The sequence below is a fragment of the Paenibacillus sp. FSL R7-0204 genome, assembly GCF_038002225.1.
Lineage (GTDB): Bacteria > Bacillota > Bacilli > Paenibacillales > Paenibacillaceae > Paenibacillus_AQ.
Window position 1 is genome coordinate 6,340,292 of the sequence record NZ_JBBOCA010000001.1, and the last position, 461,373, is coordinate 6,801,664.

At 51.0% G+C, this 461,373-nt stretch carries 391 protein-coding genes, 5 tRNA genes, 4 pseudogenes, 3 riboswitches and 2 other annotated features (2 of these 405 only partly in view); of the genes and pseudogenes, 114 read left to right on the forward strand and 286 right to left on the reverse strand.

From position 1 onward, the window contains the following. Both MKX42_RS27405 and MKX42_RS27410 read left to right on the forward strand, forming a co-directional pair. Nucleotides 1–503, forward strand: partial view of a Cof-type HAD-IIB family hydrolase gene (locus tag MKX42_RS27405; protein ID WP_340756131.1) — the 3' portion only. The gene continues 310 nt to the left of window position 1, outside the view; only the last 503 of its 813 coding nucleotides appear in the window; its start codon lies beyond the left edge, outside the window; its stop codon occupies nt 501–503. 110 nt (nt 504–613) lie between these two features. Next, nucleotides 614–970 (forward strand): hypothetical protein, encoded by a 357-nt coding sequence (locus MKX42_RS27410; protein ID WP_340756133.1) that lies wholly within the window; start codon nt 614–616, stop codon nt 968–970. Between the two features lie 4 nt (nt 971–974). On the opposite strand, the gene MKX42_RS27415 is transcribed toward MKX42_RS27410, so the two are convergent. Both MKX42_RS27415 and MKX42_RS27420 read right to left on the reverse strand, forming a co-directional pair. Next, on the reverse strand, nt 975–2,738 hold the full coding sequence (locus MKX42_RS27415) for an ABC transporter ATP-binding protein (RefSeq protein WP_340756134.1): 1,764 nt from the start codon (nt 2,736–2,738) through the stop codon (nt 975–977). A gap of 15 nt (nt 2,739–2,753) precedes the next feature. Then, a complete protein-coding gene (locus MKX42_RS27420; protein WP_340756136.1) occupies nt 2,754–3,335 on the reverse strand; it encodes a GNAT family N-acetyltransferase in 582 nt (193 codons plus the stop codon). A 318-nt stretch (nt 3,336–3,653) separates the two neighbouring features. Here MKX42_RS27420 and MKX42_RS27425 point away from each other — a divergent pair, with 318 nt between their 5' ends. Together MKX42_RS27425 and MKX42_RS27430 are read left to right on the forward strand one after the other, a co-directional pair. Next, nucleotides 3,654–4,592, forward strand: a complete 939-nt coding sequence (locus tag MKX42_RS27425) for an AraC family transcriptional regulator (RefSeq protein WP_340756138.1) — start codon at nt 3,654–3,656, stop codon at nt 4,590–4,592. Nucleotides 4,593–4,808: 216 nt separating this feature from the next. Continuing rightward, entirely contained in the window at nt 4,809–5,780 is a 972-nt protein-coding gene (locus MKX42_RS27430) for an SDR family oxidoreductase (RefSeq protein ID WP_340757853.1), read from the forward strand. 277 nt (nt 5,781–6,057) lie between these two features. Here the strand turns inward: MKX42_RS27430 and MKX42_RS27435 are convergent, their stop codons facing one another. From MKX42_RS27435 to cysT, 5 genes are all read right to left on the reverse strand, one after another. Further along, the gene (locus MKX42_RS27435; RefSeq protein ID WP_340756139.1) at nt 6,058–6,840 is read right to left on the reverse strand and encodes an MBL fold metallo-hydrolase; all 783 of its coding nucleotides are present in this window, start codon (nt 6,838–6,840) and stop codon (nt 6,058–6,060) included. 181 nt (nt 6,841–7,021) lie between these two features. Beyond that, nucleotides 7,022–8,095 carry a sulfate ABC transporter substrate-binding protein gene (locus tag MKX42_RS27440; RefSeq protein ID WP_340756142.1) on the reverse strand — a complete coding sequence of 358 codons (1,074 nt, stop codon included), beginning with the start codon at nt 8,093–8,095 and terminating at the stop codon, nt 7,022–7,024. A 30-nt stretch (nt 8,096–8,125) separates the two neighbouring features. Further along, nucleotides 8,126–9,190 (reverse strand): sulfate/molybdate ABC transporter ATP-binding protein, encoded by a 1,065-nt coding sequence (locus tag MKX42_RS27445; protein ID WP_340756143.1) that lies wholly within the window; start codon nt 9,188–9,190, stop codon nt 8,126–8,128. Nucleotides 9,191–9,192: 2 nt separating this feature from the next. Next, nucleotides 9,193–9,990, reverse strand: coding sequence for a sulfate ABC transporter permease subunit (locus tag MKX42_RS27450; protein ID WP_340756145.1), 798 nt, complete (start codon nt 9,988–9,990; stop codon nt 9,193–9,195). Then, nucleotides 9,987–10,802, reverse strand: coding sequence for a sulfate ABC transporter permease subunit CysT (cysT, locus tag MKX42_RS27455; protein ID WP_036727564.1), 816 nt, complete (start codon nt 10,800–10,802; stop codon nt 9,987–9,989). Before cysT ends, MKX42_RS27450 begins: the two co-directional genes overlap by 4 nt. A 194-nt stretch (nt 10,803–10,996) precedes the next feature. On the opposite strand from cysT, the gene MKX42_RS27460 reads away from it, so the two are divergent. Continuing rightward, the gene (locus MKX42_RS27460) at nt 10,997–11,398 is read left to right on the forward strand and encodes a secondary thiamine-phosphate synthase enzyme YjbQ (RefSeq protein WP_340757854.1); all 402 of its coding nucleotides are present in this window, start codon (nt 10,997–10,999) and stop codon (nt 11,396–11,398) included. Nucleotides 11,399–11,542: 144 nt separating this feature from the next. Here the strand turns inward: MKX42_RS27460 and MKX42_RS27465 are convergent, their stop codons facing one another. The 3 genes from MKX42_RS27465 to MKX42_RS27475 all read right to left on the reverse strand — a co-directional run bounded on the left by MKX42_RS27465 (nt 11,543) and on the right by MKX42_RS27475 (nt 14,242). Then, a complete protein-coding gene (locus tag MKX42_RS27465; protein WP_340756147.1) occupies nt 11,543–12,124 on the reverse strand; it encodes a TetR/AcrR family transcriptional regulator in 582 nt (193 codons plus the stop codon). Between the two features lie 3 nt (nt 12,125–12,127). Then, nucleotides 12,128–12,760: a YigZ family protein gene (locus MKX42_RS27470; RefSeq protein WP_340756149.1), complete on the reverse strand. Its 633-nt coding sequence runs from the start codon at nt 12,758–12,760 to the stop codon at nt 12,128–12,130. Nucleotides 12,761–12,886: 126 nt separating this feature from the next. After that, entirely contained in the window at nt 12,887–14,242 is a 1,356-nt protein-coding gene (locus MKX42_RS27475; RefSeq protein ID WP_036700477.1) for a glucose-6-phosphate isomerase, read from the reverse strand. Nucleotides 14,243–14,503: 261 nt separating this feature from the next. Between MKX42_RS27475 and MKX42_RS27480 the strand changes: the two genes are divergently transcribed. The 5 genes from MKX42_RS27480 to MKX42_RS27500 all read left to right on the forward strand — a co-directional run bounded on the left by MKX42_RS27480 (nt 14,504) and on the right by MKX42_RS27500 (nt 18,878). Next, nucleotides 14,504–15,403: an NAD(P)-dependent oxidoreductase gene (locus MKX42_RS27480; RefSeq protein WP_340757856.1), complete on the forward strand. Its 900-nt coding sequence runs from the start codon at nt 14,504–14,506 to the stop codon at nt 15,401–15,403. Between the two features lie 74 nt (nt 15,404–15,477). Next, a complete protein-coding gene (locus tag MKX42_RS27485) occupies nt 15,478–15,969 on the forward strand; it encodes a GNAT family N-acetyltransferase (protein WP_340756150.1) in 492 nt (163 codons plus the stop codon). A 442-nt stretch (nt 15,970–16,411) separates the two neighbouring features. Then, nucleotides 16,412–17,227, forward strand: a complete 816-nt coding sequence (locus tag MKX42_RS27490) for an ABC transporter ATP-binding protein (protein ID WP_340756152.1) — start codon at nt 16,412–16,414, stop codon at nt 17,225–17,227. 19 nt (nt 17,228–17,246) lie between these two features. Next, on the forward strand, nt 17,247–18,077 hold the full coding sequence (locus MKX42_RS27495; protein ID WP_340756154.1) for an ABC transporter permease: 831 nt from the start codon (nt 17,247–17,249) through the stop codon (nt 18,075–18,077). Between the two features lie 9 nt (nt 18,078–18,086). Continuing rightward, complete coding sequence (locus MKX42_RS27500; protein ID WP_340756156.1) at nt 18,087–18,878, forward strand: ABC transporter permease; 792 nt, start codon at nt 18,087–18,089, stop codon at nt 18,876–18,878. Between the two features lie 97 nt (nt 18,879–18,975). On the opposite strand, the gene MKX42_RS27505 is transcribed toward MKX42_RS27500, so the two are convergent. The 3 genes from MKX42_RS27505 to tkt all read right to left on the reverse strand — a co-directional run bounded on the left by MKX42_RS27505 (nt 18,976) and on the right by tkt (nt 22,949). Then, nucleotides 18,976–20,309 (reverse strand): IS3 family transposase gene (locus tag MKX42_RS27505; protein ID WP_445669382.1). Its coding sequence is split into 2 segments (ribosomal slippage): nt 18,976–19,928 and nt 19,928–20,309, totalling 1,335 coding nucleotides; the frame shifts between segments, so codons are not numbered across the junction. A 138-nt stretch (nt 20,310–20,447) separates the two neighbouring features. Further along, entirely contained in the window at nt 20,448–20,765 is a 318-nt protein-coding gene (ppnP, locus tag MKX42_RS27515; protein ID WP_339222838.1) for a pyrimidine/purine nucleoside phosphorylase, read from the reverse strand. Nucleotides 20,766–20,900: 135 nt separating this feature from the next. Continuing rightward, nucleotides 20,901–22,949 carry a transketolase gene (tkt, locus tag MKX42_RS27520; RefSeq protein ID WP_036727551.1) on the reverse strand — a complete coding sequence of 683 codons (2,049 nt, stop codon included), beginning with the start codon at nt 22,947–22,949 and terminating at the stop codon, nt 20,901–20,903. A gap of 318 nt (nt 22,950–23,267) precedes the next feature. Between tkt and MKX42_RS27525 the strand changes: the two genes are divergently transcribed. After that, complete coding sequence (locus MKX42_RS27525) at nt 23,268–23,912, forward strand: hypothetical protein (RefSeq protein WP_340756159.1); 645 nt, start codon at nt 23,268–23,270, stop codon at nt 23,910–23,912. An 81-nt stretch (nt 23,913–23,993) separates the two neighbouring features. Here the strand turns inward: MKX42_RS27525 and MKX42_RS27530 are convergent, their stop codons facing one another. The 14 genes from MKX42_RS27530 to MKX42_RS27595 all read right to left on the reverse strand — a co-directional run bounded on the left by MKX42_RS27530 (nt 23,994) and on the right by MKX42_RS27595 (nt 39,994). Continuing rightward, a complete protein-coding gene (locus MKX42_RS27530) occupies nt 23,994–27,029 on the reverse strand; it encodes a hypothetical protein (protein ID WP_340756161.1) in 3,036 nt (1,011 codons plus the stop codon). 862 nt (nt 27,030–27,891) lie between these two features. After that, nucleotides 27,892–30,168, reverse strand: a complete 2,277-nt coding sequence (locus tag MKX42_RS27535; RefSeq protein WP_340756163.1) for a hypothetical protein — start codon at nt 30,166–30,168, stop codon at nt 27,892–27,894. A 5-nt stretch (nt 30,169–30,173) separates the two neighbouring features. After that, entirely contained in the window at nt 30,174–30,818 is a 645-nt protein-coding gene (locus MKX42_RS27540; RefSeq protein ID WP_340756165.1) for a hypothetical protein, read from the reverse strand. Nucleotides 30,819–30,881: 63 nt separating this feature from the next. Beyond that, nucleotides 30,882–31,379 (reverse strand): hypothetical protein, encoded by a 498-nt coding sequence (locus tag MKX42_RS27545; RefSeq protein WP_340756166.1) that lies wholly within the window; start codon nt 31,377–31,379, stop codon nt 30,882–30,884. Between the two features lie 20 nt (nt 31,380–31,399). Beyond that, on the reverse strand, nt 31,400–31,780 hold the full coding sequence (locus MKX42_RS27550; RefSeq protein WP_340756168.1) for a hypothetical protein: 381 nt from the start codon (nt 31,778–31,780) through the stop codon (nt 31,400–31,402). A 15-nt stretch (nt 31,781–31,795) separates the two neighbouring features. Further along, nucleotides 31,796–31,939 carry a hypothetical protein gene (locus tag MKX42_RS27555; protein WP_155991580.1) on the reverse strand — a complete coding sequence of 48 codons (144 nt, stop codon included), beginning with the start codon at nt 31,937–31,939 and terminating at the stop codon, nt 31,796–31,798. A 5-nt stretch (nt 31,940–31,944) separates the two neighbouring features. Further along, the gene (locus MKX42_RS27560) at nt 31,945–32,154 is read right to left on the reverse strand and encodes a hypothetical protein (protein WP_340756170.1); all 210 of its coding nucleotides are present in this window, start codon (nt 32,152–32,154) and stop codon (nt 31,945–31,947) included. Nucleotides 32,155–32,254: 100 nt separating this feature from the next. Next, entirely contained in the window at nt 32,255–33,124 is an 870-nt protein-coding gene (locus MKX42_RS27565; RefSeq protein WP_340756173.1) for a hypothetical protein, read from the reverse strand. An 11-nt stretch (nt 33,125–33,135) separates the two neighbouring features. After that, complete coding sequence (locus MKX42_RS27570; protein ID WP_340756175.1) at nt 33,136–34,185, reverse strand: hypothetical protein; 1,050 nt, start codon at nt 34,183–34,185, stop codon at nt 33,136–33,138. Between the two features lie 16 nt (nt 34,186–34,201). Continuing rightward, nucleotides 34,202–35,776, reverse strand: coding sequence for an ATPase, T2SS/T4P/T4SS family (locus tag MKX42_RS27575; protein ID WP_340756178.1), 1,575 nt, complete (start codon nt 35,774–35,776; stop codon nt 34,202–34,204). Continuing rightward, nucleotides 35,773–36,837, reverse strand: a complete 1,065-nt coding sequence (locus MKX42_RS27580) for a hypothetical protein (protein WP_340756179.1) — start codon at nt 36,835–36,837, stop codon at nt 35,773–35,775. Before MKX42_RS27580 ends, MKX42_RS27575 begins: the two co-directional genes overlap by 4 nt. Nucleotides 36,838–36,866: 29 nt before the next feature. Continuing rightward, a complete protein-coding gene (locus MKX42_RS27585; protein WP_340756181.1) occupies nt 36,867–37,649 on the reverse strand; it encodes an SAF domain-containing protein in 783 nt (260 codons plus the stop codon). Between the two features lie 275 nt (nt 37,650–37,924). Beyond that, a complete protein-coding gene (gene purU, locus MKX42_RS27590; protein ID WP_340756183.1) occupies nt 37,925–38,821 on the reverse strand; it encodes a formyltetrahydrofolate deformylase in 897 nt (298 codons plus the stop codon). A gap of 45 nt (nt 38,822–38,866) precedes the next feature. Beyond that, complete coding sequence (locus tag MKX42_RS27595) at nt 38,867–39,994, reverse strand: deoxyribonuclease IV (RefSeq protein ID WP_340756184.1); 1,128 nt, start codon at nt 39,992–39,994, stop codon at nt 38,867–38,869. Between the two features lie 172 nt (nt 39,995–40,166). Here MKX42_RS27595 and MKX42_RS27600 point away from each other — a divergent pair, with 172 nt between their 5' ends. Both MKX42_RS27600 and MKX42_RS27605 read left to right on the forward strand, forming a co-directional pair. Next, a complete protein-coding gene (locus MKX42_RS27600) occupies nt 40,167–40,631 on the forward strand; it encodes a DUF2621 family protein (RefSeq protein WP_209991726.1) in 465 nt (154 codons plus the stop codon). Between the two features lie 22 nt (nt 40,632–40,653). Further along, complete coding sequence (locus MKX42_RS27605; RefSeq protein WP_340756186.1) at nt 40,654–41,556, forward strand: TIGR01777 family oxidoreductase; 903 nt, start codon at nt 40,654–40,656, stop codon at nt 41,554–41,556. Between the two features lie 42 nt (nt 41,557–41,598). Here the strand turns inward: MKX42_RS27605 and MKX42_RS27610 are convergent, their stop codons facing one another. The 13 genes from MKX42_RS27610 to MKX42_RS27670 all read right to left on the reverse strand — a co-directional run bounded on the left by MKX42_RS27610 (nt 41,599) and on the right by MKX42_RS27670 (nt 53,905). After that, a complete protein-coding gene (locus tag MKX42_RS27610; RefSeq protein ID WP_340756187.1) occupies nt 41,599–43,224 on the reverse strand; it encodes a DUF6382 domain-containing protein in 1,626 nt (541 codons plus the stop codon). Nucleotides 43,225–43,263: 39 nt separating this feature from the next. Beyond that, nucleotides 43,264–43,773: an A24 family peptidase gene (locus MKX42_RS27615; protein ID WP_340756189.1), complete on the reverse strand. Its 510-nt coding sequence runs from the start codon at nt 43,771–43,773 to the stop codon at nt 43,264–43,266. Nucleotides 43,774–43,798: 25 nt separating this feature from the next. After that, a complete protein-coding gene (locus tag MKX42_RS27620; RefSeq protein ID WP_340756190.1) occupies nt 43,799–44,800 on the reverse strand; it encodes a TadE/TadG family type IV pilus assembly protein in 1,002 nt (333 codons plus the stop codon). Between the two features lie 13 nt (nt 44,801–44,813). Further along, nucleotides 44,814–47,096 (reverse strand): hypothetical protein, encoded by a 2,283-nt coding sequence (locus MKX42_RS27625; RefSeq protein WP_340756192.1) that lies wholly within the window; start codon nt 47,094–47,096, stop codon nt 44,814–44,816. Between the two features lie 71 nt (nt 47,097–47,167). Beyond that, nucleotides 47,168–47,833, reverse strand: coding sequence for a TadE/TadG family type IV pilus assembly protein (locus tag MKX42_RS27630; protein ID WP_340756194.1), 666 nt, complete (start codon nt 47,831–47,833; stop codon nt 47,168–47,170). Beyond that, nucleotides 47,830–48,018, reverse strand: a complete 189-nt coding sequence (locus MKX42_RS27635; RefSeq protein WP_340756196.1) for a Flp1 family type IVb pilin — start codon at nt 48,016–48,018, stop codon at nt 47,830–47,832. The genes MKX42_RS27630 and MKX42_RS27635 overlap by 4 nt, the downstream gene beginning before the upstream one ends. A gap of 13 nt (nt 48,019–48,031) precedes the next feature. Then, nucleotides 48,032–48,904: a type II secretion system F family protein gene (locus MKX42_RS27640; protein WP_340757858.1), complete on the reverse strand. Its 873-nt coding sequence runs from the start codon at nt 48,902–48,904 to the stop codon at nt 48,032–48,034. Between the two features lie 19 nt (nt 48,905–48,923). Continuing rightward, complete coding sequence (locus MKX42_RS27645) at nt 48,924–49,772, reverse strand: type II secretion system F family protein (protein ID WP_445669395.1); 849 nt, start codon at nt 49,770–49,772, stop codon at nt 48,924–48,926. Nucleotides 49,773–49,777: 5 nt separating this feature from the next. After that, complete coding sequence (locus MKX42_RS27650; protein WP_340756198.1) at nt 49,778–51,049, reverse strand: CpaF family protein; 1,272 nt, start codon at nt 51,047–51,049, stop codon at nt 49,778–49,780. After that, on the reverse strand, nt 51,046–52,206 hold the full coding sequence (locus tag MKX42_RS27655; protein WP_340756199.1) for a hypothetical protein: 1,161 nt from the start codon (nt 52,204–52,206) through the stop codon (nt 51,046–51,048). The genes MKX42_RS27650 and MKX42_RS27655 overlap by 4 nt, the downstream gene beginning before the upstream one ends. Nucleotides 52,207–52,402: 196 nt before the next feature. Beyond that, on the reverse strand, nt 52,403–52,801 hold the full coding sequence (locus MKX42_RS27660) for a thiol-disulfide oxidoreductase DCC family protein (RefSeq protein WP_340757860.1): 399 nt from the start codon (nt 52,799–52,801) through the stop codon (nt 52,403–52,405). 127 nt (nt 52,802–52,928) lie between these two features. Further along, nucleotides 52,929–53,207 (reverse strand): hypothetical protein, encoded by a 279-nt coding sequence (locus tag MKX42_RS27665; RefSeq protein WP_036727511.1) that lies wholly within the window; start codon nt 53,205–53,207, stop codon nt 52,929–52,931. A gap of 278 nt (nt 53,208–53,485) precedes the next feature. Further along, nucleotides 53,486–53,905, reverse strand: a complete 420-nt coding sequence (locus tag MKX42_RS27670) for an organic hydroperoxide resistance protein (protein ID WP_076082511.1) — start codon at nt 53,903–53,905, stop codon at nt 53,486–53,488. A 185-nt stretch (nt 53,906–54,090) separates the two neighbouring features. Here MKX42_RS27670 and MKX42_RS27675 point away from each other — a divergent pair, with 185 nt between their 5' ends. The 3 genes from MKX42_RS27675 to MKX42_RS27685 all read left to right on the forward strand — a co-directional run bounded on the left by MKX42_RS27675 (nt 54,091) and on the right by MKX42_RS27685 (nt 56,906). Beyond that, a complete protein-coding gene (locus MKX42_RS27675) occupies nt 54,091–54,570 on the forward strand; it encodes a glutathione peroxidase (protein ID WP_036727508.1) in 480 nt (159 codons plus the stop codon). A 379-nt stretch (nt 54,571–54,949) separates the two neighbouring features. Continuing rightward, nucleotides 54,950–56,116 (forward strand): tyrosine-type recombinase/integrase, encoded by a 1,167-nt coding sequence (locus MKX42_RS27680; protein ID WP_340756202.1) that lies wholly within the window; start codon nt 54,950–54,952, stop codon nt 56,114–56,116. Nucleotides 56,117–56,762: 646 nt separating this feature from the next. Next, a complete protein-coding gene (locus tag MKX42_RS27685) occupies nt 56,763–56,906 on the forward strand; it encodes a hypothetical protein (RefSeq protein WP_340756204.1) in 144 nt (47 codons plus the stop codon). Here MKX42_RS27685 and MKX42_RS33495 read toward each other — a convergent pair. Continuing rightward, the gene (locus MKX42_RS33495; protein WP_445669346.1) at nt 56,872–57,162 is read right to left on the reverse strand and encodes a transposase; all 291 of its coding nucleotides are present in this window, start codon (nt 57,160–57,162) and stop codon (nt 56,872–56,874) included. The two genes, MKX42_RS27685 and MKX42_RS33495, sit on opposite strands and share 35 nt — an antisense overlap. A 143-nt stretch (nt 57,163–57,305) precedes the next feature. Between MKX42_RS33495 and MKX42_RS27690 the strand changes: the two genes are divergently transcribed. Genes MKX42_RS27690 through MKX42_RS27700 form a run of 3 tightly spaced genes read left to right on the forward strand, consistent with a single transcriptional unit; the run spans nt 57,306 to nt 60,037 of the window. Then, nucleotides 57,306–57,833: a hypothetical protein gene (locus tag MKX42_RS27690; RefSeq protein ID WP_340756206.1), complete on the forward strand. Its 528-nt coding sequence runs from the start codon at nt 57,306–57,308 to the stop codon at nt 57,831–57,833. 3 nt (nt 57,834–57,836) lie between these two features. Further along, nucleotides 57,837–59,303, forward strand: a complete 1,467-nt coding sequence (gene tnpC / locus MKX42_RS27695) for an IS66 family transposase (RefSeq protein ID WP_340753767.1) — start codon at nt 57,837–57,839, stop codon at nt 59,301–59,303. Between the two features lie 23 nt (nt 59,304–59,326). Continuing rightward, on the forward strand, nt 59,327–60,037 hold the full coding sequence (locus MKX42_RS27700) for an IS4 family transposase (RefSeq protein ID WP_340757862.1): 711 nt from the start codon (nt 59,327–59,329) through the stop codon (nt 60,035–60,037). A 160-nt stretch (nt 60,038–60,197) separates the two neighbouring features. On the opposite strand, the gene MKX42_RS27705 is transcribed toward MKX42_RS27700, so the two are convergent. Together MKX42_RS27705 and MKX42_RS27710 are read right to left on the reverse strand one after the other, a co-directional pair. Further along, the gene (locus tag MKX42_RS27705; protein ID WP_340756207.1) at nt 60,198–60,377 is read right to left on the reverse strand and encodes a hypothetical protein; all 180 of its coding nucleotides are present in this window, start codon (nt 60,375–60,377) and stop codon (nt 60,198–60,200) included. Nucleotides 60,378–60,902: 525 nt separating this feature from the next. Continuing rightward, nucleotides 60,903–61,076, reverse strand: a complete 174-nt coding sequence (locus MKX42_RS27710; protein WP_209876478.1) for an excisionase family DNA-binding protein — start codon at nt 61,074–61,076, stop codon at nt 60,903–60,905. 510 nt (nt 61,077–61,586) lie between these two features. Between MKX42_RS27710 and MKX42_RS27715 the strand changes: the two genes are divergently transcribed. From MKX42_RS27715 to MKX42_RS27725, 3 genes are all read left to right on the forward strand, one after another. After that, nucleotides 61,587–62,426 carry a hypothetical protein gene (locus tag MKX42_RS27715; protein ID WP_209876477.1) on the forward strand — a complete coding sequence of 280 codons (840 nt, stop codon included), beginning with the start codon at nt 61,587–61,589 and terminating at the stop codon, nt 62,424–62,426. Nucleotides 62,427–62,549: 123 nt separating this feature from the next. Next, entirely contained in the window at nt 62,550–64,076 is a 1,527-nt protein-coding gene (locus MKX42_RS27720; protein WP_340756208.1) for a tyrosine-type recombinase/integrase, read from the forward strand. Between the two features lie 2 nt (nt 64,077–64,078). Beyond that, a complete protein-coding gene (locus MKX42_RS27725; protein ID WP_340756210.1) occupies nt 64,079–64,567 on the forward strand; it encodes a hypothetical protein in 489 nt (162 codons plus the stop codon). Here the strand turns inward: MKX42_RS27725 and MKX42_RS27730 are convergent. After that, entirely contained in the window at nt 64,517–65,869 is a 1,353-nt protein-coding gene (locus tag MKX42_RS27730) for an IS4 family transposase (protein WP_340755062.1), read from the reverse strand. The genes MKX42_RS27725 and MKX42_RS27730 overlap by 51 nt on opposite strands. Nucleotides 65,870–66,089: 220 nt before the next feature. Between MKX42_RS27730 and MKX42_RS27735 the strand changes: the two are divergent. The 5 genes and pseudogenes from MKX42_RS27735 to MKX42_RS33505 form a co-directional block, all read left to right on the forward strand. Continuing rightward, a pseudogene (locus MKX42_RS27735) lies at nt 66,090–66,689 on the forward strand (tyrosine-type recombinase/integrase); the annotation flags it as partial. Nucleotides 66,690–66,701: 12 nt separating this feature from the next. Then, nucleotides 66,702–67,250: a hypothetical protein gene (locus tag MKX42_RS27740; protein ID WP_340756212.1), complete on the forward strand. Its 549-nt coding sequence runs from the start codon at nt 66,702–66,704 to the stop codon at nt 67,248–67,250. Between the two features lie 92 nt (nt 67,251–67,342). Further along, the gene (locus tag MKX42_RS27745; RefSeq protein WP_340751609.1) at nt 67,343–68,461 is read left to right on the forward strand and encodes an IS4 family transposase; all 1,119 of its coding nucleotides are present in this window, start codon (nt 67,343–67,345) and stop codon (nt 68,459–68,461) included. A 31-nt stretch (nt 68,462–68,492) separates the two neighbouring features. Further along, the gene (locus MKX42_RS33500) at nt 68,493–68,882 is read left to right on the forward strand and encodes a tyrosine-type recombinase/integrase (protein ID WP_445669396.1); all 390 of its coding nucleotides are present in this window, start codon (nt 68,493–68,495) and stop codon (nt 68,880–68,882) included. Between the two features lie 384 nt (nt 68,883–69,266). Further along, nucleotides 69,267–70,023 (forward strand): annotated as a pseudogene (locus MKX42_RS33505) (ISL3 family transposase); the annotation flags it as partial. A 46-nt stretch (nt 70,024–70,069) separates the two neighbouring features. Here MKX42_RS33505 and MKX42_RS27765 read toward each other — a convergent pair. Further along, nucleotides 70,070–70,279 carry a recombinase family protein gene (locus MKX42_RS27765; protein ID WP_340756220.1) on the reverse strand — a complete coding sequence of 70 codons (210 nt, stop codon included), beginning with the start codon at nt 70,277–70,279 and terminating at the stop codon, nt 70,070–70,072. A 306-nt stretch (nt 70,280–70,585) separates the two neighbouring features. Here MKX42_RS27765 and MKX42_RS27770 point away from each other — a divergent pair, with 306 nt between their 5' ends. Both MKX42_RS27770 and MKX42_RS27775 read left to right on the forward strand, forming a co-directional pair. Continuing rightward, nucleotides 70,586–70,924, forward strand: coding sequence for a transposase (locus MKX42_RS27770; RefSeq protein WP_211720579.1), 339 nt, complete (start codon nt 70,586–70,588; stop codon nt 70,922–70,924). Continuing rightward, the gene (locus MKX42_RS27775; protein WP_340757864.1) at nt 70,921–71,844 is read left to right on the forward strand and encodes an IS3 family transposase; all 924 of its coding nucleotides are present in this window, start codon (nt 70,921–70,923) and stop codon (nt 71,842–71,844) included. The genes MKX42_RS27770 and MKX42_RS27775 overlap by 4 nt, the downstream gene beginning before the upstream one ends. 46 nt (nt 71,845–71,890) lie before the next feature. On the opposite strand, the gene MKX42_RS27780 is transcribed toward MKX42_RS27775, so the two are convergent. The 20 genes from MKX42_RS27780 to MKX42_RS27875 form a co-directional block, all read right to left on the reverse strand. Further along, nucleotides 71,891–75,097, reverse strand: coding sequence for an ATP-binding protein (locus MKX42_RS27780; RefSeq protein ID WP_340756222.1), 3,207 nt, complete (start codon nt 75,095–75,097; stop codon nt 71,891–71,893). 1 nt (nt 75,098) lies between these two features. Next, a complete protein-coding gene (locus tag MKX42_RS27785; protein WP_340756224.1) occupies nt 75,099–77,276 on the reverse strand; it encodes a DEAD/DEAH box helicase in 2,178 nt (725 codons plus the stop codon). An 81-nt stretch (nt 77,277–77,357) separates the two neighbouring features. After that, nucleotides 77,358–78,734, reverse strand: a complete 1,377-nt coding sequence (locus MKX42_RS27790) for a 5-methylcytosine restriction system specificity protein McrC (protein WP_340756228.1) — start codon at nt 78,732–78,734, stop codon at nt 77,358–77,360. Then, nucleotides 78,731–80,524, reverse strand: coding sequence for an McrB family protein (locus MKX42_RS27795; RefSeq protein WP_340756230.1), 1,794 nt, complete (start codon nt 80,522–80,524; stop codon nt 78,731–78,733). Before MKX42_RS27795 ends, MKX42_RS27790 begins: the two co-directional genes overlap by 4 nt. Nucleotides 80,525–80,621: 97 nt before the next feature. Continuing rightward, a complete protein-coding gene (locus MKX42_RS27800) occupies nt 80,622–83,381 on the reverse strand; it encodes a DEAD/DEAH box helicase (protein WP_340756232.1) in 2,760 nt (919 codons plus the stop codon). Nucleotides 83,382–83,384: 3 nt separating this feature from the next. Next, entirely contained in the window at nt 83,385–86,075 is a 2,691-nt protein-coding gene (locus MKX42_RS27805; RefSeq protein WP_340756233.1) for a DEAD/DEAH box helicase, read from the reverse strand. 230 nt (nt 86,076–86,305) lie between these two features. Beyond that, nucleotides 86,306–88,792, reverse strand: a complete 2,487-nt coding sequence (locus MKX42_RS27810) for a pPIWI_RE module domain-containing protein (protein WP_340756235.1) — start codon at nt 88,790–88,792, stop codon at nt 86,306–86,308. Then, complete coding sequence (locus tag MKX42_RS27815) at nt 88,789–91,872, reverse strand: pPIWI_RE_Z domain-containing protein (RefSeq protein ID WP_340756237.1); 3,084 nt, start codon at nt 91,870–91,872, stop codon at nt 88,789–88,791. Before MKX42_RS27815 ends, MKX42_RS27810 begins: the two co-directional genes overlap by 4 nt. After that, nucleotides 91,869–92,930: a restriction endonuclease-related protein gene (locus MKX42_RS27820; RefSeq protein ID WP_340756239.1), complete on the reverse strand. Its 1,062-nt coding sequence runs from the start codon at nt 92,928–92,930 to the stop codon at nt 91,869–91,871. Before MKX42_RS27820 ends, MKX42_RS27815 begins: the two co-directional genes overlap by 4 nt. Before the next feature lie 189 nt (nt 92,931–93,119). Then, nucleotides 93,120–94,892 (reverse strand): ATP-binding protein, encoded by a 1,773-nt coding sequence (locus tag MKX42_RS27825; RefSeq protein WP_340756240.1) that lies wholly within the window; start codon nt 94,890–94,892, stop codon nt 93,120–93,122. Then, nucleotides 94,876–96,084 carry a hypothetical protein gene (locus tag MKX42_RS27830; protein ID WP_340756242.1) on the reverse strand — a complete coding sequence of 403 codons (1,209 nt, stop codon included), beginning with the start codon at nt 96,082–96,084 and terminating at the stop codon, nt 94,876–94,878. Before MKX42_RS27830 ends, MKX42_RS27825 begins: the two co-directional genes overlap by 17 nt. Nucleotides 96,085–96,384: 300 nt before the next feature. Beyond that, the gene (locus MKX42_RS27835) at nt 96,385–99,477 is read right to left on the reverse strand and encodes an SMC family ATPase (RefSeq protein ID WP_340756244.1); all 3,093 of its coding nucleotides are present in this window, start codon (nt 99,475–99,477) and stop codon (nt 96,385–96,387) included. After that, nucleotides 99,434–100,630, reverse strand: a complete 1,197-nt coding sequence (locus MKX42_RS27840; RefSeq protein WP_340756246.1) for an exonuclease SbcCD subunit D — start codon at nt 100,628–100,630, stop codon at nt 99,434–99,436. The genes MKX42_RS27835 and MKX42_RS27840 overlap by 44 nt, the downstream gene beginning before the upstream one ends. A gap of 205 nt (nt 100,631–100,835) precedes the next feature. After that, nucleotides 100,836–103,907, reverse strand: coding sequence for a type I restriction endonuclease subunit R (locus MKX42_RS27845; protein WP_340756248.1), 3,072 nt, complete (start codon nt 103,905–103,907; stop codon nt 100,836–100,838). A gap of 15 nt (nt 103,908–103,922) precedes the next feature. After that, on the reverse strand, nt 103,923–105,218 hold the full coding sequence (locus MKX42_RS27850) for a restriction endonuclease subunit S (RefSeq protein WP_340756249.1): 1,296 nt from the start codon (nt 105,216–105,218) through the stop codon (nt 103,923–103,925). After that, a complete protein-coding gene (locus MKX42_RS27855) occupies nt 105,208–106,704 on the reverse strand; it encodes a type I restriction-modification system subunit M (RefSeq protein ID WP_340756250.1) in 1,497 nt (498 codons plus the stop codon). The genes MKX42_RS27850 and MKX42_RS27855 overlap by 11 nt, the downstream gene beginning before the upstream one ends. A 98-nt stretch (nt 106,705–106,802) precedes the next feature. Then, entirely contained in the window at nt 106,803–108,761 is a 1,959-nt protein-coding gene (locus MKX42_RS27860) for a DUF4145 domain-containing protein (protein ID WP_340756252.1), read from the reverse strand. Between the two features lie 262 nt (nt 108,762–109,023). Next, nucleotides 109,024–112,263 (reverse strand): UvrD-helicase domain-containing protein, encoded by a 3,240-nt coding sequence (locus tag MKX42_RS27865; protein WP_340756254.1) that lies wholly within the window; start codon nt 112,261–112,263, stop codon nt 109,024–109,026. Then, on the reverse strand, nt 112,256–115,165 hold the full coding sequence (locus tag MKX42_RS27870) for a PD-(D/E)XK nuclease family protein (protein ID WP_340756256.1): 2,910 nt from the start codon (nt 115,163–115,165) through the stop codon (nt 112,256–112,258). Before MKX42_RS27870 ends, MKX42_RS27865 begins: the two co-directional genes overlap by 8 nt. Before the next feature lie 60 nt (nt 115,166–115,225). Then, complete coding sequence (locus MKX42_RS27875) at nt 115,226–116,176, reverse strand: helix-turn-helix transcriptional regulator (protein ID WP_340756258.1); 951 nt, start codon at nt 116,174–116,176, stop codon at nt 115,226–115,228. 244 nt (nt 116,177–116,420) lie between these two features. Here MKX42_RS27875 and MKX42_RS27880 point away from each other — a divergent pair, with 244 nt between their 5' ends. Beyond that, nucleotides 116,421–116,651, forward strand: coding sequence for a hypothetical protein (locus MKX42_RS27880; protein WP_340756260.1), 231 nt, complete (start codon nt 116,421–116,423; stop codon nt 116,649–116,651). 105 nt (nt 116,652–116,756) lie between these two features. Next, nucleotides 116,757–116,999 carry a hypothetical protein gene (locus MKX42_RS27885; RefSeq protein ID WP_340756261.1) on the forward strand — a complete coding sequence of 81 codons (243 nt, stop codon included), beginning with the start codon at nt 116,757–116,759 and terminating at the stop codon, nt 116,997–116,999. Between the two features lie 213 nt (nt 117,000–117,212). Here the strand turns inward: MKX42_RS27885 and MKX42_RS27890 are convergent. Further along, a tRNA-Leu gene (locus MKX42_RS27890) sits at nt 117,213–117,295 on the reverse strand. A gap of 83 nt (nt 117,296–117,378) precedes the next feature. After that, nucleotides 117,379–117,744, reverse strand: a complete 366-nt coding sequence (locus tag MKX42_RS27895; RefSeq protein ID WP_340756263.1) for a helix-turn-helix domain-containing protein — start codon at nt 117,742–117,744, stop codon at nt 117,379–117,381. A 147-nt stretch (nt 117,745–117,891) separates the two neighbouring features. Here MKX42_RS27895 and MKX42_RS27900 point away from each other — a divergent pair, with 147 nt between their 5' ends. Continuing rightward, nucleotides 117,892–118,089 carry an XRE family transcriptional regulator gene (locus tag MKX42_RS27900; RefSeq protein ID WP_340757865.1) on the forward strand — a complete coding sequence of 66 codons (198 nt, stop codon included), beginning with the start codon at nt 117,892–117,894 and terminating at the stop codon, nt 118,087–118,089. A 218-nt stretch (nt 118,090–118,307) separates the two neighbouring features. Here MKX42_RS27900 and MKX42_RS27905 read toward each other — a convergent pair whose 3' ends face one another. From MKX42_RS27905 to MKX42_RS27935, 7 genes are all read right to left on the reverse strand, one after another. After that, nucleotides 118,308–119,120 carry a carbohydrate ABC transporter permease gene (locus tag MKX42_RS27905; protein ID WP_076159039.1) on the reverse strand — a complete coding sequence of 271 codons (813 nt, stop codon included), beginning with the start codon at nt 119,118–119,120 and terminating at the stop codon, nt 118,308–118,310. Beyond that, nucleotides 119,117–120,046: a carbohydrate ABC transporter permease gene (locus MKX42_RS27910; RefSeq protein WP_340756265.1), complete on the reverse strand. Its 930-nt coding sequence runs from the start codon at nt 120,044–120,046 to the stop codon at nt 119,117–119,119. Before MKX42_RS27910 ends, MKX42_RS27905 begins: the two co-directional genes overlap by 4 nt. 2 nt (nt 120,047–120,048) lie before the next feature. Next, on the reverse strand, nt 120,049–121,395 hold the full coding sequence (locus MKX42_RS27915) for an extracellular solute-binding protein (protein WP_340756268.1): 1,347 nt from the start codon (nt 121,393–121,395) through the stop codon (nt 120,049–120,051). Nucleotides 121,396–121,539: 144 nt separating this feature from the next. After that, nucleotides 121,540–123,270: a cache domain-containing sensor histidine kinase gene (locus MKX42_RS27920; RefSeq protein WP_340756270.1), complete on the reverse strand. Its 1,731-nt coding sequence runs from the start codon at nt 123,268–123,270 to the stop codon at nt 121,540–121,542. A 2-nt stretch (nt 123,271–123,272) separates the two neighbouring features. Further along, a complete protein-coding gene (locus tag MKX42_RS27925; RefSeq protein WP_340756272.1) occupies nt 123,273–124,817 on the reverse strand; it encodes a response regulator transcription factor in 1,545 nt (514 codons plus the stop codon). 139 nt (nt 124,818–124,956) lie between these two features. Continuing rightward, the gene (locus MKX42_RS27930) at nt 124,957–125,229 is read right to left on the reverse strand and encodes a hypothetical protein (RefSeq protein ID WP_340756274.1); all 273 of its coding nucleotides are present in this window, start codon (nt 125,227–125,229) and stop codon (nt 124,957–124,959) included. A 58-nt stretch (nt 125,230–125,287) separates the two neighbouring features. Next, complete coding sequence (locus tag MKX42_RS27935) at nt 125,288–125,566, reverse strand: GNAT family N-acetyltransferase (protein WP_340757867.1); 279 nt, start codon at nt 125,564–125,566, stop codon at nt 125,288–125,290. Between the two features lie 136 nt (nt 125,567–125,702). Between MKX42_RS27935 and MKX42_RS27940 the strand changes: the two genes are divergently transcribed. The 4 genes and pseudogenes from MKX42_RS27940 to MKX42_RS27955 form a co-directional block, all read left to right on the forward strand. Further along, a complete protein-coding gene (locus tag MKX42_RS27940; protein ID WP_340756276.1) occupies nt 125,703–126,605 on the forward strand; it encodes an ABC transporter ATP-binding protein in 903 nt (300 codons plus the stop codon). Beyond that, complete coding sequence (locus MKX42_RS27945; RefSeq protein ID WP_340756278.1) at nt 126,580–128,184, forward strand: hypothetical protein; 1,605 nt, start codon at nt 126,580–126,582, stop codon at nt 128,182–128,184. The genes MKX42_RS27940 and MKX42_RS27945 overlap by 26 nt, the downstream gene beginning before the upstream one ends. A gap of 46 nt (nt 128,185–128,230) precedes the next feature. Next, the gene (locus tag MKX42_RS27950; RefSeq protein WP_340756280.1) at nt 128,231–128,473 is read left to right on the forward strand and encodes a hypothetical protein; all 243 of its coding nucleotides are present in this window, start codon (nt 128,231–128,233) and stop codon (nt 128,471–128,473) included. Nucleotides 128,474–128,564: 91 nt separating this feature from the next. Continuing rightward, nucleotides 128,565–128,645, forward strand: a pseudogene (locus MKX42_RS27955) (transposase); the annotation flags it as partial. A gap of 7 nt (nt 128,646–128,652) precedes the next feature. On the opposite strand, the gene MKX42_RS27960 reads toward MKX42_RS27955, so the two are convergent. The 16 genes from MKX42_RS27960 to MKX42_RS28035 all read right to left on the reverse strand — a co-directional run bounded on the left by MKX42_RS27960 (nt 128,653) and on the right by MKX42_RS28035 (nt 141,648). Continuing rightward, nucleotides 128,653–128,781 (reverse strand): hypothetical protein, encoded by a 129-nt coding sequence (locus MKX42_RS27960; protein ID WP_445669347.1) that lies wholly within the window; start codon nt 128,779–128,781, stop codon nt 128,653–128,655. Nucleotides 128,782–129,538: 757 nt separating this feature from the next. Beyond that, nucleotides 129,539–129,673: a hypothetical protein gene (locus tag MKX42_RS27965; RefSeq protein WP_340756282.1), complete on the reverse strand. Its 135-nt coding sequence runs from the start codon at nt 129,671–129,673 to the stop codon at nt 129,539–129,541. Between the two features lie 721 nt (nt 129,674–130,394). Beyond that, nucleotides 130,395–130,477, reverse strand: a tRNA-Leu gene (locus MKX42_RS27970). Between the two features lie 55 nt (nt 130,478–130,532). Beyond that, nucleotides 130,533–130,607: transfer RNA gene (locus MKX42_RS27975), tRNA-Glu, on the reverse strand. Nucleotides 130,608–130,726: 119 nt separating this feature from the next. Further along, complete coding sequence (ald, locus tag MKX42_RS27980) at nt 130,727–131,860, reverse strand: alanine dehydrogenase (protein ID WP_340756284.1); 1,134 nt, start codon at nt 131,858–131,860, stop codon at nt 130,727–130,729. 177 nt (nt 131,861–132,037) lie between these two features. Continuing rightward, complete coding sequence (locus MKX42_RS27985; protein WP_340756286.1) at nt 132,038–133,234, reverse strand: ABC transporter substrate-binding protein; 1,197 nt, start codon at nt 133,232–133,234, stop codon at nt 132,038–132,040. A gap of 74 nt (nt 133,235–133,308) precedes the next feature. Beyond that, a complete protein-coding gene (locus MKX42_RS27990; protein WP_340756287.1) occupies nt 133,309–134,010 on the reverse strand; it encodes an ABC transporter ATP-binding protein in 702 nt (233 codons plus the stop codon). A 4-nt stretch (nt 134,011–134,014) separates the two neighbouring features. Next, a complete protein-coding gene (locus tag MKX42_RS27995; RefSeq protein ID WP_076086757.1) occupies nt 134,015–134,797 on the reverse strand; it encodes an ABC transporter ATP-binding protein in 783 nt (260 codons plus the stop codon). Further along, complete coding sequence (locus tag MKX42_RS28000) at nt 134,766–135,734, reverse strand: branched-chain amino acid ABC transporter permease (protein ID WP_340756289.1); 969 nt, start codon at nt 135,732–135,734, stop codon at nt 134,766–134,768. Before MKX42_RS28000 ends, MKX42_RS27995 begins: the two co-directional genes overlap by 32 nt. A gap of 12 nt (nt 135,735–135,746) precedes the next feature. Continuing rightward, on the reverse strand, nt 135,747–136,652 hold the full coding sequence (locus tag MKX42_RS28005; protein ID WP_340756290.1) for a branched-chain amino acid ABC transporter permease: 906 nt from the start codon (nt 136,650–136,652) through the stop codon (nt 135,747–135,749). Between the two features lie 440 nt (nt 136,653–137,092). Further along, nucleotides 137,093–138,175, reverse strand: a complete 1,083-nt coding sequence (locus tag MKX42_RS28010) for a Gfo/Idh/MocA family protein (protein ID WP_340756291.1) — start codon at nt 138,173–138,175, stop codon at nt 137,093–137,095. 13 nt (nt 138,176–138,188) lie between these two features. Beyond that, on the reverse strand, nt 138,189–139,112 hold the full coding sequence (locus MKX42_RS28015; RefSeq protein ID WP_340756292.1) for an AraC family transcriptional regulator: 924 nt from the start codon (nt 139,110–139,112) through the stop codon (nt 138,189–138,191). Nucleotides 139,113–139,155: 43 nt separating this feature from the next. Beyond that, the gene (locus MKX42_RS28020; RefSeq protein ID WP_340756294.1) at nt 139,156–140,160 is read right to left on the reverse strand and encodes a Gfo/Idh/MocA family protein; all 1,005 of its coding nucleotides are present in this window, start codon (nt 140,158–140,160) and stop codon (nt 139,156–139,158) included. A gap of 479 nt (nt 140,161–140,639) precedes the next feature. After that, nucleotides 140,640–140,728, reverse strand: a tRNA-Ser gene (locus tag MKX42_RS28025). Nucleotides 140,729–140,734: 6 nt separating this feature from the next. After that, nucleotides 140,735–140,810: transfer RNA gene (locus tag MKX42_RS28030), tRNA-Asn, on the reverse strand. An 85-nt stretch (nt 140,811–140,895) separates the two neighbouring features. Then, a complete protein-coding gene (locus tag MKX42_RS28035) occupies nt 140,896–141,648 on the reverse strand; it encodes an MBL fold metallo-hydrolase (protein WP_340757869.1) in 753 nt (250 codons plus the stop codon). 138 nt (nt 141,649–141,786) lie between these two features. Between MKX42_RS28035 and MKX42_RS28040 the strand changes: the two genes are divergently transcribed. Together MKX42_RS28040 and MKX42_RS28045 are read left to right on the forward strand one after the other, a co-directional pair. Continuing rightward, a complete protein-coding gene (locus MKX42_RS28040) occupies nt 141,787–142,215 on the forward strand; it encodes an Lrp/AsnC family transcriptional regulator (RefSeq protein WP_340756296.1) in 429 nt (142 codons plus the stop codon). 33 nt (nt 142,216–142,248) lie between these two features. Beyond that, nucleotides 142,249–142,890, forward strand: a complete 642-nt coding sequence (locus tag MKX42_RS28045) for a pentapeptide repeat-containing protein (protein ID WP_340756297.1) — start codon at nt 142,249–142,251, stop codon at nt 142,888–142,890. On the opposite strand, the gene MKX42_RS28050 is transcribed toward MKX42_RS28045, so the two are convergent. Beyond that, entirely contained in the window at nt 142,887–143,372 is a 486-nt protein-coding gene (locus MKX42_RS28050; protein ID WP_340757870.1) for a SprT family protein, read from the reverse strand. The two genes, MKX42_RS28045 and MKX42_RS28050, sit on opposite strands and share 4 nt — an antisense overlap. Before the next feature lie 120 nt (nt 143,373–143,492). Here MKX42_RS28050 and MKX42_RS28055 point away from each other — a divergent pair, with 120 nt between their 5' ends. Further along, the gene (locus MKX42_RS28055; protein WP_340756299.1) at nt 143,493–143,852 is read left to right on the forward strand and encodes a hydrolase/acyltransferase; all 360 of its coding nucleotides are present in this window, start codon (nt 143,493–143,495) and stop codon (nt 143,850–143,852) included. A gap of 119 nt (nt 143,853–143,971) precedes the next feature. Beyond that, nucleotides 143,972–144,109 (forward strand): cortex morphogenetic protein CmpA, encoded by a 138-nt coding sequence (gene cmpA / locus MKX42_RS28060; RefSeq protein WP_143804182.1) that lies wholly within the window; start codon nt 143,972–143,974, stop codon nt 144,107–144,109. A gap of 185 nt (nt 144,110–144,294) precedes the next feature. Here the strand turns inward: cmpA and MKX42_RS28065 are convergent, their stop codons facing one another. Together MKX42_RS28065 and MKX42_RS28070 are read right to left on the reverse strand one after the other, a co-directional pair. Further along, nucleotides 144,295–144,465: a hypothetical protein gene (locus tag MKX42_RS28065; RefSeq protein ID WP_200869223.1), complete on the reverse strand. Its 171-nt coding sequence runs from the start codon at nt 144,463–144,465 to the stop codon at nt 144,295–144,297. A gap of 113 nt (nt 144,466–144,578) precedes the next feature. Next, nucleotides 144,579–145,073, reverse strand: a complete 495-nt coding sequence (locus MKX42_RS28070) for a DinB family protein (protein WP_340756301.1) — start codon at nt 145,071–145,073, stop codon at nt 144,579–144,581. 172 nt (nt 145,074–145,245) lie between these two features. Here MKX42_RS28070 and MKX42_RS28075 point away from each other — a divergent pair, with 172 nt between their 5' ends. Beyond that, nucleotides 145,246–145,818: a CGNR zinc finger domain-containing protein gene (locus MKX42_RS28075; RefSeq protein ID WP_340756303.1), complete on the forward strand. Its 573-nt coding sequence runs from the start codon at nt 145,246–145,248 to the stop codon at nt 145,816–145,818. 1 nt (nt 145,819) lies between these two features. Here the strand turns inward: MKX42_RS28075 and MKX42_RS28080 are convergent, their stop codons facing one another. Further along, a complete protein-coding gene (locus tag MKX42_RS28080) occupies nt 145,820–146,938 on the reverse strand; it encodes a GGDEF domain-containing protein (protein ID WP_340756305.1) in 1,119 nt (372 codons plus the stop codon). Nucleotides 146,939–147,260: 322 nt separating this feature from the next. Here MKX42_RS28080 and MKX42_RS28085 point away from each other — a divergent pair, with 322 nt between their 5' ends. The 3 genes from MKX42_RS28085 to MKX42_RS28095 all read left to right on the forward strand — a co-directional run bounded on the left by MKX42_RS28085 (nt 147,261) and on the right by MKX42_RS28095 (nt 149,726). Further along, nucleotides 147,261–147,617 (forward strand): hypothetical protein, encoded by a 357-nt coding sequence (locus MKX42_RS28085; RefSeq protein WP_340756307.1) that lies wholly within the window; start codon nt 147,261–147,263, stop codon nt 147,615–147,617. Nucleotides 147,618–147,797: 180 nt separating this feature from the next. Continuing rightward, complete coding sequence (locus MKX42_RS28090) at nt 147,798–147,920, forward strand: hypothetical protein (protein WP_340756309.1); 123 nt, start codon at nt 147,798–147,800, stop codon at nt 147,918–147,920. 1,107 nt (nt 147,921–149,027) lie between these two features. Next, entirely contained in the window at nt 149,028–149,726 is a 699-nt protein-coding gene (locus tag MKX42_RS28095) for a hypothetical protein (RefSeq protein ID WP_340756310.1), read from the forward strand. A 7-nt stretch (nt 149,727–149,733) separates the two neighbouring features. Here the strand turns inward: MKX42_RS28095 and MKX42_RS28100 are convergent, their stop codons facing one another. After that, nucleotides 149,734–150,402 carry a hypothetical protein gene (locus MKX42_RS28100; RefSeq protein ID WP_209876386.1) on the reverse strand — a complete coding sequence of 223 codons (669 nt, stop codon included), beginning with the start codon at nt 150,400–150,402 and terminating at the stop codon, nt 149,734–149,736. Nucleotides 150,403–150,559: 157 nt separating this feature from the next. Between MKX42_RS28100 and MKX42_RS28105 the strand changes: the two genes are divergently transcribed. Beyond that, on the forward strand, nt 150,560–151,477 hold the full coding sequence (locus MKX42_RS28105) for a stalk domain-containing protein (RefSeq protein ID WP_340756311.1): 918 nt from the start codon (nt 150,560–150,562) through the stop codon (nt 151,475–151,477). A 33-nt stretch (nt 151,478–151,510) separates the two neighbouring features. Here MKX42_RS28105 and MKX42_RS28110 read toward each other — a convergent pair whose 3' ends face one another. The 5 genes from MKX42_RS28110 to MKX42_RS28130 form a co-directional block, all read right to left on the reverse strand. Continuing rightward, a complete protein-coding gene (locus MKX42_RS28110) occupies nt 151,511–152,059 on the reverse strand; it encodes an HAD-IIIA family hydrolase (protein ID WP_036723327.1) in 549 nt (182 codons plus the stop codon). Then, the gene (locus tag MKX42_RS28115; protein ID WP_340756312.1) at nt 152,056–152,526 is read right to left on the reverse strand and encodes a GNAT family N-acetyltransferase; all 471 of its coding nucleotides are present in this window, start codon (nt 152,524–152,526) and stop codon (nt 152,056–152,058) included. The genes MKX42_RS28110 and MKX42_RS28115 overlap by 4 nt, the downstream gene beginning before the upstream one ends. A 319-nt stretch (nt 152,527–152,845) precedes the next feature. Further along, nucleotides 152,846–153,040, reverse strand: coding sequence for a hypothetical protein (locus tag MKX42_RS28120; RefSeq protein WP_155991303.1), 195 nt, complete (start codon nt 153,038–153,040; stop codon nt 152,846–152,848). 3 nt (nt 153,041–153,043) lie between these two features. Then, nucleotides 153,044–154,048, reverse strand: coding sequence for an HD domain-containing protein (locus tag MKX42_RS28125; RefSeq protein ID WP_340756315.1), 1,005 nt, complete (start codon nt 154,046–154,048; stop codon nt 153,044–153,046). Between the two features lie 215 nt (nt 154,049–154,263). Then, complete coding sequence (locus MKX42_RS28130) at nt 154,264–155,127, reverse strand: LysR family transcriptional regulator (protein ID WP_340756316.1); 864 nt, start codon at nt 155,125–155,127, stop codon at nt 154,264–154,266. A gap of 144 nt (nt 155,128–155,271) precedes the next feature. Between MKX42_RS28130 and MKX42_RS28135 the strand changes: the two genes are divergently transcribed. Next, a complete protein-coding gene (locus tag MKX42_RS28135) occupies nt 155,272–156,111 on the forward strand; it encodes an alpha/beta fold hydrolase (RefSeq protein ID WP_339254156.1) in 840 nt (279 codons plus the stop codon). Between the two features lie 398 nt (nt 156,112–156,509). Here MKX42_RS28135 and MKX42_RS28140 read toward each other — a convergent pair whose 3' ends face one another. The 5 genes from MKX42_RS28140 to MKX42_RS28160 form a co-directional block, all read right to left on the reverse strand. After that, nucleotides 156,510–156,989 (reverse strand): ferritin-like domain-containing protein, encoded by a 480-nt coding sequence (locus tag MKX42_RS28140; protein WP_340756317.1) that lies wholly within the window; start codon nt 156,987–156,989, stop codon nt 156,510–156,512. Nucleotides 156,990–157,307: 318 nt separating this feature from the next. Then, a complete protein-coding gene (locus tag MKX42_RS28145) occupies nt 157,308–157,970 on the reverse strand; it encodes a Type 1 glutamine amidotransferase-like domain-containing protein (RefSeq protein ID WP_340756319.1) in 663 nt (220 codons plus the stop codon). Further along, nucleotides 157,967–158,884 carry a DUF2785 domain-containing protein gene (locus tag MKX42_RS28150; RefSeq protein WP_340756321.1) on the reverse strand — a complete coding sequence of 306 codons (918 nt, stop codon included), beginning with the start codon at nt 158,882–158,884 and terminating at the stop codon, nt 157,967–157,969. Before MKX42_RS28150 ends, MKX42_RS28145 begins: the two co-directional genes overlap by 4 nt. Before the next feature lie 93 nt (nt 158,885–158,977). After that, complete coding sequence (locus MKX42_RS28155) at nt 158,978–159,898, reverse strand: helix-turn-helix transcriptional regulator (RefSeq protein ID WP_340756323.1); 921 nt, start codon at nt 159,896–159,898, stop codon at nt 158,978–158,980. A 220-nt stretch (nt 159,899–160,118) separates the two neighbouring features. Further along, nucleotides 160,119–161,165 carry an SDR family oxidoreductase gene (locus tag MKX42_RS28160; protein ID WP_340756325.1) on the reverse strand — a complete coding sequence of 349 codons (1,047 nt, stop codon included), beginning with the start codon at nt 161,163–161,165 and terminating at the stop codon, nt 160,119–160,121. A gap of 117 nt (nt 161,166–161,282) precedes the next feature. On the opposite strand from MKX42_RS28160, the gene MKX42_RS28165 reads away from it, so the two are divergent. Beyond that, nucleotides 161,283–161,816 (forward strand): TetR/AcrR family transcriptional regulator, encoded by a 534-nt coding sequence (locus MKX42_RS28165; protein WP_340756327.1) that lies wholly within the window; start codon nt 161,283–161,285, stop codon nt 161,814–161,816. A 167-nt stretch (nt 161,817–161,983) separates the two neighbouring features. Here MKX42_RS28165 and MKX42_RS28170 read toward each other — a convergent pair whose 3' ends face one another. From MKX42_RS28170 to MKX42_RS28185, 4 genes are all read right to left on the reverse strand, one after another. Beyond that, nucleotides 161,984–163,090 carry a Ger(x)C family spore germination protein gene (locus MKX42_RS28170; protein ID WP_340756329.1) on the reverse strand — a complete coding sequence of 369 codons (1,107 nt, stop codon included), beginning with the start codon at nt 163,088–163,090 and terminating at the stop codon, nt 161,984–161,986. 2 nt (nt 163,091–163,092) lie between these two features. Next, the gene (locus tag MKX42_RS28175) at nt 163,093–164,211 is read right to left on the reverse strand and encodes a GerAB/ArcD/ProY family transporter (protein WP_340756331.1); all 1,119 of its coding nucleotides are present in this window, start codon (nt 164,209–164,211) and stop codon (nt 163,093–163,095) included. Continuing rightward, nucleotides 164,208–165,629, reverse strand: a complete 1,422-nt coding sequence (locus MKX42_RS28180) for a spore germination protein (protein ID WP_340756332.1) — start codon at nt 165,627–165,629, stop codon at nt 164,208–164,210. Before MKX42_RS28180 ends, MKX42_RS28175 begins: the two co-directional genes overlap by 4 nt. Nucleotides 165,630–166,065: 436 nt before the next feature. Then, entirely contained in the window at nt 166,066–166,968 is a 903-nt protein-coding gene (locus MKX42_RS28185) for a LysR family transcriptional regulator (RefSeq protein ID WP_340756334.1), read from the reverse strand. 139 nt (nt 166,969–167,107) lie between these two features. Between MKX42_RS28185 and pyk the strand changes: the two genes are divergently transcribed. After that, nucleotides 167,108–168,616: a pyruvate kinase gene (gene pyk / locus MKX42_RS28190; protein ID WP_340756336.1), complete on the forward strand. Its 1,509-nt coding sequence runs from the start codon at nt 167,108–167,110 to the stop codon at nt 168,614–168,616. Between the two features lie 39 nt (nt 168,617–168,655). Here the strand turns inward: pyk and MKX42_RS28195 are convergent, their stop codons facing one another. The 4 genes from MKX42_RS28195 to MKX42_RS28210 all read right to left on the reverse strand — a co-directional run bounded on the left by MKX42_RS28195 (nt 168,656) and on the right by MKX42_RS28210 (nt 171,533). After that, complete coding sequence (locus MKX42_RS28195) at nt 168,656–169,051, reverse strand: VOC family protein (protein WP_339222762.1); 396 nt, start codon at nt 169,049–169,051, stop codon at nt 168,656–168,658. A gap of 119 nt (nt 169,052–169,170) precedes the next feature. Next, nucleotides 169,171–169,512, reverse strand: a complete 342-nt coding sequence (locus tag MKX42_RS28200; RefSeq protein WP_339222760.1) for a cupin domain-containing protein — start codon at nt 169,510–169,512, stop codon at nt 169,171–169,173. Nucleotides 169,513–169,583: 71 nt separating this feature from the next. Beyond that, entirely contained in the window at nt 169,584–170,315 is a 732-nt protein-coding gene (locus MKX42_RS28205; protein WP_340756337.1) for a hypothetical protein, read from the reverse strand. Between the two features lie 666 nt (nt 170,316–170,981). Next, the gene (locus MKX42_RS28210; RefSeq protein ID WP_036723305.1) at nt 170,982–171,533 is read right to left on the reverse strand and encodes a TetR/AcrR family transcriptional regulator; all 552 of its coding nucleotides are present in this window, start codon (nt 171,531–171,533) and stop codon (nt 170,982–170,984) included. Nucleotides 171,534–171,681: 148 nt separating this feature from the next. Between MKX42_RS28210 and MKX42_RS28215 the strand changes: the two genes are divergently transcribed. Then, nucleotides 171,682–172,620, forward strand: a complete 939-nt coding sequence (locus tag MKX42_RS28215; protein ID WP_340756338.1) for a ketopantoate reductase family protein — start codon at nt 171,682–171,684, stop codon at nt 172,618–172,620. A 795-nt stretch (nt 172,621–173,415) separates the two neighbouring features. Here MKX42_RS28215 and MKX42_RS28220 read toward each other — a convergent pair. The 21 genes from MKX42_RS28220 to MKX42_RS28320 all read right to left on the reverse strand — a co-directional run bounded on the left by MKX42_RS28220 (nt 173,416) and on the right by MKX42_RS28320 (nt 192,868). After that, nucleotides 173,416–174,222, reverse strand: coding sequence for a hypothetical protein (locus MKX42_RS28220; RefSeq protein ID WP_340756339.1), 807 nt, complete (start codon nt 174,220–174,222; stop codon nt 173,416–173,418). Between the two features lie 15 nt (nt 174,223–174,237). After that, entirely contained in the window at nt 174,238–175,536 is a 1,299-nt protein-coding gene (gene hemW / locus MKX42_RS28225; protein WP_340756341.1) for a radical SAM family heme chaperone HemW, read from the reverse strand. Nucleotides 175,537–175,540: 4 nt separating this feature from the next. Next, the gene (locus tag MKX42_RS28230; protein ID WP_340756343.1) at nt 175,541–176,827 is read right to left on the reverse strand and encodes a B12-binding domain-containing radical SAM protein; all 1,287 of its coding nucleotides are present in this window, start codon (nt 176,825–176,827) and stop codon (nt 175,541–175,543) included. Between the two features lie 26 nt (nt 176,828–176,853). Beyond that, nucleotides 176,854–178,137: a B12-binding domain-containing radical SAM protein gene (locus MKX42_RS28235; RefSeq protein ID WP_340756345.1), complete on the reverse strand. Its 1,284-nt coding sequence runs from the start codon at nt 178,135–178,137 to the stop codon at nt 176,854–176,856. Nucleotides 178,138–178,139: 2 nt separating this feature from the next. Then, a complete protein-coding gene (locus tag MKX42_RS28240; RefSeq protein ID WP_340756347.1) occupies nt 178,140–178,898 on the reverse strand; it encodes an alpha/beta fold hydrolase in 759 nt (252 codons plus the stop codon). Nucleotides 178,899–178,937: 39 nt separating this feature from the next. Next, nucleotides 178,938–180,137: a flavodoxin family protein gene (locus tag MKX42_RS28245; protein ID WP_340756349.1), complete on the reverse strand. Its 1,200-nt coding sequence runs from the start codon at nt 180,135–180,137 to the stop codon at nt 178,938–178,940. Continuing rightward, on the reverse strand, nt 180,134–181,573 hold the full coding sequence (locus MKX42_RS28250; RefSeq protein WP_340756350.1) for a U32 family peptidase: 1,440 nt from the start codon (nt 181,571–181,573) through the stop codon (nt 180,134–180,136). The genes MKX42_RS28245 and MKX42_RS28250 overlap by 4 nt, the downstream gene beginning before the upstream one ends. Next, entirely contained in the window at nt 181,570–182,952 is a 1,383-nt protein-coding gene (gene hemW, locus MKX42_RS28255; protein WP_340756352.1) for a radical SAM family heme chaperone HemW, read from the reverse strand. The genes MKX42_RS28250 and hemW (MKX42_RS28255) overlap by 4 nt, the downstream gene beginning before the upstream one ends. Beyond that, nucleotides 182,942–183,259, reverse strand: a complete 318-nt coding sequence (locus tag MKX42_RS28260) for a carboxymuconolactone decarboxylase family protein (protein WP_209991696.1) — start codon at nt 183,257–183,259, stop codon at nt 182,942–182,944. Before MKX42_RS28260 ends, hemW (MKX42_RS28255) begins: the two co-directional genes overlap by 11 nt. Before the next feature lie 14 nt (nt 183,260–183,273). After that, the gene (hemW, locus tag MKX42_RS28265) at nt 183,274–184,650 is read right to left on the reverse strand and encodes a radical SAM family heme chaperone HemW (protein WP_340756353.1); all 1,377 of its coding nucleotides are present in this window, start codon (nt 184,648–184,650) and stop codon (nt 183,274–183,276) included. Nucleotides 184,651–184,666: 16 nt separating this feature from the next. Continuing rightward, entirely contained in the window at nt 184,667–184,975 is a 309-nt protein-coding gene (locus MKX42_RS28270) for a TIGR04076 family protein (RefSeq protein ID WP_036697299.1), read from the reverse strand. A gap of 53 nt (nt 184,976–185,028) precedes the next feature. After that, entirely contained in the window at nt 185,029–185,790 is a 762-nt protein-coding gene (locus tag MKX42_RS28275; protein WP_340756355.1) for a cyclase family protein, read from the reverse strand. A gap of 8 nt (nt 185,791–185,798) precedes the next feature. Further along, the gene (locus tag MKX42_RS28280; protein ID WP_340756356.1) at nt 185,799–186,764 is read right to left on the reverse strand and encodes an amidohydrolase family protein; all 966 of its coding nucleotides are present in this window, start codon (nt 186,762–186,764) and stop codon (nt 185,799–185,801) included. A gap of 50 nt (nt 186,765–186,814) precedes the next feature. Then, the gene (locus MKX42_RS28285) at nt 186,815–187,195 is read right to left on the reverse strand and encodes a cupin domain-containing protein (RefSeq protein ID WP_036723287.1); all 381 of its coding nucleotides are present in this window, start codon (nt 187,193–187,195) and stop codon (nt 186,815–186,817) included. Between the two features lie 10 nt (nt 187,196–187,205). After that, on the reverse strand, nt 187,206–188,405 hold the full coding sequence (locus MKX42_RS28290) for an MFS transporter (protein WP_340756357.1): 1,200 nt from the start codon (nt 188,403–188,405) through the stop codon (nt 187,206–187,208). A 20-nt stretch (nt 188,406–188,425) separates the two neighbouring features. Then, nucleotides 188,426–188,788: a holo-ACP synthase gene (gene acpS / locus MKX42_RS28295; protein ID WP_379313041.1), complete on the reverse strand. Its 363-nt coding sequence runs from the start codon at nt 188,786–188,788 to the stop codon at nt 188,426–188,428. A gap of 14 nt (nt 188,789–188,802) precedes the next feature. Further along, nucleotides 188,803–189,021, reverse strand: a complete 219-nt coding sequence (locus MKX42_RS28300) for a hypothetical protein (RefSeq protein ID WP_340756358.1) — start codon at nt 189,019–189,021, stop codon at nt 188,803–188,805. Between the two features lie 46 nt (nt 189,022–189,067). Beyond that, entirely contained in the window at nt 189,068–190,315 is a 1,248-nt protein-coding gene (locus MKX42_RS28305) for a beta-ketoacyl-[acyl-carrier-protein] synthase family protein (RefSeq protein WP_340756359.1), read from the reverse strand. Further along, the gene (locus tag MKX42_RS28310) at nt 190,312–191,634 is read right to left on the reverse strand and encodes a beta-ketoacyl-[acyl-carrier-protein] synthase family protein (RefSeq protein WP_340756361.1); all 1,323 of its coding nucleotides are present in this window, start codon (nt 191,632–191,634) and stop codon (nt 190,312–190,314) included. Before MKX42_RS28310 ends, MKX42_RS28305 begins: the two co-directional genes overlap by 4 nt. Before the next feature lie 8 nt (nt 191,635–191,642). Next, the gene (locus MKX42_RS28315; protein WP_340756364.1) at nt 191,643–192,098 is read right to left on the reverse strand and encodes an SRPBCC family protein; all 456 of its coding nucleotides are present in this window, start codon (nt 192,096–192,098) and stop codon (nt 191,643–191,645) included. Between the two features lie 176 nt (nt 192,099–192,274). Beyond that, entirely contained in the window at nt 192,275–192,868 is a 594-nt protein-coding gene (locus MKX42_RS28320; RefSeq protein ID WP_340756366.1) for a winged helix-turn-helix domain-containing protein, read from the reverse strand. 1,054 nt (nt 192,869–193,922) lie between these two features. Here MKX42_RS28320 and MKX42_RS28325 point away from each other — a divergent pair. Continuing rightward, the gene (locus tag MKX42_RS28325) at nt 193,923–194,762 is read left to right on the forward strand and encodes an aldo/keto reductase (RefSeq protein ID WP_340756368.1); all 840 of its coding nucleotides are present in this window, start codon (nt 193,923–193,925) and stop codon (nt 194,760–194,762) included. 77 nt (nt 194,763–194,839) lie between these two features. Beyond that, entirely contained in the window at nt 194,840–195,835 is a 996-nt protein-coding gene (locus MKX42_RS28330; protein WP_340756370.1) for an S-layer homology domain-containing protein, read from the forward strand. A 264-nt stretch (nt 195,836–196,099) separates the two neighbouring features. Here the strand turns inward: MKX42_RS28330 and MKX42_RS28335 are convergent, their stop codons facing one another. The 4 genes from MKX42_RS28335 to MKX42_RS28350 are packed head-to-tail and all read right to left on the reverse strand — an operon-like array spanning nt 196,100 to nt 200,649. Further along, nucleotides 196,100–197,035: an AraC family transcriptional regulator gene (locus tag MKX42_RS28335; RefSeq protein WP_340756372.1), complete on the reverse strand. Its 936-nt coding sequence runs from the start codon at nt 197,033–197,035 to the stop codon at nt 196,100–196,102. Between the two features lie 55 nt (nt 197,036–197,090). Beyond that, on the reverse strand, nt 197,091–198,020 hold the full coding sequence (locus MKX42_RS28340; RefSeq protein ID WP_340756374.1) for a carbohydrate ABC transporter permease: 930 nt from the start codon (nt 198,018–198,020) through the stop codon (nt 197,091–197,093). A gap of 12 nt (nt 198,021–198,032) precedes the next feature. Next, entirely contained in the window at nt 198,033–198,986 is a 954-nt protein-coding gene (locus MKX42_RS28345) for an ABC transporter permease (RefSeq protein WP_340756376.1), read from the reverse strand. Nucleotides 198,987–199,014: 28 nt separating this feature from the next. Beyond that, nucleotides 199,015–200,649, reverse strand: a complete 1,635-nt coding sequence (locus tag MKX42_RS28350) for an ABC transporter substrate-binding protein (protein ID WP_340756378.1) — start codon at nt 200,647–200,649, stop codon at nt 199,015–199,017. A gap of 296 nt (nt 200,650–200,945) precedes the next feature. Between MKX42_RS28350 and MKX42_RS28355 the strand changes: the two genes are divergently transcribed. Beyond that, nucleotides 200,946–201,917, forward strand: a complete 972-nt coding sequence (locus tag MKX42_RS28355) for an S-layer homology domain-containing protein (protein ID WP_340756380.1) — start codon at nt 200,946–200,948, stop codon at nt 201,915–201,917. 178 nt (nt 201,918–202,095) lie between these two features. On the opposite strand, the gene MKX42_RS28360 is transcribed toward MKX42_RS28355, so the two are convergent. The 14 genes and pseudogenes from MKX42_RS28360 to MKX42_RS28425 form a co-directional block, all read right to left on the reverse strand. Further along, nucleotides 202,096–203,010, reverse strand: coding sequence for a GNAT family N-acetyltransferase (locus MKX42_RS28360; protein WP_340756382.1), 915 nt, complete (start codon nt 203,008–203,010; stop codon nt 202,096–202,098). Nucleotides 203,011–203,126: 116 nt separating this feature from the next. Continuing rightward, nucleotides 203,127–203,759: a LysE family translocator gene (locus MKX42_RS28365; RefSeq protein ID WP_340756385.1), complete on the reverse strand. Its 633-nt coding sequence runs from the start codon at nt 203,757–203,759 to the stop codon at nt 203,127–203,129. A 20-nt stretch (nt 203,760–203,779) separates the two neighbouring features. Continuing rightward, on the reverse strand, nt 203,780–204,211 hold the full coding sequence (locus MKX42_RS28370) for an Lrp/AsnC family transcriptional regulator (protein ID WP_340756386.1): 432 nt from the start codon (nt 204,209–204,211) through the stop codon (nt 203,780–203,782). 744 nt (nt 204,212–204,955) lie between these two features. Then, nucleotides 204,956–207,118 carry a Tex family protein gene (locus tag MKX42_RS28375; protein ID WP_340757871.1) on the reverse strand — a complete coding sequence of 721 codons (2,163 nt, stop codon included), beginning with the start codon at nt 207,116–207,118 and terminating at the stop codon, nt 204,956–204,958. Nucleotides 207,119–207,407: 289 nt separating this feature from the next. Continuing rightward, complete coding sequence (locus MKX42_RS28380; RefSeq protein WP_340756388.1) at nt 207,408–208,619, reverse strand: MFS transporter; 1,212 nt, start codon at nt 208,617–208,619, stop codon at nt 207,408–207,410. Between the two features lie 67 nt (nt 208,620–208,686). Next, nucleotides 208,687–209,301, reverse strand: coding sequence for a TetR/AcrR family transcriptional regulator (locus MKX42_RS28385; RefSeq protein WP_340756390.1), 615 nt, complete (start codon nt 209,299–209,301; stop codon nt 208,687–208,689). Between the two features lie 193 nt (nt 209,302–209,494). Next, nucleotides 209,495–209,845 carry a type II toxin-antitoxin system PemK/MazF family toxin gene (locus MKX42_RS28390; protein WP_036697332.1) on the reverse strand — a complete coding sequence of 117 codons (351 nt, stop codon included), beginning with the start codon at nt 209,843–209,845 and terminating at the stop codon, nt 209,495–209,497. A 3-nt stretch (nt 209,846–209,848) separates the two neighbouring features. Beyond that, nucleotides 209,849–210,130, reverse strand: coding sequence for a CopG family ribbon-helix-helix protein (locus MKX42_RS28395; protein ID WP_036697455.1), 282 nt, complete (start codon nt 210,128–210,130; stop codon nt 209,849–209,851). A gap of 211 nt (nt 210,131–210,341) precedes the next feature. Further along, on the reverse strand, nt 210,342–211,523 hold the full coding sequence (alr, locus tag MKX42_RS28400) for an alanine racemase (protein WP_340756392.1): 1,182 nt from the start codon (nt 211,521–211,523) through the stop codon (nt 210,342–210,344). A gap of 181 nt (nt 211,524–211,704) precedes the next feature. Further along, nucleotides 211,705–212,787 (reverse strand): LolA family protein, encoded by a 1,083-nt coding sequence (locus MKX42_RS28405; protein ID WP_340756393.1) that lies wholly within the window; start codon nt 212,785–212,787, stop codon nt 211,705–211,707. A 312-nt stretch (nt 212,788–213,099) separates the two neighbouring features. Then, on the reverse strand, nt 213,100–213,453 hold the full coding sequence (locus MKX42_RS28410) for a DUF4367 domain-containing protein (protein WP_340757873.1): 354 nt from the start codon (nt 213,451–213,453) through the stop codon (nt 213,100–213,102). A gap of 272 nt (nt 213,454–213,725) precedes the next feature. After that, nucleotides 213,726–214,721, reverse strand: a complete 996-nt coding sequence (locus MKX42_RS28415) for an RNA-guided endonuclease InsQ/TnpB family protein (protein ID WP_340756394.1) — start codon at nt 214,719–214,721, stop codon at nt 213,726–213,728. A gap of 47 nt (nt 214,722–214,768) precedes the next feature. Continuing rightward, a pseudogene (gene tnpA, locus MKX42_RS28420) lies at nt 214,769–215,199 on the reverse strand (IS200/IS605 family transposase). Between the two features lie 212 nt (nt 215,200–215,411). Continuing rightward, nucleotides 215,412–216,632, reverse strand: a complete 1,221-nt coding sequence (locus tag MKX42_RS28425) for an MFS transporter (RefSeq protein ID WP_340756395.1) — start codon at nt 216,630–216,632, stop codon at nt 215,412–215,414. Nucleotides 216,633–216,783: 151 nt separating this feature from the next. Here MKX42_RS28425 and MKX42_RS28430 point away from each other — a divergent pair, with 151 nt between their 5' ends. The 3 genes from MKX42_RS28430 to MKX42_RS28440 all read left to right on the forward strand — a co-directional run bounded on the left by MKX42_RS28430 (nt 216,784) and on the right by MKX42_RS28440 (nt 219,466). Beyond that, the gene (locus tag MKX42_RS28430; RefSeq protein WP_340756396.1) at nt 216,784–217,359 is read left to right on the forward strand and encodes a TetR/AcrR family transcriptional regulator; all 576 of its coding nucleotides are present in this window, start codon (nt 216,784–216,786) and stop codon (nt 217,357–217,359) included. 174 nt (nt 217,360–217,533) lie between these two features. Further along, nucleotides 217,534–218,655: a stalk domain-containing protein gene (locus MKX42_RS28435; protein ID WP_340756398.1), complete on the forward strand. Its 1,122-nt coding sequence runs from the start codon at nt 217,534–217,536 to the stop codon at nt 218,653–218,655. 31 nt (nt 218,656–218,686) lie between these two features. Then, nucleotides 218,687–219,466: a TatD family hydrolase gene (locus MKX42_RS28440; protein ID WP_340756400.1), complete on the forward strand. Its 780-nt coding sequence runs from the start codon at nt 218,687–218,689 to the stop codon at nt 219,464–219,466. Between the two features lie 102 nt (nt 219,467–219,568). On the opposite strand, the gene MKX42_RS28445 is transcribed toward MKX42_RS28440, so the two are convergent. The 8 genes from MKX42_RS28445 to MKX42_RS28480 all read right to left on the reverse strand — a co-directional run bounded on the left by MKX42_RS28445 (nt 219,569) and on the right by MKX42_RS28480 (nt 226,196). Beyond that, the gene (locus MKX42_RS28445) at nt 219,569–220,135 is read right to left on the reverse strand and encodes a histidine phosphatase family protein (RefSeq protein ID WP_340756401.1); all 567 of its coding nucleotides are present in this window, start codon (nt 220,133–220,135) and stop codon (nt 219,569–219,571) included. Nucleotides 220,136–220,183: 48 nt separating this feature from the next. Then, nucleotides 220,184–221,467, reverse strand: a complete 1,284-nt coding sequence (locus MKX42_RS28450) for an MFS transporter (protein WP_340756403.1) — start codon at nt 221,465–221,467, stop codon at nt 220,184–220,186. An 82-nt stretch (nt 221,468–221,549) separates the two neighbouring features. Next, complete coding sequence (locus tag MKX42_RS28455) at nt 221,550–222,704, reverse strand: winged helix-turn-helix domain-containing protein (protein ID WP_340756405.1); 1,155 nt, start codon at nt 222,702–222,704, stop codon at nt 221,550–221,552. Between the two features lie 217 nt (nt 222,705–222,921). Next, nucleotides 222,922–223,674 carry a YjgB family protein gene (locus tag MKX42_RS28460; protein WP_340756407.1) on the reverse strand — a complete coding sequence of 251 codons (753 nt, stop codon included), beginning with the start codon at nt 223,672–223,674 and terminating at the stop codon, nt 222,922–222,924. A gap of 120 nt (nt 223,675–223,794) precedes the next feature. Further along, nucleotides 223,795–224,388: an RDD family protein gene (locus MKX42_RS28465; protein WP_340756409.1), complete on the reverse strand. Its 594-nt coding sequence runs from the start codon at nt 224,386–224,388 to the stop codon at nt 223,795–223,797. After that, entirely contained in the window at nt 224,379–224,684 is a 306-nt protein-coding gene (locus MKX42_RS28470; RefSeq protein WP_340756411.1) for a hypothetical protein, read from the reverse strand. Before MKX42_RS28470 ends, MKX42_RS28465 begins: the two co-directional genes overlap by 10 nt. Before the next feature lie 22 nt (nt 224,685–224,706). After that, a complete protein-coding gene (locus MKX42_RS28475; protein WP_340756412.1) occupies nt 224,707–225,120 on the reverse strand; it encodes a hypothetical protein in 414 nt (137 codons plus the stop codon). Between the two features lie 170 nt (nt 225,121–225,290). Then, the gene (locus tag MKX42_RS28480; RefSeq protein WP_340756413.1) at nt 225,291–226,196 is read right to left on the reverse strand and encodes a L,D-transpeptidase family protein; all 906 of its coding nucleotides are present in this window, start codon (nt 226,194–226,196) and stop codon (nt 225,291–225,293) included. A 256-nt stretch (nt 226,197–226,452) separates the two neighbouring features. Between MKX42_RS28480 and MKX42_RS28485 the strand changes: the two genes are divergently transcribed. Then, nucleotides 226,453–227,010, forward strand: coding sequence for a hypothetical protein (locus MKX42_RS28485; RefSeq protein WP_340756414.1), 558 nt, complete (start codon nt 226,453–226,455; stop codon nt 227,008–227,010). Nucleotides 227,011–227,131: 121 nt separating this feature from the next. Here the strand turns inward: MKX42_RS28485 and MKX42_RS28490 are convergent, their stop codons facing one another. Together MKX42_RS28490 and MKX42_RS28495 are read right to left on the reverse strand one after the other, a co-directional pair. Next, the gene (locus MKX42_RS28490) at nt 227,132–228,115 is read right to left on the reverse strand and encodes a sugar kinase (protein ID WP_340756415.1); all 984 of its coding nucleotides are present in this window, start codon (nt 228,113–228,115) and stop codon (nt 227,132–227,134) included. Further along, nucleotides 228,112–229,167 carry an SPFH domain-containing protein gene (locus tag MKX42_RS28495; protein WP_340756417.1) on the reverse strand — a complete coding sequence of 352 codons (1,056 nt, stop codon included), beginning with the start codon at nt 229,165–229,167 and terminating at the stop codon, nt 228,112–228,114. Before MKX42_RS28495 ends, MKX42_RS28490 begins: the two co-directional genes overlap by 4 nt. A gap of 284 nt (nt 229,168–229,451) precedes the next feature. Between MKX42_RS28495 and MKX42_RS28500 the strand changes: the two genes are divergently transcribed. Together MKX42_RS28500 and MKX42_RS28505 are read left to right on the forward strand one after the other, a co-directional pair. Beyond that, nucleotides 229,452–230,444, forward strand: a complete 993-nt coding sequence (locus tag MKX42_RS28500) for an ABC transporter substrate-binding protein (RefSeq protein ID WP_340756419.1) — start codon at nt 229,452–229,454, stop codon at nt 230,442–230,444. 234 nt (nt 230,445–230,678) lie between these two features. Beyond that, nucleotides 230,679–232,274, forward strand: a complete 1,596-nt coding sequence (locus MKX42_RS28505; RefSeq protein ID WP_340756421.1) for a helix-turn-helix domain-containing protein — start codon at nt 230,679–230,681, stop codon at nt 232,272–232,274. A gap of 108 nt (nt 232,275–232,382) precedes the next feature. On the opposite strand, the gene MKX42_RS28510 is transcribed toward MKX42_RS28505, so the two are convergent. Continuing rightward, nucleotides 232,383–233,075, reverse strand: a complete 693-nt coding sequence (locus tag MKX42_RS28510) for a copper homeostasis protein CutC (RefSeq protein ID WP_340756423.1) — start codon at nt 233,073–233,075, stop codon at nt 232,383–232,385. A 213-nt stretch (nt 233,076–233,288) separates the two neighbouring features. Here MKX42_RS28510 and MKX42_RS28515 point away from each other — a divergent pair, with 213 nt between their 5' ends. Then, nucleotides 233,289–233,960 carry a sensor domain-containing protein gene (locus MKX42_RS28515; RefSeq protein ID WP_340756425.1) on the forward strand — a complete coding sequence of 224 codons (672 nt, stop codon included), beginning with the start codon at nt 233,289–233,291 and terminating at the stop codon, nt 233,958–233,960. A 111-nt stretch (nt 233,961–234,071) separates the two neighbouring features. Then, nucleotides 234,072–234,674 carry a hypothetical protein gene (locus MKX42_RS28520; RefSeq protein WP_340756427.1) on the forward strand — a complete coding sequence of 201 codons (603 nt, stop codon included), beginning with the start codon at nt 234,072–234,074 and terminating at the stop codon, nt 234,672–234,674. A gap of 22 nt (nt 234,675–234,696) precedes the next feature. On the opposite strand, the gene MKX42_RS28525 is transcribed toward MKX42_RS28520, so the two are convergent. Next, the gene (locus MKX42_RS28525; protein WP_340756429.1) at nt 234,697–235,194 is read right to left on the reverse strand and encodes an NAD(+) diphosphatase; all 498 of its coding nucleotides are present in this window, start codon (nt 235,192–235,194) and stop codon (nt 234,697–234,699) included. A 236-nt stretch (nt 235,195–235,430) separates the two neighbouring features. Between MKX42_RS28525 and MKX42_RS28530 the strand changes: the two genes are divergently transcribed. Next, complete coding sequence (locus tag MKX42_RS28530) at nt 235,431–236,165, forward strand: glycerophosphodiester phosphodiesterase (protein ID WP_339254033.1); 735 nt, start codon at nt 235,431–235,433, stop codon at nt 236,163–236,165. 380 nt (nt 236,166–236,545) lie between these two features. Here MKX42_RS28530 and MKX42_RS28535 read toward each other — a convergent pair whose 3' ends face one another. Both MKX42_RS28535 and MKX42_RS28540 read right to left on the reverse strand, forming a co-directional pair. Continuing rightward, nucleotides 236,546–237,397, reverse strand: a complete 852-nt coding sequence (locus MKX42_RS28535; RefSeq protein ID WP_340756431.1) for a GGDEF domain-containing protein — start codon at nt 237,395–237,397, stop codon at nt 236,546–236,548. Nucleotides 237,398–237,599: 202 nt separating this feature from the next. Further along, nucleotides 237,600–238,178: a histidine phosphatase family protein gene (locus MKX42_RS28540; RefSeq protein WP_340756433.1), complete on the reverse strand. Its 579-nt coding sequence runs from the start codon at nt 238,176–238,178 to the stop codon at nt 237,600–237,602. A 197-nt stretch (nt 238,179–238,375) separates the two neighbouring features. Here MKX42_RS28540 and MKX42_RS28545 point away from each other — a divergent pair, with 197 nt between their 5' ends. From MKX42_RS28545 to MKX42_RS28570, 6 genes are all read left to right on the forward strand, one after another. Beyond that, nucleotides 238,376–239,542 carry a phosphodiester glycosidase family protein gene (locus MKX42_RS28545; RefSeq protein WP_445669348.1) on the forward strand — a complete coding sequence of 389 codons (1,167 nt, stop codon included), beginning with the start codon at nt 238,376–238,378 and terminating at the stop codon, nt 239,540–239,542. Nucleotides 239,543–239,756: 214 nt separating this feature from the next. After that, a complete protein-coding gene (locus MKX42_RS28550) occupies nt 239,757–241,376 on the forward strand; it encodes a spore germination protein (RefSeq protein WP_340756435.1) in 1,620 nt (539 codons plus the stop codon). Beyond that, nucleotides 241,373–242,476, forward strand: a complete 1,104-nt coding sequence (locus MKX42_RS28555; protein WP_340756437.1) for a GerAB/ArcD/ProY family transporter — start codon at nt 241,373–241,375, stop codon at nt 242,474–242,476. Before MKX42_RS28550 ends, MKX42_RS28555 begins: the two co-directional genes overlap by 4 nt. Further along, nucleotides 242,473–243,708: a Ger(x)C family spore germination protein gene (locus MKX42_RS28560; protein WP_340756439.1), complete on the forward strand. Its 1,236-nt coding sequence runs from the start codon at nt 242,473–242,475 to the stop codon at nt 243,706–243,708. Before MKX42_RS28555 ends, MKX42_RS28560 begins: the two co-directional genes overlap by 4 nt. A 12-nt stretch (nt 243,709–243,720) precedes the next feature. Then, entirely contained in the window at nt 243,721–243,954 is a 234-nt protein-coding gene (locus MKX42_RS28565; RefSeq protein ID WP_340756441.1) for a hypothetical protein, read from the forward strand. A 7-nt stretch (nt 243,955–243,961) separates the two neighbouring features. Continuing rightward, on the forward strand, nt 243,962–245,068 hold the full coding sequence (locus MKX42_RS28570) for a GerAB/ArcD/ProY family transporter (protein ID WP_340756442.1): 1,107 nt from the start codon (nt 243,962–243,964) through the stop codon (nt 245,066–245,068). Here MKX42_RS28570 and MKX42_RS28575 read toward each other — a convergent pair. Beyond that, nucleotides 245,060–245,206: a hypothetical protein gene (locus MKX42_RS28575; RefSeq protein WP_340756444.1), complete on the reverse strand. Its 147-nt coding sequence runs from the start codon at nt 245,204–245,206 to the stop codon at nt 245,060–245,062. The two genes, MKX42_RS28570 and MKX42_RS28575, sit on opposite strands and share 9 nt — an antisense overlap. 333 nt (nt 245,207–245,539) lie before the next feature. Here MKX42_RS28575 and MKX42_RS28580 point away from each other — a divergent pair, with 333 nt between their 5' ends. From MKX42_RS28580 to cysC, 9 genes are all read left to right on the forward strand, one after another. Then, nucleotides 245,540–245,794, forward strand: a complete 255-nt coding sequence (locus MKX42_RS28580; protein WP_036723378.1) for a FeoA family protein — start codon at nt 245,540–245,542, stop codon at nt 245,792–245,794. Continuing rightward, nucleotides 245,791–246,522 carry a FeoB small GTPase domain-containing protein gene (locus tag MKX42_RS28585; protein WP_340756446.1) on the forward strand — a complete coding sequence of 244 codons (732 nt, stop codon included), beginning with the start codon at nt 245,791–245,793 and terminating at the stop codon, nt 246,520–246,522. Before MKX42_RS28580 ends, MKX42_RS28585 begins: the two co-directional genes overlap by 4 nt. Further along, the gene (locus tag MKX42_RS28590; protein ID WP_340756448.1) at nt 246,500–247,909 is read left to right on the forward strand and encodes a nucleoside recognition domain-containing protein; all 1,410 of its coding nucleotides are present in this window, start codon (nt 246,500–246,502) and stop codon (nt 247,907–247,909) included. Before MKX42_RS28585 ends, MKX42_RS28590 begins: the two co-directional genes overlap by 23 nt. Before the next feature lie 397 nt (nt 247,910–248,306). After that, nucleotides 248,307–249,152 (forward strand): STM4015 family protein, encoded by an 846-nt coding sequence (locus tag MKX42_RS28595; RefSeq protein WP_340756450.1) that lies wholly within the window; start codon nt 248,307–248,309, stop codon nt 249,150–249,152. Then, nucleotides 249,152–250,567, forward strand: coding sequence for an STM4014 family protein (locus tag MKX42_RS28600; RefSeq protein WP_340756452.1), 1,416 nt, complete (start codon nt 249,152–249,154; stop codon nt 250,565–250,567). The genes MKX42_RS28595 and MKX42_RS28600 overlap by 1 nt, the downstream gene beginning before the upstream one ends. Nucleotides 250,568–250,582: 15 nt before the next feature. Further along, a complete protein-coding gene (locus MKX42_RS28605; RefSeq protein ID WP_340756454.1) occupies nt 250,583–251,368 on the forward strand; it encodes an STM4013/SEN3800 family hydrolase in 786 nt (261 codons plus the stop codon). Nucleotides 251,369–251,411: 43 nt separating this feature from the next. Then, nucleotides 251,412–252,800 carry an STM4012 family radical SAM protein gene (locus MKX42_RS28610; RefSeq protein ID WP_340756456.1) on the forward strand — a complete coding sequence of 463 codons (1,389 nt, stop codon included), beginning with the start codon at nt 251,412–251,414 and terminating at the stop codon, nt 252,798–252,800. Beyond that, nucleotides 252,797–253,666, forward strand: coding sequence for an STM4011 family radical SAM protein (locus tag MKX42_RS28615; RefSeq protein ID WP_340756458.1), 870 nt, complete (start codon nt 252,797–252,799; stop codon nt 253,664–253,666). Before MKX42_RS28610 ends, MKX42_RS28615 begins: the two co-directional genes overlap by 4 nt. Continuing rightward, nucleotides 253,666–254,226, forward strand: a complete 561-nt coding sequence (gene cysC, locus MKX42_RS28620; protein WP_340756460.1) for an adenylyl-sulfate kinase — start codon at nt 253,666–253,668, stop codon at nt 254,224–254,226. The genes MKX42_RS28615 and cysC overlap by 1 nt, the downstream gene beginning before the upstream one ends. Before the next feature lie 156 nt (nt 254,227–254,382). On the opposite strand, the gene MKX42_RS28625 is transcribed toward cysC, so the two are convergent. Next, nucleotides 254,383–255,093: a hypothetical protein gene (locus MKX42_RS28625; RefSeq protein ID WP_340756461.1), complete on the reverse strand. Its 711-nt coding sequence runs from the start codon at nt 255,091–255,093 to the stop codon at nt 254,383–254,385. A gap of 48 nt (nt 255,094–255,141) precedes the next feature. Next, nucleotides 255,142–256,584 (reverse strand): aminotransferase-like domain-containing protein, encoded by a 1,443-nt coding sequence (locus MKX42_RS28630; RefSeq protein ID WP_340756463.1) that lies wholly within the window; start codon nt 256,582–256,584, stop codon nt 255,142–255,144. 261 nt (nt 256,585–256,845) lie between these two features. On the opposite strand from MKX42_RS28630, the gene MKX42_RS28635 reads away from it, so the two are divergent. After that, the gene (locus MKX42_RS28635) at nt 256,846–257,796 is read left to right on the forward strand and encodes a DMT family transporter (RefSeq protein WP_340756465.1); all 951 of its coding nucleotides are present in this window, start codon (nt 256,846–256,848) and stop codon (nt 257,794–257,796) included. A gap of 98 nt (nt 257,797–257,894) precedes the next feature. On the opposite strand, the gene MKX42_RS28640 is transcribed toward MKX42_RS28635, so the two are convergent. From MKX42_RS28640 to MKX42_RS33510, 3 genes are all read right to left on the reverse strand, one after another. Continuing rightward, nucleotides 257,895–258,494 carry a hypothetical protein gene (locus MKX42_RS28640; protein ID WP_340756467.1) on the reverse strand — a complete coding sequence of 200 codons (600 nt, stop codon included), beginning with the start codon at nt 258,492–258,494 and terminating at the stop codon, nt 257,895–257,897. Nucleotides 258,495–258,574: 80 nt separating this feature from the next. Further along, entirely contained in the window at nt 258,575–259,375 is an 801-nt protein-coding gene (locus tag MKX42_RS28645) for a hypothetical protein (protein WP_340756469.1), read from the reverse strand. A 522-nt stretch (nt 259,376–259,897) separates the two neighbouring features. Further along, on the reverse strand, nt 259,898–260,788 hold the full coding sequence (locus MKX42_RS33510; protein WP_445669349.1) for a general stress protein: 891 nt from the start codon (nt 260,786–260,788) through the stop codon (nt 259,898–259,900). A gap of 341 nt (nt 260,789–261,129) precedes the next feature. On the opposite strand from MKX42_RS33510, the gene MKX42_RS28655 reads away from it, so the two are divergent. From MKX42_RS28655 to MKX42_RS28670, 4 genes are all read left to right on the forward strand, one after another. Then, the gene (locus MKX42_RS28655; protein WP_051493345.1) at nt 261,130–261,441 is read left to right on the forward strand and encodes a (2Fe-2S) ferredoxin domain-containing protein; all 312 of its coding nucleotides are present in this window, start codon (nt 261,130–261,132) and stop codon (nt 261,439–261,441) included. A gap of 164 nt (nt 261,442–261,605) precedes the next feature. After that, the gene (locus MKX42_RS28660; protein ID WP_340756471.1) at nt 261,606–262,448 is read left to right on the forward strand and encodes an AraC family transcriptional regulator; all 843 of its coding nucleotides are present in this window, start codon (nt 261,606–261,608) and stop codon (nt 262,446–262,448) included. Between the two features lie 95 nt (nt 262,449–262,543). Then, nucleotides 262,544–263,533 carry an aldo/keto reductase gene (locus MKX42_RS28665; protein ID WP_340756473.1) on the forward strand — a complete coding sequence of 330 codons (990 nt, stop codon included), beginning with the start codon at nt 262,544–262,546 and terminating at the stop codon, nt 263,531–263,533. Nucleotides 263,534–263,979: 446 nt separating this feature from the next. Continuing rightward, nucleotides 263,980–264,888 carry an aldo/keto reductase gene (locus MKX42_RS28670; RefSeq protein ID WP_340756475.1) on the forward strand — a complete coding sequence of 303 codons (909 nt, stop codon included), beginning with the start codon at nt 263,980–263,982 and terminating at the stop codon, nt 264,886–264,888. A 191-nt stretch (nt 264,889–265,079) separates the two neighbouring features. Here MKX42_RS28670 and MKX42_RS28675 read toward each other — a convergent pair whose 3' ends face one another. The 5 genes from MKX42_RS28675 to MKX42_RS28695 form a co-directional block, all read right to left on the reverse strand. Further along, the gene (locus MKX42_RS28675) at nt 265,080–265,379 is read right to left on the reverse strand and encodes a hypothetical protein (protein ID WP_339222639.1); all 300 of its coding nucleotides are present in this window, start codon (nt 265,377–265,379) and stop codon (nt 265,080–265,082) included. A gap of 94 nt (nt 265,380–265,473) precedes the next feature. After that, complete coding sequence (locus MKX42_RS28680) at nt 265,474–266,205, reverse strand: ZIP family metal transporter (RefSeq protein ID WP_036723217.1); 732 nt, start codon at nt 266,203–266,205, stop codon at nt 265,474–265,476. A gap of 73 nt (nt 266,206–266,278) precedes the next feature. Continuing rightward, nucleotides 266,279–267,235: a peptide-methionine (S)-S-oxide reductase MsrA gene (gene msrA / locus MKX42_RS28685; protein WP_340756477.1), complete on the reverse strand. Its 957-nt coding sequence runs from the start codon at nt 267,233–267,235 to the stop codon at nt 266,279–266,281. Nucleotides 267,236–267,266: 31 nt separating this feature from the next. Then, entirely contained in the window at nt 267,267–268,064 is a 798-nt protein-coding gene (locus MKX42_RS28690) for a hypothetical protein (protein WP_340756479.1), read from the reverse strand. Further along, nucleotides 268,061–268,984, reverse strand: a complete 924-nt coding sequence (locus MKX42_RS28695) for an ABC transporter ATP-binding protein (protein ID WP_340756480.1) — start codon at nt 268,982–268,984, stop codon at nt 268,061–268,063. The genes MKX42_RS28690 and MKX42_RS28695 overlap by 4 nt, the downstream gene beginning before the upstream one ends. A 156-nt stretch (nt 268,985–269,140) precedes the next feature. Between MKX42_RS28695 and MKX42_RS28700 the strand changes: the two genes are divergently transcribed. Together MKX42_RS28700 and MKX42_RS28705 are read left to right on the forward strand one after the other, a co-directional pair. Beyond that, nucleotides 269,141–269,875: a LytR/AlgR family response regulator transcription factor gene (locus tag MKX42_RS28700; RefSeq protein WP_340756483.1), complete on the forward strand. Its 735-nt coding sequence runs from the start codon at nt 269,141–269,143 to the stop codon at nt 269,873–269,875. Next, a complete protein-coding gene (locus MKX42_RS28705) occupies nt 269,872–271,188 on the forward strand; it encodes an ATP-binding protein (RefSeq protein WP_340756485.1) in 1,317 nt (438 codons plus the stop codon). The genes MKX42_RS28700 and MKX42_RS28705 overlap by 4 nt, the downstream gene beginning before the upstream one ends. Before the next feature lie 13 nt (nt 271,189–271,201). Here MKX42_RS28705 and MKX42_RS28710 read toward each other — a convergent pair whose 3' ends face one another. The 10 genes from MKX42_RS28710 to MKX42_RS28755 form a co-directional block, all read right to left on the reverse strand. Beyond that, nucleotides 271,202–271,564 carry a hypothetical protein gene (locus MKX42_RS28710; protein WP_340756487.1) on the reverse strand — a complete coding sequence of 121 codons (363 nt, stop codon included), beginning with the start codon at nt 271,562–271,564 and terminating at the stop codon, nt 271,202–271,204. Next, the gene (locus MKX42_RS28715; protein ID WP_340756489.1) at nt 271,551–271,727 is read right to left on the reverse strand and encodes a hypothetical protein; all 177 of its coding nucleotides are present in this window, start codon (nt 271,725–271,727) and stop codon (nt 271,551–271,553) included. The genes MKX42_RS28710 and MKX42_RS28715 overlap by 14 nt, the downstream gene beginning before the upstream one ends. Then, nucleotides 271,724–271,978, reverse strand: a complete 255-nt coding sequence (locus MKX42_RS28720) for a hypothetical protein (RefSeq protein WP_036723207.1) — start codon at nt 271,976–271,978, stop codon at nt 271,724–271,726. Before MKX42_RS28720 ends, MKX42_RS28715 begins: the two co-directional genes overlap by 4 nt. A 205-nt stretch (nt 271,979–272,183) precedes the next feature. Then, nucleotides 272,184–273,341, reverse strand: coding sequence for a response regulator (locus tag MKX42_RS28725; RefSeq protein WP_340756491.1), 1,158 nt, complete (start codon nt 273,339–273,341; stop codon nt 272,184–272,186). Nucleotides 273,342–273,370: 29 nt separating this feature from the next. Next, nucleotides 273,371–275,146, reverse strand: coding sequence for a sensor histidine kinase (locus MKX42_RS28730; protein WP_340756493.1), 1,776 nt, complete (start codon nt 275,144–275,146; stop codon nt 273,371–273,373). A 143-nt stretch (nt 275,147–275,289) separates the two neighbouring features. Then, on the reverse strand, nt 275,290–289,365 hold the full coding sequence (locus tag MKX42_RS28735) for an S-layer homology domain-containing protein (RefSeq protein WP_340756495.1): 14,076 nt from the start codon (nt 289,363–289,365) through the stop codon (nt 275,290–275,292). A gap of 220 nt (nt 289,366–289,585) precedes the next feature. After that, a complete protein-coding gene (locus MKX42_RS28740) occupies nt 289,586–291,199 on the reverse strand; it encodes an S-layer homology domain-containing protein (protein WP_340756497.1) in 1,614 nt (537 codons plus the stop codon). Then, nucleotides 291,196–296,886, reverse strand: coding sequence for a hypothetical protein (locus tag MKX42_RS28745; RefSeq protein WP_340756499.1), 5,691 nt, complete (start codon nt 296,884–296,886; stop codon nt 291,196–291,198). The genes MKX42_RS28740 and MKX42_RS28745 overlap by 4 nt, the downstream gene beginning before the upstream one ends. A gap of 3 nt (nt 296,887–296,889) precedes the next feature. Further along, nucleotides 296,890–303,708, reverse strand: a complete 6,819-nt coding sequence (locus tag MKX42_RS28750; protein ID WP_340756503.1) for a hypothetical protein — start codon at nt 303,706–303,708, stop codon at nt 296,890–296,892. A gap of 14 nt (nt 303,709–303,722) precedes the next feature. Beyond that, complete coding sequence (locus MKX42_RS28755; protein ID WP_340756504.1) at nt 303,723–305,360, reverse strand: clostripain-related cysteine peptidase; 1,638 nt, start codon at nt 305,358–305,360, stop codon at nt 303,723–303,725. 246 nt (nt 305,361–305,606) lie between these two features. On the opposite strand from MKX42_RS28755, the gene MKX42_RS28760 reads away from it, so the two are divergent. Next, a complete protein-coding gene (locus MKX42_RS28760; RefSeq protein WP_340756505.1) occupies nt 305,607–306,584 on the forward strand; it encodes a tRNA dihydrouridine synthase in 978 nt (325 codons plus the stop codon). 143 nt (nt 306,585–306,727) lie between these two features. Here MKX42_RS28760 and groL read toward each other — a convergent pair whose 3' ends face one another. The 7 genes from groL to MKX42_RS28795 form a co-directional block, all read right to left on the reverse strand. Next, a complete protein-coding gene (gene groL / locus MKX42_RS28765; protein ID WP_340756507.1) occupies nt 306,728–308,362 on the reverse strand; it encodes a chaperonin GroEL in 1,635 nt (544 codons plus the stop codon). 68 nt (nt 308,363–308,430) lie between these two features. Next, nucleotides 308,431–308,712 (reverse strand): co-chaperone GroES, encoded by a 282-nt coding sequence (gene groES, locus MKX42_RS28770; RefSeq protein ID WP_036723192.1) that lies wholly within the window; start codon nt 308,710–308,712, stop codon nt 308,431–308,433. 305 nt (nt 308,713–309,017) lie between these two features. Beyond that, nucleotides 309,018–309,782, reverse strand: coding sequence for a twin-arginine translocase subunit TatC (gene tatC, locus MKX42_RS28775; protein WP_340756510.1), 765 nt, complete (start codon nt 309,780–309,782; stop codon nt 309,018–309,020). Between the two features lie 104 nt (nt 309,783–309,886). Beyond that, nucleotides 309,887–310,129: a twin-arginine translocase TatA/TatE family subunit gene (tatA, locus tag MKX42_RS28780; RefSeq protein WP_340756511.1), complete on the reverse strand. Its 243-nt coding sequence runs from the start codon at nt 310,127–310,129 to the stop codon at nt 309,887–309,889. 131 nt (nt 310,130–310,260) lie between these two features. Further along, nucleotides 310,261–310,746 (reverse strand): MogA/MoaB family molybdenum cofactor biosynthesis protein, encoded by a 486-nt coding sequence (locus tag MKX42_RS28785; protein WP_036693720.1) that lies wholly within the window; start codon nt 310,744–310,746, stop codon nt 310,261–310,263. Nucleotides 310,747–310,837: 91 nt separating this feature from the next. After that, entirely contained in the window at nt 310,838–311,314 is a 477-nt protein-coding gene (gene moaC, locus MKX42_RS28790) for a cyclic pyranopterin monophosphate synthase MoaC (RefSeq protein WP_036723188.1), read from the reverse strand. Then, nucleotides 311,305–311,967, reverse strand: a complete 663-nt coding sequence (locus MKX42_RS28795) for a 5-formyltetrahydrofolate cyclo-ligase (protein ID WP_340756512.1) — start codon at nt 311,965–311,967, stop codon at nt 311,305–311,307. Before MKX42_RS28795 ends, moaC begins: the two co-directional genes overlap by 10 nt. A gap of 216 nt (nt 311,968–312,183) precedes the next feature. Here MKX42_RS28795 and MKX42_RS28800 point away from each other — a divergent pair, with 216 nt between their 5' ends. Continuing rightward, a complete protein-coding gene (locus tag MKX42_RS28800) occupies nt 312,184–314,139 on the forward strand; it encodes an ABC-F family ATP-binding cassette domain-containing protein (RefSeq protein ID WP_340756514.1) in 1,956 nt (651 codons plus the stop codon). 840 nt (nt 314,140–314,979) lie between these two features. Here the strand turns inward: MKX42_RS28800 and MKX42_RS28805 are convergent. From MKX42_RS28805 to MKX42_RS28840, 8 genes are all read right to left on the reverse strand, one after another. Continuing rightward, the gene (locus tag MKX42_RS28805; protein ID WP_340756515.1) at nt 314,980–316,542 is read right to left on the reverse strand and encodes a 2-isopropylmalate synthase; all 1,563 of its coding nucleotides are present in this window, start codon (nt 316,540–316,542) and stop codon (nt 314,980–314,982) included. 74 nt (nt 316,543–316,616) lie between these two features. Continuing rightward, nucleotides 316,617–316,907: a binding site (T-box leader), on the reverse strand. Nucleotides 316,908–316,958: 51 nt separating this feature from the next. After that, nucleotides 316,959–317,301 (reverse strand) — a binding site (T-box leader). A 54-nt stretch (nt 317,302–317,355) separates the two neighbouring features. Further along, nucleotides 317,356–318,405, reverse strand: coding sequence for a tRNA (adenosine(37)-N6)-threonylcarbamoyltransferase complex transferase subunit TsaD (gene tsaD, locus MKX42_RS28810; protein ID WP_340756516.1), 1,050 nt, complete (start codon nt 318,403–318,405; stop codon nt 317,356–317,358). Further along, nucleotides 318,402–318,926: a ribosomal protein S18-alanine N-acetyltransferase gene (gene rimI, locus MKX42_RS28815; RefSeq protein ID WP_340756518.1), complete on the reverse strand. Its 525-nt coding sequence runs from the start codon at nt 318,924–318,926 to the stop codon at nt 318,402–318,404. The genes tsaD and rimI overlap by 4 nt, the downstream gene beginning before the upstream one ends. Continuing rightward, complete coding sequence (gene tsaB, locus MKX42_RS28820; RefSeq protein WP_340756520.1) at nt 318,923–319,720, reverse strand: tRNA (adenosine(37)-N6)-threonylcarbamoyltransferase complex dimerization subunit type 1 TsaB; 798 nt, start codon at nt 319,718–319,720, stop codon at nt 318,923–318,925. The genes rimI and tsaB overlap by 4 nt, the downstream gene beginning before the upstream one ends. Continuing rightward, the gene (gene tsaE / locus MKX42_RS28825; RefSeq protein WP_445669350.1) at nt 319,717–320,208 is read right to left on the reverse strand and encodes a tRNA (adenosine(37)-N6)-threonylcarbamoyltransferase complex ATPase subunit type 1 TsaE; all 492 of its coding nucleotides are present in this window, start codon (nt 320,206–320,208) and stop codon (nt 319,717–319,719) included. Before tsaE ends, tsaB begins: the two co-directional genes overlap by 4 nt. 89 nt (nt 320,209–320,297) lie before the next feature. Continuing rightward, nucleotides 320,298–321,272: a DMT family transporter gene (locus MKX42_RS28830; protein WP_340756522.1), complete on the reverse strand. Its 975-nt coding sequence runs from the start codon at nt 321,270–321,272 to the stop codon at nt 320,298–320,300. A gap of 751 nt (nt 321,273–322,023) precedes the next feature. Beyond that, the gene (locus MKX42_RS28835; protein WP_209993287.1) at nt 322,024–322,209 is read right to left on the reverse strand and encodes an H-type small acid-soluble spore protein; all 186 of its coding nucleotides are present in this window, start codon (nt 322,207–322,209) and stop codon (nt 322,024–322,026) included. A 15-nt stretch (nt 322,210–322,224) separates the two neighbouring features. Then, the gene (locus MKX42_RS28840) at nt 322,225–322,404 is read right to left on the reverse strand and encodes a hypothetical protein (protein ID WP_340756523.1); all 180 of its coding nucleotides are present in this window, start codon (nt 322,402–322,404) and stop codon (nt 322,225–322,227) included. Nucleotides 322,405–322,545: 141 nt separating this feature from the next. On the opposite strand from MKX42_RS28840, the gene ku reads away from it, so the two are divergent. Then, complete coding sequence (gene ku, locus MKX42_RS28845; protein ID WP_340756525.1) at nt 322,546–323,529, forward strand: non-homologous end joining protein Ku; 984 nt, start codon at nt 322,546–322,548, stop codon at nt 323,527–323,529. Then, nucleotides 323,522–324,520, forward strand: coding sequence for an ATP-dependent DNA ligase (locus MKX42_RS28850; protein WP_340756526.1), 999 nt, complete (start codon nt 323,522–323,524; stop codon nt 324,518–324,520). The genes ku and MKX42_RS28850 overlap by 8 nt, the downstream gene beginning before the upstream one ends. 4 nt (nt 324,521–324,524) lie before the next feature. On the opposite strand, the gene MKX42_RS28855 is transcribed toward MKX42_RS28850, so the two are convergent. From MKX42_RS28855 to MKX42_RS28865, 3 genes are read right to left on the reverse strand one after another with little or no spacing between them, the layout of a single operon-like run. Next, nucleotides 324,525–325,343, reverse strand: a complete 819-nt coding sequence (locus MKX42_RS28855) for a hypothetical protein (protein WP_340756527.1) — start codon at nt 325,341–325,343, stop codon at nt 324,525–324,527. Nucleotides 325,344–325,380: 37 nt separating this feature from the next. Then, nucleotides 325,381–326,571 carry a hypothetical protein gene (locus MKX42_RS28860; RefSeq protein ID WP_340756528.1) on the reverse strand — a complete coding sequence of 397 codons (1,191 nt, stop codon included), beginning with the start codon at nt 326,569–326,571 and terminating at the stop codon, nt 325,381–325,383. Beyond that, a complete protein-coding gene (locus MKX42_RS28865; protein ID WP_340757876.1) occupies nt 326,535–327,110 on the reverse strand; it encodes an RNA polymerase sigma factor in 576 nt (191 codons plus the stop codon). The genes MKX42_RS28860 and MKX42_RS28865 overlap by 37 nt, the downstream gene beginning before the upstream one ends. Before the next feature lie 186 nt (nt 327,111–327,296). Here MKX42_RS28865 and ligD point away from each other — a divergent pair, with 186 nt between their 5' ends. Beyond that, nucleotides 327,297–328,193: a non-homologous end-joining DNA ligase gene (gene ligD, locus MKX42_RS28870; RefSeq protein WP_340756530.1), complete on the forward strand. Its 897-nt coding sequence runs from the start codon at nt 327,297–327,299 to the stop codon at nt 328,191–328,193. 174 nt (nt 328,194–328,367) lie between these two features. Here the strand turns inward: ligD and MKX42_RS28875 are convergent, their stop codons facing one another. Continuing rightward, nucleotides 328,368–329,276, reverse strand: a complete 909-nt coding sequence (locus MKX42_RS28875; protein ID WP_036723169.1) for a YitT family protein — start codon at nt 329,274–329,276, stop codon at nt 328,368–328,370. Nucleotides 329,277–329,443: 167 nt separating this feature from the next. Further along, nucleotides 329,444–330,874 carry a cardiolipin synthase gene (gene cls, locus MKX42_RS28880; protein WP_340756532.1) on the reverse strand — a complete coding sequence of 477 codons (1,431 nt, stop codon included), beginning with the start codon at nt 330,872–330,874 and terminating at the stop codon, nt 329,444–329,446. 277 nt (nt 330,875–331,151) lie between these two features. Between cls and MKX42_RS28885 the strand changes: the two genes are divergently transcribed. Together MKX42_RS28885 and MKX42_RS28890 are read left to right on the forward strand one after the other, a co-directional pair. Next, a complete protein-coding gene (locus MKX42_RS28885) occupies nt 331,152–332,429 on the forward strand; it encodes a M23 family metallopeptidase (protein ID WP_340756535.1) in 1,278 nt (425 codons plus the stop codon). Between the two features lie 28 nt (nt 332,430–332,457). Beyond that, complete coding sequence (locus tag MKX42_RS28890) at nt 332,458–332,907, forward strand: bactofilin family protein (RefSeq protein ID WP_340756536.1); 450 nt, start codon at nt 332,458–332,460, stop codon at nt 332,905–332,907. 51 nt (nt 332,908–332,958) lie between these two features. On the opposite strand, the gene MKX42_RS28895 is transcribed toward MKX42_RS28890, so the two are convergent. The 5 genes from MKX42_RS28895 to MKX42_RS28915 all read right to left on the reverse strand — a co-directional run bounded on the left by MKX42_RS28895 (nt 332,959) and on the right by MKX42_RS28915 (nt 343,678). Continuing rightward, complete coding sequence (locus MKX42_RS28895) at nt 332,959–333,747, reverse strand: ABC transporter permease (protein ID WP_340756537.1); 789 nt, start codon at nt 333,745–333,747, stop codon at nt 332,959–332,961. Continuing rightward, the gene (locus tag MKX42_RS28900) at nt 333,740–334,666 is read right to left on the reverse strand and encodes an ABC transporter ATP-binding protein (protein ID WP_340756539.1); all 927 of its coding nucleotides are present in this window, start codon (nt 334,664–334,666) and stop codon (nt 333,740–333,742) included. The genes MKX42_RS28895 and MKX42_RS28900 overlap by 8 nt, the downstream gene beginning before the upstream one ends. 874 nt (nt 334,667–335,540) lie before the next feature. Beyond that, on the reverse strand, nt 335,541–340,136 hold the full coding sequence (gene gltB, locus MKX42_RS28905; protein ID WP_340756541.1) for a glutamate synthase large subunit: 4,596 nt from the start codon (nt 340,134–340,136) through the stop codon (nt 335,541–335,543). 375 nt (nt 340,137–340,511) lie between these two features. Continuing rightward, nucleotides 340,512–342,866 (reverse strand): YhgE/Pip domain-containing protein, encoded by a 2,355-nt coding sequence (locus tag MKX42_RS28910; RefSeq protein WP_340756543.1) that lies wholly within the window; start codon nt 342,864–342,866, stop codon nt 340,512–340,514. Nucleotides 342,867–343,102: 236 nt separating this feature from the next. Then, nucleotides 343,103–343,678 (reverse strand): TetR/AcrR family transcriptional regulator, encoded by a 576-nt coding sequence (locus MKX42_RS28915; protein ID WP_209993273.1) that lies wholly within the window; start codon nt 343,676–343,678, stop codon nt 343,103–343,105. A gap of 298 nt (nt 343,679–343,976) precedes the next feature. Here MKX42_RS28915 and MKX42_RS28920 point away from each other — a divergent pair, with 298 nt between their 5' ends. Next, complete coding sequence (locus MKX42_RS28920) at nt 343,977–345,173, forward strand: MGDG synthase family glycosyltransferase (RefSeq protein WP_340756545.1); 1,197 nt, start codon at nt 343,977–343,979, stop codon at nt 345,171–345,173. Nucleotides 345,174–345,398: 225 nt separating this feature from the next. Here the strand turns inward: MKX42_RS28920 and MKX42_RS28925 are convergent, their stop codons facing one another. Together MKX42_RS28925 and thpR are read right to left on the reverse strand one after the other, a co-directional pair. Then, nucleotides 345,399–346,301: a cell wall hydrolase gene (locus MKX42_RS28925; RefSeq protein WP_340756547.1), complete on the reverse strand. Its 903-nt coding sequence runs from the start codon at nt 346,299–346,301 to the stop codon at nt 345,399–345,401. 83 nt (nt 346,302–346,384) lie between these two features. Further along, entirely contained in the window at nt 346,385–346,963 is a 579-nt protein-coding gene (thpR, locus tag MKX42_RS28930; RefSeq protein ID WP_340756549.1) for an RNA 2',3'-cyclic phosphodiesterase, read from the reverse strand. Nucleotides 346,964–347,080: 117 nt separating this feature from the next. On the opposite strand from thpR, the gene MKX42_RS28935 reads away from it, so the two are divergent. Then, nucleotides 347,081–348,037, forward strand: a complete 957-nt coding sequence (locus MKX42_RS28935) for a D-2-hydroxyacid dehydrogenase (RefSeq protein WP_340756551.1) — start codon at nt 347,081–347,083, stop codon at nt 348,035–348,037. A gap of 382 nt (nt 348,038–348,419) precedes the next feature. Here MKX42_RS28935 and MKX42_RS28940 read toward each other — a convergent pair whose 3' ends face one another. Both MKX42_RS28940 and MKX42_RS28945 read right to left on the reverse strand, forming a co-directional pair. Next, nucleotides 348,420–350,204: a methyl-accepting chemotaxis protein gene (locus MKX42_RS28940; protein ID WP_340756552.1), complete on the reverse strand. Its 1,785-nt coding sequence runs from the start codon at nt 350,202–350,204 to the stop codon at nt 348,420–348,422. 201 nt (nt 350,205–350,405) lie between these two features. After that, the gene (locus MKX42_RS28945) at nt 350,406–351,815 is read right to left on the reverse strand and encodes a deoxyguanosinetriphosphate triphosphohydrolase family protein (RefSeq protein ID WP_340756554.1); all 1,410 of its coding nucleotides are present in this window, start codon (nt 351,813–351,815) and stop codon (nt 350,406–350,408) included. A gap of 192 nt (nt 351,816–352,007) precedes the next feature. Here MKX42_RS28945 and MKX42_RS28950 point away from each other — a divergent pair, with 192 nt between their 5' ends. The 5 genes from MKX42_RS28950 (at nt 352,008) to MKX42_RS28970 (ending at nt 357,475) form a co-directional block, all read left to right on the forward strand. Then, the gene (locus tag MKX42_RS28950; protein WP_340756555.1) at nt 352,008–352,784 is read left to right on the forward strand and encodes a polysaccharide deacetylase family protein; all 777 of its coding nucleotides are present in this window, start codon (nt 352,008–352,010) and stop codon (nt 352,782–352,784) included. A 117-nt stretch (nt 352,785–352,901) separates the two neighbouring features. Further along, complete coding sequence (locus MKX42_RS28955; protein WP_340756557.1) at nt 352,902–353,927, forward strand: helix-turn-helix transcriptional regulator; 1,026 nt, start codon at nt 352,902–352,904, stop codon at nt 353,925–353,927. 39 nt (nt 353,928–353,966) lie between these two features. Beyond that, a complete protein-coding gene (locus MKX42_RS28960; protein ID WP_340756559.1) occupies nt 353,967–355,604 on the forward strand; it encodes an ABC transporter substrate-binding protein in 1,638 nt (545 codons plus the stop codon). 81 nt (nt 355,605–355,685) lie between these two features. Next, nucleotides 355,686–356,687: an ABC transporter substrate-binding protein gene (locus MKX42_RS28965; protein ID WP_340756561.1), complete on the forward strand. Its 1,002-nt coding sequence runs from the start codon at nt 355,686–355,688 to the stop codon at nt 356,685–356,687. After that, the gene (locus tag MKX42_RS28970; RefSeq protein WP_340756563.1) at nt 356,684–357,475 is read left to right on the forward strand and encodes a (2Fe-2S)-binding protein; all 792 of its coding nucleotides are present in this window, start codon (nt 356,684–356,686) and stop codon (nt 357,473–357,475) included. Before MKX42_RS28965 ends, MKX42_RS28970 begins: the two co-directional genes overlap by 4 nt. Before the next feature lie 48 nt (nt 357,476–357,523). Here MKX42_RS28970 and MKX42_RS28975 read toward each other — a convergent pair whose 3' ends face one another. The 4 genes from MKX42_RS28975 to MKX42_RS28990 form a co-directional block, all read right to left on the reverse strand. Beyond that, nucleotides 357,524–359,728 (reverse strand): alginate lyase family protein, encoded by a 2,205-nt coding sequence (locus MKX42_RS28975; RefSeq protein ID WP_340757877.1) that lies wholly within the window; start codon nt 359,726–359,728, stop codon nt 357,524–357,526. Between the two features lie 49 nt (nt 359,729–359,777). Next, a complete protein-coding gene (locus MKX42_RS28980; RefSeq protein ID WP_340756565.1) occupies nt 359,778–360,647 on the reverse strand; it encodes a carbohydrate ABC transporter permease in 870 nt (289 codons plus the stop codon). 24 nt (nt 360,648–360,671) lie between these two features. After that, nucleotides 360,672–361,580 (reverse strand): ABC transporter permease, encoded by a 909-nt coding sequence (locus MKX42_RS28985; RefSeq protein WP_076157105.1) that lies wholly within the window; start codon nt 361,578–361,580, stop codon nt 360,672–360,674. A 77-nt stretch (nt 361,581–361,657) separates the two neighbouring features. Then, nucleotides 361,658–363,229, reverse strand: coding sequence for an extracellular solute-binding protein (locus tag MKX42_RS28990; protein WP_340756567.1), 1,572 nt, complete (start codon nt 363,227–363,229; stop codon nt 361,658–361,660). Nucleotides 363,230–363,451: 222 nt separating this feature from the next. On the opposite strand from MKX42_RS28990, the gene MKX42_RS28995 reads away from it, so the two are divergent. Then, nucleotides 363,452–365,257, forward strand: a complete 1,806-nt coding sequence (locus tag MKX42_RS28995; RefSeq protein WP_340756569.1) for a cache domain-containing sensor histidine kinase — start codon at nt 363,452–363,454, stop codon at nt 365,255–365,257. Then, nucleotides 365,244–366,860, forward strand: a complete 1,617-nt coding sequence (locus tag MKX42_RS29000) for a helix-turn-helix domain-containing protein (RefSeq protein ID WP_340756570.1) — start codon at nt 365,244–365,246, stop codon at nt 366,858–366,860. Before MKX42_RS28995 ends, MKX42_RS29000 begins: the two co-directional genes overlap by 14 nt. A 231-nt stretch (nt 366,861–367,091) precedes the next feature. Here MKX42_RS29000 and modB read toward each other — a convergent pair whose 3' ends face one another. From modB to MKX42_RS29070, 14 genes are all read right to left on the reverse strand, one after another. Further along, nucleotides 367,092–367,754 carry a molybdate ABC transporter permease subunit gene (gene modB / locus MKX42_RS29005; protein WP_340756573.1) on the reverse strand — a complete coding sequence of 221 codons (663 nt, stop codon included), beginning with the start codon at nt 367,752–367,754 and terminating at the stop codon, nt 367,092–367,094. A 31-nt stretch (nt 367,755–367,785) separates the two neighbouring features. Next, entirely contained in the window at nt 367,786–368,529 is a 744-nt protein-coding gene (modA, locus tag MKX42_RS29010) for a molybdate ABC transporter substrate-binding protein (protein ID WP_340757878.1), read from the reverse strand. Between the two features lie 254 nt (nt 368,530–368,783). After that, nucleotides 368,784–369,164 (reverse strand): hypothetical protein, encoded by a 381-nt coding sequence (locus MKX42_RS29015; protein ID WP_340756575.1) that lies wholly within the window; start codon nt 369,162–369,164, stop codon nt 368,784–368,786. A gap of 19 nt (nt 369,165–369,183) precedes the next feature. Beyond that, complete coding sequence (locus tag MKX42_RS29020) at nt 369,184–369,561, reverse strand: PLDc N-terminal domain-containing protein (protein ID WP_340756577.1); 378 nt, start codon at nt 369,559–369,561, stop codon at nt 369,184–369,186. Continuing rightward, on the reverse strand, nt 369,539–369,859 hold the full coding sequence (locus MKX42_RS29025) for a hypothetical protein (RefSeq protein ID WP_340756579.1): 321 nt from the start codon (nt 369,857–369,859) through the stop codon (nt 369,539–369,541). The genes MKX42_RS29020 and MKX42_RS29025 overlap by 23 nt, the downstream gene beginning before the upstream one ends. Continuing rightward, entirely contained in the window at nt 369,860–370,414 is a 555-nt protein-coding gene (locus MKX42_RS29030) for an RNA polymerase sigma factor (RefSeq protein ID WP_340756581.1), read from the reverse strand. 188 nt (nt 370,415–370,602) lie between these two features. After that, the gene (gene nikC, locus MKX42_RS29035; protein ID WP_340756583.1) at nt 370,603–371,496 is read right to left on the reverse strand and encodes a nickel transporter permease; all 894 of its coding nucleotides are present in this window, start codon (nt 371,494–371,496) and stop codon (nt 370,603–370,605) included. Between the two features lie 12 nt (nt 371,497–371,508). Next, on the reverse strand, nt 371,509–372,513 hold the full coding sequence (locus MKX42_RS29040) for an ABC transporter permease (RefSeq protein WP_340756585.1): 1,005 nt from the start codon (nt 372,511–372,513) through the stop codon (nt 371,509–371,511). Between the two features lie 25 nt (nt 372,514–372,538). Then, complete coding sequence (locus tag MKX42_RS29045) at nt 372,539–374,215, reverse strand: ABC transporter substrate-binding protein (RefSeq protein WP_340756587.1); 1,677 nt, start codon at nt 374,213–374,215, stop codon at nt 372,539–372,541. A 112-nt stretch (nt 374,216–374,327) separates the two neighbouring features. Next, nucleotides 374,328–375,320, reverse strand: coding sequence for an ABC transporter ATP-binding protein (locus tag MKX42_RS29050; protein ID WP_340756589.1), 993 nt, complete (start codon nt 375,318–375,320; stop codon nt 374,328–374,330). After that, complete coding sequence (locus MKX42_RS29055) at nt 375,317–376,306, reverse strand: ABC transporter ATP-binding protein (protein WP_340756592.1); 990 nt, start codon at nt 376,304–376,306, stop codon at nt 375,317–375,319. Before MKX42_RS29055 ends, MKX42_RS29050 begins: the two co-directional genes overlap by 4 nt. Before the next feature lie 259 nt (nt 376,307–376,565). Beyond that, nucleotides 376,566–377,531 (reverse strand): helix-turn-helix transcriptional regulator, encoded by a 966-nt coding sequence (locus MKX42_RS29060; protein ID WP_340756594.1) that lies wholly within the window; start codon nt 377,529–377,531, stop codon nt 376,566–376,568. Nucleotides 377,532–377,764: 233 nt separating this feature from the next. Further along, complete coding sequence (locus tag MKX42_RS29065; protein WP_340756595.1) at nt 377,765–378,448, reverse strand: hypothetical protein; 684 nt, start codon at nt 378,446–378,448, stop codon at nt 377,765–377,767. A 187-nt stretch (nt 378,449–378,635) separates the two neighbouring features. Beyond that, nucleotides 378,636–379,322, reverse strand: a complete 687-nt coding sequence (locus MKX42_RS29070) for a M50 family metallopeptidase (protein ID WP_340756597.1) — start codon at nt 379,320–379,322, stop codon at nt 378,636–378,638. 211 nt (nt 379,323–379,533) lie between these two features. Here MKX42_RS29070 and MKX42_RS29075 point away from each other — a divergent pair, with 211 nt between their 5' ends. Then, a complete protein-coding gene (locus tag MKX42_RS29075; RefSeq protein ID WP_340756599.1) occupies nt 379,534–380,022 on the forward strand; it encodes a hypothetical protein in 489 nt (162 codons plus the stop codon). Between the two features lie 12 nt (nt 380,023–380,034). After that, nucleotides 380,035–380,739, forward strand: coding sequence for an AIM24 family protein (locus tag MKX42_RS29080; protein ID WP_036723116.1), 705 nt, complete (start codon nt 380,035–380,037; stop codon nt 380,737–380,739). A 251-nt stretch (nt 380,740–380,990) separates the two neighbouring features. Here the strand turns inward: MKX42_RS29080 and MKX42_RS29085 are convergent, their stop codons facing one another. The 23 genes from MKX42_RS29085 to MKX42_RS29195 all read right to left on the reverse strand — a co-directional run bounded on the left by MKX42_RS29085 (nt 380,991) and on the right by MKX42_RS29195 (nt 412,014). Next, the gene (locus MKX42_RS29085; RefSeq protein ID WP_340756601.1) at nt 380,991–381,449 is read right to left on the reverse strand and encodes a Dps family protein; all 459 of its coding nucleotides are present in this window, start codon (nt 381,447–381,449) and stop codon (nt 380,991–380,993) included. Between the two features lie 248 nt (nt 381,450–381,697). Then, entirely contained in the window at nt 381,698–383,176 is a 1,479-nt protein-coding gene (locus tag MKX42_RS29090; protein WP_340756603.1) for a potassium/proton antiporter, read from the reverse strand. 132 nt (nt 383,177–383,308) lie between these two features. Continuing rightward, a complete protein-coding gene (locus MKX42_RS29095; protein ID WP_340756604.1) occupies nt 383,309–385,993 on the reverse strand; it encodes a discoidin domain-containing protein in 2,685 nt (894 codons plus the stop codon). 76 nt (nt 385,994–386,069) lie between these two features. Then, entirely contained in the window at nt 386,070–387,590 is a 1,521-nt protein-coding gene (locus tag MKX42_RS29100; RefSeq protein ID WP_340756606.1) for a glycosyl hydrolase, read from the reverse strand. Between the two features lie 192 nt (nt 387,591–387,782). Further along, nucleotides 387,783–390,137, reverse strand: coding sequence for a PA14 domain-containing protein (locus MKX42_RS29105; RefSeq protein WP_340756608.1), 2,355 nt, complete (start codon nt 390,135–390,137; stop codon nt 387,783–387,785). Between the two features lie 14 nt (nt 390,138–390,151). Further along, nucleotides 390,152–390,232: riboswitch (cyclic di-GMP riboswitch) on the reverse strand. Nucleotides 390,233–390,370: 138 nt separating this feature from the next. Further along, entirely contained in the window at nt 390,371–391,744 is a 1,374-nt protein-coding gene (locus MKX42_RS29110) for a sugar phosphate nucleotidyltransferase (RefSeq protein ID WP_340756610.1), read from the reverse strand. Between the two features lie 1,037 nt (nt 391,745–392,781). Further along, nucleotides 392,782–394,122, reverse strand: a complete 1,341-nt coding sequence (locus tag MKX42_RS29115; protein ID WP_340756612.1) for a UDP-glucose dehydrogenase family protein — start codon at nt 394,120–394,122, stop codon at nt 392,782–392,784. Between the two features lie 4 nt (nt 394,123–394,126). Further along, nucleotides 394,127–395,227, reverse strand: coding sequence for a glycosyltransferase (locus tag MKX42_RS29120; RefSeq protein WP_036693619.1), 1,101 nt, complete (start codon nt 395,225–395,227; stop codon nt 394,127–394,129). Nucleotides 395,228–395,328: 101 nt separating this feature from the next. Beyond that, the gene (locus MKX42_RS29125) at nt 395,329–396,468 is read right to left on the reverse strand and encodes a glycosyltransferase family 4 protein (protein ID WP_340756614.1); all 1,140 of its coding nucleotides are present in this window, start codon (nt 396,466–396,468) and stop codon (nt 395,329–395,331) included. Further along, the gene (locus tag MKX42_RS29130; protein WP_340756615.1) at nt 396,465–397,655 is read right to left on the reverse strand and encodes a glycosyltransferase family 4 protein; all 1,191 of its coding nucleotides are present in this window, start codon (nt 397,653–397,655) and stop codon (nt 396,465–396,467) included. Before MKX42_RS29130 ends, MKX42_RS29125 begins: the two co-directional genes overlap by 4 nt. Further along, nucleotides 397,642–398,496 carry a glycosyltransferase family 2 protein gene (locus MKX42_RS29135; RefSeq protein ID WP_340756617.1) on the reverse strand — a complete coding sequence of 285 codons (855 nt, stop codon included), beginning with the start codon at nt 398,494–398,496 and terminating at the stop codon, nt 397,642–397,644. Before MKX42_RS29135 ends, MKX42_RS29130 begins: the two co-directional genes overlap by 14 nt. Before the next feature lie 261 nt (nt 398,497–398,757). Continuing rightward, nucleotides 398,758–400,137, reverse strand: coding sequence for an oligosaccharide flippase family protein (locus MKX42_RS29140; RefSeq protein WP_076157063.1), 1,380 nt, complete (start codon nt 400,135–400,137; stop codon nt 398,758–398,760). Further along, nucleotides 400,103–401,533: an O-antigen ligase family protein gene (locus MKX42_RS29145; protein ID WP_340757880.1), complete on the reverse strand. Its 1,431-nt coding sequence runs from the start codon at nt 401,531–401,533 to the stop codon at nt 400,103–400,105. The genes MKX42_RS29140 and MKX42_RS29145 overlap by 35 nt, the downstream gene beginning before the upstream one ends. Before the next feature lie 98 nt (nt 401,534–401,631). Continuing rightward, a complete protein-coding gene (locus MKX42_RS29150; RefSeq protein ID WP_036693609.1) occupies nt 401,632–402,405 on the reverse strand; it encodes a WecB/TagA/CpsF family glycosyltransferase in 774 nt (257 codons plus the stop codon). Then, nucleotides 402,402–403,748, reverse strand: coding sequence for an O-antigen ligase family protein (locus tag MKX42_RS29155; RefSeq protein ID WP_340756618.1), 1,347 nt, complete (start codon nt 403,746–403,748; stop codon nt 402,402–402,404). Before MKX42_RS29155 ends, MKX42_RS29150 begins: the two co-directional genes overlap by 4 nt. A 14-nt stretch (nt 403,749–403,762) precedes the next feature. Then, entirely contained in the window at nt 403,763–404,698 is a 936-nt protein-coding gene (locus tag MKX42_RS29160) for a glycosyltransferase (protein ID WP_340756619.1), read from the reverse strand. A 24-nt stretch (nt 404,699–404,722) separates the two neighbouring features. Further along, nucleotides 404,723–405,415 (reverse strand): sugar transferase, encoded by a 693-nt coding sequence (locus MKX42_RS29165; RefSeq protein ID WP_036693606.1) that lies wholly within the window; start codon nt 405,413–405,415, stop codon nt 404,723–404,725. 79 nt (nt 405,416–405,494) lie between these two features. Further along, nucleotides 405,495–406,385, reverse strand: a complete 891-nt coding sequence (galU, locus tag MKX42_RS29170; protein ID WP_340756620.1) for a UTP--glucose-1-phosphate uridylyltransferase GalU — start codon at nt 406,383–406,385, stop codon at nt 405,495–405,497. Nucleotides 406,386–406,431: 46 nt separating this feature from the next. Continuing rightward, the gene (locus MKX42_RS29175) at nt 406,432–407,073 is read right to left on the reverse strand and encodes a CpsD/CapB family tyrosine-protein kinase (protein ID WP_340756622.1); all 642 of its coding nucleotides are present in this window, start codon (nt 407,071–407,073) and stop codon (nt 406,432–406,434) included. Continuing rightward, complete coding sequence (locus MKX42_RS29180) at nt 407,057–407,797, reverse strand: YveK family protein (RefSeq protein ID WP_340756624.1); 741 nt, start codon at nt 407,795–407,797, stop codon at nt 407,057–407,059. Before MKX42_RS29180 ends, MKX42_RS29175 begins: the two co-directional genes overlap by 17 nt. Nucleotides 407,798–408,210: 413 nt before the next feature. Then, nucleotides 408,211–408,846, reverse strand: coding sequence for a response regulator (locus tag MKX42_RS29185; RefSeq protein WP_173136668.1), 636 nt, complete (start codon nt 408,844–408,846; stop codon nt 408,211–408,213). 23 nt (nt 408,847–408,869) lie between these two features. Further along, nucleotides 408,870–410,315: a sensor histidine kinase gene (locus tag MKX42_RS29190; RefSeq protein WP_340756626.1), complete on the reverse strand. Its 1,446-nt coding sequence runs from the start codon at nt 410,313–410,315 to the stop codon at nt 408,870–408,872. A gap of 844 nt (nt 410,316–411,159) precedes the next feature. Further along, complete coding sequence (locus MKX42_RS29195; protein WP_340756628.1) at nt 411,160–412,014, reverse strand: AraC family transcriptional regulator; 855 nt, start codon at nt 412,012–412,014, stop codon at nt 411,160–411,162. A gap of 84 nt (nt 412,015–412,098) precedes the next feature. On the opposite strand from MKX42_RS29195, the gene MKX42_RS29200 reads away from it, so the two are divergent. The 3 genes from MKX42_RS29200 (at nt 412,099) to MKX42_RS29210 (ending at nt 415,677) form a co-directional block, all read left to right on the forward strand. Further along, the gene (locus MKX42_RS29200) at nt 412,099–414,030 is read left to right on the forward strand and encodes a beta-N-acetylhexosaminidase (protein WP_340756629.1); all 1,932 of its coding nucleotides are present in this window, start codon (nt 412,099–412,101) and stop codon (nt 414,028–414,030) included. Nucleotides 414,031–414,412: 382 nt separating this feature from the next. Continuing rightward, on the forward strand, nt 414,413–415,354 hold the full coding sequence (locus MKX42_RS29205) for a hypothetical protein (RefSeq protein ID WP_340756630.1): 942 nt from the start codon (nt 414,413–414,415) through the stop codon (nt 415,352–415,354). 74 nt (nt 415,355–415,428) lie between these two features. Continuing rightward, entirely contained in the window at nt 415,429–415,677 is a 249-nt protein-coding gene (locus tag MKX42_RS29210; RefSeq protein WP_372238068.1) for an NHLP leader peptide family RiPP precursor, read from the forward strand. A gap of 18 nt (nt 415,678–415,695) precedes the next feature. On the opposite strand, the gene MKX42_RS29215 is transcribed toward MKX42_RS29210, so the two are convergent. Continuing rightward, a complete protein-coding gene (locus MKX42_RS29215; RefSeq protein ID WP_340756632.1) occupies nt 415,696–417,540 on the reverse strand; it encodes an ATP-binding protein in 1,845 nt (614 codons plus the stop codon). 181 nt (nt 417,541–417,721) lie between these two features. Beyond that, on the reverse strand, nt 417,722–419,617 hold the full coding sequence (locus MKX42_RS29220) for an ATP-binding protein (protein ID WP_340756633.1): 1,896 nt from the start codon (nt 419,615–419,617) through the stop codon (nt 417,722–417,724). A gap of 268 nt (nt 419,618–419,885) precedes the next feature. On the opposite strand from MKX42_RS29220, the gene MKX42_RS29225 reads away from it, so the two are divergent. From MKX42_RS29225 to MKX42_RS29235, 3 genes are all read left to right on the forward strand, one after another. Continuing rightward, complete coding sequence (locus MKX42_RS29225; protein WP_340756635.1) at nt 419,886–420,494, forward strand: hypothetical protein; 609 nt, start codon at nt 419,886–419,888, stop codon at nt 420,492–420,494. 86 nt (nt 420,495–420,580) lie between these two features. Then, nucleotides 420,581–420,642: riboswitch (Fluoride riboswitch) on the forward strand. 72 nt (nt 420,643–420,714) lie between these two features. Next, nucleotides 420,715–422,028: a voltage-gated chloride channel family protein gene (locus MKX42_RS29230; RefSeq protein WP_340756637.1), complete on the forward strand. Its 1,314-nt coding sequence runs from the start codon at nt 420,715–420,717 to the stop codon at nt 422,026–422,028. A gap of 145 nt (nt 422,029–422,173) precedes the next feature. Next, the gene (locus MKX42_RS29235) at nt 422,174–422,851 is read left to right on the forward strand and encodes a peptidylprolyl isomerase (RefSeq protein WP_340757882.1); all 678 of its coding nucleotides are present in this window, start codon (nt 422,174–422,176) and stop codon (nt 422,849–422,851) included. Between the two features lie 109 nt (nt 422,852–422,960). Here MKX42_RS29235 and MKX42_RS29240 read toward each other — a convergent pair whose 3' ends face one another. The 7 genes from MKX42_RS29240 to MKX42_RS29270 form a co-directional block, all read right to left on the reverse strand. Further along, on the reverse strand, nt 422,961–423,305 hold the full coding sequence (locus MKX42_RS29240) for a DUF898 family protein (RefSeq protein WP_340756639.1): 345 nt from the start codon (nt 423,303–423,305) through the stop codon (nt 422,961–422,963). A 141-nt stretch (nt 423,306–423,446) separates the two neighbouring features. Beyond that, entirely contained in the window at nt 423,447–424,541 is a 1,095-nt protein-coding gene (locus tag MKX42_RS29245) for a Glu/Leu/Phe/Val family dehydrogenase (RefSeq protein ID WP_340756641.1), read from the reverse strand. Nucleotides 424,542–424,723: 182 nt separating this feature from the next. Then, nucleotides 424,724–425,053: a hypothetical protein gene (locus MKX42_RS29250; protein WP_340756645.1), complete on the reverse strand. Its 330-nt coding sequence runs from the start codon at nt 425,051–425,053 to the stop codon at nt 424,724–424,726. 36 nt (nt 425,054–425,089) lie between these two features. Beyond that, nucleotides 425,090–425,791: a pirin family protein gene (locus MKX42_RS29255; protein ID WP_340756647.1), complete on the reverse strand. Its 702-nt coding sequence runs from the start codon at nt 425,789–425,791 to the stop codon at nt 425,090–425,092. A 21-nt stretch (nt 425,792–425,812) separates the two neighbouring features. Next, nucleotides 425,813–426,388: a hypothetical protein gene (locus MKX42_RS29260; RefSeq protein WP_340756649.1), complete on the reverse strand. Its 576-nt coding sequence runs from the start codon at nt 426,386–426,388 to the stop codon at nt 425,813–425,815. Nucleotides 426,389–426,551: 163 nt separating this feature from the next. Then, on the reverse strand, nt 426,552–427,484 hold the full coding sequence (locus MKX42_RS29265; protein WP_076157041.1) for a manganese-dependent inorganic pyrophosphatase: 933 nt from the start codon (nt 427,482–427,484) through the stop codon (nt 426,552–426,554). Between the two features lie 87 nt (nt 427,485–427,571). Next, on the reverse strand, nt 427,572–428,408 hold the full coding sequence (locus MKX42_RS29270; protein WP_340756651.1) for an AAC(3) family N-acetyltransferase: 837 nt from the start codon (nt 428,406–428,408) through the stop codon (nt 427,572–427,574). Between the two features lie 430 nt (nt 428,409–428,838). Between MKX42_RS29270 and MKX42_RS29275 the strand changes: the two genes are divergently transcribed. Next, on the forward strand, nt 428,839–429,822 hold the full coding sequence (locus tag MKX42_RS29275) for a ring-cleaving dioxygenase (protein ID WP_340756652.1): 984 nt from the start codon (nt 428,839–428,841) through the stop codon (nt 429,820–429,822). Nucleotides 429,823–429,945: 123 nt separating this feature from the next. Here MKX42_RS29275 and MKX42_RS29280 read toward each other — a convergent pair whose 3' ends face one another. Together MKX42_RS29280 and MKX42_RS29285 are read right to left on the reverse strand one after the other, a co-directional pair. Further along, nucleotides 429,946–430,638, reverse strand: coding sequence for a hypothetical protein (locus MKX42_RS29280; protein ID WP_340756653.1), 693 nt, complete (start codon nt 430,636–430,638; stop codon nt 429,946–429,948). A gap of 105 nt (nt 430,639–430,743) precedes the next feature. Continuing rightward, nucleotides 430,744–431,433, reverse strand: coding sequence for a YjjG family noncanonical pyrimidine nucleotidase (locus MKX42_RS29285; RefSeq protein WP_340757884.1), 690 nt, complete (start codon nt 431,431–431,433; stop codon nt 430,744–430,746). A gap of 94 nt (nt 431,434–431,527) precedes the next feature. Here MKX42_RS29285 and MKX42_RS29290 point away from each other — a divergent pair, with 94 nt between their 5' ends. Further along, nucleotides 431,528–432,487 carry an MraY family glycosyltransferase gene (locus MKX42_RS29290; protein WP_445669397.1) on the forward strand — a complete coding sequence of 320 codons (960 nt, stop codon included), beginning with the start codon at nt 431,528–431,530 and terminating at the stop codon, nt 432,485–432,487. Nucleotides 432,488–432,999: 512 nt separating this feature from the next. Here MKX42_RS29290 and MKX42_RS29295 read toward each other — a convergent pair. From MKX42_RS29295 to MKX42_RS29315, 5 genes are all read right to left on the reverse strand, one after another. After that, on the reverse strand, nt 433,000–433,521 hold the full coding sequence (locus tag MKX42_RS29295) for a mismatch-specific DNA-glycosylase (protein WP_340756657.1): 522 nt from the start codon (nt 433,519–433,521) through the stop codon (nt 433,000–433,002). 241 nt (nt 433,522–433,762) lie between these two features. Then, complete coding sequence (locus MKX42_RS29300; protein ID WP_340756659.1) at nt 433,763–435,772, reverse strand: hypothetical protein; 2,010 nt, start codon at nt 435,770–435,772, stop codon at nt 433,763–433,765. Beyond that, nucleotides 435,747–436,649, reverse strand: coding sequence for an ABC transporter ATP-binding protein (locus tag MKX42_RS29305; protein WP_340756660.1), 903 nt, complete (start codon nt 436,647–436,649; stop codon nt 435,747–435,749). Before MKX42_RS29305 ends, MKX42_RS29300 begins: the two co-directional genes overlap by 26 nt. Further along, nucleotides 436,642–437,031 (reverse strand): GntR family transcriptional regulator, encoded by a 390-nt coding sequence (locus MKX42_RS29310; RefSeq protein ID WP_340756661.1) that lies wholly within the window; start codon nt 437,029–437,031, stop codon nt 436,642–436,644. Before MKX42_RS29310 ends, MKX42_RS29305 begins: the two co-directional genes overlap by 8 nt. A gap of 188 nt (nt 437,032–437,219) precedes the next feature. Next, complete coding sequence (locus MKX42_RS29315) at nt 437,220–438,668, reverse strand: MFS transporter (protein WP_340756662.1); 1,449 nt, start codon at nt 438,666–438,668, stop codon at nt 437,220–437,222. Between the two features lie 155 nt (nt 438,669–438,823). Between MKX42_RS29315 and MKX42_RS29320 the strand changes: the two genes are divergently transcribed. Further along, complete coding sequence (locus MKX42_RS29320; RefSeq protein ID WP_340756663.1) at nt 438,824–439,441, forward strand: TetR/AcrR family transcriptional regulator; 618 nt, start codon at nt 438,824–438,826, stop codon at nt 439,439–439,441. A 90-nt stretch (nt 439,442–439,531) separates the two neighbouring features. Here MKX42_RS29320 and MKX42_RS29325 read toward each other — a convergent pair whose 3' ends face one another. Beyond that, nucleotides 439,532–440,686, reverse strand: coding sequence for a polysaccharide deacetylase family protein (locus tag MKX42_RS29325; RefSeq protein WP_340756665.1), 1,155 nt, complete (start codon nt 440,684–440,686; stop codon nt 439,532–439,534). A gap of 499 nt (nt 440,687–441,185) precedes the next feature. On the opposite strand from MKX42_RS29325, the gene qoxA reads away from it, so the two are divergent. From qoxA to qoxD, 4 genes are read left to right on the forward strand one after another with little or no spacing between them, the layout of a single operon-like run. After that, complete coding sequence (gene qoxA, locus MKX42_RS29330) at nt 441,186–442,202, forward strand: cytochrome aa3 quinol oxidase subunit II (RefSeq protein WP_340756667.1); 1,017 nt, start codon at nt 441,186–441,188, stop codon at nt 442,200–442,202. A 44-nt stretch (nt 442,203–442,246) separates the two neighbouring features. Next, on the forward strand, nt 442,247–444,196 hold the full coding sequence (qoxB, locus tag MKX42_RS29335) for a cytochrome aa3 quinol oxidase subunit I (RefSeq protein ID WP_036693561.1): 1,950 nt from the start codon (nt 442,247–442,249) through the stop codon (nt 444,194–444,196). Further along, on the forward strand, nt 444,193–444,789 hold the full coding sequence (gene qoxC / locus MKX42_RS29340) for a cytochrome aa3 quinol oxidase subunit III (protein WP_036693560.1): 597 nt from the start codon (nt 444,193–444,195) through the stop codon (nt 444,787–444,789). The genes qoxB and qoxC overlap by 4 nt, the downstream gene beginning before the upstream one ends. A gap of 1 nt (nt 444,790) precedes the next feature. Further along, a complete protein-coding gene (qoxD, locus tag MKX42_RS29345) occupies nt 444,791–445,084 on the forward strand; it encodes a cytochrome aa3 quinol oxidase subunit IV (RefSeq protein ID WP_340756670.1) in 294 nt (97 codons plus the stop codon). Between the two features lie 126 nt (nt 445,085–445,210). On the opposite strand, the gene MKX42_RS29350 is transcribed toward qoxD, so the two are convergent. From MKX42_RS29350 to MKX42_RS29405, 12 genes are all read right to left on the reverse strand, one after another. Continuing rightward, complete coding sequence (locus tag MKX42_RS29350; protein ID WP_340756672.1) at nt 445,211–446,338, reverse strand: hypothetical protein; 1,128 nt, start codon at nt 446,336–446,338, stop codon at nt 445,211–445,213. Nucleotides 446,339–446,460: 122 nt separating this feature from the next. Next, complete coding sequence (locus MKX42_RS29355; protein WP_340756674.1) at nt 446,461–448,170, reverse strand: methyl-accepting chemotaxis protein; 1,710 nt, start codon at nt 448,168–448,170, stop codon at nt 446,461–446,463. A 148-nt stretch (nt 448,171–448,318) separates the two neighbouring features. Next, the gene (locus MKX42_RS29360; RefSeq protein ID WP_340756675.1) at nt 448,319–449,005 is read right to left on the reverse strand and encodes an ECF transporter S component; all 687 of its coding nucleotides are present in this window, start codon (nt 449,003–449,005) and stop codon (nt 448,319–448,321) included. After that, complete coding sequence (locus MKX42_RS29365) at nt 448,978–450,642, reverse strand: ABC transporter ATP-binding protein (RefSeq protein WP_340756677.1); 1,665 nt, start codon at nt 450,640–450,642, stop codon at nt 448,978–448,980. Before MKX42_RS29365 ends, MKX42_RS29360 begins: the two co-directional genes overlap by 28 nt. Next, entirely contained in the window at nt 450,558–451,502 is a 945-nt protein-coding gene (locus MKX42_RS29370; protein ID WP_340756678.1) for an energy-coupling factor transporter transmembrane component T, read from the reverse strand. The genes MKX42_RS29365 and MKX42_RS29370 overlap by 85 nt, the downstream gene beginning before the upstream one ends. Beyond that, nucleotides 451,499–452,305 carry a DUF4430 domain-containing protein gene (locus MKX42_RS29375; protein ID WP_340756679.1) on the reverse strand — a complete coding sequence of 269 codons (807 nt, stop codon included), beginning with the start codon at nt 452,303–452,305 and terminating at the stop codon, nt 451,499–451,501. Before MKX42_RS29375 ends, MKX42_RS29370 begins: the two co-directional genes overlap by 4 nt. Before the next feature lie 453 nt (nt 452,306–452,758). After that, nucleotides 452,759–454,924: an S-layer homology domain-containing protein gene (locus MKX42_RS29380; protein ID WP_340756681.1), complete on the reverse strand. Its 2,166-nt coding sequence runs from the start codon at nt 454,922–454,924 to the stop codon at nt 452,759–452,761. 208 nt (nt 454,925–455,132) lie between these two features. Next, nucleotides 455,133–455,326, reverse strand: a riboswitch (cobalamin riboswitch). Between the two features lie 579 nt (nt 455,327–455,905). Then, nucleotides 455,906–456,592, reverse strand: a complete 687-nt coding sequence (locus MKX42_RS29385; protein ID WP_340756684.1) for a hypothetical protein — start codon at nt 456,590–456,592, stop codon at nt 455,906–455,908. Nucleotides 456,593–456,702: 110 nt separating this feature from the next. Then, nucleotides 456,703–459,147, reverse strand: coding sequence for a GAP1-N2 domain-containing protein (locus MKX42_RS29390; RefSeq protein ID WP_340756685.1), 2,445 nt, complete (start codon nt 459,145–459,147; stop codon nt 456,703–456,705). Then, the gene (locus tag MKX42_RS29395; protein ID WP_036701281.1) at nt 459,144–460,406 is read right to left on the reverse strand and encodes a hypothetical protein; all 1,263 of its coding nucleotides are present in this window, start codon (nt 460,404–460,406) and stop codon (nt 459,144–459,146) included. Before MKX42_RS29395 ends, MKX42_RS29390 begins: the two co-directional genes overlap by 4 nt. Before the next feature lie 48 nt (nt 460,407–460,454). Next, a complete protein-coding gene (locus tag MKX42_RS29400; protein ID WP_340756687.1) occupies nt 460,455–461,090 on the reverse strand; it encodes a beta-mannanase in 636 nt (211 codons plus the stop codon). A gap of 30 nt (nt 461,091–461,120) precedes the next feature. Further along, nucleotides 461,121–461,373 carry the 3' portion of a vWA domain-containing protein gene (locus tag MKX42_RS29405; protein WP_340756689.1) on the reverse strand. 1,019 nt of this gene lie beyond the right edge of the window, so the window shows 253 of its 1,272 coding nt (coding positions 1,020–1,272); its start codon lies off the right edge, out of view; it ends in the stop codon at nt 461,121–461,123.

Genomic DNA, 461,373 nt, shown 5'->3' on the forward strand with positions numbered 1-461,373 from the left:
AGACTTATATTGACGACAAGCTGTATGCCCGCGAAGAGAACCAGAAGCTGATTGACTATTCGACTCTGAACGGAACGCAGTACTATATCGAGCCGGACTGGGAAGCCAAGCTGGTTCCGCAAAAAACTCCAAAAATGCTCATTATCGACGATCCCGACTTCCTCGATGAGCTGTCTCCGATCCTGCGCTGCCTGCTCGGCGATTCGGTTCATATCACGAAGTCCAAGCCGCATTTCCTGGAGATCATGCATCATGAAGGCACCAAGGGTCTGGCCCTGGAATTCCTGGCCGCACACTTTGGCTGCGAGCTGTCCGAGACAATGGCTGTCGGCGATTCCTGGAATGATCATGAGATGCTTGAAGCTGCGGGTCTCGGTGTAGCAATGGCAAATGCCATTCCTGCGCTGAAGGAAATCGCTGATTTCGTTACACTTAGCAACAATGAGGACGGCGTGAAATACGCCATTGATAAGTTCATTCTTAACGCAGGCCAAGAAGCATAAGCTGCTGTAATAACAGCAGAGTACAACGCCAAAAAGAGCGGCACCCCGCAGTTCATGGTACGAACTGCGGGGTGCCACCCTTTTATACTAAGTAGAAAGGAAGATCCTTCATGGAAGAGATATCAAATGAGGAACAACTGCAATCCATAGCCTCGATGCAATCGACAATCCGTAAGCTTGAGAGCGCCTTAACCCAGATGACGAACAGCGGCACTAATACTACTCTGGTCCAGAAACGCCTGAACGCCATGCAGATCGGGTTAGCTGTGTTGGAGAACGTCTGGAGTCAGAAGCCGCTCTCTTATCCCCCTGCCGAGCTGGCAGAAGCCCGCCATGTTCTTCTCGGGTTAACCCCATCCGTAGAATCCAGTTATGCTAAGTCTAAGGCCGGGAGCCCGCAGCGGACGCTCCTAGAAAGAAGATTGAAGGCGCTGGGACAGGTGATCCAGGCAATGGACACTCTCTAAAAACCTAGGCGATAGGGGCTAACAATTCCTCCGACGCCTCTTGCTCAAGCTGTGAATGATACAGATCCGAATACCGCCCCTCTGCCGCAAGCAGCTCCTCATGTCCGCCCCGCTCCACGATCTCCCCGTTCTCCATCACCAGGATGACATCGGCATTCTGGATTGTTGAGAGCCGGTGGGCGATCACAAGCGTTGTCTTATCCTTCATCAGCTTACGGATGGCCTGCTGGACCATTCGCTCCGACTCATTGTCGAGGGCAGCCGTAGCTTCATCCAGCAGCAGAATCGGCGCATTTTTGAGCATCGCTCTGGCAATGGACAGCCGCTGTCTCTGACCGCCGGACAACCGGGAGCCATGCTCGCCAATATCCGTGTGTATGCCTTCCGGCAGCTCCGTCACGAACTCATATGCGTTTGCCTGCCGGAGCGCCTCGATAATCTCCTCGTCTGACGCACCGGGCTTGCCGCTCTCGATATTGTCCCGGATGCTCCCCGAATACAGTCCCGACTCCTGAGGCACATAGGCGAAGTAGCTACGCAGCTCTGCAAGCGGTATTCCGCTGATCGGACGGCCGTTGATCGCAACCTCACCCGCATCCGTCTGATAGAAACCAAGCAGCAGCTTGAACAGAGTGGATTTACCGCCGCCGCTCGGACCTACTACGGCCATTTGCTGGCCGCGTGCCAGCTCCAGACTGACCTTGTTAAGGCTCTGCTTCTCACTGCCCGGATAGCTGAATGACACCTCTGCGAGCCGAAGCTCCCCGAATCCCGGCAGATCCGCCCGGACCTCAGGCAGCACCTCAACCTCAGCAGGCGCATCCATCACCTCGAAGATCCGCTCCGCCGCACCCAGCGACTGCTGCATGGAAGCGACCAGGCCCGGCAGGGACGAGAAGGGCCCCACCAGATAGTTCATCAACTGAATGAAGGCAATCATTGCCCCGACCTCAAGTCTTCCATTCGCTACGAACCACCCGGCAATCACCAGAGCCAGCAGGAAGGTCAGATTCCCCAGCAAGGAGGAGATCGCTCCGGTTGCCCCTTCGATTCTCGCTTTCTTTTTCTCCCCTGAGGCAATATCCTCACTGTAGCCTACATATTGCTTCTGCAGCCTGCGCTCCATGGAGAATGCCTTGAACACCATACTGCTGCCCAGAATATCGTTCAGAAAAGCCGTAGTCCGGCTCATACTTTCCTGCACCCGCACACTGTTGATCCTCATCGCATTGCCGAAGATTTTACCGGTCAGGAACAGCAGCGGCCCGATGGACAGGCAGATCAGCGCCAGCAGCCAGTTAATATAGAGCAGATAGCCGAAGGAGGCTACCGCCAGCAGCGGGTTGCGCAGCAGATCCAGCATCACCTGCCCGCAGGCTTCCCCCACCGACTGATTGTCATTCGTGAACCGGGACAACAAATCACCGGAATGATTGCGGTCGAAATAGGACTGCGGCAAGGCCAGCGTATGTCCCATCATATCCTGGCGCAGCTCATTTCTGACTTTGGCTGATATATTGGTCTTGAGATACGCACTGACGAAGGTATTCAATCCCGTGACCAGTAAGAAAAGAATCCCGAACCAGGTCAGTCCCTTGAACGCCTCCACATCCAGACGGACTGCCGCATCCGTAATCCGGGCCAGGAACCACGCCATCGTAAGATCGAGCACAATACTGAATAACGTCACCAACAGCAACACGGCATAAATCAGCTTATGCCTTAGCATGTATGTACTTAATCTGGCAAAAGCACCTTTCTTCTTCACAACCTCAGCTCCTCTTTAGAATTCAGCACCCCGCACCTTGGCATATACCTTGCTGTCATGAAGTTTCCCGTCCGTTTCACGGGTGCTTTGGCGGAGGACACCATCCAGTTTGAATCCCGCACGCTCCGCGACAGCGGCACTTCTCTCGTTAAGCGCGCTGCACCGGATTTCAATCCGGTTAGCTTCAAGCACTTGGATTGCAAAATTCGTAATCCCGTTCACCGCTTCCGTCATATATCCATTGCCTGAGCAAGAGCTTCTAATCCAATAGCCGATTTCGAATCGGCGGCAATCCCAATCCACATGATGCAGACCTATGTTGCCCACGAATCTGCCGTCCTCCTTGCGGAAAATCTCCATGTTCAGGGTGGTACGCTTCAGATAGGCTACCTGCGATTCACGGACGTATTGCTCAGTTTCCTCCACAGCCGGCATACTCTGGGCAAAGGGCATCCACGGCTTCAGTTCATCCAGACTCTCCCGGATAGCTTCATTCATTTCCTTACCGTCTCCAGGCCGCAAAGCACGGACAAGCAGCCGCTCTGTCTCAAAGCTCTCTGGAATATCCAGCATAATCGGGATAAAATCATTACTCATATTCATAAACCTCCACGATGATCGATTAATTGGATTATGGAACATCGTTATAGTATAGTACCTCCTTCCCTTTTTGAAAATAAAGAAAAATACGCATCATATACATAAAACTGGAAGGCATCACCGCCACGGACTCACTCTCTGCGGCTCCAATGCCTATAGTTTACTAGACCTCTGGCAAGGGACCCAGCGGCGGGGGGCGGATTCCCGGGTCGGTCTTGGGACTGAAAAATGCACTTTTTTCAATGTAGTAGAAGGTTAGGACAGGTTGTTGTATACTTGCACCAAATTGAACCCACAGAGGATGTATGCAGTGTTATGGATAAAACACATTTTGGAAGATCTGCAGAAGAGCAGACACGGCTGGAAACCTCCCGGTTAGCCAGCTTGATCGGGGCTCATGTTACCCGCGATGGAACAGCTGAAACACCGATCCAAGGACTGTATTTCAACCGTTACTCGCAAACGGAACCCTCCGATTACCTCCACACGATGCAGTGGCCGACGGTGGGAATTGCCGCCCAGGGCACCAAAATGATCAAGATCGGCGATGCCACTTCCGAATACAGCGGATCGCGCATTCTGGTTGCTCCCGTAGCGGTGCCCATCCGCATGCAGACGATTCAGGCAAGCGCTTCGGAACCGTTCCTCGGCGTGGGCGTCTATCTCGATCCGCACAGAATCGCTGCGCTTATCCCTCAGGTCTTCCCGAACGGCCTGCCGAAGATCGGTAAGCGCAGTGCAAGCTATGTGCTGGAAGGTGAACCGGCCTTGATCGGCGCGGTGGCGCGGCTGGTCGCGTGCCTGGACGAATCCGGCGACAACGGCCTGCTGGCCTCGCTTGCGGCGGATGAGATTTTCATCCGGCTGCTGCGCAGTCCCATCGGCGTCTATGTCGCCGAGACTGTACTGGCCGGCTCGGATGTCCAGCGCGTCGCCAAAGCGATCGACTGGCTGCGGAGCCACTTCGCCGAATCGCTGAAAATCGCCGAGCTGGCAGACATGGTCCATCTCAGCGAGTCCTCCTTCCGCGAATATTTCAAGTCGGTAACCTCCATGAGCCCGCTCCAGTACCAGAAAGCGCTACGGCTGCAGGAAGCGCGGCGGCTGATGCTGTCCGGCGGACGGGATATCACCACGGCGTGCCAACTGGTCGGATATATCAGCGATTCCCAGTTCAGCCGGGATTACAGCCGCTTTTTTGGCAATCCTCCAAGCCGGGATATCGCCAAGTGGAAGCAGGGCCTCATCTCCTGAATGATATCCAGCAAGCCCCCCGATCTTGTCAACGGGGGGCTTTTCCGTTGAATCGGGCAAGAAATCAAGCGGAACAGTCAAATGAAAGGGTATCGGGCAGTCTATACTGATCTTATCCGGATAAGCCAAGCGGCGAAGCGGAAATCATCGTTGGAACAAGCTGCTTTGTACAGGGGTTTAGAGGCTTGATTCTATAAGGAGGATACCGGGATTCGTATTTTTGTAACGGGAGCAACCGGCTTTATCGGATCAGCAGTGGTCCGGGAGCTGCTGGAGGGCGGACATGAAGTGGCCGGGCTGGTACGCTCCAAGGAAGCGGCCGGGAGGCTGGAGGCCTCAGGAACGAGAGCAGTCCGCGGCTCTGTCGAGAACACAGACCTGCTGCGCCGGGAAGCGGCCGAAGCGGACGCGGTCATCCATACGGCCTTTTATCATAAGTTCTCCCATGCCAGCCTGAAGATGAAACTGAAGATTATGCTGGGCGGAAGTCCGGCCCGTACGCCGGCCCGCTTCATCACGGCAGCAGTCGAAACGGAGCAGCGCGCCATCGAAGCCTTTGGAGCCGTGCTGTCCGGGCGGTCCGGCGCGCTTGTCATCGCGATGCCGACCATGACGCTCACTCCCGGCAGGCTGGCGGCCGAGGATGACCGGGGAGATGCCTCGTCCATCGGCGGAGGACGCGTCGCTTCGGAGAATACGCTGCTCGCGCTGGCCGGGTCAGGCGTCCGGGCATCACTGGTGCGCCTGCCGCCGATTGTCTACGGCACGGGCGACCGGGGCGGCCTGCTGCCCAGCCTGATCCGCAGCGCAAGATCCAAAGGCGTGGCGGCTTATATCGGGCAAGGGGACAACCTTTGGCCCGCTGTACACCGGCTGGATGCGGCGCGCCTGTTCAAGCTGGCGGCCGAGCAGGCTCCCGCCGGCTCGCGGCTGCACGCGGTAGGGGAGGAAGGCGTGCCCTTCAGGCAGATTGCAGAGGCGATCGCCCGGCAGGCGAACGTACCGTCCAAGCAGATTAAGGAGGAAGAAGCTGGCTCCTATTTCGGCTGGCTGGGTCCTTTTGCGGCAACGGATAATCCTGTGTCTTCAGCGTTGACCCGCCAGCGTTACGGCTGGAACCCGCAAGAGCGCGGTCTGCTGGCCGAAATTGCACAGGGTGATTATTTTACAGGCCACTCGCTGCATTAATCGAATCCGATGAGTGACCGTACAAAAAACAAAATCACCCTAGCGGGTGAAGGAAGCTGATGCCTTCTCTCACCGGCAGCTTGTATAGAGATTGTTGCAATTCATGCAGGATTCTCTATAACTTTTACTGGCTGTGTGGGGCTTGGGGCCATCCCAACAAAAGAAAATCATAGTTTCCTAAACAACAAGAAGGAGCCTTCCAAACAGTCAGTATAAACTAACTTTCTGGAAAGCTCCTTTTTGTGTTATCCGAGAACCTGTTGCTTCAACTCGATACTTAAGTCCGCTCCCGGCACAAAGGAACCCTCATCCCCGTCACAGCAAGCGTCACCTTCTCCGGCAGAATATAATCCTTCTCCAGATTGATGTCATGGGACATATGTGTGTAGACCGCACGGCGCGGCTGGACCGTCTCCAGCAGATCGGCGGCTTCGGTCATATCATACACAGAGCGGGTAGACAATTCAGCTGCCTCGTAATAAAAGCTGGTTCCCAGCACCAGCAGGTCCGCTCCGTGCATGCGCCGGGTTTCCTCCGCGTTCAGGGAGATCGAGTCCGGGCAGTACACCCAGACATACTCCTCCTTCTCCAGCCTGTAGGCGTAGGAATAACCATTCTTGCCATGGTTGACCCGCCACGCCGAAATCTGCCAGCCGTCCAATGTGATGCCGTCATCACAGGGAATCATATCGATATGCCCGGTGAGCCACGGGTATTGCCGCTGAATGACAGGGATGACCTCTGCCGGAGCATACAGCTCGCCCCGGAAGCCCATCCAGCGGCAGCTGTCCGCCCATTCCGGCAGCCCGCCGATATGGTCGAAATGCGCATGCGTCACCAGCAGGCGCTGCATGCTGCGGTACCCCAGCAGCTCCATCTGCCGCCGCCAGTCCGGTCCGCAATCAATCGCCAGGAAGCCGCTGCCGTTATCTATAAGCACAGAAGAACGCAGGCGGTTATTACGCCCGGTGGTTCTTGCTTCCGTGCAGGTCTCACAATCACAGTAGACCCGGGGTACGCCCATGGCATCCGCTGTTCCAAGGAACACTAATGTATCCATATGCCTGCCCACCTCATCGTCTTTGTTCTCGAATATCTGTCAGTTCATTATAGAACAGCAGCCGGTCCTTTGCACACCAGTCTGCAAGAACGGCAAAGAGCCGTCCTTCAGCCTCAAAGCCGGCCAGAGAACAGCTCTCCTCCTCATACGCACCTAACACTCAGAACCTGCCTTTAACAGCCTAGATCCCGGCCAGCACCTGATACCATATCCCCCGCTTGGAGTATAACGTGGTGCGGACTTCCTCCCAGCCGCCAAGATAGCTGATGTCGAACAGCCCGGCAGGAACCGGATACTGGCCCTCATGTGCCGCATAGACCTGCTGGTTCACGGGACGGAAGCCGAATTTGGCGAATATCTCCTGCGCCTGCGGTGTCGTCAGATAATCTACGAGCGCATCTGCGGCCGCACGCGTACCATGCTTATCCGCGTATTTATCTACCACTGCCGCAGGATTCTCGATCTGGATCGTATTCTTCGGGATGACCACCTCATACTTCACACCCTCGGCAATCCGCGCCAGCAGCTCATTCTCATAAGTGACGATCACATCGCCCACCCCATACTCGAAGGCAGCCATGGAGGCCCGCCCGCTTTTATCCAGAGATTCGACGTTCCTGTGTATGCTCTCCAGGAAGGCCTTGGCAGCCGCAGGGTCCTTCGCCCCCTCCTGCTCCTCCGAACGCTTCAGGCCGGCTCCGTAGATCGCGTTAATGTCCCACTGGGCACCGCCGGAGGTCTTCGGATTAGGGTAGAGCACCTTCACCCCCGGCTTCGCCAGATCGGCAAAATCATGAATCCCCTTCGGATTGCCCTCCCGTGTTCCCAGGGCCACAACCGACCGTGTCACCATGCCAGCCTCACCGCCGCGCTGCTTCCAGTCTTTCTCCACCAGACCGGCCTTGACCAGCTTCCCGACATCGCCTTCCATGGCAAGCAGCGTGACATCCGCCTCGAAGCCGCCGGCAATCGCCCGCGCCTGGGTTCCGGAAGCCTCATAGGACTGCTGAAATACGATAGTTTGACCGGTATCCGCCTTCCATTTCTCAGCGAACCTGGGAAGAATCTCGCCCATGGCATCCTTCACCACACTGTAGGCCCCCACCACAAGCGTTAGATCTCCCTGCGGCGGTGCACCTGCCTCTCCTGCATCCGGCTGCTCATTCCTGCAGCCGGATGCGGTCAGGGTGAACACCGCCAGCAGTAAGACCGTCAGCCATCCGTGCAGTTGTCTGCTCCTTCTGATAAGCCTCATACCGGCGACACATCCCACATCATTTATTTTTTAGATAAATACAGGCATCGGATCTTTCTTCAGCCCATTCTCCTGAATCCAGCTCCGTTCCTCATTGAACAGGTAAGCGCGGTGTACCAGCACGGATATCTCCTGGCCCGGAGTGAGCGTTTCTTTCTCCAGAGAGCGGTAGGTGACCAGCTTATGTCCCTTTACCTCAACCTCCACGAGCCATTCACTTCCGCGGAAATGCAGATGCTTGACCGTACCCTGCTCCGTGGCCGAAGCCATTTTGAATTCATGCAGGTGGCCTACCTCAATGTACTCAGGACGGATCAGCGCCTTGGTCGGCTTGCCGCCGCCTGCCCCCTCGAAGCCCTTCAGCTCAGAAGCACTCCCGATCAGCGTCGATTCCCCGATGAAGGTGGCCACGAACGGTGTCTTCGGCTCTTTATAGATATCCCAAGGCGTACCCTTCTGTTCCAGCCGCCCCTGGTTAATGATCATAATCTCATCCGCTACTTCAATCGCCTCATCCTGGTCGTGGGTGACGAAGATCGAGGTGATCCCGACACGTTCAATCAGCTCCCGCAGCCACGAACGCAGCTCCTGGCGGATCTTCGCATCAATCGCGGCGAACGGCTCATCCAGCAGCAGCAGCTGCGGCTCAGGGGCCAGTGCCCGGGCAAAAGCCACCCGCTGGCGCTGCCCCCCGGACAGCTGATGCGGATACCGGTTCTCGAAGCCCTTCAGTCCGGTCAGCTCCACCAGCTCGGTGACACGCTCACGGATGACAGACTTACTGGCTTTCTTGACTTTCAGGCCGAAGGCGATATTCTCGAACACCGTCATATGCTTGAACAGCGCATAATTCTGGAAGACAAAGCCGATCTCACGCTCCTGCGGCGGAAGATGGTTCACCGCCCGGCCGTGGAAAATAATCTCGCCGCTGTCCGGCGTCTCAAGGCCCGCCAGCATCCGCAGAATTGAGGTTTTGCCGCCGCCGCTGGGGCCGAGCAGCCCGATCAGATGGCCTTTGGTAATGCCGAAATGAACATCCTTCACCGCATGAAAATCGCCAAAATGCTTATCGAGTCCCCGGACCTCTACATGCATAATTAGTGCCCTCCCTTTCTTCTCTTGCTCCATTCCATAAGCAGCAGCAGTCCTGCGGAGAATGCGGCCAGCACCAGTGCTATCCCGCCCGCAGCCGTAACATTGAAATTCTCGACATCCTGATAGACCAGTGTGGTGGCCGTCTGGGTCCGGTTCATAATATTACCTGAGACGACGAGCACCGCACCGAACTCGCCCAGCGAGCGGGCCACCGTCAGAATCACTCCATAGATGACCGCCCAGCGGATCGACGGCCAGGTCACCTTCCAGAAGGTCGTCCAGCCATAGGCGCCGAGTGTAGACGCGGCCTCTTCCTGCTGGGACCCGATCTCTTGCAGCACCGGCATCACCTCGCGCACCATCAGCGGGAACGTAACGAACAGGGTAGCAATCACCATTCCCGGAAAAGCGTACACAATCTTCACTCCGATTTGCTCAAACAACGCACCCAGCGCACTGTCCGGCCCGAGCAGCAGAACGATCATCAGCCCGCCGATAACCGGCGATACCGCATAAGGCAGATCCACGATGCTGTTCAGCAGGCTTTTGAGACGACGGCCCAGCCAGCTCGCCCGCACCAGATACAGCGCCGTCATGATGCCAAAAAGCGTATTCAGCAGCGTCACTACCAACACAACGTATCCCGTCATCAGCAGCGCATGCAGCGCCTCGGGCCGGGTCAGGGCGTTCCAGAAGCCGCTCCAGCCTTCGCTGAAGGCCCCTATTGTCATCCTGCCAAGCGGAGCTGCGATCAGAATGAAGAACACGAGATAGGTCAGTCCAATCCACATTCTTCTCATGATCTTCTCCCCCGCATCTGCATGAGGCTGATCAGCCAGAGAATCAGGAAGGATAAGGTCAACAGAATGATCGACACCGCGGCGGCTCCCGCCGGATTATCACTTTCGACCTCTCCGAAAATATAAACAGAAGACACCAGCGTGCGCCCCGGAATATTGCCTGCCACGAGGACAACCGCACCGAATTCAGCGAGCGCCCGCGAGAAGGCCAGCATCCCGCCGCCGATCATACCAGGTGCCATAGACGGAAGAATGACCTGAAGAAAGACCCGGCTCGGCTTCGCTCCCATCGTATAGGCCGCTTCTTCTTCCGAAGCGTCCAGCTCCTCCAGCAGCGGCTGCACCGCCCGGATGACGAAGGGGAATGTGACGAAGACCATGGCAATCACAATGGCAGGCTGGTGGAAAACAATCGTGAAGCCCAGGGATTCCGCAAGGCCCCCGATCAGGCTTCCCGGACCCAGCAGCAGCAGAATCATCAGTCCGCCAACCGCAGTTGGCAGGGCAAACGGGAGATCGACAAGGCTGTTCAGCAGCGCCCTGCCCCGGAACTTATAACGGATAAGAACCCAGGCGATCATCGTGCCCAGCAGCACATTCGTAAGAGCCGCAATGACCGCCAGCTTGAGTGTTAACAGGACCGACTTCCAGGCAATCGGATCGCTCACACTTTCAGTGAAGCTTCCGAGCCCTGATGAGAATGAATTGTAATAGACCCCAAGGATCGGCAGCACAATCAGAATGACGAAATACAGTACAACCGTTGATCTAAATCCCCAGGTCCAGCCCTTGTGCCTGATCAGCGAATTCAATGGTCAACCTCCCACCTCCGGATAACCGGTCGGTATACTCGACTTTAAGGTTTGATTATTCCTATTAATATACTTGGTTTAAAGTTATTCCTACTTTACCAAATACCGCTTGCTGCCGTCAATTACTTTGTTAGTTTTTGGGTAAAAGTATAAGTAGCACTTGTTATATCCAAACCAGAGAGGGGCTGTTCATGATGCTTCATACTATGGAGATCACCACCAGCAAACGGGATGAAATGCGGGATATTACCCGCGAGGTTCAGGCTTATGTGAAGAATAGCGGAGTTCTTAACGGACTGCTGATTGTCTATTGCCCGCACACCACCGCAGGGATTGCGATTAATGAGAACGCCGATCCTGATGTGAAGCGTGATGTGTTGATGCGTCTGGATGAGGTCTATCCTTGGGAGCATCCCAAATACCGCCATACGGAGGGCAATACGGCTTCCCACTTGAAATCCATTACGGCCGGTCCTTCGCAGACTCTTATAATTCATGAAGGGGCTGTGCTGCTGGGCCGCTGGCAGGGCATCTATTTTTGCGAGTTCGATGGTCCAAGGCAACGCCAGTGCCACCTCAAAATTATGGAAGGCTAGCACTGCCTGCCCTTGTAGAAGAGCAGCCACGCATAAACCGCGAAGCTGCTCTCTATACATTTTATAGTTCCTGCAACACTTTCACCATGCAAAGTTATACCAATGCAACGCTCTAAAGTACGAGCTGTTAAAAAAAACAGCTTATTATAAACTGCGGCTTAATACCTTGACATGTGTCAGGGCAGCTTGCTTCACATCTTCGAACAACACTTTATCCTGAATATAATACGAAATGAATCCGTGAGCCGATAAGAATAAGGTCAGCGGCACGTTCTGCCAATCCTCCGATACATATCCCTCTTCCTTCATATGACGGCGGACAATGCTTGCGAATAACTCGAAACATCGGCCCTGTTCTGCCCGGCAATAAGCCAGCAGTTCTTCATCGCGGATCATGAACATGATCTCATACTGATACGGATGGTCCAGCCCGAACCGGATGAACTCCATAATCAGCTGCTCCACCCGGGTCATTCCTTCTTCAGGCGGAGTGGTCATAGCTTGATTCAGCAGCGAAGCCACATGATTGAAATCTTCAACTACAATAGCGTAGAAAAGCTCGGCCTTCTCTTTGAAATGGTAATACAGGGAGCCGTGGCTGTAACCCAGGTGCTGACCAATGCTGCGCATCGAAATGGCACGGTACCCTTTGGTGATGAAAAGATGCCTCGCCGCCTCCAGAATTCTTTCTCTCGACAACTCCTGTTCCACTGCTCTTCTTGCCATAATCTATTCCCCTTCGCTGTAGTAAAGCCGCCGCCCTTCCGTAACGAGGGATTGCCCCTCCGTAAGATCGGTTATCCATGCGATAAATGCGTCACCTTCATCATTGCGCGGAAGACACAGCAGCGTAACTTTATCCGTAAACAAAGTCTCTCCGGTCTGGATATTCCGGCCCCGCAGTGCATTCTCCACCTTGCCCAGCCAAGTGTACTCGATTTCCACGAATACCTCCCGTCTCAGCACACGTGTAATGACCTCTCCGGCCGCAAGCGCCAGTACAGCGCCATCGGTATAGGCCCGGATCAGCCCGCCTGCACCCAGCATAATGCCTCCGAAATAACGGGTAACTACAATAGCGACATTCTTCACCTGTTGGCTGCGGATTACTTCCAAAATCGGTTTCCCGGCCGTTCCACTCGGTTCCCCGTCATCCGACTGTCTCTGGATCTCATCTCTCTCCCCGATCATATAAGCAGAGCAGTTATGCGTAGCATTCCAGTGCTGCTTCTTGATCGAATCGATAAATTGCACAGCTTCTTCCTCGTTCTCCACCGGCATGACATGCCCGATAAAGCGTGATTTACGGATTACGACCTCCAGCGAGCCGGGGGTACGTACCGTCCGGTATTGTTCCAGCATTGTTGTCCATTCCTTACTCTACATGTGATGACTTGATATATATTAGGAGCAGCCCTGGTAGTGGTTACCTATGGACTGCTCCCTGATGACTTACCTTACTATGAATGATCTGCGGTTAGAGTGGGACTATTCGGTAAGTCTGGCTTCCAGCTCTGCCTTTTCTTTCTCGTAGCCTGGTTTGCCCAGCAGTGCGAACATGTTCTTCTTATAGGCTTCAACACCCGGCTGGTCGAACGGATTCACACCCAGCAGATATCCGCTGATCCCGCAGGCCTTCTCGAAGAAGTACACCAGATAGCCGAAGGTATATGGCGTCTGGTCAGGAATGGTAACGATCAGGTTAGGCACTTGTCCGTCGGTATGCGCCAGCATAGTTCCCTGGAACGCCTTCTTGTTCACGAAGTCCATCGTCTGGCCGGTCAGGAAATTGAGGCCGTCCAGATCATCCGGATCATTCTCGATCGTTACATGGTGCTGTACCTTCTCCACTTGAATAACCGTCTCGAAGATGTTGCGGTTACCCTCCTGAATGAATTGGCCCATGGAGTGCAGGTCCGTCGAGAAGTCCACCGAGGACGGATAGATTCCCTTGAAGTCCTTGCCTTCGCTTTCGCCGTACAGCTGCTTCCACCATTCAGAGACAAAGTGCAGGGACGGCTCGTAGTTCACGAGGATTTCTGTCGTTTTGCCTTTACGGTAGAGCGCATTACGTACTGCAGCATATTGATAGCTCTGGTTCGTAGCCACATCTGGATTGTTGAACTCATCGGCTGCGGCTGCGGCCCCCTGCATCATTTCTTCAATGTTAATTCCCGCTACAGCGATAGGCAGAAGACCTACCGGTGTCAGTACGGAATAACGTCCGCCTACATCATCAGGGATGATGAACGACTCATAGCCTTCTTCATTAGCCAGCTTCTTGAGTGCGCCCTTCTCCTTATCTGTTGTTGCGTAGATCCGTTTGCGAGCTTCTTCCTTGCCGTATTTCTTCTCCAGTGCTGCACGGAAGATACGGAAAGCAATAGCAGGCTCCGTAGTTGTACCGGATTTGGAGATTACGTTCACGGAGAAGTCTTTGCCTTCTACCAGGTCAAGCAGATGCGTGATGTAGGTAGAGCTGATGTTATTACCGGCAAAATAAACCTCTGGTGTCTTGCGCTTGTCCTTGGACAGGTTATTGTAGAAGGAATGCGACAGCGCCTCAATAGCTGCGCGTGCCCCCAGGTAAGATCCGCCGATACCAATAACGATCAGCACTTCGGAGTCGCTCTGGATTTTCTTGGCAGCCTGCTGAATGCGGGCGAATTCTTCCTTGTCATACGCTGTAGGGAGATCAATCCAGCCCAGGTAATCGGAGCCGGCTCCGCTCTTGTTATGCAGCTGTTCGTGAGCCAGCTTCACCGGAGCGGCGAAGTAGTCGATCTCGGTCTGGCTGAAGAAGGAAAGGGCTTTGGTGTAGTCAAAATTAATCTTCTTGGACATCGGTAATGGTAGCCTCCTGTTTATCTCTTTAGATTTGACACCGTGTGTTGCAACATTATAATCTAGAATACTTTAATTTGCCTTGACTGGCAAGGTCTTAAGGCATATCCCCGGCTTTCCGAACCCTGTTTATGAAAAAAACACTGAAAGCGGTTACTAAGCAGACAAGCATACCTGTTCTGTGGAACAAGCTGTAACCTTCTGATAGAATGAAGGCAAACTTAGTTTCTATAAATATGATCTCAGGAGAGCAAAGGTGGAATTGAAATGAAGCACATCGGCTTTATCGGACTCGGAACAATGGGAGCACCTATGGCGTCGAACCTGCTGCGAAGCGGCTTTGAGGTTACGGTGTACAACCGTACAGCAGAGAAATGCAAACCTCTGGAACAGGAAGGCGCGAAGACAGCCGCCACTCCGCAGGCAGCAGCGGAAGGCAAGGATGTTATTGTTACCATGATCAGCAACGATGATTCGATCCGTGAAGTCTTCTACGGTGACCATGGCATTCTCGCTACCCTTCAGCCGGGAACAACTGTGATTGATTCCAGTACCATCTCCCCCGGCCTTGCAAAAGAGATCGCCGCTGAAGTTGAAGCGCGGGGCGGCAGCTTCCTTGATGCCCCTGTAACCGGCAGCAAGCCGGCAGCTATCGATGGTACACTGGTGTTCATGGTCGGCGGACATGCCGAAGTGATTGAGAAGCACCGTGACCTCTTCGACTCCATGGGCAGGCTGCTGCTGCATATGGGTCCGAACGGCAGCGGCGCCGTAGCCAAGCTGGCTCACAATGCCATGGTCGGCATTCACAATGTCGCGCTTGCTGAGGGCTTCTCCATCGCTGTGAAGTCCGGAGTACCCGCAGACAAGTTCCTGGAGCTGGTGAAGAACGGCTCAGCAGGCAGCAAGCAGGCCGAGCTGAAGGGCCAGAAGATCATTGATAACGACTTCAGCAACCAGTTCTCCCTGGCCCTGATGCTCAAGGATCTCAAGCTGGCGTCCTCGCTCAGTGATTCCACTGGCGTCCCTTCCCCTATGCTCGGCGTAGCCAAGAGTATGTTCCAGGCAGGCTTCAATCACGGCTACGGCGACGAGGACCTGTCCGCGGTGGTCAAATCCTACGAAGACTGGATCGGCCGGAAGATCGGCGAAGGTAACTAATGTAACGGCGGATTTTCCAGAATCTGTTTAAGATGGTGTTACACACACTATTGTAAACAGGGGAGGAAGCTTCAATGCTAACCTTTGAACTCGCCCGGCCACAAGATGCGACCATGTTGGCGGATGTACAAAAAAGAACCTTCGATGATGATGCCCGCCGTTATCAGGATAAAGAGGAGGATGGCCCTCCGGGCTATGATTCGGTGTCTTGGCAGGCGGAACAGATGCAGCAGGGCCATTACTACAAGCTTCTGAAAGACGGTGGAATTGTCGGCGGGCTGATAATCTTCCCGTCGCCCACAGATGAGGAATGTCATCTGGGCCGGATTTTTATCGATCCCTTATATCAGAACCAAGGGTTGGGGCATGAAGCTTTGCATTTCTTATTTGTACAGTATCCTGCTGCCAAGCGCTGGACGCTGGATACTCCCTCGTGGGCCGTCCGGAACCATCACTTCTATGAGAAGCACGGCTTCATCCGTACCGGAGAAATCTATGATGCGGGGAGCAGCGAGAGCATATGGGAATATGAGCGGACAGGTCCGCTGGCAGAGGCAGGCCGCTAAGAGCAGAATCACTTTACCGAGCGAATCATGCTAATGGACCATGTGCCGACGCCCAGCCTATTGTGTTCGGGTTTTCGCATACATTCTGCATATGTAACTCGTAATCAGGGCGCAGCCAGGCAGTATCGGCTGCGCCCTTTTACTATGCGAGCATGGTCTTCTTGTCAAGAGTGAGAACGCAAAAGTACCGGTGATTTCATCACCGGTACGAGAAGTTTATTTTACAGAATATGTACAAAAAAACATACGTTTTCCTTGCGTTAACTATAAAATTAATATAGCACAGAAATGTCAACATAACAAGCATTTTTATGGAAAATGAAGAAAATAAATGATTCTCCCCCTGTCAGTCTGGCAGCAAGGATCCAGAAGGCGCCCGACGCGGCTGTCCCCCCCCCTCCTCCCTGATGATATGATCTTCTGCGCGAAGGAGGCGACTGATATGCAAATTAGACTGAGAGATATCCGTAAAAGCTTCAAGGTGTACAAACGGCCCGAAGGGAAATGGGGACTGCTGAGAGGAGCGTTTATGCGGAATGTTACCCAGGTGGACGCGCTCGGCGGCATCAGCTTTGATATTGAGGAGGGTGAACTGGTAGGTTACATTGGCCCGAACGGCGCCGGCAAATCCACCTCCGTCAAGGTAATGAGCGGCATTCTGACACCTGACAGCGGAGAATGCACCATCTTGGGCAAGATTCCATGGAAGCACCGCGTAGAGCATGTATCCCGGATCGGCGTCGTGTTTGGCCAGCGCTCACAGTTATGGTGGGATGTTCCGGTGGCAGACTCTTTTGACGTGCTGAAGGATATTTATGCGATCCCCCCAGGCGACTACCGATTAAGACTATCCGAGTTATCGGCAACACTTGGTGTGGAAGCGCTCTTAAGGACCCCGGTGAGACAGCTTTCCCTCGGGCAGCGGATGCGCTGTGAGCTGGTGGCAGCGCTGCTGCACCGGCCGAAGCTTCTCTTTCTGGATGAGCCAACCATCGGACTTGATGCGGTATCTAAGCTGGCGCTGCGCAATTTTCTGAAGGAAGAGAACCGAAAGTATGGGATTACGATGCTGCTGACCACTCATGATATGGACGATATTGAAGCATTATGCCAGCGGGTTATGGTGATTGGGCACGGCCAACTGCTCTATGACGGACAGCTCTCAGGCCTGCAGCAGAAATATGCGCCAGAGGTCGTCATGAAAGTGAACACGGATGCGATGATTGCGGCTATGTACAATGACTTAGCTTTGGGTTAAGACTATCAGGAGGTGCACAATGAATTTTAGAACTACATGGCGGGCCTGCAGCTCCCTCTTCCGAATCCGCATGGCAGAAGGGCTCCAGTACCGGGTGTCCGCCATATCTGGCACGATGGTCGGTGTGTTTTGGGCGCTTATAGAATGTGTGCTGTTCACCGTGTTCTATACATACAGCGAGAATGGCTCCTGGAACAATAACGGACTCAGCCTCCCTCAGGCCATATCCTATGTTTGGCTGGCTCAGGGGCTGTTTGTACTCCAGAGTATGAACATCGACAGCGAAATTATGAGCAAAATCAACAACGGTGACGTCGGTATCGAGCTGTGCCGGCCCCTGAACCTGTACACCCACTGGTTTGTCAAAAGCTCGGCCGGCAAGCTCGGCACCAGTTGGATCAGGGGGCTGGCCACCGTACTCGCCGGGCTCCTGATGCCTGCCGGGTATGCCCTAGGGGGCCCTGCCTCATTGCCTGCACTATTCTATTTCCTTCTGTCGGTGGGTATGGCGTTTGTGCTGTGCTCGGCCTTCGCTATGCTTGTGACTGCGATCCGGCTGAATATCACTTGGGGGGACGGACCGACCTATATGCTTCTACTGCTAAGCGGCATATTGTCCGGCACCTACCTCCCCCTGCGGCTCTGGCCTGATTTCATGCAGACCTTCCTGTACCTGCAGCCGTTTGGCGGATTCGCCGACATCCCTCTGCAGCTATATATAGGCAGCGTGGCTCCTGCCGCCGCATTGCCCGGCATCGGCTTACAGCTCCTCTGGAGCCTTATCTTTATCGCGGCGGGCCGGATGATCATGAAACGCAGATTACACAGCATTATCGTCCAGGGAGGGTGAGAGTAACGTATGCTTGCTGAAGGTAAAATTTATTGCAAATACTTGCGGATGCATCTGCTGTCCGGCATGGAATATAAGGGCTGGTGGCTGATGCTGATTCAGGTGCTTACTGTGGTGATCTCCGATCCCATAGCCACCGTCCTGCTGTTCTCCCGCTTTGGCAATATCGGCGAATGGACCGTCGCCCATATCATTCTGGTGTACTCGCTGGCGGTGGCTTCCTTCGGACTTGCCGAGAGCGTATGCCGCGGCTTTGATTATTTCCCGTGGCATCTGCTGCGCTCCGGCGATTTCGACCGGCTGCTGCTCCGCCCGCGGTCCCTGTTCGTGCAGGTCGCCGCTTCCAGATTCCATCTGCACCGGCTGGTCCGGCCGTTTACAGGGATCTGTGCTGCGGGCTGGGCGCTGGGACAGCTCGGCGTTCCCTTGACGCCCGGCAGACTCGGCGTTCTGGCGATGGCGCTGGCCGGAGGCTGTCTGATGTACTGCGGAGTGTTCGTGCTAACCTCAGGTCTTGCTTTTTTCACTATCAAAGGGCTGGACTGGATCTTTCTGCTGACCAACGCCAGCTACCAGATTACCCGCTGCCCAGAGCCCTATTTGCCGCGAATGCTAAAATCCGTGTTCAGCTTTGTGCTCCCAATGCTGTTCATCAGCTTCTATCCGGCGGCCACCGTCTGCGGCTGGGATTATCCCCGCTGGCTGGGCTTCCTCTCGCTTCCCTCTGGAGCTGCCTTCCTCGGAGTGTCTCTGCTGGTATGGCGCATAGGCGTGAGGCATTACAAAAGCACGGGGAGCTGAGCTCCGCTGAAGCTGACAACACAAAAAAAAGCACCCCGGGACCATGAATCTGAACTGTGACCCAATTTGAGGACGGTTTAAAAGAAATACCCTAGAGCTAGCTCGCAAGGAGATGACTTCTGAATTCGTCAGGAGTCATCTTTTTTAATGTCCATTGGTATCGCTCGGAGTTATAGTAGGCAATATATTCCGAAACACGAGCCCTGACTTCCGTAAGATTCTGACAATCTCGAACGCTCATTTCATCTTTCATGTGCCCAAAGAATGACTCCATTGATGCATTGTCCCAACAGTTCCCTTTACGGGACATGGACTGTTGAAAACCTGCCTGCTCCATTTGGAGACGAGTTTTAGGATGCGTGTAGTGCATGCCCTGATCGGAGTGGAAAATGGCTTCTGGATGAAGGTTTCCATCCAGCCGTTCCAGCAGGCGCCGAATGGTCTTTTCAACGAGTGGTAACTCTAGTGTCCCTGCTACACAGTCGGCAAGAATTTGTCTTGTTGCTCCATCTTTTACGCACGATAGATAAGCCCACTGTCCGTTTCCGTACCGCAGGTACGTGATATCGGTTAGAAAGACTTTCTCCGGCTCTTTCTGGTCAAATTGGCGTTTCAGTAAATTGGCACAGGTCTGATGCTCCTGCGTAGCCTTTGCCATCTTACGGTACGGGTTCGCTTGCCGTATGGCCGCGACAAGGTTAAACTTACGCATTAATCGGCGAATCTTCTTGTGGTTCATGGTGACCCCGCTGAGATGCTCCAAACGCATCTTAATCACCAAAGCGCCAGCTCTTCCTTGTAAGGCGTCGAAGTGTTGCTTAATGAGAACAAGGTCACGCTCGTCGTCGGCTGTACGAAGTTGGCGTCTTTGCTCGGAGCCCAGCCATCTGTAATAGCCACTGGTGCTCACGGCGGCGACTTCACAGAGATAACGCGTCATGCGGTTGAGTCCATGGGCTCTCAGGGTGTGATAAATGATCTCGTAGCGCTCCGAAGGGGTTAAGGTCTTCCTTTGTTCCGTTCGAGCGCTTCGAGCTTTTTTAGAAAGTCGACCTCAGCTTCTAGTAATTTGATCTTCGCCTTTGCGCGCTTCAGTTCTTCGTCAGCAGACAAGGGACTTGCAGGCTTTCGCCCAGCGCTGCCTTTGCCACGCCGTTCTTCCAGTAGTCCAAGTTCACCATATTTAGCAAAGCTATCTCTCCAGCGTTTCAAACTATGCTTTGGTTTTTTAGAACCGATGAGATCCAGGTCAAAGCCCGCCCTAAGAAATATTTCTGACGGGGGTGTCCCCTCGTTGTAGGCCTTCACTGCCGACAACTTAAACTCAGCAGTATACGAAATATTCGTCTCGGATACTCGCTGAACATTTGGATTCTTCTCTAATCTTCTGATGCTATCTTCCGTAAATAGGGTTCGATTTAAGTTTCCCACAGCCTTATCCCGCTCCTTTTCCAATATTCTGATTAAAACACAAAAGACCCACAAGAAGGTCACTTTTTTCAAAGTGTCTTTCTTGTGGGTCACAGTTCAGTTCATCTTCCAGGGGTGCTTTTTTTCTACCACTTTCTTTTACACAATCGGGTAAGAACAGCAATAATCAGTTAATGCGAATACTTCCAGGGCAAATTTAGAGTTGCCGGGAACATGGAAGGTCTCCGCTCCGTCAATGTCCTTCCACACTTCAGTGCCGGGAAGCAGCACCTTAAGATTACCGGAGAGAATCTCCATCGTCTCGGGCCCATCGGTGCCGAATTCGTATACGCCAGGCAGCATAATGCCAAGTGTCACCTTAGTGCCGTCTTCCAGAGTAACTGTACGGCTGGTCACTTTTCCGTCGTAATAAATATTGGCTGCTTTTTGAATTGTCGCGTTGGTGAACTGACTCATATGCTTATTCTCCCCTTTGTTCAAATATAAGAATTTATAGGTTTCACACGATAAATTATCCTTATATTTCTCGCTGAAACGGTACCGTCCTTTTGAAAGGACGGCAAAGCCGTTTCCACTTGTTAGATCCGTTTATTATAGCAGCGCTTTTACGCGGCTGACTACATTTTCTACAGTGAATCCGTATTCTCTGATTACAGTGTCGCCAGGGGCGGAAGCGCCGAAGGTAGTGATTCCCAGAATGTCGCCCTGATCGCCTGTATAACGTTCCCAGCCGAAGGTTTGTGCCATTTCGATGGCCAGACGGGCTTTCACTTCAGGCAGGATAACGGAATCGCGGTACGCTTTATCCTGCTTCTCGAACAGATCCCAGCTCGGCAAGCTGATAACACGAACATCAATGCCTTCTTCGGCAAGTGCAGCCTGAGCCTTAACCGCCAGCTGTACTTCAGAGCCTGTAGCAATGATCTGTGCCTGCGGAGTGCCGTTCTTGGAATCAGATACCACATATCCGCCGCGTTTGATGTTATCGCGCACACCGTCTACAGTTCCAGCCAGGATCGGCAGGTTCTGACGGGTCAGTACCAGTGCTACCGGATTGGCGGTGTTCTCCATAGCGTAAGCCCAAGCTGCAGAGGTTTCGTTGGCGTCAGCCGGACGAATGACCGTCAGACCTGGAATGATACGCAGGGAAGCAAGCTGTTCAATCGGCTCATGGGTAGGACCGTCTTCACCGACAGCAATACTGTCATGAGTAAGCACATAGGTTACCGGCAGCTTCATAATGGAAGCCAGACGGACAGCCGGACGCAGGTAATCTGTGAAAACGAAGAACGTACCGCCGAATACCTTAAGACCGGTGTGCAGTGCAATCCCGTTCATGGCTGCAGCCATACCGAATTCACGTACGCCGAAGTAGATGTTACGGCCGTCATAGGATTCGGAGGTGAATTGGGACAGACCGTTCAAGTGCGTCATGGTCGAGCTCTCCAGATCGGCAGAACCCCCAACCAGCTGCGGGATACCGCCAGTCAATCCGTTCAGTGCATTACCGGAAGCCACACGGGTAGATACAGCTTTGTCTTCTGCTTTGTAGAAGGGCAGATTAGCATCCCAGCCTGCAGGAAGCTCACCGCTTAGTGCAGTTTCGAGCTGTGCAGCAAGCTCAGGATATGCTTTTTTGTAGGCTGCAAATTTCTCGTCCCATGCTTTGTTAGCGGCGATCCCTTTGGCCTTCACTTCAGCGAAGCTGGCGCGGACTTCATCCGGTACATAGAAATCTTCTTCATATACCCATTTGTAGTATTCCTTCGTCAGCTTCGTTTCATCAGCACCCAGCGGGGAGCCGTGAGTACCGCCGTGGCCGCCTTTACCTTGCTTGTTCGGGCTGCCGTAGCCGATGACAGTCTTCACTTCGATCAGTGTCGGTTTGCTGCTGTCTGCTTGAGCCTCTTCAAGAGCCTTAGCCAGTGCAGGAAGATCGTTACCGTCTTCTACGCGCAGAACCTGCCAGCCGTAAGCTTCAAAACGCTTAGCAACATTCTCGGAGAATGCAAGGTTCAGCTTGCCGTCGAGGGAGATATCATTCGAATCATACATTACAATCAGCTTGCCCAGCTTCAGGTGTCCGGCAAGTGAAGCAGACTCGGAAGAGATCCCTTCCATCAAATCGCCGTCGCCGCAGATGGCGTACGTATAATGGTCAATCACGTTATGTTCATCTTTATTGTAAGTAGCACCCAGCTGCGCTTCAGCCATTGCCATACCTACAGCCATACCGATACCTTGTCCAAGCGGACCGGTTGTCGCATCTACACCGGCAGTGTGTCCGACTTCCGGATGTCCCGGAGTTAAGCTGCCCCATTGGCGGAACTGCTTCAATTCTTCCATAGGCAGATCATAGCCGCTGAGGTGCAGCAGGCTGTAGAGGAGCATGGAGCCATGTCCCGCAGACAACACAAAGCGGTCACGGTTGACCCAAGTCGGGTGATCCGGGTTATGATTCATCGTCTTGGCGAACAATTGGTACCCCATAGGTGCGGAGCCCATCGGCATACCCGGATGTCCTGAATTTGCTTTTTCAATGGCATCAATGGCAAGTGTACGGATCGTAGTGATGGCCAGGTTGTCCACCGTTGAGTTTTCTTCTTTATGAATGGCTTGATCTTTTGCTTGTTCAGTCATTACAATAATCCTCCTCGAATCAAGAATGTCATTTTGACTATTATTGTATCACGGAAGTGGAAGCATTTCCAATTGTTTTTGCCGTAGCTTATATTTAGCGGCTTCTGCCGGGTCTATACACGCCCGTGCCAGATTCACGGTGCTTCAGGAGGTTCTTTTTAGAGATACGGATGGGAATCCAGAAACTTAGCCTTAAGTCTAGTTTCTAATTAAGACTAAAGTTTGTTTTACAAAGCGGATTTATACAGTAAGATGGAAGTACCTCAGCGGAATTTTAGCCGGATTATCCATAACTTCCAGCAGAAAGGAATTCAGAAGATGACTGCAAACAGAGATATTTATATTGTACTGACCGGAACAGGCACGGCCTTCAGCGGAATTATTAAATGGTTCACCAAAGCAGAGCTGAATCATGCCTCGATTGCTTTTGACAGTGAGCTGCGTGAGGTCTACAGCTTCGGCCGGAAAAAAGTGTACAACCCGTTCATCGCCGGACTTATTCATGAGAACTTCATTCACCCGTTCTACAGCAGTGCAGACTGTGCCATCTACCAGCTCAGAGTCAGTGCGGACGAATATGATACCATGTACAATCATGTTCAGGGCATGATGCAGAATCAGGAGCGTTATAAATATCATCTGCTCGGTCTGGTCGGGGTGCTGTTAAACGTCCGGATTGACCGGGAGAACGCCTACTTCTGCTCCCAGTTCGTCGCCTCTGTATTGGAGGAAACTACTGTTCATCCGGTAGCCAAGCCCTCCTGCTTCGTAACTCCGGAGGATTTCGCTTTATCTCTATGCGCCCACAAAATATTCAGCGGCAAACTCTCCTACTATATGCACCGGAGTCATTCTGCGCCCCTCCGAGGTTCCAGTCTACATAACCCCCAAGCTACTAATCCGGCAGATTATACAGCCACAAGACTGCGGCTGCATGAAGAGCCGGCCGAGGGAATCGTTTGAACGATTACCCTCCGCTCTCTTAATGCCGGGTAAAATATAAAATTATGGCAGAAGCATAAGGCACAAGGTTTGCATCCCTCGTTATTTTACACGATGGCTCTGATAATATTCTGTCCAATCTCCGAGAATCGTTACCGTCACCGTATCCACCTTGGTCTGATACTCATTGGTAGCGGTGAAGGTAAAAGTAACCGGACCATCCGGCAGCTGATCAAACGATGGGTCGGCCAGCTCACCTGTCCACAAGGTCTTATCGCTCCCGGCCGGACTCAGTGCAGCCTTGTATCCTCCAGTCATTGTGACTTGCACAGTATCCGGTAGTCCGGTAGCTGTCCCCTGCAGCACGAATTTCTCGCCAGCCCAATAGACATAATACCCCCGCGGACTTTCAGTCGAGCCGCTTTGCTTCATATTGTATGCCTGCCGGTTGCCGTTCCACTCCTCTGTATGCTGGACAGCCCCCTTGATGCTAAGCAGGTTAACCATCATGAATTTCTTAGGGGAGATTTTACTCCATTCAAAGCCGTCATAGGCTTCCACTTCTACACCATACCTCACGTTCTCCACGAGTCTGCCAGCCTGCACCTGCCACTGCTTATTGCTTGAATACTGTTCGCCTGAGCCGATAATCTTGCCACTCGTCAGATCGATGATCCGAACCTTGAAGCGTTGCTGCTGATCGCCGTCTTCGTCTTGATAATCCCATTTGATGACTGGCGTAAGGGTGCTCACAATAGTCGGACTAGTGTACACCATACTACTCGGGTAAGTGATGTTGACCACAGGGAGCCGGTTTACTACCGTAATATTGTGAATAAGTTCCCGGTACAGCCCCAATGAATCTGTGACAACCTGCCGCAGAGCGAAGGTTCCGTTAGAAGTGAACTGCTTGGTGAAATTGCTTTGTGTGTTAAAGAGCGCCTCCGTTCCAACTGCCGGCTTCAAATAGTACTGGTGGCTGATGGTGTCCCCCTTCGGAATATCTGTGTCCGTTGCTGTGCTTTGGATGTTCAGAACATCCGTCCGGTAGATCGGTACCTTTGTCGCATCTTTTCCGGTATCCGTAATGAGGGTGAATCCCGGCTTGGGCGGATTGTCGATGATAAAGGCTTTTTCGTTGGAGATTTCAGACCATTTCCGTTTGGAGAATGCCCGTCCCTGAACCGTATAGAGCAGGAATCGGTCCAGCGATTGATCCGGCAATTGATACTGGCGTACTGATCCCGTACTGTCGGCGTTCTCTACAGTTTTGGCTAGCAGCCCGTCCTTCGTAAAGAACTCCAGCCGGTAGCTCTCCTGCGGATCATTCTCCGGGTCGGAGTAGGTCCACTTGATCAGCGGATCTCCTTCTTTTTCGGCATCGATAATCGTAGGGTTGTTCACCGTCCCAGCAGGATACGTAAGGGTCATGTTCGGAGCCAAGTTTTCTTTAGCCGCCACCTTAAGTGTAGCTATGTTCGACTTGTCGCCAATCTGGTCCACGGCCCAGTGCTCCAGCGTACTGGTTCCCAATTCGTCGAAGGTAAGAGAGATACTCGGAGTCTGGAAAAGTGTGATCTTATGATCGCTTCCCGTTACCCGCCAGTAATACTTCAAGCTGCTCTGATCGGCTATATCTTCATCCACATCGGAGGAAGTGAAGGTATGGGTATCGTATTGATTGACCGCTGCCGGACCGTTGATTGCGGCTGTCGGGACATGGTTTTTGACGCTGAACATCTGGGTGGCATAGGAATAGAGGCTTCCATCTGTCACATTGAGCCGCATTTCCCAGCCGTCAGAGATGGCTTTTTGCGCAGAAATCCCATAATCATTGAGTACGTCCTGCACCCTGAATACCTGATTCCGGTTGCTCCCCCGCCAGTAATAGGGATCATTATTAAGCTTGGTATACCAGCCATATTGCAGGTTATCTCCGTCTTCATCCGGATCGGGGGTCAAGTTATTTAAGCTGATAACCGTATCCCGGTAGACCTCATTAGGCATTGTAAAGCTGGCCGCAGGCGGATGATTAATGACCTGCACGGTCTGGCTGTACACATTCGACCAGAGTCCGCGGTTATCGTGAACCTGCAGATTAAGCTGGTAAGATCCCACGCCGAAGGCCGCGATATTAGGAGGTACCGCTGCGCTGCCCCAATGACTCCATACCTGCTGCCAGCCGTCTTTTATAACCGTCCAGGAATACACATCGAGCAGATCATTATCCGGGTCAAAGGACTTATCCATAACAGTGGTTGCCTTACGGTAAGAGACATTAGTCGGACTCACTGTGAATAGAGCGACCGGCGGCAGGTTGGCCGCACTGCCCACACTCTGCTGCATCCAATCACTCCACACCCCGAAGCCGCTAGGACCATCTATGTCCCGCACACGCAGCCGGATCTCATGGGCTTCGCCCGATGGAAGCTGTGCAGGTGGCTGTCCCTCGGTCCACACTTCATTCCCCACCTTGCGCCATTGCCATTGCCAGGTCACCAGCCCCTTAGTGGGACTCGACATATGGTCCAGATCATAAGAGCTGTCTGTAAGATGCAGCGTACCGCCGATCAGCTTCGCTGAGAATAAGGCAACCGGCTTCCGGTGGATCATAAATGTCATGCTGGATAAGTTATCGCGGCTCCACATACGGTAATTATCAAACCGGTCATCACCCTTCGGATTATCCTTCGCTTGAAAGGTAGCTGTGTAAGCGCCGCTGAAGGGAAATGACGGATACTTGCTATCCCGCCACAACCCGCTGTCCCAGATCATCCCCATAGAGTTATCAAAAATAGCCGGGTCCTGATCATAGCGGTACCGCTCTGCATATTTGCCGTCATTTTCATAATCGGTATACGTTGTGCTGATATCAATCGGGCTATTAATAAGGAAGAAGGCTTTGTTCCTCAGCCGGTTGGTCACACTAAAGGCAGTGGAGGCTTCTGCCTTCAGGTTGAACGGATCTACTACCTTCACATTGACGTTGTACCACCCAGGCGGGATTCCCTCATTTAAAACATCGATGGGAATGGTGAAATTTTTCGCTGAGCCCGTATTAGGTACGGTGATTTTCTTGTAGAACACGTTCGGGATCTCGGCAATGACATCCACCGTGTCGTTATCCGGGTCTTGCACGTATCCTTCAAGATTATATGTACTCAAGCCAGTGTCATTGATAATATTCTGTCCTGGCTGAGAGGTTAAGGTTAGATTAGGTTTCTTGTTGGTCGATAACGGAAAGACTCGTTCATCACTAACAGTATAAGTGTGGAAATATTGATATGTGCCTGGATCTTTCAATACGTCTGCTACCCAGTAAAATTCAGAGAACGATTGCAAAAACTGAATAGAATTAGGCGTCTTTCCTGGAGTCAAGTAGACTGAAAATGAGCTAGGTAATTCATCATATCTTGAATAATAATAATCATCAAAGTAAATCCGGTTTTCATATAACCCCGGAGTAGTATACCGGGTCGAGTCAAAATAAGGTGGGTTATTTTCACTATTAAGAAAAGAACCTTCTCCTGCTGATGCTATGGAACCCCTGCTACCATCTGGATAACCTACTGTCGTGCTGGTAGAAAATCCGGTGGTAAGACCATGCTTCCATCTCGATTCTCGATCTTGTTCTTTGGGGTAAAAGGGTATTTGTTCACGCGTAAGACTCCATAATGTTGGAGTTTGAAGATTGCTCATGTTAATGTGAAGTACCCCAGTGATTTTATTGAATGTCATACCTGTTAAGTCAATAGCCGGTATATCAACTGTCATCGAAGATGCATACCAGTCTCTGTCTCCCTCAAATGATGGAGGGCGTGAGGCTTTTAACTGCCTTGCCGGAATATGTACATCATTAAATTCAATAATCTCTCCTGCAGCCTCTGCCTGTTCAGTATTAATCCCCATCCAAGAAAACCAGGGGAGCATAGTGATAATTAAGATTAATATCGTAATTCGCTTTATCAGACTCAGACTTTTCATGCGGTTATCCTCTCTTCTACCATGACCAATCTACTACCGGAGCACGGTTGTACACCTCAATGACTCTTTCAGCTATCGGCTGCGGCGGTGCACTGCTATAGGAGTCTCTAGATTTCCGGTCGGCTGGAGTAATAAATTCTTCTATAGTGGGCTGATCGAACTCTTCGCTTACTGTAAGGCGCACTTCATATCTCCCCACACTGCTCAACTGCAAATTAAAGGCTGTTTTGTTCTCATTGCTGAATATCACCCAAGCTTCATCCGCAAAATTTCCGTCGTTATTAGAATCGTATCTGTACTCCCAAATACGGCGATCCAGAAAATCATAATCCGGTGAGAAGGACATATCCGTAAGCGCAGCGCTGACTATATTGCCCTGAGTGGGATCTCGATAAATCTTATTGGGAACCGAGATATAAACAACAGGCGGTTCATCGGCAACAATCTCAAAGGTCATGCTTGTAGAGTCGCCAAACCCGGCAGTGTTCGTTACTGTAAGGGTCGCCTTGTATGTCCCAGGTTTCTTAAACAATACATCTTTGGAGTTCATCCCTGAGAGATTTCCCAAGTATTTAATATCTGCGGCAGTACCGCCGGAAACAGGTGAAATCGTCCACTGTGTCTTGGTCTCATCAATAGGGTAATGCTCCGGGCTTCGGCTCTTACTCAATAGTGTTACTTTCCTGTTTTCTTTTTTTGTCCCCTTTACATCAATAACGGCTTTAGGAATGGGCTGGATGACATTAATTTTGGCGCTGGTTGATCCGGTCAATCCTCCGTTATCAGTTACGGTTAGGCGCACGGAATGCTGGCCGAGAGCACTTAGCGGATACCAAGTCCAGCCGAAGGGACCACTAACCGGCTCCACAGCCCCAGGTGTATTGTACTTATAATCTACAATTGTTCCGTCTGGATCATATGAATCTTTACCATAGATCAAGGTTTCTTCCCCTGCCATGACCTCTTCAGACACATCGAGTACAGCTTTAGGCGGTTTATTGTTATTGGCTGGCGGTGGTGTTGTAGGGATAGGAGAATCTGAGACTTCTACGGTTGCCTTCATTGTTTTGGACAGAGAGGATATGCTCCCCCCTGACGATACTATCGGCTTGGTGAAGCGCACGGTCACCGTGAGAGTGTACTCCTGCTTTACATTGCTGCCCCTGCTCTTCGGGATGACAAAGTTATCGAAGGTCTGTGTGCTGTTCTGAACCTTGCTGTAATCTTTCTTTGTCTTCACATCATTAGAGCCAGTCTCCTTGGCATAAAATATCCATTCCTCGATGTTAGATGAATTATTGTAAGCCAAAAGGTCTCCCTTGACTCTCAAGGATACCTCAGTGTCCTTCCCCTCAAACTTCGCCGGATTCGGGGAAGGCTTGAGGATGCTTACTCCGCCGTCTAGGGTGGGTTCGGTAGGTGGCGAGTAATCGAAGGAGACCGATCCAGAATAACTATATGAGGTTACCTTGGCGTCTGCCAGATAATAATAATAGCCGGTCACTTGATACCGCCGACCTTCCGCATGTCCGGAAAGATCGTGGTGACCATCATCAGGCTCAGCACGATAAATAGTATCTAAAAGACCTTTTTGAGATTCCGGAATGTAATAATCAAGGAGTATCCGTTGGTCTTTAAAATATACTTTGGTTATGTTTGGAGTTTTCTTTATATCTTTGCTAGAAAACTCCAAAACTTTAACTGATGACTGAATAATTGCTCCTGAATCAATTACTAAATTCGATGAATTGTTAAACCATTTCAGCCCACTTGTTGTCAAATTAGACTTGGTTGTAACCAATATTCTAGGTGGATTTTCAGATGGCGTTTTCCCATCATCTGCATTTAAGTCATAGGATTTCAATGTATCCGTTACTGCAACGTAGTCATTAATCTGCCACCGTCGCCCATCTGAATATAGCCAAATAGAATTTCCTGGGGTCGTACTAAAAGGTTGTTGAAAAGTTCCATCAAAACCCTGTACGTTGCTTATGGTTTCTGTAATACTCTTTCCCTTTAGGGTAGCTTTTATTAGGCCGTTTTCGATAGCTAAGCTTACTACTTCGTTATTTCCGCTGTACTTCAAACTGCTTGTTGATATCGAAGAAGCATTCACGCCACTTGGCAGGTCTAAATAAAAGCTTTTTGCACTATTATTTGATCCAGTCAATCCGTTTGTAACTGGTATACTTACTGAAGCTGTCTTTGTACTAGCTGCTTGTGCGTCAGCAAAGGTCAAGAATGAAATGATAAGAGTGAAGATTAGTAGAATCAGACCAATCTTATTTTTCATTTCTCTTACTCCTCACGATTCACAATAAATTTTTCTGTTTTACTCCCTTTGACGTTTAGCCAAATCACAAAATGATCAAATTTCGTTCCTGAATACATTAGACCTTGATACGTAGTGAATTTTTCTCCAGGTTTCAAGCTCCAATCCCAGATAGCTTCCTTGTCGTTTTTCTTCTTTACCTTTACTCTTGGCATAGTTTCTGCAAGAATACCACCATCAGTTAAAGCTAATCTCCATTTTGGATCGGGACTGTTTGCTGTCTGTTCAATTACTGTTTCCCCTTTGTTTTCCATTGTTATTTTGGTCCAAACAAAGTAATTTCCTGTACCTGTATACCCGTATTTTTTAATTAGAGACTGAGCATCCTTGGAATTTTTATCATAAATCATTATCTTCTCCAACGTATAACTCAATCCCCCAGCTGTAACCGTAACCGGTAGCTCCACATCCTTAACTAATCCATACTTCGAGAGATTATCCCTCATTACTGGTGCTGTTGACTGAGCAGTTGGAGCCGCCGTAGCCTTCACCCCCGCAGCACTAACATCCCCCCCAGGAACAACTGCCGGACCGGCCAACAAGGCCACTGCCAGAAAAGCTTTTACTGCTGTTCTCCCCGCCATTGTCTTGCTAATCTTCAACTTCGTCATAATTAACCTCTCCCTTAGTTTTCATAGTTTTGCACCTTCATCAACCGCATCAGTCGGATGCTTTTACCGGTTCATTCTATATTCCTGAACTGCCGGTACTGTAATGGCCTCTTGAACCTTGCTTCTGGAGATCAGCACCGGGTGCTGCGTTTGAATCACGGCGATAACCGAAGGACCTTGTATGTATTTGGTGATACCGTAAGTACTGTCCTCGTAGAGCAGCGGGAAAGTATCGCCCGTAGATTCATCCACGACGTCGAACTTAACGATCTTCACTTGAGCCTGAAGCCGGCTCCCCACTAAGGGGGATAAGCCGTCATCCAGTCCCAGATTACTCTGCAGAGTGTGGCGGAAGGTGGCATAAGCCTCAGCGGGATCAATAACCAGACGGCCTTGGGCCCTCGCTGCTTCGTTCAACTCCTGTGATGCGTCATGGACGGCCATATTATTGGCATCCTTAAGCATGCTGCGCACCGTGTCCCATTCCTGATTCTGAATCTGAAAAAACCAGGAATAAATAAAGATCAACAGGACAAAGGCCAGCTTAATAATATAATCCATAGGTTAGCTTCATCCCTTAATTAATCGAGATATTCGCTCATGATCGAGCCATGGCCATAGTACTGTGACGGCTGGGATACGCCGGAGAAATTGTAGGGGAACAGGTTTACCCGCGGCGCGGTCACATACACATCAATCCGCTGTTTACGCTCAAGGATCACTTCTGTTCCGCTGGTGATCTTAATCGAGCCTTCTGGAAATCCTACAGCCTTCAGGTTCGAAATAACCTCAGCCTTCATAGAGGCAGTGACCATCCCTTCTGTCGCCGCCTTTTGTGTAATATACGAGGTGTTGGCCTTAACCTGCAGATCGAGCAGATAATCGATGTACGTAAAAATCGGCTGCAGGATAATAAATAGCACCAGCCACATGAACAAGGCCCGGAGGACGGTTGCCTTCAAGTGCAGCGCCTCCTTTTAATATTTCTCGACAGCTTTGACATGGGTGATAATATCATCCTGGCTGCCGCCGATAATGCTTGTAGCCCCAGCGATAAAAATCCCGGCAATCACAAAGCCAATTGCCAGAAACAGCGCGACGGAAATCGAGTCCTTCTTCATCTCTATTAAACCAAAGGGCCAGCGATTGTGTACGTTATTGCCGCTTCCACAGCATCTGCGGGCTGAACCAGACTAACCTTCGGGATTTCAGGTCTGTTGTCATCCGCTTTATCGATTACGTCCCTTACCACAGGAATCAATACAGCAATTACGATAGCCACACACAGGAACCCGATAGCGATAAACAAACCAGTCGAAATAGCGTCTTTTTTCATTGTTAATATCTCCCTTTTGATTTTATATTTTTAATGGCTGCTTGAATATAACAAATTTTTCATTTGGTTCATTTTCTTGCTGCCAGCCTGCCTGAACTGGTCATTGGAACATCCCTACGCCGTTAAAATTCCCTTTGATCAGCATAATGTACTGCATTGCCAGCGACACAATCATCAGAAAGGTAGCAATTGACGGAACAACATTGATGATCGTGGAGAGGTCCCCGATAAAGGACCACTTCTTCAGATATTGGTCACTTGAGATTTTGGTAATAATTTTGCCCTGCTCCTGCAGATACTTCGCTGCTTCATGGTCATCATCCATCCCCTCTGTCGCAAGCAGAATCGAGCGGATATCGTTGATAAACATATGGTTCTCCGGGAATTTGCTGCAAAACCATTCAATGGCCAGCTCCGTCCCCTCATCCACCGCCCGCTCCGAAAGCTCATACAGATCCTGCCGGATGTAACTGAAATGGTTGGCCGTCCCGGCGCAGAAGGCGCCAAATTCCACATATCCCCGTTTACGTAGACGGTTGTTCTCATAGAGGCGGATGAAGGAGATCAGCTCTCCGTCTTTTTGAATCAGTGTCTTCTGATGCAGCCAGCTCAGCACCCAGCCAAACGGCAGCACCCGCTGTGGACTGGTAATCACGAGAATCAGCAGAGCAATCAGAGGATCGTATATGGACACTCTCTCTGAGCGTACGAAGTCTCCCGTTGCCTGAATCAGCAGATAGAGAAAGGCCGCCGAATATCGGAATAATGTGATTTTGGCTGCGGATATAGAGAGTCCGCTCTGGCCCAGCAATTGCTGCAGCCGCTCATTTTGTACACGTTCCCCAAAAACCTTCCACTGCTGGCCCAGACGGAGCACATACCGTTCCTGACGGCTGCTGCTGCTGACAAAGACCAGTAACGCAAGATACACAATACCTGTTACAGCTATCAAAAGTAGTAATCTATCCATCATTCATCACCTTAATGGTAGTCCAGTCTGGGTCTGGCGAGGATGGTACTGATCATGAACGAGATGAATAGGCCCGTAAGGATCACCATCATAAATGTAAGTCCAATCGTTGTTTCGAACTGCAATTTGAAATACACATCCGGCTTCAGCATGTACATAAACGTTCCCACAGAAGACACCAGCACAATCAGATTACCGTACAGCCCCAGGCTGATCGCATCCCTGCTGCTGGCCTTTACCGTCAGAATGGTCTCCCGTTGCTGCTCCATTGAGCGGTTAAGCGTCATGAATGAGCTTTTGAGATAACGGGTGCCCTCCTTCTCGCAATAGAGCAGGTCTGATACGAATTCTACGGCAAACGTCGTGCCAATCGCTCCGGCAAAACGCCCCGCTTCCTCATTTAGCTCCCGTTCATTGCTATAGCCGGCGAACGCTGTTCCCAGCAGCCTCAAGGGCGTCTTCAGCACATTCTCCACCGGCAGCAAGTCACTAGTCTTGGACAAAATAGAATCCGCAGACAAATGCGTGAATTTGGTGGCGATTTTGATCACATCGAGCAGATCGTAGCTCCCGCGCACCTTGCGCTGGGCATAGGTATATCTCATCCGAAGATAAGGAATACAAGCGGAGAGAACCGCCAGGAACAGCGGAAGCCGCCAAGCATTCGCCATAGGTGCACCGTCATTCAACACCATGCCTTCCAGAAAAGGATTGCTGAAGCTCATCTGCCCCGGCAGCTCTTTGAGAGTCAGCAGACTCGATAGGAATACCCCGAGGAACAGCATGCCTGAACGGGTGACGAAGCGCAGCACACTGATGCCCGGCTCATATCGCTTATGGGCAAAATACAGCAGATCATCCAGATGGCGGTACAGCCACATTTTCCTCTTCGCGCTACTGACCTTCTTGCCGAACAAGCTCATCCGCAGATTCATCCGCAGATCCAGCTTTTGCCCCCACTGCCATAGATGCCGCTCAATCAACGGCTTGACCAGCAGCCACAGTCCGCCTGCAACGAGCAGGTGAAGCACAAGCTGGATGATATAGAACAACAGCTCCACAGGGCACTCCCTCCTCTCATTCGTTCAAAACGATTTTGGACTTTAGACTTTCCTTCAGCGGGTCAATCATCGGTTTCTGTGCAGCGAGATGTCCAAGCTCTTGCAGCAGCATCCGTGCCGCTCGGGCATTCTTCTTCTTCATCTTGTCGATCAACGCCTGGGTCAGCTTGTCATTATAGGTCCAGCCCGCCTGCTCCGGTTCCCAGCGCATCAGATCATTGGCGAAGACTGAATTACTGGCCTCTTCATAAAAGACCTCGGAGATCCGCGCCAGCCGTTTCTTACCATCCGGGACACTCTCCAGAATAAACACCAGCTCACAGGATTTCAGCGCTGAGATTAAATGCCCCTTCAGACTGCCGCCAATCCGTGTAGATACAGCGAACGCCCCCTGATATGGAACATCCTCCGAATCTACGGTATGAAAAGTACCGGTAATGCCGTCATAGCCCTTCTCGCCGCTCCACAGATAGAATTCCCATTCGTTATATCTCATTTCTGTCATGTAGAGAATGTTCGGGTCATGCCGCAGCGACTCCACTCCGACCTCCATCAATTCCTCATTAGAAGCCTGAATGGGAATAATCCGGTGGCCTTTGATCTGATAAGGTAAAATCGACTCCGGGTGCTTCTCGATCATCACGACGCCCATACAGGAGGAGGAGCCGAGCAGCTGCTCGCCGACAATCGTGTTGGCAAACGTGGTTTTACCCGAGCCTACGGCACCCGCAATAATCGTGTTGCGAAACGTCCCGGTAAGCGCCCGAATCAGATCAATCGCTTCCGCAGGAATACATTCCGTGCCGGCCTGATCATCCAAATCCAGAAATTCAACGACCTGCCGCCGCAGCGAGATGGTAGTGAAGCCCTCCCAGACCCGCGGGGAGACCCAGATGGCTAGACGGATGAACCGGCCGGGCCAGAGGGGATCATCCATTTTGAATTCCACGGAAGGATTATCCTTGTTCAGCTTCTTGCCCGGATCGCTTTTGAGGAGAGAGCGCTTAAGCTGCTCCACCCGGTCGAGCGAAGGCATCTCATAGGGATACGCCACAAACCTCCCCTGATGGTTATAAAAAATTTGCCGCCCGATCATCTGCAGTCCGGTAGATTCGCTGTAGGCCCGGTCTGTGAACCAGCGGTAAGCAGGACCGAAGCCCTTCCATTCATGAAACAGCGCTTCAGCGGCTGTGCGGTAAGCCTCCGGCACTTTCCCGGTAAACGGGGTCCGGCGCAGATATTTCTCAATCTCGTTCATGAAAAAGCTGACCGCCTGCGGATCACCAACCAGCGCCTTCGCATTCAGTTCGAAATAGCCGTCATCCTCACGCTCCAGCCCGGCGTTCATTTCACTTTTCATGGTGTGCAGGAAGCTGTAGAAGTCCACTTTGCCGGGTTTGCTGGTACGCAGTACGCTCTGCTTCAGTGAGAATAGCCGTCTGCTCTGCGTTCCGTCCGCCAGTCCAGGCACTGCCTGTAAGCTCTCATCCCGCTGCCCCTGCCTCCTTCCCTGCTCAGGGTCCAGCGGAGTCCATCCGGACAGCACACGCTTCTGCTGCAACGGAAAGCTATCATCCTTGTTGTTCATCATTGAAATATCCCCTTCTTACGGGTTTCCTGGGCGAGGCCCAGTGATACAAGCAGTGCGTGGACCTTATCGTCCACTTGCTGAAGCTCTTTTTTGCCCAGTGGCAGACTCTCCGGAAAAGATGGATAATACGGCAGCTCCAGCAGAAGCTCGCTTCCAAAACGCAGAGCCAGGCTCTTCGGTGACGTTAACTCTTCCACATTGCTGCGGTTGATAATCCACTGGAAGTCCTGCGGATGCAGGTCCATGTGTCCGGCCAGCTCCATCAGGGGCTGCAGCCTGTATTCATGCCTCGGGTGTGTTACGATCATGCGCAGCACCGACTTCTGCATCCCCACATACCACGCGGCGCTCTCGGGAATCGATCCGAAGTCCGCAATCACCACATCTGCGCTTTCACTTGCTCTCGCCAGCAGATATTCGATCTCCTCCTCCTGATAATCTTGGGCGCTTAGATAATCGAAGTTCCCGGGCAGATAGGCATAGCCTTCCTGCTTCACCAGCGCGTTGAAGTCCTCATCATGCAGCATTTTACCGGTAATCCGCGGCCGCAGCCTGTCCAGACTAACCGCCGTCTTCCGGTCATAGCCCGGATCGTACAGATCGAGACCCAGCATAATGACCCGCAGCCCTGAAGCAGCAATTCTTCTGGCGAACAGCTTGGCAATACTCGTGCAGCCAATACCTGGCCCCGAGCCGAAGAAGCCTACTACATTACCGCTCTCCTTATGCTCATCTTCGAGCATATAGCGCAGCTTATCGATGATGGCCGCTGAGGTTGAGCGCGGGGGCATGAAAAATATGCCAAGACTCTCACACTGCATATGTATAGCCTGGTAACCCCGCACCCCTTTGTGCAAATAGATGTACAAAATCGAAGAGTCCGGATACCTGACTCTCAGCTCTCTTAATTCCGCTACCGGCACCTGCTCGCTCGTTACCATTAACAGATGCCCTCCGGCATGCTCAGGCTCAGGCAGCACACTTTGGGCAATAACGGTGAATCCTGCCAGCTTAATCTCATTGATCGTCAGCTGATCTATGCCCAAACTGAATATTCTCAAGTTCATTCCTCTCCCTTCAGTCTTCTCTTCTACTCCACCCGAACAATCCATAGCTTCTTGCCCTGCTCGAGATATGCTCCCAGCAGCTCACCGTCGCTCTTCTTCAGCTTCAGCTCCGGGGCTGCCACCTTCCCGGTTGAAGTAAAACGGTTATTGTTATTGCCGTTCTCCGAGTCGAGTACATCGTTGTTATCTTCCGTACGCACGTAGTTTACTGTCACTCCGCTTAAGAATACTTTGCGCGCAGGGATTTCCGGCGGAACCTCTGCTTCCGGCAGCGAAGAAGCGTCTGAAGCCTGCCCTCCTCCGGGAGTAGTTACAGATGCAGCAGCAGCCGGACTGTATCCTCTCCGTTCTTTTGCGGGCGAGTCTCCTTCGACCAGATAGATGTCTACCTTATCCCTGCTGCGGAGAGAACCGTTAATGGCATAGATGGCGTCTTTAGGAATCGGGAAAATCCCCTCGTCCTGCTGTGGTTCCAGCTCGCTTACATCCACCAGTGACTCGGTCAGAATGCTGCCATCCGTCAGATTGACATTCGTAATCTTCTGTTCCACCTGCTCCAGACTACGGACGACCCCTGCCGGGATGTCTTTGGTCTGTACGGAATCCAGATAGAGATTCTCCGCTGTCAGCTCATGATTCTTCGGCAGGAAACCCCCGCCGTTCACCTTGATTTTGACAACGGTCTGTGACAGTACATAAGGCTTGAAGTAGAGATCATAGCCGAGCAGTCCGCCGAAGCCGATGAGCAGGATGAGTCCGGCGAAGAAATAATTGCGTTTTAATAGACGTCCGTGCTTTGTTGACAAGCCCTTTACCCCCTTTGAATGTGATTTCTGCACATAGCAAAATACATCTTGGCGCTTATGTCCAAAATGCCGGCAAAATGCTTTTTTACCTTAGTGGTTGAGAAGTGTATTCGATTATCCTTGTGAGGTTGTGAAGCCTGAGGCTGCGGGAAGCTCCCGCTGAAGATGAATGCCGGTAAAAGCCAGACCAGAACGATGTTCTATATCCCCTGCGTTACGCAGGGTTGCTGACTTTTACCGGAGTGGTTGTAACGTTGACTGCAAGACTTTGCTGATTAATTAAACACTACCGTTTTGTTGTGATGCACGAGGATTCTGTCCTCAATATGCCATTTGACCGCACGGGCCAGAACCACCCGCTCAATCGTACGTCCAATGCGCTTCAGCTCATTCACATCATCGCTATGGCTGACCCGCTGAACATCCTGCTCGATAATCGGCCCGCCGTCCAGCTCCTCGGTCACGTAATGGGCAGTCGCCCCGATGATCTTGACTCCGCGCTGATAGGCCTGGGCGTACGGCTTACCGCCGACGAAGGCAGGCAGGAACGAATGATGGATATTGATGATCCGGTGCCGGTAATGCTCGATGAATGAAGGGGAGATAATCTGCATATACCGGGCCAGTATGATCACATCGATATCCTCACCGATAACCTCCAATTGACGCGCTTCAGCTTCAGCCTTCGTCTCTGCGGTAACCGGAATATGATGGAACGGAATGCCGAAGGATTCCACATAACCCTGCATATCGGTGTGGTTGCTGACCACAAGCGCAATATCTGCATCCAGGTCGCCCGCCTGCCACTGCCAGAGCAGCTCCACCAGACAATGGTCCTCTTTGGAGACGAAGATCGCCAGCCGCTTCTTATGGCTCACCTTGAAGATTTGCCAGTTCATCTTGAAGCGCTCCGCAACACCGCCGAAGATGGTACGTACCTCCTCCAGCCGTTCATCCAGCTTAGGCAGGTCAAACTCTACTCGCATGAAGAACATTCCGCCGTCCGGGTCCATCGTATATTGGTCCGACTGCACGATGTTCGCGCCATGCTGATACAAGAAATGCGATACCGCCGCTACAATCCCCGGTCCGTCAGGACAAGATATGAGCATACGCGCCCGGTCGGGATATGCTCTGCCTGTTGAATGCTCTCTCTTCACATGTAATTCCATAGTTCTCCGTTCATCCTCTCATCTGCTTGCGTTATCTATGTGAGTCTATGCCTTCACGAGCAGCTGTTTGCCTGCAAGCCAGGCGATCAGCCGGTGATTAACAGCTTCCTCACTAAGCTGAGGGAATAATCCGGCAGCTATGACTTGATCATAGAGACGTTCCAGCGGTTCACGGGGATCTGCTTTTTTGGCCTTGGCGTCATTCTTCAGCAGCTCCCACACCTCCAGCACATAACGGCGGGAATCCAGCTCCTGCTTGGCAAAAAAAGCATGCAGCTCTTCCAGCTCCTTCAGGAATTCCGCACCGAAGCGTTCAGCGACATTGCCGCGCAGCAGGGCGATTTCTATTTCATACATGGGACGGAGTTTCTTGGCATCCTTGCCGATCCAGGGTGTCTCCAGAATAAACGGCAGACCTGCGAGTGCTTCATGCTGGACTACATTGTTAATCGTCTCGAAGCCTATGTAGCCGGAGCCAATCGGTGTATGACGGTCTTTGCCCGCTCCGCGCGGGTTCTTGCTGTCATTAAGATGGATCACGCCGAGCCGCTCCAGGCCGATCGTATCATCGAACTTCTTCAGCACCCCGTCCAGATCGTTCACGATATCGTATCCGGCATCATGAATATGACAGGTATCCAGACAAATGGATAGACGCTCATGATGCTCAACCTTATCTATAATGGAGGCAAGCTCCTCGAAGGTGCGGCCGATCTCTGTGCCTTTACCCGCCATCGTCTCCAGTGCGATATGCACATCAGTCTCATTCGTACCGCCCAGCACCTCATTCAGGCCGTCTGCAATGCGCTGAATGCCGTAATCAGCATCCTTGTCAGTGAATGCACCCGGATGCAGGACAATATGCTTGACCTCAAGCGCATGGGTCCGGCGGATCTCCTCCTGCAGGAAATCTACTGCCAGCTGGTAGGTATTCTCCTTGTAGGAGCCCAGGTTAATAATGTAAGGAGCGTGAACCACAATCTCTCCGACACCATTCTCCCGCATCTTCTGCTTGCCTTCCTCGGGGAACATCGCCTCAATCGGCTTCCGGCGCGTATTTTGCGGCGCTCCCGTATATATCATAAACGAGGTAGATCCGTACTCATTTGCTTCATTGGCCGCGCTCAGGAGACCCTTGTCCGCGCAGGACACATGTGAACCTATTTTCAGCATGCTTAATTTCCCTCTTTCCTTCACGAATTAACCCTTATTCTACCGTGATCGGAAGAATAAATCTAGGCAAGCCCCGAAAGGCCGCTTCCGCTTCGCAAACTTAAGGAAATACGCTATACTCAAGAGGAGCAAAAGGAAAGTGACAATCATCATTGTCAAAGGCGGTGTATTCATGCATTTCCATTTACCCTCAAGCTTATTATCCACGTCTCCAAGTAACTGGTTTATGAACTCTATCGCATTTTGGACCTTTTTACTGCTGGGCAGCATGTGCATCGGCGGCTATTTTATGTTCCGCAAATTTCTGAAGGTGCTGCCTAAGGCTGACGGCAAATCCAAGCTGGACTGGCAGAATTACTGGGTGGAACGCAGCCGTCCACTGTGGAGTGACGAGATGAAGTCTTTTCTGGACCAGCTTGTACAGCCGGTGCCCAGCCCGTTCCGCGACATTGCCAAGCACTCTATCGCTGCTGAGATCGGCAAGCTTGCTGTAGAGAGCCATGCCACGGAGGTTACCCGTGAGCACTGTATCCAAGGGTACATTATCGCTACGCCCCGGCGCGACAACAGGTTCCTGATCACCTTCCTGGAGAAGAACGGCATTGACTACGCGCCTTACAAGCATTTGGTCAAATAAAGCATATTAAGGAGCAATCCCTATGAAATATATCATTTGCGGAAGCAGCGGATTCATCGGCAGCGAGCTTACCGGATATTGGCTGCACAGCGGACATCAGATCATCAGTGTCGGCCGCAAGAACCCCGAGAACAAGCTGGAGCATCCGGGACTTAGCTATCTCACCTGGGACAGCCTGGCATCCAATCCTGAAGCGGCAGAAGGCGCAGATGCGATGATTAATCTTGCCGGAGCTTCGCTTAGCCAGCGCTGGACCCCTAAGGGGAAGCAGGCGATTATGGAATCGCGGCTTGAAACCGTTGCCGCTGCCGGGAAGCTGCTGAATTCACTCCAGCATAAGCCAAGCGTGATCATCCAGTCCTCTGCTGTCGCCATTTATGGTACATCCGTACAGGATACCTACACCGAAGCTTCCGAGACCCGGGTTGTCGATTTCCCTTCCGAGGTCGTCAAGACCTGGGAGCAGGCTGCAGATGAAGCCTATGCCGGTATCCGTCTGGTCAAGCTGCGCACTGGGGTTGTGCTTGGCAATGAGAGCGGTGCTTTTCCCAAAATGAAGCTGCCTTACTCGCTTGGCTTCGGCGGCAAAATCGGGACCGGTAAGCAGTGGATGTCCTGGATTCACCTCACAGACATTGTTCGCCTGATCGAATTCTGCATTCTTCAGCCTGAGATCGAGGGTCCCGTTAATGCCACGGCTCCACAGCCCGTCACTAATGAACAGTTCGGACGGATGATCGGCAAGGTCTACCATCGCCCGCATTGGTTCCCCCTTCCGGCGTTCCTGCTAAAAACCGCTGTAGGTGAGCTGTCAGAGATTCTGCTGGAAGGCCAGCGTGTGCTTCCTTCCAAAGCAATCAATCACGGCTTCACCTTCAACTATCCCACGTTACAGCCTGCACTGGAGCAACTGAAAAATCAGTAGGCTGCTGCAAACGCACCATTCCATTCATCCCATCTACCTCTGCTACGCTGTGTGAAAGGTGTAGGTACCCTTAACAATGGTGAACACGCTGCCTTCGGTCAGCGGATATTCTTTGTAGGGAACCATAGCTTCGCCTGCAAGCAGCGTTCCGTTCCTGGAATCCAGATCCTTCAGAATGTACCCTCCTGAGGCTCTGGAGATTTCAGCATGGACCCGTGAAGCCCCTTCCGATTTCTCAATGTACTGGGCCACCTCAGAGGAGCGTCCAATAATGAAGCTGGGCCGGTTCAGCTCAATTCGTTCGGGAGCTCCCCCGTCATCCGGGTCACTTCTTTCCAGATAAGGCACTGTCCTTCCGGCCTGGGGAAGCCTGCTCCCTATATCCTGAACGGGTTCCCGGGTCAGCAGCGCTGTAGCCATCGCCGCTTCCTTCTTATAAGGACTACTGGCGGTCATTCCCGCCGGAGCCTGTTGTTTGCCAGCCGGTACGGCTGTGAATCCGCCGGCCCCCACAGTTGCTTCTTGTTGCTGAGGAGTGTAGACCGGTGCAAGAGGGCGTTGCTGATTTACCGGATTCCTGCTGAAATCCCATTCCAGGTCACTCCTCAGTTTACGGTTCCGGGCTGTACTGTTATAATCCTCTGTCCCCTCCCCCAGAGCTTCCATCTCTTCCTCTGCATCACCCCAAGCCAGCCTTCCACTCCATACCAGCCAGCATGCAGCCGCAAGTATCAGAGTCACCGCAGCACAAACTGCCAGCCACAGTGTTTGGGGATCATTCAGGTAGAAAAACTTCCATAGTAACGCATCACCTAATAATGCCCCCAGCAATATATATGTCCTGTAAGGACTCTGCTTGTCCTTAGCCAGAGCAGGTCTCATTGTTGTACCCGTTGCTGCCTGAACTCCTGATAACCCCTCCTTCTGCTTCAGTTGCGGCGTACCGCTCATCCAAGGCGTGGGATTAAGCATCGAACCGGAAGGCTGCACCCAGTCTATCCTCGTTCCTGGTACAGCACCAGAGGTGCCTGCGCCAGCCATTGGACTTACATGTGCAGGCTCAGCACCTTCAACATGGACCTTATGGGGTGTAACCTCCGTCAGCATTTCTGCGAGCAGCTCCTTCAGTCCCGCCGGACTAAAAGCTTCTTCCCCGCAATATTGCAGCAGCCGCTGAATCCCGTCACCCGATAATTCCTGGATGGCTCCCATGAAGACCATAATGAGCGATTTCAAGGCTTCTCCCGGCTTCTGTGCAGGCTCTGTGAGTTCCAACGGAATATAAGTCAGGAAGACCTTGCCGCTGCTGAGCGGACCTTCGATAAAGATAAAATTCTCATGGAGCGCATACTGCTCTGTACGCAGCATGTACAACTGCCCCTCCTCCATCCCGGAAGCGATCTGCAGCATCAGCCCGAAGAATTCCGTCATGCTCAGCTTTCCGCTTTTAAGCAGGGCTCCAAGCATTTTACGTCGTGCAACCGTGTATTCCAGTGTGACCTTCAGATCTATTTCTCTGAGCAGCAACCGTAAATGATGTGGTATCCCGCTGGTCATCAGCATCCGGGCCTGCACCATATTCAGCTCTCCTGCGCTCAGCCCCTCCGATCTGTCCAGCAGCATCGTTATTCCATCCTGCTGGATGAAATCCCGTTCTAGTCCAAACAAGTCTCTTCACCTCCTAAGCTGTCAACAATAAGCTCCAAATCAGAAATAAATATAAGCACAGATGAAACCCGGGAACACGGCCAGCATAAAAGGAAACCGGAGCAGTTCTTCCTCCCGGCCCTTGGCCAGACTCACCTTGCGAAGCAGCAAGAACCCGGCTGTTCTGCTAATCATGCTGCGCAGCCTACGTACTGTCTCCCTTCTGTAGAGAATGATAATCCAGCCTACGACCGCCCCCAAGAGCACCGAATAGACAATAACCTGAAGCGAGAAAAGCACTCCTGTCCAAGCACCGATAGCCGCAAAGAGCTTCACATCACCAGCCCCCACCGCCCCGATAAAATACATAATCAGCAGAAGGAGGAAGCCTGCTCCGCTGCCGCAAAGTGAAAACAGCAGTCCCTGCCAGCTATTGATAATCAACTGCAGGAGCAGCCCGCCAATCAGCGCAGGCAGTGTGATCCAGTTAGGAATTCTCATCCAGCGTATATCTGTGAATAATGCTGCTGTCAGGAACGGCAGGCAGCCCCATAACGCCCATTCCGTCATCCGTGCTCCTCTTTTCTCTATTTTTTTATTTTTTGACTACTGTAAAAGTCGCCTGAAGCGTAGCTCCATCAGCCAGACTAACCACGAAGGGCCAGGTACCCGGCGTAGTATTCACGCCGATCTTCCATTCCCATTCGATATACCCGTGCTCATCCGCCTGCTTCCAGCCCAGATACTTGGCAGTACTCTGGCCGCTCTTGTAAAAGATCGCCAGATTGGCCGATGCTCCGGGAGGCACCTTCACCTTGATGATGCCCTGGTGATTCGCTATTCCCGGATTAGGCTTCTCCAGGATCATAATGGTCCCGCTCTCCTCAGCAGGCTCTGCCGGATTTCCTTCTCCGGAAGAATCGGTGTTGCCGACCCATAAGCGTTCAACTGCGCTGGCCTCCAGCACGATTTTTTCATTCAGGAACGGGACTCGCATTGGCAGCTCATAGCTGACTACCATGCCGAAATACGGATGCGTCCCTTGTCTCAGATCGGGTACAGTGACATTGGATACATGAACCCTGCTATATTCAAGCAGGTCTGAGGACAGATAAGGCCGCAGCATCGGCTTAAGCACCAGATCCAGCGCGGCCTCGGATGCTCCCGCCTGCACCTTCTGCAGCGGCCCTTCTCCCTCCCGGACCACAGCCTTGACCCAGGATTCCATCGGCTGCGGAAGCTTCTCCACGTAGTCCTCACTCCACTCCGTTATCGACAGCCTTGGAATGCTCCAGATGCTGGAGGAGTTCGGATCATCTGAGTGCTCACCCTCACCTGCTTCTTTGGCCTCATCTCCCCCGCCGCCACCTTCCCCCTCCTGCTGCTGCATTGCCAGAGCTGCGGGATACATATGGGTTGAGATTATTTTGACAGTGTCAGAAGCAGTACTCTGCAGCGCTGTTGAATACAAGGTCATTTGGATAATGAAGATGAGGAACAGGATAAATAACAGGAACACAGGCAGAATCAATGCGGCCTCCACAACCATGCTGCCTTCATCCTTAGGGTCCGGTAATTTCCACAGCCAGCGCTTCATTCCACCGTCCCCCTTAATAAGAAAAGTCAGCTACTGCTTGTCTGAAATAAACTTTGCCCCGCACATCTCCTGGCAGTCCGGCACTGTAATTCACCAGCTTCACTACACCCGGCAGAAACCAAAGCTGCATGCCCATCGTGATCCGGGCGGAGGCATATGTATATTTCTCTACCGGATTGATACCGGTATTCAGGCGGATCAGCGCAAGCATCCGGGACAACTGTTCTTCCCCTCCCCCATGCAATAGGAGGAACAGCCGAAGATAATCACGATAGCTGAGCTGTGCGGTCATGTATTTGGATAAGGGAATCTCTCCTTTGGTGCAGAGCTGTATCATATCTTGGATTGCCTGCTCAATGCCGTACAGCAGTGCGGCGGCCAGGACGACAAGCGGATTCCCCATACCGGCTTTCTCAATCAGGCCTTCCATCGTCCGCACAGCCAGCCGCAGAGCAAAGATCTCACCATAAGCGGCTGCCACATTGCCTGCAGGGTTATAGAATCCGTACAAAATATATTCCAGCTCTTGCGCCTGCGGCTTCAGCTGCTCCCCCAGCTGCTCACCGAATCCTTCATCAGACCCGGAGGCTAGTGAGGTTAGCGCAGACAGATCGAAATGCCGGAAATACATCGCAGAATACTCCGTCTGGTACAGCCGGTCTCTGGCTCCTGCCAGCACACTACTCATAGCAGCATAAATCCCGTCCATATCTTTCATGGACGACTTGCCCGCAGCGTATTGATCGCCAGTATTCACAGCAGCCCCCGGCTCCTGCTCCAGACCTTCGTTAAAGGCGACATTCTGCTGGTAGTATTGACGCAGACAGCCATACTGCTCCATCGCTTCCTGTGCGCTGCTTCCCAGCGCGCGGATCTGATCCAGCAGCTTCATCGCATCGCCAAGCTTCTTCCTCGCCTGCCCTTCTATCTGCTTACGCTGACTGTCTGCAGTGCGGCGGTTCTCAATCTGTTCCGCTTCCTGCGTTATAACAGCACCGTGTTGCCCGTAACTGCTTATATAGCCGTGAACTGCTCTGGAAGCATTAAGAACCCCTGCACTCATAAGAGAATAGTCGGCATACAGCCCGGATGCTGCACTTAATATAGCCGGCAAGCCCGAGACCAGCGGCTCCAAGGGAAGCGCGGTACTTCGCTGTACCCCGATGTTGTCGCCCATTCCGCTAAGCTCAGCCGGAGGAAGGATAAGACCTTCCACCTGTGCTTTCAGCTTCTTAAGAGGCTCTGAGCTAAGCTCTCCGGCCGTGTCTGGAATGTCCCAGTTGCGGGCAGGATCATCCTCCGCAGCACTGGCGTTCGCCTCTGCCTGATCAATGACACTCTTCATCTGAAGGTTCAGCGCATTCACCTGCTTAAGGGTAGCCTCTGCTTCATCCAGCAGACGGCTGTTTTTCTCCTGGAAGTCAGCCAGAACTGCCGGTATCTTGCCTGTTACTTCACCAATCTGAACCTGATACTGTGATAGCACTGCAGTGTACTTCGGCCATGTCTTGGGGGGACGGTAATAATCGTCATAATACTTGTTCACATAATCCCCGTACATCGCCGGGATATCGGAGCTTGCGGCCAAGGTTGCGAGCGAACGCGCCGGAATACTGTCACCCGGAGGATTCATCAGCAGCTTCTGCAGGTTCTGCGCACTGTCAGCAGCTTCCTTACGCTTCTGGAGCATAAGATCTAACGCTTCCTCACGCTGATCATATAAGGGCTGCAAGTCACCCAGTATCTCTGTTGTCCGTGAAGCCTCAGTCATCGCTGCCGATAACGGCTTAAGCTTGCCCGCCAGCTCCAGGGCGAAATCAACCGGCGCTTTGTATTTCATCTCTTCTATAATCTGCCGCCGGAAGACCTCATAGGTGCCCAGCGGACGGCTCCAGTCCAGCGAGGAGGAGTCCACCATCACGGGCAGCAGGTTAAAAGCATCACCTCGTCCGCTCTCGTAAAGATTATCGTTAAGCACCTTCGATAGCAGCTGATTGCCGTCCCCGCCGCCGTAGGCGAATAAGCCATAGTTCTCTCGCAGCTCAATGTCATAAGCTGACATTACAGAGCGTATAGCGGCTCTCGCCAGACGTTCCTCCTGCACATTCACCGCCGCAATCCGTGCGTAATCAATCAGCACAGCATTAAAAAGAAATACAAACGCCAGTACCATAATAAGAAAGACCGATACCGAACCTTCTGCTGAACGAAGACATCTGAATATAGATCCGCGATACAAGCAGCGGCTCAGGCCGGGATACTTGCTCAAGAACCTCCCGTGACTGAAAATACGCATCCGATCTTCCCCTTAACCATATTCTTGAACAACCCCGGCACTGGCACTGGCCGCTCCAACATCAGCCATCCTTATTTCAGCTTATCCAGCATCAGGGCTGCATGCTTCTTCTCCATCCCGGTGCCCTCCTTGCCGGCGGAGGAATGCTGTTTGAACTTCGAGCCGTAGTAACGCATGAGATCCACCGTTCTTATGAATTCAACAGGCTCCGTAACGTAGGAACGGGCATACACCCCAGGCGCGGCTCTATCGGCCAGCAGATTATACAGAACAGGCAGAGGTAGCACCTTCTTCAGCTCCGTACTGATTCTGCGGCCAGTCAATCCGTAGACATAGCTCATTTCTCCCTGTAATCCGGCAGGCACCATCTGTGATGCCCGGCGCAGCTTCACTACTGGCAAGGGCCCTCCTTCTTCAGCATTACCAGGCAGCGTAATGGCCGTACTGCCATTCTCTGCTCCTGAACCGAATAGCGAAGCCAACAGTCCATCCTCACCGATTCTCCAGTACAGCGGATCAACATTACCGGTCTGGAATTCTCCGCTTACCGCCCGGTTACTATTCTCCCAGTTATAAGCAGCCCGCTCCGCAGTAGCTGAGGCAATCTGCAGCAGCATCGACTTCTGATAGGTATATAAGGAGAAGAACAGCAGTACCATAGTAATCCCCATAACAATCGGCAGCAGAAGCGAAGCCTCGATAGTGAAGCTCCCCTCATCCTTCCGCAGCGGAATCACTCAAAGACTTCCTGACTCTTATCTCCGGCAGTACCGATCAGATCCTTAACCACCTTCACAATCTCCTCACGGAATACCAGAACGACCGCAATCAGCACAGCGATGATCAGGATCATCTCCAACGTTCCCAGCCCCTCCTCATCTCTCCAAAAGCCCTTTGCTCCTTCTACCATCTGTGTTAACATACGCCTCTACCTCCTACATTTTTAACATCATAATCGCCGGTGTTCCCACCAGCACAATCACAATCAAGAAGATAACCACCATCGGAAAAACCAGCTTCGACGATGCCTGTTCGCCGCGTGTGCGGCTGATCGCTTTCCGCTTCTCCCAGAGCATCCGTGACAGATCGCGCAGCGACAGAACAAAATCGGCCCCGCCTCTGCGGTAATTAAGCAGCACTGTAGTTGTGAAGATGGAGACCTCCTGCACGGCACAGCGCTTACTGAAGTTCTCGAACGCCTGCTGGAAGGAGTAACCTCCGTCCCATTCAGCCGTCATCTTAATCAACTCTGCGTAGAGCGGATGGGTGCTGTTTCCTTGACGGCTGTTCACACAGCGGACAATCGCCCGCTGAACCGTCTCACCCGCGCCTACCAGCAGAACAATACTGTTCAGCAGCTCAGGAAGCTCCAGCATAATATTCTGCTCCCGCATACGTACCTTTTTGTGCAGATCGCTAACCATCGCCACCGGCAGTGCAACTGCCAAGAGCCCACCGAGGATGATTCCCGCCTGCTCTCCCGTAAGCATTGTCAGCGCACTTCCGCCTGCGGCAAGCAGCCAGCTGTAGCTAAGCATCTCCCCCATGAACAGTAAGGTCCGTTCTGCACTGTAGCGCATACCATAGATCCGCTGCAGCGAGCGTTGTATCCTGAACATCACGGACGGGAGATAACTGGCGATTCTGCCCCTCTCTACAAGTAACAATAGAGGCTCTCCCAGCCGCCGCAGCCGCAGGCCCTCCATGGGTAGCTCCCGCAGAGCAACATAACGGCTGCCGCAGCTCATCCTCAGAATGAGCCAGCCCGCTGCGAGCAGAAGCAGAATCGCACCGCAGATCAATGACATCCCCTTCACTCACCCTCCCTCACAGCGGAATATCCATGATCTTGTTGGTCCAGAGATAACAGAGGAACAGTGCAATCAGCGCCAGTGTAGACACCGCTATTCCTGCACCAGTATACATAGGCTGCATATAGTCTCCGGCGCTCAGACTCATGAACATCACCATCATCAGCGGAGAGACCAGCAGCGCCTTCGCCTCGAATTTCTTCTGGGCTATACTGACTGCTATATCCTGCTGGATATCCAACTTCTCGCCGATGATCGATGAGGTGCGGCGTACGATCTCAACCAGATCCCCGCCCGTACGCTTGCAGACCATGAACACATCTGCGAAGCGCTCCACATCCTCCATTCCTGCTCTTTTGCTGAATTCATAGAGCGCATCTTCAATCGGCTCTCCGTTCTCCATCCGGGCACAAATGATATTCAGCTCGGAGATCATATCACTTGCGCCTTCCGGGTCAAGCATCCGCAGATCCTGCACAGCCTCGCGGAAGGCATTCTCCACCGAACGCCCGGCGGAGAGCGACGAAGAGAGCGAGAACAGCATCTGCTTGAATTGCAGATTCAGCGCAGCCCGGCGGCGCTGCAGCAGATATTCGCGGAGTAGCCGCGGCCCATATGCGCTTCCGGGGACAAGCAGTGCCGCCAGGAGCAGCCGGTGATAGAACAGGTAACCAATTCCGAACAACAGGGCTCCGGCACCCAGAATGACCAGCATTCTTTGCAGGGAGCTAAGCTCATATACGGTATAATCCGGCAGCAGCACCTGCTCTCCCCCTTGAGATGCACTGACCGGCAGCACGGGCTTCACCCTCTTCACGAACCCTTTATTTCGCCTTGCTAGGGGATGCCGGTCGCTCTTCTTCATTACGTTCAAGGTACACTCGCCTCCTGCGCAGAGCTTCTGCTCTCGTACTGCTTGAGCGGATAATCATGGATTCCGGCCATCCGCAGCTTGTCCGCATGCAGAAGCGGGTTGCCGCAGACCTCAAGCCTCCCCTGCACCCGGCCATCCTGTTCCCCCAACTCCCGAAATTCATATAGTGGATTCAAGATGACTTCGCCGCTGCGGATACCCGCAACCTCACTGATCTCCATCACCCGGCGTGAGCGGTCACGCAGCCGCGACAGATGCACGAATATATCGATCGCCGAGCTGATCTGTTGACGGACGACGGTTACCGGAAGATCAGCGGCGCTAAGCACCATAGTCTCCAGGCGGCTGAGCATGTCCAGCGCACTATTCGAATGCCCCGTTGACAACGAACCGTCATGGCCGGTGTTCATCGCCTGCAGCATATCCAGACACTCAGCCCCCCTCACCTCTCCGACGACAATACGGTTCGGCCGCATCCGCAGCGAGGTGCGGATCAGGTCACGGATGGTGATCTCCCCCCGTCCCTCCGTGTTAGCATTCCGGGTCTCCAGGGAGACCAGATTCGGAACCGTAACGATCTGCAGCTCTGCCGAATCCTCCACCGTAATGACACGCTCCTGCGGCGGGATGTACTGCGATAGAGCATTCAGAAAGGTTGTTTTCCCTGAGCCAGTCCCCCCGCTGATGAAAATATTGTATTTGGCAGCAACCAGAATCTGCAGCAGCTCGGCTCCTTCCTCCGAGAGCGCTTCACGCCTCACCAGCTCTGCCATCGACATCGGTGTCTCCGGGAATTTGCGGATGGTCATGGCCGGACCCTTCAGCGCTGCAGGCGGCAGTACGATATTGACACGCGAGCCATCCTGCAGCCGCGCATCTACAATCGGCGAGGATTCATTAACCACACGGTTGACGCCGGAGACGATAATCTGAATGATATCCTCCAGCCTGCTCCCCGATTCAAAAGCCAGCGGCAGCCTACGGATCATGCCCTCTTCCTCAATAAAGATCTCCTCATGGCTGTTGATCATAATCTCGGTGATCGCCGGATTATCCACCAGCGGCTGGAGAATATCCAGCCCCCGGAAGGAATCGAATAGCTTTTTCACCAGCTCGTGCTTCTCCTGGGCAGTCAGGAGGCGTAATTGCTCCCGCTCCAGAATGATCTGTTCGATATAAGCAGCCAGTTCATCATTCCCGATGACCGAGGTAACATCCAGCCCTGCACGGATGTCGCTGCGCAAGGCGCGGAACATCTCTTCATTCATATAGGAATCCGGGTGAACACCCCAGGCAATTCAGGCTCTACTATAGCTCTGGAGAGCTGCTGAATACCGTCAATGAATTGGGGAGAGCTTAGGCAGAGTTCTCCATAATGCTGTAACCCCCAGGATGGAATATATGGAAGTACAGCATCCAGCCGGAGGGCAGCAGATAGCGGACCTTCATTCTCCCCTCCGGTGCAGCCGTTCATGACGAATCGGCTCCTGTTCACCAGCTCCGGCTGCATGCCGGAGTGCGGACTGGCAATATAATCGAGCCAGCGTTCCGCCTTGCGGATACTGGCTTGGTCATTCTTCAGCACCCACAGCAGAATGCCGCACCTGTTCAGAACTGCCTGGGCCCGTTCCTCTTCGATAGCGCCGGTGTCTACAACAACCACATCATAACTTCCGGCTCCGGCCAGCCCTTCCAGTAGATCCAGCGTGTCCTGCCGGGACATCTGGAGCATCTCTTTGAAGTTCTCCACAGGCCGGAAGGCATCACACCGCAGACTGTCATGTCTGAACGCATAATCAGTCCATTTCGGCTGCCCTCTTCCCCCCTTATTCTCTGGTCCTCCAGCCTTAAGCTCATACAAGAGCCGCTCAAGACCGGGAACATGACTCCCCGGCATACGCAGGATGAAGCCGCTGCTGTCCACACTTTCCAGGTTCAGATAGAACACGGACAGGCCCACCGCTCCAAGCTGCTTCGCCATGTTCAACGCTACCGTGGTTTTGCCGCTGCCGCCGCTGGCTGAGACGACACCTAGCAGCAGCGTCTCTTCCTTAGGCAAAGCGGGCGTTCGCACCCGCTTCAGATCACTCAGCTGGAGAATCGCTTCCAGCAACGACGGCAGTGCCTGATACTTGGCAATATGCCTTCCCCCCGCCAAATCCCGGCCATTCGGCAATTCTCCGCCTTCACTTAAGACAGCCCAGGGAACTGTACTCCTCGCTTCCACCAGCCAGGCTTCAATGAAGGACGGGTCACCGGCTACCGCATCCGGCAGCTCGTCACCTGTCATAAATTCCATAAAAGCATCCAGTCTGCTGAAAGCCGTAATCCGCAGCATCTCCCCATATTCGCTATGATGAAGGTAATGAAGCAGCGGTTCAATATATTGGCTCTCCCTAACTGCAAGCACGATTCTTGCCGTCATGAACTCCTCCTCCTCTCTTGAATACATAGAAAAAAAGAACAGCAAAAAAGCACCGCCAATAACCGTGAATACGGTCATTGAACGGTGCTTCCGTTACTGTTCCTGTAATTTACTGCTATAGTAGCATATATATAAGAAGTCAGCAATATCTTTTTCACCACTATTTGAGAGAATCCCTCAGAATCCCCCTTACCGGCTACAGAAATCTGCGCTTCATATCCGGTGTCGGCAGCAGACACTGCTCATCCCGGCCGAACCAGCGGTAGCGGTTCCTGGCCACAATCCTGTACATAGCGTTACGTAGCGGCCCCGGAATCAGGATGAACACATAGGCGGCGGGCCACGGGAAGCGTAGGCGGCGGGCAATCCGCAGCACTGCTGCCGATTTTGTATAATATTTGCCGTCCTCTATCAGTACCACTGTGTCTAATTGCTGCTCCGGCAGGCCGCCTGCCTTAAGCAGTTCCCGGGCCGCTTCACTCTGCAAGGAGGCGAATTTGAAGTGCGCCTTGGGATCACGCGGAATAATGAACCGGACAATTCCCTGGCACAGATGACAGACCCCATCGATCAGCACAATAGATTGGCCCTGCATATCCTTCCGCTTCTCAGCCACATCGCCGCCCCCTTCCTCTTAAGCATAGTGTAACATTCGTATTCCCTTTTGAAAAAAAACAAAAAACGCGGGATAGCTCCCGCGCCTACAACGTCCGTTCGTCCAATTATTCAGCAATTGCTTTGTTAATCCATTCGTCCCCGGTCATTTGCTCTTCGAAATCAGCAGTGAAGGATTCCATGCATTTGCAGATGAAATCTTTGCGGCATACCGGACAAGGAGTCTTGAGCAGGCGGCTGATGTTCGTCATTTTCCATTCCGGAAACCGGTTGTAGAACGCGCGGCACTCCGTTCCGTCAGCAAGCTTGATAATGAACTCGTACAATCCTTCCTTATCATTGCTGCTGGCTTTGGTCACATTCGTAATACTCGGTTTGTAAGACATCTTCATCACCCATTATTTAAATTTTTGGTAGTTAATAACACGCGCGACATTAACAGATACTTAGACATATTAAAGAATTTCCGGGGTGATGTCAACCAAAGTACAGGCCCTGCACGCTATTTACCACACTTCCGGCCTTCTCAGACTCTATTTAGCCATTATTCCCAGCTTTGTCCATTCCTACCCGTGTCTCTGCGCTCAACATCATGTAAGACCAGACATTCAATGTCTGGCCTTACAGTTAACCATGCTATTCAATTTCACATTGCTGTCTATCTCTACAGAACGTTCAGCTCAACCTCAATGTTTCCGCGGGTCGCCTTGGAGTATGGGCAGAAATCATGTGCTTTCTTAGCCAGATCCTCTGCCACAGAGCGCTCAATACCCGGCAGCTTCACATCCAGCTTCACGGCCAGCTTGAAGCCTCCGTCGCTCTCGTCCTTGCCGATCAGCACATTCGAGGTAATCTCGACATCCTGCAGCTTTACGCCTTCTTTACGGGCAATATTAGCAAGGGCACTCTCATAGCATGCACCATAACCTGCCGCGAACAGTTGCTCCGGATTTGTCCCTGCACCGCCAGGACCTCCAAGCTCCTTCGGAATTTTGAGATCATGCTTCAGCGCTCCGTCGGACGATTCGACCGAACCTTCACGGCCTCCGCGAACCTTGGCTGTAGCAGTATATAGGGGTTTCAGTTTCAATGTACTCATTTTTAACGCTCTCCTTTTTAACACAAATTTTGTAAGAACACTTATCCTTAACTTAAACAACCTCACATTTTTGAAACGATCTGGCACATTATTACCTTTTAAAACTTGCTTCCGGCGGTGAATAGTGTACAATTAAATTGTGATAAATCAATGTTCGGGAGGAATCATTCATGAATGTCCATGATTTTGAAGCCAACACCCTGCGGGGCCAGGAAGAATCACTCTCCAAGTACAAAGGCAAGGTTCTGCTCGTCGTGAATACAGCCAGCAAGTGCGGACTCACCCCGCAATATAAGGGTCTCCAGGAAGTGTACGATAAATTCAAAGACCGCGGTTTTGAGATTCTGGGCTTCCCCAGCAATCAGTTTGCCGGACAGGAGCCGGGTGAGAGCGAGGATATTGCCGAGTTCTGTGAGATCAATTACGGTGTATCCTTCCCGATGTACGAGAAAATCAACGTCAAAGGTGCCGACGCCCATCCCCTGTTCAAGTATCTGTCCAAAGAGGCACCGGGAGTACTCGGCTCAAAGAGTATCAAATGGAACTTCACCAAGTTCCTGGTGGACCAGGAAGGCCGCGTACTGAAGCGGTTCGCCCCGCAGACAACACCGGATCAGATCGAAGAGGATATCGAGAAGCTGCTGCGCTAGAGCCGGTTCAACAAAAACACCCTTCATACCCGGATTAGTTCCGTATGAAGGGTGTTTTTGGGTTCAAAAAAAGCTGAGATCCTTGAATCATCAAGGATCTCAGCTTTTATGAAATAATATGCGGTAGAGAGGACTCGAACCTCCACGGGTATACACCCACTACCCCCTCAAGGTAGTGGGCTAGTTTGGATCAATTCAAATTAAATATGACGAAGCCCGTTGTAGCGGGCTTTTTGTATTTGTTCATGTGTTCTAATTCGATTAATTATAATGGCTTTTGTTGAATTTGGTCAACAATTCGTCAACATGAATATTATAAAACCCATCATCCAAGGTAAGAATGATTAAAGGAAAGATACATACTAAGGATGGTGTAATAATGGCAAGCATACAAAAACGCGGACCTAATTCTTACCTGCTTGTAGTCGAAGCAGGATACAACGCTAAAGGTAAAAGGATTAAAAAAACTAAAACTATAAAATCTCGAACAAAGAAAGAAGCCGAAGCTGAACTTGCTCGTTTCATTGTTTTTGTAGAAAGCGGTATGTACAGAACCCCTGCAAAAATGTACTTGCCTGAATTCGTTGTAGAGTGGAAAACCAAATATGCACAGACTGAGCTTTCCCCTTTAACGTTGAAAACGTATAACTTTCACTTAGAAAATCACATTTTACCTGCACTTGGCCATCTCAAACTCGATGAAATTAAACCAATGCACATTTTGAGCTTACTGGAGGATCTTCGTAAGCCTGGTGCAAGAAAAGACAATTCGAATGGAACATTATCAAGTGGAACAATCGAGTACATTTATCGAGTCATGAAGAATGTTTTCAGCCGTGCTAAGGATTGGAGTATTCTGACTCAAAGTCCTATGGCATCCATCAAAAAACCAAAGGTTACACAACAAAAATTAAAGTTTTATGATGAGCAGGAGGCTGCAGAAGTAATAACCTTACTTTATAAAGCACCTATTATGTGGAGACTATTCTGCATCTGTGCTATTCTCGGAGGATTTAGACGTGGGGAGTTACTAGCGCTCGAATGGTCGGAAGTAGATTTTGAAAACCATACTATTAAAATTAGTAAAAGCATCTCGCTGACAATAAAAAGTCAGGCAATTATTAAATTACCAAAGACAGATGACTCCATAAGAACTGTTGATATGCCAGTTTGGTATATGGAAGAACTCAAAATTTATAAGGAGCGCTGTGATAAAGAACGTATTGCTTTGGGAGAAAAGTGGCTTGGTGGGGATAAGAATTACGTATTTCATGCCGGCTTCGGAAAACCTATTTATCACACACAACCAAGTAAATGGTGGAAAAACTTCGTAGAGAAGCATGAATTTAAGTATGTGCGTTTTCATGATTTAAGACACAGTTGTGCGACAATCTTATTAGAAAATGACGTGTCTTTAAAAGCAATTCAAGAGCGTTTAGGGCATTCCAAACAACAGGTTACTGCAGATCTTTATACTCATGTTTCAAAATTCTTGAGTCGGGAGACTGCGAATAAATTTAATAAACTAAATCCAAACATTAAATAAGCTAACTTCCATGCAACAGCACGTATAAACTACTACTTTAGTTAAAGGTAACATAAAAAAGAGGGATCCTAGATAAGGAGTCCTCCCTCTTTTTTATTACAATCAAAAAAAGAATGTTATTCAGCTAGACTAATAGAAATAAAGTTTTCCATTCTTAGTTACTATTATCGGTGGCCGCTCAATCTTAGAATAAGATATATTTTTGAAAATTTCGAAGTTTTCTTTAGTTAAGAAAAAAGGACCTTCTATTTTATTCCTATGCTCGTCTATGGTGCTACATGATGTCAAGATAGAGAGTTTGATATCTTTAAGGTGTGAAAATAACTACAAAGTCCGTAGGCCACCCGGAGAACAGTTGGGGCAAAGCCCAAGCGAAGGCGCGGGAGGGGAACGAAGTTCCCTCCATTACTCAGTTGTGGATAAGAGCAAAGCCTGACGGTTATACACTGCTGCGGGTGTAAAGTTCTGCTGAGATTGATGAGGCAAGTAGTGATTATGCAAATGGATGTAATGTTGCCCCCCTGCCGTGTCTCACGGGGACTACTGTACTCGTTGATATAAAATCTCAGCCCAGGAAGATATGCTTCGTGTAGAGCTCGTCGATCCGATGCTTGAGGCGAATTTCCTCCGAGGAGGGAGGGACCGGTTGGTAATACTGGCTAGAGCGATTGAGGCTGAGCAGATCCGCCTGGACCTGAATCGCCAGGCCAAGAGTGTCCCATTCGAGGAGGTGCAGACGCTCGTCCCGGGGGAGATTAGCGGCCAGATTTTTTTGAGCCACGATAATTGAGTAGGTGAGCTTGCCCAACTCGGCGTAGAGTTCTTCGATCTGCTGTTCGCATTTTTTTTCGTTTTTGTGATGCCCTTTCGGTCACCCACAAACAATTGAGACAGGTTCTGAGTGGCTCATTTTTCCAGCTATTCAGGACATTGGCATGAATCCCTGCTTCGGAAGCGATCTGAGATACGGATTTTTCTTCTTTTAGAATATCCAGCACGATCCGTGCTTTTTCTTCCGGTGTAAACGTTCTTCTCGGTGTCGGCACAACTAAGGATCTCCTTTTTAGCTGTCTAGTTTCTATGTAGCATTATATACAAGCGTGTTGATTTCCCAAAAAAAGGGACAAAAAAGGCCGCCATTACGGGTAATGGTAAGTACGACCAAACCAAACCGAAATGAGGCGACCTCATGAATAAATATACCCCATTCTTAGCCGTTTTCAAACAAGTACTAACACCGGAAGAAGTCCAAATGGTGACCGGACAGACCGAGGACTACGAGGATACAGCAACCAAAATGACCGTCGAGTTGCTGCTCGATTACTTTGTCCAAGCCTGTTACCACAAATGGGACGGCTTCCGGCAAAGTGCCCGCTTAGGCCCAAGCGTTGACTTGCCCGAGATTCATTACTCCACGTTTTCCGGCAAGGCCGGTGAAGTCCCTTACGACATCTTCAAACGTATCTTTCAAATGCTCGCCCAGAAATGTAACCGGCAAACCCGGCGGCACCTGAATCTGCCTAAAGATCTTCTGCTTATTGACTCTACGACGATTACGGCGGCAAACTCCCACATGTCTTGGGCTCCGTATAAAAAATTCAGAGGAGGTTACTACTTAGGTATCCATGAAAAAATATCTGCCATGTTCCACGTTCCGAAAAGGAGTTTTACTCTCCCTTGTCGAAAGAAAAAAAGACAAAACCCGGGAGGTGAATGAGGTATGGATGTTAGCCCACAGCAAGTCCTTCAGATCAGTAAAGGGGATCCTGAAATTGCAGGCTTCATCCAGATGCTCCTCGAACAGAATCAGCGCCTTCAACAAATCGTTGACGCACAGGCGAAAGAGATTCAAACGCTGAAAAAACGCGTGCATGAGTTGGAACGGCAACTCCAGCAGAAGAGTCATAACAGCAGCAAACCTCCATCCAGTGACGGGCTTCGCAAGCCTCCCAATCTGCGGACTCCTGGCGGTCCCAAAGGCGCACCGAAAGGCCATCCGGGGACGACGCTCCATGTTATCGACAATCCGGATGAAGTCGTGGTCTGCGAATTAACCACCTGCCCGGACTGTTTAGGCTCGCTCGCAGATGCCCCTTGTGTGGGGGAAGAACGGCGTCAAGAATTCGACCTTCCCGTGTCCCGCATCTGGACCACCGAGTTTCGTGCCGAGCAGCGCTATTGCGCTTGCTGCCAAAAAGTCCAGCGTGCAGCCTTCCCGTCCCACATCACTGCTCCGGCCCAATATGGCCCCCGGATGGCGGCGTGGACGGTGTATTTGCATGCCTTTCACTTTCTTCCGCTTCAGCGGATGGCTCAGCTCTTCGAGGACTGGACCACGTATCGGCCCAGCGAAGGTACCTTGCTTTCCTTTTTAGAGACCGCCCATGACCGGTTCGCTCCCATCGAAGAGCATATCCGTACCCAGTTGCATCAGAAAGTCAAAGTCCATGCGGATGAAACCGGGTGCCGGGTCGGCGGACGGACTCAGTGGATGCATGTCATGTCCGACGAAACGTATACCTTGCTCCAGCTGCACGCCAAACGGGGAGCGCCTGCGATGAAGGACATCGGTTTTTTACCTACTTATACAGGGACCGTCGTCCATGACTGCATGAAAGGATATTTTAATGAGAATCATAGCTATTCCCATGCCTTGTGTAATGCCCATTTGCTCCGGGAATGCATCGGGATCGCCGAGCATGACGGACATGAGTGGGCGAAGCAGATGAAGGATCTGCTGACGGAGGGCTGGACCCAGGCGCTGCGTTCCCGTCAAGCAGGGGTTCCTTTGGAGACGGAGGTCATTCAATCGTTTTGCAAACGGTACGACGCGATTCTCCAAACGGGCGAAGGTGAATGGTCGAAAGACTGGGTACGGGCCAAAACGTGTAAAAAAGGACGGGCCATTAAGAGCAGGGCCGGCAACTTGGGAGAACGCTTTTTGGTGTACAAAGAAGCGATTCTCAAGTTTCTTTGGTGTCCCGAAATTCCCTTTGATAACAACCAAGCCGAACGTGATCTCCGAATGGTCAAGGTCAAGCAAAAAGTCTCCGGTTCGTTTCGTACAGAAGCCGCGGCGCAATGGTTTGCCCGCTTACGGAGCGTCGTCTCCACCTACATTAAACAACAACTCCCTGTCCTTGCCTCGCTATCTCTTGCCTTTTCTGGTAACCCTGTTTTGAAGTGACCTAAGTAGTAACCAGAGGAGGCATTAAGCTGCATGTCGCTTTTTCGCATGGGCAGCGTTCTCCCGTGAAAGTGGTCGAGTCGATTGCCCGGCGCAATGACGCTCCATTTGGAGAAGTCTTGGCCGATAAGGACTACCTTTTAGTCCAGGATCGAGCGTATGGAAAAATCGGTCGATTGGATCAATATGTGCAGCAAGGTCAGTCCTTTGTGATTCGTCTGAAAGACAATCTCCATTTGGTGATGCCGCGAAAGCTTCAGCGACCGGCGGAAGGAGATACCAAAATTGTACGCGATATCACCTGTTATATTGGTCAAGGGAAATGCCAGTCCGCCCAGCGCCACCGCGTCGTTGAATTTGAAAATGACCGGGGTGAAGTCGTACGGGTCGTGACCGATTTGAGAAAAGAGTCCGCTCATGTGATCGCTGAAATCTACAAGGCCCGCTGGCAAATTGAAGTCTTTTTCCGCTGGATTAAACAGCATCTGAATGTGCCCTGTCTATTCGGAACGACCGAAAATGCGGTATATAGCCAGTTATATGTGGCCTTTTGTGTCTATGTGCTTTTAAAGTGCCTATACGATACCGTTCAACCTAAAGTCCCAACCTTTGCTCAATTGACCTTTTGGGAATTTATGCAGTATTGGCGTATGTTTAATCTTCCGCTGGAGTGGCAGGTTCAGTTTAATCTGCTCAGGCGTAAAGGTCATCCTGGCATTTTGTCCCTCCCATAATATGGGTAATCAACACGCCTACATTATATAGAAGATTTATTGGAACCAAGCTAGTAAATAACGATTATAAACTGATTTATTCAACAAACAAAAAACACCAAGTATCGAATGTACAAACGACACTTGGTGCTTTTTTGATTTTAATGACATTTTTTATAAATCACCAATCTTCCGTCAAATTCAATTCTCTTTTACAGATGTCACATTGCACATAAATAACCAAACCCAGGCTAGTTGGAGTGAACACATAAGAGAATTTCGCTCCTGTTACATCAATAGGCTTACATGAATCCCATTCCTTTATCTTCTGTTTCATCTCCTCAGTAATTTCAAACAACATCTTATCCCCTCCATTATTTTTTAAAGTTCGTTTATTTAATAAATCTCTTAACGTTAAATGGTGTGTTGATTATTTAAACTTAAGCATACTTTATTTTAGTGGTTATATGCCCGTTTGAGTATCAATTGGTACATCTTGAAAAAAATATCTTATCGAGTGTTCTCATGAATCTTCAACAACTGATTCAAGACAAAAATCCTTTGAACTTTATCTTCAGCAAACATAAACATTTGCTTCTTATATTTGGATCCTAAGTATCGCTCATTTTTCTCATAAATGTTGAGTAATTGTGGATGTAGCTTATACATCATCATAATCCATTAATTAACAATACCCTTTATTCAAAAATACAGCTCCTATTATAATATTTTCTCCATCTTATAATTATTAATCCTGCCCTTTTAAGCACACTCTTAGCTTCTTATTAAAAAATCTTTAAAGCGGGTTAATAACTGTCTAACTACAAAATACAAAGAGCTCTCCTAATTTTAGGAAAGCTCTTTGTACTTTAGTGGATTATGTTTATTACCTTGAATTACACTGATCCTTAAGCCACTGTTCTACAATCTCGTCAATAAAAATTATTCTCCTCCGTATTCTCACATGAGGAATTTGTTTCTCTCTTACCATGGTATAAATACTATCAGTTGAGACATTCAAGTACTCAGCAATCTCATTAACAGTAAAAGTTTTATTCACGTAATATCACACTTCCTTTAAGCAAATTAATTTTTCTGTTAGAATGATGTTTGAATATTGTGGACATTCCTCTTGTCCGCGCCTGTTCCTCACAGGCCAAGACAGTTCCCGCTGTAATTACGCATCCCAAATGCGGTAAAATGACATGTTTATTTAGGCATGTCTAAAATTCGTAAATTTTATTACGTATAAGCAAATGTTCTTATCCGAGCATTTTATTAATCATCTTTAGTAAACTACACTTTGAGAGTATCTACTCATAGTGTTTTTTGATGAGTAAATTTATCAAATCACCAATCCAAATGTCTATTAGAGACTTTACACAAGTTAGTATACCCATCTCAATTTCTTCATTAAAAATTCTCAGTTAAAGTGAGGGTATTAAAAGATTAATAAATAAATACTTAGTATTTTCAACCAAATTACTCAGTTTGACTGAGGAAAATCAACCCACTCTTTTATCTGATGTATGATTTTTATCAATGGTAATTAGTTTGGATGGTGATGAATTTGGTTAGTTATCGTAAGAATCGAAGTTATCATAGTAAATATCGAAGTGAACCAATTAAAAAAGCATCTCAATATTTACTGGCTGTTACTAATAAAGAAAAAGATACAATCAAAAATAATTTAAGAAGCATATTAACAAAATTAAACCATCAAGATGTACTAATGATTCAGAGCAACAAATCATTATGGGAGCAGTTAATGTTAAAATCGGACTACCATCTAAGACGGATTTTATGCAAAAAACTATTTAATTTAAATGAAAGCCACCTTATGGATGCACTTAGCTATTCTTCTGGCTCAGCTAACCAACTTTTCAGTAAAACAGGGATTCCCGATCTTACAAGAGCCTTTCAAATTGGCATGCTTTTCGGGCACCCTTGGCAGATGCTAAATAAAAATACCCCCGATGAGTTATCTTACTCTTCTTTTTCAGAGTATTATTATCACGGGGTTGCTAAAAGGATCAACTTCAAGACATTAGGAAATGAAAAATCCAACGTAAAAAGTATCACCGGTTATGTTATTACCGATCCCCAAAAGCTCTTCCGACAAGAGCTCACTCCGGTTACTGGACGTTGGGTTACTACATTTCCGGAAATGGATTATTTCGAATTCCATCTCACTTCAGAGCTTTTATTAGATAAACAAACTCTAAAGAAAATCTTGAGCGTTTTTCCGGAAGCAAATGACGTTGTAGGAACCTATATCCCTTTTCGCCCACAGCATACAGCTTTATGGATTATGACTCAAAAGCCTGGAATGGAATCACAGTACAATAGAATAAAAAAAGAATTAGCTGAATACCGATATAAAACAGCCTTCTTATACACAAAATCATAATTAAAATTGTCGTCACCTCTCCTTAGGATAGGTGACTTTTCTCATTCGGACTGAGATTTTTCAATATCCCTCTTATTAAGCAAATACTGATATCAACAAACTACTTTAAGAGGGGATTTTAAAATGGATGAGTATTTCAAACAAGATGATCCACAAAATTCAGACCAACAAAACAATATGGAACCTGAAAGAACAAAAGAATCTTTTCGTCAGAATGCTTCTTTCGACGAAAAGATTCTTTTAAATGAAGGTATGTTTTACCACTCCAGTGACGATCATGATATTAAAAAAGCAACCCGAGTGAGGATTGAGAACATGCTCTATGCGAATACCCTTCAGCAAACAGAAGCACCTGTAAGTACATATATCGGACGACAAGGTATTAATCAGTGGATCTTGGATAATAACGTGCTCACCGATATCCCAACAACTTTTCTAAAAAAATATCTATATAGTAAGAAGGCAAGGGACGCTTTTTATTTTTACAGAGATGAATATTTACTAATTCTAGAATTGACTCAACGCCTTTCTGGACATCTAAAAACACCTGCCCATAAACTTATGGATGAACACCTTCTAGATCAAGAAGTATGGTCGTATTTGTCAACATCCTTTGCAACAACAAAGTCAAAGCAACGTCTCATAAATTCTTTGATTACCTACATTACTGGGGTTACTGGATACGATACTAAAGAAGTTCTTTTATTTCCCCCAGTAAAAAATCTCAAAAAAATGGTTCATCCAAAGTTGGAATTGTACACAAAGCAATTAACGAAAGAAGGAAAATCCAAAAACACCATAAACACATACAAGAATCACATCAATTGTATGCTGTCCTGGCTAGTTAACAATATGAAAGATTTCACAGGGTATGAGTTACACAACATTCCTATCTTATCAATTAAAGAGATTCATCTACAGGAATTTCGGTCCTACCTATTGATGAAACAACGAAAAGGAGATTATCGTTCCATCACTATTAGTGAATGCATCTATGATGTTAAGAACTTTTTTGTATTTCTAAAAAAATCGTTTGGTTTTCCAAATCCAGCAAGAAAACTAAAATCGATAAAAGCACCTCGCTATCATTTCCGAGACCTGCCTACTGAAGAACAACTCATTGAATTTTTTAATGTCATTGATATGTATTCCGAAAGTCCACTTTTGGAGTCTGTCGCTTTTCAACTCATGGTTACACTTGGCCTTCGTTCAATGGAAGTATCACATGTATCGTGGAATGACATCAACTTGGAGACTAAAACAATTATGATTCAAAGTAAAGGAGGAAAATACCACATACTACCGTTAGCAGGTAAACTCTATCGCAACTTAGAGTTGTTCCAACGTTTTCCTTTAACGAAAAAGTACTTATTTGGTGATGATCCGGTTAAGATTGTAAGTCAGCTCAAAGAGAACTACAAATTATATAGTCACGTTGCTGGATGGAATTTCCCTGGCGCATTACATTTATTCCGTCATTGCTTCGTAACGAATCTAGCGGGAAAGAACCCCCCTCCTCAAATACTAAAAGAACTATCCCGGGTGGTAAAGATGGATACAGTAAGTTTGTATACTCATCTCAATCAACGAACGAATTGGCTTTCTCAACAAATTAATAAGCTTGACTATTCACCTCAGGGAGGTAAATGATTATGCCTATTTACGACATGGAATTTGAAATGGATCTTTCCTTAGGAGATAAGATTAAAGAAATGGCTGAAGCCTTTGGTCCCGATAAATTCCTGCAGGTATTAAATCAAATGGACTGGGTTCCAAAAAACACAACTACCAGCAAGCCGGCAGAGCATGTGTTACTTCAAGAAGCTGTTGAATATTATTTTTCTAGTGATTCATATACAGAACTTGCAAAATCATCGAAAGAAGCCTACCGCTATGAAATGGGTATGTTCATCAAATTTTGTAATAAGCATTTTCAGGAGCCTGATTTCAAATCGGTTTGTACCTCTCCATTTTTAGGCAGTTATTTAGCACTGGTTAAAAATAAAAACACACGAAGTAAAAAGGCTGCATTTCTAAGAAGCTTTTTAAGAACCGTTCTTGACCATTTTTATGAAGAAAATATTAATAACTCAACTTTCGCAGCACAAATCTCCAAACAAACCCTTGATATAGCTGGGTAAACTAGAGATCCAATCTTGTAGTTGACAAAAAACAGCTGTTTTGTTCTTCTTGGTTTTGGCCTCTGACATTTCGAGAAATAAACTCATGAGTTGCTGAAGCGCGGTCTGGAAGTCCAGATCGCGAACTTCATCTGCAAAGAGGAAAAAGAGTCCTCCCAGTGTCCGGTCATCACTCGATTGACGCCGTTCGTATTCCATTGCCAAATAACGGCTGAACACAATCGTTGTGTGACTGATCAATTGGTCGAAGGAACGGCCTTGAAATTCGGTACCCAGTTTCAAATAGCTTTTGGTGACTTTGAAAAAAGTCTCTATACTCCAGCGCATACCGTAGATTCGTACAATTTCAGCAGCATCCAGCGTTACGTCTGTACTTAAAATCGCCAGCCATTCCCGTTTTTTATTCCGGTTACGGACAAAAACAAGCTTCACGGGCAGATCACAGGTCGTGTGTACGATGACGGAGCCTTTGATGTCTTTTGAATTGGACTTCGGAAGGCTTTGAAAAACTTCACTTAGCGTCATTCGCTTGCCTTGAACCAGATAGCGCTGTTTCATTTCCTTGACCATACCAATCACAGCGAGGCCTTTGCCTGTGAGCTGACGAAGCAGTGGAGCTTGCGTAAACCAGCTATCCATGAGTACGTAATCGGCGGTGAATCCTGCACGTAAAGCCCGTTCCAGCAAGGCAACAACGGCATCCGGCTTCCGAGAAAAGGCCTCCATTCGACGTTTGTACCCGTTGCTGCGTTTCGAGAGATTCGAAGCCATTTCGCACAACCGATTGGCCAGTTTAGCTGAAGACAGCATGGCAAAGTCAAGCGGAGCGAAGCTAAAACCGTCCGACCAGCCCAGGGTTAGCATGGTGTAACCTTTGGTAAATTTGCCCGTGGAATGGTCAAAGACTCGTGCCAGTAACTCTGCTTTTTTGCTCCGGTTTCGGCTCAAAACGGAATCGTCGATGATGAACACTCGTACACGCGTAGATGAAATAAGCGATTCGAAACCCTGCACGGTGCGAAGACTTAAGGTTTGCAAAAAGCGCCGCCACGCAAAAGAAGCTTGATTCAAAAATCGATAGATGACATCTTTGCCGGGAAGATCTGCTCTACGGTCACTTTCCAGAAGTCGAAACCAGTTCTTTCCTTCGAAGACCAAAGAGAAAACGATTTGAAAAACCGCTAGACTCGAAAGACCAAAGGATTTGGAAATGCCTGCGTGCCGTAAGGCTTTCCCGATGTGGAGCGAAGCAAAAAGTTTGGAAAAGCGAGACTGTTCAGACAGGGAATGTTGTTGTACCATAGTGTTACGCACCTTTCTTGTTGGCATGGTTGATTCGACACTTCCATGATACCAAACAAGAAGGTGTTTTTTGTCAATAGAGACCAATATATTGAATCCTTCTTACGCCCTCAACGGTTTATGACAATATTCCAGGTGCGAAAGTTGAGTTAATAAGCTAAAACGTGTATTAAAAGTAACTGTCGATAAACGACGTCTCCCCCGTGCCTTTACCAAAGAACAAATTGATGAGTTAATTATGCTTGCAAGATTAGGTCGAGAATCTTTCCGTAATTTTGTCATCCTATGGACTTTCCTTGGGACAGGAATTCGTCTCAGTGAATTGCGAACTCTCCAAGTTGGAGATATTAAACCTCAAAAACAAGAGATTTATGTACGTTCAAAGGGTGAAAAGGAGTATAAGACTCCATCAAAAATCACAGAATTTTCACTGGAACTACTCAACCAGTTTGTGAAATTTAGGTATGGTGCTATAAGGGATTTACCCAACTATTCTGAACTATACGTCTTCTCCGACAATAAGGGAATATCCCCTCTTCATGATAGTACAATTCAAAAAATGTTAGCTAACCTCATAGAAGAAGCGTCTACAATTAGTGATGATGACAAAAGGGTTTATCAGCTATCTGTTCACTCTCTTCGTCATTCTTTTGCGCTGTATTTGTTAGAATCTGGTGTAGATCCATACACGATTCAGCAATTGCTTAGGCACAAATGGTTGAGTTCAACCGAGGTTTATCTTAAATTGTTTGACGATACACTCGTTAAAGTGATCAATCAACATCCGCTCGCAAATCTAAAAGTCACTGACTTTTTTTAAGGAGACCAATAAATGAACAACATCTTGTTTGAATCAAAATACTATAAATTTTGGTATGAAAATGTAGAACTTTTAGGGAAGGGGGATGTCCAGGTTCAATTGCGTAAGTTCGAAAAGTATTTGTTACTGAGGGGATTCCAGGGGAAGCTTGATTTTGATAAATTTCATGCAAGTCAAAAATATCCCGGCTCTTTTCGCCCCATTCAGGAATATTTTATCGATCAGTACGTGGAGTATCTTCTCACAGATTATCGTGCATCAAATTTTGTTATGTACAATGCAATAAGTTCATTAAAGAATTTTTTAAAATTTTTATATGATATGGATTTAATCCAACATAATCCTATGGAGGATTATCGCAATCCATATTACGATCGGCCAATTAAAAATACTGCACTTTCAAAAGAAGAATGCCTTACTCTTCTTGAAACTGCATTAAAAAAGGAACCATTCTTTCGTCAGGAGTTTGTTTTAATATGGTTTATGCTAATTACTGGGGCAAGAAATTCAGAAGTTAGATTCCTATCAGAAGATAGTGTTAATTTAGAGAGTAGAATATAAGCCTGTTGATTACCCAAAAAAAGGTAGCAAAAAGGCCGCCATTTCGATAAAGTGTTTGTACCCCTACAAACCTTCCGAAACGAGGCGGCCTCATGAAAAAGTCTACTTCAATTTCAAACATTCTGCAATTGGTGATTCCCGAGGAAAAACTACGTCCGATTCTGGAAGAATTAAACTATATTGATGTTGCGCGTAAATTTACCGTGTATGATTTGTTTTTGTTTCTAGCTGAAGCAGCGTTTCAGCAGTGGGACGGGTACCGAGACGGCGCGCAACGGATGTCCCTTCAGGGACAACGTGCGGTGAATTATTCGACGCTTTCCAAAAAGGCTAAAGAGGTTCCTTTCTCCTTATTTAAGCGTCTATTGAAACTCATGATAGGGCTCTGTAATCGGAAGGCCAAGCGGTCACTCGGTATTCCGAAAGAACTGTTAATCGTGGATTCAACCACCATTTCGGTCGGTCAAGGCCGCTTGCCTTGGGCACAAATTAAAGGCAGAAAAGCAGGCGTTAAGCTGCATGTCGGATTACTTGGGGACTCGAATGAATTGCACAAAGTGACGGAGACCCCGGCTGTACAGCATGATTTAAACAGTTGCGCCTTCCTGCTCGACAGCCAATATATTTTGGTGGCAGACCGCGCTTACGGGAAGCACAAGCTGTTTGACAGCTATCAAGAGAAGAAAGAGCGGCAATATTTTGTCATTCGGCTTAAGGATAACACCACGCTCGTGAATCCGGTCCCGCGCCTGCGAAATCGCCCATTTGAGGGAAGTATCGAGCAGGATTTGACGTGCCAATTAGGAAAGGTTAAGGCGCTCAGCAAGAATCAGTTTCGGGTGGTGATTCTTAAAGATCCTAAAGGGAATCCCGTCATTCTTGCGACAAATCTGCACTGGCACTCCCCCGAAGCCATAGCAGACATCTATAAGAAACGTTGGCAGATTGAAGTATTTTTTCGTTGGATTAAGCAGCATTTAAACATTCCCAAGTTATTTGGAACCACAGAAAATGCAGTATATGGGCAGCTATACGTGGCTTTATTGGTGTATGTGTTGCTAAAGTTTCTGTTTGAACAGGGAAATAGTACTGTGCATGTTAGCGCTAGATTAACGTTCGCCGAGTTTGATCGATTATTTACGCTGCAAAAGCTACCTGTGGAGTGGAAGATTTATTTAGCTCATGTTACTGACATTATCACCAAAATATAGGTAATCAACAGGCTTAAGTAGAATAGTTTTAATTAGAAACGGCCAAAAAGGTGATGCTCGTCCTACAGGCATCACCACTGCTCTATCAGAGGAACTTAGGCGATATATGGATCATCCGAGCTATATCTCTTGGACAGACAACAATATTGATACGTTATTTTTCCATGGAAAGAATCGACTAACCGCTCCTGGGTTAAGAAAAATATTGAGAGATCTGTCCCTCGAAGCAAACCTTTCCCGTGTCATAACGCCTCATGACTTGAGACGTACAACTGGATATCTCATGCAATCGGCTGGTGTAAGTATGGTTGCGATTCAAAAACAGTTAGGACATCAAATCTTGTCTACAACTCTACGATATGTCCCACCATTAAATGACTTAGCTGAGATTCTAGTCCAGTCAGATGATAATAGACCATAAATATAACAAAGAGGCACTGTAATTTCTCTAATTATATGAAATCGCAGTATTTTTCATTTTGGAGAATTCGAGCACATGAATTACAATAGCTTTAGCAAAGACTATTTGAAAAGAAACATCTCTCAAATAAGAGATAACAACTAAGAGCTGGAATCTACTAACTTAAAAGTAAATTCACTTATAAAACTCACGAAAAAATTTGCATATTAAAAGCATACATGTAATACTCCTTCTATGAAGTAGAAGGAGTTCCTATTTAACTCTTGTGTCCTGCAATTAATTCAACCTCTAACCGCCACCGATTTGTTGATTCCCCAGCTACTTGCTTAACCTTGCCCCTTTGAAAAGCCTCCTGTACGCTATCAAGGTAACCAGGCGCGGCCTTGCCCTATCTGCAATTCTGAACAATCTGTGAAGCGAAATGACCGTAATAGGTCGCGTCAGATTCGTCATATCAGCGTTTTTGGTAAGAAGTGCTTTTTGCACATTCCCCCGCAGTGCTTGGCTTGTTCACGGTGTAATGGACGTATGCATGGGTAGGTCCGAAGGAACAATACAGGCGTATGTTTCGCTCACAGACGGTAAATCAAGCACTGGGCTTCACGGCAGCGCATAGCGCGAGAATACAAGAAGCGCCCGCCAGCACGGTTCAGCGCATGCACCAAGAGGCCCTGCCCGCAGAGAGCGAGCGTTTGCTCAAACAGGCTTGGTGTCAAGCCAAAGATACACCCGAGCTCGTGCTCAGCATCGACGATTTTGCGATCAAAAAGGGACATACGTATAACACCGGTATTTACGATCTTCGAGGGGAAACCATGCTAGACCTGCTTTCGGGGCGAAAGCTAGACGCACTACGTGCGTATGCCGAGCAGCATCCGGAATTTTTAACCTAAATCCCAAGGCTGTCGTCATGGATCTGGCTCAAACGTATCACACCTGGATCAGCGAGTGTTTTCCGAGGGCCCTTCGAATTGCAGATCGCTTTCATGTTCACGGTTATATGATGGAAAGTGTCCAAGCGGTCCGGAAATCCGTTCAGTCTACCCTTTCTCCCCGGGCCAAAGGGATCTTAAAAATTCATCACCAACTGCTCAATCCGCCAGCAGATTCGCTACCTGACCAGAGCCGTATTTTAATCGAGTGTAATCGGCACCGCTTATTAAAATGAAAATAGCAACCGCTAATTTTTAGATTGAGCCAATAATTCCTTCTTGAATATCATCCCGTAATTTGGTTAATGCCGGTCTATCTAAAAAATCACCGGATACCCCATCGTCCACATATTCCTTTACCTTATTCGCTCCCGCTTTCTGACGGCATTGACGAATATGATCGTTCAGGCTGAACCCGTGCTTCGCCTGCTCCTCCGTACTCACTCTGGCATATACAGCTATCACTTTTCTCCCTCCTGAACTTCTATAGAAGGTAATCATAACAGGCAATACGTGCTCTGTCATTGGAATCGCCTACCACAAGTTTCACATGCACCCGGCATCCCCTCCTTGTAGAAGGATATACGGGTACTGCTTGGACACTTGTTAATAAAAATGACCTTAAACATATGTTTGTTACATCGTTCAAATATACTTTACAGTTAATATTTCCTGATAATCAGCTTAAGGTTATTGAAAACTCTTAAGCCCCCTAATCAAAGTGGAGACCTTGACATGTAAGAGGTACACTAAGAAGAGGGAGTGGAGCCGATGAGAAGCAACAAGTTGTATGACGAACAGCGGATCAAAGTAGCCCAGGAAGCGATCAATGGAACCAAGGTTTCCTTCCTGGCCCGAAAGTATTCCGTCTCTCCCAGCACGATTGCCAATTGGGTGAAGTTTTACAAGGACCGATTTGGAGAAGAGGCCACTCCGTCCGTCCAAGAACGGATTGAAGATGCGGAGCGTGTCCAAGATCTGGAGACGAAGATGGAGACGGCCATTAAGTTATTGGGTGAAAAGGATCTGGAAATCGAACTGCTGCGTGAACTCTTAAAAAAAGCCAACCCCGCTTACAAGACAAACTCGAACTGGCCGACGAAGCGATAAAGCGGGGTTATTCGGCTACACGGGTTCTACGTATCGTGGAGGTTCAACCTTCCACCTATTATGCGCATAAAAAACGTTTCCTGGGGCTTTGGAGTGCCCCGGATGCGGTAGTGACTTCGGGTCGTCCGATCCCCGCCTATTCCCTCACTACCGGCGGTCTGCGGGTCAGTGACCTACAGATCGAGGAGTGGCTGAGTGAGCTGGTAGAGGGTGAGGAGAACGGCTATGGCTACCGGAACCTGGCGTATGCCCTATCGGTCCAGCAGGGCTTAATCCTCAACCACAAGAAGGCGTACCGGCTGTGCAAGAAGCTCGGACTGCTTCAGAAAAAGCCGGTGAGGAACCTAAAATACCCTCGGCGTTTAGCGCGAAATCGAGTGGTCACCGGCCCCAACCAACTCTGGCAGATTGACATTAAATATGGATACATTCATGGCTACGACCGCTTCTTTTTTATCTTTGATATGATTGATGTGTTTGACCGCTGTATCGTGGGCTACCACGTGGGCGCGAGCTGTACAGCGAAGCAAGTCTGTGCCACGTTAAGGGAGGCGCTGGGCCGACGTTTACAGCCTGGAGATCCCTCACCGGTGATCCGTTCCGATAACGGCCCGCAATTCCTAAGCGACGTCTTTGGCGAGCTGTGTGCGGAAACGCAGCGTCCTCTGGAGCATGAGCGGATTCCTCCAAAAACGCCGAATATGAACGCCTACATTGAGTCGTTTCACAGTATTTTGGAGAGAGATTTGTACACGAAAAGGTACTTTGAAACGTTTGAAGAAGCCTATGAAGCGGTCGCAGTCTATATTAACTTTTACAACGAGCGCCGGTTTCATGGCAGTTTGCAGCGCATGAGCCCCAAACAATACCACGCCGCATGGAAAGCAGGCAAGCTAAAACCGATAGAAATAAAGTTGTAAACAAGATCCTGCGAAAACACGAGTTTTTAGCAGAATGTCTCCATAATTAGGGGGCCGAACCGAAAATCCAATATTTGTTATACCAAACCGCTAACATAAATGGTGTCAGCCGAAGTTGTCTAACTTCTTGCCTAAAACAATCGGGATCGTCGGTATCTTCGATCATTTCTTTTTCCTCTGTATCAATTTCTAACGATTGATATTTGACCTTGTAATTATAATTTATCTGAACTGTATAGCAATCCAGGTCAATAACAGCTGTTTTATGAATTCTTTTCATCATTTCATTAAACTCAATTCCATTAAATTCAATTTCCTTAGCATTCCAACCATCTATATCATAGTAATCATTGCAACAGACAAATATAGGTAATCTTAACCCATTGTATTCAACTAATTTTATACGAAATGGTAACGCATTAAGACCCTCATATCCACATTCTGCAGAAAAGCTGCATTTATAACCATAACCGAACAATGTGGTATTAAAGTCCTTAATAAATCGGAGTATCTGGTGGTTTAATTCGTCCTCACTCATTGAAGCAAAATTGGACGCTTGATCACATAAGAAACTCCACTCATTTTGTTTGATCCGAGGGAAAGGCTTATAGTGATAGGGATATTGATCTAGAAGAGACACCCTTGCTTTTTGTTCCGATAATAAAGTCAATTTGCCAGCATTTTTTCCAGTAACCCAGTATTCGAGAATTGAACATATATTTTTTTTATCTCGTTTTGAGCAAAGAACATAGAGTTCCGTAATATCATACTCCATCAATTGCTCGATACAATTCAGTGTTAATAACTGTGAAATGTTATGGTTTGTAAATCCGATAAGACAGGATGATTCTTTCTTAACATCCACAAAATATATATTGCTAACTTTATCGTATAAAATTTCTGGTTCAATTGGGAGTATTTTAGCAAGATCTTCCGGCGTAAATAATTCAAAGGTATCCAAAGAACCTGGACGAATTCCGAGTTTGCTACACAATATATTAATGTCCAGCTCTTTCAGTAATTCCGGACGCAATTTCGATAAAGAAGTCAGTACATCTTTATTATTTTCTTGACCAAATAGTAACGATAGATCAACTACATGATTCCAGTCTTGGGGCAACTCATAATTTCTTGGTAATGTATAATAACTAGAATTAAGCTCCTTAAGCTCTTTAATTTTCAATGAAAGATGGTATCCTTGTAAAACTTCAAATGAATTTGCATGTTGAAATAATTCATTTAGTCTACGATCAAATGGTAGAATGCTGTTGAAATATTGCTTAATAAAGAATTGCGAAATAAGATAATGTGATTCGCTCCACCTACGGATTAAGTCTATCACTTCAAATAAATCAGAAATTCCTTTAGGGAAGTTAAATTCATGAAGGCTCCACTCTTTACTATCAACTATCAATTTATTAGGTTCCTCAAATTTGAGTTCCATACTAAGTTCCTTGATGATCTGCAGCAAAGTGTTGAGTTCTTGTTTTGTATTTATCGAATCTTTCTTATTAAACTCACCAAGTGACTCTAACTTTTCCCATTTTTTATATTCTGATAGCTCTGAAACAGGTTGAGCATAATATTCAAACAAGTAATAAAATGCAGTTATTTTGTCCTTAAAAGTTTGTTGTCTAATGTAATTATCTTCATGGTTATTTGCTTTGTTAGAATTATATTCAATTCTAAAATTATATTTATAAGCCGTAGGTTCCTTTATTCCACGCTCATAAAAATATATCACATACTCGTATGTTACCTGACGATACCCATGATACGGGTAATCGCTTGGTCCCCGACGATATACTAAAAATGCATGGTCCCATTTTAATGTTTCCCAATTTCTATCAAAAAACCTTTTTTCGTCAATAGACTTAATTGTTCTTATCATTCTAGTCTGAGTCTTAACGACAGGAAAGGATTGGTTACCGACCTTAATTTCACTTTTACTCAAAAGTTCTTTAATGATTTGTTCATTTCTTTCAGCATTAAATTTATACATAAAATTAAACATAAATTGAATCAGGTACGAATATGAGTAACGATTTTCCAATATATGATACAATGTATTTTCATTAAAAACAGACTCATTCTGAATCATTTCTGATAAGTCTCTTACAATAAAAGACTCAATCAAACTTGGATCACGCAAACCTTTTCTATCCACACTCACATATTCGTTAGGGACGCTTATGAAAAATGCAGAGTGCGAATCACCTTCTGTTAATTCATATGTAGAAAAGTAACGAAATTTTTCATTTTCCATGTATTCACTTGAGTCTTTATTAATTCTTTGTGGAACAAGATATGAAATACCACTATCTAGTGAATCAAATGAGGTAAACACTAAGTATTCTTTTCCATCTATTTGGAGAGAACAACTATCTTCGGAATACAAGAATAAATAATTTTGTTTTATACCTGTATTCAATTGTACCGTTAAAGAAATTTTCTTTATGCCTCGATTCGCAGCTTTTCTCAAAGCAAAGAAGAATTCGATTATATTTACATAATCCCCTTTCTTGATTAATAACTTCTCGAAATCAGTATGAATAGCATTAAATAAAGTACCTTCTAGTAATTTAAGTTGTATTGTAGTCGAAGTTTTATTCTCATTTGTAGACTCCACTTTAAATCTTTCGGGATTAATTGTGAGATATGTTTCTTTTAAAGAATTGGTTTTTCGTTCAATGCAAATATCGTACTTATTGTTTCCGTTAGTGCTTTGTAATACAATTTCATCGGTATGATAAAATACACCAAACTTTGCTCCGATGCCAAATCGACCTTCATGTAGCCCCTTCTCTTTTTGACTCTTACCTAAATATAAGTATTTCAGTATACTATAATTGTCAAAACCTACTTCGTTATAGGATAAGGATATGATATTATACTGGGTTTCTTTGGAGAACGCTATTTCTATTTCTATTGTTTCATCTCCATACTTGCAGTCAAACGCATTTTGCAATAGTTCTTTTATTATAGAACGCTGACTGTATTCGCCGCGCACAGCTTGCTTCGTCGAATCAATAACGGAATAGACATCCAAAAACTCTTTACTGAATGTGTCCCCATCTAGCAAGAGACTTTGGGTATAACGAATCAATTTCTCATCAAGTTCCGGTGATTCTTTCTTATTTAAATCCAATGTATTCATCTCAAATAAATCCATTAGAAGCACCCAACTTAGACTTCCAGGATCAGGGCTTATATATTGTTTATACAAACCTTTTAATTCTTCTTGCCATATCATCTTACTCATTCCGCCTTTCATTCCAACCAGTAATAAACTCGGAAAGATTCATGCTAATATATCGATTTTTGAGTAAATGTTTATAGATATTGATCAGGGTTGCTGAAAGAAATATGCTATTCTCCTCTATGTTAATTAGAAGCTCACCTAATTTTTTGAAATTTACATTATTGTTCTCGCAAATTTCTCCACATTCCAGTTGAAAGCTTTTAAGTTCATCTTGAATTCGCTTCACTTCTGAATAAAGTTTGGTCATTTCCTCATTTGGATTAGGAACAATTTTTTTTGCCAGATCCTTAAGAGTAATGGGTACTATGTTTTCTAGGTCGTCTTTATAAAAAATCGCATTATCAGTCTTAATTTTTCTTTGAGCCCCAATGGCTTCAACAAACTCTGATATTGTCATTTCATTATTTAAAAACATTTGACATAAGTTATTGTTACATAACACCACAGCTAATGATTTTAAGTACTGATTTTGCATGTGACTCATTATTTCAACAAAGGTTACTTGTGAATCGGAATCCCTTGTTTTAATAATTTCTTGATAAAAAAGTTGGCATTGAAAAGTATAATCTTCATTGACTCCAAGAACTTCTTCAATGTAAGCGTACATCGCTTCTTGTGAAATATCCCAATCCACATTATATTTCTTCTCAATATCAAGAAATGTTTTAACGAAAGCAAATCGCAAAGCGACTACATTAATGTCATTGCTAATGATATCAATAATTGTATTCTTGGAGGGAATGGTGTCCAAAATACTCCAAACTAATTTTGTCACACAAAGATTAATAAATGCACTGTCAAGCGCAGCATATTCCACATTATTAGGCTGCTCTTCACAAAAGTAAACCATATGCAAGTCATAATGATCTTGACCAGTAATACGATCAATTCTACCAAATCGTTGTTCTATATCAGCGGGCGTAAACGGTAACTCATAGTTAACAATATGATTAAAAGTTGGCAAGTTTAGGCCCACCGTCGCTAACTTATCTATGATTACAAGAAACCTGACATTTTCATATTCACCAAGATTGGTTTTCATCTTGCCAATTCTGGCGAGAACTTGCTTTCGTTCTCCAATCTCATGTGTATCCCCTGTCATGCCAAGTACTCCGTCTTTACCAAATTCCTTTCGAAGCGCAGCACAAATATATTCCACTGTAGCCTTTCGGGTACAGAATATAACTGCCTTCTCATTACTTTTCACTTTATCTTTTAGGTATATAAGACATTCACTCAACTTAGGGTCAATATCTATACTATTACGGAAAACCAATTGATGAATATTCCCGATAGCTTGGTAATAACCAAACCCATAATATCCTTTTAAATGTTCCGTAATGGCTTTCCAATTTTCATGATTAATATTGTATGTCAGTCTATGAATGACCCTGTTTTTAAAATAACGGGCATCAGAGTCAATTTGTTCTCCTACAACATTTGCTTTGCATAGACGAATTATTTCTTTAAAATTTCGAGAAAACGGATTTTGGGGATCGAGAGATAATAACTTTAAGCCAAGATATTCCTTGGAATTATCAAGCGTTGGCAAAACCCGTCCTTTCTCCTTTTTCAATAGAGTGGCAACAAGCTCTAACTCAGTTTCTAATTCATCTATTGCATTTTTTATAGGTGTCGCACTTAAAAAAAGAACCTTTTTTGCAGAATAGTTTTTCCTGATAGTCTGGAAACGAGAAGATGAGGTTCCTTTAAATTCGTGAGCCTCATCAATAATAATTAGATCCCACCATGAATCACTTGATTGTTCAGTCACCTCATTTTCCTGTGCTAATTTATTTAACCCTTCATTCGGCCTAGACGCTTTCGTACTTGCATCTGAACCTGTAATAAGTAGATTAGCTATACGAGGGTCACAGCTAAAAAGAGAACCCTTGATTCCCTCAACAATCTTAAAATCAAATCCAAATTTTTGTAAAAGTTCAATGTACCAATTGTATGTAATGCTTTTAGGACAAATTATCAATATTCTTGCTTTAGGGTTATCTTTAATGATGTTCCAAATAGCTAGTCCAGTTTGAATTGTTTTCCCTGAACCAACCTCATCAAATATATATGCAAAGCCGTTTCTCTCCAATCTTGTTATTACGGCATATTGTAGAGGCATTAATTCAATTTCTGATAAGGGCATAAGTGTACTTCCAGTTCGCATAAGTTCCTCCTACGCAGATAATTTCGAGTTTATTTACGTGGTGGAAGCTTAGTCACTCATTTAAAAGGTCTTCCACCACTTTTACTGAAACTCTGGTATCTTAGTTATTTTCACTCCAATTAGTTCACGTATTCCCTCACAAATTTTTTCTTCAGACAGGGTCAATCCTTTAGTCGACTCTCCCTCGCTTAGTTCTCCGTTCACCCCATAAAAATACAGATCGCTTCTCTGTTGAAAGGAACCCCAAGGATTCCCCATCTGATATTGACCAATTTTAGCTTCACTTTCATCAGGATACACTAGAACTCCTGGAACAGTATGGCCCAGACTAGAAAAGGCATCCATATACGCATGAATTTGATAAAGGTCATTTCGCTCCAAACCGGTTGGCTTGGATAGACTTGCAAACGTATGCTTATATTTAGCGTCCACGACGACAAGTACTTGTTTTGATAAGGAATTCCTCAATAAAATATCCGGCTTCAAGGCTGCTAATTTGTGCCCATACATGTTTTGAAACAGGTGCCCAGATGCATCTCTCTCCCGCCCGGTATGGACAACTTCAACTCCTGCGACAGTAGTTTTTAACAAATGGTACACATATAATTCCCAAATCTCAGCCATATCTAGCAATGTTCCTGTTATCTCTTGGGTTCCTGTCGAAGTAGCACTGATCGATTTCTGCTGTAATATTCTCAACGATAATTCTACGACTGAACGATATGACTCCAGGATTGGAGTATATTTTATCTGAGGTAGTTTATTTGCCGCAGTGAAGTTCGATAAGCTGCTTGATGATGTTTGAAGTAGAAGCCCGATAATCTCCCTTCCTTTATCAGAAAGCCAAGTGCGGTCCTCACCATGACCCAGCTCTTTCTTAATTTTGCGGTAAGCTTTACTGAGAACATTGGAAATAGCAGGATGAATGACTTTGGTTCTAGATAAACTCACGAGACGATTTGTCCCTTTCCCTACCTCAAGTGCGGTTTCCATTACTTTCATACGACCGCGCAGTGAAGACAGTTTCAAAGTTTCCTCTATGCGGGTATAAGGTAGACCGTGCTTGCTTCCACGCATAAGCTGCTCACCCCAAATTCGAGCAATCAGCTCCCACAACCACATGTTAGATCCACGATAAGATCCGTTGCTCTGAATCATACGTACTCCCCAAATCTTACTGATCCAGCGATCGAATGAGCTTTCATAACGAGGTATGATTCGCAGCGTTCTCCCCTTGTAGCTGATCTCCCCCACATAACGTCCCGCATACCATTGTCCATTGCGGAATTCGATCATCGGCTCTTCATCAGCTATTTTCCCAGTAAGACGAAGGGTGAAACGTTCTTTGTCCAGATTACTGCATAAATCCTGTATCCATAGCTTCTCATCGTTATGTCTCAGCTTGATCTCAGACAAATCTTTCGCAATAATTTCTATATTTCCCTGTGAAGTTCTCATTCTTGCCCTTTTAAGAATATGTCTTTCGCCTGTTGCATTAACAACTTTCTTTCGTATGCATCTGCTCCAGACAGATATTGCTCCAATAATGGAGCTAGCGAATAATTCCACAACCCAGAAATTGGTCCACGGCCCTGCCCTTTTCGATTCCATAAAACCTGCTGAACTCCGGGTTGAGAATAAATGTACTTCTGTGCAAAAGAAACAACATCACTGAAATAAGTATGACCAATGACATAGAGAGGTCCCATGAGTTCATGATTCGCTATTAATGTATTTATCCGGACGCACCGATCTGCGAGTACTTCAAACTCCTCCTCTACTCGACTCCATTGTCGGGGTTTACCATACTTTTGCGGCCATCGTTCCCATTTTGTTTTCACCAAGGATATTAAGTCTTCACGTTCAAACCCCCGGAAAAACCATAAAAATCTGCGGCGAAGTGCAAAATCAACTTGTTCCAGCGATTGGTCAATCAGATTCATGGTCCCAATAATATAAAGATTGTCAGGTACGGCAAGCGAAAATGGGTTCCCATCCTGTCCAGCCAGCAGCACTTCACTTTCCCGATCTTCCAGCAAGGAGAAACATTCCCCCAGCACCCTACTTAAATCCGCACGGTTCATCTCATCCAGAATGAAGACAAAAGGCAGGCCTTTACCTATTCCGTTTTCCGCTACCTTCACATCTTCAAGGACTTGCAGGAATACACCATTTTTGTAAACGGTCCGATTCTGTTCAAGCTGCATTCCTCGAATGAAATCTTCATAGCCATAGCCGGGATGGAATTGTACACGCCGAACCCTCTGCTGCACCAGTTCATCTATGTTATTCTGATTCTTAAAAAATTTCCCCGCTCCCCACTGACGCAATGTCTCCTGCCGAATAAAACGCTTTGCTAATTCTTTCGCTTCATGGGTTTTCCCGGTTCCTGGAGGCCCATATATAACAATTTGCTTTTTGATTTCTAAACCTTGAATCGGAAGCACATCTGTTTCATGATCACCATAATCCCAACACTCCATGAGAGGACTTCGATAAAAATCAAGATCCGTCTCACAGAGAATATCACTTAATTGTTTTCTAATTGCTAGGATACGCTCATCTACATCTACAGGGATAGAATCCTCATCCAGCATATCCAAGAAAGCCTCGCCTATTTGTTGTTTATGACTAGCACTCGCCATTCGCTCATACAGGTCAGGATAAAACAGATGCAAAAGAATATGGCGGGAGAGTGGATTCCCTTCTTCCTTAAGTTTATCTAACAAACCGCGAACTTTTAGATGGTCTGCTGCAAGTTCTTTCCTCTCTTCTTCTGACATTTGCAGCACAGTATCAGCAAATATTGCTATGTATCGTATCTCATTATAGCGTCTTGTATTGTAGGCTATTCCCGGTCCACCGATACCATGTTCAAGAGCATTTAGAGCATTATTCTGATCATCAAGCATTAGGTTCGCAAAGGAGGCTATTGTCTTTAGCAGTTCCTTCTTCCTACGGTAGGTTATGCTGGATGGGAAAAGCAGATACAAGTAGACCAGTTCACATGCGAGCTGCACAACCTCAGGTTTCTGGCCGCTAAGCTGACCCTTCAATTTCGTTTCGAATGCTTCTGTTGATTCATCGATATTATCTATGAAACAAGCTCTAAATGCGTTCAAATTATCAGTAGTCCAAATCTCCTCCGATGTCCAAAGCAAAGATGACCCATCCATAAGACTCTTTTCTATCCATTGATTCGCGTAACAGTAGACAGCTGAAGTATCCCATTCTTTAAATCTTGCCATAATTTTTTAGTCCTCTCAGATTTGTAATTTCAGTTAATCAATTTAACCATTCATTTCAATTGCACAAATGCCTTAATTCTCGATCTCTAAATAACTCTTATAGAGTTTCCTTAAAATATCTCTGAAGTGATTGAATAACAACTACCCCGCCAGCCTTATGTAATGGTTCATTCTGACGCTCACATTGGAAGAGCTGAATACAAGACGGGCAGCCATTAGAACAACCACAGCTAGTCATCATAATTTCAGCCTTCTTCAACAGCACATTAAAATTTTCAGCAACAACCTCTACGATCCCGGAGCCCCCTCCGACTTGGCTATCATATATAAATAAACTTGGCATCCCGAACAAAGTTGAACTCGAGTGATTTGAGACATGTTGAAAGTCAGCAGCGCTGCATTTCACAATAGCTGGAATTGCTGCGGCTAGAGCATGTTCAGCTGCATGTATACTTCCATCGAGAAGCTCCTCGAATGTAAGATCTGATACTGTTTGTATGCCCGCTAAAAGATTTCTAAGCTGACTTTTACCTTGTTCATCCCACAGTAACCACAGTGCATCTGTTTGAAACGAAACAGGGTAGGTATTGGTTACCTGTACTGTTTCTGATGGTTTTGCATTGTGTGTGTATATTTTCTTGTAGCCGAATGTGTTTCGTCTTACATTTATATTCCCAATATTTGCTTTCAACTCATTATCAACTAATATGAGCTTAGTAATATCACTCACTTCAATACTATCCCGTACAATACCTCGCGTAAGATAGTCCGATCTCACCTGTTCCACTAGAACCTTCCGCTGCCTCTTATCGATCCACCTCACTTTGTAAAAACTGCGGTTATCTGATCCCAAAAAGATCGCATCCACATGATAATCCCTTATCAAGGAACGAGTATCTACATTCTGAAACAATATTGTTTCGTTCCATCCACTCTTACTCACGACGGTGTATGTTTCGCCCATCGCAATCAATGGCAGATATTTTGGAGACTCACCCATATACATGAGTTTTCCTTCAACCTGTTGCCATTGCTCGTCAACCTCAACTAACACCTTCCGAAGGACGCTGGCACGAACGTAATTAATAGCATTGTAGATCGTCCCTCCTTGCTCATGCGCTGCATAAACAAGATGTTCCCTTAATATTTTTGGATTGTTAATGTTAATAGCAGCAGATTCCGGTATCTGCTGGAAGAATTCTAGCGGATTACGGGCATAATATTGTTGCAATGGCTCCTCCTGTAACATCAAGACAACTAAACCATCTCCGCTTCTACCTACTCGACCTGCTTGTTGCCAAAAGGAGGCATGAGATCCAGGGTATCCAAGCATGATGCATAGATCCAAACAATCCACATCAATCCCTACCTCCAAGGCCTTAGTAGCAACAACGCCCAATATTTCACCTTGTTGTAGCTTCTTTATAGTTTGCTCCTTGATTTCTTGAGGTAAATTAGCATGATACGGAAGAAATAAGTCCTGACCTTCTTTCAATTCTAATGAACCAAACTCATTAAGATGTGTTTTTAAAATCATATTGAGTTCTCTACTTAAAAGCTGAGATTGTTGGCGATTACTAGAGAAAATAATACTTCTCGGCCATTCCCCATTACTGTAAACCGTTTTTAGGATCTCATAAAGATCGGATGCAACTGCTCTTCTTTTATACTCTACATCTATAAGACCAGGGTTCCACAGAACAATATCCTTTTTATTAATCGGTGCGTTGCTTTCCATAATTTCATGGAACCCTTGTATACCCCTCTTACCTGTTAATTCTTCAACCAAATACTTAGGATTGGCTATTGTAGCAGAGCATGCAATGAATTGAATCTCCCGATTGCCTAACCTTTCACATAACATTCTTAAGCGGCGAATAACCATAGCCACTTTTGAACCAATCATACCCGAGTAATGATGTAGCTCATCTATTACAATATAACGGAGATTTGTTAAGAATCTAATTAACTGCGAAGCCTTCCCTGTCTGTGCTCCTATGCTTTGAAGAATGGGATGCAAATAATGAACATTGGTTAGCCAATAGCGCCCCTGTTCAAATACCAGACTGGAGGCCTGGTCTTTCCTCATATGCTGAGGAATATTACGTTGACCGAAAAGAAGACCAGTAGGCACTTCAGTTCCATGAACCTTAAGCTTAGAGAAACCAGCCATTTTGAAGTTGCTTACATTTTCTTCTTCCAGATCTGCCCACTGTTGTAAATGAGCAAATTGATCCTCGACCAAGGCCTTATATGGCGATAAATAGAGCGCGCAAGCATTTGGATCAGCTACGAGTTTCTCCATAATTGGAATGTTGTATGATAACGATTTACCAGATGCCGTCTTTGTGCAAATAACTACATTACGTCCTTGTCTTATCGCTTTCACTGCTTCACTCTGATGCTTATAAAGCTTATTAATCCCCATTAATTCAAGCTTACTACGCATCCAACTCTCCATTGGTATATTCTCATCGTACACGCCTTGTATCTCATCAGTTTCATGGACAAATACATCTGCTCGAAGGCGTTTGCTCAGTTCTACTAATTGTCCCACAAGGAGACTGCTATTAAATATCTCTTGAACTGGTAGCCTTCTATCCAGAAGCAAATCCACTTCTTCCGTCATTAGCAAGCTGCTTATTATCGGACTTCCATCTTCAATGCAAAATATGCCTTCTTCTTGCTCGCTATCGCTCTCATATTCAGCTTCAAGGGATTTCCAATCGGTGATGTGGACACCATTAGCTCTTTGCTGAATTCCCCGACGATAGCCTCTAGGGTCAGCTTTATAGCTGATCTGTACAAAATCGCCATAGGGTTTAACTGCTCCACAAGATGAACATATCAGAGGCATCCCTTAATCGTTCCTCTCGATTAAAGATTTCAGGAGTATCTTTGCTCCAGGTTTAAATAGTTCAACATTGTACTTACCAGGGAGTTGAACACAACTTGGACATCCTTCATTGCACGGACAACTCTCCATAAGATCTAGAGCCTTGCGCATCACCTTAGCTGTATTCTCATAGATTGCCTCGATCGTCCCAAGCCCAGATCCATTTTCTCCATAGAACCCTATAACTGGTCGATTAGCAAAAGTAGACAGTCCGCTTGTAGAGAAACCTGAAAAATCATTAGTATCACAAATGATCATATCTGGAATTACCGATGTCATAGCGTGCTGAGCAGCATGAAGTGAAGCTTCTATCAGCATCTCGGTAGTTCGATGTTCACTTGTCCATTCCTGGATATTCTCTTTTAACAGCAGCCAATTTGAATCTGTAATGGTTAGCCAAGTTCCTTCTGGAGCAAATTTCGTTACAGATGGATGAGTTAGAGCCACTTGTTCTAAATCGCTCTTTTGCCCAAAAAACAGTTTTCTGTAGCCAAATACACTTCTCTTAATTTCTAACTCACCATAAACCATATGAAACTCTTCAAAATCACGTCTCTGGTACGTCTGAATAATATCGATAGTATCTTTATAAGAAGATTGAGTATGATAAGTTAGCTCCTGAATAGGTAAAAGAATAATCTCACCTTTCCGGCGATTAATGGAATCTACACGATAGGCTTTATCGCCTGGTGTCCAATAGATGGCTCCTTCATGGAAATCCCTCATGGCACTCCATTCATTCAGGCCATCCACTACAGAATGATTCTGTCCACGAATAGATACATTGTAGCTCTGACCTGAGATAGAACGTAGACTAAACTTCTTATCAACAACTACTTCATCTATTCCTTCAGCTGCAACCGCAGTCTGTAAGACGGTCTGAATATATTCCTCATGTAGGGTCGGAAACATACTTTTCAGATCTATTTCCGTTAAATTCCGCCCAAGTTCTTCCTTGAGTAAAGGTAAATGAAGCTCTAATAGCTTATAATTAGTCGGATTAATCCTTACAACCTCAGGTGCTTTATGCAGAAATTCATGCGGATTGCGCATATAATATTGCTGAAGGGGATCATCCTGCCAGATGAGTATTGCGACTCCCTCACCTTTCCGTCCTACTCGCCCGATCTGCTGTGAGAATGCCGCCTTCGAACCAGGATATCCAACCAAAACAGCCAGACTTAAATCACCAATATCAATCCCTACTTCAAGTGCATTCGTAGTAATAATGACGTGGATGTCGTGGGATTTCAGACGTTCGATAATTCGTTTCCGAGTCTCATTAGGCAATATTCCCGTGTAAAAGGCAGCTAGTTTTTCTCCATCGACACGTTCCTTTGGCAAGCGAAGCGGCTGTCTTAAAACGTCTTTAATATATTTGGTAAACACCATCGTCTGACTCCGGGAGGGCTGAAAGATAATACTCTTAATTACTTTCTGATTGACTGTCATAGCTTGCTTAGCAATCGTAATTGCATCCGTTGAGGGTGCACGTCTAACCTGCTCACCAGCTGATATCCCTGGATTCCATAGAACGATCTCTTTGCGCTGATGAGCTGAACCATCCGTATCAATGAGTACAAACTCTTTAAGACCTGTTAGATCCCGAGCCAATTTCACCGGATTATCTATGGTAGCCGAACTGGTTATGATCTGAATGTTTCGGGTATTTCCTAGCTCACGGCAAACCTTAAGCAATCGGCGTAGTACAAGTGCAACATGGGATCCAAACGTACCTCGATACATATGCATCTCATCGAGCACTATAAATTTGAGATTGCAAAGATAATTTCGGATATGCTGACCTGAAGAATATTTCAACGCTTGAACCTGTCCAAGAATTGAATAATGGATCATATCCGGGTTGCTCATCCATATCTGTGCTTTTTCCATAATTCGCTGCCTTGGCCCATTCTCCGTATCTCCATCTAGTCGACCTGCATGTATGATACGTTCATCTAACTTCAACTCGGTCTCAAACCACTCATCCAAGGATGGCTGATTGGTAGATTTGATTTCACCAAAACGTTTGAGTTGATCCAATTGATCATTAGCTAAGGCTTTGGTTGGAAACAGATACAATGCTTTATCTTCCGGGTGTTCATAAAGATAACTAAGAATAGGTAAGTTGTATGACAAGGTCTTTCCTGAAGAAGTAGAAGTAACTAACACCACATTAGATTTTGCATGGACCGCTTCTGCTGCTTCCCTCTGATGAACATAAAGTTGATTTATGCCCATTCGGCTCAAAGCTTCCCGTATCGGCTGCGGTGTGAATTCTGGAATTTCTGCATAAATAGCTTCTTTGGCCGGTAACGTATGTACGTAGATCTCTGCATCCTCAACATCGGCTAATGCTTTTAGCTTCTCCAGAACTTCATGAGCGGAGAACTCACTACTGCTCACACCCGGAATCCGAGAATCTTCGCATAACGGAATTTCAGCTTTTTCCAGATGGACAACAGCCTGACATTCCGGGCAGTAGACTCCTTCCAGATGATTTTTATAGATTTCCATTATGGGTGACCAATCTGAACATTGGATTCCAGTGGGGGTATACTCTAATCTCCGCTGCTCTCCAACCTGACTAATTCTATGAGATATTTGAACAGCCTTAAGCATGCTTGAACATACTGAACATTTTAGAAACGCCATTTCTACTCCGCCTCCATCCATTCATCTTACCGCTGTTTCCATTAGACCATATTACCTAGACATCCACATGTCAGCGAACGTATGTTCATTTGAAAATATTCCCTCATTCGAATTAATTCGACAAAACAGGTCAGAAGTCCTTGCTAATTAAAAGCTAACTAAAAAAGACGACAAGTATGTCGTCTTGATTAATCTCAGCTTTATATTGCCTGTACCTATAAGAATACACACTACACCAACTCCTCAACCTCCTCCCAAAACTCCACTTCCTCATCAAATTCCGGATCATAATTCTTCTCTTTCCCAGTTAAATATTTCGACAGAATTTTTGTGATCCGTATACCATACGGATATATTGTATGTTTATCGTAATTCAGACCTACTCTTCGCAGCTGATCAACTAAATTAGCCAGATCATCACGTTCCATCTCATCCAGCTCTCCCAGAGGAATATACTCAACTGCTTTCTGCTGAAGCAGCTGTTTGCTAGGAGACAGGAACTTGATATCTTCATTTCTCACACCAGACCATGCTCTTGGCCTTCCACCAACACCATAATAAATCCCTAGTGGATCTTTGAAGATCCCCGAAGCTTTGTTGAATTTCTCTTCAGCATCATCTTCAATAATCCTATATTGTGGCACATCATCCGTCATATTGACACGTATAAACTTAAGACGAGCATCATTTACTAGTCGTTCGCTCAGATAAGGAACTTTATCGTATTGAAGGTCAGTATTTCGAATGACTGGAAGCCAGTCCTTTCTCAGCGTCGCATTCATCATTACTGTTAGCTGCTTCACATCTTGACCAAGCTCAATCTCAATAACTCTGACTATAAAATTTAGAAAAACCTGTTTGCTTTGGTTCCATTTGCCCGGATTGTCCAACATTTTCACCTGTTCCAGATAAAAAGGTGCCTCTCCTAATGGTAACCATGACTCAATTCCGAATATCTTGAACATTATTTCTGTACCGTCCATTTTCGATATGACAGGTAAATATTTGTTGTCTGCTTTTAAAATATTAAATGACAGAATTGGACCGTATGAATCTACCTTGGTCACATTGTTGCTTAGGAAGCCTGCATCATTAAGCAAATCAAATAATGCATTGATTATGCGAGCAGTATTCCCCTTCTCATCTCCTGTAAGAGGATGTATGAACTGAGTAAGACGTCTTGCCTTTTTCATCCCTTCCCTTATAGCTCTCTTAGGATCACCGTCTTTGCTCCAGTTTTCTTTAGGCGCAATCTCCACTAATGCCAATGTCCGCTGATCTCCAGAAGACCGTTCTTCATTAAGCAGCTTGTTAATTTGATTCACTCGCTTGATAAAGGCAACATCAGCTTTAAATGTTCCAACTTCCAGTTCACTCACAATTTCAACAGGACTGCAGTGTACGAACTCTATCGTTACATCCTTATCACAATTGAGGTCATAAACATTCTCTGAAATTTGACGATTAAAGATTATTGATTTATTTTCCAGTGATTTTTGTTCAGTCGTATAAACTTCTTTCATTGCAGTAAACATTTCCTCACTACTATAAACCTCAATAATTAGCTTTTCTGCTTGATGCGCGACAATGGGGAACCGAATATCATTCATACGCTTACGAGGGATCTCTGGAATATGAAATATCGGTGTTAGATGATCCATTGCAAGTACTTCTTTAAACTTATTAAACAGACCACTTTTCTCCGACAACCCGAGTCCTGACTTCACAAAGTTACCTTTGCCATTGAAAGAGTGATGATTGACTACATAGGCAGTAACTTCACCATTTCCGTCCAGGAATGCAGCAGGGTTAAAGAGCAACATATCCGGTTCGAAGGATTCTCCGTACAGAACATCCCAATACAAACCATCCAGGGCTGTTTTCCAGACTGCAAAAGGCGGTATTCCCTGTCCACTACCAGCACGACGCTCAAACTGAAGCTGTGAGAAAGAAAGCTTTTCTTGCAACGAATACGGATTACGGACTGACACAAGAACAGAACAGGCATGATCCGCTTTTAAATAACAAGAACCTTCCTTAATTTGTGCATTCTTCAAATACCGACGTGTACCTACAGTTACAAGAAGAAGCGATCTCTCAGTATCCCCACCACGATTCTTCAGTTCAACCTTCAGTACATACGAAAAAGGATCGTGTTTCGGTGATTTTCTGATCGGATTCGAGACACATTCATGCTGATTATTAAAGATCGTATGATGAAACTGGAACTCCTCTACTATACCTTGACCTAACTCAACTGTTCGCAGTTCTTCGCAGAACTTATGAGCTGCCAAGCCAGGAAGCCATTGGTATTTATCAATAGATTCATGAAGTTCACCAAAGCTAGAGGATTGCCATACCAGTTCGGCCTCTTTAACCACTTCCGGTAGATTTGCTTCTGAATATCCTTTCAAATGTGCAAACCAACCTAGAGTAAGCTTTTTGATATGAGACTCTGGAATTTCAACAGTAGATACAATCCATGGCAAGTCTTTTTGCAGTACTTTATTATTTAAATCCACATGAACAATCTCCGGGAATATACTCTTTAGCTTCTTGCAAAGAGGTTCAACTTTGTAAGCAAGCTTGTGGTTTTGAGGTGTAGCTTGTGTAATAAAAAAATTTCGCCAGCTGTCCGGCATATGCATGACATGAATCGTTTCATGATAAAATACCACTTCATTTACTTCCAGTGCAAAGAGCTCCATTCTGTTCATAGACTGCCTCCCATATTCATATTATTAATCGCTTCGCTAAAGGGCCCATATAAACTTTGGAAAATAGCATCCTTCATGTTCTTGCGCATAATTACTGCCCATACTTCAAGCATTGAATATCCTTCAGGGTTACCTGCTGGTTTAGCATTGAACTTAGCATCACAGAAATAGACACGGGCATCTAACCCTCCACGCAGCAAACGACCGATCATCTGCCATACTGGAACAAAAGTGTACCATCCCATAATCTCTCTTTCTTTGGGACTTAAGATCGACCAGAAATCCGGTTTCATATACATATGCTCCAGCTTACCGCTGCTGATTTGCCGTAGCTTGGTAACCGCCTTATCGTAAATAAGGTTCTTTCCTTCTATCCGACGCAAATATTCTGGCAAATACGCATGTAGGACCTGAACAAGATAGTTCAAATCATTGGGTATGGGGTAAGGACGAACCAGAAAGAATACTGAACCGAAGAGGGCCTCTCCCTGCCTATCTAATATGTTATATCCCCGACCAACAGACAATAGGGGTACAATCAATACCTCAGCCCGGTCCCGATAAAAGGACTCGATCAACACTCTGGAATACTGATCTTCTTGGTGACCATCATTTCTTGAGAGCGCCTTATATCTGCCCGTCCAAGTTCGATCATTTCGAAAAACACTGCAGACCGTTTCAACATCATCATATGAGTTAACAACCAGCAATACTCTCCTGTTGTTACCTTCAGTTCTCCAGTGATTCAGTTCATATTCAATATCTGGCTTTAGATGCTGTACCATCCCTCTTAAATATTGATCTCTCTGTTCTGGATCACGAATGCCTGACACCGAATAAAATTCTCCACGAACCTCATCAAGCACGGGCTTATAATTCATGTGAATAACTGAGCTTTGGCGGTTGGCTCGCAGCAACCATTCTGAAGGTGTCTTCAAGTCATAATGAGCTGACTTCGGAGCATGACTGGTTCCAGAGAGAAATACAACCGCAGGACCTGCTTTCCCGTCACATTCTTGATACAGATTATGCCAATCATGAAGCAGCAGACGGCCCACTGCAGTGTATTCAATCAGCTTGAACTTTCCGGTCTTTTCATTGTCAGGCAATTCATATTTATATCCCAAGGTAATCCCGGTCATCGCTTCTTTCATAAATGCCTGATAATCCCTCTGCATAGTAAACAACGGGGAGAAATTAATCGTTAGGCCAAGTTTAGCTTGAATCATAGGAAACGTAGTTAAAATGTACTTGATACTCTCCTCTGCCCTACATAAGTACAGGAAGAATTCAAGCTGCGCAAAGAGCAGTTCTTTTTTCACCCTGGGTTTAAGGACACCGCTCACTTTGGATACAATCTGCTCCAGGAGTCTCTGCTTCTGTTCGGAGCTTTCTGCATCTACAATCTCATCAACGATTCTTGAGAGTATTGGATCCTTGTATGGGGCCGAGGCATATTCGCTGAAACGTTTGAATACCCTTGACTGTAGTTGAGCATTGCCAGAGAGTTTTTCACTTAGTGTGCCAGCCAGTGCTGCCACCCGAATCAGATTATTCCTGATATCTTTCCTAAGCGTCTGAGACAATTCCAGTTTGTTATAAATTCGCCAGATCATCTGATCCAGCATACGAAGCCTATCGTTCCACTCAATAAAGGCAGGATCACCAGCATACTGACCATAATATCCACTGGTTAGCTCATTAGACTCATATCTTAACTGTTCAAAGATATCGTCGGCTGCCCCAAACACATTGTATTGTGTTAAAAAGGTCTCATCGAACTGCTTCTGCACCTGATCCGCTTCATCTACAAAAACAACATCGAGCAGGTCATACATGGCTTCGTAAATCGTTCTCTCCAAGGGATCAATCACTGCTGATATACGTGTCTTCAGCACACTTGGCGCAGTGGCCACCCATACCTCAGCATTCTGCAAGGAAGATAGATCTTTATATACACCACAGGCATGTGCAAGCGGGCATTTCACAGATGTATCGTCTTGCTGCAACTGGATACAAGGATATCTGCTGCTCCGATCATAATCTTCAGCCAACGCTTTGATGATACAGACATTGGATAAATGAATAAGTGACTCATACTGCTGGCTCTGCCAATCACTAACCTCTTGAATGCCACTGCTATTCGCAAACAAATAGTTATTGAGATGTTCTTCTCTGGAGGTTCTCCCAATAACAGGAACAGCATGTATTCCAAGCTTACGCAATTCTTTGACACGTTCAAGGGCCTGCATAACACTACCTTCAATAAAGCCTACCCTTGCACCCTCATGTTTTACCAGCCGGTAGGCTTCCATCATCATAAAAGTCGACTTTCCTGCTCCAAGCCCCCCACCAATGTGTTGATTCTCTTGATACACAAATTCTAGATCCATACCATCAAGCGATTCCAAAAGCACAGACTTGGCCCTACTTACCCACATGGCCGATGCTCCTAGGAGTTGATCCATCTCAGTTGCTAATACAGCTCCGTTATATGGGACCGAAAGCTTAAATATTCTTTTAGGCCGATACGATGGCAGAGGTTTGACTTCATTGGAGAGCATAGATTCAGGGATTTCCCCCTGGAAGGTAATCCATTGCCCACCTCGAATCCTTCGAGAGTATGTAAACACTTTTTCATTAGCAAAGGGTTTAGTATTCAACTGGCGTGGGATGGAATGTTCAAGGATATTGCTATAGATAGAAGAACGGTCAATTAAATAGCGCGGAGCAATACGAACTGCTCCTTCATCCTCCTTGATCTCGTATAACCGATACTCACTCCCAATTTCCCCATAAGCATTAATTCGTTTCAAGAGATTCTTCTTGGTTCGCAGTTCAGGAAATAGAATTCTCAGCCGGGTGATGATGTCCGAGCGAGTTGTATGTTTCAGAATGGGTTCATTGTAACCAACCAAAACTGACCACGCTTGATGGATAGATAGCTTAGGATCGATCAAAGTACAACCTGTAATGAATAATTCCATGCTCACCAGAAGGTTAATTTCGGACTTACGCAGTTGAAGTGATTCAAACGCCTTGATGATACCTTCTGAAAGATCCCAATAAGTCTGCCTCACAGAAACACCTTCTTCAGCGTGGATTCAATTTCTTTCTCCATAATCATTTCGATACATGCCCTAGCAGTTTCGTTTAGCAGATTCATACTTCGTTCACGATAAGATGCGAAGAGCTGGCTGCGATAATTCGGAACTACAATAAGGCATTTGTTCTTGTACTTTTCCAGGTAGGCATGACTCTGATGATTGAAGAAATTAGCAAGCGTCCGTGGATCTCTGAAATCCTTGACATCAAGAAATATACTCTTGCCATCTCCGGATACTAAGAGATCATATTCATCCACATTGGGATAGAGCTCAACCTGGTATCCTTTATGAATCAATCGTTCGGCGATTCTAAGTTCAGATATTCCAGGCAGTAATACAAATCTTTGAATTCCGGGCACAAGCCGCAATACTCTTTCCCTACCAAAATCAAAAGAACTCATGCGCTCAAAATCAGCAAGCAGATGACAGATATCTTCCTTATTACAACGCCACCGGTCATTCTTATACTCCAGGGTCCATCCACAGTGGGGGCACTTCCGAAAGTTTGCCACCGCAGGTGTTATTTCTTCATAACATTGTTTGATCAGATTCGTTAGTTGAATATCAAGGAATGTATCAGCAAATTGGGACAATTGAAAGGAAGTAACTACGGCATTTTTGGGATTAGATAGAAACGTGCGGATGCGAGTATATTCCTGCTGAAGCTGTCGGTCTTCTTCTCGGCAGTACTTCAGGATCTCATACATAGTCTGTTGCTCAGCATCCTGTGGGGAGACATATCTGTTCAGGAACTCATCAGCATCCGGCGTTAAGCCAATGAATTCTTCTAATAAAGGAGCATCTTCGGGGTAATGGTCTTGGAGGTCAGGGATTCCCCATTCTTTGGAGGGGCGATGAAGTATCTGCAGTAGATGATATAGATCAACCGGAGGTTGAGCTTTAGAAGCAGCTGTCTGTTCAATGAATAGCAGCATTCCCTTATAAAGCTCGTCCGGAATCTTACCATAGTTGCCCTGCCATTTGTTAATCCCTGTGATCAGGGACAGAAGAGCGTCATGCGTTTTAGCCATAGAGCACCATCCTATTAGAAGAGTAGTTAGGTATAGGATAAACTATGGGTGTGACTGGGAGTTGTCAGCGAATGTATGTTCGATATAAATATGCCAGAGTATTGTGTAAACAATAACCTGTACTGATCTACGCTTCAGTACAGGTTACCCATATAATGCAAACTATACTTAGATATCAACAATATAATGCTATTCTTTCCTCCACCGTTTTACAACTTCACTAAACTCAACATCTTTCCAAGGTAAATTCCATTCCGAATGGAATTTGATGCTTTGAGATTTTGGTTCTGGTTTTGGAATTTCTAGCTGAACTAGAGTTGGCATTAGTACCGCGTCCCCAACAACTAGACACTCTCCAGGAGAGAGGTTTGGCAATATTTCAGCAATTGCATTTGAACTTTCTGGCATCAAATTTCTTACATAAGCTTGATCGTTATGATTAGTTAATCGGAGCGCAACATAATTATTACATTGAGCAAAGATTGTTTCAGACACTTCTGATGGCCGTTGGCTAACTACCATTAGACTCAATCCGTACTTCCTACCTTCTTTAGCAATTCTCTCGATTGACTTTTTAGAAGAATTATATTCTGCTCCACCTGATCGCGGGATATAATTATGTGCCTCTTCACAAACCACAAGTACAGGAATATCATTTAATTCCTTATTCTTATGTTTCAGTTTAGAGTAATGAAAACAAAAATCAAATATCAATCGAGAAATTAAACTGACAGTAATACTAAGTACTTCAAAAGGCACACCGCTCAAGTCAACAATAGTTACATTCGATTTGTTTATATATCCAAGAAATTGCTTTAATATTTCTTCAAAGTCATTAGTCTTATAGACCGAACCATCTTCTTTTTGTGGGTTCAGTAGAAACGATAACCGTTTATCCGACAATTTAGTTTCTAATCTTGAAACAAATCTATTAAATTCACCGTAAAACGGCCCATTACTTGCTTTATTATCCTTTGACGTTGAAGATTGAACAAAATCAAGAACTTGGCTAAAGTAGTAATCTTTTCGATTTGTTATTAATGTTCCATTAGATAATTTAGGACAATTCTCACCGTCAAGCTTACCAATTACTTCACGGTTCATATTTTCTATGTAATTGAAAACTTCTTTAATTGCAAAAAACACAGGGGTATCATAAGTTATATCCGATAAATGAGAATTATATTTTTGTTTATTCAAGATCACAGCATTTTTAAACTGCGATACTTGGTTGTGGGAATTGCTCTCGTTACTTTCAATAAATATTGCTTCGAGTTCTTCGGAGTTCATCAACCAATAAGGAAGCTTTATTTTATCCACAGTCAAGTCATTTAAGGTGAAATTTTGATCTTCTTCTAAAGTGAAAGCTGCCGCGTACTCAGAATGAATGTCGAAAATAACAATATGTGAATTCTTTAGTAGAGTAGAATTTTGATTTTGATCATTATTAATTCCAACAGCATTCTGAAGTATTTTTGATACTGCACATGATTTTCCTGCTCCCGTTGAGCCTACTACGGCAATATGCTTACTAAAGAATTTATTCCCATTTATATTTAATTCTATATGTTTATTTTGAGATAATACACCAAGCGGAAAATCAAACTCGTCGTCGGAACGGAAAATTCTATCTAATGTACCAGTATCCACAATATACACGGGCTCTGTTGGAACAGGGAGTGTAAGACTACCTCTATGAAAGAGACCGTCTTCAGTTATGCAACCTATGGGTTGCGAGTCAATGATGAACCTAAGGCCGTCACTAACGTCATAGTTAATCGCCTTTAGATTTTGTATTATCGATATTATATGGTTATTATTCCCTTCTGATATTTTAAGGTACTTCCCAATTTGCAAATGCTCTTTGTTGTCCTCTAATATCGATAGCTTGTCAACCATAATACTTATTAGATTTGGAGCGCTAGAGAGAACCTTCCCAATTATATTATTCAAATGTATCACTCATTCCCAATACAAATTTCACTTCTTGAATTTTCTTAAGACCTATCTTTTCAATATATATATCTTGGTCGTCAATATTATCCAAGTCTGAGTCGCTAAAGATGAAAAAATCATCACACTTCATTTCATTTAACAAATGTGAATTATTATCACACCTTAAAATCCTCAAGGAAAACTCATCATTTGTATTACTTCCTATCCTCACTCGAATTGGATCCATGAAGAATTTATTCTTATCAAAGAAGCTGCCTACCACAAACCCATCATTAAACTTGATACCTTTTTTGTATAACCTTATTCGGATGTCCTCAAATACTTCTGGAGAACATTTCAAATAAAAAAGTGGGGGTTTATCATGTAAAATTTTGAAGTGATATTTTTCTAAGTAATCTGAAATAAAAGTAATGATACATTCATTAAAGTTATCTAGATAAGAGTCACTAATAAAGAAATATCTTGATCTTGAGTTTTTTTTCAAGTTTCCACTTAACTGTTTCCTTCGCTGCTTAATTAATTGGTCAAATGTCTTTAATTCGCGTGTCCAACGTGTGATTGCTGTGCTACGGATTTTCGTTAAATTCTCAAGTAAGACTGTTTTTTTGATTTTCCTATCATCAGCACCATGCTTGGTACTTAACTCTGCAATCATTTGAATGGCATTTGGATAAAAAAGAGATTCTATATCTCCTTGTTGTAATCCATTAACTTCAAATGCATTATTTATTTCGTCGATAAGGCTATTTATAGTGGGCCCGAACTCAAAATGAAACTTAGTTAGAAAATCATCAATATCAACTTTATCCTTTAGTTTTTTAATGTAACTTTGAAATTTTATATTTGAAGTAGTTAGGATTGTTTCAATGTCTACTTTTGTTAGTTGTTTGGTTGTGCCACTTATTTCACTTGGAAAATGAGCAAACAATATGTATTGGATATCTCTTTTACTGTTATCATAGTAATGACTCATCATCTGTAAAACAGGTTTGTATATGGTACTCAGATTAAATGCATTTTGGCTTTCGTGGTATTTACACTGAATTGCCTTCGTGACGAAAGGTGTATTAATTTCAATATCCTCTACAATGCCCTCTATAGTTATCTCTTCATCATCTTGTGAGTTTAGTATTTCGACTAGTGTTTTGTTAAACTGATACAGGAATCCAGAAATAGTATAATCTGCCGATCGTGACAATGTTTTAGTCCACCTTCTTCCTTTTCAACATATTACCACACAAATCTGTACTTAGAATAGCTGGATTTGGAGATTTATGTAACAATTTTATCCTTGAGAATCCTTAATCAAAATATTAATATTCCTTTATTAAAGTATGATTAGTTAGGATAACCAAGTTCTTATTTGAAAGCAGTGTTAAGATCCTAAAAATCACACTATAAAATGGGGGAGGCCTTCCCTGGTTTACAAAGAAGGACTCCCCCGTTCTATAGCCTTATAAAGGATTTGACTAGCGCTCCAGCGTTCTTATTAAACAACTTAACTCACATCAAAATTAGTATAACTATACCCTTCTCTAGTTTTCTTCACCTCCAGGATTGCCGGTATCGCGCTCTTCAGCTCCTGGACATGTGAGATCACACCAATCATTCGGCCGGACTGTTGCAAGTCAATCAGAGTATCAATGGCTTTGTTCAGAGACTCTTCGTCCAGTGAACCAAAACCCTCGTCGATGAACATGGTTTCTAGTGAAACCCCGCCATCATAGGCTTGAATAACATCTGCCATTCCGAGCGCTAGACACAGCGAAGCATTAAACTTTTCTCCACCGGATAATGTCTTAACATCCCTCATTTGACCGGTGTAATTGTCATACACATCAAATCCAAGGCCACTTTGCTTGCCGCGTTTCTCCATGCGGTTGCTGCGGACAAGGTAGTATTGTCCTCCGGACATCTTTTGTAGCCGATGGTTTGCATTGTGAATAATTTTATCTAAAAACTCAATTTGAAGATAGCGTTCAAAGGAGATCTTACTACTATTTTCTCCGCGCACAACATCATACAAATCTTTCACCACTTGGTACTCACGTTCAGCCTCTTGGCAGCTACGCTCAGCCTCAAGAATATTCGCCTTAAATTCCGAGCCTTTATCAGAGTTATTCCCAGCTTGGATAGACTCAGCGCGAACGATATCAATAGATTGCTCCAGATCATCTAGAAGCTTCTGCAGGATGGCAAGATCTTGACGTTCTTTACCTGCCAGCGTGAAGGTTAATTCCTCAATTTGCTTGGTTACCAATGCCAATGAGGACTTGTGCATATCAATCTGACTCTTCAGCTCAGCTTGAGCACTATTGCTCATCTTCGCTGCTTTATAGCTTTCTTCTGAAGCGAACCCAACCTGTTCTAACACTCCGAGGTAGCTTTGAAGAGCCTTGTCCTTATTGGTAGTCGCTTCGCTCTTCCCATTCTCAGCATTGACTCGGCTTGCAGATGCCTTGATATTCCGTTCGTTCGCTTCCTGGTATTGACTCTGTGCTTGCTTCCACGCGCTCTCAAGTTGTCTATTGTTAACCTCTGCACTCTTGATATGCTGTTCTAATTTCCCGAGACTACGTACTTCTTCTGGCAAGCTGGATAACGATTGATCAAATAATGCTTTCTCAGTTACATATTCTGTATTTTTGCTATTGAACAAATTTAGCGTCTGTTCCTTTTGTTTGCGTAACTCCTCCAATTTGCTATCCAGCGTATCTAATGCTTGCTTGAGTGGAGCCAACATAGAATTATCTTCCTTCAGTTGCTTCTCCTCTTCAACCAGTGCCTTTCCCTCTATTTGCAGATCAGCATAAACAATCTGAATCCCTTCTAACGGATATCCCAGTTCAAGCAACTGCTGCTGCTTCTCTAGAATCTGTTGTTGCGTAGTAGTTAGTTTAGCTTTTACTTCGAGATATTTTTTTTCAAATGAAGATTTCTCCTTACGCATCCGTTCAAGCTCTTCTTTGGTAGGAATGTCGCCGGTGGCAGCAGCTTTTTGGGGATGATCAAGACTTCCGCAGACCGGACATAACTCACCGTCATGAAGATGACTTGCAAGCAATCCTGCTTGTCCTTCAATCCAGAGTTCCTCAATTGTAGAATACGCCTGATCCGCTTGCTCAAATGACTCTTTATTCCCTCTTTCTTCTGCTTGTTCAATTGTAAGTTTGTCTAAAAGGCCGAGATATTCTTTCATAGTTACAGCCTGCTGTCTTAACTGGTTAAGCTTTTCAGTCTTTGCCGGCAAATGAAGAACCTTAGCTTCCAGTTCCTTAACTTGCGCTGCCTTAGAGAGTCGATCGCTCTGCTTCATCTCCAGCTCATCAATTGCACCGTTCAACTGCTTAGACAAGGTATCCACTTCTATCGTAAGCATCGTGACTCGTTGCTGTCTCTGGTCAATCTCTTTTACTGCTGGGAGATATCCTTGAAGTCGATCCAGTTCACGCAAAGATTGATTCCGTAATTCTTCCTTTCCCTCTTCCTGCTTATAGAGAGCAATAGCCGTATTGAGGGCAGTTTCAGCCTGCAGGCATTCAGTAAGCGCAGCTTCGAGCAACTCGCTTTTACGACTTAGTTCACCCGTCATTTCAATATTATGTTGTTCATAGACCTGAAGGTGAACCGCTTGCTCCGCCAGAGATAGCTGCTCTGTTTGCTGTTTGATAACATCCTCTTGCGCTACCAGCTTTTGCTTTACTTCAGATTTTTGATCTAACAGATCATATTGTTCATTCACCGCTCGAGCTTGATGATAAACTGCCGTATGCTCTTGGAACTTTGTCATTTCAGATTGCAGCAGCTGCTTCTTTTCTTTCAGTTGCACAGTATAATATTCGATCTCTTTATTCAATGCTTCAAGCACTTGATAAGTATTATGGTTCTCCTGCTCAAAAACCTTGTATAAGTCAGAGACTTCACGCCCCCCTAGAGCACCTTTCACATTACCGATATGATACTCCAGCATCTTCGCTTGCTCCGAGCAAATTTGCTGCATGTCCTTCCGTTGTTCATTCAAATGGTCCGTGACCTGTTTATATAACCCTGTCTTAAAAATCCGGCGCAAGATCTCTTCCTTGTTCTCTGTCTCTGAAGTTAGCAGTTTGCGAAATTCACCCTGTGGCAGCATAACGATTTGGCTAAACTGCTCCTTGGTGAGTCCTATGAGTCCACGAATTTTCTCATCTACCTGCGACACAATAAAGCGATCGACAATGGGAATTGCCTTTCCACTGCTAATTTCGTACAGCTCATAGCTATCTCCTGTCGCCCCCTTGTTACCGGACTTCACATGGGCCAACTGCCGAAATACACGATATATCCGACCTTTTAGTTCAAATTCCAAATCAACAGAAGTGTGTGTCTGGTCATCGGCGAAATGACTGCGGAGCATCTTGTTATCATTTCTGTCTTCACCACTAGCATCTCCATACAGAGCAAAACAGATTGCGTCAAAAATTGATGTTTTCCCGGCCCCCGTATTCCCTGACACCACAAATAAGCGATGCTCTTTAAGCTCAGAGAAATCAATAATCTCTGTATCCTTATACGGCCCGAACGCCGTCATTGTCAGCTTGAGCGGTCTCATAACGCTCACCTTCTTTCTCCAAGATCTCCTGCAGCGTTTCGATAAACAACTTCTCTGTTTCTGGTGATAGATCTGTTCCTCTTACGTCTTTGTAAAAAGCTTTGAACAGCGAAAGTCCATCCATTTTCGCTCGTCCATCAACCGCCTGTGACTCCCCAATCAACCCTGGGATCATCATCTTGCGTTCAACATGCATTGCGTTAGGATAGACAGAGCGTACTCGTTCCATTGGCGATGACACCAACACTTCATCCAGCAAGCGGACGAACACATAATCCTCATTGATGACATGACGCTCAATATCTGCGATAAAACCTTCGACTGTACGCAAATCACGTCGTGGGGTCAGCAATTTTCGTTCAATCGTTGTATTTCCATGCTGATCTAGGTGGACAATTAAATATCCCTTGTTATGATGTTCTTCCGAAACCGAATACTTTAACGGTGAACCAGCATACCGGACTGTTTCGTTTCCTACATGATGTGCCTGATGCAAGTGACCTAATGCGGTATAATGGAATCCGTCAAAAAATTCGGAGCTTACATGTTCAGCCCCACCGATGGACAGCGGCCGTTCAGAATCGCTTGTATTATCCTGTGCTTCACCGCCAGGCGTCACGAAAGCATGTCCCACAAAAATTTGGCGGGCGTTTGGGTCCATCGTTCTCTTAATATTCTCCGTAATCTTCTGCATGGCATCATTATGTGTTCTAATACTCTCATCAGCGAGTAAATAACGCACTTTCCCAGGCTCAGCATAAGGAATGAGATGGAAGTGAACTTCACCATGCTCATCATTCAATACCACTGGCTCCATGGAGGTGGTAAGTTCCCCGGCGATATGTAGCCCCGAGGCTCTCATAATACTGCTTCCGAAATCAAGACGGCTTGGACTATCATGATTACCGGCGACGGCGAGCATAGGGATCTTCAACTGAAGTATAATCTTCTGCAACACCCAATCAAGTAGAAGCACTGCTTCCGTCGGCGGAACCGCACGATCGTATAGATCGCCTGCAATAATGATGGCATCGGGCTGCTCCGTTTCAATATCCTTAATGAACTGTTCTAGGATGTATTGCTGATCCTCTGTCATATAGACGCCTTGTACCAGCTTGCCGAGATGCCAGTCTGCTGTGTGGAATATTTTCATAGTTTTCCGTCCTTTCGGATATTCTTTCGCCTAACTTAACCGTTATAGGGTTCCTATTTTTTTTGTTACTCTATATTAACAAAAGTTCGCTGACAGTGGGTTGTCAGCGAACTCTTGTTCTTGTGATGTGATTTCATATAAAAGTTTAATTGCCGACTACTATGTTCTCTATTTTTAAATCAAATCGTATAATGCAATCCATCCCCTATAAATAAGTCCCTCTCGTCTCCGCAGCTATGGAAGGATTTGTCCAATGGGTCCTCTGAGTATACAAGTTGTTCTTCATTTGCAGTTCAGCTTGCTTAATCACCAATTCTGTTGCATCTTTGATTTCATCAGGCGGGTATTTATATTGCTTCAATAAACGTTTGATGAGGGATCTCATATTGGCTCTGGCATCGTTACGTTTTTCCCAATCTGGAGTTTTGTTATCATTAATCAATTGAATCAATCTCTTTGCCATTTCTCGTAGAATATCTGATTTATAATGCGCTTTGATCAGCTCTGGTTTTGCCAACGCATCATAGAACGCCTGCTCCTCAGGTGACAATTGCAAATCTATACCTTCATTAGTTGCCGATTCAATCTCCTTAGCGATATCGATCATCTCGGTAATTAACACATTGATATCTTCAATATGGTTGTACCGTTCGACGATAACTTTTAGTTTGTCGGAGAAATATCCCGAACGAACAATATTCGTTTGCTCGAACCATTTGATCTTATCATCGAGTAGTTTTTTCAGGATGCTGGCCGCAACGTTTTTACGTTTCATCGCCATGATCTTCTGCAAATTTTCAACGGATAACAGGCTCTTTTCTTGCTTTGCAGAAATGGAAACTACCTCGTCACCATCTCTTATAATGGCTTGTTCGATCATCTCCGATATTTTCCGTTTGAACGCTTCCACATCAGGCATACCATCTCGCTCTACCTTAACGATAAACGATTTGATCGCTACGAAGAAGCTCACTCGGACGCGCACTTCAAAATCCAGCGCAGTCGCACAAATGGTATACGCACTTTGCAACCTAACTACATGCTTCAAAAAAACATCCTTGGCGCGTTCCTTCAGTACATGCTCGACACCATCCTGAATAAGTTCGAACCGTTCTTTTGGTGTAGCTTCCAAATACCTGCTAAAATCAAAGCCATGAAACATCCCTTCCAGAATTTCCACTTCGGTCATTAGGATTTCCTTGGCTTTTTCGATATCTGGCACACTATTCTTGTCTCGATTGGTATAGGTATTTAAAGCTTCTTTCAAATATTTACTCAAGCCAATATAATCCACGATCAGTCCGGACTCTTTCACTTTATATACGCGGTTCACTCGTGCAATACACTGCATCAAGTTATGTTCCTTCATAATTTTATCTATGTACATCGTATCTAAGCAGGGGATATCAAAGCCGGTTAACCACATATCGACCACAATGACTATTTTAAGATCGCTGTCTTCTTTTTTGAAAAGGTTAGCAAGTGTTTGTCGGGATTGTTTGGTTCCTATAATATCGCGCATTTCTTGAATATCCTTATTGCTATCCGTCATAACCAGACGAACGTGATCGGCTAAATCCGGTGCTTTCTCTTGGATCAGTTGATACATCCGAAAAGCAATTTTGCGTGAATAGGCGACAATCATCGCTTTACCTTTGAGCATATCTTTGCGAATAGTATAATGTTTCAAAATATCATCCACTACCAGATTCAACCGATCTTCATCACCAATGACCGCTTCCATCGTCACGAGGTCTTTTTTTAATTGTTCAATCTTCTCGAGAGAAAGACCTTGTTCTTGAATTTTCGAAACTTCATGATCAATCTTGTCGAGTATCCCCTCATCGAGATGCACCTTGGCTAAACGATTCTCATAGTGTAAATCCACAGTTGCTCCGTCCATCTTGGCTTGTGTCATATCGTAAACATCAATCAGTTCACCAAACACCCCGATAGTTGATTTATCATTCGAGTCAATAGGAGTACCAGTAAATCCAACGAATGTAGCGTTCGGTAACGCATCCCTTAAATATTTGGCATAACCATAGACCAGCTCAGCTTCCAGCGTCTTTTTATCGATTCTAATATCAGGGTTGACTCCGTACTGGGAGCGATGGGCTTCATCTGCTATAACAATAATATCGTGCCGATTGGAGAGCATCCCTGTTTCTTCAGTGAACTTCTGAATCGTTGTAAAGATGATCCCTCCCACAGAGCGCTTATCTAACAACGTATTAAGATCCTCCCGTGATTCGGCACGAACCGGGGATTGGCGAAGATATTCCGTTGCACTGCCGAAGGTCCCGTGAATTTGCTCATCTAAATCATTCCGATCTGTTACAACAACTAACGTCGGATTGTTCAACTTTTGAATTAACCCTGCAGATAGAAATACCATCGAAAAAGACTTGCCAGAACCCTGCGTATGCCAAACTACACCACCGCGTTTATCTCCATCAACAGCATGAACGACACTATCGATGGCTTTCTTCATACCATAATATTGGTGGTACGCAGAAATAATCTTGGACTTTCCTCCTGCAAAAAAAGTGAAGTTCTTTACAACATCCAATAGCCGCTCTTTGTGCAATAAACCTTTGATTAGCGTACCGATCTGCGCAATGTGAGGTGCATCTACAATAGGGGAATCCATATCAACCTTTTTCCATTGCATAAAGTAGTCATAGTCAGAGGTGATCGAGCCAAAACGGGCATTTACCCCGTCACTAATGATACTAAAGGCATTATAGTGGAACAGCGGTTTGATCATATCTTGGTACGTCTTGATCTGCAAATAACCATCATGAATCGTCGCTTGCTCACGCACGGCTGATTTCAATTCAATGACTACGAGCGGTAATCCATTAATGAATAGAACGATATCTGGGCGTTTCTCAGCTTTATGAATGACTGTGAATTGATTGATTGCTTTGAATGAATTGTTATGCGGTTGTTCAAAGTCCATCACTTTGACAATTCGCGCAGGAATGTCCTCCCCATGCACTTCAATTCTGACGCCTTCGATTAGATAGCGATGGAATAGTTGATTGGCGGAAACAAGACTGCCGTCGTCGATATAGAGAATCTGACGAAAAGCAGCTTCTATAATTTCAGAGGATAGAGTTGGATTCAGAGCATAAAGTGCCTCTCGTAGATCATCCTCTAATACTACCTTTGCATAATCGCGCACTAGATCGTAGCCGTTTTGTATGGTGTAGTTCAGTTCGTCATGCAATAGTTCAAGTACTACTGCTTCCAGGCTATCTTCTGTAAACATAAGTTCACCGCCAATTTATAGTTCGATGTTGGAAACGTCGATTTCTCCGGACATGAGTTTTGGGAGTAGGGTGTTTCTTACATTTATAAGTTTACGATTTTCTTTTTCAATTACATTCTTCTTTTTGAAAACTGTACTTAATAAACTTTGACACCTAGCCTGAATATCACTTGAAGGATTTATAACTTTGACTTTCCTCAACTCAGATTGCCTAATCCCTGTAACAGTAGTACCTGTTGCTCGGCCTACAATTTCCCCCATCACTTCTGAGGTCCTTAAATACATGTACAATATTTCGGGAATAATGGCGTTACTATTTGCTCTGATAGCAAATAGCCTTTGACTCAGACAATATTTATCATCATTTGCTTTAAAATATAATTCCCCGAGTGGTGCCTCTGAAGTTAATAGAATATCTCCGTATTTTAATTCATCTTTCATCCATAGATTATAAAGTTCTTCATCAACTCGGTTCGCTTGATCTAAATTCACGAGACCTTCATTTTTAATATTTTTTGCCGAAAGGGCAATTATCCCAGTCTCACTCCAGTTCCTACCAAGCTTTTTAGGTGTCTTACCTCTATAATCTATAATAATTTCTGTTAGTGATTCAATATTGGATACTTCCCAACCTAAGGGAATCATTCCCACCTCACTTTTAATCATTTCTCCACCGCTAGACTTATAGGGTTCATTATTTTCATTTGGAAACTCAAAATCAACAAACCATTGCTTGAAAATCGCCTGAGCCATTTGCTCAAGCACTTTGTTCATGCGGTTATTAAGTTCGATTCTGTTGCATATTGAAAAATAATAATCTCCTATAATCTTTTGTATCTTCATAGAAGGGATAGGAATCAATAACTTGTCTAAATCCCCTTTTTTAAAATGCGGTATTAATGTACCAACATGATAATTAACAATCTGATTCTGAAATTGAGAACTTCTTAGAACGGCAAATAGGTATTTGTTATCAACAATGTCTTCATCAACACGAAATGCCATCATATCTTGTGCTATGCAAAAGTTTACGGGGTCTGGTACAAGACAAACCCTACCTGGTGTTCCCTTATTAACGAATATAATATCACCTGGTATAGGGTGTGCTCTAAACCAATTATTGTAAGTATCTTCAGATATAAATCGCACTTTTTCGAACACTGGATAAAGTTCATTGTCTTTAATACAGTTTGTCGCAATTAGTGGAATTCCCGTGTCTGATGTTGGTGCAGTTTTCCCACGATTATCAACTATAAATTTCAATACACTCGTTAATGGTCGATATTCTATATTTTCTACACTAAAACTCATACCCAATCCCCCCCAGACTCTTCTTAATCTTCTCATCCAGCACAGAAGACTCCGACATCAAATCTGAAAGCTCAGACACAAGCTTCTCCATCTTTTCCTCAAACGGCTCATCATCCACGATTTCTTTCACGCCAACATATCGCCCTGGTGTTAATACATAATCATGCTTCTGAATTTCCTCAAGACTTGCTGATTTGCAGAAGCCCACTTCATCCTGATAACCCTCGCCCTTAAGCCACTTATGATAGGTTTCTGAAATCAAGGAGATATCTTCATCTGTTAACTCCCGTAATTTACGACTTACCATTACCCCCATGGCGCGGGCATCGATGAATAGCACTTCACCTTTGCGCTTCTTTCCACGTCTCAGGAACCATAAGCACACAGGAATTCCTGTTGTGTAGAATAATTTATCTGGCATGGCTACAATACAATCGACTACGTCTTCATCAATGAATTTAGTCCTAATGGTACCTTCCCCCGCCGTTTGCGAAGACAATGAACCATTTGCCAAAACAATCCCAGCAACTCCCTTGGAAGGTTTCAGTTTATTCAGCATATGGGAGAGCCAAGCATAGTTGGCATTGTTCTTAGCAGGGATACCCCATTTCCAGCGCGGATCATCAAGCAAACTGTCTTGTCCCCAATCACTTATATTAAATGGAGGATTGGCAAGCACATAGTCAAATTTCTCATCTCGGAATTGATCGGAATGAAATGTGTCTTCATGCGTCTGACCTAAATTGGATTCTATACCGCGAATGGCAAGGTTCATCGTTGCTAGTCTTCTCGTCTCTGCATTTAATTCCTGTCCATATACCGAAAGCTTGAACGTACTGCCGCCATGTGCTTTGACGAATTTCTGAGCCTGTACGAACATTCCACCAGAACCACAACATGGATCATATATCGTGCCCTCGAAGGGTTCGATCATATCTACCAATAGTTTTACTACGCTGCTAGGGGTGTAGTATTCCCCACCACCTGCGCCTAAGATAAAAGCGAATTTACCGAGAAAGTACTCATAAACACGACCAAGTGCGTCCTCTTCAATTAATAACGTATTAGAGTTCTCAAAAACCATAATGACTTCGCCAATTCTACGTTGGTCAATATCCGCACCCGAATAAATTTTAGGAAGAACGCCGGCGAGATTTTTATTTTCTTTTTCAATAGCAATAAAAGCCTCATCAATGATTTGACCTATGTTAGGCTTAGTCGCATGCTCAATGATGGATTTCCAACGTGCTTCTGTAGGGACATAAAATACATTAAAACGTTCGTATTCATCCCGGTCATCCTCGAAACCATCACCTTCTGCAATCAGTTCGTTATATCTTTGCTCGAACCGATCCGATATGTATTTGAGAAATACGATACCCAGTACAATATTTTTATATTTGGAGGCATCTATACTACCTCTAAGTTTATCTGCTGCTGCCCATAGCTTATCTTCGATGCTCGATACTAATTTTTCATTTGCCATTGCTTCGAACGCTCCTATCATGATGTTTAGTTGTAGTATTATTTTAATTTTGAATAATTAGGAGGATGAAGATTCATTTAATTAGGAAGTCCATGCTATTAATCAGACTTCCGCCCAAAATAACTATACAGCCGATACTCACATATCTCCCGCGTCCACTCATACAGCATTCCCCGGTCAGTCTCCCGCACATTAAACAATAATTTAAACTGCCCTTTGGCATACGCGACCACTTTATTGGAACTTCCCCCCCAGGTGCCCATAGGCATCCTTGCGATTACCCGGGCAGTTTTGTCTAGCGGATCGTCCCACAGTTTACGCGACTCATCATCCGAGAAATCAATGCTCTTCTTATCCGGGTTATTCATATAATAGGCGTAAAAGAAGGGGGCGGATTCTTCAGCCGTAATCGGCTGCATCCAGCCGTCCTGCCCGCGCTCCAACATACTGAGCAGCACAACCATTTTATAGCTTTTCCGCATGATGGTCGATTCCGTTTCCAACAGCCATTGCTCGTAGCGCTGAGCCACTCCGGCTTCCCGCTTGTCCAATTCTTTGGCTTTCAGCAGAAATAAGTAGTAGGAGCCGAATAGTTGGCGAAACTCTTTACTATCACAAGCTCCCTGCTGATGCATCTCCAAGTAGGTTGCACGTCTGCCCAGTTTCTTTTTCAGCGCTCTATAAGCAATAACTAGATTGGCTTTGCGATTACCGGAACCGATCAATTTCTTCTCATCTTGAATGGATTGTTCCAGCTGCTTAATGAACTTGGCAATGATTCTGGCACCAGCACCGCTAACATTGTCTGTAATCTCTGAAAGCTCAACCGGTAGATTATGAATGGCTGTCCATCCCCGCTTTTGGCGCATACTGCGAAGCAGAGAGTCACATCCGGTAATTTGCAGTTCGTCCAGCGTAAGGTCGGACATAGATGCTGGGAAATGAATTTCCCGTTGCTGATAGGTCCGAACGATATCAACCATGTCAGAAGACAATACATCTATAAGCTGTTCTTCTATAACTGTATCCATCGTTTCTTCTACGAAAGAATCAGTCTCAATTTTGGGCTGATCCAGCTCAATCCATGATTGATCAGGTAGATCAGTAATATCCCCTGCTGGCCTATTTATCGCTAATTCAAAATCATCCAGAATTCGTTCCTTATCCTGTTCCTGAATAGCCGGCAAACTCAAATAGCGCTCAACTGACGGGGCCTTCCCGGTCAGGAACCAGGCTGGCTGCCGTTTGGTTGATCGACTTCCGTTTCTGGCGAATTTGAAATAAAGACCCTGATCTTTCAATGGAAATAGCTCATCTTTGATTTCCCATCCCCCGATTACCCACAGAGCTCCATTGTTTGGCCGTTTGTCTATAGTGGAAAGCCCGCGACTGGCCAGGTAGTTGCCGATTTCCAGCCTCTCTTCTATATCTAAAGATTCGATTAACTCCGCTACGTTAGACACTTTTTCTGTAGCCGGCATTCCACCGTCTAAATTACCATCTTCTATTACTACCGGTTTTTGCCGCGTCCATTCATCCAGACTGCCTGCCACCTTGGAGATACTTTCCTGCAGAAACTTAAACTGCTCCGTCAATGTCGGCAACAACTTCGTCTCAATCTGCTCATTCAATAGCTGTCCCAGTTGTTCACTTACAAGTTCATTTGTAACAAGATCGGGACTACTTTTTGAAGGCTGTAAGGGCATCTGATAGGCTGGTGTCTCAATCTCCAAGGATCCATAAGATTCTACATACCACGAAGCCAGCGTGAAGATATGTCTTTGGGCTGTAATTGCCAGTTCAATGGGAATTGATTTGACATTATGGGAGGCCTGATTTCCACTCAATCGCAGCCATTCAAAACTGGTCTTGATCTCTTCAGGTAGAATCCCTTCCCGGGACAGCTTATGTATCCGTTCGTTATGTTTCAAGGCGAACACATTTTCCAGATTCTCTTGCTTGGATACGATAGAGGCCAGTTCTTCACTGAATAGCCTACCCTGCGTCAGTGTAGCACGTGGATTGCTCCACACCGCTTCTTCCGCTTCAACAGCCAAGACGGAGAGCCCATTATGTTTGCCTCTTCCAAAAAGGAGAATAATGACACCATAACTTGGTTGATCGCCTCCTGTATAAAATAGAAAAACGTGTATCAGTGGTCGCCATGGTACGCAGCTCCAAAGATACACGCAATATAATCTGCGCACACTAATCGTTACTTTTCTTCTGCGGAATAAGTCATTTTCTATACTTCTATAGTACTATTTTACGGAAGAGATTTATATCCATTTATGCAAAATATATCGAACATAGGCTCTTTCATAACACCACATACTCATTCCCATGCAAAAAATAAAGCCCTGTCTCTTTCACCCTCAACCCAAACGCTCTTTTCAATTCTTCCTGATAAGCCCCAACCTGAGGCCGATAGAACTCCACAAACGCCTGCTGTTGCCCATCTTCATACACATCCGTCTTAAAATCAACAACCACCCAGCCATCCTCCTCTTCAAAGAGGAAGTCAATAACGCCTTTCAAATATAGCGTCCTTGCTGTGGAACCTACTTTCAAAGCTTCGTACTCCAGATCTAGGTCCGTCCTAACCGTACGAATCGGTAACTCATGAATCCGTCGCTTCGCCGCCAGTGCACGTCGCCATAGCGGATGATTCACCACATCATCCAGCATCCTTAACACATCTGGAATCAGCGCTTTATCCATACCCTCTTCTTCAGCGATCATCCTGATGTGCAGCTCCATCTGCTCGGATTCCGCGCCAGTCCCAAGTAGTTCAATGCAGCGATGAACCACGCTGCCGAACGCCATGCCTCTGCCCGCAAGCGGTCGAGGTGGCTGAACGGCTCCTGACTTCGCCAGTTTCGTTACCGAAGTCGACTGATACGTCGGCTGTGCCAGCCGGATTCGCCACTGACGGCCCTTATCTTCATCAGCCATTTCATCATGTACCCCTTCGTAACGTGAAGGCATCACTGGCATAACTTCAGGATCATCCAGCTCTCTATCTTCCTGAATTCCGCTATCGAAGCTGCTCCATGGATCGATCGCCGGTTTGTCCGGATATCGACTAATGATCATAAGCTGCTTGGCGCGGGTAGCGGCGACATATAGCAGCCGTTCCTTCTCTGAATTCATATACAATCGCTCCCGCTCAGCGAGTACTTCCCAGCCTGGTGGATGAGCAATCACATCCTCTTGATATCCTCTTCGCCGCGTGATGCTGAAATATCCGCGCGCGGAATCTCCCATCCGGTCCACATGCTCTGCAGCATCATGATCGGAGTCTCCACATGGACAGGTCAGCAGTACAACTGGTGCCTCAAGCCCTTTGGCTTTATGTAGGTTCATGATGCGAACGGCATCCTGCTCACCTGCGAACAGATCGCCGCACTCTAGCTTCGCTTCTTTTACGACACGCAATATATACGAGCTCAGTTCCGGCCAGCTGGCTGCGACCATACTGTCCTTATGCAGCAGATGCAGGAGCTTGATCAATGTGCCGGCACGAGCTCGGCCAGTCTGACGAAGGGCTGCGAGCGGAATCAACCCCAGATCCTCAATGATATGTAACAGTGCCGGTAATGCCGGCATCTTCCGGATCAGATCCGCGTATTCAGCGAGTCGTACCAGTGCTTCATATACTGGCAGTGCTATCATCCCGACCTCTGCCTGATTCGGTAAAGTAGTATAGGTTATCGGGAATCCTTGCATTTTATAATGGAAGAGTGCATTATCACTGACACTGAATAACATTCCCTTCAGCACAGCTAGCAGTGATACTGGATCTCCAGGATCATTAAGACAACTTGCCAGCATAGCAAGCGCATCTATTTCTTCGTATATCGCCGAGCTTCCAGCAGTAATAGAGGGAACTCCATACTGCTCCAGTTTTGCAGCGTACAAGTGCAAGAAATCTTTTCGTTTCAACAGTACCAGGAAATCACTTGGAGTTGCGTCCCTTACAATGAAACCACCGTCACTTCCCGGCTGCTTCTCCTGAATCTTCAAGTGGCCGCTGCAAGCCCAGGCAATATAACGAGCAGCCTTGTCTGCATCTGCTTCGGCAATCACCGCCTGGCCTCCGGCCATTTTCGCATGAGTCATCGTGTAGACTCCATGTTGTACGCCATTCTCCGGATTAGCTGTTCGTGTATCCATATGTACAAAAGCCGCCTGATGTTCAGATTCAGCCTGTGGAAACCGGGTATTAAATTCATCATTTGTAAATTGCCCAAGATGGTGAATTGAGCGAAAGTTCGCACTTAGCTGCAGGACCTCACCACAAGAACTGATCTTGTTTTTGACCCAATTATAGGTTGAAATATCCGCACGTCTAAACCGGTAAATAGATTGTTTCGGATCTCCAACAATAAATAAAGAACCTGGTTTGGGAGTGATCCTTCTCCAATCCGCTTCCCTTGGGTCATCACCTGTTAGAAGAAACATAAGTTCGGCCTGAATGGGATCGGTGTCCTGAAATTCGTCTACGAACAAGCGCGTATAACGGGCAGCAAAAAAACGCCGTACATGCTCATGCTCACGGAGTAACGCAGTTGCCCGCATCAGCAGATCCTGAAAGTCTAGAACGCCTAGTTCGTTTCGCTTGTATGCGCCATAATCAACAGCCGGACTGACAAAATCAATCAACTGCGGATATAGATACTCGCGCCAAGCACCAAGGAAGGGAAACAAAACGCGGATTTGCCATTCCAGGAACGTAACTTTGTATTCCTTTGCCATAGCACTGTCTGTCCACCTGTTTAAGGTAACATTGATTTTTCGCTCAAATATCAATGCGAGCTGCAGTATACGCATATCATCATCAAGTCCGTGTAGTATAAGCAGTTTCTTTCCGTCACGAACCATTGCCTGCAGCGCATCCCAGCCTTGTGCTGGTTTCTGTGTTGGAATGTAACGCCCAGCTTCTGCTATCATCTGCGGCAGAGATAAGCGAATAAGGTCAAAGTCAGGTCTAGGAGAGGCAACCGTCTCAATGTGTACATCGGTATAGTCGCATACCCGTTTATATACCTGGCGCAGATCCTCCACGTTTACTTGCAAGGACGCAACGTCCGCCATCTCATCTTCCTTAACGTTCTCGATCAAGCTCACCAGATACTCATCCCAGCATTGGTCCTGCAATAAGCTAGCTTCATCTTCTTCAATCTCACGGAACATGGGATCCAGTCTCGCCTCAATCGGTCTCTCCCTAAGCAGTCTGCCGCAAAAAGAATGAATCGTGCCAATATAGCACCGATCAATCTCCTGTAAAGCCCGCTGCAACAGAGCCTTCTGCGGCTCTATCGCCTTACGGATCCGCCGTTCCAGCTCCAGTCTGAACCTGCATTTCAGCTCATCCGCTGCTTTCCGCGTGAAAGTAATGGCTGCGATCTGCTCGGCCACGGCGCTCCCTGACTCAATCAACGCGATCATCCGGCCAACGAGTGATGTCGTTTTCCCCGATCCTGCCCCTGCTTCCACCATCAATGTCCGGTCTAGTATCTCTGCAATTCGCTCTCTGGCCGCCCTATCATCAACCAAAACGCTCTACCTCCTTGATATGGTGAAGCAATGGAGTATTGGGTTCTAAATTCCATTTTGCCTTCGTACGTTCTGATTCATTCTTGCACACCGTTCCATAATCGCAATAGGAACATCGTTTCAACTCTGTTGTTGCGGTAAATGTTCCTGACTCCATCGAAGCTAATAGATGTCCCACCAGCTCCGATAGCTCAGCCGTCTTATTTTGAACCCGGGATACTTCATCGCCTTTGCCTCGTTCCGTTGGGAAGTAATAGGCTGACTCTACAACACGCGCCTCCGTATCCATACCGGTATGCTTAAGCCACTGTTCAACCGCAACAGCATACAGCGCATGCTGCAGTTGCGTCCCCTGTGAGAAATACTCATTCTCGTCATACTTCGCCGGACTGCCTGTTTTGTAATCATAGATCTTGTACTTGTGCGGCCCGATTTCATCAACCCTGTCCACAAACCCCTTCATTCTAATGACAAGACCATTATCCAGCCTGACGCTCATGGGTTGTCCGTCTAATGTCAATTCGAGCTCGAAAAAAAGTGGCCGTCCCTGGGCTTTTTGCTCCATCTGATAAAAAATGGCGACATCACGTCGCAGCGAATCGCATTCTTTATGAAAGATATGGGGAGTTGGCGGCGGCACCTTCGCTTCATACTCACGGATGACCTGCTCTGTGATTTCCTGAATCCTGTGTTCATCATGCTTAAGCCTATTCTCATTTATAGAACCTGCAGACATCTCTTTCAGATAGTGATAAAAGATACTGTGAAGCAAGCTGCCTCTGCTAGCAGCATCCAGCCATTTGGAACGATCGAATTTAGCAGTCTCCTTTGCCCTGAGCTTCAGTACTTGAGAAAAGAAAAACCTCTTTGGGCATTCCGCATATCGTTCGAGCTGAGTCACACTAAGATACGTCTCAGGATTGTTTAAATAACGAACCGCAAAGGTATTCGTCGAGAGCATTCCTTCATACTCTGATAGGGCTCCTTCGCTAATTCGCATCTCTGCTTGTTCCAACTTAGCGGCGAATGGAAAGGATTGACGTAGTGATGAAAGGCCATCTTTCAGTTCCCCCTCAGTGTGGAACCGTCCAAGCCAGCGATCCGTCCCATCCAATAAATGCTCTCCATTCGGGTCAATCGACATATATCCAACCGGTCTACCCAGTACCTGTCCTAGTCCAGTCAGATTCATCTGGGGATCGTCCGTCACAATTCTAGCAGCCTGTAATAACGCAAAGGCCGGAATGATTTCCTTCTGCTCTGCCGGATCATAGCTGGAATAGCCCAGCGTAACTTGTCCTGACAGCAATCCTAATCGGGTCTCACGTTCACGAATAATATGCTCAGTCCGCTCAGTAGATAAGAGTAACCCCTCCAGACTCCTGCGTTCCATATCCAGTAATACAGGATCCTGCCGGAGCTGTAAGGACCAAGCCTCATTACTCATGCCCAAGATGTAAGTCTGAGTTCTTCCCGATATGCCGCCATCTTGAAGCGAAGAGATATGCAGCTTTCCGCAAGATGGTCCGCTTCCAAAGATACGAATACCCTCTACCATGTCTTTTACATAACGCAGCGCTCTCTCGCTGGACAGAGTACGAGGAGAAACAACCTCCAGCAGCTTCGCTTGGTCAATCAGTTCAGTGATAACGAGTGAGTCAGCCTCACTGGACGGAACGGTGTGCTTATCAAGAAAATGTATCAATGCGTGCAAAATCATCATAGGAGACCACGTCACTTGATGCGCATCTGGCAGTTTTTGAAATAATCCTGTGAACACCCGGTCTAACAACCTGATCGCTTCAGTGTGTCTTCCCTTTAACCCAGCATTACCTGCAGCCTCTAACATGGAATACCGTTGTCTTCCCCAGCCAATTCCACTTTGCTCCAAAGCAGGTATGAGATCAGCTTGATCCACGGATTCTCCAAGTTGATGAAATGATATATAATCGTGCCGAAGAGCCTTAAGTAAGCACTCTACATCGTAGTTGCATTCCAGCCATTCGAGATAAACCAGCGCAGCCTTTCCGACATTTGTATAAGTAACAGGGAGCCCTTGGGAAAAGGTACAAGGAATATCGAGAGCTTGACTGAGCGTATATATCGTTGAACAATAAGCCTCATAATTAGAAACAACGATCTCTGCTTGATCGAAGGGAGTACTCGTATTGCATATACGTCGGAATGCTTCGCGGATCTCAGCTAAAGCTCCTGTGGCATGGTACAGCTGAACAGCAACATGATCACCATTCTGCAGAGATGACGGGAAAGCTCCAGTTTGCGGAAGAATGAGCAGTCTATCTCCAGCGATGCGTCTCAGCATTTCTTTCTCCGCAGAAGAGAACCGCTCCATATCTCTATGGATGAAGAGATGGTTATCCGCTGATCTATCAATTTCTGGTATGTAATCAAGCAGACCTGCAAAATCAGTAAATTGATTCTGTTCCAGCCATTGTTCATATGCAGAGAGCAGTTCAGTGATATAGAGACCTTTTTGCTCATGTTCAAAAACAGAAATAGAAAGACCTGAAGCAAAAATCCCCGCCCCTCGGAGTTCCTCAATCGCGTGGTGAAAGCTTTGAACGATACCTGGGGTAATCATCTCGGCTGGTATGTATTTATCTTGATGCTCCGCCATATTAACCATAAGATTCTGGACAACCCAGAACGTCTGTTTACTATTTACTAGGCGAAGCCCTTGTTTCAACAGTTCCGGTTTAGTACGCTTCACAACAAGTGACCTTAACGTTTCTGTTTCCACACCTAGAAGAGGGCCGTGTTCCTTTGTTATCCGATTCAGCCACTGCTCACCCTGATCATAATGATCCACAAGGAGGATCTTTCTACGAAAGGGATCGTTATTGCATATTTCACACAAATCCGCAAACCAATTATGGTTCAAGAGACCCACATCCTTCCTACCTTGTATATTTCGAGTAATTATGATCAGTTCCTGCTTAGTTTATTTATACAACTCGGTCCACTTAGCTAATTGACTCTTAACTGTTTCACGCACAGAAGCTGGCTCTAATATTTCAGCGGCTGGCCCATACTGCAGAATCCAGCGGATAAACTCTTTTTCGTTATTTACAGTCACCCCAAAAATCATACTGCCGTCTTTGTTATCTGTCATACGCGGATGAACGAACAATTCTTCCTCCCTAATGTACCTGGCAACCTCAGCATTAAACCGTACTTTAAAGGTAATATTTTTCTCACCTTGTTCTATTGACCATGTGTTCTTGAGATACTTTTTGATATTAAAGTCACTCTTGTCGAACGTTTCAGTCGTAGAATCCACTTTGAGGAAACGGCTGATTCGAAACGTCCGAATGTCCTGCTTGGTATGGCAGAAACCGATTAAATAGAAGCGCTGATCACGAGGCACGAGGTAGTACGGATCAATCTTGCGCTCGGTAGTCTCATTCCGATACTGGGTATGATAAGTGGTTTGTATTGTCTTCTGCTCTAAAATCGCCTGAATAAGCGGTTGCAGATAATTAGGGCTTTCTTTACGGTAAGCTGGTGTACCCATCTGAATAATATTGGTGATGTCCTCGATGATACTGTTTTGCTTGGATTTTTCCTTGTGATGTGTGGACATGACTTTATCGTAGGCCGTATGGAATCCGGGAGGCAATTTGTCCTCGTCCACCATTGAGGGCAACAGGGAGAATACTAGCGCTTCTTGTTCTGAAAAATTAAGAGGATACATAAAGAAATTGCCCATAAACCGGTAGCCAGTCCCTTTGCCTGTATTCGTTATAGGAGTGATGGTATCTAATAAGCGCAGATCCCGATAAATCGTCCGTATGTCTACATCGCATTTAAAAGCTAAATCGGCTGCGGAGATACCAGGGTTTGATTGGATCGCATTAATGATATTGAATAAACGTATAAATTTCTCTACCATGATTAGTCTCCTTACAATAAGAATTCGAATTCCTATGATGTCTAAGTCTACTGAAAGGCTCTTTTAACACATTATACCTAATCATTTACACCATAACTTGTCAGGGAACATACGTTTGTTAATATATTCCTTTATATTCATCTAATAAATTGAAACCTTTATATTAGCATTGCGTCTAATTACAATCAAGCTTAAAGGAGCGGTAAATATGAGAATTACATGCTACCACGGGGAGCACTCTAACATGGGCTATATTTATCTTACACCACCAGAAACTGAGTACAATGACGCTTATTGGAGTAGAAACGAAATAAGCCTATATGTCAGTAAGAAAAAGCTATATATTCCTTATGTAACAGATTTAGATTTAACCCCAGCATTCATTCAAATGAGAATTAGTGAGAATACCTTCAGGGCAGATTATGGTAAATCTTACGATACAGAGTATGGTAACGATATGGATAAACAAGGTTAAATTACGGGTATTGAATTAAGCCTGACTCTCCAAAAATTTGTTGATCTTGTGAGCAAACAGGCTTTCAAAGTTATTGAAACTGAATGGAGCGGTAAGGAGTTTCATTTGATTACTTTCGACCATTTGGAGAATGTGCTCCATCCCGAGAATGTCCTTTATAAATTGACCGATGCAGAAGATGCATTTGTAATTGTGCAACTCAATAAAGCTGAAGATCTTGGGTTCCGCTATTCAAATGACTCGGAGATGCAGCCCTTCGCCTTGTTCAAAGGATTAGTATCAGCCCGCAAAGACATGTATCCTTTGGAATACTTGTTTAAGCCGGATTTTTTCTTGTGCCAAGATTAAAAAAACCTGAATCCTCCGCGTTATGTACGCTGAATGGAATCAGGTTATGTAAGTTTTAGTTGATTATGCACCGTTATAACCTATCTATTCGGTATTATCCGTCAACAATTCGTCAACAAAGGTAAACCAGAATGCAGATGTCGATTCATTGGCGTAAATAATAAAAGCAAAAAAACCTTGAAACCTCAAGGTTTTTTTGCTCATTAAAAGTTATGCGGTAGAGAGGACTCGAACCTCCACGGGTATACACCCACTACCCCCTCAAGATAGCGTGTCTGCCATTCCACCACTACCGCGCGGTGTGTCTAACGTTAATGCATTGTTTGAGGCCAACATTCAATATTATAAATCGGTTGCGCTCAAAAGTAAAGATGCCTGCTTAAGATTTTTCGCCTTTCGTATCCTGATCCTTGCGGTACTTGGTGAAGGCCAGATATTCCTTAATAAAGGTCTTTTCCTCCGGCAGCAGCTCTTCGGTTTGGCAATTCAATTGCCGCATTTGGCCAAAAAAATAATCCTCGCCGCTTTCTTGAATCGTTTGGGTCTGCTTACCCAGGATCAGCCAATCCAAGCTCACATGAAAAAATGCAGCAATCTCAATCAGCTTATGTGTGCCAGGTGTAGATTTACCACGCTTCCAGTCTCCCATATTGCCGGTACTGATTCCGAGCTGTGCACAGAAGGACTTCTTCGTCATTCCTTGCCGTTTAATCAATAATTCAATACGTTCATAGATGGATTGCATCAGCCAACTGCCTCCCCCAAAAAATATAATACGTAAAAACGTTATTTTTTATTGAAAAATGACGTAAAAAAGTATATAATTAACTATTATTATATCTTTACCTATTTTATATCATACCGGCTGGATAGTCGATACGAGGTGAGCAATCTGAACAGCAAACGCCCTATTACTGCCTACGGCTGGGCCATTAAGCAACGTCTGGCAGAACTGCACTTGGATCAGAAGAAATTCTGTGAATTACATGACATCCCACCCTATCGGCTGTCCAACCTGATTCACGGCACGCGCAAGGCAGACAGATACCGCCGTCAAGTTTCAGAGTTGTTGAACCTGCCGCCATCTTAGTTCCAGCTGGAGCAGCAGTTCTCCCTAAGTGAGCAGTCTTGGCATTATTCTTCTTGTAGCTACTCTTATTCCATCTAATCCTGGCAAAATCCTTCTTTTCCCTCCCACTCTATTAATGAACAAAGAAACCTCTCCTGTGAAATGGCTGAGCGGACTCCATTTCACTACAAGAGAGGTTTCTTTCCTGTTCTTTGCAGTTTCTTACCTAATTTAGTGAGTTAGCCTTTGACCGCTCCGCCGGTAAGTCCTCTGACCAGGGTCTTCGAGCCGAACAGGAAGAGAATAATCAGCGGCAGGGTACCCAGCGTAAGACCCAGAATACTGGCTGAATAATCCGTGCGGAAGACCGTTGACAGATTAGCAATTCCCAGCGGCAGCGTGTACAGCTCGGGCTTGTTGATCGTCACCAGCGGCAGCAGATAACCATTCCAGGACCCGAGGAACGAGATGAGCCCCAGAGTACTGATCGCAGGCATTAGAAAAGGAATAACAATTCTGGTGAGAATACCCGGTTCCGAAGAGCCGTCGATTCTTGCGCTCTCAATGACCTCTGTCGGGACAGAAGAGCGTATGAACTGGGTCATGAAGAATACGCCGAAGGCATTATTCAGTCCGGCCAGAATCAGCGGCGCATGAGTGTTATTAAGGTGGAACCACTTCATCTCCATTACATAAGCAATCAGGCCCAGGTGGCCGGGGATCATCATCGTCAGAAGGATGAAGCCATACAGTGCATTTTTACCCTTAAATTCATATTTAGCAAAAGCAAAGCCGGTAATCGAGGCCACCCCGACCGTCACCAGAGTGAACAGTACAGCAACATAGAAGCTGTTCCAGTAATTCCGCAGGAAACTGGCAGACATAATCGTCTTCAGGTTCTCCACCAAATAACCGCTGGGCAGGATCGGAAGCTGCTTGAACAGGTCTTCGGAATAATAGGTACCCATCACAATCATCATATAGAACGGGAACAGGAACGCAATAGCGATCAGGCTAAGCAGCAATACGGTAAAGAATTTCTTTGCTCTCATTTATCGTCACCGCCCCTGTTAATCCATTTCATGCCAACTACTGAGAACAAGGCGATGAACAGGAAGGTGCCGTAAGCGATCGCTGCCCCTTTGCCGTACTTGAATGCACTGCCGTTAAAGGAAGCGTCGAACATGTACCAGATTGGTGTGAAGGTGGAGCCGTCAGGCCCTCCTACCATACTGGAGCCGGAAGCCCAGCCGCTGAACAGCAGCATCGGTTCTTCGACAAGCTGCAAGCCGCTGATAATGGAAGTAATAATAAGGAACAGGTTGATCGGCTTCAGCAGCGGAATCGTAATGCGCGTGAACACATCTTTGGAAGAGGCTCCGTCAATGACTGCTGCCTCGTAGATGGAAGTATCAATACTGGCCATCCCTGCCGTGTAGAACATGACGAAATACCCAAGATTTTTCCAGAACACCATCAGAATGACTACCCAGCGGGAGGAGCTGGCGGAGCCGAGCCAATTAATCTTCTCCTGAATAATGCCCAGCTCCATCAGCATATTATTGAAGAACCCGCCCTGCCAATCGAACAATAGGGAGAAGATAATCCCGACAGCGACCGGGGTCGTCATATAGGCACTGAATACGCTGAGCCGGAAAAAGGTTTTGCGGCGGATCAGCTTGCTCTCGATCAGGCTGGCTACCAGCATGCCCATAAGGACAAGGGCCGGAAGGTATACAACCATGAAGATCATGACATTGAGCAGGGATTTCCAGAAGAAGGCATCATGGAAAAATAGCTGCGTGTAATTGCTGAATCCGATGAAATTGCGGTTGCCGTACAAATCCCAGTCCGTAAGACTGATATATAGAGTGAAGAGGATCGGGAACAAGCTAAGTACAGCATAGGACAAGAAATAAGGTGTGATGAACAGGTACGGCCATTTATTTTTGCTGCTAATTCCTTTAGATTTCTGCATCGTTATTCAAAAGTCAGCTCAGGATGATTTTTCTTCAGCTGTTCTTCCCATTTGTCCAGGGCCTGCGCCGCATCGAAGCTGTTATCCTGTGCCATGACCTGGAGCACCAGCTCAGAGGAGCTATAGATATCCTGGTCGTATTTGGTCACCGCTTTGGACTTCATGTTCGGGAATACCTTCTCTACCCAGAACTTGCCGAGATCCTGCCCGCCGAAATATTCATCTGCCCCGGAAGACAGCTTGGAAGTATCCTTGAAGAAGGATTTCAGCGGCAAAATGTAATCGGAGACGGCGAAGTTGGCTTCAGCGCCTTCATCCGTGCCTAACAGCCAGTTGAGATACGTCCAGGCTGCATTTTTATTCTTGCTGTCTTTCCAAATGCCGATAGTAGTACCGCCGTATGGATATCCGCCTTCCGGAGGCACCATCAGACCCCAGCGGCCGTTACTGGCCTTGTCGTTAGGCTTGATTACGAATTCTGGCGACCAGTTCGCCGACGGATAAAAGATTACGTTGTCCTGCGAATACGAAGCATTCCAGGTGGGTGACCACATTGCCAGCTTGCCCTCTGCGTTATTGTCGCGGATGGACTGCAGCTGAGTAAAGATCCTAAGCAGCTCTTGAGTATTCACCTTGGTTCCGTCCACAACAGCGGTTGTACCCTGGTTGGAGAGGATGGTATAGGCATCCATCAGGCTTCCCAGCATAAAGGTCTTGCCGCCGCTTTTCTCATAGACTTCCTTGCCCTTGGCAATGAAGGTATCCCAATCAGGGAACATTGCAGTCAATGCATCAGGATCATCTGTTCCGAAGTATTCTTTAGCCAGATCACGCTTGTAAGCCAGTGCTCCAGGCGAGCCGGATTGCTCCAGACCAACAAGCTCTCCCTTGCTGTTCGTCAGCAGCGGAAGCTCGAAGTCGAGCAGATTGGAGGTGTCGAATTTGTAGGGCTCTTCGGACAAGCTTTGCAGTACGTTAAGCTCATACAGAGCGCCACGGAAGGCCGCTTCTCCCCAGATAATATCCGGCAGCCCGGAGCCGGCAGCGATGGAGGTCTGAATTTTTTTCAGATAATCCCCCGCCGAGACTTCAACGAACTCCAGCTTCACATTCGGGAACTTCTCGTTGAACTTCGCTCCGGTGCCCTCGAACCAGGCTTTATCCCAGCCCCAGACGGTCAATTTACCGGAAGCGTTTGCAGGATCACTTGAGGTGGCCGCAGTCTTTGTGCTGTTGGAACCCCCGGAAGCATTGTTGTTTCCATTGCCGCAGCCGGCTAGCACCAAGGTGAAGCATAACGTTAGAACAAGCGCTATAACCGATGCTTTTTTACTGAATAGATTGTGCAAATTAAGATCCCCCTTGCATCTGTTGTGACAGCGGGCGGTTCCTGTAATGTCTTCCGTCCGTCTGTATAGTAGTACTATAAGCTTGAAGGGATCACCCAACAATTAGACGATCTGATGATTTTGTATAAATAATGATAGTGCTTTTCACTTGGACGGTTGCTGCCGGACGGGCAGGAGAACAGATACTTTGGTGCCTCTCTGCTCACTTGACCGGATGACCAGGCGGCCTTCCTGACCGTACAAATACTCGATTCGCTCCCGGATATTCCATAATCCAATCTGCTTCATAGCCCCTGAAGGGAGACGCGCAGGCGGCAGGGTTCCATTCATAATAGACCGGGCCTTCTCCTGGCTCATGCCGCAGCCGTCATCTCTGACCGAGACCAGCAGCCTTCCGCTGCGCTTGCGGATAATGATCTCTATATGGCCTACAGTCTCCTTCTCTGAAAATCCATGAAAAATAGCATTTTCCACCAGCGGCTGGATCAGGCTTTTTGGAATATAGTCACCCTTCGCTTCCTCTTCTACGCTCCAGACTACCTCGAACCGGTCTGCATACCGGTACTTCTGAATCGTTACGAAGTGATTGATAATGTTCATCTCCTGCTCCACCGTGATATACAGACTGGTATCACCGATATTGACAGCATCATGCAGAATGCCAATGAAGGATTCAACCATCTCTTCAATAGCCGGGTAATTCTTTTTGCGGGCCAGATACACAACCGTATTAAGTGTATTGTAGATAAAATGGGGATTGATCTGGGCGAACAGCAGCTCGGCCGTCATTTTACGTTTCCAGCGCTCCTGCTCCACCCTTTCGCTCATCTGCCGCTCAATATCGCCAAGCATCGTCTCAAAACCACTCTTCAGCACAGACAGCTCATCATTGCTGCGGAACGAGAGCTGAACATTATAGTTGCCCATAGACACCTGCTTCATCGCTTTGGTCATCTGCAGGATCGGCCGGATAATATTCGAGATGATGGGGAGGAACAACAGGAAGCAGAGCGCCAGACACAAGGCGAGGAAGATGGCCCAGTAGCGGACAATATAACCCACCCATTCATAGAACCGTTCATTGGAGGTAAACGTGGAGACGGACCAGTCCGATTTCTCAAAAGCGCTGGCCAGATAATAGCCCTTGTCATGCTTAACGACTTGAATGTCCGGGCTGTCTGCGCTCAGCGTGTGGGCAGGCAGCTCTGTAGCGGTGCCTTGCTGATAAAGCAATGAATGACCCGGGCCGATCCAGGCTACCTGGTCGAAGGACTGGCCCAAATACTGGAACAGACTCTCAAAAGCTGTATAATCAATATTCAGAAGCAGCACCCCGCCATACTGGGGATCAAAACGGATAAAGAAGCTGACGATTTTTTTGCTGTCAGGGTCCTGGATGATATGGGGAGCTGTGAACCCGCTTTTGGTATTGTTCTTCAAGGCATCCTGATACCAATCCTCTTGCAGCAGCCGTTCAAAATACGGGTCAATATACAGGGAGGACCAGAAGATCTTTCCGTCCGAGCGGACGATGGCCGAGCTCTCAAGATAGTCCCGCAGTACATTGAATTTGGTTAGCTGAGTGACCACATCGCGGTATGCACTAAGCTCGTCATACGTAGAGGAATACTTCAACCTTGCAGCAAACTGCTGAAGCAGCTCATCGTTGACCATATTGGCGGCATATTTCTGCACATCGTCAATCAGGTGGTTCATCTGATTCGTGGTCTGCTCCAGATGGATGGTATCTTCACGCAGGGCCTGTGCTTCGAGAATTGAAGAGAACTGTTCATACGCCAGAGCACTAATGGCCGTTACCGACAGCGTAACGATCAGAATCACGCTGCCGAGAATTTTATTCTTAATTTTTCGCATAGCTATTCCCTGCCCCTCTGTTGCAGGAAATCCTTGGGCTGTATCCCCGTGGTTTTTTTAAAGACCTGGCTGAAGTATTGGCTGGTTTTGTACCCTACCTTCTCCGATACCTCGTAGATCTTGTATTCACCGGTCTGCAGGAGCTTCTTGGCCAGCCCGATCCGATATTCCGTCGTGTAGTCGAGCAGGGACTGGCCCGTCTCCCGCTTGAAGGTTGTCCGAAGATGGATGCTGCTGATCTGCAGATGGCCTGCGACCGTCTCCAGGGACAAGTCGGGATCGGCGTAATTCCCGGCAACATACTCCATCGCCTTGTTGACCCAGCGGGAATACTGCTTCTGGCTCTGCCGCTGCTGCAAGTATTCTTCAAGCATCCGGTACAAACTGTTAACTACTTGCCTCGCGTCTGTACCCAGCACTTGATCAGGGCTGTTGTTTCCGTCCTTGCCGCTTGCACCCTTGATCTCACCCATGACGGCGCGCAAATCTCCCAAATAAGCCTGAGCGGCGATATGGTCCAGACCCGTCTTCAGCCGTTCCAGCAGGCTGCGCTCGGGGGATAACAGGTATTGTCTGACCTCTTGGGCCATACGGGTAGCTTCTCGATTAGAAGCAGCTTGCTCCAGCAGAAATACGGCACCGGGCGGCAAAAACACAGAATAATCATAAGCCTGCCTCATCGCCGCATATCTGAGGTCCGGCGGTTCTGCGCCATTACCTGCGGATATTATTACTCTGGGAAGGTTCCCCTGATAGAAAGACTCCAGGCAGAGCAGAACTTGGGCCGCGAGCTGCCGCAAGTTATAATGCTGGAGCAGCAGACTGCTGGAAGAGGATAACTTCAGCAGCAGGATGTATCCGCCTTCATCCATCTCCAGGAGTTGAAGCTCCTCCAAGTCCGTTGTCTGACGGCGGATCTCTTCTTCGATATTCTTCCATACGAGGGCCGTGCCACTGCGTGCATTACTCCGGCTGCCGTCCAGCCTCAATGCAGCCTCCAGCTCGAAATACAGCAGTCCGGGCTGACCCTGATAATAGTCTGCCACGAGGCGGTGCAGCCTTGATTCCTGATTTCCTGCAGGAGCCTGATACTTGCCGGCCAGCATATCCTTAAGCAGGATATGGAGCGCATGTCCATGCCCTTCTTCCTCGGCGGCTTCCGCTGCCAGCCCCTCCTTCAGCAGCTTCAGTTGTTCCAGCAAGCGGCCCCGGCTGATCTCATGCTTAAGCAGATAATGGGCCGCGCGCAGCTCCAGTGCCTGACGGGCATAGTCGAAATCCCGGTAAGCAGTCAGAAAGATCAGCCGCGTTCTAGGGGCAAGCAGGACCACATGCCGTCCCAGCTCCAAGCCATCCATAGGTGACATGGAGATGTCGGTGATGACAATCTGCGGACGCAGCTCCTCGAATTTCCGCAATGCCATGCGCCCGCTGGTCGCCTGAGCGACCACCCGGAAGCCATTTTCCTCCCATGGAACCGATTGGTATACATGATCAAGTGCAAGCGGCTCATCATCCACAAGCATGACCGAAATCAATGAATTCACTGTAGAAATCCCCCGTTCCTGTCGAATCCTGATATATATGCAGGTATAACGGAACATGGAAGGGCTGTCAATGGAAATGGATTCCTAAAAGACTTGCAAATTGGCGTGATCTTCACACAAAAAAACTCACCGGCTGGCATTATCCAAGACTGCCGTCCGGTGAGTCATTCACATCATAATTTTTATGAAAATAGGCTTCTGAACACCACCGGATCAGGTCATCCCGCTCTTTCTCATGAATCTTGACCAATTGATTGAGAACGAAGATCCTCTGCACCCTATCCTCCGCAAAACGCAGCTGATTCGTGTAGTAATCGATTTCCCTTTGATAGGCCGAGTACTCTCCGTTGTTATGGGCAGAGTAAGCTTTTAACAATCGAAGGTGAAGATCATAGATCTCAGAGTAATTCATTACCGTAGACTACCTCCCAATAAGGCGTTTACTAGTATTGTCTCCAAGATTGATAGGATTATACGATAAAACTCCACTCTTCATTTAAAATCGCATACTGGTACGCATCATGCCATATAGGCTGCCCGTCATCTGTTCGTTTGAAAAAGGCTTTTTTCTTGAAATGCCCTTCACGGCGCATATTCAATCGCTCCAGCAATCTCCAGGAAGACGCATTCTCAGGATTACACATAGCCACCACCCGATGAATTCCTAATTCTTTAAACCCATATTCTAAAATTCTTTGGCAAGCCTCAGTGGCATATTTTGTAAGTTCAATACTTTTTTTATTACCTATTTTCTATATCGAAATTTGATAGTATGTATTCATTTTCAATACAAACTTTTATAGACAAGTATGAAAGGAACTTGTATGATTAACTAACATTTATTTTTTTCCATATATTTTATTTTTACCCTTAGGAGGTAGGAGAATGCTGCTCGACATACAACAAGTGAGTAAGCAGTACAGGAAAGGTTTTTGGGCATTACAGGAGATAACTCTGCAATTGAAGCCAGGGATTGTAGGTTTACTTGGACCTAATGGGGCTGGTAAATCCACCCTTATGCGAATTTTGGCTACCATCTCACAGCCTTCGAATGGAATTGTAAGTTGGAATGGAACGGATATTCGCAAAAGTCCTGACGAATTACGTCGTGTCCTCGGATACTTACCTCAAGACTTCGGTGTGTACCCGCATTTAAACCCCGTAGAATTTCTCCAGTATGTTTCCGCATTAAAAGGATTAGACAACAGTAGGATCAGACCTAGAATTATGGAAATACTTGAACTGTTAAATTTACACGATACATTAAAGCGCCCGATTGGAAGTTTTTCAGGGGGGATGCGTCAGAGAATAGGGATTGCTCAAGCGCTTCTCAATGATCCTCAGTTACTTATTGTTGACGAACCAACGGTTGGCCTTGATCCAGAAGAAAGAGTCCGCTTCCGCAGTCTCCTGACTGATTTATCAGGAGAAAGAATTATTATCTTTTCCACACATATTGTATCCGACATAGAGGCAACTGCTGATCAGATTGCTATTTTATCGAAGGGGCAATTACTAACTAAGTTAGCTCCTTCCCAACTTCTACATAAAGTACAAGATAAGGTATGGTCAGTAATTATAGCTGATCACGAGCTTCAGGAAGCGCGTAGTAAATGGACAATCAGTGGTACAATTCGACGAGAAGATGGCCTACAACTTCGTATTGTCTCTGATCACTCCCCACTTCCTGACTCAACAAAAGTAACTCCAACTCTTGAGGATGCCTATTTATATATTAAAACTACCCAGGAGGGAACATTAAGTGGAAGTATTCCGCACAATATTTAACATTGCACGTGCTGATCTTTTTGAGAGAATTAGACAATTTGCGTTTGTAGTCATTTTGGGTATTGCTATTATGATAGCATACTTCTTTGTTCCACCTGCCGAGGGCGGTTACGTGACACTATATTTGGATAATTTTCGGGGAATCTATAACTCGGCTTGGGTAGGTGCATCTGTCGCCATTTCAACTACATTGTTCTTATCGCTGTTTGGTTTCTATTTAGTAAGAAACAGTATAAAACGTGATGAAGAAACTGGTTTTGGACAAATTATCGCTTCTACGTCAGTAAGTAAGCTGAAATATTTAGTCGGTAAAGCAATCAGCAACTTTGTAGTTTTATCCATTATTGTAATTGTAGTGATGATTATTGCTATTATTATGCAACAGGTGCGCAGGGAAGCTACTAAGCTCGAAATATGGAAATTAATATCACCCTTTCTGTTCCTTACTTTCCCGATGATAGCCGTCGTTTCTGCACTCTCTGTTTTATTTGAGACACGAAAGACCTTACAAGGTGTACTCGGAAATATAATTTATTTTTTCCTCTTCATTGCATTTACTGCTAGTTCCAGCTATATCCCTTTCGGAACAAGTATAATCACAAACAGAATGGTCAATGATCTCTCTGCGCTTCAACCACAATATTCAGGTTTATTCGGAATGGGCATACTGACTCTTGGCGAGACGCCCATTCAGCTTTTCGAATGGCAAGGTGTTCATTGGACCGGGTCGTTAATCGGGCAGCAGCTTTCATTATTCTTTTTTGCATTCCTGCTGGTACTATTATCAGCCGTTTTCTTTCGCCGCTTTCAGGAAGTTCCTCATACATCAGAAACTGACAGTGATCAAGTACTCGAAATCGCTTTGATTCCGCCAGTTCAAGATAAGTATTTAACGGACCCCGAAATCCGCACTGCGACACTTACGCCTGTGACCGTTCGTGACTCTTTCTTGACATTGGTAACTGCTGAATGGCGTTTAATGATGAAGGACGTGGCACTCGGTTGGTATATTGTTGCGATAATTTTGATCACCCTGGGTCTATTGATGCCCCTAAGTCTATCATCTCAATGGATGATCTGGCCGGTTACATGGATTTGGCCATTAATATTGTGGTCTGGAATGGGGAATCGGGAATATCGCTATCAGACTCATTTTCTAATAGCGTCTAGCCCACGTTTTGTTTCCCGACAGTTAACAGCTGTTTGGTTGTCAGGTTTTTTACTTACATGTTTAACAGGAGGGGGGATGTTGATTCGTTTTATACTAGAAGGAAATGTTGAGTATATATCACTTTGGATTTCTGCTGCTCTGCTCATTTCTAGCTTTGCACTTGCAGCAGGTGTAACTACAAAAACCAACCGTACATTTGAGGTGTTGTATATGATCATTTGGTACATAGGTCCGATAAATAAATTACCCTATCTCGACTTCTTAGGTATGAAGTCAGCACAAGGGACAAACTGGATCTCGGACGCAGGCATAAACTTCTGGATAGTAAGCCTCATTTATATGCTTTTTAGTATTGGATTACTGGTCTCGGCGTATATTACAAGGAACCGCCTAACACAAGTTACCTAAGTGCCAGAATCAAAAAATCCAAAATTGGAACAATGGAGGAGTTTTAATGAGCAAAAATTCATCTAAATCAAAAGTAAGAACGATTAAAATGTTTGGTATTGTAGGACTTGTCATCGGTGTAGTTCTGTTCATTCTTTCAGTAGTTGGAGTAAACATTCCTGTAGTTATTAATACAACTTCCTATGAAGGAATGTCATCAGCACTCATATTATTATTTGGGTTTCCAATTGTACTCCTAATTATCGGTAGCATCGTTACTATCTTTACCAAGTCCTCCAGCTATAGATAATACACTTATCTCGCCCACTCCCCATATTTAACTAGAGCGTGTCTGAAAACTTATCATTGGGTCAATTTGAAAACGGAAGCTATGCGTATAAAGTGGTGCGGCATGGCGAGACTTGCCCGAAGAACGTTATGGTTCATGGAAAACGTCCTACAGTCGCTTCTGCAAATGGATCGGGCAATTCAAAAAAAGGCATTAAGCATCGTACGATTGCTTAATTTCGACGGACGCTCTGTTTCATAGGGCGGGAACATGTCGTCCTTGATTTGTTCCCACTGTTCATCGGTTATTTCGTACCGTCTTGGAATCATGCTTGTTTCTCCATTCTATTTTCTCATATCATATGTTTCTTTCGTTTTCAGACACACCCAAATATTTAACATTTTTCTCCACACTCATTCAGTAAAATCATATACATCTAAAATCTAATCTAGATGTTTGATGTACGTTCTCTGATACAAGAAGAACTAGATTTAAATTTAAATTTAAATTCCTGTGTTCTTTAGGACGTGAACTCCGCCCTAAAGAACACATCTGAACTGAGCATCAATTCAATATTACTCGTTTAGTTTTTTGTATGTTATTTAGTTGTTGGATATGAAGATCATACACATCTTGGTATATCATTTTAATTCTACTTTAACTATGTTTCCATAATATTTTTAATAGAGGACATTTCCCATGTACCTCTGCTTAAGTTTACCATCGTGAAGAAATCTCATTCTGGAACACCTAACGCACTAAGGTCGCGGATCCGTGTACGCACTCGTTTCCATTGCTTCCACAGGCACATTCAGAGTCTTCTCCGAATCCACTGTTCCAGTTTTTAGTGTCTCTTCGCCACCGATAGACGAAAATAGCCAAGCTTCCATGGAAATGAACCAGGTTTGTTTTGTTAACTCTCGAGTCCTTTATTTATATACTAAGAGACTCTTCGGTGTTATTCGAATATTCGCTTGTCTCTGGCTCAGGAAACTAAATCTTAAAAACTTCCCGTACCATGGCCTTGCCACAGTGATCTTATCCCGGTTCATATTCAGAGTTTTAGCTTTCTTTCTAAAAACCGACCTACCGACTCCATGACGCTCTCCCCTGCTCTCCTACTACAATCGTCCGCGTAACGTACAAATCGTAACCTTCGCCGGTCAATTCCTTATCCAGATAATCCATCAGAATGTTGTGGCGTCCCCCAGATACGTTCAAACTTCCAACCACCATGACACCAGCGTTTAAATAGGCGCGGATTAATGGCGCTCTCCGTCACGGTAGTGGTATGCCCAATTCGTAATTGAGGACGCCTAACAGGGAAGGTCATTTTCCCCTCCACAAATCATGCAGCCAGGTTAGGTTCTTCGAGAATAATGCAAATACACGTTCGTAAAAGAAGTTGCAGCCTGTTTCTGTTCACCAAGCCGTTCGCTGGGTGACGTTACGTGCAGACTTCGGAATGACGCACGAAATTTGACTGGGCTCGCAGATCCAAGAACTGCTGGAGGTCCACTATCCAGCGTCAAAACGGATTCGGCTAGTGATGGACAACTTAAATACCCATACGATCTCGTCCTTAATGAAACCTTCCCCCTGAACAGGCATTGGCTTTGGCGAAACGGTTGGAAATCCATTCCCCCCTTATGCATGGTTGTTGGTTGAACGTTGGTAATACTAATCCCAAAAATTTGCGCCTAATTTTGGCATCATTGTTTTGCATACTAATAACGCCGCTCTTCTCATTTTTGCTATGATCATCATTTCTTTTTCAAATACTGTTAAATACACAAATCCCAACAGCATTCACTTTTCTTAATTAAATTTCCGTCAACAACTCGTCAACAAAAATAAACAGATTATTAGTGTATGTTTTTTCGGAAAAATAAAAAAGCAAAAACCCTTGAATTATCGAGGTTTTTTGCTTTTTTGAATGTTATGCGGTAGAGAGGACTCGAACCTCCACGGGTATACACCCACTACCCCCTCAAGATAGCGTGTCTGCCATTCCACCACTACCGCATATTGAGGCTTCAACGAAACCAAGGAATTCTCATCCCATCTATCGAAGAAGAATTGGTGACTCGTATGGGATTCGAACCCATGTTACCTCCGTGAAAGGGAGGTGTCTTAACCCCTTGACCAACGAGCCAGATTTAAAGTTTTTCTTTGTGACAACAAAAATGAGTATATCAAACGCTGGCGGATTTGACAAGCCTTTTTTTGAAGGGAGAACTACAGTGTACAACATCTGCTTCTCCCCTCTATAGATCACTTCTCCCCGCCAGCAGCCAGCACCTGGATTCCATCCGCATATTCATACCCCAGACTGCCGGCCACCGCAGCATTGGTCACCTGTCCAGCTACCACATTCAGGCCGCCCGCAAGCGCCGCGTTCTTCACCGCAGCTGCATGGATGCCCAGATTGGCAATCTGTAGCGCATAAGGAATAGTCACATTAGTCAGCGCCAGTGTCGAGGTCCGGGCGACCGCTCCAGGCATATTGGCTACGGCGTAATGGACCACGCCATGCTTCACATACGTCGGGTTCTCATGGGTGGTGATCCGGTCAATGGTCTCAATCGAGCCGCCCTGGTCAATCGCAACATCTACAATGACAGAGCCTTCCTCCATCTGCTTCACCATGTCCTCTGTAACCAGCTTCGGGGCACGGGCACCGGGAATCAACACCGCCCCGATCAGCAGATCCGCACGGCGCACAGCCTGCTCCAGATGATAGGAATCCGACATCACGGTCACCAGCCGTCCGCCAAAAATATCATCCAGCGCGCGCAGACGGCCCGCATTCAGGTCCAGCACCGTGACGCGCGCCCCCATGCCCAGCGCGATCTTCGCCGCACTCTTGCCGACAATTCCCCCGCCGACAATGACGACCTCTCCCGGCTGCACGCCGGGCACACCACCCAGCAGAACGCCCTTGCCGCCATGCGGCTTCTCCAGCAGTCCGGCACCGATCTGGACCGCCATCCGTCCGGCGACCTCACTCATCGGAATCAGCAGCGGCAGCGAGCCGTCCTCAAGCTGAATCGTCTCATAGCCCACAGCGGTCACACCGCTATCCACCAGTGCTTTGGTCAGCTCTGCTTCAGGTGCCAAGTGCAGATAGGTGAAGAGGATCAGTCCTTTGCGGAAATAACCGTACTCCTCCGGCAGCGGCTCCTTCACTTTGATAATCATCTCTGCCCTGCTCCAGACCTCAGCAGCCGTATCGAGTATCACTGCACCTTTATCTGAGTACTCCTTGTCACCCATGCCGCTGCCCGCTCCGGCAGAAGCTTGAATATACACTTCATGACCTGCCTTACGGAGCGCTTCCACCCCGGCCGGGGTGATGGCGACGCGGTTCTCGTTATTCTTGATTTCTGCGGGTACGCCAATAATCATGCCGATTCCCCCTCAAAGTTGTTCTATTATAGTCAACATTCTATCCCTGTAAGATGCGAAAAGAAAGGCTCCCATTCGGGGCCTTCCTCTTCATGGTTAAGGTTAGGCAAGAGGCTCCCTGGCCTCCTGCGGACCGGCTCTCCGTTCCCTTCACCTTAGTATATGCAATTTCACTGCTTAAGGATTAACCTTGGTTTCAAAGGTTTGCTTCCCGTCCACGAATTTCAGCACAACTGCTGCTTTGACCGGGTCATGCTTGTCGTTCAGGGTGATTTTGCCTGTAGCGAGCTGCAGATCCTTAGTCGCTGCCAGTGCTTCTGTGATCTTCGCCGGATCAGCTTCACCCGCACGGGTAATCGCATCAGCCACCAGCTTCAGGGCATCATAGCCCAGGGCCGCCATACCATCGGGAACCGCTCCGCCGTTAGCCGCTTTGTAGGCGTCTACGAAGCTGGTTACTTCAGGAGCTGTATCTTCAGGCGAGTAGTGATTGGACATGAACGTATTCTCCAGCGCTTTGGCACCGGCGATTTCCGCCAGCTGCGGGGAATCCCAGCCGTCTCCGCCGAGGAACGGAACGGTGATGCCCATTTCACGGGCCTGCTTCACAATTTTACCTACTTCTTCATAATAACCAGGCAGGTAGATGACATCCGGGTTCGCTGCTTTGATCCGGGTCAGAACTGCTTTGAAGTCCGAATCCTTCTGCTGGTAGGACTCCTGGCTCAGCACTTCGCCGCCTTTGGCCTTGAATGTCTCTTCGAAGAACTTCTGCAGACCCTTGGAGTAGTCAGACGAAGTATCGGTATAGATGACAGCCGTCTTAGCCTTCAGGGAATCGAGTGCAAAGTTAGCCATCACCTCACCCTGGAACGGATCGATGAACGCCGCGCGGAACACATATTCATTGACATTGCCGCTGCGCTCATCCACAGTAACCTTCGGATTGGTAGCCCCTACCGAGACGAGCGGAATCTTTTTCTCCGTAGCTACCGGAACGATCCCCAGCGTGTTGGTCGAAGTGGATGCGCCGATAATGGTCACGACCTTGTCATTGGTGATCAGCTTCTGTGCCGCCTGGGTAGCTTCTTCAGACTTCGATGCATTGTCTGCAACTACCAGCTCCAGCTGCTTGCCGAGTATACCGCCTTTGGCGTTGATCTCGTCAACCGCCAGCTTCGCGCCCTTGGATGCGGAGTCGCCGAAAGAAGCCTGACCGCCTGTGAGCTCAAGGTCAGCCCCGATCTTGATGGTGCCTCCGGCAGTGTTGCCGCCGCTTGCAGAGTTACCGCTGTTCTCTGTGTTGTTGCCGCAGCCGGATGCTAATACCGCAGTCAATACTGTCGACAAGATAATGGCCCCAATTTTCTTCATAGTTTCTCCCAGCCTCCTGATTATTTAGTTTATATATGTTGTTTCTGTGATGCTGCTGTAGTATGGATAGCCTGCTAGTGCCCGAGATAAGCCATTTTGATCTCATCGGAATCGGCCATTTCCTTGGCATCCCCTTCAAGCACTACCCGGCCTGTCTCCAGGACATAGGCACGGTCGGCGATTTTGAGCGCCTGGTGCGCATTCTGCTCAACCAGCAGTACAGTGGTTCCGGCATCGTTGACTTCCTTGATAATCCGGAAAATATCCTGGACCAGCAGCGGCGCCAGCCCCATCGACGGTTCATCCAGCAGCAGCAGCTTCGGGTGGCCCATAATAGCACGCCCCATCGCCAGCATCTGCTGCTCCCCGCCGGATAAGGTTCCGGCCTGCTGCTTTTTGCGTTCAAGCAATCGCGGGAAGGTGTTATACACCTTCGCGAAGTCAGCAGCCAGGCTGCTTCCATCCTGCAGGTAAGCGCCTAATTCGAGATTCTCCTCGACCGACATATTAGCGAATACGCGCCGTCCTTCAGGACAATGGATCAGCCCTTCTTTGACAATCGCCTGTACACTTTGATTCACTATCGATTTATTCCGGAATTCAATACTTCCTGTCTTGGGCTTCAGCAGCCCCGAGAGCGTCTTGAGCAGCGTAGACTTGCCGGCGCCATTGGCACCGATTAGTGTCACAATCTCTCCCTGCTTCACGGTGATGCTAAGGTCCTTCAGGGCATGAATGGCTCCGTAATATACATTAATCCCTTGTACTGTAAGCATGGCGCTACGCCTCCTGTCCCAAATACGCTTCGATGACCTTCGGATTGTTGCGGATCTCCGCCGGCGTTCCGTCAGCGATCAGGATTCCGCGGTCCAGCACGTAGATGCGGCTGCAGACCCCCATCACCAGTGACATATCATGCTCGATCAGCAGAATGGTCAGGTCGAACTCCTCCCGGATCCAGGCGATCAGATTCATCAGGTCACGCGTCTCATTAGGGTTCATCCCGGCTGCCGGCTCATCGAGCAGCAGCAGCTTCGGTCCGGCCGCAAGCGCCCGGGCAATCTCCAGACGCCGCTGATTCCCATAGCTCAGGTTGCTGGCTACCTCCTCACTCTGGTCAGCCAGATTGAAGATTTTGAGAATATCCATCGCCTTCCTGGTAATCTCCTCTTCGCCCTGGAAATGCTTCGGCAGACGTAGCATCGAAGAGAACAACGAGTGCTTCGCATGCTGATGGAAGGCAATCTTGACGTTCTCCAGCACGGTCATAGCCGTGAACAGGCGGATGTTCTGGAACGTACGCGCAGCGCCTTTATGATTGATCTTGTAAGGCTTCATCCCGCCGATGGACTCATTATTCAAAAGAATGCTGCCCGACGATGGCGGGTACACTCCGGTTAACAGGTTGAACAGCGTGGTTTTACCGGCACCGTTGGGTCCGATCAGGCCAATCAGCTCGCCTTTATCAATATGAAGAGATACCTCGCTGACCGCCTTCAGTCCGCCGAAGGCCCGGCTGGCCGCTTTCACATCAAGGAGTACCGCTGCTCTCGATTGCGTCATTTGCCTTCGCCTCCTTTTTGCTGAACTTGAAGAATGAGAACTTGCTTACGCCAAGCAGGCCGCTTGGACGGAAGATCATCATCAGAATGAGCACGATGGAGTAGATAATCATGCGCCATTCCGGGAATTCACGTAAGTAGGTGTACAGCAGGGTAACGAACACCGCACCTACGATAGAGCCTGCCGTACTGCCCAGCCCCCCAAGCACCACCATAACGATGATTTCAAAAGACTTCAGGAAGTTGAAGCTCCCCGGCGTAATAACATAGAACGTATGGGCCGACAGGCCGCCCGCCATACCGGCAAACAGCGCACCGATGGTGAAAGCGATGATTTTGTAGCGTGTTGTATTAATCCCCATCGCCTCAGCGGCAATCTCATTCTCACGGATCGCAATACAGGCCCGGCCGTGAGTAGATCTAATGAAGTTATTAATCAGTACGACTGAGATCAGGGTGAAGAAGAAGAGCATGGTCCAGGTCGTTTTGGCCGGAATACCGCTGAGCCCTGAAGCACCGCCGACATATTCCGTATTCAGCATAATGATGCGGATAATCTCACCGAACCCCAGCGTGGCAATAGCGAGATAGTCCCCGTTAAGCCGGAGTGTAGGCATCCCGATCAATACACCGAATACCGCTGCCAGCAGCCCACCCGCAAGAATCGCAGGAATGAACGGCACATTGTAGTCAAGGGTAAGAATCGCCGAGGTATATGCACCCACCGACATGAACCCGGCATGGCCGATGGAGAACTGCCCGGTAATCCCGGTAATCAGGTTCAGCGACACGGCCAGCATGATATTAACCCCGATGAGCAGCAGCATAGACTGATTTACATCACTAAGAACTCCCGTTGTTAGAAGAACTTTTACGATTCCATAGAACGCAAGGGCGATCAATATACCCAGCCAGAACTTTTTATTTATCTTTTTCACGGCAGCTTCCCCCTACACTTTCTCCCGGACATTCTTGCCGAACAGTCCGGATGGTTTGAAGATAAGGATTAGAATCAGTACCGCAAAGGCTACGCCGTCACGCCAGGACGAGAACCCGAGTGAAGAAATCTCTGTCTCAACGGTTCCCAGCAGCAATCCGCCAACCAGCGCACCCGGTATACTGCCAATCCCTCCAAGCACTGCCGCGACAAAAGCCTTCAGCCCGGGCATGACGCCCATGAGAGGATCAACCGAATTGTACGTCATGCCGAAAATCACGCCCGCTGCAGCGGCCAGCGCCGAACCGATGGCGAAGGTGGCTGAAATGGTGCGGTCTACGTTGATGCCCATCAGCCGCGCCGCTTCTACATCGAAGGATACGGCCCGCATGGCTTTTCCCGTCTTGGTGTAACGAACGATATACTGCAGTACAAGCATAAGAATAATCGTTGTTAGCAGAATCATGATCTGGTTGGATTCGACCTGGATAGAAGACCCGAAGAGGTGATACTGCTTCTTATCCATAATATCCGGGAAGCCCTTGGCCTGCGGCCCGAGGATCAAGACTCCGGTATATTCGAGCAGGAAGGATACGCCGATCGCTGTAATCAGCGCTGCAATTCGAGTGGACTTACGAAGCGGCTTATACGCCAGACGTTCAATGCTAATACCGAGCAATGCACTGATGGTCATCGAGATGATCAGCGACAAGAGCAGTACAACGATCGGCGGCAATCCGGCATTCGCCAGGTATTTGGCACTGTACAGACCGATGAACGACCCTACCATAAATACATCGCCATGCGCAAAATTAATCAGCTTGATGATACCGTACACCATTGTGTAACCAAGGGCGATCAGAGCGTAAATGCTGCCTACGGATATCCCGTTTATTAGTTGCTGAATGAAATACTCCATCGCCATCCCCTTCTCCCCATATTCATCTTGTATACCCCTTTCTCTGTGCTGTTTCTCTTTTCTTGGATTATGATGTCATTTATATTAACACATGGTCAGAGAATCGTCACTAATAATTGTGGGAATTAATACAAAATTCAATAGTTGGTGTTATATTACATAACATGATATATGTAGGATTCGGTAGGTTATTGTAGGTTTACGAAAAATGCGCAGAAAACAGGAGAAAAACAGAGGATTTTTAAGCAGGAACGTTTTAGAAGTTGTTTCCTTTTCTTATACAATACTTTTTTCCTGCGGAATTAATATAACATTTGTCTCTTTACAGCATCATTCCTTCAATTAATTAAAGGGGTAACGGATTGAACCGGCAAATAAGCCGCTCCCTTAACATAGGAGGTCGGCTTATTGTCAGGTATATTCTGCTGGGCCGTGTAACGTTAGTCCAAATATACGGCCTTCCCCGTCTGCGCCGATTCATAGATTGCCTCCAGAATCCGGGAGACCACATAAGCCTGTTCAGGAGTCACGACCGGATCTTTATCCTGTTCGATCGCTTCGATCCACTTTCTTAATTCGATATCCGTAGCTTTCTCTTCTTTGCCTTCATAGAAGGCTACTCCTCCGGCACCAAGCTCAATTTCGTTCGTGTACAGCTTACTATGCTTTTCCCCGTTAATCCGAAGACCGTTCTTCATGTCCGCCCCCGCTTCGGTTCCGCTTAAGCTGCACTTGGCTTCATCCACATCCAGCGAATTCAGCGCCCAGCTCGCCTCCAGCGTAATCGTTGCACCGTTCTCCATCACAATCATCCCGAAGGCAGAGTCTTCCACGGTGAATTTCTTCGGGTCCCAGGGTCCCCAGGCGTTGGCAGCGTCTTCTTTTTGGGAGAGCTCGTGGTATTTGGTCCCCAGCACAACCTTCGGTTTGTAGTTGTCCATCATCCAGAGCGTCAGATCCAGCGCATGGGTTCCAATATCAATAAGCGGGCCGCCCCCCTGCTTCTCCTCATCCAGGAAGACCCCCCAGGTAGGGACTGCTCTCCGCCGGATAGCATGTGCTTTTGCATAATAGATATGGCCGAGCTCGCCTGCCTCACAGACTTTTTTCAGATACAAGCTGTCTTGCCGGAAGCGGTTGTCATACCCTATGGTCAGCTTCTTCCCTGTACGTTTTGCTGCTTCAGCCATACGTTTGGCATCTGCCGCTGTCTTGGCCATGGGCTTCTCACACATCACATGCTTGCCCGCTTCCAAAGCCGCAATAGATATTTCCGCATGCGCATCATTAGGAGTAAGCACATGAACAATATCAATGGAAGTATCCTTCAATAACTCCTGATAGTCCGCATAGACAGCAGCTTCTGCACTGCCGTATTGTTCAGCAGCAGCTTCAGCCCGTTCCTTGATAATATCGCAAAAAGCTACCACCTGAACCTTATCCTGTCTGCTTAAGGCAGGCAGATGCTTCCCGTTCGCAATACCTCCACAGCCGATAACTCCAACACGATACACTTTGCTCATAGCCATCTCATCCTCACTGTTCAAGTATTTTTCGGGCCTTGCGGTAGGCAGCCGGGGTCATGCCCAGCCGCTTGCGGAATACCGAATGCAGATAGGTCGCATTGGTGAACCCCTCGGACTCCGCGATATGTTCGATCGACAGGCTGCTAGCTTCAAGCTTGCTGCACACCGCCTGCAACCGGATGTCTTCAAGAATCCGGCTGAAGGTGTGATCCGGATCAACCTGCTTAAATATCCGCTGTAGCTGCCTCGGACTGATATTCAGCTTCTCGGCAACATTCTCCAGCGTCACGGCTGCTGAATAATTCGCTTCCATGTATTGAACGGCATATTGATAGCGGTAGGTCACCATATCCCGTACGGGTGCCGCAGCTCCCATCCCGCCTGCATCATATGCTCTGGTTACCTTCAGCAGGATACTGATCACGAGATGCTTGATAGAGGTGTAATATCCCGCAAGCTTGCCGTCACAGGCCTCATAGGCTTCCAGAAAACACTTCATCGCCCTGTGATAATCCTGCGCAGGGATAAGCGGCAGCCTCCTCAGCTTCTCCACGCATTCCTCCGCTTCCGCAACCTCCCACGGGTCTGCATCGTCCCTCTGCTTCTCCGCAATATGGATATGCAGACATAACTCCTCCATCGACTCTTCCGCATCTGCTTCCTGACGATGCATAACTCCCGGTCCGGTCAAATAGAGCATTCCCTCCGATAAAGGATACTGCTGATCCCCAAGAATGACCGTTCCCTTGCCCCGCGGGATGAAATGAAATTCAAATTCAGCATGGTTATGGAAATCAATGACCTTCCCCGGGGGAAAAGAGGTCAAATGAAACCGGAGAACAGAAATTTCATAATGTCCCCACAGGATGGAAATATCCAGTCTTTCCAGCAGATCCATCTTCTCAAACATAATCTCGAAGGGAAAAGGGCTCATGTTAACCTCCTGCTTGAGCTACGCTCTGTACCCGGATAACTGATTAAGATTTCAGTTCGGCTAACCGGACCACCCGTCCTGCCTTCGCCGAGAGATTCGCCGCCTCCATTAACCGGGTAAGCTCCGTTGCCGCTTGAATATTGTCAGAAGCAAGTGTGTTGTTCTGGATGTGGCCAACCCATTGCTCAAAAGCGCTGTCCCGGTTGGCCCGCACAGGCGTATCGTTCCAGGCAGCCCCTTGATCTGCTGCTTTATTACTTCTAACCAGCAGCTTCGCTTCAGGCGTACCATAAAGCAGAGTTCCTTCCGTTCCATGCACTTCTATGGTAAAAGGGGAATAGCTGTTCACGAAGCCAGCTTCCACCACACCGATTGCTCCCGAATCCGTATAGAGCGTCGCAACTGCGTTGTCTTCCACTTCCTTGCCCGTCACATATCCGAAGCTCGCGCTGACCCCGGTCACCTCTTGACCCAGAAACAGCCTGGTCAGGTACATGGGATGACATCCCAGATCAATCAAAGCCCCGCCCTGGCATTGCTCCAGGCTATAGAAATGCTCGGGAAGCCAGTTGGCCGTTGCGCCGTTATGGGATAAACGGACTCTGACATAAGTGATCTCCCCAAGCAGTCCCTGGCTTAGAATGTCTGTAACCGATAACGTGTAACCGTCATTTAGCCGCGGCAGAGACACGGTTAGCTTCACTCCATGATCCGCGACCTCGGAGAGGATTTCGTTAACCTCATTCAGCGATGCAGCTACAACCTTTTCAGTGAAAATGTGCTTGCCTGCTCTGGCCGCCGCAATTATGACCTCCCGGTGCATATGGGTTGGCGCGTCGACAATCACGGCATCGATATCCTTCCGGGCAAGCATGTCCTCCAAAGAATCATAGAACGGGACATTCAAGCTCTCTGCCGCCTTCCTGCCCCGCTCCGCATCCTCGTCCCATACCGCAGTAATTTCCGTATTGCTATGCTCCTGAGCCTGCTTCGTATAATCCCAGGCATGTACATGCCAATAGCTGATCTTGCCAATCCTAATGCTCACCCGCCTGCACCTCCATATACATTATTCTGACATCACCTATAAAGTATCATATAATAAGCAGGATTTTTAGTAGATAAATGCGACATCAATTATATGGAATTACGACATCACAAAGGAAAATCATATCATTCAGAGATTCCGCCCGCTTCTGCCGGATGAACGCAAAACAACCCCACAAAGTGGGTACTTTGCGGGGGCCCTAAATTCTTTCGAACAAGTGGAAACGGCTTTGCCGTCCTTTTAAAGGACGTTACCGTTTCAGAGAGAAATAGAAGGATAAATTATCGTGTGAAACATATATACTCTTATATTTGAACAAAATGCCTGCGGCATAGCCATTGTGGTCGGTTTTTCGACTACATCCGTCTCCGGCCCAGATGACCACGCGCTGCCCATTGTGTTCAGTGAATCCATATCGGACTAAAATCATAATTTCCTAAACAATCAAAAAAGGAGCTCAATATGAGCTCCTTATGTAACGGAGAGAGAGGGATTCGAACCCTCGCACCGCTTACGCAGTCTAACCCCTTAGCAGAGGGTCCCCTTATAGCCACTTGGGTATCTCTCCAAGTAATGGCTCCCCGAACAGGACTCGAACCTGTGACAACTCGATTAACAGTCGAGTGCTCTACCAACTGAGCTATCAGGGAACATTAACATGAACAAGGATTAATTTATCATGATTCTACAGGTTAGTCAAGCGGGAAGCGAGAGATTGTGAGATCGTTTACATCATCAGATCCACTCTCCATCCAGCGGAACAGCCACGCGGCTCAGTAAGCCCTGCTGTTCAAGGCGCTGCTTCAATAGCTCCCTCGTTACATGGCAGTGATTAATCGTATCCATATGCACAGCAATTACCGAAGCAGCCGGAGCGGCATGGCATACCTGCACCACGTCCTGCTCATCCATGGTAATCGGCCCACCGTTCAGGAACCGTGCCCCTCCGGCATTGACAATAATGACCTCCGGTGTCTGCCCCGCTATCACCTGCTGAACCTCTTCGCACCAGATGGTATCTCCCGCCAGGTACAGCACAGGTTCGCCCTCCGCCCGGAAGACGAAGCCGGAGACCTTACCCATTAATTCTCCTATCTCCCCTGTCCCGTGATGCCCGCCTGTACGTGTCAGGGTCACACCGCCGACGGACACAGAGCCGGTATCCATAATTTCTGTAACACGCCCAAAGCCCTGGGCAGCAATTCGCTCCCCATCACCTTCCTGGCAATACACCGGCAACTCCTTGGACAACTGCTCTACTGCTGCAGCATCCCAGTGATCCTGATGTAGATGCGTGACCAGTACAGCATCCGGCTCCAGCCACTGCTGAACCGGACCGGGCAGGGATACCAGGGGATTCCGGCGTTCATCGCCCGAATTCATAATCGGCGGATTCACACCCTGCGCACTCAGCATGGGATCGATCAGAAACGTCGCACCGCCGTATTCCAGCCATAGAGTGGCGTGGCGGATCAGCTTTATTTTCATCATATGCACCTCTTCCCGTATCTCTTCCTTAAGATCAAATTCTGATACAATAAGTATAAATAACCTGAAGAAGAGAAGACATTGTGCCGCGAAAGAGATTGTTATGTTCTGCTTTCAGCCGGAAAGGAATTCAAGGAAATGACCTCTTACCTCATCGACAATACCGATTACCGCATCCTCCAGCTCCTTATCGATGATTCCACTTTAAGCCATAAGGATATCGGGGCGATGGTCCATCTGACCGGCCAGGCTGTAGGCGCACGTGTCCGCAGATTGCGGGAGCTTGGCATCATTGAAGGCTACACCATCCGTTATAGCCCGCTGCGGATGGGTCAGAGCATTCATGCCTTTATAACGGTTTTTCTCAGCAGCAACAAGGATCATCCGCCTTTTCAGGCTTTTGCGAAGACCCATGAGAGTGTCACCGAGGTGTACCGCATCAGCGGGGAGGGCTGTTACTGGATGCGGGTGCGTACGGTGGATCAGGACGCGCTGACCGCTTTTTTGGACGAATTACTGAAGTATGGCAATTACCGGGTCAACCTGGACATGGGCCAGATTAAATAGCATTAAGTATAAAGAACTGCCAAGGAGGCCGACATGAGTAACAAGATAGAACCACCCAGAATCCCAGATCCCGGGCTACTTACACCGCAGGACATTCACACCCTTGCTTCCAAAGACGAATTCAGCCGCTGTCTCATCGAAGGAGCGCTCATTGAATATCAGGAGGCTACCCGGGTAGCTTTCGACAAGACTATTTTCAAAAACGTCACCATCACGGAATCCTCACTACAGCGCATTGAGCTTACCGATGTGGTCTTCGATCATTGCGACCTGTCCAATGTGGATTTCAGCGACGCCTTCATACACCGGTCCGAGTTCAGGGATTGCCGCATGATCGGTACAGACTTCACCAGAGCACGATTTCAAAATGTATCCATCACCGGATGTATCGGGGAATTCGCGATCTTCCGTTTCGCCAACTTCAAAGGGGCTTCCTTCGAGCGCAGCTCGCTGGTCAGCGCGGATTATTACCAGTCCACCCTGAAAGACCTGTATTTCTCGGAATGTAATCTGGAGCAGGCCACGCTGGCAGGATGCAAGCTGAAGGGCGTTGACCTGAGCGACTGCGAGTTCACTGGCCTGCTGGTGGATCTTCAGGATCTGGAGGGCTGCATCATCTCTGCGGAGCAGGCGGCTTCTTTTGCCGGACTACTAGGCCTGGTTATCAAAAATTAAGTAGCCGGACCCGTGCCCGCTTCTAACGCAATCAGCTTCAGCTTGCCGGAGCATTTACCACAGCGGTACCTACCGGGATCGGCCCGGCGCTTACGCAGATATTCAGTGGCACAGACGATGCATACCAGCTTATACCGGTAAGGCTGCGGCTTGCGGGCCTTGGCACCAGGCAGGGTCTGACAATACCGACTGCCGCCGACGCGGGCCAGCAGTGTTTTGAAATCAGCATCCCGGTGCATGTACCCCCGCTTCGCCAGATGCAGGTGGTAGTGGCAGAGCTCGTGCTTGATAATCTTCTCCGTCTCCTCCCGTCCGTACATCGCCAGCTGCTGGGGGTTAATCTCTATATTATGACTCTTGGTAAAATATCGTCCCCCGGTTGTCGTAAGTCTGCTGTTAAAGCTCGCCGTATGCCGGAAAGGCACGCCAAAGCTGTTCAGCGACACCTGCTCAATCCACAGCTGCAGCTCTTCGTTGCTCATACTTGTCATAGCGTTCCTTCACGGTCCTCTCCTCAAGGAAATCAGATCTCTACTTGAATTGTAACTTGCCCATGGGCTACACTGTCAAGAAGGAAGACAAGTCCGGAGGGAGAATGAAAGATGCCGAAAATGCGTTACGTAATTATGCAGCAGGATCAGGAACTGCTATTCGTGGAGATGCCGGAGGAGTATGCTTACCAGCTAAGCGCCCTCAATCTTCGCCTGAACAAAGAAATCGACAAGCTGACTGCCGAGAATGTACCCGGACTGCCGAGGGCGGTAGCCGAATGCGAGGCGCTGGAGCTGCTGCGCGAAGAGCATCACCTGGAGTCGGGGCTGGCGTATATTAACCGGCTGGAACAGGCTTTTGCCTCCATTAAGGAGGAGCATTACCCGCTGATCTCACTACTGACCGAAATCCGGGCGCTCCAGGCCCAGCTGGAACAATGGTATGAAGAGGAAGAAGAACGGGTGCAGTAACGCCGGTTCGGGGCGGCCTTGTGAAATTCGGCTTGGCTACCTGAAACTAACCGTGCACCTTTGGGCGAATTCCCCCATATGCTATCTATACACAGGAAGCATGCAGAGGAGGGGTACCCTTGCCACAATGGCTTCGCCAACAGCTCATGAAGGCCTATCTCAAGAAGGACTGCCGTCAGATTAGACTGCTGAATGAATGCTGGTTCTTTTACCGGAATACCGCCGATTCCCACGAGATGATCCAGAAGAACGTATAACGGTTATGCAAGTGGAAACGGCATTGCCGTCCTTTTACAGGACGGTACCGTTTCGGCGGGAAAAGAAGGATAATGTATAGCGTGAAACCTATTCATTCTTGTATTTGAACAAAAAGCCGCGACCCCCTGAGGGGGATCGTGGCTTTTTGGCGTGAATCCGGCCAAGTCTGCGCTTGGCAGCCGGCTTATTTAAACATCGGGAATACGTATTTCACCAGGAAAAACAGAACTCCGAAGGTGATAATAATGTAAGCTGCATATTTAATGAACGTGGATGCGACCAGACTGGAATCCGATTTGCGGTGCACCTCTGTCCGTTCAACCTCAACACTTCTGTCCTTGTAATTCGGCTCCATCCTCAATCTCTCCTCTCCGTTAATAGCTGTGTATGTCTTCCATTAACCCGGGGGTTTGGAGCTGAAACAGAGCCGACGACGAACAGATTACTTGTAAAATATGGCTGTGCCGTTTAATCGAAACGGCGGGTGCCCGGCCAGGAGCCCTGAAGCTTGCGGACCAGCACAATCTGTCCCGTATGATAGGCATCATGCAGAATCAGGCTCATGACCTCTTCGCCCGGTGCATGCCCGGAGCCTCCCCATTCATAAGCGCCTTCCTCCAGAGCTACAATTATCTCGCGCAGCGAGGCATGAATCGACTTCAGCTTGTCTACCGCCTGCTTCCAGTCCTCTTCCCCGCTTCCTGTTACAGTGAATGTAGCATCATTGCTCTCCAGATCAGGCAATTTCTCCATTCCCTTGAGCTTGCGCAGCAGACGCTCCTTATAATACGTCAGATGGTTAACGTTCTCCCAGATCGAATTGCCCGCCGCTCCCTCAGGCTTCCAGAGAGCCTGCTCACTATTCACACCTTCAAGCGCCGCACTCAGCGGCGGCTGCCAATCCTCTACATCCATCACATAATCCCAATTCTCGACCAGCACATCGCTAATTTTATTTTCCATCTGAATCCCTCCTGTAATTTGTGGGTGCGAATGATTTTGTAACGACTAAACAACCCCAATAACAGTTACACGAGCACTGTAACATATTTGCCGGAGCGGTTCAAGTAACTAGCATAACTTGTTTTTAACTGTTACAATCAAAGGAAAGGTAACGCGAAAGGACAGATGAAGCTTGCTGTGGGTAGATTTCATGAACAGCTATTGGCGGAATTGGCGGACTAGTGACCGGAGCACGGACCAGGACCGGCTGGAGGACCCCAAGTGGCTGGCGGAATGGCTGGCGGAGCACAAGCTGCCGGCGGCAGGTCCTCCCCGGCTGGAGGAGTTGGAGCAGCTCAAAGACCTGCGCGGCTTGTTGTGGGACGAGCTGCAGCGGCTGGTCGCGGGAGAGTCTCCGTCTACAGAACTGCTCGCGCAGTTAAATACTTACATGGGCAACGGGCCGGTTGTTCGCCGTGTGGTCTGGACGCCTGCAGGTGACGCAGAGATCTCCCTCCAGCCGCAGGGTGCGGACTGGGGGCAGATTATGGCGGAGATTACCGCCTCGTTTGCGGCTGCGCTGCTGGAGAAGGAACCTTCTCGCTTCCGCATTTGCGGGAATCCCGACTGTCTCTGGGTCTATTACGACGATACCCGCAACCGTTCGAAGCGGTACTGCGACGACAAGCTGTGCGGGAATCTGATGAAGGTCCGGCGGTTCCGGGCACGCAAAAAAGCAGCGGAGGGTGAACCTCCGGTAGAGTAATCTATACCACAATCCGCTGAGTCAACGGGGTCAGCGTAGTATTTTTGCCGGAGTGCTTGGCCGTATAGAGGAGATTATCGACTTCTTCGAAGAGCGCTTCTTTGGTGGTGCCTTCGTCATAGCTCTTGAGGCCAATGCTGACGGTCACCGCCCCGCGCTCCATCTCTTCATGGAGCGTCTCTGAGAGTTGGTGGCGTATCCAATCCATGAGCGTATAAGCCTCCTCGAAGCTCTTCTCGAACAGCAACACCCCAAACTCCTCGCCGCCGTAGCGGGCAGCAATGTCTGCGGGAGAGAGATGGTCCTTGATGATCTGCGCAACCCGGGCCAGCACCAGATCCCCCGTACGGTGTCCATATTTATCGTTAATTTGCTTGAAATTATCGATATCCACCAGCGCAAGATGGAACGGGGCGCCCTGGCTGCCGTATTCCAGCGCTTTTTCATAGAATTCGTGAAAAGAAATATGGTTATACAGCCCCGTCAACGCATCGGTGGTCGACAGCTTGCGGATCACCGCGTTCTCGATCATCAGATCCTGCTTGGCCGTTAAGGTAGCTTCCAGATCGCTCGCCAGCTCACGCCCGTTAATGATAATAATCCCCGCGACCAGTGTGCCGACCAGCAGGAAGAGCGGGATCGCAATCAGGTCGAAATCCGTCAGATAATACTTGAACCAGTAATCCCAGCGATACAGAATGAAGAATGCGGCCCCCTGGAGGGCAGACGTAAACAAGGTGAGATCCAGCCGGAAAAAGATCGCCGACGCCATAATCGGCAGCAGCATCAACGCCCCGATAATCCGGATGTCCATATTCAGGTGAATAATCATCATCGCTATAATCGTCCCCGCCACAAAGAGCAGCACGAAGGAATACTTCGGTGCCGCAACATCCACCAGCTGCGTCAACCCGACCACCGCACTCATCAGCAGCGTCGGATAGAGCAGCACATCATAGTAGAACTCATTCGCTCCCATGGGATACGGCAAACAGACAAAAGACCCCAGCTGGGCCAGGAAATGCAGAGCAATCACCAGCCAATACGTATACAGAAACCGCTTGACCCACTTCGCCTGCCGGTGCGCCGAAGTCTCCGAAGGGCCCATGTAATCTCTCAATCTCAACGCTCTCACCTGTTGCCCCCCGATTAAATTCACACTAGGATGTACACATTTCTCCTATTTTAACATGACAGGGTCCGGGTCGGATACTCACTTGTGGGATATGTACGGGGGGTGGGGAGGGTGTGGGGAGTGATTCCCACACTTCTATTTTCAGCTCAGGAAATATGGGATAATTTATAAATAGCGCTTAGCCGCTCCAATGGATGCGTGGATTCAAAATAGTCTGAAACTAACTTCTTTTTTGTGTATGTACTCCCGTATATTCTCAATGTTCCTTTATAATATAAAGTATATTAAGTACAATGGGGTGTAAAAAGTGAGTATCAATTTTTTTGAGCACAGGGAGATAATTTCTAATAACATGGTGATCTTCTTGCGGTTGAGAGGGATTTCTAAACTGTCTTTATCAAAACAGACAGGGATACCCCGCCTTACCATCGACCAAGTCATCAGCGGCGAAACTCCAAGCCCCAAGCAGTACAACTTACAACTCACAAATATTAACCATACCTATGAGTTACCCGAAGACTATTTCATCACTTCTCTCCCTTCAGTTCAACCAATCTATGCTTACTCCAGTATTGGTGATTCGGCGAAAGACCCAGTGGTTAGGGAGCTGTTGGATGGCTTGGATAACATTTTAGATATCTATTCTTTGTACCATTTACATTAAGGGAATGGGTATCAACATTATTCTAATGTGCACTTTAGAAGTGTATTTTTTCATGTAGGAGGACCCCTGTGGAATTTGATAAATATACATTGCACTTTAAACTCGACCAAATTTAAAAAAGTTCACAATATCTCAGTACTTAAACTGTCTAATGAGATAGGGCATCGAAGAACTACCATTATGGAATTGGTGCACAACACCAACATGGATAAAAAGAAAATATCCGCAGAGTTAATCATGAAGTTGTGTCTCTATTTTGAAGTTAGTCCTAACGATTTATTTGAGATACGCCTGAAGAAATAGAATAGGATTAAAAAAGCACTGAGTCCTGCGGCTGCGCAGATATTCAGTGCTTTTACTTATGAGTAGGGGCTAACCAGATTCTTGTAAATCAGCTAAACAAAAAGTTGGGACCCAACCGTATACTTTATTATCCGCCTTACAGTAAGTCCATTCGTTTAAGTGCTTTAACCCCCACAATATCTCCCTTGAGTAACTGTTAGTTCATGCGCAGAATAATCTTCAGTCACTTTTGCAATATCATGGCTATCTGGAGAAGTTAAAATCTGCTTCGGCACCCCTCCCTCTTTGCTAGTGGACACTGATTTACAAAAAATCCAATTAGGAAATTGAGTCTCCTTTTGTATTTTTTAAAGTCCCAGGTTGGTATTCGCACATAAAAATGATAAATGAAGTGTGTTTGTGATGTTGTATAAGAGGAGATCCCTCCTATAGAGGATATCCCAAAGATATTTCAATCCACGTACTCATACAGAGTGCGACAATGCGTATTTTCCATAGACCACGAATTCAATCATTTCAATCCACGCACTCAAGTAGAGTACGACAGGTGATAGTAGTGAATGTTATCAGGTAATCCTTATTTCAATCCACGCACTCGTGTAGAGTGCGACGCCGAGGTTGTATCATTACTTTATCTACTGGCATATTTCAATCCACGCACTCGTGTAGAGTGCGACTCTGAGTACTACGATGTGCGCGGCTCACCGGAATATTTCAATCCACGCACTCGTGTAGAGTGCGACAGCGAAAAAAGTGTAACCCATGCTTTTCCCGCATTAATTCACCATCTGTCCGCTTATTCTAATCTTGAAAAGATATACAACCACCCTTGGCTTTTAAAGACTATCCTCTTATTTATAAACTTTCGACAAATTCTGAGGTGCGAAACCCCCGGAGATTTCATGGGAGCTTGGCATTCGCACCGAGCCCTCTCCTTCTATTTTAACCCATTTGATAGGTTCTGTATAACTATAACTTCTTTCAATTTTGTAGTTTTTTTGTCTTATCCACTGCGTTTTAAATTAAGAGACTATTCGATATACTGGGTAGGAATGTAAGCATCATGAGGGAAGAATCCTCGTAGAACATGGGAAGGAAGTAGACTCGATGAAAAAAATAATAGTAACTTCCATCTCTGCTGCACTTTTAAGCGGTCTAGTGGGAAATACTGCTCCCTCTCAAGCTCAAGCCTCGGAATGCAAAGCCACTCCATCCCCAACGCCAGTGGCTAAAGCACAAAGCATGGATGCGTTGATTCCGGCCGGGTGGCATATTTTGGAGCCATACTTGGGAGAAAAGGCCATCGCCAAAGGAGATTTGAATAAAGATGGGATTTCAGATCTTGCAGCGGTTATTGAGAAGGATGCGATTAAGGAAGAGGCGTCTCCACGATCACTCTTAATCGCTTTTGGCAGCAAAAATAATACGTACACCCTCTCCATCATCGCCAAAAATGTCGTTTTGCAATCGGATGAGGGCGGCATCTGGGGCGATCCTTTTGATAGCTTGACCATTGACCGGGGATCTGTCCTGGTTAGCGATTATGGGGGCAGCAACTGGAGATGGTATAACAAATATAGATTCCGGTATCAAGATAAGGATTGGTTTTTAATCGGTTACACGAGCGGTAGCTACTTTACAGGAGCCACTATCATAGAGCAATCGGACGAGGATGACATTAACTATCTGACCGGACAATTTATAGAGCGGCGAACGGACGAACAAGGACATACCACAACGAAAAAAGGAACTCAGAGGAAAAAGCCTTTGATCCGCCTAAAGGAGTTCAACTCCGAAAATTTATAGCAAGTGGTTAGAGGACCGTTAATCCAAAGTGATTCGCAAGGACTTCAAGCACTTCCAACTTTGTGTCAGTTGTTGTGTCTTTTCGCACGATTGTAAATAAGCCGCTATTAGCCCATTGGTCATAATGCTCTTTGCTATTCATTTTAGCCATACAGGCAAGGTAGTTCGCCATTGTTTTTTCCGGATGATCAGCTTTCATTATTTGTTCCTTGATGAACATTTTATCCGAATCATCACGGTCAAAAAAATGTTCAACTGACATGGACTGCGGGGACAGCATGATCGCAATTTGATTATAATCTGCTATCTCTCGTAATATATCAAACGGGATATTAGTATCGACGATAACCTTTTGCGAATGGGATATGTGCATAAGATACGCTATCTCAAACTCTACGATCTCTCGCGTACACCCCTTAATCCAATTATCATATTCCTCTGGTGTTCTGTTGATAAATTCTTGCCAGTCTTTCATCGTTTGAAAATAACATAAGTTTGGATATTGTTCTGGAGTGGGTATGCCTACGGGTACACAATCGTAATTTTCACCGCAATGAATTAACCCATATTTATCGGCCAGCATTTTTACCATCGTTGATTTTCCAGCATAGGCTGTTCCATTTATAAACAGAACGTTTTTCAGGTAATGCTTGATAATACGATTGTTTACTTCCACTGTAAGCCCTCCCTATAATGATACAGCGTATTACGTTGGCGCAAACTGCGATATAGATTAGCTCACAAGCTTAACTTATAGCAACCTTCTCCTCTCTCGTGCGTCTAAATTTTAAGGAAAAATAAAACATAAGTTGGATTAAGGAGGGTATGCAAAAGTGAACACAAGATTGAAAAGAGGCGTTGCCGGATGGCTTATCGCGTCACTGCTATTCACTGGAAATGCCTTAACGGGAACGGCTTCGGCCGCTTCATCTGCTATTCAGATCTTGATGAACAACTCTTTTGCAGATACAGATGTAGTTCCGTATATCACGAATGGGACTACGATGGTTCCACTGCAGTTGGCCCAAAAAATACCCGGTAGTTCCATCCAATGGAACAACGCCTCGAAGACAGTCACGCTTACCCGGGACGGACAGACCGTCACCTTAGTGGCAGGCCAACGAACAGCAAAGATCGGTAATCAGGAAGTGAAACTCGAAGCGGCTTCGGCCATCCGAAAAGGGCGGGTGATGGTTCCATTGCGCTTCATGGCTGAATCCACCGGGGCTTATGTCTTGTGGAATCCCAAACAACGGATCGTCTTCGTAGCCTCCAAGCCTAGTGAAGAGCTTAAACAGCAATTAGCCTCCTCCCATCTGGCTGAAGCCCGGACCGCAGCCCTGAAACTACCCAGAGTTAGCGCGCTTGAACAATTTGAAGTGGGCGGCGTAGAGGGAGGCAATTTCGACTACTATTTCCCGGAGGGAAGGGCCGACAAATTTTTCCTATCCGGGGGTAACAGTATCTCCTACTATGAGATTGTGGGGGACCATAGCGAAGTCAAGTGGACCGCCACCTTCGATTGGAAGGGTAAAGCCGCAAGCGGTCTGTTCTTTCTCCCTTACCAAATTACCAACCAGGACGGCACTCTCCCCAAACTAACGGGCCGCGTCGTATTCTACCATTACATGGGCCATATTGGAGAATCGGGTTACGGATTCATTGAGCTTGACGGCAAAAAGACTACTTTGGGAATGAAGGGTATGGAGTCAGAGGTGTTTTTTGAGATTCCGGGAGAGGTGAAATCCTAAGCTATTGCTCCGAAAAAAGCGGACAACGCAGTTCTACTCAGGCGTGGTCCGCTTTATTGTGCTAACCAACCATTTTGCCGCATCCAGAAGGTCTTTCGCGATGTAATCTGGTTCTGCCTGTTCATACCACAGGTGACGGTATTTATCCAAAGACTGCATCCCCCAGCCTGTCTCTACCAGAATTCTTCTGGCTCCCACTGCTGCCGCTGCAAGCATATCAGTCGAACCCACATCGCCAATCACCGCACACCGGGTTAAATCTAATCCATGATCAGTTGCCGCTTGCTGAAGCATTCCAGGTTGCGGTTTATGGCATACACAGCCGTCTTCGGGTTCATGCGGACATATGTATGCGGCGTCAAATCCGTAACTGTCAAATTCATTCCTAAAGTCTAATTCTGTAGCCCGCCCCTTCGATATATTGTGCTGATTTGTAAGGGCGATAATAGGAATTCCATGTTCTTTGAGTAATTGCAATGCTTCTAATGAGTATGGGTATAATTCAAAATCCCTGGGATGAATGAAATGGCCGTTCCCGCCCAAGGTCCCATCTCGATCCACAAATACAGCTTGAAGGGTCACGCGGAATCACCTCTAAATTGATCATTTACTAATTCCCAGTTAATCATCCCGTCCTCTATTCCAGTTCGTGTAAAATTCAATTTTTCCAGAACTCTGATAGATGAAATGTTATCGATAAGACATTCAGCCACAATTTTTTGGACTTTTTTTGAAGATAAGGCCCATTCTATAATAGCTCCTACCGACTCAGTGGCTATCCCCTTATTATGCATCTCAGGAATAAGGCCAAATCCAACTTCTACAATTCCTTGATGATCGGGCTTTCCCTTGAATCCAATGTCACCGATAATTTGATGATTATCCGTTAAGGTCACAAACCACGCACCCCAGCCTAATAATTCAGGGTCCCCTTTAAGCTTATCCAAATAGTTAATGATATGATTTCTGATACAATAGGTTTCTGATACTTTTATGTAGTTTTCTTGGTTAAAAGCAGCAATGCTAAGGCGTTCTGTCTGTATGTGCATAATTCACTTCTCCTCTTGGCTAGCCGTGTATGGAATAATTATACAAACAGGCATCTTTAAAAACCAGGTGGAAGTTGAATAAAACTAAATTACACTACCCGAACTTTGGGGCTTGCTCGCCACACGAAACAACTATCACTGCTTAATCCAAATGGGCTCCAGAATGACGCATAAAGCGAAGTATCAAATGAACAAAGATCATTAGAAAAATAATCTCATAATAAGCGCGTTGCAGCCAAAGACAGTAAGAACCAGAGCAGTTAATTTAAATAGGGGCTTTAATTTAAAGAATATCAATATAAATTCACTCCTGTTATGTTCAAAATTTATCCGGATTTTTAATTCTAATGGAGGCTACTTCTCCGCACTTTTTACAAAATGTATAGATAACCGGGGAGCCAAAAGAAAAAGTTTTACCGATCGGCATCACTCTAGCATCCACTGCGTTCACTTCACCTTTTACAAAGGTAGTACTTCCACATGCTTTGCAAGTTAAATTCTCTGGATTCGTCATATCTTAACACTCCCACCAAACGTAGTAGGTGCCTAGCAGCTCTGTAAGTTGGTTGATCGTGGCGAGGCAGTCTTGCGAATATTCATCTGAATATTCAGTGATCACAACACCTTGGATGAGCGGCATCGCGAGATAGAGTTTACTCAAAACTGCCGTTTCCACTGGAAAAGCTGGCTTTTCCCGCGACACGCGAATTCGCCATGATTCCATGAGCAACTGCTCATACTCTTCCCGTGTGTCCGGATCACTACAAAGCAACTGCTCAATATGTGTATCCGTCATGGCCGGCAACTTTGCTGCTTCAATTTCATCCTTATGTATTACGCGGCCAGCCAGTTTCCTCATGATCGCGTTTACGCCGATGTTAGCCGGGGAAGCTTGCATACGGGCTTCTTCCCATATGAGCTCGGTGACCTGCTTGCCAGCCTCCAGTGTGAACTGAAGACTTCCATTTCTATAGCTCATCTCTTCTAAAAGTTCCCCAGTTGTAATAGTCAGATAACCGCCGACAAATGCACTTCTGACCCAGGAGTCCAGATGATCTGCATGAAGAATTCCGTCCTTGTTCCTCAATAGGCTACGCTTCGAACCATCAATATAGTCCATAACATCTGTCGTACGAATTTTCGCATGGGCTAAGATGTCAACGATCTCCTGTGAAAATACGGCCTCCCGCGTCCATTCATGATGATCCACGCCTGGAAGGGATTCTAGTGTATGACTGAAAGGCGCATGTCCGATATCATGCAGCAATGCAGCTGCCCGCAACGTACGATTATCCGGCTCAAAATGCGCTGTAAGCGCAAATACACCTAACGTATGCTGTAAGCGGCTGTAGGTATGGTGGGTATTGATGAAAGAAGCTCCTCCATGCCGAATGTAATGAAGCCGCCGCACCTTTTTGCTTCGGAGCAGTGCTTTTTCTTCATCAGTGAGCTGAATCCTGAGCTTCCATAGAGGTTCATAGATTTCATCTAAAGCACCATCAAGTCTCAACCGAAAGTCCATTCCAAGGTTTCCTCCTGTGTTCTTAAATTCTAGATACGGACCAGTGAATAGTAGACGCAAACTGTGAAGTAGATGGGAGAGTCAGCTTTTTAAATGGCGGCAGATCTGAACGAGAAAATAAAGTCATAGACTGCAGCTGTGTTGTTGGACTAACGTTCTTCGTTAGTTCAATACTTGAATTGAATCCGAATAATTATCAACACTCTTCTCATTTCTTACCAGAGGGAGGCATGCTTTCTAACGATCTCAATAAAAGCTTCTACTTGAGGAGAGATCCACTTGTTTTTGGGATATAACAACTGCGTAGCTAGATTCTGTTTATACTGCTGACCTGAAAGTTTTTCTTCCTTCAGCTCCCTCTCTACCGTAATTCGAGGTAGCAAGGATATGCCCATACCACTCAATATAGATTGTTTCACGGCTTCAATACTCCAGAATTCAATATTGGAAGTAATCCCTAACTGATACTCCTCAATGCATTGTTCAAACAATGTGCGATAATCGCAACCTCTTTCGGTAAAAAGTAAATTGCTTTGCACAATGTCCAGTTGTAGCTCAAATGAATTTGGATACAACAACATCATGGGCTCCTCAGCCAATTTCTCACTGTACAAATTGGGGTCATGTACCTCTGTCCCCAGCATAAAGGAAATATCACTTTTACCTTGCATCAAATTCTCTTTATAATGTACGGAATCTAATTGGTGCCATTCTATATTGACATGGGGATGTAATTTTTTGAACTCTTCAATAATAGGCGGAAAACGATAGATCAACAAAGTTTCCCCAATACTGATAACGATATTACCCGATAATTCCCCTTGCGCAGCAGTCACTTCCTTAATCATATGATACAGGTCAAGCATTTTTTTGGCATGTGGCAACAATTTTCTCCCAGTCTCCGTTAAAATAACCCGCTTACCGATTCGATCAAATAAAGGGTAGTTAATCTCCTCTTCCAATGCCTTGATATGCAATGTGATTGTAGATTGCGCGTATCCAAGATGCTCAGCAGCTTTGGTAAATCCCTTGTGTTCTACAATCGCAATAAATGTTACCAAATGACGTATTTCCATCATTGGCTCCCTTCTTTTTACCATCATCAAAACTGATTGTTTACATATAAACTATCAATTTTACTAATAGAATGCAATCGTTTATATTCAATGTAACTCAATAAGAGCTAAATTAATCTCAATCGTTTATAGAAGGGAGTAATCACCATGCAAACAGCAGCAACGTCATCCATGTTGATCAATGGATATCGAATTGCTTATGAGCAATACGGAGAAGGCTCTCCCATATGGCTCCTTCATGGAACACCGTCTTATAGCTATGAATGGAGAAAAGTAATACCCTCTCTGGTTCAAAAAGGGTATAAAATCTACGTTCATGACCTTCTTGGATATGGAGCATCCGAAAGACCACTCGAAGCAGATACTTCTGTGGCAGCACAATATACTCTGTTCAGTCAGCTTTTAGACGAACTCGGAATGGATCGTTTACATGTCGCAGCCCACGATCTAGGTGGAATTGTTGGCCTCCAATTGGCTCAGGAACAACCTGAGCGTGTACAATCGCTCACGTTACTCAACATCCCCAGCTATGATTCGTGGCCCTCACCAACCTGGAAGAAAATTATTGAAGAACAGTTCGAACGGGTTGAACAAATGTCCCGTACTGATTTTGATACCATGCTAAAAAAACAGTTACCCATGGCAGTTTATAATAAAGACCTCATGACAGGGGATACACTAGACGCATATCTTGCACCCCATGCCGGTCTATTAGGTAAAGCATCTTTTTTCTCCCATCAGGTAGCTCACTATAATGCAAAATATACTGAATCCTATAAAACAGATTTACCCAAACTGAAGGTCCCCGTTCAAATTCTATGGGGGGAGGAAGATGAATGGCAGCCCCTCGCTTATGCAAAGAGGCTTGTCCAGGATATCCCCCATGCCTGTCTACGTGTCATTCCAAAAGCTGGTCATTTCGTAATGGAAGATGAACCTGGACAATGTTCTGATTATATCGACCATTTTTGCAATAAACATTCGTGATTTAGGGTGACACAGAAAAAACACGAGGCGTGTATGCCACTTCCTCGTGTTTTTCTAATGATGTTACTGTTCAGGTTTGAATTTCTTAATTAGATATGAAAGGACACTCGAGGATAGCATAAACTTGGTTTTTCCATATGGTACCCACTGAAGATGTTATTATTCCTGAGCAAAGCTAAAATCTAGAATTGAATATTAAGGTGAGCTGATTCTACTCCACACATCTACCATTGGATCCTCCGCTATATACTTAGGAACAATCTCCAATGTTTGTATAAGATATCCCTACAGGACTTTGTACTCTACACCAGATACGGCTAGTGAACACTAGATGCTTATTAATCTGCAAAGAGGCCCCTCCACTCCCTGTGAGTAAAGAGACCTCTTCGTGCGTAGGATCAGAACTGATTTGCAGCTAAGTTTTGTAGCAGGAGATTGTTATATTTAGCCGCATGTTTTTGCTCATCCAGAATAATGCCATACAGAGTATCCTTGTAAATGCCGTACGGAAGACCGAACCATATCTTTCGATATTTCTCAACAGCAGATAATTCACCTTGGAAGGCTTGTTGCAACCCGGCAATATAAGAATTAACATTATCCGGAGGTTCGCTGCTAACTCCTGTTACTTCATGCCCTGTTAATTCCTTATACATTTGTCGGAACATTTGATTATGTCCTCTTTCATCATTCCGAATAGAGGTAATCACTTCAACTTGTTCTTGGTTCGGGGCAAGTCTGATGAGTTGATCATAAAAAAGTTCATCATTTCGTTCACCTTGTACGGCATTCCTCATTAATTCAAGTGCTTCTTGTGTTGTAGTGGCCCAAACGGGGACGAATTGTGATCTAAACCAATACGGATAAATCCTATGCATGAGCTAAACCTCCAGAAATGCAAATAATCACATCATTAATTATATGCACATAAGCCCAGTGTGTGATTATTCGAAGAAAGGTTTAATGCACAGTTCCTAGATTAACACTCCCACCAAACGTAGTATGTGCCTGGATGAGCGGCATTCCAAAGTATCCTCCTGGGTTCTCCTTTATTCTTCAACCTCAAATATTGAATCGATGATGATTGGAAGATTGTCTCTAACCGAAACAGCTCCAAAGGCTGAACGTGCATGGATACCTTTAGCAATTCTTCAATCGCTGACTGTATTTCGAATGGTTCTGTGGTTGTTTCGTAATCATACACTTATTTTCTGAATCTTCGAGCGGGATATTAAATATACCGGGCCCATTATTTCAATTGCGCCGTCTTTTACACGAATCGCACTCTCCTGCTCTGCCGCATATACATCGATCTCCTCCGATAAGGGGAACAGGTAGCCTTGAACGAAAGAGGCGTAATCGCGTTTCGAATGAGATTCATAGGCAAAAGGATTAAAGTCCAACCCATCATGAATCGTATCTATTTCAACGGTATGATCGGCGCTCTGCGAGGTTACCCATTTGGCAGCCATGTTCAACGAACCGGCGCTGGCCCCCAAGATAACGGCATTGCTGTTCTTAATCGCATCGGTTAATTCATATTCCGCCAAAAAGTTTTTCTGTTGAACAGGATCTCCGCCGCATAGAAAAATGACCGACGCGTTCTGAATCCATTGCCGGGCCTCATCCTTCGGCATGCGGTAATCGATGAAATGGTTCTCCTTAAACATAAGATTAGCCTGATGGAGCCATGTCCATTCCGTTATATCCTCAAAGTTAATCTGCCCGTCTTCATAATCAGAGGGTTGAGCGCTAATCATAACAAGCGATTGTCTGTCTTGTAGATCCTCCTGCAACCACTCAACCAGCCCCTCTGGTAAAAAATCATTAAACCAACTGAAATAATAGTGAGTACTCAAGCTTCATCACCTCCATATGCAGGGTTTGCCCCGTTAAAGCGGTTTAATTTTGCTTCAGCCGCCAGCATGGCGCTGGTAAGTCTCCGATGATTCCAGTCATGCCGGGCAAGTGTTCTGAAATACAGGCTGCGCACCATATTTTTCCCGTTCACTCTGGCAACTCTCTGTGCGCGTGTATCCGGCCATTCCGTACACTGCGCCAAGCTATGAATCCAGTCGGCAATCTCCTGCTGTGGTAGCAGCGATTCACTGATCATCGTGTCCACAACGTTAGCCATACGTTCGTCTTCCTCCTCGTCAAAAATCCGGACACCGTTATGCAGCATTCCTGTAATCGCCATAAGCACCTCGTGCTGCACCTCAATGTCACTTTCCTTATAGCGGATCAGCTCCTCCAGGGCATCTGCCCCATGAGCTGCGGCATGAGCCCAGCCTTCGGCTGCCAGATAACCGCGCAGGTCCTTCTCCTCCTGATAGTAGCGAAGCAGCGAGCGCTTTAGATGCTGGAAGTCTTTTGGCGTCAAGAATGGTTGAATCCGGTCCCGTTGCATAATAAGAGCGATCGGCAGAACCGCGAATGCCCTGGTGAGTACGCTGTGGTCGCCCTCGCTTCCAATCCGGTAGAACAAATGCCGGTCGTCCATCAGGACAGTCAATAGATGCCGCATTTCCCCATCTGTGAACTTATTATCGCGCTTCAGCCATATGTAAAAGGTAGAATAAATATGCTCACGAAGCTCAGGCTCCGGGTCACCAATATGCCGCAGCATCAGATCGGTAAAGTCTTGGATGCTTTCTCCCTCTCGCAGGATATACTGTTCTTCCTCCAATCTGTGCAGCTTGTGTATCAGTTCTGTCCGCGTGTCCTTCGTACCCCATTCATTGACATCTTCGTCCAAAATGCAGGCTTTCATCTAGTCGGTTCACTCCTAACCTAGTTATAGCGGCGTTATGTATTTCTCCAGCCGATATCCCTACTATAAAACACAATGACTGACACCAGGGGGTCAGTCATTGTAGGATAGAAGCATATTTTGCATATATTGCTGCAGCTCCGCCCGTAATTCACGAGGCTCCAGCAGCTCGCACTCCTTGCCGAAGCTTAAAATGAACTTCAGCAGACCCTCCTCATGAGGAAATGTATCCGTAACGAGATAGAAGCCATCTTCACCCCGGCTAATCTTCTCTTTCTCAAAATACTCGGAAAGCTGCGCGCCAATTCGCGAAGTGAATCTCAACACAACCTGTATGCCCGCCTGCGAATAATTGTGCTCAATGACATCGGCGATCCGCTCTGCCGACAGCTCTCTTTTTTCAAACGGCAGCCCCTGCTCCAATTGCCTGATCCGCACGAGCTTAAATCTGCGGTAGTCCTTTCTGACCCGGCAGAAGCCGACCACATACCAATGGCCGTGACGAAAGTCAATCCAGCCCGGCTCTACCGTTCGCTCCAGGTATTCCATATCCCTGTTGATATAATCGAACACTAGCAGCCTGTTATCCGTGATGGCCTCGCTTATGATCCCGAGGTACTCCTTAATCTCTTGCTCCATGCTGAAATGGGACAGATCCAGAGTCAGTTTATCCTTACCCGGCTCCCGCCTATAGGTATGTTCGACTTTTAGCAGAATGTCATTAAAAGCTTCGTTCCGGCCAAACAAGCCGTGTAAATTCTTCATTACAGCTACAAACGTATGAGCTTCGTCCCCATTAAGAAAGAGGTTGCTCACATTATAGCTGTCCATAATATAGTATCCTCCGCCCTTGCCGCTGGTCGATGCCACCGGGATGCCGGCTTCGCCTATTTTCTCGATATCCCGGTAGATCGTCCGCAAGGATACCTCGAAATGCTCGGCAAGCTCCTTGCCCGTTACCGTACCTTGACCGGAGATGATCAGCAGCATGGAGAGTAATCGATTGACTCGCATGATTGGTGTGTGACGCTAAGGAACGTCTCCTCCTCTGGGTAGAATTTTTTTCATATTACATCTTTGGGAAACACCTTATTCATTATCTTGTCAGACCTACGGAATGATGTCCAGAATGACATTTGTGAGAGGAATGCAGGATTGCCAAAACGTGGGATCTGTGCAGGGGATCTAACATAGAAGGGGACAGTTGTTAAACGCAAATTGTCCCCGCAATAACTTATACCTTCATCTGTCCCTTGATAACCTTCATCATACTTTTGCCTGTGGCTACAATTGCTTCTTCCGCCGGGCGTGGTGCCCATCCCAGTAAACGTTTGGCTTTTTGGTTACTCGTTGACATATCTTGGCCCAAGAGTGATGCAATCATTCTTAATTTAGGATTGAAAACCGCCGCAGCGCGAACGATAAGGTTTGGAGTTTCCTTCATGGGCACCTGTTTCGCATCTTCACCTAGATTTTCTCTCAGAATATTTGCGATTTCAAGGGTGGAGAGATTCTCTGAACTGGAAGCTATTAACCGCTCTCCACTTGCTTCAGGACGAATCATTGCCAGAATATGCAGTTCTGCAACATCTCGAACATCCACATAATCAGAATAAATTTTGGGGACAGCCTTCAGCTTGCCTTCTAGCATCTGGCGGACAATCACATTTGAATGTGAATAATCGTTGCCTAGAATCGGCCCCATCACACCCACAGGATTTACAGTTGCAAATTCCAAACCCCTCCCTTCTTGTTGAATGAAATCCCAGGCAGCTTTTTCAGCGAGTGTCTTGGATTTTTGATAAGGATGAATTTTGTCTTCTGTATTGGACCAATCTTCTTCGGTATAGGGCCCCATGTGATGCTTATGTCCCACACCAATCGCTCCAAAGGCAGAAGTTAAAACAACACGCTTGACCCCTGCATCACGCGCTGCTCTCAGCACCCGCAAAACACCTTCACGTGCCGGCCCAATCATTTCATTCTCATCCTTATATATTCTATTGGGGGTTGGAGAAGCCACATGGATGACATACTCCACTCCTTCGACTGCATGATTCCAGTTATTATCAGAAGTCAGATCCGTTTGAACAAAAGACAAATCCTCCATATTTGTCACTCCGCCCAACCTGATCATGGCTCTCACTTCATCTTGTCTGCTCATCGTACGAAGGGTTGCCCGCACACGATACTTCTTCTCCAGTAATTTCACAATAATATGAACCGCGATAAATCCTGAACCTCCGGTCACCAGCACCACAGGTTTGCTAGAGTCTGCCATCGTAAATGCTCCCTTCAGGTAGCGTTACACTTGTAACGCTTTTTACACTATAATAGGACCAGGCATTATCAATAGCAAGCAAGAAACAAGCATGTGTGACAGAATGGAGGAAGTGTAATGGCAGCAACGGATCACGCACAAATTATTAAAAAAGACACCAAAGAATGGATTACTATTGCATTGCTGGAGCTATTACGAACGAATAGAATATCAGAGCTGAAGATTTCAGAACTCGTTAGAAAAGCCGGCGTCAGCCGAATGGCCTTCTATAGAAATTATGAAAGTCTTGAACAGGTATTAGTGGAGTACTACGAGCCCAAATTTGCAGATATTTTCAATAAAATTGCGAACAAAAAGAATCACGAGCAAAAAATAACAGATTTGACCAACTTTTTTCTAACATTCTCTGATGATTTTCGATTGGCCATTGAGAGTGATTACACAGGGCTACATTATCAAATCTTCAAAACTCATATTACCCAATTTTATGATGAGCTTACTCCCTTTCCAGACTGGACAGGTGCGAAACGAAATTATTGGATTCATTTTATGAGCGCCGGTGTTTTTGAAATTTGGATGATGTGGATAAAGAATGGTCAACAAGAAACCCTAGAAGAAATATCCGCACTCATCCGACTTTTTCATAAATAAAAATACAGGGAAATACGATGGAACGAGTAGGTGAACTGGCTGAGCAGGAACCGGCAATGTTAAGGCGAAAAGCGGATTCGCCCCGATAGCATAACAATCTGTTCAATTAACCCGCTGAATTTGTGCAAAGCAAAGGTATCATGCGCTCTTAAGCGGCTCGGAACGATTTACTTGTTTTGAAACACATCAACCGCTCCATTAATCAAAGGATGTACTTTGATGTCGTAGTCAACATTAATTCTCATATTCTCCCAATGTTTCAGCCATTGCTCATCCGTTATTTCTTTAGAAAACGGCTTAAGCGAATGGGTTCCGACCTCTAAGGGATCGACTTTCCAACGTTGCATTCGTTTTAATAAATCTGACGTTTGTTCCTCAAGGTAGACCTCAATTTCATGAATTAATTGTTCCAATTGTTCCTCACTTTGAATATTCAATTCTCCCTGGTATTCCTCAATTCTTCCTTTCAATCCCACATGTAAGGACAAGGATGAATAGTCGCTCGATAGTTTCATCCGAACATTGGATCGAATCCGTCCTAAACTGATAGATAGCTTTGGAATGGCCAAGACTTTTAGGAAATGATTGTTATCCAGAAGTTGAAAAATATTATCGTCCACGTCTTGAATGACCATTACTTCTTTATCGTTTTGGAAGATGCCTGTTCCTACGTAATTGAAATTGTCCTTATCCGAATGAAAAACCGGCAGGACCGGATCTTTAAAAGGAGAATATACCTTCTTCATGAATTTATGAATATTGACGATGCTCATTTCACCTTGATTATGCTCCTCGTAATGCTTTAACATCCGATAAAGGAAATAATCCTGGTTGTCTTGCACCGTCAATTGATTTTTTATGTATTCATCAAAATCGCCTCTGACAATCAACAAATAGACACGCATTGAAATATCAGGATCAACCAGTATGGTATTGATCAGCTTTTCAATGCCTCCTTGTTTTGCCAGCTCCTCATTAATTAATAACATTCGCAGCTGCCCCTGCTTTAATTCCCGATAATAAATTAAATTAAACTTCTGGTCTCCCTGCTTTAACAGATCGACTTCCTTGGAGAGAAGACGTTTTTTTTCTTGGATGAGCGGGGGGACTAAAGTGCTGATTCTCAACTTTCCTTCCGTCCCCTTGTCAACCGACCAGAAAACTACCGGAGCAATCTCTTCGATCTTATTGTTCTCGACATATGGGGAAGAACAGCCGGCCATCCACATAAGGCTTACAACCGCCAATAAACCATAGTGCTTGTATGGTACCATCCCTACATACTCTCCTTTCGTTTAACTGCAATGAAAAGGATCGCAGGAATAAGTAAATAAATGCATGAGCCGGTCCAGATTTGAAGGTTCAGTAACATCTTTTGACCCGGAACCGTTTGCCATAACCATTGATCCATTAAGATGATGCTTATCAAAATGACGAACCAGCTCGACAATAAACCAATCCGAGTTGTGCGTTCTTTCATTTTTCTCATAAAGATTCTTCCGGCTCCATAAAAACACAACAGAAGAATTGAAATGTCAAACACATAATTAAACATATGGAAAGAGATAAGGATGTAATCGATTCGTTCTAAACCGCTCGTTTGAATGTAGCTTCCCATATAGCCTATCGGAAAATCGATCTTGCGTAAGTAGTGCGATCCGTAAAACAATACCGAAGCAATGAACAATAATACATATTCCATGATCGACATCATATTTCCAATAACCAGGTATTTCGATATTTTTTTATTGGAGCTTAACCATGGAACCATAAAAACCAAATATACCGGACCGGAAAATGCCGACCAAATAAACAACAAACCTTGCCATGATTGTCCTGACCATTCGGTGGGTATGAGAGGATACAAATCGCGGTAATTGGTATCCAGTTGGAAGAAAAAAGGAATAAACATGACTGAGATCCAAGCCCCGCAAAGAAAGGCGATGACGACAAAACGCAATGTATTCTCCATTCCATGTGAAGCCACATATAAGCTGATCAAAAGAATAAATAGGATCAGCCACCTTGTATCCATAGATGGAAAAATAAAATTATGAAGCATTTCAATGTATCCCAGTGTGATGATTGAAATTTTTAACAATATTATTAAAAATCCAAATATTGCGAAAACTTGAACCGGCCGTTTCCCGAAAAGCTGTAAAAATCCTTGATAGCCTTTCGCTGCATAACTGGAAGTAAACCATTTGGACATCATCATCAAATTAAGCTGAGACAGTAGCCCCATCACGACAATGCCCCACACCATATACGAATGAACCAAATAAACCGGCATGATTAAAATAAAATAATGCATTTGCATGCGATTCACTAATAGAACGAAATAGATGCCGCCAGGGGTGGAAGTTGTTCGATTATATAAGGATAAACTCTTCACTTCTTCATCTCCTGTCGCCATTTCCGTAGTGGTTTTAGATATTTCGGACGCGTTTTCATCCAAATTAAAGGGCCGCGGATAAAGAGATCGTTCCAATCCCTTCCATAAAAAGGAGCAATCGGTGCTAAATAAGGTTGACCTAATGACGTTAATGCATGGAGATGTGCAAGAATCCCGATCAGCCCGATCACGATTCCCGGCAACCCAAGAAACGATGCAAGGACAAGAAGAAGAATTTGCATCAGCACCATGGATTTTGTAACTTGATAATTGGGAACTAAAAAGAAAGCAATAGCGGATATCCCCATCAACACTATCAATACTTTACTGGCAAAGCCTGCTTCTACAGCAGCTTGTCCAATGACGATACCACCGATAACCCCTAAAGTTTGACTGGTTTTGGTCGGCATTCGCAAACTTGCTTCTTTGATGATTTCCAGCGTTACGATCATGAAAAATCCTTCCGCAAACGGAGTAAAGGGCAATTTGCCTCTCGATTCCAATAATACGTAAAGAAGCGGCAGTGGAACCATTTGGTAATGAAATGTCGTTAACGCAACATAAAAAGGAATCATCGTCAAAGAAACAATAAAACTTCCGTACCGGATTAAACGTAAAAAACTGGCTACCGGCCAACGAAGGAAGTAGTCTTCCGGAGATTGGAGTAGATGAAAAAAAGTAATGGGAGCAATTAAAGCAAACGGTGAATTGGAAACCAATAGCGTCAGCTTTCCCTCACCTAAGGCGTAGGCGCAGGCATCCGGCCGATCCGTTTGTAGAAACTGCGGAAAGACCGTATGGTTATGATCTTCAATAAAAGCTGCAAGCTGAGAGGAGTCTAAAAATTGATCGAAATCCACACTTTCAATTTTCTTTCTTGCAAGGGAAACAAATTCTGGATTAGTTAAACCGTCTATGTACAGTAACACAACTTTCGTTTTACTCAGTGAACCGATAGTAAAGCTTTCCGTTTTTAATGTAGTTATAGGTAAACGTCTGCGCAACATTGTAATGTTTTTATCGATTTGTTCACTGAAGCTGTCTTTCGCTCCATATATAACAGTTTCCGTTTGGGAAGGTTCAACTGCCCGGCCAAGAGGGCTTTCCAGTTGGACGCCTAACCACTGATCGTTGACTGAATCGTTTAGAAGAATAAATCCTTGCATTATTTTTTGCTCAGCATCTTCGATCGATAGAACTTCCGAAACTTTGGCATTGGTTATGCATGAAGAAAGCGAACTGCAAGCAGAACGATGAAGTGGCTGAATAATCGTCTCGTTTAAACGCTCTGGATCGATTAACGTTTTTATGTATAAAAGATGGACTGAGGCACTGGTACCCATTCTGAGCTCAACAATTTCGGCATCATCCATATGGTTTAATTTCTGTTTTAATTCATCAAGCCATGTTTCAACCATAGTCTTCTCCTTCATTAAAGAAATCAAAATCCTGCGGTTTTATCGTGCCCTGAAATGGAAAAATTATACGACCGGGTAGCTGCAAACAGGCTTTTTGATTCCGCTTATATCATGATATGTCTTCGTTCAATGCCAGCCACTGCACCGCCAACCCGAACCTAATTGATTTCACCGCTCTCGCTTAGGCGAAGTCCTGCACCCTTTTCGCAAACGCATTTAACGTATACACTTCCACATTCATGTTCTGATCGTCCTCTCTTTATCTTCGAAAAACAGGCATGACAAGACAGAGGCCTTGTCACCCCCGGGAATGAAAAAAAGTCGGGTGCATCAGTCGCATCCCGACTTTTATTTTCGTATTAAACTGATGTGCGTAACCGCAATCTTCTCTCTATAACGTCTTAATAGTGCCATTCTTCTTTTGCAAGCAGAACAGTTAATTTCTTGCCCATCCTTTCGACTGCTCCCGGACCAGTGAGAGAAATGCTGCCGCCGCTGGCGACAATTCCTCCTGCTTCCGGGTACAGACGGCAATCGGATTCAGCAGCGAAGTGCCGTTAACCATCACACGCTCCACTTCCCCGCGTTCCACATTATCCCTAACCGCCAGGGAGGAAATGAAGATGGCCCCGTAACCCGCGATGACGGCCCGAACCATCTCGTTCACCCCATTAAATTGTAGACCGACCTTGGGAGGACTCACGTTCAAAGCCCGGCATAAAGAGAAGAGACGCTCCCGGGTAGAACTTCCCTCTTCACGCAGAATGAAGGGAACCTTCATCATCTCCGCTAAAGTAATTTCCTGTCCGCCGTATGGATGGTTTCTCGGGACGATGAACCAGAGCTCGTCCTCCAGAAGTTCTTCCCATTCAATGCCCGGTTGCTCCTCCCAGCCGCCTCCGTATACGGCTACCTCGGCATCGTACTGTAGCAGCCCCTCCACCGCTTCCCGAGAATTTGCAGTATTCAAGACCACCTCTACGGAAGGATGCTCTTGCTTGTAGAGGGCCAGCCATTCCGGCAGCAGCAGATTAGCGGGCAGATAGGTTGCTACAATCCGCAAGATGCCGCTGAACCCGGCCTTGTATTCACGCACTGCCTCATCCAGCTCACGCTCCAATGCAAACAATCGTTTGGCATGGCTGGCCAGCATCTGACCCGCATCGGTCACTAAGATACCACGCCCCTTGGGGGCTAACAGCTGTATGCCTAATTCCTTTTCCAGATTACGGACCTGAGCCGTAACCGCAGGCTGACTGATCCGCAATTCCTCCGCAGCGCGGGTGACTCCGCCTTTTTCAGAAATGGTGTGAAATATTTTAAGGGCATGAAGATTCATAAGATGACCTGCCTCCTACATCAAAATTGATGAAGAACGAAATTATATATATTTTTCTGATGAATCGTTATGCTTTATTGTAAGGATAAAGGAAAATTTTCACAAGGTTAAATAATTTATCAATGAAGGAGAGAATTTCATGAGTAAAACTAAAATCGTCTGTACCATCGGCCCCTCCAGCGAAAGCCCCGAAATGCTCCGTAAGCTGATCCAAGCCGGTATGAATGTCGCGCGCCTGAACTTAGCCCACGGTGAGCTGGAGGAGCACGCAGAGCGCATCCGCCACATCCGGGAAGCAGCCAAGGAACTAAACCAATATGTGGCCGTCCTGCTCGATATCAAGGGTCCGGAAATTCGTATCGGCAAAATGGCCTCGGAGTACGTGGAATTGATACCAGGAGAAACCGTGGTTCTAACCACAGAGGAAGTGCTCGGCACGAAGGACCGCATCCAAGTCACCTATAAGCAGTTACCCCAAAACGTGAAGCCTGGCAGCAGCATCCTGATCGATGACGGTCTAGTGCGTTTGGAAGTCGTAAATTCCGCAGGCACCGAGATTACCTGCCTCGTCAAGAACGGCGGCAAGCTGAAGCCACGCAAGGGCGTCAACGTTCCCGGCATCAAAACCAGTCTTCCAGGCGTAACTGAGAAGGACATCCTGCACATCAAGTTCGGCGCTCAGCAGAATATCGACATCATCGCTCAATCCTTCGTCCGCAAAGCTGCAGATATTCTCGAGATTAAACATATTCTGAGTCAACACAAGGCCGACCATATCCAAATCATCGCCAAAATTGAAAATGACGAGGGCTTGGAGAACCTGGACGCCATCCTGAACGTAGCCGACGGACTAATGGTTGCCCGCGGCGATCTGGGTGTGGACTTGCCGGTGGAGGAGGTGCCCCTGGTTCAAAAAGACATGATCAAGAAGTGTAACCTGGCCGGAAAACCGGTTATCACCGCCACTCACATGCTGGAGTCCATGCAGATGAACCCGCGTCCGACCCGTGCAGAAGCAAGTGACGTCGCCAACGCTATCTTCGATGGCACCGATTCTGTCATGCTGTCTGGTGAGTCTGCCGCAGGTAAGTACCCGCTGGAGTCCGTCGAGACCATGGCCCGCATCGCCGCCCGCGCTGAGTCCGTCCTGGGGAGCTACGGCCGCTCCAACTGCAAGAGTAACGAGACTGGCACCAACGTGACCAGCGCCATTGGCGAATCCGTTGTCCGCACTGCCCTCGCGCTCTCCGCCAAGGCTATTCTCGCCCTGACCGAAAGCGGCTTTACCGCCCGGATGATCGCCAAGCACAAGCCCGCTGCACCGGTCATCGCCGTGTCCACTAAGGAGAGCGTGCTGCATGCTCTTTCCTTGACCTGGGGTGTAATTCCTATGCTCCGTGACGAATCTGCTTCCAGCACCGATGCAGCCGTAGAAGCCGCTGTTGAACTGGCGAGGTCTGCCGGATACGTGCAAAATGGCGACTTGGTGCTCATCACCGCCGGAGTCCCTGTAGGCTGCGCCGGAACCACTAACCTTCTGCGGGTTCACCGAGTTGGGGAAGGGGATTTGAATATGGATGGAAATTCAGATTTAGCAGCGGTACAGCGGAGAACGGACGAACATGGACCTACCACAGCGAAGAAATAAAGCGGGGGCCACTGTCTTGCTGACTACCTTTTCACCGGATTAAAAATTCAACTCACAATCCTTATGCTCCCATACATCAAATAGGTTCCCATCCAGATCCTCAAAAACAAAAAACTTGCCGTAAATACCTTCATCGCTAATGGGTCTAGCCGTAACTCCCTCAGATGTTAGCCTCATATGCAACGAGTCAATATCATCTGTAAAAAATGTTACAACCCACCGGGGCCGTCCATTCACCTCAAAAACCGCTCTAGTGTCATTATCAGATTCAACTAGATCTATGATTGGACGGTTATCCCGGAATAAGCTTAGATAGTTTCCTCTATCGTTTCTAATGTTGAAGCCAAAGTGATGGACAAACCACTCTGCAGATTTTTTTATATTTTTAACCGGAATTACATTATATGCGATTCCTAATATTTTTCCGTTTACCATACTATCAATCCCCAAAATTTATTTTTCTTTTTCTAATCAGTACCTCAAGAATTACAAATTATGTACAACCAAACTCGTTCTGCACAGTAATGAACTAACATCCCAGTTATCGTAAAGAGCTAATCTACTACGACCCTATCGCCCTTACTTATAGGTTGAGAAATCACAAGAAATTCTATCTCATCATTTGACTTGTTGAACATTTGATGAGTTACCAACGGAGCCACTTCTACTCCCTCTTGTGAATTGAGTGTAATCTCATCGCCTTCAATCTCAAGGGTCGCTGTACCAGTTAAAACAAAGAAAAATTGACGTGATTGCTGGTGATAGTGCTTTACTTCAGAAGTATGTGCCGGCATTTTTTCATGAATCACACTTAAATCTTGATTCTTTACTAAATGCCAACCATCGCAATTGTCGCCCCAAATATAGTGTTCAGCACTGTGTTTACTTATTTTCATTTTTGTAGCTCCTCTCACGATAATGAAGTAATTTTAACATGATTTTATTAAGCAAACCTTACTCCAGCCTATTAGAACCGCGGATTGCCCCCGATCAACTCTTTGGTTATTGGATCAAAAAACATTGTAATCGGTCCCAGTAGGCCGTTCATTTCCGTATCAAGTTGAACGGATACAACAACATCTAACTTTCTGTCATCCATCCAATAGCCAACGTTTTTTCCAGACTCTAGGATCACTTTGGCCTTCTCTTTCGGCGTGGTTAAAGTGCTTCTTTCCTTGTCTGAGATTTGGGCCCAAGCCAGATTCCGAAACTCATCTTCATTTTTAAGTTTGTCATAATGGAAGACATAATAGTACCAGCCGCCGCCCAGATTCTTATAATCCTTCACATAGCTGAATTTCGAAGGATCCCCTTTGGCCATCTCTGGTAGGCTGAGGTAGGTTATGCCTTGTTGATACAAGTTGTCTTCGGCATCAAACAAAAAGTCAATACTTTTACTAGGGGCATCATTTAAGGAGGATATCCTTTTTACAATACCTTCTCGAAACAATGTTTGAGCGATTTGTTGAATTTCAGGGTCCTGGATGTTCTCGATGGAATAATCTTGTTGAAGTATGACAGGCCGAGTCTGGAACACTTTTTCATTTTCTAACAGATAACTGCCTAGAATTTCAAAATCTTCACGACGGTTTTGAAAATATTTAATAACCCCAGTCTCTGGACGCTTCAACACTTCGCTAACGTTCAAGGAAATAATGAAATCACTTGCCGTAACATGCTCCGTGCCCTTGCTTTTCAAGCCAGCACATCCGCATACCGTCAATGCAAAACAGATTAGAACTGAAATGAATTTTATCGGCCTAAGATTCATATTGCGGACCCCCATTAAGACAAGAGTTGTGAATTCATGTCACGAAATGGCTTCTCGATATTATTTTAATTGTTGGTTTAGTTTAGTTCTGAAAATTGCATAAGTACAAGAATAATACTCAAAACAGTTAGTGCAAAGAAAATAACAGAAATTTGACGGTTCCGGCGCATTTTGATTCCATACGAGCCAAAGAAGATTGCGGCCGCTAACTTGGCAATCATATTAGAATAGACATGATCCGAAAATATTGAACTGCTAAAGAGAATAGAAGCAAGTAAAGTCAAAGATATAAACACTTTAAACCATAGCGGTTCCCTTATGAATTGATAGTACATGGACTTTAACGCTTTCATGGCATCCTATCCTCTACGTTTGTTCAGCCTATCTTATCACAGAGAGCCCCCAGAATCAGGATCTACCACTGCTTAACCCAAATTGGCTGGTTTTATCTTCCTTGGGCGAAATATTTAACGTGAGGCGGGAACCACCCACATGCCAGTATACAAAAGGCCGGTCTTGGACGGTTAGCTGTCTGATCTGAGTTTTTACCGTAGGACAATCCTCCTCATCATATCATTGTTGTATTTTAACATATTAAGGAATCACCGTCGTCCCAATCCCATTAGTAAATAGGGTATCTATCAGCTTGACCAATTCTTCCGACGACAGATCTTTGTCATTCCGTATCCACAGGCGAAACATCGACATTAGTGTGGATATGTAAAACTCAATGATATAGGGTGCTAAAGCTTCATTTGCCGGAAGGTCGACAATTAATCGCTCAAAAGGAATTTCTCTTTTCAGATGTTCGATAAAATGAACAGAACCATAGTCGCCCAAGAGGGCTTTCAGGATTGAAATTTCCTCTGCATTCTCCAGGCATTGAAGTGCATCTTGGAAGGTATGTGTGGAGAACTCTCTGCTTGCCATTTCCTCTTTAATGGATCTAAAAACACGCTCTTCCACGTAATCCAACAACTCATAGATATCCGTAAAATATTGATAAAAGGTACTGCGGTTATATCCTGATCGCTTAGCGATCTCTTGGATGGTTATTTTTTCAATGGGTTTCTGGCTATATAAATCGCAGAATACATTGATGAAGGTTTGTCTTGTTTTATCCGTAATTTCAGGTTGCTTATTCATTATTGGCCTCCAGGTTCTGTACACCGATTACACGACAGATTTTAAAAATCTGATGGTTGATGCCCGTATAGCGGACCTATACAATGACATTATACAACACGCTGTTGGATTATCAACCAGGATTAATATATAGGCTCAGGAGGCTAATATGCGAATTTTATTTTTCGGCAGAGGTGTCATATCAACCCAATATGCTTGGGCTTTTGAACAGGCAGGACATACAGTGGAGTTCTACGTTAGACAAGGGAGAAAAGAAACCTTCGGCAGCAGCATCGAGCTTGAAATGTGGGACGCACGAAAAGGGAAACAGCTCATAAAAGAACACTGGAACGTCAAATTGCATGAGGAGATCCGACCAGATTATGACCTCATTATTGTAAGTGTCAACACGGAGCAGCTTCCGGCAGCAGCACAACTATTATCGACTACTGCTGGGAACACGCCTGTCCTCATCTTTAATAACCTTTGGCAGGATTTGAAATCATCGATCTCACCCTTGTCTATGAACAATGTGGTCTTTGGATTCCCGGGAGGCGGCGGTGGCATTGAGGACAACAGGCTTAGAGGCGGCTTTTTAAAAGTGCTGTTTCTGGAACAGCCACGGGTAGGCACTGAAACTATTAATAACAAGGTCAAAGAGCTATTGGAAAGTGCCCATTTTAAAATTCGTTGGATCAAGGATATGCAAAACTGGCTATGGAATCACTTTGCCATGAATGCGGCGATGGAGACCGAGGTGTTGAGACGGGGAAGTTTTCCGGCAATCTTGGATTATAGCGACTCCTTCGCAAATGTTGGCAGGAATATGAGGGAGATTATCCCGGTAATAAAAGCCAGAGGCGGAAAAGCTGATGCGACTTCTCTGCTGCTGACTAAGATCCCGCCGGCACTTCTCGGCACGCTGTTTAACAAGCTGGTTTTTGCAAAGGGCAGCTTGCCACGCCTTTTCATGGAATACAACAATAGCAAAGCAGGCTTTGCGATACATGAAGTTGTGCAGGAAGCGAAAAAGTTAGGTATAGCTTTGCCTCGGCTTGCTGCGGCTTTGGAAAACAGTGGACAACACAAAGTAGAGGTATCAGGATAGGAGTGGTTTAAGCTATGTATTGAAATAGAGTAATTCTGAGTTCAATCCACGCACTCACATAGAGTGCGACTGCGAAAAACAGCATACCCTATGCTATATCCGCTTTCATTCTCTAGCTATCCCTTTGTTCTATTCTCGAAAAGGTATCTGTCCACTCTTGACTTTCCCAGTACTCTCTCGATTCCTGAGAGTTTCGACAAATTCTGAGGTGCGAAACCCGCGGGGATTTCATGGGAGCTTGGCATTCGCACCGGCTCTTGTTTCTATTGTACCTCTTCGACCATATTCTGCATAATCATAAATTGTCCCACCACAGTATCACCCGGGGGGTATCCAACACACTACAAATAAGCCGTACCGCATACTTAAGTATGCAGGCCGGCTATCTCTGTTATCTCTACTTGGCTATGCCCTCAGCGTAGTGCTTTCTCCCACTCTCCCCAGCGGACTCAGAGGCCCTTATTCCGCGAGAAATCCAACTTTATCAGCTGTCGCGGACTCCATGGCCCTTATTTGCCCATTTTTCACCTGAAGAGGGCTCGCAGAGAGACAATAAGTGCACCACAGTCCGCAAACCGGCAAAAAAGGTAACTTTTCTTGAAAATAACGGCCCTCAGGTCCGCTAAGGAGCAGATTGGGAGGGCGAGGCAGATTCGCAGGCTTCCAGACGAGACAGCTGGTAGTCTTGCTCGGCCCTCCTGCAGCAATGGTAAGCAGCCTTGCTCTCACCGCAGGCGAGAGCAAGTAGCCCTTGCCCGCCCCTTCAAGCGCGGGCAGTCAACAGCGCTCCCCCCATCAAGCATTCATCAACACCTGAATGCGCTCCACATCCTGGCTGAATTTCTTCGCCAGGCGGGCTTTGCCGAGGTTGGACTTCACGATCTTCTGCATCCGCTTGTCATCCGTTACTGCGAACTTGGCGAGCATGCGGAAGCCTTGCTCGGGGGCGCGTTCCACGAATACGCTAAGTGCGTATTCCAGACCCTTGGACAGGACGCGGAATTCCTCCGCGCCGTAGCGGATTTGCCCGGCGGCAATCTGGTCCAGGATCTCCTCGGACAGCTCCAGCGCATACAGGACATTGGACTGCTCCTTCAGCATCGGCGGGTGGGCCAGGGCGGCAACGAAGGCCCGCTGCTCCAGCGCGTTAGCCGTGCCTTTCATGCCATCGAACAAGGCGCGGAGCGCGCCGAAGTCCTGCTCCCCGATGCGCTGCAGCGCCATCGCTGCCGCCTCGCGCATCCGCCAGCGGGCGTCATTCATCGCCGCCCGGCAGCGTTCCAGAATGGTCTCCTGGCGGGCAGGCTCCGCATAGCGGTAATAGCTGCCCATCGCCTGAAGCGCGCAGAACGGCAGGAACTCGCGGGGATCATCCGTAGGCGCTTCCGCCTCTGTCTTGCCGGTCCACTGCACAAGCAGCTCCCAGGCTTCGCTGGCCACCCAGTCCGATGCGAAAGCATCCGCGAAGGTGGAAGCCGCGCCCAGATTCGCCCGGGGTCCCGGCAGGTTCGACTCGCCCATGAGACGCTGCTCCAGTTCCCCGAACCTCCCGGCCTCCTGAAGATGCTCATAGAAGACGTTTTTGGTTACTTTACTATTCATCTCAGTACCCCTCCATCATTTTGGAAAAGCCATCTTGATCTGCTCCTCGCAGAACTCCTTACATACATTGTTGCCCCAGAACAGCCCGTGGAAACGCGTCAGCGCGATGGTGTCCTCGCGGATCTCGACCAGTCCTTCCTTCACGAACTTGTCGAACAGCTCGGGGAAATGCTCCTCCGGGTATACGCCGAATTTGCGGCGGAACTGCTGGCGGTCAACCGCTGTACGGCGCAGGCCCATCGCCAGGAACTGGTTAGGCAGATCCTCTGCCTTCACTTCGTAGCCTAATGCAATGGGCAGGTCGCCGGATGTAATATTTTTCACATATTCAGGGAGTAATTTTACATTCTGGTAGGCATACCCGCCCACATCGCCGAACGCCCCCAGTCCCACAGAGAGCAGGTCCAGGTAATCGTCAAAATGCTTACGGCTATACACATGATGGCCTCCCGGCCGGACGAAATCATAAGTCGATTCCACCGAATAGCCCTGCGACTCCAGATAACGGCAAGCCTCTATATACATCTGCTGCTCCAGCTCAAGTCCGCCGCAGGCCGGAAGCTCGCCGCTGGCAATGCGCTTCGCCAGACCGAAGCCGGGAATGATCTTAAGCGGAAACAGCGTGACATGACCGATATCCAGCTCCACTACCTTCGCCAGATCCTCAAGCCATTCCTGCATCGTCTGGCCCGGCAGATTGTACATCAGGTCCAGGCTGACGTTCGCGATGCCCGCCTCTCTGGAATCCTGAATACTCCGCAGGGAATCCTCACCGGTCTGAAGCAGCCCAAGACGTCTGCCCAGCTCATCGTTGAATGTCTGCACCCCGAGACTGATCCGGTTCACCCCCAGCGCCTGAAGCAGCTTCAGCTTGGCAGCGGTGAACGAGGCGGGATTGCCCTCGAATGTGATCTCTTCAATATTATGCATAGGAAGTGTAGCCTGTAGCTGCTCGAATAACGCTGTGATCTCTTCCTCGTCCAGCACGCTTGGCGTCCCGCCGCCGATATATAGCGCCTCCACTGAGCAATTGCGGATCTGCGGCGTCATCCCGTACATCTCCAGCTCGCGGAACAGTGCAGCCAGATAATCCTTGCGGGCTCCCTGCTCGTTGAACGCCTTGGGGTACGGGCAGAACGGGCAGATCGAGTCACAGAAGGGAATATGTACATAGACCAGCTTGGAGCTTGCCGCGGCTTGATTCAAGTTCATGAGTGACGGCAGCCGTTTGCTGTCCTCTGGCGACACCGGCGTGTTCCCCATGGGATAGTGCCCTATCCCGATCTCACGGAACGGGTACACAGGCTTGTTCATTCTATCAAGTCCTTCCTCCAATTGAATTCATAAGCATATCCTTATAGATGTGGCGTGATGCAGACAGAGCATCGGTGAGCAAGTCAGCGCTGTAGTCCTTAGACTGGTAATAGGCTGGAAAAAGCAAGTTATCCTCAGCCCGGATCACCTGCTCCTGTAGAGCGATATTGTAGAGTGCGGTGTGAGGGTAGACACGGATGCCTTGGCTGGCCAGAATATAGACCGGATTCATCTGATTGACCACCTGGACCGTCTCTTGCACCGTCTCCGCATTCTCTCCCGGCCCGCCGAACAGCAGCGATACCGAATAGGGAAGCTGATAGTGTTCCAGCAGGTGTCCCAGCTCAACAAGCTGCTCCGGGGTGAATTGCTTGCCCATCCGCCGGAGCAGCTGCCGTGAACCCGAGTCGGCCCCGATGTCCACGAAGCGGCAGCCGTTCTCCTTCAGCGAGCGGATCAATTCCTCCGTAACTTGAGCCGGGGTCAAGGCGCAGCTCCATTCCAGCGAGGGGCTTGTGCAGCCGATCAGCCGGCAGAACTCCACCGTCTCCTCCACCTCATGATTGAACACACCGTCTACAAAAGTAATATTATGCACCTGATAGTCATTCTCCAGGATCTTCATATCTTCGCCGAACTGCTCCGCAGGAATCCGGCAGGCGCCGGCATTCATGTAGCCCTCCGAGCAATAGATGCAGTGCCGGCTGCAGCCTCTGGAGGCCTGGTAGCCCATCGAGGCTTTTTTGATGCGGGGATTCGGGATAAAATACTGCGGAGCGAACAGCGGCTTCGGCGGAATACGGCTGTACACCGGATGATAGGCGGGATCTGCATTACGAACCGTACCTGTCTCCGGGGCCTGCCCCCGCTCGATCTCACGGGCCAGCCGCACCGCTTCCGCTTCGCCCCCGCTGCCCTTGATGCCGTAATCCGCCCCCAGCCCCTTCACCAGCTCGCCCGGCATCACCAGCATCGCAGCCCCGCCAAGCAGTACCTTGGCTGAACTGCAGGTACGGCATACCTGCATGACTTGCTGTAAGAAAGAGAGATAGCTCTCCGGCTGCTGGATCACCTGATTATCGATGTTGCGCACCGAAAGGCAGATCAGATCCGCTCCGGTGACCCGCAGCTCCCCGCGGAGCGTCTCCAGCGGCTCAGCCACAAAAGCCAGATCCAAAAAGCGTGCATTAAATCCGGCAGCGGTCAGAGCCGAGTAGACCATTCCCGCTCCGACGGGCAGGACCGGCAGCGGCTTCAGCAGTGTATTCGTAGAGACGACCAGTATTCTCATGCTTCACTCCACCCTGTCTTCCTCATTCAAATGAACATCCAGTCCAGGTTGCGTTCCCGGTACGGCGCACAGATGCTGTTCGCCTGCTCCAGACTCAGCTGCGGGGACATGAAGAACTTCGGATGAAGCAGCTCATCCGGCTCCGGCGAACCTACATAGCTGTACATATCAGTGGATGGCAGAATACGGATGCCGAACAAGCCGAAGATGCGCTGCACCGCAAGCTCCTCCATCAGCTCCAGCGTCTCGTGCAGGGTCTCCGGCGTCTCCTCCGGCCCCCCGATCAGCAGGCAGAAGCTGAAGTCCAGCTCCTGATCGCGGCAGAGCTGGACCACCGACCGGATCTCGGCCTGCCGGAAGTTTTTCTTGAACGACCTGAGACAGATATCGCTGCCTGAATCAATGCCGAACTCCACCTCCGTACACCCGGCCTGCTTAAGCAGCCCGGCGAATTCTGCCGTAAAGAACCGCGGATTCAGGAAGCAGCCCCAGGATAACGGAAGTGTCCGCCCGATCAGCTCCCGGCAGATTTCTTCGGCATGCTCCAGGGGATAGTTGAACACACTGTCCACGAAATCAAATGAGCCGATGTCATACTGCACCACCATCTGCTCAATTTCATCGGCCACCCCCTTCGGCGACCGCAGGCGGACGGCCCGGCCCTCCAGTGACGGGTAAGCACAATAGGTACAGCTTAGCGCACAGCCCCTTTTGGTCAATACATTATGACGGACCCTACGATCCACATCATAGCTGTGCAGAAACCCGCTGCGGCTGGGGTAATACTCCTGATCCAGCTGCTCAGGCGCATACGGCGACCAGTAATTCCATTCCCCAGCCCTTGTCCTGAACATGAGCCCGCTTACTGCGGATGGCACCTGCCCCGCTTCCAGCTGGCTAAGCAGCTCCACGATACTGTCACAGCCGTCACCGACAATGCCGTAATCGGCTCCCGTCTCCTGCAGCCACTGCCGGGGCAGGAGCGAGAAGCCCGCTCCTCCCAGAATGATACTGGCCCTGCTATTCCATTCCCGCACCCAATCCACCATCAAGCAGACCTGATCCACGAAGCTCCGGGGATATTGCATGCAGCAATTATCCAGGTTACGGATCGACAAGCCGATGTAATCCGGCGCGTAGGCATTAAGGTAATTCGTAACGGCCTCCCGGGTATACTCCAGCTGGGTCATGTCCAGCATACCTGCCTCCCAGCCGGAAGCGACAAGACTGGCGTGAATATAGCTAAGACCCAGCGGGAATACAGGAGGCCGCTTCTCCGTATTCGCCGAGATCAGCAGCACTCTGCCCATACTCACTCCCCCTTAAGAAAAGTGAGCGTGGCAGCGGCTACATCCCCGCCCGCCTCAAGAAACATAAAGTGTCCGGCGCCTGGAACCGTATGCATCCGGGAGTCGGGCAAATACCGGTTCAGCTCCAGCGCCTTGTGCAGCGGCGTAATCCGGTCCGCTTCCCCGGTAATAATCAGCGATTTCTGCCGGATGCCCTGCAGGACCGGCCGGAGATCGGGATGCTTAATCTGAATCATCAGACGGTGGGTCGCGGCAGGCAGCCGGGACCACCCTTCCAGAATCTGATGCTGAACCGCTTCATGGCCCTCGGTGAAAAAATACGGAACCGCCGCCGCATTGGTCTGCCGCACCGCATCCGGCGTAATCTCTTCCCCGTGCTCTGGCCGCTTGAACGGAACCGCGAAGGTGGCGGCAGCCCCCATCAATACCAGCTTCTTCACCCGGTCCGGCTCACGTGCGGAGAGCAGCAGCGCAAGCGTGCTGCCCAGGGAATGCCCGATGATCGAGACCTGCTTCAGCTCCTGCTCATCCAGCAGCTTGAGAATATCATCCACCATGTCCTCCAGGGTGAAGGCCGGACCGGTGTATTCCGACAGGCCGTGTGCGCGCAAGTCCGCGCACAGCACCTGATAATGAGGTGCAAGCGTCATGGCCAAATCCCGGAAGACGAGCGAAGAGTCACGGTTGCCGTGCAGGCACAGCACGGCTTCCCCGGTACCCTGAATACTGCAATATAAAGGTATCCCCTTAGTCTTCAACATGTAGTGTATATCCTCCCTTGAACTTCCCGGCCGGGCCGCTCATACGACAGCTTCCTCCAGATAGTCCACGACCCGGTCTATATCCCGGCCGTCTGCTTCATCCACTGCAAACAACCGCCACTCCCCGGGGCTTCTGCCTACCAGAATGGCCGGCTGTCCGGGCGCCAGGGTGCAGCGCGAGGCCAGCTTATCCTCCCAGTCATAGTACAGCGTGAAGCCGGGAACGGTCTGGCCTGTCTTCTCCTTCACGAATTCATGCGTGATGAAGTGGGGCAGCTGCCCCACTCTTGCAATCAGCGCACAGTCTGCGCTCCCGCCGAACTGCTGCTTCAGCCGCTCCAGCAGCGGCCCGCAGCGGAGGCTGGCCTGCTGATCGCCGATGACGAAGATCCTTGGCTGAATCGAAGCGAGTTCACCGAGCGTAACCTCCTCATCCCGGACGTCCTGCACAGTGAAGGCAGACCAAGGATTGGACTGCATTCCGCGTTCCTGGCTCTGCTCCATAGAGTCCTGGCTCCGCTCTATAGAATCCTGCGTCCCGCTTCCTTGTCCTTGCCCAACTCCCGCCTGTCCGGCAGGAAGATCGAAGTAAGAGAAGCCCAAGGAGGAGGCCACCCGCATCCCGACCGCCCGGGCCATCATCTTCGCCTCTTCCGCTTCTTCAATCGGCTTGCTCCAGGAGCGCTTGCGGATGCCCGGCTGCCCGTCATATTCAATCAGGCTGATGCCTGCGCTGGAAATCATCGACAGCTTGATCGCCGTGAAGCAAGGCATCAGCGAGGCCAGCGCCCATTCATGCCCCGGGCCCGCTGCGACAACAATCTGTCCGGCTACCTTGCCCTTGAACGCTTTGCCCTTCACCCCGGCTACCCGGTCATAATTGTAGTACTCGAAGTCCAGATCCTCATCGCTGCAAGGCTCGCAGCGGTCAATCCAGTTCTTCCAGACGGCCGGAAGCGAGAGCGCGTAGACCGGGGAAGCGAAGACGAAGCCGTCCGCCTCCTTTAGCTTGTCGTACAGCTCCGTCAACTGGTCCTCCGGGTCCTTCAGCAGGTGGCAGTGCTTGCCGTTCATGCAGTTGCCGCAGCCGTCGCAGGGCAGAATGTTGTAATCATTCAGCCGCAGGAGCTCCGTCTGTACCCCCTGCTCCGCTGCGGCTTCAAGCGCAACGGAGAGCAGATATTCGCTGGAGCTGTGGTGCTTCTTCATGGACCCGGCAAGCCCGATGATCTTCTTCATCCGGCGGCCTCCTCTAAGTCCAGCTCAGCCGTATCGAAGCCCAGCGCCCGCAGATCGCTAAGCGCGAACATCCGGAAGTCCGCCGGGGTACACAGTACATTGGCCTTGGCAACATCCTGCCTTAAGACCTCGGCACTTCCCCGGGCCGCTGCCAGCTCCTCGGATTTCTTCCGGATCTCAGGCCCGGCCATATCGCGGATGAACTCGGGCTTGCGCCCAATGACCGCGCCCAGAAGACTCTCGCCCTCCGCGCTCCAGACCGCCTTCGCCCCGGCCGCTGACTCGAAGAAGCTTCCCGAAGCAAGCGCCGCGAACAGCTGCTCGAATTCCTTCAGCGCTTCATCCCCAGGCTTCGCCATGGATACGGTCCGGCTGGCCCATTCGGCACAGTAGCCGCACTTGTCACAGTCCATCCGGTCGCAGCGCTTCGAGCGGAAGCCCTCCAGGAATCCTTCCAGGCTCTCGTTGTCGATGCTGGCCTGGAAGCTGAACAGCAGGCGGTAGACCTGTCTCATTTTGTCGGACGGTGCGAAATTCTCCTTGATATTCTTCGAGAAGTTCGGCATTTCGAAGTCAGCCTCCGCCATCCGCGAATTAAGCAGGCTAAGCAGGTTCCCCTCATACTTCCGCCCGGAGTAGGACTGCGCAGTAGCCGCAATCTTCTCCGTGGTCTTCATCCGCTCGGTCAGCTTGAACTTGTGGTAGCCCAGTTCTTCATAGATATACATGTCTTCCGGGCGAATCCACTGCGACTTCAGCAGCTCCTCCGGGTGCTGGAGCTTGCGCTCCGTACAGCGCAGCATATAATAATCCAGCGCGAAGCCCTCCGTTACATGATTGCACTGTGAGGCATGGCTCTGGAAGTTGGCATGATTGTGGCGCATCGGGCAATCCAGCATACAATCATTGGTCGCAATGAGCTGATAGTCGCAGCGGGTATTCTTGCGCAGGCTCTCCAGGAAGGCGAAGTCGCGGTTCCGGCTCTCGGGCAGAGTAATCTCGCTGACGCCTTTTTCCTCGAAATACCGGGCTTGTCTCAGCGTGTTCACATTGGCAAAGGTAGACAGGCTGATCTTCACATCCGGCAGCGCGGTGCGCACCATATCAATCAGCATCGGGAGCGATACGGTCACATATTCCGGCTGCAGCGTGCCGATCCATTCCAGCAGCTCGCGCAGGCGGTAATGGAAATCCTTCGTGGTCTCCAGGTTATCCAGACAGGTCGCATTCAGCAGATAATTGAACTTGAATCCGTAGGCATGCAGGAGCTTCACATGCTCCTCCACCCTCGCCCGGTCTATCGTGGGCAGTGCAAAGGTTGGTCTGCCGCCGCCCACCAGATCAGAGGACAGCTTGCCATAGAAAACGTCCACATGTGAATCCTTCAACAGGATGGGCAACCGGTCATCAAAGTTCGTGCCGACAGACAGCTTCATCCCTTCAGCTCCTCTCCGGCAGCCTCAGCCGGCTTTTGTCCGCGTGCCAGCTTCACACGGCTCTCGAAGGTCTGCTGGTTCGCTTCCGAGAAGAACTCCTTGCAGACGTTGTTGCCCCACACAATGCCTCTCGCCGACAGGCGGATCTCGTGCTCATCCGTTTCCAGCAGGCCTTTGGCTACCAGCTCATCGATCGTCCGGCCAAAGACCTCCTCAGGCTGATAGCCGAACATGCCGGCGAAATCCTTCCGCTTCACCGACAGCATCCGCAGGCCCTTGGCCATCATGCCGTGCATCGCCTCCAGATCATCCGCCTGGCTGGCGATGAAGACGGACAGGAACTGCTGCTGGAGCCGGTCGCTGTACTCCTGGATATCGCCCTGGTTGATATACATCAGCTTGTTGACGTACCCGAAGGCCGCCGGACCGTGCGCGAACAGATCCTTCTGCTGGGTATAGTACAAGAGGACATGCCGGTCCTCGAAGCCCGGCTTGGCGAAATCCCACACGCTGTACTGGACATACCCCTCTTCCTGGAGCAGCCGCTTGGCTTCCAGATACATATCCACTTCCAGCTCGATGCTGCCGGTAGGGGGAATCTTGCCTTCCTTGATCATTTTGAACAGGGCAGTAAAGGGTACTACACACAGAGAAAATACCGTGATATGGTCGATGCCGAGCCGCACCGCCGTACGTACATCCTCCAGCCACTCCTCCATAGTCTGCTCGGGCAGGTTGTACATCAGATCGATACCGATATTCTCGAAGCCTGCTTCCTTTGCTTCCTCCAGCACCTCGAAGGCCCGCCGGGAATCATGGCTCATCCGCAGATGATGCCCCATCTTGTCGTTGAAGGTCTGGATGCCGATGCTGATCCGGTTCGCCCCCTGGGCGCGGATGGCCTGCATTTTCTCCAGCGTCAAGGTTGCCGGGCTGCCTTCGAAAGAGATCTGCGCATCCGGTGTCACCCGGTAATTCGCCTGGACACTCTTCAGCATCTCCACCATCCGTTCAGCCGACAGAGCCGAAGGCGTACCGCCCCCGAACGTCACCGCGCTGATCGTGGACTGCGAACCATACGGAGAAGAGGCATAGATGCCGATTTCGGCCTTGACAGCCTCCATGTACTGCTCCACCTGCTTTTCCTGATAGGCCATCTTGTTGAAGGGGCAGAAGATACAGACTGAGGCGCAGAAGGGAACATGCACATAGACTGCACCCACATTATCCGCCGGCGGCTGGCCGCCAAGGCCCATCGTTCCGTAAATATCAGCCGGGGGAACCTCGGTTACAGGGTTGGGATAGTGGGACACACAGATTGGATCTCTATGGGGATAGACGTTGTAGAAGGATTCACGGGTTGTGGTCTTAACGGCCATGATGAACACCCCGCTTCGCTTCCACGGCCGACAATGCCGCAGCCAGACCGGAAGACACAGCCTCAATCCCTGCCACCGGCAGACAATTCATCACGGTCTCGGTCACTTCCTCCGCGCTCGCCCCCAGCTCATAAGCCTTCAGCGCATGCAGCCGGATACCGTAGGCAGAACGGTCCGTGACCACGCAAGCCAGCCGGATCAATTCCCGCACCTTGGGCTCAAGCGTCCCCGTATCCTCAATCGACTTGCACATGCTATCAAAAGCGGCCCCGACCTGCGGATTAACTCTCATCAACATATCGCTCATCAGCTATACCCTCCTTATGATTGAACCGATTGTACCGGTTGTACCGATTGCACCGGGCGTCCCTTAGCGAGCTTCATCCGGTGCTGCAGCCCGTAATCCGCATATTTCGCCGAGAAAAATTTCTTACTGACATTGTTGCCCCATATAATGCCGTCCTCGGTCAGCCGAATCCCTTCGGCATCCTGGATCAGCAGCCCGTCCTGCACCAGCCGCTCTATCGTCTCCGGGAACAGCTGCTCCGGCTCCTGCCCGAACATCTTCACGAACTCGGCACGGTTAACGGACAGCATCCGCAGTCCCTTAGCCATAGCCCCGTGAGCCAGCTCCCGCTCGTCGGCCTTCTCGCCGCAATTGACCGGCAGCAGCCCGTCCTGCACGCGGGTCATATATTCATTCAGATTGCCGCTGTTGATATACATATAGCCGTTAATGATGCCAAAAGCAGCCGCGCCGATCCCAATCATATGCGCCTGCTCCGAGAAGTACAGGGTAGCGTGCCGGTCCGTCTTGCCCGGCTTGGCGAAATCGATCACGCTGTACTGGACATAACCTGCCTCCAGCAGCATCTCCTTGGCGATGGTGTACAGCTCAATCTCCCTGTAGACATCCCCAATTCCCGGAATCTTCCCTTCCGCTATACGCGAGGCGATCTGCGTATGCGGGACCACACAGAAGGAAATCACGCAGATATGGTCAATCTCCTGCTCAATGGAGGTGAGAATATCCGCCCGCCATTGATCCAGCGTCTGGCCCGGCAAATTGTACATCAGATCAATGCCGACATTCTCAATACCGCTGTTACGCGCATTCTTCACTAATGCGAATGAATCCTCGACACTGTGATACAGTCCCAATACTTCGGCCAGCTCCTCCTGGAAGGTCTGCACCCCCACGCTGATCCGGTTCAATCCCTGCAAGGCCAAGGCCTCCAGCTTGTCCGCCGTGAAATTCCGGGGGTTGCCTTCGATGAAGATCATGGCATCCTCTTCCACACGGAAGGACTGCTTCATATATTGCAGGAGTCCGGTCAGCTCTTCCGAGGACAGGCAGGAGGGTGTTCCGCCGCCGAGATTAATGGAGGAGACTGTAATACTGCTGCCAAACGGCGTACCCGCATAGTTATCCATCTCCTGCCGGACAGCGTCCAGGTAGCGGTCCACCTGATCCTGCCGCTTCAGATAGCGGTTGAACGGGCAGAACGAGCAGGTCGCATCGCAAAAGGGAATATGCAGATACAGCGCTACCGGTGTATCCTTGGTATTCACCTGTTCGAGCTCCATCAGCGAACGGACCTCAGGCTCTGTGTGCTGCGAGATCGGCACCGGATAATGCGAGACGCAGATCGAATCTCTCTCCTTGAACATTTCAACGTATGGCTTCGCTCTATTCATCTGGAGCAGCCTCCCTTCATTTGGATTGCAGCATCCGTCCGGCATACGGAGAATCCTCCGACGGCTCCACCGGGATCCGGCGGATTTCCATCGTCATCTGGTTACGCAGATCCGGGCAGGCCGAGTGTACAATATTGCCCTCCGGGTCCCACGGCAGCTTCGCATCCATGTTCAGCGCCAGCAGCATCGGGAAGACCGCATGAAAGGCCGTTCCGCACAGATTGCCTGCGTTCAGCGGGGAGACCTTCATGATATCCCCTTCCTTATGTCCTGCCCGGCAATGTCCCTTAACACCCGTAACCTTAAGCTCAAATTCATAATTCATCCCTAATTCCTCCTCATGGATTATGTGATTCGTTTCACTTAACCTGTAATGACCTACTCAATAATAGCTACTGCCCGTACCCAGGCCGCACCAGCCGCTCTGATCTTGATCGGAAAGCAAGCCACTTTGAACCCGAAGGGTACCGGAATCTTCTCCAGATTCGCCAGGCGCTCCATATGGCAATACGTTTGTTCTCTTCCCCAGAAGTGAGCGGGGAACAGATAAGCGTTATCCCCGGTCCGCTTATAATCGCTGATCATATGCTTGAACGGACGGTCGAACCCGTAGCTGTCGATGCCCATCAGCCTGATGCCTTGCCCGGTCAGGAATGCTGTAGCCTCCCTGCTCATGCCCGGATAATCCGTGAGATACCGGGGGGTCCCCCAGTACCGGTCCGCACCCGTACGGATCAGCACAATATCCAGCGGCTTCAGCGTATATCCGATCCGCTCAAGCTCCTGCACTATATCCTGCTTCTCAATAGCCCCGCCCGCCTGGATATGGGTGAAATCCAGCACCACTCCGTCACCGAAGCACCACTCCAGCGGCACTTCGTCAATAGATGCCGCCGGCTCTCCCTCACTCCTGGAGCCGAAGTGCAGAGGGGCATCGAAGTGGGTTCCGGTATGGGTGGATGCGGTGATCATCTCCATGTTCAGGAACTCTTCGCCCGGGAAGTCCTTCCGGCTCCCGTCGAATTGGCGGGCGAAGCGGTCTGCCCCCTCCTGATGGCCGGTCTGCTCGAACCCGTAAGGGGCCAGCTCGCCCGGATTCTGCTCCATAGGCACGCTTAAATCAATCAACTGGACTGCCAAGTTCTCACCTACTTCATAATTCTGAGTGCATTACGTCCCAGGATGTTCTGGACATCCTCCCGCTTGATCTCCTTCACCCCCATCATCAGCTTCATGGGCAGCGGAATCACTACCTTCTGCATGTAATTCAGCACCTCGGCAATGTTCGGAGTGACTGTCCAGTCGGAGCCCCAGAGGATCTTATGGCTGCCGCAGACCGAGATCATTTTGGCCAGCTCCATCCGGAATACCTTAGGGTTATTGTGAATCAGGATATTGGCTACCGCCGTAATCGTCACATACATATTGTCGTGTCTGCCCACCATGTAATAGCACAGGTCATTCCAGGGATGGCCCATATGCTCCACAATCAAGGTCAGGTCCGGAAAATCCACAGCAACATCATCAAGCAGAATCGGGTAGTTATGCTTCATCCGAAAAATACTGCCCGGCGTAATCCCGGTATGCACGCTGACCGGAACGCCGAGCTCGCTGCACCGCTCATATAGCGGATATAGCAAATCCCGGTCATTCAAGACGAAGCCCCCGTAATCATTGGGGTTCAGCTTGAAGCCCTGCATGCCCAGCGTCTTAATGGCATAATCCAGCTCCGCCAGCGCTTCCTTCCCCTTATACGGATTGACGCTGGCGAAGCCGCGCAGCTTGTCGGGGTGAGCGCGGACCGCCTCGGCAATTTTCTCATTGGACAGCACTTCATAGCCGTAGACATCCTCGAAGCTCAGCTGATGAACCCAGCTCATGGCAATCTGATTCTCGTCCATACAAGCAAGGTAATCCTCCAGCATATTGTTCTCGTCCACGAAGCCGTCTCCGCCAGCGCCTACCATTTTCTTCAGATATTCCAGGTCATCGAAGCCCTTCTGCTTCTTGTAATCCGGGACGGTCCCGGCCGCGGCCAGGCTAAGCTCCAGGCTCTTATTCTCCTTGACGGCGAAATGGGCATGGGTATCTACAATCACAAGATCGCTCTTCACGTTTGTTTTCTCACCACTTTGCTTAGAATTGGTATTGCCAAGAAGGGAGGCTAGACCTCTCTGTGCCCAATCTCCGGCCTGGGAGCCAGCGGTGCCGTGGCGAAGACCAGCTCCAGCTCGCCCGGACCCTCATTGACTACCCGGTGCCGCTCCCCCCTCCGCGCAATGAACAGGCTATTCTCCCGGATGGCATGCGGAATATCCTCGATAAACGCTGTTCCCCGGCCCCGGACGACATAAACATTCTCTTCGCCATAATCATGAAGATGCTCCTTGATCTCTTCTCCCGGCTGGAGCAGCACATGGCCCATGATCAGCTGGGTGGACCCGACAGTCGCCGGACTCGCCAGCACGCGCATCTGTCCTCCTCTGGAATGAACCACCGGCACTTCATCCATATGGACCACTGTTTTTGTGTAGACCTGGTTCATACTGCACCTCTTATCCCGCAGATTTATATTCGGTGACGCCTGCTTCTTCCTTCTTGCCCAGGCTAAGTGAGATCAGCAGCGTCAGCACCATCAGCCCGGCGGCTACCAGATAGCTGGGATGCGTTCCGATCCTGCTGTAGAAGAAGCCTCCAAGCGTGGACCCGAGCGCTATCCCGACCCCCTGAAGGGTCCGGAAGGTTCCTAAGGCCGCGCCCATCTCCATCGGATTAATCTTGATGACCTTATCCGTAATAATCGTGTTGACCAGAGTAATAATCGGCCCTTCCGTAAGTCCGATCAGGGCATAGCCGAAGGTTAGCAGCCAAGGATTGAAGTCAAGCGCATATAGCAGCACGAGCGCTCCTACACAGATCGACTGGGCCCAGATCAGCGGTGCATGTCTGCCTACCTTGTCCGAGATCCAGCCAACGAAAACCGCTCCGAACGAGGCTACTGCTTCATACGGAATGAAGAGCAAGCTCAGCAGCACCAGGGAGATATCCTGTTCCTTAGCCGCGAACGGCACCAGGAAGGTGGTGAAGACACCCACCATGAAGCACAGGGTTCCGACAATCCCTGCCAGCAGAATTTCGCGGACGCCCAGCCATTTGAAGGAGCTTTTGAAGGCTTGCCCGATGCTTCTGCTTGTATTCTTGACCCCGGTCTCCCTCAGCAGCACTGTGGTAACCAGCGTGGACAGCAGCAGCAGTGAAGCCAGCACCGCGAAGGAGGTATGCCAGCCGAAGTAATTGCTCAGCAGGCCGCTAAGCACATACCCCAGCACCGACCCGGCACCAATCGCCCCGGACACAATGCCCATCGCCCGGCCCCGCTCCTCGGGCTTGCACACATCCATCACCACTGCGAAGATCGGTGTGGACACGAAACCTCTGGCGAAGCCGAACAGCAGCCACCCCGCCGTAAACAGCAGGACTCCCTGGGATGCGGCTACCATGAATACGGCCACAGCCGATAGGGCCATGGATGCAATAATAATTTTCTTCCGCCCGTAGCGGTCCGCGAACACGCCGGATGGAATCGATAGAAAGGTCATCACCAGCGAGGCAATCCCCGCTATGGTTCCAATCTCACCGGAGGTCATGCCGAGATCACTGCTGATCAGGGGTGCGATTGGGAAGATGCTGACCATAATTGAAAATACGAGTAGAATATTGATGGCCAAAAGTGTGAATATTTTGTTGTTGCTCATGTGACTCGTCCTCCTCACAGTCATTGACTGCTCTCGATAATGATGAATGCAGCAGCATAATCACCGTGATGACTGATGCTTACATGGATGGAATCCTGCTGCTGCACATAAGGCTCCAGGCTTCGGCTGCGGACCAGATAGGGCTGGCCGCTCGGATGGTTGAGGAACTCCAGCTCATTCCAGTCCAGCTCACAGTTCATCCCGGTGCCGATGGCCTTCAGCAGCGCTTCTTTGGCGGCGAATCTGCCGGCAAGGAAGTGTTCTGCCTGTCTTTTTTTACAGGCGAACAGCTCCCTCTCTTCCATGGAATAATACTGCTGTACGAACAGTTCACCGCACTTCGCCAGCATCTGCTCGACAAAGCTAATGCTGACCAGATCCATGCCGATCCCTCTGATCATGCCTTCAAGGCAACGGCTTCGATCACTTGGGCTACAGAATACGTCTTGAGCACCCGGCTCTCAATGAAGATGCCAAAAGCCTTCGCAAGTGCTATTGAGACCAGCGCCAGCTCTGTTGAATCCAGGGCCAGATCGTCATAGAGCCGCGATGATTCTGTAATTTCATCCTCAATGCCAATATCCTCAATGATTGCTTTTACCTTCTCGAATACCATTAGTTACACCCTCCCTATTAAGTTAATGAGCTATGACGTTCATCCTTCACAAGCCTTCAGCGTTCACAACCAGTGCCGAAGAGGCACCCCCCCTCCCTCGGGACAGAATCAGCGAAGACTCCACAGCTGTTCGGCGGCTGATCCCCGGGACGAAGTTCAAGCCATTGTCCTGAACTGAATCTGCCAGATACGGAACGCCGGGCAGCTCCCCGTGTTTCATGGCCAGCACGCTCAGTGCGACATCGAATGCCCCTGCCGCTCCAATCGTGTTGCCGAAGACGGTCTTGGGGCAGCCCGCCCACTTGGCTTCTACACTACTGCCGAACACCTCTTGAATGGCCAAGCATTCAATTCCGTCTTCCCGGGCAGAAGCCGCCCCATCCAGCGACAGATAGCCGATTCTCTCCGGCTGCGTCTCGGAATGCTCAATGGCCAGCCGGATTGCCCTGGCACACTGCGCTATACTCTCCTCTGGCGGGGCAGCAGCCTGACCGTCGTTCGTGAAGCCGAAGCCCTGGATGCTCGCCCGTACCCGGCGGGATGCCTCGCGCTTCTGAATGCTGCGCTCCGATTCGAGGCAGAGGAATGCAGCTCCTTCAGCCAGGGCCATCCCGCTGCGCCCCTCCACGAACGGCCGGTATGCCGTCTGCGGGCGGTCCGCACTCAGATTCAGCAGCCCCTCCGTGTTATAGAAGGACAGCGCCCACGGATCGAGCGGCGTCTCAGCTCCGCCCACAATTGCCGCATCGATGATCCCGCTGCGGATGGCTCTGGCCGCATACGCAATGGCGAGCAGCCCGCTGCTCCGGTCGGCGATCACCGTCTTGCTGTAGCCCTTGATGTCGAAGGCCAGGGACATATGCCCTTGTGCCGCCGCCGGGAACCAGTTGCTCGCCAGATTCGGGTCAATGAAGGGCGCCCCTTCGGTATGCAGGACACGCAGACCGTTCCGCGCACTCTCCCAGCCCCCCGAGTTGTTGCCGACGAAGATCCCGATCCGCTCGCGGCTCATCTGATCAAGCTCCCAGTGCGCATCATCCATGGCATCTTTCGCGGCCAGGATCGACATGACAGAGAAGCGGGAGCATTTCTTGAGCAGACGCTTCGATATGACCCGCTCCGGCTCCATTCCGCTGACTTGTCCGGCAAAGGGAGGCGCGGCTCCGGTCGTACCCTCTAGCTGAAGCGGAGTCATATAGTTACGGCCACTCAAGAGACCTTCCCAGAAGGCACCGGCACTGTTCCCGCACGGCCCCACCATCCCCACTCCGGTTACGAATACTGTATTCTTCATAGGCTGCACATCCATTGTTCAGTCTGAAGCTTGCCTGCCCGATTGCTGTATTCGTTCGCTGCCAGAATCATCGCGGAGTGAATCCCGGAGAATCCGCTGGCATTGGTAAGAATATGGTACAGGTCGCGCTGGATCGCTTGCTTCGGCACATAATTCAAATCACAGGCCGGGTCTGGCTCGTCCAAATTGGCGGTTGGCGGGATATAGCCCTCGTTCAAGGCCAGCAGGCAATGTACAATCTCAATGGCACTCGCTGCCGAGAGCGGATGGCCTACCATGGATTTCGTAGAGCTGATCGGGATGGAGTAGGCGAGCTCTCCGAACGTTCTTTTATAAGCAGCGGTCTCAAAAGAATCATTCTGCGGAGTCGAGCTTCCATGCGCGTTGATATATTGAATGTCCTCCGCTGTAAGGCCCGCGTTGCCCAGCGCCTCGTTCATTGTCAGACTGAGCGCATCCCCGTCCTGCGGCAGATCGGTCATATGAAAAGCGTTATTCGTACTGGCGAATCCGGTCACCTCGCCATAGATTGGCGCCTGCCGCCGGAGCGCATGCTCCAGCTCCTCCAGCACCACAACAGCACAGCCCTCACTGAGAACGAAGCCGCTGCGGTTCTTCTCAAAAGGCCGCGAAGCCCGCTGCGGATCATCGTTGAACTTGGAGGTCAACGCACCGATGGCATCGAAGGAGGCAATGGTCATCGAGCTGACCGGTGCTTCCGCTGCACCGCAGATCATCACATCATGTTCCCCGGCTGTAATCGATTCATATCCATATCCGGCCGCATCAATGCCGCCCGTGCAGCCCGTGGACATGACCAGCGCTTCTCCCTGAAGCCCGAACTCATGCGCCACTTCGAAGGCAATATAAGAGAACATGCCTTTACGGTACAAATCCTCCTGACAGAGTCCATGATCAATCGGCCCCTGCCCGCCCTCTGTCATCCGCAGGAAGGTCTGCTCCGAGAAGGGGGTATCGGCAATTGCATTGGCGATGCACACCCCTGAACGCTCCCGCAGCTCCTTCGTGAACTCAAGCCCCGCATCGGCAACCGCCCTTATCGCGGCATTGACCGCCAGAATACCCGGCCGCCCCATGCCTGCCCGCTGCGCTTCATCGGCTGTCCGGCCCAAATGCTCGAACTGCGGTATTGTGCCGGTAACACGGCTTTTGAGCGCCATATGCTCATAGCCCTGCAAGCGGTCATATCCCACCTTGCCCTGCAGGCTGTTCCTCCAGAACTGCTCCAACGTATTCCCGAGCGGGGTCAACAGCCCCATTCCAGTGATCACGACTCTTTTTCCAGTCACCTTCTCCATGTAAGCCCTCAGCTCCGAACCGTTTGCTTCTCGATATTGTGCTTGATCGCTGCCATCTGCTCCTTGGTTGTGCGGTTCAGATGCGCTTCCACCTGCTCCCCGGTCAGCCCGCTTGCCGGATCTACCTCGAATTCCTGAATCCAGGTCATGTACGTCCCTTCGTCCTTCTCCTCATAGAGCCATTCCAGATTCATATGCTTGAACGGCAGCAGCGGCGCAAGGCGTCTGGCCGTAATCCGGAAGTTCGGCCGGTCCAGCCAGCGTTCCGATTCCCATGTGCGCGAAGGCCGGTTCCCCTCGGGATGTGTCGTCAGCTCAAACCGGATGTAGGCATCCCCTTGCTCCAGCACCCGCGTCTCCTTGTATTCCGTGAATAAATCTGTCCAGTGTGCAATATCATTCGTCCGCTCAAATACGGTGATCCGGTCTGCGTGAATCCAGATACTGTTCTGAATCGTTGCCACTTCATCTGCCTCCCCATTCGTATTAATGACATCGTAACGCCTAAGCCCGGAAGGGGACATAACCCGGCTGTTAAGCTTGCGTTAATTTACAGTTATTATGTATTTATGGGAGCGGATGAGAGTGCAATCCATGTCCTTCCCGGGCACAAAAAAAGACCTGACAGAAACCTGTCAGATCAAAGGTTAAGCGAATATCCGATCCCCCGGCGAAACAGGATGATGTCGCTTCGTCCGGAGATAATCTCGATTTTGTGCCTCAGCTTGTATACATACTGCCTTACAATCTCAGGGGATGTATACCTGTCCCACAGTTGGTGCAGAATCTGCTCGGTGGGGATGTATTGGCCTTGGCATTCCAGCAGCAGATCCAGGAGTTCGAACTCTTTACAGGTAAGCTCAATGACGAATTCTCCGACCTTCAGGGATTTGGAGTGCAGATGAAGGGCGATATCCTTGATTTGTCTGGTGTGGTGTGTGGGGAGGCCCAGTCCTTCGTCGAACCAGCAGCGCAACCGGCTGAATAATTCCTCCTGGAAGCCGTAGCGTTCGAAGCTGCTGATGTACATATGATTGGAAGGAAAGGGGACTGGGGTACCGTGCGCGCTGATCTCCTCTACAATGAAGAATATTCTCAGCGTAAGCATCTGCTGCAGGTACTGCATCGTGTGAATGAAGCCCGGGTTGAAATCAGGGGTGCTAATCACTACACCATCGAGCCGGAGGCCTTCCTTCACAATATCGACGAGCGCCTCCAGCTCCTTGAAATGCAATACCTTACAACCGTACACCTGTGAAAAAAAAGAATGAACATTCTTAAACCTGCAATCCTCACAAGGCTCTGTGGAATCTGCACAACACACCAGCGCAACACGCATGAACTTCTCTCCAATCCCATTCTTCTCAAATAAGCCCGGTTTCCCAAGATCACCTCTCCTATAATATAGTATTTTATGGGATTAAAAAGGAAAAATATCATAGTTTCTTATTCAAAAAATGAACAAGTTCAAAGTTTGGCAGTGTGTGCGTTTGATTTACTCTTATTAGATAAGACTCTACAACTAAATGGAAGTTAGGCGCTACATTGGACAATTTAGTTGTACAAAATACACTTGAGCTTATTGCTTGTAACTTAATCGGGGCTGTAGGCGCAGGAACGGTAGCAACTGTATTTTGTACAATAGTATGCTGTAAAAAAGGCTTCCAAATAGATTCTAATGTATTCGATACAACAGAATGTTGAATAAAGGCCATTCTTCGCCCAAAATGCAACATTCCACTGTACGAAATACAATAGACTCACATTTCACGGTCAAATATGAGTTTTCTATTGCAGGAAATACAATCAGCTACTTGAAATTCCAGCGTAGAAAAGACTCAACATTGGCACCTGCCCCCAGCTCTTACCTTACTCCACACATTGTATTCTGCAAAACTATATTTCCCCTTCAAAATCCTACGAAGTGCATCCGTCTCGATTTTCTTTCCCAATGATAGTTAATAGTTTTGCTGTGCTATAATCGTTCACAAGATTAGACCACTGTTTTTAAAGAGCACTTAAGAAATTTAACGAAAAGCCCAAAGAAGCGGAGGGGAAATTTGGAGCTGGAGGAGCGATAGCGTCCGCCTGAAAGCTTTCCGAAGGAAAGCTCGCATCGGAAGCATAGGCTTGGTTTGGATTTCTACCACGAACAGTGGTTTGAATCATGAAATCTGGGGACAACAGCGGCTGGAAGTCCAAATGTTCACCGCAGTGACGACCTAGCTTCGAGTTCTTATCTTTATTGCGTCATTTATAATTATTGGATCAAGAAAGGAAGATGCTAAATGGAACATTTCGTTTTGAATAATGGAGTCCAGATGCCGAAGGTGGGTCTGGGTGTGTATAACATCAAAGACAATAATGAAGACGCTTTACAATGGGCGCTCCAGAACGGGTACCGGCATCTGGATACGGCGGCAGCTTACCGCAACGAGGAGCTGATAGCCAGGGCTATTCAGAAATCGGGTGTACCTCGAAGCGAGCTGTTTATTACGACCAAAGTATGGAGCACGGACCTGGGGCGAAAGACCCGTAAAGCTTTTGAAGAAAGCTTGCAGAAGCTCCAAACGGATTATGTTGACCTCTACCTGATCCACTGGCCGGCCAAGCACTATCTGGAAAGCTGGCATGTCCTTGAGTCTTTATACAAAGAGGGCAAGATCCGGGCGATCGGGGTGTCCAATTTTGAGCCGGAGCATCTGGATACGGTCATGAAGCAGGGAACGATTGTCCCCGCAGTGAATCAAATCCAGACGAACCCGCTGCTCCAGCAAGGGTCGCTTCATGATTATATGAGCCAGCACGGTATCCAGCATGTCGCGTGGAGCCCTTTTGGACACGGCAACCGGGAGATGCTCACCCACCCTCTACTCACCGAAATGGCAGAAAGGTATGATAAAACAGCGGCGCAAGTCATCCTGAGATGGAACCTTCAGCGGGATATCGCTGTAATTCCGAAGTCCGTTACTCCTGCAAGGCTGAAGCAAAATCTCGAGCTGTTTGATTTCTCCCTGTCCGATGAAGAGATGAAGAGAATCGCAGCCCTGGATCAGAATAAAAGAGGATTTACCGATCCGCAAAATAAATTGTACCTGTGGTCCACCCGGTTTATCCCGTTGTCCTAAGTTTTTTTGTATTATTTTCCGGACAACTGCAACCTTTCGCCGTAAAGAACCATCTGAGTATATAGAGGTGATGCACAATGAAACCAACTAATCTAACGAAGCACGCAAAAAAAATGAGCATCGCGTGCGGAATCCTGGCTGCCAGTTTATCCTTCGGAGCGTCCGCATTTGCCTTTTCGGACCTCAAGGGAAATTCAGCCGAAACCAAGATCAATTCACTGCATAGCGCCGGTGTAATTAACGGAATTACGAACGACCTGTTTGCACCCAATGCCAAAGTGACGAATGCGCAAGCCGTACAGTTCCTTGTAAAAGGTTTGGCGCTTGCACCGAAAGCAGGTTCTGACAGCAGTGCTAAGGCCAGCCAGCTTTTTGACAATGTTAAAGATAATGCCTGGTACGCCTCCTCCTTCGCCCTTGCGAAGCAGAGCGGCCTGACGCTGGCAAAAGATATCAACCCGAATGCACCGATGACCCGTGCGGAATTCGCCCATCTATTGACCCAAGCCTTGCAGAGCAAGGGCAATTTCCCGGTAACTAAGATGTTCTTCATGATCGAGGATGGCGATAAGCTTCCTTCCGAGGTGAATTACAGCCTGCAGGTGCTTCTGAACACGAAGGTACTCACACTGGATAACGGAAAATTCCGTCCGTCCGATCCGATTACCCGCGCTGAAGCTGCTGTCATGATCCATGATGCCGCTGAATTCGCCGACCGGGTGATTACGCCGAACAATCCGGGCAATGAGCCTTCTGAGCCGGAGCCGGTTCCGGCTAACAATTACGTCTCGGATGTAGTCCTGGACAAAGTCGCTGAAGGCGTCAACAAAGCCACCCTCACCGTCGACAATCTGCCGAACCCCGGTTACGGCCTCGCGGTAGAGCGTATCGAGTTCACCAGCGCCACCAAAGCCGTAATCCACTTCAAGGTAACCCTGCCTGACCCGGATAAAATGTATCCGCAAGTGATCACCAAAGGCTCGGTATCCACGTACCTGCCCGCAGGCTACACTGCGACAGCTGAGCCTGTAATGGGTTCGCGCTGGCTTGATCCATCGGCTCCAGCGAAGTAAGCTTCTCTAGGTATAGGTAGATAAATTCCTCGAAAATTTTAAAGGTTACAAAAGCAGCGATTCTTCCATTATTGGAAAAATCGCTGCTTTCTGTTTTTGAAAGAAAATTAGGGGAATGAAAAAAATCTGGAGAGCACAGCGATTGGAATAACGGTCCGTTTGCGGAGCGTCCACCCAAGTGCCTACGTTGATCCTACTCCGCAATAAAAAGCTGTCCCAAACAGCCTTTTCATGGCTTTTGGCACAGCTCCTTCTTGCTTTACGCTACTTACTCTGCCGCAACCTATTCCGGTAATCCATCGGGCGGCAGCCGTAGGTCTTCTTGAACATCTCCGTGAACCGGTTCACATTGCTGAAGCCGGTCATACCGGAGATTTCCATGATCTTCTTATCCGTGGTCTCCAGCAGGCTAACTGCCTCCGAGATCCGGTATTCGTTCAGGAAGTCCATCGGAGACAGGTCGAACTGCTTCTTCATGAAGCGGCAAAAGTAAGACGGGCTCATGTTGACCTGCTGAGCCATATCCGAGAGCGTGATCCGCTTACTGTAGTTCTGCTGGACGTAGGCCAGCGTTTTTTTGGCCAGCATCGAACTATTGCCGCCCCGGGACTGCCCGGGCAGTCCTGCCCGCGGATTCTCAGCCGCACACTTTTCCAGCCGGTACAGCACCTCGAACAGCCTGGCCTTAATCAGCATCTCATAGCCGTGCGCCTCCTGCTGATAGAGATCCCGCACCTCCTCCAGCAGTGGAATCAGCCGCAGCTCTTCCTCCAGTTCGCGCCCGATCAGCAGCGGATAACGCCGGTTGTCGAGGAAGAGCGGGGATACAAACTGCTGCTGAATCTTGTCTCTCTCCAGGCTGGAGAGGAAATTGAAGTGCACCAGCACCGCGCAGAAAATAATCTCCTCCTTATCCACCCGGATCGCCGAATGCAGCATATTGGGCTGAATGAAGACCGCCTCTCCGCTCTGGACGACCACCTTCTCCTGTCCCACATGGAACTTGGCCGTGCCCTTAATCATGAACAGCAGCTCCAGCTCCTCATGCCAGTGGGAATACAGCACCAGATTATTCACCTTAGATACCTTGGTTACATGCACGCTCATACGGAATTGTCTGCTGCCATGAATAAGCTTTTCCTTCATATCCTGAGATACGGGTTCGCCGATGGAATCGAGCAGTTCAAGACTTTTTTTCACTGAGGTCCCCTCCCTCCCGGCCCACCGGATACTGCCCGCAGCGTCAGTTATATATTCATCCCTTCACCGCACCGATCATTACGCCCTTCTCGAAGTATTTCTGGATAAAAGGATAGATAATCAGCACCGGCACCGTCGATACGATAATGACCGCATATTTGATCTGATCCGCGAACTGCTGGGCATAGCTGCCCGCACCGGCACCGGCACCTGATCCGGCTCCGCCCGCGAACGCCTGATTAGATAACAGAATATTGCGCAGGACGATCTGCAGCGGCTGTAAGCTATCCGTATTGATATAGAGCAGAGCGTTGAAGAAATCGTTCCAGTGACCCACCATATAATAGAGGGTGATGACGGAGATCACTGCCTTGGACAGCGGAACCACCACCGAAATGAAGTAACGGAAGTGCGAGCAGCCATCCAGGGTAGCCGCTTCGTGCAGCTCCTCCGGTATAGAAGTCTCGAAGAAGGTTCTTGTAATAATCAGATTGTATACACTAATAGCGCCGTTCACAATCATTACCCAAGGGGTATTCAGCAGATTCAGGTCACGGATAAGCAGATAGGTAGGAATCATGCCCCCGCCAAAATACATCGTGACCACAAACAGCGGCATAATGAACCTGCGTGCCCGAAATTTCCGCTGGGACAAGGCATACGCCGCAGGGAGCGTGACCAGCAGATTGAGCAGCGTGCCCAGCACCGTGTAGATAATCGTATTTTTATACCCCTGCCAGATCCGGGTGTCCTTGAATATCTGCTCATAGCCGTACAGGTTAATGTCCTTGGGCCATAGAATAACCTGTCCCTGATTCACCATGGTAGAGTTACTGACGGAAGCTATGATGATGAAATACAGCGGGTACGCGACCATGATGAACGCTGCGATGCTTATAACCGCAACCACCAGCGTATACAGCCTGTCTGCGATACCGCCCGAATGCTGAATCTTTTGCGAATGAGCGGCTTGACTGTTTGACATCCCATTTCCTCCTTACATCAGGCTGATTTTTGAAGTTTTTTTGGCCAGTGCATTCGCCAGCATCAGGAACGTGAAGTTGATCAGGGTATTAAATAGTCCGACCGCTGAACCGAAGCTGAACTGGTTGGATTTCACGCCCACATTGAAGACATACGTGGAGATGACCTCCGAGACGGGCTTGTTAAGACTATTTTGCATCAGAAAAGTCTTCTCGAAGCCTACACTGAGTATGCTGCCCATATTCATAATCAATAAAATAATAATGGTCGGCAGGATCGCCGGAAGCTCCACGTGCCAGACGATCTGCCAGCGGTTAGCCCCGTCAATCCGGGCGGCGTCATACTGCTGCGCATCCACCGAGGACAGGGCGGCGATGAAGATAATGCTGTTCCAGCCGCAGGCCTGCCAGATGGCAGAGATGACATACACCGGAACGAAGGCGCCGGGATCACCTATGAGATTCGTATCCGCAGGGATCAGGTGCAGAGCCTTCAGGAAGCCGTCGATCAGCCCGGTCGTAGGCGACAGCATAATCTGCAGCAGCGCAACCAGTACAACGGTGGAAATGAAGTAAGGCATATACACGGTAGTCTGCAGGATACGCTTGCGTCGGTTGCTACGGATTGAGTTGACCACCAGCGCCAGCAGAATCGGCATCGGGAAGCCCAGCAGGATGGAGAAAAAAGCAATGATAAACGTATTCCGTAGCGTAGGCCAGAACATCGGGCTGTTGAAATACTGCTCGAAATATTTGAATCCGGCCCATTCCCCGCCCGTCAGTCCTTTACTGAAATCAAATTCACGAAAAGCAAGCTGGATACCATACATCGGACCATAACAGAAAATGGCGATATAAATGACCGCAGGAAGCACCATCAGCCATAGCTGATAATGCCCGGCCTGCTTACGAAGCCATCCGTTCCCGCGCAGCGTCTGATGCGGCACCGTGGTCTGTGCTGGTTTCATTTGGGAGCGCCCCTTCCATTCGAGTCCACTATTTCAAGGTCGAGAGGTATTCGTCATAAGCCTTTTGGCGGATTTGCAGGTTCTGCTCAAGGCCGGAGCTATTGACTGAGGCGACATACGCAGCCCACTCCTTCTCAATGTCAACCTTGGTGGTCAGCCAGTTGGCCCACTTTTGATCCGTGATATTATTGACGTTCGCCTGATTCATTGCCAGGGTGTTGGTGTCCTCCGTGCTGTATTTCATGAAGTTCTGCGGATAGACATTACTCTTCTCGTCCGCCTTGTTCAGCAGCTCATCATAGACGGCCTTCTCCTTCAGCACGTTCTGCATATCCGAGCCAAGCGTCACCTTGTCCTTCAGCGCATCAGCAATATACATCGGACCGTTGTCCGCGAACGAATTCGTCCATTTCCACGAACCCGGGTCCAGAGAAGCATCCGCCGGAGGAAGAATCGCATACGTGCCGTCCCCGTTATCCTTGATTCCCTTATCCGTGTCATTCATTCCGCCGAACAGGACCTGCAAACTAACAACCGGCTCATAAAAGCCATCGATGAACCGCATCGCGGCTTCCTTGTTCTTGGAGCGGGCACTGACCGACACCGCATTGGAGCCGTAATTCTGGTAGTAGTAGTCATTGCTCCAGTACAGCTCATTCGTAGAGTCCGCATGCTGCTTCAACTGCGGCAGGGTCACATATTGGTCCTTCAGCTCATTGCCGAAGCGGTCTCCTGTCTCCCAGCCCCAGGTGAATCCGACCTTGGCCGTAGTTCCATTCCCGCGGGCAACGGACTGGTACTTGGAGTAATCCTGCGTGACCACTTCCTTGCTGATCAGGTTCTGGCTGTACAGCTTCTGCAGGAATTGCATGAGTGTCTTAAACCGTTCATCTACATAGAAATTCTTAACCTGTGCCCCTTCGGTGAAGTAGCCGTCGCTCGCCCCGTTCGACAGTGGCAGCCCCAGGCTGCCCAGCAGCAGCTTCGGTGTGAAGTCCCAGCCGATCGGGTTGAAGTCCATCGGGATCTCATCCGTCTTGTCCCCGTTCTGATTCGGGTCTCCGTCACGGAAAGCAAGCAGCACAGTCTCTAGCTCATCCCAGGTTGCAGGCACCTGAAGGCCGAGATTGTCGAGCCAGGTTTTGTTAATGAACATCGAGGCGGTGGAGCCGGGCCAGATGCCCTTATAACGCGGAGTGCCGTAGAGCTTCCCGTCAATCTGTGTAGCAAGCGTTTTCAATTCCGGGTGCTCGCTGAACATCTTTTGAATATTAGGAGCGTCCTTCTCAATCAGCGGGCCCAGATCCTCGAACAACCCGTTGAATTGCACAAAATCAGAGTTAGAGGTCGCATTGAACAGCAAATCCGGAATTTCACCGCTGGCAAACAGGGCGCTTTTCTTCTGGTCCCAGTCCGCAGAGATTTGCTGCCATTCAATTTCAACATTCGCCTTCTCTTCTATTTCAGCGAGCCATTTCATTTGCGTAACATCTTTGGTCAGTGAATGCTTCACGATAATCGCCTTCAGCTTGGTCTTCCCCTCCGGCGTGTTGCTGCTGTCATTTCCCGCATCCGGGCTGTTCCCTTTACTGCTGCAGCCTGTGAGTGATAGACCTGCCAGAGCGCCTGCCAGTACCAAAGCAAGAATACTCTTTTTTCTCATTTGACTTACCCCCTCTTATTCACGAAAGCGTTATCATTATTATAATTTTTCTGCCGCACCCTGTCTCACCGTATATTACCTTTTAATCATCGTATATTGACCTTTTTAGCAGCAAGAGTGGCTGAATTCAGGCGAAGATTCGACTTCCGGTAGGTGAAAATTGACACATGATGAATTGTTTTGGACTATGGGGAATCACCGCTGCGGGGTTAGAGAATAATAATTCCATCTATGGAGTGATAGGCTGCAACCTTTTGCTCCGGAATCCCATCTAAGAGGATAAGAGGTGAGGTATAATGAAGCATACATTAACCCGGATGCGCACGGCCAAAATCCCGCTGGCCTGCAGCATTCTGGCGGCAACCTTAGCTATCGGAGCACCGGCTTCCGCTTTCTCAGATCTGAAGGGCCATGCGGCCGAAGCCAAAATCAATGCACTCCATCAGGAGGGCATCCTTAACGGAGTGACCAGCGACAAGTTCGCGCCAAAGTCCAGCCTTACGTATGCGCAAGGCGTGCAGTTCATGGTAAGCGGCCTGAAGCTTGCTCCACAGCGCCCCTCCGGCAAGAAGGCCAGCGATTATTTTGACAACGTAAAAAATACCGCCTGGTATGCCTCCGCATTCCTGAAGGCCAAAGAAAGCGGCTTGTCGCTGGAGCGCTCGGTTGACCCTAATGCTGTGATGACACGGGTCCAGTTCGCACAATTGCTGCTTCAGGCGCTTCAGAACAAAGGGGACTTCGCGTATACGGAGATGTATGCCAACATTACAGACGGCGGCAAGCTATCCCCTGCGGAGATGAACAGCCTGCAGATTCTGATCAACACCGGACTGGTCACGCTGGAGAAGAATAACACCTTCCGTCCGAATGAGGCGGTTACCCGTGCAGAAGCTGCCGTCCTGGTCTACGATGCCGCCAAATTCGTGAAGGAAGTGATTATGATGGATGAGAACATTCCGGCCCCGTCCACCACATACGATGCCGCCGTTACGCTGGACAAAGCCGCCGCTGGTGTGAACAAAGCTACGGTGACTGTATCCAATCTGCCGAACCCGGGATATGGCCTGGTCATTGAACGGATTGAGTTCGGTGCTGACAAAACCGCAGTGATCTACTTCAAGGTCACCTCACCGAAGCCCGGTTCCATGAACCCGCAGGTCATCTCGGCAGGCACCGCCGTCACCTATCTGCCGGAAGGCTATACCGCAGTAGCCCAATCCGTAACAGGCTCAGCGGCTTCAGCTTCTTCAGGAGTCATCAAGTAGCAGCTTCAGCATCACGAATAGCGCACCTCCGGATACCCGGTTGGTGCGCTATTCGTTGATGATTGATATCACAATTGACTTCACAATCCATGAACAAGGGAGTCCACCCGTAGCGGACTCAAGATCTCACACTCTGGAAAGGACCGGATAACGCAGTGTGCGGCAGGCCGGTTACCGCTTAGTTCAGCTCCGTATAATACCTGATCTCCTGCCTCCCAGTCTGGAAACCGGCTGAATGATACAGGGACAGTGCGGAATCATTCGTGGTCAATGCGACCAGCTGCGCCTGCTCCAGACCCTTCTCCTGAAGATACATTAACGCACGATTCAGCAGCGCCTTGGCAATGCCTCTTCTTCTCCAGGGCTTGCAGACAAATACATCCTCAATGATGCCAAGCTCCTCTTCCTGCCAGACCATCAGACTGCCCGCCACACGGCCCGCATCCAGCACGACCATCGATGTCCAGTGCGGATGCTCCTGATATTCCAGCAGACGCTCCATTCCGAGCGGGGTCTCTGGCCAGATCTCCGCCTCCAGCTCCAGATAAGCCGCCCGCTGCTCCGGCGAATCCATAGGCGCATGGGTCAATTCAAGGCCTTCCTCCAGCTCCACCGCATGGACGGGTTCACGAAGATCGCGCTGGAGCGTATACAAGCAGCTATCCGGCAGGTAACCGAGATGCTCTGCAAAATAAGCGTGGCAGCTCTCTTCCGCCGCATAACTGCCTGTGCACAGGAGGGTCCCATATTCCGGGGGCAGCGTACGCTTCAGCACCTGTGCCCTTTCCAGCAGAAGGGCGTAGACACTGTCACGCAGCTCCAGATCCTTTTCCCGGCCGGGCACTGTCTTCAGATTCACAAATATCTTGTGTTTACTCTCCGCTGAGCGTCCCGGAGGCACCACATTAAAGAGCTGCAGCTGGCCCTTGGCCACCATCTGATCGCCTTCAAAAGCGCAGTAGACATTCTCCCAGTTGCCCGCATCCCCCACCCACCAGAACAGCACATCCTCCTGCGCCGACACCTGCGCATACATCGCACCAAGCGCCGCCATATCCCTCTCTTCAAACTGCCGGATCACTCTATTGCTCAATTAACATCCGCCACCTTCTGTTTCTGTCCATCATAACACCGCCGGGCAGAGGGCTTCCGTTCTTGAATAACTATAGTTGTTTTATACTGCTGAGCTGGTGGCGCCTAGCGTCCTCGTTACAAAAACACAGCTGCGGATTTCACAAGGGTAACTACACCGAATACAAACAGTACTCCCCCGGACATTTTGTTAAATAGGGAGAGCTTAAAGGGTCCCTCCAGTACCTTATTCCGAAGCAGCGCAGCCGCTCCTGAGAGGAGGACCCACCATAGTGCTGAGCCCAGGAACACGCCTGTAACCAGAAATACCATATCTGTGAGCTTATGCGACAGTAGAACACCAGAAGCTCCGAATACGCCCAGAAAAAACATAATCGTCATCGGGTTAGACAGCGTCAGCAGAAATGTCATCGCATAAGAGCCCAGTACACCTGGACTGGCAGGGGACTGCGGTTCTTCCCTGGATGGAACCCGCAGTAACGATCTTATGCCAAAGACACAAATAAACAATCCGCCAAACACCTGCAGAATCATGCTGTAATTCACTAGAGCTGCGGTCAAAGCTGTCAATCCTAATCCTGCCAGTATGCCGTACACAGCATCTGCGGTTGCCGCACCCAGCCCGCTGTACAGCCCTGTTCTGAATCCTCTGGTAATTGTCGTTCTGATGCACAAAATACTGATAGGCCCTACGGGAGCCGCGATGGACAGGCCCAGCAGCATACCCTTCGATATCCATTCCCATGGCATAGATAACCGCTCCTTCGCTTCTATTCCTCTTTCAGGGCAGATAGACTGAAAATGGTGTTCGACCGGACAATGCTGTAACGGGCTTTAAGCGTATGCGTAATGAAGGTCTCAACACCAGATAGATCTGCTAATGCCACTTTCAGAAGATAATCATATTCACCAGAAATATGATGACACTCCAGTACTTCATGGGATTGGATGATGCCCTCACGGAAGCCTTGAGTTTCCACCGAGCTGCTGAGCTGCAGAAAAATGTAGACTACACAGTTCTTGCCCATAGCCTTACGGTCCAGCTTGACGGTGAACTGCGTTATGACCCCGTTTCGTTCCAGCTTCCGGATTCGCTCCGCAATGGATGGAACCGACAGATGAATCATTTTCGAGATATCGGAGCTGGTCATCCGGCTATTCCTCTTCAGCAGCTCCAGGATTTGCAGGTCAATATCATCCATGTGCTCCCCCTCCTTTTTAAAGTGAATTATACAATATGTATAAAATAAGAAAATACTTGCTGGTAAATTCGTAATTTTTTTAAGCTAATTTGATCTCGTATTAAAAAGTTTAATCATTACCAGATTTCAACGCGGGCAAACTTAAATAGTTAAAGTCTCCCATTACAGAACAAATCATCCTATAGGAAGAATAAGATTATCTTCGCGCGAACACAATGTATGCTGTTTTCCACATACATCGGGCCATGCGCCTGTTTTCGAGCACATTATATGCTGTTTTCCACATACATTCGGGCCGTGTGCCTACTTGCGAGCACAATATATGCTGATTTTTACATACATTCGGGCCGTGGCCTGCGTGCAACACATTGCTGTTTTTCACATACATTTGGTCCATATGCCGCTGTACCAGCCAATTGTATACGGTTTTAAGCAATTTACACTCACCTTTTCCACAGCAGCAGGATACTATAGTTTCCTATACAATAAAAAACTGTGCCATCCTGTTGAAGGAAAGCACAGCTTATCTGCATTCTCCGGTCTTTGCGAACCAGGATGCCGTTATTTGCTCTGAAGTGCCTCTTTTGTCAGTCTAAGCGGACTCAAAAGACGCTAATGAGGCTGTCAGGCCTAATTACAGGTTCCGAAGCCTGTATTAACGGCTCCTGAGTCCACAAACGGTCCGCAAAACGCCGATTTCAGCCAAATAAGGTCCTCTGAGTCCGTAACTCCCGCTACTCCCCGCTACTCCCCGCTACCCGCCGCCTCGCGCGGCTGGCGCATCGTCAGGCTGACGCGGCCCTTCTTCACGTCCACGCCGAGTACCCATAGGGTGACATTGTCGCCGACGGAGACCACATCCATCGGGTGTTTCACATAGCTGCCGCTAAGCTGGGAGATATGGACCAGCCCGTCGTTCTTGATCCCGATATCGACAAAGGCGCCGAAGTCGATTACGTTGCGCACCGTGCCCTGCATCTCCATGCCGGGCAGCAGGTCTTCCATCTTCAGCACATCCTTGCGGAAAATAGGCAGCGGCAGCTCCTCGCGCGGGTCGCGGCCTGGGCGCTGAAGGCTCTCCAGGATGTCGCGCAGCGTAGGCACGCCCACCGCAAGCTTCACCGCAAGCTCCTCCGCATCCTGAGCGCTTAGCTGCTCTGCAACCTCCTTGCTGCCGAGCTGCTTCACATCCAGCCCCAGCTCGCGGAACAACTTGTCGACCACCGCGTAGGATTCCGGGTGGATCGGCGTGCGGTCCAGCGTATTGTCCCCTCCGGGGATACGCAGGAAGCCGATGCACTGCTCGTAGGATTTCGCGCCCAGGCGCGGCACCTTCTGCAGTGCCTTGCGCGTCACGAACTTGCCGTTCTCCTCGCGGAACTTCACAATATTCTTGGCAATCGTCGTATTCACTCCTGCCACATAGGAGAGCAGCGAGGCCGAAGCGGTATTCACGTCGACGCCGACATGGTTAACCGCCGACTCTACGACGCCCTTAAGGCTCTCTTCCAGATGCTTCTGCGACACATCGTGCTGGTACTGCCCGACACCGATGGCCTTCGGATCAATCTTGACCAGCTCCGCGAGCGGGTCCTGCACGCGGCGGGCGATGGAGGCGGCGCTGCGCTCCGCCACATCCAGATCCGGGAACTCCTCCTGCGCCAGCTTGGAGGCCGAATACACACTGGCCCCTGCCTCGTTAACGATCAGGTAGGCCAGGTCAGGGTCGCCGACCTCGGCAATCACCTCGGCCGTGAACTGCTCCGTCTCCCGCGAGCCGGTGCCGTTGCCGATCACGATGAGCTGGATGCCGTATTTGGCGATCAGCTCCTTGAACTTGGCCGCCGCCTCGCGCTTCTTGTTGTTCGGCGGCGTCGGATACGTGACCGCCACCTCCAGCAGCTTGCCGGTATCGTCCACTACAGCCAGCTTGCAGCCGGTGCGGTAGGCCGGGTCGACGCCCAGAACATGGCGTCCCTTCACCGGCGGCTGCAGCAGCAGGCTGCGCAGATTACCTGAGAAGATGGAGATCGCTTGCGTCTCCCCCTTCTCTGTCATCTCCCCGCGCACCTCGCGCTCAACGGAAGGGGCGATCAGCCGCTTGTAGGCATCCTCGGTCACTGCTTCCAGCAGCTCCTTGACCGGAGAAGGCCCCTTCACCAGCTTGCGGATAATGAAAGCGTGAATCTTGTCCGGCACCACCTCGATGCCGACCTTGAGGATATTCTCCCGCTCCCCACGGTTGATCGCGAGAATACGGTGCGGCGGCATCCGGTGCACAGGCTCCCGGTACGCATAATAATTCTCGTATACACTTTCCTGCTGGGCATCTTTGGCCTCGGAGACCAGAATCCCCTGACTCGCTGTATACTGGCGCACCCAGGAACGGATAGCCGGATCATCAGCAATATTCTCGGCAATGATGTCCATCGCCCCTTGCAGAGCCAGCTCGGCGCTCTCCACACCCCGGTCCGCATCGATATACTTTGCAGCTTCTTCCAGCGGAACTCCTTGGCGTCTCTGCTCCATCACCCAATCTGCCAGCGGTTCAAGTCCCCGTTCCTTGGCGACACTGGCCCGTGTCTTGCGCTTCTGCTTGAACGGACGGTACAGATCCTCCACTTCCTGCAGCTTCACAGCTTTCATGATACTAGCCTGCAGCTCAGGAGTAAGCTTGCCCTGCTCCTCGATGCTGCGGATCACATCCTTCTTGCGGTCACCGAGGTTACGCAGATATCCAAGCCGTTCTTCGACATCACGGAGGACATTCTCGTCCAACTCCCCGGTCATTTCCTTGCGGTATCTGGCGATGAACGGAATGGTGTTGCCCTCATCTAGCAGCCCCACCGTAGTTCTTACCTGCTTCAGACTGATACTCAGCTCCTTGGCAATAGCTGCAAGTATCAGTTCCTGCTCCTGACGGGCAGCGGCATCTTCCGCCGCCTTCGCCGCCTGATTCGTATCAACGCTCAAGTAGATCCCTCTTTCTATACACAGTCTGAGTTCATAGCTCTCTACTGAAATACTATCACAGTTTGCCGCAGGACCAAAGTTTGCCCCATACAAAAGAAGAAGCGGCCGCACCGTCCCCTCAGGGATAGCGCAGCCGCCATCATGTTAACGTATTGTATTCGGTTTTTCACATACATTTGCACCAATAATTTCACTCTCTTTGTCCATCAGGCCTCAACATGGGCTAGCGCACCGCAGTAACCTGCTTGCTTCTTCTCCGCCGGGCATAGCCAACCGACAACATGAAACTGATGAACAAGACCAGCGCAGCCACCGCATAAGGGAAATTGATATCCAGGTCGAACAGGACCCCCGCCACAATCGGGCCGGCAATGTTGCCAAGGCTCGTATACGCGGAATTCATTCCCATCACCAGGCCCTGCTGCGAATCATCTGCCATCTTGGAGAGCTGGGTGCCGACAGCCGGACGAAGAATATCCATAGCCAGAAAAACAACAAAGGTCACAGAAACAATCGCCACGAAGCCATGCACGAACAGCGTCAGCAGAATCGACAGGCCCGCGATCATCAGACAGGCGGAAATGACCCGGCTCTCTCCGAATTTGTTCAGAATCCAGCTGAATGCGGTAATCTGCACCACCGCCCCGGCAATGGAACCAAACGTCAGAACAAACGCAATATCCTTGGGAGTGAACCCGAATTTATGATCTACGAATAGTCCGAATACCGTCTCATAGTTGGCTAGTCCGAAGGAAAGCACGAATACAATGATTAATCCGAAGAAATAAGGCTCACGATACGAGCGCATGAGCTGTATGATTAGACTATCCTTATTGCCTTTCATCGTTCTCGCTTCTTCCCGCAGCTCCGCCGAACGCGATTCCGGCAGGACCAGCAAGGTAATAACCGCAACAATGGCGGCTGCCCCCGCAGCAACGAAGAAAGGAACGCGGATGCCAAGCTCCGCAAGATAGCCGCCAATTCCCGGACCGATGATGAAGCCGGTAGTAATGGCTGCATTGATGAAGCCCATGCCTTGGGCCCGCTCCTCTGAGGAGGTGGTATCTGCCACATAAGCCATAACCGCAGGCATAATCATCGCGGCGCCAACACCGCCAAGCATTCTCGATACGAACAGCACCCAGGAGGCGTCAGCGAGACCGAACAGAAGCTCCGAGAAGGCGAATACGGCCAGCCCGCCGACGATGATTTTTTTGCGGCCCATCTTATCCGACAGTCTTCCGGCGAAGGGCGAGACCAGCAGCTGCGTCAGCGAGAAGGCTGCCACCAGCAGTCCGACCACACTCCCGCCAATGCCCAGCTCGTTCATATAGGTCGGCATAATAGGGACAACCAGACCAATTCCCGTGAACGCCAAAAAGATATTTAACATCAGGAGCAGCATCGCTCCCCGGTTTTTTAACAGTAATGACATGGTGTTTCCCTCCGTATATCCCAGAGCCTTGCTATAAGCTCCGGTTGTAATACATCTATTTCTCTATTTATTGCTCCATCTTCCCCGACCCTATCCCCTGAAGCAGGATCTGAATTCCCGCACGGTAGTATGCCCTGATCGTCTCCGGGGTATCGGTCCTGCCTGTGATCTCATGGACCCGGCTGATTCCCTCCAGCATAGCGCTGAGCGTGATTACATAGTTATCCAGGTCACCACGGATCAAGTAACCGGACTCCATCCCCTCCTGAAGCAGCACACGGCAGGCCTCTGTTACCGATTCGAAAATATGTGAAAGGCGCTCGCTAATCTCCTTCGAAAGCGTATGGGATCTGCCATATTCCTCCAGGGCATGGATCAGCGGATTCTGGATATCCTTCGCATAGTGATCCCCCAGCGCGTATAGACGGGCTTCCGTTCCGCTAATCCCGCTCCGCAGGTCCTCCCACTCATTGAGCCACTTCTGGGTATCCACCTCCACCACGTACAGGAACAATTCATCCTTGCTTGGAAAATGGTGATACAGACTCCCCTTGCTGACCTTCGCGGCTGAGCAGACCTCGTTCATGCTTACAGCGCCGTAGCCCTTTTGAGCAAATAAACTGGAGGCATGCTCCAGAATCCGGTTCTTCGTTTCTTCTCCATCTGAACGTCCCTTAATCATTATCCCTCCTCTAGACCGACCGATCGGTCCAATTGTATCATGTAGTTACACCCATGCACAACCCCTGTCATTCATCCTCATCTATCCTCGGGTATATCAATAAGTATATCTAGGCAGACGCCAAAAAAGGCAGCACCGGAATGTATCCAGCCTGCCTTTTAGTACGATGGTTGATGTTATATCCCCGTAGGGTTCAGAAATCAATCAGCCCCAGGCTGATTTGCAGCGAATCATCCACCAGCTTCATGGTCTCATCATCCAGGTGGGTGATTTTATCCGTTAAGCGTTGCTTGTCAATGGTACGAACCTGCTCCAGCAGAATCACAGAATCCCGGTCAAAGCCATGAGCAGCTGCATCAATCTCGACATGTGTCGGCAGCTTGGCCTTCTGGATCTGGGCAGTGATAGCTGCCACAATCACAGTCGGGCTGAAACGATTGCCAATATCGTTCTGAATGATCAGTACCGGCCTTACTCCACCTTGCTCAGAACCCACAACCGGTGAAAGGTCGGCAAAAAAAACGTCGCCGCGTTTAACAATCAATAGTTACACCCCGCTTACTAAGCGGCCAAGAGTACTGTCTGCATCTTCCTCTGCGAGAAAGGCCTCGCATGCCATGGTCAAATTAATCTTAGCCATTTCCATATAGCCCCGCTGCATGGACTCGCGGATGGTACGTTTCCTCCGATCGCTCAAGTACAGCTTCATGGCCTGCCTGATCAATTCACTACGGTTAGAGTTCTCCAGTTGAACGATCCCATCTACTTCCTGCAAGAGATGATCGGGCAAGCTGATCATGATTCTTTTGGTGTTCTGCAAATTGGCCACCTTCTCTTCCACCCCCACAAACCTTCTGCCCTTGTGTTCCAGTGTTACAATATACAAGGAATTTTATACAAGGAATATATGCCGCCAGTATATCAAGTATGCTGCATCCCATTATAAACTAGAAATGGCGGTTCGTATAGACTATAAGTCACAAGCCCTACACGGTACGTTCCTTATATTCAGTTCCTGTACTAGGTATCTGGTCAGGGTATTAGGCTTGCAGCAAGGGATTGACGAGTTTGGGTAGCGTACCTTGGCGTACATACACGCGCGGTACCCGGTGAGCCAGCATACAGATTACTTCGTAGTGGATCGTCCCTAAATGGAGCGCCAGTTCATCTGCCGTGATCGACTCGGTGCCCTGGCGGCCGATGAGTACAACCTCTTCGCCTGCTTTGATTTGTTCCGCTTCTAGAGCGAAAGATTTGAGTGATACCATACACTGGTCCATGCAGATCGTTCCGACGACAGGAACGCGGCGTCCGCGTATTAGCACCTCCGCTTTGCCTGTTAGCATGCGGGAATATCCGTCAGCGTACCCCACGGGGAGCGTAGCGATGATCTCATCGCCTGCCGTGAAATACCGGGTGCCGTAGCTGATGCCTGAGTCAGGCGGCAGGGTTTTGACATATACAGCCTGCGTCTTCAGCGTCATTACCGGGTGTAGAGCCACCAGCTCACGGTTCACCTCAGCCGAGGGGTAGAATCCGTACAAGCTTATGCCTACACGCACCATGTTAATGGATAGTAGAGGTGTATCAATGGCCGTAGCGCTATTGCCCGTATGTATGATCGGGATGGTAATGTTCATGTCCCGAAGCGCCTCCGCCACGCTCATGAAACGTCGGTGCTGCATTAGTGTATAGCTTTTGTTGTGTTCGTCTGCTCTGGCAAAATGGGTGAACATGCCTTCAAGCTCCGCCTGTGCCACCGCATGGACCTCAGCGATGAATGCAGGCGCATCCTCCGGCAATAATCCCAGTCTTCCCATTCCGCTGTCAATCTTGATGTGTACCTTCAGCCGGTGCTCCTTCTCTACAGGAAGGGCGCTAACCGCTGCCAGTACTTCCGGTGTGAACAGTGTAACGGTAATATTGTTCTCCCAGGCTACGGCAATGCCCTCCGGTGAAGTATAGCCCAGCACCAGGATAGGAAGTAGTATTCCCGCCTGACGCAGCTCCAATGCCTCATCCAGAAAAGCAACACTGACATAGTCCGCTCCAAGCCGCTCCAGCTCCCGCGTTACCTCCACTGCTCCATGTCCATACGCATTTCCTTTGACACATCCCATGAACTTGGTCTCCTGCGGCAAAACGCCGCGTAAAGCTTCGTAGTTGGCACGCAAATCATCCAGGTTAATCTCGGCTGCTGTCGGCCGATAGCTTGCCTTCACTTCAGGTCACCTTCTTACATTGTAGTAAAACATCTCTGCCTTGTTCGCACAGATCAGAAGTCTTACTGCCAATGGTAATGCTCGTGAAGGCCGCTGTCAATGTGAGCAGATGTAGGCAAAAAAACGGATACCGCGGGTAGAGGAATGATTCCCACCTTGCGCAGTATCCGCCCACTGATTTTTATTTACCCGATTGTTCCTCCATAGAAGCGGCTATTTGCATCATTTCCGTAACTGGCAGATTTGCGCTTGTAATCCGGTACTCTACACCCTCGCTCATCCAGGTCAGCGTCTGCTGCTCATCCCCGCTAAGCAGGCCTGCCGTGAAGCCCAGATCAACCAGTGTTCCGGGAGCCAGCGACACCGCACGGTCCAGCGGACGAGCTTCCATAATCGTATACTGGTAGACACCGTCATAGCGGATCAGCACCGCATGATCCTTGCTGCCTTCAATCTTGTTGGTGTCCTTCAGCTTCACACCGGCCGGAATGTAAGCCGGCTCAATGATCCCGAAGTCGCCCAGCTCGGCTGTAACCGGCTCACCGGCCTGTTCACCATCTTCAGAGACCACCGGATTGCCTTCCTGATCCACTTCCGCCATCGTGTTCTCGGAAGGGCTGCCGGCCGCCATATTCTTCTGCATATCGAAGGAATCTGCTGTGAATTCCGGATCGAACTTGAAGCTGTCGAAGGTCACGTTCACCACAACCTTGGCTTCGGAATCCGATACCTGCACCTGCTTCGGCTCATAGGTCTTTTTGTTCAGCCAGATCTTCTGGCGGACCAGCGCACTGCTCTGATAATTGGCAGCGACCTCGAACACATAATTATCCCCGTCCTCCACGAACTGCCGGTTATTGTCAGAGACAATCCCCTTCAGCAGCGTCTGGTACAGATACACTTGCCCTTGCTTATCCGGCCAGTCGCTCTGGAAGCGGAAGCTTTTGCCAAGGCTTGGGGTAAGGACGAATACGCCCTCATCATTGCGCAGCACGATCTGCTTCACGTCCTTCTGAACGTTCGACAGGCTGATCCGGTAATACGAAGGGTTCTTATACCATACCTCCACCTTGTAATCCTGCGGCTGCTCCCCAGTGTACAAGGTCATTGTGCCTGAGCCCTGATAAGCTCCCTGCTTGCTCTCCAGCTTGTCAGACACTTGATTCAGATCCTTGACCACAGAGGCGGCATCCTTCTTCCCGCACCCCGCCAATACTAAGGCCACGCTCATAATGATCGCGAGTACCCATGTTATCCGGCGCATGACATCATCCCCTTAACCTGTTTTGAATGCATTGATTAGTACATGTCTATGAAGGACTTGGCCTCAATATGCAGACGGGCATGACAAGCATGAAGAGAAGTGTTATTCCAGCCGCGAATCCGCTCCCGCCACCCGGGAATCTAACAATCTATGTATGGTTCCTCTTATTTCCTTCTATATAGTAGAAACGCTATTTCAAAAAAGCACCAGCCCGCAATTCCCGCCACGCTCCGGGGTTGCAGTCTGGTGCTCTGATTCATCCTATGCCTGTCTATGCCTCGTACCTGTTCCCTTATCCGCTCCTCAGCGGCTTTACCAGTTAATCGACTCTGCGATCTTCAGAACCTCAGCCCGGTCAAGACCACGGGTGCTGAGGCCGTACATCACGCCGTTTATTTCCCAGTCCAGGCTTCTGTCACTGACCAGAACTGCATCTGTCCCCTTGAGCTTCACCTGCTCCACCTTGTCGTCCGTTGCCATTGAAAAGGCATTCTCCTCATTGGCAAGGCGCAGCTGCATCCAGATCCGCTTATTCTTATCCTTGCTGTTGAAGAACAGTTCAACTATCTGCCCGCTTACGCCCTCCTCATCCTTATAGAACTCCCCGTGGTCAAAGGCAAAGCCCTCTGGCAGGTTCTTTTTTCCCGGTAGGCGATATAGTTGAATATCCTTTTATAATAGGCATCAAAAACCGCTGCAAATTCAAGCTTAGTCTCTATTTGAGCAGGAACCCTGTCATGTATCAAAGGCAGCAATGCGCGCTCTTGCAGTCCTTAAGCCCTCCCTTCCAGGCTGAATTTACTTGGCCAATTGAACCTCCACACCCTTACAAGGGTTGGATTCTTAGCTGGTTAGCGGGCGCATCCGTTTCCGCTTTGCCCTACTGCTAAGTTAAGGGCGAGTTCATTCGCCCATCCTAGATCAGAGCCTATAGCTATCTAGGCTGGCAGACTGTTACCATCTGCCACAGGTTGACGCATGATGTTAATCGCACCGACCCGATCCCGATGTGCTGTATAACCGCAGTCGCACTGATACGTTCGATCCTTTGCTTTGTTCCGCTCTCCACAAGAGGGACAGGTTTGCGAGGTGTAGGCCGGATTCACTTCAACCACTTGGATTCCAGCGAGTGTCGCCTTATACCCGATGAACATTTGCAACTGATAGAACGACCAATGATGCAGGTTTTTGGCGTTTTTACGACTTGTTCTTGTCGTCTTCCGAATATCCGTCAGCTTCTCCAGCTTGATGACAGACACCTTTTCTTGAATGGCCATATTCACGATCTGGCGGCTGATTTTGTGATTCTGATCTTTCATATAACGACTTTCCTTGTCGTTCTGTTTACGGATTGCGGATAGCTGTTTAAGCTTTCCTAATTTGCGGCGATAGGTACTGTACTTACGGCGAACAAACTTGTTTTTACGTCCATTTCCGCAAAATGTTGTCTTGCCACTAGAGGTTACGACAACAGCAGGCACTTTCAAGCCTAAATCAATCCCCATCAGTTCATGACCATCGGCTGGCTTAGTCGGTCGTTCGATTGAAATTTGAACAAACCATTTTGCTGATTTTTGAACCACACGCAGAAGTCCAAGCTTCCCCTTCGCAAGCATGTCTCGCTCCCGATCTGGCAGAAGCGCAGGCACCACAAGACGTTGTACTTTTCCATCCAGGATTACTGGGAACGAAATGTGGTTGCCCCGAATCGTATAGTTTTGATTGTTCACGTAGTACACCCTCTTTTGGAGAAGAGGTCGCTTCTTCGTTTTCTTGAACCGCTGAAATAGGCTATTGGCGTCTCGAATCACTTGATTCTTTACGGCAGAGGGTAGATTGGCTTGAACGGTTTTTGAAGTTAGTTTCGGGAACGTTCCAGACCTTTCGGCTTGCTCCGTTAGTTCGTTGACGGTTCGAATGTATTCGTTGCCCATATACACCAATACAGACGGATGGGTTGGAAAAATGCGTATTTGAATCGTTACGGTTTGCAGGGTTTCACCCCCTTTTTTTGTTCTTCAATATATCGTTGATCGTTTCGCTTGAAACGTTCCCTGCCGTACTGACAAAGTAGGAACGAGTCCAGAAGGAAAGCAAGTGGTTCAAGTGCTTACATTGTTCACGGAGGGCGGGGAAGTGATTCCTTTCAGTTTCGCCATAAGTTCTGCGGGAGAATCGCTTGGCAGTGCGTTTAGAAAAAATTCACATGATCAGGCATGACCTCCATTGCGAGTATATTCCAATCCTGTTCGGCACATATCTCTATAACCATTTCACTTAAACTGAATCTCCACTTGATTGAATAGCACTTTACGTCTGTATCTAGGGCAAAAAAACAAAATGATAGTTAATTAATGATACCGTTGTTTTGGTATTTCTATAGGATTGTAAATTTTGACAGCATAAGGATATTCCTTAAACAAAGACGATTCATCCCACCCCAAAAGGAGTGGGCTTTCTCGACTAATTTCTGTAATTTACATGAGCTAATACGCTCTATTTATCGAATCCATTACATCTCTGAACGAAAAAAAAGACAAAGGATCGAAGCTCCTCTGCCTACTGTAGTTTTTTTAGGAATTACTGGCTATGCGGATTATTGCTGAACGCCAAGGCTCCTTTTCTCAAGCGTGCTCCTTCTTCTCGCTCAAAAAGCAGATCAGCGCCAGCACTGGCAGTGCCAGCCCGATTAGGGTTGTCAGACTCCAGCCGCCGTAAGCATACGCCCAGCCCCCGAGTGATGATCCCACGGCTCCTCCAATGAAGAAAATCGCCATGAACAAGCCGTTCAGCCGCCCCCTTGTCTCATTGCCCAGTGAATAAATCGCCCGCTGCCCCAGCACCAGATTACCGGACACGCTCATATCGAGCAGAATCGCCGTCAGCACCAGCAGGCCTAGTGTAAGATTGGAGGTATCCCGCAGCAGATAGGCCAGAATAAAAGAGAGAACGGCCAGTGAAATGCCAAGACCAGTCAATAACCGGGTCCAGCCCTTGTCAGCCAATCTGCCCGCAATCGGCGCGGCTACGGCTCCGCCCACGCCAGCCAGGGCAAACAGGGCGATTCCTTGCTGAGACAGATGATACTCGCTGGACAGATGCAGTGGAACGGTCGTCCAGAACAGACTGAAGGCGCCGAACAGGCTGGCCTGGTATAGAGCGCGGCGCCGCAGCACCGGCGTATGCGTGAGCAATGTGCCCAGAGAGCGGAGTAATTGTCCGTATCTCAAGCCGGGAGCGGGCTTCCGGGCGGGCAGGACACGGGACAGGAGCAGCGTCAGCAGCGCAGTAACGACAGCCGAGACGATGAAGATGGACTGCCAGCCCCAGAGTCCGGCCATGAAGCTGGCGACCGGGCGGGCGAACATAATGCCCAGCAGCAGTCCGCTCATTACATTGCCTACGACGCGGCCGCGATCTTCCTCTGTGGCCAGATAGGAGGCATAGGGCACCAGGACCTGCGCTGCTACCGAGCCCAGCCCGATCAGCAAGGAGGCGGCCAGGAACAGCGGTGCATTTGGTGCCAGGACGGACAGCGCCAGGGCAGCCACAACCAGAATCAGCGACATCACAGTCAGCCGGCGGTTCTCAATAATATCGCTGAGCGGGACAATGAACAGCAGTCCGGCTACGTAACCGATCTGCGTCAGGGTAACGATTAGCCCCGTCGCTCCGGCCGACAGATGAATCGCCTGCCCGATGGGCCCAACCAGCGTCTGGGTATAATAGAGATTCGCCACGATCAGTCCGCAGGATACGGCCAGCAGAAATGTGATCCAGCCGGGAACAGCCTTTGCGTCTTCAGGGGAACCTGCTTGTTGTTGCACCGGGACGTAAGCCTTCATTTGAAACTCCACCTTCCATTTTTTAAATACTGAACATCCAGTTCATTAATTGCTATGACCAAATAATATACTAAACGTTCAGTATTGTAAATAGGCGGTTTTATGGTATACTCCAATTATAGTTGAACTAGTACTGTCAGGAGGAATCATCATGGAGAAAAAAAGAGGCCGTCCGCGCAATACCGAGGCCAAGAACGCTATTCTGAACGCTTCATATGAATTATTGCTGGAGACGGGCTTCGGCGCAGTTACCGTAGAGAAGATCGCGGAGCAGGCCCAGGTCAGTAAGGCAACGATTTATAAATGGTGGCCGAATAAAGCGGCGGTGGTGATGGACGGATATCTGTACGCTGCTAACGCCAGACTTCCAATTCCCGATACCGGTTCCGCCAAGGAGGACATTCTGATTCATGCGGGGACGCTCGCGCAGTTCCTCACCAGCCGGGAAGGTAAAGTCATTACGGAGCTGATCGGTGAAGGGCAATCCGATACCGGACTGGCGGAGGCATACCGGAGCAGATATTTCGGCCCGCGCCGCGAGGAAGCCCGGAAGCTGTTTGAACGGGGGATTGCCCAAGGGGAACTGAAGCAGGGACTCGATATCGGGAGTTGTATTGATCTCGTCTATGGCCCCATCTTCTACCGTCTGCTGCTGACTGGGGGAGAACTGGGCGAGGCTTCCGTCAGAGCCCTGGTGTCGCTTGCCCTTCAGGCGCTTGAAGCGTGAGGTTCCTGCAAGGCTACTATATAAGTGGCAAGTTGCAGGCGGATAGGCACAATACAGTATGAGCTAGGGCTGTAACAGGCTTGTCTTATCTTTGTTAACAGAACATGACCCGCAGGCGGCGTTTTTCATTTATAATACAAGAGATTGGAATTTCCAGACTCCGGAGGTTATCTTATGAAAAAAATTCTCGCTGCTACTGCCCTTGCCCTGCTCCTCGCTGGCGCTGCTGCGGCATCACCTATAGATACAGCCCTTTCTGCTCCTGCACCGCTATCTCTTATTGTAGATGGACAAGCCGTCCTGCCCTATGCTGCGCCCTTCCATTCCGGCGGCATCTTGTATGTTCCGGCCCGCACGCTGCTGGAGTTCTATCCGATGCAGCTGCAATGGAATAACACCCTCAAGCAGCTTACTCTGTCCACAAGCTGGGACAAGACGATTCTTACGCCCGGCAGCGCTTCCATGCAAGTCAGCTATACCCAGACGGACGGAGGCGCTAATGAGACGCTGGATGCGCCCGTACTGCTGAAGGCCGGGCGTGTGTACATCGCGGCAGCTACGCTGGACTCCCTAACGGGAGCTGTCACGGAGCTGAAGACCGGAGGAAGCCGGGTTACCGTTACGCCTGGCGATCTGAGCACCACCGTCAGGGTTCCCGCAGAACCTCTTGCCGTTGCCGCCAATAACAACAAGGTGAAGCTTTATGCTGCCCTGAAGGACGGCAATACCTACAAAGGATTCATTCTTGAAGTGAACGGGAAAAAGCAGCGCTTCAACTGGACCGTATCCAGAGACTACTCGCACCCGCCTCAGCTCTTCTATGCCGATGTAGATTCTGACGGCAAACCGGAGGCCACAGTGGTATTTACACTGGGTACCGGTACCTCACTGGTGGCGCAGGAGGTTCATGTGGTTAAGCCGGAACAGTGGAAGGAAATATCGGTGCCTGCTGCGGACGAGGCCGCCCGTGCAGCAGTATCCTCCAGTATTTCGCTGGATCAGAATGATGTGCTGCTGAAGCTGGAGCTTCCGGGACCCGCGCCCTCCAAGGTGACGCTCAGACTCCCGGACCGTGCTGAGGACGGGCTGAAGTATTTCGGAAGCAAAGCGGCCATTGGCGCAGTGACCTACTACTCAGTGGAGAATAACAAACTGCTTGCAGATACCAGCTTGATGGTAGGCATGACCGAGAGTGTCGGTACCCTGAAGCTGGTATATAAGGCAGGTAAGGCGGGGATGGAGCTGGGGTCCATTGCTTTTGAACCGCATGAACGCGGTGAGGCCATTGTGGAGTAAAAAATCCGCTGCTGGAAGGAGAGGCTTGCAAATGATTGATGCCCATATTCATCTGGACCAATATGAGGACAACGTATTGTCCTCCATGCTGGAGGGACTGCCGGAGCAGGGCATAAAGGCCCTGATCGCAGTCTCGATGAACCACGCTTCCAGCAAGCGTACCCGGGAGCTCGCAGCCAGATATCCCGGCCTCGTGAAGCCTGCTTATGGCTTCCATCCAGAGCAGGCGCTGCCTACGGAGGAAGAACTGAACGCGCTGCTGAAATGGATTACAGACCATGCGGACAATATGGTCGCTATTGGTGAAATCGGTCTTCCCTACTACTCCCGGGCAGAAGCTCTGGAGCGTGGCGAAGCTTGGGATATGGCACCCTACATTCAGCTTCTGGACAGACTTCTTGGACTGGCTGCACGTTTGGGCAAGCCTGTAGTACTGCATGCCGTCTATGAGGATGCATGGACCGTATGCGATCTGCTGGAGCAGCATGGCCTTACGCAGGCCCATTTCCACTGGTTCAAGGGCCCCGCCGCTACCGTTGACCGGATGATTAGCCGCGGTTACTACATTTCCTTCACTCCCGACATCCTCTATGAACCGGAGATTCAGGAGCTGGCACGCCGCTATCCGCCGGAGCTGGTCATGGCAGAGACGGACGGCCCCTGGCCGTTTGAAGGGCCGTTCGCCGGGCGCACCACCCATCCGGCTATGGTCCATGACGTGGCCGCCGCCTGGGGGGCGCTGCATGGCTATTCCGTTGCCGAAGCCAGAGCAAAGCTGACGGCGAATACGGTGCGATTTTATGGGTTATAGGGCTGCCGCTCCTACTTGAGTACAGCATCAGACTTAAATCTGTTAAGGTGCAAGCTAAGCTAAATACTTACACTTTCTAGTAATAACTATTCTGCCCTCAGCTTACAGAGGCATCCGCCGGACCAGTACTTCATCTTCTTTGAACTCCATGACATAGATATCCGGCTTGGTCGTCTGCAGCAGGAAGTCCAGATCATATTCCGGGGCAAAATAGCTCATCATCAAGGCCATGACCAGCCCGTGGGTTCCGATGACCACCCGCTCCCCTGCATGGGTCTGCAGGATTTCCAGCAGCGCCTTCACTGCACGTGCCTGGCACTCCCGGTTCGATTCCCCGCCCGGCAGGGCATAATCGGGATCGGTGTACATCTTCTGGAGTTCATCGTATAAGCCTTCGTCGGATAGCTGCTGGTTGCCCTCCATCCAGACCTTTTCTCTAAGATCATCGATCAGAATGATTTCCTGCTCCAGTTGATCCGCCAAATCCGCAATCGTATCGACCGCCCGGATATACGGGCTGCTGTACAACACATCTATCCCTTCATCCTTCAGGCATTCCGTGACCTGCAGGGCATCCTCCTTGCCCTTGGGCGACAGGCCGCGCGTCCATTCATCCACCCCGGTCCGCAGCGAATCCCCGTGTCTTACCATATAGATATAAGTTGTCATATGCTCCTCCTAATCGTCCATACAGAAATTAGTGATCCGTTAACCTTCTTAGCTACTCTCTACCGCTGGCTGAGCGGCTTCCGCTGTAGACCCCGTCACCGGCCAGAGCTGCCGGCCGAACGCCACACCTGTCAGACCCAGAATCAACAGCAGCAAGCCAATGTTAACAAAAATACGGGCAGGACCTGCATACTGCACAAGCAAACCGCCCAGCAAAGGTGCAACAATGAGCACCGTGCCGAGTATAGTGTTCTGGATGCCAAAGATCCGGCCAGTCATGTGCGGCGGGGTTTCTTTTTGCAGACAATAGTTGAAAGTAATCATGTACACCCCGTTGCCGATCCCCAGTACAAACCCGATGAGCAGCACCCAAATAATAGATGCCCCCGGCTGGAGCAGACCCAGCGCCGCAATCGACCCGCCGATTAATACACACGCGGAGCCGAGCCTCCAGCCATACCTGATTTCCGAGGTTAATTTGTTCAGGATCAGGATGATCAGCACGGCTCCCGCTCCGGCTGCGGCCACCATCCAGCCGAGCAGCGATTCCCGCTCGGGTGCGAATACCCTGAACAGGCTGGTGAATTGAAAATCAACCACCTGAATCACCAGCGTTCCGGCCAGCCCGAACAACATCGTATTCAGCAGCAGCCGGCTGCGCAGCATGAAGCTCCAGCCTTCCCGCCACATCATATGGAGCGGAATCTTGTCTTCCGGCGCCTCCGGCTGCTTGCTGTCTTCTTCATCCGTGTGGATGTTTTTTACGGATAGCAGCAGCAGATAAGAGCAGCCGCGCAGCAAGGCATTGAGCAGGATGCACCACTGCGGCGTAAGGAAGGCGAGCGCCAGACCACCGAGCAGCGGACCGGCGATTTTGGAGCCTTGGTTGACCAGTCCGTTCAGTGACGAGGCTTGCAGCAGCTGGTCCTCTCTCACGAGACTGCGGGTCAAGGACTGCTGGGCGGGCATATTCAGTGTAGACAATGCTGAACGCAGCGCCAGCAGAGGCAACAGCCAGACCATACTCGGGGCGAACAGCACCAGTAGCGTCAGCAGCGCCGTCAGGAGATCACAGATGCGCATCAGCTTCAGCTTGTTCAGCCGGTCGGCAGCTACCCCGGCAATTGAGCCAAGCAGAATACTCGGCAGCGCCAGCGCTACCGGAATGAGCGCCAGCATCAGCGGCCCGGCCTGCCAGCGGTAACCGACCAGTACCTGAATGGCCAGTGCATCGAACCAGTCGCCGAAACTCGCCGTGGCAAAAGCGCTGTACACCCGCATATACGTTTTGTTATGAAGCAGGCTGTTTCCCTGCTTGGTTGATTGTTCCATCTGACACTCCTCCAGGTTACATAAGATCGTAGATGAAGCTCCATCTATGATTCTAAAGTAACGGAGAATTGTCAGAGAATTATCATGGGGTCTCCAGCAGCGGCAACAGGATGTGTTCCAGGGTGTGTTCCAGTCTGGCCAGGCCACAGGCTTCAAGCTCGGCTGCAAACAGGCTATTATACTTTCGGTCCGAGGCACTTCCGGTCAGGAACATCCGGCAAAAATGATGAATCTTGTACAACGCATAGAAGCGCAGTGGCACGAATCCCGACATATCCAGCACCTGTAATCCCTCATGGAGCAGCCGCTCCCCCTCTATCCACTGTTCACGCCGCAGCTTCCAGAGTCCCTTCACTACCTTGTAATTGCCAATCTCACGCAAAAAAGGCTTGTCCTGCAAAATCCCGCTGACGGCTTCATCCATCCGTTCCAGCTCTTCATCTCCAGCTCCCGCTGCGAGATGGATGAACAGCTCGGTAATTACCGTGACCGGGATGAAATTCTCGAAGCCGGGTCCGGCAATGACCTGGTAGGAACGCTTCAGGTGTTCCAGCGCTTTTTCCGGCTGACCTGCAAGGGTGTACATGTCCAGCATCGTGAGAATCTCCAGCTCGGTTTGTTCTGGCGGGTTCAGCAGATTCCGGGCAATCAGGCGCTCGGCGTACGCCACCTTCTCCCTGGGATCACCAATGAAGAAGTAGAACAAATTGAGGTAAAAGAGCCGGTCCTTCAACGGAATCTCATCCGTATGGATCAGCCACTCCAAATCTCCCTGCACAAAATGAACAACCATAGAATAATGCGCGTCCAGCTCATAGCCAAGGATGTCCTGCTGGCGGGCAAGGGTGAGCATGGAGTTCCCCTGACCGTAGACATGGAACTTCATGAACACCTCACGCATCGTATCCCGCAACTCCGGGTCATTCGTTGCCGGATTCAACGCCACGCCCTCCAAGCTGCCCGGGATCGACAGGCTATAGCCGAAGCCACGAATCGTCTTAATGTCGATCCCGCCCAGTAGCCGCAGCTTCTTGCGCAGCCGGTAGATATGATCGTCAACGGTCCGCTCCACCGGATACTCCATCGGCCAGACTTTATCCAGCAACTGCTCCCGGCTGAAGGTCCGCCCCCGGTTACGGTACAGAAACTGCAGCAGCGCGAACTCCTTGGGCAGCAGCTCTACCGTTAATCCTCCGGCGGATACCTTATATTCACTTCCGTTCAACTCCAGATGCATGGCGGTGCCTCTTTTCTTCTTCTGCTGCTAATAAATCCACAAGTCGATTATATCAGCTTGAACTTGCTTACACGATAGCAGGCGGAGGATGTAAGAACTTATGCAGCCCGTCCACCTTCGCTCCGACATATTGTGTTCGGTTTTTCGCATACACAAAAAGCCCCCATACAGTTGCCGCTGTAAGAGGACTCAACCCGAATCAACGATTAACCCAATTCTAGCCTGCCATATTATTAATGGAGTCCTGCTCCGAGAACACCGAGATATGATCTACCGTTCCTGTTGATTCCGGGATGATGAATTTGAGCTGATACTGTTTGTTAGCCTGATAAATATAGATGTTATGCTCGCCATTCACGGTGGTAGCATCCGGCTTGCCGAGTACTTCTTCAATCTGCTCCAGTGTCAGGTTACGCAGGTCCGAGGCGCTGGAGCGCACATCGAAAATCTTGCTGCCCTTATTGAAGCCGATTACCACCTGTTTACCCGAATATGTGGAATAGATCCCTTTGCCTGCCGATTCCTTGAGGTCCGGCTCTCCCCACGCGGCTTCCACTTCATCAATAAGTCCGGTGTGTGCAGCATATTCGACGCCGGGCACCTTGCCCTGCTTGGCAAGCTCAAGTAGCTCCTTCAGCTGCTTGCTCCGCTCCTGCGGGCTGGCGGGAGCCACGGCATCTGCTTCAGCCCCTGCAACTTCAGTGACCGCAGACTCTGCTGAGGCTCCGGCGGCGGCTTCAGGGTCTGCAGTTACAGGCTCTGCGCCCGCAGCAGCGCCATCAACTGAGCCGGGTTCGCGTACCTGCGCACCTCCTGTTGCCGATGAAGCGCTATCCCCTGGCTGCACAGTTGCTGTAGCAGCAGCCGTATTGTTTGATGGTGTATCCGTTTTGCCGGAATTACAGGCTGTAAGGCTGAGCATCGCCCCAACGATAAGAATACCTGTGATTGTTCTAATAGATGTAGTCATGCTGCCATCTCCTTCGTTATGGGAAACATCCTCTTTTGTCTAAACTGCACCCTATGACGCAGGGGCTGTAACAAAGGTTGCAGGCGCAGACCTCCTGATCCAGGTATTATATGCATTGCCTTATGCTATGAATTTCCCTGTCTGATCACGCTCCAGCGCCGTTTTGTTCACCACATAAGTTCGGGCCATCAGATCATGCAGCGCCCGCTTGCGCGGGGTAAACGCGATGAATAGGCAATCCACGACCACTACCCAGCCCAAAAAAACATTTATATCGGCCGCAAGCGGACTCCAGTTCACGAGACTGCTTGGTATAGCGGATAAAGCTTCGGTATTCAGACTAACGATCACTGCCAGGAAGCTGTTAACAATAATAAAACTATCCCTGATCAAAGCCTGCCGGAGCACCGGGTATCTTCCATTCTCATCAACGATTCTTGCCCCCAGAAGCAGCCTGCCCGGCGTCCCGCCGTATCGGACAACCATAAATATATTGAACACCATAAGCAGTGCAAACTGTATAAAAAGCGGAAAAGCTGACCCTGCCGACTCCGCCGCCGACACTGAAATCCGGGTCAGTGTATAGGTAGGAAGGATAAGAATAAGTGAGTCAATGATATTAATCAGCACTCTTTTCCAAAAGCCTACAAATTCGTATACATTAAGCTGCTCCTCGATCCACGGCTCCATAAGTAATCCATCGTTCATGCCCATGTCCATAACCCCGGCAGCACAATCAGAAACAACGCAACGACAATGAGACTCCGGGTCAAACCCGGGTTAAGCTTGCGGTTCTTCTCTGATTGATACCAGCCTTTGAACTGCCAATAGTTGCGGTACACCACAAAGAACACCAGCAGATTACCTGGTAAGGCAGTGTACAGGAAGCCTTCCCTTCCATATGCCATTTTGAATATCCACTGCTCCACGCCTCCTAGCACAAACAGCGTAAGAATGAGCAGAATCACCAGACGCAGCATCTCTACAATAAAAGTTGCCAATTTGCCCATGATGTCCTCCTGTATAATCGAATTAATCACTCGTTTCCCGCACACTCTTCCCCTGCACATACCTGCCCACATGCTGCAAAATCTCAAGATTCTCCTGCACGATGATCCGCTTAGCCTGATACTGTTCGGTTAATGCCATGATCGCAGGAATACCCTCCCTCCTGAAGCCGCGGTTCCATTCCAGCAGCATCACCCGGAGATACTTGAACGACTGCTTATAATTCCCTTGCTCCAGCCCCAGCCTGGTCTTCATGAACCTGCTGATGACCCGGGCATCCTGTACATAAGCCTTAGGCTGAATCAGAAAAATCAGATCGGCTTGCCGGAAGCTTTCGGTTCCCCATTGGTAATGTACGCCCTCTATGATCCACGACTCGGCATCCATAGCTTCCGCGAGCTTGGCATCCCGTACCTCCGGGGAGTTCTGGCAGATCAAAAATATAACAAATCTCTCTCATATTACTATTCTCAATGTATCCTGTCACTCTACTCCACCTGGTTAAACACTGAAGCCAGCCCATCAATAATCGATCGGCTGGCTTCTGGAGCCGCAGTATACGGCGGCATGTTGGTTGGATAATCTGGCCTTGTGCAGCCACTACTACTTTACAGCTTCACTGCTCCCTCTTTAGCATTCCAGGTGAACGGCAGGCCGAACAACGGCGTTAAGCTGCCCAGCGGAATGTACAGGCGGCCGTCTATACTTTTGGAGGCAAGCATCTCCACCGTTTTGCCGTTCACTTTGGCCTTCGTGCTGAGCGGCTTGTGAACTGCTGTATTCTTGCCTATTGTGATGATGAGCGCTCCGGTTCCCGCCTCCTGCATTAGGCTTCCGCCCAGCAGCTTCACGGATTCACTCAGTGGAATATACACTCGCGAATCCTCCAGCAGGAAGGAACTCTTCACCGGCAGCTTCTCCCCGCCCTTGACAAAAGCTCCCGCAATCATAGTCGACCCCAGCCGGTAGCCGTTCTTCTCGGCAATGCTTGCCATCTCCAGCCCGGAGGTTGTAATGATGACCCGGGTATTCTTCTTAATCTTCGGATACAGCCAGTGAATATCGTCATTGTGCATGCGGATGCATCCGGCGCTAACATATTTACCGATTGAGGATTCATTGTTGTTGCCGTGAATGGCGTAGGTCGTGCCGTAAGTATCATTTACCTCCAGCCCCAGCCAGCGGTCCCCCAGCGGATTGGCCGGATCGCCTCCGGGAATCTTATCCTTGTAATAGGGTCTGTTCTTGATTTTGACTACCATCTTGAAGCTGCCTTCAGGCGTCAGACTCTTCGTCTTGCCGGTAGCGACCGGGAAGATCTTCACCAGCTTACCGTCACTGTAGTACGCCAGTTTGTTCGTTTTTTTGTTCACGATGATCAGATCTGAGGATGATGATGCCGCTGCGGCTGATCCTGTGAAGCATGCGGTCAAAAGCATTACGAATACCAGTGTAAGCGCGATGCTTTTTGGAAAATACGTTTGAAGCCGGCTTGCCTGTTCACGCTGACTCATAGTTGCCCCACCTCCAGGTTATGGATGATTCTGGATTGTCTTTTCTAATAGACGTTCATTTGCCGCAATAGTTGCAGAGCAGCCTGTACCTATTCTTATCAACTCGTCCCGCCCGGAGTGACGCAACGTTTGCAATATTGTAACCGTTCTGGGCGGAAGCGCCTCCCTTGCACACCGAAGCATGAATATTCGCCAGTCCCATCAGAGATAATAAGCCCGCATGACCATAACACCCATCTCAAGGAGGCTAAAAATTTTGAATACCAACTCATCTGCACAGATCCGGGAATGCGAACAAATCATTCAGCAGCTGATGGCACAGACCCAGCAGGGAACGCAGAATTACCAGCAGCTTCTTCAGCAGGAGCAGCAGGATGCCGCCAAGCTCCAGGAGCTCAGCCAGCATAACAGCAAGGCCATTCAGATGATCCAGCAGGCGCTGCAGGGCCATCAGACCGCGATGCAGCAGCTGCAGCAGATCTCGCAGTCGGTCAGATCGATGGAACAGTTCCCGCAGACTTCCGGCTTCAATACCAATACAAGCATTCCAAGCTTCAATTCCGGGAACCAGATGGGACTAATGCATTCTATGGGACAGAACCAGCCAATGGGTCAGAGCCACAATACAGGAATGGGAGGGTATAACTCCTCCTTTAGCCCGTCCTTCACTTCAAACAGCCAGCCGGTGAACTCACTGCATAGCCCGATCAACGCGGGGATCAACCACCAGCCGATGCATACGCCAATGCAGACACCGATGTCCGCAGGCTCCTCCTATAACGCTCCAATGAACCAGGGACGAAGCTTCCAGTAGGAAGAGCGGCGAGCATATCCATTCTTGTATTTCGAAAAAGGGTTCTCTCAGACCGCAGCAGCGGAAGCTGAGAGAACCCTTTTGGCGTAACCGGCGTTGACGGTCCGAGCTTCGTGTTCGTCTAGACTACCAGCCTGCCGGTCTTCTCCGCCAATCCAACCGTCGCTTCCACCCCGGAGTTGAACTCCAGATAATCGCTCTCTACGCCATCGCTGAAGATCACACCGTCCTCCGGCATCTGCGAAGTGATGCGCAGCGGCAGACTGCTGCTGATTCTCCCAAATACCAGCTCTGCTGAGGTCGTCCGGCTTGGAAAAGGCTCCCGCACGGTGAAATACAGCTCAGGATGGTTCCAGGCCAGCCCGCTGCCTGCACTGACTGCGGCAACTTCCGCAGACACCCGGGCTGTCTGTTCAGCCTCTGCATGCTGCATTTGTGCGGCACGGCTGACGATGCCTGCGGCTCCGGCAAGCACACTCTTGAGCCAGCCCGTGGAGCCCAGGCCGGTCGAGACAATGATGCCGCTGGAGGACTGCTGCTCCAGCTGCCCGTTCAGCTCCAGCTGATACCGGGCTGAGACATGGGTCCGGCGGCCGATGAACAGATCGTTCACCCCGTACAGACTCTGCCCGTCATTCAGCTCCACCTTGGCAAGGGTGACCTCACGGACCTGGCGCTGGGCGCGCAGCACCTCACTCACCACTTGCCGGACTTCCTTGACTCTGAAGGGCAACAGCACGCCATCCCAGCGCAGCGGATCAGGATTCACCCCGATCAGCGGCTGCTCGTGAAGGTATTTCAGCGTGTTAGCGACCAGACCGTCCTGGCCCAGGACCACTACGGTATCCTCGGCCCCGAAGATGAAATTCGGCACATGCTGGCGCTCCAGCACTTGGAGACGGCCGATGGCGCTGAGCTCGGTCACTGCGGTCTCCACCGCTTTGCGGTATTGGAAATCCTCGCTTAAGTAGTCGCTGAAATCGGCTCCCAGCCGTTCAATATAGAACTGGGCCTGCTGGATCGTATTGTAGCGGACCACCAGCTCCTCCAGGCGTGTCTTGCGTTTGATCAGTATGATTTTGTTCTCCGATCCCCGGCTGCTCATCGGCCGTTACCTCCTCTTTCTGCTCCGGCGCCGCCTCCTGCCGAACCAGCCATAATTCCTTGCAGCAGATCCGGCGTAATGTTAAGCTGGCCGATCTTCCCGGCATTCTCCGCCAGCTCCTGGAAGGCGATGGCAATCAGCTTATCCGGGTTCATGCCGACATTCGTCAGCGCCTGCAGGACGTTAGGCGATACATTTTGCAGCGAATTCATTATCGCCGTCAGCTCATAAGCCTTGGCATCCGCTTCGGCTCTCTTATTCGTTATAGCCAGCTCAATCAGCGCCTGCTTCTTCTCCTCCAGCTCCGTATCAAAAATCAGCTGCTCTTCCTTCATCTCATTCTGCTTCTGCTTCGCTGAACGGTCAGAGTCAAGCAGCGCCTCACGCATCTGCCTTTTCTTCGTCTGAACGGCGATCTCCGTATTCAGCTCATTCTCCTTCACCCGCCGCTCCTGCTCAATCGAAGCGTTGCGCCGCTCATATAGCGCGTTATCCGCGCTGCGGAGCATCTCCTCCCTGGCCTGCGCTTCCAAGGCCCGCAGCGTCTCCTTATTCGGTACAATCGCCAGAATGGACAAGCCCATCAGCTCAATGCCCAGCTTCTCAATCTCCGCACTCTGGCCGATTTCATGGGTAATCATCTTGGCAAGACGTTCACTCGACTGGATGGCCTCCTTCAGCGGGAGCTGCCCGAGCTGCTTCTTGGTCAGGACCTTGGCGATATTAATTACCCGCTGGGCCAGCTTGTGCGGATCGTCGGAGAGATAGGTGTTCTTTTTGAGATTATAGGTGTAGTTGAGGATCTGGGTGGTCTTGCGGTAATCGACAATCCGGTAAGTCAGTTGTCCCTGGACGGTTACCGTCTGATAATCCGCCGTAATTTCCTCGAACATGAATGGTACATCTATCGAAGAGACAGGCACCACAACCACCGAAGTCGTCGGCGCATAATAATGAAAAGAAAGCCCGACCCCTTCACGCACTACCTTGCCATTCTTCACCTTAAGCACATAATCACTGGGCTGAAATTTCACGAACCGGAATCCAAACATGGCCATTACCTCCTAGGGGTTGTATTCTGAGTCATCTGTTAAGCAGAGGGGAAACTCAGTTATTAATCAATTGTTATTATTATTTTGTTATTAACAACATCATAGCAGACCTTGTTGATATTATCAATATGTTATTAACAAAATAGACAAAAAAAATTTGTACAAAATCAATTCCTGCATTGCGTTTTGTCTATTGAGTAACGGCGGGCTATAATTTATGATGGCTCAAGCGAGAATGATTATCATTATTGGTAATTACACTATCTTTGGGAGGCATACATATCATGAACAAGGCAAGATCATCCTTAGCCATCCTGTGCATCATCTTCCTGATGAGCACCTTATTGCTCGCCTGCAGCAGCAATAAGGAGCAGAACAGCCAGGCACCGGCAACTACCGCCGCTCCTGCTGCTGAAGCTTCGGCCACAGCTGCGGCTGTAGCTGCAACCCGATCATACACGGATTACAAAGGCCATACGGCAGAGATTCCTGTAAAGCCTCAGCGGATTATCTATTCCGGGGAAACTTACGGCGATCTGATAGCCCTCGGTGTACAAGCCATCGGCTATCCGCTCTCCATGGGCGAGGGTCAGGTATTCGAGGACAAGCTGGGCGGCGTGGAGGATGTCGGGTTCCCGATCAATCTGGAGAAAACGGTGGAGCTTCAGCCCGATCTGATCATCTATGCCGGCATTGAGGAAGCAGATTACGAGGCTCTGTCCAAAATTGCTCCAACGATTATCTTCAATACCTTCGCCCCGCTGAAGGAGCGGATGCTGGAACTCGGGGATCTCTTGGGCAAAAAGTCTGAAGCTGAGGCTTGGCTGGCTCAGTATGCGCTGAAGGAACAGGCGATGTGGGCGCAGCTTAAGGCTTCGGGCATGAAGGACGGCGAGACCGCTTCGGTCTTCACTTATTATCCGGGGGACCGGCTGTTCGTAATGGCAACGACGGGCCTCTCGCAGGTACTGTACGGAGAGCAAGGCTTCAAGCCTACCCCGACCATTCAACAAGTGCTGGATGAAGGGATGGGCTTCCAGGAAATCTCAATGGAGGTACTCCGGGAATATGCCGGGGACCGGATCTTTCTCTTGACTCCGATAGCGGAAGAAGCTAAGCAATCCACTGACAAGCTGCTGGAAAGCGCGGTGTGGAATAGCCTTCCAGCCGTCAAAAACGGCTTCGTTTACACGCAGGACATCATGAAGACCTCCAGTGATGCTTCCACAAGAGAATGGCTGCTAGGCGAGATTCCTGCCATGCTGGGCAAGCAATAATTCCGGGGCAGACACACTGAAAAGCAGCTTATCAACGCCTGTTGATAAGCTGCTTTATTTTATATACAATAGTATTAATTGATAATCATTCTCAATATAAAAGCAAATTCTGATCTGCCCTGAAAGGAGAACCGAGCCTTGCGCCAGCCTGCCCCTCCCCCTGACCACCTGTCTGCACTCCCGTCTGCCCCTCTCCGTTCCCTGCTGTTTCAATTAAGGAGCATTGAGCTGATAATGCAGAGCGCTGACACTATATCGGCAGTGCAGACTGCGGAGCAGCATACGCTCCTGCTGTTTACGGGCGGGCGCGGTGAACTCGGTATCACTGAGCAGACTTCACTCTCTGTGCATGCGGACAAGTGCTGTCTGCTGCCTCCCGGAACCTCGTACAGCCTGGATAACCGGGAGCTGACGCTTTATTATTATGTGCTGACTTTTGCCGCTTTCACTACAGGGGATTCCCCTGCGTTCTGCCTGGATGAACTGCTCCCGGGGCAAAAAGAGCTGATTGTCCACCCCTTCACCAGAGTGATCCGGCTGGCGGAAGAGCTGCTTGCGCACCATGACGGCAGCGATGAGCTACAGCATTTCAGACAACAAATCCGCTTCCAGGAGCTGCTTCTCCTGCTGCTTGAACAGAACTACTCCACCCGCCAGCTGCCAAGTCCGGCGCAATCGGTGGAGAGCACGGTACACTTTATGCAGCAGCATTATAAGGAGAGCATCACGGTGAAGCAGCTCGCGGAGCTGGCCGGAGTCTCCCCCTGGCAATATACTCCGATCTTCCAGAAACTGACCGGACAGCGCCCGCTCGATTATCTGACCGATGTGCGCATTGGGCACTCGAAGACTTATCTGCTTGAAGCCGCCGAGCCGCTGCGCGAGATTGCCCGGCAGGTCGGCTTCTCCGACGAATACTACTTCAGCCGCCGCTTCCGGCAGAAGACGGGAGTGACTCCCGGGCAATATGCCCGGTCGCAGCAGCGCCGGATTACCGTCACGGACTGGACCGGACATTCGGTGGACATCCCGGAGCGTCCGAAGCGCGTTGTCTACCACGGGGAGACCCTGGGCGATGTGCTGGCCCTGGGGGTAAAGCCGGTCGGCGGCGGCGAAGCGTTCGCCCGGGGCAGCGTCTATAGCCACCGGGTCAAAGGTTTAGCCAACGTCGGATTTCCGCTGGACCCCCAGCTGGCCCGGTCCGTCCGGCCTGACCTGATTATCCTCGCAAGCCCGGATGAACAGGTCTACCGGGAGGTATCCGGCATTGCGCCGTCCCTCACCTTCGACTCCTTCGCACCGCTGGAGCAGCGGCTGCGGATTCTTGGAGAGTGGCTCGGGAAGCAGCGCGAAGCTGAGGTCTGGCTGCAAGCCTACCATGCGAAGAACGCCGCCATGTGGCAGCGTCTCTACGCCGGAGGGCTGCGGGCGGGTGAGACAGCTTCGGCGCTGTTCTATGACCATGGCAACCATCTATACGCCATGGGCATGACCGGCTTGTCCACGGCCTTATATGCCCCTGGCGGCCTGCAGCCGACAGCGGAGATTAAGGACATTCTGGACAAGGATCTGGGGTTCCGCGAAGTGGACCCGGCGATGCTGCACAGCTACGCCGGGGACCGTGTCTTCATGCTGATTCCAGAGCGGAAGGACTCGCGGGAAGCTATGGAGGAGCTGCTCCAGACGGAGCTCTGGAGCAGTCTGCCTGCCGTACAGCAGGGCCATGCCTATATGCTGGATGAAGCCAAATGGAATTCCGGCGATGCGCTGACCCGGGAGCGGCTGCTCACACTGCTGCACAGACTGCTGGGGGGGCAGAAAGGGGAGTAGCCCGGGCAGCGGTCCGGGTGTCATCCTAACGGATGAATGGGATTACCTGCGCGCCAGCATAATGTAGTTTTTGGCATACATTCAGCGCAATTTGTAATGGCCCGCCTGCTAGGGCTTGAGAAGCGCACGGATGGCTTCAAGCCGCTCCGGGTCAATGGGCTTCAGCGGATCGCCCTCCTCCCTGACCGCCGATCCGAAGTGTACCCGGCGGACTCCGGTCCTTGTAACGAAATCCTTCAGATCTGCGGCGTTCAGACCGCTGCCTGCCAGGATGGAGAGCGAAGAACCGGCAGACAGCCGTTCCAATACGGCGAGCCTTACCATACCGCCGGGTGTATTGGCCGCAGCAGTCCCGCCGGAGGTCAGGATATCGGTAATCTGCGGATACCGCATCAAGACCTCAAGGGCTTCAAGCTGGTCCTGCACCTCGTCGAACGCACGGTGGAAGGTAACCTCCATCCCCCCTGCCCGCTCCAGCAGCCGATTCAGCAGTTCTTCATCTATTGTCCGGTCCTGGCGGAGCATGCCCATAACCAAAGACAGCCCGCCTACCCCGGCTATATGGCGGATATCGCGCAGCATGGTCTCCACATCGGATGCGTCATACACGAAGGAGCGTGCATGCGGCCTGACCATCACTCTCACAGGAATACTGACCTTCTCCCGGACCGCTTCGATCAGTCCCAGACTGGGCGTTAATCCGCCCTCCCGGATACCCGTGACCAGTTCAATCCGGTCAGCACCATAACGCTCCGCTATGACCGCATCATTTACTGTAGTTGCTATAACCTCTAACAGCATAAATTGCTACACTCCCCTTCTTAGTCGTAATCCTTATAAACCGCTCTACCCTTAGTATAAAGATAAACATTGTAAATAGCAGGAAGATTCCTGACTATGTCAGTACTAGACCTGCGACCAGGATTTTTCCCGCCTTTTGGAGAGTGTGTTCTCTGGATGAAGCCTCTATACTGAAGAAGTTGAAATTTGGAAATCCGGAATGGAGCGCCCTGAATGATAAGACAAAGTATACACGCGTGGAAAATGCTGATCCTCTCTCTGCCCAAAGGAATCATCGCCTTCGTAATTGCTGTTACAGGTCTATGTGCAAGCCTGCCCTTGATTATTGTATGGGTGGGGCTGCCGCTGCTGGCCCTGACCTTGGCCTGGTGCCGCAGCATGATGTCCAATGAACACAAGATCGTTGAAGCCTGGTCCAGCGGCAACAGCCGACGTGGAACAGGGCTGCCTGCCGCCGCAGATCATGCTCCCGCCTTCCGCTGGGAGGGGCTGCGGACATTAGGACACCAGCTCCGCGAAAGGGAGTCGTACCGGGGAATCCTGTACAGTCTCCTCCAGCTGCCCGCAGGTATTCTGGGGTTCACACTAGCACTGGTTCTGCCTGCGGTGGCCTTCAGTGCTCTTGTGTCACCTGTGGCCCAGCGAATCAGTTCATCGGTATTCTCCTATGATCTGAATATGCTGGACCCGGAGTTCTTCTTCTTCCTGTCCGGCACAACCTCAGATGAACGCTCGTGGATTCTATGCGGAACCGGATTTGTACTGCTGCTGATTCTGCCGCTGCTGCTTGTGGGTCTTGGACGTCTGTACGCGGCCTGGATCAACGCAGTTTCAGGAACACCTGTGAATTCCACCAGTACCCCGCTTGAAGTCATACATACCTGATCTCTTCCCGCATATCTATTAATAGTTCACTTGCCAAAGCTTACGAAGCGGGTTGTGCCCAAAGTGATTGCAGGAAGGGCAGCCCGCACAACCTTGTGAGGAGGCGGTTCAGTGCTCATGATCCTGGTGTATCTGTTTGCTGTGCTTGGCGTGTCTCTCCTGCTGTTGGCTGCGGTTCTTCAGTACAGACTCTCCCGTCCCAGGGCTGCGGGCCATAGCGGGGCTACCCATGCCCTGTCCGCCTTCAGCCTGAAATTCCCCCAGCGGTTCATAACTCCAGACGAATCCCATCTGATTGCCCTGGACGAAGAAGGCCAGGCGCTCGCCATCGGGCTGCTGCATCCGGGGAAGCCGGAGCCGGCGACAGCCACCCTGTATACGTTCGATGCCATCCTTGGAGCAGAGATTGTCGAGAATGCTCTGACTCTCAGCAAGGTAAGCAAGACCAGCCGGATTACCAACAGTACACCGAGAATACGGGCAGGTGCCGCCGCAAGCTATGAATTCACAGAGCCTGTCCAGGGCGGCAGTCCTGACGAGGAGATCCGCGAGCTGACGCTCAGAATCTATTTTAGCAGCGCAGATACGCCTATGGTATCCATTCCTTTTCTCCCGCCGCGCCTGCCGGCCCGCAAAACAGATCTGCAATATTCCGCAGCCTTCCTGGAGGCGCAGCAGGTACATGAGAAAATCCGCGACATCGTCTCTGCATAAGGGAAGCCTTAGCCTTCAGAATTCAGAATGACCGGACAACCGCTGTAAAATCCTCCAGAGCCCGTCCCTGTCTCAGCTTATCAATAATTGTAAGCAGGAAGCTCTCTGCGAGGCTGCCTGGTAATATGGCGTCCGCAGCTTCATCCAGTGTGAACCAGGCTGCGTGGTCCAGCTCGTCGCTCATGGCACTCAGGTCCTCCGTGTCAGCCACACTGATGTAATTGAGCATTAATGTATTAGACGGGGCGAAATACTGGCTGCGCATATATTCATAAGCAATCACCTCAAGCCCCGCTTCTTCCTTCACTTCACGGATCAGGGCCGCTTCAGCATTCTCTCCCTTATTCACGTACCCGGCGAGCAGAATGTAATCCTTGCGCTTATACTGCTGGATAAGCAGGATTCTATCGAGCCCCCGGTTCATTACGGCTGTACTCATCGCTGTGCTGAACACAGGGAATCTGAAGACGGCGCAGGATACACAGTAGGGTACCTCTCCTTCTCCATTGCATTCCTTCATTACCAGGCGGCTTCCGCATTCCATGCAAAACTTCAAGCTTTATCGCTTCTTTCTGTAGGTAGTATAGTTGTTGTCTATTCTAAGCGATTGCTTCCGAACGTACCACGGTAAAATTCAAGAAACCCGTCCTTTATAGAACAGGGGACAGGGTTTCTTGACGTGATGTGGAATATACTATAAGGGGCCCGGACACTACGGGCTGCATTACATCATAGAGATGGAGGGAACTACTCGACATGAACATCATTAATTTCGCGCATCGCGGCGCATCCGCAGCCGCCCCGGAGAACACAATGGCGGCCTTCCGCAAGGGTCTGGAGCTTGGTGCAACCGGCATTGAGACCGACGTACAAATGACCAGTGACGGAGCAGTAGTAGTGATCCATGATGAGAGTCTTAACCGCACCACTTCAGGCAGCGGTTATGTGAAGGATAAGACGCTTCGTGAGGTGCTGGAGGTGGACGCAGGCTCCTGGTTCAGCCCTGAGTTCGCAGGAGAACGGATTCCGACACTGGACGAGCTTCTGGATCTGCTGCAGGGCCGGGAGACGATTCTAAATATAGAGCTGAAGAACGGGACCTTCCTCTATCCCGGCATGGAAGAGAAGGTCATCGCCGCTGTCCGGGAGCAGGGCATGAGTGAGCGGGTGGTAATCTCCAGCTTCAATCATTATTCCCTGGCCTACTGCAAGTCACTGGCACCGGAGATCCGTACGGGTATTCTCTACGGCGAGGGGCTGTACCGTCCTTGGAATTACGCGGCTACCCTGCAGGCGGATGCACTGCATGCCCATCATTCCTCAGTACTGCCGGAGTTCGTGAATGCTGCTGCGGAGAAAGGCATTGTCTATCATCCGTGGACGGTTAATGATCCCGAGCGGATGCAGGCTCTAATCGATGCTGAGGTGGCTGGGATCATTACCGATCATCCGGATGTTCTGGCCGGACTTTTGGCTGCCAGAGGCGTCTGACATAGGTAACACGGCTGCGCTGTCCATAAGGATGGCGCAGCCGCTATTACAAGGGAAACGGCTTTGCCGTCCTTTTAAAGGACGGTACCGTTTCAGCGGGAAATAGAAGGATAATTTATCGTGTGCAACATATAAATTCTTATATTTTGAACAAAATCACCCTTACGGGTGAATGAGATTACCTGCGTGCCACTTATCCACAACAGAAGAAAATCATAATTTCCTTAACAACAAAAAAGCCCCACAAAGTGGGGCTTAGCTTCGATATTAGACCGGGGAATTTGCCCATCCCGCCACGCACCTTCACACCGGCACAATGTGTTCGGTTTTCGCATACATTCCGCCCGCAGTTCGGGACTAGGGACTGTTGAACGAAATATTTATTGCGCTCTTGAGCTGCTGACCAGCTTCACGGAAGGAATACGGCTCTCCTGCTTGTATACGGCACAACGCCCGCTTCCCAGCTGCTTGGCATTGTACATAGCCGAATCCGCCTCCTGAAGCAGCTGCTTCGGATCGATCCGGCCCTGGCTTATCGTGATCCCGACACTCGCGGACACGAATAATTCATGGCTCTCCAGCTTATAGGTACGGGTGATGCGCTCCAGAACCTTAAGGGCAAGCTGCTCTGCCTCTTTGCGGCTGTAGCGTTTGGCGATAATGACGAATTCATCTCCGCCCACCCGGAAAATATGCCGCTTGCCCTTGCAGGTGAATTGCTGCAGGCTGGTTCCTACGGCCTCCAGTAACAGATCCCCTGTATGATGGCCGAGGGTATCGTTAATCGATTTGAACCGGTTCAGGTCCAGATATAATACCGCAAGCTGCTCGCTGACTTTGCAATGATCCCAGAAATGATCCATTCCGTTCTTATTCAGCAGGCCGGTCAGCGTATCCCGGTATGCCAATTCCTTGAGCTGCTCACGCTCCCCAAGTATCATGCGCAACCGCAGGAACAGATACAGAATACCGGCGAGTGTCAGCATGTACAGGAACAAAGAGATCAACAGGCTTTTGCCATCTGTAGTGAAGCCGGTTAAGGCTCTTCTGCCCAGCAGATGCATGCAACCAAGCCCGGCACTAATTACCAGTACCACAAGGCTCGAGCGGACCGCCCGGGTTCTTTGCGGTTGTCTGGCGAAATCCCTTGTCAGTCTGAGCGTGCTATATACGGTCAGGACTCCTATAAGTATGGATAGAATCGTCAGCATATAATTGCGGGCCTCTTCCACTAGTCTTACGCCCTCCTTCAGCCTATCAATGAATTTACGGTTTTATCGCTTTCAAGCGCTACTGTACAGGAACAGACTGAACAAATTCTGAACAACTCCGGCAAGAGATGCTGTAAATGAATCTCCCTAGCGGATAAGCACTATGCCTATTATCGGCAGGACAGGCGCTTTATTGTAATGAAATACTCTGAAATATCCCGTCCTATCCGTCCATATGCTCCGCGCTGTTGTACAATTCACAGTTCCAGCTGTCATTCTTTTTGACCAGGCAGGTGATAGAGGTGTTCTTCAGCAGCACACTTACATCCAGGGAAGGCACAAGTCCGGCCAGCGTACTCCGCAGAATAGCCCCGTGGCTGACTACCAGTACATTGCTGCCGGGATGGCGCGCAGCAAGCTCTTCAATCGCCCGCACTCCACGCTCACGGGCCAGCTCCTGACTCTCCAGCTTCAGATCCATTGTCTTCCACTGGCTGCCGAAGCGCTCGATCCGCTCGCTCTCTGTGGTTCCTTCAATTAATCCGCCGTTCATCTCCCGGATGTCCGGAAGGAGACCGGCCAGCGGGATACCCAATCTCCCGGCGATGGTCTCCGCCGTCTCTCTGGCCCGCAGCAAATCGCTTGAATAGATATAATCCCACGCTTCACCGCTTAGCCGCTCCGCAAGCACGCCGGCCTGCCGGAAGCCTTCCTCGTCCAAAGGATTATCCGTGTGGCCCTGGACCCTCCCCTCTTGATTCCAGCGTGTGCTGCCGTGCCGGATTAAGCCTATTCTTGTCATGATCGCTACCCCCCTTATATGCAGATATTCTAATGTGATCCCATTATAAACCAACCCGCTGCTGGATGCATGCTCCATTGACGGTTACGGGAGACGATTATATGATGGTAGCTCAAGTGCTTCATTCTGGGGTCTGTTCCAGAATCATCCTAACCTGCAGATTAACCTGCTACAATTCAAAGGAGATTTTGTGTATCATGAAAAAACTGCTCACCCTCTTTACCGCCTTCTGTCTGCTGGCTGTCCTTCTTCCAGCCATGCAATCCGGTGCCGCTGCGGCACCGCAGCCCAAGCTTGCCGTGTATGTGGACAAGGAGAATCACTCCTTCATCCCCCTCCGCTTCCTGAACGGCTTCGCCGGTATCCAGTCTGTGCTCACCGCTTCCGGCGGCCAGATCCAGATGTCACGCGGTGAGAATTCCATTACCTTCACTCCAGGCAAGCCCGGGGCTTCCGTCAACGGCAAGCCCGTTACCGTAAGTGAGCGGCCTTTCAGTGAGAATGGGACCACCTACGTCCCCTTGTCTCTTGTAAGCCAGACACTTGGCATACAGCTCCAGTGGAATAAGGAGGCCGGATCGATTACGCTGACAAGCGGAGCGGATACAGGGACTGCGGAGACAGCCACCCTGCCTGTACAGAACGGCAGCCTGATCAAGAGCGGCTCGCCTGCTGTAATCAGCGGACATCATACCTACAAGGTCGGTAGCCGCTCCTTCAGTGTCCAGACGGTCACGGTCTCCCTGCTGCATCCTTCGGTGAGGCTGGATGCCGTTCTCGCCGGGAATACCGTCGGCAAGACTGAAGCTCTTGCCAGCATCGCCAAGCGCAGCAATGCCATCGCCGCGATCAACGGCACGTTCTTCGCCGCGTATACTAATGATGCCTTCAAGGCTCCATACGGCTACATCATCAGCGGCGGCAAGATGCTGAAGAACAGCTCCGGAGACAAACGGGCTGTCTTCGCTTACGACCGCAATATGCTTGCTGAGCTCATTCCCGGCAGTGAATTCAAGGCACGCTTCGATTCCGGTTCCGTTTTCGGCGCACTCCAGGCAGGACCACGGCTGCTGGTTAACGGGAAGGTCGCGCTGAATGTGGCGGGGGAAGGCTTCCGGGACCCCAAAATCCTGACCGGCGGAGGCTCCCGCAGCGCGCTGGGCATCACCCGCGATCATAAGCTGATTCTATTGACCTCCGGCGGGGCAACGATTCCCCAGCTGGCGGAAATTATGAAGCAGGCCGGAGCCTACCAGGCGATGAACCTTGATGGCGGTGCCTCCAGCGGCCTATATTACAACGGCAAGTACCTGACGACTCCGGGACGCCTGATCAGCAACGCGCTGGTCGTCCAGACTAAATAATGTACCAAGCTTAGAGTTCATATTTTAAGTAGGTTGATGAAACTGCCTTTATGGAATGCTGCGAAGCTGCCATTCCTGAGGGGCGGTTTCTTTTTTTGATTCCAGCTGCTCCTCTACGCACTCAGTTCAATCTGCAATCAGGCAGAATAAGGAATACGCCTATGGGGGATAATACACCAACACATCCAGATTTCAGCAGAAGGGAGCCCCCGAGATGCCTCAAGAGCCGAAGAGCCGTAAGACTACCCAAGATCCTGTAGAAACCTCCGTGCCTGCGCCACTTCTGCTGAAGCTCTCCCTTGAGGATAATCTGCACGAATTGAGCCACCGGATCGGCAGCAGCTCGGATATTGTCACCCGCCATTATAAGAGCGAAGCTGAGCCTCCGCTATCCCTTGCCTTCATCTATATTGACGGTCTGGTCAACGCCGATACCGTCAACCAGGCGGTCCTCCAGTCCTTGATGGAGAACAGTACGCTGAACGGAGATCAGATTACCACAGAAGCTGCCTTTAAGCTGATAAAGGAGCACATTCTGCCAATTGGAGGAGTTAAGGAGGCCCGGACTCTGGAGGTGCTGCTGCCCCTGCTTTTTGACGGCTATACCTTGATACTGTTCGAGGGGCTTGAGGTCGCATTGGCCGCCGACACCTCCGGCTGGGAGAAGAGAAGCATTAATGAGCCAACCTCCCAGGGGGTTATCCGCGGGCCGAAGGAAGGCTTCACCGAGAGCCTGCGCACCGGGACCGCCATGCTGCGCCGCCGCCTGAAAACCGCCGATCTGCGGATTGAGGAATATAACATCGGCCAGCGTACCGGTACAGGAATTGCCCTCGTCTATCTGAAGGGCCTCGCCAGTGAACAGGTGCTGACCGAAATCCGCCGCCGGCTGAACGCCATCAATACCGATGCCATTCTGGAGAGCAATTATATTGAAGAATTCATACAGGACGGCGGCCTGACGCCCTTTCCTACCATCCAGAACACCGAACGCCCCGACGCTATGGCCGGGGGCATTCTGGAAGGCCAGGTCGGGATTATCATTGACGGCACTCCCTTTGCGCTGCTGGCCCCGTCCACTTTCTTCAACTTTTTTCAATCCAGCGAGGATTACTACCAGCGGTATGATATTTCCTCTTTCCTGCGGCTGATCCGCTATGGTGCATTCTTCGTCTCCATGCTGCTGCCTGCACTTTATATTGCTGTTACTACCTTTCACCAGGAGATGCTGCCGACCACGCTGCTGATCAGTCTGGCTGCCCAGCGGGAAGGCGTGCCGCTCCCCGCCTTCGCAGAGGCGCTGCTGATGGAGCTGACCTTCGACGTTCTGCGTGAAGCGGGGGTACGTATGCCGCGGACCATCGGACCGGCTATCTCTATCGTAGGTGCACTGGTACTGGGGCAGGCTGCCGTTCAGGCCGGGCTGGTCTCGGCAGCGATGGTGATTGTGGTTTCTTTTACCGCCATCTCGAACTTCGTGATTCCGTCACTCGCCATCGCCAACTCCATCCGGCTGATCCGCTTCGTGATGATGTTCATCGCCGCCTCGCTCGGCCTGTTCGGCATTATGTCCTTCCTGATGGTGCTGCTGATTCATATGGCGGGCCTGCGCTCCTTCGGTGTGCCTTATCTGTCTCCGGTGGCGCCGATGATCCCGCGTTATCTGAAGGACATCTTCATCCGTGTTCCGCTGTGGAGTATGAATATGCGTCCCAAGACCAATCTGGGCAAGGAGACCCGCAGACAAGTCCCTAACCAGAAGCCACAGCCCGTTGAAAATGAAGCTAATCCATCGCCGTCACAGCCTAGGCCGCAGGGAGAGGGTCCAGCATGAATGGAAAAATCGGCACCACCCAAGCCGCCATGCTTGTCGTCAATACCATCCTGCCGACGGCCACTGTCGTGTTGCCTATCATTATTAGCACCTATGCAGAGCAGGACGCTCCGCTGGCGATTATCATGTCTACTGTGGCAGGACTGCTCATTGCGTGGATCGTCGGGGCGGTGATTCAGAGCAGCAACGGCGCTCCTTTTCTGGAGTGGGTGGGGGAGAACAGCTCCCCTGTGGCCGCAGTGATTCTAGGTCTGCTGATGCTCCAGTTCTACCTGGACACCACTGCAACCATCCTGCGGGAATTCGTCAATTTCCTGAAAGACAACGTTCTGATCAACACCCCGATCACGGTGCTGGTCATACTCATTCTCTTCATCACTATCTATATGGTCAGGCAGGGCCTTGAAGCAATCGCCAGAGTGAACAGCCTGGTTATTCTGCTCTATCTGTTCTTCGTACCGCTGTATCTGTTCGGGTTGTACAATGATTTGAATGTGCATCATCTGCTGCCCATGTTCGATCATAATCTGGCTGAGATCACCCTGGCGAGCCTGACACCGACTGCATGGATGTCTGAAGTGGCGGTGCTGCTGTTCCTGGCTCCTTACCTGCAATATCCGAAGCGGGCCAAGATTATAGGCTGGACAGGCCTGCTGTTCGTGGCCGCACTGATGATGCTCTCCCTAATCACAGCCCTGATGGTCTTCGGCCCTGAATTCATTAAGCTCAGCAGCTACCCCGGCTTCGCTACCATCAGCATCCTCCGGGTCGGCCGGTTCATAGAGAAGCTCGATATTCTCTTCATCTCTTATTGGGTACTGTCGATTTATCTTAAATTTGCAATCTTCCTGTTCGCAACGGTGGAGTGCTTCAAGCAGACGTTCCGGGTCAGCAGCAGCCGGCCCTTCATTGGAGCTCTGGGTCTGATCGTTGCTCTGGAGTGCCTGTTCTCCTGGCAAAGTTCCGCCAAGCTGAATGTCTATAACCAGGAAGGGCGGTTCGTGGTCTTCTTCCTGTTCAACGTTCTGGTGCCGCTGGGCGCAGTCTTGCTGAACAGGATACACAAGGCCCGCTCTAAACGGAAGGGGCTGGAGACATGATGAACAAACCGGGCAATCTGCTGCGCCTTCTGCTCATCCTCCCGCTTCTCTCCCTCCTGCTCTCCGGCTGCTGGGATGACCGGGAGCTTAACGAACTGGGCATTACCTCCGGATCTGCCTATGACTGGGAGAACAATCAATGGAAGGCAACCTATCAGGTCATCAACCCCTCCTCAGGGGCCAGCGGTATGGGCGGCAGCGGAGGGGGCAGCACCAGCTCGCCGCCCTTCCTCACGTTCACCGTCAAGGGCCGGACAATTATGGAGGCTATTGAACGGACGAATCTGACCAGTACGCGGGAGATGTTCTTCTCCCACTCCAGAATTACCGTCATCGGCGAGAGCCTGGCCAGACACGGAATCAATCAGCTGATTGATATGTTCCTGCGCAAGCAGGATGCCCGGGAGACGGTCTTTGTCTTCATCTCCCAGGGTGATGCCGGAATGATTCTGGATCAGCTGATGCAGATGACCAAGAATCAGGGCGCCGGCATCCAGCTTATGATTGAACAGGAATCAAGGCTCTTGTCCTACTATCCGGGAATCCGCCTGTATGAGCTGGCGATGGCGCTGTCCTCCGAGTCCAAAAGCGCGGTGTTGCCGGAGATTCTGCTGACCGGCTCCCAGACGATGGATGAGACCAGTGAGACCGCAGTTACCGACCTGCCCTCGCGGCTGGCGCTGGGAAGGCTGGGCGTCATTAAAGGAGATACGTTCGCGGGCTGGCTCAGCCAGAAGCAGGCGTTCGGGCTTTCTTTTCTAACCGATAATGTTGATTCTGCCACCATCGCCTTCCCCTCCCGGCCGGGGGCAAGCGGCAAGCTGGATGCCTCCTTCGTCCTGCAAAATTCGGCCACCACCGTCCGCCCTGTCTGGGTCAAGGATCATTATGTGATGGAGGTTAACATTAAGGGCAGCGGTGTGCTGACAGAGCTTGGAAGTGTCATGGATCTGAATGACCGCAAGGCGATCAGTGAAATGGAGGAATCGTTGGAGCAGCGGGTGCTGGAGCTAATGAATAACGCCTGGACAGAAGTCAAACGGCTGAAGGCAGACGTCACCGGTTTTGCTGTGAGGATACACCGGAGCGATCCGAAGCGCTGGAAGCAGATTGAGCAGGAGAAAAGCTGGGACAACGTCTTTCAGGAGATTGAGCTCCGCCCGCAGGTCTCCATTGAGATGGAACGGACCGGACTCAGCAACAAGTCGTTCAAGTCTGTCCAGCAGAAGTAAAGGAGCATATCTATGAAAATAGCTATTACTCTTCTACTCTATGCGCTGGCCTACGGGTGGGGATGGAGAATGCTGCGCGGAGAAGGGCACCGCCGGCGGCGGCTCTTACTTGGCGGCATTATGGGGTACGGGGCTTATCTTAATATATGCGGCATTACCGATACCCCTCATCTGTCGCTGGGCCTCCTGTATACGGTGCTCTTTCAGCCTGTCGGCAGAGCCATTATCTATTGGTTAGGAGGCTGAGAACCTTATGATGAACAACAAACAGGTCAAAGAACAGGTCTCTTCCCTGCAGATTGTGTTCATGATTATGCTGTTTGAAATTGGCAGCACGCCGCTGTTCCTGCTGGGGGGCACCGCCAAGCAGGATTCCTGGCTGGCGATGTGTGCAGGTTCAGCGGCGGGCTTCGCCCTTCTCCTTGTGCTGATGTGGATTCAGCACCGGTCTCCGGGCGCGGACCTGATTGGAATGCTCAAAGCTCATTTCGGCACAGCCCCCGGGGCGTTCATCGGCGCGGTGTACAGCCTGTACTTCGCTTATCAGTCCATGCGCAATGTCCGTGATCTCGGCGAGCTGACGGCGATGACCATGCTGCCGAGAACCCCGATGGCCATTACGATGCTGGTGTTTGTGCTGCTGGCCTTATATGCCATCTGGAAGGGGGCGGAGGTCGTCTTCAGGCTGCCTGAGGTGCTGCTGCCGGTCATGCTGTTCTTCTATTTTCTGCTTGTTCTGATGCTGGGCATCATGGGAGCGATCGATTTCAGCCGTCTGGCGCCGGTGATGGAGGGCGGGGTGATGCCGGTGCTGCAAGCGGCGCTGCCGGAGATCGTCTCGTTTCCCTTTGGGCAGATGATTGTTTTTCTGATGCTGTGGACGTTATGGGAGAAGCCCGGTATGCCTGTAAAATACACAGTGAACGCCTATCTGCTCATCAGCGTGTTCCTGATCTTTATGAATGCGCTGAATGTGGCCGTCCTCGGCCCGGCGATCGCGGGAGTCAGCCAGCTGCCTTTTCTCAAAACCGTCCGGGTGCTGTCCAACCTCAAATTCGTCGAACGGCTTGATATTCTCGTCACCATCCAGCTCTTCCTGGGGCTGCTGATCAAGATGATGCTCTTCTACTTCTGTTCTGTAAAAGCTCTTGCAGAGCTGACCGGCAAAACGGCCAAATGGTGGGTCTTCCCTGTGGGGGCCGTCATCTACGGTTCCTCATTCCTCGAACGGGATTACACCCAACATATTGCCATCGGCCTGGGGCCGAGCCTGAAGCTTGACCCGCTCTTCCAGGTCGCCATTCCGCTGCTGCTGGCCCTGTCGATCTGGGTGCGGGGCCGGTTACAGCGTTCAGCTTGAAGCAGATTGCTCAGGCTGCTGCAACTGGTCGAACTTCAAATTCTGCGGCCCGGACGGAAGGTTATCCGCACCTGTAGAGCCATCCGTTACGGGTACATCCTTGCCTACTTCCTCGAATTCACATTTCCCCAGCCACACCTGTCCGGTTCCCTCGATAGATACTTACTTGCCTGAAACTGCTGCCACCTTCTCCAAATCCAAATCCTCTTCCAGATGCTGCTGCATTACTCTCACCCCCTCCACAGCTCAAAGTATATAGCAGGCACCGGAAACACTTTTGATAAATCTTGCTGCACTTATCTTTCCCTAGGGAAACATTATTGTTGCAAGGACAAATTTATTTACGTATACTAATCTTGTGGCAGGATGCAATATTTTGTTCCCTGCACAATATACTATACAAGTGCATATTTCATACTTAAGGATAACTATAAATATTCATTCAATATTCATACGAAAGTGGGAGAGCTTATGGCCGGAGCCGTAATTCCATTGTCTGAAGCTACGAACGGCAGCACGCTGCGGATCAGCGGCATCGAGGTCCAGGGTGTGCTGCGGAGAAGATTGCTTGATCTCGGATTTGTCGCCGGGAACCGCGTAGAAGTGCTGCGGCGCAGCCCGCTCGGAGACCCTACGGCTTACCGGATCAGCAATACTACCATTGCCCTGCGGCGGGAAGAGAGTTCCCTCATTTATGGCGAACTGATTGGAGGCGGAGAAGGATGAGCGAGTATACTGTAGCTTTTGCCGGCAACCCCAATACAGGCAAGAGCACGCTGTTCAACCTGTTGACCGGGATGCGCCAGCACACCGGCAACTGGGCCGGCAAAACCGTAGTTACCGCTGAAGGGCGGTTCACCCACAAGGAGCATACTTACCGGGCCGTTGACCTTCCCGGCACCTATTCGCTCTACTCCAATTCCGCCGATGAAGAGGCGGCCCGGGATTATATTATTTTCGAGGAACCGGATGTAACGCTGGTGGTTCTGGATGCCACGTCGCTGGAGCGCAACCTCAATCTGGCCCTGCAGGTGCTGGAGATTACGGGACGCGCCGTGGTCTGCATCAATCTGATCGATGAAGCCAAACGGCTGGGCATTGATATTAATCTGAAGCGGATTGCGGAGCGCCTCGGTGTGCCTGTCACGGCCATTTCGGCCCGCAACGGGATCGGCATCGAAGCGCTGCTGGATCAGATCGCACGCGTAGCTACCGGTGAATTCAAGGCAGAGCCGCTGAAGATCACCTATGGCGAGGAGATTGAGCAAGGCATTGCCGAGCTGATCCCGATGGTGGAGCAGACGGTCGGTGCCAGATATCCGGCACGCTGGATTGCCCTGCGTCTGCTGGACGGTGACCACAGCCTGCTGACTTCCCTCAAAGCCCATATGGGACGCAAGGGTATATCTGTAGCGAAGGAGGTGGCCCGCCATGGAGTCACCGCATGCCATTAACGGCCAAGACCCGCTTGATTCCCTGCTGGCAACCGCGAAGAAGCTGGCAGATAAAGGGGCGGTCCGCGACGAGATTGTCAGCGGAATCTACGGCGTATCGGCTGGAATCTGCAGCGATGCCGTAACTTATCACGATAAGAAGAAGCTGGGCAGCACCTACAAGCTGGATAATATCGTCACTTCGAAGATCTGGGGCTTCCCTATTATGCTCGCCGGTCTTGGTCTGGTATTCTGGATTACCATTGCCGGAGCCAACTATCCTTCCGGCTGGATTGCCTCCCTCTTCAGCTGGATCGAAGGCTATCTGACCGCCGGCTTCGAGGCTGTTCATGCTCCCGCCTGGCTGCACGGCGTCCTTGTGCTGGGACTGTACCGCGGCACCTCATGGGTCATCAGCGTCATGCTGCCGCCTATGATGATTTTCTTCCCGGTGTTCGCGCTGCTGGAGAACTTCGGCTATCTGCCCCGGGTGGCTTTTAATATGGACCGCTTGTTCAAGAAATCCGGTGGTCATGGCAAGCAGGCCTTGACGATGTCGATGGGCTTCGGCTGCAACGCTGCTGCTATTCTGTCCACCCGCATTATTGAATCGCCCCGCGAACGCATGCTGGCCATTCTGACCAACAACTTCGTCCCGTGCAACGGCCGCTGGCCTACGCTTATACTGCTCTCCTCCATGTTCATGGTCGGGGCGGCAACCACCGGGGCACTGCGTACCTTCTCGACTGCGCTGGTGCTGATGGGGATCGTGCTGGTCGGAATTGTTGTCACCTTGAGCGTATCGTGGATCATGTCCAAAACCGCGCTGCGCGGTGTGCCTACTCACTACACTCTGGAGCTGCCGCCTTACCGCCGCCCGCAGATCTGGAAGACCATTGTCCGCTCTTCCAAGGAAAAGTCCCTCAATGTGCTGACCCGCGCCATCGTCGTGGCCGCTCCGGCAGGGATCATCACCTGGATTCTCGGCAATGTATTTGTCGGCGGCGAGAGCGTGCTGAATCATATGGCGGCCTGGTTCGATCCGTTCGCGCAGCTGCTCGGCATGGACGGCTTCATTATTATGGCCTTCATCCTCGGCCTGCCCGCTAACGAGATTGTGCTGCCTATCCTGCTGATGGGCTACATGTCCTCCGGGGCCATGGTGGATATCGAAGGTCTCGGCAGCATTAAGGACATCTTTCTGAGCCACGGCTGGACCTGGCTGACGGCGCTGAATATGATGCTGTTCTCCCTGCTCCACTATCCTTGCGGCACCACACTCGTGAACATCTACAAGGAGACCAAAAGCCTGAAGTGGGCGGTGCTCTCCGCTGTAATCCCGCTCGCTATCGCTATCGGCGTAACCTTCGCGGTGGCTTCGGCGGCCCGGCTGTTCGGCTGGGTGTAAATCATGCAGAGCACTATTCCCCTTGACGGGCGGATAGTGCTTTTTTGCGCTCTGGGCGCATCCTTCGCGGCAATCCCCGCCGCGCCCAATGTGGTCGGTTTTTCGACTACATTCGGACCTCACGCCAACGCCGTGCCAAATGTGATCGGTTTTTCGATTACATTCGGACCACACGCCAACGCCACTCCAAATGTGATCGGTTTTTCGATTACATTCGGACCACACGCCAACGCCATTCCGTATGTGATCGGTTTTTCGATTACATTCGACCCGTACAACCCCGTGGTTACGGGCGTTAACGGGGAAATAGGTGCACCTGCTCCTCTGCTATTTGACTCTCCCTCTCCCTACATGTTAGGGTGATTTGGAAGCTACTATTTTCCGGGAGGGATTGTTCATGACAGCAGTGAAGCTCAGTATTGATTACGATGCATTTGAGGAAGGCAAACGGATAGAGACGGAGATTGAACGCTTAAGCAGCAGCCCAGAAGCGGCTACCCTGACCAGCCTGACGATTGGCGACTGGGGACAAGCTTACGAGCAGAGTTCGGAGCATGTGGTTGAGGCTCTGGTGAAGCATAATGCAAGCTTCCCGGCGCTGCGCAAGCTGTTCATCGGGGACATGAGCTATGAGGAATGTGAAATCTCGTGGATTAACCAGACCGATCTCTCGCCGTTGCTGCCCGCTTATCCTGAGCTGCAATCCCTGACTGTACAAGGCGGTACCGATCTGCGTCTGAGCCAGCTGCAGCATGACAAGCTGGAAGAACTCATTATTATTACCGGCGGACTCGGCAAGGTTGTGCTGGCGGATATCGCCGCTTCTACTCTGCCTAACCTGCAGAAGCTCGAACTCTATCTTGGGGTGGACAATTATGGCTTCGACGGCGGGCTGGAGGACCTTCTGCCGCTGATCGAGCCCGGGAAATTCCCTAAGCTAACCTATCTTGGACTCAAAAACAGTGAGATCCAGGACGAAATTGCCGCAGCCCTGGCGGATGCGCCGATTCTGGACCAGCTCCATACCCTGGATATGTCACTAGGAACGCTTAGCGACACCGGCGCAGAAGCGCTGCTCGCCAGCGAGCGGGTCAAGGGACTGAAGCTGCTCAACCTGAGCCATCACTTCATGTCTGACGAGATGATGCTGCGTCTGAAGAACAGCGGATTGCCGGTTGATGTCAGCGACCAGCAGCAAGCCGATGACGATGATGACTGGCGTTATCCGTCGATCACAGAATAATGCAGCCCGCAGCACCGCTGATTGTCTTTTGCCAGCCCGGCGACCGGCGCTCGGCCGGCATTCAGCAGGCGCGTTCGCGTCTCGGGATGCCCCCGGCGCTGCTGATTCCCTACGCCGGGCTGCTGGAGAACCAGCCGCTGGCTGATCTGCTGGAGCAGGCTGTGCAGCAGCAGATTCGGGACCGAGGTCCGGGGCAACCGCTGCTGGAACAGTGGGAATCCCTGCGCGTTCGCAGCAGCGGACACTCCGAGCAAGAGTCCGCTGGCGGCGGCTTCAGCGGGCACTCCACGCAAGAGTCCGCTGGCGGCGGCTTCAGCGGGCACTCCGCAGCGGCACAGCCAGGCGGCAGCGGCAGCGTACCCGCTGTGCCAGGGTCCGCAGCGTGCCCGCCGCTGCTGCGGCTGGAGTCCCCCGGCGGCAGCTTCGCGCTGGAGCGGGCGCTTATCGCGCTGGGCGCACCCGATGCGCCGGACGCGGACGACTCGCTGCACCCGTTCGGGCAGCAGCCGGACCTGCGGCCGCTAAGCTTCAAAGCGGCCTCCGCCCTGAAGGACATGCCCGGCGTGCTGCATCACCCGTCCCAGTGGTTCCGCGGCTACTGCCGCCTGCTGGCACGGCTCCGGCAGGAGGCCGGGCAGCTCCTGCCCGCCTCCCGCTGGACCAATGACCCGGCGGAGATCGCAGCCATGACGGACAAGCGCCGGACCCAGCAGATTCTGGCTGAGTCCGGCGTGTCTGTTCCCCGGCCGCTTCGCGGCAGCGGCGGACAAGTCCCCGTGGACTACGCCTCCCTGCGCGAGCTGATGCTGTCGCAGCGGATGCACCGTGTGTTCATCAAGCTGGCCAGCGGCTCCGCTGCGTCCGGCGTGATTGCTTATCAGCTGAACCCGGTCACGGGAGCTGAGTCGGCGGTTACCACCATCGGGGTCGAGAGCTATATTACCCGGCCCCCGGTGTATTATAATTCCGGCAAGCTGCAGCGTTATACAGATTCTGCCCGCCTTGCCGGCATTATTAACTGGCTCTACCGCCACGGCGCCTATGCCGAGCAGTGGATTCCGAAGCCCGGCAGGGATGGGCATTCCTTCGACATCCGCCAGCTGGTTGTCGCCGGAGAAGCCTGCCACGCTGTCGCCAGGGTCAGCACCACCCCGATTACGAATCTGCATCTGCGCAGCCGGCGGATGACTCCGGCGGAGGCCGGGCTGAGCGAGGCGCAGCAGGCGGAAGTACGCCGGACAGCGGAGGCTTCGCTGGCCGCTTTTCCGAACTCTTCCATCGCGGGCATCGATGTGCTGGTTGGAAGCACCGGGCAGACGTACACGGCGGATGTGAATCCTTTTGGCGACTTGTTGTACGATGTTGAATACCAGGGCTGCAGCACCTACGAATGGGAAATGAAGCAGCTGTCTTAGGAGGAATCCGGCCCCATGACCGATATGAATGCCGTCGTCGGCACCCACGATATATTGATGATTACGCTTGATACTCTGCGCTACGATGCGGCTGTGCTGGAGGAGGCGAATTGCCCCAATCTGTGCGGCAGCGGCTCCTGGGAGAAGCGGCATACCCCCGGCAGCTTCACGTATGCGGCCCATCACGCCTTCTTCGGCGGCTTCCTGCCCACTCCGGCTAACACGAATAAGGCTGAGCATGTACGGCTGTTCCACTCCAGGAATACCGGAATGAAGACCCATCCCCATACCTGGCTGTTCGATACACCGGACATGGTGTCGGGGCTGGCAGCGGCGGGTTATCAGACGATGTGTATCGGGGGCGTAATCTTTTTCAGCAAAAAAGTGCCCCTCGCCCGCGTCCTCCCCGGTTATTTCCAGCAGAGCTACTGGCGGATGACCTTCGGGGTCACGAACCCGCGCTCGACGGAGCATCAGGTGAATCACGCGCTCAAGCTGCTCGGCAACACCCCGCTGGACCAGCGGCTGTTCCTGTTCATGAATGTCTCGGCGATCCATGGCCCGAACCATATGTTCCTGCCGGGTGCGCGCAAGGATTCCGTGGACAGCCAGCGTGCAGCGCTCCGTTATGCCGACGGAGCGCTGGCGCGTCTGTTCGATGCGTTCAGGAAGCGGGGCAATCCGGTATTCTGTCTGGCTTTTTCCGATCACGGCACGGCTTACGGCGAGGACGGCTATCAGGGCCACCGGCTGGCGCATGACACGGTATGGAATGTTCCGTACCGGGAATTTATTTTATAAGTATGGAACTGAAATTTCGATCCCGCACAAGGAAGGAGAACGTATGACGTCCATCCGGCAATCTCTGCATCACCTGAACCAAGACGGACACCCTCCCTTCTCCGCTGGGGAGCTTCAGCAATGGACGGAGCAGATCACAGCCCATCCTTACCGCAATTATCTCTATTCTTATCCGCACAAAACCGCTTACCGCGAGTTCGCCTCCCCCCTTCCTTTAGAGGAGCTGTGGCGGGATGAGCCTGCGGAGAGTTTTTTCTTATATATGCATATTCCGTTCTGCGGCGCGCGCTGCGGCTTCTGCAACCTGTTCACGCTGCCTGATAAAAGAGCGAATGTGCACGCCGAATACGTGGATGCGCTGGAACGGCAGGCCCGGCAGTGGGCAGCCTTCACCCGTCACAAGCCTTACGCGCGCTTCGCCATCGGCGGCGGGACGCCCAGTCTTCTTGCTCCCGCGCAGCTGAACCGGCTGTTCAGGATTGCAAAGGATATCATGGGGGTTGATCTTAGAACCACCTCTATCTCTGTGGAAACCTCGCCCGAGACGCTGACGGAGGAGAAGCTGACGATTCTGAAGGAGCATACCGTGGACCGCGTCAGCATGGGCATCCAGAGCTTCGTGGCCGCCGAGTCGGCTGCGATCTACCGCCCGCAGGACCCGGAGGTGGTGTACCATGCGCTGGAGCTGCTGGGGCAGTTTGATTTCCCCATTCTCAATCTGGATCTGATCTACGGACTCCCGGGGCAAACGGTAGATTCCTGGCTCTATTCGCTGAACCAGGCGCTATTGCATGAACCGGAGGAAATCTTCCTCTATCCGCTCTACACCCGTGAGCATACCATTGTGAAGCCGGGCGACCTGGTGAATCAGCTGGATATCCGTCATGAATGCTATGAAGCAGCACGTGCAGTACTGGCAGAGCGTGGCTACCGCCAATATTCCATGCGCAGATTCGCCAAAGAGGATGCCGGAACTGGCAAGGTTATTCTTGACTACAGCTGCCAGGAGGAAGGCATGGTCGGCCTCGGCTGCGGCGCGCGTTCCTATACCCGGAATGTTCATTATGCCTCCCGCTACGGCGTCAGCCGCAAGGCCACGGAGAGCATTATCGCGGATTATGTTGCAGCCGAGCGTTATGATACAGCCGATTATGGCATCGTGCTGAGCCTGGACGAGCAGAAACGGCGGTTCATTCTAAAAGCAATCCTGCACAGCGAAGGACTGACAATTGCGGACTATAACCAGCGGTTCGGGACTACCCTATGGGAGGATCACCCCGAGCTTGGCCTCTTGGTACAGAGCGGGTTCGCCACGGATGATGAGGGTATTCTGCGGCTGACTCCAGATGGGCTGGGCTACTCCGATTCCATCGGTGACTGGTTCATCTCCGGTGAGATCCGCGAGCAGATGAAGGAGTTCATCCTGCCATGAAGGCAGTCCTCTACTACCGGGGTTCCCTCTCCTCCTGTAATTATGACTGCCCATACTGCCCCTTCGGCAAAACCAAAGACAGCGCCGCCACCCTCGCCAAAGACCGCGCAGGTCTTGAGACCTTCGTCCGCTGGGTGGCGGAGCAGGGGGCTGCAGGCCACCGCCTGTCTATTTTTTTCAATCCGTATGGCGAGGGCTTGACGCACCGCTGGTACCGGGATGCGCTGATCACGCTGTCCCATATGGAGCATGTGGACAAGGTTGCCATCCAGACCAATCTGTCCGCCCGGCTTGATTTCACCGCTGAACTGAATCCGTCCAAGGCAGCCTTCTGGGCGACCTATCATCCGGGTCAGGTCAGTGAGGAACGGTTCCTGGCGCAGTGTATGAGCGTATACCGCCGGGGGATTCCTTTTAGCGTCGGCAGTGTGGGGGTGCATAGTGCCTTCCCGGCGATCGCCTCGCTGCGTGCGGCCTTGCCGGAGGAAGTCTATCTGTGGGTGAACGCCTACAAGGACAAGCGGGATTATTATACGGCAGAGGATATAAGCTTCCTGAGCGGGATAGACCCGCATTTCCAAATTAATGCCATGGACTACGACAGCCTCGGCGCCAGCTGTAATGCCGGCAGCAGCGTATTCTACGTGCAAGGCCCCGGCCTGGTAAAGCGCTGCTACAAGGACCGCGCGGTCATCGGCAACCTCTACCGTGACGGACTGGAGGGGCTCGCTGCCCGGCGGAGCTGCCGCATGAAGGTCTGCGATTGTTACATCGGCTATATTCATATGCCCGAGCTGGGCCTGGAGCAGATCTACGGCTCCGGCCTGCTGGAGCGGATTCCTTACGGCGCAGGGAGGACAGAGTAATGACTACTGGTAAGCTACAAGCACACAAGACCTCTGCCGGGTTAACGATATGGCTTACCGGTCTGTCGGGAGCGGGCAAGTCTACACTTGCCGCTCTGCTCACAGACCGGCTCCGGGAGCAGGGGCAGGCGGTGGAATGGCTGGACGGCGATGAGCTGCGGCGCAGCCTGGGGCAGGGACTCGGCTTCAGCCGTGAGGACCGGTTCGAGAACATCCGCAGAGCGGTCTACCTCTCCGGGATGCTGAACCGGCATGGCGTGATTACCATAGTCTCGGTGATCAGCCCTTATGCCGAGATGCGCAGCTATGCCCGGCAGGAATTGCCGGGCTTCGTCGAGGTCTATGTGGACTGCCCGCTTCCCGTCTGTGAAGCGCGGGATGTCAAAGGGCTGTACGCCAAAGCCCGCTCCGGTGAGATCCCGGCCTTCACCGGGATCTCCGATCCTTATGAAGCTCCGGCTGACCCGGAGCTGACGCTGCACACAGCGGAGCGTACACCGGAGCAATGCATGGAAGAGCTGATCAGCTGGCTCACAGAGCATCGGCTTTATCGGCTGTGATGGGATAGAGCAGACGGAATAAGGAGGGGCGTTGATGCCCCTCCTTTGTTTATTTAGCGCGTATCCGGGGAATTCAGGTGCACTAATGCTCCTCATTCGCTCGTTTAGGCCGCATCTGCTGAATTCGGGGGCAAGTAAGGACAAATTGTATCCAGATTATTTGCGCGAGTTAGATTGGCGGCGCAGGAGAATCACTGCGGCGGCTCCAAGGACTACTATACCGGTACCTGCTCCAGCGTAAATCAGCCTAGATGCAGAGGTTGTTTCAGGCACGGACGTTGGATTTTTTTCAGCCGTATGTTCAGAGATTGGAGGGCTTACTGAAGTTGGATGATTACCAGAGACCGCCCCTTGATCATCAGTGATCCCGGGCGGCTCCGTGGGCGAGCCCCCTGACATTCCGGCGCCAAGCTCATTAAGGTCCTCCTTCGCCCCAGAGAAGAATGCGGTCCGGCTGCAGAAGCTGACTGTAAGCTTAGCTGTTCCTTCCTCCCCCTCCGCTTCCTCTGCGCCTGCATACACGATGTAGCGTTCACCCTTTGTGAACTGGAATCCGCAGCTTTCCTCCGCCTGTGCGGTAGTTACCGTTACCCTCTCTCCCATTTCACCCTTCCACCGCGCTCCCACTTGAAAGGTTACCTGCACCGGATCAGCGCTGGACTGCATAATTTTAAATTTCTCTTTAATGGAGACTACCGTTCCCTCAAAAACAGCTGCACTCTTCTCCATTGCTTCCAGCGGCGAAGGAGACACTGCACAAGAACAGGCATAGGTTACCTGCGGGCGAATAGTCAGCAGTGTCATGAAGACAATCAGCGAACAGAGAATCATCAGCCAGGCGCTCCGTATTTTCCTTGTCGTTACCATCAACATCACGCTCCTCATAACCCTCAGACGGAAACTTCCAGAGAAAGGTTACACACTCCCGCCATCTACTCCCCCCGCCTCAATCTCCCGCGCAATGGCAGTGAGCCGCCGCATTCCCTCGCGCAGCAAGGCTTCACTGGCGAACGAGTAGCTGAGGCGCAGCCAGGACTTCATCTCCCCCAGCGGATCACAGAGCTCACCGGGAACGAAGGAGATGGACTGCTCCAGACAACGGGCCAGCAGCTTAGTGACCGGAACACTGTCCGGCAGCTTGACCCACAGATTAAGCCCACCTTGCGGAGTTGTCCATTCCCAGCCGGTGGCCGCGAGCTCCTCCTCCATAATCTCCCTGTGCACCTGAAGGGCAATCCGCAGCTTGCCGAGATGCTGCTGTAAGCGCGGCGAGGTGTAATAATGCAGGAAAATCTTCTGATTCAGCAGCGGCGTCCCGTTATCCGCTAAGGACTTGGCGGCGATCAGCCGTTCCATGAACGGGTAACGGCAAGCCACGGCGCAGATCCGCAGGCCGGGAGCTACATATTTGCTGAAGCTGCTGATATACATCACCCAGCCCTCCGTATCATAGGCGAAGAACGGCGGGGGCGGCTCTTCCCCGAAGTACATGTCACGGAACGGATCATCCTCCACGAGCAGGCAGCGGTAGCGCTCCGCAAGCTCCACCAGCAGCTTGCGCTGCTTCGCCGGAACCGTATACCCCGTCGGGTTATGATGGGTCGGGTTGATATAGAACATCCGCGGCTTATTCTTACGCATCAGCTCCTCCACCGCCGCCAGGTCATATCCCTGCGGCGAGATCTCCACGGCTACCAGCCGCGCCCCTGCCCGCCGAAAAATATCCAGCGCCACACTATACGTAGGCCGCTCCACCAGCACAGCATCCATCGGACCGAGCATGATCCCGGCAATCAGATTGATGGCCTGTTGTGCACCTGAAGTAATCAACAGCTCGCGGGCCGACAGCTGGAGCCTATACCGCTCCTCGAAATGGCTGCTCAGCGTAACCCGCAGCTCTTCATCCCCCTCCACGGAGGAGTAGGTGCCCATGACCTTCGGGTAGAGATCGAATACTTTTTTGACATAATCGGACAGGAACAGGTTCGGCAGCAGTCCCGGATCAATCAAGGCCTGGGAGAATTGGTACGTGACCGGCATCCGCTGAATATCCGACATCGGGCTCCTGACCATATACCCCGGTACTGCCGCCCCTTCGTCCACCGTAGGGTCCAGCCTGCTGCCCGGGGCCACATAATAACCGGATTTGTCTTTAACATACAGCTTGCCGCTCTCGGTAAGTGCCCGGTAGGCCTTGAAGACCGTCAGCCGGTGAACTCCCAGCTCCTCCGCCAGCAGCCGGATCGACGGCAGTTTATCACCGGTACTCCACTCCCCCCGCTCCATCCGGTTCAGCATGAACTCATAGACTTGGCGGGATAAGGGATTATTCTGCTCGGCACCCGCTATTTTTTTCATCAACCTGCCGCCTTTCTGCAACATATACCGGGGTCGCACCCCGCTCCATCACTCAATATTCACTCGACTAAGCTCCTGCTGACACTTGCCGATTTCTACACATCCTTGCACGCCCCGCAGCTAACTTCTCTTTGCCCTATTGTACAGCATTCCCTCCCGCAACTGTTCTACTATCTTCAATCTGTTCTGTGCCTATAAGGATATGATTAACTGAAATCTTTAAGAGGGTGGCACACTACCACCACAAAGGGGAACTGAAACATGATTCTGTTAGCTTATTCACTTGTCTGTCTGATCTTCGGCACTACCTTCCTGGCCATCAAAATCGGCGTAGACGCCGGAGCGCCGCCCTTCTTCTCTGCGGGACTGCGTTTTTTCACGGCGGGTGCGGTGCTGTTCCTGTTCATGGTTCTGAAGGGCAAAGTCCGCTTCTCCCTGCTGCTGCGCAAGGAAATGCTGCTCACGGGAGCAGCCCTGACCTTCGGCACCTTCGCCGCGCTCTACTGGGCGGAACAATATGTATCCTCCGGACTTGCTGCCGTATTGTCAGCCACCGGACCGATGATGATTCTGCTGATGCAGACGACCTTCCTGCGCCAAAAAGCTCCCGCCTACTCTCTGCTCGGCTGTATCATCGGGTTCACCGGAGTCCTGCTGCTGGTGCTGCCCAGCCTGGCGGCTGACGTTACTCCGCTCTGGCTGATCGGCTGTGTCGTGGTGCTGATTGGGGAACTCTGCTACGCGGCGGGGGCGATCTATTCCAAAAAAGTAATCACCACCTTCTCCGCCGAGTCCCCCGTGGCTCTTAACGCAGCCCAGATGATGTACGGCGGGGCGCTGCTGTTCATCATCTCCCTATTCACAGAGCCGCTGCACCCGTCCTTCCTGTTATCGTTCAAGACCGCCGGCTCCCTTCTCTACCTGACCGTTGTCGGCTCCATGGTTGGACATACACTGTTCTACTGGCTCGTCTCCAAGACGAATCCGGTTTTTCCGTCCACCTGGCTGTATATCTCTCCGCCGATTGCCGTCGGCGTAGGCTTCCTGTTCTATAACGAAGCGGTCACCTGGGTAACGCTGCTTGGCGTGTTCACGATTATATTCGGAACCATCCTTGTGAACGCTGGCGCACTGAGGCAGCTGTTCTTCAAGCCTAAACCGGTAATACCTGTTCTGCCAAAAGCAAGCGTTGAGCCCCTGGTTCAGGAGTAGCTAACTGGCGCTTCTCACCGAACACAAACAGCCTGCACCCTGATTTAAAGGAATGCAGGCTGTTCTATTATTTCCACAGGCTTCACGCCAATGGGCGTCTACGGCTGCTCTTCTGAGCTGAAATACAAATTCAGCGGCAATTCCTTATCGCTATCGAAGCTGTTCGCCATTCTGTAGGTAATAAACAGCTTGTCATCACCCTCGCCGTGTGTCCAGGATTCTTCTACTGCTCCTGTCAGCGGCTTCAACGGGAAGGTCATCCCGTCTATCGACCGGAGTGATTCCTCTACTTTGTCAGCCTCTGCCTCATCCACTGGTTTGTATTGATTCAGGAAAGCACGTACTAGCTCTCTCGCATCCTCATACCCGCTGTCCGATCTGGGAAAAACCATCCCGATTCGGTAACCGGTAATCTTACCGTCTGTGACATCTGCCTTCATCTGCTGGATGAATTCTTTTTGATTGACGGTCAGTTTTTCGTCCAGCATCAGTGTACCCAAGGTTGCATCATACGCTTGTGCAGCATCCTTGATTCCAAGAGCATTAAGCCCTTCTTCAAGCGGCTGCTTGAATACGGACCGGTGCTTCTCTACCTGTGTGAACAACTCGTTATATTGGGGTGTGTCCTTGCTGCAGCCCGCCGTTAATAAGGAAAGAAACACTATTCCACAGATTAGCAAAAAGTATGATTGTCTCAATTGAATACACCTCCTTGTCTTTCACTTACCTAGAAATCAAACACTAGGAAAGTTATTTTATATTATATGTCCAACTTGGTTTACAAGATGCCAGTAACTTCAAAATGATGATTAGTACCATTTACATTTATATCATATGATACTCCGCATACCCAAGCTATACCTCCTCCTACAAGATAAACCCTATTGCTGCTTAATGCATTATATCCAGTATATTTTGTTCCCAGTATGGGCGAACTGACACTTGTGGTTACTTCATGTCGAAAAGGAAAATTGTTTGCTTCAGGAGCAGCAGTATACCCAGGATAAGTAAGGAGTGTTCCAAAAGTAACCCATGTTGCTTTAAAATTACCTATGTTATATCCGCTGTTAGCATACGCTGTAACATCTTGACGTAGAGGGCGCATGTACGTAAGATTGTTAAACTGATCATAATGTGCAGTAAATATACTAACGGAACTTAATCCGTAACCGATTGTCCCTGGTGTCCCAGTTGGTTTACCCGCCTCACCTATAGCACTTATTGCATTTGCTTTTGAGATTGGCAATACCGTAGTAACACTTATATCTCCACTGTCCAATTCATTCCAAATTCTAATGGCTTCACCATGAATCTCTCCACCACGCATTGTTTCAATATTTTGAGTTGCAGGTACATACTGTACTGCACTGTCCTGATCAAGAGTTGCACCCTGCTCACGCAACCAGTTTATAGTCACTTCAGGCAGTTCATTAATGCTCATGATCGCCGTCTCAGCGGCAGACATACTATCAACAACAGTTCTAAATTCTTTATTTTCCAGATTATTTTCCATTGCAAAGGCATTTAAAGGTATGAAGATCAGTATAGCAACAACCATGATCGAAACTAGTCTTTTCATAATTTACTCTCCCCTGCGCTTTTTTTCAAATTTTTTCATCTAGGATGGCCACCCACTAAGCCTTACCACATATGTGATATAAATAAACGTTATTTAATCCTTATATTGGAAAACGGTTGTTAAGTCCTAGGCGTTATGTGTATATTCGACAATTAATACTATTAACCGACATATTAGAAAATTAGAATTCATAATGTTGATTTCATCTCATTTGGTAACCTCCCTAAAATCTCAACTTCAGTATCCTTTTAGCAATCGCTTTTTCATAAAAGTATCTAATTACATAAATCTTCAGTTAAAGAAAGCTTGTCTATGAATTGCTGACTGGTGGAGCAAAATACATTTTCGCGGCATTCCTTTCATCCTGTGAAAAATATAGCAGACTACTCTAAAAATCAAACACTCTCCCTTGAACACTGGACACGCAAAAACAAGGGCCGCCCTAAAGTCCGGCAGGACTTCGGGAAACCCTTGTCTTTTGTCATCTTATGCGCCGTTCATCATCCGCTGTTCATTTGCCGCTTAACGGGTGCGCCCGTGGTTTCTGAGCAGCTCGCTGTCATCCTTCGCCTTCTCATTAACGAGGCTGCCAGGCCGGGCGCCTTCCTGTCTGGCAGCTTCCTGTGCCTGACGTTCCTCCAGGTCTTGGAGCCTGCGGTCGGCTGTATGATCCGGCATCTTGTCGATGCCGTTACGCGTGCCGGAATACAGATCGCCTGTCATTCCCGGCCGCTTCATATTCTGCACTGCGCTTCGCTCCGGGAGATCATGCTCCGTGGCTGAATTCATCGTGTCCAGCCCTGTATCATGTCTGCCTTCCAGGCCTGAGCCATTGAACGCCGCATCCACCGCGTCTGTTACGGAGTCCCGTGGAGCATTCACATCCGCAGCCGTACCCGCAGTGCCGGCATCCCTCATATAGCGGTCAGCATTCGCCGAATTATGGTTGCGGAATACAGTATATACGTCCTGTTCGCGGGAGATATCTGCATCCACCATAACCAAAATATTTCCTTCGTCTACATAGTTGTCATAGCTCGCAGCTTCATCCTCAGGAATGCCCAGTCCGATCAGCCCGCCGACCAGCCCGCCCGTTCCTGCTCCTACGGCTACTCCGGTCAGGGTGGCTGCAATCGGCCCCGCTGCGATAATCGGCCCGATTCCCGGAATCGCCAGGGCGCCGATGCCTGCCAGCAGTCCGGTCACACCGCCAAGGATACCGCCGGTCGCCGCCCCGGAAGCCATGCCCTCCGGCACCTTCGTCCCGGTCTCATCATTGATCGCTTCCACATCGCGTTTATTTCTCGCTATCACTGAGATATCCTCTGTCAGAAAGCCGTGCGCCTTCAAGTCTTCAATGGCCCGTGAAGCTTCATGCTCTGTATGGAACACACCTACAATTTTCTTATTCATAACGATTCCCTCCTGGTAGCTGTTTTAGGTTGTTAATGGTTTGACTCTCGCTTTACTTTCACATCCCTTACTTAACCAAACCCTTCTCCGCGAAACTGGTAACCTTCGATCTTGAGCCGGGTTCCGCAAAAAAATTTATGAAACAGGAAATTGCCCGCCGGACACATTTTCCACAAATTCAGTGATTTGAAGTCAGCTTAGATTACACTGAATTCTCCGGTTCATGGCAGTTATTAAGCCTTTGGGAACAATGCTCTAATCTCCTTACAGCGCCGCCAAAAGAGACTATACTCCTCGTATAACAGGTAAGCTACTCTTATAGAATCCAGGGGGAAATCGCGATGAATATGCGTCTGAAGGTACTTAAGAAGCATCTGCTCTTCTGCTGCAGTGAGCACTGCAATAACCAGGATGTAGAGGATGTCATGCAGGAATTCAAGGAGCAATTGGTGGAGCAAGGAATCAACAAGACGGTCAAAATCAACAAAACCAGCTGTCTCGGCCTATGCGGCAACGGCCCTTTTGTCATCGTGTATCCTGACGGGGTCTGGTATTACAATGTAACAACGGAGGATGTGGCCCGTATCGTGGAGGAGCATCTGGTGAACGGACAGCCGGTAGAAGAGCTGGTTATGCTCAAAATGGAAGCCTGATTCCCAGCGCCCCCGGCCAGTCTGCCTTCTGCCTCATACTCCTAGTCCCTCCCTTTCCGGGCTGGGACTATTTGCGGTTGTCCGGCCCTCCTCCTTCTGAGGTATACTAATGGTATATGTTCATTAGGAGTGCCATCATCCTTTTAGGAAATGAGGCTGCAAGCATGACAGTATTCAAATATAACGCCCATCGCCCCCACCGGGCCAATCCTGACCTGTATCTGCATTACTGGGGCCAGGAGCAGTGTGCACCCGGGCATTCGTTCGGACCCGGGGTCCGGAGCCTGTATAAAATCCACTTCATCCACGCCGGAACCGGTAAGGTAACCGTTGGTGAAGCCACCCATACATTGAACGCAGGGCAGGCCTTCCTCACTTATCCGCATGTGGTAACACATTATGCCGCAGATCAGGACGACCCTTGGCTGTATTCGTGGATTGCTTTTACCGGGGAGGAGGCAGGTTATCTGCTGGGACGGACTTCACTTACCCCGGAACAGCCGGTGTTCCCGATGGACCAGGTGCTGATGCCTTCGCTGTCTGGCAGGTTATCGGAGACGGGGAGCAGCGGGGAGCTGCTGGATCTGCCGCTGAAGGTGATGCTCTATGAATTCTTCTCTCTGCTGCTGCGCACAGTCCCGGCTGCCGACAGCCCGGCTCCGCGCAGCAGAAGTGTCTATGTCGAGCAGTGCCTGCATTACCTTCAAGCCCACTACGCCGAGAATGTGACGATGGAGAGCCTGTCCGCTTCCCTGAAGCTGGACCGCAAATATATGTCGGCGCTGTTCAAGCGGACGGTCGGCTTGCCTCCACAGCAATATCTGCTCCAATTCCGTATGTCCAAAGCCTGCGAGCTGCTGACGGAGACCGGCTGCACCATCGGGGAGATCTCGCAATCGGTGGGGTATCAGGATGCTTTGCTCTTCTCACGGATGTTCAAGAAGGTGAAGGGCTGCTCGCCCAAAGAATACCGGCTCCGCCATGCAGATACAGACATTGTGCTATAAAAATCATCCATGCTGACATACGAATGAAAGCGTTTGTCCGCTACAATTAGGGAGGTATGAAGTCCCGCACAACTTAAACTTAGGAGGAATCCAATATGTATATCGCCAATCCTGAACGCTATGACACGATGAAATATAACCGAACCGGACGCAGCGGCCTGCTGCTCCCGGCCATCTCCCTCGGGCTGTGGCATAATTTCGGCGGCAATGATGTATATGAGAACGGCCGTGCGATGGTCCGCCGGGCGTTTGACTTAGGAATCACCCACTTCGACCTCGCTAATAACTACGGACCGCCTGCCGGCTCTGCGGAAGAGAGCTTCGGCCGGATGCTGAAGACGGATCTCGCGCCTTACCGCGATGAGCTGATCATCTCCAGCAAAGCCGGATACTATATGTGGCCCGGCCCTTACGGTGAATGGGGCTCCAGGAAGTATCTGGTCTCCAGCCTGGATCAGAGCCTGAAGCGGATGGGGCTGGATTATGTAGACATCTACTACCACCACCGTCCAGACCCGAATACACCGCTGGAAGAGACCATGTCCGCCCTCGATTTCCTGGTCCGTCAGGGCAAAGCGTTGTATGTTGGCCTCTCGAACTACAAGCCGGAGGAAGCGCGGGAAGCCGCGCAGATTCTCCGCCGCCTGGGCACACCTTGCCTGATCCATCAGCCGAACTATTCGATGATGTCGCGCTGGATCGAAGACGGCCTGCAGGATGTGCTGGAGGAAGAGGGCATCGGCACCATCGCCTTCTCCCCGCTGCAAAAGGGGATTCTGACCGACCGCTACCTGAACGGCATCGCAGCCGATTCCCGTGCAGCCGGACCCAGCGTGTTCCTCTCCGAGAAGGAGCTCACGCCTGAGGTGCTGGCCAAGGTTGGCAAGCTGAACGAAATTGCGGCGGCACGCGGACAGAAGATGTCCCAGCTCGCCTTATCGTGGGTGCTGCGCGGCGGCAAGGTGACCTCTGCACTGATCGGGGCAAGCAAGATCAGCCAGATCGAGGATGCCGTAGCTTCACTGAATGCGCCTGAGCTAAGCGCTGAAGAGCTGGAGCAGATTGAGACGATTCTGCGCGGATAACCCGGGGCGGATACTGCTCCTGCCGAACCTGCAGATCCCAGGTCACAGATCACAGATATGACGCAATCCTGCCCACCCGCTCGCGGTGATGCAGGGTTGCTTTTTTGTGCAAATATCCTTTGCTAGCAGACCATCAGAATTAAACATATAGGTTGGATCACTATGACGGAACCACCTAAACTATTATGTTCGGTTTTTCGCCTACATTTGGTCCACGCGCCTCCGCACTGCACATTGCATTCGGTTTTTCACATACAATTTCCCCCAACGCTTTCACTCTTTTAAAACTTCAGGTCTCTTCATTCCCAACCACAATTTAAAGACTGATGCTGTTCCAGTTGAACCATGAAGCAGTCCCGCCCGAGTGCTTACGCTGTGCCTGAATGCTATAATGAACTCATTCGTACCCATCAATACCCATCACGGCAATAACGAAAGGACATCCGATGAAGACTAACCGATTGGGGCAATCCGATTTACATGTAAGTGCCATGGGGCTTGGCTGCATGTCGCTGGGGACAGAGGAAGCGCAGGCCACCGCCATTATCCGCGAAGCGCTCGACCGCGGAATTAACTTCCTGGATACCGCCGACCTCTACGATGAGGGCCGCAATGAGGAGATTGTCGGTCAGGCCATCCGGCACCGCCGTGCCGATGTGATCCTGGCAACCAAGGTGGGCAACCGCAGAATTCCCGGCAAGGAAGGCTGGAGCTGGGATGCCTCCAAGGCCTATATCCGCTCCGCTGTGAAGGAGAGCCTGCGCAGGCTGCAGACCGATTATATTGATCTGTATCAGCTGCACGGAGGAACGCTGGAGGATGATATCGATGAGACGATTGAAGCCTTAGAGGAGCTGAAGCGGGAAGGGGTTATCCGGCATTACGGCATCTCCTCCATCCGGCCGAATGTGATCCGGGAATATGTGCAGCGCTCCGGCATCGTCAGCGTGATGAGCCAGTATAGCATTCTCGACAGACGCCCGGAGGAGAGTATTCTCCCGCTGCTGGGCCGCGCGGGCATCAGCCTGATTGCGCGGGGGCCGCTGGCGAGCGGCATCCTGACCGATCATGGCCGCAGCAAGGCGCAGCGGGCGTATCTGGATTATACGGAAGCCGAGCTCACAGCGCTGCATGAGCAGCTGATGAGCCAGACAACACTCACCCGGACGTTGACACAGACCGCGCTGCAATATCCGCTGGCCGATCCGGTGGTTGCCGCTGTAATCCCAGGGGCCAGCAGTCTGGAGCAGCTGCGGCAGAATATGGCGGCTGCCCGCTCGCAGCCGCTCTCACCGCTTGAGCTTGAAGCTGTACGGGAGACCAGCAAGGCAGGACGGTATACCCTGCACGTATAGAGCGTGCTTACGGCCAAGTGGAAACGGCTTCGCCGTCCTTTTAAAGGACGGTACCGTTTCAGCGAGAAATAGAAGGATAATTTATAGCGTAAAATATATAAATCCTTATATTTTAACAGAAGAAGCTGTCCGGAAACTGTAGTATTACAGTCTCTGGACAGCTTCTTATTTTTTGCTTAACTTCTTATTTTCTACCTATGAGCGCGTTTCCTTGCCTTCACTATCCAGGTAATCAATGCAGCCACAAATACAACGGCGGTAATGAGCCAGGTCAGCAGGAACGCCATACCCAGCCCGATATTGGCATCCAGCGCTTCCCTTCTGCTCTCCAGAATCAGCATCACCGCCAGCGGCGCTCCGCTGGCTATCAGGAGAACGGTCATGCTGTAGCGGGCGAAATTTGTCCGCTTCTGAATAGCCGCGTATAAGCACAGGTACGAAGCAATTAATAATACGAAGGATAATACAGCTTCCCATTCCAGTCTAACCATCGTGTCATCACTCCTTCTCCATAGGAACCGGGGATTGCGTTATAGTATAGCGGCTGCGGCAGGCAGATGCAAATGACACTGCCGCTGAAGCAGCCTAGCCAAAAAACTGCGTAATATAGACCATCGCCAGCAGCCCGAAGATAAACGAATACGTCGAGGGCCGTTCAAATCCGTGACCATGACTCTCCGGGATCAGCTCCTTATACACGATGAAGAGCATCGCCCCGGCAGCAAATGCCAGCCCGTATCCAACCACATTCTGTACATAGCTGGCTGTAAAATACCCGATCACGGCCGACACCATCTCCATAAGTCCGGTCAACGCGGCTATAATTAGGGCCTTGCGCCGGCTGGCGCGGGCGTTCATGAGGAAAATCGCCAGAATCAGCCCTTCCGGCATATTCTGTGCGCCGATCGCAATCGCCACCATCGGGCCAAGGCTTGTCTGCTCGCTGGCATAGCTGAAGCCTGTGCTGAGCCCTTCGGGGATGTTATGAATGAATAGCGCAATCATGACGAGCAGCGCTTTGGAATCCAGATTGCTGAGGCCAGGCTTATTCTCCACATCGATATGCGGAATATGGCTCTCGATCAGATCGAGCAGCAATACGCCGGTAATCAGTCCCAGCGTCAGCGCGGTAATGCCCGATTCCTTGATCGCCTGCGGCATCAGCCCGAAGGTGCTGGCAGAGACCATGATCCCGGCGGTAAAGGCCACCAGCACATCCTTCCACAGCTCGGACAGCCGCCTTACGAACAGAATAGGAATAACGCCCAGCACCGTTGCCATTGCAGATAAAAAGCTGCCTAAAAGTGCACCCGCCAAATCTTCAACCCCTTTTGTGGACAGGACTATAGATCAAGCATATGCTCTAGGCAGCTATAAATAGACCCAAACTTCAGAGTCTCACATACCGTCCCAGCCCCCGGGCTTCAAGCTCTGCCTTCGGGATGAAGTGAAGGGCGGCAGAATAGATATGATAATGCTGCTTCGCCGGCTCCGGTCCGTCAAAGGTCAGATACCCCAGATAAGCTCCGCTCAACCTGCTGCGCAGCACGGTCCGCACCTGCCCGCCGCTATAATCGGCTTCCCGCCGGATCATCCCCTCTTCCACCGGAACCGTGAAGCTGGGCCAGCCTGTGCCGGAATCGAATTTGGCTGCCGAGCTGAACAGCGGATCACCGCTGATCACATCCGTGTATAGCCCCTCCTCGAAGTGGTCCCAATACGCATTCTGGTAGGCAGTCTCCGCACCTTTGTTCTGCGTGACCTCATATTGCAGCTCTGTAAGCCGGCCCCGTAACCGTTTCTTGTCTTCACGGCTGTTCCAGTGCAGCGCTGTGAAGTCGTCACGGCCCGAGCCCTTCTGATATAGCTTATAATCCAACGGATGAGTCAGATAATACTGCTGATGCTCCGCTTCCGCCGGATAGAACGGCGCAGCCGGCAGGATGGGTGTCATAATCGGCGCCTTGAAGCGCTTGCTGGCCTTCAGCCTCTCCTTCGACAGCTCCGCCTGCTTCCGCTGCTCTTCATTCTGAACGAAGATCGCCGGAGCGTAAGAATGGCCCCGGTCCATGAACTGCCCGCCGTCATCCGTCGGATCGATCAGCTGCCAATAGATCTCCAGCAGCCGTTCATACGGGAACAGCTCCGGATCATAGACAATCTGCACCGCCTCCCGGTGCCCTGTAGTTTCCGACCCTACCTCTTCATAGGTCGGATTCTCCGTATGCCCGCCTGTATAACCTGACACTACCGAGACGATGCCCGGCAGCTCGTCGAACGGCTTGACCATACACCAGAAGCAGCCGCCGGCGAAGGTCGCCAGCTGCAGCGTATCATTCGTAGTCAAACAGACCGCCTCCCTGCATGCTTTTCCCCTATTATATCTGAATATCCCGCTTCTCCAAAACGGTAAGGGTGATGGTTAGAGACAGCAAGATCCAAGCTGCAGGAATCCACAACGCGCGGATATAATCCCCCGTCCCCGAGAGCAGGATCAGCTGTGAATTCTCCACATACAGCCCCGAGAATTTGAGAATCTGCGTCATGAGGGAATGCTCGGAAATTGTGCGAAGAACCGCAGAGGAAGCGTCCTTGAGATACCCGCTGAGCAGCAGGTTACCGAAGATGAAGAAGAAGGCAGCCACCACCGCCGAAGCTGGTTTGCGGATCACCATCCCCAGCATCATGACTGCTGCACAATAAGCTGCCAGATAGAGCAGATTCAGTCCCAAGGCTGTCAGACCAGCCGCCAGATCCTCTGTATATCCGGCATGTCCTACCGGCGCTCCTGTGATCAGCGCTGCCGCCAGAGAAAAGAGATAATATAAACCGTAGAACTCCAGCAGCCAGCCCAGAACGGCAAGCAGCTCCAGCACATATTTACCGGTAAAATATTTCGCCTTACTATGCCCGGCAGCAATAATATTCTGCACCGAGCCATACTCGAAGCCTTCGGTTGCAAAAAAGCAGGCATGCAGCGGAATAACAAGATAGAACAGGATAGAGAATGAAGCAGCCGTCTTGAGCGACTCTGTATAACTGCTTAAGGAATAACCGCCTTTGCTGCCCAGAATTAGAACAAGTGCGAGGCTGGCTAAGGCGAAGACTGCGGTGACGCTTTTGAAGGCCAGATCCTTACGCAAATAATAGATTTCAGCCTGCCAGAGGTTCCTCATCTTCCGCCGCCCCCGATCAAATCCATATAATACTGCTCCAGATTGGGCGCTGTCAGCTGAAAGCCGTCAACCGGGATCTCCCGCTGCACAAGTAGAGACATTAGGCGCTCCAGATCCACCCCGCTTCGGGGAAGCTCGATCTCTCCGGTCTGCTTGACCCGGATATCCCCGCGACTTAGCTCCTGCCTCAACATCTCAGCTACGGCTGCTGCCGGAGAAGATGTGGTAATACAGATCATCACCTGAGCAGACTGCTGCAGTTCAGCAGCCGAAATCTCCTGAATCAGCCGCCCTTGATGAATGAAGCCGTATTTGCCGGCCAGCAGCTGCAGCTCACTCAGAATATGGCTGGATATCAGCAGGGTCACGCCTTGTTCCCGGGATAGCTGCTCCAGGATATGCCTGACCTCCACAATTCCCGCAGGGTCAAGTCCATTCACCGGCTCATCCAGCACCAGGAACTCCGGCCGGTTCAGCAGGGCAACGGCAATTCCCAGCCGCTGGCGCATGCCAAGCGAATACTCGCCCGCCTTCTTCGGTCCCGCCTCATCCAGACCTACAAGCTTCAGCACTTCAGCGCTCCTCCCCTTATCCCTGATGCCGAAGATCAGGCAGTAAAAGCCCAGATTCTCCATCGCATTCATATGGGGATAGAGCGAAGGCCGTTCGATCAGGAAGCCGATCCGGCGTCTGGCCGCAATCTGTTGCTCCTTGCTCTGCTCTCCGAACAAGGCCATCCTTCCGGCTGTGGGATGCACCAGACCGCCGATGATTCTCATCAGTGTTGTTTTGCCCGCCCCGTTCTCGCCAACGAAGCCGTATACATCCCCCGCCTCAATTCTCATACAGAGCTGATCCAGCGCTACCCCTGAAGGATACTTCTTGGATAAGCCCTGAGCTTCAAATACCGCTGCCGTCAAAGCAAACACTCCTTTTCCCTTTCAAATCTGTTGACGGCTTAACGATACCATCCGGCGCCCCGTCCGCTAACGCAGGTGTCATATTCACACGAGATCATGTCGTTTTTGAGGATGAAAATGTATAATATAGGGATCAATGCAAAGGTGGAGAAGCGGATGATTCATATTGCTGTGTGTGACGATGAGCCCCGCGCAGCCGGAGAGGCCGAGCGCTTGATTCTGGAGACCGGAGAACACTTCAACGAGCCTATTGAGATTTCCCTGTATTATTCAGGAGAAAGCTTCGCCCGGGCCCTCCGGGACGGCTGCCAGTTCGATATTATCTTGATGGACATTGAGCTGGGCGGACTGGACGGCATTGCGGCGGGGCAGCTCCTGAGGGAGGATGACGGCAATGACCCGGTGCAGCTTATCTATATCTCCAGCCATGAAGAATACCATATGCAGCTGTTTGACCTGCGTCCGTCGGGGTTCATGAAGAAGCCGTTAACGCCGGAGAGCTTCAAGCAGAAGCTGTGCCGGGCCATCCATAAGACCCTCCGTCTCCGGCAGCAGGGCCGGACCAGCTTCCTTGCGGTACAGCTGAAGAGCCAGGAACTAAGGATTCCTCACAGGGACATTCATTATCTGGAGAGCAGCATCCGGCGGATTACACTGGTTACTCAGGATCGGACACTGCAATATTACGGGAAGCTGGTAGCGGAGGAGGAGAAGCTGGCGTCCAGCCATTTCGTAAGAATTCACCAGTCCTATATTGTAAACTTCTATTCAATTCAGGCCATTAGCGCAAAAAAAATCATTCTCACCACCGGCCGTGAGCTGCCGGTCAGCAACAAATATAGCCCCGCTGTGCGCAGGGCCTATCTGCATTTCAGGGGGGAGCTGGTATGAGTTCCGTACTCCTCGATGAAATCATTTATCTCGCTGTATTACCGCTCCTGCCAGTCATACTGCATCTCTTCTTCAGCCGCCTCTTCACCTGTCGTGTAGAATCGCGGCTGCGGCTGACCGCCCTTTACATTCTGTACATAGGTGTTCATGCTCTGCTCCATCACAGCTCCCTGCCCGGCCTGCTGCTGATGGCTGGCAATATCGGACTGATCCTGGGTCTGTCCCTGCTCTACAGGGGCAGCCTTGCTTGGCGTTTATACGCTGCGGTGCTTATCTCTGTTGTGATTATCCTCAGCGATGCGGCGGTTCCTTTGCCACGTACAGACTTCGGTTACAGGCTCGGTCTGCTGCTCTCGAAGCTGCTGATACTATTGCTTGTGCTGCTGCTGCGCAGGCTGGTGAAAGGCGAGGGCCGGGGCCAGCCAAACGGATGGTTAGGAGCTGTTGTCTTTCTCTGTCCTTGTCTTAGCATTGCGGTATTGCTGCAGTTATCCGGCAGCCCCTTCTTCCAGCTATATCCGCAGCTATTCCCTGTCGTTCCCGCCTTGCTGCTCGCTATTAATCTTCTGGTCTTCCTCCTGATTGACCGCATGCTGAGCGCATATTCTGAACGCAGCCAGCGTCTGCTGCTGGAGCAGCAGAACAGCTATTATGTGAACCAGTACCACCGGAACCGGGAATTTCAGGAGGAAGCCCTCCGGTTCCGCCATGACTTCAACCATATTCTGCTGGGCCTGCGCTCCAGAATTCTCAGCGGAGAAGAATCCGCCTCTACATCCGAGCTGGACGCTCTACTGGGCTCGACTGGACAAGCCCAAACTTACTGCAACACGGGCAACCCGGTTATTGACTCCATTCTGGATTACAAACGGCAGGAGGCATCCGCAGCAGAGATTGATCTCCGCCTGGAGCTGAGCCTTCCGCCCCGGCTGATGCTGGATACCGCTGTTATCAGCGTTATTCTGGGCAATGCCCTTGATAACGCCCTGAAGGCAGTCAGCCTGATGCCCAAGGAACAGGGAACAGAACGATACATCGCGGTACATATGCATTATCTGAATGACAGCTTATTCATAAGGATTCAGAATCCGTACTCCGGTTCTGTCCTCGAAGGCCCAGGCGGCGAGCTGCTGACTACCAAAAGCGATAAGCGCTCCCACGGGATCGGACTGCGGAATATCCGCCAGACGATGGAGCGGGCCGGCGGGCTGTTTCAGCTTGCTTACAGCGGCCAGCTGTTTCAGCTGGAGCTGGTGCTTTTTCATATTGAGAGAGATGAACGTGGCGGAGGACGGGTGTCCGAGGGAGAATGATGAGGAATGGGGCCTACTTCAGTTTCTTGCGTTCGCTGCGGGGTTTGGGCCTCCGGTTGCTGTCCCATAACTCCTTGTGCAGCAAGCCCGCGAATACAAGCATGACAAGCGTCAGCACCAGCACATACTCACGCAAAATATCGGATAAGCTGCCGGACTGGTTCAGCCCGAGAATAATGTTCAGCCTTCCCCACAGCAGATTGAGACATAGCAGCGCTACCGCCCCGTAAGTTATCCACACACTGCGGAGATACAAATTATACGTACGCAAGGGGCCTCGTCCCATAAAATACCTGCTGTAACGGATAACATACGCGGTAAAAGCAATCAAGGCTATCATTTCCAGTGTGATCAGGATCAAGTCAATAATGTCCATGCAGATCATCTCCCCTTCTGCCTAAGCCGGTACGGTGCAGATCAATAAGTCTTTCTAGATCATTGGTTTCATACGCCTCCTGAATTTGGCCCAGGGTCTCAATTTCCCGTTTGACCCGGCTGGGCTTCAGCTCGTGCTTGCGGAAGATATCGAGGAGCTTCACTTGTTGACGACCTCCTCATCATTAGGTTTTCTCTCTGCGGTTCCTCTCTCAATCAGCAGCTTCACAAGTGTACGGTTATATTCGCTAAGCTGCTTCTCATTCTCCTCGTCCCGTTTCTGATAATTCTGGATTACTTTTTCTTTATTCGCAATTTGCTTAACACTCCAGATCAAGGCCGTAGATAACAGAACATTCAGCACGACTGAACCGTTGTTATCTACGAAAAGGCCAGTCAATGCACTGAAATCCATCTGTATCCCCCCATTTCCTAATGTAATCGGAACGGATTCGCGCCTTTACCCCTGTCCACATTTTTGGCGAAATTCCTTGCCGCCACTCTAACAGAATCACCCTCAAGGTAATCTACTCTAGCAATAGCCATTCTGATTGGGTTGAGCAGCAAAAAAAACCGGAGGACCCGTAATCCGGGCCCTCCGGAGAAGGCTGAAACAAAGATTATTTGAGTTCCGAGATCCGCCGGACCAGGGAATCATAGAGATAGATCAGGTCGCCGGAGGGCTTGATGCCAAGCTCTCGGCTCAGCAGCCGCACGTAGTCTGTGTAGACGGCATTCAGACCTTTTTTGTCTCCGGCCAGCTCGTGAACGGCCATCAGCTGGCGGATCACCGATTCATCCAGCGGATTCCGCTTGTTCAGCTTCAGCAGCAGCTTGGAGGCCGCAGCGGAATCCCGGCTGGCAATGAGAGCTGCGGCCAGCCGTTTGACGAAGGAGGCATACAATTCCGCATAACGCTCCGTCTCATGGATGGCCCACACATAAGCCTTGTCGCCGAACAGCTCCCCTGTATAGAGCTGCTCGATACACATAGCCCTCTCTATATCCGGGGGTTCAATGGTGTGCAAGGCGGCTGCCTCCTGTTCAAATTGCAGATAGTCCATAACCGGCGCTTGAAGCTCAAGCGCATACCCGTCGTTCTCCGAACGGATCGCTTCCCGCAGACCCAGCGGCTCCAGAGATTTACGCAGTTGATAGACGGTAGTGTTAAGATAGCTCTCCGCATTGGCCTTATGCATGCCGCCGAAGATATCCGCAACCAGCCTGGAACGGGGGACGCGCTTCCCCCGGAGCAGCAGCAGATAGGCAAACAGCTCAGCACATTTACGGGAGGTCCATTTGACCCGGCCTGCCCCGCTGCTCACGGCAACATCCCCGAGCATCGTGAGCGTTACCCGGCCGGAACCGGCCGGAGCCTGCACCTCCGGCATAGGGGAGAGCCGTGCCGGAGCAGCACGCCGCCAGGTAAGCACCCGGTTCATTGTGCGCGCAAGCCGCTCCTGGGAGACCGGCTTGACCAAATAATCCAGCACGGACAAGTCGTAAGCCTCCAGGGCAAATTCCTTATGTGAGGTCACGAACACAATTTGCACCGGAGAACCGGCAGCTGCCAGCCTGGCTGCAAAGGCCATGCCGCCCTCTCCCGGCATAGAGAGGTCTACGAAGGCAAGCTCCACATCCGGGTGCTCCTCCAGAAAGGCAGCAGCCGACCTCGTATCTGTGAACGTACCCGCAAGCTCGACTTCAGGCAGCTTAAGCAGCATGGTGCTAAGAATCAGATGCATCATCCGTTCATCATCGACCAGTATAACCTTCATTTGCATATCTCCTCCCTCCCGCTGCCCCGTTACTCCATCCGTTCTCCTCCTGCCGATCCCGGCAAGGTGAAGTAGAAGATCGTTCCACTTCCCGGCTTGCTCTCGAACCACAGGCTCCCGCCATGGATGCGGACGAATTCACGCGCGAGCGCCAGGCCGAAGCGGGCATCCCCTGCCTCCTCCCCCAGCGGCGCCTTCAGAATCGGCTCCTCCAGACGCAGCATGTCTGCGGTCGCTTCATCAATACCAATCCCGTTATCGCGCACAGACAAGATAACCCTGTCCTCTTCTAGCAGGGCCCCAACCTTAATAGAGCCGCCTATCCCCGTGAATTTGATAGCGTTAGAGAGCAGATTGCGCAGGATCAGGTCCAGCATTTCTTTATCCGCCCGGACGGTTAATTCGCTGCCGATGCGCTCCATCAGACGGATCTGCTTCATCCCGGCTTTCGTACCCGCCAGCATCAGGGCCTGCCGGACCACCTGCTGCACACTCCAGGCCTGCGGATGGAACGACACCGTCCCCTTCTGGCTGCGGTACCAGTCCAGCAGATTGTCAACAAGCTGGAACGTATTCCGCACCTGCCCTTTGATCTCCCGCACCACCTCCGCATGCTGATCATCTGCAGCTGTCAGCCCGTCGCCCAGCAGCTCTGTCAGGCTGACCAGCAGTGCTACCGGATCACGGATATCATGGGCCACAATGGTGAACAGCTTGTCCTTGAAGGCATTCAGCTCGGACAGCTGCCGGGCATTCTCGCGCAGCCGGACCTCGCTCTCCTTCAGCTCGGTAATGTCGCTGAACAAGAGGATTTTACCGATAGGGGTGCTGCCTGTATCATGAATGAAGGACAGACTGCAATTATAGTACAGACGCCTGCCAGCCTGGAGCCGCTCGTAGGCAAACCGCTCGTCCTCATCGCTTAAGCCCCTGAGACGTTCAAGCAGATCCCCGCTGCCGGCAAGCACCTCCGTCATATCCGCCGGGTAGCGCCGCCTGCTCCCAAGCTCGGGAAACATCTTCTCTGCGGCACGGTTGTAGCTGACGATCTGATTCTCATAATCGAACAGAAGGACACCGTCCCGGATCGTCTCGAACACCTGCGCCATAGCCAGCGGAGTCAGGCGGAGCAGGTTGAATCTGAGGATGCCCCAGGCGTAGGCGATGCCCGATACTGCAAACCCGAACGGTGTGAGATCAATCCGGGTTCCGGTCCACAGAAACAAATTGAGCAGCATAGGCGCAACCGCACCCAGAAGCAGAACAGCAATCTGTTTGCGTACAATCGGCAGCGCCCGCACAAACATGGATATGAACAGCGCTATGCCGCCAAGCAGCACCAGATAATTATACGCAGCGTGGATGTTATACCACAGCCCCTTGACGGTGTAATACAAGGAGACCGATGGGTCCGTATTCAGCAGAAAATCCCGGTAGATTAAATGATGCCAGTCATTCGTGAGCTGCAGGATGAAGATAACGGCGGGGATCAGGAACAGCAGGGCGATCAGCCGCTTGCGGAAACGCGCAGCGGCTCCGGTGAATTGAATCGCTTGTACCAGCCATAAGGTGGAGACAAAAGGAATACCCAGATATTGAATGTGCAGCGCCAGCTTCACCTGGCTTAAGTTCCCGCTAAGCAGCTCAAGACCATAGCCGAAGGCGTAGAAGGCCGCTGTCAGCATAATCAGAATCATCGTTCTGGCAACAGGCAGATGTCTTTTCTGGTACGACAGGAACGACACAAACAGCATCAGTGCTGCTGCAATAAAAAGCATAATCGACATCCAGTGCCTACTTTCCACGGCTGCGTCTCCCTTAATAACAAATTCTATTAAGTTAGGATAGCACCTTCCGGGGCGGGGTGTCCACGCCTTGATTTTCCATGACAGGTTACCGGCAAAGGCCGGTCCTTATGCGGACCGGCCTTTGCTGGAGCCTCATTTTCTTACTTGGATACTTTGTAGATAATCTTGGATAACGTCATGACCAGCTTATAGTACTCTTTAAAGTCTGAGATATACTGGCCTGCCGCCTTTTCGAACATCTTGAGAATAATCTTCGCCCCGATATAATCACGGTAGACATCCCATACCGCTCCGGCCGAATCCAGCACATTCGCCCCGGATACAATCAGGACCTTCAGTGCATCCTCCGGTTCAATCCCTTCCGTCACCTTCAGCTGATTGGTGGCATCGTCGAGACTGATCCTTCCGTTACGCATGGCGGACACCACCACAATCATGGCGATTTCATTGTTGTCCAGCAGCCTGCGCTCGACGCTACTCAGACTGTCATAGAATTCCCGCTGTTTGGCGGTAGATACCTTTTTGAGAATACGGTAGGTCTCCTTGAGCACGCCGCCCGTGGCCATCTGAATAGCCGTTCCCAGATCCACGAGTGAGATCAGACCGGAATCCAGCATTCCCTGGGCGATATCATCCATAGTCCAGCCGCCAATCCCCACCAGCAATTCCAGCAGCCAGACCGGCTGATAATTGATCGAGATTAGAGCTCCCGCAACCTCTTTGACCTGTGTAAACCCTCCATCATACAGCACTTTGGCTATATAATAATGGCCCATACTGCCCTTGTATTGAATCAGCAGCTTGGCAATATCGTTCGCGGACAAGCCGAGCTGCTGCCGCAGAATCGCAATGGTATTATCGGTCTGCACATTCCGGTAAGCAATGTATTCGCTTGGCGTATAGCCATTGCGGATCAGCCATTGCAGCTGCTCGTCCACGGACCAGCTTTTGCCCAGGAAGACCAGTGCCCGTACCACCGGAAGTCCAAGCTTCCTGAGAATCGCAGCAATGCTATCCCCGCCTTCTCCAACAATCTCAAGACCTCCCATAATCGCTTCACCATCGTAGCCCTGCTCACGCATGGCAAGGGCAATCTCCGCGATAGGCGCATCCGGCAATCCTGCTCTTACGATCTTAAGTACCTTGTAGGGAGCCAGACTCCATTTACGCAAATATTGAACGATAGCGGCTGGCGTATTCACGCCGAACTGCACCAGCTGCGTTCCCTGCTCCTCTTCCGAGCCTGCATTCTTGCGCGCCTCGTTGAAGTAATTGTAGCGCATCTTCAGAATGCTGGCGTTGTCGTACCCCAGGCTCCTCAGCGTATCCACCAGATAAATGGACGGCGCCAGCTCAAGCAGTCCCCGCAGATCCAGCTCGGCAGCGACATCATTCGCACTCGCTCCCCGGTCTTTCATACGCTTCAGATAGGCATAGAGCGGATCAGCCCCGAACACTTCGGTTACCGCTGCCCGGACTCGCTCCGCAGGCATCACCGCAGTAGTGACTGCATCCAGCACACCCAGAGCGTCCAGATTGAACATCACCTTCAGCGCAAGCACGATATCGGTATCACTGAATTTCGCCTTCATATAGTTCGCCACCGTTCCCGGGCTGCCCATAGAGGTTGCCGGAATCAGTTTCGAGAGGTAACCGACATTCGTGCTGCTGTAATACACCGTAGTGACGGCCAACCCAAGCTCTGGCCCCCTGACATACACGGCCAGCAGGGCGGTTGCTTCATCGGCACCCAAGTTATAAGCATCCTTCAAATACTGGAGGATATCCTGAACCTGTGTACCTTGCTTATAGAGCAGGCTGACAGCGGCTTCTGCACCCGTGATTCCATACAGATCAAGCACTTGCTGAAGAGTTCCAGAGGATGTGCCCACTGCGAAATACACCTCAGCCACTGTCTTCTGTACGGCATCCGCCTTGTAAATGCCCAGTCCGTTCAAGAGGGCCTTCGCCTCCGCCTCTGTCTTGCCATAGCTCTTCTTCAAAAGTTCCGCGATATACGCCATCCGGTAGCCGCTTGTGCTTAAGACCTGAGCTGCTTGCGGGGCGTCTGTGAAAATACCCTGCGCTCTGAAAAACTCCATCACAGCGGCATCATACGCGGTGCCATATATAGCACTGATGCTGCTCAGAACCGCAGAGATATTGAACGAGCCATCGGCAATCAGCAGTGCTGACGCCGCGGCCGCAGATTGGCCGTTATACTCTTTGAGCATTCTGACAATATCCTGGAGCGGGTAGCCCGCAGTCCATAGATAGACAATGGCCGCTGGCTCCCCTGTAATTCCGGCTTGCTGCAGGATAGACTGAGGCGTTGCAGCCGTAGTGCCTTCCTCCGCAGCTGTGCCGTAGACCTGCCGCACAGTCCATTCTATAATGCTGGCGTCTTCCAATTGGAGCGACAGCAAGGCGTCCTGGGTAGCCTGTACCGAATTACCATAGTAGTTCTTCGATATTTCGGTCACATCCTGCAGCGTGTAGCCCAGCGAACGAAGATACGGCGCTGCATCCTGGATGGAGGCAATCCCGCTGCGGTTAAGCAGCTCCTCCACACTTTCATTCACCGGCTTGCCATAGTATTCCGCCACAGCAGCCAGAAGGTCTGCCGCCGGATAGTTCCCGGATTGCAGCAGGATGTAAGTCGTTTCTCCGGCACTGAGCTTGTAGTGCGTCTTGCCTGCAAGCACCAGGTCGGTTAGGGCAAATCCGGCGCTTCTCAGCTCCGGCACAGCATCGGCGAACATGGTGATCCCCAGCGCATTCAGCGTATCGAGCCGGGTCTGCGTCAGATTCTGTCCGTATACATAGGACACCGCACTCTGGATGTCCTCATCACTATAAGTTCCCTCGACGGTCAGGGCGGCGGCTGTCTCTCCGGCCGTTAACCGGAAATGCTCCTTGCCCACCCGGACGATCCCGTTCAGATCGAACTTCATGTTGCGCAGGAAGGATACGGCAGATTCCAGGGTGACCAGCCCGCTGGCTGCCAGTGAATCCACGATACTCTCACGCTGTGAGGTCCGGTAGATATCCGTTACTCCCGCAAGGATATCCTCCTGGCGGTATAACCGGGAATCTGTGAGCAGCTGCAAAGCTGTTCCCGCCGATAATCCGTATTCTGTCTTGGCCAGCCTGATGCTGTTCGCCAGACTGAACCGGGCCTGGAACACAAAGGCAATGGCTCCCCCGAAGGAAGGGTCTCCCTGCCGGACAAGCAGCGCATGGATCACCTGCTCTACGGACAGTCCATATACAGAGGCAAGGGTCGTTACCAGTACATTTTTATCTGCCAGAATATTCTTCTGCACGAAGAGCAGTGCGGTCTGACCTGCGTCCTGGTGGAAGGCGTCTTTGGCAGAGACTGCAATTTCTTTGGGGGCAAATCCCGCATTCCACAGATATTCAACAGCTGCGCCTACTTCAGTAATTCCCTGCTCCTGCAGCGCTTCTGCTACCGTACTTCCGAGCGTCTGTCCGTATACGGAAGCAAGCCCTGATAGAATAAGACTCTGATCATTCGGATAAGCGGCGGTAAGCAGCCTGGCCGCTTCTCCGGATGTAAGCCCGTAATAATCCTTGAGTGTGCGGGCAATATCAGGCAGCTTGTAGCCGCCCTTCTGCAGAAATTCCAGTCCTTCTCCCGGCGATTCGGACTTGGCCGCACTGAGCAGCTGCGCAATGGTAATCTGCTGCTGGCTATAGAGCGACTGCAGCAGCGCGAGCGTTGCCTTCAGGTTGTTACGCACTCCGCCATGGATCAGCAGGCCCCGCATAACCTCATCCTGGCTGAATCCGCCCTGAATCAGGGCCGGGCCCACCTTGTCCGACTGCCAGTAGGCAGGGTATCGCGCAGCAAGCGTGTTAATCACGGAGGCAGCCGTAGCCCCTTGTGCCCGCAGCGTCTGAATCCACAGCGAGATTGGATCGCTGCCGTAGGCCCAGGCCGCCGCCCGGCCGATATCCTCCTGATCCTCGTCAGTCTGCTGGAGCAGCAGTGCCATCGCAGCAGCGCTATCCAGCCCGTAGGCTTCGCGCAGGACCAGCGCCCGGTCCTTCAGCGGATACGGAGCCAGCCGGACAATGACCTGGTTCATGGTAAGACCTTTTGTAACCAAATACGCAGTCACATCATTTGCTGCAATTCCGTATGAGCTGAAGACAGCCACCCATTCACTCCACCCTTGGCGGTCGAATTCGGCAGCGACCTCTTCGAAGGAATACCCCGCATTTTTTAGCGCAGAGATCAGGTAAGGCATCCCCTTCGCTCTGACACCCCCTGTAGGGTAGAGATTAATCGTTCCTTCCACGATCATGTTCAAGGTATAGCTGCTGGATAAGCTCATGGCTACCGTGATCTCCGGCAGCGATGCGCCAGCGAATAAATACTGGGTATCTTTCACCACCGTACGTACATCACAGGCGCAGCCGAACCGGGACAAGGCCTCTGTGCGCTCCAGCTCCACCCAATCCTGAATCGTAAGGCCCATCTGCCGGATAAGCGGCTTGGCGATCTCGTACTTGTCCCACAGCCTGGAGTTGCTCATGACAGCCGCTACCTCTGTAGCATCCGCCTTCCCGTCCACATCCTGGACGAACACACTACGCAGCGCTGTCAGGACCTGGTCTGCTTCGTAACGGTTATTGTAATCATGGTAGAACAGATCCATCGCACCGCTCAGCGTAAGTGCTGTTCCCGCTTGAATATAGGCATCATGCATGGTCTGCAGCGATTGTACCGGCGTTTTGCCCGCCAGCCTGAACTGTCTGAACAATTCATAAGGATGGCTGCCCTGCTTCAGATAATAGTCCGCTAAGTGAACAGGATCATATCCCCCGTCCATCAGGTACTTCAGTATATGCTCCCGCTGGGATTGGGTAAGCCCTGGAGAGAGCGCCGCAATCGCTGCCGGGAGTTCTGCACCGAACTGCTCCCGCAGCAGTGCAGCCCGTGCTGAAGCCTCATATCCGCCAGCGGCGAACTGGACAAGGATATCGCTTAACGGGGTCCCCGCCGATACCCATAAATCATTCACGATGAGGGCAATTTCCCGCACCTCATAGTGCTTGGCCGTTAAGACGCTTATTATAACGGAGGCACCGTCACCGGCGGCTTTCACCGCTTCAGCCACTTCCCGGGCAGACACCTTGGCATTAAGCAGCTCGGACGCCGCATCTTGCTGCGAATACTCCCGCCGCAGCAGAGCATACGTATAAGCTGCCGGGAAGCCGGCATCCATGAAGGCCTGCCGCATATCAGCCGCACTGGCAAAGCTGTACTGCTCTGCAATCGCCTTGCTTACCTCCGCCGCCGGATATCCGGCTTGGGACAGCCAGGTTGCACTTGTAACCGCAGCCTCCTGGTACAGCTCCTTAATGACCGCTGCCGATTTTGTTGCCGATTGCTTACCTTCGGCCATGGCGGACACCGTCTGTGCCGGGCTCAGACCATATGCTCTCTGGACAGCTCCGGCAATCCCGTTGCTGTCATAACCTGCAAGTCCGAGCAACTCCACGGTATTGCCGCTTGTTTCATTCCAGTTATCCCTCAAGACCTTCGCCGCTTCTGTAACCGGTACATTGTCGCGCTTCAGATATCCCATGATGTCTTTGCTGAGCAGACCAAATCGCTGGAGGACCGGAGCAATCTCACTGATCGAATAGCCTGCCGAGAGAAACTCTGGAATAATCAATCCATCATATTTAGAAGTAGGCCGCTTCAGTGAATTGTAAGCATCATAGAGCGCTGACGCATCCGCGTTCATTGCATACAGGATAGGAGTGATTTCTGAACGGATCATCCCGTATTCGGCCAGCACTGCACGGTAGAGATTCGCTGCTTTGAAGCCGCCGTCCCGCAGAAGTCCCGCTGTCTCCAGCGCCGTCTTGCCATATTGCGTGTGAAGGATTTTGGCCGGATAGGCTGCATCGTTCTTATAGGCATAGCTGGAGACGAACCCGAGCAGGGTCGCCACATTAGCCACCGGCAATTCGTCAAAGACAGCCAGGAACGTCTGATTGACCGCCTTCACCCGGTTCACTCCGGTGTAAGCCACCGATACCGTGGAGGCTGAACCAATTACCCGGCCGCTGCTGTTCCAGCTCAGGAGAATCTGCGCCGGATCTGCGCCGAGTGCCGCAGTGACGGAGCTCTGCCATTGGCCGTCGATCTTAACGGAGAAGGACCCGCCTGCTATTACGCTGGCCAGCGGCTTGTCGAACGTCAGGATCACCTGGGTTCCGTTCTCAGAAGAGGTTGCATCCATTAGCTGCGGCGGTGTGCTCACATTATTCACCGTCAGCTCCGCGCCGAGCTCATACCCCGCTGCGCTCAGACGCAGCTTGAATTCCTTATTGTAGGCCAGGTTCACTGCCACTCTGTACGTCTGTCCGAAGTCTGCCGTGGATACCGGACCCAGTGTGACCGGGTTGTTGCCGGCATCCTGCAAGCTGAACTGTACACCCTGAACCGGAGTACTGAAGCTTACCGTGAAGCCATCTTCATTCACACCTGTGAGACTTGAAGTGACACGGTAAGCCACATACACCTTAACCGCTGCCCCAAAGTCATACCCTGTTTTCTTCAGGCTTAGCGAATACGTACTGCCCTCTGCAAGTTGAGCCTGAATGGTGCAGGTACCGGCATCTGTTCCCGCAGCGATACCCACCACCTTGATCTTATCGCCTGCCGCCGTAAGAAGCTCCACGTCCTCAGGCTGCACATCAATTCCCTTGCGGCCCAGCAGCACACTTATTCCGCCGGCATCTGCACGGGTGACCTGGCTCGTAACCGCAACTGGCAGCACCACTTCAAGCGGCCCTTCTACCGGGTGGGACGGATCTTGCACCATCAGCGTATACGTTTGACCGGCGGCTATAGGCACACGCACCAGATAGATTTTACCCGCATCGGCTGTACCCGGATTAGCATCATAGAATGAGCTTGCGGTGAGGGTTACACTCTGCCCGCCGGGTCCACTGAGGTGCACGGAGGACAGATTTAGATCAGGCACGGCCTTGCTCAGATGCAGACTGAAGCCTGAGGTACTAATATTACCCGCCGTTAATTGCAGCATCGGAAGAACATCCACATGAACCGACGGGCCAAAATCGTACCCCTTAGCGGTCAACGCCAGCCGGTATCCTGCCCCTTCTATCAGCTTCGCGGCCGCTTGATACGTTAGCCCGCCGTCCGCCGTCACCAGGGAATCAAGTGCTACAGCCTCGCCGCTACTGTCCTTCAGCAGAATGTGGCTGACCTTCAAATCTGGAACTGCGGCTTGCAGCCGCAGGGTGAACCCGTTCTTGGACAGCGCCTCGATAGACTTGGCGACAGGCTGCAGCACCTTGAACGGCAGCACCGTTCCGGAATCATACCCGTCAGCCGCAATACTCAGGCTGTAATCCGTTCCAAATTGCAGCGCCGCCCGTATGGCGTATGTTGCTCCGCCATCTGCTGTGGTTGCCGCAGACACAACGCTCTGATTGCCCTCCGCATCCTTCAAGATGAAGCTGGCTGCGTGAAGTCCCGGAATAGCCGGGTCCAGCTTCACCGTCAGCCCGTCCTTTTGTATAGCGTCATAGCTCAGTGCGATTGGAACCGGTACCTTCACTGCAAGCGCGGCTCCGAAGTCGTAGCCTGCTGCGGTCACATTCAGCGTGTAGGCCGCTCCAGCTGTAAGATTAGCAGACAATACATAACCGGCCCCCCCGTTCAGCTCCTTGACGGCTGTAACCGGAGTGGACTGCCCGTCAGCATTAACCAGCTTGAAGCTGCCAGCCTTAAGCCCGCCAACAGCCGGGTTCAGGAGAACACTCACGCCTTGCCCGTTAACAGGACCAACCTCACTTGCAATCACACTCGGCAGCGTAGCCGACAAGACTTCCCCGAAGTCATGACCCATCTGTTGCAGCGCAATCGTATAGGTCTGGCCTCCGGCAAATGCTGCCTTCAGGCGGTAAGTCAAGCCATGGTCGTCCGTCACCGCAGAGGACACAGGCAACACTTGCCCTGTGCTATCCTTCACCGTGAAATCAGCGGCACTCATTCCAAAGACACCGGGATTCAGTCCGATCTCCACGTAGTCCGCTCCTATTCTCAACACTGCCGCGCTTATCCTAGCCGGAACGTCAATGAAGATCGGGGTGCCGAAGTCATACCCGTGCTTGACAATACGCAGCGAGTAACGCTCTGTTCCCCAGAAGCCCGCTTCTACCTTATAAGTGAATCCCCCGTCCGCTGTCGATATTTTCATAGGATGGTAGACTGTAGCGTTGTCTCCTTGCTTGATATTGAAATCACCCGGCAGCAGGCTTGGCATCGCCTGATCGAAGCGTACAGTGAACGCCTGATTGTTCCCGGTCTCCATCCCCTCGAACGCAGCCGCTACAGCCTGGATGGACAACGGCAGCTCCGTACCCAGGTCGTATCCCGCCACATGCAGGCCCAGCTTGTACTGCACACCCGCCTTCAGATAGACACTAATCTCATAAGACCGGCCCGCATCCCGGGTAATGACCGATCTTAAGTTGACGGTTTGGCCTTGGTCATCCGTCAGGCTGACATTTCCGGGGTCCAGACTGAGCGGTGAGGACAGGCTCAGCTTGAAGCCGGTCACAGACAACTGATCCACCGTGGCCGAAGCCGCATTCAAGGTGAACGGGTCAATGCTGTCAAAAACATACGGCGTCTTCGCAGCAATCTTCACCGTGTACGTCTTGCCGCCGGTCAGCGGAACAAGCACATTGTAGCTGCCTGGAGCAGTGGAAGCCTGGAGGGATTGTACCGCAGCGATATTTCCCTCTTTATCAGTGACCGTAATATCCGCAGCGCTTAGACCAGGCACCTCCGTGCTCAATACGAGCTTGAAGCCGCTCCGCGACTGGCTGTGAATGATTGCATACACCCCTACTTGGAAGCCCACCGTAAGCGGAGCCCCGAACAGATAGCCGGGATACTTCGCTTGCAGAGTATACGTCTCGAAGGCGTCGAATTTCCCTTCAATATTGTACATCGCGCTTGCCGGACCTTGAGAAGTCACCGTAATCGCGATCTTGCGGCCTTTGCTGTCATACAACGCGAAATGCTCTTCGGTCATATCCGGCAGATTCGGAGAGACAGACACCACAATCTTATTCAGCACCGTGCCCACCAGCCGGAGAGCAGCCGATGCCGAGATATCGAAGGAGACCGGAGACGCCAGCCGGAAATCATCTCTCGCCAGATCCAGGGTGTACCCTTTGCCCGCTGCCACCGCATTCAGCGTCACCTGGTAGCTTAGCCCCTGATCCGTTGTCTTGAGTGAATACTCATTCACAGGGATTGGATTCCCGCTCGGATCACGGAGGATCACTTGCTGCGGGGTCAAACCGGTTACCTTGGAGCTGAATTGAAGCTTGAACCCCAGTACCGTTATATTGCTGAGTGCAGCCGTAATGATTTTCGATATTGGAAAAGCTACGGGTTCATTCACCTGATAAGTTACATCCGGCTTGTACTGAACCGTATACGTTTGCCCTCCGGCAAAGGTACCGGCAAGGGTGTAGTGAGCGCCTGCATCCGCAGTTGCCGCTGAAGTCAGTGCAATGCTGTCACCAGCGGCATTTCGGATTACAAAATGCCGCTGGGCCAGCCCCGGAACCGGCGCATCCAGTTGCACCTTCACACTTGCTGTTGTCGCCTCCATAACTGTCAGCGTTGGCGGCAGCCGGAAGGAGAACGGATTCATTGAGAATTCATCCTTGTCCAGCTTGACCATGTAGGCCATACCCGGCTTCAGCTGATTGCCCGGCACTCGAAGCTGGTAGCTCGCACCGCCGTCTGCCGACTCGAACAGATTCGGATAATAGAGCGTGCCCGCTTCATCCGTTAATGACAGCCCCAGATAATTCTCAATCTCCGGGAACGCGGGAGCGAACTTCAAGGTGAACTGCCCGTCCTTCGTTACATCCGCTATGCTGGCGGCAATCCACTTATTCACATGGAACGTGACTGGCGAGTCGAAGAGGATGTACCCTTTCTTCAGCACGAGCGTGTAGTCCGCATTCTCCGCAAGCGTGACCCGCACAAGATAGGTCCCGCCATTATCACTCGTGGTCAACGTAACTCCGTTCAGCTTGTTATTCTGCGCATCCGTGATCATAAGGTCGCCAGGCAGGAGCCCCATTACCGGGTTGGCAAAAGAAAGCTCGAAGCCCGCACTCGTGATCTTCGATACACTGGTTGTCCCTGCGTCTGTGGTCGCTGCAACCTTGAAATTCACCCCTGCTTCCGGTAGATGCCCGGTCAGCTTCAGAGTATAGCTGCCTCCCGCCAGGTGGGCCGACAGCCGGTAGCTTGCGCCCTGGTCCGCCGTTGTTGCTGAGGATATCACTACGGGATCTCCTGTATCGTTGTTCAACAATACGAAATCCCTGGCATCCAGCCCATCCACAGCATAATCAAGCTTCGCAACCAGCCCATTGTTCTCAATCTCATCGACAGAGACTGTAGCAATTAGCGGAACTAAGAAGGTGACCACGTTCGGGTCCACCTCTGCATCCAGCGCGAGACTATAGTAGCCCGGGGTCAAGGCCGCCGAGAACTGGTAGCTTCTGCCTTCCGGATCATTCATGACCGCCTTCTTGATGGGAACCTCCGGGCCTCCAAAAGCCTTGGTTAGCTTAAAGCCGTATTGCGTATTAATCTTCATCGCAGGTGCCATCACAAGCGTGAAGCCGCTGTACGTCGGATCTACTACAGTGTTCTGGGCATACACATAAATCTTCTTCGGCGCGCCGAAGTCATACCCGTCCGCCTGAACCGATACGTAATAACTCTGACCGCCCTCTCCGTCAAAAGCCACTATATAGATCCGCTGCTGGTTATCCCAAGTGACGCCTGTAACCGCAACCTCATGGCCTGCCAGATCCGTGGCCTTGAAATGTTCAGCCGTCAAATCCGGCACGCGCGGATTCAGTCCGGCCATGAATTGGGTCGGCTTCCGCCCCGCGCCCCACACATTCAGAGTCGCGTTCACTAGTGTGGCCGGCTTCCCGAAGCTGTAGCCCGGAGCCGTAATGCCAAGTACAAACGGGCCTCCGGCATTAATCTGCGTGGTAAGCAGCTTGTAGGTACGGCCTCCGTCACTGGAGCCCGCCGAGTCCAATACAACCGCCCCGCCACTGCTAGTCTTAAGCTCAAAGGCTGAGACTGTCAACCCCGGCACCGCCCGCCCGAAGTGAACCGTAAGGCCGCTATAAGCACCGGGGTACCCGTCGAAGGTCGTATACTTACTGATCTCCACGGTCTCAGGAACAACTAGGGTCCCTTGTATGAACCGTCCGTCATAGAGATTGACATGGTAAGCATAACTTCCTGCTGCGGGCAAATCCGCAGCTATCACTGCAGATTTCCTGTCCAGACCAAGCTGGACTTCATCCACGGCTACGGCCCCGCCGCCCGGAGCCTGCAGAGTCATATCGCCTGCCGAGAAGTCTGGCGTACCTTGCGCAAACTGCAGCTCAAATCCGCTATGCGTCACCCAGCCTGCCGAAGAGGGAACTTCCTCTGCCTGGACCGCCAGAGCCGCCGGTTCCGTGAACTCATACCCATCCATATCAAGCGAAAGGGTATACGAATCCTTCGGGGCCAGGCTGGCCCACACTTCATATTGCCGGCCGGGAACCACTGTACTGAGCATATCGATACTGACCTGCCCGCCCGCCGCGTTCTCCAGCACCAGGCTCAGAGAATCTATCTCCGGCACTGTCTTATCCATAGACAGGATAAAGCCGTAAGTTCGCACGGTGCCAATCGAAGGTTCAACCTTAACCTTGCCTACGGCTGGTACAGTCACTTCAAGCGCTGTCCCGAAGCTATAGCCGCTCCGTTCCATACTAAGCGTGTAGGTGCTGCCGGGGACAAGTCCTGCAGTAATCGTGTATACACCGCCATCCTCTGCGGAGGCCGCTCCGTCCACCGGAATGCTGCTGCCATCCCCCGCTGTCAAAGCGAAATGAGCTGGGGTTAATCCCGCCACCGGCGGATTCAAGGATACCTGGAAGCCCGTCTCCGTGATGCCGTAGACCTCAGCAGATACTGAGATCACTACCGGGTCCGTAACCGGAACGAATACGGACACAACCCCGCCGAAGTGGTAGCCCGCCTTCGTCACGCTTAACAAGTAGGTAGCCCCTTCCTGCAAGGCAGCTGTCAGCTGGTAAGAGTTTCCGCCGTTATGGGCAGCAGCCTCTTGAATAGCGACAGCTTCGCCCGTCCCGCTGCGCTTCAGGGTGAAGCCGGACAGCGGCAAATCCGCGACTGGCTGATCGAACTGGACCTCCAGGCCCGCTGCGCTGATATGCTGCACTGCCGTGGTCACCCGAATATCCTCCGGTGTGGTCACCGGAACAACGAAGGTTGCCGGGGCGCCGAAGACATACCCTGCCTTAGAGAGTGTGACGGTGTAGGTCCCCCTCTCCTGCAAGGCTGCGGCAACCCGGTAAGAGCTTCCCCCGTTCAGTGAGCCGATGAAGGATATCTCTATGGCCTGTCCCGCTGCATCCTTCAGCGAGAGCTCTGCCGCAGTCAGATTCGTAACAGACTTGCTGAAGCTGAGCATGAAGCCGCTCAGGCTGCCTTGCCCAGCAGTGACTGCCACCTCAAGCGCCTGCTCTGCAGGCGGCAGGGTCGGCTGAGGTGTTGGGGACGGAGTGGACGTTGGGGATGGCGGGGTCGTCGGATTGCTTTCGCCACCGCCACCACCGCCGCCTCCACCACTTCCTCCGTCAGTTCCACCTGCTCCGGCAGGAGCCGTGCTTGCAGCCGGAGCAGTAACCGTGTACTCTCCGCGTGCCGTAGTCTCCACGCTGCCGGGGGAACGTTCAAACACTACCTTTGGAGCATCTACCAGTGCCTTCACGATTTCTCCCGCGCCTGATACACTGGCTGTGCCATGCAGCTCCAGATCACTCACCTTCACGCCTTCGTTCAGCGTAATGGACGAAGCACTGACTCCCCCGGCAACGCTTAAGCGGCCTATGGTCCCCGAGGTGACCACAACCTTGACGTTGCTCTTAATCTCCACCGAGCTGAAGTCCCCGCTCAGGGTGACTTCACCCGACCCTGAAATGACAACTCCCTCAATACCGCCGGAAGCTGTCCCGCTCTGCTCTGACTCAAGCTTAGTCTCAGACTGGACATTCAACTGCCTGATGATCGTTGTCCCGCCGACCACAACCCGTATCAGACCGTCTGCCCGATCCACGGTTACAACACCGAGCCGGGAATGATTGATATGTACACTATGGGCACCGCCGCCTTGAATATCCGTGCTGCCCTGTACCGTCACCTGTTCAAGGTAGACCTCTCCGTCTCCAACCTTGGAGCCGATGAGCAGATTTCCTTGGACCTGTATATTGCGCAGCGTTATGCCTGGCGCATTCAGGGTAAGATCACCGGCAACGGTGAACGAGCCTGCAGCAGGACCGTAAGTGCCGCCGGTCTCCAAGGTCTTCGCCGGAGGAATGATCCCTCCCTCTGCATGGCTGCCGGACTGCTGCTTCAGACGATCCAGCAGAACAACAGCTTCGGCCCGTGTAAGCTGCCGTGAAGCTGCAATCGTTCCATCCGGGAAACCCTTCATGTAACCGGCACTTAGCACAGCACCCAGTGCATCACGGCCATAGCCCGGAATACTGCCGGCATCCTTGAATACCTTCAGCGGATCTTCGCCGTCCTTCATCAGCACAGGCGTAAGCTTGGCGAGCATTACGGCCGCCTCCACCCGTGACAACGGCTTGTCCGGCTGGAAGGTCCCGTCAGGAAATCCCGTCACATATCCGGCCTGGACCGCTGCCTGCACCTGTGAGACGAACCAGGCCGCAGAGGGAACATCCTTGAAACTGATCTTTCCCGTTCCCTGGTAAGCAAACAAGCGGTTCACTAACGCCACAAACTCTATACGTGAGATAGTCTGATCAGGCCGGAAGCTTCCATCCTGGAAGCCTTTGATATACCCGCCTCCTATCCATTCGCTTAGTTGCGGCTCCGCCCAATGACCGTTAATATCGCTCGCAGCAGAGGCTGTCCCGTTCACAGCCGCAGCCTCTGCCTGGCCTGTCTGCCAAAGTCCGGGACTCCACAGCCCCGCAATTAGACTGACAATCAACAGCCAATGGAGCAAGAGTCTTATTCTCTGTTTTGCCCGGTGGTTCTTCACGCCAATTCCCCCTTCATCACAGCATTCTTGTTTTTCGACAATCTATGAGATTTTTCTCATAGACAAAATCATATCTTGTATATTCGAGTCTACAGGAAGGGAATAAAAGAATAATGAAAGCTTTGGAGAGCAAACACAGAAAAACCGCGAAGCAGCAAGGCTTCGCGGTTTTTTATTTAATGAGATAAATATTTCGGGGCGGTTTGTATTTATTTGAAATTCAGTTCAACTCACTAAATCTTTCGAGCATAGTGGCAACCTCTGCTCTGGTTGCAAGACCAGAAGGATTTATAGTCAAATCCGTGTTGCCCTTCATAATGCCCTTAGACACAGCCCAAGTAATGGACTCTTTGGCATAGCCTGAAATTTGATTTGCATCTTTGAAGCTCAGGCTTGAAGTTTTAGCTTGAAGGTCAACACCTTTAACCTTTGCGTATCTATGCAGCATAACAGCAATTTGCTCACGGGTGATGGCATCATTAGGAGCAAATTTACCCTTATCATACCCGTTAACAATTTTGCTTTGATTGGCCCAAATCACCGGATCTGAATACCAACGGCCACTTTGAACATCAGAGAATACATTTGCAAATGTAACATCCGGTTTATTCTCCATGCGATAGATTACAGTGGCCAGCATGGCACGGCTCATTTTCCCGGAGGGTGAGAATTTCGTCTCAGAAGTTCCCGTGAATAGGCCCTTGTTGTAAACATATCTTACAGAAGAATAGAACCAGTCGTCATGTGCTATATCTGTAAAAGGAGTTTTTTTCGCAAAGGTAACAACCACAAGGGTGTCCCGGCTAACCTCTGGAATGGTGTAAATGTCATGGCCTATAAATTTCTCACCGTTGACAAAGATATATTCGGTTTCAAACCCTTCATCCGGAATCATTCTGATGGTGGCAGAGGTTGTTGCGCGAATGTTTTGAGCTTCAAAGCCCTCGGCAATTTTGCCATTTCCGCCTTTAACAGAAGCTTTAACGGAATAGTAAAGATCCACTGCGGCCTTATCGGCTGTGCTGTCGCCAGCCTGGGCAGCCCAACGTTTCGGACCGGCAATTTTGGAGTTCTCGAAATCGGAAACGCCAATGCTAAGCTTTTCGATGGCTTCAGAGATTTCCGCAGCCAGCGCATCCTTGTTATTAAAAACAGCCTCAGCCTCAGCAATCACATCTCTCAATTTTTGTGCGGATTTTGTTGGATACCAATGATCCGGATAATAGATAGTTTTGGGATTATCCGCAATAGTCACTGAAGCCAGTAAAGCTTTTGCAGCAACAATGTTTTCATATAATAGAGATTTTGAGGCGTCCTTTACTCCATCGCCCACAATGATTTTCACATCTTCAACCGGTTCAATATACCGGTGTGTCGCATCTTTGTTCGTTAGAATGAAGCTGCTTGAAGAGATGCTGAATGTGCCGCTGTTTTTAGCTTGAAATACAGCCGTTCCGATATTTTTCAGTATGGAATCGTCTTTCCCCTTGGAAGTCATATCCAGATAGACATAGTTGATGGCACCATCGGAATATTTCATTGAAATGTCCTTTTCCACATTCACACCGGTATTTTCCAGTACATAAGAATCAAACTGCAGCTTTCCTTGAAAGCCATATACAGGTGCCCTTCCGGCACCCGTATAGGAAAGACTTAGTTTAACAAATATTTTTTCTCCAACTTCAAATGATGATTTTAAGGAACCTGAGCTGTCCGTTACTGTGATGTCCACACGATAACTAAGGTCTGCAGCATCATTTGCGCCATAGGCATATGAGGGTAGGGCAGCCCCTAGAAGCATGATGCACAAAATGATTTTTAAGTATTTGATCATCTTTTAAGTGCCTCCATTAGTGTGAGCTGCGCATCTACAATATCAACAATGCCGTCACCGTTTGTATCAGCTCTCATCCAATTTTCTACAGAACTAAACCCGTTGTAAACATTGTCTAAAATAGCATTCAATGTTGCCATAACGTCGACTTTATCAATAGCACCACTGCCATCGGTGTCTCCACGCAGAAGAACAGGAGATTTCACCGTTGGTTCAAAACCAAGCTTGGCTGTTAATTGCTCGCCTGTGACAAGCTCCTTTGAAGCACCAATATATGCTTTCTTAAGATTGTCATATAACAGAGTTTGTTTGTTGCCTCCAATCACAACCGTTGCCTTGCCCATGTTCATTTCAGTGTATATGGTGTACAACGAGAACCCTTGTGTCTGACGAACTTCATAACGGTAACCATAATCTTTTACTTTGATTTTGATAACGTCTGACAGTTCTTTATAGACCGTCTTCCCGTCCTGGCCTTCAAAGGCAGACAGTCTATAACTAACCTTGATGGCCGTTTCGCCTGGAGCTAATGCTTCAATGGTCCCATCTTGCGAGAGTCTGATGATGTTCTGATTATAAAGAACGTCCCACACAACGTCTTCTGCTTTTAGAACGGTGCCGTTAACTGTGCGGAGAGCTTTCACAGACAGCGCCGTTGTCCCGCCTATGCCAAGCTCGATCGAATCAGGCTGATCCTCGGAGCCTTCCAGGTCAGAGATTAGTTTAATGCTTTCATACTCTGACAAAACACGATTCACAAGATACACTGGAACAGCCGTTTCGTTACCGGCATCATCAACCGCTTTAAGCATCAGGGTTTGGTTCGGGTCCTCAGTCGAAGCCTTACGATTAACAACGAAGGTTCCGTCCGGACTGATAACAATTCCGTCTGAAGTGCCGTCTAACGTTAATGTTGCGGATGGATCTGTTAGACCACGGAAGCTGTAGCTTGAGTCTGCGCCAACAAAAACAACTTGATTGCTGACGGTGTTATCAACGTTTTCCCCGTCAAGGCTGGTTTGAACATCTTCATCAAGGAGTAACGCAGGTGCTTTTGTATCAACAGTAAATCCAATAGCCCCTGATGACCTGCTGCCTTGGAGGGTGTCACGGTTTTCAGCTACCGCTACAAAGTCAATCAATTGCTGGCCGTCTTCAACACTTTCTTCAAATGACCAGACCTTCTTATACTCTTGAGGCGTGTTTTTATCTTCGGTATTAAGGTTGAATGTCATTTTAACAGGTCTGTCGAAGGTGTACGTTACCTTTACTTGGTCAGTGTTTAAGTAATACCGGTCTTTGGATCTGTCAATGTTTGTCTCAACGCTTACAAGCTGAGGTTTAGCCGTTGAAGGCATAACAAAGCTTGGCGATGATGCAACTTCGGTTGAACGATAATATTCCGCCTGTTTCAGGGCAGACTCCACAATTCTAGCAGCCTGAACTTTAACAAAATAAGTCTTGCCTTCCTCTAATAGAGGCCGGTTGGTTTGGCTTTCCAATGGTTTTAGAATGATGTCACTGTCAACTTTAAATTGACCAAAGGAATTCTCGACCTCAACCCCATCCTCGTCTTGGATCGCCACGAGATAATGTGTTGCAGTTTCGTCGCTTCCCGTTATATTTACCTTCACATAGCCGTCACCGCTGTAGACCGCAGAAACGGATTTCGGGTTTCGAGGGAGCAATGGATTTGTGAAAGTGAATGTTGAAGCAGTGATTTTCTTGCTCATTCCGCCTTGATGGTTAACAAGCATTGCAACCACATGATATTTCCCTTCAGGGAAGGACTCAGGAAGCGTGAACACATGAGAACCTGATTCAATTTCATCTAACTCCAGGTTGCCGATACTAATTAAGGATGAAGTATCTTGAATGTTAGAGGATTCGATGGTTTTCATGATTGACGGGTCTTTCGTGACATAGACATTAAGTGCACCCGAATATTTGCCTTGCTTGTCCGTTGTCCAAGAAACGTTAAGTTCACGGCTTGTATTTGTGCTAGTAGAAGCACTAACTCCTGTAAGCTCTGGCATATAGTCAACACTGTTTACTGCAAAGTTGTCTATATAAACGTCAGGTGTTGAAACTGAAATGGACCAGTTCCCCCCAACAATCAGAGAGGGATCAGTGACTGAAATGTACAAATAATTAGTGCCATCTAAAGATTGAACAAGATAGTTTCCGTTGCCCTTATTATCGTCTTCAACCATGGTCAATCTTTTTCCATTTGGATTGGTAATATTAATTTCTGATGCAGAAGGCTTGATTAAACCACGAAGTGGAATTTCAAAGAGAAGTGCATCCTTTGTTGCCGGGTTAATCTCTTTTGTAACCCCATTCCCGGCCCTTGTCTTAGCGATGGCCTCCGTACTCAGTCTTCTCATATTCGTTCCATAGATCATGGTGGTTGGCACAAGGTTGCCGCTCTCGTCCAGCGCTTCCGAGTGAACATAGTGAACGGCATCTCCTCTTGAAGAGAGGTCGATGGAACCGCCAAAGCTTAGGTCACCGTTCCAATAATAGATAAAGCCAAGCTTCACCCCAATGACCTTAAAGTTTGCACCCACAAAGTCAGATGAGACGGCTGCCTCAACTCCTGCGATCTCCTTGCCCCCAAGCAGCGGGATGGAGTCTGGAATGAATAGCCCTGCATAAACATAACCATAAAAATAATCTTCCGTAATTTTAATCGTTATCCCGCCACGAATGGCTCCGGCATGAATACTGATGCTGCCGAAGGCATTGAGCTGAAACGGCGAGATCCATTGAACATTCATTCCCGCTTGAATATTAAGCAGCCGTGCCTCTTCGTCCTTCTCCAAGTGGCCGCTGCCTTCTATGGCAAGACCGGATAGTTTCGCATCCAGCTTGAAGTCACCTACAATAATGGCATTAATTAAAAGCCTTGTTTGAAGATGGATGGTGAGGGGTGGAAGCTCGCCTGCCGGGTCTCCGGCAACGGTGTCTGCAAGGTTCGAAATTCCTCCGCCAAGGCCTGTGATAAATACATAAGGTGCAACCACAGGAACCTTCATTGTAGTTGGCGCTAAAAAGAAGGTGAGCTTGTCCAGCATCATCTTGGGAACTTCGTTAATAGGAACCTTCTTCAGTGCCAGTGACCCTTCAACTTCCAGCATGGTAACGGAAACACCGGCATCAATGCTATAAATATCATCAATGGTATTAATGGTTATATCCGCCTTAACACCGGCTTCGTTTCCTACTAACGGGCCTAATATATCTTTGGGCAGGGCTACAGACAGTGTTGTGTTAATGCCAACAAAACCAATTTTGCTGTCTTTACTTCCATAGAGAACATCTTGAACGTTAGCTGTTAGCGAGCCTTTATAATCATAATGCTCCTCACCCTTCGATGGATCAGCAGCTTTTAACGGCATCGAAATTCTTCCGCCGAAGCTAATTCCGAAATCATCATCGTCCCGGGTCATCACACCATATTTAATATTGATCAAAAAACCGGCAATATTTTGCATCATAGAACCGGCATCTCCGAGCTGAAGTTCAAATGCTTGAGCAGTCTTCTCGGCAACAGCCTCCCGATCCAGGGTATATTTAGTTCCATTGCCTGCTTCAAAATGCCACTTATTATGCCAAATATTAATCGAGTTGATCACTTTGACGGTACCATCGCCTTCCAGCTTTGCACCCTTTTTGTCAACGGTCATCTTAAGAGCTTCGTTGCTGTCATAGGTCAGGATGCTGTTGATGGTAATATCGCCATCGGCTCTGCTGGCAGAGTAATATTTTTCTTTACCCGTATCCATAAGCCTGATTTTTCCGCGAAGGGTCAACAGGATTTCTGTTTTATTTTCTTCAAATGCTATTTCTTTGTGAAGAATGCCATCTTTTTTCACGCCGCCGGATATAAATTTCTTCATTACATCTTCGTTTGTAAAACTAATATAATCATATAACTGTCTGTTGTTTGCAGCGTCTGTGAACCGGACTAGCGAAACAATACCGTAGCTTGCACTTTTATCCGCTATTTTATTGGTGACGTCCACTTTAGTTGTGGCTTGGATTTTGGTACCGAAGGCATCGATCAGCTGTTGATTCGTAAATCTAAATTCAATGTCATACTTTCCAACCGCCAACGTCTGATTCGTTGAGAAGGCAAGCGTTTGACCTTCCTCAACAAAACTTATTTTTCTTTTGTCAATCAGAACAGCCTCACCGCTGGATGATGAAACAAGGTACAGACTCCATCCGTCACTCCCCGCAAGGGCCTCCATCAGAACCTTCATATCGCCAGAAACGGTAAGGTTTTTGTCACCTTCATAATAAACTGCCGCCGGGAAAACATGCTTCATTGAAACTTCCGGGAGCTTTCCTTTAACTGCAGGAATCAAAATGTTTGTGTTTGCACTATAGTCAACCACTTTATTTGTGCTAGCATCAATAATTTCTGTGGCGTTTAACGAAACGATCAGACGTTTTGATGTGATCATAGACTGTGTCTCTGCAATAATGTCAACATCCGGAATAGTAAACACCGTTCCAATGTTAAGACCGCCCGAAATCTTCACCGTGTATTCTCGTGTATTCGTGGCTGCAAACACAAGTCCCTCTTCGAGGCTAAGCTTCACAATGGGTTCTATAAGTTCTTTTGCTCCTGAGACACTATTGTCAATGACTACATTTGCTTTAAAAACACCATTGTTTTCATAAGCTTTTTTGTCGTTAGTAAGTAATACTTGTTCAGTGTGGATCCCTATGGATACATGCTCCTTTTTGGTTTGTTCAGCAAAGCTACCGATACCATAGAGCATTTCAGAAATTCTGACTTGACCCGGCTCAATGGTTTTTTCATTCCAATAATAAGCCGTTGCAGTGTCAGGAACTAAGTATTGGTTGGAGTAATTAGTAAAGTCAACACTAGGGTTTGGTGTATACTCGTATCTGGTGTTTGCAAGATTAATCCAGTGCCCGACAATCACCTTATCAACGTTCACATCCTTGTTGCCGCTCCAGCCGGACAAGAGGGCATAAGCCGTCTTGTTCGAAGCTGAAAGAGAATCAACATATCTAATTTGCTGCGGAAGGCTGTCACCGCTATATTCGGTTTCAACGATTGTCGGTTGCGACGGGTCAACCAACACATAAGGTGCGTCAATTTCTGAACTAAGCGCGTTGTCTAAAAGAAGCCGGATCCCCACCGTTCCGGCTGTGGCATTGTTATTTTTCACATCATATGAAATACCAATGTTGCCAGTCCTTGAGTTGTTTGGGTCTACCGAAATGGACACCTTTTGTGTGATGGTATAGCCCTTAATGTCCCATGCAATGGTTAAAAGTCTGTTTTGCTCTGAAACGACAGGTTCATGAAGCTTGGTATCGATCCCAAACCAGCCATATTCCTGGCCGAAAATAAAATCCTTTCCGTCGATACGAACGGTTGTGAAGGATGTTCCATTGCTCCTTGCCGCATCTTCCTTATAAAGAAGCGGAAGGTTGTTGTCAAACGCTTTTTGCGGATGACCGTCAATGGTTTCAATGGAGAAACCACCCGTTTTTGAATTGATTGAATATTTCATAAATTCGTTCGCAATGGAATAATCCGCATTGCTAGCGTCAGCATGAACAGGGAAACTGGCAAAAGTGAAAAGCATGGATAGAATAATAGCTGCAGCGATGCTGCGTTTCATTGTTCTATAGAACGTCATTGCCTATTTCCCTCCTTGATTTGAGACATATACATGAATGTTGAAATAGTCGCGTTTATCCGTTTGGATATATACGGTGTACCAGCCGCTCGTAACATTATCGAGGGTATACACTCCGCTTTTCTCCCGAAGGACCGTTCCTTTTGTCTTCATCTGACCTTGTGTTAAGACACCTTTTTCATAACGTGCATACGAGATCCCGGAAAAGTTTTTCAATGAGATTTCAACTTTGTTGCCAAGAACCGACGCAGCATTGGAACTGTCTGGCATTACGCCGTTCACAAGGGCTATGGTGTCATACAGACCTACCAGGCGAACGGTTCGGCGAATAGTGGTCTGATTCCCTGCATCATCTCTTACCGTATAGTCGATATAGTACGGGTTCGAGCGAACAAATTCATTTGCTAAGATGTTGTCAGGGTTAAACACCCGCCCGCCAGTTCCATAGCTTATGGTGACCCGGTTTGTCAGGTCGACCTTTTTACCCGCAACCATATCCCATGCTTCGAAGTCTAGAAGCTTAGACTTGTCATAGGCAATGGAGGCATCTTTTTTAGGCGTCATGCCTTCGATGAAGATTAGCTCTTCCCCATTTTTAAGTTTTAGCTCTGGGGGTGTTTTATCGATTAGTCCAATGTCAACACCATACGAGGTATAGGTCCCTGTTCTTCCTTCAAGGTTAAAATTGTAAAGTCCATTTTCTCTATAGTTCATTGACTTCTCTTGTTCCCAAGGATCGTTTCCGCCCACGAGTTTAGCATCTTTATCCGTGATTACCGTGACATTCACATTCTGGTTTGTTGCCGGGTTCTTGTCGATTCCCACAACATATCCTTCTTCTTTTCCAGAGGTGTCAACACCAACAACAATCTTGTTTTGATGAGCCTTTTCCACCCACTCACCACTTTGGTTCTTTTCGAGATATTTGTATGTCCAGCGAACTTCTTTAACCCTTGGGCCGCCCACTTCAATTCCTTCAACCGTTACAAGAATTTTTTGCGTGATACCTGTTTGGTCCCTAACTTGAAAAACGTGCTCCCCGTTAGTTTTAACGTTGATTACTGCCTCTTTATAGGACAGGGCATCGCCGGACTCGTCCTTCACTTCAGTCAGAAGTGCATGTTCATATCCACGATAAGAAACGGTAAGCTCTGTTAGTTTTCTAAGAATGTCCAGCGGAACGCCGTCACTGTCACGGATTTGGTCAAAGGTTACATTCACGCTCAGCTTATCTTCAGCTAATGTGGCAGTGGCTTTGATTTGCGGCGGTGTGGACACAATATTCGATATGGTAATCACTTCCTGTCCTTCGTTGCCATAGTCGTCAACAAAGAACATGGACACTGTACCATTTTTTCTAAACCGAACAGCTTTTGTGCCGGGGATATGTACGATATCGTTGGCAGTTAGGCTTCCGGTAGGTTCTACACCGGTGACTGTAATCGTTTTGATATCCTTGCTGAACTGGGTCAACTCCACATTCACGCTTTGTGCAGTAATGGTGGTTGGTGGCGTGCTGTACGTTTTTGCAATTGCAGTTGGCACTATTTTGTTAATGTTTGAGACGGTGATCGGAGTCATCCAACGGTTTCCAGCGTAGTCATAGGCTGTCACATTGTAAATTCCTGAGCTGTCCAGTTCAACGACATATTCATTCTCAAGCGGCTCCCCTTTGAAGGGATAAACCACATCGCCTTTCTTCACCTCTGCGAATGCAATTTCACCTGAATCATCCGTTAAAGTGATCGTTGCAAAGATATTTTGGTTCGTCTTGGCCGTATTGGATAACACATAGGATGTTCGGCCAATGGTATTATCAAACTGGTTATAGCTAACCGTATGAGAACCTGTGTTGCCCGATTGATCCCTAAACTCAAATGTGAAGGTATTATTATCCTCAGTTAGAGTCCTTGAGAAGGCTGCGTTGTTGTTTGTCATCGAAAGAGTTTTGCCGCCTCCGATAAACTTGAGCGTTGCCATAACCCTTCTATAGGCTTTTCCTTCTTTGATTGGAACCCAGTTCCCAAGATAGTTCTCATAGCTGTATTCAACCTTGTAGTGTGTGTCTTGCGTGATTGGCGTTTTATCAATGTTTGACACGGTGACTGGCACGATCGTTTCTATTCCGGCTTTGTTTGTCACTTTGAAATATACCGTTGCATTCTGCTCGAAGGTTTCGGTATGCGAAACAACCGATTCAATGGGGCTAAAGCTTATGCCGTCATACGAACGCTCAAGTTTCAAAATCCCGCTTTCCGGGTCATATACAGAAAGTGTTGCGGTAACACTCTGGTTGGTTGACTCCGTCATCGAGTAGTCCACCTTTGCAGCTGGTGCAGTTTCGTCAACCACTGTAATGGCAACATATTCATCTTCCATCCGGTCAGCTTCCATACCTTCTGCCGTGTATGACTCGAAATAAGCTGATTTTGTTGTTTTGCCGTCTCTTAGCGCTTCAAATACCAGCTTTGAATAAGCTGTTCTTCCTTCTTCCTCTGTAAATGAAGGGTCAGGAACACTTAGCTCTGTACTCAGTTCTAATCCGGATAACACTGCATTTTCAACAAAGAAATATTGTCCGGAATACTTTGGTTCCGGAACGACAACATAGTAAAGCTTATCGCCCTGGTTATAGGATATGAACCCGCCGTTTTGGAGCGTTTGACCATTTTTCTCTACATGACCGGAAATGTCAAATCCTGTAACGAAATTAACATCAGGTGTGAATTCTAGAACGCTATCCCTTCCAACCTCGTCCTGAATATAGAGGCTGATTGTATTATTGTTTTGTATAACAACCTCATAGTCCATTACATAGTTAGCGGATGTTGTTAAAAGTCCTGTATACAGAAGGTTCGACCTTGCCATTTCCCCCACAACATCACCCTCTACAGGTGCGTTAGGCATCACGGTGACTGGAACGTTAAAATAAACGCTAACCGTTGCGGTGGTTTTTGTGGTTCTAGGGTTGGCGCTGACACTTACAATGGCTGCCCCCGCGTCAACCAGGTACAGTTTTGAGTCAAAGAACACTTTTTCAGTCACATTTCCTGCTGTGTCGACGGCTTTGACCCCAATGGCATAGCTTCCACTAAGCCCCTTCAAGTCAATGGTGTAGGTTCTCTGTTTGTTGCCTTCGCCATTAATGATTACCGGACTACTCTGCATTTCCACAGATGGGCTTGATTGAAACAACGCATAGTCCGCTTCGGTTAGAATATGGTTGTCTGCCGGGTCTTGAATAAGCGCGAATGAAACGGTTGTATCGTTCTTGTCTGAGACATCAACTGTAATCACACCATCTTTTCTTGCTCCTTTGGTCAAGATGTTACTTGAAGCAAGCGCAGATGGAGCTGCCCGGTCAATGTTAGATACGGAAATAGGAACAAGAACACGATTTCCAAGCTCATCAGACAGGATCAGTTTTGTTGTGATGTTTTCGCTTACCGTTACTGTGAATGCACCGTCTGTATATGGAGAAACCGTGATTTTGTCTGCATCCTCTGGTGCAACTGTCAGTTTGCTAATCCCTGTGCCAGCATCACTTGCGATGATTGTTGCTGTCACGGATGCGTTTGTTGGCTGAATGGTGCTATAGTCCGGCAATTCAAAGGTTGGTGCCTGGCTATCATAAAGAATGGTGAGCGGCTTTGCTTCTGTTAAAAATTCAGGTTTGTCGTCAGCAGGAGCATTGATGAGTCCAAACTGGAAGTAGATGGTGTTAACACCTTCTTGGAGCGGAACCGGTGTGCCGAGTGTAAATGCATAATTCCCGCCGGAATTGTTGCTCGCTGTAAACTCAGGAACTAAAGCGCCGTTATCTGTTGGCATGCCGTCCGTTGTTGCATAATATACCGGTTTTTGATATTTCGTTGCGCTGTCAGAAGTCCATGATGCATGTGGCTCCTTCAAAACAGCATAGACACTATAGGTTCCATCCGTTGTTGTACCCATTCCGTTTAAAGTCTTTGGCTCCGTAAAGTTCAATGTGTCAATGATCGCAGCTTCTGACCTCATGCCAAAGTATGGGGAAACCTTTTTGCTTACTCTGCCATGCGGATCTTGTGCCACAACAACAATGCTGTACGCACCTGTTGGAAGTCCTGTCAGGGTCAAGGTCTGATTAACCTGGGCTATATTGTCACTGTCCATTGTCAGAGTCAGCGGATAGTTTGGCAACTCTTCAATTCTGATCTCTGAGTCTGGCTTAGATAAATAGTAATAGGCACTTGCAATTCCACTGCGGTCTGTCACTTTCACGTTAAACTGATGTGTTGATTTGAAATGATCGTGCTGACTTATTGCGGTATATTTAATCTCCGGGGAATAGGCGTCATACGTGTATACTTGTGAAAATTCGGCAGTGTTACCAGACTGTTTATTTTTCACACGATATTCCAGTATATATTTCCCGTCCATCAAAACTTTGGTTCCGCTAAGATTAGTTTTTTCAGCTGCACCAACAGCATCGCTTGATTCGTATACTCTAAATTTTTGCGTAAAGCTTGTGTCATTGCCAGGATCAGAAATCCACCGGTAACTCGTTTCAAGGTTTGAATTGCTTTCGTCAAAGCTAATGTCAAAATGCGGCTTTGGAAGACTGGAATCCTCCGTAATCAGTGTGTCGGTAACATTTCCATTGAGAATACTCACAGGTTTTTTATAGTATCTTGAGGCTTGCTCGTTTCTAGAATCGTTCCCCAGTGAGTCTACTGTGAAATAATAGAGAGTTCCCTCAAAGTTGTCCCCTTTTGGAATAGATAGAATGGCAGTTGTGCTATCACCTTCTGAGTCTACGAATGCCCACAGCCCTTGAGTTGAAGCAATTTCTGCGGAGGCAGCTTTAATTTGATTGATTGGCGTGTCAGGCGGCGCCGTAATCCCGTTCATAAAGGTATAATAAGTTCTTGACCAGCCGTTATTGCTTTGCTCAAGGTCGTTCATTTCAAAGCTATAGTCATTTCTTTTGCGAAGCTGTGCATCTTGCGGATGTACCGTTTCGGTTACGGTCACTCGCGGAGCCAGATTATCAATTTTGATATTTTCAATTTCTGCATATCCGGCCTCTCCGCCCAGCGGATTGTCGGCTTTATCCCATCCATACAGACGAAGCTTGAATTCGCCTTCCGTAGGGTCGATTGGACTTAGCTTTATGCTGACTCCATTGATAACCTGCGTGTTAATAGGTGCGGTAACTCTTGCTTTGTTTCCTGTACCGTCAAAGTTTGTGATTCGGGTCATGGCCGGTTCATAGGAATCACCGGTTTTCTTGTATAACTCATAATTAAAATAGTTTTGATTCGACTCGCTGTGGGCGACATTTCCGTCTGGATAGAGTGTTTCGCTGGCAACCATATAAAATTCATGCAGCTTTTTGATGTTGTTTTGAATGGAATCTGCCCCCACCAGGTCATTTCCATTTTTATCGGTCACTCTTACAGTTGGTGTTTTTGTGTCCACTTTGTGAGTTGAGAAATAAAAACTTTGTGATGTCGGTGATTCTGGAGTTGGATTCTCTAAATAATAGGCCTGAGGGCTCCCCTTTTTCATTAGATAGGTAGATACTTTGTCAAGCTGAAGCCTTATGCCCTCGCTTTCAACTGCACTAACATCCAGCGGCACTTTTCCGGTAAACTGAAGTTTGCCGTTTGGTTTGCCGTCACTGCCCTGCAGTTTGGTCATGGTAAGGTCGGCAAGCGGTGTTTCCGTACTGTTCCCAATATATAACGAAGGCGTGGCTTGGAAGTTGGTGATCAGCTCCGTTTTAATTTCTTGCGTCATGGCTTTTTTATGAATGGAAACCGCTTCAACTGTGATGTTAACATCTGTCAATTTACGATTCAGATATCGGTTGTCCTGGCTCGGCGAGTAGGTAACGGTCTGATTGATATCGGGGTTACCGAGATTATATATACTACGATAGAACGTATAAGTTACATCTTTATAATAGTAATCCGCTTGCCCTATCTTTGTTGTTAGATAGGTTTTAACTTCGGGATCTCCTGAGCTTGTATGGGCAAAGGTCCCCCCAAGGCTTTCAGCATTGGTAGACTGGGCAAGCAGCGCCACCCTGTAGGTTAGCGAAATCTCTGCTTTGTTCTGTGCAACCATTTGGTCGTGAAGCTTCTTGCGGTCAATATCCAGCTGAAACGTTTTTGTTTTGGTTGGTTCCTGGAATGTTAACCAATCCCTGCCTACAGCGTCGTCCGAAACAGTATAGCTGAATACAGGAGCATCCTCATATTGCATAATGTCATAGTAACCATATTGATCTCTGACTTTTTTGTTCCACTCTGCATGTTCAGAGCCTGACGAATTCGCATCCAGATAGAACTCTCCTCCAAGCTCGTCAACGTAACCTATATCGGTGAATTTTCTTTTGGTTACATCCGAAATGTCATGATACAGTCTGTCCTTGCCTTTTGTCCATGAGTGTATTGGAATGGTCATTACCTTCTCTGGATTGGTATTCCCCTCAAGATAGGGAAGATACAAATCCACAGATTCACCGTACCAGTCATTACTGCCCACCAGCCAAAAAACGAATTCATTCATTCTCCATGGTGGAATATCTTGCATTTTAAAGGTATGTTTTATATCAGACCAAGCGGGAGCTCCGCCAAGATTTGCTGCATGATCAGAGGTTAGTCCAGATTCATAGGTACTCACGCCCATGTGAATCTCATCACCTGTTCCGCCGTCATCGTTTCCTCCTGTTTTCACACCAAACATATAATTGTACTCTGTTGCTACATTCGCATAAACAGGCGTTACTGATGCGAGAAGCGAAAATACCAGCATCAAACTTATAATCTTCTTCATAAAATACCTCCTCGTTAGAAAATAGTTTCTATGTATTTTGAGCTAAGACCAAGGGCTTGTAGCTCTTGTTTCATTTGATGTGTGAGTTCCATTTTTTTGTTAGGGACATATACAGCTACACCGCCCCGATGGTTATAGCCTGCTGAATTTCTTACTTCGAATGCAAGTGCTTGGGCGGCAGCTGTGATTTCTGATGATTGGCCCATGATCTCTATAAGATCATATTGATCAAATATCCCATCGTTTTTGCCTAACAGCTCTGAGTGGTTTGCAAGGTCTGTTAGTGAGCGATCAAATTTCGCCTTTTCTATGGCCTTAACCAAGGAATCTGCCTGAGAAAGCTTCATCATTGACATGGTTGTTTGCATCTTAGCTTCAATCCCCGAATGAAGGGTAAAGGAATCTAATATTAACCGCCCTATTCTTTCAGTGCTGATGTGCGGGTTTCGCTCTATCGCACCTATCCATGTGGTATAGTACAAGCCTGCTGCGGGGGTTGAATCTTCAGAAGCTATGAGATATTTGCCCTGATCTCTAAGAGCATAGGCAGTTTCAACGGTGCCCATAAGACATGCATCAAAGACGATTAAGTCGAAATACATATCTGATGAATCGATTGCTTTGGAAAGCTCCGAGACCTTCATCGTTTTTCGTTCGTTTAGCTCGTCTGCACCAAATCCGCCCATTGTTCCGTACCCATGGTCCCATAGAATCAGGATATAACGCTCACTTGGTGCAACGGCTTTGCCCCATACAAGAAAATCCCTTAGTGTTTTAGGGTCTGATGCGGCGGTTTGGATGTGGCTTTCGTGCTTTTTAAGTTGTCCATGGCTAACTTCAAAGCGTTCGGATGCTCCATCGACCATATATTTGTTGTGATATTTCAGCGTTCCGCCTGTTTGCATCAGGATTTTGGTATTTATATTTGGCTGACCTTGCAAAATTTCTTCCAAGTCATCGGTTAGCCGGCCTTGCTGAGATTCAAGGTCAGAACCCACTGCATAGATTAAAATCGTCGCTCCATTCATATTTTCATCCTGCTCCCAAAGTGCCCTTGCCTCGTTTAAAGCTTGCGTGGTGAAGACATCTGTTGCACTAAGGGTTTGACCTAGCGTGGCAAGTTGGTTTTTGGGTCTTGTGTTTAGAACATAACTGCTTATTTTCGCAAGAGTTCCCCGATTGAATTCGCGTTCTTTGGTAAGGTCTATTCCTAGAACTATGGAGGCGAAAGAAACCGCGGTTCCATAGGTGAAGTCGCCCTTGGTTTCTGAATATCCCAACACCCTTAATACCATTGAACAATATTGGTTAAGAGAGATGGGCCGGTTACCGCCAAAACGAAACTCATCAATTCCATTAACTACACCCTTGGTATAGGCATACGACACGTAGCGGCTTTCCCACCCTATATCAGTAAATGGACTTTTGTAGGTGCTTTTCAGGACCTCTTTCTCCTTCCCCCACAGCCGCAGCATCATTACAAGGGATTCTGCCCGGGTAGGCACCCTCGACAGCTCATATCCATTCTCCGTTCCACTGAACAATCCCAAGTGGTTAAGCGCTTCTGCATAGCTGGAGTTTTGTGCTGCTGCTGATGGAGTTGTTGCAAAAAGAAAGACTAAAAAAATGATAAAACCTCGGATTTTTCCCATCAAGTTCCGGCCTTTCAATTTGAAATCCTATCAAGCTATTACTCTATCATGGCGGATTAACCCCTGTGTGAAAGTTAAAGAAATCTTTAAGTTCGCGCTTGCCGCTCGACTTTGGCAGACACCACAAATGTGTCCGTCGCTCACACCATTGTGCATCAAACGAAAAATAATGATACTATGTATGATGGGTAGAAGACTTTGCTATAGTTATATCGTTTTTTATATGTTGCAACAGGAGAAGATAATATGAGTAACGAACCAAACTTTTGGCTGGATTTACCGAAACCGTTTTTTATATTAGCTCCAATGGAAGACGTCACAGATATTGTATTTCGTCACGTCATTAGTGAAGCTGCAAAACCTGACGTATTTTTCACAGAATTCACAAGTGCAGAAAATTATTGTCACCCTGTTGGAAAAGAAAATGTAGGTGGCCGGTTAATGTTCACAGCGGATGAGCAACCGATTGTCGCTCATATTTGGGGCAATAAACCTGCACTTTTTGAACAGATGAGTATTGATATGAAAAAACTTGGTTTTCGTGGTATCGATATTAACATGGGATGCCCAGCACAAAACGCCGCAGCCAGTGGAAAAGGGGCTGGATTAATACGCCATCCTGAAGTTGCAGCAGAAATTATTCAAGCAGCAAAAGCAGGTGGATTGCCGGTTAGTGTTAAAACAAGATTAGGTTACTCTAAAATTGATGAGTGGCGCGATTGGTTAGGACATATATTGAAACAAGATATTGCGAATCTTTCCATTCACCTTCGTACCAAAAAAGAGAAGAGTAAAGTAGCTGCACACTGGGAACTAATTCCTGAAATAAAAAAATTGCGCGATGAAATTGCCCCAAATACGTTGTTAACCATTAATGGAGATATTCCGGACCGCGCAACAGGATTACAATTAGTAGAACAATACGGCGTTGATGGTGTCATGATTGGCCGTGGCATTTTCACTAATCCATTTGCTTTTGAAAAAGAACCTAAAGAACATAGCGCGAAGGATTTTCTCAATTTACTTCTTTTACAGTTGGAGCTTCACGATAAATATTCAACAGAAACCCTGCCACGTTCATTTAGACCCCTTCTTCGCTATTTCAAAATCTATGTTCGTGGATTTAGAGGCGCAGGCGAATTAAAAGACCAATTAATGGAAACCACCTCAACAGACGAAGTGCGTCGTTTAGTAAAACCTCTTTTAGATCAAGAATTAGATTGAAGAATATTAAAGATTTGAGCTGCGAAAAAGAGACTTCCCACAAGTTCAATGAACTCATAGGAAGCCTCTTATTTTTGCATCATGTGGTCAAACGGTGTTTCCTTCTCAGGAAACCCTTGATGCATAAGGGTTTGTCACCCTTATTACATCATGCCGCCCATACCGCCCATGCCGCCCATATCCGGCATTCCGCCGCCAGCACTAGGTGGTTCTGGCTTGTCAGCGATAACCGCTTCGGTAGTCAGGAACATAGCAGCTACGGAAGCTGCGTTCTGCAGCGCGTAACGGGTTACCTTGGCAGGGTCAACGATCCCTGCTTCGAACATGTTTACCCACTCATCGGTAGCAGCGTTGTAGCCGATGCCGATGGCTTCTTTTTTCAGGCGGTCCACGATAACGGAACCTTCCTGGCCTGCGTTAGCAGCGATCGTACGAACAGGCTCTTCCAGTGCGCGCAGCACCAGGTTAACGCCAGTTCTTTCGTCGCCTTCAGCTACAACAGCAGCTACAGCAGCATATACGTTCACAAGAGCTGTACCCCCACCGGATACGATACCTTCTTCAACCGCAGCGCGGGTTGCGTTCAGGGCATCTTCGATGCGGAGCTTGCGCTCTTTCAGTTCAGTTTCAGTAGCAGCACCGACTTTGACAACGGCTACGCCGCCAGCCAATTTAGCCAGACGCTCCTGCAGTTTTTCTTTGTCGAACTCGGAAGTGGTTTCTTCCAGCTGGGAACGGATTTGGCTTACGCGTGCATTGATGTCCGCTTTGTCGCCGCTTCCGTCTACGATTGTAGTGTTTTCTTTGGTTACGCGCACTTGACGGGCGTTACCCAGTTGCTCGATAGAAGTGCTCTTGAGATCCAGTCCAAGCTTCTCAGTGATCACTTGGCCGCCTGTCAGAGCAGCGATATCCTGCAGCATAGCTTCACGGCGGTCGCCGAAGCCAGGAGCCTTAACCGCTACAGCATTGAATGTTCCGCGCAGCTTGTTCACGATCAGCATCGCCTGAGCTTCGCCTTCGATATCTTCAGCGATGATTACCAGCGGACGTGCCTGTTGAACGATCTTCTCCAAGAGTGGGAGAATTTCTTGAGTGCTGCTGATTTTCTTGTCTGTGATCAGGATGTACGGGTTCTCCAGAACGGCTTCCATCTTGTCCGTATCCGTGATCATGTACGGAGAAATGTAACCACGGTCGAACTGCATACCTTCAACCACTTCAAGCTCTGTCAGGAATCCGCGGGATTCTTCAACGGTGATAACGCCGTCCTTGCCCACTTTTTCCATAGCTTCAGCAATCAGTTGGCCCACTTCTTCGTCAGCAGCGGAGATTGCAGCTACTTGTGCGATCGCTTGGGAATCCACAATCGGCTTAGCGATATTCTGCAGTTCAGCGACAGCAGCCTTCACTGCTTTGTCGATCCCTTTACGCATAACCATCGGGTTAGCGCCTGCAGTTACGTTCTTCAGACCTTCGCGGATCATAGCCTGAGCCAGAACCGTTGCAGTTGTAGTACCGTCACCGGCTACATCATTAGTCTTGGTAGCTACTTCTTTAACGAGCTGTGCGCCCATGTTCTCGAAGGCATCTTCGAGTTCGATTTCTTTGGCGATAGTTACACCGTCATTCGTGATCAGCGGGCTGCCGAATTTCTTCTCCAGCACCACGTTGCGGCCTTTTGGACCCAGTGTAACTTTTACTGCATTTGCCAAAGCGTCAACCCCGCGCAGCATTGCACGGCGAGCATCTTCACTGAACTTAATTTCTTTTGCCATTGTATAGTTAACCTCCTAATGTAATTTGTGAATGTATTCTGAATCTGAGTTATGAGAGACGTTTAAGACTAGTCAAGAATAGCGTGAATGTCGCTTTCTTTCATAATCAGATATTCTTTGCCTTCGTATTTGATTTCAGTTCCGGCATATTTCGAGAAAAGCACACGGTCGCCTTCTTTCACTTCCAGCGCTACACGGACTCCGTCTTTCAAAGCTCCGCTGCCTACAGCGATAATAGTACCTTCTTGCGGCTTCTCTTTGGAAGAGTCCGGAAGCACGATCCCGAAAGAAGTGGTTTCCTGTTGCTCGCTTGGTTCTACCAATACGCGTTCACCTAGTGGTTTAATCATGTAAAAATAGCCTCCTTTGAAATTATGTGATTTGCCTTAAAAACATAGATTGAGCTGCGGGGACCTGCGCCGTCAGCATCCCTTATGGAAAGCTGCTCCGGCCAATCCCGGTTTTTCAGCAGCGTTAGCACTCAACCCTCTGTAGTGCTAACAACAATTTTTATGATACTCAACTTGAAGACGGATTTCAAGTCCTTTTACACAAAATCGTATTTGTTTTTGCCAAAATTATGGTTTCAGCGCTTGTCCGACACATACTCTCCTACATTCTATCCAGCAAGGGGCATATTATGCCCCCCTTCTCACTAATCTGCCTTCACATACCGCGACTCCCGCTTAGCGTCCTCAGCCAATTGCCTGCGGTAGACGAATGCGGACAGAAACACACTGAATTCATACAGCACCAGCAGCGGAACCGTCACCAGAAAGTCCGAGATGAAATCAGGCGGCGTAATGACCACGGCTATGAACACAAGCGCGAAATAGGCATAACGGCGCATCTTGCGCAGGCGCAGCGGATTCAGCACCCTGAGCTTAGTCAGGAACATGACAATCAGCGGCAGCTCGAAGAGCAGGGCCAGCGGAATCACCAGACTGAACAAGAAATTGAAATATTCGGCGATGCCGTAGGTCTCTTCAAGCCCCATATTCCGCGTAATCGTAATCGTGAAGGATAAGGCCATAGGGAACACTATGTAATAGGCAAAAGCAATCCCGGCAATAAACAACACAAACACATAAGGCACATAACGAAGGGCAGCGCTCCGCTCCACGGGCCGCAGGCCGGGGCTGATGAACGCCCATAGCTGGTAGACGATAAACGGCACGGAGAAGACCAGCGAGACCGCCATAGCGATCTTCATATACATCCCGATTCCGTCCCAGAAGGAGAACGCATGCAGGACGAAGCCCTGCGCAGCATCGGCGCTGATCAGGTACAGATAGATTGGCTTGGCGACGAATAAGCCGAGCACAAGTCCTGCTACGAACACGATCAGCACGTAGATAAGACGTCTGCGCAGCTCCGTCAGATGATCGACGAGGGACATTTCTTCCGCTTCCAGAGACATGACTGACACCACCCGGATTGACATTTTTTCATCTTCAAAAAAAGGGCGCCGCCCCGGTCTAAAAGCAGACCTGGGAAAGACGCCCCTGCGTGGGAACCTTAAAATTATTCCGGCAGACGGCGGTCCTGCGGAAGTTCTGCTGCTGCCGTCTGCGCAGCCGCAGGAGCAACAGTGTCGCTCCGCTTGGCCGCTTCCGGCTCGTTCACAATCTCCCGTGCACCGTCCTTGAATTCACGGAAGGTACGCCCGACTGCCCGCCCCAGCTCAGGAAGCTTATTGGGACCGAAGAGCAGCAATGCCAAGATAACCAACAAGATAATTCCGGGTGTGCCAATACCACCTAACATACCGGTTTCCTCCCATCCTTCTGTCCGTTCATGACAATAGTTAACGATAAAATAATAATACCATAACTTATATCACACATCCATTGTGTATCCTGAACGATTTAGACAAAAGTGAATAGAGCAGAGTCCGATTACTGTCGGTATTGTCCCGTAACCATTAACAGAGCTTCCGGAAGCTGATCCATAATCGCCGCCAGATTCTCATGTACCCCCTTCGGGGTACCGGGCAGATTAACAATCAGAGTTCTTCCGCGAATGCCGCAGATTCCCCGGAACAGCATAGCTGCGCGGTTCTTCTGCATCACCGTACTGCGCATCGCCTCGGAGAGTCCGGGCACTTCGCGTTCAATGACCCGCCGCGTCGCCTCCGGCGTAACATCGCGGATGGCCAGATCGGTTCCGCCGGTTGTCAGCACCAGATCCGCCTGGAAATAATCCGTAAGCTCAATCAGTGCAGCAATAATCTCATCCTGCTCATCAGGCACGATCCGGTATTCAATGATCTCGCCGCCCAGCTCCTCCTCCACCAGCTCCCGAATCACCTGGGCGCTCGTGTCTTCCCGTTCGCCCCTGGCCCCTTTATCGCTGGCCGTCAGGATTGCTGTTTTCCACGCCATAGGTTGTACCTCCCTCTCTATGTACTATGTATATCCGGCTGCTGAAGCAGCTGCCGCTGCGCCTTCGGCTGTATCATTCCCTGCTGCTGCTCTATTCTGCTTCCAGCGCGTAATCCCCATTCTTGCCGCCGCTCTTGGACACCAGCATCGTAGGTCCGATAATCATGTCCTTCTGCAGCGCCTTGCACATATCATATACGGTCAGCGCCGCTGCCGATACGGCAGTGAGCGCCTCCATCTCCACCCCGGTCTTACCGGTAGTGCTGACGGTTGCTTCTATATATAGTTCATCTTTGTTGTTATCCATGAAGCGGATATCCACTCCGGTAAGCGGCAGCGGGTGGCACATGGGAATCCAGCTTGCGGTCTGCTTCGCCGCCATGATTCCTGCAACCTGAGCTACCGCTAGCACATCGCCCTTGCGGACCGTTCCCGCCTTAATGGCGCTCAGCGTCTCCGGGGCCATATGCACCTGGCTTCTGGCTGCCGCTGTCCGCCTGGTAACTTCCTTGTCGCTCACATCCACCATGCGGGCTCTGCCCTGCTCGTTGAAATGAGTTAATTCCATGTAGCCCTCTCCTTCCGGCAATCCCAGATGCCGTTCTCCGTAATCAGCAGATCCATTAAGGCATCATGCTCCTCAAGCGGTACTTCCGGTACCAGCTGGAAGCCGTAGGCCAGACCAATCCACATAGGCTTGGCAGCCGTACCGGGGACTCCTGCCTCCAATGCGGTGTGCAGGCGGTCATAATATCCTCGTCCGTAGCCGAGGCGTCCGCCCCGCCGGTCAAAGGCCAGTCCGGGCACGAAGATAACCTCCGGCCAGCTGGTTCCCCGTCCTGCTTGCGCGAGGGGTCCGGCAAGAGCAGCACTCCCGGCCGGCGGCTCCATGATCCCGTAGGTTCCAGGGACAAGCTCATCCCAGGAGCTTACCTGGTGAAGGCTTAAGTCCCCGCTCTCCCGGTTGACGCGGGGAAGCAGTACCTCATGCCCTTCCGCCCACGCAGCCGTAAGAAGCGGACGGCAGTCCAGCTCGGAGCGCATCGGGGCATAAGCAAGCAGTGAAGCTGCGCCTTTCTGCGAGAACCAGTTCCAGGCATGAGCGCATACCCGGGCGGATAACAGCTCCCGCTGCTCCATGGGCAAGGCATCGCGGAGTGCGGTATTCGCGGCGCGAAGCTCACGCTTCCGCCCGGCAAGCTGCATGCTGCTGTCCTGCATAGGCAGCCTCCTCCTTCACTTGTTCCTAGCTTATCATAGTTTGTAAGCTCAGTTTACCACTCTTCTCACCGGTTCGCCAAGGTTGATTCATTCTCCTTGTTAGGAGAATGGACCTCGCACGCCTAGCCTTTTTCATGTAAACTGGAGAATAAGATTGGACAATCGCCTGGGCGCAAGCCGCCGAGGCCAATTTGCAAGGGCGGAGGTTTCATCAGAATGCTTCTTCAAGCGACAGGAATAACGAAATCATATGGTATACAAAGCGTGCTGGACGGCATTAATCTCATGGTGAACGAGAGGGAGAGAGTCGGGCTGGTTGGCGTCAACGGAGCAGGCAAATCGACCTTTCTGCAGATTCTCGCAGGTGAGATGTCTTATGACAGCGGACAAATTCATAAGTCTAAAGAGACTACGATTGGCTATCTGGCCCAGAACAGCGGCCTGCAGTCGGATAACACCATACAGGAAGAGATGCTCGCGGTATTTGCGCCGCTGCTGGAGGCGGAAGCCGAACTGCGGCAGCTTGAGACGGATATTGCCGATCCCGCACTTGCCGAAGATCCGAAGCGTTACGAGGATCTGCTGGAGCGTTACGCCAGACGTTCTGACTGGTTTAAGGATCACGGCGGCTATGAGATCAATACGCGTATCCGCAGCGTGCTGCACGGGATGGGCTTCGGAGAGTTCGCACCGGATACTCCAATCTCCACCTTAAGCGGAGGCCAGAAGACGCGTCTGGCACTGGCCCGCATCCTGCTTCAAGCGCCCGATCTGCTCATGCTCGATGAGCCGACTAACCATCTGGACATCGAGACGCTCACCTGGCTGGAGGATTATCTGCGCGGCTATGCCGGAGGCATCCTGGTCGTATCCCATGACCGGTATTTCCTCGACCGCCTGGTGACGACCATTGTAGAGATCGAGCGGCACCAATCGCGCAGATACACAGGCAACTACAGCCGTTATATGGAGCTGAAGGCTGCGGAATATGAGATCCGTATGAAGCAGTATGAGAAGCAGCAGGACGAAATTTCGCGGATGGAGGATTTCGTGCAGCGCAACATTGTCCGGGCCTCCACCACCAAGCGGGCACAGAGCCGCCGCAAGGCGCTCGACAAGATGGAGCGTATCGACAAGCCGCTGGGCGACCTGAAGAAGGCCAGCTTCTCCTTCGAGCCTGATTTCATGTCCGGTAAGGAGGTGCTCCAGGTCCGGGAGGTCGCTGTGTCCTTCACTCCGGAGGCTGCACCGCTCTTCCGCAACGCCTCCTTCGAGCTGCGGCGCGGCGAGACAGCGGCACTGATCGGGCCTAACGGGATCGGGAAGTCCACACTGCTGCAATGTATGACCGGCACCCGCGAGCCTTCCCGCGGAACCGTGAACTGGGGAACCAAGGTGAAGATCGCCTACTATGATCAGGAGCAGACCCGGCTGAATCCGCGCAATACTGTGCTGGAGGAGCTGTGGAGCGAATATCCGATGCTCGAGGAGGCCAGAATCCGCACGATTCTCGGCAACTTCCTGTTCAGCGGAGAGGATGTACTTAAGAAGGTAGCTGCGCTGAGCGGCGGTGAGAAGGCCCGTGTGGCCCTGTCCAAGCTGATGCTGCGAGGAGCCAATATGCTAATTCTCGATGAGCCTACCAACCATCTGGATCTCGTGAGCCGCGAGGTGCTTGAATCGGCCCTGATCGATTTTGAAGGCACGTTGCTGTTCATTTCCCATGACCGTTATTTCCTCAACAAGATGGCTGAACGGGTCCTTGAGCTGCACCCGGACGGAATTGATCAGTATCTGGGCAATTATGACGACTATATTGAGAAAAAGCTTGAGCTCAAAGCGATTGCCGAAGAGGAAGCCGAGCTGACCGCCGCCAAGTCCTCCCGCAGTGCCGACAACGAAGCGATAGCGGCGGAAAAAGGCAGTTCCCTCTCCTATGAGGCGGAGAAGCAGGCCAAACGCGAGGAGCGGAACCGCCAGCGCCGCATCTCTGAACTGGAAGAGAATATCGCGAAGCTGGAGGAAGCCATCTCAGGAATCGAGCATGAAATGACTAAACCTGAGGTGTATCAGGATTATATGGCGCTTCAGGAGCATGAAAGTGATCTGAAGGACAAAAAACGCGAGCTGGGAGATTTTTTTAGCGAATGGGAGAAACTGGCTGAGGAATAATGTAAACGCGGTTCAAAAAAAATTTAAACAGTTTCCAATTTGTTCAAATATGGTTATCCACAGCCCCATCCACAGTTTCCGTGCATAACTATCGCCTAAAATTAGCCCTTCGGGGCTTTTTTCATGCGTAAAATGGCTACTTTGCTTGTCAAGGACTTTTTATCCACCGAATTATCCACATTATCCACAATTCTCACATTTCTGTTTCAGAGCATAACCTCCTGTTTATAGCGCTCGCAAAAAAGGCGTTATTGCTGATTTTACACGGTTTTTACACAACTCGTGCGGAATATGTGGATAACGTTGTCCACAGGTTGACAAATGCCGCATGAGGCAAAAATTCTGCTGGATAAAGCTCAAATTTCAGAGACAGGACAGCGGCGGAATGACCTGTTTCGGCAAGGTACGAGCCAGGTGCGGTGCTATTCTGTTCATTAAATGGATTTTCTCCACTTGCTAAAGCAAGATTGTTCCCTACGGCAACAGCAGTTGGAGAAACTACATTTAATAGATCACAGTTGCGGCCCATGTGGCACAATTAGCACCATTAAATGCTGTTTTTCCACTTGCTTCGTTATATATCTCAGAAACCGGGAAATTAAGCTACGTTTCTCCAACTGTACTCTCTTTGCACGATTACTTTGACGGGTAACCCTCTCCTTACTTCTCCCGTTATATCCGCTTTACGCTCTCCCCTCCAATGCCCCTGTCCCGCCGGCTTCAAAAAAACGCATCTGCCAAGTCCGTAAAATCGGGCTTGGCAAGATGCGTTAGAGTAAAGGCGCTCTACCTGCTCCTGCTCCTGGTGCTGGTGCTCCTGATGCCTTGGACAACCCCGCTCTAGCTGTTCACCGCCTTGCCAGGAGAGGGCACCTCTGATTCCGACAGCAGCGCTGCATTACAAGCGGCGATGTAAGCAATGCCTGCGGCCATCACGATATCGTGATGGATGGCCGTGCCCCGGAACTTGGTGTCCTTCCACTCCACCATGACGGCAGCCTCGGCCTGGGCATTCCCGCCGCTGCCGAGGGAATGCAGCTCCAGCCCGTCGAAGCGGATATCCTCGGCAATCCCTTGCCCGATGGCGGCAATGATTGCTTCCAGCGGACCGTCTCCGGTGCTGGTCTGGGTCGTCTCTGCGCCGCTCTGCAGATGGCGCACCGTCACTGCGGCCACGCGGCGCGGCGCGCTGCCGGCCAGGACCTGGACCTCGCCGAGCGCATAGACCTGCGCCTGCTGTCCTGTGGTGCTGCTGACCATCCGCAGCAGCTCATCATCACTGACGGCCTTCTGGCGGTCAGCCGTCTCCTTGAAGGATTCGTAGAGCGCGTCCAGCTCCGCCGAATCCAGGGCAATGCCGTACTTCGCGGCGCGGTCCTTCAGCGCATGCCGGCCGGAATGCTTACCGAGGATTATCATGCTGCGCGGGATGCCCAGCCGCTCCGGGTCCATAATCTCGTAGGTGCTGCGGTCCTTCAGCAGACCGTCCTGATGGATGCCGGATTCATGCTGGAAGGCATTGCGCCCGACCACCGGCTTATTGAAGGCAATCGGGAAATGCATCGCCCCGCTGATCATCCGTGAGGTGTCATACAGCTTATCCAGCACGATTCCAGTCTCGGCGCCGATAGAGTCTCCGCGTGTCTCCAGCGCCATGACCAGTTCCTCCAGCGCACAATTGCCGGTCCGCTCGCCCACTCCGTTGACCGTAACCTCAATCTGTGTGGCGCCGCCTTCAATGGCCGCCAGGCTGTTCGCTACGGCGAGACCCAGATCGTTGTGGCAGTGGGCGCTGTAGATGACCTTGTCTCCGCCCCTGGCGCCAAGCCGCACACGCCGGAACATCTCCCCGTATTCCTGCGGCAGCGCATAACCTACCGTATCCGGCAGATTAATAATCGAAGCACCCTCTTCAATTACCGCCTCGACCATCTCAATCAGATCGTCGATGCCCGTCCGCGCAGCGTCCATTGCAGTGAACTCTACCACATCGCAGAACTGGCGGGCATAAGCCGTCATCTCTCTGGCAACCGCTACAACCTCAGGGCGGCTCATGCGCAGCTGATGGCGCAGATGGATGTCGGAGGAGGAGATGAACAGATGAATCCGCCGCCGCGCGGCATCCCGGGTGGCCCGTACAGCAGCATCGATATCCCCCTTGACTGCACGTGCGAAGCCGCAGATCTCCACGCCCTGAATGTTGCGGGAGATCGTCTCCACCGCAGCGAAATCCCCCGGACTGGATACAGGGAATCCCGGCTCCATGACATCCACTCCCAGGTCCGCCAGCTTGCCGGCCAGAATAATCTTTTGCTCAGGGGTAAGACTGGCTCCCGGGGCCTGCTCCCCGTCACGCAGCGTTGTGTCAAAAATCTGAATTCGTTTCTTTACCGGAATAATCATCGTAATTCCTCCTCAAATTAGGTTTATATAATGGAGGGCTGCCTCCTAAAAGCACAAAGACCCCCCGTCTCTTATTAAGAGACGGGGGGTCAGCCCTCCGCGGTACCACTCTTTTTGACGCATAGGCTCCCTGATGTCAGAAGTCCCGGCTGCGTCCAGCTTAGATCAGATCTCCCTCTCCCGGTAAGAGGAAGTTCGGGGGATCTGAATAGTCCGGTAACGGGGACATCCGTAGCAGCGTACCTGTAGCTCTTTCCGCCGCTCCGCTCACGGGCGAGATTCGCCGGCCTCTGGTGTCTGCGTCGCACCTCCCCGCAGCTCTCTGTTCACCTTAGCCGTCTACTGCTCCCGATCCTTGCGTGTCATTCCTATATAACTCCTCACAAAATATGCACAAAAAAAGCCTGCCGTCTCATTCAAGAGACGACAGGCTGTTCACTGTCGCGGTACCACTCTTGTTGATATCCGAACCCGCTAACCTTCCAGCTGTTCTGCGATACCCACTCCATGTCTGCAAGGTTCCCGGAATGTTCCCACTCCGTCCAGCCTTGACTGACCACCCTCTCACGGAGGTTAACCGTAACGGTGTACCTAAGGTTGCCGGATTACATCCTGTACCGGCCAGCGCTCCTGTTCAAAGAGCTTCCTGCTTCCACCGCTCCGCTCCCGGACGAGTTCAGGTCTCCATCGACTGCGTCGCACCTTCCCGCAGCTCTCTTATCCCGGAGTGACCTTACTGCTTCCGATCATTGCGTTTGTTCAAATATAAAGTAATTGAATTGAACTGATTATACCCGGCGGCTTCTGTAAAAGTCAATAGGCAGATACCGACCACTTTTCCAGCGAATAACCGGGATCGGCGACCATGTCCAGTGGAATCCCGCCTTCATGTCTCCATTTCACATAAGCTGCGGCACCGATCATCGCCGCATTATCCGTGCAATACACGGGAGGAGGGATAACCAGCTCAATCCCCTCTGTCCCGCAGCGCCGGATCAGGGCTTCGCGCAGCCCCTTGTTCGCCGCTACCCCTCCGCAGAGCAGAAGCTGCTTCGCGTGGTATTCACGTACAGCCCGGATCGCCTTCTCGACCAGCACTTCAACCACAGATTCCTGGAAGCCGCGCGCAATAGCCGCGACATCCGGCACAAGCCCCTTCATCTTGCTCTGATTCACCGCATTCAGCACCGCAGACTTCAGGCCGCTGAAGCTGAAGTCATACGAGCCCGGCTCCAGCCACACACGCGGCAGAGCGAAGGCTTCCTCCGCTTCATGCGCCAGCTTGTCTACATGCGGCCCTCCCGGATAAGGGAAGCCCAGGGCCCGCGCCACTTTGTCGTACGCCTCGCCGACGGCATCGTCACGGGTGCGCCCGATGATCCGGAAGCTTCCTTCCCGCTCCATATGCACCAGCTCTGTATGCCCCCCTGACACCACCAGCGTCATGTTGGGATATTTCAATTCCTTAACCAGCCGGTTAGCATAGATATGACCGGCAATATGATGCGTGCCGATGAGCGGCTTGCCCCAGGCCAGCGCCAGGCTTTTGGCAGCCACGACTCCCACCAGCAGGGCCCCCACCAGCCCCGGACCCTGCGTTACCGCCACTGCCGTCAGCTCCTGTGGACGTACGCCGGCAACGCTTAAGGCTTCTTCAATGACCAGCGTTATCACCTCGACATGCTTGCGGGAGGCCACTTCAGGCACCACTCCCCCGAATGCCCGGTGGGTCTCAATCTGGCTGGAAATAATATTGGACAACACCTCACAGCCATCCTTCACTACAGCTACAGAGGTCTCGTCACAGCTGGTTTCAATCGCCAGAATCAATACAGGCTCCCTTGCGCCCGTGTCTGTCTTCATTTCAAGTCCACGCTTCCTTCCGTTACAGCTTGCTCCCCGTACTCCGGCAGATCGGCCCACATGATGAGCGCATCCTCGCGGTTGTCCGAATAATAGCCCTTGCGGGTACCGGCAGGCTTAAAGCCTTTTTTGCGGTATAAATTCTGAGCCACCTCATTGGAGACCCGTACTTCAAGTGTGATCGACTTCATGCCGAGATAAGCCGCTGTCTTCATCAGCTCGTCCAGCAGCCGCTCTCCCCATTTACGCCCCCGGTAGGCCTCCAGCAGTGCAATATTCGTGACATGCGCCTCATCGACAATCGCCCACATTCCCGCGTAGCCGATAATATGCCCTGCCAGCTCCATTACCATATATTTAGCAAAATGATTGTGGGTCAGCTCGTTGCGGAAGGCCTCCTCTGTCCAGGGCATGGTGAAGGCCTCACGTTCAATCACAAGAATCTCAGGCACATCCTCCAGCCGCATCAGGCGAAAAACAAGCTCAGCCCCCTGAGCTGGTCTACGTTCCGGTTCGATCATCGTGTATTCAGGCTCCCTTCGCTGCTGCGGCGCAAATTCGCCTCCGCCTCCGACAGCTGCGTATAATTGGGAATCAGCGTATGCAAATCTCCGCTCTCTTCGTAGAGACCCGCTTCCGCCAGAAATCCAGTCCAGCGTCCTTCCAGCTCATAAGGCACTGCCTGAACGTTGGCGGCTTCCATCAGCGGAGCCAGCATATCCGTACTTCCGTGCAGCGCGGTCTCGCCTACGAACCACAGTGTGTCCGGCCGATTGCCCTCAGCTGCGGCTTCCTTCAGCCGTACCGCCAGCTCCTGCACCCAGTCGGCCATCAGCCGGATCGCATCCGGCGCCAGCCGCCGGGGCGGCTTGTCCTTTTCCGCTGCGAATACAGCGGTGTACGCCTGTCCCCGCCGGGCATCGATCAGCGGAATAATCCAGTCTGTCCCTGCCGTGCCAAGCGCAGAAGCCGCATGGTATCCGCCCCAGGCCAGCGCATGTAGGCTGGATACGCCGGTAACCGGAACGTTCCAAGCCCAGGCCAGCGTCTTGGCTGCGGTCACGGCGATCCGTGTTCCGGTATAGGAGCCCGGGCCGATACCGACCGAAATTCCGCCGATTGTATCGGCCGTAGTGGCAGATGCCTGAAGCGCCTGCTCAATAATAGGCAGCAGATGAACCGAATGGTTACGCTCCCCGGAAGCATTTATCTCATGCAGCAGCTCCCCGCCGCCGGTAACGGCCACTCCCAGAACTGCCGTTGATGTATCCAGCGCCAAAAACCGCTTGCGCGGCTCATTATTCGAGTTCGTCATGTTTCTTTACCCCACTTCTGGATCAGCATCCGGCACACTTCGCCGTAAGACTCTCCGATTCCGGTCACCGTTATCTCCCGTTCATCCGGGCCGGCGGTCTTCAGCTCTATATGGAGATACCGTGGCGGCATCAGATCAGTGATGATTCGGCTCCACTCCACCAGACTCACCCCATGGCCATAGAAATATTCTTCCAGTCCCAGCTCGTCCGCTTCCTGCAGCGATATCCGGTATACATCCATATGATACAGCGGCAGACGTCCCTCATACTCTTTGATAATGGTAAAAGTAGGACTATTCACAATGCCCTCCACACCTAAATGGCGCGCATAGCACTGCGAGAACGCCGTTTTGCCCGCTCCTAGATCCCCGTCAAGTCCGATAACCATCCCCGCTGATGACGCGGCAGCGATAGCGGCGGCAAGTGCCTCCGTATCCTGAAGGCTGAATGAACGGTATGTAAACACCGTTTGTGTATTATTGTCCAAAGCTGCAACTACCACCTTTTTGAAGTCCCCTAACGGTTAACAATATCCTTAATTATATCGGTATGCTACTTGCACCGCAACAGCCGCTGTTAGTCCGTCGAGGCCGCTTGAGCCGCCGCAGGCTCCCCCGGATGCCGGGAGAACAGGCTATGCAGCACCATTCCGCCAATAATGACCGCAACTCCTGCCCATGACAGGAAGGAAGGCATCGGCGAGGCCAGCAGGAGCATCTCCCCCAGCAAGGCGAACAGCACCTCCAGTGACTGGGTCGCTTCCACGGCTGCCAGACTGCTCATGCTATCCCGGACCAGATCGGTAGCCCGGAAAAACAGCACCGTAGCCACAATTCCCGAACTGAGTGCAACAATGACGGATTGTACTACCTGGGAGGAGGAGGGCAGGCCTGTATCTGCCATACCATACAGAGCGACAGCCAGCCAGAAGGGCAGGCTGGCGAGCGTCATGCCAAGAATCCGCTGGAATACATCCAGCTGGCCGCCGCACAGCTCCATCATCTTACGGTTTCCGAGCGGATAAGCGAAAGAAGCGATAAGGACCGGGACAATGCCCAGCAGGACCTGGGATGGGGCAAGCTGCCGCGCCTGCTCCACTTGCAGCAGCGCTACTCCGGCGAGAATAATCAGGGAGAGGAGCAGCCCGCGCAGCGGGATTTTACCTCTTATGTATACTCGTCCTCCCGGTCCGCTGACCCATTCTCCGAAGAACGGAGCCAGCAGCGAACCGGAGATAATTGTGATCTGCCACGTTCCTGCTGTCAGCCAGCCCGGTGCATAGGCAGCGGCGAAGCAGATGGGCGCGTAGAACAAGCCGAACCCGACAGTTCCCCACAGCAGCCAGGCTCCAGGCCGTTCTCTCATCGCAGCCAGCAGCGGCTTCAGCCTCCCTCTTCCGGCCACAATCGCCAGCAGCAGCGGGAGCGTGAACAAGTACCGCAGCGAGGCGCTCCACGCCCAGCTTCCTCCCGCAAGCTCCATCCTCCGGTTCAGCACAAACGTCACCGCAAAAAACAGCGCCGAGCACACACCCAGCAATATCGGACGCACTTCCATCATCTCTTTTCGTCAAAATTCTTCTCCCAAATATAGGGGCTCACCACTCCCGGCGTCAATATCTGTGTCAGCTATAATTATGGAGAGTTGCCCGTTGGAGCCGTGGGGAGGTGCTTAAGGAAATGGCGGATGAATAGCGAAATAAGGGAGGTGGTTTGCGCTGGCTTGAGGGTACGGGCTGTCGTTTATCTGAAGAGAACATACCAGAGTTATGCAGACTCAGAAGACGCTATTTGGACAAAAATACTGTTTTTCAGCTTTTAACGGACTCAGAAGACGCTAAACTTAACTTTAGAGCCAAATGTTACGCCAAATAGGTTATTTAAGTACCTCTGAGTCCGCCTGTATCCACAAAACGAGGAAATTCATACCATTAAGAGCACTACAGTCCACAACACACCGCCCTCACCTCGCTTCATGTACCTGTAAGCCGCTCGCTGCCCACTTTCCACAATTTCAGGTGCATTTATACACCTCATTCCCGCTCCGCGCCCACTTTCCACAATTCCAGGTGCACTTATACACCTCATTCCCGCTCCAAGCCCACTTTCCACGAATTCCGGTGCACTTGTACACTTCATTTCCAATCCCCCCGGCCCAGAGTATAACAAGTCTTGGCGGTCAGTCACAAAAAAGTAGTCCAAAAAAAAGCAGGAGACTCCCGCGATGGTGTCACCGCCAAGAGAACGCCTGCTCTAATTAGTATTTCACCTGGATACCTACCAGGACTTATTGTGCTGACCCGCTACTTCCCCTGCTCCTCCAGCCGCTCAACACCAACAGTCTGTGTATTCGTCGGCCGGGAGCCTACCTGAACCGTTGCCATACCGTTATCCGAATCTACATGCTCAATCCAAACCGGCTCACCATCGAGATGCACCGCGATTTTATCCTTGGAAGCGTAAATATCCTTCGCACGTGTTATGTCCATTCTCTTCTTGCCTCCCTATTCCTCTTCATCTTCCGCCGGAAGCTCCCCAATGGTTGCATCGGCATCCAGCAGTCCTGCATCCTCGTCCAGTTCCGCATCCTCCGGATCGGCAATAATATTGTCCCAATTGACCGCCTCTGCCGGAATATCCTGCTCGGATAACGCATCGCTCCAGTGATAATACTCCTTGTCCATATTGCCTCCTCTTCTCGCTATGGGTCTGTGCAAGCTGAGCAGCCTTATTTTTTCCCATGACTCTCAAATAATGCATCCGGCTAGAAAAAGCCTTGGCGCCCCATACTAAGCCATAATACATCCCATCAGGAGGCGAATTTCATGCATACCGTTTGGAAAGGAGCCATCAGCTTCGGGCTTGTGCATGTTCCGGTCAAGATGTTCTCCGCTACGGAGGATAAAGACATCTCGCTGCGCTACATCCACAAAGAATGCGGCAGTCCGCTGTCTTATATACGTAAATGTCCTGTCTGTGACAAGGAGGTCAACTGGGAGGAGATCGGCAAGGGGTACGAATATGAGAAGGGCAAATTTGTCCTGTTCGACAAGGAGGAGCTGGACCAGCTAAGCGAGGAGAGCAGCAAGAGTATCACCATATTGGATTTCGTGGATTTGACGGAGATTGACCCGATTTATTTCCAGAAGACCTACTATTTATCGCCCGATCAGGCAGGCGCCAATGCTTACCGTCTGCTGATGGAGGCTATGCGTCAGACCGGGAAGATCGGTATTGCCAAGATCTCCATCCGCTCCAAAAGCAGTCTGGCCGCCATCCGCGTCCTGGCGGACTGCTTGGCGATTGAGACGATCTATTACCCGGACGAGGTCCGTCCGGTATCGCAGGTTCCCGGCCTGCCGGAGCCGGGCAGCGTGAACGACAAGGAGCTGGATATGGCGAAGCTGCTGATCTCACAGCTGTCCACTCCGTTCGAGCCTGCCAAATATACGGATGATTACCGCCAGCGGATGCTTGATCTGATTACGCACAAAATCGCAGGCGAAGAGTTCCATATTGCTCCGGCCCGCCAGGAGAACAATGTCATCGATCTGATGGCTGCCCTGCAGGCCAGTATCGAGGCTGTGCAGCATATTCCTTCCGATCCCGGACCGGCTAAGGGAGGCAGCGGGGCTAAGCCAAGGACTGCTCCTGCCGGTGCGAAGAAACGTCCGGCCAAGGCCACTGCCGCTGCGACTTCAACCGGTGCAACCGCCGCTCCGGTTGTAGATGAAGCCACCGGACCGATTCCGGTGATTGCCCCGAAGCCGAAGCGCAGAAGCTCTAAGAGCAAGGTCACCGGTGCCTAGGGGACGGACTTCTGCGCCTGCTGCGAGGCCAGCCGGTTCCCTTCAGCTTCAGCCCGTCACTCCGTTTGAGCCTGTGCTGGCCTCTGTGCTTCCAAGCGGAGAACAGTGGATCGCCCAGATCAAATGGGACGGCGTGCGGATGATCTCCTATTACGACGGGAGCCATGCCGAACTGATTAACCGCCGGGGCAACCGCCGCACACTCCAGTATCCTGAACTGGCCGAACCAGGAAGCTATTGCCGGGCCGGCTCCTTCATTCTGGATGGCGAGATCATTGCACTCAGCGGCGGCAAGCCCTCCTTCCATGAGGTCATGCGGCGGGACAGCCTGAAGAACGAGGCGGCGATCCGGGCAGTGCAGCCGCAGGTTCCGGTGCTGTATATGGTTTTTGATATACTGTATTGTGACGGTATCTGGCTGCTGGATGAACCGCTGTCCCGGCGGCAGGAGCTGCTGAAGGAGATGCTGCTGCCCCATCCCCATGTGCAGCAGGTGCCGAGCTACCCGGACCCCGCCCAGCTGCTCGCTGCGGCGCGGCAGGGCAGTCTGGAGGGGATCGTCTGTAAGGATATGCACAGCACTTATGCGCCGGGCGGCAAGGACAAGCGCTGGCAGAAGCTCAAGATCATCTCCGATGTCACCGCTGTCGCCGGGGGCGTCACCTTCCGGGACGGCATCGTGAATGCGCTTCTGTTCGGCCTGTATGATGATGCCGGCAGGCTGCATTATATCGGACATGCCGGAGCAGGCAAAATGACCGTCCAGGACTGGCGGACACTGACCGGACGGGTTCCGGGACTTGTCACAGAGCATATGCCGTTTGCCGACCTTCCGCAGCGAAGCTCAGGCTCCGTTTGGATTAAGCCTGAGCTGGTGTTTAAGCTTCATTTTCTGGAATGGAATCCCTCCGGCACCTTCCGCCAGCCTGTGATTCAGGCTCAGGTCGAACTGCCCGCCCATTCTTGTTCTTTAAGCCAGAGGGGGTTCTAGCTGCCTATTGGGGAGTAAGGCTTCCGGCAAGTTTCAGCAGTTCAGCCTTACTCTGCACAGTGTTCCGGCTATCCGTTAATGTGTACTCTCTGCTGCCGTCCGCACTGCTCCACTGCAATTGCGATTTGAGGTTGCCGTGATGCGACCCGAAGGAGGTGAACATCATCTCCTGCCCGTTAACCTGCACCTGCTCATCCTTGTCCCCCGGCAATACGGCCAGTGTAACTCCAGCCGGAAGCTTGCTTGCAGGCTCGGCACGCAGGCTCAGCACCTCTCCCTTGCGGGTATACGTCAACGTGGTGACATGACCGCTCCAGGGGAGCATTTTGGTGATAACCTTTTTACCAGCTGCTGTGGATTGCCCCTTGAATTTCTCCCTCAGCTGCATATATTCTTCCTCATAGGAAAAAGGAATGTCAGGGCTGATGATTGCCTCCTTCAGCACATAATCTTTCGGGAGCGAAGCTGGAGCCATTAATACACCTCCGCCCATTGACGTTAATTTCTGCGCCGCTTTGCTTACAGACGTATAACTAAACGGCACGTAACTGATATCCAGACTGTCCAGCGTATTGATTTTGATGTCATTCACATACACAGCCCGGATTTCCCCTGCCTTCAAGGGAGCCTCGTTCGCTTTGGACAGCAAAGCGTCCAGCGGGGATGGCGCAGCCGGCTTGGCGGTTTCTGTAGCCATGATGCCGTTGCTTTTATTTTTCAGTTTATCGGGTAGCGTGCCCTTTGCTCCGGCTGTAGTGCCAGCCGCACTTAGCAACATGGACATGCAGATTGTGGCAACCGCCGCTTTTTTAAATTGAATCATAGTTCAATCCCTTCCTTCCGGTTCATTTGTTGTTCCCTCACTGCTGAACCATACCGGCTGCAATGGTCTCCCATTGCTCCCGGGTCAGCCGCTGGTTCGGCGGGTCCGTCATCCAAGCAAGCACTCCATGGGCCCTGTCATACCAATACAGTCTGCTTACTGAACCCGCGTTGTTCTCCGCGCCTACCCCGGAAATATACAGCAGTTCCTTATCTTCATAGGACCACATTTCGGCAGTTTCGCCGGCGGATAGGATGATTTGAACCGGGCCGGTTGTTACTGTATTGTCCCAGGATATCTGAAGCGCAAGCTGATTACTTCCATCCTGATAGATCACCTCGGCGCTTGCGATATTCTCCAAGGGCCATAAAGTTGCAGCCAGCGGATTCCCGTCCGGAGCAGCTTCCGTTTTGGCCTTCAATGCCTCCAGTGTCAGCCTATACTCCGGCTCAAACGCAGAGGGGGTTTTGGCGAACAGCCGGCCCTCCGCAAACTGTAACCCGCCTATTCGCTCAGGCGGCAGTGCAAAGCTCCACTTGCCCGTTTGCTTCCGGGCGGCTGATAGCTTCGCGTAGCTGGTATACGTAACCGTTCTGCTGGTGAAAAATAGCGGTTTTCCATACCCCAGCCCGTTCATCAATGCAATTAATTCACTGTCATTGACATAATAAGCTGCGGTCTCTCCCGGCTGTAAGCCGGCTTGCGCCTGCCGTTCATATTGTTCCTTTAGCTTAAAGTAACGTTCCCGGGCCGAGCTAGAGCCAATGTAAGGCGTGTAGACCTTCGATTCAGCCTTCTTCACCTGCGCCACAACTCTGCCGCTGCTGTCCTTTAAGGCCAGTGGCTGCCCCTCCGTCTGCCGGATGACCGCAAAGTCCGGTTGTAGCGCCTTCCTTGTAGTTTCCTGGTCCGTCACATGGTGTAGAACGCTGAACCCAGCCAGTCCCAGCAGCGCAACTGTGCAGAGTCCGGCGGCCAGCCTTCTGCCCCGCTGCAGCGCAGGACGCAGCGGAGGTATTGGCTGCCTGGTCATCACAGGTGTCTGCGCATCCGTTCCGGACACCGGTTGTTCCAGTGAAGCCAGCGCATCGTCCTGTGCCGCAATCTGCTGGGCATGGATTGCCCGTACCCGCTCCATAACGGATGACTTAACATCAATGCTACCCAGAGCTTCACCGGCACCCATTCGTCTTATCCTTTTTTCTTCAGCAGTGAAGTGCTCGTCCATTGTGGCTCCTCCCCCTCTCTTTGCTCTTGCAGCAGGCCCGTGAGCTTAACAATCGTACGCCGGTATCTTTTTTTGACCGCATCCTGATTCTTGCCCAGAATGACGGCGATTTCGGCAAAGCTCTGCTCTTCAAAAATCCGCAGCACCAGCAGGTTCCGCTCCTCCGCCTTCAGCCGGGAGAGCGCTACAGCAAGCGGTTCATCGAACAAAAAGCGGTCCATCTGCTGCTCCGGGCTTTCTGCATATTTCTGCGGCCGCAGCAGCATGAGCAGCCTTCCTTGCCGCTGGCGCTGGCGGATAACCGCCAGGCAATGGTGATAAGCGATTTTATAGAGCCATGAAGAGAAGCTGACCAGCGGGCGATACTTACCGATATTTTGATAGGCTTTGACCAGAATCTCCTGCACGGCGTCCTCCGCCTCTGCCCCGCTGCCGAGCAGGCGGCTGCAATAACGGTACATCGGCTGCTGAACAGCCTCAACGATCCCCCCGTACTGCTCCACGTCGCCGTTTTGAACCTGAACAACGAGGTGTTCCATTTCATCCAAAATCGTAAAACGCTCCTCTCTTATAGCTAACACTCTTATAAGCACCTGCCCGGGCCAAAAGGGACATTTTGCGCAAAAAAGTGTGAACTGCTCTTATCCCGGACCGGAATCCCGACTGAAAACCGGCAGTGCGGCAAATACTACGCAGACATAGACAATCCTAAGGAGGGATACCCCATGCCAGCGGCCACTAAAGGAACCATTACCATAGACGGGCAGCAAATCAGCATCACCAATCCCGGCAAGCCGCTCTGGCCCGACATGGGCATCACCAAGCAGATCTATCTGCAAAAGCTGGCGGCCCTCTCGCCCTACCTGCTGCGCTATTGCAAGGACCGGCTGCTCACGGTGATCCGCTATCCCCATGGCGTTCCCGGGATGTCCTTCTATCAGAAGAACGCCCCAGAGCCGTTGCCGGAATACGTCCACACGGCGGTGCAGGACAATATCACCTACATTGTGCTGCAGGGTCTGCCGGAGCTGCTCTGGCTGGGCAATCTGGCTGCGCTCGAATTCCATCCCTCCCTCCATTATGCCGGCAGTACACTGCCCTGCGAATGGATGATTGATCTGGACCCTTCGCTTGAGGTCGAACCGCGGATTATGGAAGCTGCTGCTGTGGTAGGGGAAGTGCTGAGATCGCTCGGGATGAACTCGGTTCCCAAAACCTCGGGAGCCACCGGAGTGCAGATCATTGTTCCGGTGGGGCCGGGGGTGACCTTCGATGACCTGCGCCGGATCGGGCACTTCGTAGGCCGTTATGTCACCGAGAAGCGGCCCGATCTCTTCACCCTGGAGCGCCTGAAGAAGCATCGCGGGGATAAAATATACTTCGATTATCTCCAGCATTACGGCGGCAAAACACTCGCTGCCCCTTATACCCCGCGCGCCCGGCCGCTGGCTACCGTCTCCACCCCCCTTCTGTGGGAGGAGGTTGAACGGGGCGTCAAGCCTACAGATTTCAACCTGCTGAATATAGAGGATCGGCTCAGCCGGTTAGGAGATCTGATAGCCAAGGTTCCTCCTCAGCCGGTCGAAGCGATTATTGCCAGGCTTCCCTCAGGACAGCAATAAGCCCGCAAATGCCATTCTCAGGCTGCGGGCTTATCTGGCGTCCAGAATCAGGACGGAAGGTATTATTATATATGGGCATACGGCGCAGCAAGTCAGGACCGCCGTATGGGTTACTCTGTCGTTCGTAAATATACCTTCCTTCGAAGCGTTCCGGCTGAACCGGTTACGCTAATGCTAATGAATTGCTTTTTTCTTGAAGCGGCCGCCCTTAACATCATGGATATTGCCGATTGCGATGAACGCGTCAGAATCCCAATCTTCTACGATAGACTTCAGCTTCGCTTCTTCCAGACGGGTAATGACAACAAAAATCACTTTCTTGTTATCGCCGGAGAATCCGCCCTCACCATCAAGATAAGTCACTCCGCGTCCCAGACGCTCCGTCAGAGCTTCGCCGATATCACGGAATTTATCACTGATAATCCATACCGACTTGGACTGGTCCAGACCTTCAAGTGTAATATCGATCAGTTTGAAAGCAATGTAATACGCAATGAGCGAGAACATCGCATTATTCCAGCCGAACACAAAGCCTGCGCCGGACAGGATGAACAGGTTGAAGAACATAACGACTTCCCCTACAGAGAACGGAAGCCTCTTGGATACAAGAATGGCTACAATCTCCGTACCATCGAGCGATCCGCCGTAACGGACAACGAGCCCGACCCCAACGCCGAGAATTACCCCTCCGAATACTGCTGCGAGCAGCGGCTCAACCGTAATGGGATGAACAGGATGGAGCAACTGGGTACCGATGGACATTACAATTACAGCAAATAGAGTAGATAAGGCAAATGTCTTACCGATCTGCTTATACCCGATAACCAGGAACGGCAGGTTAAGCAGGGTCAATAGAATACCGAGCGGTATATTGAAAATATGGGACAACATAATGGAAATACCGGTGATTCCGCCATCAATCAACTTATTGGGAACAAGAAAAATTTCAAGGGCAACAGACATCATGGCCGCTCCGATGACAATCATCACAATCCGCTGGGCCAGTCTTGCCGTCTTGAACACTCCAGACTTCTCCGGCTTCTTCTGTTCTTCATTCGTAAAGATATGTTGGCTTACAGTCATAGAACTCCCCCTATAAATAGTATATCTAAGAAGCTTACGAAAGCGAACGTACAGTCGTGCCTTCTCCCCTGTTCTTCTTATATTTCCATTATATCATAAAAGAAAGTCAAATAACGCATGTAAATTGATATAACCTTCGATAATCGATGATTCGGCCATCTTTTCTGTCATAATAGCGGAGATAAGAGCTGACACAGACTTTCTATGCGTTTGACATTACGGCTGCGCTCCCGGAACTTTGTCGGATCAATGAATTCACTCTGCTCCAGATCTCTGTCGAAGTCCTCAGCCAGCTCTGCAATAATCTCCGGACGGAGCAGCACCGCCGTCAGTTCGAAGTTGGAATAGAAGCTGCGCATGTCCAGATTGGCACTGCCGACGGTGCCCAGCAGGCTGTCGATAATCATTACCTTGGCATGCATGAACCCTCTGGTATAGCGGTAAAATTTCACGCCGGCGTCCTGCAGATTCTCCAGATACGACAGCGTGGCATAATAGACCAGCTTGTTATCCGGCTTCGCGGGGATAATGATCCTCACATCCACTCCGCTGAGGACCGCATTCTTCAGTGCCCTGCTTATCGCAGGGTCGGGGATGAAATAAGGTGAGGTCATCCAGATCCGCTGCCTTGCGGCGCAGATAGAAGCGAAATACATCTCCTGAGTGGCATCCATGGCCGTATCAGGCCCGCTCGCGACAATCTGTACAGCCTCCCTTCCGCTACAGCTGTGATCCGGGAAGAAGCGCGGATGGCTGATAATCTCACCGGACGCCAGCCGCCAGTCCTTGAGAAACACATATTGCAGCTGATAGACGGCATCCCCTTCAAGGCGCAGATGCGTATCCCGCCAGAAGCCCATTTTCGGATTTTTGCCCAGGTAATCATCGCCTACATTCATGCCCCCGGTAAATCCGGTCAGTCCGTCCACCACCAGGATCTTCCGGTGATTGCGGTAGTTGAACCGGCGGTCCGGCAGTGCAGTCAGCGGAGGCAGGAAAAAATAGACCTGCACCCCCGCGGTCTTCAGTGTATTCACAAAGCCCCGGCTTAGTTTATGGCTTCCAAGTCCATCGCACAGCAGGCGTACCCTCACCCCCTGGCGTACCTTGCGGACCATCAGCTCCTGGAACTGCCGGCCGATCCCGTCCTCCCGGAAAATATAAAATTCCATGTGGATATGCTCCTGCGCACCTTCCATCACCTCCAGCATGGACTTATACGCTGCCTGTGCGCTGGACAGCACTTCACACCGGTTGTGGCTTGTAACCGGACTGTCCGCCAGCCCCGAGAACAGATTCAGCAGCTCGGAGCGGTGTTCAAATCCGGGATTGCCGGTATCCTCCACCTGCTTGACCTTATGAATCTTGCCGGTAACATGAATGCGGATTTCCCGCAGCAAGGAGATGCACTGGTTGCCAAGCTTGCGGCTCTGCCAGTAATCACGGCCCAGGAAATAGTAGAACAGCAGACCGAGCGGCGGGCAGCAGAAGGTAATGCATATCCAGGCAAGCGCCCGCTGCGGACGGCGGAATTCGGAAGCGGTAATAATGGCAAGCTGCACAATAAAAAGACATAAGATAACGGCAAATATCCTCATTCCGGGCCTCCTGATCAACTGAATGAACTATTACTATCTATGCGGGCATAGGCTGCGCCTGATAACTTTCATGAGGACTCTGCGGCGTAAGAAGCCTGCGCTTACTACAGGTTTTGCCTTAACTCTCCTTCTTTATTCAAGTAAACCGTTGTCATGTTCACCTTAGTTATGGAATACATAGAGTAGTAGGACGAATCGGATAAGCCCCCTGCATCCCGACAGATTGTTTCAGTCAGTTCATACCCAGCGGCTGCCAAGGCCGCAGTAAGGAGACGTTATGAAGAGTCAGCCAAGTCAGAAAAAGATTACGCTGCTCGTTATGCGTGAGGCCGGACGGCCTGTGAAGCAGCTGCAGATGTCGAAGCCCTTTGCTCTGGCGCTGCCTGCCGCGGCCGCCCTGTCCCTTTCCAGTCTGGTCACCTCCATGCATATCCATGCCTCCCGGTCCATCGCAGAGCTGGAGGCCGAGGCGGCCGCCTTATCGCTGACCAATATCCGCATGGAGCTGAAGGTTGCTGATAAGGATCAGGCGCTACAGCAGCTGCGCGGCCAGGTAAGCGAGCTCTCGGAGGAAGCGGAGAGCATTAAAGACAAGCTGAAGAGTGTGACTGAGCTGGAGGAGCAGCTGCAATCGCTGATCAACAAGGAGACCACCTCTTCTGCTGCCGGTAGCGGTTCTAAAGCGCCTATCCGCACTGAAGATGTTGGCGCCAAGACCTACAGCGCAGCTACATCAACCTCCGCAGCTCTTGTCAAAAACAGCCAGCCGGTAGTGGCGGACTTGCCTGATACAAGAGCCGGAACCGGAGCCGCTGGAAGCTATGGCAAGGTCAGCCGGTTAAGCGCCGGCCCGTTCATCCGGGAACAGCCGGAAGCTCTCGCTGCCGCCGTATCGCCTGCCGTCAACTTCCGGATCAGGGCTGCTGCCACCGCACTGAGCTTGCCTGCGAAGCCGCAGGTCGGCGGTGAATATGTCGCCGTCTACGAGAATGATCCGCAGCGGCTGGTTGAGGAGACCAAGGACGACTTCGAGGAGATCCACAGCATAATGGATGAGATGATTGGCAGTATCTCAAGCACGATTACGCAGGCCGAGAAGGCACACAAGACAAGAGCGGAGTTTCAGGCAAAACAAGCCCAAGAGAAGCAAGCCCGGCTGGCACGGGCCGTGATGTGGCCTACCGGCTCGAAGGTCATCACCTCCAGCTTCGGTTACCGCTCCGATCCCTTCAAAGGGGTCTCTGCTTATCATTCCGGGATTGATATTGCAGGAAATATCGGAGATGCAGTATACGCGGCACTGGGCGGCGTGGTTACCTCCGCAGAACAAATGGGAGCCCGGGGCAAATATATCATAATCAAGCATGACAATGGACTGGAGACCTGGTACATGCATTTGAACCAGATGACGGTCACCCCCGGTGAGCGGGTCGGCAAAGGGGCGCAGATCGGCATGCTGGGCAGCACCGGGCGCAGCACGGGCCCCCATCTGCATTTTCAGGTCGTGAAGCAGAACAAGCCGGTGAATCCGCTCAATTATGTTAAGCCATTATAGGTTCAAGAGAATAAGGAGGAATGCTGGAATGTGGAACAGACGTCAACCGGGTGCTTCACCCAAGTCAACCGATTCGCTGATCGGACATGGCGGCACGCTTGAAGGGAAAGTGCATTGCGATACGAACCTGCGGATTGAAGGGAATTTCAGCGGGGAAATTCTATGTGAGGGTACTGTGACGGTGGGTGAGCAAGGCACTGTCCATTCCAGCATTGAGGCGCAGGAGATCATTATCGCCGGCAAGGTCTATGGAGACGTAACCGCCCAGCGGAAGCTGATTCTCACCGGAACGGGACAGCTGCACGGCAATATTGCCGCCGGTTCCCTGAGCATTACGGAAGGCAGCCTGCTGAACGGGGCTGTGGCCATGACCGAACAGCCCGCCCCTGAGACAGCGGGCGGGCTGCATACGGTCACTGTCAAGAAGACTGCAGGCAAGCGCAGAGAAGGCAAGCAGAGTAAGCTGGAGGGTGCATGAGCCGTAAGCTCACAGCCTGTACGGCTACTTTGACCAGCCCCCTCTTGCTCCTTACGCTGCTACATCCCTTTTACGGAACACAATCCATGATACCGCCATGAATACAACATAATACACAGCCAGGACGGCAATCGCGAACCCCAGCGTCGCTCCTCCGGGACCGGTATCCGACACCACATAATTGCTAAGATTCATATGGGCAAAAATCAGATAGTTCGCCCACTCATACCGGTCGGGGTTGAAGATGGCGATAAAGATATCCTTGGTGAACATGATCGACAGCGACAGTACAATCGCAAGGCCACTGGAACGGAACACGCTGGAGATCATGAAGGCAATGGCTGCTGTCAGGAACAACTCAATGTAGCTGCACAGAATAATCATGAAGACATATTCCCCTGGCCCCCAGCCCATCACCATGTCCCCTGCATTTCCTGCAGCCCTGGAAGAGAAAATAAAGGCAGAGCCATAGCCGAATAGGATCAGCACGCCCGTGCTGACAAGGCTGAAGATAACCAGCGAAATATATTTCGAGAGCAGAATCTTGGAGCGGCTCCAAGGGCGGATCAGCAACAGCTTAATCGTTCCCCAGGTGAATTCGCCCGCTACGGAGTCGGCAGCCACTAAGGCCGTGAAGATGGTATTCAGGAAAAATGCGATGGTTACGGTGGTCCGGAAGCTATCCCATAGCCCGACTACATTGCTCCCGTTCGTGGTGAAATGAATTAGCGCCGGAAACAGCGCGCTCATCAGTGCCAGCAAAACCAGCATAATCCATGTCCGCAGACGTCTGAATATTTTGATATTCTCATTATGTATGAGAGAAGCGAACTCACCCAATGCCTTCACCTCCTGTAATTTCCAAGAATTGATCTTCGAGCGAACGGGACAGCGCCTTGATGCTGTAGACCTTAATCCCGGCAGCTACCAGCTTGGCATTCAGCTCGGCAATCTCCTCCCGAACCGCCTCTACCGCTATTCCGCCTTCCATAATCACGCCTTGGCCGATCTGCGCCAGTGCAGCCTCAGGGTTATCTACCTCGAAGAAGGTCTGGCTTACCGGTACCGCTGCATCCCCGACCGTCTTAAGCTGCTTCACATCGATCAGGCGGCCGTTCTGAATAATCGCCACACTATCGCACATCAGCTCCATCTCGGACAGCAGGTGACTGGAGACAAACACGGTTGTCCCCTCAGTCTGACACAGCTTGCGCAGATAATCACGCAGCTCGCGGATACCCTGCGGGTCCAGTCCGTTGGTCGGCTCATCGAGAATCAGCAGCTTCGGCCGGTGCAGCAGAGCCTGGGCCACCCCCAGCCGCTGGCGCATCCCTAAGGAATAGGTCTTGACCCGGTCATCGATCCGCTGGCTGAGGCCGACCAGCTCCACTACTTCATTGATGCGCTCTTTGGTCACGCCAGGCACCATGCGGGCGTACTGGCGAAGATTCTGGTATCCGGTTAGGAACTTGTACATTTCAGGATTCTCTACGATGGCCCCCACATTGGCTATGGCCTCTTCAAAATGATCTTTGATGCTTCGTCCGCAGATCAGGATATCCCCGCGGCTAATGGAGATAAGTCCTACCATCATACGGATGGTAGTGGTTTTACCGGCTCCGTTCGGCCCGAGGAATCCGAAGATTTGCCCGGGTGGAATGTCGAGTGTCAAGTCGCTGATCAGCGTTTTGGAGCCGATCTTTTTGGTGACCCCCATCAGGCTGGCTACGGGCTTCACCACTTCTGCCGTATTCGGCATAACTTCACTTCCTTTCGTAGGTTTGGTGTGAAAAGGGTATAGATTAAAATTAAAGTGTCCATCGTAACTGCGGGTAATGTTTGGACCTCCGTTACTTACACTTTATTGTTAAATCCAAAACCTGTTTCAACCATTTATATATTTTACCACACCTTCCCTTTTCCCTGAAATTAGGGAAGATATGCAGGGAAAGGATAGAAAGCAAGTGGAAACGACTTGGCACAAAATCACCCTAACGGGTGAAGGATGCTGATGCCTCATCGCCATCTGGTGACATACATCCAGCCCATATGCCTTTTGACCACACCATTGTAGTCGGTTTTCGCATACGTTCTAAAGGGTTCCTTCCTTTCCTGGCGGTGCTCTCCCTATCTCTTGCCCATCCTGAGCGTTTTCTCTCACTGACCGCTTGCATGAAGGCGCATTGTTGCACATTTTGCAGGATTCCTCTACAAATGTTACTGGCTGCGGTACATTGTTGCATCATTTGCAGGAATTCTGGTGATTAGAGCAAGTTAGCGTCGGCTTTGTTGCATTTCATGCAGGATTTCAGCATCTGGCGCTTCTATGGGGCAGTATTGCTGCATTTCTTGCAGGATTTCTCTACAATGTTACGGGCTGCGGAGCATGGAGCCCCTCCCTCATCGCATCAGCACCGATTGTATTCGATTTTCTGCATACATTTAGCCACTTCCCCTCGTGGCAGCACATCGTATTCGGTTTTTCGCATACATTGATCCATGTGCCGTTGTATCACCAAATCTATGCACACCTTATCCACATCATAAGAAAATCAAAATTTCCTAAAAGCAAAAAAAAGGCCACACCCTTCCATAATGGAAAGACATGGCCTTTTAATTAGTGATGTAAAACCTTAACCGCCAACACGCGCAAGCTCACGCATATTCGCTTCAAAAGCAGCCATCAGTGCAGCTTCACCGGTCAAACCGCTGCTCTCCACCTTGCGGATCTGCTCCAGCATCCGTTTGTAATCCTTCGGAATGACACGGGCAAATCTCGGCAGGGCCTCATCCCATGAATCCAGAATTGCCCGGCCCGCATTACTGTCTGTATGCTGGGTATGGCGGCTGATCATGGCATGCAGCTCGGCGATTTCGTCCGCTTCCTCTACACGCTCCAGCAGTACCATCTCCAGGTTACAGCGTTTGATGAAGGTATTGTCAGGATCGTATACATAAGCGATACCGCCCGACATCCCTGCTGCAAAGTTACGGCCCGTTGTACCCAGTACAACGACACGGCCGCCGGTCATGTATTCGCAGCCGTGGTCACCCACACCTTCAACAACTACATTGGCACCGGAGTTGCGGACAGCGAACCGTTCACCGGCAATACCGCTCACGTATGCTTCGCCACCGGTCGCTCCGTACAGCGCCGTATTTCCGATGATGATATTATCTTCCGCCGCGAAAGTAGCCTTGCGCGAAGGACGGATAATCAGCTTGCCTCCGGACAGTCCTTTGCCGACATAGTCATTCGAGTCGCCTTCAACGGTAATAGTGATGCCCTTCGGTACGAAGGCACCCAGACTCTGTCCCGCCGATCCGGTAAAGTGCAGCCGGATTGTATCGTCCGGCAATCCGGCTGCGCCGTATTTGCGCGTCAGCTCACTGCCGAGAATCGTACCCACGGCACGGTTCACGTTCGTGATCGGCAGGGAAGCTTCCACTGCCGTGCCGGATTCCAGCGCCGGTGCAGCAATATCCAGCAGATGGGTCATATCCAGGGTCTCTTCCAGACCGTGGTTCTGGAACTTGCTGCGGAAGCGTGTGCTTCCTTCCGGCATAGCCGGAATGTGCAGCAGGCTGCTCAGATCGACGCCCTTCTTCTTCCAGTGTGTAGATGCCTTAACCGCATCCAGGCAATCGGTACGGCCGACCATCTCTTCAATCGTCCGGAAGCCCAGCTCTGCCATAATCTCGCGCAGGTCCTGTGCCACGAAGGTCATGAAGTTCACCACATGCTGCGGATCACCCATGAAGTTCTTTCGAAGCTCAGGGTTCTGCGTAGCTACGCCCACCGGACAGGTATCCATCTGGCATACACGCATCATGATACAGCCTACGGCTACCAGCGGTGCAGTAGCGAAGCCGTATTCTTCAGCACCCAGCAGAACGGCAACCGCGAGATCGCGCCCGCTGAGCATCTTGCCGTCGGTCTCCAGCACGACACGGTCGCGCAGATTGTTCAGCATCAGCGTCTGGTGGGTCTCCGCCAGGCCCAGCTCCCAAGGCAGTCCGGCATGACGGATGGAGTTCATTGGCGAAGCGCCGGTACCGCCATCGTAACCGCTAATCAGGATAATATCAGCACGGCCCTTCGCCACACCTGCAGCGATGGTACCTACGCCAACCTCAGAGACGAGCTTTACGTTAATATTGGCACGCGGATTGGCATTCTTCAGATCATAGATCAGTTCAGCCAGATCCTCAATGGAATAGATATCATGATGCGGCGGCGGCGAGATCAGTCCCACGCCTGCCGTTGAACCGCGGACCTCCGCAACCCAAGGGTATACCTTGCGGCCCGGAAGCTGTCCGCCTTCACCCGGCTTCGCGCCCTGCGCCATCTTGATCTGAATCTCGTCGGCATTCACCAGATAGTTCGAGGTAACGCCGAACCGTCCCGAAGCGACCTGCTTGATCGCACTGCGGCGGGAATCGCCGTTAGCGTCTGTAAGGAAGCGCGCCGGATCCTCCCCGCCTTCACCGGTGTTGCTCTTGCCGCCGATACGGTTCATAGCAATGGCCAGCGTCTCATGTGCTTCCTTGCTGATCGAGCCGAAGGACATGGCACCAGTCTTGAACCGTTTCATGATCGATTCAGCCGATTCTACCTCATCCAGCGATACCGGAGCACCTACGCTCTTGAACTGCAGCATCGAGCGCAGCGTCTGGTGCTTCTCGCTTTCGCCCTGAACGAGCGCCGCATACTTCTTGTACATCTCATAATCACCGCTGCGCACAGAGTGCTGAAGCAGATGAATCGTCTGCGGGTTGAACAGATGCTCTTCCCCGTCACTGCGCCACTGGTATTCACCACCGGAATCCAGCACCATATCGTTGCCGTCTTTGTCGGTGAAGGCACGGTTATGGCTGGCAAGCGCTTCTTGCGCCACTTCCTCCAGGCCAATTCCGCCGATACGCGAAGGTGTCCAAGTGAAGTAACGGTCTACGAACTCGGAATTCAGCCCGACCGCTTCAAAAATCTGTGCCCCGCGATAGGATTGAATCGTGGAGATTCCCATTTTGGACAGAATTTTGACCACGCTTTTCGTAGCTGCCTTGATATAGTTCTTCACAGCCTTCTCATGCGAGATTCCGCGGAGCAGGCCTTGGGTGATCATGTCATCCAGACTCTCGAAGGCCAGGTAAGGATTGACCGCACTTACACCATAACCCAGCAGAAGCGCATAATGATGAACTTCACGCGGTTCGCCGGATTCCAGCAGAATGCTGACCTTGGTGCGGGTTCCCGAGCGGATCAGATGGTGATGCAGGCTGGAGACTGCCAGAAGCGCCGGAATTGCCGCATTCTCGCGGTCTACACCCCGGTCAGACAGAATAAGAATATTATGGCCCTTGCCCATAACCCGGTCTGCCGCCTCATTCATCCGGTCAAGCGCAATTCTGAGGCCCTCTGCTCCCAGCTCTGCCGGGAAGAGAATCGGAATGGACATCGATTTGAAGCCCGCACGGCGGACATGACGGATTTTGGCGAAATCCTCGTTCGAGAGAATCGGAGAATCCAGCGAGATCTGCCGGCAGCTCTCCGGTTCTGCCTTCAGCAGGTTGCGTTCAGGTCCGATCGTAGTCGCTGTGGACGTTACCAGCTCTTCACGGATGGCGTCAATCGGCGGGTTAGTGACCTGAGCGAACATCTGCTTGAAGTAATTGTACAGGCGCTGCGGACGGTCTGATAACACGGCCAGCGGTGAATCGTATCCCATGGAGCCGACAGCTTCGGCGCCTGTGGAGGCCATGGGCTCCAGCACCTTGCGCAGATCCTCGAAGGTATAGCCGAAGGACTGCTGCAGCTGCTGCACATTATCATGCTTCGGATTCGGAAGCTCCGGTGCATCCGGGAGCTGATCGAGGCCGATCAGATGCTCATCCAGCCACTCTTGATAAGGCTGCTCGGAGGCGATTTCGGCTTTTACCTCTTCGTCCGAGATAATCCGGCCCTGCTTCGTATCCACGAGCAGCATGCGGCCCGGTCTCAACCGGTCTTTGTATAGAACATCTTCTGCCGGAATGTCGAGGACACCCGCTTCAGAAGAGAGAATAATCAGATCATCTTTGGTGACGTAGTAACGCGCAGGGCGCAAGCCGTTACGGTCGAGGACGGCCCCGATTTGCACACCGTCGGTGAAGCCCATTGCGGCAGGTCCGTCCCACGGTTCCATCAGGGTGCTGTGGTATTCATAGAAGGCTTTCTTCTTCTCGTCCATGCTGTCATGATTGCTCCAAGGCTCAGGTACCATCATCATCGCCACATGGGGCAGGGAGCGTCCGCTCAGGTAGAGGAATTCAAAGGTATTATCGAACATGGCTGTATCGGAGCCGTCCGGATTCACCACCGGCTTAACCTTGCTGATGTCTTCTCCGAACTTCTCGCTCTTGAACAATGACTGGCGCGCATGCATCCAGTTCACATTGCCGCGAAGGGTGTTAATTTCACCGTTGTGAATCATGAAGCGGTAAGGGTGGGCACGTTCCCAGCTCGGGAAGGTGTTGGTGCTGAAGCGGGAGTGGACCAGGGCAATCGCTGATTCCAGCGTCTCTTCCTGGAGGTCCAGATAGAATTGTCCTACCTGTACGGTAGTGAGCATACCTTTGTATACGATCTTCTTGCAGGAAAGACTCGGCACATAGAAGGATTCGCCCTCTTCTGCCCCGCCGTAGCGGATTGCCAGCTCTGCCCGTTTGCGGATCACATACAGCTTGCGTTCGAAGGACAGATCATCCTTGATTCCCTCCGAGCGGCCGATAAATACCTGGCGTACATATGGCTTTGCAGCCTTGGCTGTCTTGCCGAGCATTTCGTCAAAGGTCGGAACATCACGGTAACCGAGTACCTGCTGACCCTCTTCCGCAATAATCTCGCTCAGGAGCGCCTCATGGCGGGCCCGGATCTCCTCGTTATGAGACAGAAAGATCATGCCCACGCCATAATGGCCCGGCTCCGGAAGCTCAAAGCCCAGCTTCGCGGCTTCACCGGCAAAGAAACGGTGGGGAATCTGCAGCATAATGCCGGCTCCGTCTCCAGAGTTCGGCTCGCTTCCCTGTCCTCCCCGATGCTCCATATTGAAAAGCATAGTCAGCGCATTGCTGACAATATCATGGGACGGCTTGCCTTTAATATGCGCGACAAATCCCATACCGCAAGCGTCTTTTTCGAACTGGGGATCATAAAGGCCCTGTTTGCCGGGCAGTTCAGTGTGTCTCATCACATGCAACCTCTCTATTATAAAGTAGACGGAATTCCAGGAAAATTTTTCAGCGGAAAATCTTAATAATTATTCAGGCAGAATTGGTGTTATTATTTTATCATCGAGCTGACATGAGCGCAATTTAAACTTTTTTATGAGCTTGATTAACATTTGCTTTTGCATTGCAGCTTTAGCGAATAAAAGCGTAAAAAAACTGTCGAATGTATAATTATGCATAAATGACGAATAAGCGCTTATGCACTGAAAGCGTTTCAATCATTTTTCTGCACAGAAAACGGCACTTCCTTTAGCTATTTATATTTATGAATAAACCAAAAGCGCCCTCTAAGAGGGCGCTTTTGGTTCGTATGATTCACAAAGAATATTGCTGCTTTATACAGTCAAAACTTGTTCACTTTTCAGCACAGCTTCATTGCCGCGGTCACGGGTCATGAAGTAGGTGAAGGTTAAAGCCAGGAATATTATTCCATAAGCACCAAGTGTTCCTGCATCAGCCCACATGGAGCCGAAGTCCCCAGTAGAAATCACTGCCTTGAAGCCTTTGACACTGTAAGTCATCGGCAGCAGCGGATTGAAGAACTTCATCCAGTTAGGAATCAGCTCCAGCGGGAAGGTTCCTGCGCTTGTAGTCAACTGGAAGATCAGAATCAGAATGACTACGAAGCGGCCAGGCTGATCCATCCAAGTAACAATCGCTTGAATCATCCACATGAAGGCCAGGCTGGTAATGAACGAGAAGGCGTAGAACAAGGGTACATTCTGTACTTCAAGTCCCAGACCATACAATACAATCAGGACAGCCAGCAGAGCCTGAAGCACACTCATCATGGAGAACGTAAGGGTACGGCTCATGAACCGGTTGAATCGGCTGGCTCCAATGACTTCGGAATCACGCATAGGGATAACAATCGTACAGATCAGAGCACCTACGAATAATCCGAGGGACAGGAAGTAAGGAGCAAATCCTGTACCGTAGTTAGGCACCTTGTTAACCTTCACTTCTTCGATCTTTACCGGCTGGGCGAACATCGATACCAGCCCATCGGTCTTGTTCACCGATTTGGTCTGTGAAGCCGCATCGCCCAGCTTGCTTGCCAGCTCACCGGAGCCTGTCTTCAGCTCATCGAGGCCATCCTTCAGCTGCCCTGCTCCGTCACTCAGCTTCTTCGAGCCATCGGCTACCGAGCTAAGGCCGCTACCAAGCTTGCCTGCTCCAGCCAGCAGCTTCGCGGTGCCGGCTTCCAGCGCTTTGCCGCCGTCTGCCAGCTTCACGCCGCCCGCTGCAGCTTCGTCCAGCTTCGCGCCGAACTGCTTCATGCCTGCGGTCAGCTTCGCGCCGCCGTTCTCCAGTGCGGCTGCTCCGGCTGCCAGCTGATTCTGGCCATCCAGCAGTTGCGAACTGCCTGCGTAGAGCTTCTGCGCTCCATCATGCAGCTGGCCTACACCTGCATCCAGCTGCTGTGAACCGCTGTGCAGCTGATTTGCTCCCTGCAGCAGCTGCTCCTGGCCGCTGTTCAAGGCTGCAGCTCCGTTCAGGAGCTGCTGTTGGCCCTGGTCCAGCTGCGCCGTGCCCGCAGCTACTGCTGCGCTTGCCGCCAGCAGCTTCTGCACCTCAGGGCTTGCTGCCAGCTGAGGATTCGACTTCGCCAGCGTCTGCAGACCGTCAGCTACAGCCTTGGCTCCGGCTGCTGTCTTGGCACTGCCGTCCTTCGAAGCCGTAAGTCCGGCTTCAAGCTTCGCACTTCCCTCGGCGGAGGAGCTTAATCCGGCCGCTAGCTTCGCGCTGCCGTCCACCACAGCCTTCGTACCTGTCTGCAGCTTCTCGGTGCCGGTTACAGCCGACTGTGTTCCGGCCTGCAGCGAAGCCGCTCCGGCTGCCGTCTTCTGCAGCCCGGCATTCAGCTGCTTGCTGCCCGCTGCCGACTGCGTCACACCATCCTGCAGCTGCTTATGCGCTGCGGATAACTGCTGCAGACCTCCGGCCAGCGTGCTGGTGCCGGTTTTGAGTGCGGCTGCTCCGTTATTGAGATCACTCACGCCCTGGGTAAGCGGCGCTACACCATCCAGCAGCTTGCCGGTGCCTTCGGTCAGGACAACCAGATTGTCCTTCAGCTTCAGAGCGCCATCATCCAGCTTGGTGGCGCCGTCTGCAATCTTGGTTGCACCGTCTCCGGCTTCGCCCAGACCGTTTGCGATTTTGGTGATTTTATCAAATACAGAACTGGTATAAGCTTCCGTAATCTTGGCGGATACCTTGCTCTTAATATCCTTCACTGCCGTGCCGCCAATCTGGCCTGCCAGGAAGTTGTAGCCTTCATTCGGCTCGTAGATGATCTTGGCCGGCTGCGGATCTGCATCCAGCAGTGTAGTTGCCTTAGCCGAGAAGTCTTCCGGAACCACAATCGCCATATAATAGGTATTATCTTCAAGTCCGGCTTCCGCCTGCTCCCGGCTGACGAAATTCCACTTGAACCCGTCCGTCTTCTTCAGCTCCGTGACCAGATCTGCTCCGGCGGTAAGCTTGGTGCCTTCATAATCAGCACCCTTATCCTGGTTGACAACCGCTACCGGAAGCTCGTTCATTTTACCGTAAGGGTCCCAGAATGCCTTCAGGAACAATCCGCTGTACAGAACAGGAATAAATAGAATGGCGAACATGGAAATACGCATCTTGGGATTCTTGAATACCGCGCCAAGATCCTTCATAAACACGGATAAAGATTTCATTCTGGTTCTCTCCTTATGATCATATGCTCTCTCTTGAAAATACGTGGACTTGCTTTGAAATGATAGTTTCGTGAATGTTACAGTAACACCAAATGACTGTTTTCCCCATTCGGTCAATCAAAGGCAAAAAAAATGGGTTTATCCTGTTCAGTACCATCCGCCTCATCCCATCAATCCCAATCAGGGAAAGCGCAGCAATGCGAGACGCCATCCCTATACCGGACTTAACTTAACTTCTACTGTGACAGCCCCTCTGCCAAAAACAGATGAAAATAATGCTTGATCTGTTCTTTGGTCAACGGCACATGTACCTTGCTCAGTTCAGCAGTAAGCGCGATATATAACCTGAACATTACCACCGACACAATCTGGGGATCGCAGGGTTTGATTTCCCCTTGACGAATGGCCTGCTCCACCTCCCGTTCCAGATATTCAAGCACCACACTCTCGATCTTGTCGAGTCCTTCACCAGCCTGCGGCGTTCCGAAGTCCAGACTCTCCTGGGACAGCTTGATGAATAGCTCATGTTCGCTTCGAAATTCCAGCAGGGCATCCAGCACACGGTGCAGATTATCAAAAAACGGCTTATCACGCCTAATCTCCCGCTCAGCGATCATTTTCATCTCGAGGATAACATCACGCAGGATTTCATCAAATAACTGTTCCTTGTTCGTAAAAAAGGTGTAAATCGTCCCTTTGCCGACATTGGCAATCTTGGCGACCTGGTCCATCGTTGTTGCCTTATACCCGAATAATGAAAAAGACTTCGTCGCCGCCTGAAGCACCTGCTGCCTTCGATCTACCACAGCCATTCATACACTCCCTTTCCTGAAGGATCGTCTATAACTCCCGTTCTGACCAATTTACTAATCCGGTCACTCGGTCAAGACCAACTTTATCACTTTGCCTATGTCTTTGCAATACTTTTGCTAATTTTTTTTATTTTATTGCAGTGTTTTAACTTTCTATTTACGTCTTATTTGTATAATGTGAGAAAAGAAGCAAAATCCCTAGTATAATATTAGGAGAAGCATGTACACGAGTAACCGCAGACAGACTTATGAAGCTATCTAATAAACCTACCTATAAAGGAAAGTTGCAGGTGAACTTATGCGAAAGAAAAGAGTACTGCTGTTTTCGGAAGGCTTCGGCACGGGCCATACAGGGGCAGCCTATGCTCTGGCTGAAGGAATACGACTGCTGAACCCTGATGTTCAGTGCCGGGTCTTCGAGCTCGGAAAATTCCTGAATCCTACGGTCGCTCCTTGGATTCTTTCCGCTTACCGCAAAACTGTCAGCAGCCAGCCGAAGCTGGTCGGCATGATGTATAAGACCCAATATCATAAATCACTGAACCGGTTGACCAAGCTGGCCCTTCACCGGATTTTTTATACCCATGCCTCTCAGGTCATTGAGCAGCTGCGGCCGGATCTGATTATCTGCACACATCCGATTCCTGCTGCGGTCATCTCCAGACTGAAGCGCCAGGGTCTTGATGTGCCGTTCTATACGCTGATTACAGATTATGATGCCCACGGCAGCTGGGTGAATGCGGAAGCCAACCGATATCTGGTATCGACTTCAAGGGTCAAATCCATTCTTACGGGACGCGGCGTACCCTCCGATCTGGTGACGGTGACCGGGATTCCCGTGCATCCGAAATTCTGGGAGTCCCAAGGCAAGACTAAGCTGCGCAAAGAGCTCGGGCTCGCCGACATCCCGACTGCGCTGATTATGGGCGGCGGCTGGGGCCTGATGTTCGGCAAGGATATTATGAACTCGCTCACTGCCCGGATCAATGACATCCAGCTTATCTTCTGTATGGGCAGCAACGACAAGGCTATAGCCAAAATGAAGGCCAACCCCCTGCTGAACCATCCCAACGTAAGGATTCTCGGGTACAGCAGTGAGATCAACAAGCTGATGGATGCCTCGGATCTGCTGATCACCAAGCCTGGCGGAATGACCTGCACCGAAGGCCAGGCCAAAGGTATTCCGATGCTATTCTATAACGCCATCCCCGGCCAGGAAGAGAAGAACAGCCAGTATTTCGTCGAGCTGGGGCTGGCCGAGATGCTTAATCCAGGCGTCGTGGACAAATGGTTCTCCATGCTCCTAAGCGAATATGCCGGATTCGGAGGACCGCAGAAGCGCAAAAGCTCTCCGGACCTCCAGCAGCCGCAGCACTGCGCCGCCACCATTCTTAAGATGCTGGGCAAGCCAGCTGCGGAAACCGTCTTCTCCGAGGCGTGGAGCGCCCCTCCGCCCAAGGTCCGGAACGAAGAAGCCGTCTATGTCACACCCTAAGCCTTTATCCTGATTCCCTAACGCAAAGAACCTCCAGCCCATAGATCCTGCGGGTTGGAGGTTCTTCTTTGCATTACATATGGCCGTAACAAGTGGAAACGGCTTTGCCATCCTTTTCAGGACGGTACTGTTTCAGCGAGAAATAGAACGATAATTTGTCGTGTGCAACATATAAATTCTTATATTTTAGAATAGACGTATAGCGTCTGAAGTCTAGCGGGTCTTTTATTTATAAAAGGTATGATTGCCAATGGTCTTGGCGAGTGTCCGTGAATGATGCACGGTCAGATCCTGTGCCAGGGTCAGCGACAGGAAAAAATAGGTGTCATCCGTAACTTCTTTGACCCCCATAAGCGCTGCGTTCACAGCCTTAATACTGTCCGCATTGGGCTTCACGCGTTTAAGACGCCCGTTAGCCACAGGACTGAACTGCCTTTTCTGATAGATAACTTCTCTGATAGTGTCGGGAAAATTGGCTGACCGCAGCCGGTTTAGAACAACGTTGGCAACTGCCACCTTGCCCTTGTACGGTTCGCCTTCTGCCTCTGCCATGACGATTTTTTGCAGCAGATGCAGGTCTTCTCCGGATACGGCGTAGCTCCAGGTAGCTTCAGCTTGCTGCTCCTTGGGTAGTAGCTTGGTCCGGGAGAAGAACAATGTTGCGGGGGGATGTTGCTGAGTTACAGCCTTGCTTGGTTTCACACTCTTCGTCCCCGTTGCCGCGATCCTCAGCGCTTGCGCCACTGGCGGCGATGCTTTCACCACAGTTACCTTAGGCTTAGTCATAATGGAAGCAGGCTTATCCGCACTCTTGTGCTGCAGCTTCTCGGGACTTAACCATCCTGCACTCACCGTACGGGTCCAGGTATGGACCGGCTTGGCAGCTGTGGTGTAGAGCATGGGTGTACTATTTTCGGCTGAATGGCTTGTCCTGTGCAGGACGGATGCGGCTTGCGGAATAAGCTGCTCTACCGGTTGATAGCTTGCAGACTTCAGCTTACCCATTTCTATTACATTCTCCCCGGTAGCAGCAGTTCCTTCGGGGTTCATCAAACTTATCGCTGAGAAAGACACTAGGATTACACCAACCAGCAGCGCAATATAGCGGCTCTGTTTGAAAATCAACATGTTTTACCTCCTATTTTACGGCACATTCCTATTGTATGTAACCGAAAATGGAAGCTTTGAAAACTTTCTTGTCGATTTTGTATTTAGAAAAATGTAAATTTTTCAGTCATTTCATACATAGGAATGGCATGCATCCTGGTAGCATACACCACAAAAGCATCTACCGTCCAGCCTATGTCTGGAAGTAATTGGTCCGAAGGATGCTTCTCCATTCTTAAATTTTCCAGCCGCTCCAGCGTAAACGGATCTTCTCCGCGATATTTGCGGGCCACAGTCAAATGGGGATTGTACGTTCGCATCTCTGGAGTATACCCTAAGGGAAGTGTCGCTGAAACCACCTTTTGCTGCAGCTCCTTCAGCGGCTCCAATTCGCCGGAAACCCCCGCCCAGAGCACTCTTGGCGAGTCTGGAAGACCGAAGGTGCCCCATTCACCGAGCTTCAATTGAAAGCCTTTACTTGAGCGCGCAACCTTCCATAATGCCTCATAGAGAGATGGGATATATTCCCTGGCAGTATCTCCAAGAAATTGAAGCGTAATATGGAAATCTTTAAAATGTGTCCATCTCGCAAATTTAAGTCCGGAGGACACATGGGCAGACTCATTCTTCAGATATTCAAGCAGCGTATCAGGCAGCGGCACGGCAACGAACAGGCGCTCCACTTCTTGCTCCGGGTCCAAATGGCTCATGCGAATTTCACCTTTCCAAACAGATTTGTTATGCTTATCTATACTTATCGTCCATTTCTCTACTGAAATGTAGAACAGGAGGGAACCATCATGACTAAATCCATCGTTTGTATGCAGCAGCTATCCTCTGCTCAGCAGGAGCAGATCCGCGCCGCTGCACCAGAGTACACCCTTACCCTGGGAGATTCCAGGAACCCTGATCTGGAGCTGCTCTCCGGCGCAGAGATTATTATCGGCTGGGGCAAAGGCATCCGGGACACCGTGCTGCGACAGGGCTCACCGCTCCGCTGGGTACAAGCCTGGTCCGCCGGGGTAGAGAAGCTTCCGCTGGAAGCCCTGAAGGAACGCGAAATTCAACTGACGAATGCCAGCGGCGTGCATGCGGAACCGATTACTGCCGTCATCCTCAGCTTCATGCTGATGTTCACACGTAACATGCACACGGCCATCCGTAACCAGCAGAACCGCCGCTGGCACTCGGACGGGCAGGAGAGTGAGCTGACCGGCAAGACGATCGTCATCGCCGGAACTGGAGCGATCGGCAGCGAGACCGCCAGAATCGCCCAGGCCTTCCGGATGAAGACAATCGGTGTCAGCCGCTCCGGCCGGCCGGTGGAGAACTTTGACCAGATCTTCACCACCGGGGAACTGAAGGACTCCGTCCGCGAAGCGGACTTCGTGGTTAACACGCTGCCGCTCACCGACGAAACCCGCGGACTGTTCAATGCTGAAATCTTCTCTGCCTGCAAGCGGGGAGCATACTATATTAATATTGGCCGCGGCGTGACCACTCATACGGACGACCTGATCGCTGCACTGAATAGCGGGCAGCTGGCCGGAGCGGGCCTTGATGTCTTCGAGAACGAGCCGCTGCCGGAGGACCACCCGCTATGGGACATGGAGCAGGTCATCATCACCCCTCACTGTGCCGGGGTAACCGACCGCTATGCCGGCCGGGTAGTCGATATCTTCGTGGAGAACATGAAGGCCTACCTGGATACCGGTAAGCCTTCGCGCAATTTGGTGGATTATAGCCGCCAGTATTAGGGGGCCATCAGCATCACCCACATGTCGCATACATGCTCAGCTCGTTAAACTCTTTTAACTAATTTCAGCAATTCAGTTCATTCAGTAATTCACTAATTCACGAATTTACGCATAATAAAGAGCCTCTGCTGAACTAAGCAGAGGCTCTTGTTATACTTCCATCACTAAATAGATTGAACTTGAAGTAACCACAATTAGATGAGAGTAACGGAGGGGATATTTGGAACTGTAGGAGCGGCAGCGTCCGCCTTTGTTCCCGGATTTCAACCGCTACTGCGGTTCAATCCAAGAAATCCGGGAACAACAGCGGCCGTAAGTCCAAATATCACCGCAGTTACGGGCGGCATCGCCATTGAGAAGCTTTTAGTCCAATCTATCCCCCTCACACCTTAAAGCGGGTCACCGACTCCCGGAGCTCCGTAAGCAGCAGCTTCAGCTCCGCGATGCCGTTAGCCACAGCGGTGGTTGAGCTGAGCTGCTCATGCGCAGAAGCGGAGGTCTCCTCGACACCTGCCGCCGATTGCTGGGAGAGTGCCGAGATATGCTGGCTGAACTCGTTCATGGTCTCGCTGGCACCGGTCATTTGCTGCAGGTCCTGGCCCATCTCGTCGATTGTCACCGCCATCATGCGGACCGAGCCGTTGATCTCAGCCAGGGCATCACCGGTCTCGACAATCTGCCGGCTGCCTTGCTCCGTCTTGGCTACCCCGCCGCGCAGCTGCTCTACCATGGTTCTGGAGTCAAGCTGGATTCCCTGTGTAATCTCTGTAATCTCCGAGACCGTCTGCTGCACATCCTCTGACAGCTTCCGTACTTCCTGTGCGACAACAGCGAAGCCGCGTCCGCTGTCACCGGCCCGTGCGGCTTCAATAGCGGCATTGATCGCCAGCAGATGAGTCTGCTCTGAGATGCTTCGGATGGCCCCCACCAGATGGAAGATTCCTTCATTCTTGCGGTTCAGCTCTTCTACGGTGTCCATAGACTGCGAGACAGCATCGGCAATCTCGTTCATCTGCGCCACGGAGCTTTCCATGAGCGCCCGGCCCTTTTCACCCTTTTGCCGTACCTGCTCTGAATGATTGGAGAGATCCGTACCTCTGCCGGCAAAATTCTCAATTAACGTATTTAGCTCCTCCACCGCCTTGGAGGCATCCACCGCTGCTTCGGCCTGGCTTCCGGACGCTGTGGCCAGCTCTTCCATCGTCAGTGCGATCTGGCTGCTGCCTTCCTTCGTATCGGCAATGGTATGCATTAACACATCGCCCTGCTCCCCAATGATCCTTGATACATCTCTGATCCGGCTGACCATTTCCAGCAGCGTGCGGTTCGTTTCATTCACCGTCTTGGCCAGCAGGCCAATCTCGTCCTTGTTGCGGATCAGCGTCTCTTCCGCCGTCAGATCCCCGCTTGAGATCTGCTGCAGCTGCGAAGTTACCCTCTTCAGCGGATTGATGATCGTTCTGCGGATCACCATATTAACCAAACCGATAACTACAAGGACAATCAACACAGTCGCAATATTCATTCTCCCGGCGGTATTGAAAATACTTGTAGATATTTCACCCTCATTCTCAGCATCCTTCTGGCTGTGCGCTACCAGTGCATCCAGATCCACCTGCATGGAATTAAAAGCGTCAATCCCCTTCTCTGATACCTCGAGGGCCAATTTCTCGTCATTGGAGCTGCTGAGCAGAATCGCCTGATTGTTGACGGTCAGGAACTCGCCCCATTTTCCGACGAGCGACTGTAATTGCTTCAGCTCCTGCTCCCCTTTCAGATTGGCTTTATATTCCTTAAAAGTATCCGCTACTTTGCCGATGAATTTGGACCGCTCTTCCGCAAGGGCGTTTTTGTCCGCGCTGTCAGTGCTCAGGATATGCTGCAGGCTGAGTGCCATAACATGCTCTGTCAGATAGTTGACATTGTGAATTTTGTTCAGCTCGGGAATGATGTGATTAATGACTTTCCCGGTGTTCTTCTGCATACCGTTCATTTGATAGAGCGATACCCCGCCGCTGATCAGAACGAATACAGCCAGAGCCGCATAACCGGAAGCGATCTTGAAGCCGATGCTTTTTCTGCCGCTGGACAGCTTCGCCTGCTGCTTCTTGCCCGCTTCATTCCTCCCTTTTCCTAACCAATCCTTCAGTCGCTGACCTATCCCCACACCTGTGTGCCCCCTTGAAATTATTCTGGATGTTCCACCATTTTCCATCTAATTACATTTATTTTCATAAAAAAAGCAAAAAAAAATAGGTTATATGTACTATGTCGGCAGCAGACGGTCAAAAATTAACATGTTTCTCTCGATGTAAGGTTTTACCTGCCAGCCGGGGCGGCGGACAGGTAAAGTTGCTACTATATAGGTCTAATCCAGATCGTATATCGAACCGACCTTCAGCCCGTACAGCTCATTGTAGATTTTCTCGGCAAAGGCGTCGGTCATTCCGGCAATATAATCCGTCACCATATGCTCCCAAGTCCAAATCGGTCTGGCTGACTTCTGGTCCTTCTCGAACCGCTGCAGCCAGTCCGAAGGGATAATACTCCGGGATGTCTCGGGATCAAGGAATGCCTCCCACAGCCGCCGCAGTATCCACTCGCTCCGTTTCTGGAGGCGCTGTACGCGCAAATCGCGGATCATCGTTACCCAGGCGAAGCTTTTGAGCACACTGACGGTCCGCAGCATGTCCTCATCCTCCTTGCCTTCCTTAATGAAGGTAACCTTCTTCCAGTCCCCGTCCCCGATCACGCCGAGGCTGGCGACGAAGGTACTGACCCAATAGGCTTTGACTTCGCGCCGGGTGCGGGAATAGTCATTCTCACAGGTAGGCATCTTCTCTTTCCAGACCCGAAGGAAGGAATTCAGTACCTCCTCCACCTTGAAACGGATCGCGGACTTGTTCCAGCCGGACCAGAAGGTATCCTCTAGCGTGGTGATCTTCTCGACAATCAGCCGCTGAATATAGTCGTCTTGCAGGAAATGCTCATGTACCTCAATCTTACCGGCCTTGATGCCGTCCTCCAGATCATGCGCCGAATAAGCAATATCGTCACACAGGTCCATCAGCTGTGCTTCCAGCGTCTTTTTGCCTGCCGGAATTCCCCACTGGGTGCGGATCTCGTGGATATACTCCCATTCGTGCAGATACATTCCCTTCTTCAGCACCGTTCCGGGAAAAGGATATTTGTTAATCCCCAGCAGCACCGCATCCGAGAGGTTCAGGCCGTCGATATTCTCGCGCTTCTCCAGGAACATAATCAGGCGGAAGTTGTGGGCGTTCCCTTCAAAATGCTCATATTTGCGCTTCATGCTCTCATGAATCGTCTGCTGCTGAACGGGTCCTGCGCCGGACTTAGCTACCGCCTCCACCGTCTTGCGGGTAACCAGCTTCTCCAGTAGGCTGTCCAGTACCTCTTCTCCCTTATGCCCGAACGGGGGATGTCCGAAGTCATGGGCAATTGCCGCACATTCGACTACCTCGGGATCAATGACCAGACCCGGATTCTCCGCGGCTCCGGTCTCTACTTCCGGGTAAGAACGCAGCAGACTCTTGGCCGCTTCCCGGGCAATCTGCGCCACCTCCAGCGAGTGGGTCAGGCGCGTCCGGTAGTAATCCCCGGTTCCGGCTCCGAACACCTGTGATTTGCCCTGCAGCCGCCGGAAGGTCGGCGAATGGATCAGACGAGAATAGTCGCGTTCATATGCGGCTCTGGAGGTCTCCAGCTTCGTGATTTCGGGATATTGTCTATGCTCTCTTTGTTCAATCAGTGTCATCTCCGCTGCTCCTATTCCTTGATCTGTATTTAGTAACTTATTATAAGTCATTTCCGCCGGAACTTTCACTCTAAAATACAAATCGCCCCGCGGGCTGCTATAAATGCATAGCATCCAAGGGGGATAGAGCATTCTAAGACTTAAGCAGCAGGAAACGCTTATAAAAACAAGTGTGGAGTGAATCTGAGAGCCATGAGAACAGTCACCCGAATGACCGCCGCAGTTCTTGCAGCGCTGGCGCTGATGCATTGCCCTTCCGATCTGGCCCTGGGCAGTCCGAACAAGGCAAAAAACCGCTACTACTATGAGGAGCGCGGCGATATGATCTGGGAAGTGCGCACCAGCCAGAAGGTGATTGCGCTGACCTTCGATGACGGCCCGGACCCCCTGGAGACGGACAGCATTCTGGAGGTGCTGCATGAGTATCAAGCGAAATGCACGTTTTTTGCGATTGGCAAGCGGATCGCCGCATATCCCGATGTCGCCAGACGTGTGATTAATGAAGGACATGAGCTGGCGAACCATACCTATAACCATGTCTATTTCAAAAGGCCGATCTCCGGGAAGCAGATTCAGGAGGAACTCGCGCTGACGGAGCAGGAAATTATGAAGATATCCGGCAGACACAGCAGCCTGTTCAGACCGCCGGGCGGAATGTATGACGAGACCCTGATCGATGTATCCAACAACATGGGCCTTAAGCCCGTACTGTGGTCCTGGCATCAGGACACCCGAGACTGGAACCGCCCCGGCGTCTGGAACATCTCAAGCCGGGTGATCCGCAATGCCAAGAGCGGCGATATTGTCCTGTTCCACGACCATGTCCACGGGCCGTCGCAGACGAAGGAAGCGCTGAAGATTATTCTGCCTGAGCTGAAGAAGCAGGGCTTCCGGTTCGTGACCGTCTCGGAGCTGATTGCCTTATCTGATGTGCAGCAGGCGAAGACGGACCGGCACATGACCTATTAAGGGCCTTCCCCGGATTGCACAGGTTCACAAAATAAGGTAGTCTTGAGCATAATAAGGCTATCCTAATATGGCTATTTGTGAATCTGCCGCAGTCCATCCCCCAGGAGGGTACAATACATGACCGAGAATACTTCCTATACAACCGAGGAAATCGCCCGGCTGCTCAAAATCTCCAAGCTCAAGGTCTATGATCTCATTAAAAAGGGCGAGCTGCCCTCTTACCGTGTCGGCAAGCAAATGCGCGTTGATCTCTCCGATCTGGAGAAATACAAGCAGAATTCCCGCAACAGCGGGGCCTATGCGAATCTGTTGCCCGGAGGCGGGCTGACCGAAGCTGCACTGCCGCAGGCCCAGCCAGCGCAGCAGACGGGCCTCCCGTTCGCCGCGCCTTATCAGGCCTTCGCCTCGCCGCCGCCGCACAGCATGAAGAGCAGCGGTGTAAATGTAGTCATTACCGGGCAGGATATGTCGCTTGATATTCTGGCGACCCATCTGGAGCGGACCCTGCCGTCCACCCGCCCGCTCCGTTCCTATGCTGGCAGTCTGGACAGCCTCATTGCCATGTATCAGGGCGAATCAGATATTGTAAGCACCCACCTGCTGGACGGTGACAGCGGTGAATATAACCTGCCTTATATCCGCAAGCTGCTCGTAGGCTTCTCCTATATAGTGGTGCATCTGCTTACTCGCAGCGCAGGCTTCTATGTGCAGAAGGGCAATCCGCTGGGCATCCGCAGCTGGGGGGACCTGCGGCAGGACGGAGTGACGCTGATCAACCGTGAGCGCGGCTCCGGCGCGCGGGTGCTGCTGGATGAACAGCTGCGCCTGCATGGAATTCCGTCATCCGGCTTGAACGGATACACTAATGAAGAGAACAGTCATCTGGCAGTAGCCAGCCTGGTGGCGAGAGGCGGGGCGGATGTGGGCATCGGCACCGAGAAAGCCGCCAAAATCATTGACGGCATCGACTTCATTCCCCTGATCCGTGAGCGTTACGATCTGGTCATGGTGAAGAAGCCGGAGAATGAAGCCTGGATTAACGCGATTCTGGATATCCTTCGCTCGGAGGCGTTCCGCAGTGAGCTAAGCTCGATTCACAGCTATGACCTGAGCGCGACGGGGGATATTATTTACGAGACTTGAAAGAATCTGCTATTGTTCCGGCCGAACGAGGAGGTACGCATGATATCCACAATACCGCAGACAGCATTCAGGCTGGAGCGCTTATTTTTTTCAAGCGTTCACAGCTATTACGGAAGATTTGCAGAGGGGGAGTCTTTGCCCCGAAGAATCCTTCACCACCATGCCTTGTGTTATGTTACAGAAGGTAAAGGGCAGTTTATCCTAAATGGGCGGCTGCTCACGGCGAATAAAGGAGACTTCTTTTTGTTGTTACCCGAAACTTCGGTGGAAGGCAAAGCGCTGACGACAGAACCCCTGCGTTATATGATCATTTTCTTCTCCTGTATCCAGCTTCGTAAGGATCACAGGCACCAGAAGCTCCACCCTCCGGAATTTCCAGTTAGCGGGAAGCTTGAAGCTTCCGGCCATCCACAGGCTGCAGAGATCACCCGCCAAATGACCTCCTTTCACCGTACACGTGACCCGGAGGATATCATGCACGCCAAATACCGGCTGCAGCGGCTGCTCGCGTTGCTGCTTCAACCCAGTATTCGTATTGTGCAGGACAAGGCTGTAGGGATGGACATTGTGCTTGCCTACATGAAGAATAACTACAACCAAGAGCTTAAAGTTGGGCAACTGGCTCTAATGGCAGGCTTAAGCACCAATCATTTTATCAGAGCGTTCAAGCAGCTTACAGAAAAGACTCCTATGACTTATTTAATGGAGGAGCGGATAAAAAAGGCCAAGCAACTGCTCTTCTCTTCTGAACGGGTCAAGCAGATCGCCAAGGAAGTGGGCTATAAGGACGAGCATTATTTTAGCCGGGTGTTCAAAAAATCGGAAGGCGTGGCACCGGCCAGCTACCTCAAAAATAATCATATCCGTATTGCTGTTCTCTACTATGGTCTGGATGATTACCTGATGACACTTGGACTAACGCCAGTGGCTGCGCTGTCTTACCGGGAGCGGGTGTCAAGAAATCACAGCCTCCCCCACTCCGGTATACTGGAGCAAGACATAGTCCGCCTGAACGGTTCCCGGTTGAATTACGAGGAGCTGGCACGGGTGAGGCCTGATCTGATTATTGGGAGCGACCGCCTGTTACCAGGCGAGTTGCTGGAGTCCATCGCACCCACGGTTGTCCTTGAGCATACCGATAATGTGGAGCAGCAGTTGTCCCGGTTGTCCCGTATTCTGGGCAAAGAGCAGCAGGCTGACGACTGGATGAACCGCTACGCAGAGCAGAAGCGCCTCCTTAGATCACGGCTGGAAGCACAGAATGTACTGCCCACGGTTTCTTTTATCAGAGTCAGCTCTGAATTCTACCGCCTGTACGGTGCCTCCAATCAGACAGGAACTCTGCTATACCAAGATCTTGGACTACGCCCGCCCCTCTCAACCCCTGAGCAGACAGGAGCAGTGGATTTCGAGATTCATGAGCTTCCCCGGTATAACCCGGGAACCATCTTTTTGGCTGCGGACCCTACCTTGGAATCGAGACAACGACTGGAAGCACTGCTCTCGTCCAGAGAATGGTCTTCACTGGATGCAGTGAAGCACTCCCGGGTATTCGATGCCGGAGATCTGTTGTTCAAAACACTCGGACCCTCAGGCAGAAAGTGGGCCATGTCGTATGTTGCATCCCGGATTGGCAGGCGGGACGATAGAATGATCCATGCCAACACAGGGTTATAATCCATTGAAAAATATGTATCGTTCTCCTATCATAATGATAATGATTATTATTATCTATTACATAAAGGAGACGAGAAATAAATGAATCGAATGAAATCCATCCAGGTCATGCTCCTTGCCGTTCTGCTGCTGGTACTGGCCGCTTGCAGCAATACAGCGGGACAACCGGCCTCCGGAGAGCAGAGTCCCGCCGCTTCCCAAACCAGGGATCAGGCGGCTGCAGAACCGGGCACACGCACGATTACCCACCTTAAGGGAGAAGCTGTGATTCCGGCCAAAATCGAAAAAATCGTTGTTCTCTCGGCAGAGTACATAGATCACCTGTTGACTATCGGAGAGAAGCCCTCCGGTGTGAACACCGAGGTCCGGTACGGAGGAGAGTATCTTCCCTATATGGCTGACAAGCTGCAGGGGGTACAAACTGTAGGTTCGGCGGATAATCCCAACCTTGAGGCCATTACCTTGCTTGATCCGGATGTGATTCTTATTGAGAGCCGGACGGCCGAGAATAAGTATGAGCAACTGAACAAAATCGCCCCTACCCTTGTTCTTGGAAATGAATGGCTTGATTATGGCGACGATACTTCCTTTTGGACCAAGGATCTGCTAACCATTGCGGAGATGTATGACAAGACGGACCTGGCGAAGGAAAAAATTGCTGAACTGGAACAGAAAACGGTCCAGGCCAGTGAGAAAATCAAAGCGCTGGACAACAAAAAACTTGCCTACCTCCGTGTACGTGAGAAGACGCTCCAGGTGTACGCACAACAAGGTCATCCAACCAATGCACTCCTTTACCAGGATCTCGGATTTGAACCCGCCGCACTTACACCGTCAGAGCAGAGAGCAGATCTATCTTTGGAGAAAATACCAGGGCTGGGAGCAGACTTTATCGTCCTTGAGGTGGATTCCAATGCCCGCGATTTCCTGGACAACATGCAGGCCAGCGCACTCTGGAAGAACATCCCTGCCGTACAGGGAGGAAAGGTTCATGAGACCGATTCCTTCTGGCTCTTTAAGGGCTGGGGAGTGATCGGCCGGGGTGAAATTATTGATGAAATCATGGCATGGCTAGAGCAATGAGTGAGGTTATACCTTTTAGCAGCCAGTGGATACAAGATTTCATGCAGCAGCATTTTGCCGTGACTGTCGCAGAGGACAGGAATAATTCTTTTCCATACAGTACAGAAGATCTATTGGACGAAGCAAAGCTTCCGTTAATTATCAGGCAGCAATCACTCCAGCTTGGGGAGCCTGGAGGAATTGTGGTCGGAACTTTGTTTGCCAAAAGGTACTCGGTGTTGATCATGGGACTGGCCGCCTCCATCACTCTCTTCGATACCCCGCTCTCTCTGCTGCCCGGCGCTTTACGGTTCAAGCTAACGGATGCAGGAATGATGCATTATGAAGCGGAGACGACAGCCACGGACAAATTGCCTGTTAATCCTTCGGAAGTACGCCAAGCCTGCCTTTCCGATTATATGGAGCACCTGCTGGCACATTTACGGCAGGTGCTCCAGGCTGTATCAGAGTATACGGGAGCCAAGGAGAAAGTCATGTGGTCGCTGATTGCGCATAATTTGCATAACCTGTATGGACAGCTGCATACGGATAGGGGAATCTGGGACTCTGAGGATCGGGGCCGGATCATCAGCCAGGATTATAATACCCTGCTTCAGCCGGAGAAGCCGGATGAAGTATCCATGCGGTTCCGGCGGTATGAGCATCCGAAGCTGCGTGGCCGTTCATTCTATCTGCGCAGGCATTGCTGCCTGGCCCACCGGATCAGAATCGGGCCTGATGCCGGAGAGTATTGCAGCACTTGCCCCAAGCTATCACCGGAAGAGCGATGGCGTATATTGGATACCTGAGCAACGCCCATCCCCGGTTCAGGATGGGCGTTGCTCATTTCTGCTCTGCTATTCTTTGGGACTACGATTGACAATAACATCCCGGTTATAGCTGCCTCCGGCAAACGCAATGCCTTCCGGCTCCGTCTTGCGGGGCAGCAGCGCCTCGGAGATAATATTGCCGGTATGATCGAGATAGCATCTGACATCGATACTCTTATGGTAGAGGCAAATGTCATCCATCCGGTCCTCCATCACGATACGCAGTGCGGTAGCCTCCTGCACGGAGAGTAGTTCCCCATGCTGCCTTACCGGGAGCCGTTCTGCATGCATCTGCGGCTTCGCTGCCCCGAACGGAACCGCCAGGTTGACGATGGCTGCACTGCCGGTTAGGGTAAGGGAACGCTTCATGACCGGACTCTCGTGATAGTGGCCCTGCTTGAAGATCAGGCCCTGCTCCAGCGTCAGCCGGTCCTCCGCCAGCCCGGAGGGCAGCGGCTTCAGCAGCAGATTAGTCCCCTTAAGTTGGGAGACAACATCCCCGCTGAGAGAATCGTAGGCCGCTGCACCCGGCGGCAGGTGGAAGTACTGCTCATAGCGGTGCTGCCCTTTGGCTTGGAACAGATCCACGATCAGCCAATAGCTGTTCTTGATGAACAGCACCTTGCGGGAGTGAACCACCGGATCTTCGTACCGGGTATATCCGTACTGGCTTGCAAAGGTGTAGTCATATGCTTCATTGAACTGGGTGTCCCAGATTCTGCAGCTCGCCGTAGGCGGTGTATTCCAGTGGAAGCTGCGGACATGCTGGTCCTGCCCGTCGACAACCACAGTGTTATGGGCACGGGTTGAGACTGTATATTTACGTTCCTTGTTCCACTCAAACAAGCCCATACCCGAATCCGCCAGCAGCTCGCGTCCTCCGGCGTAGAGCACCAGACTGAGCGCATCGGAATGCGCATGCCCGCCGATCCCAACACCTGCCCGCATCGCCATATACATATCGTTAGGGCTCCAGCCCTGGCGCGAGGTCACATAACCGCCTGCCGGGAAGCAGGCTGCCGTCTCCGCAGGCTCTACGGCCTTCAGCTGATCATACTCCACCGCCGCCTCCGGCCCCACTCTCCACAGCAGGGAGAACGGCAGCCGCTCATGGCCCAATGCCTTGAAGTCCCCCCGCTGGTACAGGTAAGCACCCAGGCTCATGACATTTCGCAGCTCGCTGAGCACCTGAACATCGGTATCGCCGAACTTGACCAGTTGCCCGTCCGGTGCCAGCAGATGCATCGTGACGACATACATTTTCTCCAGCGTCTCCCGGTATTCTCCGTCATCGATGCCGAGCTTCTGATACAGAACCACCAGTTCATACAGCTCACGCATGACGATCAGGTGGTAATTCGGGCTGCCCTCGAACTGTACCCCGTCGGGGTAGACGTTCTCAAGGATGTATCCCGGCAGCTTACGCCCGGCGTATTCCAGCCATCCGGCGGAATCCTTCAGCTCCGGCAGAAGCAGCGCCGTCTGAGTCAGCCCCCGGAGCTGCATGCAGACATGATTCCCGCCGCTGGCATGGTATTTACGGACGTACTCCCCGTGCTGCTGGAAGGACTGAATCAGCTTCAGCTTCACCTCAGGCTCGAAGGCCGGGGAGCCGAAGAAGGTAATGAAGGCTTCCGGCAGCATGAACATCCGTACACCGGCCGAGAGGGGGTCCCAGGTCGAATGCTCCGCCCGGAACGTACCATCCACCGGCATAGGGTTATCGTCAATGAAATGGCTGATCATATCATTGAAGCATCTGGCGTATCTGTCATCCCCGGTCAGCGCATAGGCTCTGGACAGTCGCTTCACGTAGACGAACCGGGTCAGATGCAGCTGATACTGCGAGCTGTCGAACAGCCAGCTGTTCCAGTCATAGCTTCCGTGCCGGAAGAGCACTCTTTTCCCTTTGAACAGGGGAATATCCCCCTCCACAATCCGGTCCGCCTCGGCAATATCCTGCTGTGCCTCTTCCTCCCCGCTGTAATGGCTGGCGGCGTACGCCCGAAGCTTGGGAACATCCTTCACCTCAAAGTAATATCTCCCGTTGTTACCCGCTGCAATGACCTCTAAGTAAGCATCCCTTGCACGGGGGACATCCCCTATGTCCAGCTTAGCAGCTACACCGGCAAGCTCCGGTCTGGTCAAGTCCAGCCTCGTGCTTAAGAATTCCCCGGCAGTCAGCTGCGGCTTCGTGTATGCGGGATTGTCCCGTAGATCTTTATATCCCATAGTCAATTCTATCATCACCTTTATATTCGCGGATCTCTCCGCCTAAAGTCTATTCCTTAATTGAACCAAGCATGGCACCCTTGGCAAAATACTTTTGCAGGAACGGGTACACCATGACTATAGGCAGCATCGCCAGCAGAATGGCCGCATTCTGGACATTGGGTCCAAGGTTGGCCGCAAGCGAAGCATCTACCGCTGCCTCTGCCGAGATATTGGAGGCGCTGATTGCCACCATCTGCCGCAGGAGCGGTTGAATCGGCCAGCGCGAGGTATCATTCAGATAGATGACCGCCGAGAAGAACTCATTCCAGAACTGCACCATGAAGAACAGGGTGAAGGTGGCGATAATCGGTTTGGACAGCGGCAGCACGATCGAGTAGAGAATTCTGAATTCCCCGGCCCCGTCAATTCTGGCTGCTTCGTCCAGACTCTCGGGCAGGCTCTGGAAGAAGGAGCGGATGACCATAATATTGAAGGCACTGGAGGCTGCCGGAAGCACTACCGCCCAGTAAGAATCGATCAGACCCAGATTTTTGACGACCAGATAGTTCGGAATCATGCCCCCGTGAAAGATCATCGTGAAGAAAATAACCAGCAGCATGATCCGGCGGCCGGGCAGAAATTTCTTCGACAGGGCATAGGCCAGTGTAATGGAGACAAACAGGCTGAGCACCGTGCCCATCGCCGTGATAATTACAGAGTTCTTGACGGAGGTCAGGAACGTATTCGCATTCAGCAGATAGCTGTAGGCGTCCAGTGTCCAGTGCTTGGGCCAGATGAAGAAATTCCCGGCCATCGAATCTCCCGGCGGACTGAACGAGACCGCAATAATATACAGAAAAGGCAGAATAACCAGCAAGCTGATTAAGCAAATGATGACTACAATAATGGTATCAAACCAGGTTGCCTTAAGCTTCATAACCTCTCCACTCCTGTTCTAGTTCTAGAATATGCCTTCCTCACCCAGCAGCTTCGCCGCATAATTGGCCCCGAGGACCAGGATCAGACTGGCAACGGATTTGAACATGCCTACGGTAATCGCGAAGCTGTAATTGAATTGCTCCAGACCGACATGGTAGACGAACAGATCGAAGACATTGGAGACATCCAGGTTAAGGCTATTGGTCATCAGGAAGATCTGCATGAAGTTGGAGTCCATAGAGGAGCCCAGACGGAGCAGCAGCAGAATCACAATCGTACCCTTGATGCCGGGGAGCGTGATATGCCAGATGCTCTGCAGGCGGCTTGCTCCATCCACCTTGGCTGCTTCATACTGCTCAGGGTTAATCCCCGCCAGTGCCGCCAGGAAGATAATCGTACCCCAGCCCGCATCCTTCCAGATGGACTGGAAGATAACTAGCGGCCGGAACCATTCGTTGCTTACCAGGAAATTTGCACTGCCGTCGAACCACTGGCCGAGGTAATGGTTAATGACCCCCGAAGGCCCGAAGAAGGAAATCGTAATCCCGTAAATCACGACCCAGGAGAGAAAATGGGGCAGATACACGATGGTCTGCGAGACACGCTTGAACACCTTGAGCCGCACTTCATTCAGAAGCAGCGAGAGAAAGATAGTGAAAGGAAAATAAATGATCAGATTCAGCAGACTGATCAGCAGCGTATTTTTCAGCAACATATAGAAATCGGAGGTTCCGAAAAACTGTCTGAAATTATCCAGCCCCACCCAGGGACTGTCCATCATGCCCTTGAACGGGCTGTATTCCTTGAAGGCCAGAATGAGTCCTGTCATCGGGATATAATGAAAGGTGAGAAAGTAGAGAATACCCGGTGCTGCCAGTAAATAAAAGGGCCATAGCTGATGAAACCGTTTGGGGCGTAAAGCTCTCTGCACGGGCTAAACCTCCTTATCCGATTGGGCAAGTGGAGAGGGAAAAGCCCCCCTCCTTTGCCTCTGTGTATTGTGTTGTATTACTTCGTGGAATGCTCTGCTTTATACTGGTCCAGCAGTTCCTTGGTGATCTGCACCCCCGGACCCTCAGTCCAGGCATCAATTTCCTTCTGCACATCCTCCCAGGCTCCCTCGCCCAGCACATACTTCGTCATGACCGCACTCATTTTCTTATAGCTGTCCGGATTCTTGCTGGCGTACTGTGAGTTGTAGCTGAGGAACGGATTCTCCACGCCGATCTTGCTGATCGTATCTAGAGTCGCCTTTTGCAGCGCCAGGATGTCCGGCTCCTTGGAGTTGGCGTATACATATGGATCTGCGCGGTTCTCCAGGATGAAATTATTCGGCTTATCCAGCTCATACTGCTTCTTCTGCTCCTCGGTCTGCACCGCAACCCCATTCTTGAAATCGCTGGAATGGATGCCGGTGACTCCCGCTTTGGAGAATGCTACATTCTCTTCGGAGGCCGTGAAATCCAGGAAGTCTACAATCTGCTGCACCTTATCCTCCGGCACGGAGCTTGGAACCGCCCACAGTCCATAGTACCCGGAGAGTACAGAAGCGCCCTTCTGTCCGTTCGCGCCTTCAAGCACATCGACAATCGCGATTTCGGCCTTCGGGTCCGTCTGCTTCAGCTTCTCTACGTTGGTCTCCACAATATCACTGACATTCCCGACAAAAGCACCTGCTGTACCGGCCAGGAACTTACTCCGCGCCTGCCCCTGGTTCTTCAGTACCGGCGCATCCTTGTCGATCAGTCCCTTGCTCCACGAATCTCTCAGCCACTCCAGGAATGCCTTGTATTCAGGCGTCTGGAAATCACGGACCACGTTGTCGCCGTCCAGCTTCCACACATTAGGAATGCCAAAGGCATACTGGAGCGGGAGGACACCCGAGAACGGCCCGGGGCTGTTCACACCGTCTGAACCGTAGATCGTGAACGGAATGGTTTTGCCGCCGCCCGCCGGGTCCTTCTCCTTGAACACCGCAAGCGCATTCGTCAGCTCATCCATGCTCTTCGGAACCGGCAGATTATATTTATCCAGCCAGTCCTTGCGGATCAGGATATTGGCTTCGCCTCCGCCGTACAGACCGCGCGGCCGGGGAATCCCGTAGGATTTGCCGTCGATCTTGGCACCGTTCCAGACCACCTCATCAATCTGGCTGATATTCTTGGTCTTCGTAAGGTAAGGTGTCAGGTCATGAAAAGCGCCCATCTTCACCAGGTTGTTGAATTTATCGTCCTTCCCGCCGTCCATCAGCAGCAGGTCATAGGAATCTCCGGCGGATACTGCTACTGAGAGCTTATCCGTATAGGCTTCGGATGGTACGAAGGTTACGTTCAGGTCTACATTGCCGCGCTTCTCCAGATCCTCCAGTGCCTTGTTGTTCGTCATCTCCGGCGGATTGCCGAACAGAATCGTCATGGCCTTGATGCTGGCTGGCTTGCTAGCCGCGCCGCTTGGTGCGCCGCCTTCCGGTGCCGCTGTGCTGCCTGCCGCTGAATTTTTATCTCCGCCGCAGCCCGCCAGTGTAGTTAAGGCTAACGCCGCTGTAGCCATAAGCGGTACAAGCTTTCTCTTGTAACTCATTGTCATCCCCCATTTGCTTGTATTGGTTGCGTTTACATCGTCCTTACACTTTGGATTATAGAAGACGCCGGAGCTTAAGAACATGCCGGATTCCAGCCAAAGTGTCACCATTTTTAAGATTTGCCGGGCCGCAGGTATCTCCATGTCCGCCAATGTACTATAATCTGTTTAGGATAGCCTGCCCGGTATCCGAAGTCCAAAACCCTTAACGGATGTGACTCTATGAATTCACCCTTTTTCAGCTTTTTGCGGCGGAGCTTCTATATTAAGATGATTGTGGTCATGTTCGCCATCTCGGTGGTTCCGCTGATTGTGCTGTCCTTCATCTCTGTAAGCGTATCCAGCACGACGGTGGAGCAGCAGGTGAACCGCCTTAATGCCCAGCTCGTTAATCAGGTCGTGGACCGGATTGAATTAACCATGACCCGGCTGCGGGAGCTCAGCGAGCAATACTCGCGGATCTCGTCCATTCAGAGCGCGTTGGTCTCGCCTTCGGCCCAATATTTTGAAGAGGTGGTCCGCAAAAAGGATCTCATCTCCGTGCTCAGCGGCGCCTCCGCCATCATCGGGAATGTGGAGGGTCTGCAGGTCTATTCCGCCGTCACCGGAGAAGTCCTCTCCTCTACGGAAGCCCCAGCCATGCTGGAGGAGTCCCCATACGGGCCGCTGATTGAAGCGTATCTGGCTTCGGGACGGCCGAATCTTTTTCTGGACAAGCACTCGATGCCTGAACTGGCTATCCTTAATTCGTCTACCTATTATATCTCACGCGTTCCCTTCGACTTATATAAGGACCTGAAGGGCGTGCTGCTGATCTCCATGAACAACAGCCAATACCAGCAGCAGATCGAGAATATTCAGCTTGGGAGCGAGGGCTCCATCTCCCTGCTGACAGAAGACGGCCTATCCATTGCCACGACCAGCAAGCTGGAGAAGCAGGCGGATACGCAGCGGGTACAGGAGATTCTGAAGCTCTGGAAGGAGCTGAAGCGCCCCGATCAGTTCGCGGCAGGCTCCTCAATTGTCTCTGTCAAGCAGACCTCCACCTACGACAAGTGGATCGTACTCTCGGAGATTCCGTCCAAGGAGCTTACAGCCAGTGCCGAGATTATCCGCCGGACGGTCACTTATTTTCTGCTGATACTGGCCTGTCTGGGGGCGCTCTGTGTGGTCGGCTTCGGGTATCAGCTCTACCGGCCTCTACAGGCTGTGAAGCGGCAGGTCGATGCTCTGAAAAAAGGCAATTTCGAGGCCAGGGTCACCCATTTCGAGAGTAATGAGATCGGGGATCTGGGCCGGATGCTCAATACCATGGCTGTCCGCATTCAGGATCTGCTGGCAGACCTGCATGATTCGGAGGATCTGAAGCGCAAGCTGGAGATCCGGGCGCTGCAATCGCAGATCAATCCCCATTTCATGTACAATACCCTTAATACGATCCGTATGTTCGCCATGATGAAGGATTATGAGAAGATCAACTCCCTGATGGGACGGCTGGTGGCCTTGCTGCGGTATTCGATGGAGAATTTCGAGCAGACGGTGCAGCTCCAGCAGGAGCTGGATTATCTGGCGGATTATGTCGGGCTGCTGAATATGCGCTACAAATGCCAGATTCATCTGGAGACTGAGATTGAGGAGCCGCTGCGGGGCATGATGATTCCGAAGCTGGGTCTGCAGCCGCTGATTGAGAACTCCGTCTTCCACGGCATTCTCCCGCGCAAGGCACCGGAAGGTCATATCCGTGTGCGCGTATACAGAAGTCCCGGCGGGAGCCATATTATTGTACAAGTGGAGGACGACGGAACCGGTCTGGAAGAGGCTGAACTGAGGAAGCTCCAGCTCCATCTCCAGCAGGAGGAGTCTGCCGAGAACATCGGACTGCAAAATGTATGGATGCGCATGAAGCTGCTGTTCGGGGCGGAGACACAGATCCTGCTCACCAGCGCTCCGGGCGAAGGCTTGACCATCCGCATGCTGCTGCCGTCCGGGAACGTTCTGATTAAGGAGGAACATCATGAATCACTATAGAGTTGTCCTTGTGGAGGACGAGATTCCGGCAAGAACGGTCTTCCGGCATTTCATTGAAGAGCGCGCTGACCTGTTCACCCTTGTCGGCGAAGCTGAGGATGGCCGGGACGGGCTGGAGCTGTTCCTGAAGCATAAGCCGGAGCTGATTGTTACCGATATTACAATGCCGGGCATGAACGGGCTGGAGATGCTGCGCGAGATTGAACGGAGCGGGGTCCGTGCGCCGCAGATCATTATCCTGACCTGCCATCAGGACTTCCACTATGCCCAGCAGGCCATTCATCTGAAGGCAGCCTCCTATCTGATTAAGGATGACTGTCTCTCTGATCCGGGCCTGTTGACCCGGACGATGGAGGAGCTGGCGGTTCTGGCGGATTCACGCGTCGAGACCAGGGACAATTATCTGCAATTGGAGCAGCAGGTTCGCCTGAGCGAAGTGGAGATCGAGCAGAGCCTGTTCCTGGAAATGCTGCGCAGCCCGGCGGCGGAAGCCAAGTGGCTGCGCAGTCTTGCGGACTCGCAGCTTCCGCTTCACGGCCAGGGCTTCATGACCCTGCTGGTGGAGCTGGACCGCAACTCCCTGCGCTTCCCGATCGACCAGCTGGAGGAGCTGAAGCTATGGCAGTTCGCCGGGGTGAACGTGCTGAAGGAGCTGCTCGGCAGCATAGGCCCTCATAAGGTTATTGCCTTAGACAAAGGGCGATTCCTAGCTCTGTATACTGACAGCTTGAAGACGGAGAGACCCCGCTTCCTGGAGCAGGTGCTGGAGTCCCTGGCCGCGAATCTCCGGATGAGCTGCATCGCCCTGCTGTGCAGCTTCGACCAGGGGCTGGAGGACCGGCCGGAGGCGTTGAAGCGGCTGGCCTCGGCCCCGTATCCGTTCTTTTACCGCTGCAATGAGCTTATCGGTATCGGGGAGTGGGGGCAGCTCTCCAGCTTCCAGCGGATTCCCGAGCCGCAGAGCCGCTTCTGGAGCAAGGTGCTGAAGAAAGCGCTGCTGGAGCCGCATCTCAGCACGGCGGCTCTGGAGCAGGAGCGCCAGTCCCTGCACCGTCAGGCCATGGAGCAAGCCTGGGACCCGGAGCAGATCAAGTCCCTGTACCTGAGAGTCTTCCTGGATATGAGCCATAACGTAATTGGGGCGGAAGGCGGGGCGGACCTCGAAGCGGAGCTGCGTGTACAAATCGAGCTCTGCCAGACGTTCAACTCCGTACATGAGATCACCTGCGATTATTTCCGCAAGCTTCAGCAGCTTCAGGAGGGCGGCCGCAAGATCGATGCCTCCATCACACGTATCATTCAACAGATGCGCGAAGATCTCAGCTATCCCTACAAGCTGGAGGAGCTGGCGGCTTCGATCAATTACAGCGTGCCCTACTTCAGCTCCATGTTCAAGAAGGCCGTCGGTGAGAGCTTTGTCCAATACCTGACCCGCCTGCGGATCGAACAGGCCAAGCTGCTGCTGCTCACCACCGACCACAAGACCTTCGAAATCTCCGAATCCATCGGGTTCGAGAATTACCGGTCCTTCAACCGGATCTTCAAGAAGGAGACCGGCGTCTCCCCCTCCGATTACCGCCGGCAGGGGACACAAAGTATATAGATACAGGAACTAAACCGCGAGAACAGCATGGATACTCTTCAGCCGATTGTGGTCGGTTTTTCGATTACATTTGCTCCACGCGCCCGCGCAACGCCGAATGTGGTCGGTTTTTCGATTACATTTTGCCTACGCGCCTGCGCAACGCCGAATGTGGTCGGTTTACCGCAAAAAGCCCCCGCCTTCACCGGAAATTCCGGTGAGGACGGGGGCTGCCCTTGTTAACCTAAGCCGTCAAGTGCGGCGGTTCACAAACATCAACATGAGTGCGGAGATGATAATGATCGAGCCGACCCACATCCAAGCCAGCGTCATATTGCCTCCGTCCACTGCTACATAGATCGCAGTAGGCACGGTCTGGGTGCGGCCCGGAATATTGCCCGCCACCATAATCGTTGCTCCGAACTCGCCCAGTCCGCGGGCGAAGCCGAGGACATATCCGGCGGCCAGCGAACGGCCGGCCAGCGGGAGGGTGACATAACGCAGCACCTGAAGCTCGCTGGCTCCCTGCGCACGCGCAGCATCCTCAAGGTCCTTCTCTACCCCCTCGAAGCCTGCCTTGACCGTGCGGTATACCAGCGGAAAAGCTACTACCACTGCGGCAATTACCGCTGCCCCCCAGGTGAACAGAATCGTCTGCTCTGTGAACTGTTCATACAGCCTGCCGATCCAGCTCCGCCGTCCGAGGACCACCAGCAGGACGAAGCCGACCACAGTCGGCGGCAGCACCAGCGGCAGCAGCAGGACCGTTTCGACCAGGCTGTGTCCGAAGAACCGGCGTCCCGCCATCTTCCGGGCAGCCAGTGTGGCCAGTAGGAACACGATCACACTGGTTAATACCGCAATCTTGATGGACAGCCAGACTGGGGCGAAAAAGTCGGTCCAATTGATCTCCATCTCTCTTTCACCCCATCGATTTGATCGTTATTTATTGAGCCAATTGAAAGCCGTAGCCGGTGAAGACGGAGCTGGCAGCAGTTGTCTGTACATAGCTGTAGAACGCTTCGGCCTCGGCCTGATGCTTCGAATCCTTAACAATGCCCACCGGATAGTTAATCGCCTTGTGTACATGGCCGCCCACCGTCAGGGCGATCTTCACCTTCTTCGAGGTTAACGCATCCGTCTTGTAGACGAACCCGGCATCTGCATTGCCTGTCTCCACATAAGACAGCACCTGGCGGACATCCTTAGCGAAGACCAGCTTGCTTTGCAGCGTATCCCATACCTTCTTCGCGGTCAAGGACTGCTGAGCGTATTGTCCGGCTGGTACCGATTCCGGCTGGCCTACGGCTACCTTTTTGAAGGCTGGAGCGGTAAGGTCAGTAATGGTTGTAAGCTTCGTATTCGAATCGGAAGGCACAACGACGACCAACTGATTCTTCAGCAGCGCCTTGTGGTCTGCAATCAGCCCTTGATCCACCAGCGCGTTCATCTGCTTATCGCCTGCCGAGAAGAACAAGTCGGCCGGTGCCCCCTGCTCAATCTGCTTCTGTAGCGTACCTGAGGCGCCATAATTGAACACCAGCTTAATCTCAGGATGCTGCTTCTCATACTGCACCGCGATCTTGTCCAGACTATCCTGCAGACTCGCTGCTGCGGAGACAATAAGCTCCGTCTTCTTCACTGCCGCCTCAACATCTCCTGCTGAACCCGCCGACACGCCCGCCACCATAAGCAGCACCAATAATCCCGCTAACCACTTTCTCAGCACACTCCATACCTCCCAATTACTATTCTTTATTTTGATCATATTCTAGCAACTTAAATCGAATTATACAATGCATTTGATTATGTTTGTATATGTTTAGTTATATTTAGTATTGAAATCAGGGATAACCCTAGTGCGCACGCTAAAAAACCCCGCCCTATGTATAGGGAAGAGGCCTGTTCTAGAGCTATTCGCAATAATCTTCTCACAAGTTCCTGTTATTCGACCTTGAAGGCAACCTTGAAGCTTCCCTTGGTATCTTCACCCTTGATTTCAATCCGGTATTTCCCGTCCTTATCGGCTTTCACCTTTTCAGTACCGGTTTCATTGGTTCCCAGTTCAGTAAGCACCTGATTATCCGGTCCGTATAACTTCATGGACAGCCGGCCCTCTTCCACCTTGGATTTATAATCGATGCTGATCGTTTCGCCGCTTTTCATACTCAGCTTCTTCTCCTCTTTACCCGTAAAAAACTTGTAGGAGCCGCTTATTTTACTCTTCGTGCTGGACCCGACATACATTATTTTCTTATCGCAGGAAGTTAGCAGCACCGACGCCATGATGATTAAGATCCCCAGTGTCTTCCATTTTTTGTTCATGTTCTTAACACTCCCCTGTTTAGATTAGATGGCCGCAGTGCGGACAACGGATATCCTGATTGCCTGCATCAGATGCAGCGTGAATGTGATGCTGTTTTCTCGCCAGAAGATACAGGATCAGACCGATGAAGTTCGGAATATAGATGACCGCAGTCATCCACAGCCAGGCATTCATCCGGCGCCGCGAGGCATCCTTGTAAATGAATACCGCAATTAGCACATTGAGGCTCAGGAACAGCAGGGCCAGCAGACTTATCACAATAAGCCAGGTCAGATTCTCCTCTACAAATTCGCCCATATACGGACCTATGCTGTATCCTAGCGCAATACAGCTGGCCAGAACGATTGCGGTCATCCCCCCAAAAACGAACTTCTCAACGGTGAAGTGAACTTTCATGAGATCCTCCCCCGCTTCCCATAGTACGGTACAATAGTAACGTTCCGGCAATCATTGGGGACAGGATGAACAGCAGCCCCATGCTGATCTTCCACTGCAAAACAGCCGGACCGGCCAGGAAATACAAGCCCAGCACCATGAATACCAGCCATTGCAGGGCCATTAAAATGAAAAGTACACCCATGGTCCTGCGCCCTTGTATCCGCTGAATCGTATTAGAGACAAGCTCTGGAGATGGCGTAAAAGGCAGCTTGAAATATTCCGTCAGCAGCCGGTCTTCGTCTCTGGGCTCCTTCATTTAGTTCATCTCCTTCATTAGCTTGTGCAGCAGCTTCTTACCATGATTCAATCGGGATTTGACAGTTCCGAGGGGAACTCCCAGCACCTCCGCTATGCCCTCATAGCTGAACTCCTCATAGTAATACAGCACGAGAGGGGCAAGGTAACGTTTGGGCAGACTCCGCAGGCATTCCTCCAGGAACCGGTGCTCCTCATGCCGCAGCAGATCCTCTTCTGCCAGTGGAGCCGGGTCTCTAATATGAATAAACTCCGAATCCGAGGACAACCAGGTCCAAAGGGCATACATGCTTTTCCACTTCCGGTAGTGGTCACGGTACATGTTGAATGCCACCTGGAACAGCCAAGGCTTAAAGGGACGCTCCGCATCATACTTCTCCAGCTTGCGGAGCACACGTACCCATACCTCCTGGAACAAATCCTCCGCATCCTGCCGGTTCAAGGTAAGATGGCGGCAGAACCGGTATAAATCATCCCTATACCTGACAATGAGAAGCTCAAGATGCTCTTGTTGACCGGACTTGCATCCTTCAACGAGCTGTTTGTCGGTCATCATCTGTTCCCCGCCGCCCTTTCAACCTACATTACGAAGTGTTTTGGATATTGTTCGGAAATTCACAAAGTTATTTTGGGAAAAGTAGGGCTTCTGTTCACAGAACAGTAACCTTCCATCAAAATAAGGACTGTCCCAAGCAGCCATTTCATGGCTTGGGGACAGCCCTTGCTAATACCTTATACTCAGATTCAGTTCTTCATCCGCGGGTCCAGCACATCCCGCAGGCCGTCGCCCATCAGGTTGAAGCCGAGGACGGTCAGCATGATGGACAGGCCCGGGAAGACTACGGTCCAGGGGGCCTTCTGGATAAACTGCCGGGAATCGGAGAGCATCTTGCCCCACTCCGGGTCCGGCGGCTGGGCGCCCAGTCCAAGGAAGCCCAGGGCAGCGGCTTCAATGATGGCTGTAGCGATGCCAAGGGTGCCTTGGACAATGATCGGCGTCAGGCTGTTCGGCAGAATATGGCTGAACAGAATCCGCCCGTTTTTCATCCCGATCGCCCTGGCCGCCGTAATGTACTCCTCGGACTTCAGGCTCAGCACCTTGGCCCGGACTAGCCGCCCATAAGTCGGAATGTTGACGATGGCAATCGCGTAGAGCGCATTCTGCAAGGAAGGCCCCAGAATAGCTACAATAGCGATGGCCAGCAGAATACTCGGAAAAGCCAGCAAAATGTCAAACAGACGGGAGATCATCATGTCCATCCATTTGCCGTAGTATCCGGCGAGTATGCCCAGTGCGGTGCCGACAATGATCGAGCCGATTACGGAGAAAAATCCTACCCAGAGTGAAATCCGTGCCCCGTAGATCACCCGGGTGAACAGATCCCGTCCCAGATCATCCGTACCGAACCAGTGCTCCGCCGACGGCGGCTTCAGGCGGTTCACCAATTGTTGAGCCTTGAAATCATACGGGGCAATCCACGGAGCGAGCAGCGCAATCAGTACAAAGAACAGGATAATGCCAAGCCCGGCCATAGCCGTCTTGTTCTTGCGGAAGGCCTTCCACGCATCACGCCAGGGGCCGGAGGCTTGATCCGCCGGAGCCTTAAGAGGCGAAGCCTTCAGTGCTGCTTGTCCCATAGCTGCTCCCCCTCACTTGTAATTGATGCGCGGATCGATAGCGGCATACAGCAGATCCACCAGCAGATTGATGACCACAAAGATAAAAGCAATAATCAGAATCCCCGTCTGAATCACCGGATAATCCCGCGAACTGATCGCTTCAAAGATATAACGCCCTACCCCGGGCCAGGCGAAAATCGTCTCGGTCAGCACCGCCCCTCCGAGCAGCGCCCCCGTCTGCAGGCCGATTACCGTCAACACCGGAATGAGTGCATTCTTCAGCGCATGCTTATAGACCACGAAGAACTGCGACATACCCTTAGCCTTGGCTGTACGGATATAATCGGAATTCATCACCTCCAGCATACTGGAGCGGGTCATCCGGGCAATGATCGCCATCGGAATCGTACCAAGTGCAATACTAGGCAGAATGAGATGCTTAATGACCGTCCACAGCTGGTCCCACCGCCCGGCCAGAATCGTATCCAGCAAGTACAGGTTGGTTATCGTCTCCACCGGATTGCGCTGGTCCATCCTGCCGATGGACGGCAGCCAATGGAGCTTCAGGGCGAAGAGCAGCTGCTCCATCAGCCCCAGCCAGAAGATCGGCATCGATACCCCAATGAGCGCGATGATCATAGCCGTATAGTCGAACCAGGAATTCTGCCTCCAGGCGCTGAGGATACCGGCGTTCACTCCGACGAAGGTTGCGAACAGCATACTGGCAGCTGTCAGCTCCAGCGTAGCGGCCAGATACGGTACGATTTCCTTGGCAATCGGCGTTTTGGTGCGGATTGAAGTCCCCAGGTCCCCCTGCACCAAATCACCCATGTAGTTAAAATATTGCTGCAGCCAGGGCTTGTCGAGGCCAAGCTGGTTACGCAGCGCCTGCTTGGATTGCTCTGTCGCCTTCTGGCCGAGAATGGTCTCGGCCGGATCCCCCGGAATCGCATGGATAATCGAGAAGACGATCAGGGTCATGCCGATCAGCACCGGGAACAGCACCATCACACGTTTTATGAGGTAAGAGTTCAATTCCGTTCACCTTCCAAAGGTGTATTTATTCAAAATAAATCTCACTGTAATACTCTGTACCTGTCGGTCCGGGAACGAAGCCCTTCAGATTGGCCTTGCCGGCCAGCAGCGGTGTGGTATGAACCAGCGGAATCCATGGCGCATCGGCTTTGATAATCTCCTGAGCCTGCTTGTACAGCTCGGTGCGTTTGCCCTGGTCTGTCTCCTTCTGGGCGCCGGTCAGGAGCGTATGCAATTCTTCATTCACATAAAAGGCACGGTTATTGCCGGGAATAGCATCCTTGTCCAGCAGGGTGTACAGGAAGTTATCCGGGTCGCCGTTGTCGCCGGTCCAGCCGAGCATGAAGATATCATCCTTCTCCCCAGCCTTGGTATCATCGAGATAAGTGGCCCATTCCGGGGACTCGATGACGGTCTTGACCCCGATCTTCTCCCACTCCGCTTGAATCGCTTCGGCTACCTTCTTGCCGTCAGGCATATAAGGACGGGATACAGGCATCGCGTACAGGGTTACCGGATCAGGCAGTCCGTCAGGATAACCCGCTTCGGCCAGCAATGCTTTGGCTTTGTCCAGATCATACTCATAATCCTTCACACTGTCGTTATAACCCCACAGGGAAGGGGGCATAGGATTGACCGCAGCCTGGGCCTGGCCGGCGAAGAATGCATCGATAATCTCCTGCTTGTTGACCGCATGGCTGAGCGCCTGCCTTACCTTCACATTGTCGAACGGCTTCTTCTTGAAGTTGAAGCCGAGGTACGCCACATTGAACGGCGGACGCTCAATCTTGGTCAGAGCACTGCTATTCTCCAGCGCGGACAAGTCATCCGGGCTCAGGTCTTCCATCAGGTCGATCTCCCCGTTTTGCAGCGCCGTGAAGCGAGCTGAGTTGTCCGGGATCGAGCGCACGATGACTTTGTTCAGCTTGGGAAGCCCTTCCTTCCAGTAGGCGATATTCTTATCCAGCGTGATGGAATCATTGCGCTTCCACTCCTTGAACACGAACGGGCCTGTCCCTACCGGCTCATTCTTGAAATTCTCCTTCTTCTCCTTGACCGCAGCAGGACTGGCAATCCCGAAGGTGGTCATGGCGATATTCTGCAGGAACGGCGCCTGCGGCTGGTTCAGTACAAATTGAACGGTCGACTCGTCCACCGCTTTCACTTCCTTGATCACCCGCGACCCGTCCGGGCCGAACATGGAGTCATAGTAGTCGAAGGAATCACCTTCGAATTTGTATTCACTGGCCGGATCACTCCAGCGCTGGAAATTGAACACAACTGCCTCGGCGTTGAAATCGGTTCCGTCATGAAACTTCACGCCGGGATGCAGCTTGAAGGTGTAGCTCAGCCCGTCCGGCGTTACTTCCCAGCTATCGGCAAGTGAGGCCTGGACTTCAGAGGTGCCCGGCTTATATTCGAGCAGCGAATCAAAGACCTGATGGGCAATCTTCAACGACTCCCCGTCCGTCACAATCGCCGGGTCCAGGGAAGCCGAGTCGCCCCCGCGCCCCAGAATCAAGGTGTCCTGCGCTGTCCCGGAGGTCTCAGGTGAGCTTGCCGGAGCATTCGTTGCCGCCGTATTCCCTCCGGTATTTCCTGTGTTGCCCGTGTTGCCTGTGTTGTTCCCTCCACCGCAGCCGCTGAGCGCGAGCCCCGCGCCAAGCATCAGTACCAATGCGAGATTACCCCATTTCTTCATCTCCAGAAAGCTCCCTTCTTTCATTGAAATATCAAAGTGTTTATATAGAGCGGTGCAGTAGCACAGCTATAAACCAAGGTTCTTCTGTATATGGCTCTAAGATGCAAGCAGATCAGGCAAGCGGTGTATTGGCTTCTTCATCATAAAGATGGCAGGCAGTGAAGTGGCCGGCTTCTGTCTCCAGCAGCGGAGGTCTGGTCACCCGGCACCGCTCCATCACGCGCGGACAACGCGTGTTAAATGCACATCCGACTGGTGCATTGGCCGGACTCGGTACCTCCCCCTGCAGAATGATCCGCTCCTTGCGGATATCGGGATCAGGTTCAGGAACCGCAGAGAGCAGAGCCTGCGTATAAGGATGCTGTGGCCGGGCATAGAGTGTATGCTTGTCCGTAATTTCGACAATCCGCCCCAGGTACATTACCGCTACCCGGTCGCAGATATGCTTCACCACACTAAGATCATGGGCGATAAATATGTAGGTTAAGCCGAATTCCTGCTGCAAATCCTGCATCAGGTTGATGACCTGGGACTGGATCGATACATCCAGCGCAGAGACGGGCTCATCCGCGATAATCAGCTTCGGATGGAGTGCCAGCGCTCTGGCAATGCCAATCCGCTGGCGTTGTCCGCCCGAGAACTGGTGAGGGTAACGCTGCAGATGTGCCCTGGACAATCCGACTACATCCGCCAGCCGCTCCACCTCTGCCTTACGCTGCCTGGCATCGCAGGTAGCGTGTACAATCATCGGCTCTTCGAGAATACGCTGCACAGTATGACGCGGGTCCAGGGAGGAGAACGGGTCCTGGAAGACAATCTGCATCTCCCGGCGCTGCCGCCGCATCTCTTCCGCAGACAGCTTCGTAAGCTCCTGCCCTCCGAACCAGATCTCACCCGCTGTCGGCTCAATCAGCCGGAGCAGCGCGCGGCCGGTGGTCGATTTGCCGCAGCCGCTCTCCCCTACCAGACCGAAGGTCTCGCCCTTGCTCACAGCGAAGGAGATATCATCCACAGCCTTAACACTGCCGCGGTCCCGGCTGAAGAAGCCCTTGTTCAGCGGATAATACTTCCGGAGTCCCTTGACCTCAAGCAGGCTCTCACTCATACCGCATCCTCCTGTGGACTGTCATGCAGCCAGCATCTGCAGCTGTGCTGTTCCTCTTGCCGTGTCAGCGCAGGAAGGCTCTGCATGCAGAGCTCCATGACCTCCTGGCAGCGCGGTGCGAACCGGCAGCCCTGCATATCTGTGCTGAGAACCGGCACATTACCTGGAATGGAGTAGAGACGTTCCTTAACTTCATCCATCCGGGGGACCGAAGCAATCAGTCCTCTCGTATACGGATGCAGCGGATTTTTGAAAATATCATGAACACTGCCTTCCTCCACTACCTTACCTGCATACATCACAGCCACACGGTGGCACATCTCAGCCACTACGCCAAGATCATGGGTAATCAGCATGACAGCAGTGCCTTGCTCCTCATTTAACTGACGGATCAGCTCCAGAATCTGGGCCTGAATCGTTACATCCAGCGCGGTTGTCGGCTCATCGGCAATCAGCAGCTCCGGGCTGCAGGAGATCGACATGGCAATCATGACCCGCTGGCGCATGCCTCCCGAGAGCTGATGCGGGTACTCGTCGATGATCGCTTCCGGCCGGGGAATTCCAACCTTGCGCAGCATATCTACCGCATGCTCCCGGGCCTCTTTCTTGGAGAGGCCGCGGTGCAGGCGTACTGTCTCCATAATCTGCTGTCCAACTGTGAATAAGGGATTCAGCGAGGTCATCGGCTCCTGAAAGATCATGGAGACCGAATCTCCCCGGATCTTGCGCATATCCTTCTCCTTCAGCGGGACAATATCACGGCCTTTCAGCAGAATACGTCCGTCTACAATTCTTCCTGGGGGGCTTGGGACCAGCTTCAGGATAGACAGGGAGGTGACGCTCTTGCCGCAGCCCGATTCCCCCACTACGCCCAGAATCTCGCCCGGATTAATGTAGAGATCAACACCATCCACTGCCGGAACCTCACCGCGGTCCGTTAGAAAGTGGGTATGCAGGTTTTCAATGCTCAGAATCGGCTGGATCAAGTCTCTCCCTCTTTTCTGTTAAAAATTGAACAAAGGTCAAATGACTAGTCAGGAAAACTATTTAAAAAGTTAGATATATTAACCAATACCTAACATAATAAGTAATCTAATTAACTTTAAATACATATTACTGTTATTTAATGTATAACTTTACTATGGATATCCTATCTAGGCAAGGGAAATTTGTGCATATAACTAACCCTATGAATTTTATATGAATATATCAGAGCATAAAAATCCGGGGAAAATATACCTATCGTTATTTGTACAGCGACAGCCACTTCTCCAACTGATGCTTCAGCACATCCCGGTAGTACAGCGGCTCCATAATCTCAGCCTCTTCCTTGTATTTCATAATCCAATGGACGAAGCCGATGTCCTGCTCCACAGCGACCTTGAAATGCAGGCTGCGGTTCTGGCGGTCCACCTTGCTCGGCTTCACAAACATTTCCTCCTGCTTCAGCCGTTCCATCATCCGCTGCGAGAATTTGACTCTGAATTCAACCTGCAGGCTGTCCTGCTCCAGGGACCACTTCTGCTCCATGAAGGACTGCAGATCGAACTGATCTTTGGAGAACCACCTGTCCAGCAGATTCACACTGGAGAAGCCGTTAATATGAAAGGTCCGGATGATCCCGAAGCGGTGACAGAAGCCTATCAGGTGAAAACGATTCTCTAGCGGGACCAGGCAATAGGGATCAATTCGGATACCTTTTTCTTCGTAGGCATTCTCACTATAGTCGGCCTGTATGCTTCTCTGCTTCATCACGGCATCCAGAATGTCGGTCAGAAAGAGGGGCTGGTCTCCATGAGCTCTGCTATTTTCCGTCCGGTTTGGTCCGGCTTCCTTTTTCGTACGCTCCATTGTTTCTTCCCTTTCTGCCTTTTGCTTATAATCTGCCGCCATCACTTTCTCGTATGCGTCTTCAAAGCCCGGGGGCAGCAAAGGTTTGATCTCCGCCATAATACTGCGCAACTGTGAAAAAGCCTCTTCTTCCTCTTCTGACCAATCCAAGGGGTACAGTGCGAAATTCCCGATAAAAGCATACCCCTTGCCGTGTCCCATATGAGTAATGGGGATATGCATGGCACTGAGCGCATCCATATCCCGATAAATCGTTCTCTCGCTGTTGCCGCATCGTTCCGCCAGCTCACGGGCCAGAATTCCCGGTTTGGCTTGAACTAGCGTAATGATGCGCATCAGCCGGATCAATCGGTCTGTCATATTCAGTTCTCCTTGACTTATGGTAAAATAGACCCATTATTTTTAAATAAACTAGTTATATATATCTATAACCAAGGATGTAATAACCGAGATAAGAAAATATAATAGAACTATTTTACTATGTTACCACATTTAGATATTACGCATTTCTTTATCTGCTACGCCGGTTGCGATTCTATATTTGAGCCCTATGTATGGGTAATTCCTATTCTATCTACGCAGCTTCCCTGCAATTATCTCATTCCGGTCCTGCTTAGCGGCAGATTCTCCACCTCCAGTCTTTTATACAGCGCTTCCGCTTCTCTGAGCAGCTGCATATCCCCGGAGCGGGCAGACATCAGGAGTAGTTGATCGGCCTGCCTGCGAAGAATCTCCGAGGGTACTTCCGGCTTGTTCTTCATCCGGGCCTCCTGGGCTTCCGCGATTAGCGCCTCTGTCTGCAGCAGCGCCAGATGCTTCGCCACATGGAAGCAGGAGCTGGCCCCCAGCAGGTCGGTACGATGGGAATATTCGATTCCCAGCTTCTTGAGCGGCAGCTCGCGGATACGCTCCACCGTAGGCTGCTTGTATTGCCATTGCAGCCAGAGGGCTTCATGTATGCCTGCAGGCATACCCGCCATCATGAATTCCAGAGCGATGTACCTGCGCTGCCCGGAATGGATTTTGCCCAGCTTCAGGAGCAGTGACCTCCCCTCTCCTTCTTCTGCACTACACCCGTAACATCCTGTTACCTTGACATGACTTTCGAGCCAGACACGCAGCTCAATATCCCGGGCTACCATCTTGCGGCTCTTCTTGCGGAAATCCTCCCCTTGTACCGCTCCCTTCCACTCCACGAGCAGCACTATTTTCTTGGCACCGCCTGCCAAAATACGCTCCTGGCTCCATGTAAACAACGTCTGAATACTTGCTTGCATATTTCCACCTCTTTCTTAATTTGGGTCTTCTATTAATGTACCAATATTGGCGGACAACTCCTTGTCATGGAATGTATGTTCGGTCCTATAATATCGACAAAAAAAGAGCCAACCTCCCCCTAAAGGGGATTGCCTCTTTGCGAAAGACTATCCTTTTGTCAAAATATGACGAACAAAGTTTTACGCATTACATCAATCTGACCCGTCTGCCCGCCTTCTCATGCCGGAAGAACAGCCCAAGGGCCCAGGTTGCACACAGCAATGCGAAGAGGAAGAACAGGAGTGACCACACCGGGGCCGGTAAAATGGTTAATCTGGACAGATTCGCTGCATCCCCTGCACGGGAAGGTGTAACGATGGAAGCATAGACCAGGAATAAGGTCCCCATTACGGACTCCTCCAGGGTCAGGAACGCAAGAAACAGGTAGTATACCTTGCTGACCTTCGGCCAGAGGAACAGCATCGCAGCATTCAGCAGAATGAAGCCGCTCAGCCAGATCATCCCGAAGCCGCCCCGCACATATAGTACAAGCATAATTAGTGCGACCAGGCTGGCCAGAACAAGCCCCCATTCCCGCTTATCTCTACTATAGAAATAGAAGAGCAGCAACGCGAACAGTGAAGCCAGAGGATACCCCGCCAGCGACACCAGGATCGCCTTGCCTCCGGCAGCAATCGCCGAATAGGTCACACCGCTGTGATCAGAATACAGCTCAATGCGCAGCACATTGCCGGAGAGCAGCAGAGTCATCAGCGCGTGGCCGAATTCATGGAACATGGTATCCAGATTACGGAATAAGGAGGAGAACGGAATAAACCGGGTCAACAGGGCGGAGCCCGCCAGGAACAACAGTGTTTTGAGCCATCTATTCATTGAATACAGCCCCTTTCCGTTCACAGTATACGTTAATTTGCAGCGACACTCAATATTATGGAAACCATCCCTGCCTTAACACTGTATTACCTCTTGGTTCTCTCCATAGACACAAAGGGTAATTATGCCTACAGCCGCCCGGGTTGTTCAAACAGCAAGCAGCTATGATAAAATAGGAGGACAATTAGCTCTAACAGGTGGTGATCAGTTGATGACAAGACGGGTAACAGGAGTGATGCTGAGGCTGCTGGGTTCTTCCCTGCTTATGCTTGGCCTTACTCTCACTTGGCCTGCCCCCGAGGCCAAGGCCAATTATCTGAATGATATATACAATGGAATACAGAGCTTCTCGGAGCTTCCCGGAGAAGTCACCAAGCTGCAGGAGAGTTACCAGAAGACTGCAGAAGAGCTTCAGCAGACGAAGGAGGATCTCGGTGAAGCCAAGGAGCAGCTGACGGACAGCCTGCAGCAAATGCAGACGTATCAGTCCCAGAATGCTGCCCTGCAGGAGCAGAACCGCCAGCTCAGCCAGGTCGTGGACGAACTGAAGAATGACCGCACGGCGAGAGAGAACTACTTCAACCGGATCAAGGTGACGGTCATCTCCGGGATTGCTCTTCTGCTGGGCTACTTCCTGCTGATCCGGGTGCTGCGCTTCACGATGCGGTACCGCTCCAGAAGAAGCGACCGGCTGCGTTAAGGAGGATGAAGAATGAACATTGACATTCAGGATGAAGGCGACAGCGGCAGCGGACAGGCGGTTGCTTTTACCGTTCAGGAGAACGAGGAGGTCCATGTGCTGCATCCGCAGCAGATCATTGCTTACCAGGGCCCTTCGGCGGGACGGGCCGACCGGTTCATGGATGTGAAGGGCATGTACCGCAAGCGCAAGCTGATCCGGGCGGATCTGACCGGCCCTTGCCGGTTCACAGCCGCGCTGCCGCCCGGCTACCGGGTCAAGACCATCCAGCTCGACAGCAAAAGCGATCTGCTCTACGACTTCAGGCATCTCTTCTTCTACAGCAAGGGAGTCACGATGCAGACGAGAGTGCTAAGCATGAAGAATATGCTGATTACCCGGGATATCGTCAAGGTCAAATTCTCCGGCCGCGGCAGCATCGGCATTCTCACGGAGGGCACGGTCTGCGAAGCCGAGCTGCATCCCTTCGATCCGCTGTATGTCGATGCCGGGAGCATTATCGCTTATCCCGAGAATGCCAAGCTTGAGCTGACGGTCTACGGCAACCATCTCGCCAGCCAGCATATGAGCTATCACTGGAAAATGACCGGCCACGGGCCTGTGCTGTTCCAGGCCGGACGCCAGAGCAGACGCTTCGAGCGCGACAATAATGAAGACGGCATTATCAAGCGATTCCTGCGGGAGGCCCTGCCCTTCGGCGGTGTATTTATTAAGTAAGTGGAAACGGCATTGCCGTCCTTTGAAAGGAAGGTACCGTTTCAGCGAGAAATAGAAGGATAAGTTATTGTGTGCAACATATAAATTCTTATATTTTAAGCAAAGAGCGCCCGCATGTGTAACGCGGGCGCTCTTCTATATGTCCTATGCCGGAATTACGAAAGTGGAAACGGCATTGCCGTCCTTTGAAAGGACGGTACCGTTTCAGCGAGAAATAGAAGGATAACGTATAGCGTGAAACCAATACGTTCTTATATTTCCAGGTAAGCGTTCAGCATCCAGGAAGTCTTCTCTACACTTGTCCGGATTCCGATCAGCAGATCAGCGGTAGGCTGGTCGCTGACCTCCTCTGCGCTAGTAATGCCCTGCTTCAGCTCTTCAGCTACGGCAGCGAAGTCTTGAACCAGCTGTGCCACCATTTCCTTGGCGCTCTCACCGCTGGCAGCTTCCTTCAGGCTGGAGAGCTTCAGGTACTCTGCCATAGTAGATGCAGGGCGTCCGCCGATGGCGAGCAGCCGCTCAGCCAGCTCATCCACATAACCCGCAGCTTCGTTGTACAGCTCTTCGAATTTCTCATGCAGCGTGAAGAATTGGGTTCCGCTGACATACCAGTGATAATGATGCAGCTTCACTCCCAGCAACGTCCAGTTTGCGGTCTGACGGTTCAGGACAGCATGCAGTGCAGTGTGGCTATTAACTTGTGTACTCATTCAAAAAACCTCCCGGAGTGTGTATTTTACAACCTATTGTATTTAGACTCGTTCTAAATCTATATACAATTTAACATACTTTTTACCGTATTGCAATCTAATGTCCTGCTTCCTTGATGTATTGCACATTCTAGCATTCCTCCGGGAGCCTATCCTATAATTTGAATCACAATTGACGCAAATGCACATGGATTGACATAAATCACTCGAACCGGAAGAAAAGCTTACACCCTTCTGTAGGATGTCCCTTACACCAAATGGATATCCGTCTCTGCCGCCCGTCCCAGGCCGCTGCGGAAGATGGCGCGCATTTCCTCCCGCTTGCTCTTGGGACTAAGCACATATACCGTATCTCCAGGTTCAATTACCGTGCTGCCATGCGGCGTCACGATGGTCTTGTTCCGGATAATAGCCGTGAACAGAATATCGTCCGGCAGGCCGATCTCTGCAATCTGCATGCCGGATATCGCCATCTGCCGGTCGATTCCGATATGATTGAATTCGGAATCGGTCTTCCCGAGCGCGACCAGCTCCATTAATGAAGGCTGGGATGCATGCTCCCGGCCCACCAGCCTCAGCCGCGAGGCCAGAGGTGAAATCGTTGTCCCCTGAATCACTGCCGAGGTCAGGACAACGAAGAATACGACATTGAAGAACAGCCTGCCATGCGGCAGCCCCGCGAGCAGCGGGTAGGTCGCCAGGACAATCGGGACGGCTCCCCTGAGCCCGGCCCAGGAGATCAGTGTCTTTTCACGGAAGGAGAACCGGGACACGAGCAGGCTGAGGAATACGCCAAGCGGTCTTGCTAGGGCCATCAGGATGACAGACAGCAGCAGCCCTTGCCAGGCCACAGCCGCCAGCTCCTGCGGGAAGACCAGCATCCCGAGCAGAATGAACATGGCAATCTGCATCATCCAGGCAAAGCCATGATTGAAGTTCATAATGGTGCGGTGGTACATCAGCTCGGAATTCCCCAGCATCAGCCCCATGACATAGACGGCAAGCAGTCCGCTGCTGTGTATCATGGCCGAGACCCCGTAAGTCAGAACTGCGAAGCCAACTGCCATGACCGGATACAGCCCGGTGGAGTCCAGATTAATCCGGTTAATCAGGTACACTGCCAGCTTGCCGATGATGATCCCGACCAGCAGCCCTACTCCCATCTCCCAGAAGAACGACAGCACCAGGCTCCAGACTGCGGTATCCGGGTGCTGCACCCATTCAATCAGCGACACGGTAAGGAATACAGCCATCGGATCATTGCTGCCGGATTCGGCTTCAAGCGTAGAGGTTAGCCGTTTATCGATATTTTTGCCGCCCAGTACGGAGAATACCACCGCCGCATCTGTGGAGCCGACAATGGCTCCGAACAGGAAGCTCTCCGCCCAGGGTACACCAAGTAAGAATTTGGCAAAAATACCAACGATCACCGTAGTCAGCAGCACTCCGAGTGTAGCCAGCGATAACGCCGGCTTCAGGATCGGGCGAATATCCTTCATGCTCGTCTGCATACCGCCCTCAAACAGAATCACCACCAGGGCAAAAATGCCGGCAATCTGCGTGAGCGAAGCATTGTTGAAATAGATAAAATGGCTGAGCACCATGCCGGCTGCAATAAACAGAACCAGAGCAGGCATGCCAAAACGGGTGGAGAATTTGGTGGAGAGCACGGCGATCAGCAGCAAAGCCGCCAGCAGCAAGATGATTTGATCTGCAAGATGAGTCATGAACCGGTTCACACCTTCCCCGGAGCCGGGTATCCGCCTTAGCCCCATGTATTTTATAGTAATGTTTATGATTCCTTGGATCAGAAAAAAACCCCGGTGGGCTGAATTCCACGGAGGTTATTATGCCGTCCTTTATTCTCTTGAATACACCTGCAGCTCCTGAATGGACCAATAGTTGCCGCCGGAGCCTGTCTGGGTAATCTTGATATGCCGGGCCTTGACCGGGGCAAACGTAATCTTGGTATTCCCCAGCTGGCCTTTGCCCGCTGCGACCTGTCTCCAGCTCTTGGCATCATCCGATACCTGCACAATGTAGCCTCGCGGATAATCATATGGTGATAAAGGATAATCCATATCTATAGCTTCTACCGTATGTTCTGCGCCCAGATCAATCTGGAAGTACTCCCCCGAAGCCTGATGCTTGACCGTATCCCAGCGGGTCCGCCGGTCTCCGTCAATGGCACCTGCCGGATTGGAAGCCTCCTTACTCACACTGGACGTCACCTTCCAGCCTGCCCGGTCCAGCGGGACAAGTCCGGTTGCTGTAATCTGTGTCTTCTCTGACATCATGCCAGAGCCAGACACTCTTACAGCATAAGTATAAAGTGTGCCTTCCTTCAGCTTGCTGTCGTTGTACTCCGTTCCCTTCACTGCTGTAGCGATGACCTTCAGCTTCTCGTCCGGGCCGTCCGCCCGGAGCACTTCGTAGCTTGCTCCGGGGGCTTCCAGCCAGTTCAGATGCATCGATAATCCCTTGACAGCAGTCGCCTTCAGGCCCTGCGGCGCCGTATCCGCTACCTCGGAGGAAGGCTCCAGAATGTACTGCACGCCTTCTCCCGGAGCCAGCGTCTCCGTGAATTCCAGCTCCGGCGAAGCGGCTCTGCCTGTTACATAACTGCGGGCCTCCTCGTAAGTATCGCCCTTGCCGAACCGTTCTCCTTCATACTCCGTTTTCTTCGGCATAGTGACCTTGACCTTAACGGTCTGCTCGGTCTTCTCGAAATTGACGAAGTTCACCAGCACCTTGTTGGATGTTGCCTTACTGCCCGCCAGCGGCTCAATCGTGGAGGTGTCCACTGCTCTTACGTAGACCAGCTTATCCTTCAGTTCCTCCTTATTGCTGATCTGATAGGTCAGCGGAGCGCCGTGTGTGGCATAAGCCAGATCCAGCCTGCGCATGATACTGACGCGGGATTCTTCGCCTTCCTTCGTGTAGTAGATCTCTGTAGTGGCAGGATCGTGATCCTCCAGATTGAAGCCGTATTTAAACAGGCTGAAATTTTTGAAGAAGGCAGCATGCTGCACGAACATTTCGGCATAGCCGATATGTGCCCGCATAATCCGGTCAAACACCGCCGAGGTCCGCTCCTTGGCCCCGTATTGATAGGCGTCCACATGAGAGTCCGAGGTGCCGAACTCGGTAGCGAGCATTTTTTTGCTAAGGCCGTCTACCGATCCCCCGAAGGTCTTCAGGTTCTCCGTGAAGCTCCCGCCCTGCCCGAAAATATAGGAATCGCCATAAGAATGGCCATTCGTCAGATCCGTTACCGCCTCAAGCTCATCGCGCTGCTTAGGGTCGCGTTCCCAGCCGTCCGGGTCTCCGCACTGCTTCACCGGCCCCTTCTGGTTGCCGCACGATTCTTCACTGTAGCCCGGCCAATAGGCCCATCCGGGTGCAACCGTCTGCAGATGGGGCGCGATCGTCTTCCCCTTGCTGTTCAGCCACTCGGCTATAGCCAGATTGACCGCTTTGGAACGGTTGAACAGGCCCGGTTCGTTATCCACCTCGTAATACTGGAAGTACGGGCTGTACTTCTGGAAATAATCCGTCAGCTTCTTCTCCGCATCCCCCGGCAGCGTTCCGTCCGCCTTCAGCTTGATATCGCCTGTATACAGATAGAGCGCTACGGCCTGCATATTGTAATCCTTCAGGACCTTGTAGTACTCCTCCATCTTCTCACAGGAACGTCCCACATCACTGGCACAGCTGGTCCGCATGATATTGCCGCTGTAGGCTACGCCCAGCCACTTCATAATATAAGGCAGATGGGTAACCGCCCCTTCGTCAAAATAAAACTGCTTGTTGTTCACCACCGTCCCGGTCAGCGTATAGCTGCCGTGAATCGGCTCCTTTATCGGAGACTTCAGCGCCTCCAGACTGAGATTATCCCATGTCCACCAGTTGTACTTATCCTCAGCCTCTGAGGAATAGATTCCCCTGGCTGTCCGCAGCGTCAGCTCGTTGGTGCCGCTGATTAGCTGCTCTTTGGGAATGTACAGCTCATAGCTTTTGCGGAAGTCGTATTTGCTGCCGGTTCCGGCAATCCCGGCGATCTGAATAATCCCTGAGAGCTGACGGTTGGAGAACACGCTCATCTGGGGAACGGATTTGTAAGCATCGATAATGCTTACGCGAAATAAGACCCCGTGCTCTGGGATCTTATCCAGCTCATACTGAATCCGCAGCTCCGGGTTGGTCTCCCCGTGCAGGCCGGAGGGCAATGACTTCAGCTCTGCCGACCTGGCAGTGGTTGAGGCTATGCTTAGCGTCTTCTTCACCCCGCTTGACCCTGCCGCCTTGAACTCACCGGCAGAGCCGTCATGCTTGCCAAGCTTCCATAGAACAGTTCCTTCCGGCATCTCAGGACCGGCATCCTTGGCCGCCGACAAGGAAGACAGATCCACATCCGCTTCACCGTCTTTCGTCCCGTAGTCTCCGAAGACAGAGACGGACAACAGAATCAAGATGATCAGTGCTGCAAATTTTAGTAGTCTGTGGAGATATTTACCGGGTTTCTTTTGAACTCTAGTCCTCATTCCCTTGTCCTCGCTTTCTTCCGGAATTCTATGCTGTACCGGGATAACGTCACGCTTCTTCTGCTGCGAGGCTTCCTTAAGGAAGCGTCAGCGCACTCTGGGGAATAATCATCTGCTTCTGGCTCTGGCTTCTCCACATCAGACTGACGCTGGCATCCCCGCGGTTCTCGTAATATTCTACCTTGATGGCGTAAGGGGTATTTGCGGAAAGTGTGATGCTGCCCTCCTTGCCCGCGCTGCTCTGATTCTTCCAGCTGTCGATCAGGAGCTTGCCGCCGATCCATACGCGGATGCCGTCATCCGAAGAAGCGGTGAACGTATACTTTTCACTGTAGAGCGGCTTAAGGGACCCGGTCCAGCGTACCGAGAATTCATCCTTGGGCAGGCCGGAGGCCGGTGAATTGCCATGCCAGTTGAATTGAATGGTGCTGTCATTACGGGTAAGCAGCGGTGTGCCGGACAGGTCCATATTGCCATAATACTGGCCTCTCAGGCCGTTCCTTGAGCTTGCAGCCGCCGCATGGGTTTTGGCACCCGCCGCGAGCTTATAATCCTCCCGTGATACCGTGTATTTATGATTCATGAAGCTTTGGATTTTCACAGGCGGGTTATTCTCAACCAGCATCTTGCCCCATGTCATCGTATATACCCATTTGCTTTGTTTTTGAGACATGATGACAGGGTCTGGAAGCTCTCCGCTCTCCCCGATTCCGATCGGTTTGCCGCCCGCAAGCTTCAGGAGGCTGTCATAATAAGACTGCTTGAAATCATTGTCATAAATATCGGCGGCCAGAATATCCACCTTGGCGGTGCCGGGAAAATAGGCGGCATACGGCTCAGACGACTTGTTGGGAGCATTTGGATTCCATACCCACAGCAGATTATTCAGCTTATGCGTATTCACCATGCGGCTATAGACCAGGTCCCAGAGCTTCGCGAAGTCATCCTTCTGCCCCCACCAGAACCAGCCGCCGTTCATCTCATGATAGGGCCGCCATAGCACCGGAACTCCGGCATCGCGCAGCTCGCCCAGATACTTGGCCACTTCATCCAGCTCGGCAACCAGGGCTTTGTATTGCGGCGTTCCGGGAGTGACATACTGCTTGAATTGACTCTGGCTAAGCGGCTTCTGCACATTGGTCCATACAGGCGCGGTTCCCGGCAGATTCTGATGGAAGGTCATGGCGACAATGCCGCCGCCCTCATGCCACCGGATGGCGCTGTCCACGACAGCCTGACGCTGTCTGGCAATGGTGTCCTTAGACTGGTTGCCTATAGCTCCCAGCTCATAGCCATGCAGAACGGCATAGCGGCCGCTTGTTGTGCGGAGCTTATTATTGAATTCATCTGGGCTCTCCAGGTAATCATGCTGGCCGGATATCATCCCCTTGCCGCTAAGATCACTGAGATAGCTTAACAGTGCGGAAGCCTCCTTAGAGGCCGAAGGATTAATGGGTTTTATGGGAGCGGGGGCGGCAGGTGCCGTAACCTTGGCGGCCGCGGGCAGACTGCGCCCTTCCCCCCATGGAAGTAATGAAAGGATAAGGATTAGAGGAAAAATAGTTGTATATAGCCTGTACTTACGGTAAGTGTTCAATGTAATCTCCTTTCTCCAGCCACGCTTCTTCAGCAGAACCCGGAGGTTACGCCTCCCGGATTGTCTGCCTTTCTATAGCTTAGTAGCCCTGCTGGTAAGCAGGGCCATTAAGAGTGGCTTACAGGATTTATAATTGTAACGTCTTAACCAGTAACAGCGCCAATGATGAACACAGCTGCGGACCTTATGAGCTTAGGAAGCGGACGGGAGGAGCAGCGCGCTTGCCGGTATGGTACCTTTGGCCTGGCTCGGACTCTGCCACATCAGCCGCGCTTTTGCATCGCCTTGATTCTCATAATACTCTACCTGAATATCATACAGCTCGCCTGCAGTCAGGCTGATGCTGCCCATGCGTTCGGTGCCGCTCTGCTTCACCCAGCTGTCAATCACAAGCTCACCGTTCACCCGTACGCGGATACCGTCATCGGAAGTGGTATAGATCTGATAAGTCTCCGTGTACAGCGGCTTCATCTTCCCGCTCCAGCGGACAGAGAAGAAGTCTATGCCGATAGCGGCATCCGGCGAGCCTTGGCGCCAGTTGAAATCAAGCACAGCATCGGTACGCACTACAGCGGGTTCGCCCGATAGCGTCATATTATTGAAGTATTCCGCGTACAATCCATTGGCAGCAGGGGCTTCTACCGGCAGATCCACCGGTGTTGCTGCAGGAGAAGGAACGGGAACAGGAGCCGCTGTTGGTGTTGGCACCGGTGTTGGCGTTGGTGTCGGTGCTGGCGTCAGTATTGGTGCTGGTGTTGGTGTTGGCATTGGTGTCGTTACTGGTGCCGGCGTTGCTGCCTGTGCTGGTGCTACTGTCGCTGCTGGTACCGTGGTCGGTACTGCTGTTGCAGCCGGAGCAGGTAGGGATGTGTTGCCTGCTCTGGAGAAGAGCGCACTTGCAGGTACGGTTCCCTTCACCTGGCTGGGGCTCTGCCACATCAGATGGACATTCGCATCGCCTGCATTCTCGTAATACTCTACCTTGATATCGTACAGTTGCCCGGCAGTCAAGGCTATGCTTCCTGTGCGGGCCGTTCCGCTCTGCTTGACCCAGCTGTCAATGACGGCTGTGCCGTTCACCCACAAGCGGATACCGTCATCCGATGTAGTATAGAACTGATAGGTCTCGCTGTAAGCCGGCTTAATCTGGCCGGTCCAGCGGATCGAGAAGTAATCTACGCCGAGTGCGGCATTAGGAGTACCCTGACGCCAATTGAAGCTGATGACATCATCATTACGTACCATAACCGGTGTCCCCGAGAGCGTCATGTTCTTGAAGTATTCTCCAAGCAATCCATTATGGGCAGGTTTACCCTCCGTATCACCGGAGGTTGGGACCGGCTTCGGCGCAACGGTTGGCGTTACGGTTGGTGTCGGCGTTGGTGTTGCCGTCGGTGTTGCTGTAGGCGTCGGCGTTGGTGTTGCCGTCGGTGTTGCTGTAGGCGTCGGTGTTGGTGTAGGCGTTGGTGTTACGGTTGGCTTAGGGGCCGCCACTGGAGCAGTCCAGGCCTTATATTGGTCACGGGTCAGTGTGTAGCTGTCATTCATGAAATTCTTGATCGTAGCCGTGCTGTTATTCTCATAGAGCATTTTGCCCCAGTTCATCATGAACACGTAATTCTGCTGGTTCAGCTTCAGCTTCGAGATATTAGGCATTTCACCGTTCTCGCCGATGCCGATCGGTTTGCCGCCAGCCAGGCTGGTCAGATCATCATGATATTTATTCGAGTAGTCGTTATTATATATATCCGCTGCCAGCACATCCACTCTGTCCGCACCCGGATAAGTCCGTGCATAGGGATCAGAGTTGGCATTCGGCGCATTCGGGTTCCATACCCAAATCAAATTATTTAATTGATGAACGTTTACGAAACGGTCATACATAATATTCCATAGGGCTGAGAAATTATCTTTTTTCCCCCACCAGAACCAGCCGCCGTTCATTTCGTGGTAAGGTCTCCAGAGGATCGGAACCTTAGCATCCCGCAGGCTTTTCAGAGAGACAGCTACTTTATCCAGATCGGTGATCAGCGCATTATACTCTGGCGTTCCGGGGGTAACGTATTTGTTAAATTGCGCCTGGGTGATTGACTTCTGCACATTAGACCATTCGTACTTGGTACCCGGCAGATTCTGGTGGAAGGTCATGGCGACAATGCCGCCCGCTCTGGACCAGTTCGTCGCACTCCAGACGATATTTTTGCGTTGTGCAGCTACTCCGCTCTCACTCTGCCCACCGATTGCTCCAAGCTCATAACCATGTAGTGCTGCGTATTGTCCGCTTGTTCCCTTCAGCTTGTTGCTCAGCTCATCCGGACTCTCGAAATAGTCATGCTGCCCTGTAATGATTCCATTTCCCGAGATATCATACAGATTGTTCAGGAGCTTGACCGCCTCGGCTGAGGCATTAGGGTTCACAGGCGCTCCTGCAGAGGAGGCAGCCTTGACGGTAGAAGGGGCGATTCCCAGTCCCACAGGTACAGCAGATAATACCACGGCCAGCGACAGCACAGCGCAGAGCAAACGAGACTTACGGTAAGTTTTCAAAATATTCTCTTCCTTTCGGTAGCCAGGCTGCCACTCTTGCGAAGGCCCTATAGCTTTGCGTCCCTGTCTTTCGATCAGGTTTGCCATTGTCGTTTTGGAAGGATCAATCCCTCTTACCGTAAATTATCGTCTTTATGCAATTTTTTTGTAGAGCAAACGCGAATTTTTCCGAATAAATAGTTCCGAGTACCCGTTTTGATTCTGTAACAATTGGTTAAATAGATAAGTTAGACCTACGAAATGAACTGATGGAGCGCTATATCCTCCCAGTCCAGGGTAATACGGATATTGTCTTCCTCTACCAGCTCCGACCCCGTCTGCACCTCAATAAACTCCACATCGGTAAGAGCAAGAATGGCATGCTTGGTCCCTTCCGGTATCCGCACCACATCTCCCGCCTTCACCGTATGCATCTTCTCATTGATGACAATGCTGGCTTCACCGCTGACGAAGGTCCAGATTTCACTGCGTTTGTGATGCAGCTGATAGCTTATATTTTTGCCCTCATTGATGAAGATCCGCTTGGTCAGCACCTCGTTGCCTTCTTCATATTTCACATAATCGATTACCTTGTAGTGGCCCCAGCGGCGTTCCTCGTACATCGGTCTTTGTTCAAAAGTCTTCAGCACTTCCTTGATCCGCGGACTCTCGGTCTTGTGCGTCACCAGAATGCCGTCCGGGCTGGCAGCGATAATCAGATCCTTCGCCCCGATCACAGTAATCGGAATATCCAGCTCGTTAATGAGGCAGGTGCCCTCGGAGTCAGCGGTGATAAAACCCTTGCCGACATGGTTGCTGGTCATTTCCTCGGTCAGGGTGTTCCAGGTGCCCAGGTCCTTCCAGAATCCGGCGTACGGCTGCACGACGATGTTCTCTTCTTTCTCCACTACTTCGTAATCGAAGCTGATGGAAGACAGCAGCTTATACTGCTTCTGCAGCTCCTCATAATTAAGCGGAAGCCCTTTGCGCTGCAGGATATCCAGCAGGTAACCCAGACGGAAGGCGAACACCCCGCAGTTCCAGAGAGCGCCCTGGCTGATCAGTTCCTCGGCCTGCACACGGTCCGGCTTCTCCTGGAAGTGGCTGACCTGCAGATAACCATTCGCTCCCGCATCTGCGCCCGTTGGAATAATGTAGCCGTATTTCTCCGACGCATGCTCGGGAACTACGCCAATCAGCGCCAGGTTCGCTCCGCTCACCAGCATGGTGTTCTCCAGCTGCAGCACCGTTTCGAAAAAGGAGGATTCCACGTATGGGTCCACCGGCAGAATCGCTACGGTTTCGCTTGGGGACACCCCCGCGATAGAATACAGATAGGCCGCCGTCAGCGCAATGGCCGGGAAGGTATCCCGCCGCTCCGGCTCCACGATGATCGGCACCTCGCTGCCGAGCTGGCTCTGAATCATCTCCACCTGGCTGCGTCCGGTCGCCAGATAAGAGGACCCTGCCATGCCGTTCTCTTCCAGTTGTCTCCATACCCGTTGTACCATTGATTCCGGTTCACCTGCCGGACTTGCCAGTACCTTCAGAAATTGCTTGGAGCGTGAATCATTGGACAACGGCCAGAGCCGCTTGCCGGAGCCGCCTGATAGAAGTACTAGTTTCATAGTGAACCCTCCATATCGTATTGTTATTGGGTATTTCTTGTTGCGTCTGTGTGGTAAAAACCCGCCTGTTATGAGGGTCGCTGCAAGGAATTTTGGGCTTACGGCCGCTGTTGTCTCCAGATGTTGTTGATTATATTGCTTGCAGCAGATAACATCCGGAGACAAAGGCGGACACTAACGCTCCTACAGCTCCAAAATTCCTCTCCGCTCCATTTCATAACAGGCTTGTGCTTTTATATCCGCTTCGCCCACAGGCGAAGCTCCCGGCTAAAGATCCGATATTGCCGCTTGTTGTAGCGGCAAGGGGGGGCCAGGTGCCGCGCTATGCTTGCGGCAGCAGCAGTTGAAACCCTGGTTGCCGCCAGCCTGCCTTCACGACAGTTGAATCCCTGGTTGCCGCCTACTGTTGCGGCGGAGAAAGATTCAAAAGCTCAAAGACTCTTAAGTGCCGCTTGTTCCAAGGCGTCGCCGCTGACCTAGCGGCTGGAGAAAGCAAGAATTCCAAGACAATGGAATTCAAAACTCTTGTGCCAAGGGCTTGCCGCACAAGTTCGCGGCGGCAGAAGCTGGTTAGTTTAAATACAGGGCACTTGTGCTCTTCATTTACTCCATTCGGCCCGCATCCGATAAATCAAGGGTACTTATACTCTTCATTTCACCACGCAGCCCACTTTCGGCGTGTTCAAGGGGATTTATCCCCTTCATTTCTGCTTCCAGCCAACTTCCGGCGCATTTAATGGGATTTATCCCTCTCATTTCGCCGTCCAGCCCACCTTAGGCGCATTCAATGGGATTTATCCCTCTCTTTCCGCCGTCCAGCCCACTTTCGGCGCATTCAAGGGGATTTATCCCTTTCATTTCACCGCGTAGCCCACTTTAGGCGTATTCAATGGGATTTACCCCTCTCTTTCCGCCGTCCAGCCCACTTTCGGCGCGTTCAAGGGGATTTATCCCCTTCATTTCACCGCGCAGCTGATCCGGCGCGGCGCCTCCAGAAAAGGCTGACTCGCCGTGGATCGCTGCCCTTGACCGCCGGCCTAGACCGCGCCAGCCACGCTGGCGGAGAATCCGCTAAGCCCGCCCATCTGCGGGCGGCCGACAGAGATGTACTCGAGGCCGGTGCCTTCGATCTGCTCTTTGCTATAGACATTGCGGCCGTCGATCAGCACCTGGCGGCGCATGGTTCCCGCAAGCGCGTGCAGATTGATCTCCTTGAACTGGCTCCAGTCGGTCAGCAGGCAGACGGCATCGCTGCCCTCTGCTGCCTCTTCGGCCAGTCCGCACCAGCGGAGCTGCGGATGATCGTATTCCTTGCGGAAGTTCTCGGCGGCGATGGGATCGTACAGCTTCACGATGGCGCCCTCGGCGACCAGCGCCTCGACGATCTCACGGGCCGGGGCCTCGCGGACATCATCGGTATTGGGCTTGAAGGCAAGCCCCCAGATGCCGATAACCGCACCGCGCAGACTGCCGAGCGATTCATGGAGCTTGGAGATAATCATGAAGCGCTGGCCTTTATTGACTTCAACGACAGATTTGAGCAGCTTGAACTCATAATCCACGTTACCGGCAATCTGGATCAGCGCATTGGTGTCCTTCGGGAAGCAGGAGCCGCCATAACCGATACCGGCCTGCAGGAAGGTCGAACCGATTCTCTGGTCCATCCCCATGCCGCCTGCGACTTCGGTGACATCCGCTCCTACCTTTTCGCAAATGTTGGCAATCTCATTAATGAAGGAGATCTTCGTCGCCAGAAAAGCATTCGAGGCATATTTGATCATCTCGGCGCTGCGGATATCCGTGACGAATACATTCTCTGTGAAGCCCTTATGCAGCTCGCGCATGGTCGGCTCAAGTGCCTGATTATCAAGTCCGATCACGATCCGGTCGGGATGAAGCGTGTCGCGGATGGCAGAGCCTTCACGGAGGAATTCAGGCGCAGAGACGATATCGAAGGGATGATTCGTGAGGGAGGAGATCAGCTGGCGGATACGCTCATTGGTGCCAACAGGGACGGTCGACTTGGTCATAATAATCTTATAGCCTTCCATCGCCTGCGCAATCTCGGCAGCCGCTCCTTCGATATATCTCAGGTCGGCTTCGCCGCCCGGCAGAGAGGGTGTACCCACGGCAAGAATGACGATATCGGAGCGGCGGACCGACTCCTGAAGATCGGATGAGAAGCTCAGCCGGCCCTCACGCAGATTCATTTCGATCAGGGCCTCAATGCCCGGCTCATAGATGGGAGATTCCATCCGGTTCAGCTTACTGATTTTCTCCTCATCCTTATCCACACAGATGACATGATTTCCATTTAGGGTAAAGCATACGCCTGATACAAGTCCTACATAGCCGGTACCAATCACTGCGAGTTTCATACTTTCATCCTCCTTTTAGGAAATTGACGTAGGCCTGTTCCACATACTGCTTGAACTGAACCATAAACGCCTGCTCATCGAATTTGCGTGCATGGCCCATAATCTGGTCGATATCCCACGCATAGGACTCCACCTCATCAATGGCCTTAAGCAAATCATCAACTTCCTGGTGCTGGAAAAACACGCCGTTAACGTATGGAATAATCGTGTCCAGCGCTCCCCCGGCCTGATAAGCGATGACCGGTCTTCCAGCAGCATTCGCCTCCAGCGGCGTGATGCCGAAATCCTCTTCCCCCGGGAAAACAAACGCCCGGCACTGGGACATCAGCCCTGTAACTTCCTCATCCTCCAGCCGGCCCAGAAACGATACATTCCCCTTGGCCATGCCTTCCAGACGCTTACGGTCCGGTCCGTCCCCGACAATATACAGCTTAAGCCCGTTACGGTTGAATGCCTCCACCGCCAGATCGATCCGCTTGTAGGAGACCAGCCGCGAGACAATCAGATAATAATCGCCAATGCTCGGAGAGCTGGTGAAGCGGGCCGTATTGATCGGCGGGAAAATCACATCGGAATCCCGGTGGTAATAATTCTGAATCCGCGTCTTCACGACTGAGGAGTTGGCGACGAACTGGTTTACATTTTTGGAGGTGCGCTGATCCCAGTTCTTGAGCCGCTGCATATACACCTTGAGCAGTCTTTTGAACAGCCCGGAATTCGATTGCCGCTCCATGTACGTGTCATAGTCCCAGGCGAAGCGCATCGGCGTATGACAGTAGCACAGATGGAAGGTGGACTCGGGCACCTGAATGCTTTTCATAAAAGCACTGCTGGAGCTAAGAACGATATCATACCCGCTGAAGTCCAAATCGCGGACAGCCATGGGGTAGAGCGGGAGCACCCCTTTGAAGTTACGCTTCACTCCCGGAATCTTCTGCAGCCAGGAGGCCCGGATATCGGCATCTTTGAGGTTATCGGTCAGGCGGCTTCCGTTAAAAACCGTTGTGAAGATCGGAGCCTCCGGGTACATGTGATGAAAAACCTCCACCACCCGTTCCGCCCCGCCCATCTGGATTAAATAATCGTGCGCTATCGCAATTTTCATGTGAATCATCCTCAAAGTTTTATGGAGCAGCATCATTAAGCAGTACACGCATGGCTAGAGACAGATATGATGCAAGCCTTAAGCATTATGGAGCGGGAAGGTCAGGTAACTGCCAGCAGACCTTTGTAGTAAGCGACAATATCCTTGACCGTGTTCTCGATGACAAAATGCTCTTTCACCCGTCTCATTCCATTGTCCGCCATCCGTCTACGCTCTTCGGGATGGTTCAGCATCCAGGTGATGGAGTCTGCAAGTACAGTAGCATCTCCCGGCTGGATCAGCAGTCCTGTCTCACCAGGAACCACGATCTCCACCGGTCCGCCTTCATTGGAGGCAATCACCGGCAGTCCGGCTGCCATGCCTTCGACGATGACCTGGCCGAACGGCTCAGGGGTAATCGACGTATGGATCAACAGATCCGCTTGGTTCATGAGTCCTTGTATATCATCTACATGACCCAGCAGGCTGACATTGGTGATATCCCCCTGCTGCATCTGCGCAATTAATTCCTGCTTGTATTCTTCCTCTCCGAACAGAGCGTCACCGGCCAGCCAGAACTTCACGCGGCTGTCGTGCTTGAAGGCCTTGGCCGCTTCCAGCACAATATGCTGGCCTTTCCAGTGGGCAAGCCGTCCGACCAGCAGGACGTTGAAGTCCTTCTGATCCCGCTTGCCGATCCCTTCTCCGATCGCCTTGGCGAAGGCCGAGTAGACGACCAGCGTCTTCTTCGAGCGCGGCAGCTCCAGCGCATTCAGCGTGGAGTGGGAATTGGCAATGACCCCGTTCGGCAGCAGGCGTGACAGCAGCCGGATCGCCTTGGCGACAACCGGCTTCAGATAAGGCGCCCCGATGTGGTCCCGGATGTGCCAGATCAGCGGCACGCCCGCTTTTTTGGCAGCGACGGCTCCGTAAAAGGCTGATTTCAGGGAATTGGTATGCACACAATCCACCTTCTCTTCCTTCAGCAGCGGAGCCAGCCCCCGGCCATAAGCCAGCAGCTTCATCGCAGCCGCCGGAGCCCCGAGGTTCACCGCATTGCGGCCGCGGCTGCGGATGCTCTCATCCAGCGGGATAATGCGGACGTCGATGCCTTTCTCCCGAAGGCGTTCAGCCAGCGTCCCTTCCTCCGCCAGAATCACCAGCGGTTCAATCTGCTCACCGATGTTGGTGAGGATGTTGAACAGGGCGACCTCGCCTCCGCTCCATTTGGCGGTGTGGTCGATATAAGCGACTTTGATCATCCTACGCTCACACCCTTTCCCAAGGTTTCGAGGAATACAGACTCAATCTTGTCGCCCACATGCTGCCAGGTGTACTTCTCCAGCACGTGATTCCGGCATTCGTCCCGGCCCGGCAGCAGCTTGCGGTTGCTCAGCATATGAATCATGCCTTCCGCCATATCTTCGCTAGCCGCACTCTTGAACAGCAGCTCCGGGCGGAAGCCCTGGAGGATCTCCTTGTTGCCGCCGACCGGCGTAGCCATCACCGGCAGCCCTGAAGCCAAAGCCTCAACGGTGATCAGGCCGAAGCCTTCCAGCGCCTGGGAAGGAACAACGAACATATCTGCTGCCTGATAATAGGAGGCCAACTCATGATCGGGAATGTAGCCGAGCAAGCGGACTTTGTTGCCCAGCCCGTAATCGGCTATTTTCTCTTCCAGCTCTCCGCGCAGCGGGCCCTTGCCCCCGATCAGCAGAATCGCGTTCGGGAACCGCTCCGCCACCTGCTTCCAGGCTTCCAGCAGCTGCAGCAGCCCCATCCGGTTCATCAATCTGCGGACTGTCAGGACCGTTGTTGCGCCTTCCGGCAGATTCAGCGTCCGGCGGACCGCCAGCCGGTTCGGGGCGGGTGTGAACCGCTCGACATTCGCCGCTCCCGGAATGACGGTAATCTTGTGCAGCGGTACGCCGTGCAGTTCGTGCAGCATATTGCGGAAATAATCACTGAGGACGATGAATTTGTCCGCCAGCTTGTAAGCCTTATGTTCTATTGATTTGGCAATCGTTGTTTTGACCTTATGCTTGATGCCTTGACCTTCGATCTTCATCTCTTCGTTCCACGGACCGTGGAAGGTCATAATGACGGGAATTCCCCGCTTCTTCGCTTCAATCGCCGGCCCGATGCCGTAAGGCGCGAAGTGGGTGTAGAGGATATCAATCCGCCCGCTGCCGTCCCCCATCAGGGAGGCCGCCTTGCGCTGGAAGGCATCCTTACGCTTCCAGATCGTCTCCTTCGGATCACCGGCATTGTGGATGATCAGTTCCTTAGGCGTCTCCGGCGTTTCTTGGCTGCAAATCAGGGCATGCACCCGGTTCCGTGAAGAGAGCTGTTCACACACGGATTTGAAATAGGTGTTCAGTCCTCCAGGCTGTAACGAGGGCCAGCTGAGGCCGGTCGTCATAATGTTGAGTCCGTCATTGTACGACATAGCTTCTCTCCCCCTTGTTCTCCTTCTCGGCCTGACCCGCTTCGTTATGCCGGGCCAGCCTGCCTGCGCTGTGCAATTCGTAATGCTTGAAGCCGACCATGAATTCATACATCACCCAGAAGACGGATACTGCGAAGCCCGAGATGCCTTTCTTGAACAGACCATGCAGGAAATACTTCTGCAGGAACCTTGCCGGCGGACGCAGCAGCAGGTGGCTCAGCTTGAACGGCTTGCCACTGGCGAATGCACTCTCTGCTTCCAGATCGGTGTATTTGTTGAACCGGGCGACATGATCGTTGATGCTGCGGAAGCCTTGATGCCACAGCGTTCCGTTCAGCTTCACCGTCCGTTCCTCGGACACCTCGGGCATTTCATGCACCAGAGAGTTGCGGATTCCGTATTCCTTGCGGTTATACAGCCGCACCAGATATTCGCCTTTATCCAGCCATTTGCCGAGGAAGTCGCCAATCCGGTACAGCGAGAACGCCACCGTAACATCGGTCAGTCCCGGCTTGCGCTCCAGGATATCCCGGGCCAGCTCCTCGCTGACCACTTCGTCGGTATCAATCAGGAAGACCCAATCATGGATGGCACGTTCCACTCCGAATTCCCTTTGCTTCGCATAACCGGGCCATGGGTTGACATACACGCGGCATCCCAGGCTCTCGGATAGCCCTACGGTCCCGTCTTTGCTTCCCCCGTCGATTACGACCACCTCGTCGGCGAATAACCGGCAGGACTGAATCGCTTTGGATATCCGAACTTCGTCGTCCTGGGCAATGATGACCGCCGAGATCGGGTAGCTGCCCCGGCCGCCAAGCACGCTTGTTACTGAATCCATGATAGGTATCCTCCTTTGCCTGGTAGGGTCCGGCGTGTGTCGTCGCTGCGAGAAAAGTTTGGGCTTCCGGCCGCTGTTGTTCTCTGATTTCCTTGATTGGACCGCTGATAGCGGGTGAAATCAGAGAACAAAGGCGGACGCTAACGCTCCTACAGCTCCAAATTTTCTCTCCGCTTCTCCAAACACCGTCCCTTGGTTTTTTAAGCAGATAAGGGCTCGCCTCGTGTACTCGGCTCGCCAAAACAACTAGTTACTTAACTGCTACACATCCATAGGTTTCTTGCGAATATACGAATTCATCGTCGTCTTCATCCACTGAAGGTCCTGGGCGTTAATGAGCAGCCGCGGAAGCTTAACCTTCAGGTTGTACCTGATATTGAGAATAATGAACAGGAACCGCAGCACAGCTGATGAGAGCATAGCCACCCCGGCTCCGAACAATCCGAACTTCGGCACCAGCAGGAAGAGCAGCGGAATCACCAGGATCAGGCCGACCCCCTGCAGGATGGATACGAACTTCGGCTTGCCCAGCGCCATGAACACCTGAGCCAGAATCAGCGTCCCGCCGCTGATGGTCACTTCCAGCAGCAGCAGGCGGAACACGGTAAGCGCGGTATTGAAATCCTTGCCGTAGAGCAGCGGGATGACAAAAGGCGCTACCAGCATCAGGAACACTGCGCCAAGCAGAGTACAGGTAGTACTGATCCGGAAAGCCTTGAAGGTAAGGGCGACCGCTTCGTCCTTCGACATCTCGGAGGCCTTCGGGAAGAGCACCACCGTGATCGAATTCGCGAAGAAGTTCACCATACGCGACAGGCTGACCGCTACCGCATAGAGCCCCAGATCTGCCGGTCTCAGTAATCCGGCAATGATGATCTGGTCTATGTATACCGAGAATTGTCCGAGCAGGTCGTTTCCGTAGGAGCCCAGACCATAGGTGAACAATCTTTTGAAATTAAGATAGGAATCCCGGAGCTTGACCTTGTAGGTCCGCAGCAGCAGGATGGTCATCCAGATGAATAGCGGAACCGACGGAACCAGATAGGCCAGTGCAGTTGTATAAGGATTCATGTAGCCGGTCAGGATCAGAATCCCGATGGCTCCCAGTGTCAGCAGCGGCACCAGGTACCGCATCCAGTTGAAGGTCTTGTAATCGCCTCTGAACTGGAAGGCCGCGTTGTTGATCTGCGACACCACAATCAGCGGGCAGAGAATCATCGACCACTGGGCGAAGACCACTACCTCATGACTGAAGGACCCCAGCCAATAAGGCAGCACCAGTATTCCAACTGTCATGGCGATGGTTCCAAACGTCAGTCCGATCAGCAGGGCGATCCGGTACAGTACCCCGGCTTCCTGCGGATTCTTCTTGGCGTTGTAGATCAGCGCCGAGGGAATGCCGAAGCTCATGCTGAAGGCGAGGAACTGCGACCAGTTCACCATCGCTGTCTGCTCCCCCCGGCCTGACGGGCCGAGATAACGGGCGGTCAGTACGCCGGTCAGCATATTGACCAGCAGGATCAGCACGCTGACGAACATCGTTTTGACAGCAGCCGAGCTATTGTCCTTACTCTTCGTGAATCTCCGAAAGGTGGACCATACCCGGTTAGCGGGTAGTGATTTGGCGCTTGACTGCTGCATGCGGTAGTCCCTTCTTTCTGCTTTGAGTGAGCTCCTTGGCGCTGAGGCCAAGTCCGATCAGCATCCAGATCAGATACCCCTTAAGACCGGGAAAGCCGTTATCCGATATCAGGCTGGCTACAGCTCCCATCCACGCCGCCAGCGCCAGTCTGGCGTAAGGCTGAAGTTCATTCCTGCGGGTGACTCTGGCGCCGATCTCCTTGATGACCGCGCCGAGTGCCCCGAAGAAGAACAATGCGCCGAGTACGCCGAAGGTCAGCAGCAGCGCGATGAAGCCGTTATCCATATTGCCGTATTCCCCCAGCTCTCCGCCGTTGCCAAGCTTGGTGCCCTGGCCTACACTGCCGATCCCCTGCCCCACCGGATTGCCTGCCACCATCGGCAGCATGTTGGTCCAGAGGCTGAGGCGTTCATTGTAGGAATGATCCTCCTGCACGGAGGTCAGGGTCTCCATCCGGGCCACCAGCCCCTCTGCTCCAGGGAGCTTCGGAACGATCCAGAACAGCGCGGCTGCCACGAAGGCGAGCTGGAGCAGCGTCTTCCATTTACCCTTGGAGGGAGAGGAAGCGATGTAGACCAGCAGCATCACCAGCAGGACCAGCCATGCGGAGCGGACGAGCGTAGTCAGCAGGCAGACCACTACGAGCAGAACACCGAGCCACCGCAGGGTACCCTGCCATCTTTTCTCCAGAATCATCGGTACCAGAGCGAAGACCAGGAAGGTTGCTGCCGGACCCGGAGAGTTCAGGGTCGAGAAGACCCGGATCTCCAGCGGATAGGGAGTCCCGATAGAGATCATATCGGCATTCCGCATCCAGAAGGCGTCCCAGGGAGGAACGGTCAGATACTGCACGATCCCGTAGATCGCAACCAGCACGGCAATGTTGGCAAAAGCGTACAGCAGCCGGTCGATATCCTTCGGCTTAAACGGCGTGACCGCAAAGAAAGGAATCAGCAGCAGCGGTACGATGTAATTCGCCAGATCGTATACCGAGCCGATGCCATTCTTCGCCAGACCGATCAATGCGCCGTAGGCCAGTGCGACGGAGAACAACAGCATGATCCGGGTAGAGGACTTGCGAATCCGGTGAATTTCCCGCAGCACCGGAATAGCTAAGGTCGCTCCGGTCAGCAGCGGGGCCAGACTGAGCAGGGAGACGGAGTGATACACGCCTTCGTACCAGTCTGCAATCCGCCGCAGCTCCGGGGCAACCGCCCAGATCAGCAGCGTGTACGGGATGAGCATCCGTGTATTCAGCAGGGCCAGCAGCAAGGCCGGAAAGAGGATGCCTGCCAGAATGATGCCCTGCAGGCTATTCGACGCGCTCAGGTTCGCACTGGCGAAGCCGATCGCCAGCGGCAGGGCCAGTGCCGCAGCGCAGATCAAGGTCATCATTACAACCGACTTCACGGCTTGTGCCGATGGAAGATTCAGACTATTCTCATCTCTGCTTAGCATCTTCATTCCCTGCCTCCCGTCTTTCGCCGCTTTCTTCAATCCGTACTGCTGTTCTTCACCTTGCCCCGTTTACGCATCTCCTTGAGCAGCAGCACCAGGAACTGGGCATCGTCGACAAGGTATCTTTTCCATAACCGGCCCGGCTCCTGGCTAAGTCTCCATAGCCACTCCATGCCGGTTCGCTGCATGAAATCCGGTGCCCGCTTCACAGAGCCGGACAGGAAGTCGAAGGTTGCACCTACGCCGATGGAGACCGGCGCCTGATAGGAGGTATAGTGACGGTAGATCCACTTCTCCTGCTTCGGTGCGCCTACCCCTACGAACACGATATCGGGCTGGCTCTCGGTCAGCAGCCGGATAATATGCCGGTTCTCTTCTTCGTTGTGCTCGAAGCCGTAGGAGGGAGAGTAACAGCCCACTACGTTAATGCCCGGGAAGGCGGCCTTCAGATTCTTCGTAGCCTGCTCCGCCACACCCTCGGCAGCACCGAGGAAGAACAACCGGTATTGTCTTTGCTCGAACGCATTGCCCAGGCGGCTGAACAGGTCAGCGCCGGACACCTTTTGCTTCAGCGGCTTACCTAGCATCTTGGACGCCCAGATCAGCGGCATCCCGTCCGCAACTACGGCACCTGCTTCGGAGTACACTTCCCGGAACTCTTTGTCCTTGCGCAGCTTGATCACATGATCGACATTGCAGGTCAGGATGTAAGACTGGTTCCTCTCCTGGATGGTTCTGTCGATATAATCCAGCAGGTCCATGAAATCATAGTTATCGAAATTGACATCGAACATGTTCACTTGGTTCATCGTATCACTTCTTTTTGTGGGGAATCGGCCAGCTGTGAAGATCGGTACAGGCAGTTCAGGTACCAACAGAACGGAATGATGAATTGGACCGTCGACAGCGTGTTATCCGTGAATGAATAGATCAGAAATGCTGCAATAAAGAGCAGATAGTAAGGTTTGACCGCCGGTAAAAGAACTCTGTATACCATAAGAAACACAGCGAGCAAGGACAGCAGCAGCAGGATGGCACCGAAGTATCCCCCATCGTAATAAAAGCGGATATATTCGTTATGCGGAACCACGAACCCTCCGTAGAGCGTTCCGTCATTGGCCACCGTTACGGCTCCGAGCCCCCGTCCAGCCAATGGGGAATCCGCCGCCTTGTTCAGGAAGTACTCCCAGGCCTCCGCCCGTCCGGACAAGTCGATTCCCGTTTCGGTTGTCCGTTCAAAGGAGCGCTTCTTGATGTTGTCCAGCTGCATGTATACTGCCGCGGTAATGACCAGCATCGAGCACAGCAGCGGGATCAGGAATTTCTTCTTGCCCTTCAGAAAAGCGCGGGAGATGTCATAGAAGTAATAGAGCACCATCAGCACCAGGGCGAGAATCGGCCCGCGCGTGCCTGTAATGACCAGAATGAAGAAATTCAGTCCCAGCATGATGTAATTGAACCGGATATACTGCGGACTGCGCTTAATCTCGATGAACGCGATCGCTACTCCCATGAAGGCCAGCATCGCCAGGTGAGGCGGAATGTTCGCCCCCTGCACCCGAACCGCGCCTGTGAACTCAACGGCTACCAGTGAATGTATATTCGCAGCTTGCAGCACCACGCCTATCAGCATGCTGACCAGCGGCAGCAGGGTAATGATCCGGATCTGCTTCTCGGCAACCTCCTTCTTCCAGTTGATCAGCAGAAGCACGAAGGGCAGAGACAATCCGATGAAGGCTTTGACCGCAATCGATGTGCTCATCTCCGGCAGCCAGATGGAGAAGCTGAAGGTGAGCAGAATCAGGGCCAGCATCGCCCATAAGGGAGGGCTGAGCTTGAACCTGAGGCCATTGACCAGGATACACGGCACCAGCAGCATCAGAATAACCAGCTTGTAAAGCGACAGGATCTCAATACCAAACATACTCCCGCTGTACAAGAAGTTAATCGAGACCGCCGTGGTCAGCAGAACGAAATAGCTGATCAGCTCAGGGCGTGATAGGGAGGCAACCAGCAGCAGAATGAAGAATACGGCCGCTACTGCGATGACCGGCTGGAAGATGACGGCTGTTCCGAGGAACAGTGCAGTTACGAGATAGAGCATTCCGTATGGCAGACTATTGATTTTGGTGCCCCACTCAAAATGGGTCATCGCGCGTCCTCCCCTCACCCCGCTGCGGATTCCCTCTTCCGGTTAAGAATCATATGGAGAGTTCCGCGAATACTCTCCAGCCGGCATTTATTCAGCAGCTTCCTTCCCTTACTGCGGGATAGAATCGAATCTGCCAGGATGTAGATCACTTTGGCGCCCGTCTTGCCCAGGAGCAGCAGATGCCCTTTCATTCCTTCACTCTTCATAGCGTTCGATATGCCTTGGCTGTAATACCGCTTCATGATCCAGTCCTCCGTCAGCCGGTTCGCCGGAACGAAATGATCCACGGCCATCTCGGGATGATATAGAATCGAATGCCCTTCCTGCTGCAGCTGGCCGAACAGCCAGGTCTCTTCACCCGATAGCAGCGAATCGCCCTTGCGGCCCAGCTCCAGCGGGAACAGGCTGATATCGAACACCGGCTTGCGCATCGCCATGTTGGCACCGCAAGGGTGAAGCCGCTTCGGGTACTCTTTGATCCGGCTCCCCAGATCGACAATTGTATAGGGAAGCTCGAACGGCTTGATCAGCCAATCCGGACGCTTGCTCTCGAAGATCGGAGCAATCTTACCGCCCATCGCCATCACCTCCGGCTTATCCGCAAAGGTGTTCACAATGGTTGTAATCCAGGTCCGGCAAGGGATCGCATCATCATCCAGGAAAGCGATGAGCTGCGATTTGGAAGCCAGAATTCCTGTATTCCGGGCTGCAGACAGCCCTTGAACCGGCTCCAGCAGATAACGGATATCCATATCGGCACCATAGGTCTCGATGAACCCCTTAATGGCGGCCGCCGTATCATCCGTGGACTGGTTATCCACGACGATGATTTCGGCCTGGTGCAAATTCTCCAGCGGCAGCAGCGAATGAAGAGTCTTCACCAGCAGCGCCGACCGGTTATAGGTGCATATGATAATGGAAATCTCAGGTACAGTTCCGTGTACGAACATCGGCATCACCTAATTTCCATATTTTTAATAAGCATTTTTGGAACCGAGCAGCATCAGGCCGGTCTTGACGATAATCTTCAGATCGAGCATCGTGCTGCGCATGTGGATATACGTGAGATCCAGCTGAACCATCTCGTCGAAGCCGACGCTGTTTCTGGCGTTCACCTGCCAGTAGCCAGTGCAGCCGGGAGTTACCATCAGCCGCTGCTTATCGTATTCCGTATACTGCTCCACCTCTTCAACGAGCGGAGGACGGGGACCCACCAGACTCATATGCCCCATCAGCACGTTCCAGAGCTGCGGCAGTTCATCAATACTGGTCTTGCGCATGAATCTTCCAATCCGCGTAATGCGGGGATCATTCTTGATCTTGAACATCGCGCCGCTTACTTCGTTATAGGCCATGAGACTCTCCTTCAGCTCCTCGGCATTAGAGACCATGGATCTGAACTTGTACATGGGGAACAGCTTCTCGTCCTTGCCAACCCGCATTTGGCGGAAGAACACCTTGCCCTTCGGATCTTCCAGCTTAATCAGGACAGCCACCACTGCGAAGAGCGGGAGCAGGAACAGCAGCCCCAGGGCAGAGAACAAGATGTCGATGATCCGCTTCATGACCAGATAGGATTCCATTCCCTTGCTTTCTTCACCCGAATGCAGCATGTAAAGTTTCGGCAGGACGGCCTCATAGTCTTCCGGCAGTTTTTGCATGCTCATCTCTCCTCATTTTTCGTAAAGGTTTATGCAGCCTTACTTTTTGACTCCGGCTTGTGTCGCTCGCTTTCAGTGAACCGTCTCAGCTGCTGAGCGTGGTCTGTCCCGCTTTATTCAGCCATTCCGCCATAGCATCCATGACCTGATAACGCAGGTCCTCGCTCTCCAGTGCAAATTCCAGTGTGGTCAAAATATAACCCAGCCGTTCGCCGACATCATATCTGGTACCGTCGAAGTTATAAGCGTAGACACGTTCGCTCTGGTTCAGCTTCTGAATGGCATCCGTCAGCTGAATCTCACCGCCCGCGCCCTTCTCCTGAAGATCAAGATACTTGAAGATCTTAGGGGTAAAGACATAGCGGCCCATGATTGCCAGATTGGAAGGCGCTGTTCCAAGCGGAGGCTTCTCTACGAAATTGTTCACCCGGTAGAGCTTCCCGTCCTGCATATCCGGCTCGATAATCCCGTAGCGGTTCGTGAATTCATCCGGGATGACCTGTACCCCGATCACCGAGTTCTGGGTCTCCTCATACTGGTCGATCAGCTGCTTCAGGCAAGGGACCTGTCCGGTTACAATATCATCGCCGAGCATAACGCCGAACGGCTCATCGCCGATGAACCGTCTGGCACACCATACGGCATGGCCGAGACCCTTGGGTTCCTTTTGCCGGATGTAGTGAATTTCCACCTTGGAGGACCGCTGCACCTCTTTGAGCAGTTCCAGCTTACCGTCCTCCAGCAGCCGCGATTCAAGCTCAAAGGCGTTGTCGAAATGATCCTCGATCGCCCGCTTTCCCTTACCGGTTACAATGATGATGTCTTCAATCCCGGAGGCAATGGCCTCCTCCACGATATACTGGATCGTCGGTTTGTTGATAATAGGCAGCATTTCCTTGGGCATTGCCTTGGTCGCCGGAAGGAAACGTGTGCCTAACCCGGCCGCCGGGATAATTACCTTTTTTACCTTTTTCATCACACATACCTCCCAATAGTTTCGTTCACATTGCTGCTGTCGTGTTCTACTTGGTCTGGTTCATTGCTATTCCGAGAATCCTTACACCTGTCTGTTCCATGAGACCCTTCAGCTTGCGGAGCGCTTCGCGCTTCGTCCGGCCGTGTCTGGCGACAATGACCACTCCGTCCGAGAGCGGAGCCAGAATCCGTGCATCGCTGTAATCGACCGCCTGCGGCGAATCCAGCAGAATCAGATCGAAGCTTGCCTTCAGCTCTGTAAGCAGCCCGGACATCTTCTCGCTGCCGAGCAGATCCGGCGGACTGACCGTACTCACTCCGGCAGGGATGACCGCAAGATTCGCCAAGCTGCCGTATACCAGAACGTCCTTGGCTTCCTCGTAGCCGCTTAAGTAAGCTGCCAGCCCTTGGCTGCCTTCCACATCGAAGACGCTATGCAGGCCGGGCTTCCGCAGGTTACAATCCACCACCGCCACCTTCTTGCCGTCCTGTACGAAGGATACAGCCAGATTGGAGAGAATGGTGGTCTTGCCTTCGCCGCTCTCTGCTGAAGTGAAGAGCAGCACCTGACCGCCTGGCCCCTTCAGTAAGCCGAGCTGGCGGATATACGTGCGCAGTGAGCGGAAGGATTCGGAGACATGCGATGACGGGTTTATGTCCGCGATTAGACTTCTATTCAGCCGTAACATATTTGCCCTCCCCTACTCTTGCCTTATCTTTATTCGTGGTGCCGAAATCGCGTTTGCGGATGGCCGGAATACTGGCAATAACCGGAAGGCCAAGCTCGAATTCCGCTTCCTTCTCGTTTCTCAGCGTACCGTTCAGCGTCTCCATCAGCAGGATAATCCCGACCGCCGCCATCAGTGACACCACGAAGCTAATCAGAAGATTCATGGTCACCCCGCCGTTGACCGGCAGAGGCTGGGCTGCAGGATCAGCCGGAGTCAGGAATGTTACATTATCCAGGTTCATCAGTGCCGGCAGGCTGCGGATGAAGGTCTGCGAAACCGCGTTTACAATCGTAGCTGCGGTGCCGTAATCCTTATCCTCCACGGTCAGATTAATCACCTGGCTTTTCTCCGAGGATTTGATCTGCAGCTTGGCAGCCAGTTGGCCCGCCGTCAGACCGAACTCGGGGTGCTCCGCGATCACACTCTTCATAATGGTCGGCGACTTCATGATTTCCTTATAGCTCTCGATGAGGTTAAGACTGAAGTTCAGTGCGTTGAGATTATTGCTCTCGGGGACATTCACAACGTTGTTGACCAGTAGCTGTCCAGAGGCGGAGTAGACGGGTGCAACGAAGTTTTTACTGACGTAGAAGGTGGTGGCGCAGGAGATCAGTACAAATACCATGATTAACCATAATTTTTTCTTTATCAGGTTAATGTAATCCAGAATCGTCTTTTCCACAGTAACCCTCCTTCCGCTTGTGTTCGTTTTGAAAGCAATCATGAAAGTTTCAGATGTCTTGCTTTTATTCTAACAATGCGCAGGATTTATCACATGCCCCCTAGCATCACTTTACACTTCACTTTCGAGTAACTGTGTTTGGTCCGCCAGAGGGGGTGGATGGTATACTATAGTACCATATCTATGGAAAATGCTAACACCCCCGGTGACACAACATCACCTAACCGGGGGAAGGATGCTGGTGCACCTTCGTGTCAGCACTCCGCGCCAGCCCATTGTGTACTGTTTTTCACATACATTCGGCCCGTGTACCTCACAGCCGCCCATTGTGTTCGGTTTGATTTCCCGGAACGCAAAAAAACACGGACAGTATTGTCCGTGCTCCGTTCCCCCCAACGTTTGGGCGGAAATCTTTAATCGTATGACATCTCATATTTGGTAAGTCCGACAGCATTAGCGTATAAGGCCGCCTGTGTCCGGTCCGCCACCTGAAGCTTCGCCAGAATCTGGCTGACATGCTTCTTGACAGTGAATTCGCTGATGAACAGGCGTGAGGCAATCTCACGGTTGCAGGCCCCCTGTCCCAGCTCGATCAGAACTTCCTTCTCTTTGGGTGTAAGCTCATCGGTCGGACTGTTTCCGCTCATCCGCATCTTGTCTTCCATCAGCCCGGGATCGTAATACTTCCTGCCCTTATGAACCAGTTGAATTGCGAACAGCAATTCCTCAGGCAGAGCCTCCTTCAATACATAACCGTCTACCAGCACTTCCTCCGCCTTCAGGAAATCTTCCCGGCTGGCTGAGGACGTTAGCAGGATGAACTTGCATGAGAATCCGCGCACGCGTGCTTCCTTGATAATATCCAGGCCCGATTCATCGGCAAGCTTCAGATCAATCAGCACAAGATCAGGCTGTATCTCCTCAATCACGAGAAGAGCTTCTTGGCCATTCGTTGCTTCGCCGGCAAACTGCAGATTGGACTGCATCGATATCACAGATGCCAATCCTCTTCTCACCAAAGGGTGATCATCAACAATGACGATTTTCACTTGAACGACCTCCTGCCTAAAGTTTATGCATTTTTCAGTTCAGCCACACCGACAGGTATAGAGATTAAAATTCTGGTTCCAGCGTTCTCACTGCTGCTTAACTGGAAATCGCCTCCAAGGGACTGTGCCAGATATTGCATATTCTTCATTCCCAGTCCGCCTGAGTGATCCTCGGATTCAGCCCAGATCAGATCGGCATCGAAACCGACGCCATCGTCGACAATTGATAGTCTAATCCATTTCGGCTTAAGCGACAGTTCTACATCCACCCGGCTGGCAGCGCCATGTCTTATAGCGTTGCCGGTCGCTTCGGAGATAATCCGGAAGAGCGCCTTGTGGTAAGGATAAGGGAGACTGAAATCATCCCCCGTTATTTTCAGTTCAATCTCAACATCGTTAAGCCGGGAGAGGCTCTTCAGATGCGAGCGCACCATCCCAAGCCAGCTCGGGCCGCCGCTCTTCTTGGAGCTGAGGCTGTAGATAGTAATCCGCAGCTCCTTGGCCACCTTGGTGGCTGAATCATGGATAAGCTCAATCTGCTCCTCCAGCTCCCGCTCAGACATTTTACGCCAAGTCTGCTTCAGGGAATGGGTCGCATAGACGATGCCGAAAAGACTCTGGGATACACTATCGTGCATCTCATCGGCTATCCGGTTCTGCTCGTTCGTGATGATCAGCCGATTCTCGATCACGCCCAGCTCGTGGCGCTCAAGAATAATCGCACTCAGCTCCGACAAGAACATCAGCTGCTGGATGTACCATCTGCGGCCCTCCAGCCCTTCCGACGCTTCCAGCTTCACTCCGATCATCCCCACGAACCGGGTGCTCATTCTTACCGGCATCAGCAGGAAGTCGCCGATTCCCGGCATACTCTTGAATACCGGTTCACGCTGCAGCTTCCATTCATGCTCATGCTTCTCCAGCTCCATGAACAGAAAGCGCTCCTCCTCATGCTGCCATCCTGTCTGGCGGCTCTGCGGAGCAGGCTCCCCGCTTTTTTTGGCGAACCAGAACAGAGCCTTCTCCAGCTTGGTAAGCTTGACCACATAGTCGGTAATGACTTGGCCAATATTCATGAAGTCATGCTGGCTTGATGTTTCCACGATGTGATAAAGCGATTTGATATGCTCCATGGTATCGTTGGTCCGCGCGTTCGCTTCCTCCCGCTGCCGCTTTATCCCCTTAAGCATCTGCATAACTATAACCGCGAGAGCCAGGGCTAGAAACAGGTTATCATTGGCAAGCATTATTTCAGCAACCGCAGGATCGGGAGAACCGGAATCCATATAGCCCGATGCTGCCACCATGGCAATATAGCCCACGATCAGACTCCAGGCAAAATAAAAAGAGAGCGCGCCCGCCGCAAACAGCACCGGATTAAGTACATATAGCTTAAAAGGACTATCGTATCCTCCAGTAAATAACATCAACACCGCAATGAGTGCCGTCTCCATACTGATCATTAGCATGAGAGGACGGGCTCTTGCATGGAACCTCCGGTAATAGTACGGGAATAGTTGGGCAAATAAGAATAGCACGATGATTAGTAGGGATTTGTATATTACGGAAGGTCCCGCAGGAACCATGAGGTACATAAACGATGTGAGGGACAAAGAAAAGATTCTAAAAAAGGCGATAGTACGATCTTCTGCTGTTAATTTAATGTTCATCCCACCACCCTATTCTCCAGTTTGTGGAAAATTCGAGTTTATTCTAAGCTATGTTTAAAAGCATCATACATGAGAAAAATCACAATAACAAGTTTCGATTTCTAATGATAGCGTTTACTTTGAAAATAAAATGGGTATAATTATTCTTTTTTCATGAAAAATTAACCAACCCTATCCATCTTCTCAAATGATAGCGTATACAATATTATCCAATTCCGCTCCGGGCATGACAAAGAGCCTCTCCCTCCAGGGACAGGCTCTTCAAAAGACGGGATCTCTTCAGTTATCCGGTGAGTTCACCCGGCACAGTCTATTCAGTCGATGCTGGAACTGCCTGCTCCAGCTTGGCCTCATTACATATACAAATTTGATAGCGCTGTTCGCCAACGATATGATACCCGGTGGACAGAATACGCAAGGTATGATTAGGTCCTACCACCTTATGGAGACTGCGGCAACTGATGCAGTAATACTCTCTCAATAGTCTCATCTCCGGCATAGTCTAGAAGAACTATTCTAGAACTGCTAATATTATCTAGAGCATAGCACTGTTTTTTTCTGTATGTCAACAAAAATCTGCAAAATACGACATTATCCCAAGCTCACTTTGAGGAAATAAGTAGAAATATGTCGTTTTTTTTAGTCATATATGATTGCGGCAGGTCTGCGGAGAGAGGCCCATATATTTTTTGAATAGCCTTGAAAAATAAAAACTATCCTTATAATGAAGCATTCCCGCTATCTCCTGCACCTGCAGCGAGGTACTCAGCAGCAAATGCTTGGCCTCAGCCATCTTCAGCCGGTGGATATATTCATGCAGGGGGTACCCGCTGCTCCGCCGCACGGTACGACGGAGTGTAGACATGGAGAGGTGCAGGTCTTCGGCTATGCGCGGCAGATCCGGCTTCTCATAGATACAGGCATTTAGCGCCTCCCGGATCAGCGGCATAGCTTCCTGCTGCCACGGGCGGCGGCTGCCCTGGAGCTGCAGCGAGCATTCCAGCAGCATCTCCTCCAGCAGCAGCGCAGCGCGGTCCGCATCACCGGGAACATCCCCAGTCATATACGCCAGAACCTCTTCAAAAGACGCTTCCAGCCCTTCCGCCTTATCCCCCCGGGTTACCTCTCCACCCGCAATCATTCCGGCTTCCAGCCATTCTGTAACACGGCTTCCGCTGAAATTAATATAGTATTCATCCCAATACCCGCCAGGCGGCGGTCCGAAGCTATAGCTGCAGCCGGGTCTGAAAAAAAACAGGCTTCCCTCGCGGACCTGCTGCTCTGCTCCTCCGTTCTCCGTATAAGTTCCGCCTCCTGCGACTATATATACAAGGGCCCAGTGTTCAAAGGTGACCCCCGAACGAAACAGCGTTCTTCCCGGCAGATGGCCGGCTTGCCCGACACGTATCGATTTCAGACGCAGCCTGGCGGCCTCCACCTTCGGATCAATAATTCTTACTGGATACGGGCTGATCATATAATCCATGAGCTTGGGCATACACTGCATTCCTCCATGTGTTCAGGAGTGATATGTTGATAATGAAGATGATCATATTCTACATGAATAAGAGGTGTCCACGCTATGTCTGATGTTGTTCACTTACAGCTTTTTCCCCGGCCGCAAAAGATCACGGTATCTGCAGGACAGTTCCACCTATCTTCCCGGGGCAGCATTGTGCTGGCCGGTGAGGGCCAGTTGTCCGCCCTTCCTGCAGCCCGCAGGCTTCAAAAGACCGCTTCCGAGGTGGTCCGTCTCAATCTGCCTCTGTCCATAGGGCAGCGGTCTGCCACAGTTCCGGGTTGTACTTTCCGCTATAACGCCCTGCTTGCAGAAGGAGCCTACGAGCTGCACATTAACGAAAAAGGTCTACTTGCCGCTTACGGTTCTCCGCAAGGCGCTTATTATGCAGCAGCAACGCTGAAGCAGCTCCTGCAGCAATGCGGCCGGACACTGCCTTATCTTCATATCTGCGATCAGCCTGATTTCGCGGCCAGAGGACTGATGCTTGATATCAGCCGCAACAAAATCCCCACGCTGGATACCCTGTACCGGATCATTGATCTCATGGCTGACCTCAAGCTGAATCAGCTGCAGCTATATATAGAAGGAGCTCCTTTTGCTTATGAGTCCTTCCCGCAGGTATGGGAGCTGGAAACTCCGCTCACCGGCGATGAAATTCTGCTGCTGGATGTCTATTGCCGCGAGCGGTACATTGAGCTGGTGCCCAATCAAAATAGCTTCGGCCATATGGAGGGATGGTTGACCCGGCCGGAGTTCAACCACCTGGCAGAGATTCCCGCAGGCTTCATGCTCCCGGATCATATGTATGATAGCGATTTATACCCGGAAGGATTGTTCATGCATCCCGGCACCTTCCATACGGAAGACCCAGAGGTACTGCAGCTTCTGGGCACGATGTACGATGACCTCCTTCCCTACTTCAGCTCGGAGATGTTCAATGTCGGTTGCGATGAGACCTATGAACTGGGACTTGGCGCAAGTCAGGCGCTGGCGGAGTCTTCCGGCAAAGGCGAGCTATACCTCTCCTTCCTGCAGAAGATTCACGGGCTGGTCAAGCAGCGCGGCAAAACCATGCAATTCTGGGGCGATATCATCATCCAGCATCCCGAGCTGATCCCACGGCTGCCGAAGGATATCATCGCCATGGAGTGGGGGTACAGCGCGGCGCATCCGTTTGAAGCGGATACCCGCAAATTCAAGGAAGCTGGCATCCCGTTCTATGTCTGTCCGGGAACCAGCTCCTGGAACTCGCTCACCGGGCGAACTGACAACATGCTCGCCAATCTGCGCAGTGCTGCGGTACATGGCAAGAGAAACGGCGCCATCGGCTACCTGATTACCGACTGGGGCGATTTCGGCCATTGGCAGCATCTGCCGGTCAGCTATGCCGGATTCGCCTACGGGGCAGCGTTAGCCTGGAATGTAGAGGGGAATCTGGAGGCGGATGTGGCGCATTATCTGAACACGGCGATCTTCCAAGACCGCTCGGGAACCATCGGGCAATTGCTGCTTGATCTGGGCAACTACTATAAGCTGGAGTCGGGCACGGTCCGCCCTAATGATACAGAGATGTCCATGCTGCTGCGCAGCCATCTGGAGCATGTGCAGTTGGCTGTGAAACTGCCTCTAGAGCAGCTTGACCAGCTGGAGCAATACATTCTTGACCTCGAAGCCAGGCTGGAGCAGCCGGTTCTGGAATGCAGCGATGCCGGGCTGGTCATAGAAGAGGTGCGTAGCGGTATCCACTTCGTGAAGCATGCCGTGCAGCTTACCCGGCTCAAGCACCAGCTCGCGTCAGCCGATCCGAAGCTTGAGGCAGCGCAGGTTCAGGTGCTGATCCATGAGCTGGATCTGCTGCTGCACCAGTACCGCCAGCTATGGACCCGGCGCAACCGGCCGGGCGGCCTGGAGCGCAGTGTCTCGAAGCTGGTGCGTCTGCGCGGGGAATACACCGCACTTGCCGCCAAGCTGGACGCAGCGGCAGTTCGGTAGACTACATTACGGAAGAATATAATAGAACATACAAAAGAAACCTCTCCTTTGAAATGGTGTGTGGATACTCCATTTCACCAAAGGGTGGTTTCTTTTTGTGATTTAGAAAGATTTTGAAGAATCTTTTTGCGCTTAAACAGCGGAGCGAACGGAACGACCCGCGTAAAAGCGGCAGCGTTAGCCCAATGTATGCTGTTTTCCGCATACATTCAGCCTTGAGGCGGTGAAATCAGGTATACTCCTGCTCCACCCGGTGATCCTGCGCCGCATCAGCAATAAAGTTAGGATTGAAATAGGACCATTGCAGGATTATAATATGATCAAATAACCACTTTTTACCTAATATTTTAAATAAAATACATAATTGACAGGAGATAAGTCTATGGATTGGCTTCATGCTTATGAGGACGAGCTCCGTGTGGTCTTTGAGGAGAACCGCAGGGTGATCTCTGCGTTTCCAGAGCCGCTTAACGCCCGCGGCCTGTCGTATCTCAATCAGTTCAACGTGTTCCACCCGGACAGCCACAAGAATTACATCTGTTACCTGCTGCCCTTCTGGCTCCAGGACCCTTGTGGCCTGAGTCCTGAACTGGCCCGCAGGATGTCCGCCGGCAACATCTTCCTCATGCTCTACTTCTTCCTCCAGGATGATCTGATGGATAGCCCGGAGGCCTCGGCTGCACAAGCGCTGCCGCTTGCCAATCTGCTCTATGTGGAGTTTCTGGCTACCTACCTTCCGCTGTTCCCGGCGGACTCTCCCTTCTGGCCCTGCTTCAGCCGTTACATCAGCGAGTGGGCAGACAGCGTAAGCGGTGAAGCCGGCAGCGATTACTTCCTGAATGACCGCATCCGCATCTCCCATAAGGCCAGCCCGCTTAAGCTCAGCAGTACGGCCGCGCTGCTACTCTCCGGTCAGTCCTCCTCTATTCCCGAGGCCGAAGAAATGATCCACACTGTGCTGTTGACCCTGCAGATGCTTGACGACTACGAAGATTGGGAGCAGGATCTGGAGGACAACAGCTATAACTGCCTGTTGTCACTCGTCCGCTCCAGTACCGGAATGGACGCAGGAGAACCGCTGACCGAAACAGCAGTGAAGGACTTCATATATGTAGCAGGCGGACTTACGGGATATGCAGCAACGGCCCAAGCCAACCATCTGATGCTGGAGGAGACAAGCTTACAGCTGCCCTTGCTGGTATCCTTCCATCTCGTGCTCGTGCAGAACCTGCAGCAGATCGCCGCGGCCATTGAAGCACAGAAGCAATTGCTGCTGGGCGGAGGGCTTGATTACTGGCTATCTTCGCACTCGAATCTCTCATAATTTATGCAAATAGCAATAGAATTATAGAATGGCCTATGCTATACTAAAAAGGCAATTATAACCATTTTGAAAGGGTGATTGTATTGTCAGTAGGAGTTCTTAAGAATCAGGTGATTCAGAAGGCGTGGGAAGATCCGGCTTTCAAACAAAGACTGCTTGCAGATCCGAAGGCAGCGCTCCAGGAAGCGCTGGGCATCAACCTTCCTGACAACATTACACTGAAGACCGTAGAGGAAGGCTCGAATGAATTCTACCTGGTCATTCCCCCAAGCCCTTCTTCTGATGTAATGAAGACACGTATCACCCCAATGGGGACCTGGTAGCATATTCAAGTCAACCTATTATCGGGAGTCGGAATCGTCCGGCCCTTCTGCACGCGGCAGAAGGGTGATGGACTCGGTTCCGGCTCCTTTTTTGCTCATAAAACGGATTTCGCCCTCCATCGCTTCAATAATACGGAAGGTAACCATCAGCCCGAGCCCCGTGCCCTTCGTCTTATTGGAAGAGAAATACGGCTCGCCCAGACGGCTAAGCACAGCCGGTTCCATGCCTGCCCCGTTATCCTTAATATGAATATGCACCTTATCCCCCCGGCTGTAGGCCAGCAGATGAATCGTGCCTTCCTCCCCCAGGGATTCAATGCTGTTCTTGATGATATTAATCATCGCCTGCTTGAACTTCGAGGAATTCCCTTTGACCCGCAGGCCTTCTTCCACCTCCAGAATCATTTTGCCCCCGTTCAAATGGCATAAAGGCAGCAGGATGCTCTGGATATGCATGAACTCTTCATTTACATAGAGCAGGGAGACCTGTTCAAATTCCGGCTTGGCAAAGGTCAGAAAATCAGTAATAATACTCGCCGCCCGATCCAGCTCGCTTAGCGCCATGGACAGGTATTTCTGCTCATCCCCGCTCGACTTCTCACTGAGCAGCTGGAGGAACCCCCGGGTCACCTGGAGCGGGTTACGCACCTCATGGGCTACCGATGCTGCCAGCTCGCTGATAATCTCCATTTTCTCCGAACGCTGTAATTCGTTGTTGAACAGCTCCAGCTCCTGCGAATACTTCACCACTTGGCTGTGGTTCTGCGCCAGCCGCCGCCCCAGAATCACTATCAGCGAGAGAATGAACACAACCAGCGCCCATTTCCAGTAGAAGAGATCATAATTCCCGCGTCTGAAATAATACCACAGCAGCTCCAAAATCCCGGTAAGGGCAGCCGTACCGAAGCCGCATGCGAAGATGATCGCATCCTTGTTGCGCTTCAGGGAGAACACAATTACGCAGCCGATCAGCAGAATGAATTGAAGAATCATAATAATGCCGACAATGTTGGTGGAGATGAAGTAGTAGAATTTCAGATACCGGCCCCCGGAGAGTGCATTTATAATGAGGAGGACACAGCAGAATAAGGAATAGGCCATCTGGAATTTGCGGAACCTGCGGATGATGCCGTATTTGCCCGCGCCGAATATTTTCTCAAACAGAAAGGTCAGTGCGGGTAACAGGGACAACAACGCCACATCGAACAAAAATACACTGAGCCCGCCCAAATAGCTATAGAAGGTATACGTGAAGGAAGAGTAGGTTACAGATAACACACCGGTAGAGGCAATGACAATGGACAGCGAAGCTGCTACGGGGAAATACTCCTTGTTCAGGAAAAATGCGCATACAAACAGCACCGCCGCCACGAAGATAAAAGCGCCGCCCAGAATCACATCTATAAGTCCGTTTTTGATATAGTCCTTGATTAGAAGACTGTGCTCACCGAGCATCACCTGCTCTTTGATTCCGATCCGGTCCTGGAGCGTCTGCGTCCAGATATAGAGCGTCTTTCCGTTATCCCGCATATCCAGAGGCACAAGCAAGGAATAATTATCCATAATGAAGCCGCGGTCTCCTTCAAAAACCAGCCGGTCCTCCACATACACCTTCACATGCAGCGCATAAATCGTCTGAATATAGACGGAGGGGGACACGTAATGATAGGAGGGCAAAGTAATCTTGGTCCAGGCGGAGGATACCCCGGTAGGCTTGCGCGGCATCTCCGCCTTCGCCTCCACATCGATCCACCCCTGGTCATCCTTTACAGGAGCCTGGAGTCCGCCATCATCCGGCCCCTCCTGCCACTTCATCTGCCAATGTCTGATCTCACTGGCGGGGGAGGGGCTTTGCGCGGACACCAGGAGACTTCCGCAGGCTAGGCAAAGCAGAAACAATACTAACGCTGTATGTAAACTTTTGACCATCAAAGACATGCAAGCACCTCAGAGGAAAGTTTTAGAAGCAAAGTTCTGTAGTGTTAATATTTCGCCCCTTGCTCTGCCCATCCCTTCAAAAAAACGGAATAAACAAAAAAAATTTCTAATTCATACTGGAGGCCGGCAATTTAATAAGCACCTCAGTTCCTTCGCCCTTGCGGCTGTGGAACTCAATCGTGCCGTTCATCGCTTCAATAATACGGAAGGTGACCATGAGGCCGAGCCCCGTCCCCTTGGTCTTATTCGAGTAATACGGCTCGCCCAGACGGGCCAGTTCGCTAACCTTCATTCCCACGCCGTTATCCTTCACGCTGATGATTACCCAGTTGCCTGTCCTCCAGGCTGTTACGACAATCTCCCCCTCCTCCTGCAGTGATTCAATGCTGTTCTTGATCAGATTAATGAAGGCCTGCTTGAATTTGGCCGGGCTGCCCGTCACTTGAAGCTCCTGCTGCAGACGCAGCTCTATCGAACCGCCCTGCAGATTAGCCAGCGGCAGCAGGATTCCCGACACATGCTTCAGCTCCCCCGAGACTTCGAATACATCCACGATATCCACGCCCGGCTTCGCAAAGGTAAGGAAATCGGTAATGATCACCGAGGCCCGGTCCAGCTCTCCCACAGCCATCTTCAGATACTCCTTCTCCTTGTTGCCGGAGCGCTCCCCCAGAATCTGCAGGAACCCGCGTGTGACCTGGAGCGGATTACGCACCTCATGGGCTACCGAGGCGGCCAGCTCACTGATAATCTCCATTTTCTCCGAACGCTGCAGCTCATTATTGAACTTCTCCAGCTCCCTGGCGTATTCCAGCGCCTTCTCATGGCTTCCCGCAAACCGTTTCCCCAGAATAGCAATCAGGGAAAGAATGAATACCACCATGCCCCATTTCCACCAGTACAGATGATACCTCTCCATTGAAATGAAGTAACGCAGCAGCTCCGCTACGGAGACCAAGGCAAATACTGAGAAGCCGCCAGTGAACAGAATGGCATCTGAATTGCCCCTGCGGGCATAAGAAAACGCCAAGAACAGCAGGTAGATAAGCTGGGCCATCATTAGTACACCGGTTGCGTTAATAGTCAGAATAGAATACAGCGCATCCAGCCGGAAGGACACCGCGGCATTCAGAATAAGCGCTGCGGTACAGAACAGAGAATAGGCCAGCTGAAATTTACGCACCCGGGTAGTGAATCCCCGCTTGCCCGGTCCGAATAGCTGCTCAAAATAAAGCGTGAACGCCGGCATAATGGTGAACAGGGCCAAATCGAAGCTGATCTGCCTCAGACGATCCCCCCGACTTAGAATCAGGGTCAGAAACGGGGAGTACGTCAGCAGCAGCACTCCAAAGGACAGGATGACAAGGGCCAGAAAGAAACCGCTGTAGAAAAATTCGGGCTTAAGGAACAGCAGGCAGATCAATAACGCTCCGGCCATGAAGATCATGGCGGCTCCGAGTACAACGTCCACCAGATCCTGCTTCACATAAAAGGACAGCAGCTGATTATAGCTGCCAACCCTTATGTCCCCCTCGATTCCAAACTCCCCGCTGCCTGCATTCCACAGATAGAGCGGCTTTGCACTGTCTTGTGCCGGGAGCGGAATCAGCACCTTGTTGCCGCTATATTCCACATCCCCGCTGGAATCGTAGATTAGCCGGTTGTCTATATATGCTTTCAGGTTGTCGCCAAATACTCTATCGATCAGAATAGCGGGAGCTGCTCCCGCAGGGGGCAAGGTAATCCGCATCCAGGCGGAAGCGGTACCAGGTGGCGAAAGGGGTCTGGCCTCCCTGGCCCGTACCCATGTCCATCCGGCGGCTGGCCCTGCCATTACAGCTTCTATGCCGCTATTCCCGGCCGTTTCCCACTTCAGCTCCCAGGCCGGAATTTCCGCTTCGGTATGTGTATCCCATTCTATGGCGATCCCCGCCGGAATGATGGTTATTACAAGCAGCAGCATAATAAAGACTGCGGCTGTTTTGGTTGATGCTAACTTCATTGTGGCACCTCAGTGAATCCTTAGTTGTATTTATATAGTCCATATGATTCTTATTTTCGACAACGTTTGCACAATACCTGCCATCAGACTGCAAATAACCTCGAAACGGCCCGTTTAATCCATCTATTCCGGTTATTCTGCCGGAGAAATGACTATATTAATCAGACGGCCAACCTGGATGCCGGACAGATTCGCCGCCGCTTAAAAGGGTATAGTTTACTATAAGATGAAGTAGACCTACAACAAGGGAAAAGGGAGCTGATTGACGATGGGTAATGAATTCAATAAGACGGAAGCCGACTTTGCATATGAGCGCTATACCAAAATGGGCGGTGTCTCCCCGGAGCAGGATATCCCGCTGGAAGAATTGCGCCCGCTTGGCACGATTACTGAGCCAAGCCCCAGTGAGGAAACCGCTGGCGCCGGGAACCGCCCGCTGGAATCTGCACTGGCTAGTCATGACCCTGCTCACTTCACACCGATCGATTTCGACGGTGTAGTGGATGACGGCTCTGATCCGGCGCTTGAGAGCGATCCTATTCTTGCAGCCGATATCGGCCTGAATGTGCCGGACGCCGGGCTTGGTCCGCGCGCAGACCGTCCCGCTCCTGCTTCCGCCACCCCCGGTCCGCAGCGGGATGAGCTGCTGGAGTCGGATGCTATATACACGGCCGGCGCAGCCGGATTGACCGGCAGCGTCATTGATTATGCGGATACGGAGGAAGAGGGGACAGGAGAAGCGGAGGAAGCCGCTCCGCTGGAGGATGTCCCGGATGCGGATGAGCTGGTTCCCGGAAGCAGCGTTGACCCGGTCTCCCCGGACCCTGATGCCATGCCCGGTACCGATGTGCTGAATGGCTCTAACGGTGACGAGTAGATACGGCTAAGCGTCCCTGAAGGAGCGTACACCCACGCTCCAGGTTCATATTGACTTTTGGAGACAATCGGCTTACGATAGTTTCATTCAATTGCGGCGATGGAGTTCGCCATAACCGCCCTTCGGGGCTAATGACTCCTACCAGTGGTTAACTACGCTGGTAGGAGTCTGTTTTGATTTCAGGGTAGTATTGATCTCGGGTCGGGAGGCATTAGCCATAATGAAGAGGACGTATGAACGGTGGGCAGAGCTTGCAGCGCGCCAGAGCCAGCTTGCGCTCTGGAGTACATTCGTGAAATGGGTGATCCTGGGGGGAATGGTCGGGCTGCTGGCAGGAAGTGCCTCGGCCTTGTTCCTGGCCAGTCTGAACGCAGTCACCCAGATAAGGCTGGAGCATGCCTGGCTGCTGTTCCTGCTTCCGGCGGGAGGCGCGCTCGTCAGTGGAATGTATATGCGTTACGGCAAGAGCAGCAGCAAGGGTAATAATCTGATTCTGGAGCAGATCCGCCAGGGCAACGAAGCGATTCCGCTGCGCATGGCACCGCTGGTCCTTGGCGGGACGCTGATTACCCATCTCTTCGGCGGGTCAGCCGGACGCGAAGGCACGGCTGTGCAGATGGGCGGCAGTCTGGCAGACAGCCTCGGCCGCTGGCTCAGAATCAGTCCGCTGGACCGCCGAATCCTGCTGATGTGTGGCATCAGCGGCGGCTTCGGCTCCATCTTCGGCACCCCGCTGGCCGGTACGGTATTCGGCCTGGAGGTAATCGCCATCGGACTGATCAGCCATAAGGCGCTGCTGCCCTGTTTTGCCGCCAGCTTCACCGGCGATCTGGTAGCCTCCCGCTTGTGGGGCGTTCACCATATCCACTATCAGGTGGATCTCTTCCCCGCTATGGATGCACTGGTGCTGGTCAAGGTTATATTCGCCTCCATCCTCTTCGGCCTGTGCAGCCTGCTGTTCAGTGAGCTTACCCATTATCTGAAGCGGACCTTCACCGCCATTATCCGTAATCCTATGCTCAAAAGCGCCGCCGGCGGGCTGATCATTATCGCCCTGGTCTACATAGCCGGTTCCCGGGACTATCTGGGGCTGGGCCTTCCGCTGATCAGCAGCTCCTTCGAAGACGGCGTATCGCCTTTCGCTTTTCTATGGAAGCTGATCTTCACCGCGTTCACTCTGGGGACCGGCTTCCAGGGCGGCGAAGTAACGCCGCTATTCGCGATTGGAGCTTCCCTGGGGAGCAGCCTGGCCGGAGTGCTTCATCTATATGGGCCTTTTCTGGCTTCACTTGGCTTCATCGCTGTCTTCTGCGGAGCAACCAATACACCGCTCGCCTGCTTCATAATGGGCATCGAGCTGTTCGGCTCCGGCGGAGCGGTCTATATGTTCATCGCCTGCGTCATCAGCTATCTATTCTCCGGGCACAGCGGAATCTACAGTTCCCAGCTCATCGGTATCTCCAAAAGCGCCTTACTGCCGGTTCCCGAAGGAACGACACTCGCTTCCGCCAAGGAGCAGCCCGCACCAAAGTAACGGAATCCGGCAGGTCGCAGAAGCAGGCTTTGCCAGAAGCAGGACAAAGAAGGTATGATACAGAGGTGAATGCACCAGATTATTCAAAAGGAGAGATACTGAAGTGAAGTCTATCACAAGAAAACCCGTCATCCTGCTTGCGGTGATGTGCCTGATGCTCGTCATTCTGGCGGGCTGCGGCAACAAGCCAGTGAATAATAATGCCGCCGGTAATGGTAACAGCAGTACCGGGGCAGGCAGTGAGGCCACAGCAGCACCGCAGGAGAGCACCGCTGCTACAGAAGGCGTGCCTTCAGCCACAGCCAGTCATCCGGTGGTTACGATTGAGATGGATAACGGTGCTGTAATTAAGGCTGAGCTGTACCCCGAGGTTGCCCCCAATACGGTCAACAACTTCATTTCATTGATCAATAAGGGCTTCTACGACGGAACCATCTTCCACAGGGTCATTCCAGGCTTCATGATCCAGGGCGGGGACCCGGATGGCACAGGAATGGGCGGACCGGACTACAGCATTGCCGGAGAATTCAATAATAACGGCTTCACCAATAATCTGTTGCATACAGAAGGCGTGCTGTCCATGGCAAGAAGCCAGGATATGAACTCTGCCGGCTCCCAGTTCTTCATTATGGCCGCAGCTTATCCAAGCCTTGACGGCGATTACGCTGCCTTTGGCAAGGTTACTGAAGGACTCGAAGCGGTCCAGGCCATCGTCAGTCTGCCGCGTGGCAAGAATGACCGTCCGGATCAGCCGCCGGTAATGAAGAAGGTCACCGTTGATACCCTTGGCGTTACTTATCCCGAGCCGCAGAAAGCTCAATAAACAACCTGCAAGCCGGCCTCGCTTCAAGAATCTACACAGAAGAGCCATTCCCCATTACCGGAGGATGGCTCTTCTTCGCATCTTGCGTATACTCGAAGCATGCAGCTTCTTATTGGAAGTGGGTGTGCTTCGTTCTCCACTGCTCAAGCTTAATGACCACCCAGAAGCCGTAGATCCCGAGCGTAATCACTGTCAGCAGGAACCACTTAATCCATTGTCCAAATAGGCTGACGGCTGTACCATCGAACCGCAGGCGCTGCCCTCCCACCACGGTATGCTCGACCTTCCAGCGGTAGAGCATTACTACTGACCAGGGATAGCAGATACCGAAGGTACAGACCGTAACAAGCCAGCCAGCGAGGCACCACCCAATGTACTCAATAAGCTTCCCGTCAAAATAAGATTCCCTGCTTCCATAATTCATCGCTGCCGTATTCATGTGCAGTGCTCCCATGGGTCTCCGCCTTTCATTCATGCAAAATTATTCCTGGTTCTATTTTCCTTATTATCCATGGTGAGCACCACTACATATCTCACAATTCTAACTGGAAATGGATAAAAAGTAGAATAAAGTCGAATTTACTCGTCTGGGGGCTTATCTTCGGCTAAGGGCATGCTGTCCGTTCAGCAGGAAGGTGCTGCGGCTGTTGCGCAGCAAGGATATCCGTTCTTCTGCAAGCTGATCCGCAGCCGCGTAGGCCGGAATCCCCTTCAGGCGGGAGATCTCCAGCACACGGGTGATGCTGTCATAGATTCGGGCTATCTGCTTATACGCCCGTTCCTTGTGGTAACCGTTCAATTCATCGGCGATATTAATAACGCCCCCGGCGTTAATCACATAATCCGGAGCGTAGACAATCCCCATCTTGTGCAGTTCGTCCCCGTGACGCGGCTCCTTGAGCTGATTATTGGCAGCTCCTGCAATCACCTTGGCTCTAAGCCGCGGCAGTGACTCATCATTAATGGTGGCACCAAGTGCACATGGCGCATAGATATCACAATCTGCTCCAATAATATCGCCCGGGTCTACGGCGGTTGCGCCATAAGCCTCTACAGCCCGGTTCACTGCCTCTCGATGAATATCTGCAACCAGCAGGCGTGCGCCTTCTTCATGCAGATATTTGCATAGTGTAAAGGATACATTGCCGACACCCTGCACAGCGATGGTTCGGCCTGCCAGGGAATCACTACCGAAAGCAGCCTTCGCTGCGGCCCTCATCCCTTGATATACGCCGAAGGCTGTGGCCGGTGAGGGGTTGCCGGACGACCCATAGGAAGCCGATATACCAGTAACGAAGTCGGTCTCCTGATGGATAATATCCATATCCTCTTCCGTCGTGCCTACATCCTCTGCTGTAATGTAACGGCCGTTCAAGCCTTGTATGTATCTGCCGAAGGCGCGGAACATCGCCTCGTTCTTGTCTGTGTGCGGATCACCGATAATGACCGTCTTGCCGCCGCCCAGATTCAGTCCGGCCACCGCATTCTTATAGGTCATGCCTTTAGCCAGACGAAGGGCGTCAACTAGCGCCTCCTCCTCCGTTGCATAGGTCCACATTCTCGTTCCGCCAAGCGCCGGTCCCAGCGTGGTGTCATGAATTGCAATAATCGCCTTAAGCCCCGATGCCTTATCCTGACAAAACAATACTTCCTCGTAATCCTCCCGCTCCATCGCCGCAAACAATTCCATCCGCTTCATTTCTCCTGTCTTTTCTTATGTACATGTTACGTTTCATAACAAAGCTAGTCGTTCTGGAACGTATTGTCAAGTTCATTTGTCCCATTTTCACCTATTTTCATAAAAGCGCATGAAGCAGCAGACCCCGAACCTCACGCCAATTGTTAGCACATGTGGTGGAGTCTGTGAAGGGATCAGGCCCAGTATTGATCTGGCCGATATTCGATTTCGGATTGTACGGCTATCGTTAAGCGTCTGGAGTCTGCATCATAGGTTACTGGCTGATCTCCAACGTAGTACCAATGCTTGATGACCGGCCCGTCCGCAGGCTCCTCGAAGCGGAAAACATTAAGCTCCGCCTTCAGCTCCACCACCGCAGCGCCTTTATCTGCCGCAACATTCGTCAGGGTGATCAAGGTCAGCCCGCCCGGCTCATCGAAGGTATACCCTACTCCCTCCATGCTGTTCACAAGCATGCGCCCGGTTACCGAATGCTTCACCAGCACTCTTTCCTGTTCTGCCATTCGCGTTCCTCCTTCATGTCTGAATCCCGCCGCTCATTAAGGCAGATCAATCACCATGACCAGTATATGCTCATCCGCCTTCAGCTCCAGCTGCGCTATGTCCTCGATTCTAGCCGAATCGCCCGGCTTCAGCACATCCTCCCCGTTCAGGGTAAGCTGTCCTTCGACCAGATACACAAAGCTGCGCCGCCCCGGCTCCTGACGGAAATCCAGTTGCCCTCCCGACTCGGCCTTCCCCAGATAAATCGTCATATCCTGGGCAATACCGACAATCTCCTCCGACGCTTCGGCCGCTACTACCGGAAGCAGGCGTCCTTCAAGCTTGGCCGGATCGAAGCGTCCGGTTGCATAGGAGGGAGCCGTCCCCCGGGCCTTGGGCATGAACCATAGCTGAAGCAGGCGGACCGGCTCACTGTTCGAAGGGTTATGCTCCGTATGAATCGCACCGGTCCCGGCCGACATCCGCTGGATGCCGCCGAAGGACGTCTGCGCGACATTACCGAGGTTGTCCTCATGACGAAGCACGCCGGACAGCACAATCGAGACAATCTCCATATCACTGTGCGGGTGGGCGCCGAAGCCTTTTCCCGGAGCGATCGTATCATCGTTACAGACGCGCATCGGCCCAAAGGCCGTGTTGTCGGGATCATAGAAATCCCCGAAGGAGAAGACATGACTGCCCTTCAGCCAGCCGTGATCGAACTGGTGCGCAGACGCAGCAGGGTAGATTTTAATCAATGGAACCGCCTCCTGTGCATATTATGAAGTGGTCGAGATCTGCAATTCAGAAACGATGAACCATTTCTTGGACGCAGCATCCTTGAAATACACCTGGATCATATAGTTCCCCTTGTCGGTAACCTTATAATTATACGCTGCCGATTTGAACCAGAAGCTGTCCTTCTTCTCTGTAATCGGCTGGTTATCCACAACATCTGTCTTGCCTGCCGGGTCTGTAATAGTGATCTTCAGATCGGAGATATCTGTTTTGAGATCATCCACCTGCACCAGGGCAGAGAAGGTATTGCTGGTGTCCATTCGAACTTTGCCGAAAATCTTGCCCTGCTCATCCAGCAGCACCGTGTTCACATTAGGCTTGTAGATCTTGACCGTCCCGGCTGAGTCGTCCACAGATACAATCGCCTGCATATTCTCTGAAAGCTGTTCCACAGGCACATAGACCCCGCCATCCGAGGATAGTGCAGACTGCTTAAGCAGCATATTATTCACATAGAATGAGAGATCTGTTTTGCCGGCAGCAGCATACAGCAGGCCTCCTCCCGAGACCATCATCAGGCACATTGTTGAAATCGCCAGCTTGCGCATCTTCCCCATTATTCCCGTCCCCCTCTATAATGTCCTATGCTGTTTATACCCTTCAGGCGTCAAGGAGTTGCTGTGAATTGTAAAATAAAACCGGCTGCACTTTTTTCCTGAGGAAAAGGCACAGCCGGTCACGGGACAACCTTCTTGCTCCGGGTGCACCCGGAAGCAGCAATTACAGCTTGGCGATCGTCTCGGTAAGAACTGGAACAATCTGTGATTTACGGGACACTACACCCTTCAGCACAGCCTTGTTATCATCCAGCTTCACATTGTAAGCCTGCTCTACAGCGCCTGCTACGCGGCCCAGGGCGAGACCCACGGAATCGTTGTTCAGGATATCGGTAACCACGAACAGGAACAGATCAAGTCCCTTGTCATCAATAATCGCGGTAAGCGCTGCTTCCAGCTCCGGTTGCTTGGACAGGACATCATTCACGTCCACAGCGTTAACCTGGGCAATCTCCACTTTATATTCACCCATCTTAAATTCCTTGGCATCCAGAGAGATCAGCTGGGCAATGCTCTTGTCGCTCAGGTCTGCACCGGCTTTGAGCATGTCCAGGCCATAGCTCTCAGCATCTACTCCGGCAATAGCCGCCAGCTCACGCGCAGCAGCCACATCCTGCTCCGTGCAGGTCGGTGATTTGAACAGCAAGGAATCGGAAATGATAGCGGACAGCATCAGACCGGCGATGTTCTTAGGAATGGCCACGCCATTCTCTTTGTACAGCTTGTTCAGAATGGTAGCTGTACAGCCGACCGGCTCAGCCCGGTAATACAGCGGATAGGCGGTCTCGAAGTTCGCAATCCGGTGATGATCAATCACCTCAACCACACGGACCTGATCGATATCATTCGCACTTTGCTGGCGTTCATTATGGTCAACCAGAATCACTTGCTCAGCTTCTGCAGCAACGTTCTCCACCAGACGCGGCGCTTCTACCCCAAAGTGGTCGAGGGCGAACTGAGTCTCTCCGCTGATGTCTCCAAGACGAACCGGCTCGGCATCCCAGCCCAATTCCTTCTTCAGTGCCGCATAAGCAATGGCTGAGCAGATCGTATCTGTATCCGGGTTTTTGTGACCAAAGATCAAAGTTTTTGTCATTTCCAATCTCCTTACTATGTTTTTGTGAGAATAATATACCATACATTGATAGAGACCTGCCAGAGACCCGTAAATATCCGGCTGGAATTAACTATTAGTATGCTCCTGACCTGCCTGTACAGGTTGCCCCCGCTTCGTCTTCGGCAGCGCCTCAGGCACATCCTCCCCGGAGAGCGGCTCGTTATCCGAGAACAGATCCGGGTTCTCTCTGAGCATGCCGCTCAGGATACGCGTAGTCTCTACCGTGCCGCAGAGCAAAACCGCGGCATCGCCGAAGCTGCCCCTCCGCATCGCCCCGCCGTCTTCCAGCACAGATTCCACCTTCCAGAAATGCTGCGACCAGGACAGTCCGCAGTGTCTGCGCGAAGGCACCGCAATCTCCTCTCCTGCCGGCGTCACGGTATAGAGCGCCTCATGCCCGTCCGTCATCCGGCCGGGAATATCCACCCACTCTTCTATGCCGTGAATGAACGTATTCCTCCGCAGATCCACACCGAGCAGCATAATCTCCGCTCCCCGGTCCAGCAGCTTGCCGTAGACCGATCCGCGCGCACAAGGCGTATCCCAGCGTTCATCTCCGGCTGTGAACACCGCCGCATCCCTGCCTAGCGCCGCTACCGAATGTGTGGGATGCCAGGAACGGATCACGTTCGGCCGCTTGCGGAACAGCTCCGGCAGAATCCCCACGCAGACGGGCGACTCCAGCACCGAGAAGCGCGGATTCTGCCCGTCGATATAAGACCAGGTATGGGTGGGCAGGACCAGCAGCCCCTCCTTCATATATTCTGAGAGAACATCCAGTACGGTATCCGCTCCCCCTTCCACTTCACCGATGCTTTTGAACGAGGAATGGACCAGCAGTGTCCCCTGCGGATTGATTCCCATCCTCTCCAGCTGCTTCATCAGACTTGTTCTGGTGTGCATGATTAACCCCGCTTTCCTGAATAATAAATACCGTCCTTGAAATACATCTTGAAATACACCCTGAAATACATCTTGCAAAATCACTCATTTACTATTAAAATTATAGTAACTTAATATTAATAAGTAATTTCTTTATATAACAATCCAAGTTATATAAGAAACACTAAAGAAATTAACAAAAAGCAAAAAGAAGCGGAGGGGAAATTTGGAACTGTAGGAGCGGAAGCGACCGCCTGAAAGCTTTCCGCAGGAAAGCTCGCTTCGGAAGCATATGCTGTATTTGGATTTCTACCGCGAAGAGCGGTTCTAATCAGGAAATCCTAATACAACAGCGGCCGGAAGTCCAAATGTTCACCACAGTGACGACCTAGCTTCGAGTTCAACTCTTAAGTGTGTCTTATATAACAACCAAACTTCAGGAGGTATTCCCATGAGTTTAACACTAAAAGGGCTTCACCATGTATCCGCCATTACCGCCAAAGCGCCGGAGAACTACAAATTCTATACAGAAGTGCTCGGACTCCGCTTGATCAAGAAGACCGTCAACCAGGATGACGTATCCGTCTATCACCTGTTCTACGGGGATGAGACCGGGAATCCCGGCACGGAGCTTACCTTCTTCGAGCTGCCAAACGCAGGGCGTAACCGTGATGGCAACAACAGCATCTCCGCACTCTCCCTGCGTGTTCCCGGGGATGATGCCCTGCTCTTCTGGACACAGCGCTTCACCGTGTTCGGCGTAGAGCATGAGGGAATCACCGAACGCGGCGGCCGCAAGACGCTGGCCTTCACCGACCATGAGGGCCAGCGCCTCATCCTCGTCTCGGATGAGCATAACGAGGGCATGCCCGGCGGCAAGCCTTGGGCCAAGAGCCCGGTACCTGCCGAGTATGCCATTGTCGGACTGGGACCGGCACATCTGACCGTCGAGACTGCTGAGCATACAGCCCTGATTCTGGAGGACCTGCTCGGCTTCCGCCGCGCAGGCAGTTATCCTTCTCCGGTGGCGGGCCAGCCGGATATTATCGTGTTCGAGACCGGTGAAGGCGGCTCCGGCACGGAGATCCATCTGGAGGAACGCAGCGATCTTCCGCAGGAGCGCCTGGGACGGGGCGGCGTGCATCATGTAGCCTTCCGCGTTGACAACGAAGAGGAGCTGAAGCAGTGGATTGAACGTATCCGCAGCGTACAGCTTCCGAACTCAGGCTTTGTGGACCGCTTCTACTTCCGCTCCCTGTACTTCCGGGAGCCGAACGGTATTCTGTTCGAGCTGGCAACGGACGGACCGGGATTCGCCACGGATGAGGAGGTCGAGCATCTGGGTGAGGCGCTGGCCCTGCCGCCGTTCCTGGAAGCAAGGCGTGAACAGATTGAGGCCCACTTGAAGCCGCTGGATACCCGTCCGCAAGTCTGATCATATTACCTTGGTGAATTAGCCTTGGCGAATTGCACATGAAGAAACTCCGGCCCACTTACAAGCCGGAGTTTCTTTTTGGGTTAGCCAAGCCTGTATAACAGCTTAACTTACTGGCTCAGATCAGCTCTCTGACCAGGTGACTGTGAAGAGATTGAAGCCGGGGCGGGCCGTTGAGGCTTTGCCTGTAATGGATAAAGGACTTGTCCCGCCGAGTCTGCCCGAGACTTTGACATTGCTGGACGATACCGACACTGAGGCATTATCCAGATTTTTAATCCGCGCATATTCACTGTATACGAAGCCCATGGTGTCCAGCGTCTCCTGCGTTGAATATGTGAACGCCACCTTCTTCAGGCCGTTAGCATCCGTATCTAAGGTGATCGCAATCAAGGCATCCTGAGGAATCGGAAAATCCTTAGGCAGATTAACCGGTCTTGCTGTCCCCTCCACCACTGGAGCAGGAGTTGCATTCCCTCCGCCGGTAGAGGTTCCCGGAGCAGGAGTCGGAGCAGGAATATCCGCGCTGCCGGCACCAATTCTCACTTTATAGTTGACCGAGTCATAATTGATAGGCACCTTCAGTACCGTGGCGATCGATTGGACCGGCAGGTAGGTGAGACCTTCGTAGGTGATCGGTGTCAGGGTTTTGCCATTGCCGTCTTTCATCCAAAAAGGATTACCATCCACCACAATACCCAGGCTATGGTTCAGATAAGCCTTTATCTGCTGCAGCTTAGTGCCCGCATACACCCCTGCCGAGCCTGTTACCGTCATGCCGGTGACCACTGCGGCAATCAGCCATTTTTTTCTCATAATATCCTCTCCCGTATGTTGTTGTTAAAAAAGTATGGACTTAGCGTCTTTATATATTTAACACGGAAGCGAAACTTTCAATCTGCCTGCCGCCTTTTATTCCGCTTACGCACGGTTCACGATCTCCACCAGCTCGTCCAGACTGCGGATTTCATAGGTGGGCACTATCTCAGAATCACCAGGCTTGTCCAGCGGATTGAACCAGCACGTATCGATGCCGTAATTGTTCCCGCCGCGGATATCCGAGGTCAGGGAGTCTCCGACGATCAGCACCTTGCGTCTATCGGACAGATTAAGCTTGGCAAAAGCATAATCAAAAATCCCCGTCTCCGGCTTCTGGTAGCCCGTCTCTTCCGATACAATCACCGCCTCGAATACCCCGCTAAGCGGGGAGCTCTTAATCCGGGCATGCTGCACATCGCTGATTCCATTCGTAATTACTGCCAGCCTGCACCCGGCAAGCTCGCCGCAGAGCTCGGCAGCCCCTTGAATCAGGAAGGTGCCCTCCCCGAGGAAGCGCAGGTATGCTTCACTGAATTCCTCCGGCTTGAAGGTGAGCTGACGGGCGGCAAACAGGCGGTTGAACCGTTCCACCCGCAGGGCGGCAGAGGTGATTAAGCCTTGCTCGAAATCCTTCCATAAGGCATGGTTAATCTCCTGGTAGCTGGCGGCATACTCCTGCGCGCCTGTCGGCAGCCCGAAGTGGGCGAAGGTATGGCTCAAAGCGTGACTCTCGGCCATTCCATAATCGAACAGTGTATCATCGGCATCAAATAAGATACATTCGTATTTCATCTTGTCCTCCATCTCGCTTATGTAGTTCGACAACATACATCCTTCTGCGATATAATTTGGGATAGGCCTTTAAAAAAACAACGGGGTGATTGTCATTTTATACGGTTTAGCTTTTCTCGTGTCATTTTTTATCGTTTATCTGCTGATTCCTCCTCTGGCCAGGCTGGCTTTCCGGCTGGATTTCGTGGACAGGCCGAGGGAAGATGTTGAACGCAAAATCCATAGGGAGCCTATCCCGCTAACGGCAAGCTACGCTATATTTGTAGGCTTTTTCATTACATATCTGCTCTTCGCACGTGAATTCACCCTGGAGACGCTCGCCCTGTTCATTGGCGGTGTGCTTCTGCTGACTATAGGAACCATCGATGACTGGTACAAAACCAAAGGCAAGGATTTCCCGGCTCTGCCCAAATTCATCGTACAGATTGCCGCCGCCGTTCTGGTGTTCTTTTCCGGCAATGCGTTTACCGGCTTCATTAATCCGTTCTCAGGTGATTATATCTCACTGCCGTTCATTTTGCAGTTCCTGCTGACGATCATCTGGATCTTCGGGGTCACTACGGTTATTAATTTCTCGGACGGTATGGACGGTCTGGCCGGCGGACTTACAGCGATCTCGGCAGTTACCCTGTTTGTAGTCGCACTCACGATGGGCCAATCTACTTCTGCCTACATGGCAATTTCGCTGATCGGGGTTACGCTGGCGTATTTGCGCTTCAACAAGGCTCCGGCCAAAATCTTCATGGGCGATGCCGGCGCCACCTTCCTAGGCTTCATTCTGGCGGTGATTGCGCTGGACGGTGCCTTCAAGCAGGCCACGGTGTTATCGCTGTTCATTCCGATTCTCGCGCTGGGCGTGCCGATCTTCGACAATATTTTTGTCGTCATCAGACGCTTCCTGAAGGGACAAGCCATCTATCAGGCGGACGCCACTCAGGTTCATTACCGCCTGCTCAAGGCTGGCCTGAACCAGAAACAGGTGGTCGGCGTGCTCTATCTTGCCAGCGTTTGCCTCTCCCTGTCATCCATTATCCTGCTGCTGATTCAGACGTAGGCAGGCTGCTATTACGAAGGGCTGTTCCCAAAAGTCATGAAATGGCTGATGAGGGCAGCCTTTTTGGTTCGGGTTGGTCAGCGTGGGCGCTGCCTGATTACATGGGAGAACCTTTTACTTTTGAGCAGGATCAACGCGGGCGCTCGGGTGGACGCTCCGCGAACGGAACGTTGCTACAATCGCTGTTGTCTCCAGATTTTATTTATTTCCCTAATCGGTAAAAATCCGGAGACAAAGGCGACCGCTATCGCTTTTCCGCATTCGTTCCGTCCTCTCCGCTGTTTAAGCGGGATGCGAAATAAAACCACAAACCCGGCTCTACCCAACCTTTCGCCCTCGTATCTGCGCATTGTGTTCGATTTTTCGCATACAATTGGGCTACTTACCTCGCGCCGGAGCATTGTACTCGGTTTTCCGCATACATCAGGCCCGCGAACCCCCATCTGTACCGATAGTATTCGGTTTTTCGCATACATCGAGCCCACGCAACCATATGACGCGTTTCTCCGGCCTTAAGGCTCCTGCTCCTCCGTGAAGTCACGCAGCTGTGAGTAGATTCCGATGATCTCCGGCATCGGCATGCGGACCAGGCCGCTGGAGGATGGGGCGACGAACTCCCGGACGCCATCCACCACCGGAGCAATGCCTTCCTGGAAGCCCCAGGCGGCTGTAGTTCTGCGGCTGAATTCTGTGTACACGCCCTTGCCGACAAAGCAGGCAATCTCCGGGCGGTATTCCTCCAGCTTGGCCCGCAGGAGCTCACGGCCCTTGGCGTACTCCTCCCGGGTGATATCTTCAGCGCCTACGGTGGGGCGGGCGACGATGTTGGTGAAGCCGTACCCCAGCTTCAGCAGCTCCCCGTCCTCGAAAGCTTCATATAACCGCGGCGTCAGCCCGGACTTATGCAGTATGCGCCAGAAGTTATTACGCGGATTGGCATAATGATGACCCAGTTCTCCGGAGCGGATGCTGGGATTGAACCCGATGAAGACAATCTGGAGTCCATGATCCAGATGATCCCGTACCTCTTCCATGTTTGTTCCTCCTAACACTGGCCGCATTATTTTGCAGACCCTAATCTAATATACCCATGCTTTGGACTCAGGTACACCTGAAGCAGAAGCAGAGAAGATAGCACTACACTGGCACTGGCACTAGCAATGACACAGACACTGGCTCTGACTTCCCGCTTCAACATAAAAATCCCCCCGCACAGGATATGCATCCGTTAACGGGAGGAACAGACTGTCTAGTTACTGCAATAGATTAAACTGACTAAGGAAGAAGAGCCTTCAGCGCCGGAGACATCTCCTGCTCATCCAGCGAAATATAACTAGATGAATCATTCTTATATACTATCTTCACCGCATATGCTCCCTCTCTGCGGTTGTAATTGCGGCGATGCTCCAGAATATCGTTAATGAGCGTCTTGTCTGTGACCATTACCGCCCGTTTCTCGCTGCGTGCTAACTCCAAACGGGTCTCGGGATCATACATCCGCCCAGGTGGCAGCTTACTGTGATTCATATCTATGAACATCTCGGCGGACCGTACGTCCGCTGCGGTAATCCGCACTTTATCCGCATATCCCTTCTGTTCCAGCCAAGCCCCCAATTCATGATAGGACGGGTACCATTCATAAGAGAAATGGGCCTGATTACCGTCCTGATCCGGTTTCTGAAGAACGCGGATGGAAGCGCGTGACCGCTGATCCGAGACCCGATCTTCGTAAGACATGTTCAGCACTTCACGGGTTAGAATGTCCTTGAACTCCTTCACCTCCTGCGGATCGGAAATACTGAAGGCCTTGTTCAGATTGCTTACCCGGATACTCTCTGCGTTCTTGTTCATCTGGGAGATCTGGTATCGCACACGTTTGTAGTCCACATGTCCCATGACTGCCTTAAGCTCCGGCTCGAAGCCCACTGAGGGAACCAGATAGGTCCGCTTCAGCGTTCCTCCGTTCTTCAGCTGGTATAACAGCGTGAAGCGGTAGCGAGAGGGATATCCATAATCCCACATGGTATTGCTCTGTCCCGGCTTCGCCGTTACGACAGCATGATGCAGTGCGGTTACAGCTTCAATATACTTCGGGTCCTTGGAATAGATCTCAGCCTCCTCCGCAGGTGCAGTGTTCTTAGCGCCGTACGGGCGTTGCGTCAGTTCATCATAATTGCCTCCGGCGAATACCGCATTCACCTTCTCGTTCGCTGGAACCCGGGTCTCATATCCGGTCAAGCCGGATACAGGAACATAGAGCAGCAAGCCAAGCAGGATACTGTATACTGCCAATTCAAGCGGCAGCTTGCGGTTCAGGATATGCCAGGTTTTGCGGAGAACCATCTCTACGAGAATATAACCGATGACCCCTCCGGCGGCGACACTGCCGATGATCCAGCCGGTTCCCTGCTTGATACTGCCGAAGTAGCTGAGCGCAAGCAGCATGCTGCAGAGCATCACCCCGGCTTTGAACAGCGGATTGAAATAGGTGAAGGCCATCGCATGGCTTGCCTTCTCACTGTGGCGCTTACGGTACAGCACGAAGGACAGCGTTAAAAAGGCTGCGGACAGGAGAGCATAGACCGACAGCTCTGTATGGCTAAAAGGCTTGTAGGACATATCTACAACCCGCAGCATCGGCGCCCAATCCGTCGTATCTGTCCGTGAACCCATTCCACCCGGGTATCCATACAAATACCTGCTCAGATGCATGCCGATAAATTGCAGGATTGCGGCCGGAAGGACTAACAGAATGATGGTCACCACTCCCTGCAGAATGGTCTGTCCCACACATATTCCCACAAACACAGTGAAGGCAAACAAGAACAGGGTCAGCACAGTAAGGGTCAGGCACCACTGCCAGACCTCCGCTCCCTGATAGATATACATATTGCCCTCCAGCGGGCGGACCAGCACCGTAACCACACTTGTAATCCAGATGGGCGGCAACAGCAGAAGCAGACCGCTCAGGGTATAGGAAGACAGCAGATACGAGCGGCGCAGCGGGAGGCTGTGCATCAGATCGGAGGAGCCTTTGGACTGCAGATAACGGGACAGGAACAATCCGGTGGTGATCGGAAAAACCAGGAGAAACGGTGCAATATCAGCACCAAGATTGAACAGATTGTCTATTTCACTCGGCTCCGCTAACGGATCGCCGTTCATGAATATCTGCAGCGGAAGCTGAAACAATAGCGCCAGCGTATACAAAATTCCAATCCAGCCATACTGGCGCAGGTTCTGGCGGATAATGCTGCTGTTACAGAATAATCGGCTGCGCGTCATAACCGGCCCCCCCCATTTCATAGATAAAGATTTCCTCCAGCGTCAGCGGAAGCAGGTCATACACATACGGGTCATAGACATGAAAAGCCTGGCTGATCCGCTCCCGCTCTCCTTTTACAATGTACAGGCTGACGCTTCCCCGCTGCTCCTGATGAAGAATCTGCAGCTTTGATTCCAGCGCCGCCGCGTGACGTACGTCACGGAAAGCAACCTGAATCTTGTGCGTGTCGGCCTTCAGATCATCCAGATCCTTCTCCACGAGCATCCGGCCCTCATGCATAATGCCGACATGGTCGCACAGATCCTCAATCTCGCGCAGATTATGCGAGGAGATCAGCACGGTAAGCTCGCGCTCGGCGACTTCCTGGAACAGCAGATTCTTGATCTGGCGGCGCATCACCGGGTCCAGTCCATCGATCGGCTCGTCCATAATCAGCGCATCCGGCATGCAGCTAAGCGCCAGCAGGAAGGCGGCCTGCCGCTGCATCCCTTTGGAGAAGCGGCTGAGTCTGCGCCGGGGATCGAGCCGGAACACTGCAATCAGCTCCTCGTACCTCTTTTGGCTCCACTGTGTATAGATCGAGCGGTAGAATTCCGCCATACTCTTCATCGTGGCCTGCGGGAAGAAGTATGGGCTATCCGGCATGAAGAACAAGCTGCGCTTCACCTCCGGTGATTCATAGACAGGCTGCCCGCCCACCTTCACACTCCCTGTATCCGGGCGATAGATGCCCGCAAGCATCTTCAGGAGCGTGGTTTTACCTGCCCCGTTAGATCCCAGCAATCCGTAGATGGCCCCTTTGGGTACCGTCAGCGAGAGGCCGTTCACAGCCTGTTCCTCCTGAAAAATCTTGCTCACTCCGCGTATCTCAATCATGGCTGCTCTCCTCTCTTCTAATATCCAGCGCCTGGCGGTACAGGGAACTGATCTCCGTCTCCGTGAACCCGAGGTAGACTGCTTCTGCCATCAGCCGCAGCAGCGCTTCCTTCAGCTCTGCCCGTTTGCTCTCACTTTGGCCCTGCTGCAGCGCGGCTACGAAGTTCCCCTTGCCCTGCAGCGAATAGATATAACCCTCGCGCTCCAGCTCCCTGTAGGCCTTCTGGATCGTATTGGGATTCACGGTAAGCTGCGAGGATAACGCCCGCACCGAAGGCAGCTGTTCATCCGCCCGCAGAATACCATGCATAATCAACTCCTTCACCTTGTCGGTCAGCTGTTCATAGATCGGCTTGCGGCTGCGTACATCCAACTCGAACATGACAGTCCTCCCTTCTTCGGATCTGTGATCCGGCTGTTTAAGTGTATTAACTGTACTACTATTATTAATACAGTTGAGCATTAATGTCAATCATTAACTTTTAGCCGATCTATTCTCAGCATGTCACGCAAATAACCCCCGCCTGCCTGTTGGACAGATGGAGGTTATGATTCCTTAGCGGGATTGTTCTATTGAACATGAACACTGCTGCTCCGCCGCTGTCTGCATTCATCGCTGAACAGGGCAGCGCCGATACCCGGGAGCAGCAGGTAGCCTGCGAACTTATAGGTCTGACTGAACGCATCCACAGCCGCCTGCTGCTGTCTTATTACCCCGGCCCCCGCCTCTGTGCCTGCGGAATTCGCCGCGCTCAGCTCCCGGGTTGTATTGTGCTGGAGCACAGTGACGATGATGGCCACACCGAGCACACTTCCCAGCGCCTTCGCCATATTCGTCACCCCCGAGGCGATGCCGACCTTGTCTTCAGGAACAACCCGGATCGCCGATGACATCACAGGCGGCATCGAGAGTCCCACGCCGAAGCCGGTCGCCGCAAGCCGGAGCATCACCGCACCCAGCGTAGAATCGGCCTCAAGTCCGCTCATGGAATAGGTTGCACCGCCAACCAGCACCATTCCCGCTGCGGCGAACAGACTGCTGCCGTATTTCGCAGAGAGCGGTCCGGATACAGCCGAGCTGGCGATGGAGCCTAAGGCCATAGTTGAGAGGACCAGCCCTGCCTTCAGCTCCGATACCCCCATCACCCGGGTCAGATAAAAGGAGGTCAGCAGCGAAATATTCATCAGCGCCGCCCCCAGCACGATCATTGATACCGAGGTACTGTTGAAGGCTCTGATCTTCAGCAGGGATAGGGGCAGCATCGGCTCCTTCCCCTTAGACTGCGTAAGAAAAAAGAACACCACAAACAACACCCCCGCAACCATCAATCCCAGGAACGGGCGCGAGCTCCAGCCGTAGTCCTGCACTTTTATCAAGGCATATGTAATGCAGAACATCCCTCCTGTAATCCCCAGCATTCCGCCATAGTCTATGGACCTTCCTGCTGAATCATCCCGTGACTCCTGAATGAACATAGCGGTCAGCCCTATACTCAACAGCCCAAGCGGTACGTTCACAAAAAAAATCCACTCCCAGCTCAGCTTCTGTGTCAGTATTCCGCCAAGCGCCGGACCGCTTGCCGCAGCCACTCCCGAGACGGCCCCCCATATGCCTATAATCAATCCGTGCATTTCTTTGGGAAAGGTGGTGGTGCTTAGCGGAATGGTAACCGGCACAATAATGGCTCCCGCCAAGCCTTGAATGACCCTGAACAGAATCAGCATGCCTAGGGAAGTGGAGAGTCCGGCCAGCAGAGAGCTCAGTGTGAACATCCCCACGCCAATGAGAAATACCTTCTTCCGTCCGAACTGATCGGCCAGACGCGAGGCAGTCAGGATAAACACGGCAAATGCCAGGTTATAGCCGTTCATCACCCAGGATACCTGCGACACACTCCCCCCGAACTGGCGGGTCATCTCCGGCAGGGCAATATTAATAATGGTCGTATCCAGCAGCGCCATGAAAAATCCCAGCACAATCGCCGTAAAGGATAAAGCTCTGCGCATTCCAATCCCCATTTTGTTCATCTCCCGAAATATGAAATATAGTTCATATTCAGATTATATGAACCCAAGTTCATATTTGTCAATCAGAAAATGAACTAGGGTTCACCTTTTATTGACAGCGTAAAACCGCTCCACTACAATTTGTACTATGAGGGGGACCTTACGATATGGGTGAAACAGAGGACAAGATTAGAACTCCGCAGCAGGAGCGCAGTATACGAACGAAGGAAGCCATTATCCGGGCCGCGATGCAGCTGTTCTCGGACAAGGGCTTCTATCAGACGAACACAAAGGAGATTGCAGCAGCAGCCGGGGTCTCGACCGGGAGCTTCTACTCCTATTTTGTGGATAAAAGGGCCGTATTCATTGAAGTGCTCCACAAATACGGGGATGAGCTGATGGCCGAGGTCGAGCGGTCGATGGCAGAGATTAATTTCAATACGATCGAACGTACGGAGCTGATCCTGCATCTGATAGACACGCTTCTGCTCTCGCATAAAGCTTTTATCGGGTATCACAAGGATCTTAACATTATGTATCACAGTGATGAAGCCATCAAGCAGTTGATGGATGCCCAGTACGAGTCCGGCCGGCTCAAGACGCTGTCCTATCTTCAGATGGGGCAGGATGAACTGAAGACTGCGGATATGGAGGCAGCTTCGATCATTGTGTTTGAGTCCGTGAGTGCTATTGTTGACTTCATTTCCTTCTCGCCGCAGCGGATCGCTGTGGACCGGCTGAAGTCAGAGCTGGTTCATATGCTGGTGCAATATCTGTACAAGTAACAGCAGTGTTTTCTCTATAGATTCCCGCAAAAAAAAGAGCAAGCCCGCAGGGTACCCCGCAGCTTGCTCTCCTCTATTGACCCTTACGGATCAGCGTTTATCCTTCCAGAAATTGAGCGGCTCCATATCCTTCGTAATGAGCTTGAAGGTATAGCCTTCCTTCTTCAGCTTCTCCAGAATACGCGGCAGCACCTTGAGTGTAGCCTTCTGGTCATGCATCAGAATTACCGGGTTGGTCTTGGACGCCTTCAGCTTATTTACCTGATCCATCACGGTGTTATAGATTCTGTCGCTGTTTTGCTTGTATTTCCAGTCATAGGAATCCACGTTCCAGTCCCAGAGATGATATCCCTGCGTCAGAACTTTATCACGGAAGGACTTGGTGAAATAAGGCTTGCTTCCGTATGGCGTACGGATCAGTGTGGTGCTTACTCCCGTCAGCTTCTTCAAAGTTGCATTGGCCCCCGACATCTCGGCAAGCGCCGCTGCAGGAGAGGCATAGAACTTCTCCTTACGGTGGGTCACGCCATGCAGCGCTAAGCCATAACCTTCCTTCGCAATCCGCTTCACCTGGGCGGGATGCTCATTCATGTTGTTCCCCAGCATGAAGAAGGTCGCCTGTACGTCATATTTACGCAGGATATCCAGCAGCTCGCCAGTCGTTGCCGACGGGCCGTCGTCGAAGGTCAGGTATACGGTCCGGCCCGGCTTGCCCGTCTCAGTGGGTGTAACCGGAGTAGCAGGAGTCGTTGGAGCCACTGGAGCCTTCGGCTTCAAGTCGGCAGCATATTTATCGGTAAACGCTGCATCGGTAAGCTGCGCCGAGCCGTCCTTCACACGAAGTAAATATTTATCTCCCGCATAGGAAATGCTATACCCGAGGTACCCGCTGACCTTCAGCGGAGCCATGAGCTTGCCGTCCTGTACAAAAGTGCTCATAGGCACGGTCGTGCCGTCCTTCAGCACCGCACCCCCGTCCTTGCTTAGCAAGGTAAGCGAACCAGTCCCGCCGGCTACGTGAATCCCTTCCGTCAGGCCGGTAAGGGTCCATTTCAGTTCATCCGCAAGCGCACGCAGCGGTACATAATAAGTGCCTTTAACGGATACAGCTTCAACCTTACTTAATTTATCGTTGACTCCGAGTTTAAGAATAGTGCTATCACCTTTAGCGTTAGCCGGGACCTGCACAAGCCCCATAATTAGGAATAAAGACATGAATAAGAGCAGAATTTTCTTGATGCGCACAGCAGCAGTCTCCAATCTATGTATATTTGTCTATCACTTTATCATATATACTTTCAACGTAATTTGAGAGATTGTAACCGCAAGCTAAGAAATTGTTACTCTTATGCAATGATAAATGAGGGTTCGCCATTATTTTCAGAAAGCACGCAATTCTCGTCGAATGCTGTCACAGCAGGCGTTACACGGTTAAATCAGCGGTTTTTGGCACAGAATAATTGTGACAAATTTAATAACAATATCGGAATTTTGAACAAAAATTGAACAACCTTAAAATTAGCTAAAGTGCGCCACTACAGTGATCTTTATCATACCCTTAGGGAGTTGTAACAATTTGATCACACATATTTAACTTGTTCGCCATTTTTAAGGTCTATTTTATATAATTATACAAAATATGTATTTTGCATTATGGGTAAGTAGTTCTTACTATAGATACAGATCAATGTACTTCCGTTAATGAACGGCGAATGAAAAGTAGTATTGAAGGAAGGAGTTCTATATGAAAAAAAAGGGACCGTTATACGCTCTGTTTCTAAGCCTGATCCTTCTCCTGCCGGGATGCAGCTCAATCGCTGTTCTGAACCCGAAGGGGCCGTCTGCCAGAACGTTATCTGACACCATTATCCTCTCAATTATTGTAATGCTTGGTGTTCTGGCAGTTGTCTACATCCTATACATCTTTGTATTGGTGAAATACCGTGCGAAGAAGAGTAATGAGGGTTACATTCCAAAGCACGAGGAAGGCAATGTAGTCCTTGAGGCGATCTGGATTATTATCCCGATCATTATCGTAGCCTTCCTGTCTGTTGTAACCGTCAAGACGACAAACGAAGTGGAGAATGTGGCTGCGGATTATAAAGATCAGACTCCGCTGGTCATCTATGCGTCCTCCTCCAACTGGAAATGGCATTTCAGTTATCCGGAAGAAGGCATTGAAACAGTTAACTACGTGAATATGCCGGTACACCGTGCAGTTGAATTCAGAATGTACTCATTCGGCACCATTACCAGTCTCTGGATTCCACAGCTTGCCGGTCAAAAGTACGCCATGAGCGACATGCTGACAACGCTTCATCTCTCCGCTGATACAGAAGGCTCTTATATCGGAAAGAATGCTAACTTCAGCGGTAAAGGCTTCGCCCACATGGAATTCGAAGCCCTTGTCCTGAGCAACAAGGGTTACGAGGACTGGGTGAAGGAAGTGAAGGAAACCGCACCTAAGCTGACTGAGGAAGAATTCAAGGGCCTGCTGGCCACGGATTACCTCGGACGCAAAACGTATTCCTCCACCCATCTGGAGTTCAGTCCGCCTCCTGGAGACCACGGCGAGCATATGAGCGGCGGCGGCAAAGAGATGGATATGGACAACGGCAATCAGGAGCACCAGGATAACAAGGAAATTCATCCGTCTCCCGAGCCGTCCAGCGGCACAGAATTTGACAGCAAGCCTGATCCGGAAGTCGATCAGCCGCTGCCAAGCTCCCCTGTGGATGAAAGCACACATGAAGGACACTAGCTCTCTGAAGAGCTTAATGCAACACACTGAAAGGAGCTACCCTAATGGATTTGGACAAATTTAAGGTTCACGGCGAACCCTTGATATACGGGGCCATGATCAGTATTGCACTGGCAACCATCGGGATTCTCGTAGGGCTTACCTATTTCAAGAAATGGGGCTATCTGTGGCGCGAATGGCTGACCACGGTTGACCACAAAAAAATCGGGATCATGTACATCCTCGCGGCGCTGCTGATGCTGTTCCGCGGCGGTGTAGATGCGATGATGATGCGTCTGCAGACGGCTGCGCCGGAAATGAAATTCCTCGATGCGCAGCATTACAATGAGGTCTTCACCACCCATGGTCTGATCATGATTCTCTTCATGGCCATGCCGTTCATCATCGGTCTGATGAACGTAATCATTCCGCTGCAGATCGGCGCACGGGACGTTGCCTTCCCGCGGCTGAACGCCGTCAGCTTCTGGCTCTTCTTCATGGGCGCCATGCTGCTGAACATTTCCTTCGTCATCGGCGGCTCGCCGGATGCAGGCTGGTCAGCTTACTTCCCGCTGGCGAGTCTTGAATTCAGCCCGACCGTAGGGAACAACTACTACTCTCTGGCTCTGCAAATATCCGGTATCGGTACGCTGATCACCGGGGTTAACTTTATTGTAACGATTCTTAAGATGCGTGCACCAGGCATGACGCTGATGAAGATGCCGATGTTCACCTGGTCCGTACTGATCACCAACGTTATTATTGTCTTCGCCTTCCCGGTTCTGACCGTAGCGCTGGCGATGATGATGTTCGACCGCCTCTTCGGCTCCCAGTTCTTCACGATGGCCAACGGCGGGATGGATATGCTTTGGGCCAACCTGTTCTGGGTCTGGGGACATCCGGAGGTCTATATCGTAATCCTTCCGGCCTTCGGTATTTATAGTGAGATTATCGCTACCTTCTCGAAGAAGAACCTGTACGGCTATACCTCCATGGTATTCAGTATGCTGATCATCTCGCTCTTGTCCTTCCTCGTATGGGCGCACCATTTCTATACGATGGGTCAAGGTGCCATGGTCAACAGCTTCTTCTCGATTACAACGATGGCCATAGCAGTACCTACCGGGGTCAAAATATTCAACTGGCTATTCACCCTGCGAAAGGGCAGGATTACCTTCACGACCCCGATGCTGTATACATTGGCCTTTATCCCGATCTTTACGATCGGGGGGGTAACGGGCGTCATGCTGGCGATGGCCAGCGCCGATTACCAGTATCACAACACGATGTTCCTGGTTGCGCATTTCCACTACGTGCTGATTCCGGGCGCTGTGTTCGCCGTTATCGCCGGGTTCCACTATTGGTTCCCTAAAGTGTTCGGCTTCCGCCTGAACGAACGGCTGGGCAAGCATGCCTTCTGGTGGATCATCATTTCCTTTAACGTTACCTTCTTCCCAATGTTCTTCCTGGGACTGATGGGAATGACACGCCGTCTGTATACCTACTCTAAGGAATCAGGCTTCGGTCCGCTCAATATGCTAAGCTTCGTCGGGGCTGTCGGGCTCGCCATCGGCTTCGTGATCCTGGTCTACAATATTTACTGGAGTACCCGCTACATGCCAAGAGATACAACCAACGATCCTTGGGATGGCCGGACGCTCGAATGGGCTACGCACAGCCCAATCCCGCTCTACAACTTTGCGATTGTGCCTAAGGTTGAGACGCGTGATGCTCTATGGTCTGCGAAGCAGGAGAATATCCCGCTGTATACAGACACCAAATACACCAAGATTCATATGCCAAGCAATACCGGCAAGCCGTTCATACTCGGTGTAGTCTTCTTCTTCCTTGGCTTCTTCCTGGTATTCAGCATGTGGATTCCGGCGATTGTCGCAGGGATTGGAATCCTGGTCGTGCTGGCCTTCATGTCCTTCGATAAGGACCAGGGCTACTACATTCCTGTAGAAGAGGTTATAGCTACAGAAAAGAAACTGATGCGGGGTGAGACTGTATGAAAATAGATGCGTCCAAGCCGCTCGAATATTCAACGGAAGAGAACAGTAACAAGATCTTCGGCTTCTGGGTCTTTCTCGGAGCCGAAATCCCTCTCTTCGCTACGCTATTCACTGTATATTTCGTAATGGTTAACCGCTATGCCAGCGGACCGAGCGGCAGCGAGCTGTTCGAGATCGGCCCGGTGCTGATGGAGACCTTCCTCCTGCTGTCGAGTTCCTTCACCATCGGCCTTGCTGTCCATGCTATGCGGCACGGCTACAAGAAAGCCATGATGGTCTTCATGGCGATTACGCTGGTGATGGGTCTGGCTTTTGTCGGTATCGAAATCGACGAGTTCTTCACTTACGTGCATGAAGGAGCTACGCTGCAGACCAGCGGCTTCCTCTCCAGTCTGTTCATACTACTGGGAACGCATGGTCTTCACGTCAGCTTCGGTCTGCTGTGGGGAATTGGTATTATGATTCAGCTGTGGAAGCGCGGCATTACTCCCGCTACCGCCAACAAAACGTTCATCTTCTCCTTGTTCTGGCACTTCTTAGACGTGGTCTGGATCTTTATCTTCAGCTTCGTCTACCTGAAAGGACTGATGTGACATGATGAAGCAACTATTCCCAATTAAGCATGTGATGGGTTATGTAGCCTCTCTGGTCCTCTCTGCCGCTGCACTGATTGTTATTTATGGAGACCTGTCCTCCAGTGCCAATATGGCGGTGCTGCTAATCACAGCGCTGATCCAGGCTTCCTTGCAGCTGTTTGTGTTCATGCACATCGGAGAATCGGCCGATTCCAAAAAAGAACTGTATATCAACATCGCATACGCCATGTTCGTGGCTCTGGTCACGATCTTCGGCACCCTGTTCATCTTCGTATGGGGCTGGTATGCTTAGCCTGTAAGAAACAGAGGAGCGTTATGCTCCTTCTAGTAATCTATAAAAAAAGCGGTCCGTATCCGGTAGATTTACCGGTACGGACCGCTTTTTTTGAATTTTAAAGTTTACCATCATGATAATGTTCTACTTTAACTGAACTATACTGCTGCTGCTGCCGCTGTCGTCCCGCTCCGTATACGCGAGCTGCTTGCCCGAGGGACTCCACGAGGTGGTCATCGTCCCTTTGCTCTCCGCTATCTGGACGGACTTGTCAGAAGACAGATCGTAGACATATAAGGTATTATTCGTTGTACCGTTCTCCTCAATAGTTACACTATAGGCGACCAGACGTTGGTCTGGAGACCAGGAGACGGCCCCAAGCTCGGCGCCTTCCACCAGGGTCCGCGGATTCTTACCGTCAGTGCCGCTGAGCAGCAGCGCCTGGGTATTCTCCTTATACTGCAGGATCAGCATTTGTTCTTCGTCAGGTGAAGGGATTACGCTGCTGGTACCCGGAATATTCAAGTCAGCCTTCGCCTTAGTATTCAGGTCCAGGGTGTGCAGCGAGTCCTTCGAATTACTGGTGTAATAGATCTTATCCTTGATTTGTCTTACAACAATCAGTCCTTCCCCGCCCAGTCCTTCCACCGGTGCGATCTTCATTGAGGTAGTCGCTGTATAAGCACCCCCGCTGTATGCAGGACCCACTACCGTATCCTTATCCGCCCAATCGGCTCCCATTGCCCCGGCAATGTTATCGCCCTTGATGGTGAACGTCTTCTTGGACCCCAGGTCCATTACATTGTAGACTGGATCACCCAGGGAGAATTCACTATAGAGCAGAAATAACTGATCGGCGGACAGCTTGGCATCCCCCAGCATCATGTTCGCCTTCTCTGTAATCAAATCGTATTGGCCGGTATCCAGATGGAAGAAATACAGGCTCTGCGGATAGGAACCCTTCAGCTCTCCTGAGCTGATCGGCCCCAGCTTATCGTTCTGCTTGGACACGACAACGGTTCTATCGTCCTTCCAGTCGGAAATTGCTATTTTCTCATACTGTTTACTTTCCCCTACCGTTACCCCAGCAGCTACAGCAGGTGCCGGTGTAACCTTTGGCCCTTCCGCAGGCTGGGCAGAGGCTTCTACAGGAGCCGCTGTTGGCTGTGCGCTGGGGCTAACCGCCGGAGCACTAGCCTGATTCGAGCTACAAGCTGCAAGTGTCATTAACAAGGCTGGAACTACCGCCAGCTTCCATGTTCGGGTGTTCATTATAGAGACCGCCTCCTTGAGGTTAATTATAATACGTTCAAAAGCCCGGCTCCGGTGAGGATGCCCGCGAATCTCCAGGGTTCCTCGGCCGAATCGGGCCAAGCTTGTGTCTATTATAGCAGTTACAGCCGGAACCTAGCCAGATGCTTCTGCAGGTCCTCGGCCAGGGTAGCCAGATACTGTGCGGAAGAGGACATCTCTCCCATCGCTGTCAGTTGCTCCAGGCTTGCTTCGCTGGTGTCCTGAACGTCTGCGGCGCCTTTGCGCGAGATTTCATTCACCGTCGACATAGACTTGGCTACTTCCTCCGATTCTTGCGCGACATGGCCGATAACCTCTGTAATCTGCTCTGTCTGCTCACTGGCCGCCTGAATGGAAGTCTGGATCGCTGTAAAGGCTTCCGATACCACTTCACTCTGTGCTACGCCATGAGAGACAATCCCGGAGCCCTGCTCCATAGATTCAACGGCACTGGCGGTCTGCTGACGGATATGGTTAATGATCTCCGTAATCTGCAGCGAGCTTGTTCCGGTAGCCTCCGCCAGCTTCCGGATCTCACCGGCAACTACTGCGAAGCCACGGCCATGCTCACCCGCCCGTGCCGCCTCGATGGAAGCATTCAGAGACAACAGATTGGTCTGGGTCGCAATCTCATTGATGGTTGTAATAATCGTATTAATCTCTTCGGACAGGCTGCCCAGGTTGCCCACAATCAGCCGGCTCGCCGAGACACTGGAGTCAATCTCCCGCATCTGGGCCAGAATCTGCTCTACTGCGTACACACCGCGTTCCGTGGAGGAGGCAGCCTGTTCCATCAGGCGGGTCATTTCATTGCCGCTATGCCGGGCTTCGGCAATCTCATAGGACATCGTCCGTACAGACTGCGTAGTAAGGGTAATGCTCTCTGCCTGCACATCGAATCCGGCCGCGATCTCGCCTGAGGTCTCAGCGATCATCTGTGAGGCGTGTGCGGTCTGGTCGGCACTGGCGCTCATCTGCTGGGAGGAAGCCGAGAGAATCTCGGCGCTCTCCGAGACGCCGCGCATCATATTTTTCAAGCCGTCCAGCATGGTGTTAAACGAAGTATTGATCTGGCCGATCTCATCCTTGGACCGGTAAGCGGCGGAGGCCGTCAGATCCCCTTCTTCCGCACGCTTCATCAGCCCCTGCAACTCCTTCAGCGGTCTCGTAATCAACCGTGTGATGATCACACTTAGGACAATACTGAGCAGCAAGGCCAGCGCAATCAGAATGCAGCTAAGTGTAACAGAGCTCTTGGCACTGTCAGCCGTCCGTGTATTATGGGCAGAAGCATCCTGAATGAATAACGTCGCTGTCTCTTCAAGCAGCCGGACCATTTTGTCACGCAGCTCGTTAAAAGTCTTGCCCGTGAACACCTGATACCCTTCATCGTTAAGATCGTTATCGGCCAGATGGATAATATTATCACGCTGTGAGCGGTAATCCGGCAGCAGCAGGGTATATTCGTTCACATAGGCTGCAATCTTGTCATTGTTGAATTCAATCTTTTTCAGTTCGGCCATCAGCTCATTGTTCGTCTGGATGTTCTCCTGAATTCTCGCCTTCAGCTCCTGCTTCTTGGCGTCATCCGTGGTAATCAGATCCTCCAGCAGAAAAGACTCAATCGCCCGGTTATTCCCGCGGATCTCCGTTACGAAATAAATCGGCTGCAGGTTCTGCCTGTACGTCTCTTCAGACCTGTCCGCCATTCCGGTTGTCGTCAGAATACCTGTTGTTCCAATCCCGATCAGCAGCAGGATAACCACCGCTATCAGTACAATCATTTTATGCTTAATCTTCAGATGTCTCATTTCCCGTTATCCCGCCTTCTCGAATCTAGCTGTAACCTTATTTATCGGAGAATAACATCGAATAGTTGATGGCCTTGCTAAGAAATTTGTCGAAATATGAAGAAAATTATCGTTTTAGTAGAGCGCTATCCCTTAATTATAATTCCATTCACTCTTGAAGCAAGCCATATTTCTTGCGGAATCTCTGCAGCACCTTGGTCCACCCTCCGGCCAGCACCGCTAAGAAGAATACATTCGACAAGGCATGGGCCAGATCGAAATAAAAGCTTGCGGCAAACGTAACGGCAACCAGCCGCCAGCTAAAGGCATCCGGCAGACTGAGCAGGACCCAGATATTCATAATCCAGCCGAACAGGAACCCCCAGATGAAGCCAAAAATCAGCAGCCCGGCCCGCCGGCACAATAGCCAGCTCCTCCGTAGCCACCCGGCTGTAAGTCCGGTCATGCCCCAGGCAAACATCTGCCATGGTGTCCAGGGTCCCTGCCCGAAGTAAATATTAGAGACCAGCGCAGCGATTGCACCGATGACGAATCCCGCCTCTGCCCCGAAGACATAAGCGGAGAGGATGACAACGGCTGACACAGGCTTTACCCCCGGCAATGCGGCAAAAGGAATCCGGCTGACCGCAGCAATAGCGGACAACACAGCCAGCAGCACGAGTTCACGGGACTTGCGCGGGCGGCGCTCCAGCCGGATGAACAGCGGCAGGAGAGCGGCCAGCAGCAGCACTACGCTAAGCAACACATAATGCCTGTCAGTGAATGCTGCGGTAAGCGCAAGCCCGGCGATGAAGAGTCCCAGGGCAATTAGCAGCGGTATGCGGAAGCGGGCCATGTGCGAATCACATCCTCTATTGTCAATGCCTGTGGCAGCCAGTCCCGCACCATCCGGTTGACTGCCGTGGTATAGAAGTAATTGCTGCTGAAGAACTCAGCCGGTGTGCCCTCTGCCGTAATCCCCCCATCAAACAAGAGTGCACAGCGTGTTGCATGCTTAGCCGCGAACTCTACATCATGCGTTACGATAAGAATACTGATTCCCTGCCCGCGTAATTGCTGAAGCAGGCCAGCCAGCCTGTCTTTGGCGGCCGGATCAAGCCCCTTGGTCGGCTCATCCAGCAGCAGAATATCCGGCTTCATGAGCAGCATCATGGCAAGCGCGGTCTGTTGCTGCTGCCCGCCGCTGAGATCATGCGGATGACTCTGCAGCACCTCACGGAGCTGAAACACTTCGAGCAAAGCCTCAATCCGGCTTGCTGCTGCCTCAGGGGATAACCCGGCGTAGCTGCCCATATGCTGCAACTCCTCAGCCACCGTATCATAACTGAAATAGAGCAGCGGATTCTGCGCCAGCAGGCCGGTAGTCTTGCCCTTAGCCAGCTCTATCTTGCCGCGCTGCGGCTTCATCAGCCCGTTCAGCACATGCAGCAAGGTGGACTTGCCTGCGCCGTTCCCGCCCATGACTGCCAGGAGCTCTCCCTGCTTAAGTGTCAGCGAGAGCTTCCTCAGGACCTCCCGGCCCTCCTTCTCATACCGGAAGCTCACTTCGCGGCAGGTGAGCAGAGACGCTGCGGCCCTATTCAAGTTATTAACCAGTTCAGCGCCTGCGGCAGCGTCCGTTCCTGCCATCAGGGAATGCAGCCAGCGTCTCCCCTCACGCACGGTCAGCGGAATATTCTCCGGCGCAGCCGAATCCGCTTCCGGGGACAGAGACAAATAGAGCCGTGAGGCGGCTGGCAAGTAACGCCCAGCCGAGGTTAAGGCCCCGCTGCCGGTCTGCCGGGCGAACAGACGGGGAGCGGCATCTGCCAGCAGCTTGCCGTCTTCCAGCATCAGCACACGATCAGCCAGCGGCAGCACCTCCTCCAGCCTGTGCTCGCTGATGATCACCGTGACCGCCATTTCCTCGTTAAGCCGCTGCAGCGCCATAATGAATTCCCGCGCAGCAACAGGATCAAGCTGGGAGGTTGGTTCATCCAGCAGCAGCACCTTGGGCTGAAGAAGCAGTACTGAAGCCAGGTTCATGAGCTGCTTTTGTCCGCCTGACAGCTCATGTACCGGACGGTAGAGCAGCGGCTCCAGCCCGAACAAGCCGCAGATCTCCGCCAGCCGGGTCCGCATGACAGCAGGCGGTAGCCCCAGGTTCTCCATGGAGAAGGCCAGTTCATGCCAGACCGTATCCATCACTATCTGTGCATCCGGGTTCTGGAAGACCATCCCGATCTCCCCGGCGGCCACCGCTGCCGGAAGCCCGGACAACGGCTGCCCTTTGTAGGTCAAGGTTCCGCTGGATGAACCTACCGGGGCGAGTTCCCGCTTCAGATGGCGCAGCAGGGTGGTCTTGCCGCTGCCGGACGGGCCGCAGAGCACGACAAATTCACCCTCTTCTATAACGAACGATAGCTCATGGAGTGTGTCCCTGTCTTCTTCAGGGTATCGGAAGGATAATTGCTGTGCTTTGAGGATCTCCATAACCATTTCTCCTTTCCTTCCAGCCCGGCGGGAATGAGCACGAACAGGCAGAAGCTGCCGTACATGACGGCCTCCTGCCAGCCGAAGTCCGCCGGTCTCATCCGGGGATAGATCTCCAGCTTGCCGTAGCCCTGCACCCAGAACAGCAGCGTAACCACACCGCTAACGGTTAACAGCAGCATCACCAGCTTATCCTGCAAATCGGCCTTGTATATCGTGTAAGTGCTGCGTTTGGTGCTGCCGTAGCCGCGGGCTGTCATGGAGTCTCCAGTCTGGAGGGCTTCCTCCAGAGACCAGGTCAGCAGCACTTTGAGCAGCGTCATTCCGTCTGTCATTCTTTTCTTAAGGCTTCCCGTACCGGTATCTACCCCGCGCAGACGCTGGATAAGGGTAATCTGGCGCAGCCGCCGCTGGAACAACGGCACGAACCGGATGGCCATCAGCGTCAGCAGCGCCGTTCTCGGCGCAGCCGCCGCGAACAGGTACATGAATTTATCAGTGGTTACCGTGTAATTGTAGGATATAAACCAGATAAAAATAGTAAGCAGCATTGTCATCATCATGAGTCCATACAGCACAGCTTCCAGTGTAATAGGCTGATCCAGCCAGTAGAACAAAATATGCGCACCTCTATGCGAGAACAGCGGGTTCAGCAAGGCCACGGAAGCTGCCATCAGCAGCATAAAAGGCAAGCCGCGCACCAACCTCCGCCCTTGTCCCTGTAAGAGCAGCAGCGCCAACAGTCCGGCTATCTCTGTAGCCAGAAATAACGGATGGAAGACCAGCAGGGCGAATAGCAGCAGCCCTGCATAATACAGCAGGGCTACTACCGGATGCATGGAACGGAAGCCGCTGCTCATGGTGCTTTGGCCCCCAGGTCTTTGCCTAGATCAAGCGTATACAGCCACTCGATGGTATCCCCGGGCTCGACGATCCAGCTGCCCGCAGCCTTGGACGGAAATTCTCCATTGACCTTGTACATCCAGCCGCTCTCTGCCCCGTGGTCACTCTCGTACAAATTATCTATACCTTCCACGTAAGCAAATGCCTTGCTGCCCTGATATTCCATCTGAATCTTCTGCCCCCGTGTAATCCGCTTCAGCAGGTCCAGCACACTCTCACCCTTCTTGATCTCGTACTGGGCGGCGGCCAGAATCACGCCATGCTCCTCATCTCCGGTGATGGAGAGGGTGACCACGTTGTCCGGCTTGGGCGTGGCCGCCGGAGAGCGCGTAGCGGCTGGCGGCTTAGCCGTGGCCGCTGGCACGGGCTTGGGGGTCGGCGGCTTGGGTGTGGCCGCCGGCTTGGCGGGCTCGCTCGCGCCCGCCGAAGGCTGCGTCGCCGCTGCGCCTGGCGACGCCGGGGACTTGGCGGGCTTGCTCGCGCCCGCCGGTGGCTGCGTCGCCGCTGCGCCTGGCGACGCTGGAGCTGCCGTACCATCCGCAGGGGCGGATGGTACGGCAGTGCCCTCAGCGGCTCCCGGCAGCGGAGCCGCTTCGTCTCCAGGCCGCGGCGTCTGCGCGGCCGGGGTCCCGGCGGGCGGCTGCGTGCCGCTGCCTGCCTGATCCGGCTGCGCAGAGGAGCAGCCGGGGAGCAGCAATACCATCAGCAGGAGAAGCAGCGGAGCCAGCCTTCCCAGGCCAATTTTAAATTGATTGAACATTACCTGCACACCTCCACAAAAAGGGGAAAGAACGGGGGCAGTCAGCCTGTTCCCCGTTCCTTCATACACCTTATGCTTACTTTTCAACACATATCCAAACGAATTCCAAGTAAATCCGTCACTCTGACGAGCCTTCAGCGCTTCGGCAACCCTATACGCCTCAACGGCTCATCGGCACGAATACTTTAGTTGGATTTTCTACACTTCATTATCCTGATTACGCATCTATACAGAAATTAGTTGGATTTACAGCATCTAATTCTGCCCACAACCCATCATACGGGAGCTTCGAGCGTGAATAAGTGTTGTTTTTCCAACTAACTCCCGCTTTGCAGCAAATCCTGCCAGATTAGATGTCATTTATCCACTTATTGTCCGCCCCAGCGTACAGCACCCATCCTGCAGCGGAATGGAAATTCCAACTAAACTATACCATCCCCTACTCTTACTCAACTATGGCAATCTAACCGCTACAGCAGCAGCCATCTCACGGGTTACGACAGCAGTAGGCTCGAATGCGCCACCGGTGCCGCTCATATATCCAAGTCCCGTTACCGTACGGACAGCGGATATTGCGTAGTCACTAATCTTATCTTCGTCGCTGAACTTACCAGCGCCTGCTCCTGCTCCAGCTGCATCCAGCTTAAAAGCTCTAACCATCATCACAGCCATGTCCTGGCGCGTAACCAGCCCGTCCGGTTTGAACGTTTTGGCCGTCACGCCGCTGATGATTCCAAGCTCCTTCGCCCGGTTCACTGTTCCATAATACCATGTACCGGCCTTAACATCACTGAAGGCCCCAGCGGAAGCCGCCGCAGACGGCTCGTTCCCGGTTAAGCGCAGCAGCAGCGCTGCAAATTCAGCACGGGTAATATTCTTTTTCGGTGCAAACAGCAGACTGCCCTCACTCACACCATTCATCAGCTTGCGGTCATACGCCGTGTATACCGACTCCAGCGCCCAAGGCGAGATCGACTTCACATCGGCAAAATCCGGACGGTCCGCCGCCGCAGAAGCCACCGTTACCGGGACTGTATGACGCACGATGGCCGGGGTTTTATCCTTAAGATATCCTGTAACCGTCAGAGTGTATTTATTCGCTGGAAGACCACCAGCCACAACAGCCAGGCCCGCAGCATCTGTAACTGCCGTTTTGCCGCCGATGGTTACCTGTACGCCTGCTGACGGTGAAGTTACCGGATCGGAGGTGAAGGTCGCCTCATTCCAGACCCATTGCTTCTGGGTTACCTGCACCTTCAGATCTTGTCCAGGCTGCGGCTGTGCGGGAGTCACAGTTACAGCATCAACCACCTGCGTGTTGTCCCCGCCATAATAGACCACAATGCGGTCATTCTCCTCCAGCGCGAAGTCTCCCATCCCTACACTTGGATAGATCCATGCTCCGCCGCGTGCGACTACATACATCCAGCCATCATATCCGCCAAAAGTACCCGCAACCACGCCGCCGATCCCCGTCACATAATTGCCTGCTTCATTGACCAGGGCCAGGCGCTTGGCTGCTGCTGTCTTTTCCAGTGCCTTAAGCACATTTCCGGCGTACACGCTGCCCTCAGCCAACGTTCCATTCGGACCTTCAACTGTAACCGAGACACTTACCTGAGGATTCTTCACTGGTGTGCCGCTAAAATCAAAGAGCTTACCGCCTGTTCCAAACAGCTTGTACGCTACCAAAGCCTCCAGTGCCTGCTCCGTTGAGAGCGGATTGGAGCTGCCGCCCGCAGTGTGGACAAATCCGCCATCTGCTGCGCTGAAGCTCAGCAGCTTGCTGACCAGATTAATCTGGCCTTTCGTATACTCTGCTCCCGCCGGATCAATGCCGAAGGCAGACAGACCGATAATGGCCTGAGCTACACTCTCACTGCTCTCGCCATATCCGCCGTTCTTGTCCTGTGCCTTAGCCAGCCAGGCAGCCGCCCGCTGACCGGCAGTATTCACTGCTGCTTCCTGCTTATGTCCAGCCAGTGCGGTCAGCACCATCGCTGTCATATCCGGATCACTCGCACCCGTGGTCAGGGTGAAGCCGCCGTCCGGGTTCTGCTTCGCCAGAATCTCTGCCAGCAGCTTAGACTGTGTCCATTTCGCATTTGCCGGGATTGTATAACTGCCGGAATCCAATGCAAGCAGGGCATAGACCGGATTATTCAGCGTCTGGCCGGTAATTGCTTCGTGATTGTAGAGCTTCTCGATCAGGTTATAGCCTGCCACATTCGCCGGGTCGCCGCCCAGTGCCTTAACGGCAAGCGTGATCCGGGCATAGTCCGTAGCTCTGGCAAAAACCCCCTTAGCCTCAGCCACCTTACCCTCAAGCGCCTTCAGATAGCTGGCTGGAACCTTGTAGCCTGCTTGCGCAAGGCCAATCGCCTGCCAGTCCGACTGGACTCCGTTCTTCAGCATGAATTCTGCAGTAGCATAGACCGCAGCGGTTACGCTGGCTGCCTCACTTGCGGGCAGAGCGGATACCGCAGGTGCGGAAGTCACGCCTGCCTGTGCAGCAGCAGCTTGTCCTGCCGGGGCTACAGCTGCTCCAAGCAGTGCAAACAGCATAATGACAGCAAGTCCCAGCCGTGTGAACCTGGATGATAGAGAATGGTTTTTCATAACTAACCTCTTTCCTGAAATAGAATGGATAAATCCTGCTTCCTCCGCAAAGAGAGCAGCAACCTAAAGACCGCCCTGTGCAGGGCGGCCGGGGAAGAACTTTCGCACAGGGCGGCTGAAGGGAGCGATTGCTCTCCCACATTACATATAGCGTATACAGCCCTCGCCAATATCAGCATCTGCTCCACATTCTTACCCCCGAAGAATAGAAACAACATCAAAAAAGGCAGATCTCCTGGCTCATACTTCACCGCTTCCCCCGCCTTCCCATCCGAATTAGCAGACAGTGGCTCCTCAGGAGTTGCTCCGTATTTACAGTGGCGGGACCGCGCCGGACTCGCACCGGGCTTCCCTTTTAAGCAGATTCCTCTGTTAGACATAGCCCTGCCAGCTTCTGCTAGCGACAGCACGCGGTCTCTAAGGCAATCTGCACCTTTTCCTCAAGCTTATTAAATTTTAATATTCTCAAACCATCATATCGACTATCCCCCTGTATGTCTATAGACAAGCTATATCTATTCCAACTCCCCCAAGGCTCAGCCCATTCCGCACAAAAATCCTGAACAGCACATGCCCGCTCCCCCGGCACACCGTACTATTCAGGACTATAAAAAGTTACTCTTCTGCTGCTAATCAACACGTTGGCGGTACTAGCGGAGACAGCGGCAGCTGGCGATTGTATTATGTACATTAGAATTCGTGTAAAAGCAGCCGATAACGCATTCTGCTGCATTTCATACAATCGATTGTGGCAAATAACCCTCCGCCGGGCCAAATTCCCAAAATCTAATGTACCGAATACAACAGAACACCATATAAGGCTCGATATGCCTCATTCTAGTGTACAAAGTGCAATCGAGCAGCTTCTTTCGGACATCAGCGTACCATTAGGCTACAATTCACATATGTCGATTGAATTACTCTGAGCACTACCCGATCGCGTTAGTTAAAAGCTTACGCAGCCTGCTTATGGCCGCTGTGTTATTCCGCATCCGTGTCCGCTTCCGGGCTTGCGGAAGCGGATGGCTCCGCACTAGGCGCGGCTGTAGCTGTAGCTTCCGGAGCGCTGCCCGGATCTGCCGCCAGCTTCAGCGAGTATCTTCCGGCGGTGATCATATCGCCTGCCGCCAGCATCGCGCCTGCTGATAGCTCCACCGTAACCTCGTATACGCGTGACGGAGGAGTTCCCGCCGCCGCTGGAGAGGCGGCGGCTCCACTGTCCGCATCGCCGTCCGCTCCGGCTACTGCTTCACCCTTCGCATCACCGTCTGCTCCGGCACCTGCCTTACCGCTCGCATCACCGTCTGCTCCAGCACCTGCCTTACCGCTCGCATCGCCGTCCGCTCCGGCACCTGCCTCAGCCTTGGCATCGCCGTCCACTCCGGCACCTGCCTCAGCCTTGGCACCGCCGTCCACTCCGGCTCCTGCTTCACTCTTCGCATCGCCGTCCACTCCGGCGCCTGCTTCACCCTTCGCATCGCCGTCCACTCCGGCGCCTGCTTCACCCTTCGCATCGCCATCTGCTCCGGCACCTGCTGCAACCTGGCAACTGCTAACCGTTGCCTTAACCTCGTAGTCCGTAACGCCGCTGGCGGACTCCACGCCGATTCGCTCCGGCTTGAAGGCGGAGCATTCCGCCGCATCAGTGAAGCTGAACAACAGCTTCACGCCGTTATTCTTACCCGCTTCTCCGCTTCCCGCGACACCGCCGTTATTCCCGCCAGTCCCTACATCGGCACCGCTATTCCCGCCAATAAGCCGGACAGAGACCGGGGCCGCTACAGCGGCCCCCCGGTCACTGCCGGAAGCGGGCTGGGGCTGACCACCGGCGCGGCTGTATCCTTGCCGCGTCCCCCTAGCTGGCTCAGCAGGATAACCGCCGCAATCAGAATGATCCCGAGGATGCTCCCTGAGATCAGGATTTGAAATCGGCTGCGGCTGACCCACCGCGCCAGCGGCGAAGCCAGCTGGGCGCGGGCTTCATTGTAGACAGTCTGCATAGCAGGCGTTGCTGTGTCGAGATGGTTTTTGCGGAATTCCCGGTTCTTGAACGCCTCGCGGTCGCTCTTCAGGAAATATCTCAGCACAGCCCGCTTGTAATTCGGCCACAGCTTCTTGCCAGAGCTTGCGAACAGCCAGCTATGCTGCGACCAGTCCAGGAACCGGTACACCGTCTCCTTGTCATTGCCCGCCTTGCGGACCACCAGATCCAGCAGCGCATCATAATCCAGCGGCCCGCCTTCACGTTCACTGCTGTGATAGAAGGCCAGCGGCAGCCGGTCGAACGGCTCAAGGCTCCGCGCTTCCTTCAGCCACCGCGCGCCGAGCAGCTGTACATCGTCCAGCTCACGCGGCGTCAGTCCGGCAAAAATCTCCTCGTCCGGCGACTCCTCCCCGAACCAGCGGTAGGCTGCACGAAGCGCATTCGCTTTGCGCTTCGCAATCGCATCGAGCGGCGGCTGCCAGTCTGCCGTATCCCGGTAACGCAGGAACGAGATCTCCAGCAGCTGCTCCATCGTCAGCTCGTCCAGCGAGATCCGGTTCAGCAGGAAGCGGTCAGCAACCGTGCCGAGCTCCTCCATAACGGACAAGGCCTCCGGGTATACGCCACCTCTGCGGCGCTGCTTCTCTGCCTGCTGGACCGCTTCATGAACAGCCGTTACCGCCGCTACCGGATCGGATTCCCGCTGCAGCTTCTCCAGCAGATATTCCTTGAAGGTATCCCGTACCGCTGCCTGCTGAAGCACCTCCGGAAGACTCCGGCCAAAGTGGCCCACGAGGCGGAGGATATCCGCAGTTCCGGCAGCGGCTGCCAGCCGGGATTCCAGATACGGCTCGAACAGCGCTCTGCGGAAGAGAGATTGGGACAGCACTTTTTTGAAGAACGCCTCACTAAGCTCCGCATCGCTCTCAATAATCCCGTAAGCCGCCGCCAGCACATCCTCCCGGCCCCCGGACTGGCAGTTCAGCATCCCGTTGATGAAGTAATCGACGATCTTTACCCGGTAATTATGGCCCGGCAGCGCGTAATACGCCTTGAACTGTTCCAGGATCTCCGTTGACGGAATCCCCTTCTTGCGGATCAGATCATATTCGCGGTCGAACCGCTCCAGGAACATATCATTCAGCCGCACCCGCGAGTCCAGCTTCCCCTCCGGCTTCAGATAGGACAACAGGCCGCCGAGTATAGCGTTCTTGTTATCTGTATATAAGGCTTCGTTGCCTTGCTCAATTTCATAAAAGACCGCCAGCTCATTGTAGAGCGCCAGCGACAGCTTACGGTCCGCACTCTCCCCGAGCAGCAGGCTGTCGGCAAACTTAGCGAAATCACGGAGGCTTCCGCCCTTCTCCACCAGCGTCTTCCAGGCCAAATCGGCATAGATCTGCCGCGACTCGCCGAAGTCGGTATTCAGGAACCTTGCCCCTGCCAGATCGAAGATATAATCCTTCTCGATATTCCGGTCACCCGGACGCAGAGAGCCCTTCTCCACGAAGGTCAGGTGAATATATTTGCGGCTCTGCGGCTCCTTGGCATACGTGATCACTCCCAGCCTGCGGCGGAAGTCATACGGCAGCGCAGCGAAGATGACCTCCGTCAGCCGGGCCGCACGCTGCGACAGCTCACTGATGGGTACATCCAGCGCTACATAGATTTTCTTCTTCCCGGCTACGGACAGCATCACTGCCTGCAGCAGGGCTTTGAACAGCTCTTCTGTGAAGCCTAGACCGGACAACACGCTGCGCGGGTCTGACGGCTCGTCCAGCGGACGTGTTGCCTCAGGAATCGAATCCAGTTCAGGCAGTGTCCCACCAGGCTCCCCTTCATAGCTCCGGGCAAACCCCGCATGCAGCCAGTCCCCGTACCCCTCGACAATCTCTTCGGAGCGGATAGGCGGCACCACGAAATTATGGGCAAAAAAAGCGCTCCGCTGCCCCGTAAAATCCGCCGCCAGATAACGGCTCTCTCCGATCACAGTCTCGTTGCTCTCCGTATGGAACAGGTGCAGCGCAGGAGGATACAGCTCCTCATCCTTCTCGCCGCGTGCCGTAAGCTCAGCCGGGGCATCGTAGAGGCAGAAGGGATGCAGGATTTTTTTGACAAAATTATTATCGAGACTCTCCGATTTCGCTACCGTATCGAAGCCCTCTGTCGACCGGTATACGCCACGGCGCTCGCGGGTATACATCTGCTGGGTGATCATGGACCCTGACAATCTGTTCACGGCCCGTCGCTCCCCTCAATATAATTCAGCTTGTGCAGCAGCCAGATGAACGGCTCATCCACCCGGATCGGGCTGACTACGCCTTCCACCTTCTGATTGACTGGATTGCTGCCCAGCGCAGACACGGCGAAATACCCGGTATTGGCAAAATACACATCCATCGTATCCTTGAACGGACGGTCCACCTTCTCAATGAAGCGCCGGATTTCACCGTCGATGTTGTGGAACTCGTCCAGGTTCAGCGTTTTGCGGTGCACATAGTTGTTGAACACATTGCTGTTCGACTTGATATAGTCGCCATCCTCATCCTTGAGGGAGTGGAGCATATCGCTTTTGGCCAGGACGACTGCGGTCGGAATCTCGGTCTTGCTCTTCTCCTGATATGCGATGAAATCACCGAACATGGTCAGCACCACATCACGCGGCTCATCATACTGCGATACCCACTCCCCCGGGCGGTCACCGAAGTTAATGCGGATCTTCTCCCGGACCGAACGGATCTGCAGCGGATCGACCATGAACAGAATCCCTGCGGAGTTCTTGATATGCTGGCCGTGCAGGCCCAGATAATCCTGATCGACCATGCCTTCACCGGCCACATCGAAGAACACCAGCGTCAGCGGGGGCTTGGACTCATCCTTGAACACGAACTGGAAAATAAACGGCTCCTGCATCTTCTCCTTCTGGGTAGACGCCAGCAGATCCCCCCGCTCGAACAGCGGCTCCTCATACAGGGTGCGGAATTTGCGGCTGATCTCGGCATTCAGCGGCATACAGGCTGCGTCGAAATGTCCTGCCGTTGTATGCTGGAGCGTATGGATCAGCGAGGTCATATAGACAGACTTCCCGACCTGGGAAGCTCCGATAATCGAGATAATATTGCTAGGCACCTTGCCGGCTGTTACAGGCAGCTCGTTATGGCAGGACGGACAGAGCCGTCTGCGGGTCATCACCCCATAGCGGTCGGTGAGCCCGGTCAGCACGTTGTCGGTATAATGATGGTACTCCTCCGGGATATCCGCCGGCTGCAGAACCGCTTCCATATCATCCACCGTATCGAGGCCGAAGCGCTCCCGGTATTTATTCAGCAGATCATCCTCACCGAGCGCATAATTCTCATCATCCTCACGGCTGTGCATGGCCCGGAACACCACTTCCTCCGGCTCAAAGCGCGTGAAGCAGAACGGGCAGACAATATCGTAATACAGCGGCCTCGCTGCGGGCTGATTCTTCTTCATGAAACGGCTAAAAAAAGACATCTCTCATCCTCCTCAGGGTTGTGTCAGCACCCGGTATGCTGCTCCCGCTCACTCGGGAACCAGCTCATAATAAGTCCCGTATTTAGGCCCATCGGTGAAAAAAACACGGATGAAGTCGTCCTTGCCGACCTCAATCGGCGGGAGCTGGTTGCGCCCGGGAGCGAAGTCCTGGACGAACGGGAACCTTGCACCGTCCTCCTTGGAGGATGGATGCGCATCCCGCTTTTTGACGTAGCAGAGCACTTCCTTCGGCACCGGCACCTCGGCAGTGATCGTCATCTGCACGGTTTTCAGCTTACTGAACAACCCTTTTTTGTGCTGGACCGCGTAGTAGATCCTCGCTTTGCCCGCGCTGACAAGCGCCCGGTTCCCGCCATCCTGCTGGCGGACCAGCAGCGTCTCCCCATTCTCACTGAGCCGTACGTAAATGGTATAAGCCACCATCCCGATCTCGTCCAGCCGGTCCCGGTACCCGTTATTCGCTTTGTATTCTTCACGCGTGTAGAGCTTCATGCCCGGAGGCGGATGCTCATGACTGTCCGGCGCCTCCGCAGAGGCCTTATGAATATACACCGCCTGTACACCGTCCGGCCAGCGCCAGCGCAGCGTACAGAACCGGTCCTCCACTCTGGATACAACTTCGGTAATCACCGGTGCTCCAGCGTCTGCCTCGGCGTACTTCATGGCAACCTTCCCCTTTCCCTGCATCTGGCTTTAGAACCCTTTACTGCCGCGGTTACGGCGGGGTGAATGAATACTGTCCGCAGGCGCATTAGCAGCCCCCGCAGCTCTTCCCCGGCGCGACAAGCGCCCTTCCCCTACAGGCACGATATATGTGAACAAGGTGAGAATAGCCGCCAGAACGAGCAGCGCCAGCAGCCGGGTCATAGGGTCCCAGAGCGTGTCGCCGTTCAGGCCGGATTCCAGAATCAGCCCCGCAATAAGTCCCGATACCGCGCCCCCGATG

Bases quoted from the DNA above. Each gene is read 5' to 3' on its own strand.
- MKX42_RS27410 (WP_340756133.1), top strand. From the start codon at position 614: ATGGAAGAGATATCAAATGAGGAACAACTGCAATCCATAGCCTCGATG.
- MKX42_RS27420 (WP_340756136.1), bottom strand. From the start codon at position 3,335: ATGAGTAATGATTTTATCCCGATTATGCTGGATATTCCAGAGAGCTTT.
- MKX42_RS27425 (WP_340756138.1), top strand. From the start codon at position 3,654: ATGGATAAAACACATTTTGGAAGATCTGCAGAAGAGCAGACACGGCTG.
- MKX42_RS27435 (WP_340756139.1), bottom strand. From the start codon at position 6,840: ATGGATACATTAGTGTTCCTTGGAACAGCGGATGCCATGGGCGTACCC.
- MKX42_RS27440 (WP_340756142.1), bottom strand. From the start codon at position 8,095: ATGAGGCTTATCAGAAGGAGCAGACAACTGCACGGATGGCTGACGGTC.
- MKX42_RS27445 (WP_340756143.1), bottom strand. From the start codon at position 9,190: ATGCATGTAGAGGTCCGGGGACTCGATAAGCATTTTGGCGATTTTCAT.
- MKX42_RS27450 (WP_340756145.1), bottom strand. From the start codon at position 9,990: ATGAGAAGAATGTGGATTGGACTGACCTATCTCGTGTTCTTCATTCTG.
- MKX42_RS27460 (WP_340757854.1), top strand. From the start codon at position 10,997: ATGCTTCATACTATGGAGATCACCACCAGCAAACGGGATGAAATGCGG.
- MKX42_RS27465 (WP_340756147.1), bottom strand. From the start codon at position 12,124: ATGGCAAGAAGAGCAGTGGAACAGGAGTTGTCGAGAGAAAGAATTCTG.
- MKX42_RS27470 (WP_340756149.1), bottom strand. From the start codon at position 12,760: ATGCTGGAACAATACCGGACGGTACGTACCCCCGGCTCGCTGGAGGTC.
- MKX42_RS27475 (WP_036700477.1), bottom strand. From the start codon at position 14,242: ATGTCCAAGAAGATTAATTTTGACTACACCAAAGCCCTTTCCTTCTTC.
- MKX42_RS27485 (WP_340756150.1), top strand. From the start codon at position 15,478: ATGCTAACCTTTGAACTCGCCCGGCCACAAGATGCGACCATGTTGGCG.
- MKX42_RS27490 (WP_340756152.1), top strand. From the start codon at position 16,412: ATGCAAATTAGACTGAGAGATATCCGTAAAAGCTTCAAGGTGTACAAA.
- MKX42_RS27495 (WP_340756154.1), top strand. From the start codon at position 17,247: ATGAATTTTAGAACTACATGGCGGGCCTGCAGCTCCCTCTTCCGAATC.
- MKX42_RS27500 (WP_340756156.1), top strand. From the start codon at position 18,087: ATGCTTGCTGAAGGTAAAATTTATTGCAAATACTTGCGGATGCATCTG.
- ppnP (WP_339222838.1), bottom strand. From the start codon at position 20,765: ATGAGTCAGTTCACCAACGCGACAATTCAAAAAGCAGCCAATATTTAT.
- tkt (WP_036727551.1), bottom strand. From the start codon at position 22,949: ATGACTGAACAAGCAAAAGATCAAGCCATTCATAAAGAAGAAAACTCA.
- MKX42_RS27525 (WP_340756159.1), top strand. From the start codon at position 23,268: ATGACTGCAAACAGAGATATTTATATTGTACTGACCGGAACAGGCACG.
- MKX42_RS27535 (WP_340756163.1), bottom strand. From the start codon at position 30,168: ATGAAAAATAAGATTGGTCTGATTCTACTAATCTTCACTCTTATCATT.
- MKX42_RS27540 (WP_340756165.1), bottom strand. From the start codon at position 30,818: ATGACGAAGTTGAAGATTAGCAAGACAATGGCGGGGAGAACAGCAGTA.
- MKX42_RS27545 (WP_340756166.1), bottom strand. From the start codon at position 31,379: ATGGATTATATTATTAAGCTGGCCTTTGTCCTGTTGATCTTTATTTAT.
- MKX42_RS27555 (WP_155991580.1), bottom strand. From the start codon at position 31,939: ATGAAGAAGGACTCGATTTCCGTCGCGCTGTTTCTGGCAATTGGCTTT.
- MKX42_RS27560 (WP_340756170.1), bottom strand. From the start codon at position 32,154: ATGAAAAAAGACGCTATTTCGACTGGTTTGTTTATCGCTATCGGGTTC.
- MKX42_RS27565 (WP_340756173.1), bottom strand. From the start codon at position 33,124: ATGGATAGATTACTACTTTTGATAGCTGTAACAGGTATTGTGTATCTT.
- MKX42_RS27575 (WP_340756178.1), bottom strand. From the start codon at position 35,776: ATGATGAACAACAAGGATGATAGCTTTCCGTTGCAGCAGAAGCGTGTG.
- purU (WP_340756183.1), bottom strand. From the start codon at position 38,821: ATGGAATTACATGTGAAGAGAGAGCATTCAACAGGCAGAGCATATCCC.
- MKX42_RS27595 (WP_340756184.1), bottom strand. From the start codon at position 39,994: ATGCTGAAAATAGGTTCACATGTGTCCTGCGCGGACAAGGGTCTCCTG.
- MKX42_RS27600 (WP_209991726.1), top strand. From the start codon at position 40,167: ATGCATTTCCATTTACCCTCAAGCTTATTATCCACGTCTCCAAGTAAC.
- MKX42_RS27605 (WP_340756186.1), top strand. From the start codon at position 40,654: ATGAAATATATCATTTGCGGAAGCAGCGGATTCATCGGCAGCGAGCTT.
- MKX42_RS27615 (WP_340756189.1), bottom strand. From the start codon at position 43,773: ATGACGGAATGGGCGTTATGGGGCTGCCTGCCGTTCCTGACAGCAGCA.
- MKX42_RS27620 (WP_340756190.1), bottom strand. From the start codon at position 44,800: ATGAAGCGCTGGCTGTGGAAATTACCGGACCCTAAGGATGAAGGCAGC.
- MKX42_RS27625 (WP_340756192.1), bottom strand. From the start codon at position 47,096: ATGCGTATTTTCAGTCACGGGAGGTTCTTGAGCAAGTATCCCGGCCTG.
- MKX42_RS27635 (WP_340756196.1), bottom strand. From the start codon at position 48,018: ATGTTAACACAGATGGTAGAAGGAGCAAAGGGCTTTTGGAGAGATGAG.
- MKX42_RS27640 (WP_340757858.1), bottom strand. From the start codon at position 48,904: ATGTCATTGATCTGCGGTGCGATTCTGCTTCTGCTCGCAGCGGGCTGG.
- MKX42_RS27645 (WP_445669395.1), bottom strand. From the start codon at position 49,772: ATGAAGAAGAGCGACCGGCATCCCCTAGCAAGGCGAAATAAAGGGTTC.
- MKX42_RS27650 (WP_340756198.1), bottom strand. From the start codon at position 51,049: ATGAATGAAGAGATGTTCCGCGCCTTGCGCAGCGACATCCGTGCAGGG.
- MKX42_RS27655 (WP_340756199.1), bottom strand. From the start codon at position 52,206: ATGACGGCAAGAATCGTGCTTGCAGTTAGGGAGAGCCAATATATTGAA.
- MKX42_RS27660 (WP_340757860.1), bottom strand. From the start codon at position 52,801: ATGCAGGGCCAATCTATTGTGCTGATCGATGGGGTCTGTCATCTGTGC.
- MKX42_RS27665 (WP_036727511.1), bottom strand. From the start codon at position 53,207: ATGTCTTACAAACCGAGTATTACGAATGTGACCAAAGCCAGCAGCAAT.
- MKX42_RS27675 (WP_036727508.1), top strand. From the start codon at position 54,091: ATGAATGTCCATGATTTTGAAGCCAACACCCTGCGGGGCCAGGAAGAA.
- MKX42_RS27680 (WP_340756202.1), top strand. From the start codon at position 54,950: ATGGCAAGCATACAAAAACGCGGACCTAATTCTTACCTGCTTGTAGTC.
- MKX42_RS27690 (WP_340756206.1), top strand. From the start codon at position 57,306: ATGAATAAATATACCCCATTCTTAGCCGTTTTCAAACAAGTACTAACA.
- tnpC (WP_340753767.1), top strand. From the start codon at position 57,837: ATGGATGTTAGCCCACAGCAAGTCCTTCAGATCAGTAAAGGGGATCCT.
- MKX42_RS27705 (WP_340756207.1), bottom strand. From the start codon at position 60,377: ATGTTGTTTGAAATTACTGAGGAGATGAAACAGAAGATAAAGGAATGG.
- MKX42_RS27720 (WP_340756208.1), top strand. From the start codon at position 62,550: ATGGATGAGTATTTCAAACAAGATGATCCACAAAATTCAGACCAACAA.
- MKX42_RS27725 (WP_340756210.1), top strand. From the start codon at position 64,079: ATGCCTATTTACGACATGGAATTTGAAATGGATCTTTCCTTAGGAGAT.
- MKX42_RS27730 (WP_340755062.1), bottom strand. From the start codon at position 65,869: ATGGTACAACAACATTCCCTGTCTGAACAGTCTCGCTTTTCCAAACTT.
- MKX42_RS27740 (WP_340756212.1), top strand. From the start codon at position 66,702: ATGAACAACATCTTGTTTGAATCAAAATACTATAAATTTTGGTATGAA.
- MKX42_RS27745 (WP_340751609.1), top strand. From the start codon at position 67,343: ATGAAAAAGTCTACTTCAATTTCAAACATTCTGCAATTGGTGATTCCC.
- MKX42_RS27770 (WP_211720579.1), top strand. From the start codon at position 70,586: ATGAGAAGCAACAAGTTGTATGACGAACAGCGGATCAAAGTAGCCCAG.
- MKX42_RS27780 (WP_340756222.1), bottom strand. From the start codon at position 75,097: ATGATATGGCAAGAAGAATTAAAAGGTTTGTATAAACAATATATAAGC.
- MKX42_RS27785 (WP_340756224.1), bottom strand. From the start codon at position 77,276: ATGCGAACTGGAAGTACACTTATGCCCTTATCAGAAATTGAATTAATG.
- MKX42_RS27790 (WP_340756228.1), bottom strand. From the start codon at position 78,734: ATGAGAACTTCACAGGGAAATATAGAAATTATTGCGAAAGATTTGTCT.
- MKX42_RS27795 (WP_340756230.1), bottom strand. From the start codon at position 80,524: ATGGCAAGATTTAAAGAATGGGATACTTCAGCTGTCTACTGTTACGCG.
- MKX42_RS27800 (WP_340756232.1), bottom strand. From the start codon at position 83,381: ATGCCTCTGATATGTTCATCTTGTGGAGCAGTTAAACCCTATGGCGAT.
- MKX42_RS27805 (WP_340756233.1), bottom strand. From the start codon at position 86,075: ATGGCGTTTCTAAAATGTTCAGTATGTTCAAGCATGCTTAAGGCTGTT.
- MKX42_RS27810 (WP_340756235.1), bottom strand. From the start codon at position 88,792: ATGAACAGAATGGAGCTCTTTGCACTGGAAGTAAATGAAGTGGTATTT.
- MKX42_RS27820 (WP_340756239.1), bottom strand. From the start codon at position 92,930: ATGGCTAAAACGCATGACGCTCTTCTGTCCCTGATCACAGGGATTAAC.
- MKX42_RS27835 (WP_340756244.1), bottom strand. From the start codon at position 99,477: ATGAGACCGCTCAAGCTGACAATGACGGCGTTCGGGCCGTATAAGGAT.
- MKX42_RS27840 (WP_340756246.1), bottom strand. From the start codon at position 100,630: ATGAAAATATTCCACACAGCAGACTGGCATCTCGGCAAGCTGGTACAA.
- MKX42_RS27845 (WP_340756248.1), bottom strand. From the start codon at position 103,907: ATGTTTACAGAAGATAGCCTGGAAGCAGTAGTACTTGAACTATTGCAT.
- MKX42_RS27850 (WP_340756249.1), bottom strand. From the start codon at position 105,218: ATGAGTTTTAGTGTAGAAAATATAGAATATCGACCATTAACGAGTGTA.
- MKX42_RS27855 (WP_340756250.1), bottom strand. From the start codon at position 106,704: ATGGCAAATGAAAAATTAGTATCGAGCATCGAAGATAAGCTATGGGCA.
- MKX42_RS27875 (WP_340756258.1), bottom strand. From the start codon at position 116,176: ATGGTAGAGAAATTTATACGTTTATTCAATATCATTAATGCGATCCAA.
- MKX42_RS27880 (WP_340756260.1), top strand. From the start codon at position 116,421: ATGGGCTATATTTATCTTACACCACCAGAAACTGAGTACAATGACGCT.
- MKX42_RS27895 (WP_340756263.1), bottom strand. From the start codon at position 117,744: ATGCAATCCATCTATGAACGTATTGAATTATTGATTAAACGGCAAGGA.
- MKX42_RS27905 (WP_076159039.1), bottom strand. From the start codon at position 119,120: ATGAGAGCAAAGAAATTCTTTACCGTATTGCTGCTTAGCCTGATCGCT.
- MKX42_RS27910 (WP_340756265.1), bottom strand. From the start codon at position 120,046: ATGCAGAAATCTAAAGGAATTAGCAGCAAAAATAAATGGCCGTACCTG.
- MKX42_RS27920 (WP_340756270.1), bottom strand. From the start codon at position 123,270: ATGCGAAAAATTAAGAATAAAATTCTCGGCAGCGTGATTCTGATCGTT.
- MKX42_RS27930 (WP_340756274.1), bottom strand. From the start codon at position 125,229: ATGAATTACTCTGAGATCTATGATCTTCACCTTCGATTGTTAAAAGCT.
- MKX42_RS27940 (WP_340756276.1), top strand. From the start codon at position 125,703: ATGCTGCTCGACATACAACAAGTGAGTAAGCAGTACAGGAAAGGTTTT.
- MKX42_RS27950 (WP_340756280.1), top strand. From the start codon at position 128,231: ATGAGCAAAAATTCATCTAAATCAAAAGTAAGAACGATTAAAATGTTT.
- MKX42_RS27960 (WP_445669347.1), bottom strand. From the start codon at position 128,781: ATGATTCCAAGACGGTACGAAATAACCGATGAACAGTGGGAACAAATC.
- ald (WP_340756284.1), bottom strand. From the start codon at position 131,860: ATGATTATTGGCGTACCCGCAGAAATCAAGAATAACGAGAACCGCGTC.
- MKX42_RS27985 (WP_340756286.1), bottom strand. From the start codon at position 133,234: ATGAAGAAAATTGGGGCCATTATCTTGTCGACAGTATTGACTGCGGTA.
- MKX42_RS27990 (WP_340756287.1), bottom strand. From the start codon at position 134,010: ATGCTTACAGTACAAGGGATTAATGTATATTACGGAGCCATTCATGCC.
- MKX42_RS27995 (WP_076086757.1), bottom strand. From the start codon at position 134,797: ATGACGCAATCGAGAGCAGCGGTACTCCTTGATGTGAAAGCGGCCAGC.
- MKX42_RS28005 (WP_340756290.1), bottom strand. From the start codon at position 136,652: ATGGAGTATTTCATTCAGCAACTAATAAACGGGATATCCGTAGGCAGC.
- MKX42_RS28010 (WP_340756291.1), bottom strand. From the start codon at position 138,175: ATGAGCAAAGTGTATCGTGTTGGAGTTATCGGCTGTGGAGGTATTGCG.
- MKX42_RS28015 (WP_340756292.1), bottom strand. From the start codon at position 139,112: ATGAGCCCTTTTCCCTTCGAGATTATGTTTGAGAAGATGGATCTGCTG.
- MKX42_RS28035 (WP_340757869.1), bottom strand. From the start codon at position 141,648: ATGAAAATAAAGCTGATCCGCCACGCCACTCTATGGCTGGAATACGGC.
- MKX42_RS28040 (WP_340756296.1), top strand. From the start codon at position 141,787: ATGACCTCTTACCTCATCGACAATACCGATTACCGCATCCTCCAGCTC.
- MKX42_RS28045 (WP_340756297.1), top strand. From the start codon at position 142,249: ATGAGTAACAAGATAGAACCACCCAGAATCCCAGATCCCGGGCTACTT.
- MKX42_RS28050 (WP_340757870.1), bottom strand. From the start codon at position 143,372: ATGAGCAACGAAGAGCTGCAGCTGTGGATTGAGCAGGTGTCGCTGAAC.
- MKX42_RS28055 (WP_340756299.1), top strand. From the start codon at position 143,493: ATGCCGAAAATGCGTTACGTAATTATGCAGCAGGATCAGGAACTGCTA.
- MKX42_RS28065 (WP_200869223.1), bottom strand. From the start codon at position 144,465: ATGGAGCCGAATTACAAGGACAGAAGTGTTGAGGTTGAACGGACAGAG.
- MKX42_RS28070 (WP_340756301.1), bottom strand. From the start codon at position 145,073: ATGGAAAATAAAATTAGCGATGTGCTGGTCGAGAATTGGGATTATGTG.
- MKX42_RS28090 (WP_340756309.1), top strand. From the start codon at position 147,798: ATGGAATTGGTGCACAACACCAACATGGATAAAAAGAAAATATCCGCA.
- MKX42_RS28095 (WP_340756310.1), top strand. From the start codon at position 149,028: ATGAAAAAAATAATAGTAACTTCCATCTCTGCTGCACTTTTAAGCGGT.
- MKX42_RS28115 (WP_340756312.1), bottom strand. From the start codon at position 152,526: ATGCACATACAGACAGAACGCCTTAGCATTGCTGCTTTTAACCAAGAA.
- MKX42_RS28120 (WP_155991303.1), bottom strand. From the start codon at position 153,040: ATGACGAATCCAGAGAATTTAACTTGCAAAGCATGTGGAAGTACTACC.
- MKX42_RS28125 (WP_340756315.1), bottom strand. From the start codon at position 154,048: ATGGACTTTCGGTTGAGACTTGATGGTGCTTTAGATGAAATCTATGAA.
- MKX42_RS28130 (WP_340756316.1), bottom strand. From the start codon at position 155,127: ATGATGGAAATACGTCATTTGGTAACATTTATTGCGATTGTAGAACAC.
- MKX42_RS28135 (WP_339254156.1), top strand. From the start codon at position 155,272: ATGCAAACAGCAGCAACGTCATCCATGTTGATCAATGGATATCGAATT.
- MKX42_RS28140 (WP_340756317.1), bottom strand. From the start codon at position 156,989: ATGCATAGGATTTATCCGTATTGGTTTAGATCACAATTCGTCCCCGTT.
- MKX42_RS28150 (WP_340756321.1), bottom strand. From the start codon at position 158,884: ATGAAAGCCTGCATTTTGGACGAAGATGTCAATGAATGGGGTACGAAG.
- MKX42_RS28155 (WP_340756323.1), bottom strand. From the start codon at position 159,898: ATGCGAGTCAATCGATTACTCTCCATGCTGCTGATCATCTCCGGTCAA.
- MKX42_RS28160 (WP_340756325.1), bottom strand. From the start codon at position 161,165: ATGGCAGACTCTAGCAAACCTGTGGTGCTGGTGACCGGAGGTTCAGGA.
- MKX42_RS28165 (WP_340756327.1), top strand. From the start codon at position 161,283: ATGGCAGCAACGGATCACGCACAAATTATTAAAAAAGACACCAAAGAA.
- MKX42_RS28170 (WP_340756329.1), bottom strand. From the start codon at position 163,090: ATGGTACCATACAAGCACTATGGTTTATTGGCGGTTGTAAGCCTTATG.
- MKX42_RS28180 (WP_340756332.1), bottom strand. From the start codon at position 165,629: ATGGTTGAAACATGGCTTGATGAATTAAAACAGAAATTAAACCATATG.
- MKX42_RS28185 (WP_340756334.1), bottom strand. From the start codon at position 166,968: ATGAATCTTCATGCCCTTAAAATATTTCACACCATTTCTGAAAAAGGC.
- pyk (WP_340756336.1), top strand. From the start codon at position 167,108: ATGAGTAAAACTAAAATCGTCTGTACCATCGGCCCCTCCAGCGAAAGC.
- MKX42_RS28195 (WP_339222762.1), bottom strand. From the start codon at position 169,051: ATGGTAAACGGAAAAATATTAGGAATCGCATATAATGTAATTCCGGTT.
- MKX42_RS28200 (WP_339222760.1), bottom strand. From the start codon at position 169,512: ATGAAAATAAGTAAACACAGTGCTGAACACTATATTTGGGGCGACAAT.
- MKX42_RS28210 (WP_036723305.1), bottom strand. From the start codon at position 171,533: ATGAATAAGCAACCTGAAATTACGGATAAAACAAGACAAACCTTCATC.
- MKX42_RS28215 (WP_340756338.1), top strand. From the start codon at position 171,682: ATGCGAATTTTATTTTTCGGCAGAGGTGTCATATCAACCCAATATGCT.
- MKX42_RS28220 (WP_340756339.1), bottom strand. From the start codon at position 174,222: ATGAATAGTAAAGTAACCAAAAACGTCTTCTATGAGCATCTTCAGGAG.
- hemW (WP_340756341.1), bottom strand. From the start codon at position 175,536: ATGAACAAGCCTGTGTACCCGTTCCGTGAGATCGGGATAGGGCACTAT.
- MKX42_RS28230 (WP_340756343.1), bottom strand. From the start codon at position 176,827: ATGAGAATACTGGTCGTCTCTACGAATACACTGCTGAAGCCGCTGCCG.
- MKX42_RS28235 (WP_340756345.1), bottom strand. From the start codon at position 178,137: ATGGGCAGAGTGCTGCTGATCTCGGCGAATACGGAGAAGCGGCCTCCT.
- MKX42_RS28240 (WP_340756347.1), bottom strand. From the start codon at position 178,898: ATGTTGAAGACTAAGGGGATACCTTTATATTGCAGTATTCAGGGTACC.
- MKX42_RS28245 (WP_340756349.1), bottom strand. From the start codon at position 180,137: ATGAAGAAGATCATCGGGCTTGCCGGGTCCATGAAGAAGCACCACAGC.
- MKX42_RS28250 (WP_340756350.1), bottom strand. From the start codon at position 181,573: ATGAAGCTGTCTGTCGGCACGAACTTTGATGACCGGTTGCCCATCCTG.
- hemW (WP_340756352.1), bottom strand. From the start codon at position 182,952: ATGGCCGTTAAGACCACAACCCGTGAATCCTTCTACAACGTCTATCCC.
- MKX42_RS28260 (WP_209991696.1), bottom strand. From the start codon at position 183,259: ATGAGCGATATGTTGATGAGAGTTAATCCGCAGGTCGGGGCCGCTTTT.
- hemW (WP_340756353.1), bottom strand. From the start codon at position 184,650: ATGAATAGAGCGAAGCCATACGTTGAAATGTTCAAGGAGAGAGATTCG.
- MKX42_RS28270 (WP_036697299.1), bottom strand. From the start codon at position 184,975: ATGAATTATGAATTTGAGCTTAAGGTTACGGGTGTTAAGGGACATTGC.
- MKX42_RS28285 (WP_036723287.1), bottom strand. From the start codon at position 187,195: ATGAACCAGGTCTACACAAAAACAGTGGTCCATATGGATGAAGTGCCG.
- MKX42_RS28290 (WP_340756357.1), bottom strand. From the start codon at position 188,405: ATGAGCAACAACAAAATATTCACACTTTTGGCCATCAATATTCTACTC.
- acpS (WP_379313041.1), bottom strand. From the start codon at position 188,788: ATGGATCTGGTCAGCATTAGCTTTGTCGAGCAGATGCTGGCGAAGTGC.
- MKX42_RS28300 (WP_340756358.1), bottom strand. From the start codon at position 189,021: ATGGTATTCGAGAAGGTAAAAGCAATCATTGAGGATATTGGCATTGAG.
- MKX42_RS28305 (WP_340756359.1), bottom strand. From the start codon at position 190,315: ATGAAGAATACAGTATTCGTAACCGGAGTGGGGATGGTGGGGCCGTGC.
- MKX42_RS28310 (WP_340756361.1), bottom strand. From the start codon at position 191,634: ATGGAGAAGGTGACTGGAAAAAGAGTCGTGATCACTGGAATGGGGCTG.
- MKX42_RS28325 (WP_340756368.1), top strand. From the start codon at position 193,923: ATGGAACATTTCGTTTTGAATAATGGAGTCCAGATGCCGAAGGTGGGT.
- MKX42_RS28330 (WP_340756370.1), top strand. From the start codon at position 194,840: ATGAAACCAACTAATCTAACGAAGCACGCAAAAAAAATGAGCATCGCG.
- MKX42_RS28340 (WP_340756374.1), bottom strand. From the start codon at position 198,020: ATGTCAAACAGTCAAGCCGCTCATTCGCAAAAGATTCAGCATTCGGGC.
- MKX42_RS28345 (WP_340756376.1), bottom strand. From the start codon at position 198,986: ATGAAACCAGCACAGACCACGGTGCCGCATCAGACGCTGCGCGGGAAC.
- MKX42_RS28350 (WP_340756378.1), bottom strand. From the start codon at position 200,649: ATGAGAAAAAAGAGTATTCTTGCTTTGGTACTGGCAGGCGCTCTGGCA.
- MKX42_RS28355 (WP_340756380.1), top strand. From the start codon at position 200,946: ATGAAGCATACATTAACCCGGATGCGCACGGCCAAAATCCCGCTGGCC.
- MKX42_RS28365 (WP_340756385.1), bottom strand. From the start codon at position 203,759: ATGCCATGGGAATGGATATCGAAGGGTATGCTGCTGGGCCTGTCCATC.
- MKX42_RS28370 (WP_340756386.1), bottom strand. From the start codon at position 204,211: ATGGATGATATTGACCTGCAAATCCTGGAGCTGCTGAAGAGGAATAGC.
- MKX42_RS28380 (WP_340756388.1), bottom strand. From the start codon at position 208,619: ATGTCATTACTGTTAAAAAACCGGGGAGCGATGCTGCTCCTGATGTTA.
- MKX42_RS28385 (WP_340756390.1), bottom strand. From the start codon at position 209,301: ATGATTAAGGGACGTTCAGATGGAGAAGAAACGAAGAACCGGATTCTG.
- MKX42_RS28405 (WP_340756393.1), bottom strand. From the start codon at position 212,787: ATGCGCCGGATAACATGGGTACTCGCGATCATTATGAGCGTGGCCTTA.
- MKX42_RS28415 (WP_340756394.1), bottom strand. From the start codon at position 214,721: ATGGGCAACGAATACATTCGAACCGTCAACGAACTAACGGAGCAAGCC.
- MKX42_RS28425 (WP_340756395.1), bottom strand. From the start codon at position 216,632: ATGAAGGCTTACGTCCCGGTGCAACAACAAGCAGGTTCCCCTGAAGAC.
- MKX42_RS28430 (WP_340756396.1), top strand. From the start codon at position 216,784: ATGGAGAAAAAAAGAGGCCGTCCGCGCAATACCGAGGCCAAGAACGCT.
- MKX42_RS28435 (WP_340756398.1), top strand. From the start codon at position 217,534: ATGAAAAAAATTCTCGCTGCTACTGCCCTTGCCCTGCTCCTCGCTGGC.
- MKX42_RS28440 (WP_340756400.1), top strand. From the start codon at position 218,687: ATGATTGATGCCCATATTCATCTGGACCAATATGAGGACAACGTATTG.
- MKX42_RS28445 (WP_340756401.1), bottom strand. From the start codon at position 220,135: ATGACAACTTATATCTATATGGTAAGACACGGGGATTCGCTGCGGACC.
- MKX42_RS28450 (WP_340756403.1), bottom strand. From the start codon at position 221,467: ATGGAACAATCAACCAAGCAGGGAAACAGCCTGCTTCATAACAAAACG.
- MKX42_RS28455 (WP_340756405.1), bottom strand. From the start codon at position 222,704: ATGCATCTGGAGTTGAACGGAAGTGAATATAAGGTATCCGCCGGAGGA.
- MKX42_RS28460 (WP_340756407.1), bottom strand. From the start codon at position 223,674: ATGACTACATCTATTAGAACAATCACAGGTATTCTTATCGTTGGGGCG.
- MKX42_RS28465 (WP_340756409.1), bottom strand. From the start codon at position 224,388: ATGGGCATGAACGATGGATTACTTATGGAGCCGTGGATCGAGGAGCAG.
- MKX42_RS28470 (WP_340756411.1), bottom strand. From the start codon at position 224,684: ATGGGCAAATTGGCAACTTTTATTGTAGAGATGCTGCGTCTGGTGATT.
- MKX42_RS28480 (WP_340756413.1), bottom strand. From the start codon at position 226,196: ATGAGTCAGCGTGAACAGGCAAGCCGGCTTCAAACGTATTTTCCAAAA.
- MKX42_RS28490 (WP_340756415.1), bottom strand. From the start codon at position 228,115: ATGAGCAGCCGGGGATCGGAGAACAAAATCATACTGATCAAACGCAAG.
- MKX42_RS28495 (WP_340756417.1), bottom strand. From the start codon at position 229,167: ATGTTTGGATTCCGGTTCGTGAAATTTCAGCCCAGTGATTATGTGCTT.
- MKX42_RS28500 (WP_340756419.1), top strand. From the start codon at position 229,452: ATGAACAAGGCAAGATCATCCTTAGCCATCCTGTGCATCATCTTCCTG.
- MKX42_RS28505 (WP_340756421.1), top strand. From the start codon at position 230,679: ATGCAGAGCGCTGACACTATATCGGCAGTGCAGACTGCGGAGCAGCAT.
- MKX42_RS28510 (WP_340756423.1), bottom strand. From the start codon at position 233,075: ATGCTGTTAGAGGTTATAGCAACTACAGTAAATGATGCGGTCATAGCG.
- MKX42_RS28515 (WP_340756425.1), top strand. From the start codon at position 233,289: ATGATAAGACAAAGTATACACGCGTGGAAAATGCTGATCCTCTCTCTG.
- MKX42_RS28525 (WP_340756429.1), bottom strand. From the start codon at position 235,194: ATGAAGGAATGCAATGGAGAAGGAGAGGTACCCTACTGTGTATCCTGC.
- MKX42_RS28530 (WP_339254033.1), top strand. From the start codon at position 235,431: ATGAACATCATTAATTTCGCGCATCGCGGCGCATCCGCAGCCGCCCCG.
- MKX42_RS28540 (WP_340756433.1), bottom strand. From the start codon at position 238,178: ATGACAAGAATAGGCTTAATCCGGCACGGCAGCACACGCTGGAATCAA.
- MKX42_RS28545 (WP_445669348.1), top strand. From the start codon at position 238,376: ATGAAAAAACTGCTCACCCTCTTTACCGCCTTCTGTCTGCTGGCTGTC.
- MKX42_RS28550 (WP_340756435.1), top strand. From the start codon at position 239,757: ATGCCTCAAGAGCCGAAGAGCCGTAAGACTACCCAAGATCCTGTAGAA.
- MKX42_RS28555 (WP_340756437.1), top strand. From the start codon at position 241,373: ATGAATGGAAAAATCGGCACCACCCAAGCCGCCATGCTTGTCGTCAAT.
- MKX42_RS28560 (WP_340756439.1), top strand. From the start codon at position 242,473: ATGATGAACAAACCGGGCAATCTGCTGCGCCTTCTGCTCATCCTCCCG.
- MKX42_RS28565 (WP_340756441.1), top strand. From the start codon at position 243,721: ATGAAAATAGCTATTACTCTTCTACTCTATGCGCTGGCCTACGGGTGG.
- MKX42_RS28570 (WP_340756442.1), top strand. From the start codon at position 243,962: ATGATGAACAACAAACAGGTCAAAGAACAGGTCTCTTCCCTGCAGATT.
- MKX42_RS28580 (WP_036723378.1), top strand. From the start codon at position 245,540: ATGGCCGGAGCCGTAATTCCATTGTCTGAAGCTACGAACGGCAGCACG.
- MKX42_RS28585 (WP_340756446.1), top strand. From the start codon at position 245,791: ATGAGCGAGTATACTGTAGCTTTTGCCGGCAACCCCAATACAGGCAAG.
- MKX42_RS28590 (WP_340756448.1), top strand. From the start codon at position 246,500: ATGGAGTCACCGCATGCCATTAACGGCCAAGACCCGCTTGATTCCCTG.
- MKX42_RS28595 (WP_340756450.1), top strand. From the start codon at position 248,307: ATGACAGCAGTGAAGCTCAGTATTGATTACGATGCATTTGAGGAAGGC.
- MKX42_RS28600 (WP_340756452.1), top strand. From the start codon at position 249,152: ATGCAGCCCGCAGCACCGCTGATTGTCTTTTGCCAGCCCGGCGACCGG.
- MKX42_RS28605 (WP_340756454.1), top strand. From the start codon at position 250,583: ATGACCGATATGAATGCCGTCGTCGGCACCCACGATATATTGATGATT.
- MKX42_RS28610 (WP_340756456.1), top strand. From the start codon at position 251,412: ATGACGTCCATCCGGCAATCTCTGCATCACCTGAACCAAGACGGACAC.
- MKX42_RS28615 (WP_340756458.1), top strand. From the start codon at position 252,797: ATGAAGGCAGTCCTCTACTACCGGGGTTCCCTCTCCTCCTGTAATTAT.
- cysC (WP_340756460.1), top strand. From the start codon at position 253,666: ATGACTACTGGTAAGCTACAAGCACACAAGACCTCTGCCGGGTTAACG.
- MKX42_RS28625 (WP_340756461.1), bottom strand. From the start codon at position 255,093: ATGGTAACGACAAGGAAAATACGGAGCGCCTGGCTGATGATTCTCTGT.
- MKX42_RS28630 (WP_340756463.1), bottom strand. From the start codon at position 256,584: ATGAAAAAAATAGCGGGTGCCGAGCAGAATAATCCCTTATCCCGCCAA.
- MKX42_RS28635 (WP_340756465.1), top strand. From the start codon at position 256,846: ATGATTCTGTTAGCTTATTCACTTGTCTGTCTGATCTTCGGCACTACC.
- MKX42_RS28645 (WP_340756469.1), bottom strand. From the start codon at position 259,375: ATGAAAAGACTAGTTTCGATCATGGTTGTTGCTATACTGATCTTCATA.
- MKX42_RS33510 (WP_445669349.1), bottom strand. From the start codon at position 260,788: ATGAATAAGAAAATTGTAGGTGTGTTCCATACAGAGCATGAAGCTTCA.
- MKX42_RS28655 (WP_051493345.1), top strand. From the start codon at position 261,130: ATGAATATGCGTCTGAAGGTACTTAAGAAGCATCTGCTCTTCTGCTGC.
- MKX42_RS28660 (WP_340756471.1), top strand. From the start codon at position 261,606: ATGACAGTATTCAAATATAACGCCCATCGCCCCCACCGGGCCAATCCT.
- MKX42_RS28665 (WP_340756473.1), top strand. From the start codon at position 262,544: ATGTATATCGCCAATCCTGAACGCTATGACACGATGAAATATAACCGA.
- MKX42_RS28670 (WP_340756475.1), top strand. From the start codon at position 263,980: ATGAAGACTAACCGATTGGGGCAATCCGATTTACATGTAAGTGCCATG.
- MKX42_RS28675 (WP_339222639.1), bottom strand. From the start codon at position 265,379: ATGGTTAGACTGGAATGGGAAGCTGTATTATCCTTCGTATTATTAATT.
- MKX42_RS28690 (WP_340756479.1), bottom strand. From the start codon at position 268,064: ATGAGGAACCTCTGGCAGGCTGAAATCTATTATTTGCGTAAGGATCTG.
- MKX42_RS28700 (WP_340756483.1), top strand. From the start codon at position 269,141: ATGATTCATATTGCTGTGTGTGACGATGAGCCCCGCGCAGCCGGAGAG.
- MKX42_RS28705 (WP_340756485.1), top strand. From the start codon at position 269,872: ATGAGTTCCGTACTCCTCGATGAAATCATTTATCTCGCTGTATTACCG.
- MKX42_RS28710 (WP_340756487.1), bottom strand. From the start codon at position 271,564: ATGGACATTATTGACTTGATCCTGATCACACTGGAAATGATAGCCTTG.
- MKX42_RS28720 (WP_036723207.1), bottom strand. From the start codon at position 271,978: ATGGATTTCAGTGCATTGACTGGCCTTTTCGTAGATAACAACGGTTCA.
- MKX42_RS28725 (WP_340756491.1), bottom strand. From the start codon at position 273,341: ATGAAGGTTATACTGGTCGATGATGAACGGATGATGCATCTGATTCTT.
- MKX42_RS28740 (WP_340756497.1), bottom strand. From the start codon at position 291,199: ATGATCAAATACTTAAAAATCATTTTGTGCATCATGCTTCTAGGGGCT.
- MKX42_RS28745 (WP_340756499.1), bottom strand. From the start codon at position 296,886: ATGACGTTCTATAGAACAATGAAACGCAGCATCGCTGCAGCTATTATT.
- MKX42_RS28750 (WP_340756503.1), bottom strand. From the start codon at position 303,708: ATGAAGAAGATTATAAGTTTGATGCTGGTATTTTCGCTTCTCGCATCA.
- MKX42_RS28755 (WP_340756504.1), bottom strand. From the start codon at position 305,360: ATGGGAAAAATCCGAGGTTTTATCATTTTTTTAGTCTTTCTTTTTGCA.
- MKX42_RS28760 (WP_340756505.1), top strand. From the start codon at position 305,607: ATGAGTAACGAACCAAACTTTTGGCTGGATTTACCGAAACCGTTTTTT.
- groL (WP_340756507.1), bottom strand. From the start codon at position 308,362: ATGGCAAAAGAAATTAAGTTCAGTGAAGATGCTCGCCGTGCAATGCTG.
- groES (WP_036723192.1), bottom strand. From the start codon at position 308,712: ATGATTAAACCACTAGGTGAACGCGTATTGGTAGAACCAAGCGAGCAA.
- tatC (WP_340756510.1), bottom strand. From the start codon at position 309,782: ATGTCTCTGGAAGCGGAAGAAATGTCCCTCGTCGATCATCTGACGGAG.
- tatA (WP_340756511.1), bottom strand. From the start codon at position 310,129: ATGTTAGGTGGTATTGGCACACCCGGAATTATCTTGTTGGTTATCTTG.
- MKX42_RS28785 (WP_036693720.1), bottom strand. From the start codon at position 310,746: ATGGCGTGGAAAACAGCAATCCTGACGGCCAGCGATAAAGGGGCCAGG.
- moaC (WP_036723188.1), bottom strand. From the start codon at position 311,314: ATGGAATTAACTCATTTCAACGAGCAGGGCAGAGCCCGCATGGTGGAT.
- MKX42_RS28795 (WP_340756512.1), bottom strand. From the start codon at position 311,967: ATGCAGGACAGCAGCATGCAGCTTGCCGGGCGGAAGCGTGAGCTTCGC.
- MKX42_RS28800 (WP_340756514.1), top strand. From the start codon at position 312,184: ATGCTTCTTCAAGCGACAGGAATAACGAAATCATATGGTATACAAAGC.
- MKX42_RS28805 (WP_340756515.1), bottom strand. From the start codon at position 316,542: ATGATTATTCCGGTAAAGAAACGAATTCAGATTTTTGACACAACGCTG.
- tsaD (WP_340756516.1), bottom strand. From the start codon at position 318,405: ATGAAGACAGACACGGGCGCAAGGGAGCCTGTATTGATTCTGGCGATT.
- rimI (WP_340756518.1), bottom strand. From the start codon at position 318,926: ATGATCGAACCGGAACGTAGACCAGCTCAGGGGGCTGAGCTTGTTTTT.
- tsaB (WP_340756520.1), bottom strand. From the start codon at position 319,720: ATGACGAACTCGAATAATGAGCCGCGCAAGCGGTTTTTGGCGCTGGAT.
- MKX42_RS28835 (WP_209993287.1), bottom strand. From the start codon at position 322,209: ATGGACATAACACGTGCGAAGGATATTTACGCTTCCAAGGATAAAATC.
- MKX42_RS28840 (WP_340756523.1), bottom strand. From the start codon at position 322,404: ATGGACAAGGAGTATTATCACTGGAGCGATGCGTTATCCGAGCAGGAT.
- ku (WP_340756525.1), top strand. From the start codon at position 322,546: ATGCATACCGTTTGGAAAGGAGCCATCAGCTTCGGGCTTGTGCATGTT.
- MKX42_RS28855 (WP_340756527.1), bottom strand. From the start codon at position 325,343: ATGATTCAATTTAAAAAAGCGGCGGTTGCCACAATCTGCATGTCCATG.
- MKX42_RS28860 (WP_340756528.1), bottom strand. From the start codon at position 326,571: ATGGACGAGCACTTCACTGCTGAAGAAAAAAGGATAAGACGAATGGGT.
- MKX42_RS28865 (WP_340757876.1), bottom strand. From the start codon at position 327,110: ATGGAACACCTCGTTGTTCAGGTTCAAAACGGCGACGTGGAGCAGTAC.
- ligD (WP_340756530.1), top strand. From the start codon at position 327,297: ATGCCAGCGGCCACTAAAGGAACCATTACCATAGACGGGCAGCAAATC.
- MKX42_RS28875 (WP_036723169.1), bottom strand. From the start codon at position 329,276: ATGACTGTAAGCCAACATATCTTTACGAATGAAGAACAGAAGAAGCCG.
- cls (WP_340756532.1), bottom strand. From the start codon at position 330,874: ATGAGGATATTTGCCGTTATCTTATGTCTTTTTATTGTGCAGCTTGCC.
- MKX42_RS28885 (WP_340756535.1), top strand. From the start codon at position 331,152: ATGAAGAGTCAGCCAAGTCAGAAAAAGATTACGCTGCTCGTTATGCGT.
- MKX42_RS28890 (WP_340756536.1), top strand. From the start codon at position 332,458: ATGTGGAACAGACGTCAACCGGGTGCTTCACCCAAGTCAACCGATTCG.
- MKX42_RS28900 (WP_340756539.1), bottom strand. From the start codon at position 334,666: ATGCCGAATACGGCAGAAGTGGTGAAGCCCGTAGCCAGCCTGATGGGG.
- gltB (WP_340756541.1), bottom strand. From the start codon at position 340,136: ATGAGACACACTGAACTGCCCGGCAAACAGGGCCTTTATGATCCCCAG.
- MKX42_RS28910 (WP_340756543.1), bottom strand. From the start codon at position 342,866: ATGAAATCTTTATCCGTGTTTATGAAGGATCTTGGCGCGGTATTCAAG.
- MKX42_RS28915 (WP_209993273.1), bottom strand. From the start codon at position 343,678: ATGGCTGTGGTAGATCGAAGGCAGCAGGTGCTTCAGGCGGCGACGAAG.
- MKX42_RS28920 (WP_340756545.1), top strand. From the start codon at position 343,977: ATGCGAAAGAAAAGAGTACTGCTGTTTTCGGAAGGCTTCGGCACGGGC.
- MKX42_RS28925 (WP_340756547.1), bottom strand. From the start codon at position 346,301: ATGTTGATTTTCAAACAGAGCCGCTATATTGCGCTGCTGGTTGGTGTA.
- MKX42_RS28935 (WP_340756551.1), top strand. From the start codon at position 347,081: ATGACTAAATCCATCGTTTGTATGCAGCAGCTATCCTCTGCTCAGCAG.
- MKX42_RS28945 (WP_340756554.1), bottom strand. From the start codon at position 351,815: ATGACACTGATTGAACAAAGAGAGCATAGACAATATCCCGAAATCACG.
- MKX42_RS28950 (WP_340756555.1), top strand. From the start codon at position 352,008: ATGAGAACAGTCACCCGAATGACCGCCGCAGTTCTTGCAGCGCTGGCG.
- MKX42_RS28955 (WP_340756557.1), top strand. From the start codon at position 352,902: ATGACCGAGAATACTTCCTATACAACCGAGGAAATCGCCCGGCTGCTC.
- MKX42_RS28960 (WP_340756559.1), top strand. From the start codon at position 353,967: ATGATATCCACAATACCGCAGACAGCATTCAGGCTGGAGCGCTTATTT.
- MKX42_RS28965 (WP_340756561.1), top strand. From the start codon at position 355,686: ATGAATCGAATGAAATCCATCCAGGTCATGCTCCTTGCCGTTCTGCTG.
- MKX42_RS28970 (WP_340756563.1), top strand. From the start codon at position 356,684: ATGAGTGAGGTTATACCTTTTAGCAGCCAGTGGATACAAGATTTCATG.
- MKX42_RS28975 (WP_340757877.1), bottom strand. From the start codon at position 359,728: ATGGGATATAAAGATCTACGGGACAATCCCGCATACACGAAGCCGCAG.
- MKX42_RS28980 (WP_340756565.1), bottom strand. From the start codon at position 360,647: ATGAAGCTTAAGGCAACCTGGTTTGATACCATTATTGTAGTCATCATT.
- MKX42_RS28990 (WP_340756567.1), bottom strand. From the start codon at position 363,229: ATGAGTTACAAGAGAAAGCTTGTACCGCTTATGGCTACAGCGGCGTTA.
- MKX42_RS28995 (WP_340756569.1), top strand. From the start codon at position 363,452: ATGAATTCACCCTTTTTCAGCTTTTTGCGGCGGAGCTTCTATATTAAG.
- MKX42_RS29000 (WP_340756570.1), top strand. From the start codon at position 365,244: ATGAATCACTATAGAGTTGTCCTTGTGGAGGACGAGATTCCGGCAAGA.
- modB (WP_340756573.1), bottom strand. From the start codon at position 367,754: ATGGAGATCAATTGGACCGACTTTTTCGCCCCAGTCTGGCTGTCCATC.
- modA (WP_340757878.1), bottom strand. From the start codon at position 368,529: ATGGTGGCGGGCGTGTCGGCGGGTTCAGCAGGAGATGTTGAGGCGGCA.
- MKX42_RS29015 (WP_340756575.1), bottom strand. From the start codon at position 369,164: ATGAACAAAAAATGGAAGACACTGGGGATCTTAATCATCATGGCGTCG.
- MKX42_RS29020 (WP_340756577.1), bottom strand. From the start codon at position 369,561: ATGAAAGTTCACTTCACCGTTGAGAAGTTCGTTTTTGGGGGGATGACC.
- MKX42_RS29025 (WP_340756579.1), bottom strand. From the start codon at position 369,859: ATGAAGGAGCCCAGAGACGAAGACCGGCTGCTGACGGAATATTTCAAG.
- MKX42_RS29030 (WP_340756581.1), bottom strand. From the start codon at position 370,414: ATGATGACCGACAAACAGCTCGTTGAAGGATGCAAGTCCGGTCAACAA.
- nikC (WP_340756583.1), bottom strand. From the start codon at position 371,496: ATGGGACAAGCAGCACTGAAGGCTTCGCCTCTTAAGGCTCCGGCGGAT.
- MKX42_RS29045 (WP_340756587.1), bottom strand. From the start codon at position 374,215: ATGAAGAAATGGGGTAATCTCGCATTGGTACTGATGCTTGGCGCGGGG.
- MKX42_RS29050 (WP_340756589.1), bottom strand. From the start codon at position 375,320: ATGAGTGAGAGCCTGCTTGAGGTCAAGGGACTCCGGAAGTATTATCCG.
- MKX42_RS29060 (WP_340756594.1), bottom strand. From the start codon at position 377,531: ATGACAGACCGATTGATCCGGCTGATGCGCATCATTACGCTAGTTCAA.
- MKX42_RS29065 (WP_340756595.1), bottom strand. From the start codon at position 378,448: ATGCAAGCAAGTATTCAGACGTTGTTTACATGGAGCCAGGAGCGTATT.
- MKX42_RS29070 (WP_340756597.1), bottom strand. From the start codon at position 379,322: ATGAATAGATGGCTCAAAACACTGTTGTTCCTGGCGGGCTCCGCCCTG.
- MKX42_RS29075 (WP_340756599.1), top strand. From the start codon at position 379,534: ATGACAAGACGGGTAACAGGAGTGATGCTGAGGCTGCTGGGTTCTTCC.
- MKX42_RS29080 (WP_036723116.1), top strand. From the start codon at position 380,035: ATGAACATTGACATTCAGGATGAAGGCGACAGCGGCAGCGGACAGGCG.
- MKX42_RS29085 (WP_340756601.1), bottom strand. From the start codon at position 381,449: ATGAGTACACAAGTTAATAGCCACACTGCACTGCATGCTGTCCTGAAC.
- MKX42_RS29090 (WP_340756603.1), bottom strand. From the start codon at position 383,176: ATGACTCATCTTGCAGATCAAATCATCTTGCTGCTGGCGGCTTTGCTG.
- MKX42_RS29095 (WP_340756604.1), bottom strand. From the start codon at position 385,993: ATGAGGACTAGAGTTCAAAAGAAACCCGGTAAATATCTCCACAGACTA.
- MKX42_RS29110 (WP_340756610.1), bottom strand. From the start codon at position 391,744: ATGAAACTAGTACTTCTATCAGGCGGCTCCGGCAAGCGGCTCTGGCCG.
- MKX42_RS29115 (WP_340756612.1), bottom strand. From the start codon at position 394,122: ATGAAACTCGCAGTGATTGGTACCGGCTATGTAGGACTTGTATCAGGC.
- MKX42_RS29120 (WP_036693619.1), bottom strand. From the start codon at position 395,227: ATGAAAATTGCGATAGCGCACGATTATTTAATCCAGATGGGCGGGGCG.
- MKX42_RS29125 (WP_340756614.1), bottom strand. From the start codon at position 396,468: ATGATCAAAGTCGCTTATATCGACCACACCGCCAAATGGAGCGGAGGC.
- MKX42_RS29130 (WP_340756615.1), bottom strand. From the start codon at position 397,655: ATGTCGTACAATGACGGACTCAACATTATGACGACCGGCCTCAGCTGG.
- MKX42_RS29135 (WP_340756617.1), bottom strand. From the start codon at position 398,496: ATGGATTCAGTAACAAGCGTGCTTGGCGGCCGGGGCAGCTACCCGATC.
- MKX42_RS29140 (WP_076157063.1), bottom strand. From the start codon at position 400,137: ATGCAGCAGTCAAGCGCCAAATCACTACCCGCTAACCGGGTATGGTCC.
- MKX42_RS29145 (WP_340757880.1), bottom strand. From the start codon at position 401,533: ATGATGACCTTGATCTGCGCTGCGGCACTGGCCCTGCCGCTGGCGATC.
- MKX42_RS29150 (WP_036693609.1), bottom strand. From the start codon at position 402,405: ATGAACCAAGTGAACATGTTCGATGTCAATTTCGATAACTATGATTTC.
- MKX42_RS29155 (WP_340756618.1), bottom strand. From the start codon at position 403,748: ATGACCCATTTTGAGTGGGGCACCAAAATCAATAGTCTGCCATACGGA.
- MKX42_RS29160 (WP_340756619.1), bottom strand. From the start codon at position 404,698: ATGTTCGTACACGGAACTGTACCTGAGATTTCCATTATCATATGCACC.
- MKX42_RS29165 (WP_036693606.1), bottom strand. From the start codon at position 405,415: ATGAGCATGCAAAAACTGCCGGAAGACTATGAGGCCGTCCTGCCGAAA.
- galU (WP_340756620.1), bottom strand. From the start codon at position 406,385: ATGAAAAAGGTAAAAAAGGTAATTATCCCGGCGGCCGGGTTAGGCACA.
- MKX42_RS29175 (WP_340756622.1), bottom strand. From the start codon at position 407,073: ATGTTACGGCTGAATAGAAGTCTAATCGCGGACATAAACCCGTCATCG.
- MKX42_RS29190 (WP_340756626.1), bottom strand. From the start codon at position 410,315: ATGCTAATGATCAGTATGGAGACGGCACTCATTGCGGTGTTGATGTTA.
- MKX42_RS29195 (WP_340756628.1), bottom strand. From the start codon at position 412,014: ATGCCCAAGCTCATGGATTATATGATCAGCCCGTATCCAGTAAGAATT.
- MKX42_RS29200 (WP_340756629.1), top strand. From the start codon at position 412,099: ATGTCTGATGTTGTTCACTTACAGCTTTTTCCCCGGCCGCAAAAGATC.
- MKX42_RS29205 (WP_340756630.1), top strand. From the start codon at position 414,413: ATGGATTGGCTTCATGCTTATGAGGACGAGCTCCGTGTGGTCTTTGAG.
- MKX42_RS29220 (WP_340756633.1), bottom strand. From the start codon at position 419,617: ATGAAGTTAGCATCAACCAAAACAGCCGCAGTCTTTATTATGCTGCTG.
- MKX42_RS29225 (WP_340756635.1), top strand. From the start codon at position 419,886: ATGGGTAATGAATTCAATAAGACGGAAGCCGACTTTGCATATGAGCGC.
- MKX42_RS29230 (WP_340756637.1), top strand. From the start codon at position 420,715: ATGAAGAGGACGTATGAACGGTGGGCAGAGCTTGCAGCGCGCCAGAGC.
- MKX42_RS29235 (WP_340757882.1), top strand. From the start codon at position 422,174: ATGTGCCTGATGCTCGTCATTCTGGCGGGCTGCGGCAACAAGCCAGTG.
- MKX42_RS29240 (WP_340756639.1), bottom strand. From the start codon at position 423,305: ATGGGAGCACTGCACATGAATACGGCAGCGATGAATTATGGAAGCAGG.
- MKX42_RS29245 (WP_340756641.1), bottom strand. From the start codon at position 424,541: ATGGAATTGTTTGCGGCGATGGAGCGGGAGGATTACGAGGAAGTATTG.
- MKX42_RS29250 (WP_340756645.1), bottom strand. From the start codon at position 425,053: ATGGCAGAACAGGAAAGAGTGCTGGTGAAGCATTCGGTAACCGGGCGC.
- MKX42_RS29260 (WP_340756649.1), bottom strand. From the start codon at position 426,388: ATGGGGAAGATGCGCAAGCTGGCGATTTCAACAATGTGCCTGATGATG.
- MKX42_RS29265 (WP_076157041.1), bottom strand. From the start codon at position 427,484: ATGACAAAAACTTTGATCTTTGGTCACAAAAACCCGGATACAGATACG.
- MKX42_RS29270 (WP_340756651.1), bottom strand. From the start codon at position 428,408: ATGCACACCAGAACAAGTCTGATGAAGCAGCTGGAGAGGATGGGAATC.
- MKX42_RS29275 (WP_340756652.1), top strand. From the start codon at position 428,839: ATGAGTTTAACACTAAAAGGGCTTCACCATGTATCCGCCATTACCGCC.
- MKX42_RS29280 (WP_340756653.1), bottom strand. From the start codon at position 430,638: ATGAGAAAAAAATGGCTGATTGCCGCAGTGGTCACCGGCATGACGGTA.
- MKX42_RS29285 (WP_340757884.1), bottom strand. From the start codon at position 431,433: ATGAAATACGAATGTATCTTATTTGATGCCGATGATACACTGTTCGAT.
- MKX42_RS29295 (WP_340756657.1), bottom strand. From the start codon at position 433,521: ATGGAAGAGGTACGGGATCATCTGGATCATGGACTCCAGATTGTCTTC.
- MKX42_RS29300 (WP_340756659.1), bottom strand. From the start codon at position 435,772: ATGACGCGCAGCCGATTATTCTGTAACAGCAGCATTATCCGCCAGAAC.
- MKX42_RS29305 (WP_340756660.1), bottom strand. From the start codon at position 436,649: ATGATTGAGATACGCGGAGTGAGCAAGATTTTTCAGGAGGAACAGGCT.
- MKX42_RS29310 (WP_340756661.1), bottom strand. From the start codon at position 437,031: ATGTTCGAGTTGGATGTACGCAGCCGCAAGCCGATCTATGAACAGCTG.
- MKX42_RS29315 (WP_340756662.1), bottom strand. From the start codon at position 438,668: ATGGGGATTGGAATGCGCAGAGCTTTATCCTTTACGGCGATTGTGCTG.
- MKX42_RS29320 (WP_340756663.1), top strand. From the start codon at position 438,824: ATGGGTGAAACAGAGGACAAGATTAGAACTCCGCAGCAGGAGCGCAGT.
- qoxA (WP_340756667.1), top strand. From the start codon at position 441,186: ATGAAAAAAAAGGGACCGTTATACGCTCTGTTTCTAAGCCTGATCCTT.
- qoxB (WP_036693561.1), top strand. From the start codon at position 442,247: ATGGATTTGGACAAATTTAAGGTTCACGGCGAACCCTTGATATACGGG.
- qoxC (WP_036693560.1), top strand. From the start codon at position 444,193: ATGAAAATAGATGCGTCCAAGCCGCTCGAATATTCAACGGAAGAGAAC.
- qoxD (WP_340756670.1), top strand. From the start codon at position 444,791: ATGATGAAGCAACTATTCCCAATTAAGCATGTGATGGGTTATGTAGCC.
- MKX42_RS29350 (WP_340756672.1), bottom strand. From the start codon at position 446,338: ATGAACACCCGAACATGGAAGCTGGCGGTAGTTCCAGCCTTGTTAATG.
- MKX42_RS29355 (WP_340756674.1), bottom strand. From the start codon at position 448,170: ATGAGACATCTGAAGATTAAGCATAAAATGATTGTACTGATAGCGGTG.
- MKX42_RS29360 (WP_340756675.1), bottom strand. From the start codon at position 449,005: ATGGCCCGCTTCCGCATACCGCTGCTAATTGCCCTGGGACTCTTCATC.
- MKX42_RS29365 (WP_340756677.1), bottom strand. From the start codon at position 450,642: ATGGAGATCCTCAAAGCACAGCAATTATCCTTCCGATACCCTGAAGAA.
- MKX42_RS29370 (WP_340756678.1), bottom strand. From the start codon at position 451,502: ATGAGCAGCGGCTTCCGTTCCATGCATCCGGTAGTAGCCCTGCTGTAT.
- MKX42_RS29375 (WP_340756679.1), bottom strand. From the start codon at position 452,305: ATGTTCAATCAATTTAAAATTGGCCTGGGAAGGCTGGCTCCGCTGCTT.
- MKX42_RS29380 (WP_340756681.1), bottom strand. From the start codon at position 454,924: ATGAAAAACCATTCTCTATCATCCAGGTTCACACGGCTGGGACTTGCT.
- MKX42_RS29395 (WP_036701281.1), bottom strand. From the start codon at position 460,406: ATGTCTTTTTTTAGCCGTTTCATGAAGAAGAATCAGCCCGCAGCGAGG.
- MKX42_RS29400 (WP_340756687.1), bottom strand. From the start codon at position 461,090: ATGAAGTACGCCGAGGCAGACGCTGGAGCACCGGTGATTACCGAAGTT.